General features: G+C 75.2%; 438 protein-coding genes and 6 pseudogenes (2 of these 444 only partly in view). 190 read left to right on the plus strand and 254 right to left on the minus strand.

The genetic code is table 11. The features are described 5' to 3' along the window. The 6 genes from PGB27_RS01090 to PGB27_RS01115 form a co-directional block, all read right to left on the minus strand. Positions 1-723 carry the 5' portion of a maleate cis-trans isomerase family protein gene (locus tag PGB27_RS01090; protein WP_274198482.1) on the minus strand. It extends 39 nt beyond the left edge of the window, so the window shows 723 of its 762 coding nt (coding positions 1-723); the start codon lies at positions 721-723; the stop codon falls past the left edge of the window. After that, positions 720-2,453 (minus strand): (2,3-dihydroxybenzoyl)adenylate synthase, encoded by a 1,734-nt coding sequence (locus PGB27_RS01095; RefSeq protein ID WP_274198483.1) that lies wholly within the window; start codon positions 2,451-2,453, stop codon positions 720-722. The genes PGB27_RS01090 and PGB27_RS01095 overlap by 4 nt, the downstream gene beginning before the upstream one ends. Further along, the gene (locus tag PGB27_RS01100) at positions 2,450-4,024 is read right to left on the minus strand and encodes an FAD-dependent monooxygenase (RefSeq protein ID WP_274198484.1); all 1,575 of its coding nucleotides are present in this window, start codon (positions 4,022-4,024) and stop codon (positions 2,450-2,452) included. Before PGB27_RS01100 ends, PGB27_RS01095 begins: the two co-directional genes overlap by 4 nt. A 1-nt stretch (position 4,025) precedes the next feature. After that, positions 4,026-6,344 (minus strand): hydantoinase B/oxoprolinase family protein, encoded by a 2,319-nt coding sequence (locus tag PGB27_RS01105; protein ID WP_274198485.1) that lies wholly within the window; start codon positions 6,342-6,344, stop codon positions 4,026-4,028. 2 nt (positions 6,345-6,346) lie between these two features. Next, positions 6,347-8,455 (minus strand): hydantoinase/oxoprolinase family protein, encoded by a 2,109-nt coding sequence (locus PGB27_RS01110; RefSeq protein ID WP_274198486.1) that lies wholly within the window; start codon positions 8,453-8,455, stop codon positions 6,347-6,349. A 104-nt stretch (positions 8,456-8,559) separates the two neighbouring features. Next, a complete protein-coding gene (locus PGB27_RS01115; protein WP_274198487.1) occupies positions 8,560-8,721 on the minus strand; it encodes a DUF1059 domain-containing protein in 162 nt (53 codons plus the stop codon). A gap of 126 nt (positions 8,722-8,847) precedes the next feature. On the opposite strand from PGB27_RS01115, the gene PGB27_RS01120 reads away from it, so the two are divergent. Next, a complete protein-coding gene (locus PGB27_RS01120; protein ID WP_274198488.1) occupies positions 8,848-9,609 on the plus strand; it encodes an AfsR/SARP family transcriptional regulator in 762 nt (253 codons plus the stop codon). A 35-nt stretch (positions 9,610-9,644) separates the two neighbouring features. Here the strand turns inward: PGB27_RS01120 and PGB27_RS01125 are convergent, their stop codons facing one another. Further along, entirely contained in the window at positions 9,645-10,463 is an 819-nt protein-coding gene (locus PGB27_RS01125; protein WP_274198489.1) for an SDR family NAD(P)-dependent oxidoreductase, read from the minus strand. Between the two features lie 74 nt (positions 10,464-10,537). On the opposite strand from PGB27_RS01125, the gene PGB27_RS01130 reads away from it, so the two are divergent. After that, positions 10,538-12,901 (plus strand): xanthine dehydrogenase family protein molybdopterin-binding subunit, encoded by a 2,364-nt coding sequence (locus PGB27_RS01130; RefSeq protein WP_274198490.1) that lies wholly within the window; start codon positions 10,538-10,540, stop codon positions 12,899-12,901. Positions 12,902-12,913: 12 nt separating this feature from the next. Here PGB27_RS01130 and PGB27_RS01135 read toward each other — a convergent pair whose 3' ends face one another. Together PGB27_RS01135 and PGB27_RS01140 are read right to left on the minus strand one after the other, a co-directional pair. Continuing rightward, positions 12,914-13,159, minus strand: coding sequence for a hypothetical protein (locus tag PGB27_RS01135; RefSeq protein WP_274198491.1), 246 nt, complete (start codon positions 13,157-13,159; stop codon positions 12,914-12,916). A gap of 74 nt (positions 13,160-13,233) precedes the next feature. Next, a complete protein-coding gene (locus tag PGB27_RS01140; protein WP_274198492.1) occupies positions 13,234-13,893 on the minus strand; it encodes a TetR/AcrR family transcriptional regulator in 660 nt (219 codons plus the stop codon). Between the two features lie 282 nt (positions 13,894-14,175). Between PGB27_RS01140 and PGB27_RS01145 the strand changes: the two genes are divergently transcribed. Together PGB27_RS01145 and PGB27_RS01150 are read left to right on the plus strand one after the other, a co-directional pair. Further along, positions 14,176-14,532, plus strand: a complete 357-nt coding sequence (locus PGB27_RS01145; RefSeq protein ID WP_274198493.1) for a hypothetical protein — start codon at positions 14,176-14,178, stop codon at positions 14,530-14,532. Between the two features lie 80 nt (positions 14,533-14,612). Beyond that, positions 14,613-15,923: a phytoene desaturase family protein gene (locus tag PGB27_RS01150; protein ID WP_274198494.1), complete on the plus strand. Its 1,311-nt coding sequence runs from the start codon at positions 14,613-14,615 to the stop codon at positions 15,921-15,923. Between the two features lie 6 nt (positions 15,924-15,929). Here the strand turns inward: PGB27_RS01150 and PGB27_RS01155 are convergent, their stop codons facing one another. Next, positions 15,930-17,669, minus strand: coding sequence for a class I adenylate-forming enzyme family protein (locus PGB27_RS01155; RefSeq protein ID WP_274198495.1), 1,740 nt, complete (start codon positions 17,667-17,669; stop codon positions 15,930-15,932). Positions 17,670-17,917: 248 nt separating this feature from the next. Continuing rightward, a complete protein-coding gene (locus PGB27_RS01160) occupies positions 17,918-18,688 on the minus strand; it encodes an enoyl-CoA hydratase/isomerase family protein (protein WP_274198496.1) in 771 nt (256 codons plus the stop codon). Between the two features lie 57 nt (positions 18,689-18,745). Between PGB27_RS01160 and PGB27_RS01165 the strand changes: the two genes are divergently transcribed. Next, positions 18,746-19,948: an enoyl-CoA hydratase-related protein gene (locus PGB27_RS01165; protein ID WP_274198497.1), complete on the plus strand. Its 1,203-nt coding sequence runs from the start codon at positions 18,746-18,748 to the stop codon at positions 19,946-19,948. Here the strand turns inward: PGB27_RS01165 and PGB27_RS01170 are convergent. From PGB27_RS01170 to PGB27_RS01180, 3 genes are read right to left on the minus strand one after another with little or no spacing between them, the layout of a single operon-like run. Further along, positions 19,945-20,538 (minus strand): TetR family transcriptional regulator, encoded by a 594-nt coding sequence (locus PGB27_RS01170; RefSeq protein ID WP_274198498.1) that lies wholly within the window; start codon positions 20,536-20,538, stop codon positions 19,945-19,947. The genes PGB27_RS01165 and PGB27_RS01170 overlap by 4 nt on opposite strands. Further along, positions 20,519-22,069: an AMP-binding protein gene (locus PGB27_RS01175; protein ID WP_274198499.1), complete on the minus strand. Its 1,551-nt coding sequence runs from the start codon at positions 22,067-22,069 to the stop codon at positions 20,519-20,521. Before PGB27_RS01175 ends, PGB27_RS01170 begins: the two co-directional genes overlap by 20 nt. Next, positions 22,066-22,575: an ester cyclase gene (locus PGB27_RS01180; RefSeq protein WP_274198500.1), complete on the minus strand. Its 510-nt coding sequence runs from the start codon at positions 22,573-22,575 to the stop codon at positions 22,066-22,068. The genes PGB27_RS01175 and PGB27_RS01180 overlap by 4 nt, the downstream gene beginning before the upstream one ends. Before the next feature lie 74 nt (positions 22,576-22,649). On the opposite strand from PGB27_RS01180, the gene PGB27_RS01185 reads away from it, so the two are divergent. The 5 genes from PGB27_RS01185 to PGB27_RS01205 are packed head-to-tail and all read left to right on the plus strand — an operon-like array spanning position 22,650 to position 26,003. After that, positions 22,650-23,279, plus strand: coding sequence for a TetR/AcrR family transcriptional regulator (locus PGB27_RS01185; RefSeq protein ID WP_274198501.1), 630 nt, complete (start codon positions 22,650-22,652; stop codon positions 23,277-23,279). Positions 23,280-23,326: 47 nt separating this feature from the next. After that, positions 23,327-24,625, plus strand: a complete 1,299-nt coding sequence (locus PGB27_RS01190) for an aromatic ring-hydroxylating oxygenase subunit alpha (protein ID WP_274198502.1) — start codon at positions 23,327-23,329, stop codon at positions 24,623-24,625. Beyond that, entirely contained in the window at positions 24,622-25,116 is a 495-nt protein-coding gene (locus tag PGB27_RS01195; protein WP_274198503.1) for an aromatic-ring-hydroxylating dioxygenase subunit beta, read from the plus strand. Before PGB27_RS01190 ends, PGB27_RS01195 begins: the two co-directional genes overlap by 4 nt. Further along, positions 25,116-25,355, plus strand: a complete 240-nt coding sequence (locus PGB27_RS01200) for a hypothetical protein (protein ID WP_274198504.1) — start codon at positions 25,116-25,118, stop codon at positions 25,353-25,355. Before PGB27_RS01195 ends, PGB27_RS01200 begins: the two co-directional genes overlap by 1 nt. Positions 25,356-25,364: 9 nt before the next feature. After that, positions 25,365-26,003, plus strand: coding sequence for a TetR/AcrR family transcriptional regulator (locus tag PGB27_RS01205; RefSeq protein ID WP_274198505.1), 639 nt, complete (start codon positions 25,365-25,367; stop codon positions 26,001-26,003). On the opposite strand, the gene PGB27_RS01210 is transcribed toward PGB27_RS01205, so the two are convergent. Then, on the minus strand, positions 26,004-26,825 hold the full coding sequence (locus PGB27_RS01210; RefSeq protein ID WP_274198506.1) for an enoyl-CoA hydratase/isomerase family protein: 822 nt from the start codon (positions 26,823-26,825) through the stop codon (positions 26,004-26,006). Between the two features lie 53 nt (positions 26,826-26,878). On the opposite strand from PGB27_RS01210, the gene PGB27_RS01215 reads away from it, so the two are divergent. The 8 genes from PGB27_RS01215 (at position 26,879) to PGB27_RS01250 (ending at position 33,809) form a co-directional block, all read left to right on the plus strand. Beyond that, entirely contained in the window at positions 26,879-27,673 is a 795-nt protein-coding gene (locus tag PGB27_RS01215) for an SDR family NAD(P)-dependent oxidoreductase (protein WP_274198507.1), read from the plus strand. A 54-nt stretch (positions 27,674-27,727) separates the two neighbouring features. Continuing rightward, positions 27,728-28,900: an acyl-CoA dehydrogenase family protein gene (locus PGB27_RS01220; protein WP_274198508.1), complete on the plus strand. Its 1,173-nt coding sequence runs from the start codon at positions 27,728-27,730 to the stop codon at positions 28,898-28,900. 20 nt (positions 28,901-28,920) lie between these two features. Further along, the gene (locus PGB27_RS01225; RefSeq protein WP_274198509.1) at positions 28,921-29,541 is read left to right on the plus strand and encodes a TetR family transcriptional regulator; all 621 of its coding nucleotides are present in this window, start codon (positions 28,921-28,923) and stop codon (positions 29,539-29,541) included. Then, the gene (locus tag PGB27_RS01230) at positions 29,538-30,251 is read left to right on the plus strand and encodes a YoaK family protein (RefSeq protein ID WP_274198510.1); all 714 of its coding nucleotides are present in this window, start codon (positions 29,538-29,540) and stop codon (positions 30,249-30,251) included. Before PGB27_RS01225 ends, PGB27_RS01230 begins: the two co-directional genes overlap by 4 nt. Before the next feature lie 54 nt (positions 30,252-30,305). After that, positions 30,306-31,109: a class I SAM-dependent methyltransferase gene (locus tag PGB27_RS01235; protein WP_274198511.1), complete on the plus strand. Its 804-nt coding sequence runs from the start codon at positions 30,306-30,308 to the stop codon at positions 31,107-31,109. Between the two features lie 108 nt (positions 31,110-31,217). Next, positions 31,218-31,616 (plus strand): hypothetical protein, encoded by a 399-nt coding sequence (locus tag PGB27_RS01240; protein WP_274198512.1) that lies wholly within the window; start codon positions 31,218-31,220, stop codon positions 31,614-31,616. A gap of 132 nt (positions 31,617-31,748) precedes the next feature. Continuing rightward, positions 31,749-32,357, plus strand: coding sequence for a DUF3159 domain-containing protein (locus tag PGB27_RS01245; RefSeq protein WP_274198513.1), 609 nt, complete (start codon positions 31,749-31,751; stop codon positions 32,355-32,357). 12 nt (positions 32,358-32,369) lie between these two features. Continuing rightward, positions 32,370-33,809, plus strand: coding sequence for a carotenoid oxygenase family protein (locus PGB27_RS01250; RefSeq protein ID WP_274198514.1), 1,440 nt, complete (start codon positions 32,370-32,372; stop codon positions 33,807-33,809). A gap of 78 nt (positions 33,810-33,887) precedes the next feature. On the opposite strand, the gene katG is transcribed toward PGB27_RS01250, so the two are convergent. Next, complete coding sequence (gene katG, locus PGB27_RS01255) at positions 33,888-36,068, minus strand: catalase/peroxidase HPI (protein ID WP_274198981.1); 2,181 nt, start codon at positions 36,066-36,068, stop codon at positions 33,888-33,890. A gap of 243 nt (positions 36,069-36,311) precedes the next feature. Here katG and PGB27_RS01260 point away from each other — a divergent pair, with 243 nt between their 5' ends. Then, a complete protein-coding gene (locus PGB27_RS01260; protein ID WP_274198515.1) occupies positions 36,312-37,868 on the plus strand; it encodes an adenylate/guanylate cyclase domain-containing protein in 1,557 nt (518 codons plus the stop codon). 221 nt (positions 37,869-38,089) lie between these two features. Here the strand turns inward: PGB27_RS01260 and PGB27_RS01265 are convergent, their stop codons facing one another. Further along, positions 38,090-39,850 carry a pyruvate dehydrogenase gene (locus PGB27_RS01265; protein ID WP_274198516.1) on the minus strand — a complete coding sequence of 587 codons (1,761 nt, stop codon included), beginning with the start codon at positions 39,848-39,850 and terminating at the stop codon, positions 38,090-38,092. Positions 39,851-40,004: 154 nt separating this feature from the next. Here PGB27_RS01265 and PGB27_RS01270 point away from each other — a divergent pair, with 154 nt between their 5' ends. The 3 genes from PGB27_RS01270 to PGB27_RS01280 all read left to right on the plus strand — a co-directional run bounded on the left by PGB27_RS01270 (position 40,005) and on the right by PGB27_RS01280 (position 43,464). Further along, entirely contained in the window at positions 40,005-41,237 is a 1,233-nt protein-coding gene (locus tag PGB27_RS01270; protein ID WP_274198517.1) for an alpha/beta hydrolase, read from the plus strand. A gap of 122 nt (positions 41,238-41,359) precedes the next feature. Further along, a complete protein-coding gene (locus PGB27_RS01275; RefSeq protein ID WP_274198518.1) occupies positions 41,360-41,992 on the plus strand; it encodes a hypothetical protein in 633 nt (210 codons plus the stop codon). Further along, positions 41,989-43,464, plus strand: a complete 1,476-nt coding sequence (locus tag PGB27_RS01280) for a protein adenylyltransferase SelO (protein WP_274198519.1) — start codon at positions 41,989-41,991, stop codon at positions 43,462-43,464. Before PGB27_RS01275 ends, PGB27_RS01280 begins: the two co-directional genes overlap by 4 nt. Here the strand turns inward: PGB27_RS01280 and PGB27_RS01285 are convergent. Then, on the minus strand, positions 43,449-45,071 hold the full coding sequence (locus PGB27_RS01285) for an FAD-dependent monooxygenase (RefSeq protein WP_274198520.1): 1,623 nt from the start codon (positions 45,069-45,071) through the stop codon (positions 43,449-43,451). The two genes, PGB27_RS01280 and PGB27_RS01285, sit on opposite strands and share 16 nt — an antisense overlap. Positions 45,072-45,282: 211 nt before the next feature. On the opposite strand from PGB27_RS01285, the gene PGB27_RS01290 reads away from it, so the two are divergent. From PGB27_RS01290 to PGB27_RS01300, 3 genes are all read left to right on the plus strand, one after another. Next, a complete protein-coding gene (locus tag PGB27_RS01290) occupies positions 45,283-46,404 on the plus strand; it encodes an LLM class flavin-dependent oxidoreductase (protein WP_274198521.1) in 1,122 nt (373 codons plus the stop codon). Beyond that, positions 46,401-47,021 (plus strand): FMN reductase, encoded by a 621-nt coding sequence (locus PGB27_RS01295; protein ID WP_408629998.1) that lies wholly within the window; start codon positions 46,401-46,403, stop codon positions 47,019-47,021. The genes PGB27_RS01290 and PGB27_RS01295 overlap by 4 nt, the downstream gene beginning before the upstream one ends. A gap of 115 nt (positions 47,022-47,136) precedes the next feature. Beyond that, complete coding sequence (locus tag PGB27_RS01300; protein ID WP_274198523.1) at positions 47,137-47,871, plus strand: GAF and ANTAR domain-containing protein; 735 nt, start codon at positions 47,137-47,139, stop codon at positions 47,869-47,871. 6 nt (positions 47,872-47,877) lie between these two features. On the opposite strand, the gene PGB27_RS01305 is transcribed toward PGB27_RS01300, so the two are convergent. Next, a complete protein-coding gene (locus PGB27_RS01305) occupies positions 47,878-49,605 on the minus strand; it encodes an MFS transporter (RefSeq protein WP_274198524.1) in 1,728 nt (575 codons plus the stop codon). 59 nt (positions 49,606-49,664) lie between these two features. Here PGB27_RS01305 and PGB27_RS01310 point away from each other — a divergent pair, with 59 nt between their 5' ends. From PGB27_RS01310 to PGB27_RS01340, 7 genes are all read left to right on the plus strand, one after another. Beyond that, positions 49,665-50,318 carry a TetR/AcrR family transcriptional regulator gene (locus PGB27_RS01310; protein ID WP_274198525.1) on the plus strand — a complete coding sequence of 218 codons (654 nt, stop codon included), beginning with the start codon at positions 49,665-49,667 and terminating at the stop codon, positions 50,316-50,318. 123 nt (positions 50,319-50,441) lie between these two features. Next, a complete protein-coding gene (locus PGB27_RS01315) occupies positions 50,442-51,050 on the plus strand; it encodes a TetR/AcrR family transcriptional regulator (protein ID WP_274198526.1) in 609 nt (202 codons plus the stop codon). Between the two features lie 152 nt (positions 51,051-51,202). Continuing rightward, positions 51,203-51,667, plus strand: coding sequence for a hypothetical protein (locus PGB27_RS01320; RefSeq protein WP_274198527.1), 465 nt, complete (start codon positions 51,203-51,205; stop codon positions 51,665-51,667). Positions 51,668-51,744: 77 nt separating this feature from the next. Then, a complete protein-coding gene (locus PGB27_RS01325; RefSeq protein ID WP_274198528.1) occupies positions 51,745-54,279 on the plus strand; it encodes an HAD-IC family P-type ATPase in 2,535 nt (844 codons plus the stop codon). Further along, entirely contained in the window at positions 54,276-54,941 is a 666-nt protein-coding gene (locus tag PGB27_RS01330; protein ID WP_274198529.1) for an O-methyltransferase, read from the plus strand. The genes PGB27_RS01325 and PGB27_RS01330 overlap by 4 nt, the downstream gene beginning before the upstream one ends. 229 nt (positions 54,942-55,170) lie before the next feature. Next, positions 55,171-55,389 (plus strand): hypothetical protein, encoded by a 219-nt coding sequence (locus tag PGB27_RS01335; protein WP_274198530.1) that lies wholly within the window; start codon positions 55,171-55,173, stop codon positions 55,387-55,389. Then, a complete protein-coding gene (locus PGB27_RS01340; protein ID WP_274198531.1) occupies positions 55,373-55,693 on the plus strand; it encodes a hypothetical protein in 321 nt (106 codons plus the stop codon). Before PGB27_RS01335 ends, PGB27_RS01340 begins: the two co-directional genes overlap by 17 nt. 57 nt (positions 55,694-55,750) lie before the next feature. Here the strand turns inward: PGB27_RS01340 and PGB27_RS01345 are convergent, their stop codons facing one another. Further along, positions 55,751-57,886, minus strand: a complete 2,136-nt coding sequence (locus PGB27_RS01345) for a molybdopterin-containing oxidoreductase family protein (protein WP_274198532.1) — start codon at positions 57,884-57,886, stop codon at positions 55,751-55,753. Between the two features lie 293 nt (positions 57,887-58,179). Between PGB27_RS01345 and PGB27_RS01350 the strand changes: the two genes are divergently transcribed. From PGB27_RS01350 to PGB27_RS01360, 3 genes are all read left to right on the plus strand, one after another. Then, positions 58,180-59,178: an AraC-like ligand-binding domain-containing protein gene (locus PGB27_RS01350; protein ID WP_274198533.1), complete on the plus strand. Its 999-nt coding sequence runs from the start codon at positions 58,180-58,182 to the stop codon at positions 59,176-59,178. Positions 59,179-59,307: 129 nt separating this feature from the next. After that, entirely contained in the window at positions 59,308-59,649 is a 342-nt protein-coding gene (locus PGB27_RS01355; protein ID WP_274198534.1) for a hypothetical protein, read from the plus strand. A 204-nt stretch (positions 59,650-59,853) separates the two neighbouring features. Continuing rightward, a complete protein-coding gene (locus PGB27_RS01360) occupies positions 59,854-60,606 on the plus strand; it encodes a GAF and ANTAR domain-containing protein (protein WP_274198535.1) in 753 nt (250 codons plus the stop codon). Positions 60,607-60,725: 119 nt separating this feature from the next. Here the strand turns inward: PGB27_RS01360 and PGB27_RS01365 are convergent, their stop codons facing one another. Then, positions 60,726-60,923 (minus strand): hypothetical protein, encoded by a 198-nt coding sequence (locus PGB27_RS01365; protein WP_274198536.1) that lies wholly within the window; start codon positions 60,921-60,923, stop codon positions 60,726-60,728. A 351-nt stretch (positions 60,924-61,274) separates the two neighbouring features. On the opposite strand from PGB27_RS01365, the gene PGB27_RS01370 reads away from it, so the two are divergent. The 3 genes from PGB27_RS01370 to PGB27_RS01380 all read left to right on the plus strand — a co-directional run bounded on the left by PGB27_RS01370 (position 61,275) and on the right by PGB27_RS01380 (position 63,433). Beyond that, a complete protein-coding gene (locus PGB27_RS01370; RefSeq protein WP_274198537.1) occupies positions 61,275-62,588 on the plus strand; it encodes a hemolysin family protein in 1,314 nt (437 codons plus the stop codon). Positions 62,589-62,729: 141 nt separating this feature from the next. Further along, positions 62,730-63,089: a GNAT family N-acetyltransferase gene (locus PGB27_RS01375; RefSeq protein ID WP_274198538.1), complete on the plus strand. Its 360-nt coding sequence runs from the start codon at positions 62,730-62,732 to the stop codon at positions 63,087-63,089. Further along, positions 63,086-63,433: a UBP-type zinc finger domain-containing protein gene (locus tag PGB27_RS01380; RefSeq protein WP_274198539.1), complete on the plus strand. Its 348-nt coding sequence runs from the start codon at positions 63,086-63,088 to the stop codon at positions 63,431-63,433. Before PGB27_RS01375 ends, PGB27_RS01380 begins: the two co-directional genes overlap by 4 nt. Before the next feature lie 7 nt (positions 63,434-63,440). Here PGB27_RS01380 and PGB27_RS01385 read toward each other — a convergent pair whose 3' ends face one another. Then, a complete protein-coding gene (locus PGB27_RS01385) occupies positions 63,441-64,208 on the minus strand; it encodes an FAD-binding oxidoreductase (protein WP_274198540.1) in 768 nt (255 codons plus the stop codon). Further along, positions 64,183-64,794, minus strand: coding sequence for a sulfite oxidase-like oxidoreductase (locus PGB27_RS01390; protein ID WP_408629986.1), 612 nt, complete (start codon positions 64,792-64,794; stop codon positions 64,183-64,185). Before PGB27_RS01390 ends, PGB27_RS01385 begins: the two co-directional genes overlap by 26 nt. 198 nt (positions 64,795-64,992) lie before the next feature. On the opposite strand from PGB27_RS01390, the gene PGB27_RS01395 reads away from it, so the two are divergent. The 3 genes from PGB27_RS01395 to PGB27_RS01405 all read left to right on the plus strand — a co-directional run bounded on the left by PGB27_RS01395 (position 64,993) and on the right by PGB27_RS01405 (position 68,210). Continuing rightward, positions 64,993-65,403, plus strand: a complete 411-nt coding sequence (locus PGB27_RS01395; protein ID WP_274198541.1) for a GlcG/HbpS family heme-binding protein — start codon at positions 64,993-64,995, stop codon at positions 65,401-65,403. Between the two features lie 72 nt (positions 65,404-65,475). After that, positions 65,476-66,522, plus strand: a complete 1,047-nt coding sequence (locus PGB27_RS01400; RefSeq protein ID WP_274198542.1) for an LLM class flavin-dependent oxidoreductase — start codon at positions 65,476-65,478, stop codon at positions 66,520-66,522. Continuing rightward, entirely contained in the window at positions 66,522-68,210 is a 1,689-nt protein-coding gene (locus tag PGB27_RS01405; RefSeq protein WP_274198543.1) for a class I adenylate-forming enzyme family protein, read from the plus strand. The genes PGB27_RS01400 and PGB27_RS01405 overlap by 1 nt, the downstream gene beginning before the upstream one ends. On the opposite strand, the gene PGB27_RS01410 is transcribed toward PGB27_RS01405, so the two are convergent. The 8 genes from PGB27_RS01410 to PGB27_RS01445 form a co-directional block, all read right to left on the minus strand. After that, the gene (locus PGB27_RS01410; protein ID WP_274198544.1) at positions 68,211-69,026 is read right to left on the minus strand and encodes an oxygenase MpaB family protein; all 816 of its coding nucleotides are present in this window, start codon (positions 69,024-69,026) and stop codon (positions 68,211-68,213) included. Then, positions 69,023-70,159 (minus strand): acyl-CoA dehydrogenase family protein, encoded by a 1,137-nt coding sequence (locus PGB27_RS01415; protein ID WP_274198545.1) that lies wholly within the window; start codon positions 70,157-70,159, stop codon positions 69,023-69,025. The genes PGB27_RS01410 and PGB27_RS01415 overlap by 4 nt, the downstream gene beginning before the upstream one ends. Before the next feature lie 16 nt (positions 70,160-70,175). After that, on the minus strand, positions 70,176-70,916 hold the full coding sequence (locus PGB27_RS01420; RefSeq protein WP_274198546.1) for a GntR family transcriptional regulator: 741 nt from the start codon (positions 70,914-70,916) through the stop codon (positions 70,176-70,178). Between the two features lie 95 nt (positions 70,917-71,011). Further along, on the minus strand, positions 71,012-72,352 hold the full coding sequence (locus tag PGB27_RS01425) for an MFS transporter (protein ID WP_274198547.1): 1,341 nt from the start codon (positions 72,350-72,352) through the stop codon (positions 71,012-71,014). Positions 72,353-72,391: 39 nt separating this feature from the next. Further along, positions 72,392-73,222 (minus strand): IclR family transcriptional regulator, encoded by an 831-nt coding sequence (locus PGB27_RS01430; RefSeq protein WP_274198548.1) that lies wholly within the window; start codon positions 73,220-73,222, stop codon positions 72,392-72,394. Positions 73,223-73,328: 106 nt separating this feature from the next. Continuing rightward, entirely contained in the window at positions 73,329-74,519 is a 1,191-nt protein-coding gene (locus PGB27_RS01435; RefSeq protein WP_274198549.1) for a cytochrome P450, read from the minus strand. Between the two features lie 60 nt (positions 74,520-74,579). Next, positions 74,580-75,809 carry a PucR family transcriptional regulator gene (locus PGB27_RS01440; protein WP_274198550.1) on the minus strand — a complete coding sequence of 410 codons (1,230 nt, stop codon included), beginning with the start codon at positions 75,807-75,809 and terminating at the stop codon, positions 74,580-74,582. Between the two features lie 38 nt (positions 75,810-75,847). Next, positions 75,848-76,174 (minus strand): hypothetical protein, encoded by a 327-nt coding sequence (locus PGB27_RS01445; RefSeq protein WP_274198551.1) that lies wholly within the window; start codon positions 76,172-76,174, stop codon positions 75,848-75,850. 70 nt (positions 76,175-76,244) lie between these two features. Here PGB27_RS01445 and PGB27_RS01450 point away from each other — a divergent pair, with 70 nt between their 5' ends. Beyond that, positions 76,245-76,499 carry a hypothetical protein gene (locus PGB27_RS01450; protein WP_274198552.1) on the plus strand — a complete coding sequence of 85 codons (255 nt, stop codon included), beginning with the start codon at positions 76,245-76,247 and terminating at the stop codon, positions 76,497-76,499. 53 nt (positions 76,500-76,552) lie between these two features. On the opposite strand, the gene PGB27_RS01455 is transcribed toward PGB27_RS01450, so the two are convergent. The 8 genes from PGB27_RS01455 to PGB27_RS01490 form a co-directional block, all read right to left on the minus strand. Further along, a complete protein-coding gene (locus PGB27_RS01455) occupies positions 76,553-77,167 on the minus strand; it encodes a hypothetical protein (RefSeq protein WP_274198553.1) in 615 nt (204 codons plus the stop codon). After that, the gene (locus PGB27_RS01460; protein WP_274198554.1) at positions 77,164-77,673 is read right to left on the minus strand and encodes a hypothetical protein; all 510 of its coding nucleotides are present in this window, start codon (positions 77,671-77,673) and stop codon (positions 77,164-77,166) included. Before PGB27_RS01460 ends, PGB27_RS01455 begins: the two co-directional genes overlap by 4 nt. 92 nt (positions 77,674-77,765) lie before the next feature. Further along, positions 77,766-78,803 carry a uroporphyrinogen decarboxylase family protein gene (locus PGB27_RS01465; RefSeq protein WP_274198555.1) on the minus strand — a complete coding sequence of 346 codons (1,038 nt, stop codon included), beginning with the start codon at positions 78,801-78,803 and terminating at the stop codon, positions 77,766-77,768. Between the two features lie 23 nt (positions 78,804-78,826). Next, a complete protein-coding gene (locus tag PGB27_RS01470) occupies positions 78,827-79,711 on the minus strand; it encodes a dioxygenase family protein (protein WP_274198556.1) in 885 nt (294 codons plus the stop codon). A 20-nt stretch (positions 79,712-79,731) separates the two neighbouring features. Further along, positions 79,732-80,541 (minus strand): citryl-CoA lyase, encoded by an 810-nt coding sequence (locus PGB27_RS01475; protein WP_274198557.1) that lies wholly within the window; start codon positions 80,539-80,541, stop codon positions 79,732-79,734. Next, complete coding sequence (locus PGB27_RS01480; RefSeq protein ID WP_274198558.1) at positions 80,534-81,748, minus strand: CaiB/BaiF CoA transferase family protein; 1,215 nt, start codon at positions 81,746-81,748, stop codon at positions 80,534-80,536. Before PGB27_RS01480 ends, PGB27_RS01475 begins: the two co-directional genes overlap by 8 nt. A 115-nt stretch (positions 81,749-81,863) precedes the next feature. Further along, positions 81,864-82,550, minus strand: coding sequence for an alpha/beta hydrolase (locus PGB27_RS01485; protein WP_274198559.1), 687 nt, complete (start codon positions 82,548-82,550; stop codon positions 81,864-81,866). Then, positions 82,547-83,506 (minus strand): AraC-like ligand-binding domain-containing protein, encoded by a 960-nt coding sequence (locus PGB27_RS01490; protein ID WP_274198560.1) that lies wholly within the window; start codon positions 83,504-83,506, stop codon positions 82,547-82,549. Before PGB27_RS01490 ends, PGB27_RS01485 begins: the two co-directional genes overlap by 4 nt. Before the next feature lie 159 nt (positions 83,507-83,665). Here PGB27_RS01490 and PGB27_RS01495 point away from each other — a divergent pair, with 159 nt between their 5' ends. After that, positions 83,666-84,646 carry a VOC family protein gene (locus tag PGB27_RS01495; RefSeq protein WP_274198561.1) on the plus strand — a complete coding sequence of 327 codons (981 nt, stop codon included), beginning with the start codon at positions 83,666-83,668 and terminating at the stop codon, positions 84,644-84,646. 4 nt (positions 84,647-84,650) lie between these two features. Here the strand turns inward: PGB27_RS01495 and PGB27_RS01500 are convergent, their stop codons facing one another. Further along, the gene (locus tag PGB27_RS01500) at positions 84,651-85,457 is read right to left on the minus strand and encodes an IclR family transcriptional regulator domain-containing protein (protein WP_274198562.1); all 807 of its coding nucleotides are present in this window, start codon (positions 85,455-85,457) and stop codon (positions 84,651-84,653) included. A 199-nt stretch (positions 85,458-85,656) separates the two neighbouring features. On the opposite strand from PGB27_RS01500, the gene PGB27_RS01505 reads away from it, so the two are divergent. Next, a complete protein-coding gene (locus PGB27_RS01505) occupies positions 85,657-87,093 on the plus strand; it encodes an amidohydrolase family protein (RefSeq protein ID WP_274198563.1) in 1,437 nt (478 codons plus the stop codon). Positions 87,094-87,208: 115 nt separating this feature from the next. Here the strand turns inward: PGB27_RS01505 and PGB27_RS01510 are convergent, their stop codons facing one another. From PGB27_RS01510 to PGB27_RS01520, 3 genes are all read right to left on the minus strand, one after another. Further along, a complete protein-coding gene (locus PGB27_RS01510; RefSeq protein ID WP_274198564.1) occupies positions 87,209-87,820 on the minus strand; it encodes a hypothetical protein in 612 nt (203 codons plus the stop codon). A 194-nt stretch (positions 87,821-88,014) separates the two neighbouring features. Continuing rightward, positions 88,015-89,187: an FAD-dependent monooxygenase gene (locus PGB27_RS01515; protein ID WP_274198565.1), complete on the minus strand. Its 1,173-nt coding sequence runs from the start codon at positions 89,185-89,187 to the stop codon at positions 88,015-88,017. 80 nt (positions 89,188-89,267) lie between these two features. After that, a complete protein-coding gene (locus PGB27_RS01520) occupies positions 89,268-91,112 on the minus strand; it encodes an HNH endonuclease signature motif containing protein (RefSeq protein ID WP_274198566.1) in 1,845 nt (614 codons plus the stop codon). Between the two features lie 268 nt (positions 91,113-91,380). Here PGB27_RS01520 and PGB27_RS01525 point away from each other — a divergent pair, with 268 nt between their 5' ends. Continuing rightward, positions 91,381-92,214, plus strand: coding sequence for a DMT family transporter (locus PGB27_RS01525; RefSeq protein WP_274198567.1), 834 nt, complete (start codon positions 91,381-91,383; stop codon positions 92,212-92,214). A 15-nt stretch (positions 92,215-92,229) separates the two neighbouring features. On the opposite strand, the gene PGB27_RS01530 is transcribed toward PGB27_RS01525, so the two are convergent. Continuing rightward, positions 92,230-93,228: an AraC family transcriptional regulator gene (locus tag PGB27_RS01530; RefSeq protein WP_274198568.1), complete on the minus strand. Its 999-nt coding sequence runs from the start codon at positions 93,226-93,228 to the stop codon at positions 92,230-92,232. Positions 93,229-93,400: 172 nt separating this feature from the next. Here PGB27_RS01530 and PGB27_RS01535 point away from each other — a divergent pair, with 172 nt between their 5' ends. From PGB27_RS01535 to PGB27_RS01545, 3 genes are all read left to right on the plus strand, one after another. Beyond that, on the plus strand, positions 93,401-94,204 hold the full coding sequence (locus PGB27_RS01535) for an alpha/beta fold hydrolase (protein WP_274198569.1): 804 nt from the start codon (positions 93,401-93,403) through the stop codon (positions 94,202-94,204). Then, positions 94,201-95,358: an LLM class flavin-dependent oxidoreductase gene (locus PGB27_RS01540; protein ID WP_274198570.1), complete on the plus strand. Its 1,158-nt coding sequence runs from the start codon at positions 94,201-94,203 to the stop codon at positions 95,356-95,358. Before PGB27_RS01535 ends, PGB27_RS01540 begins: the two co-directional genes overlap by 4 nt. 99 nt (positions 95,359-95,457) lie before the next feature. Beyond that, positions 95,458-96,750: an MSMEG_0569 family flavin-dependent oxidoreductase gene (locus PGB27_RS01545; RefSeq protein WP_274198571.1), complete on the plus strand. Its 1,293-nt coding sequence runs from the start codon at positions 95,458-95,460 to the stop codon at positions 96,748-96,750. A 58-nt stretch (positions 96,751-96,808) separates the two neighbouring features. Here the strand turns inward: PGB27_RS01545 and PGB27_RS01550 are convergent, their stop codons facing one another. Continuing rightward, positions 96,809-98,044, minus strand: coding sequence for a fatty acid desaturase family protein (locus tag PGB27_RS01550; RefSeq protein ID WP_274198572.1), 1,236 nt, complete (start codon positions 98,042-98,044; stop codon positions 96,809-96,811). 60 nt (positions 98,045-98,104) lie between these two features. Next, entirely contained in the window at positions 98,105-99,232 is a 1,128-nt protein-coding gene (locus PGB27_RS01555) for a ferredoxin reductase (protein ID WP_274198573.1), read from the minus strand. A 158-nt stretch (positions 99,233-99,390) separates the two neighbouring features. Between PGB27_RS01555 and PGB27_RS01560 the strand changes: the two genes are divergently transcribed. From PGB27_RS01560 to PGB27_RS01570, 3 genes are read left to right on the plus strand one after another with little or no spacing between them, the layout of a single operon-like run. Beyond that, positions 99,391-100,185 carry a MerR family transcriptional regulator gene (locus PGB27_RS01560; RefSeq protein WP_274198574.1) on the plus strand — a complete coding sequence of 265 codons (795 nt, stop codon included), beginning with the start codon at positions 99,391-99,393 and terminating at the stop codon, positions 100,183-100,185. After that, positions 100,182-101,204 (plus strand): sigma-70 family RNA polymerase sigma factor, encoded by a 1,023-nt coding sequence (locus tag PGB27_RS01565; RefSeq protein ID WP_274198575.1) that lies wholly within the window; start codon positions 100,182-100,184, stop codon positions 101,202-101,204. The genes PGB27_RS01560 and PGB27_RS01565 overlap by 4 nt, the downstream gene beginning before the upstream one ends. A gap of 36 nt (positions 101,205-101,240) precedes the next feature. After that, positions 101,241-102,083 (plus strand): class I SAM-dependent methyltransferase, encoded by an 843-nt coding sequence (locus PGB27_RS01570; RefSeq protein WP_274198576.1) that lies wholly within the window; start codon positions 101,241-101,243, stop codon positions 102,081-102,083. A 58-nt stretch (positions 102,084-102,141) separates the two neighbouring features. Here PGB27_RS01570 and PGB27_RS01575 read toward each other — a convergent pair whose 3' ends face one another. Together PGB27_RS01575 and PGB27_RS01580 are read right to left on the minus strand one after the other, a co-directional pair. Continuing rightward, on the minus strand, positions 102,142-102,864 hold the full coding sequence (locus tag PGB27_RS01575; protein WP_274198577.1) for a mycothiol-dependent nitroreductase Rv2466c family protein: 723 nt from the start codon (positions 102,862-102,864) through the stop codon (positions 102,142-102,144). Beyond that, on the minus strand, positions 102,861-103,475 hold the full coding sequence (locus tag PGB27_RS01580) for a dihydrofolate reductase family protein (protein ID WP_274198578.1): 615 nt from the start codon (positions 103,473-103,475) through the stop codon (positions 102,861-102,863). Before PGB27_RS01580 ends, PGB27_RS01575 begins: the two co-directional genes overlap by 4 nt. 170 nt (positions 103,476-103,645) lie before the next feature. Between PGB27_RS01580 and PGB27_RS01585 the strand changes: the two genes are divergently transcribed. From PGB27_RS01585 to PGB27_RS01600, 4 genes are all read left to right on the plus strand, one after another. After that, complete coding sequence (locus tag PGB27_RS01585) at positions 103,646-104,857, plus strand: pyridoxal phosphate-dependent aminotransferase (RefSeq protein WP_274198579.1); 1,212 nt, start codon at positions 103,646-103,648, stop codon at positions 104,855-104,857. A gap of 7 nt (positions 104,858-104,864) precedes the next feature. Continuing rightward, on the plus strand, positions 104,865-105,242 hold the full coding sequence (locus tag PGB27_RS01590) for an NAD-dependent epimerase/dehydratase family protein (RefSeq protein ID WP_274198580.1): 378 nt from the start codon (positions 104,865-104,867) through the stop codon (positions 105,240-105,242). Positions 105,243-105,274: 32 nt separating this feature from the next. Beyond that, complete coding sequence (locus tag PGB27_RS01595) at positions 105,275-105,451, plus strand: hypothetical protein (RefSeq protein ID WP_274198581.1); 177 nt, start codon at positions 105,275-105,277, stop codon at positions 105,449-105,451. Between the two features lie 253 nt (positions 105,452-105,704). Continuing rightward, complete coding sequence (locus PGB27_RS01600; protein ID WP_274198582.1) at positions 105,705-106,319, plus strand: superoxide dismutase; 615 nt, start codon at positions 105,705-105,707, stop codon at positions 106,317-106,319. 94 nt (positions 106,320-106,413) lie between these two features. On the opposite strand, the gene PGB27_RS01605 is transcribed toward PGB27_RS01600, so the two are convergent. Then, positions 106,414-107,463, minus strand: a complete 1,050-nt coding sequence (locus PGB27_RS01605) for an acyl-CoA dehydrogenase family protein (RefSeq protein WP_274198583.1) — start codon at positions 107,461-107,463, stop codon at positions 106,414-106,416. An 80-nt stretch (positions 107,464-107,543) separates the two neighbouring features. Here PGB27_RS01605 and PGB27_RS01610 point away from each other — a divergent pair, with 80 nt between their 5' ends. The 4 genes from PGB27_RS01610 to PGB27_RS01625 all read left to right on the plus strand — a co-directional run bounded on the left by PGB27_RS01610 (position 107,544) and on the right by PGB27_RS01625 (position 110,855). Then, on the plus strand, positions 107,544-108,263 hold the full coding sequence (locus PGB27_RS01610; protein ID WP_274198584.1) for a metal-dependent transcriptional regulator: 720 nt from the start codon (positions 107,544-107,546) through the stop codon (positions 108,261-108,263). 73 nt (positions 108,264-108,336) lie between these two features. Then, positions 108,337-108,576 (plus strand): FeoA family protein, encoded by a 240-nt coding sequence (locus PGB27_RS01615; RefSeq protein ID WP_274198585.1) that lies wholly within the window; start codon positions 108,337-108,339, stop codon positions 108,574-108,576. Positions 108,577-108,579: 3 nt separating this feature from the next. Further along, entirely contained in the window at positions 108,580-109,440 is an 861-nt protein-coding gene (locus PGB27_RS01620; RefSeq protein WP_274198586.1) for a FeoB small GTPase domain-containing protein, read from the plus strand. Further along, positions 109,437-110,855 carry a nucleoside recognition domain-containing protein gene (locus PGB27_RS01625; protein ID WP_274198587.1) on the plus strand — a complete coding sequence of 473 codons (1,419 nt, stop codon included), beginning with the start codon at positions 109,437-109,439 and terminating at the stop codon, positions 110,853-110,855. The genes PGB27_RS01620 and PGB27_RS01625 overlap by 4 nt, the downstream gene beginning before the upstream one ends. Positions 110,856-110,929: 74 nt before the next feature. Here the strand turns inward: PGB27_RS01625 and PGB27_RS01630 are convergent, their stop codons facing one another. Both PGB27_RS01630 and PGB27_RS01635 read right to left on the minus strand, forming a co-directional pair. Next, a complete protein-coding gene (locus PGB27_RS01630; protein WP_274198588.1) occupies positions 110,930-111,787 on the minus strand; it encodes a CbtA family protein in 858 nt (285 codons plus the stop codon). Positions 111,788-111,815: 28 nt separating this feature from the next. Next, positions 111,816-112,028: a CbtB domain-containing protein gene (locus PGB27_RS01635; RefSeq protein ID WP_274198589.1), complete on the minus strand. Its 213-nt coding sequence runs from the start codon at positions 112,026-112,028 to the stop codon at positions 111,816-111,818. Between the two features lie 273 nt (positions 112,029-112,301). On the opposite strand from PGB27_RS01635, the gene PGB27_RS01640 reads away from it, so the two are divergent. The 8 genes from PGB27_RS01640 (at position 112,302) to PGB27_RS01675 (ending at position 121,797) form a co-directional block, all read left to right on the plus strand. Next, positions 112,302-113,084 (plus strand): ATP-binding cassette domain-containing protein, encoded by a 783-nt coding sequence (locus tag PGB27_RS01640; protein ID WP_274198590.1) that lies wholly within the window; start codon positions 112,302-112,304, stop codon positions 113,082-113,084. Next, positions 113,081-113,851, plus strand: a complete 771-nt coding sequence (locus PGB27_RS01645) for an ABC transporter ATP-binding protein (protein WP_274198591.1) — start codon at positions 113,081-113,083, stop codon at positions 113,849-113,851. The genes PGB27_RS01640 and PGB27_RS01645 overlap by 4 nt, the downstream gene beginning before the upstream one ends. Beyond that, entirely contained in the window at positions 113,848-115,110 is a 1,263-nt protein-coding gene (locus tag PGB27_RS01650) for an MFS transporter (RefSeq protein WP_274198592.1), read from the plus strand. Before PGB27_RS01645 ends, PGB27_RS01650 begins: the two co-directional genes overlap by 4 nt. Then, positions 115,107-116,621, plus strand: coding sequence for an ABC transporter substrate-binding protein (locus PGB27_RS01655; RefSeq protein WP_274198593.1), 1,515 nt, complete (start codon positions 115,107-115,109; stop codon positions 116,619-116,621). Before PGB27_RS01650 ends, PGB27_RS01655 begins: the two co-directional genes overlap by 4 nt. Positions 116,622-116,721: 100 nt before the next feature. Beyond that, positions 116,722-118,449 (plus strand): ABC transporter permease subunit, encoded by a 1,728-nt coding sequence (locus tag PGB27_RS01660; RefSeq protein ID WP_274198594.1) that lies wholly within the window; start codon positions 116,722-116,724, stop codon positions 118,447-118,449. A 10-nt stretch (positions 118,450-118,459) separates the two neighbouring features. Further along, positions 118,460-119,029, plus strand: a complete 570-nt coding sequence (locus tag PGB27_RS01665; protein WP_274198595.1) for a histidine phosphatase family protein — start codon at positions 118,460-118,462, stop codon at positions 119,027-119,029. Positions 119,030-119,070: 41 nt separating this feature from the next. After that, positions 119,071-119,406: an ankyrin repeat domain-containing protein gene (locus PGB27_RS01670; RefSeq protein ID WP_274198596.1), complete on the plus strand. Its 336-nt coding sequence runs from the start codon at positions 119,071-119,073 to the stop codon at positions 119,404-119,406. A 54-nt stretch (positions 119,407-119,460) separates the two neighbouring features. Further along, positions 119,461-121,797, plus strand: coding sequence for an HNH endonuclease signature motif containing protein (locus PGB27_RS01675; protein ID WP_274198597.1), 2,337 nt, complete (start codon positions 119,461-119,463; stop codon positions 121,795-121,797). 271 nt (positions 121,798-122,068) lie between these two features. Here the strand turns inward: PGB27_RS01675 and PGB27_RS01680 are convergent, their stop codons facing one another. After that, positions 122,069-122,689: an Asp23/Gls24 family envelope stress response protein gene (locus PGB27_RS01680; RefSeq protein WP_274198598.1), complete on the minus strand. Its 621-nt coding sequence runs from the start codon at positions 122,687-122,689 to the stop codon at positions 122,069-122,071. Beyond that, positions 122,686-123,273: an RNA polymerase sigma factor gene (locus PGB27_RS01685; protein WP_274198599.1), complete on the minus strand. Its 588-nt coding sequence runs from the start codon at positions 123,271-123,273 to the stop codon at positions 122,686-122,688. Before PGB27_RS01685 ends, PGB27_RS01680 begins: the two co-directional genes overlap by 4 nt. Before the next feature lie 79 nt (positions 123,274-123,352). Here PGB27_RS01685 and PGB27_RS01690 point away from each other — a divergent pair, with 79 nt between their 5' ends. Then, positions 123,353-123,694, plus strand: a complete 342-nt coding sequence (locus PGB27_RS01690) for an SDR family NAD(P)-dependent oxidoreductase (protein WP_274198600.1) — start codon at positions 123,353-123,355, stop codon at positions 123,692-123,694. Then, positions 123,691-124,380, plus strand: coding sequence for a DUF427 domain-containing protein (locus PGB27_RS01695; RefSeq protein WP_274198601.1), 690 nt, complete (start codon positions 123,691-123,693; stop codon positions 124,378-124,380). The genes PGB27_RS01690 and PGB27_RS01695 overlap by 4 nt, the downstream gene beginning before the upstream one ends. Before the next feature lie 7 nt (positions 124,381-124,387). Here the strand turns inward: PGB27_RS01695 and PGB27_RS01700 are convergent, their stop codons facing one another. Both PGB27_RS01700 and PGB27_RS01705 read right to left on the minus strand, forming a co-directional pair. Then, positions 124,388-125,188, minus strand: coding sequence for an HAD family hydrolase (locus PGB27_RS01700; RefSeq protein ID WP_274198602.1), 801 nt, complete (start codon positions 125,186-125,188; stop codon positions 124,388-124,390). Beyond that, the gene (locus tag PGB27_RS01705; protein WP_274198603.1) at positions 125,185-127,578 is read right to left on the minus strand and encodes a phosphoribosyltransferase domain-containing protein; all 2,394 of its coding nucleotides are present in this window, start codon (positions 127,576-127,578) and stop codon (positions 125,185-125,187) included. Before PGB27_RS01705 ends, PGB27_RS01700 begins: the two co-directional genes overlap by 4 nt. Positions 127,579-127,650: 72 nt before the next feature. Between PGB27_RS01705 and PGB27_RS01710 the strand changes: the two genes are divergently transcribed. Both PGB27_RS01710 and PGB27_RS01715 read left to right on the plus strand, forming a co-directional pair. After that, positions 127,651-128,322 carry a GNAT family N-acetyltransferase gene (locus PGB27_RS01710; RefSeq protein ID WP_274198604.1) on the plus strand — a complete coding sequence of 224 codons (672 nt, stop codon included), beginning with the start codon at positions 127,651-127,653 and terminating at the stop codon, positions 128,320-128,322. 341 nt (positions 128,323-128,663) lie between these two features. Beyond that, positions 128,664-129,638, plus strand: a complete 975-nt coding sequence (locus PGB27_RS01715) for a hypothetical protein (RefSeq protein WP_274198605.1) — start codon at positions 128,664-128,666, stop codon at positions 129,636-129,638. A 15-nt stretch (positions 129,639-129,653) separates the two neighbouring features. On the opposite strand, the gene PGB27_RS01720 is transcribed toward PGB27_RS01715, so the two are convergent. Beyond that, on the minus strand, positions 129,654-130,775 hold the full coding sequence (locus PGB27_RS01720) for a serine hydrolase domain-containing protein (protein ID WP_274198606.1): 1,122 nt from the start codon (positions 130,773-130,775) through the stop codon (positions 129,654-129,656). An 18-nt stretch (positions 130,776-130,793) separates the two neighbouring features. Then, a complete protein-coding gene (locus tag PGB27_RS01725; RefSeq protein WP_274198607.1) occupies positions 130,794-131,216 on the minus strand; it encodes a PASTA domain-containing protein in 423 nt (140 codons plus the stop codon). A 311-nt stretch (positions 131,217-131,527) separates the two neighbouring features. Here PGB27_RS01725 and PGB27_RS01730 point away from each other — a divergent pair, with 311 nt between their 5' ends. Then, complete coding sequence (locus tag PGB27_RS01730; RefSeq protein WP_274198608.1) at positions 131,528-133,078, plus strand: FAD-dependent monooxygenase; 1,551 nt, start codon at positions 131,528-131,530, stop codon at positions 133,076-133,078. A gap of 16 nt (positions 133,079-133,094) precedes the next feature. Continuing rightward, the gene (locus PGB27_RS01735) at positions 133,095-133,649 is read left to right on the plus strand and encodes a TetR/AcrR family transcriptional regulator (RefSeq protein WP_274198609.1); all 555 of its coding nucleotides are present in this window, start codon (positions 133,095-133,097) and stop codon (positions 133,647-133,649) included. 8 nt (positions 133,650-133,657) lie between these two features. On the opposite strand, the gene PGB27_RS01740 is transcribed toward PGB27_RS01735, so the two are convergent. From PGB27_RS01740 to PGB27_RS01750, 3 genes are all read right to left on the minus strand, one after another. After that, positions 133,658-134,872 (minus strand): cytochrome P450, encoded by a 1,215-nt coding sequence (locus PGB27_RS01740; RefSeq protein WP_274198610.1) that lies wholly within the window; start codon positions 134,870-134,872, stop codon positions 133,658-133,660. A 10-nt stretch (positions 134,873-134,882) separates the two neighbouring features. Then, a complete protein-coding gene (locus PGB27_RS01745) occupies positions 134,883-135,845 on the minus strand; it encodes a PDR/VanB family oxidoreductase (protein ID WP_274198611.1) in 963 nt (320 codons plus the stop codon). A gap of 62 nt (positions 135,846-135,907) precedes the next feature. Continuing rightward, on the minus strand, positions 135,908-136,630 hold the full coding sequence (locus PGB27_RS01750; RefSeq protein WP_274198612.1) for an IclR family transcriptional regulator: 723 nt from the start codon (positions 136,628-136,630) through the stop codon (positions 135,908-135,910). Between the two features lie 121 nt (positions 136,631-136,751). On the opposite strand from PGB27_RS01750, the gene PGB27_RS01755 reads away from it, so the two are divergent. The 3 genes from PGB27_RS01755 to PGB27_RS01765 all read left to right on the plus strand — a co-directional run bounded on the left by PGB27_RS01755 (position 136,752) and on the right by PGB27_RS01765 (position 139,343). Beyond that, complete coding sequence (locus tag PGB27_RS01755; RefSeq protein WP_274198613.1) at positions 136,752-137,924, plus strand: uroporphyrinogen decarboxylase/cobalamine-independent methonine synthase family protein; 1,173 nt, start codon at positions 136,752-136,754, stop codon at positions 137,922-137,924. 15 nt (positions 137,925-137,939) lie between these two features. Beyond that, on the plus strand, positions 137,940-138,416 hold the full coding sequence (locus PGB27_RS01760; protein ID WP_274198614.1) for a GNAT family N-acetyltransferase: 477 nt from the start codon (positions 137,940-137,942) through the stop codon (positions 138,414-138,416). Between the two features lie 111 nt (positions 138,417-138,527). Then, positions 138,528-139,343, plus strand: coding sequence for an SAM-dependent methyltransferase (locus PGB27_RS01765; protein WP_274198615.1), 816 nt, complete (start codon positions 138,528-138,530; stop codon positions 139,341-139,343). Between the two features lie 8 nt (positions 139,344-139,351). Here the strand turns inward: PGB27_RS01765 and PGB27_RS01770 are convergent, their stop codons facing one another. From PGB27_RS01770 to PGB27_RS01785, 4 genes are read right to left on the minus strand one after another with little or no spacing between them, the layout of a single operon-like run. Next, entirely contained in the window at positions 139,352-140,404 is a 1,053-nt protein-coding gene (locus tag PGB27_RS01770) for a Vgb family protein (protein ID WP_274198616.1), read from the minus strand. A gap of 1 nt (position 140,405) precedes the next feature. Further along, positions 140,406-141,161 (minus strand): class I SAM-dependent methyltransferase, encoded by a 756-nt coding sequence (locus PGB27_RS01775; protein WP_274198617.1) that lies wholly within the window; start codon positions 141,159-141,161, stop codon positions 140,406-140,408. Next, on the minus strand, positions 141,158-141,892 hold the full coding sequence (locus tag PGB27_RS01780) for a TIGR04282 family arsenosugar biosynthesis glycosyltransferase (protein WP_274198618.1): 735 nt from the start codon (positions 141,890-141,892) through the stop codon (positions 141,158-141,160). The genes PGB27_RS01775 and PGB27_RS01780 overlap by 4 nt, the downstream gene beginning before the upstream one ends. A 39-nt stretch (positions 141,893-141,931) precedes the next feature. Continuing rightward, on the minus strand, positions 141,932-142,600 hold the full coding sequence (locus PGB27_RS01785) for a glycosyltransferase family 2 protein (protein WP_274198983.1): 669 nt from the start codon (positions 142,598-142,600) through the stop codon (positions 141,932-141,934). Positions 142,601-142,685: 85 nt separating this feature from the next. Between PGB27_RS01785 and PGB27_RS01790 the strand changes: the two genes are divergently transcribed. After that, complete coding sequence (locus PGB27_RS01790) at positions 142,686-144,077, plus strand: hypothetical protein (protein ID WP_274198619.1); 1,392 nt, start codon at positions 142,686-142,688, stop codon at positions 144,075-144,077. A gap of 1 nt (position 144,078) precedes the next feature. On the opposite strand, the gene PGB27_RS01795 is transcribed toward PGB27_RS01790, so the two are convergent. Beyond that, positions 144,079-145,155 (minus strand): NAD-dependent epimerase/dehydratase family protein, encoded by a 1,077-nt coding sequence (locus PGB27_RS01795; RefSeq protein ID WP_274198620.1) that lies wholly within the window; start codon positions 145,153-145,155, stop codon positions 144,079-144,081. A gap of 177 nt (positions 145,156-145,332) precedes the next feature. On the opposite strand from PGB27_RS01795, the gene PGB27_RS01800 reads away from it, so the two are divergent. Together PGB27_RS01800 and PGB27_RS01805 are read left to right on the plus strand one after the other, a co-directional pair. Further along, positions 145,333-146,514, plus strand: a complete 1,182-nt coding sequence (locus tag PGB27_RS01800; protein WP_274198621.1) for a molybdopterin-dependent oxidoreductase — start codon at positions 145,333-145,335, stop codon at positions 146,512-146,514. Further along, positions 146,514-147,008 (plus strand): hypothetical protein, encoded by a 495-nt coding sequence (locus PGB27_RS01805; RefSeq protein ID WP_274198622.1) that lies wholly within the window; start codon positions 146,514-146,516, stop codon positions 147,006-147,008. The genes PGB27_RS01800 and PGB27_RS01805 overlap by 1 nt, the downstream gene beginning before the upstream one ends. Here PGB27_RS01805 and PGB27_RS01810 read toward each other — a convergent pair. The 6 genes from PGB27_RS01810 to PGB27_RS01835 are packed head-to-tail and all read right to left on the minus strand — an operon-like array spanning position 147,005 to position 154,064. Further along, the gene (locus PGB27_RS01810) at positions 147,005-147,859 is read right to left on the minus strand and encodes an HAD-IIA family hydrolase (RefSeq protein WP_274198623.1); all 855 of its coding nucleotides are present in this window, start codon (positions 147,857-147,859) and stop codon (positions 147,005-147,007) included. The two genes, PGB27_RS01805 and PGB27_RS01810, sit on opposite strands and share 4 nt — an antisense overlap. Next, entirely contained in the window at positions 147,852-149,333 is a 1,482-nt protein-coding gene (locus PGB27_RS01815) for a biotin carboxyl carrier protein (protein ID WP_274198624.1), read from the minus strand. The genes PGB27_RS01810 and PGB27_RS01815 overlap by 8 nt, the downstream gene beginning before the upstream one ends. Further along, the gene (locus PGB27_RS01820; RefSeq protein WP_332843734.1) at positions 149,333-150,697 is read right to left on the minus strand and encodes an acetyl-CoA carboxylase biotin carboxylase subunit; all 1,365 of its coding nucleotides are present in this window, start codon (positions 150,695-150,697) and stop codon (positions 149,333-149,335) included. Before PGB27_RS01820 ends, PGB27_RS01815 begins: the two co-directional genes overlap by 1 nt. Beyond that, positions 150,694-151,164: an acetyl-CoA carboxylase biotin carboxyl carrier protein gene (locus PGB27_RS01825; RefSeq protein ID WP_274198625.1), complete on the minus strand. Its 471-nt coding sequence runs from the start codon at positions 151,162-151,164 to the stop codon at positions 150,694-150,696. The genes PGB27_RS01820 and PGB27_RS01825 overlap by 4 nt, the downstream gene beginning before the upstream one ends. Positions 151,165-151,167: 3 nt before the next feature. Then, complete coding sequence (locus PGB27_RS01830) at positions 151,168-152,229, minus strand: PEP/pyruvate-binding domain-containing protein (RefSeq protein ID WP_274198626.1); 1,062 nt, start codon at positions 152,227-152,229, stop codon at positions 151,168-151,170. Next, positions 152,226-154,064 carry a PEP-utilizing enzyme gene (locus tag PGB27_RS01835; protein WP_274198627.1) on the minus strand — a complete coding sequence of 613 codons (1,839 nt, stop codon included), beginning with the start codon at positions 154,062-154,064 and terminating at the stop codon, positions 152,226-152,228. The genes PGB27_RS01830 and PGB27_RS01835 overlap by 4 nt, the downstream gene beginning before the upstream one ends. Positions 154,065-154,143: 79 nt before the next feature. On the opposite strand from PGB27_RS01835, the gene PGB27_RS01840 reads away from it, so the two are divergent. The 3 genes from PGB27_RS01840 to PGB27_RS01850 all read left to right on the plus strand — a co-directional run bounded on the left by PGB27_RS01840 (position 154,144) and on the right by PGB27_RS01850 (position 157,162). Beyond that, positions 154,144-154,947, plus strand: a complete 804-nt coding sequence (locus PGB27_RS01840) for an IclR family transcriptional regulator (protein WP_274198628.1) — start codon at positions 154,144-154,146, stop codon at positions 154,945-154,947. Positions 154,948-155,072: 125 nt separating this feature from the next. Beyond that, positions 155,073-156,116: a coiled-coil domain-containing protein gene (locus PGB27_RS01845; protein WP_274198629.1), complete on the plus strand. Its 1,044-nt coding sequence runs from the start codon at positions 155,073-155,075 to the stop codon at positions 156,114-156,116. A 5-nt stretch (positions 156,117-156,121) separates the two neighbouring features. Continuing rightward, positions 156,122-157,162 carry a hypothetical protein gene (locus PGB27_RS01850; protein WP_274198630.1) on the plus strand — a complete coding sequence of 347 codons (1,041 nt, stop codon included), beginning with the start codon at positions 156,122-156,124 and terminating at the stop codon, positions 157,160-157,162. On the opposite strand, the gene PGB27_RS01855 is transcribed toward PGB27_RS01850, so the two are convergent. The 5 genes from PGB27_RS01855 to PGB27_RS01875 form a co-directional block, all read right to left on the minus strand. Continuing rightward, entirely contained in the window at positions 157,146-158,087 is a 942-nt protein-coding gene (locus tag PGB27_RS01855; RefSeq protein WP_274198631.1) for an SDR family oxidoreductase, read from the minus strand. The two genes, PGB27_RS01850 and PGB27_RS01855, sit on opposite strands and share 17 nt — an antisense overlap. Then, entirely contained in the window at positions 158,059-159,462 is a 1,404-nt protein-coding gene (locus PGB27_RS01860) for a DJ-1/PfpI family protein (protein WP_274198632.1), read from the minus strand. Before PGB27_RS01860 ends, PGB27_RS01855 begins: the two co-directional genes overlap by 29 nt. A gap of 22 nt (positions 159,463-159,484) precedes the next feature. Beyond that, on the minus strand, positions 159,485-159,907 hold the full coding sequence (locus tag PGB27_RS01865) for a hypothetical protein (protein WP_274198633.1): 423 nt from the start codon (positions 159,905-159,907) through the stop codon (positions 159,485-159,487). 117 nt (positions 159,908-160,024) lie between these two features. Next, positions 160,025-160,678, minus strand: a complete 654-nt coding sequence (locus PGB27_RS01870) for a response regulator (RefSeq protein WP_274198634.1) — start codon at positions 160,676-160,678, stop codon at positions 160,025-160,027. After that, entirely contained in the window at positions 160,675-161,793 is a 1,119-nt protein-coding gene (locus PGB27_RS01875) for a sensor histidine kinase (RefSeq protein WP_274198635.1), read from the minus strand. Before PGB27_RS01875 ends, PGB27_RS01870 begins: the two co-directional genes overlap by 4 nt. Positions 161,794-161,800: 7 nt before the next feature. On the opposite strand from PGB27_RS01875, the gene PGB27_RS01880 reads away from it, so the two are divergent. After that, positions 161,801-162,952 carry a DUF1206 domain-containing protein gene (locus PGB27_RS01880; protein WP_274198636.1) on the plus strand — a complete coding sequence of 384 codons (1,152 nt, stop codon included), beginning with the start codon at positions 161,801-161,803 and terminating at the stop codon, positions 162,950-162,952. Positions 162,953-163,074: 122 nt separating this feature from the next. Here the strand turns inward: PGB27_RS01880 and ligD (PGB27_RS01885) are convergent, their stop codons facing one another. Together ligD (PGB27_RS01885) and PGB27_RS01890 are read right to left on the minus strand one after the other, a co-directional pair. Next, positions 163,075-164,106, minus strand: coding sequence for a non-homologous end-joining DNA ligase (ligD, locus tag PGB27_RS01885; RefSeq protein WP_274198637.1), 1,032 nt, complete (start codon positions 164,104-164,106; stop codon positions 163,075-163,077). A gap of 11 nt (positions 164,107-164,117) precedes the next feature. Continuing rightward, complete coding sequence (locus tag PGB27_RS01890) at positions 164,118-164,594, minus strand: MarR family winged helix-turn-helix transcriptional regulator (RefSeq protein ID WP_274198638.1); 477 nt, start codon at positions 164,592-164,594, stop codon at positions 164,118-164,120. 48 nt (positions 164,595-164,642) lie between these two features. On the opposite strand from PGB27_RS01890, the gene PGB27_RS01895 reads away from it, so the two are divergent. The 4 genes from PGB27_RS01895 (at position 164,643) to PGB27_RS01910 (ending at position 166,807) form a co-directional block, all read left to right on the plus strand. Continuing rightward, a complete protein-coding gene (locus PGB27_RS01895; RefSeq protein WP_274198639.1) occupies positions 164,643-164,990 on the plus strand; it encodes a hypothetical protein in 348 nt (115 codons plus the stop codon). Positions 164,991-165,017: 27 nt separating this feature from the next. Then, complete coding sequence (gene msrB, locus PGB27_RS01900) at positions 165,018-165,443, plus strand: peptide-methionine (R)-S-oxide reductase MsrB (protein WP_274198640.1); 426 nt, start codon at positions 165,018-165,020, stop codon at positions 165,441-165,443. A 52-nt stretch (positions 165,444-165,495) separates the two neighbouring features. After that, the gene (locus PGB27_RS01905; protein ID WP_274198641.1) at positions 165,496-166,218 is read left to right on the plus strand and encodes a class I SAM-dependent methyltransferase; all 723 of its coding nucleotides are present in this window, start codon (positions 165,496-165,498) and stop codon (positions 166,216-166,218) included. Positions 166,219-166,387: 169 nt separating this feature from the next. After that, on the plus strand, positions 166,388-166,807 hold the full coding sequence (locus PGB27_RS01910; RefSeq protein ID WP_274198642.1) for a PH domain-containing protein: 420 nt from the start codon (positions 166,388-166,390) through the stop codon (positions 166,805-166,807). Here the strand turns inward: PGB27_RS01910 and PGB27_RS01915 are convergent. The 5 genes from PGB27_RS01915 to hemE form a co-directional block, all read right to left on the minus strand. Then, on the minus strand, positions 166,797-167,102 hold the full coding sequence (locus PGB27_RS01915; protein WP_274198643.1) for a hypothetical protein: 306 nt from the start codon (positions 167,100-167,102) through the stop codon (positions 166,797-166,799). The genes PGB27_RS01910 and PGB27_RS01915 overlap by 11 nt on opposite strands. Positions 167,103-167,205: 103 nt before the next feature. Then, on the minus strand, positions 167,206-167,898 hold the full coding sequence (gene hemQ, locus PGB27_RS01920) for a hydrogen peroxide-dependent heme synthase (protein WP_274198644.1): 693 nt from the start codon (positions 167,896-167,898) through the stop codon (positions 167,206-167,208). A gap of 61 nt (positions 167,899-167,959) precedes the next feature. Continuing rightward, a complete protein-coding gene (locus PGB27_RS01925; protein WP_274198645.1) occupies positions 167,960-169,312 on the minus strand; it encodes a DUF2252 domain-containing protein in 1,353 nt (450 codons plus the stop codon). A 34-nt stretch (positions 169,313-169,346) separates the two neighbouring features. Continuing rightward, positions 169,347-170,819, minus strand: a complete 1,473-nt coding sequence (gene hemG / locus PGB27_RS01930) for a protoporphyrinogen oxidase (RefSeq protein WP_274198646.1) — start codon at positions 170,817-170,819, stop codon at positions 169,347-169,349. After that, entirely contained in the window at positions 170,816-171,892 is a 1,077-nt protein-coding gene (gene hemE / locus PGB27_RS01935) for a uroporphyrinogen decarboxylase (RefSeq protein WP_274198647.1), read from the minus strand. The genes hemG and hemE overlap by 4 nt, the downstream gene beginning before the upstream one ends. 145 nt (positions 171,893-172,037) lie before the next feature. Between hemE and PGB27_RS01940 the strand changes: the two genes are divergently transcribed. The 3 genes from PGB27_RS01940 to PGB27_RS01950 all read left to right on the plus strand — a co-directional run bounded on the left by PGB27_RS01940 (position 172,038) and on the right by PGB27_RS01950 (position 175,278). Further along, positions 172,038-172,643 (plus strand): DUF3000 domain-containing protein, encoded by a 606-nt coding sequence (locus PGB27_RS01940; protein WP_274198648.1) that lies wholly within the window; start codon positions 172,038-172,040, stop codon positions 172,641-172,643. Between the two features lie 458 nt (positions 172,644-173,101). Then, positions 173,102-173,797 (plus strand): response regulator, encoded by a 696-nt coding sequence (locus PGB27_RS01945; RefSeq protein ID WP_408629987.1) that lies wholly within the window; start codon positions 173,102-173,104, stop codon positions 173,795-173,797. A 191-nt stretch (positions 173,798-173,988) separates the two neighbouring features. Further along, the gene (locus PGB27_RS01950; protein ID WP_408629988.1) at positions 173,989-175,278 is read left to right on the plus strand and encodes an HRDC domain-containing protein; all 1,290 of its coding nucleotides are present in this window, start codon (positions 173,989-173,991) and stop codon (positions 175,276-175,278) included. Here PGB27_RS01950 and PGB27_RS01955 read toward each other — a convergent pair. The 8 genes from PGB27_RS01955 to PGB27_RS01990 all read right to left on the minus strand — a co-directional run bounded on the left by PGB27_RS01955 (position 175,266) and on the right by PGB27_RS01990 (position 185,850). Beyond that, complete coding sequence (locus tag PGB27_RS01955) at positions 175,266-176,408, minus strand: sensor histidine kinase (protein ID WP_274198649.1); 1,143 nt, start codon at positions 176,406-176,408, stop codon at positions 175,266-175,268. The genes PGB27_RS01950 and PGB27_RS01955 overlap by 13 nt on opposite strands. 55 nt (positions 176,409-176,463) lie before the next feature. Continuing rightward, the gene (locus tag PGB27_RS01960; protein ID WP_274198650.1) at positions 176,464-177,135 is read right to left on the minus strand and encodes a response regulator transcription factor; all 672 of its coding nucleotides are present in this window, start codon (positions 177,133-177,135) and stop codon (positions 176,464-176,466) included. A 52-nt stretch (positions 177,136-177,187) separates the two neighbouring features. Continuing rightward, positions 177,188-179,176 (minus strand): 1-deoxy-D-xylulose-5-phosphate synthase, encoded by a 1,989-nt coding sequence (gene dxs, locus PGB27_RS01965; RefSeq protein ID WP_274198651.1) that lies wholly within the window; start codon positions 179,174-179,176, stop codon positions 177,188-177,190. A gap of 93 nt (positions 179,177-179,269) precedes the next feature. Further along, on the minus strand, positions 179,270-179,860 hold the full coding sequence (locus PGB27_RS01970) for a class I SAM-dependent methyltransferase (RefSeq protein WP_274198652.1): 591 nt from the start codon (positions 179,858-179,860) through the stop codon (positions 179,270-179,272). Continuing rightward, positions 179,857-181,254 carry a M20 metallopeptidase family protein gene (locus PGB27_RS01975; RefSeq protein ID WP_274198653.1) on the minus strand — a complete coding sequence of 466 codons (1,398 nt, stop codon included), beginning with the start codon at positions 181,252-181,254 and terminating at the stop codon, positions 179,857-179,859. Before PGB27_RS01975 ends, PGB27_RS01970 begins: the two co-directional genes overlap by 4 nt. Beyond that, entirely contained in the window at positions 181,251-182,432 is a 1,182-nt protein-coding gene (locus PGB27_RS01980; RefSeq protein ID WP_274198654.1) for an amidohydrolase family protein, read from the minus strand. Before PGB27_RS01980 ends, PGB27_RS01975 begins: the two co-directional genes overlap by 4 nt. 44 nt (positions 182,433-182,476) lie before the next feature. Continuing rightward, positions 182,477-183,727, minus strand: a complete 1,251-nt coding sequence (locus tag PGB27_RS01985) for a class I SAM-dependent RNA methyltransferase (protein ID WP_274198655.1) — start codon at positions 183,725-183,727, stop codon at positions 182,477-182,479. Beyond that, positions 183,724-185,850, minus strand: coding sequence for an APC family permease (locus PGB27_RS01990; RefSeq protein ID WP_274198656.1), 2,127 nt, complete (start codon positions 185,848-185,850; stop codon positions 183,724-183,726). Before PGB27_RS01990 ends, PGB27_RS01985 begins: the two co-directional genes overlap by 4 nt. A 205-nt stretch (positions 185,851-186,055) precedes the next feature. Between PGB27_RS01990 and PGB27_RS01995 the strand changes: the two genes are divergently transcribed. Together PGB27_RS01995 and PGB27_RS02000 are read left to right on the plus strand one after the other, a co-directional pair. Then, positions 186,056-186,721 carry a potassium channel family protein gene (locus PGB27_RS01995; RefSeq protein ID WP_274198657.1) on the plus strand — a complete coding sequence of 222 codons (666 nt, stop codon included), beginning with the start codon at positions 186,056-186,058 and terminating at the stop codon, positions 186,719-186,721. Positions 186,722-186,723: 2 nt separating this feature from the next. Beyond that, complete coding sequence (locus tag PGB27_RS02000) at positions 186,724-187,392, plus strand: potassium channel family protein (protein ID WP_274198658.1); 669 nt, start codon at positions 186,724-186,726, stop codon at positions 187,390-187,392. A 41-nt stretch (positions 187,393-187,433) separates the two neighbouring features. Here the strand turns inward: PGB27_RS02000 and PGB27_RS02005 are convergent, their stop codons facing one another. The 4 genes and pseudogenes from PGB27_RS02005 to dut form a co-directional block, all read right to left on the minus strand. Continuing rightward, positions 187,434-188,123 (minus strand): DUF3159 domain-containing protein, encoded by a 690-nt coding sequence (locus tag PGB27_RS02005; RefSeq protein ID WP_274198659.1) that lies wholly within the window; start codon positions 188,121-188,123, stop codon positions 187,434-187,436. 231 nt (positions 188,124-188,354) lie between these two features. Beyond that, the gene (locus PGB27_RS02010) at positions 188,355-188,729 is read right to left on the minus strand and encodes an OB-fold nucleic acid binding domain-containing protein (protein ID WP_274198660.1); all 375 of its coding nucleotides are present in this window, start codon (positions 188,727-188,729) and stop codon (positions 188,355-188,357) included. A 121-nt stretch (positions 188,730-188,850) separates the two neighbouring features. Beyond that, positions 188,851-189,585 (minus strand): DUF3710 domain-containing protein, encoded by a 735-nt coding sequence (locus PGB27_RS02015; RefSeq protein ID WP_274198661.1) that lies wholly within the window; start codon positions 189,583-189,585, stop codon positions 188,851-188,853. Between the two features lie 172 nt (positions 189,586-189,757). After that, a pseudogene (dut, locus tag PGB27_RS02020) lies at positions 189,758-190,210 on the minus strand (dUTP diphosphatase); the annotation flags it as partial. A 73-nt stretch (positions 190,211-190,283) separates the two neighbouring features. On the opposite strand from dut, the gene PGB27_RS02025 reads away from it, so the two are divergent. Continuing rightward, complete coding sequence (locus tag PGB27_RS02025) at positions 190,284-190,721, plus strand: DUF3093 domain-containing protein (RefSeq protein WP_274198987.1); 438 nt, start codon at positions 190,284-190,286, stop codon at positions 190,719-190,721. A 24-nt stretch (positions 190,722-190,745) separates the two neighbouring features. On the opposite strand, the gene PGB27_RS02030 is transcribed toward PGB27_RS02025, so the two are convergent. After that, the gene (locus tag PGB27_RS02030; protein WP_116706156.1) at positions 190,746-191,048 is read right to left on the minus strand and encodes a DUF4193 domain-containing protein; all 303 of its coding nucleotides are present in this window, start codon (positions 191,046-191,048) and stop codon (positions 190,746-190,748) included. Positions 191,049-191,418: 370 nt separating this feature from the next. Between PGB27_RS02030 and cei the strand changes: the two genes are divergently transcribed. Then, positions 191,419-192,042, plus strand: a complete 624-nt coding sequence (cei, locus tag PGB27_RS02035) for an envelope integrity protein Cei (protein WP_274198662.1) — start codon at positions 191,419-191,421, stop codon at positions 192,040-192,042. Here cei and PGB27_RS02040 read toward each other — a convergent pair. Continuing rightward, a complete protein-coding gene (locus PGB27_RS02040) occupies positions 192,039-192,890 on the minus strand; it encodes an inositol monophosphatase family protein (protein WP_274198663.1) in 852 nt (283 codons plus the stop codon). The genes cei and PGB27_RS02040 overlap by 4 nt on opposite strands. 144 nt (positions 192,891-193,034) lie before the next feature. Here PGB27_RS02040 and PGB27_RS02045 point away from each other — a divergent pair, with 144 nt between their 5' ends. The 4 genes from PGB27_RS02045 to fmdA all read left to right on the plus strand — a co-directional run bounded on the left by PGB27_RS02045 (position 193,035) and on the right by fmdA (position 197,034). Continuing rightward, a complete protein-coding gene (locus PGB27_RS02045; RefSeq protein ID WP_274198664.1) occupies positions 193,035-194,558 on the plus strand; it encodes an RNA polymerase sigma factor in 1,524 nt (507 codons plus the stop codon). Between the two features lie 189 nt (positions 194,559-194,747). Then, positions 194,748-194,984, plus strand: coding sequence for an FmdB family zinc ribbon protein (locus PGB27_RS02050; RefSeq protein ID WP_274198665.1), 237 nt, complete (start codon positions 194,748-194,750; stop codon positions 194,982-194,984). A 66-nt stretch (positions 194,985-195,050) separates the two neighbouring features. Next, a complete protein-coding gene (locus tag PGB27_RS02055) occupies positions 195,051-195,713 on the plus strand; it encodes an AmiS/UreI family transporter (RefSeq protein WP_274198666.1) in 663 nt (220 codons plus the stop codon). A gap of 67 nt (positions 195,714-195,780) precedes the next feature. Beyond that, positions 195,781-197,034 (plus strand): formamidase, encoded by a 1,254-nt coding sequence (gene fmdA, locus PGB27_RS02060; RefSeq protein WP_274198667.1) that lies wholly within the window; start codon positions 195,781-195,783, stop codon positions 197,032-197,034. A 9-nt stretch (positions 197,035-197,043) separates the two neighbouring features. On the opposite strand, the gene PGB27_RS02065 is transcribed toward fmdA, so the two are convergent. Continuing rightward, positions 197,044-197,199 carry a hypothetical protein gene (locus PGB27_RS02065; protein WP_274198668.1) on the minus strand — a complete coding sequence of 52 codons (156 nt, stop codon included), beginning with the start codon at positions 197,197-197,199 and terminating at the stop codon, positions 197,044-197,046. 117 nt (positions 197,200-197,316) lie between these two features. Beyond that, positions 197,317-197,541: a hypothetical protein gene (locus tag PGB27_RS02070; protein ID WP_274198669.1), complete on the minus strand. Its 225-nt coding sequence runs from the start codon at positions 197,539-197,541 to the stop codon at positions 197,317-197,319. Positions 197,542-197,593: 52 nt separating this feature from the next. Between PGB27_RS02070 and gvpJ the strand changes: the two genes are divergently transcribed. Genes gvpJ through PGB27_RS02085 form a run of 3 tightly spaced genes read left to right on the plus strand, consistent with a single transcriptional unit; the run spans position 197,594 to position 199,134 of the window. Beyond that, the gene (gene gvpJ / locus PGB27_RS02075; RefSeq protein ID WP_274198670.1) at positions 197,594-197,974 is read left to right on the plus strand and encodes a gas vesicle protein GvpJ; all 381 of its coding nucleotides are present in this window, start codon (positions 197,594-197,596) and stop codon (positions 197,972-197,974) included. A 30-nt stretch (positions 197,975-198,004) separates the two neighbouring features. After that, positions 198,005-198,295: a hypothetical protein gene (locus PGB27_RS02080; protein ID WP_274198671.1), complete on the plus strand. Its 291-nt coding sequence runs from the start codon at positions 198,005-198,007 to the stop codon at positions 198,293-198,295. A gap of 56 nt (positions 198,296-198,351) precedes the next feature. Next, positions 198,352-199,134: an inositol monophosphatase family protein gene (locus tag PGB27_RS02085; RefSeq protein ID WP_274198672.1), complete on the plus strand. Its 783-nt coding sequence runs from the start codon at positions 198,352-198,354 to the stop codon at positions 199,132-199,134. Positions 199,135-199,140: 6 nt separating this feature from the next. On the opposite strand, the gene PGB27_RS02090 is transcribed toward PGB27_RS02085, so the two are convergent. Beyond that, on the minus strand, positions 199,141-200,496 hold the full coding sequence (locus tag PGB27_RS02090) for a type I glutamate--ammonia ligase (protein WP_274198673.1): 1,356 nt from the start codon (positions 200,494-200,496) through the stop codon (positions 199,141-199,143). A 333-nt stretch (positions 200,497-200,829) separates the two neighbouring features. Between PGB27_RS02090 and PGB27_RS02095 the strand changes: the two genes are divergently transcribed. Further along, positions 200,830-201,024: a DUF7455 domain-containing protein gene (locus PGB27_RS02095; protein WP_116706165.1), complete on the plus strand. Its 195-nt coding sequence runs from the start codon at positions 200,830-200,832 to the stop codon at positions 201,022-201,024. A gap of 403 nt (positions 201,025-201,427) precedes the next feature. Here PGB27_RS02095 and PGB27_RS02100 read toward each other — a convergent pair whose 3' ends face one another. Further along, positions 201,428-203,209, minus strand: a complete 1,782-nt coding sequence (locus tag PGB27_RS02100; RefSeq protein WP_274198674.1) for a DEAD/DEAH box helicase — start codon at positions 203,207-203,209, stop codon at positions 201,428-201,430. 44 nt (positions 203,210-203,253) lie between these two features. Then, the gene (locus PGB27_RS02105) at positions 203,254-203,505 is read right to left on the minus strand and encodes a DUF3039 domain-containing protein (RefSeq protein ID WP_274198675.1); all 252 of its coding nucleotides are present in this window, start codon (positions 203,503-203,505) and stop codon (positions 203,254-203,256) included. Positions 203,506-203,746: 241 nt separating this feature from the next. Between PGB27_RS02105 and PGB27_RS02110 the strand changes: the two genes are divergently transcribed. Then, positions 203,747-205,234, plus strand: a complete 1,488-nt coding sequence (locus tag PGB27_RS02110) for a hypothetical protein (RefSeq protein WP_274198676.1) — start codon at positions 203,747-203,749, stop codon at positions 205,232-205,234. 39 nt (positions 205,235-205,273) lie between these two features. Further along, complete coding sequence (locus tag PGB27_RS02115; RefSeq protein WP_274198677.1) at positions 205,274-207,223, plus strand: DUF1996 domain-containing protein; 1,950 nt, start codon at positions 205,274-205,276, stop codon at positions 207,221-207,223. A gap of 76 nt (positions 207,224-207,299) precedes the next feature. On the opposite strand, the gene PGB27_RS29340 is transcribed toward PGB27_RS02115, so the two are convergent. The 9 genes from PGB27_RS29340 to PGB27_RS02160 all read right to left on the minus strand — a co-directional run bounded on the left by PGB27_RS29340 (position 207,300) and on the right by PGB27_RS02160 (position 213,245). Beyond that, positions 207,300-207,734, minus strand: a complete 435-nt coding sequence (locus PGB27_RS29340; RefSeq protein WP_332843737.1) for a DUF3099 domain-containing protein — start codon at positions 207,732-207,734, stop codon at positions 207,300-207,302. A gap of 126 nt (positions 207,735-207,860) precedes the next feature. Then, positions 207,861-208,451, minus strand: coding sequence for an HhH-GPD-type base excision DNA repair protein (locus tag PGB27_RS02125; RefSeq protein ID WP_274198678.1), 591 nt, complete (start codon positions 208,449-208,451; stop codon positions 207,861-207,863). 4 nt (positions 208,452-208,455) lie between these two features. Further along, on the minus strand, positions 208,456-208,983 hold the full coding sequence (locus PGB27_RS02130) for a GNAT family N-acetyltransferase (RefSeq protein ID WP_274198679.1): 528 nt from the start codon (positions 208,981-208,983) through the stop codon (positions 208,456-208,458). After that, the gene (locus PGB27_RS02135) at positions 208,980-209,747 is read right to left on the minus strand and encodes a DUF1365 domain-containing protein (RefSeq protein ID WP_274198680.1); all 768 of its coding nucleotides are present in this window, start codon (positions 209,745-209,747) and stop codon (positions 208,980-208,982) included. The genes PGB27_RS02130 and PGB27_RS02135 overlap by 4 nt, the downstream gene beginning before the upstream one ends. Further along, complete coding sequence (locus tag PGB27_RS02140; protein ID WP_274198681.1) at positions 209,741-210,982, minus strand: NAD(P)/FAD-dependent oxidoreductase; 1,242 nt, start codon at positions 210,980-210,982, stop codon at positions 209,741-209,743. The genes PGB27_RS02135 and PGB27_RS02140 overlap by 7 nt, the downstream gene beginning before the upstream one ends. 12 nt (positions 210,983-210,994) lie before the next feature. Continuing rightward, a complete protein-coding gene (locus PGB27_RS02145) occupies positions 210,995-211,663 on the minus strand; it encodes an alpha/beta hydrolase (RefSeq protein ID WP_274198682.1) in 669 nt (222 codons plus the stop codon). An 82-nt stretch (positions 211,664-211,745) separates the two neighbouring features. Continuing rightward, complete coding sequence (locus PGB27_RS02150) at positions 211,746-212,363, minus strand: maleylpyruvate isomerase family mycothiol-dependent enzyme (protein ID WP_274198683.1); 618 nt, start codon at positions 212,361-212,363, stop codon at positions 211,746-211,748. Beyond that, positions 212,360-212,791 (minus strand): VOC family protein, encoded by a 432-nt coding sequence (locus PGB27_RS02155; protein ID WP_274198684.1) that lies wholly within the window; start codon positions 212,789-212,791, stop codon positions 212,360-212,362. Before PGB27_RS02155 ends, PGB27_RS02150 begins: the two co-directional genes overlap by 4 nt. 10 nt (positions 212,792-212,801) lie before the next feature. Beyond that, complete coding sequence (locus tag PGB27_RS02160; protein ID WP_274198685.1) at positions 212,802-213,245, minus strand: helix-turn-helix domain-containing protein; 444 nt, start codon at positions 213,243-213,245, stop codon at positions 212,802-212,804. Between the two features lie 106 nt (positions 213,246-213,351). Between PGB27_RS02160 and PGB27_RS02165 the strand changes: the two genes are divergently transcribed. Continuing rightward, on the plus strand, positions 213,352-213,813 hold the full coding sequence (locus tag PGB27_RS02165) for a peroxiredoxin (protein WP_274198686.1): 462 nt from the start codon (positions 213,352-213,354) through the stop codon (positions 213,811-213,813). Positions 213,814-213,819: 6 nt separating this feature from the next. On the opposite strand, the gene PGB27_RS02170 is transcribed toward PGB27_RS02165, so the two are convergent. Both PGB27_RS02170 and PGB27_RS02175 read right to left on the minus strand, forming a co-directional pair. After that, positions 213,820-214,632 carry a DUF1295 domain-containing protein gene (locus PGB27_RS02170; protein WP_274198687.1) on the minus strand — a complete coding sequence of 271 codons (813 nt, stop codon included), beginning with the start codon at positions 214,630-214,632 and terminating at the stop codon, positions 213,820-213,822. Further along, positions 214,629-215,960: an SAM-dependent methyltransferase gene (locus PGB27_RS02175; protein WP_274198688.1), complete on the minus strand. Its 1,332-nt coding sequence runs from the start codon at positions 215,958-215,960 to the stop codon at positions 214,629-214,631. The genes PGB27_RS02170 and PGB27_RS02175 overlap by 4 nt, the downstream gene beginning before the upstream one ends. A gap of 159 nt (positions 215,961-216,119) precedes the next feature. Here PGB27_RS02175 and PGB27_RS02180 point away from each other — a divergent pair, with 159 nt between their 5' ends. Both PGB27_RS02180 and PGB27_RS02185 read left to right on the plus strand, forming a co-directional pair. Then, entirely contained in the window at positions 216,120-216,794 is a 675-nt protein-coding gene (locus tag PGB27_RS02180) for a M50 family metallopeptidase (protein ID WP_274198689.1), read from the plus strand. 48 nt (positions 216,795-216,842) lie between these two features. After that, positions 216,843-217,685 carry a lysophospholipid acyltransferase family protein gene (locus PGB27_RS02185; protein WP_274198690.1) on the plus strand — a complete coding sequence of 281 codons (843 nt, stop codon included), beginning with the start codon at positions 216,843-216,845 and terminating at the stop codon, positions 217,683-217,685. A gap of 45 nt (positions 217,686-217,730) precedes the next feature. Here PGB27_RS02185 and acs read toward each other — a convergent pair whose 3' ends face one another. Beyond that, the gene (gene acs / locus PGB27_RS02190) at positions 217,731-219,668 is read right to left on the minus strand and encodes an acetate--CoA ligase (protein ID WP_274198691.1); all 1,938 of its coding nucleotides are present in this window, start codon (positions 219,666-219,668) and stop codon (positions 217,731-217,733) included. A gap of 242 nt (positions 219,669-219,910) precedes the next feature. Here acs and PGB27_RS02195 point away from each other — a divergent pair, with 242 nt between their 5' ends. The 3 genes from PGB27_RS02195 to PGB27_RS02205 all read left to right on the plus strand — a co-directional run bounded on the left by PGB27_RS02195 (position 219,911) and on the right by PGB27_RS02205 (position 223,058). Further along, entirely contained in the window at positions 219,911-221,407 is a 1,497-nt protein-coding gene (locus PGB27_RS02195) for a DUF7782 domain-containing protein (protein ID WP_274198692.1), read from the plus strand. Positions 221,408-221,414: 7 nt separating this feature from the next. Further along, positions 221,415-221,840 (plus strand): D-aminoacyl-tRNA deacylase, encoded by a 426-nt coding sequence (gene dtd / locus PGB27_RS02200; protein ID WP_274198693.1) that lies wholly within the window; start codon positions 221,415-221,417, stop codon positions 221,838-221,840. Between the two features lie 222 nt (positions 221,841-222,062). Further along, positions 222,063-223,058 (plus strand): sigma-70 family RNA polymerase sigma factor, encoded by a 996-nt coding sequence (locus PGB27_RS02205; RefSeq protein WP_274198694.1) that lies wholly within the window; start codon positions 222,063-222,065, stop codon positions 223,056-223,058. A gap of 228 nt (positions 223,059-223,286) precedes the next feature. Here the strand turns inward: PGB27_RS02205 and PGB27_RS02210 are convergent, their stop codons facing one another. From PGB27_RS02210 to PGB27_RS02225, 4 genes are all read right to left on the minus strand, one after another. Next, entirely contained in the window at positions 223,287-223,793 is a 507-nt protein-coding gene (locus PGB27_RS02210) for a hypothetical protein (protein WP_274198695.1), read from the minus strand. Between the two features lie 141 nt (positions 223,794-223,934). Further along, positions 223,935-226,628, minus strand: coding sequence for a bifunctional acetate--CoA ligase family protein/GNAT family N-acetyltransferase (locus PGB27_RS02215; protein ID WP_274198696.1), 2,694 nt, complete (start codon positions 226,626-226,628; stop codon positions 223,935-223,937). A 23-nt stretch (positions 226,629-226,651) separates the two neighbouring features. Continuing rightward, positions 226,652-227,848 carry an acetoin utilization protein AcuC gene (locus PGB27_RS02220; RefSeq protein WP_274198697.1) on the minus strand — a complete coding sequence of 399 codons (1,197 nt, stop codon included), beginning with the start codon at positions 227,846-227,848 and terminating at the stop codon, positions 226,652-226,654. 20 nt (positions 227,849-227,868) lie between these two features. Further along, positions 227,869-228,795 carry a sulfurtransferase gene (locus PGB27_RS02225; RefSeq protein WP_274198698.1) on the minus strand — a complete coding sequence of 309 codons (927 nt, stop codon included), beginning with the start codon at positions 228,793-228,795 and terminating at the stop codon, positions 227,869-227,871. Between the two features lie 85 nt (positions 228,796-228,880). On the opposite strand from PGB27_RS02225, the gene PGB27_RS02230 reads away from it, so the two are divergent. Both PGB27_RS02230 and galE read left to right on the plus strand, forming a co-directional pair. Then, positions 228,881-229,609 carry a metal-dependent transcriptional regulator gene (locus PGB27_RS02230; RefSeq protein WP_274198699.1) on the plus strand — a complete coding sequence of 243 codons (729 nt, stop codon included), beginning with the start codon at positions 228,881-228,883 and terminating at the stop codon, positions 229,607-229,609. A 51-nt stretch (positions 229,610-229,660) separates the two neighbouring features. Further along, positions 229,661-230,662, plus strand: a complete 1,002-nt coding sequence (galE, locus tag PGB27_RS02235) for a UDP-glucose 4-epimerase GalE (RefSeq protein ID WP_274198700.1) — start codon at positions 229,661-229,663, stop codon at positions 230,660-230,662. Between the two features lie 2 nt (positions 230,663-230,664). Here the strand turns inward: galE and PGB27_RS02240 are convergent, their stop codons facing one another. Next, the gene (locus PGB27_RS02240) at positions 230,665-231,777 is read right to left on the minus strand and encodes a DUF4192 domain-containing protein (protein ID WP_274198701.1); all 1,113 of its coding nucleotides are present in this window, start codon (positions 231,775-231,777) and stop codon (positions 230,665-230,667) included. Positions 231,778-231,929: 152 nt separating this feature from the next. Here PGB27_RS02240 and sthA point away from each other — a divergent pair, with 152 nt between their 5' ends. Together sthA and PGB27_RS02250 are read left to right on the plus strand one after the other, a co-directional pair. Continuing rightward, positions 231,930-233,432, plus strand: a complete 1,503-nt coding sequence (sthA, locus tag PGB27_RS02245; RefSeq protein WP_274198702.1) for a Si-specific NAD(P)(+) transhydrogenase — start codon at positions 231,930-231,932, stop codon at positions 233,430-233,432. After that, complete coding sequence (locus PGB27_RS02250; protein WP_274198703.1) at positions 233,410-234,573, plus strand: aminotransferase class V-fold PLP-dependent enzyme; 1,164 nt, start codon at positions 233,410-233,412, stop codon at positions 234,571-234,573. Before sthA ends, PGB27_RS02250 begins: the two co-directional genes overlap by 23 nt. Before the next feature lie 67 nt (positions 234,574-234,640). Here PGB27_RS02250 and PGB27_RS02255 read toward each other — a convergent pair whose 3' ends face one another. Continuing rightward, the gene (locus PGB27_RS02255) at positions 234,641-235,768 is read right to left on the minus strand and encodes a baeRF2 domain-containing protein (RefSeq protein ID WP_274198704.1); all 1,128 of its coding nucleotides are present in this window, start codon (positions 235,766-235,768) and stop codon (positions 234,641-234,643) included. A gap of 125 nt (positions 235,769-235,893) precedes the next feature. On the opposite strand from PGB27_RS02255, the gene PGB27_RS02260 reads away from it, so the two are divergent. The 7 genes from PGB27_RS02260 (at position 235,894) to PGB27_RS02290 (ending at position 242,672) form a co-directional block, all read left to right on the plus strand. Continuing rightward, on the plus strand, positions 235,894-236,739 hold the full coding sequence (locus PGB27_RS02260; protein ID WP_274198705.1) for a fumarate hydratase: 846 nt from the start codon (positions 235,894-235,896) through the stop codon (positions 236,737-236,739). 83 nt (positions 236,740-236,822) lie between these two features. Continuing rightward, on the plus strand, positions 236,823-237,368 hold the full coding sequence (locus tag PGB27_RS02265; protein ID WP_408629999.1) for a FumA C-terminus/TtdB family hydratase beta subunit: 546 nt from the start codon (positions 236,823-236,825) through the stop codon (positions 237,366-237,368). A 107-nt stretch (positions 237,369-237,475) separates the two neighbouring features. Continuing rightward, a complete protein-coding gene (locus PGB27_RS02270) occupies positions 237,476-238,222 on the plus strand; it encodes a dienelactone hydrolase family protein (protein ID WP_274198707.1) in 747 nt (248 codons plus the stop codon). A 3-nt stretch (positions 238,223-238,225) separates the two neighbouring features. Next, positions 238,226-238,483, plus strand: coding sequence for a DUF6295 family protein (locus PGB27_RS02275; protein ID WP_274198708.1), 258 nt, complete (start codon positions 238,226-238,228; stop codon positions 238,481-238,483). Positions 238,484-238,651: 168 nt separating this feature from the next. Beyond that, a complete protein-coding gene (locus tag PGB27_RS02280) occupies positions 238,652-239,422 on the plus strand; it encodes a PadR family transcriptional regulator (RefSeq protein ID WP_274198709.1) in 771 nt (256 codons plus the stop codon). A 220-nt stretch (positions 239,423-239,642) separates the two neighbouring features. Beyond that, positions 239,643-240,488: an alpha/beta fold hydrolase gene (locus PGB27_RS02285; protein WP_274198988.1), complete on the plus strand. Its 846-nt coding sequence runs from the start codon at positions 239,643-239,645 to the stop codon at positions 240,486-240,488. Between the two features lie 81 nt (positions 240,489-240,569). Then, the gene (locus PGB27_RS02290; protein WP_274198710.1) at positions 240,570-242,672 is read left to right on the plus strand and encodes a prolyl oligopeptidase family serine peptidase; all 2,103 of its coding nucleotides are present in this window, start codon (positions 240,570-240,572) and stop codon (positions 242,670-242,672) included. A 43-nt stretch (positions 242,673-242,715) separates the two neighbouring features. Here the strand turns inward: PGB27_RS02290 and PGB27_RS02295 are convergent, their stop codons facing one another. Further along, a complete protein-coding gene (locus PGB27_RS02295; RefSeq protein WP_274198711.1) occupies positions 242,716-243,204 on the minus strand; it encodes a GNAT family N-acetyltransferase in 489 nt (162 codons plus the stop codon). 21 nt (positions 243,205-243,225) lie between these two features. After that, positions 243,226-243,624 carry a VOC family protein gene (locus PGB27_RS02300; protein WP_274198712.1) on the minus strand — a complete coding sequence of 133 codons (399 nt, stop codon included), beginning with the start codon at positions 243,622-243,624 and terminating at the stop codon, positions 243,226-243,228. A 59-nt stretch (positions 243,625-243,683) separates the two neighbouring features. On the opposite strand from PGB27_RS02300, the gene PGB27_RS02305 reads away from it, so the two are divergent. Then, positions 243,684-244,436 carry a TetR/AcrR family transcriptional regulator C-terminal domain-containing protein gene (locus PGB27_RS02305; protein ID WP_274198713.1) on the plus strand — a complete coding sequence of 251 codons (753 nt, stop codon included), beginning with the start codon at positions 243,684-243,686 and terminating at the stop codon, positions 244,434-244,436. 44 nt (positions 244,437-244,480) lie between these two features. After that, positions 244,481-245,194, plus strand: coding sequence for an alpha/beta fold hydrolase (locus PGB27_RS02310; protein WP_274198714.1), 714 nt, complete (start codon positions 244,481-244,483; stop codon positions 245,192-245,194). Here the strand turns inward: PGB27_RS02310 and PGB27_RS02315 are convergent. From PGB27_RS02315 to PGB27_RS02345, 7 genes are all read right to left on the minus strand, one after another. Further along, positions 245,145-246,389 carry a CynX/NimT family MFS transporter gene (locus PGB27_RS02315; RefSeq protein ID WP_274198715.1) on the minus strand — a complete coding sequence of 415 codons (1,245 nt, stop codon included), beginning with the start codon at positions 246,387-246,389 and terminating at the stop codon, positions 245,145-245,147. The two genes, PGB27_RS02310 and PGB27_RS02315, sit on opposite strands and share 50 nt — an antisense overlap. Further along, positions 246,386-247,285 (minus strand): patatin-like phospholipase family protein, encoded by a 900-nt coding sequence (locus PGB27_RS02320; protein ID WP_274198716.1) that lies wholly within the window; start codon positions 247,283-247,285, stop codon positions 246,386-246,388. Before PGB27_RS02320 ends, PGB27_RS02315 begins: the two co-directional genes overlap by 4 nt. 70 nt (positions 247,286-247,355) lie before the next feature. Next, positions 247,356-248,369, minus strand: coding sequence for an esterase-like activity of phytase family protein (locus tag PGB27_RS02325; RefSeq protein WP_274198717.1), 1,014 nt, complete (start codon positions 248,367-248,369; stop codon positions 247,356-247,358). 99 nt (positions 248,370-248,468) lie between these two features. Continuing rightward, positions 248,469-250,856 carry a phosphoenolpyruvate synthase gene (gene ppsA, locus PGB27_RS02330; RefSeq protein ID WP_274198718.1) on the minus strand — a complete coding sequence of 796 codons (2,388 nt, stop codon included), beginning with the start codon at positions 250,854-250,856 and terminating at the stop codon, positions 248,469-248,471. Between the two features lie 116 nt (positions 250,857-250,972). After that, on the minus strand, positions 250,973-251,356 hold the full coding sequence (locus PGB27_RS02335) for a DUF3037 domain-containing protein (protein WP_274198719.1): 384 nt from the start codon (positions 251,354-251,356) through the stop codon (positions 250,973-250,975). Next, positions 251,353-252,123, minus strand: coding sequence for a HipA family kinase (locus tag PGB27_RS02340; protein WP_408629989.1), 771 nt, complete (start codon positions 252,121-252,123; stop codon positions 251,353-251,355). Before PGB27_RS02340 ends, PGB27_RS02335 begins: the two co-directional genes overlap by 4 nt. 20 nt (positions 252,124-252,143) lie before the next feature. Beyond that, positions 252,144-252,758, minus strand: a complete 615-nt coding sequence (locus tag PGB27_RS02345; RefSeq protein WP_274198721.1) for a nucleotidyltransferase — start codon at positions 252,756-252,758, stop codon at positions 252,144-252,146. Positions 252,759-252,810: 52 nt separating this feature from the next. Here PGB27_RS02345 and PGB27_RS02350 point away from each other — a divergent pair, with 52 nt between their 5' ends. Next, positions 252,811-253,602, plus strand: a complete 792-nt coding sequence (locus PGB27_RS02350; RefSeq protein WP_274198722.1) for an endonuclease/exonuclease/phosphatase family protein — start codon at positions 252,811-252,813, stop codon at positions 253,600-253,602. A gap of 139 nt (positions 253,603-253,741) precedes the next feature. Here PGB27_RS02350 and PGB27_RS02355 read toward each other — a convergent pair whose 3' ends face one another. The 3 genes from PGB27_RS02355 to PGB27_RS02365 form a co-directional block, all read right to left on the minus strand. Beyond that, on the minus strand, positions 253,742-256,603 hold the full coding sequence (locus tag PGB27_RS02355; protein WP_274198723.1) for a vitamin B12-dependent ribonucleotide reductase: 2,862 nt from the start codon (positions 256,601-256,603) through the stop codon (positions 253,742-253,744). A gap of 82 nt (positions 256,604-256,685) precedes the next feature. After that, positions 256,686-257,228, minus strand: coding sequence for a transcriptional regulator NrdR (nrdR, locus tag PGB27_RS02360; RefSeq protein WP_274198724.1), 543 nt, complete (start codon positions 257,226-257,228; stop codon positions 256,686-256,688). Positions 257,229-257,683: 455 nt separating this feature from the next. Continuing rightward, entirely contained in the window at positions 257,684-258,304 is a 621-nt protein-coding gene (locus PGB27_RS02365; protein ID WP_274198725.1) for a hypothetical protein, read from the minus strand. A gap of 218 nt (positions 258,305-258,522) precedes the next feature. Between PGB27_RS02365 and lexA the strand changes: the two genes are divergently transcribed. The 3 genes from lexA (at position 258,523) to PGB27_RS02380 (ending at position 261,252) form a co-directional block, all read left to right on the plus strand. Further along, positions 258,523-259,287, plus strand: a complete 765-nt coding sequence (gene lexA, locus PGB27_RS02370) for a transcriptional repressor LexA (protein WP_274198726.1) — start codon at positions 258,523-258,525, stop codon at positions 259,285-259,287. Positions 259,288-259,378: 91 nt separating this feature from the next. Beyond that, a complete protein-coding gene (locus PGB27_RS02375; RefSeq protein WP_274198727.1) occupies positions 259,379-260,080 on the plus strand; it encodes a FadR/GntR family transcriptional regulator in 702 nt (233 codons plus the stop codon). Beyond that, positions 260,077-261,252 (plus strand): MFS transporter, encoded by a 1,176-nt coding sequence (locus tag PGB27_RS02380; RefSeq protein WP_274198728.1) that lies wholly within the window; start codon positions 260,077-260,079, stop codon positions 261,250-261,252. Before PGB27_RS02375 ends, PGB27_RS02380 begins: the two co-directional genes overlap by 4 nt. 292 nt (positions 261,253-261,544) lie before the next feature. Here the strand turns inward: PGB27_RS02380 and PGB27_RS02385 are convergent, their stop codons facing one another. The 4 genes from PGB27_RS02385 to dapF all read right to left on the minus strand — a co-directional run bounded on the left by PGB27_RS02385 (position 261,545) and on the right by dapF (position 266,101). Then, the gene (locus tag PGB27_RS02385; RefSeq protein WP_274198729.1) at positions 261,545-262,456 is read right to left on the minus strand and encodes a LysR family transcriptional regulator; all 912 of its coding nucleotides are present in this window, start codon (positions 262,454-262,456) and stop codon (positions 261,545-261,547) included. Positions 262,457-262,559: 103 nt separating this feature from the next. After that, positions 262,560-263,558: a hypothetical protein gene (locus tag PGB27_RS02390; protein ID WP_274198730.1), complete on the minus strand. Its 999-nt coding sequence runs from the start codon at positions 263,556-263,558 to the stop codon at positions 262,560-262,562. A gap of 38 nt (positions 263,559-263,596) precedes the next feature. Further along, a complete protein-coding gene (hflX, locus tag PGB27_RS02395; RefSeq protein ID WP_274198731.1) occupies positions 263,597-265,177 on the minus strand; it encodes a GTPase HflX in 1,581 nt (526 codons plus the stop codon). Positions 265,178-265,237: 60 nt separating this feature from the next. Then, on the minus strand, positions 265,238-266,101 hold the full coding sequence (dapF, locus tag PGB27_RS02400) for a diaminopimelate epimerase (protein ID WP_274198989.1): 864 nt from the start codon (positions 266,099-266,101) through the stop codon (positions 265,238-265,240). A gap of 89 nt (positions 266,102-266,190) precedes the next feature. On the opposite strand from dapF, the gene PGB27_RS02405 reads away from it, so the two are divergent. Together PGB27_RS02405 and PGB27_RS02410 are read left to right on the plus strand one after the other, a co-directional pair. Beyond that, complete coding sequence (locus PGB27_RS02405) at positions 266,191-266,793, plus strand: TetR/AcrR family transcriptional regulator (protein ID WP_274198732.1); 603 nt, start codon at positions 266,191-266,193, stop codon at positions 266,791-266,793. A 69-nt stretch (positions 266,794-266,862) separates the two neighbouring features. Then, complete coding sequence (locus PGB27_RS02410; RefSeq protein WP_274198733.1) at positions 266,863-268,797, plus strand: MFS transporter; 1,935 nt, start codon at positions 266,863-266,865, stop codon at positions 268,795-268,797. Positions 268,798-268,839: 42 nt separating this feature from the next. On the opposite strand, the gene miaA is transcribed toward PGB27_RS02410, so the two are convergent. Next, entirely contained in the window at positions 268,840-269,802 is a 963-nt protein-coding gene (gene miaA / locus PGB27_RS02415) for a tRNA (adenosine(37)-N6)-dimethylallyltransferase MiaA (RefSeq protein WP_274198734.1), read from the minus strand. Continuing rightward, positions 269,799-270,542: a class III extradiol ring-cleavage dioxygenase family protein gene (locus tag PGB27_RS02420; protein WP_274198735.1), complete on the minus strand. Its 744-nt coding sequence runs from the start codon at positions 270,540-270,542 to the stop codon at positions 269,799-269,801. The genes miaA and PGB27_RS02420 overlap by 4 nt, the downstream gene beginning before the upstream one ends. 326 nt (positions 270,543-270,868) lie before the next feature. Between PGB27_RS02420 and PGB27_RS02425 the strand changes: the two genes are divergently transcribed. Next, a complete protein-coding gene (locus PGB27_RS02425; RefSeq protein WP_274198736.1) occupies positions 270,869-272,263 on the plus strand; it encodes a DUF349 domain-containing protein in 1,395 nt (464 codons plus the stop codon). A 6-nt stretch (positions 272,264-272,269) separates the two neighbouring features. Here PGB27_RS02425 and PGB27_RS02430 read toward each other — a convergent pair whose 3' ends face one another. From PGB27_RS02430 to PGB27_RS02440, 3 genes are read right to left on the minus strand one after another with little or no spacing between them, the layout of a single operon-like run. Continuing rightward, positions 272,270-272,713 (minus strand): Rv2732c family membrane protein, encoded by a 444-nt coding sequence (locus PGB27_RS02430; protein WP_274198737.1) that lies wholly within the window; start codon positions 272,711-272,713, stop codon positions 272,270-272,272. A 3-nt stretch (positions 272,714-272,716) separates the two neighbouring features. Continuing rightward, a complete protein-coding gene (gene miaB, locus PGB27_RS02435; protein WP_274198738.1) occupies positions 272,717-274,261 on the minus strand; it encodes a tRNA (N6-isopentenyl adenosine(37)-C2)-methylthiotransferase MiaB in 1,545 nt (514 codons plus the stop codon). Between the two features lie 22 nt (positions 274,262-274,283). Continuing rightward, positions 274,284-275,696, minus strand: a complete 1,413-nt coding sequence (locus PGB27_RS02440) for an APC family permease (protein WP_274198739.1) — start codon at positions 275,694-275,696, stop codon at positions 274,284-274,286. A 71-nt stretch (positions 275,697-275,767) separates the two neighbouring features. Between PGB27_RS02440 and PGB27_RS02445 the strand changes: the two genes are divergently transcribed. Further along, positions 275,768-276,727 (plus strand): TAXI family TRAP transporter solute-binding subunit, encoded by a 960-nt coding sequence (locus tag PGB27_RS02445; RefSeq protein WP_274198740.1) that lies wholly within the window; start codon positions 275,768-275,770, stop codon positions 276,725-276,727. Here PGB27_RS02445 and PGB27_RS02450 read toward each other — a convergent pair. Together PGB27_RS02450 and PGB27_RS02455 are read right to left on the minus strand one after the other, a co-directional pair. Then, on the minus strand, positions 276,703-278,187 hold the full coding sequence (locus tag PGB27_RS02450; protein ID WP_274198741.1) for an ATP-binding protein: 1,485 nt from the start codon (positions 278,185-278,187) through the stop codon (positions 276,703-276,705). The genes PGB27_RS02445 and PGB27_RS02450 overlap by 25 nt on opposite strands. Before the next feature lie 3 nt (positions 278,188-278,190). Next, positions 278,191-278,904, minus strand: coding sequence for a response regulator transcription factor (locus PGB27_RS02455; RefSeq protein WP_274198742.1), 714 nt, complete (start codon positions 278,902-278,904; stop codon positions 278,191-278,193). Between the two features lie 219 nt (positions 278,905-279,123). On the opposite strand from PGB27_RS02455, the gene PGB27_RS02460 reads away from it, so the two are divergent. The 6 genes and pseudogenes from PGB27_RS02460 to PGB27_RS02485 all read left to right on the plus strand — a co-directional run bounded on the left by PGB27_RS02460 (position 279,124) and on the right by PGB27_RS02485 (position 283,604). Beyond that, positions 279,124-279,852: an amino acid ABC transporter ATP-binding protein gene (locus PGB27_RS02460; RefSeq protein WP_274198990.1), complete on the plus strand. Its 729-nt coding sequence runs from the start codon at positions 279,124-279,126 to the stop codon at positions 279,850-279,852. A 33-nt stretch (positions 279,853-279,885) separates the two neighbouring features. After that, positions 279,886-280,782 (plus strand): glutamate ABC transporter substrate-binding protein, encoded by an 897-nt coding sequence (locus PGB27_RS02465; RefSeq protein ID WP_274198743.1) that lies wholly within the window; start codon positions 279,886-279,888, stop codon positions 280,780-280,782. A 70-nt stretch (positions 280,783-280,852) separates the two neighbouring features. Then, positions 280,853-281,497 carry an amino acid ABC transporter permease gene (locus PGB27_RS02470; protein ID WP_274198744.1) on the plus strand — a complete coding sequence of 215 codons (645 nt, stop codon included), beginning with the start codon at positions 280,853-280,855 and terminating at the stop codon, positions 281,495-281,497. After that, positions 281,494-282,330: pseudogene (locus PGB27_RS02475) on the plus strand (amino acid ABC transporter permease); the annotation flags it as partial. The gene PGB27_RS02470 and the pseudogene PGB27_RS02475, both read left to right, overlap by 4 nt. 22 nt (positions 282,331-282,352) lie before the next feature. Beyond that, positions 282,353-282,871, plus strand: coding sequence for a GNAT family N-acetyltransferase (locus tag PGB27_RS02480; protein ID WP_274198745.1), 519 nt, complete (start codon positions 282,353-282,355; stop codon positions 282,869-282,871). Positions 282,872-282,953: 82 nt separating this feature from the next. Further along, complete coding sequence (locus PGB27_RS02485) at positions 282,954-283,604, plus strand: DUF3592 domain-containing protein (protein WP_274198746.1); 651 nt, start codon at positions 282,954-282,956, stop codon at positions 283,602-283,604. Between the two features lie 125 nt (positions 283,605-283,729). Here the strand turns inward: PGB27_RS02485 and PGB27_RS02490 are convergent, their stop codons facing one another. From PGB27_RS02490 to PGB27_RS02515, 6 genes are all read right to left on the minus strand, one after another. After that, a complete protein-coding gene (locus tag PGB27_RS02490; protein ID WP_274198747.1) occupies positions 283,730-284,599 on the minus strand; it encodes a succinate dehydrogenase/fumarate reductase iron-sulfur subunit in 870 nt (289 codons plus the stop codon). A 2-nt stretch (positions 284,600-284,601) separates the two neighbouring features. After that, a complete protein-coding gene (locus PGB27_RS02495; protein WP_274198748.1) occupies positions 284,602-286,659 on the minus strand; it encodes a fumarate reductase/succinate dehydrogenase flavoprotein subunit in 2,058 nt (685 codons plus the stop codon). Further along, positions 286,659-287,495 (minus strand): hypothetical protein, encoded by an 837-nt coding sequence (locus PGB27_RS02500; RefSeq protein WP_274198749.1) that lies wholly within the window; start codon positions 287,493-287,495, stop codon positions 286,659-286,661. The genes PGB27_RS02495 and PGB27_RS02500 overlap by 1 nt, the downstream gene beginning before the upstream one ends. Positions 287,496-287,723: 228 nt before the next feature. Then, complete coding sequence (locus PGB27_RS02505) at positions 287,724-288,299, minus strand: regulatory protein RecX (protein ID WP_274198750.1); 576 nt, start codon at positions 288,297-288,299, stop codon at positions 287,724-287,726. Between the two features lie 89 nt (positions 288,300-288,388). Next, the gene (gene recA / locus PGB27_RS02510; RefSeq protein WP_274198751.1) at positions 288,389-289,429 is read right to left on the minus strand and encodes a recombinase RecA; all 1,041 of its coding nucleotides are present in this window, start codon (positions 289,427-289,429) and stop codon (positions 288,389-288,391) included. 249 nt (positions 289,430-289,678) lie between these two features. Further along, on the minus strand, positions 289,679-289,873 hold the full coding sequence (locus PGB27_RS02515) for a DUF3046 domain-containing protein (RefSeq protein ID WP_274198752.1): 195 nt from the start codon (positions 289,871-289,873) through the stop codon (positions 289,679-289,681). An 86-nt stretch (positions 289,874-289,959) separates the two neighbouring features. Between PGB27_RS02515 and PGB27_RS02520 the strand changes: the two genes are divergently transcribed. After that, complete coding sequence (locus PGB27_RS02520) at positions 289,960-290,100, plus strand: hypothetical protein (protein ID WP_274198753.1); 141 nt, start codon at positions 289,960-289,962, stop codon at positions 290,098-290,100. Between the two features lie 25 nt (positions 290,101-290,125). Here PGB27_RS02520 and PGB27_RS02525 read toward each other — a convergent pair whose 3' ends face one another. Both PGB27_RS02525 and PGB27_RS02530 read right to left on the minus strand, forming a co-directional pair. Then, the gene (locus PGB27_RS02525; protein ID WP_274198754.1) at positions 290,126-290,797 is read right to left on the minus strand and encodes a GAP family protein; all 672 of its coding nucleotides are present in this window, start codon (positions 290,795-290,797) and stop codon (positions 290,126-290,128) included. Next, positions 290,794-292,020, minus strand: coding sequence for a patatin-like phospholipase family protein (locus PGB27_RS02530; protein ID WP_274198755.1), 1,227 nt, complete (start codon positions 292,018-292,020; stop codon positions 290,794-290,796). Before PGB27_RS02530 ends, PGB27_RS02525 begins: the two co-directional genes overlap by 4 nt. Positions 292,021-292,091: 71 nt before the next feature. Here PGB27_RS02530 and PGB27_RS02535 point away from each other — a divergent pair, with 71 nt between their 5' ends. Both PGB27_RS02535 and PGB27_RS02540 read left to right on the plus strand, forming a co-directional pair. Beyond that, positions 292,092-296,951: an ATP-dependent helicase gene (locus PGB27_RS02535; RefSeq protein ID WP_274198756.1), complete on the plus strand. Its 4,860-nt coding sequence runs from the start codon at positions 292,092-292,094 to the stop codon at positions 296,949-296,951. A gap of 198 nt (positions 296,952-297,149) precedes the next feature. Beyond that, positions 297,150-298,136, plus strand: coding sequence for a hypothetical protein (locus PGB27_RS02540; RefSeq protein WP_274198757.1), 987 nt, complete (start codon positions 297,150-297,152; stop codon positions 298,134-298,136). 207 nt (positions 298,137-298,343) lie between these two features. Here the strand turns inward: PGB27_RS02540 and PGB27_RS02545 are convergent, their stop codons facing one another. Further along, on the minus strand, positions 298,344-299,156 hold the full coding sequence (locus tag PGB27_RS02545; RefSeq protein WP_274198758.1) for an IclR family transcriptional regulator: 813 nt from the start codon (positions 299,154-299,156) through the stop codon (positions 298,344-298,346). A gap of 103 nt (positions 299,157-299,259) precedes the next feature. Next, positions 299,260-300,771, minus strand: a complete 1,512-nt coding sequence (locus tag PGB27_RS02550; protein ID WP_274198759.1) for a M28 family metallopeptidase — start codon at positions 300,769-300,771, stop codon at positions 299,260-299,262. A 179-nt stretch (positions 300,772-300,950) separates the two neighbouring features. On the opposite strand from PGB27_RS02550, the gene PGB27_RS02555 reads away from it, so the two are divergent. From PGB27_RS02555 to PGB27_RS02565, 3 genes are all read left to right on the plus strand, one after another. Next, complete coding sequence (locus tag PGB27_RS02555; RefSeq protein ID WP_274198760.1) at positions 300,951-302,726, plus strand: MFS transporter; 1,776 nt, start codon at positions 300,951-300,953, stop codon at positions 302,724-302,726. 78 nt (positions 302,727-302,804) lie between these two features. Further along, a complete protein-coding gene (locus PGB27_RS02560) occupies positions 302,805-303,125 on the plus strand; it encodes a hypothetical protein (RefSeq protein ID WP_274198761.1) in 321 nt (106 codons plus the stop codon). A gap of 36 nt (positions 303,126-303,161) precedes the next feature. Beyond that, complete coding sequence (locus PGB27_RS02565; RefSeq protein WP_274198762.1) at positions 303,162-304,037, plus strand: DNA-formamidopyrimidine glycosylase family protein; 876 nt, start codon at positions 303,162-303,164, stop codon at positions 304,035-304,037. On the opposite strand, the gene PGB27_RS02570 is transcribed toward PGB27_RS02565, so the two are convergent. Continuing rightward, positions 304,034-304,450 carry a DUF2000 domain-containing protein gene (locus tag PGB27_RS02570; protein ID WP_274198763.1) on the minus strand — a complete coding sequence of 139 codons (417 nt, stop codon included), beginning with the start codon at positions 304,448-304,450 and terminating at the stop codon, positions 304,034-304,036. The two genes, PGB27_RS02565 and PGB27_RS02570, sit on opposite strands and share 4 nt — an antisense overlap. A 97-nt stretch (positions 304,451-304,547) precedes the next feature. Here PGB27_RS02570 and PGB27_RS02575 point away from each other — a divergent pair, with 97 nt between their 5' ends. From PGB27_RS02575 to PGB27_RS02585, 3 genes are all read left to right on the plus strand, one after another. Further along, positions 304,548-307,307 carry an AAA family ATPase gene (locus tag PGB27_RS02575; RefSeq protein ID WP_274198764.1) on the plus strand — a complete coding sequence of 920 codons (2,760 nt, stop codon included), beginning with the start codon at positions 304,548-304,550 and terminating at the stop codon, positions 307,305-307,307. Between the two features lie 106 nt (positions 307,308-307,413). Beyond that, entirely contained in the window at positions 307,414-308,040 is a 627-nt protein-coding gene (locus PGB27_RS02580) for a hypothetical protein (protein ID WP_274198765.1), read from the plus strand. 32 nt (positions 308,041-308,072) lie between these two features. Beyond that, positions 308,073-308,897 (plus strand): AraC family transcriptional regulator, encoded by an 825-nt coding sequence (locus PGB27_RS02585; protein WP_274198766.1) that lies wholly within the window; start codon positions 308,073-308,075, stop codon positions 308,895-308,897. A 7-nt stretch (positions 308,898-308,904) separates the two neighbouring features. Here the strand turns inward: PGB27_RS02585 and PGB27_RS02590 are convergent, their stop codons facing one another. The 4 genes and pseudogenes from PGB27_RS02590 to PGB27_RS02605 all read right to left on the minus strand — a co-directional run bounded on the left by PGB27_RS02590 (position 308,905) and on the right by PGB27_RS02605 (position 312,866). Next, complete coding sequence (locus tag PGB27_RS02590; RefSeq protein WP_274198767.1) at positions 308,905-309,744, minus strand: PspA/IM30 family protein; 840 nt, start codon at positions 309,742-309,744, stop codon at positions 308,905-308,907. Between the two features lie 567 nt (positions 309,745-310,311). Continuing rightward, positions 310,312-310,528: pseudogene (locus PGB27_RS02595) on the minus strand (helix-turn-helix domain-containing protein); the annotation flags it as partial. A gap of 167 nt (positions 310,529-310,695) precedes the next feature. Next, the gene (gene pgsA, locus PGB27_RS02600; protein WP_274198768.1) at positions 310,696-311,313 is read right to left on the minus strand and encodes a CDP-diacylglycerol--glycerol-3-phosphate 3-phosphatidyltransferase; all 618 of its coding nucleotides are present in this window, start codon (positions 311,311-311,313) and stop codon (positions 310,696-310,698) included. Continuing rightward, positions 311,310-312,866, minus strand: a complete 1,557-nt coding sequence (locus PGB27_RS02605; RefSeq protein WP_274198769.1) for a MiaB/RimO family radical SAM methylthiotransferase — start codon at positions 312,864-312,866, stop codon at positions 311,310-311,312. The genes pgsA and PGB27_RS02605 overlap by 4 nt, the downstream gene beginning before the upstream one ends. A 95-nt stretch (positions 312,867-312,961) precedes the next feature. Here PGB27_RS02605 and PGB27_RS02610 point away from each other — a divergent pair, with 95 nt between their 5' ends. Then, the gene (locus PGB27_RS02610) at positions 312,962-313,507 is read left to right on the plus strand and encodes an amino-acid N-acetyltransferase (RefSeq protein WP_274198770.1); all 546 of its coding nucleotides are present in this window, start codon (positions 312,962-312,964) and stop codon (positions 313,505-313,507) included. A gap of 9 nt (positions 313,508-313,516) precedes the next feature. On the opposite strand, the gene PGB27_RS02615 is transcribed toward PGB27_RS02610, so the two are convergent. Beyond that, positions 313,517-315,538 carry a sensor histidine kinase gene (locus PGB27_RS02615; RefSeq protein WP_274198771.1) on the minus strand — a complete coding sequence of 674 codons (2,022 nt, stop codon included), beginning with the start codon at positions 315,536-315,538 and terminating at the stop codon, positions 313,517-313,519. 7 nt (positions 315,539-315,545) lie between these two features. Continuing rightward, complete coding sequence (locus PGB27_RS02620; protein ID WP_274198772.1) at positions 315,546-316,217, minus strand: response regulator; 672 nt, start codon at positions 316,215-316,217, stop codon at positions 315,546-315,548. Between the two features lie 44 nt (positions 316,218-316,261). Between PGB27_RS02620 and PGB27_RS02625 the strand changes: the two genes are divergently transcribed. The 3 genes from PGB27_RS02625 to PGB27_RS02635 all read left to right on the plus strand — a co-directional run bounded on the left by PGB27_RS02625 (position 316,262) and on the right by PGB27_RS02635 (position 320,281). After that, the gene (locus tag PGB27_RS02625; RefSeq protein ID WP_274198773.1) at positions 316,262-317,290 is read left to right on the plus strand and encodes an NAD-dependent epimerase/dehydratase family protein; all 1,029 of its coding nucleotides are present in this window, start codon (positions 316,262-316,264) and stop codon (positions 317,288-317,290) included. 113 nt (positions 317,291-317,403) lie between these two features. Next, positions 317,404-318,057 (plus strand): alpha-ketoglutarate-dependent dioxygenase AlkB family protein, encoded by a 654-nt coding sequence (locus tag PGB27_RS02630; protein WP_274198774.1) that lies wholly within the window; start codon positions 317,404-317,406, stop codon positions 318,055-318,057. Positions 318,058-318,247: 190 nt separating this feature from the next. Further along, positions 318,248-320,281: an HNH endonuclease signature motif containing protein gene (locus PGB27_RS02635; protein WP_274198775.1), complete on the plus strand. Its 2,034-nt coding sequence runs from the start codon at positions 318,248-318,250 to the stop codon at positions 320,279-320,281. Positions 320,282-320,300: 19 nt separating this feature from the next. Here PGB27_RS02635 and PGB27_RS02640 read toward each other — a convergent pair whose 3' ends face one another. After that, positions 320,301-323,021 carry a DNA translocase FtsK gene (locus tag PGB27_RS02640; protein WP_274198776.1) on the minus strand — a complete coding sequence of 907 codons (2,721 nt, stop codon included), beginning with the start codon at positions 323,019-323,021 and terminating at the stop codon, positions 320,301-320,303. Between the two features lie 63 nt (positions 323,022-323,084). Continuing rightward, on the minus strand, positions 323,085-323,861 hold the full coding sequence (locus tag PGB27_RS02645; protein ID WP_274198777.1) for a hypothetical protein: 777 nt from the start codon (positions 323,859-323,861) through the stop codon (positions 323,085-323,087). 579 nt (positions 323,862-324,440) lie between these two features. Between PGB27_RS02645 and PGB27_RS02650 the strand changes: the two genes are divergently transcribed. The 13 genes from PGB27_RS02650 (at position 324,441) to PGB27_RS02710 (ending at position 333,310) form a co-directional block, all read left to right on the plus strand. Beyond that, positions 324,441-324,899 (plus strand): MSMEG_3727 family PQQ-associated protein, encoded by a 459-nt coding sequence (locus PGB27_RS02650; RefSeq protein ID WP_274198778.1) that lies wholly within the window; start codon positions 324,441-324,443, stop codon positions 324,897-324,899. A 30-nt stretch (positions 324,900-324,929) separates the two neighbouring features. After that, entirely contained in the window at positions 324,930-326,621 is a 1,692-nt protein-coding gene (locus PGB27_RS02655) for a PQQ-dependent dehydrogenase, methanol/ethanol family (RefSeq protein ID WP_274198779.1), read from the plus strand. Positions 326,622-326,678: 57 nt separating this feature from the next. After that, positions 326,679-326,768, plus strand: a complete 90-nt coding sequence (pqqA, locus tag PGB27_RS02660; protein WP_274198780.1) for a pyrroloquinoline quinone precursor peptide PqqA — start codon at positions 326,679-326,681, stop codon at positions 326,766-326,768. A gap of 92 nt (positions 326,769-326,860) precedes the next feature. Next, positions 326,861-327,076: a rubredoxin gene (rd, locus tag PGB27_RS02665; protein WP_274198781.1), complete on the plus strand. Its 216-nt coding sequence runs from the start codon at positions 326,861-326,863 to the stop codon at positions 327,074-327,076. Positions 327,077-327,089: 13 nt separating this feature from the next. Then, positions 327,090-327,854: a ribonucleotide-diphosphate reductase subunit beta gene (locus PGB27_RS02670; RefSeq protein ID WP_274198782.1), complete on the plus strand. Its 765-nt coding sequence runs from the start codon at positions 327,090-327,092 to the stop codon at positions 327,852-327,854. A 72-nt stretch (positions 327,855-327,926) separates the two neighbouring features. Further along, positions 327,927-328,019, plus strand: a complete 93-nt coding sequence (gene pqqA / locus PGB27_RS02675; protein WP_274198783.1) for a pyrroloquinoline quinone precursor peptide PqqA — start codon at positions 327,927-327,929, stop codon at positions 328,017-328,019. A gap of 83 nt (positions 328,020-328,102) precedes the next feature. After that, positions 328,103-329,035: a pyrroloquinoline quinone biosynthesis protein PqqB gene (gene pqqB / locus PGB27_RS02680; RefSeq protein WP_274198784.1), complete on the plus strand. Its 933-nt coding sequence runs from the start codon at positions 328,103-328,105 to the stop codon at positions 329,033-329,035. 5 nt (positions 329,036-329,040) lie between these two features. Next, positions 329,041-329,769, plus strand: coding sequence for a pyrroloquinoline-quinone synthase PqqC (gene pqqC / locus PGB27_RS02685; RefSeq protein WP_274198785.1), 729 nt, complete (start codon positions 329,041-329,043; stop codon positions 329,767-329,769). Then, on the plus strand, positions 329,766-330,083 hold the full coding sequence (gene pqqD / locus PGB27_RS02690) for a pyrroloquinoline quinone biosynthesis peptide chaperone PqqD (RefSeq protein ID WP_274198786.1): 318 nt from the start codon (positions 329,766-329,768) through the stop codon (positions 330,081-330,083). The genes pqqC and pqqD overlap by 4 nt, the downstream gene beginning before the upstream one ends. Then, entirely contained in the window at positions 330,076-331,206 is a 1,131-nt protein-coding gene (pqqE, locus tag PGB27_RS02695) for a pyrroloquinoline quinone biosynthesis protein PqqE (RefSeq protein ID WP_274198787.1), read from the plus strand. Before pqqD ends, pqqE begins: the two co-directional genes overlap by 8 nt. Before the next feature lie 94 nt (positions 331,207-331,300). Beyond that, the gene (locus PGB27_RS02700; RefSeq protein ID WP_274198788.1) at positions 331,301-331,594 is read left to right on the plus strand and encodes an amphi-Trp domain-containing protein; all 294 of its coding nucleotides are present in this window, start codon (positions 331,301-331,303) and stop codon (positions 331,592-331,594) included. Positions 331,595-331,632: 38 nt separating this feature from the next. Further along, positions 331,633-332,220 (plus strand): TMEM165/GDT1 family protein, encoded by a 588-nt coding sequence (locus tag PGB27_RS02705; RefSeq protein ID WP_274198789.1) that lies wholly within the window; start codon positions 331,633-331,635, stop codon positions 332,218-332,220. A 16-nt stretch (positions 332,221-332,236) separates the two neighbouring features. Beyond that, entirely contained in the window at positions 332,237-333,310 is a 1,074-nt protein-coding gene (locus PGB27_RS02710; RefSeq protein ID WP_274198790.1) for a sodium:proton exchanger, read from the plus strand. Positions 333,311-333,340: 30 nt separating this feature from the next. Here the strand turns inward: PGB27_RS02710 and fdhA are convergent, their stop codons facing one another. Beyond that, a complete protein-coding gene (fdhA, locus tag PGB27_RS02715; RefSeq protein ID WP_274198791.1) occupies positions 333,341-334,555 on the minus strand; it encodes a formaldehyde dehydrogenase, glutathione-independent in 1,215 nt (404 codons plus the stop codon). Between the two features lie 162 nt (positions 334,556-334,717). Next, complete coding sequence (locus tag PGB27_RS02720; RefSeq protein ID WP_274198792.1) at positions 334,718-335,320, minus strand: hypothetical protein; 603 nt, start codon at positions 335,318-335,320, stop codon at positions 334,718-334,720. Between the two features lie 37 nt (positions 335,321-335,357). Between PGB27_RS02720 and PGB27_RS02725 the strand changes: the two genes are divergently transcribed. After that, positions 335,358-335,744, plus strand: coding sequence for an NUDIX hydrolase (locus PGB27_RS02725; RefSeq protein ID WP_274198793.1), 387 nt, complete (start codon positions 335,358-335,360; stop codon positions 335,742-335,744). A 1-nt stretch (position 335,745) separates the two neighbouring features. Here the strand turns inward: PGB27_RS02725 and PGB27_RS02730 are convergent, their stop codons facing one another. From PGB27_RS02730 to thyX, 3 genes are all read right to left on the minus strand, one after another. Continuing rightward, positions 335,746-337,551, minus strand: a complete 1,806-nt coding sequence (locus PGB27_RS02730; RefSeq protein WP_274198794.1) for a ribonuclease J — start codon at positions 337,549-337,551, stop codon at positions 335,746-335,748. 76 nt (positions 337,552-337,627) lie between these two features. After that, entirely contained in the window at positions 337,628-338,260 is a 633-nt protein-coding gene (locus PGB27_RS02735; RefSeq protein ID WP_274198795.1) for a TIGR03085 family metal-binding protein, read from the minus strand. Between the two features lie 42 nt (positions 338,261-338,302). Next, positions 338,303-339,103, minus strand: coding sequence for an FAD-dependent thymidylate synthase (gene thyX, locus PGB27_RS02740; RefSeq protein WP_408629990.1), 801 nt, complete (start codon positions 339,101-339,103; stop codon positions 338,303-338,305). Between the two features lie 51 nt (positions 339,104-339,154). On the opposite strand from thyX, the gene PGB27_RS29345 reads away from it, so the two are divergent. Continuing rightward, positions 339,155-340,030 (plus strand): hypothetical protein, encoded by an 876-nt coding sequence (locus PGB27_RS29345; protein ID WP_332843739.1) that lies wholly within the window; start codon positions 339,155-339,157, stop codon positions 340,028-340,030. Next, complete coding sequence (locus PGB27_RS02750) at positions 340,027-340,989, plus strand: DUF4097 family beta strand repeat-containing protein (protein WP_274198797.1); 963 nt, start codon at positions 340,027-340,029, stop codon at positions 340,987-340,989. Before PGB27_RS29345 ends, PGB27_RS02750 begins: the two co-directional genes overlap by 4 nt. Before the next feature lie 96 nt (positions 340,990-341,085). Here the strand turns inward: PGB27_RS02750 and PGB27_RS02755 are convergent, their stop codons facing one another. Genes PGB27_RS02755 through PGB27_RS02765 form a run of 3 tightly spaced genes read right to left on the minus strand, consistent with a single transcriptional unit; the run spans position 341,086 to position 344,541 of the window. Then, positions 341,086-341,841 (minus strand): succinate dehydrogenase/fumarate reductase iron-sulfur subunit, encoded by a 756-nt coding sequence (locus tag PGB27_RS02755; RefSeq protein ID WP_274198798.1) that lies wholly within the window; start codon positions 341,839-341,841, stop codon positions 341,086-341,088. Positions 341,842-341,866: 25 nt separating this feature from the next. Next, on the minus strand, positions 341,867-343,843 hold the full coding sequence (locus PGB27_RS02760; protein WP_274198799.1) for a fumarate reductase/succinate dehydrogenase flavoprotein subunit: 1,977 nt from the start codon (positions 343,841-343,843) through the stop codon (positions 341,867-341,869). A gap of 2 nt (positions 343,844-343,845) precedes the next feature. Then, on the minus strand, positions 343,846-344,541 hold the full coding sequence (locus PGB27_RS02765; protein ID WP_274198800.1) for a succinate dehydrogenase cytochrome b subunit: 696 nt from the start codon (positions 344,539-344,541) through the stop codon (positions 343,846-343,848). A gap of 76 nt (positions 344,542-344,617) precedes the next feature. Between PGB27_RS02765 and PGB27_RS02770 the strand changes: the two genes are divergently transcribed. Beyond that, on the plus strand, positions 344,618-345,580 hold the full coding sequence (locus tag PGB27_RS02770) for a LysR family transcriptional regulator (RefSeq protein ID WP_274198801.1): 963 nt from the start codon (positions 344,618-344,620) through the stop codon (positions 345,578-345,580). Here the strand turns inward: PGB27_RS02770 and PGB27_RS02775 are convergent. After that, entirely contained in the window at positions 345,550-346,794 is a 1,245-nt protein-coding gene (locus PGB27_RS02775) for a winged helix-turn-helix domain-containing protein (protein WP_274198991.1), read from the minus strand. The two genes, PGB27_RS02770 and PGB27_RS02775, sit on opposite strands and share 31 nt — an antisense overlap. Positions 346,795-346,928: 134 nt before the next feature. Here PGB27_RS02775 and PGB27_RS02780 point away from each other — a divergent pair, with 134 nt between their 5' ends. Then, positions 346,929-347,195 carry a hypothetical protein gene (locus tag PGB27_RS02780; protein ID WP_274198802.1) on the plus strand — a complete coding sequence of 89 codons (267 nt, stop codon included), beginning with the start codon at positions 346,929-346,931 and terminating at the stop codon, positions 347,193-347,195. 113 nt (positions 347,196-347,308) lie between these two features. Continuing rightward, complete coding sequence (locus tag PGB27_RS02785) at positions 347,309-348,616, plus strand: WS/DGAT domain-containing protein (protein ID WP_274198803.1); 1,308 nt, start codon at positions 347,309-347,311, stop codon at positions 348,614-348,616. Here PGB27_RS02785 and PGB27_RS02790 read toward each other — a convergent pair. Beyond that, a complete protein-coding gene (locus PGB27_RS02790; protein ID WP_274198804.1) occupies positions 348,577-349,335 on the minus strand; it encodes a hypothetical protein in 759 nt (252 codons plus the stop codon). The genes PGB27_RS02785 and PGB27_RS02790 overlap by 40 nt on opposite strands. Then, positions 349,332-349,823 carry a beta-class carbonic anhydrase gene (locus PGB27_RS02795; RefSeq protein ID WP_274198805.1) on the minus strand — a complete coding sequence of 164 codons (492 nt, stop codon included), beginning with the start codon at positions 349,821-349,823 and terminating at the stop codon, positions 349,332-349,334. Before PGB27_RS02795 ends, PGB27_RS02790 begins: the two co-directional genes overlap by 4 nt. 118 nt (positions 349,824-349,941) lie before the next feature. Between PGB27_RS02795 and PGB27_RS02800 the strand changes: the two genes are divergently transcribed. Both PGB27_RS02800 and PGB27_RS02805 read left to right on the plus strand, forming a co-directional pair. Continuing rightward, positions 349,942-350,535, plus strand: a complete 594-nt coding sequence (locus PGB27_RS02800; RefSeq protein WP_274198806.1) for a GNAT family N-acetyltransferase — start codon at positions 349,942-349,944, stop codon at positions 350,533-350,535. A gap of 65 nt (positions 350,536-350,600) precedes the next feature. Continuing rightward, the gene (locus PGB27_RS02805; RefSeq protein WP_274198807.1) at positions 350,601-351,257 is read left to right on the plus strand and encodes a hypothetical protein; all 657 of its coding nucleotides are present in this window, start codon (positions 350,601-350,603) and stop codon (positions 351,255-351,257) included. Positions 351,258-351,263: 6 nt separating this feature from the next. Here PGB27_RS02805 and dapB read toward each other — a convergent pair whose 3' ends face one another. The 8 genes from dapB to PGB27_RS02845 all read right to left on the minus strand — a co-directional run bounded on the left by dapB (position 351,264) and on the right by PGB27_RS02845 (position 360,242). Then, positions 351,264-351,998 (minus strand): 4-hydroxy-tetrahydrodipicolinate reductase, encoded by a 735-nt coding sequence (gene dapB / locus PGB27_RS02810; RefSeq protein WP_408630000.1) that lies wholly within the window; start codon positions 351,996-351,998, stop codon positions 351,264-351,266. A gap of 32 nt (positions 351,999-352,030) precedes the next feature. After that, positions 352,031-353,380, minus strand: a complete 1,350-nt coding sequence (locus PGB27_RS02815) for a M16 family metallopeptidase (RefSeq protein ID WP_408630001.1) — start codon at positions 353,378-353,380, stop codon at positions 352,031-352,033. 29 nt (positions 353,381-353,409) lie between these two features. Then, the gene (locus tag PGB27_RS02820; protein WP_274198810.1) at positions 353,410-355,752 is read right to left on the minus strand and encodes a polyribonucleotide nucleotidyltransferase; all 2,343 of its coding nucleotides are present in this window, start codon (positions 355,750-355,752) and stop codon (positions 353,410-353,412) included. A gap of 309 nt (positions 355,753-356,061) precedes the next feature. Further along, a complete protein-coding gene (gene rpsO / locus PGB27_RS02825; RefSeq protein WP_274198811.1) occupies positions 356,062-356,331 on the minus strand; it encodes a 30S ribosomal protein S15 in 270 nt (89 codons plus the stop codon). A gap of 197 nt (positions 356,332-356,528) precedes the next feature. Continuing rightward, on the minus strand, positions 356,529-357,122 hold the full coding sequence (locus PGB27_RS02830; protein ID WP_332843740.1) for a helix-turn-helix domain-containing protein: 594 nt from the start codon (positions 357,120-357,122) through the stop codon (positions 356,529-356,531). A gap of 100 nt (positions 357,123-357,222) precedes the next feature. Then, a complete protein-coding gene (locus PGB27_RS02835; RefSeq protein ID WP_274198812.1) occupies positions 357,223-358,173 on the minus strand; it encodes a bifunctional riboflavin kinase/FAD synthetase in 951 nt (316 codons plus the stop codon). Positions 358,174-358,248: 75 nt separating this feature from the next. Next, the gene (gene truB, locus PGB27_RS02840) at positions 358,249-359,184 is read right to left on the minus strand and encodes a tRNA pseudouridine(55) synthase TruB (RefSeq protein WP_274198813.1); all 936 of its coding nucleotides are present in this window, start codon (positions 359,182-359,184) and stop codon (positions 358,249-358,251) included. A gap of 35 nt (positions 359,185-359,219) precedes the next feature. Then, positions 359,220-360,242, minus strand: coding sequence for a zinc-binding dehydrogenase (locus tag PGB27_RS02845; protein WP_274198814.1), 1,023 nt, complete (start codon positions 360,240-360,242; stop codon positions 359,220-359,222). Between the two features lie 64 nt (positions 360,243-360,306). Between PGB27_RS02845 and PGB27_RS02850 the strand changes: the two genes are divergently transcribed. Next, on the plus strand, positions 360,307-361,578 hold the full coding sequence (locus tag PGB27_RS02850) for a geranylgeranyl reductase family protein (protein ID WP_274198815.1): 1,272 nt from the start codon (positions 360,307-360,309) through the stop codon (positions 361,576-361,578). A 147-nt stretch (positions 361,579-361,725) separates the two neighbouring features. Here PGB27_RS02850 and PGB27_RS02855 read toward each other — a convergent pair whose 3' ends face one another. From PGB27_RS02855 to rimP, 9 genes are all read right to left on the minus strand, one after another. Further along, complete coding sequence (locus tag PGB27_RS02855) at positions 361,726-361,866, minus strand: hypothetical protein (RefSeq protein ID WP_274198816.1); 141 nt, start codon at positions 361,864-361,866, stop codon at positions 361,726-361,728. A 231-nt stretch (positions 361,867-362,097) separates the two neighbouring features. Next, entirely contained in the window at positions 362,098-363,486 is a 1,389-nt protein-coding gene (locus PGB27_RS02860; protein ID WP_274198817.1) for an MATE family efflux transporter, read from the minus strand. 10 nt (positions 363,487-363,496) lie between these two features. Further along, the gene (locus PGB27_RS02865) at positions 363,497-364,507 is read right to left on the minus strand and encodes a DHH family phosphoesterase (RefSeq protein ID WP_408629991.1); all 1,011 of its coding nucleotides are present in this window, start codon (positions 364,505-364,507) and stop codon (positions 363,497-363,499) included. 69 nt (positions 364,508-364,576) lie between these two features. Then, positions 364,577-365,101 carry a 30S ribosome-binding factor RbfA gene (gene rbfA / locus PGB27_RS02870; protein ID WP_274198819.1) on the minus strand — a complete coding sequence of 175 codons (525 nt, stop codon included), beginning with the start codon at positions 365,099-365,101 and terminating at the stop codon, positions 364,577-364,579. 25 nt (positions 365,102-365,126) lie between these two features. Beyond that, on the minus strand, positions 365,127-365,423 hold the full coding sequence (locus tag PGB27_RS02875; RefSeq protein ID WP_274198820.1) for a DUF503 domain-containing protein: 297 nt from the start codon (positions 365,421-365,423) through the stop codon (positions 365,127-365,129). A 97-nt stretch (positions 365,424-365,520) separates the two neighbouring features. Beyond that, positions 365,521-368,715, minus strand: a complete 3,195-nt coding sequence (infB, locus tag PGB27_RS02880; RefSeq protein WP_274198821.1) for a translation initiation factor IF-2 — start codon at positions 368,713-368,715, stop codon at positions 365,521-365,523. Positions 368,716-368,776: 61 nt separating this feature from the next. Further along, the gene (locus PGB27_RS02885) at positions 368,777-369,187 is read right to left on the minus strand and encodes a YlxR family protein (protein WP_332843741.1); all 411 of its coding nucleotides are present in this window, start codon (positions 369,185-369,187) and stop codon (positions 368,777-368,779) included. 3 nt (positions 369,188-369,190) lie between these two features. After that, a complete protein-coding gene (nusA, locus tag PGB27_RS02890) occupies positions 369,191-370,252 on the minus strand; it encodes a transcription termination factor NusA (protein WP_274198823.1) in 1,062 nt (353 codons plus the stop codon). Then, on the minus strand, positions 370,249-370,959 hold the full coding sequence (gene rimP, locus PGB27_RS02895) for a ribosome maturation factor RimP (protein WP_274198824.1): 711 nt from the start codon (positions 370,957-370,959) through the stop codon (positions 370,249-370,251). Before rimP ends, nusA begins: the two co-directional genes overlap by 4 nt. A gap of 237 nt (positions 370,960-371,196) precedes the next feature. On the opposite strand from rimP, the gene PGB27_RS02900 reads away from it, so the two are divergent. Together PGB27_RS02900 and PGB27_RS02905 are read left to right on the plus strand one after the other, a co-directional pair. Next, complete coding sequence (locus PGB27_RS02900; RefSeq protein WP_274198825.1) at positions 371,197-371,694, plus strand: hypothetical protein; 498 nt, start codon at positions 371,197-371,199, stop codon at positions 371,692-371,694. Continuing rightward, positions 371,691-372,188: a ferritin-like domain-containing protein gene (locus PGB27_RS02905; protein WP_274198826.1), complete on the plus strand. Its 498-nt coding sequence runs from the start codon at positions 371,691-371,693 to the stop codon at positions 372,186-372,188. The genes PGB27_RS02900 and PGB27_RS02905 overlap by 4 nt, the downstream gene beginning before the upstream one ends. Here PGB27_RS02905 and PGB27_RS02910 read toward each other — a convergent pair whose 3' ends face one another. Together PGB27_RS02910 and PGB27_RS02915 are read right to left on the minus strand one after the other, a co-directional pair. Next, complete coding sequence (locus PGB27_RS02910; protein ID WP_274198827.1) at positions 372,189-373,583, minus strand: hypothetical protein; 1,395 nt, start codon at positions 373,581-373,583, stop codon at positions 372,189-372,191. Between the two features lie 81 nt (positions 373,584-373,664). Then, positions 373,665-374,447 carry an SDR family NAD(P)-dependent oxidoreductase gene (locus PGB27_RS02915; protein WP_274198828.1) on the minus strand — a complete coding sequence of 261 codons (783 nt, stop codon included), beginning with the start codon at positions 374,445-374,447 and terminating at the stop codon, positions 373,665-373,667. A 79-nt stretch (positions 374,448-374,526) separates the two neighbouring features. Here PGB27_RS02915 and PGB27_RS02920 point away from each other — a divergent pair, with 79 nt between their 5' ends. Next, positions 374,527-374,937: a secondary thiamine-phosphate synthase enzyme YjbQ gene (locus tag PGB27_RS02920; protein WP_274198829.1), complete on the plus strand. Its 411-nt coding sequence runs from the start codon at positions 374,527-374,529 to the stop codon at positions 374,935-374,937. A gap of 56 nt (positions 374,938-374,993) precedes the next feature. Here the strand turns inward: PGB27_RS02920 and PGB27_RS02925 are convergent, their stop codons facing one another. Beyond that, complete coding sequence (locus tag PGB27_RS02925; RefSeq protein WP_274198830.1) at positions 374,994-376,181, minus strand: ROK family transcriptional regulator; 1,188 nt, start codon at positions 376,179-376,181, stop codon at positions 374,994-374,996. A gap of 62 nt (positions 376,182-376,243) precedes the next feature. Here PGB27_RS02925 and PGB27_RS02930 point away from each other — a divergent pair, with 62 nt between their 5' ends. Next, positions 376,244-376,894, plus strand: coding sequence for an HAD-IA family hydrolase (locus PGB27_RS02930; RefSeq protein ID WP_274198831.1), 651 nt, complete (start codon positions 376,244-376,246; stop codon positions 376,892-376,894). Then, positions 376,891-378,186 carry an MFS transporter gene (locus PGB27_RS02935; RefSeq protein ID WP_274198832.1) on the plus strand — a complete coding sequence of 432 codons (1,296 nt, stop codon included), beginning with the start codon at positions 376,891-376,893 and terminating at the stop codon, positions 378,184-378,186. Before PGB27_RS02930 ends, PGB27_RS02935 begins: the two co-directional genes overlap by 4 nt. A gap of 58 nt (positions 378,187-378,244) precedes the next feature. On the opposite strand, the gene PGB27_RS02940 is transcribed toward PGB27_RS02935, so the two are convergent. The 10 genes from PGB27_RS02940 to PGB27_RS02985 form a co-directional block, all read right to left on the minus strand. Further along, positions 378,245-379,996: a proline--tRNA ligase gene (locus PGB27_RS02940; RefSeq protein WP_274198833.1), complete on the minus strand. Its 1,752-nt coding sequence runs from the start codon at positions 379,994-379,996 to the stop codon at positions 378,245-378,247. Between the two features lie 131 nt (positions 379,997-380,127). After that, positions 380,128-380,904, minus strand: coding sequence for a hypothetical protein (locus PGB27_RS02945; protein WP_274198834.1), 777 nt, complete (start codon positions 380,902-380,904; stop codon positions 380,128-380,130). 298 nt (positions 380,905-381,202) lie between these two features. Then, complete coding sequence (locus PGB27_RS02950) at positions 381,203-382,282, minus strand: cysteine--tRNA ligase (RefSeq protein ID WP_274198835.1); 1,080 nt, start codon at positions 382,280-382,282, stop codon at positions 381,203-381,205. Further along, the gene (locus tag PGB27_RS02955) at positions 382,279-382,749 is read right to left on the minus strand and encodes a LapA family protein (protein WP_274198836.1); all 471 of its coding nucleotides are present in this window, start codon (positions 382,747-382,749) and stop codon (positions 382,279-382,281) included. The genes PGB27_RS02950 and PGB27_RS02955 overlap by 4 nt, the downstream gene beginning before the upstream one ends. A gap of 83 nt (positions 382,750-382,832) precedes the next feature. Then, positions 382,833-383,849, minus strand: coding sequence for a methyltransferase (locus PGB27_RS02960; RefSeq protein WP_274198837.1), 1,017 nt, complete (start codon positions 383,847-383,849; stop codon positions 382,833-382,835). A gap of 79 nt (positions 383,850-383,928) precedes the next feature. Beyond that, positions 383,929-384,279 carry a cobalamin biosynthesis protein gene (locus PGB27_RS02965; RefSeq protein ID WP_274198838.1) on the minus strand — a complete coding sequence of 117 codons (351 nt, stop codon included), beginning with the start codon at positions 384,277-384,279 and terminating at the stop codon, positions 383,929-383,931. Continuing rightward, on the minus strand, positions 384,276-385,739 hold the full coding sequence (locus tag PGB27_RS02970) for a cobyrinate a,c-diamide synthase (protein WP_408630002.1): 1,464 nt from the start codon (positions 385,737-385,739) through the stop codon (positions 384,276-384,278). Before PGB27_RS02970 ends, PGB27_RS02965 begins: the two co-directional genes overlap by 4 nt. A 2-nt stretch (positions 385,740-385,741) precedes the next feature. Then, positions 385,742-386,356 carry a cob(I)yrinic acid a,c-diamide adenosyltransferase gene (cobO, locus tag PGB27_RS02975; protein WP_274198840.1) on the minus strand — a complete coding sequence of 205 codons (615 nt, stop codon included), beginning with the start codon at positions 386,354-386,356 and terminating at the stop codon, positions 385,742-385,744. A gap of 58 nt (positions 386,357-386,414) precedes the next feature. Beyond that, positions 386,415-388,490, minus strand: coding sequence for a VWA domain-containing protein (locus tag PGB27_RS02980; RefSeq protein ID WP_274198993.1), 2,076 nt, complete (start codon positions 388,488-388,490; stop codon positions 386,415-386,417). Between the two features lie 248 nt (positions 388,491-388,738). Further along, positions 388,739-389,611 (minus strand): S1 family peptidase, encoded by an 873-nt coding sequence (locus PGB27_RS02985; RefSeq protein ID WP_274198841.1) that lies wholly within the window; start codon positions 389,609-389,611, stop codon positions 388,739-388,741. A 344-nt stretch (positions 389,612-389,955) separates the two neighbouring features. Between PGB27_RS02985 and PGB27_RS02990 the strand changes: the two genes are divergently transcribed. Next, on the plus strand, positions 389,956-391,341 hold the full coding sequence (locus PGB27_RS02990; protein WP_274198842.1) for a mycothione reductase: 1,386 nt from the start codon (positions 389,956-389,958) through the stop codon (positions 391,339-391,341). Here PGB27_RS02990 and cydC read toward each other — a convergent pair. The 6 genes from cydC to PGB27_RS03020 are packed head-to-tail and all read right to left on the minus strand — an operon-like array spanning position 391,338 to position 399,062. Further along, the gene (cydC, locus tag PGB27_RS02995; protein WP_274198843.1) at positions 391,338-392,990 is read right to left on the minus strand and encodes a thiol reductant ABC exporter subunit CydC; all 1,653 of its coding nucleotides are present in this window, start codon (positions 392,988-392,990) and stop codon (positions 391,338-391,340) included. The two genes, PGB27_RS02990 and cydC, sit on opposite strands and share 4 nt — an antisense overlap. Then, positions 392,987-394,651, minus strand: a complete 1,665-nt coding sequence (gene cydD, locus PGB27_RS03000) for a thiol reductant ABC exporter subunit CydD (RefSeq protein WP_274198844.1) — start codon at positions 394,649-394,651, stop codon at positions 392,987-392,989. The genes cydC and cydD overlap by 4 nt, the downstream gene beginning before the upstream one ends. A 3-nt stretch (positions 394,652-394,654) precedes the next feature. After that, positions 394,655-395,689 (minus strand): cytochrome d ubiquinol oxidase subunit II, encoded by a 1,035-nt coding sequence (gene cydB, locus PGB27_RS03005; RefSeq protein ID WP_274198845.1) that lies wholly within the window; start codon positions 395,687-395,689, stop codon positions 394,655-394,657. A gap of 3 nt (positions 395,690-395,692) precedes the next feature. Beyond that, entirely contained in the window at positions 395,693-397,144 is a 1,452-nt protein-coding gene (locus tag PGB27_RS03010) for a cytochrome ubiquinol oxidase subunit I (RefSeq protein ID WP_274198846.1), read from the minus strand. 38 nt (positions 397,145-397,182) lie between these two features. Beyond that, entirely contained in the window at positions 397,183-398,049 is an 867-nt protein-coding gene (locus PGB27_RS03015; protein WP_274198847.1) for an ABC transporter permease, read from the minus strand. Next, positions 398,049-399,062 carry an ATP-binding cassette domain-containing protein gene (locus PGB27_RS03020; RefSeq protein WP_274198848.1) on the minus strand — a complete coding sequence of 338 codons (1,014 nt, stop codon included), beginning with the start codon at positions 399,060-399,062 and terminating at the stop codon, positions 398,049-398,051. Before PGB27_RS03020 ends, PGB27_RS03015 begins: the two co-directional genes overlap by 1 nt. Before the next feature lie 66 nt (positions 399,063-399,128). Between PGB27_RS03020 and PGB27_RS03025 the strand changes: the two genes are divergently transcribed. After that, positions 399,129-399,767, plus strand: a complete 639-nt coding sequence (locus PGB27_RS03025) for a TetR/AcrR family transcriptional regulator C-terminal domain-containing protein (protein ID WP_274198849.1) — start codon at positions 399,129-399,131, stop codon at positions 399,765-399,767. A gap of 5 nt (positions 399,768-399,772) precedes the next feature. On the opposite strand, the gene PGB27_RS03030 is transcribed toward PGB27_RS03025, so the two are convergent. Continuing rightward, on the minus strand, positions 399,773-400,048 hold the full coding sequence (locus PGB27_RS03030) for a hypothetical protein (RefSeq protein WP_274198850.1): 276 nt from the start codon (positions 400,046-400,048) through the stop codon (positions 399,773-399,775). A gap of 62 nt (positions 400,049-400,110) precedes the next feature. Beyond that, positions 400,111-400,785 (minus strand): TetR/AcrR family transcriptional regulator, encoded by a 675-nt coding sequence (locus tag PGB27_RS03035; RefSeq protein WP_274198851.1) that lies wholly within the window; start codon positions 400,783-400,785, stop codon positions 400,111-400,113. A gap of 160 nt (positions 400,786-400,945) precedes the next feature. Here PGB27_RS03035 and PGB27_RS03040 point away from each other — a divergent pair, with 160 nt between their 5' ends. From PGB27_RS03040 to PGB27_RS03050, 3 genes are all read left to right on the plus strand, one after another. Then, positions 400,946-401,347 carry a nitroreductase/quinone reductase family protein gene (locus PGB27_RS03040; RefSeq protein WP_274198994.1) on the plus strand — a complete coding sequence of 134 codons (402 nt, stop codon included), beginning with the start codon at positions 400,946-400,948 and terminating at the stop codon, positions 401,345-401,347. Positions 401,348-401,560: 213 nt separating this feature from the next. Next, positions 401,561-401,764, plus strand: coding sequence for a hypothetical protein (locus tag PGB27_RS03045; RefSeq protein ID WP_274198852.1), 204 nt, complete (start codon positions 401,561-401,563; stop codon positions 401,762-401,764). A 72-nt stretch (positions 401,765-401,836) separates the two neighbouring features. After that, positions 401,837-403,060 (plus strand): saccharopine dehydrogenase family protein, encoded by a 1,224-nt coding sequence (locus PGB27_RS03050; RefSeq protein WP_274198853.1) that lies wholly within the window; start codon positions 401,837-401,839, stop codon positions 403,058-403,060. On the opposite strand, the gene PGB27_RS03055 is transcribed toward PGB27_RS03050, so the two are convergent. The 11 genes from PGB27_RS03055 to dxr form a co-directional block, all read right to left on the minus strand. Continuing rightward, positions 403,039-404,565: a cobyric acid synthase gene (locus PGB27_RS03055; protein ID WP_274198995.1), complete on the minus strand. Its 1,527-nt coding sequence runs from the start codon at positions 404,563-404,565 to the stop codon at positions 403,039-403,041. The two genes, PGB27_RS03050 and PGB27_RS03055, sit on opposite strands and share 22 nt — an antisense overlap. Positions 404,566-404,597: 32 nt before the next feature. Beyond that, on the minus strand, positions 404,598-405,173 hold the full coding sequence (locus PGB27_RS03060) for a pyridoxamine 5'-phosphate oxidase family protein (RefSeq protein ID WP_274198854.1): 576 nt from the start codon (positions 405,171-405,173) through the stop codon (positions 404,598-404,600). A gap of 58 nt (positions 405,174-405,231) precedes the next feature. Further along, positions 405,232-405,741, minus strand: a complete 510-nt coding sequence (locus PGB27_RS03065) for a hypothetical protein (RefSeq protein WP_274198855.1) — start codon at positions 405,739-405,741, stop codon at positions 405,232-405,234. Positions 405,742-405,764: 23 nt separating this feature from the next. Next, a complete protein-coding gene (locus PGB27_RS03070; protein WP_274198856.1) occupies positions 405,765-406,772 on the minus strand; it encodes a dihydrofolate reductase family protein in 1,008 nt (335 codons plus the stop codon). Positions 406,773-406,780: 8 nt separating this feature from the next. Continuing rightward, entirely contained in the window at positions 406,781-407,638 is an 858-nt protein-coding gene (gene map, locus PGB27_RS03075; RefSeq protein WP_274198857.1) for a type I methionyl aminopeptidase, read from the minus strand. 9 nt (positions 407,639-407,647) lie between these two features. Then, positions 407,648-408,034: a DUF3054 domain-containing protein gene (locus PGB27_RS03080; RefSeq protein WP_274198858.1), complete on the minus strand. Its 387-nt coding sequence runs from the start codon at positions 408,032-408,034 to the stop codon at positions 407,648-407,650. Position 408,035: 1 nt separating this feature from the next. Next, complete coding sequence (locus PGB27_RS03085) at positions 408,036-408,869, minus strand: GNAT family N-acetyltransferase (protein ID WP_274198859.1); 834 nt, start codon at positions 408,867-408,869, stop codon at positions 408,036-408,038. A gap of 52 nt (positions 408,870-408,921) precedes the next feature. Further along, positions 408,922-410,937 carry an alpha/beta hydrolase family protein gene (locus PGB27_RS03090; protein WP_274198860.1) on the minus strand — a complete coding sequence of 672 codons (2,016 nt, stop codon included), beginning with the start codon at positions 410,935-410,937 and terminating at the stop codon, positions 408,922-408,924. A gap of 91 nt (positions 410,938-411,028) precedes the next feature. Next, positions 411,029-412,192 carry a flavodoxin-dependent (E)-4-hydroxy-3-methylbut-2-enyl-diphosphate synthase gene (gene ispG / locus PGB27_RS03095; RefSeq protein ID WP_274198861.1) on the minus strand — a complete coding sequence of 388 codons (1,164 nt, stop codon included), beginning with the start codon at positions 412,190-412,192 and terminating at the stop codon, positions 411,029-411,031. A 90-nt stretch (positions 412,193-412,282) separates the two neighbouring features. Further along, positions 412,283-413,587 (minus strand): M50 family metallopeptidase, encoded by a 1,305-nt coding sequence (locus tag PGB27_RS03100; protein ID WP_274198996.1) that lies wholly within the window; start codon positions 413,585-413,587, stop codon positions 412,283-412,285. Positions 413,588-413,645: 58 nt separating this feature from the next. Then, positions 413,646-414,824, minus strand: a complete 1,179-nt coding sequence (gene dxr, locus PGB27_RS03105) for a 1-deoxy-D-xylulose-5-phosphate reductoisomerase (RefSeq protein WP_274198862.1) — start codon at positions 414,822-414,824, stop codon at positions 413,646-413,648. A 94-nt stretch (positions 414,825-414,918) separates the two neighbouring features. On the opposite strand from dxr, the gene PGB27_RS03110 reads away from it, so the two are divergent. Together PGB27_RS03110 and PGB27_RS03115 are read left to right on the plus strand one after the other, a co-directional pair. Beyond that, a complete protein-coding gene (locus tag PGB27_RS03110) occupies positions 414,919-415,224 on the plus strand; it encodes a DUF2631 domain-containing protein (protein WP_274198863.1) in 306 nt (101 codons plus the stop codon). Then, positions 415,221-417,200 (plus strand): APC family permease, encoded by a 1,980-nt coding sequence (locus PGB27_RS03115; RefSeq protein WP_274198864.1) that lies wholly within the window; start codon positions 415,221-415,223, stop codon positions 417,198-417,200. Before PGB27_RS03110 ends, PGB27_RS03115 begins: the two co-directional genes overlap by 4 nt. A 16-nt stretch (positions 417,201-417,216) precedes the next feature. Here the strand turns inward: PGB27_RS03115 and PGB27_RS03120 are convergent, their stop codons facing one another. After that, complete coding sequence (locus PGB27_RS03120) at positions 417,217-418,629, minus strand: FAD-dependent oxidoreductase (protein WP_274198865.1); 1,413 nt, start codon at positions 418,627-418,629, stop codon at positions 417,217-417,219. Positions 418,630-418,680: 51 nt separating this feature from the next. Here PGB27_RS03120 and ligD (PGB27_RS03125) point away from each other — a divergent pair, with 51 nt between their 5' ends. Next, positions 418,681-419,631 carry a non-homologous end-joining DNA ligase gene (gene ligD, locus PGB27_RS03125; RefSeq protein WP_274198866.1) on the plus strand — a complete coding sequence of 317 codons (951 nt, stop codon included), beginning with the start codon at positions 418,681-418,683 and terminating at the stop codon, positions 419,629-419,631. On the opposite strand, the gene PGB27_RS03130 is transcribed toward ligD (PGB27_RS03125), so the two are convergent. From PGB27_RS03130 to rpsB, 14 genes and pseudogenes are all read right to left on the minus strand, one after another. Next, positions 419,628-420,887 carry a GNAT family N-acetyltransferase gene (locus PGB27_RS03130; protein WP_274198867.1) on the minus strand — a complete coding sequence of 420 codons (1,260 nt, stop codon included), beginning with the start codon at positions 420,885-420,887 and terminating at the stop codon, positions 419,628-419,630. The genes ligD (PGB27_RS03125) and PGB27_RS03130 overlap by 4 nt on opposite strands. Before the next feature lie 7 nt (positions 420,888-420,894). Then, positions 420,895-422,061, minus strand: a complete 1,167-nt coding sequence (rlmN, locus tag PGB27_RS03135; RefSeq protein WP_274198868.1) for a 23S rRNA (adenine(2503)-C(2))-methyltransferase RlmN — start codon at positions 422,059-422,061, stop codon at positions 420,895-420,897. Then, positions 422,058-422,654: a hypothetical protein gene (locus PGB27_RS03140; protein WP_274198869.1), complete on the minus strand. Its 597-nt coding sequence runs from the start codon at positions 422,652-422,654 to the stop codon at positions 422,058-422,060. Before PGB27_RS03140 ends, rlmN begins: the two co-directional genes overlap by 4 nt. Before the next feature lie 66 nt (positions 422,655-422,720). Beyond that, entirely contained in the window at positions 422,721-423,692 is a 972-nt protein-coding gene (locus PGB27_RS03145; RefSeq protein ID WP_274198870.1) for an electron transfer flavoprotein subunit alpha/FixB family protein, read from the minus strand. Continuing rightward, the gene (locus PGB27_RS03150; RefSeq protein ID WP_274198871.1) at positions 423,692-424,459 is read right to left on the minus strand and encodes an electron transfer flavoprotein subunit beta/FixA family protein; all 768 of its coding nucleotides are present in this window, start codon (positions 424,457-424,459) and stop codon (positions 423,692-423,694) included. Before PGB27_RS03150 ends, PGB27_RS03145 begins: the two co-directional genes overlap by 1 nt. A 7-nt stretch (positions 424,460-424,466) precedes the next feature. After that, complete coding sequence (locus tag PGB27_RS03155; protein ID WP_274198872.1) at positions 424,467-426,956, minus strand: GcvT family protein; 2,490 nt, start codon at positions 426,954-426,956, stop codon at positions 424,467-424,469. Between the two features lie 25 nt (positions 426,957-426,981). After that, the gene (locus PGB27_RS03160; protein ID WP_274198873.1) at positions 426,982-427,851 is read right to left on the minus strand and encodes a methylenetetrahydrofolate reductase; all 870 of its coding nucleotides are present in this window, start codon (positions 427,849-427,851) and stop codon (positions 426,982-426,984) included. A 7-nt stretch (positions 427,852-427,858) separates the two neighbouring features. Next, positions 427,859-429,085 carry a glycine cleavage T C-terminal barrel domain-containing protein gene (locus PGB27_RS03165; protein WP_274198997.1) on the minus strand — a complete coding sequence of 409 codons (1,227 nt, stop codon included), beginning with the start codon at positions 429,083-429,085 and terminating at the stop codon, positions 427,859-427,861. 176 nt (positions 429,086-429,261) lie between these two features. After that, positions 429,262-429,942 (minus strand): class I SAM-dependent methyltransferase, encoded by a 681-nt coding sequence (locus PGB27_RS03170; RefSeq protein WP_274198998.1) that lies wholly within the window; start codon positions 429,940-429,942, stop codon positions 429,262-429,264. Between the two features lie 95 nt (positions 429,943-430,037). Beyond that, the gene (locus PGB27_RS03175) at positions 430,038-430,982 is read right to left on the minus strand and encodes a phosphatidate cytidylyltransferase (RefSeq protein WP_274198874.1); all 945 of its coding nucleotides are present in this window, start codon (positions 430,980-430,982) and stop codon (positions 430,038-430,040) included. A gap of 21 nt (positions 430,983-431,003) precedes the next feature. Further along, the gene (gene frr, locus PGB27_RS03180; protein WP_274198875.1) at positions 431,004-431,561 is read right to left on the minus strand and encodes a ribosome recycling factor; all 558 of its coding nucleotides are present in this window, start codon (positions 431,559-431,561) and stop codon (positions 431,004-431,006) included. 13 nt (positions 431,562-431,574) lie between these two features. Then, positions 431,575-432,321, minus strand: a complete 747-nt coding sequence (gene pyrH / locus PGB27_RS03185; RefSeq protein WP_274198999.1) for a UMP kinase — start codon at positions 432,319-432,321, stop codon at positions 431,575-431,577. Between the two features lie 117 nt (positions 432,322-432,438). Next, on the minus strand, positions 432,439-433,263 hold the full coding sequence (tsf, locus tag PGB27_RS03190) for a translation elongation factor Ts (RefSeq protein WP_274198876.1): 825 nt from the start codon (positions 433,261-433,263) through the stop codon (positions 432,439-432,441). 331 nt (positions 433,264-433,594) lie between these two features. Continuing rightward, a pseudogene (rpsB, locus tag PGB27_RS03195) lies at positions 433,595-434,354 on the minus strand (30S ribosomal protein S2); the annotation flags it as partial. Positions 434,355-434,764: 410 nt separating this feature from the next. Here rpsB and PGB27_RS03200 point away from each other — a divergent pair. Continuing rightward, entirely contained in the window at positions 434,765-435,373 is a 609-nt protein-coding gene (locus PGB27_RS03200; RefSeq protein WP_274198877.1) for a peptidoglycan DD-metalloendopeptidase family protein, read from the plus strand. Between the two features lie 3 nt (positions 435,374-435,376). On the opposite strand, the gene PGB27_RS03205 is transcribed toward PGB27_RS03200, so the two are convergent. From PGB27_RS03205 to trmD, 10 genes and pseudogenes are all read right to left on the minus strand, one after another. After that, positions 435,377-436,459: a FliA/WhiG family RNA polymerase sigma factor gene (locus PGB27_RS03205; RefSeq protein WP_274198878.1), complete on the minus strand. Its 1,083-nt coding sequence runs from the start codon at positions 436,457-436,459 to the stop codon at positions 435,377-435,379. A 22-nt stretch (positions 436,460-436,481) separates the two neighbouring features. Then, positions 436,482-437,435: a tyrosine-type recombinase/integrase gene (locus PGB27_RS03210; protein WP_274198879.1), complete on the minus strand. Its 954-nt coding sequence runs from the start codon at positions 437,433-437,435 to the stop codon at positions 436,482-436,484. Positions 437,436-437,813: 378 nt separating this feature from the next. Continuing rightward, complete coding sequence (gene dprA, locus PGB27_RS03215; protein WP_274198880.1) at positions 437,814-439,025, minus strand: DNA-processing protein DprA; 1,212 nt, start codon at positions 439,023-439,025, stop codon at positions 437,814-437,816. Then, the gene (locus PGB27_RS03220) at positions 439,022-440,623 is read right to left on the minus strand and encodes a YifB family Mg chelatase-like AAA ATPase (RefSeq protein ID WP_274198881.1); all 1,602 of its coding nucleotides are present in this window, start codon (positions 440,621-440,623) and stop codon (positions 439,022-439,024) included. Before PGB27_RS03220 ends, dprA begins: the two co-directional genes overlap by 4 nt. After that, positions 440,624-441,010: a YraN family protein gene (locus PGB27_RS03225; RefSeq protein ID WP_274198882.1), complete on the minus strand. Its 387-nt coding sequence runs from the start codon at positions 441,008-441,010 to the stop codon at positions 440,624-440,626. A gap of 162 nt (positions 441,011-441,172) precedes the next feature. Beyond that, positions 441,173-441,493, minus strand: a complete 321-nt coding sequence (locus tag PGB27_RS03230; RefSeq protein ID WP_274198883.1) for a DUF2469 domain-containing protein — start codon at positions 441,491-441,493, stop codon at positions 441,173-441,175. Then, a complete protein-coding gene (locus tag PGB27_RS03235) occupies positions 441,490-442,329 on the minus strand; it encodes a ribonuclease HII (RefSeq protein WP_274198884.1) in 840 nt (279 codons plus the stop codon). Before PGB27_RS03235 ends, PGB27_RS03230 begins: the two co-directional genes overlap by 4 nt. 206 nt (positions 442,330-442,535) lie before the next feature. Continuing rightward, positions 442,536-443,384, minus strand: a pseudogene (gene lepB, locus PGB27_RS03240) (signal peptidase I); the annotation flags it as partial. A 1,062-nt stretch (positions 443,385-444,446) separates the two neighbouring features. Then, the gene (rplS, locus tag PGB27_RS03245) at positions 444,447-444,806 is read right to left on the minus strand and encodes a 50S ribosomal protein L19 (protein ID WP_274198885.1); all 360 of its coding nucleotides are present in this window, start codon (positions 444,804-444,806) and stop codon (positions 444,447-444,449) included. Positions 444,807-444,906: 100 nt separating this feature from the next. Then, positions 444,907-445,761, minus strand: coding sequence for a tRNA (guanosine(37)-N1)-methyltransferase TrmD (trmD, locus tag PGB27_RS03250; RefSeq protein ID WP_274198886.1), 855 nt, complete (start codon positions 445,759-445,761; stop codon positions 444,907-444,909). 57 nt (positions 445,762-445,818) lie between these two features. Here trmD and PGB27_RS03255 point away from each other — a divergent pair, with 57 nt between their 5' ends. Beyond that, positions 445,819-446,547: an MgtC/SapB family protein gene (locus PGB27_RS03255; RefSeq protein WP_274198887.1), complete on the plus strand. Its 729-nt coding sequence runs from the start codon at positions 445,819-445,821 to the stop codon at positions 446,545-446,547. Positions 446,548-446,550: 3 nt separating this feature from the next. On the opposite strand, the gene PGB27_RS03260 is transcribed toward PGB27_RS03255, so the two are convergent. The 5 genes and pseudogenes from PGB27_RS03260 to PGB27_RS03280 all read right to left on the minus strand — a co-directional run bounded on the left by PGB27_RS03260 (position 446,551) and on the right by PGB27_RS03280 (position 450,555). Beyond that, positions 446,551-448,509 carry an ABC transporter ATP-binding protein gene (locus tag PGB27_RS03260; RefSeq protein WP_274198888.1) on the minus strand — a complete coding sequence of 653 codons (1,959 nt, stop codon included), beginning with the start codon at positions 448,507-448,509 and terminating at the stop codon, positions 446,551-446,553. 19 nt (positions 448,510-448,528) lie between these two features. Beyond that, positions 448,529-449,062 carry a ribosome maturation factor RimM gene (gene rimM / locus PGB27_RS03265; RefSeq protein WP_274198889.1) on the minus strand — a complete coding sequence of 178 codons (534 nt, stop codon included), beginning with the start codon at positions 449,060-449,062 and terminating at the stop codon, positions 448,529-448,531. 4 nt (positions 449,063-449,066) lie between these two features. After that, on the minus strand, positions 449,067-449,306 hold the full coding sequence (locus PGB27_RS03270; RefSeq protein WP_133824910.1) for an RNA-binding protein: 240 nt from the start codon (positions 449,304-449,306) through the stop codon (positions 449,067-449,069). Positions 449,307-449,326: 20 nt separating this feature from the next. Beyond that, positions 449,327-449,659, minus strand: a pseudogene (gene rpsP / locus PGB27_RS03275) (30S ribosomal protein S16); the annotation flags it as partial. Positions 449,660-449,802: 143 nt separating this feature from the next. Beyond that, positions 449,803-450,555 carry a LamB/YcsF family protein gene (locus tag PGB27_RS03280; protein WP_274198890.1) on the minus strand — a complete coding sequence of 251 codons (753 nt, stop codon included), beginning with the start codon at positions 450,553-450,555 and terminating at the stop codon, positions 449,803-449,805. A gap of 80 nt (positions 450,556-450,635) precedes the next feature. Between PGB27_RS03280 and PGB27_RS03285 the strand changes: the two genes are divergently transcribed. After that, positions 450,636-452,099: an MFS transporter gene (locus tag PGB27_RS03285; RefSeq protein WP_274198891.1), complete on the plus strand. Its 1,464-nt coding sequence runs from the start codon at positions 450,636-450,638 to the stop codon at positions 452,097-452,099. 1 nt (position 452,100) lies between these two features. On the opposite strand, the gene PGB27_RS03290 is transcribed toward PGB27_RS03285, so the two are convergent. Next, positions 452,101-453,198 carry an amidohydrolase family protein gene (locus PGB27_RS03290; RefSeq protein ID WP_274198892.1) on the minus strand — a complete coding sequence of 366 codons (1,098 nt, stop codon included), beginning with the start codon at positions 453,196-453,198 and terminating at the stop codon, positions 452,101-452,103. Positions 453,199-453,257: 59 nt separating this feature from the next. Between PGB27_RS03290 and PGB27_RS03295 the strand changes: the two genes are divergently transcribed. Continuing rightward, the gene (locus PGB27_RS03295) at positions 453,258-453,671 is read left to right on the plus strand and encodes an MmcQ/YjbR family DNA-binding protein (protein WP_274198893.1); all 414 of its coding nucleotides are present in this window, start codon (positions 453,258-453,260) and stop codon (positions 453,669-453,671) included. Here PGB27_RS03295 and PGB27_RS03300 read toward each other — a convergent pair. Beyond that, positions 453,668-454,132, minus strand: coding sequence for a MarR family winged helix-turn-helix transcriptional regulator (locus tag PGB27_RS03300; RefSeq protein ID WP_274198894.1), 465 nt, complete (start codon positions 454,130-454,132; stop codon positions 453,668-453,670). The genes PGB27_RS03295 and PGB27_RS03300 overlap by 4 nt on opposite strands. A 166-nt stretch (positions 454,133-454,298) precedes the next feature. On the opposite strand from PGB27_RS03300, the gene PGB27_RS03305 reads away from it, so the two are divergent. After that, positions 454,299-454,747 carry the 5' portion of an NmrA/HSCARG family protein gene (locus PGB27_RS03305; protein ID WP_274198895.1) on the plus strand. Its footprint extends 376 nt past the window's final position, so 449 of the gene's 825 nt are visible here — the first part of the coding sequence; its start codon is at positions 454,299-454,301; its stop codon lies off the right edge, out of view.

Here is a 454,747-nt window from a genome sequence, read left to right on the forward strand (position 1 = left end):
GAGGGACCCGGCGCCGGGGAGGTCGGGGGCGAGGCCGAGGGTCCGCAGCAGGCAGAAGGCGCCGGCGGTGGCGGCGGAGAGCACGGGCAGCCCGAGCTCCTGCTCCGCGCGCTCGACCAGGGACAGCGAGGGCATCTGCACGCACGCCGAGATGACGAGCGCGTCGACGTCGGTGATGTCCAGACCGCGGGCCGCGGCCATGACGCGGTCGCCGGGGATGCAGCCGACCTCGGCGTTGTCGGCGACCTCGAGCGCCGCCCAGTCGGCGACCTCGAGCTCCTCGGCCTCGAGGTAGGCGACGACCCGCTCGGCCAGCGGCCGTACGTAGGGCGTCACCAGCGCGATCCGCCGGGCACCGAGGGCCGCGAGCGCGTCGACCAGCGCCCCGGCACTGGAGACCAGGGCGGCCTCGACGTCGCGCCCGTGCAGCTGGTCGGCGACGGCGGACTCGACGCGCCGGTGCTCCCCCGGGCCCTGCGCCATGATCGCGACGAGGCACGCGTAGAGCAGCGCGTCGACGCCGGCGTCGGCGAGCTCGTCCACGCAGCGGCCGCGCTGGTCGTTCATCGCGGCGAGCTCCTCGGGCGAGACCGTGTGCATGCGCATCCGGCTGCCGTGGAACGAGAACGTCGCGTCGCGGTGCCGCGCGAGCAGCGCCGGGATCTCGGTCTCGACGGTGACGTTGGAGCTGGGCACGACCAGCCCGATCCGGTGGTGGCTCACGCGAGCACGCCCTCCTCCTGGAGCTTCCCGGCGACCTCCGCCGCCATCGCCTTCTTGTCGAGCTTCCCGACGCGGGTGCGCGCCAGGGCCGCGACGAGCTCGACCCGTTCCGGCCACTTGAACGTCGCGACGCCGAGCCCGCGCAGGTGCGCGCGGACGTCCTCGAGCGTCACCGGAACCCCGTCGGTCACGAGGTACGCGCAGCCCCGCTCGCCGAGCCGCGGGTCGGGCATCGCGACCAGCGCCGCCTCGACGACGTGCGGGTGCGCGAGCAGGAGGAGCTCGACCTCCTCGGCGTTGATCTTCTCGCCGCCCCGGTTGATGAGGTCCTTGATCCGGCCCTCGATCGACACCGCGCGGTGGCCGTCGAGGACGCGGATCGCCGCCAGGTCGCCCGTGCGGTAGGCGCCCGTGGACGTGAACGCCTCGGCATTGCGCTCCTCGGCCGCGTAGTAGCCGCGCAGCGTGTACGGGCCGCGGGCGCACAGCTCGCCGACCTCGCCGTCGGGGACCTCGTCCTCGGTGCCCGGCGCGAGCACCACCACCTCGTCGGCCGGCGAGACCGGCACGCCGACCGTGGTGCGCCGCAGCTCGGCCGAGCCGTCGAGCGGTGTGACGAGGAAGAGCCCCTCGGCCATCCCGAACAGCTGGCCCACCCACGCCCCGTCGGCGGCGACCGCGGCGAACAGCTCCTCGGACACCTTGGCGCCCGACAGCACGACGATGCGCAGGTGCCGCGCGAGCGCGGGATAGGCCGGGTGCTCGGGCGCGCGGTAGTGCACGTGCCCGAACAGCACCGACGTCGTGCGCTCGGCCGCGAGCAGCGGCAGCGCGGTGTCGAGGTCGTGGCCGGTGAGCACCAGGCACGCCCCGACGGTCGCCACGGCGTGCACGCCGCACGAGATGCCGGCGTTGTGCACCACCGGGATGAGGTGACCGACGCGGTCGTCGGCGGTCCAGCCCAGGGCCTCGGCATAGGCGCGGGCGTTGTACCAGTACTCGGCGTGCTGGCGCGGGATCAGCTTCGGCACGCCCGTCGTGCCGCCGGAGAGCTGAAAGACGGCGACGTCGTCGGCGTCGAGGCCCTCCTGGATCGCCGTGACCCGCGCCCGCGCCGTCGCCGGGTCGAGGTCGGCGCCGAGGTCCTCGAGGCGCACCGCCCCCGCCGGCAGCGCGGCGGCCGCCGGGGCCCCGAGCACGAGGACGTGTCCGAGCGTCGGGTGCCCGTCGGCCTGCTCGAGGGCGAACGCGACGAGGTCGGTCCCTGCCCCGGATCGACCATGCGTCCCGTGCTCGACGAGGTGCCCGCGCGCCCCGACCGCCCAGCTGATGTGGGCGATCTCGTGGCCACGGTGCGCGGCGAGCGTCGCGACCGGCACGAGACCGGCCTTGAGCAGCGCGTACCAGGCGAGCACGGTCTCGAGCCGGTTGGTGACCTGCACGAGCACCGGGTCGCCGGGCGCCAGCCCGAGGCCGGCGAGGCCCGCACCGATCCGGTCGGTGGCGGCGTCGAGCGCGGCGTAGGTCAGCCGGCCCTCCGCGGCCACGACGGCGTCGCGGTCGGGGTGGCGCTCCGCGGCCGCCCGGAACTCGTCGGCCAGGGTCCGCGTGCCCCACAGCCCGGCGTCGCGGTAGGCGGCGACGGCCTCCGGCGGGAACGGCACCCGGCGGTCGTCGTAGCGCCGGGTGGGTCGGGTCCGGTGGGTCGGTCCTGGGTGGGTGGTGCTCACGTGTCCCCCTCCGGGTCACGCAGGGCGGCCAGGTGCAGGCGGTCGCTGACGAGCCCGTCGACGACGTCGCCGCGGCAGGTCGTGGGCGCGGCGACGACGACGAGCGCGGGTGCGCGCCGCCGCAGCCGTTCGGCGACCTCGAGGCGCGTCAGGACGCTGGAGCGGTCGTCGGCGCCGGTGAACCACACGACGTCGGCGCCGGCGGCGGCCGCGAGGGCGCGCTCCAGCGCCGCCTCGACGTCGGACTCCCGGCCCGCGGGCCGGGTGTCGGCGCCGAGGTCGACGACGGACACGCCCGCGCCGAGCGCCGCCGGGTCGTCGGGGACCAGCCGCGAGGAGAACGTCCGCCCGGCGGCCTGCAGGGGCTGCTCGAGGACCTCGTCGGGGATGGTCTCCGGGTGCGTGACGGCGTCGGCGAGCGCGGGGTCGTCGGACCAGTGCGCGAGCGCCCCGCGCACCACCGTCGGCGTGCCGGCGGCGAAGCGGTCGAGGGCCACGTTGCCGGCGCGCGTCATGTAGGCGACCAGCAGCTGCTCCACGGGCGAGTCGAGGCGCTCGGGGAACGACTCCCACCAGCGCCGCGAGCGCTCGGCGATGTCCTGCAGGCGCGTCACGGCGGGCCGGCGGGCCGCCTCGTAGGCGGTCAGGGCGGACTCCAGGTCGTCGGCCTCGTGCAGGGCGGCGACCAGCGCGATCGCGTCCTCCATCGCGAGCTTCGTCCCGGAGCCGACGGAGTAGTGCGCGGTGTGGGCGGCGTCCCCGAGGAGCACGGTCCGCCCGTCGTGCCAGCGCGCGCACCGCACCGTGCGGAAGCGCAGCCAGCGGGTGCGGTTCCCGATCAGCCGGTGGCCGTCGAGGTGCCGGGCGAACACGTCGGACAGGTGGTCGAGCGCGACGTCGTCGGACGCGTCGGGCGGCAGCGCCGCCGTCGTCCGGTCGAACCCGGCCGCCCGCCACGTCGCCTCGTCGGTCTCGACGAGGAACGTGCTGCGGTCGGGCGCGTAGGGGTAGGCGTGCGTGACGTACACGCCGTGCTCGGTGCGCTCGGGCGCGAACAGCGCGTGCGGCAGCGCGACGTCGACGCCGGCCCAGAGGTACCAGCCGGTGCCGATCTCGACGTCCTCGCCGAAGTCGCCGGTGGCGCGCGTGGCGCTCCCGACCCCGTCCGCGGCGATCACCAGGTCGGCGTCGAGGTCGTCGGCGGCGCGCCGCGTGCCGAACTCGAGCTTCACCCCGGCGTCCTCGGCGTGGCGCTGCAGCACCCGCAGCAGGTCGGCCCGGCCGACCGCCACGAGGCTGGAGACGCTCATGCCGGCCTCGAACTCGCCCACGCGCATGCGCATGTCGTGCGACCACGCGGTGGCGAGGATGTCGTCGAGCGAGGCGGGGTCGGCCTCGGCGAGCCGGCGCTGGGTCCGCGCGGCGAGCCCGACCCCGAACCCGAACGTCTGGTCCGGCACGCCCTGCTCGTGCACGACGACGTCGCACGCGGGCCGGGCGAGCTTCAGCAGCCGCGCGGCGTACAGGCCTCCGGGCCCGCCGCCGAGCACGGCCACACGTCTCAGCGGCACGTCAGGACCCACCCGGCAGCGCAGCGTCCGCGAGCACGCGGCTGGTGCGGGTGACGTCGTCGACGTGGTCCACGGGCACGACCGCCGTCGAGATCGCCGTGAAGCACCCCGGGCAGCAGTACTGCCGGAAGTGCACCGCGCCGTCGACGTACTCCCCCGCGCCGTCCACGACCTGCGGGCCCGCCTCCGAGACCGGCCCGTCGTGGCGCACCAGGTCGAGCTCGCCCACCGCGCCCGACCCGAGCACCGTCGCGCAGTGCCGGCACGCGACCTGGTCGCCCACCCCGACGAGGTTGTCGTCGAGGCGTCGCGCGTCCGTCAGCTCGACGGTCTCCCTGGTCCCACCGGCGTCGCCGCGGGCCCGCCGGGCGTCGCGCAGCTCGCGCCGCCGGGTCTCGGTGCCCGACGCGTCCACCGCGCCGGTGGCGTCGAGGACGACGCCGTACGCCTGCGCGGCGGTGGCCGCCGTGACCTTCTCCTCCCGCACGTCGCGGGCGACGTCCTCGGGGTCGCGGACGAGCGGGTCGCCGTAGCCCCCGCCGCCCTGCCAGGACATGGTGAACACCTCGCCGGGCGCCACGTACGTCTCGCCGTAGCAGGGCTGCAGCTCCGGGGTGCCGCCGACCTCGTCGAGGTCACCCGGCATCCGGCCGGCCCCGAGCGCCGCGGTGACGTCGCTGCCGCGCGCGATCCACTCGACCCCGGTGTTGCCGGGGTAGCCGCCGGCGAGCCCGTTGTTCTGGCTCACCGCCTTGCCGTTGGAGGCGAGGACCAGGCCGATCGGGAAGCTGGTGCCGTGCGGGGTGATCGCGAGCGAGGCCCCGACACCGCCCCGCCGCCGGCCGGGACCGCCCGAGTCCGGCTCCTCGCGGCGCCAGAGCGCGAGCACCGGGTAGAGGAACTCGGTCATCTCGACGTCCGGGACGCGGCCCAGCGGGATGCAGAACAGGCCGCCGGTGTCCATGCCGTCGGCCTGCGGCTGGGCGCCGTACCCGCCGGCCATGGGGTCCATGAGGATCGAGAGGAAGGGCGTCGGGACCGCGCCGCGCTGGTCGAGCCCGGCGATGACGGCGGTGTCCCACGTGCCGCAGCAGGCCGACTGGACGTGGGCGTCCAGCTCCGGCGCCTGGTCGAGCATCTGCGAGAGGCACTCGGCGACGAGGTTGCCGGTCAGCCACGCCGGTCCGATCGGCCCCCGGCCGACCGCGGCCGGGAAGCTGGCGTTGTTGATCGTGCCTTCCTCGGCGACGAGGTCGAAGCAGCGCATCAGGCCGCCGGCCGACCACGGGATGTCGCCGGCGAGGATCGGCAGCAGCGCGAGCATCACGCCGCCGCGCATGCCGGCGTAGGTGCAGTTGACGACGCCGGACTGCGGGTCGGTGCCGGTGAAGTCGAACGTCAGGTGGTCGGCGGTCTTCGTCATCGCCACCGTGATCTTGTGCAGGCCGCGGTCACCGGAGTGCGACTGGTCCTGGTAGCCGGTCGCGCGCCAGGTGCCGTCGGGGAGGTCGCCGAGCTTGCCGCGCAGGCGTGACTCGGCGTCGGCCATCATCCGCTTCATCACGGCCTTGACCGTGTCGGCGCCGTACTGCTCGATGACGGCGAGGAGGCGGTCGCGCCCGACGGTGTTGGCGCCGACCTTCGCGCGCAGGTCCAGCCCGATCATCATCGGCACCCGTGAGCGGCGGACCCAGACGTCGGCGACGTCGTCCTGGAGCACGCCGTCCCGGACGACCTTGATCGGCGGGGTGGGCAGCGACTCGGAGAAGACGTCCTGCGCGGCGGGCGAGAACGAGCCGAGCCCGACGCCGCCGAGGTCGGGCTGGTGCGCGATCGCGGAGGTCCAGCCGAAGAGCTTCCCCTCCCAGAACACCGGCTGGTAGACCATCGCGTCGTTCTGGTGCAGCCCGCCGCCGACCCACGGGTCGTTGGTGAGGAACATGTCGCCCTCGGCGATGCCGGGGTTGGTCGCGCGGTGCTGCAGGGTCCAGTAGATGGCGAGGTCGACGGCGCCGACGAGCATCGTGTTGTAGAGCCCGACCTGCACCTCCTGGCCGAGCTCGTCGGACACGGCGAAGTCGAAGTCGTTGGCGTCGGTGACGATCGGCGAGCCGGACATGCGCTTGAGCGCCTCGCCCATCTCGTCGGTGACCGACCAGAGGCGGTGCCGCACGACCTCGTAGGTCAGCGGGTCGAGCGCGTCGATCTGCTCCTGGGTGACGGTGTGGACCGGCAGGCTCGCCGGCAGCTGGGCGGCGAGGGTGGCGGGGTCGATCGGGCGGCTCGAGAACCTCTCGGAGCCGGGGACGGCCATCGTCATGGTCAGGCTCCGTGCTTCTGCGAGTGCGTGATGTGGAGGTTGCCCAGGTCGTCGACGGTGCCGGTGCGGCCGTCCGGGACGACGACCGTCGTCGTGGGGACCTCGACGATCGCCGGGCCGGTGACGACGTGGCCGGCGCGCAGGGCCGCGTAGTCGTAGACGGGGGTGTCGACGAAGCCCTGGCCGATCTCGAGGTAGACGGGCCGGCGTCCCGACACCTCCGGCTCGCCGTCGGCGCGCTCGAGGGGCGGCAGCTCGGGGCTGAACGGGAGGACGCCGCGGCCGCGCACCCGGTAGGTGATGGCCTGGATGCCGGCGGCGCTGAAGCCGGAGCCCTGCCCGTAGAGCTCGGCGTACTTCGCCTCGAACCGGTCGGCGGCCGCCGTCACCGCGTTCTCGTCGAGCGGCCCGTCGGCGACGGGGACGGTGACCTCGGCGAGCTGCATGGCGTAGCGCATGTCGACCTCGCGGACGATCTCCACGCGGTCGAACGCGAGGCCCTGCCGGTCGAGGCCCTGGCGGACCTGGTCCTCGAGCTGGGCGAAGTTCTTCTCCGCGCGCACCGGGTCGACGGGGAGCTGGGCGGGGTCGGAGAGCTCCTGGGCGAGCGCGATGTCGGACGCGGCGAGCCCGTAGGCGGAGAACGCCGAGGCGACCGGTCCGAGCGGCACGACGACCTCGGCGACCCCGAGGTGCGTCGCGTACTTCGCGCAGAACGCCGGGCCGGAGCCGCCGAAGGCGTAGAGGACGAAGTCGCGGGGGTCGTGGCCGGCCTCGACGACGCTCTTGCGCAGCAGGTCGCCGGTCTGGGCGTTCTGCGCGGCGTGGATGGCCGCGGCGGCGTCCTCGACCGACAGGCCCAGCGGCTCGGCGACCCGGGTGCGGATGGCCTCGCGGGCCTTCTCCAGGTCGAGCGCCTTGCGGCCGCCGAGCAGCCCGGTGGTCGGGAGGATGCCGAGGACGAGGTTGGCGTCGGTGTTGGTGGGCTCGGTGCCGCCCTGGTCGTAGCAGGCGGGCCCGGGGACCGCCTGCGCCGAGTGCGGCCCGATGCGCAGGTTGCCGCCCGCGTCGACCCACGCGATCGCGCCGCCGCCGGAGCCGATGGCGTGGACGCGCAGCGTCGGGACGTTGATCGGGTGGTGGTTGATGACGGTCGTGGTGTCGCGCTCGGGCTCGCCGTCGACGATGAGCCCGACGAGGAACGTGGTGCCGCCGACGTCGGTGGAGATGATGTTGCGGTGCCCGAGCCGCCGACCGAGCTGGCTCGACCCGACGACCCCGCCCGTGAGCACGGAGCCCACCGTGGAGATGGCCTGCGCGGGCGCCTCGGACGCCGCGACCGCGCCCCCGTTGGACTGCATGACCAGCAGCGGGCCGGCGAGACCGCGCTCCTCGAGACCGGTCTCGAGGCTGGTGAGGTAGTCGCGCAGGCCGGGCCCGACCTGCGTGCTCATGATCGTCGTGGAGTTGCGGGCGAACTCGCGGATGCGGGGGCTGACCTCGCTGGAGAGCGCGACGTAGATGTCGGGGTCGATCTCTCCCACGAGCTCGCGGATGCGGCGCTCGTGGACCGGGTTGCGGAACGCCCAGAGCAGGGAGACGGCGATGGCCCGGATGCCGTCGGCGCGCAGCGTCTCGACCCGGCGGCGGACCTCGTCCTCGTCGAGCGCGACGACGACCTCGCCGTCGCGGTCGATCCGCTCGGTGACCTCCAGGGCGTGCCGCTTGGGCAGCAGGTGGTGGTCCTTGTCCTGGGCTAGGACGTGCTGCAGCTCGTGCGGGCTGCGGCCCAGGTAGCGGCCCTCGACGTTCATGATGAAGATCGAGTCGCGGTGGCCCTTGGTGGTCAGGAACCCGACCTCGGGGACCTGGCGCATCACCAGCGCGTTGAGGCTCGACGTCGTGCCGTGGGCGACGTGGTGGGTCTCGGCCAGCATCTCCTCGACGGGGCGCCCGAGCTGCTCGGCGAGCAGCTCGAGCACTTCCAGCACACCCCGCGAGTAGTCCGGGGGCGTCGACGGCGCCTTCGCGGCGATGACCGAGCCGGAGTCGTCGTCGAGCACCGCGTCGGTGAACGTGCCCCCGACGTCGACCCCGATCACGTAGGCCATGGATCACTCCTCGACGAGCAGGCGTGACCCGAGCCACGCGTTTGACGGTGCCGTCGACTATCTGACACCACCGAAGGCCCGTCAAGGGGCGACCGTGGAACCGGTCAGTCGGGCACGAGCTCGATCCACCCGCGCACGACGTCCGGGGTCACCTGACCCACGAGGTCGGGGTGGTCGCTGCGCACGTGCGCGAGCACCTGGTCCACCACCTGCCCCTCCGCACCGGCCCGTGCCTCGAAGCCGCACTCGCACGTCACCTGGTTCATCGCTCCCACCCCTCCGTGAGGTCTCGTCCGACGCCTCGACCCTCCCGGCCGGCCTTGCCGAAACCTTGTCGCCGCACGGCCGTGAGGGCGACACTGGCGCAGGTCCGTCGGCCGGGGGGAGCTGCGGTGACGGAGCCCGACGACGTCCCGCCGGTGCGGGTCCAGCTGCACGGACGCTTCGCCCTGGCCGTCGCGGGCGAGCACGTCGAGCACCTGCTCCCCGGACGCCGCGCCCGCCTGCTCGTGGCCGTGCTGGCGTTGTCGAACCGCTGCGCGGTCGAGCGCTCGACGCTCATCGACGTGCTGTGGCGCCCGGCCCTGCCCGGTGCGGGCGCGTCCGGGACGTTCTCCGCGCTCCTGTCGAAGGTGCGCACGCTGCTCGGGCCGGGTGAGATCCACGGTCGGCGCTGCCTGCAGCTCGTCCTGCCGCCGGGCTCGATCGTCGACGCCGTCGTGGCCCAGCGTGCGCTGCACGCGGCCGAGTCGGCGGCCGCCCGCGCGGACTGGGCGCGGGCGTGGACCGAGTCGCTCAGCGCGCTGTTCGTGACCCAGCGGGGACTGCTCGGCGACTTCGACGACCCGTGGAGCGAGGAGCGGCGGGCCGAGTCCGCGCACCAGCACCGCCGGGTGCTCGCCTGCTACGGCGAGGCGTGCCTGCACCTCGGGCCGGGCGAGCGTGCCGGCGCCGAGCGCAGCGCGCGGGCCCTCATCGGGCTCGACCCCCTCGCCGAGACCGGCTACCGGCTGCTCATGCGCGCCCACGCCGCCCAGGACGACCGGTCGGCCGCGCTGGCCGTCTACGAGCAGCTGCGCCGCGCCCTGCGCGACCAGCTCGGCACCGAGCCCAGCCCCGCGACCCAGGAGCTCCACGCGGAGCTCCTGGGCTGACACCCACGCGTCGAGGAACGGCGTCGCGATCTCCGTCAGCCCTCGACGAGGCGCATTCCCGCGTCCAGCGCCGGGAGCAACAGCGTGCGCGGGGCGAAGCGCCCGCCGAGCGCCGTGAGCTGGTTGACCAGGCCCGGGGTGACGCTGCGGTCGCCCCGCGCCATCGCCTCGACGCCGGCCTCGGCGACGTCGGCCGCCTCACCGACGAGCAGGTCCGGCACGCGGTCGAAGGCGTCGGTCCCGGCCGCGTCGGCGAAGCCGGTGCGCGTGAGCCCCGGGCTCACGGTGGTCAGCGTGACCCCGCTGCCCGACAGCTCGGCGTGCACGGCCTCGGAGAACGACTGCACGAACGCCTTGCTGGCCGCGTAGGACGCGGCGCCGGGCAGCGGCTGGAACGCGGTGATCGACGAGACGTTGAGGATCGCGCCCGGCCGCCGGCGCCGGACCAGCGCGCCGACGGCCGCGACGGTCAGGTCGTGCAGCGCCAGCACGTTGAGCCGCACGAGGCCGTCGAGCGCGGCCCGCTGCTCCGCGTCGTCGGCGAGCTCGGCGACCCGGCCGGTGACGCCGAAGCCGGCGGCGTTGACGAGGCCGACGACGTCGGGGCTGTCGAGCAGACCGCGGACGGCGTCGAGGCCGGCGTCCGTGCCGAGGTCGGCGGCGTGGACCGTCGCGTCCCGTCCGGAGAGCTCCCGGAGCTCCGCCGCGAGGTCGGCCAGCGCGTCCTCGCGCCGCGCCACGAGGAGGGTCGCGTGGCCGCGCCGGGCGAGGGCCCGCGCGACGGCGGCACCGATGCCCGAGGACGCGCCGGTGACGAGGACGCGTGTGTCGGGACCGGGCGGCGGCAGCGGCATGATCGAGGAGTACCCGCCGGGCTTGCGTTCGAGCGCACTCGAAGGCTTAGCGTCGAGGCGTGCCTGGTTCGATCATGGGAACGGCCGTCCGACGCGTCGAGGACCCGGAGCTGATCCGCGGCCGCGCCACGTACGTCGACAACATCGTGCCCTCCGGGGCGCTGCACTGCGTCTTCGTCCGCTCGCCGCTGGCGCACGCGCGCCTCGGGTCGGTCGAGGTCGCGAAGGCCCGGGAGGCGCCCGGCGTGGTCGCGGTCCTCACCGGCGAGGACATGACCGCGATCCCCGACCACCGCCCGTTCATGGTGCTCAACGACGCCTGCGCACGGCCGCTGCTGGCGCGCGGCAAGGTGCGGTTCGTCGGCGACATGGTGGCCGCGGTGATCGCGACGACCCGTGCCGAGGCCGTCGACGCCGCCGAGCTCGTCGAGGTCGACTACGACCCGCTCGAGCCCGTCGTCGACCCCGAGGCCGCGCTCGACGCCGACGCCCCGCTCCAGTTCGAGGAGCTGGGCAGCAACCTCGCCGCCGGGTTCCGCGACCCCGACGACGTCCGCCCCTTGGAGGGTGCCGACGTCGTGGTGCGCGCGCGGATCGTCAACCAGCGCCTGGCCGTCGCACCGATGGAGGGCAACGCGGTGACCGCGACGCCCGGCGGCGCCGACCAGCCGTACGACATGACCGTCCACGTCTCCACGCAGATGCCGCACGGGCTGCGCAACCAGGTCGCCGCGCAGTGGGGCTGGGACGCCGAGCGGGTCCGCGTGATCGCGCCGCACGTCGGCGGCGGGTTCGGCGGCAAGGCGGGCCTCGCGCCCGAGCACGCGGTGGTCGTCGAGGCGGCGCGGCAGCTCGGCCGGCCCGTCACGTGGACCGAGACGCGCTCGGAGAACCTCACCGCGATGCCGCACGGCCGCGGGCAGGTGCAGTACGGCGAGCTCGGCCTGCGCCGCGACGGGACGATCGTCGGGCTGCGGGCGCGGGTGGTCGGCGACGCCGGCGCCTACGCCGGCTTCGGTGGCGCGCTCACCCTGGGGCCGACGCGCAACATGGCCCAGGGCGTCTACCGCATCCCGACGATCGCCTACGACGGCGCCGCGGTGCTGACCACGACGACGCCGATGGGCGCGTTCCGCGGGGCCGGGCGTCCGGAGGCCGCGGCGATGCTCGAGCGGCTCGTCGACATGGCCGCCCGCGAGCTCGACACGGACCCCGCGGCGCTGCGACGGAAGAACTTCCTGCAGCCCGACGAGTTCCCGCTGACCACGCAGACCGGCTCGCTCTACGACTCCGGCGACTACGCCCGCGCGCTCGACGAGGCGCTGCGCGCGTCCGGGTACGAGGCGCTGCGTCGCGAGCAGGCGCAGCGGCGCGAGCGCGGCGACCGGGTGGCGCTGGGGATCGGGCTCGCGGTGTACGTCGAGGTCACCGCGGGCGGGGGCGGCGCCGAGTACGGGTCGGTCAGCGTCGATCCCGACGGCGGCGCGACGGTGTCGGTCGGCACCTCGGCGCACGGCCAGGGGCACGCGACGTCGTTCGCGATGATCGTCGCCGACCGCCTCGGCATCCCGATGGAGCAGGTGCGGTTCGTGCAGTCGGACACCGCGGCGGTCCCGCGCGGGGGCGGCACGGGCGGCTCGCGCTCGCTGCAGCTCGCCGGCTCCAGCGTGCTCGTGGCCGCCGACACGGTGCTCGAGCGGGCGCGCGAGGTGGTCGCCGCCGCACTGGAGGCCGACACCGACGACATCACCACGGTCGACGGGGGCCTCGGCATCGCGGGCGTTCCCGACCGCGCGCTGTCCTGGCGCGAGATCGCGGTCGCGGCGGGCGAGCAGGGGGTGTCGCTGTCGGAGGCCCGCGACGAGGCGCAGCCCGGTGCGACCTACCCGTTCGGCGCGCACGTCTCCGTCGTCGAGGTGGACCTCGACACCGGTCGCGTCACGCCCGTGCGCCACGTCGCCGTCGACGACTGCGGCACCGTGCTCAACCCGACCCTCGTCGCCGGGCAGCAGCACGGCGGGCTCGCGCAGGGCATCTCGCAGGCGCTGTGGGAGGGCTTCTCCTACGACGCCGACGGCAACCCGACCTCCGGCACGTTCGCGGCCTACCTGCTGCCGACCGCGGCCGAGGTGCCGAGCTACGAGGCCTCGTCCACCGAGACGCCGACGCCCTACAACCCGCTGGGCGCCAAGGGCATCGGCGAGGCGGCGACGATCGGCTCGACGCCGGCGGTGCAGAACGCCGTCGTCGACGCCCTCGCCCCGCTCGGGGTGCGCCACGTCGACATGCCGCTCACGCCCGACCGCGTGTGGCGCGCGATCCGGGACGCCGAGGCCGGCACGCCCGCCGACCCGTGGACCGAGCCGCCGGCGTTCTTCGCCGACCTGCCCGTGCGGGGCGCGTCGGCCGACCCGGAGGCCGCGTCGGTCGACGTCTGAGGGACGCGCCGGTCAGCCGGCACGGCGGGGTGCGACCGGCCAGGTCGCGCACACCCCGCAGTGCCGGCGCTGCGCCGCGGGGTCCTCGCCGGCCGCCCACGCCCGAGCGACCTCCACGGCGCGCGAGCGGCGGCCGGCGGGGGTCTCCTCGGGCGCGTGGTGGTGCAGGGTCCCGTCGGCGATCGCGGCGCGCACCTGCGCCACACCGGCACGGACCCGGGCGCCGTCGAGCGGGGCGAGATCGGGGGAAACCGTCATGAACCGGACAACGGCACGACGGGGTCGCGACTCGATCACCCGATCGGTGCGGCGTGCCCGCTCGACGCCCGGCGTCACCGCTCCCGGGGCTCCCCGGGGACCCCGCCGCACCCGGCCCACACCATCGCTGCCGCCCGGGGCGCCCAGTCCTCCGCGAGCGCCTCCCCGCGCACCGCGTGCGCGAGCCACGAGCCGGTCAGCAGGTCCTCGGCCGTCGTGTGGTCGGCCGCCGCCCGCAGCGCGCCGGACTCGATGCCGGCGCGCAGGCACGCGCGCAGGCGCTCGCGCCACGGGTCGACGAGCCGGCGACGGATCTGCTCGCGCACCCGGGCATCGGTGTCGCCGACCAGGGCGATCGCGACGAGCGCGGTGGCGTCGTGCTCCACCACGAAGCGCCGCAGGCGCGCGAGCTCGGTGACGAGGTCGGCGAACGGGTCGCCGGACGCGGCCACGGGCCCGCCGTCGTCGACCGTGGCGAGCGCCGCGACGGCGAGCTCGATCCGCCCCGCCCAGCGGCGGTACACGGCGGCGCGGGTCGTGCCGGCCTCCTCGGCGATCGCCGCGACCGAGAGCCCCGGGAGCCCGCCGCTGCGCAGGTGACGCAGGGCCACCTGCAGGACGAGCCGGTCGATCTCGGCGTTGCGGGGCCGGCCGGTGGTGTGACCCGCGCCGGTGCCTGCGCCGTCACCGTCGGTCGGCGGTGGCCGCTCGAGGTCCTGCTCGGTGCGAGGCATGCCGTGTAGGTGGCCCCCGGCCATCGATACACAAACGTGTCGTATCGCCGCGCTCCGTCACCATCCCGGGGACGACGAGTCGCTCTCACGACCGGCGACCGACCATTGGGCCGTCCGAGTGATGACCGAGGTGCGCTTCCAGCGTCGTCGCTCGGGACTGATACAGAACGTATTGCCTTCGACGCTGTGGCGAGGATAACGTTTGACCGGATTCGATACATGGCTGCTGTGTATCGCCGGGGGCGCGAGCGGGCGAGACAGCGACGGGGAGGACGGCGCGAGATGATCACCAATCGGGATCTGGACGTCATCGGTCTGCCGTCCCTGCCCGCACCCGCGTCACCGCGCGACGAGGACGCGGCGGTGTTCGAGCTGGTGCGCGAGGCGCCGCCGTACCGCGACGGCTGGGTGCTGCTCTGCCGCCGGGGCGGGCGCGTCACCTGGTCGATGCCCCTGGCCCCGCGCGGTGCGGCGCCGCGGGTGCGTCCGGCCGTCGCCCAGGCCGTCGCCGTGCGTGTGCTCGACGAGCAGGGCGTGTTCGTCAGCGGGTGGAACCAGGTCGGCCCGGCCGACCCCGGCGACGACACCCCGCACTTCGTCGCCCGCCGGCCGCTCGGGACGACGGCGCTGCCCGTCTGACGACCTCCGCGGTCCAGGTCGTGCCGCCTTTCTGAATACAGACTAGAAAAACTCGGCGGCGTGGGCAACGATCCGGACCCATGGAGCACCACGAGGTCGACGTCCTGGTGATCGGCGCGGGGGCGGGCGGCCTGTTCACCGCCGCCCGCCTGGCCCACCGCGGCTACCGCACGCTGGTGGTGGAGCGCCTCGACCGCGTCGGCGGCCGCGCCTCGAGCGAGGTGATCGACGGCTTCACGGTCAACAACGGCGCCATCGTCATCGAGACCGGCGGGATCACCGAGCAGACGTTCGCCGAGGTCGGCGCGCGCTTCGACGTGCGCCCGGCCAAGCCCCCGATCCTCTACCGGATCGGCGGCAAGGACGTCGACGTCACCGGCGGCGGCTGGGGCTTCCTGCTGGGCAAGCTCACGCGCCAGGGCGCCAAGCTGCTCGAGGGCCTCGGCGCGGCCCGGACCGACGACGGGCTGCCCGAGGGCGCGCTCTCCACCGCCGACTGGGTACGGCGGTACACGGGCAACGAGAAGGTCCACGGGATCTTCCGCAACATGTGTGCGTCGATCTTCGCGGTGAGCTCCGAGGACCTCCCGGCGGCGGTGTTCCTGACCTACTTCACGCGACGCAGCGCGTTCAAGAAGTTCGGCTTCTGCCCCGAGGGCACGATCGGCGTCTGGCGCGCGCTCGCCGACGCCGTCGAGGGCACCGGTCACGGTGAGGTCTGGCTCTCCAGCGAGGTCCGGGCCCTGGACCTGGGCGAGGACGGCACCGTCGTCGGCGCCACCGTCGTCCGGGACGGGCGCGAGGTGTCGGTGCGCAGCCGGGTCGTGGTCAGCGACGCGGGGCCCGCCGCGACCGCCGACCTCGTCGGGCGCGGCCGCCTGCCCGCCGACTACGCCGCGACCGTCGACACCACGCCCTGCGCGATGCTCGTCGTCAACTTCGCGAGCCGGGAGCCCCTCGTCGACGCCCCCGGGCTGCTGAGCTTCGCCACGACCCGGCGGATGTGCTACGTCGCGAACTTCACCGCGACCTGTCCGGAGATGGCCCCCGCGGGCTGGCACCTCTACAACGGCACCTCGGTGCCCGAGCCCGCGACCGGCGCGTTCGACGAGGAGCAGGAACGGGAGCTCCTGGACGCCGACCTCCGCGAGCAGATCCCCGGCTTCGACCGCGCCCGCGTGCTCTCGACGACCGTGTGGCGCGACGCCTGGCCGCCGCAGCGCGCCGTCGCCGGCCACGACCTGCCGCACACCACGCCGATCGCGAACCTCTGGAACGTCGGCGACGCGGTCAAGCAGTACGCCAACGGCGGCACGACCGCGTGCGCCGAGACCGCGGCGCTGGTCGCCGACGAGATCGCGGCGCGGTTCCCGGTGGCGGCGCTGCGGTAGCCGTCGTCAGGCGGGGGTGGGCGCGGTCTCGAGCTGGTCGGCCACCATCCGCGCCAGCCGGAACTTCTGCACCTTGCCGGTCGGCGTGGTCGGGAGGTCCGTCGCCTCGAGGAACACCACGCGCCGCGGCACCTTGAACCGCGCCAGCTGCTCGCGGCACAGCGCGATGAGGTCGTCGGCGGTCACCGCCGCGCCGGCCTTCGGCACCACGCACGCGACGCCGACCTCGCCCCAGCGCTCGTCCGCGACCCCGACGGCGAACGCCTGGCTGACGCCCGGGTGGCGCGAGAGGACCTCCTCGACCTCCTTGGGCATGACGAGCTCGCCGCCGGACTTGTAGAGCTCCTTGCTGCGCCCGGTCAGCACGACGTAGCGGTCCTCGGTGAGGTAGCCGAGGTCGCCCGAGCGCACCCAGCCCTCGTCGTCGAGGGCGCGCGCGGTCTCCTCGGGCTTGCGCCAGAAGCCCAGCATGTTCGTCGGCCCGCGCGCGGCGAGCTCGCCCTCGGCGCCCGGCGGCAGCGGCTCGCCGGTCATGACGTCGATCGTCCTGTACTCGGTGAGGTCGCCTGCCCGATCGCCAGCGCTGCCCGGCAGCCCCGCGGCACCCGCGAGCTTGACCCGGCCGACGGTCTCCGAGAGCCGCTCGAACGGGTCCTCGGGCAGCGTCAGGGTCATCGCGCCGCCCTGCTCGGTCATGCCGTAGCCGGTGACGATCTCGTCGACGCCGAGGGTGTCGCGGACCTTCTCCCACAGCCACACCGGGGCCGGCGCGGCGCCGGAGAGGATGGCGCGCAGGCTCGAGAGGTCGCGCGTGGCGAGGTCGGGGTGCTCGAGGATCGCGACGGTCATCGTCGGCACGCAGAGGATGTCGGTGGCGCGGTGGCGCTCGATGCCCTCGAGGTAGCGGCCGGGGTCGAACGCCGTCTGCGGGACGATCGCGCCGCCGACCATCATCGCCGCCATGAGGCCCTCGACGTAGCCGAACATGTGGTAGCAGGGCAGCGAGAAGAGGATGCGCCGCCCGTCCTCGAACGCCCGGGTCAGGGCGGACGCGTAGCCGGTGCGCTGGCTCGCGTCGTGGGTGATGAGCACGCCCTTGGGCGAGCCGGTGGTGCCGGACGTGTAGAGGATGTCGGCGACGTCGTCGGGCGCCGGGGCCTGATCAGGACCGCGGCCCTCGCTGCCGCCGGCGTGCTCGCGACCGAGCTGCTCGAGGTCCTCGACCGACCCGACGCCCGCGCGCGAGCGCCCGTCGGTCGAGAGCGTGACGACCCCGCGCAGCTCCGGGAGCGCGGTCTGCTCGCCCGCGTCCCAGCCCGGGGCGATCTCGTCGAGCATCCCGAGGTGGTCGAGCCCGGCGAACCCGGTCATGGTGATCAGCAGGTTCGCCTGCGACTGCTCGAGGACGTAGCGCAGCTCCTCGGTGCGGTAGAGGTAGTTGAACGGGATGGCGACGGCGCCGGCGCGCGAGATCGCGAACTTCAGCGGCACGAACTCGACGTAGTTCGCCATCACCAGCCCGACCCGGTCGCCCGGGCGCACGCCCAGCGCGACGAGCCCGTCGGCCAGGCGCTCGGTCCACGCGGCGACGTCGGCGTAGGTCACCGTGCGCTCGTCGGTGATCACCATCGGGCGGTCGCCGAACTCCTCGGCGCACCGCGCGAGCCGCTCGTGCAGCGTCATCGGCGTCCACGCCGCGAACCGCTGCCGCAGCACCTCGCGTCGCTCGTCGAGGCTCGCACCCATCACGCACCACTCCCCGGGCCGCATCCCCCGTTTTTTTAGTCGCGAGAAGAATATGGGGCGGTCGTGACCCGGACCACCGCCAGTTCCGTGGTCGGACGGTCACCGCGCGTACACGACGAATCGGGCACGAGGGCGTCGCGCGGTCCCTGGGGAAGATCACGAGCACGTGGTGCACCGGCGGCGCCGCTCCGAGGTGCCTCAGGTGCCCCTGATCTCCACGGGCTGATCGCCGGCCCCCGCACCCACCCTCACCGCGCGCGGAACCGCGCCAGCCGCTCGCTCACGGCGGGGTCGGCGAGGTGCTCCAGCACCACCTCGGTCTCGCGCGCCAGCCCGTCGGCGAGCGGGAGCCCCAGACCCTCGTGCACCAGCCGCTTGGTCCGCGCCGTCGCCCCGGGGTCGGCACGGCGCAGCCGCTCGACGACCTCGTCCACCAGGGCGTCGAACTCCTCCCCCGACGCGCTGCGCCACGCCAGGCCGAGCGCGACCGCGTCGGTGCCCGAGAGCCGCTCGCCGAGCAGGATGTGGGTCAGCGCGCGCTGCGACCCGAGCAGCCGCGGCAGCCGCTGGGAGCCGCCGCCCGCCGGGACCTGGCCGAGGCGCGCGTGGTTGTCCGCGAGCACGGCGTCGTCGCGCACCACCACGATGTCGGCGGCCTGCACGAGCTCGAAACCGCCCGCCGTCGCGACCCCCTCGACCGCCGCGACGACGGGCACCGGCAGCGTCGCCACGACCGAGCACGCGCGGTGGAACGCCTCGAACAGCCCGCGCAGCGCGGCACCGCCCTCGGCGCGCAGCCGCGTCACCTCGTCGACGTCGCCACCGGCGCAGAAGTGCCCGCCGGCACCGCGCACGACGATGACGCGAGCCCGCCCGGCGAGGTCCACCAGCGCGTCGTGCAGCCCGTCCGCGAGCGCGACCGTGATCGCGTTGCGGGCGTGCGGGCGGTTCAGGACGACGTGCCCGACAGCGCGATCCGGAGGGCCGTCCACCCGGGCCAGCACGGGGTCGTCGGACACGGTGACTCCTCGGTCGGCGCATGTTTGAATCCACATTAGAAGACCGAGGAGGTCCGGATGGAGTCGCACGAGAAGAGCGCCCGCCTGCTCTACGACGCGCTGGCCACGGGCGACCGCAAGGCCCTCGACGCGATCCTCGATCCCGCGTTCACGGGCGAGGCCACCGAGGGCCTGCCGTTCGGCCTCGGCGGCACGCACGAGGGCGCCGAGGCGATGATCCGCGACTTCTGGTGGGCGATCGGACGGCACTACCGCGCCCGCGCCGAGCCCGCCGAGTTCCTGGCCCTCGCCGACGGCGGGCTCGTCGTCCTGGGCCGCTACGTCGGCATCGCGCGCGACGGCGGCCGGGAGCTCGACGCCGCGTTCGCGCACGTCCTGACGTTCACCGACGACGGCCGGATCGCCTCGCTGCGCCAGTACACCGACAGCGCGCGCTGGGCCGGCGCCACGCGCGGCACGCCGGCCGGGCAGCGGGCGCTGCGGGTCGTGCGATACGACGTCACCGCCGGCCTCGCGACCATCGAGCTCGACCGCCCCGAGGCCGGCGGCGCGATCGACCCGACGATGGTCGAGGACCTCGACGAGGCCACCTTCCGCGCCGCGCACGACCCGGAGGTCCGCGCGGTCCTGATCCGCGGCACCGGCCGGACGCTCTCCGTCGGCGGCGACCTCGCGTTCTTCGCCGGCGAGGCGGACACGATCCCCGAGCGGCTGCGCTGGATCATCGACCGCTACCACGTGACGCTCGACCGGCTCGTCACGCTCGAGGCGCCGGTGGTGTGCGCGGTGCACGGGGCGCTCGCCGGCGGCGGGCTCGGCCTCGCGCACGTCAGCGACATCGTCGTCGCCGCCGACGACAGCCGCTTCGCCGTCGGCTACGGCGCGATCGGCCTGGCCTCGGACGGGGCGAACACCTGGTACCTGCCGCGCCTGGTCGGGATGCGGCGCGCCCAGGAGATGTTCCTGCTCAACCGCGTGCTGACCGCCGCCGAGGCGCTCGACGCCGGCCTGGTCACCGAGGTCGTGCCGGCCGACGAGCTCGCCGCCCGGGCCCAGGAGCTCGCCACGACCCTGGCCGCCGGCCCCACCCGCGCGTTCGGCCACATGAAGCGCCTGCTGCTCGCGAGCCAGGACAACGACCTCGCGGGCCAGCTCGCCGAGGAGACCCGGCGCATCACCGCCACCGGCGCGACCGCGGACGCCCGCGAGGGGATCACCGCGTTCGTCGAGCGCCGCCGCCCCGACTTCCGCGGTCGCTAGGCCGGCAGCCGCAGCAGCGCGAACACGGCCTCCGCGGTCCGGGCCGGCGGCTGCCCGGCGAGGCCCGCGGCGTTGAGCGCGCCGAGCAGGAGGTCGCGGACCTCGCCCGGCTCCGGCCCGGCCGCGAGCGTCCCGTCGGCCTGCGCGTCGGCCACCAGCTCGGCCCAGCGCCGCAGGTACTCGCGACGCAGCGCGCGGAACCCGCTCTGCTCGGGCTGGTCGGTGAACCGCGGCGCGAGGACGACGACGGCGTAGTCGGAGAGCTCCGCCAGCGCGCGCAGGTGGGCGTGGACGCCGGCGCGCAGCCGGTCGACCGGGGCACCCGACGGCATCACCATCGCCTCGTCGAGACGCCGCAGCGAGGCGCTGATCCCCTCCTCGAGCACGGCCTCGACGAGCCGCTGCTTGGAGGCGAAGTGGAAGTAGAGGCTGCCGGTACGCAGGTCGGCCGCGGCCGCGATGGCCCCGAGCGACGCGCCCGCCGGCCCGTGCCGGGCGATCTCGGCCGCGGCGGCGTCGAGGATCCGGCGGCGGGTCAGGTCGCCCTTGCCGGCGGGAGCCGCCGGCTCCTCAGTGGATGCGCCTCTCATGTCCGCGCCAGTATGGCTCCCGCAGGGTCGGCTTGATGACCTTCCCGGTCGCGGTGCGCGGCAGGGCCTCGACGACGTCGACCGACTTCGGGCTCTGGAACCCGGCGAGCCGTCCGCGGGCGAAGGCGATGATCCCCGCCGTGTCGGGTGTCGACCCCGCCTGCAGGACGACGACGGCCTTGACCGCCTCGCCCCACCGGTCGTCGGGCACGCCGATGACGGCGACCTCGGCGACGTCGGGGTGCTGCGCGAGCACCCGCTCGACCTCGGCGGGGTAGACGTTCTCGCCACCGGTGACGATGCGGTCCTTCGCGCGGTCGACGAGGTGGATGCGCCCGGCCTCGTCGAGGCGACCGAGGTCGCCGGTGCGCAGCCAGCCCTCCGGGGTCAGCGCGGCGGCCGTCTCCTCGGGGCGCTGCCAGTAGCCCACCATGTTCTGCGCCGAGCGCGTCCAGATCTCGCCGACGACACCCGGCGCCACCTCGGCGCCGCTCTCGGGATCGACGACGCGCAGCTCCGTCCACGGGTACGGACGCCCCGCCGACGTCAGCGCCGGCCCGCCCTCGCGGTGCTCCTCGGCGGAGAGCTGCGCGAACGCGCCCGTCGCCTCGGTCAGCCCGTAGATCTGCACGAAGTCGCAGCGCAGGGCCACCATCGCCCGCTTGAGCGCGTCCTCGCCGATCGGCGAGCCGGAGTAGATCATCTGCCGCAGCCCGAGCGGTCGCGAGTCGATACCGGGCACCGCGCAGAGGGCGGCGAGCATCGTCGGGACGCAGAACGCGGTCGTGACGCCGTGCGCCTCGATCGCGTCGAGCACGTCGGTGGGGACGATGTCGCGGACCACGACGGCACGCGCGCCGCGGGCCATCCCGGCGAGCGCCCACGCCAGCCCGCCCATGTGGAACAGCGGCATGGCGACGAGGCTGACGTCGCCGTCCCGGAAGCCCCACGCCCGGGCGATGTCGTCGACGAGCACGGCCAGGTTGGTGCCCGCGAACATCGCGCCCTTGGGCCGGCCGGTGGTGCCCGAGGTGTAGAGCTGGAACGCGACGTCGTCGGGGGCGACCGGGCGCTGCGGGTCCTCGGCCGGTCCGACCCAGTCGTCGAACGACCGCACGTCGCCGGACGCGGTCCCGAGGACCACCACGTGCCGCACGCCCGGCCGGTCCGCGAGCACGCCCGCGAGCGCCGCGGCGGCGGGCTCGTCGACGAGCACCATCGTCGCCCCGGAGTCGTCGATCATCGCCGCGATCTCGTCGCCGGCGAGGCGCCAGTTCAGCGGGGTCAGCACGGCCGCGGCGAGCCCGGCGCCGAAGAGGATCGGGAAGTAGCTCGTGTCGTTGCGCGCGACGAGGACCACGCGCTCGCCGGGCGCGACGCCGTCGCGGACCAGCGCGGCGGCGACGGCCCGTGCCCGCTCGCGCAGCGCGGTCCAGGTCGTCCCCTCACCGGGGCGTCCCGCGGGCTCGACGGCGACCGCGTCGGGCACGGCCGCGCACCGGGCGTCGAGCAGCCCGCGCAGGGTGGTCATCGCGACCCGCCGGTGTTCCGACGGCCGTGGACGCCGATCTGCTTCATCAGCCCGAGCAGGTCGTAGGTGGCGTTGAGGTAGCAGGCGCGCCCGCCGCGGAAGTCGAAGACCTCGAGTCCCGCGAACGCGAACGGCCGTCCGGTGCCCGCGATGCCGGGCGGGTCGAGGCGGCCGGTGAAGTGCCCGGTGCCCCGCCAGTGGAACGCGGCGCGGGCACGGTCGTCGGCGAACAGCGGCGGCGCGGTGACCTCCCACTGCAGGTCGGGGTAGGCACCGAGGACGTAGGCGATGTAGCCCTCCGCGGCCGCGGGCCCCTGCACCTGCCAGCCCGTGTGGCGGGTGGTCGGGCTGTCGAGCACGAAGTCCTCGGTCAGCAGCTCGCGGCAGAGCTCCGGGCGGTTCTCGTTCCACGCCCGGATCCAGCCCTCGTACCAGCGCACGGCGACGGCGCGGTCGAGCACCGCGTCCGGCCCTGTGTCGCACTCCGGGACCACCACTGCCGTCATGCCGCCTCCTCGATCTAACGTAAGTTAGAATCTAACGAGCTTCCGATTATGGGACAAGAAGTACCTTGAGCGCCGTGGCGTCGGTGACCCGTCGAGCGCACGGCTCCCGTGCCCGGCGACGGCAGGAGAACCTCGAGAAGCTCCTGGCCGCGCTCGAGGCCCTGCTCGCCGAGGGCGAGTCGTTCACCGAGGTCAGCGTCGAGCGGCTCGCGGCCCGCGCCGGCGTCCCGCGGTCGACCTTCTACGTGCACTTCGCGGACAAGGGCCAGCTGCTCAGCGAGCTGACCGCGGACGTCGTCGACCAGCTGCTCGCGGCCGGGCGCGGGTGGTGGGCGGGCGACCCGCCGGCCACCCGCGAGGAGATGCACGCGCGCGCCGCGACGATCGTCGCGACGTACCGGCCGCGGGCGGAGCTCATGCGCGCGGTGATCGACTCGTCGAGCCACGACCCCGCGGTCCGTGAGGTGTTCCGCGAGCTCACGGGCCGCTACGTCGCCGAGATCGCCGCGCACATCCGCGCGGGGCAGGAGGACGGCCGCGTGCGCCGCGACCTCCCCCCGGAACCGACCGCGCAGATGCTCACGGCGATGGCCGAGCGCGGGCTCGACCGCATGCTGCGCGGGGCCGACGACGACGCCGCGCGCGACGCCGTCGAGGCGTTCACCGCGATCGTCTGGAACGCCCTCTACCGCGACGCGCCCTGAACCTGGACACTGTGTCCAGACACGGTGTCCCGATCCGGGGAGAGCCCATGACCGCCGTCGACGTCGACCACGCCCGGACCGACCACGCCGGGACCGACGCGCTGGCCGACCGCATCCGCTCGCTGGTCCTCCCCGACCGCGTCCACGGTTCGATCTACACCGACCCGGACGTCTACGCCCGCGAGCTCGAGCGCATCTGGTACGCGACGTGGGTGTACGTCGGGCACGCGAGCGAGGTGCCCGAACCGAACGACTACGTGCGCAAGACGATCGGACCGCAGCAGGTCGTCATGACCCGCGACAAGACCGGCGCGATCCACGTCCTGCACAACCGCTGCTCGCACCGCGGCAACCTCGTCTGCGACGCCGAGCGCGGCAACGCCGGGTCGTTCCGCTGCCCGTACCACGGGTGGACGTTCGCGAACACGGGCGACCTGCTCGGCTTCCCGTTCAACCAGGGCTATGGCGGATCCCGCGCCCGCGCCGAGCTCCCGGGGCTCGGCGTCGTGCCGCGCGTCGAGGCGTACCGCGGCTTCGTGTTCGCGAGCCTGGCGCCCGACGGCCCGACGCTGCGCGAGCACCTCGGCGCGGCCGCCGAGCGTCTCGACCGCCTGTGCCGCCTCTCCCCCTCGGGCGAGGTCGAGCTGACCGCGGGCTGGGTCAAGCACGAGGTCACCGCGAACTGGAAGATGCTCGTCGAGAACGAGACCGACGGCTACCACCCTCAGTTCGTCCACTCCTCGATCTTCTCGATCTCCGGCAGCGGCATCGGCGCGCTCTACAGCGACAAGTCGACGGCCGTGACGCGCGCGCTCGGCGGCGGGCACACCGAGAACGACCTCAGCCCCGAGTTCCGGCGCCTCGGCGTCCCGATGGGCTGGGCCGGCACGCCCGAGGCGAAGATCCCGGACTACGTCGCCGCCATGCGCGCCGCGTACGGCACGGAGACGGCCGACGAGATCATGATCGACGGCTCACCCCACGTCATGATCTTCCCGAACCTGTTCGTCGCGGAGATCCAGCTCTTCCAGATCCAGCCGCTCGCCGTCGACCGCACCGTCCAGCACGTCACCGCAATCCAGTTCAAGGGCGCGCCCGACCTCAACCGCCGCCTCGTCACCCAGTGCGTCGGCTCCGTGGGGCCCGCCGGGATGCTGCTGGCCGACGACGCGGAGATGTACGAGCGCAACCAGCGCGGCGTCGCGCAGCGGCAGCCCGAGTGGCTCGACCTGACGCGCGGCGTGCACCGCGAGCGCGTCGACGACGACGGCCACACGATCGGCACCGCCACCGACGAGACGTCGATGCGGGCGATGTGGCGGCACTACCGGGAGCTGATGACGTGACCACCGCCCTGGCGATCGGCCTCCGGGAGGCCGAGCAGTTCCTCTACCGCGAGGCGCGGCTGGCCGACGCGTTCGCGCTCGAGGAGTGGGAGGCGCTCTGGACCGACGACGCCGTCTACCACGTGCCCGTCGACCCCGACGCCGATCCGCGCACCCACATGTCGATCGTCTTCGACAACCGGGGCCGCATCGCGACCCGAATCAAGCAGCTGCAGACCGGACGCCGGCACTCGCAGCGTCCGCCGTCGCGGCTGTGCCGGTCGGTGACGAACGTGGAGATCCTGGGCGCCGAGGGCGGCGACACCGTCGTCGGCTCCGTGGTGCAGGTGCTGGAGTCGCGTGACCGCGGCACGACGTGGTGGGTCGGGCGGGTGACGCACCGGCTGCGACGCGTCCCCGGCGGGGACGGCGGTGAGCTGCGGATGGCCGCCAAGACCGTCGTGCTCGTCGACAGCGACCGCCCGCTCCCGACGATGTCCTTCCTGCTCTGATGGAGATCGTCGCCAACGAGTTCGCCACGGTGTCGGTGTCCGTCGACGACCGCGGCAACGGCACGCGCCTGCGCCTGGAGGACCTGCGCACCGGCACCGTGCGCCACCTCGACGCGCTCGAGCTGGAGTCGATCGTGTGGGCGCCGGAGAGCTGGATGCGCGCGCTGCTCGACCCGTCACAGCACCGCTGGCGCGACGCGGAGCGCGGACCGGACCAGGAGTCGCTCGGGGAGTCCTAGGATCGCGCCGTGCCCCGGGAGCGGACCGCCCGGCCGTCGGCCGACGGCAGCCCGACGTCGGGGCGCAAGTCCGCCCGCACGCGCGAGCGCATCCTGGCCGCGGCGGCGCAGGTCCTCAGCCGCAAGGGCTGGGCGGGCACGCGGCTGGTCGACATCGCCGAGGTCGCCGAGGTGCAGGCGCCGGCGGTCTACTACTACTGGCCCGCGCGCGAGGACCTGCTCGCCGAGGTCGTCACGGTCGGACAGCAGGCGACGCTCGAGCACGTCGTCGCGTCGCTCGCGGCGCTGCCCGACGACGCCTCCGCGTTCGACCGCATCGACCGCGCGATCGCCGCGCACCTCGAGGTCGTGCTGCGGCGCTCGGAGTTCTCGCTGGCCGCGATCCGCAACGCCGCGCAGCTGCCCGCCGACATCCGCGAGCGCCAGCTCGTCGGCCAGCGCGCCTACGCCGACGTGTGGCGCGGGCTCGTCGAGGACGCCGTGGCCGCGGGCGAGCTGACCGCCGACGTCGACGCGCGCGCCGCGCGCATGCTCGTGCTCGGCGCGCTGAACTGGGCGCCGGAGTGGTGGAACCCCGAGCGCGGGTCGCTCGAGGACGTCGTCGCGACGACGCAGCACGTGGTGCGGCGGGGGCTCACACGCCGGTGATCACTGCCCGGTGAAGCGCGGCGCCCGCCGCTCGATCACCGCGTCCAGGCCCTCGCGCGCGTCGGCGGTGCCCGAGAGCTCGGAGACGGTGCGCGCCTCCTCCCCCAGCTGCGCCTCGACCCGCGCGCCGATCCCGGACCACAGCAGCCGCTTGGTCGCGGCGAGCGCCTGCGGGGCGCCGGCGGCGAGGCGGTCGACGAGCTCGTCGGTGCGCGCGGCGAGCTCGTCGTCGGCCACGACGGCGGTGAGGATGCCGGCGTCGAGGGCCTCGGCCGCGGTGAGCACGGGGTTGGTCAGCGCGATCTCCATCGCCCGGCGCAGCCCCACCAGCGCCGGGAGCGTCACCGTCGCGCCCGCGTCCGGGGCCATGCCCACGCGCGTCGCGCCACCGAGGAACCTCGCGGACTCGGCGGCGACGACGAGATCGGCCGCGCACACGAGCCCGAACCCGCCCCCGCCCGCGGCGAACCCGTGCACCGACGCGACCACGGGTGCGGGCAGCGCGAGCAGCGCCTGCACCACCATCTGCAGCCGCGCGGTGGCCTCGCGCAGGTAGTCCGGCAGCCCGGCGCCCTTGCTCGCGAAGGTCTTCACGTCCCCGCCCGCACAGAAGTGCTTCCCCTCGCCGGAGAGCACGAGCACCCGCAGCCCCGGACGCGCGTGGCAGGCCATGACGGCGTCGTGGAACGCGCGCAGCAGGTCGACGTCGAGGCCGTTCGAGGCCTCCGGGCGGTTGAGCCGCAGCCGCGCGACGCCCCGGTCGTCGACGTCGAGCAGCACCGGTCCGGACCCCACCAGCTGCTCGCCCACCGCCTCGCCCACCGCTAGCCTCCTCGCTTGTTTCTAATGCGGATTAACCGTACACGGGAGGGCCCATGGATCTCGCGCTCGCCGACGCCCGCGTCGTCGTCACCGGCGGCGCGTCGAACATCGGTCGCGGCATCGTGCACGGGTTCGCCCGCGAGGGCGCGCGCATCCTGCTCGCCGACCGCGACGGCGAGCAGGCCGCCCGGGTGCGCGAGGAGGGCCTCGCGCTGGGGGCGGCGGCGCTCGAGGTGCTCGAGATCGACCTGACCACCGACGGCGCGGGCGGGCGGGTCGTCGGCGCCGCGGTGCAGCACTGGGGCGGCGTCGACGGGCTGGTGAACAACGCGGGCTGGAGCGTGCCGGGCTTCCTCACCGAGCAGACCGACCGCGCGCTGTGGCAGCGCACGATCGAGACCAACCTCTACACGGCGATCGACTGCACGCAGGCCGCGCTGGGCCCGATGAGCGAGGCCGGCACCGGGTCGATCGTGTTCATCTCGAGCGACGCCGCGTTCGGCGCGATCCGCCAGGGCGTCTACGGCACGACGAAGGCGGGGCTCATCGCGCTGGCGCGCACCACCGCCCGTGAGCAGGGGCGTCGCGGGATCCGGTCAAACGTGGTGTGCCCCGGGCTCGTGCTGCCCACCGACGGCGGTGTCGGCGCGGCGAGCCTGTGGGCCGGCGGGCGCGACGCGGTGTTCGACGACGACCAGGTCGCGTCCGTGCTGAAGCAGCAGCCGCTGCGGCGGCTGACCACACCCGACGACATCGCCGACGCCGTCGTCTGGCTCTCCTCGCCGCGGGCGGCGCGCCAGGTGACCGGGCAGGTGATCGCGGTCGGCGGCGGCTCGTCGATGCCGTAGACACGGGTGCGCACACTTTTTATTCTTGATGAGAAACCGAGCCCGGGAGCCCGCGTGAACACCTCCTCGATCGTCCCCGAGACCGACGAGCGCGCCGCGCTGCGCGAGGCCGTGTCCGGGCTCGTCGGCCGCTACGGTCACGACTACTTCATCGCGCGCGCCCGCGCGCACGAGGAGCCGACCGCGCTGTGGAAGGACCTGGGGGCGAACGGCTTCCTGGGTGTGCACCTGCCCGAGCGCTACGGCGGGGGCGGCGGCGCCCTCGGCGACCTGTCGGTGGTGGTCGAGGCCGCGTCGGCCGCGGGCTGCCCGCTGCTGATGACCGTCATCTCGCCGGCCATCTGCGGCACGATCCTCGCCCGCCACGCGTCCGACGCGATGAACCGCCGCTGGCTCACCGGCATCGCCGACGGCTCGCTGAAGATGGCGTTCGCGATCACCGAGCCGGACGCCGGGTCGAACTCCCACGAGATCACGACCACCGCCCGGCGTGACGGCGGGGGATGGCGGCTGCGCGGCACCAAGTACTGGACCTCCGGGGTCGACGAGGCCGACGCGATCCTCGTCGTCGCCCGCAGCGGCACCGCCGAGGCACGCGGGCCGCGGCGTCCGCTCTCGCTCTTCGTCGTCCCGACCGACGCCCCCGGCCTGACGTGGCAGCCGATCGAGGCGGCGCTCGTGCAGCCCGAGCACCAGTTCACGGTGTGGTTCGACGACGTGCCCGTCGGCCCCGAGGCCCTCATCGGCGACGACGGCAACGGCCTGCGCCAGGTGTTCGCCGGACTGAACCCGGAGCGGATCACCGCCGCCTCGATCAGCACCGGCATCGCGCTGTACGCGCTGGAGAAGGCCACGGCGTACGCGACGACGCGCACGGTGTGGAAGGGGGTGCCGATCGGCGCGCACCAGGGCGTCGCGCACCCGCTCGCCGAGGCCTACATCGGCGTCGCGCAGGCGCGGCTGATGGCGGCGCGCGCGGCGGAGCTGTTCGACGCGGGGCAGGACGCGGCCGAGGCGTCGAACATCGCGAAGTTCGCCGCGGCCGACGCGTCGCTGCGCGCGCTCGACCAGGCCATGCAGACCCACGGCGGCAACGGCCTCGCGCTCGAGTACGGGCTCGCCGACCTGTGGTTCCTCGCGCGCATGCTCAAGACCGCGCCGGTGAGCCGCGAGATGGTGCTGAACTTCGTCGCGCAGCACAGCCTCGGCCTGCCGTCGTCCTACTGAGGGCGCTCTACGCTGGCGCGATGACCGAGGCGGCGCGCGACACGAAGTCCGCGCGCACCCGCCGCCGCGTCGTCGACGCGGCCGCCCACGTCCTGCTGCGCCGCGGCTACGCGGGCACGCGGCTCTCCGACGTCGCCGAGGTCGCGCAGGTGCAGGCGCCGGCGATCTACTACTACTTCTCCTCCCGCGACGAGCTCATCGACGAGGCCGTGGCCGTCGGGCTCGACCGGGCGCGGTCGCTCGTCACCGAGGCCCTCGCCGAGGCGCCTGCGGACGCCCCGGCGATCGACCGGCTCGCGATCGCGGTCGCCGCGCACCTGCGCACGCTGCTGACGCACTCCGACCACGCCGCCGCCGCGGTGCGCACCGTGCCGCAGCTGCCCGAGGCGATGCGCGAGCGCCACCGTCAGGCGCAGCGCGACTACGTCGCCGTGTGGCGCGCGCTCGTGGCGCAGGTGCGTGAGGAGGGCGACCTCGACCCGGCCCTCGACCCCGGCACCGCGCTGATGGTGGTGCTCGGCGCGCTGAACTGGACCGCCGAGTGGTGGGACCCGGCACGCGGCTCGCTCGAGGGCGTCATCGAGGCGGCACAGCGGCTGGTCCGGGACGGTCTCGCGACATCGCAGGCGGACGGCGCGTGAGGTGGGCGCTGCGGCGCGCCCTCGTCGACGAGCGTGACGGGCCGCTGCCCGCGATGCTCGTGGCGCTGACGTGCCTCGCGGGCGTCGTCGACGCGACGAGCATCCTCGCGCTCGACCACGTCTTCGTCGCCGCGGTCACCGGCAACATCGTCTTCCTCGGGATCGCGCTCGCGGGCGCGGGCGGCTCGATCGTCGCGCCGGCCGTCGCCGTCGGCGGCTTCGTCGTGGGTGCGCTCGTCGGCGCGCGCGTCGTCCGCCACCCCGGCGGCCACCGCGGACGCGCGGTCCGTGACATCGCCGCGTTCAAGCTCGTCCTCGCGGTCCCGGTGACCGTCGTCGTCGTGGTCGCCGGCGGCCAGCCCCTGCACCCCGCCGTCCGTCTGACCGTGACGGCGCTGCTCGCCGCGTCGATGGGCGGGCAGCTCGCGCTCATCCGCTACCTCAAGGTCCCGGACCTGCTCACCGCGGTGCTGACGCTGACCACGATCGGCATCCTCACCGAGCGCGGCGCCGGGCGCCGCGACCCGTTCGTGCTGCGCCGCGGTCTCGCGCTCCTGGCGTTCGTCGTCGGCGTCGTCGCGGGCGCGCTGCTCGCCCGTCTCGTCGCCCCCGGTGCCGCGCTCACCCTCGGTCTCGTGATCATCCTGGGCGTCCTCGCCGGCAGCCACGCCGTGGCACGCGCCGAGGCGCCCTGGACGGCGCCCCGGTAGCGCTCACCCGGCCGGTCCTTGCCCCACGCCGCCGGAGCGAGGACAACTCCGGGGATGGAGGGCGAGAGCGCACGCTGGGTCGGGTCGATGCCCGAGGTCTACGAGCAGTGCCTCGCCTCGCCGGTGTTCCACCCGTTCGCCCGCGAGCTCGCCCGGCGCGCGGCCCGCCGGGCCCCGCGCCGCGTGCTGGAGCTCGCGGCCGGCACCGGCGCGGTGACGCGCGAGCTCGTCGATGCCTGCCCGCACGCGGAGATCACCGCGACCGACCTGAACGCGGCGATGGTCGAGCTGGCGGCGTCGCGGGTGCCCGGACCGACGTGGCGGGTCGCCGACGCGATGCGGCTGCCGTTCCCCGACGCCGCGTTCGACCTGGTGGCGTGCGGCTTCGGCGTCATGTTCCTGCCGGACCGGCCGGCGGCGTACGCCGAGGTCGCCCGCGTCCTCGTCCCCGGTGGCCACTTCCTCTTCACGACGTGGGACACCCTCGCGACCCACGGCTTCGCGCACGCGCTCGCCCTCGCCCTGGGGCAGGTGTTCCCCGGCGACGTGCCCGCGTTCCTCGAGGCGGTCCCGCACGGCTACCACGACACCGCACAGGTGAGCGCCGACGTCCGCGCCGGCGGCCTCGACGTCGTCGACGTGGAGACCCTGACGCTGGAGGGCCGGGCCGACGACGCGCGGCGGATCGCCGCCGGGTTCTGCACCGGCTCGCCGCTGCGGGCCGACCTCGAACGCCGCGGGGACCTCGACGCCACGACCGCCCGCGTCGGCGCGGTGATGACCGAGCTGCTCGGTGCGGGTCCGGTCGTCTGCGCCATGTCCGCCCACCTCGTCGAGGCGGAGCGGCCGGGATCCTGACCCGGATCCCGCGCGCCCCTTCCACACCTCGCGTCACAAGTGGGGCTCGCCCTCAGCGCCGCGGCAGGGAATCATGGTGGGTCACCGGCCACGGGGAGGAGGTGGACGATGCACGCGGACCTGCTGGCCCAGCGCGTCGTGGGCCTGATCGAGGGCGCGACGTTCCCGCACCTCGACGCCGCCTCGGTGGTCGGTGTGATCGCGCTGCTCCTCGCCGGGGCCGGCCTCGTCACGGTGCGGGACTACGCGCTCGGCGGCGGCGACCTCCTGCCGCTGCTCGTCGCCGAGCCGCTGCCGCGCGCCGAGGCGTCCATCGGGATCGTGCCCGCCCTCGGGGGTGTCACCGACGAGGTGCTCCGGCAGCTCTCCCGGCAGGCCCAGCACCCCGCGGTCGACGGGCTGGTCGTGGTCGGTGCCGGGGCGTTCCCGACGCCACTGCCGCGACGCGTCGGCGGGGTGCCGCTGCGGCTCGCGGTGGTCGGCGCCCGCACCAACCAGGCCACCTGACACTCGTCCGGAGCAGTCCTCGACGCCAGATCGTGATGGGATCTCGTGTCTCGGGCCGGACACGACCCTTGTCTCCGTCCTCGCCCGCTCTCATGCTGACGCTGCGTCATCAGCGAGCGGCAGGAGACCGTCGTGCAGAAACTCTCCGTCTTCCTGGGTTTCGTGCCCTGGATCGTGTTCTCGGTCGTCGCGGGCCCCAGCAGCTGGATGTGGGCGGCCCTCGCCGCGCTCGTCTGCACGCTCGTCCTCGCGGTGCCCGACTGGCGGAGGTACCGGGCGATCAGCGTCCTCGACGCCGCGGCGCTGGTGTTCTTCGCGGTGCTGGTCGTGCTCGCCCTCGTGCTCGACCGCGCGACGCTGCAGCCGATCGAGGACCGCGCCCAGCTCCTGTCGAGCGTCGTCATCACCGTCGTCGCGTTCGGCTCGCTCGCGGTCGGTCGGCCGTTCACCGAGTTCTACGCGAAGCACGAGGTCCCGCAGGAGGTCTGGAGCACGCCGGCCTTCAAGCAGATCAACCGCGTGCTCACCGCCGTGTGGGGCGGCGTGTTCCTCCTCAACGCCGTGTGCGACCTCATCGCGGTCTCCGGCGCGAACACCGACCTGTTCAACTGGGTGATCCCCGTCGTCGCGATCGTCGTCGCCGTCAAGATCACGGCCTGGTACCCGGAGCACGTCAAGAACCGGATCGCGGAGAGCACCGGCGCCCACGAGGCGTCCCGACCCCCGGCCCAGCCGGCCTGACGGAGACGCACCGTGACGACGACCGTCCCCGGCGGCCCCCCGCCCGTCGACGCCGCGCACGACCCGCACCTGTCGGGGTCGTTCGAGCCCGTGATCGACGAGATCGACGCCGGCGACCTCGAGGTGACCGGCGAGCTCCCGCCCGAGATGGACGGGATGTACCTGCGCAACGGCCCCAACCCGCGCTTCACCCCGCTCGGCTCGTACGTCTACCCGCTCGAGGGCGACGGGATGGTGCACGGGCTGTGGGTGTCCGAGGGCCGCGCGCGCTACAGCAACCGCTTCGTCCACACCCCGATGCTCGACGCCGAGATCGCTGCCGGCCGCGCGCTGTGGGGCGGCCTGATGACCGGCTACACCCCCGGCGCCGACGAGGTCGGCCCCACGCTCGCCGGGACGATGAAGGACCTGCCCGACATCAACGTGGTGCGCCACGGCGGGAAGCTGCTCGCCCTCGCGGAGGCGGCCCCGCCCTACGCGCTGACCCCGGAGCTCGCGACGGTCGGCAAGGAGACCTTCGGCGGCTCGCTGCCCGCGGGCATGTGCGCCCACCCGAAGATCGACCCGCGCACCGGCGAGATGGTGGTGTTCACCTACGGGCTCGAGGCGCCGTACCTGACGTGGTCGGTGCTCGGTCCCGACGGCGCCGCGCGGCGCCTACCGACGGCGGTGCCCGACGTCGACACCCCGGTGATGATCCACGACATGGCGATCACCGAGCGCTACGTGGTGCTCGTGCTCGGCCCGCTGTACTTCGACGTCGCGGCGGCCATGCGCGGCGGGTCGCTGCTCGCCTGGCGCCCCGACGACGGCACGCGGATCGCCCTGATCCCGCGCGACGGCGGCTCGGTGCGGTGGGCGCACACGGACGCGTTCTGGTCCTGGCACAGCGCCAACGCGTTCGACGCCGAGGACGGCGGCGTGGTCCTGGACTACGTCGAGTGGTCCCGGCCCGGCGGCCTGTCGCCGAACACGAGCCCGGTCGTCGGCGGCATCACGCGGGCGAGGATCGACCCGGCGCGCGGCACGATCGCGCGCGACTTCCTCACCGACCCGCACGGCATGGAGTTCCCGCGCGTCGACGACCGCCGGCTCGGCCGCCGGCACGACGTGATCGCGCTCGGCGCGAAGAGCGGGCGCGTCGAGCTCCCCAACGGCGAGTTCGACGCGGTGCTGTGGGTCGACACCGCCACGGGCCACACCGTCACCTGGGACGCCGGCGACCTGTCGGTCGGCGAGCCGTGCTTCGTGCCGCGGCCCGGCGGCAGTGCCGACGAAGGGGACGCGACCCACGGCTGGTGGGTCACGTTCGCGACCGACCGCACCGACCGGTCCAGCTGGTTCGTCGTCATCCCCGGCGCCGACCCGGGCTCGGGGCCCGTCGCGCGCGTCCGCATCCCCGTGCGCGTGCCGCTGGGTCTGCACGGCGCCTGGCTGCCGACGCAGGAGTAGCGAGCCCTGCTGCGCTCCGCCCCGGAACGACGGAACGCCCCGGCCGCGACGGCGGCCGGGGCGTTCTGCGTCCGGTGATCAGACCAGGTCGTAGCGGTCCAGCATCATGACCTTGTCCCACGCCTTGACGAAGTCGCGGACGAACTTCTCGCCGGCGTCGGCGCTGGCGTAGACCTCCGAGACGGCGCGCAGCTCGGAGTTGGAGCCGAACACGAGGTCGTTGCGGGTGCCGGTCCAGCGGATCTCGCCGTCGGCGCCGCGGGCCTCGTAGAGCCCCTCCTCCTCGGCCATGCCCGCCCACTGCGTGTCCATGTCCAGCAGGTTGACGAAGAAGTCGTTCGTCAGCTGCCCGGGACGCTCGGTGAGCACGCCGTGCGTCGAGCCGCCCGTGTTCGCGCCGAGCACGCGCAGGCCGCCGACGAGGACGGTCATCTCCGGCGCGGACAGGTTCAGCAGGTTCGCGCGGTCGACCAGCAGGTACTCGGCGGGCAGGGCGTGGCCCTTGCCGAGGTAGTTGCGGAACCCGTCGGCCGACGGTTCGAGGTGGGTGAACGACTCGACGTCGGTCCACTCCAGCGACGCGTCGGTGCGGCCCGGGGTGAACGGCACCTCGACCTGGTGCCCGGCGTCGGCGGCCGCCTTCTCCACCGCGGCGCAGCCGCCGAGGACGATGAGGTCGGCGAGCGAGATCTTCCCGGAGGCCTGCTGGATGCCCTCGAGGGTCGAGAGCGTCCGGCGCAGCTCCTGCGGGTCGTTGACCTCCCAGTCGATCTGCGGGTCGAGGCGCACGCGCGCGCCGTTGGCGCCGCCGCGCTTGTCGCCGATGCGGAACGTCGACGCCGACGCCCACGCGGCCTTGACCAGCTGCGACACGGTCAGGCCCGAGTCGAGGACCTGCTTCTTGAGGTCCGCGATCTCCGCGGCGTCGACCACCGGGCCCTCGTGCGCGGGCACCGGGTCCTGCCAGATCAGCGTCTCCTGCGGCACCCACGGGCCGAGGTAGCGCTGGATCGGGCCCATGTCGCGGTGGGTCAGCTTGTACCAGGCGCGGGCGAACGCGTCGGCGAACTCGTCCGGGTTCTGGTGGAAGCGCCGCGAGATCTGCTCGTAGACCGGGTCGGTCCGTAGCGAGATGTCGGTGACCAGCATCGTCGGCTGGCGGGTGAGCTCACCGGTCTCCGGGTCGGGCACGGTGTTCGCGCCGCCGTTGTCCACCGGCCGGTACTGCCACGCCCCCGCCGGCGACTTGTGGAGCTCCCACTCGTAGCCGAAGAGGTTGTCGAAGTAGCCGTTGCTCCACTGCGCCGGCGTGGAGGTCCAGGTGACCTCGAGGCCGGAGGTGATGGTGTCGCGGCCCTTGCCCTTGCCGAACTTCTGGCGCCAGCCCAGGCCCTGCTCCTCGATGGAGGCGCCCTCGGGCTCCGCGCCGACGTACTGGTCGGGGTCGGCCGCACCGTGCGTCTTGCCGAAGGTGTGCCCACCGGCGATGAGGGCGACGGTCTCCTCGTCGTTCATCGCCATGCGGCCGAACGTCTCGCGGATGTCGCGGGCCGCGGCCAGCGGGTCCGGGTTGCCGTCCGGGCCCTCCGGGTTGACGTAGATCAGGCCCATCTGCGACGCGCCGAGCGGCTTCTCGAGCTGGCGGTCGCCGGTGTAGCGCTGGTCGCCGCCGAGCCAGTAGTTCTCGGGGCCCCAGTAGGTCTCGTTGTCGGGCTCCCAGACGTCGGGGCGCCCGCCGGCGAAGCCGAAGGTGGTGAAGCCCATGGTCTCCAGGGCGCGGTTGCCCGTGAAGATCATGAGGTCGGCCCAGGAGACCCTCTTGCCCCACTTCTGCTTGACCGGCCACAGCAGGCGGCGGGCCTTGTCGAGGTTGCCGTTGTCCGGCCAGCTGTTCAGCGGGGCGAAGCGCTGCATGCCCATGCCGGCGCCGCCGCGGCCGTCGGCGAGCCGGTAGGTACCGGCCGAGTGCCACGCCATCCGGATCATGAAGCCGCCGTAGTGGCCGAAGTCGGCGGGCCACCAGTCCTGCGAGGTCGTGAGGACCTCGTCGACGTCGCGGGCGAGCTCGTCCAGGTCGACGGTCTTGAACGCCTCGGCGTAGTCGAAGTCGGGGTCCATCGGGTTCGACACGGCGGTGTGGGTCCGCAGCACGCGCAGGTTGAGCTGGTTCGGCCACCAGTCGACGTTGCCGCCGCCCTCGGTCGGGTGCGCGAGACGACCGGCGTGGACCGGGCACCCACCGGCGTCCTGGGTGTTCATCTCGGTCTCGCGGGTCACGTGTTCTGACACGAGGAAGTCCTCCGGGTCACTGTGTGGTCAGTTGTCAGGGGTGGTGGGCGGTGGAGCCGGGCGCGCGGAGCCGTCGGGCGATCCGGACCGGCGGTGACACGGCTCGCAGTGTCGCCCCTTTTCTGGAACAGATCAAGAATCGGGGTGGGTGAGCAACATCTGCGCGCGGACCTTGTGCGGTACCGACGGTACCGCGTGGCTAGGCTCCGGATCATGACGTCCATCTCGGCCGGAGGTCGCGGCACCGTGCACCGCGACTTCCGTCCGGCGACGAAGGCGCTGGTCGGGGCGCTGGTGGTGGTCTCCAACGTCGTGGGGGCGGCGATCGTGCTCGCGCTCGCGGGGTACGTCCTGCCGACCCAGTCGCTCGTCGCGGACCTCGAGGACGCCCTCGACCGCAACCTGTGGACCTTCGGCCTCTACCTCGCCGTCGCCGTCGTGGTGGGGCTCGCGTGGGGCTACGCGTGGGTGCGCGTGCCGCGACCACCGACTGCGGGCGACGACGAGGACGCGTGGCGGCGCCACCGCCACCTCGCCCGCCGCGCGGTGCTCAACGCTCCCCTGCGCATCACCGTGGTGCAGGCGGTGCCCTGGGTCCTGGCGGTCCTGCTGTTCGTCACGATCAACGCGGGGTTCTCCCTCACCGTCGCCCTGACCGTCGGCTGCGTCGTCGCCCTCGGCGGCATCGCCACCGTCGCCGTCGCCTACCGCCTCTCCGAGCTGACGCTGCGCGACGAGGTCGCCCGGGTGCTCGCCGAGGACCCGCCGAACCGCCTGGGCCTGCTGCCCGGGGTGGTCGCGCGCTCGCTCGGCGCCTGGGTGCTGGGCACCGGTGTGCCCCTGCTGGGCATCGCGCTCGCGGCCGCCGCCTCCCTGCTCTTCCGCGACTACTACACGGTCACCCGTCTCGGGATCGTCGTGCTCGTGCTCGCGGTGGTCGCGCTGGCCGTGGGCTTCCTGCTCACCGCGCTGACGTCGACGTCGATGTCGCGGCCCGTGATGGCGGTGCGCCGGGCGCTGCGGCGGGTGCAGGACGGCGACCTGGACGCCCGGGTGGAGGTCTCCGACCCGACCGAGCTCGGCATGCTCCAGGCCGGGTTCAACGAGATGGCCGCCGGGCTGCGCGAGCGCGACCGCGTCCGCGAGCTCTTCGGGCGCCACGTCGGGCAGGAGGTCGCCCGCGCCGCGCTCGCCGAGGAGATCGAGCTCGGCGGCGAGGTGCGCGAGGTCGCCGTGCTGTTCGTCGACATCGTCGGCTCGACCGAGATGGCGTTCGACCGCCCGCCGCAGGAGGTCGTCGCCGTGCTCAACGCGTTCTTCGCGCACGTCGTCGACGTCGTCGAGACCCACCAGGGCTGGATCAACAAGTTCGAGGGCGACGCCGCGCTCGCCGTGTTCGGGGCGCCGGACGACCAGCCGGACCCGGCGGCCGCCGCGCTCGCCGCCGGCCGGGTGCTCGCCGAGCGGCTCGCCGCCGACGACTCCCCCGCCACCGCGGGCATCGGCGTCTCCGCCGGCCCGGCGGTCGCCGGCAACATCGGCGACGCGCGCCGCTACGAGTACACGGTGATCGGCGACCCGGTGAACGAGGCCGCGCGCCTCTGCGACCTCGCCAAGGGCCTGCCCGGGCGGGTCGCGGCGTCGGACGCGGCGACCTCGCGGGCCGGGGCCGACGAGGCGGGACGGTGGTGCGAGGTCGACGTCGTGCGCCTGCGGGGGCGCCAGCGCGTCACGCACGTCCACGCGCCGGGGCACCACACCGAGGACTGACCCACCCCGGCGCATCGGTGCACGAGGCACGGGGTGTCTCAGCCTGGCGTCCATGCTGCCGTTGGACGTCAGTAACTCCCCCACGATCATGGGGAACCCGCGGCCCCCACCGGGACGTCGTCACCGGCGACCAGCCGCGGTGATCGAGGGGGATTTCCTGACGTTGGACGTCAGCGTGGACGCCAGGCTGGAACACCCCGGACGACGCCCGCTCCTACCGACTACCGCAGGGGGTGGCGGGGGATCGAGCGGAGGTTGGAGCGCGCGAGGTCGACCATCTTCCCCACCCCGCCGGCGAGCACCGTGCGCATGCCGGCGAGGGCGAAGCCGCGCACCTGCTCGGCGGTGATGTGCGGCGGGATCGACAGGGCGTCGGGGTCGGTGCGCACGTCCACGAGCGCCGGCCCGCGGTGGTCGAGCGCCCCGCGCAGCGCCGCCCGCAGCTCGCGCGGGTCCTCCACCGTCACCGCGTGCAGCCCGGCCGCGCGGGCGATCGCGCCGAGGTCGGCGGGCCCGTGGTCGGTCTGGAACGACGGGAACCCGGCGACCATCATCTCGAGCCGGATCATGCCCAGCGAGCCGTTGTTGAACGCGACGACGGTGAGGTCGAGGTCGTGCTCCACGGCCGTGAGCAGCTCGCCCATCAGCATCGTCAGACCGCCGTCGCCCGACATCGAGACCACCTGACGCCCCGGCTGCGACACCGCCGCCCCGATCGCGTGGGGCAGCGCGTTCGCCATCGTCCCGTGCCGGAACGAACCGACGATGCGCCGGCGCCCGGTCGGGGTGATGTAGCGCGCGGCCCAGACGTTGCACATGCCCGTGTCGACGGTGACGACGGCGTCGTCGGCGAGCTCGTCGTCGAGCACCGCCGCGACGTACTCGGGGTGCACGGGGCGGTGGTCCTCGACGCGCGTCGTGTACGCGTCGACGACGTGCTCGAGCGCGTCGGCGTGGTGGCGCAGCATGCGGTCGAGGAACGTGCGGTCGGTCTTCTCGGTGACGAGCGGGAGCAGCGCGCGCAGGGTCGCGCCGACGTCGCCCTCCACCCCGAGGTCGAGCACGGAGCGCCGGCCGAGGTGCCGGGCGTCGCGGTCGACCTGCACGGTGTGCGCCTGCGGCAGGAACCCGTCGTAGGGGAAGTCGGTGCCGAGCAGCACGAGCAGGTCGGCCTCGTGGCTCGCCTCGAAGCAGGCGCCGTAGCCGAGCAGCCCGCTCATGCCGACGTCGTACGGGTTGTCGTACTGGATCCACTCCTTGCCGCCCAGCGAGTGCCCCACCGGCGCCTTCACCCGCGCGGCCAGCGCCAGCACCTCGTCGCGGGCCTCGCGCACCCCCGCGCCGACGAACAGCGTCACCGACGACGCGCGGTCGATGTGCTCCGCCAGCGCCTCGACGCGGTCGGCTGCGGGCTGCACCACCGACGACGGCGCCACCAGGTCGCCCCGTCCGGTCGCGTGCGCCGCGGGCAGGGCCGTGATGTCGCCGGGCAGCACGAGCACCGACACCCCGCGGTCCGCGAGCGCGGTCTGCATCGCGATGCGCTGCAGGCGCGGCATCTGCTCCGGCCGCGAGATGAGCTCGCACCACGACGAGCACTCGCCGAACAGCCGCTCGGGGTGCGTCTCCTGGAAGTAGGTCGTGCCGATCTGCAACGACGGGATGTGCGACGCGATCGCGAGCACCGGCGCGCCCGAGCGGTGCGCGTCGTACAGGCCCTGGACCAGGTGCGTGTTGCCGGGCCCGCAGCTGCCCGCGCACACCGCGAGCGACCCGGTGAGCTGCGCCTCGGCGGCCGCGGCGAGCGCGCCGGCCTCCTCGTTGTGCACGTGCACCCAGTCGATCCCGCCCTGCGCGGACCCGCCCGAGCGGCGCACCGCGTCGACGATCGGGTTGAGGCTGTCGCCCACCAGCCCGTAGATGCGCCGGACGCCGGCCTGGACGAGGACCTCGATGAGCTGGTCGGCGACGGTGCGGGCCACGGCGGTGATCGTCGCACCGCGATCACGAGATCCGCGATGCCTCACCGGTGGGGTCGTGCCCGGGTGCGCCGACGGCGCAGGTGAGCAGAAAGAAGTGCCAGAGCACGCGGAAGTGCACACGAGCGCGGAGCGCACCTGTGCTTGGCTCGGGGACGTGGTGGAGGTGACGGGGCACGACGACCCGACGGTCGAGATCCCGCGCGTCTCCCCGGGGCGCGGCACCGCGGCGCTCGTCGCGCTCACCGTCCTCGCGCTCGCCACGGTGGTCCTGCTCGCGTCCGCCGTCACCGCGATCGTGCCGACGACCTCGCTCGCCGGGCCGACCGCCTCGCCGCTCCTCGTGGTCGTGTACGGCCCGCTCCTGCTCCTCCTCGGCGTCGCCGTCACGGTCGGGGCGTGGCTGCTGCGACGCTCCCGACGGGCGCGCCGGGCGACCACCGTCGTCGCCGTGCTCGCGACGGTGGCGACGCTCGTGCTCGCCGGCGCGGTCGGCGCGGTGGTCGTGGCGACGCTCGGCGCCGGCGGCAGCGTCGACCCGTGGCGGGCGCTCGTGCTCTCCGGGCCGCCCGCGGGCGCGGCGCCCGACGAGCGCACCGTCTACACGACGACCCCCGAGGGCCAGGACCTCCGCCTCGCCGTCACGCGCCCGCGCGGGGCGACCGGACCGGCGCCGGTGTTCGTGTGGGTGCACGGCGGCGGCTGGGCGACCGGGTCGGAGCTCGACCGCGCCGCCGACATGCGCCGGCTCGCCGACGCGGGCTGGCTCGCCGTGTCGGTCGAGTACACGCTCTCGCGCCCCGGACGCCCGACCTGGGACGTCGCCGGGCCCCAGGTGGCGTGCGCGCTCGCGCGGGTCGCGGAGCACGCCGCGGAGCGGGGCGGCGACCCGCGGCGGATCGTGCTCGGCGGCGACTCGGCGGGCGGCCAGCTCGCGGTCTCGGTCGGGTACCGCGCGGCGTCCGGCACGCAGTCCTCGGCCTGCCCTTCACCGGTCCCGGTGCCCGTGCCGCGGGCGGTCGCGACGCTCTATCCCGCGGTCGACCTCGGCGACACCCACCGCCGCGGGCAGGGCGCGCAGCAGTTCGCCGCGGCCTACACCGGCGGCACGCCCGACCAGGTGCCCGACCGCTACCGGGCGGTGACGGGCACGCACGTCATCTCCCGGCAGGCGCCGCCGACCCTCGCGATCGTGCCGGCGCGCGACCGCCTCGTCCCGCCCGAGGGCGCCACCGACTTCGTCGAGGCCGCGCGGGCCGCCGGGGTGGACGCGCAGCAGGTGGACGTGCCGTTCGCCGACCACGCCTTCGACACCGGCCCCGACGGCTCCCTGGGCCACCAGGCGGCCTTCTCCGTGCTCGCGGCGTGGGCCGCGGAACGGGTCAGGTGAGCGCCTCGCGACGACGCCGTGCGTCGCGGCCCGGATCGCCCCGTCGTCCACCCGGCCGGCCGTGCGCCGATCATCCCGCGGTCGCGTGCTGCGCCGCCGTACCGGCCGGGTAGGCCCCGGCCATGGGCACCGACCGCTTCGAGGGCTGGATCGCCGGCGTGGGCACGGCCACCGGGCTGCGCGCCGTCGTCGGGCACTGGCCGCGCTCGCCGTTCGGGTCGTTCACCGACGTCATGGTCGAGCGCCCCGACGGCCGGCGGATCCTGCTCGCGCCCGACGAGCAGGTGCGCGACTTCGTGGCCGCCACGTACACGTTCGACGAGGTGCGGCTCGGGCCGGTGACGCACGCCGAGCAGGGCCCCGGGCACCGCGTCACCACCGCGGAGCTGGACCTGACCCTGCGGGTGGGCGGGCGCCCGCCGCTGGGATGGCTGCTGCGCGCGGTGCCGGGACGTCTCGCGACGGCGCCCGCCTGGATCACCGCCATCGACGTCGTGGCGCGGCGGGTGCTGCCCGGCGTGCGCACGGTGGGCAGCGCGGGCGGCGGGCGCCGCGAGTTCTACGGCGCGCGCGACCTGCACCGCGTCACCGACGCCTCGGTGCGGTGGGAGGGCGCCGACCAGGGCGCGCTCACACCGGTCTCGCCGCCGGTGCGCTTCGGCTTCGGATCCACGCCGCGCACCCCGTCGCTGGTGCGCATCACGACGCTGATCCGGCATACCGCGGACGGTGCGCGGTTAGCCTCGGAGACATGACCGCTGTCGACAGGGCCGCCTCGCCCGTGACGCTCGACGACTGGTTCGTCCGCGACCTCGGCGGGCTCTACCAGCCGTGGGCGGCCGCGCCCTCGCCGTCGCCTGAGCTGGTGGCCCTCAACGAGGACCTGGCCGCCGAGCTCGGCGTCGACGCCGCCGCCCTGCGCACCCCCGAGGGCGTCGCGGTCCTCGCCGGCGCGGCCGTGCCCACCGGGGCGACGCCGGTGGCGATGGCCTACGCGGGCCACCAGTTCGGCAACTACTCGCCACGTCTCGGCGACGGCCGCGCGCTGCTGCTCGGCGAGCTGACCGACACCGCGGGCCGGCAGCGCGACCTGCACCTCAAGGGTTCGGGGCGCACGCCGTTCGCCCGCGGCGGCGACGGCCGGGCGACGCTCGGGCCGATGCTGCGCGAGTACGTCGTCGGTGAGGCCATGCACGCGCTCGGCATCCCGACGACGCGGGCGCTCGCCGTCGTCACCACCGGCGAGACGGTGATGCGCGAGACGCCGCTGCCCGGCGCCGTCCTCGCCCGCGTCGCGTCCAGCCACCTGCGCGTCGGCACCTTCCAGTACGCCGCCGCCACCCGCGACACGGACCTCCTGCGCCGCCTCACCGAGCACGCCATCGCCCGCCACCACCCGCAGGCCGCCGAGGCGGAGCGCCCGGCGCTCGCGCTGCTGGAGGCCGTCGTGGAGGCCCAGGCGGCGCTGGTCGCGCAGTGGATGGACGTCGGCTTCGTCCACGGCGTCATGAACACCGACAACATGACGATCTCGGGCGAGACCATCGACTACGGGCCCTGCGCGTTCCTCGACGCCTACGACCCGGCGACCGTGTTCAGCTCGATCGACCGCGGCGGGCGCTACGCGTTCGGCAACCAGCCGCAGGCCGCGCAGTGGAACCTCGCCCGGTTCGCGGAATCGCTGCTGACGATGATCTCCGACGACGCCGAGGCCGCGATCCCGGCCGCGACGGAGGTCGTGTCGTCCTTCGGCGAGCGCTTCACCCGTCACCGGTCGGCGGGGCTGCACGCCAAGATCGGCCTGATCGGCGAGCACACCGAGCTGGTGCACGACCTCGTGGCGCTGCTGACCGAGCAGCGCCCCGACCACACCCGCTTCTTCCGCGGGCTCTCCGCCGCGGCACGCGGGGATGCCGCCCCGGTGCGCGACCTCGTCGTCGACCGTGAGGCCGTCGACGCGTGGCTCGCCCGGTGGCGCACCGCGCTGGAGGAGCAGGACCGCCCGGTGGCCGAGACCGCCGACGCGATGGACCGCGTCAACCCGGTCTACATCCCGCGCAACCACCAGGTCGAGGCGGCGCTGGACGCCGCGATCGCCGGCGACCCGGAGCCCTTCCACCGGCTCGTCGACGTCGTCTCCCACCCGTACGAGGAGCGCCCCGGCCTGGAGGAGTACGCGAAGGGCGACCCCTCCGCGACGGGCTACGTGACCTACTGCGGGACCTGAGCGGGCACGCCCGTGATGGCCGCGAGGTGGGCGGCGAGCGCCGGCTCCGACAGCGGGCGGGCCGTCCACCCGACATAGCCGTCGGGCCGGACGAGCACGGCGTCGCCGCCGCGCAGGCCGTAGGCGGCGGCGAGGTCGCCCGCGCCGTCGACGAGGCACGGCTCGCCGGCCTCGGCGAACGCCGCGGCGAGCGCCGGCGCCACCACGGTGTGCACGCGCACCGGCAGCCCGCACGACGCCGCCGGCGTGCACACGGCGGCGATCTCGGTCAGCTGGGCCGCGTCGTCGACGTAGGCGAGCAGGGCGAACTCGGTGGCGGCGAGCACCGCGTGCAGCCGCAGCGGGTCGGTGGCGGCGTCGCGGCGCAGGCCGCGGGCGTCGGGCGCGCGATCGCCGGGCCGCACCCCGAGCGCCTCGCCGGCCCTGCCGACGATCGGGCTGTCCGGGTACGCGACCAGCAGTTGCGCCTCGCGCCGCAGCATCGTCGCGGGGTCGCCGGTGTCGAACCCCTCGCGGGCGTGGCGCACGGTCCGCCCGACGACCTCCTCGCCGACCGGGTGGCGCTCGGCGTGGTAGCTCTCGAGCAGCGCGGGCGCGGCGCGGCCGTCGACGACCAGCGCGAGCTTCCACCCGAGGTTCAGCGCGTCCTGGATGCCGGTGTTCATGCCCTGGCCGCCGGTGGGCGGGTGGATGTGGGCCGCGTCGCCGGCGATGAAGACCCGCCCCTCGCCGTAGCGGGCCGCGAGACGGTGGCTGATGCGGAACACCGACGACCACCGCAGGTCGGACACCGTCGTCGGTTCGGGGGCCAGGCGGTCGACGACGGCCTGCAGGTCGGCCAGGTCGGGGGTGCGGCCGGACTCGAGCCCGTGGGCGATCCCGTCGGTCCCGTCGGCGGGCCGGGTGCGCAGCTCCGGCGGGGCCAGCATCGAGATGCGGTAGCGGCCGTGCTCCGGCAGGGGGACGGCGACGAGGACGTCGTCGGGTGCGCCGGGCACGGCGCGGGTGATGCGGACGCCGTACCCGGCGGGCAGGGACCAGTCGAGGACGACGTCGCCGAGCATGTACTCCTCGGGGAAGGCGTCGCCCTCGAACGCGGTCCCCAGGCCCTTGCGCACGACGCTGTGGGCCCCGTCGGCCCCGACGAGGTACGCGGTGCGCACGGTCCGCTCGCCGGTGGCCGAGCGCAGCTGCAGGGTCACCCCGTCCGCGTCCTGGGTGAAGCCGACCAGCGCGGTCCCGCGCTCCACCGTGCCGCCGTGGCGGTGCAGCTCCTCGGCGAGCAGGCGTTCGGTCGTGTACTGCGGCAGCGTGGTGAAGCCGTAGGGCACGTCCGGCGGCAGGGCGAGCTCCAGGCGCGCCACCGGTGCGCCGTCCCGGTACACGATCTGACCGCGCATCGTGCGCACCTCGTCGAGGGCCGCGGTGAGCATGCCGGTGCGCTCCCAGTGCTCGAGCGTGCGGGGCTGGAGCCCGACCGCCTTGGCGTAGTGCCGTGGCTCGTCGAGCTGGTCGATCACCAGGGGGCGGATCCCCCGGCGGGCGAGCTCGGTGGCGGCGGTGAGCCCGACCGGGCCGGCCCCCACGACGACGACGTCCAGGTCCATGACCGGCTCCTCTCCGTCACCATCGGGAGCGATTCGACGGCGGCGGTCACCTGTTCAGCGCAGCTACAAGCGCCATTCGGCCACGTCGAGTAGAGCGCACTGGCCTCCGAGTCGTCAACGATCCACCGCGGCCGCGCCCGGAATAGTTGACGAGTCAACCAGCGTTCGGCACGATGTACGGTTGAATCGTCAACGAAGGAGCGCAGGGCCCATGCAGTTCGGTGTCTTCTCGGTCAGTGACATCACCCCGGACCCGACCACCGGCCGCACGCCGACCGAGGCGGAGCGCCTCCAGGCCGTCCTGCGGATCGCGGAGAAGACCGAGGAGGTCGGTCTCGACGTGTTCGCCCTCGGCGAGCACCACAACCCGCCGTTCTTCTCGTCCTCGCCGACCACGACGCTCGCCTGGATCGCCGCCCGCACCCAGCGTCTGCAGCTCTCCACCGCGACCACGCTGATCACCACCAACGACCCGGTGAAGATCGCCGAGGACTACGCGATGCTGCAGCACCTCGCGGGCGGTCGCGTCGACCTCACCCTCGGCCGCGGCAACACCGGGCCGGTCTACCCCTGGTTCGGCCAGGACATCCGCCAGGGCATCCCGCTGGCGATCGAGAACTACGCGCTGCTGCGGCGGCTGTGGGACTCCGACGTCGTGGACTGGGAGGGGCGCTTCCGCACCCCGCTGCAGGGCTTCACGTCCACGCCGCGCCCGCTCGACGGCGTCCCGCCGTTCGTGTGGCACGGCTCGATCCGCAGCCCGGAGATCGCCGAGCAGGCCGCGTACTACGGCGACGGCTTCTTCCACAACCACATCTTCTGGCCCGCCGACCACACCCGGCGCATGGTCGACTTCTACCGCCGCCGCTTCGAGCACTACGGGCACGGCGACGCCGACCGGGCGATCGTCGGCCTCGGCGGCCAGGTGTTCATGCGCAAGAACTCGCAGGACGCGATCCGCGAGTTCCGGCCGTACTTCGACGAGGCGCCGGTCTACGGCCACGGCCCGTCGCTGGAGGACTTCGCCCGCGAGACGCCGCTGACGGTGGGCAGCCCGCAGCAGGTCATCGACCGCACGCTGGGATTCCGCGAGTACGTCGGCGACTACCAGCGCCAGCTGTTCCTCGTCGACCACGCGGGCCTGCCGCTCAAGACCGTCCTCGAGCAGCTGGACATCCTCGGCGAGGACGTCGTGCCGGTGCTGCGCAGGGAGTTCGCGGCGCGGAAGCCGGCTCACGTGCCGGACGCCCCGACCCACGCGTCGCTCGTCGCCGCCCGCGACGAGGCGCTGTCCCAGCAGACCCAGCAGACCCAGCAGGAGGTGACCGTCTGATGACCCGCACCCTCGCGGTCGTCAGCGCGGGGCTGTCCGTCCCGTCCTCGACGCGCCTGCTCGCCGACCGGCTCACCGACGCGACGGTGACCGCGCTGGCCGAGCGGGGCGTCGAGGTCCGCCCCGAGGTGGTCGAGCTGCGCGAGCACGCCCGCGACCTCGCCGACCACCTCGTCACCGGCTTCCCGAACGCCGCGCTGCGCCCGGTGCTCGACACCGTCGCCGGCGCCGACGCGCTGATCGCCGTGACGCCGATCTTCTCGGCGTCCTACAGCGGCCTGTTCAAGACGTTCGTCGACGTCCTCGACCGCGAGGCGCTCACCGGCACCCCGGTGCTGCTGGGCGCGACGGCCGGCTCGGCGCGCCACCAGCTCGCGCTGGACCACGCGCTGCGCCCGCTGTTCGCCTACCTGCACGCGACGGTGGTGCCGACGGGCGTGTTCGCGGCGGCGGAGGACTGGGGCGCGTCGGGGGCGAGCCGCGAGCTCGGCGACCGCATCACCCGGGCCGCCGGTGAGCTCGCCGACCTGGTGGCGGGACGGTCGCCGACGGGCCGGGCCACCGACCCGTTCGCCGACCCGACACCGTTCGAGGCCCTGCTGCGCGGCGAGGCCTGACGCGCCGGTTTCCTCGACCACCCGCCGGGAACAGTCGTCGAGCGAACGCTTTGTGTTCACCGACGAGCACGCGACGGTCGCCGATCCGGGCCGTGGAGCCCGAGGGAGGCCACCCATGCGCACCAACGAGTCGCTCGTCTCGGCACTGCGTCAGGCGGCGCGTGACCTCACGGCCACGCGATCGATCCGGGACGTCGACCAGACCCTCAGCGAGATCGTCCACTTCGCCGTGGAGACGGTGCCGGGTGTGGAGGCGGGTGGCATCACGGTGATCCGCGACGGGGTGATCGAGTCCCGCGACCCGACGCACCCGGCGGTCACCGAGCTCGACCAGCTGCAGAGCGAGCTCGAGGAGGGTCCCTGCATCACGGCGGTCGAGGACCCGCCCGAGGACGGGATCGTCGTCGCCCAGGACCTCGAGGGCCCCGATGCCGAGCGGTGGCCGCAGTTCGCGCCGCGGGCGGTCAAGGCCGGCTACCGGGCGATGATGTCGAGCCAGCTCAGCCACGAGCCCGGGCCCCTGCGCGCGGCCCTGAACCTGTACGCGGGCGGGCCGGACGCGTTCGACGCGGACTCCCGGCTCACCGCGGGCCTGTTCGGCGTGCAGGCCGCGATGCTGCTCCACGGCAGCGAGCAGGCCGCGGACCTGCAGCGTGCCGTGGCCAGCCGCGACGTCATCGGGCAGGCCAAGGGCATCCTCATGGAGCGCTTCACCGTCGACGACGACGCGGCGTTCCGGATGCTCGTGCGCTCGTCGCAGGACACCAACCTCAAGCTCGTCGAGGTCGCCCGCTGGCTGCACGACGAGGCGAACCGGCGCAGCACCGACCGCGGGGCCGCGCACGCCTGACCGGGCTCAGGCCCGGGCCCCCGCCGGCGCGGTCCGGGCGGCCCGCACGGGATCCGCGAGGTCGACGTCGCGCACGAGCCCGTCCGTGCCCGACATCGGCTCCGCCTGCGCGATGCCCGACCACTGCACGACGAGCAGGTGGGCGCGGCCGGTCCCGGTGCGCCCCACCGCGAACGCGCCGTCCTCCCCGGCGCGCACCCGGCCGAGCTGGTGGCCGTCGGTGCTGACCACCGTCAGCACCGCGCCACCGGCCGGGGCGCCGCGGTGGCGCACGGTGCCGCTGACCAGGGGCAGCGAGGCCGGTCCGACCTCCGGCGCCGGCGCCGCGACCGGCTCCGTCACCGCCCGCGGCACCGGACGCTGCCGCGGGACGAAGGCGACGATGACCAGCGCGACCACCGCCGCCCCCGACCCGAGCAGCATGACGAGGACGAACGCGCCCTCGGTCGGCACGCCCCCGCTGGTGACGAGCGAGGCGAGCAGCACGCCCGCGACCGCGCTCGCGAACGACGTGCCGAGCGCGCGCATGAGGTTGTTGAGGCTGTTCGCGGCCGCGGTCTGCGCCACCGGCACCGCCGCCATGATCAGTGAGGGCATCGCGCCGTAGCCGAGGCCGATGCCGCAGGCGATGACGATCGAGCTGACCACCAGCTCCCACACCGAGCCGTGGAACGCCGCCCCGACGCCGTAGCCGACTGCCACGACGAGCGCGCCGAGCATCAGCGTCGTGCGCGGGCCGGAGGCGGCGCTGAGGCGGGCCGACAGCGGCGACATCGCCATCATGCACAGCCCGCCGGGCGCGAGGACGAGGCCCGCGACGAGGATCGACTGCCCGAGCCCGTAGCCGGTGGCCGTCGGCAGCTGCAGGAGCTGCGGGTAGACCAGCGACATCGCGAACATCGAGAAGCCCATGACGACCGAGGCGGTGTTCGTCAGCAGCACCTGACGGCGCCGGCTGACCCGCAGGTCGACCAGGGGCTGGCGCGCGCGCAGCTCCCACCACGCCCACGCGAGCAGGACGACGCCCGCGACGACGACGAGCGTCACCGTCGTCGCGCTCCCCCAGCCCCACGTGCCGCCCTTCGACACCGCGAGCAGCAGGCAGACGAGCGCGACCGCGAGGCCGATCGCGCCGACGAGGTCGAACCGGCCGCCCGCCCGCTGCGCCGACTCCGGCACGAGCGCGACCACCCCGACGAGCACGACCACCCCGAGGCCACCGGCGGCCCAGAACAGGACGTGCCAGTCGGCGGTCTGCGCGATGAAGGCCGCGAGCGGGAGGCCCAGCGCGCCGCCGACGCCGAGCGAGGCGCTCATCAGCGCGGTCGCCGAGCCCAGGCGTTCGGGCGGCAGCTCGTCACGCATGAGGCTGATGCCGAGCGGGATGACGCCGGTCGCGAGGCCCTGCAGGGCGCGTCCGACGACCAGCGGGACCAGTGACGTCGACAGGGCCGCCACCACGGAACCCGCGACGAGCACCGCGAGGCAGACGAGCAGCATGCGCCGCTTGCCCACCATGTCGGCGAGGCGCCCGACGATCGGCACCGCGACCGCCGCGGTCAGCAGCGTCGCGGTGACGATCCACGCCGTGTCGGCCGCGGGCGCGTCCAGCAGCCGGGGGAACTGCGGCACCAGCGGCACCACGAGCGTCTGCTGCAGGGAGACCGTGATGCCCGCGAGCGCGAGCACCGGGACGAACGCGGGGGCGCGGCGGGGCGGCGCATCCGGGGTCACGCAGCTCAATCTAAATCAGGCGATTGACAAGGGCGAGGCGGGCCCGTTCACTCGGCGCCGTGCCCGCCAAGGCCCGGACCGACCGCAACGCCGCCACCCGCACGAGCATCCTCGACGCCGCCGAGCGCCTCTTCGCCGAGCACGGCGTCCACGAGGTGTCCAACCGCCAGGTCGCCGACGCCGCCGGGCAGGGCAACACCGCGGTCGTCGGGTACCACTTCGGCACGAAGACCGACCTCGTGCGCGCCCTCGTGCGCCGGCACAGCGAGGCGATCGAGCGCACGCGCGAGGAGATGCTCGCGCGCGTCGCCGGCAGCGACGACTTGCGCGACTGGCTCGACTGCCTCGTCCGCCCGACCTTCGACCACCTCGCGTCGCTGGGCAGCCCGACCTGGTACGCCCGCTTCGGCGCGCAGGTGATGACCGACCCGGCGCTGCGCGAGATCCTCGTCGACGAGTCGCTGGGCTCGCCGGTGCTGCTGCGCATCCTCGACGGGCTGCACGCCTGCCTGCCCGAGCTGCCCGCCGCCGTGCGCCGCGAGCGCGGCGACGTCGGGCGTCACCTGCTCGTCCACGTGCCCGCCGAGCGGGAGCGGGCCCTCGCCGAGGGCGCGCCGACCACGCGCGCCACCTGGGCCGCCGCCGCCTCGGGCCTCGTCGACGTGCTCGTCGGGGTGTGGCTCGCGCCCGTCACGCCGGCGCCCGACCACTGACCTCGTCCCAGAACCCGACGAGCACCCGGGCGGCCTGTTCGGGTCCTGGGCCATCCATCGGTGGCCGAGGCCTCTCACACACTTGTCGGTCGACACGCAAGCGTGTCTTGCTACGGTCTCCCCGTGACCGTCGAGCCCCGCCGCCGCACGCAGGCCGAGCGCCGCGAGCACACCGAGACCGCGCTGATCGCCGCGGCGGCCGAGGTCGTCGTCGAGTCCGGGGTGCGCGCGCTGACGCTCGCGCGCGTCGGGGAGCGCGCCGGGTACAGCCGCGGGATCGTCACCCACCAGTTCGGGTCGAAGCAGGGGCTCGTCGACGCCCTCGCCCGCGCGATCCAGGGCGGATTCGTGCCGGGCCTGACCGAGATGGCGCCCGGGCTCGACCGGCTCCTCGCGCTGGTCGACGGCTACGTGCACGGGCTCACCGCGCTCACCACGGCCAACCGCGCGTTCCTGCTGCTCTGGGCAGAGGCCGCGACCGCGTCCGAGCTCGCGCCGACCTTCCGGGAGCGCGACCGCGCGTTCCGCGCCGACCTGCGCGAGGACGTCGAGGCCGGCATCGCGGCCGGCACGATCCGTGACGACGTGGATCCGGCCGCCGTCGCCACCGCTGTCGTCGGGCAGCTGCGCGGCATCGGACTGCAGCGCATGCTCGACACCGAGGACGTCGACACCGAACGCCTGCGCGCGGACGTCGTCGCGCAGTGGCGGCGGGCGCTCAGCGCGGGCTGAGGCGACGGCCGCACGATTCCCTTGCGCGCAATTGATTCTGTGACACTCTGTAGAGAGCACTCGGTGCACACCGCGCGCTGAGTTGCTCCGAACGAGTTTCCCCGGTCCTCCGGCCGGCAGAATGGACACGGATGGCAACACTGTCCGCCACCATGGATCTCCCCGTCACGTCCTTCACGGTGCGCGACGCCCGCACCCTGACGCTCGCCCTGGTCGCCGCGTGGGAGAGCGGCGTCTCGCGGGAGGACCTGTCGCTGCTGATCGACGACCTGACCAGCGACGTCGTCGACCACGCGACGGCGGAGGCGAGCCTGGTGCTCGAGCTGACGCTCGCCGACGAGCTGCTGCGCGTCGGGCTCGCCGACGGCAGCGCGGTGCGACCCGTCGCCGAGGACGTCACCCACGTCGACAGCTGGGCGCTCGCCCACCGGTGGGGGGAGGAGCCCTACCGCGGCGGCCACCGCATCTGGTTCGAGCTGCGCCCGCCCGTCCCCGAGACCGGGGACGACCTCGCCGTCACCGCCGAGGACGTCGCCGCCGTCGCTGCGGCGCTCGCCGCCGCCGAGACCGAGATCCGCCCCCGGGCCGACAGCCGCGCCGAGACCGACACGGACTGACCGGCCCCCTTCAGCTCCGCGTCAGGGACGCCGGGGACGATCGGCGCGGTGCGACGCAGCGAGCCGGGGGACGCGGGATGACGACGGCGACCGTCGAGGGACTCAGCGAGACCCGCGCCCGCGAGCTCGCGCGGGAGGGCCGGGCCAACACGCCCGTCTCGGGGTCGGGCCGGACCACCGGGCGCATCCTGCGCACCACGGTCTTCTCGTTCTACAACAACACGCTGTTCGTGATCGGGTTCGCGCTGCTCGCGCTCGGCCGCTACAGCGACGCGCTGGTCAGCGTGGGTCTCGGCATCATCAACGCGGCGCTGGCGGCGGTGCAGGAGCTGCGCGCCAAGCGCCAGCTCGACCGGCTCCAGCTGCTCGCCCGCGAGCCGGTGACGGTGGTGCGCGACGGCGAGGACCGGACGGTGGCGCCCGCCGAGGTGGTCGTCGGGGACCTGCTGCGGCTGCGCGGGGGCGAGCAGATCGTGGTCGACGGGCCGCTGGTGTCCGGCCACGTCGAGGCCGACGAGTCCCTGCTGACCGGGGAGTCGGACCCGATCGCCAAGGCGCTCGGCGACCCGCTGCTCTCGGGCAGCTCCGTCGTCGGCGGCGAAGGACTGCAGCGTGCCGAGGCGGTGGGGGCCGACAGCCACGCGGGCCGGCTGACACTCGCCGCCCGCGCCGACACCACGGTGCTCACGCCGCTGCAGTGGCGCATCGAGCTCGTCGTGCGCCTGCTCATCCTGCTCGTGGTGCTGATGAGCGGCGCGATCCTCGCCCAGGCGGCGCTCGAGGGGTCGACGGTGCTGCGCTTCGTGCAGACCTCGGCCGTGCTCTCGGGCCTCGTGCCCTACGGCCTGTTCTTCCTCATCGCCGTCGCGTACACCGTCGGCGCCGCGCGGATCGCCGGCCGCGGTGCCCTCGTGCAGCGGACCAACGCCGTCGAGGCGGTCAGCCGCGTCGACGTCGTCTGCACCGACAAGACCGGGACGCTGACGAGCGGGCGGCTGGCGCTGGTGGAGGTGGTGCCCGACGGCCGGGAGACGGAGCTCGACGGAGCTCGACCCGTGGAGGAGCGCGAGGCGGGCGCGCGGGCCCTGCTCGGCACGTTCGCCCGCTCGGTGGCGAACACCAACGCCACGACGGCGGCGCTGGCGGGCGACGCCACGCTGCCCGGGGAGGCGGTCGACGTCGTCGACGAGGTCGAGTTCCGGTCGTCGCTGCGCTGGAGCGGGATCACCCTGGCCGACGGCACCTCGCTCGTCCTCGGCGCGCCCTCCACGCTGCGTGCCGCGCTCGCCGACCCCGCCCTGGCCGCGCCGGACGCGGTGCGCCGCCGGACCGACGAGGGCCTGCGCGTGCTCGTCCTCGCCCGCGCCGAGGGCCCGCTGCGCGACGCCGACGACCAGCCCCGCCTGCCCCGGCTCCACGGCGTCGCACGGGTCGCGCTGGCCGATGAGCTGCGCGACGGGGTCACCGACGTCCTCGCCCACCTCGACGAGGAGGGCGTGGCGGTGAAGGTGATCTCCGGCGACGACCCGGACACCGTCGCCGCCCTGGCCCGCCGGGCCGGGCTGGCGGGCCCGGCGATCGCGGGGCCGCAGCTCGCGGCGCTCCCGGGGGACGCGTTCGACGAGGCCGTCGACACCCACAGCGTGTTCGGCCGGATCGCCCCGGAGCAGAAGGAGCAGATCGTCACCTCGCTGAGCCGGCGCGGGCACCAGGTGGCGATGGTCGGCGACGGCGTCAACGACGCCCGCGCGCTGAAGTCCGCGCAGGTCGGCGTGGCCATGCGCTCGGGGAGCTCGGTGACCCGCGACGTCGCCGACATCGTGCTGCTCGACGACTCGTTCACCACGCTGCCGCCCGCGCGCACCGAGGGCCGGCGGATCATCGCCGGGGTCGGCATCTCGATGTACCTGTTCCTCGCGCGGGTGGCCACGCAGATGCTCGTCATCCTCACCGTCACCCTGCTCGGGCTCGGCTTCCCCTACACGCCGACGCAGGTCGGGCTGACGCTGTTCACCGTCGGGCTCCCGACGTTCTTCCTGACGATGTGGGCGCGCCCGGCGCCGCCGGCCGAGGACCTGCTGGTCTCGCTCGCGCGGTTCGTCATCCCCGTCGGGGTGCTCACCGCGGGCTTCGGCACCGCCGTCTACGCCTACCTCTACCAGCTCGTCACGACCGGGCTCACGACCTACCGCGACACCCTGGGCACGGAGCTCTGGGAGCAGTACACGGGCCTCCCGGCCACCGACCCGGACTTCGTCACCGCGGCGGCCACCCTCGGCGCGCAGTCCGGGCTGTCGGTCTTCGTCTCGACGAGCGCGCTCGTGCTCATCCTCCTGCTCGCGCCGCCGCACCGGATCTTCGCGGCCTGGGCGCCGGTGACCGACGACCGGCGCCCGACGTGGCTCGCGCTGGCCCTGTTCGCGGCCTTCGCGGTGGTGCTGCTGATCCCCGCCACGCAGGAGTACTTCGGCCTCACCGCGCCCGACCCGCCCGTCGTCGAGGCCGCGGGCGTCGCGATCGTGGCGTGGTTCGCGGTCCTGAGCCTCGTCCTGCGCCACCGGGTCCTCGAGCGTGTCCTCGGGCTCCACCCGCGGCCTACGGTCGCGGCATGACCACCGCCGGCCCGACCGCCGAGGACGTCGACCACTGGTTCACCGAGCGCCTGCACCTCGAGGACGACGCGCTGCGCGCCGCCCGGGAGCGCGCGCAGGCCGCCGGGCTGCCCGACATCGCCGTGGCGCCCGCTCACGGCGCGCTGCTGGCGACCCTCGCCCGCGTCGCCGGGGCCCGCCGGGTGCTGGAGGTCGGCACGCTCGGCGGCTACTCGACGATCTGGCTCGCCCGCGCCGTCGGCCCGTCGGGGCACGTCACGAGCCTCGAGATCGACCCGCACCATGCCGAGGTCGCGCGCGCGTGCGTCGACGCGGCCGGCGTCGGGGACCGCGTCACGATCCTCCTGGGCCCGGCGCGGGAGACGCTGCCGACCGTCGAGGGCCCGCTCGACCTCGTGTTCGTCGACGCCGACAAGGAGAACAACGCGGCCTACGTCCGCGCCGCGCTGCCGGCGTGCCGGCCCGGAGCGCTCGTCGTCGTCGACAACGTCGTGCGTGGCGGGCGGGTCGCCGACCCCGCCGACGACTCGGCGACGGTGCGCGGGGTCCGCGCGGCCGTCGACCTCGTCGCCGACGACCCCCGCCTCGCGAGCGCGACCGCGCTGCAGACCGTGGACCGCAAGGGGTGGGACGGCCTGCTCCTCGCGGTCGTCACGGACTGAGTCACCCGCTGCGCACCCGCGCTCGGCCACCCGGTGGCCCGCCACGTCCTCCGATGCGGTGCTGTTTCGGTCCAGATGGCCTCCACGTGGCGGGCGGTGCGTGACCTGGACCACCATCGCGGGTGCCGTGTTCAGTCCGCGAGCCACGGTCGACCCTCCGTGATCGCCGGCGCCCCTCCGACGGGCGAGCGAGCACGGGTCCCGGTGGCGGACGAGGAGGTCCCCGCCCATGTGGCACCTGCACTGGCGTGCTCCGAACAGCACCGCCGACACGTCGCTCGACGGCCGGCGTCGCGCGCGTGTCGTCGAGCCGACGCGCACGACCGAGGCCGGCACCGACACCTGGTCCGGCCGCACCCGCGGGTCGTTCCAGCACGTCTGGCACGACACCCCGGCCGCGATGCTCGCCGGAGCCGTCCCGGAGTCGGTCCGTGTCCGCGGCCGCTGACCCGACGGGCTCCGGGGACGCCTGCACCCGCGCCGCGGCCGCCCTCGCCCCGCGCGCCTGCCCGGGCGGGGGCCTGACGCTGTCCCCGTCCGGCGTCGCCGCGCTCGCCGACCTGTTCCGCGCGCTCGGGCGGGGCCGCGACGCCGGTGACGTCGCCGACCGCGCGGCCCGCCGCGTCCTCGCCGCGCTCGAGCGGGAGGCGACCACCGCGACCACGGCGACCACCGCGACCACCGCCCCCACCGCCCCCGCGCCCCGCAGGCCGGGGGACCAGGCCACGGGCGGGCTGCTCGCCGCCCGCTGACGGTGGTGCCCGGCCGGTGCCGCCCGAGGGGCGAACGGCACCGGCCGGGGTCTCGGCTCAGACCGGCGCGATCTCCACGCGCGTGTCCGAGAACGTCGGCGCGTTGCCGAGGTCGGCGAAGACGAAGGGGTTCACGGCGTTGACCGTGCTCTGGTCCTTCGCGTTCTTCGGCCACGCGCCCATCGGCGCCACGGCCACGCCGGGCGCCACCTCGTCGCTGACGCGCGCCAGCGCGACGAAGCGACCGCGGTCGTTGTAGACCGACACGTACTGCCCGTCGGTGATGTCGCGGGCCGCGGCGTCGGCAGGGTGCAGGGTCACCATCTGCTCGCCCTGCACGCGCTTCTGCATCGCCTGGTCGCCCGCGCTCGAGTTGAGGAACGCGTGCGACTTCGGCGACAGGAGGTTCAGCGGGTGGCTGTCCGACGTCTCGCGCGGCGGGACGTAGTGCGGCAGCGGGTCGACGACCCCGCCCGGCTGGTACTCCTCGGAGAGCTGGCGGAAGAGCGGGACGACGAAGTTGCCCGCCGCCTCCAGCGCCGAGGAGCGGAACTCCGTCCTGCCCGACGGCGTCGGGAACCCGCCGTCGGCGTGCGGGCGGTACTCGTCGGGCGAGGGCAGGTTCAGCCGCGCCCAGCCCGTCTCGCGCAGCGACTCGAGCGTGATCCCCTCCATCACGGGCGAGGACCAGTCGTAGGACTGCTCGAGCAGCTGCTCGTCGGTGAGCCGGAAGTAGGGGTCGTCGAAGCCCATCCGCGCCGCGAGCCGGCGGAACAGCTCGGTGTTGGGGACGGCCTCGCCCTCCGGCGCGATCGCCGGGGTGTTCAGCGTGACGTAGAAGTGGCCCCAGCTGAACATGATGTCGTGCTGCTCGAGCTGCGTCGTCGCGGGCAGCACGATGTCGGCGTGGCGCGCCGTGTCGGTGAGCACGTGGTCGCTGACGACGGTGAACAGGTCCTCGCGGGACAGCCCGCGCGCGAGCTTGTCCTGCTCGGGGCAGACCACCATCGGGTTCGAGTTGTAGACGACGAGCGCCGTGATCGGCGGGTCGAGCTCCATCTCGCCGGTCAGCGCCCGGCCCAGCAGGTACTGGTTGACGACGCGCGTGCCCGGCGTCGCCATCTCGGGGTGGATGAACGCCGGCCAGTTCACCGGGTGCGCCCACAGCGGCAGCTGCAGCAGCCCGCCGCCGACGTGCCGCCACGCGCCGGTCAGGGCCGGCAGGCAGGCGATCGAGCGGACGGTCTGCCCGCCGCCGGCGTGCCGCTCGATGGCGACGCCGATGCGGATCATCGACGGGTCGGTCGTGGCGTACTCGCGGGCCAGCGTGCGGATGTCCTCGGCGGGGATGCCGGTCTCCTCCGACGCCCACTCCGGGGTGTACTGCTGGACGCGCTCGGCGAGCTCGTCGAACCCGAGGGTGTGGTCGCGGACGTAGTCCTCGTCGGCGAGCCCCTCGCCGATGATCACGTTCATCATCGCCAGCGCGAGGGCGCCGTCGGTGCCGGGCCTGATCGGGATGTACCAGTCGGCGCGCTTGGCGGTCTTGTGGCGCACGGGGTCGATGACGACGACCTTCGCGCCGCGCTTCTGGGCCTCGGCGACCACCGGCCAGAGGTGCAGGTTGGTCGAGACCATGTTGCAGGCCCAGATGATGATGTAGCGCGAGTGCACGATGCTCTCGGGGTCGACGCCCGCGGTCGCGCCGACGGTGGCGGCGTAGGCGGTGCACGACCCCGAGTCGCAGTAGGTGCGCTCGGTGATGGTGGCGCCCAGGCGGTGGAAGAAGGCGTCGCCGACCGACAGGCCGTTGAGGATGCCCTGGGTGCCGAGGTAGCTGACCGGCATGACGGTCTCGGCGCCGTGCTCGGCGATCCGGGCCTTGAACTCCGACGCGATCGTGTCGAGCGCGGTGTCCCAGCTGATCTGCTCGAACCGTCCGCTGCCCTTGGGCCCGACGCGGCGCATCGGGTGCAGCACGCGGTCGGGGTTGTAGACCTTGTCCTGGTAGTTGTTGACCTTGACGCAGAGGCCGCCGCGGGTGATCGGGTGCTCGGGGTCGCCGCGGACGCCGGTCGCGACCCCGTTCTCGACGGTCACGACCATGGCGCAGGTGTCGGGACAGTCGTGCGGGCACGCCGCGCGCACGGTGGTGGTCGTGGGCGTCAGCGGCAGGTCGTCGAGGGCGGTCACGGGTACTCCCGGGCGGCTCGGGCGGCAGGGGTGTCCGCCGCGTGGTGGTGGGCGCCGAGCGCTCGGGTCCGTCGGCTCCTGCGCCGGCTCCCGACCGCCGGTGACAGCGTGACCACCCGGCGCGGCCCGCGCTTGTCGCTCCGCGACGGATCCGGGGAGGGCTCGGGGTCGGCGCGCGGACGGGTCGGGCACCGTTGACCGGCGGGGCGGGGGTTCCCTAGCGTCGAGCGACCGCCCCTGCTCGCCGTCACCCGCCGTCGACCCGCTGCCCTCCTCCCCTCCGGGAGCCGCCCGTGGCGACCACCGCCCGCCCCGTGGGTCCGTTCCTCCGGCCCCGCACGGTGACGCGCGCGCCCGCACCCGGCGAGGTCCGCGGGCAGGCCGACCGCATCGACGGCTGGCGCGACCTCCTGCGCGAGCACTTCGTGGCCCTCGACGTGCACACCCGCCGCGACGCGCGCTTCGACGGCGCGGTGCGCAGCAGCCTGCTCGGGCACCTCGCGGTGGCGACCGTCGACTCGACCGCGCAGGAGTGCGTGCGCACGCCGGGCCTCGCGCGCGACGACGACGACTACCTGCAGGTCGGCCTCATCGCCCGCGGCGAGGCCGTGGTGCGCCAGGACGGGCGCGAGGCCCTGCTCGGCCCCGGCGCCTACACGATCTACGAGACGGCGCGGCCGTTCGCCTGGCGCTTCACGGGCGACTGGCGGCTGTTGGTGTTCACCTGGCCCCGCGACCTCGTGGGCATCGACCCGGGCACCTCCCGGGCCGCCACGGCGCGCGCGCTGGGCGGCGACCGCCTCGGCGGCATCGTCGGGCGCACGCTCGCCGACGTCGTCACCGCGCCGCCCGAGCTCTCCCCCGCCGCCGGCGGGCGCCTCGCGACCGAGCTCGCCGACCTCGTCGGCACCGTCGCCGGCGAGGTCCTGCACCGCGACGAGCTCCCGGGCTCGCGCGCGGCCGCGGCCCTGCGCGCCCGTGTGGAGGCCTATGTCGCCGAGCACCTCGAGGACCCCGACCTGGGCCCCGAGACCATCGCCCGCGCGCACTTCGTCTCGACCCGCCAGCTGCACCGCGCCTTCGCCGAGGCGTCGACGACGGTGGGCAGGCTGGTGCGCCGGCGGCGCCTCGAGCACGGGCAGCGCGCGCTCGCCGACCCGCGGCTCGCCGACCTCTCGGTCACCGACGTGGCGCTGCGCTGCGGGTTCGCCGACCTCGCCGCGTTCAGCCGCGCGTTCAAGGACACCTTCCACGAGCCCCCGAGCACCTTCCGCCGCCGTCACTCCGGGTGACCACGGGCGCGCGGAGAGAATTCCCTGCTCGACGCGGAACATCCGGCCCCGCCCGCACCGTCACAGGACCGAACGCCCACCGGAGAGCCACCGGGCCGGGCACCGATCCGCACCGAGAGCGAGCACGCCATGAGCACCGACACCAGCGCCTCCGACCGCCACTTCGCCGCCGACGGCAACATCTACGAGGCCGACGGCACCGTGGTCGGCACCTACCAGCTCGACGAGCACGGGCACCTCGCCTCCACCTCCACCGACGAGGACGGCGACGGTCGCGTCGACACGGTCGTCGCCGACACCGACCACGACGGCACCTTCGAGACCGGCGTCGTGGACACGAACGCCGACGGCTACGGCGAGACGGTCATGATGGACACGGACAACGACGGCGACTTCGACACCGCGGCGATCGACACCGACGCCGACGGCACCTTCGAGACCGTCCGCACCGACCCCGACGGCTTCGCCTGATCCCCCGCCCCCTCGTGAGCACTTTCCACGGCTATAGCCGTGGAAAGTGCTCACGAGCGTTCCGGGACCCCTCCGGACGGTGCCGGGTGACCTGTGGGTAGGTTCTCCCGGCCAAGCAACGGTGGTTGAGACGCTCACGCCACCGGAGGAGCTGCCCCGGCCGGCGCGCGCCCGCGCCCGGGGTCGTCCCCCTGGAGTGAGCGCATGACCGTCGGCGACCCCGCCCGCACCCCGCGTCCGTCGGCCCACGCCGACCCCGTCCTGGGCGCCGTCGCGGGCGTGCTGCACCGGTTCGCCGAGGAGCCCGCCGCGGCCGCCGCCGACCTGGACGACGCCGTCTGGACCGCCGCCGAGCAGGCCCTGACCGCGATGCCGGGCGTCGCCGGCCACGGGGTGACGCTCGTGCGCGCCGGCACGCTCGTCTCGCTGCGGCGCGACGTCGCCCGCTTCACCCCGCTCGAGGACGTCCAGTCCTCCTCCGGGCTCGGCCCCGTGCCGCTGGCGCTGCGGGAGCGCCGGGTCGTCCTGGTCAGGACCGAGGACGAGGCGGCCGGCCGCACCTGGCCGCCCTACGCCGCGTGCGCCGACGAGCTCGGCGTCCACTCCTGCCTGGTCGTCCCGCTCACCGCGGGCGACGACGTGCTGGGCAGCCTCAACCTCTACGCGACCGACCCGGCCGCCGACCTGCGGGCCGCCCGCCCCGTCGCGACCCTCGCCGCCGACCTCGCCTCGACCGCGCTCACGGCCCTCGCCCGCCAGACCGCGATGGCGAAGCTGACCGACGAGCTGCGCACCGCGCTGGAGTCCCGCGCGGTCATCGAGCAGGCGAAGGGCCTGCTCATGGCGCGCGGCAACTCGGACGGCGAGGCGTTCGCGCTGCTGCGGCGCCTCTCGCAGAACCACAACATCAAGCTGCGCGAGGTCGCCGCGCTCGTCGTCGACCTCGGCCGCGCCTGACCCGGATCACACCGACGGTCGGGACACGCCCGCGGCGTCGGGCGTGACGCCGGACGACGTGCTCGCCGGCCGTGTCGTGTCCACCGCCGACGAGCGCGCCGTCCTGCGCGAGGGGTGACCTACTCCCAGGTCTGGTGCCGCTTGTACTGCGCCACGATCTCGTGGGGCAGCGGGCCGTTCGCCGGCACCGCCAGACCCTTCTGCCGGGCCCACATGCGGGCCGCCTCCACGAACCCGTGGACGTTGCCCTGCCGCACGGGCTCGTCGGCGTCGTGCCGCTCCCGCGGGGCGGTCGGTTCGCGCTTCTCGTCGGACATCCGCACACCTCCGATGACTCGTCGTCACCGTCGCTGCGACCCGGCGGTCGCCGGACCGCTGTGACCCAGGTTACCCGCGTGCGGCGGCGCGCAGCCCCGCCCACCGGCTTCGGTCGCCGCGGTCCCGGTGCGTGCTCGACCGGGCACCCCGCGAGTTCTCCCTGGTCGACGCGGACGCGGCCTCGGCGTCGCGCTGCTGCGCCACGAGGTGCTGGGCGATCCCGCCCCGTCCCCGCCGGCGACGGCACCCGCGCCGAGATCGAGGCCGCCCTCACGGTCTGAGGGTGGCCTGGACGCCCTGACCCGGGCCACCCGACGAGTCCGATACCTCCGGACTGTCAGGATCGCGGGGTGGACGTCGCGCTCGAGATCGGGCTGGTACTGCTGTTCGTCCTGATCGGGGGCTTCTTCGCCGCCGCCGAGATCGCGCTGGTGTCGCTGCGCTCCGGGCAGGTGTCGGCGCTGGCCGAGAGGGGGGCCCGCGGCCGGGCGGTCGCGCGGCTGCGCGGCGACTCCAACCGCTTCCTGTCCGCGGTGCAGATCGGCGTGACGTTCACCGGGTTCTTCGCCTCGTCCTACGGCGGCGCCACGCTCGCCGGGCGTCTCGAGCCGGGCCTGGAGGGGATCGGGCTGCCCGTCGCGCTCGCGGCGACGCTCGCGCTGGTCCTCGTCACCGCGTTCGTCTCGTACCTGTCGCTGGTCGCGGGCGAGCTCGTGCCCAAGCGGCTCGCGCTGCAGAAGCCGGAGGCCGTGGCGCTGACGACGGCCCCGGTGCTCGACCGCCTCGCGTCGCTCACCCGCCCGCTGATCTGGCTGCTCTCGGTGTCGACGAACGCCGTCGTGCGCGTGCTGGGCGTCGACCCCAAGCAGACCGAGGACGAGGTCAGCGAGGACGAGCTGCGCGACATGGTCCGCACCACGAGCACGCTCACCGACGACGAGCGCCGCCTGCTCACCGACGCCTTCCAGGCCACCGACCGCGTCATCAGCGAGGTCATGGTGCCGCGCACCGAGGTCGACTTCCTCGACGCCGAGCTGACCGCCGCGGAGGCCGTCGTGCAGGTCTCCGACCGGCCGCACTCGCGCTACCCGGTGATCGGCGAGTCGGTCGACGACGTCCTGGGCTTCGTCCACGTCCGCGACCTGCTCACCGCGCACGTCACCGCCGCGGGCACCTCGCCGCGCCTGCGCGACATCGTCCGCACCGTGACGGTGCTGCCGGGCAGCAAACCCGTGCTCGACACGCTGTCGCTGATGCGGCGCGGCGGCGGGCACCTCGCGGTCGTCATCGACGAGTACGGCGGCACCGACGGGATCGTCACCGTCGAGGACCTCGTCGAGGAGATCGTCGGCGAGATCCGCGACGAGTACGACCCCAAGGCCGTGCCCGCGCGCCCCCTCGACGACGGCACCTACGAGGCCGACGGCCTGCTCCACCGCACCGACGTCGAGGAGCAGACCGGCATCGAGCTGCCCGACGGCTCCTTCGACACCCTCGGCGGCTTCGTCCTGCAGGAGCTGGGGCGGACGCCCCAGGTCGGCGACGTCGTCGAGGATCTCGACCACCGCTTCGCCGTCACCGCCGTCGACGGCCTGCGGGTCGCACGGGTCCGGATCACGCCGCTGGTGCGCGAGGACGCCCGCGAGGAGTCCGCGGACCAGTGATCGCCGGGCCCTGACCCCGGACCGTGACCCCGGACCGTGACCCCGGACCGTGATCCCGCGGTGCCGCAGCTCACCGACGCCTGTTGCGCCCGAGGAGCAGGATGGGCGGTGGTCGGGGAACGGGCGCGCACGAGGAGAGCGATGGACGACACGGGAGACGTCGGCGCTGACACCACCGTCCAGGAGGACCAGGGGCGCGGGGCGTTCGTGCTGCACGTGGACAGCGCCGAGGCCGGGCACGTCGACGTCCGGCGGCGGAAGGACCGGATCGTCCTCGTCCACACGGAGGTCGACGAGGCGTACGGCGGCCGGGGGCTCGCCGGGCGGCTCGTGCGGGCGGTGTTCGAGGCCGCGCGGTCCGAGGGGGTCGCCCTCGTCCCGCTGTGCCCCTACGCGCAGCGGTGGCTGGGGTCCCACCCCGAGTACCTCGCCGACGTCCCGCTGCAGACGCGGCAGGAGCTCGGCCTTCCGGAGCCGGAGATGGCGGGAGAGGAACAGTGACGACCCAGCAGGAGATCGACCCGCACGCCGAGCCCTCGGGGACGGGGTGCCTGGAGTGCGAGCAGAACGGCGGGTGGTGGTTCCACCTGCGCCGCTGCGCGGCCTGCGGCCACATCGGGTGCTGCGACTCGTCGCCGATGCAGCACGCGACGCGGCACGCCCGCGAGCAGGGCCACCCGATCCTCACGAGCTTCGAGCCCGGCGAGGACTGGTTCTTCGACGACCGCGACGGCTCCGTCGGCCACGGCCCGGTGCTCGCCGGCGCCCAGAACCACCCCGAGGACCAGGGCGTCCCCGGGCCCGCGGGGCGCGTGCCGGAGGACTGGCAGCGCAGGCTGCACTAGCGGGGGCTCAGCCCGTCGGGCCGAACCGCTCCACGCGGATCGTCCCGGCGGGCTGGCCGGCGTCGACGAGCAGCGTCTCCATCGCGCCGGTGAAGCGCGCCGAGCCGCAGAGGTACACCGTGGCCTCCGGGTCGACGAGCGCGGCGACCGCGGACATGTCCAGGCGCCCGGCGTGCGGCTCGCCCGGCGACCGGGTCAGCGCGATGTGGGCGCCGGCGGCCTCGAGCTCGTCGGCGTAGGGCAGGCGGTCGCGGGTCGTCGCGCTGACGGCCAGGCGCAGCCGCTCCGTGCGGCCGACGTCGTGCGCGTGCCGCAGCATCCCGACCAGCGGGGCGACGCCGCTGCCGCCGCCGATCCCGATCGCCCGCGTGTACCCGCTCCAGACGAACCAGCGCCCGATGGGCCCGCGGACCTCGAGGTCGTCGCCGGGCTCGACGACGTCGGCGAGGTAGGTCGACACCTCGCCGTCGTCGATGCGCTCGACGAAGAGCTCCACGAGGTCGTCGGCGGGCGCGGAGGCCACCGAGTAGGAGCGCTGCGCGGTGTACCCGTCGGGCGCGCGCAGGCGCACGACGTAGTGCTGACCGGGGTGGTGCTGGACGCGCTCGGGCACCGCGAGGCGCAGCACGACCGCGTCGACCGCCGGGTGCGCGACCTCGACGACCCGCGCGTCGCGCCACTTCGCCGCGGCCCGCCGGTCGTTCGGGCCGCCGGGGCGGTCGTCGGGGACCCCGATGTCGTCCGGCTCGTCAGTCCCCGTCGAAGCGCTGCTCACGCCAGGGGTCGCCTCGCTCGTGATAGCCGTTCACCTCCCAGAAGCCGGGCTCGTCGTGGTCGAGCAGGGTGATCCTCTCGATCCACTTCGCGGACTTCCAGAAGTAGAGGTGCGGCACGAGCATCCGCACCGGCCCGCCGTGCTCGCGGGTCAGCGGCTTGCCCTCGTGCTCCCACACCAGCCACGCCTTGCCGCCGCGCACGTCGTCGAGGGGCAGGTTGGTGGTGTAGCCCGTGGTCGAGCGCTCCACGATGTACTTCGCCTCGTCCTGGACGCCCACCGCGTCGAGCAGGGTGTCCAACGAGATGCCGGTGAAGTTCGTGTCGAGCTTCGACCACGTGGTGACGCAGTGGATGTCGCCGGCGTAGACCGACGGCGGCAGCAGCCGCAGCTCGCGCAGCGTCCAGGTGGTCGGGGTGTCGACGAGCCCGTCGACGGTGACGGTCCACGTGTCGGCGTCCACCCGCGGCGTCGCCTCGGCCGTCAGCACCGGCCACCCGGCCCCGACGTCGTACTGCCCGGGCGGCAGCCGCGGGTCGCGCTCCCGCCGGCGTCCGAGGAACCCGCGCGTGGTCGCCACGATCATCACTCCGTCTCGGCCGCGTCCGTGTGACTCACCGTCGACAGTAGTGAACGACCGGTCCTCCTGGCGTCCCCCGGACGACGCGGTCCTGGAGGACCCCGGTGACGCTGCGGGGATCGACGGCCGCCCGAGGTCGCGCGACGATGGACGGTGGCGTCGACCCCACGGCGTGGCCCGGCCGCCGTGCGGAGAGGACCCACCATGCGCTCCATCGAGACCGTGACCCTGGACGACGCCCGCCGCGTCATCGCCGCCGGCGAGGAGGAAGCGGCGCGGCAGGGCCAGCCGATGAACATCGCCGTCGTCGACGCGGGCGGCGTCCTCGTCGCGCACATCCGTCAGGACGGGGCGTGGATCGGCAGCGTGGACGTGGCCATCAACAAGGCGTTCAGCGCGCGGGCGTTCGACGTCTCCACCCAGGGCCTCGCCGACAACGCCCAGCCCGGCGGACAGTTCTACGGCATCCAGGACTCGAACCACGGCCGCATCATGATCTTCGCGGGCGGCGTGCCGCTGATGTCCGGGGAGGCCGTGGTGGGCGCCGTCGGTGTCAGCGGCGGGACCGGCGAGCAGGACCAGGCCGTCGCCACCGCGGCGGCCGCCGCCCTCTGAGCCGTCGGGGGAACACCCCCGGGCCGAGGGTCGTTGCCCCGATCACCGGACCCCGCCGGAGGGAGAGCTGCCGTGCCCACGCCCGACGTCCCGCTCGAGAAGCTGGGCTTCCTCACCCTCGGACTCTTCGACGGCGACGACCCCGGTCCCGGCATGGAGTCCACGCTGGCGGTCATCGAGCTGGGCGAGCAGCTCGGCTTCGACAGCGCCTACCTGCGCCACCGCCACTTCCAGACCGGCATCTCCTCCCCGATCGCGATCATGGCGGCCGCGTCGCAGCGCACCTCGCGCATCGCGATGGGCACCGCGGTCACGCCGCTGGGCTGGGAGAACCCGCTGCGCATGGCCGAGGACCTCGCCACCGTCGACATCCTGTCGGGCGGGCGCCTCGAGCCCGGCTTCTCCGTGGGCCCGCCGATCCACTGGGAGGACGTCAAGGACGCCCTCTACCCCGACACCGCTGACCGCGAGGACCTCACCTACGAGCGCGTCGCCCGCCTGCTGCGGATGGTGCGCGGCGAGCCGGTGAGCACGTTCTCCGGCACCGCGGGGTTCGAGGAGTTCTCCGCGCGGGTCGAGCCGCACTCCCCCGGGCTCGCCGACCGCATCTGGTACGGCGCGGGCAGCAAGCGCTCGACGCAGTGGGCCGCCGAGCAGGGCCTCAACCTGCTGACCAGCAACATCATCAAGCCCGAGCAGAGCGACCTCGAGACCGACGGCAGGTGGGACTTCGCCGCGATCCAGCAGCGCCAGATCGCCCTGTTCAAGGCGCACCACCCCGACGGCGAGGCGGCGCGCGTGTCGCAGGGGCTCGTCGTCATCCCCACCGACTCGGCGACGCCCGAGCAGCGCGCGAAGTACGAGGCGTACGTCGAGAAGCGCACGCCGCGCACCGCCGCGCCGATGGGCCCGCCCGGGCCGGGGCTGCTCGCCGCACCCGACGTGCTGGGCACCTCGGACGAGGTCGCCGAGAAGCTCTACGCCGACGCCGCGTTCCGGGAGGTCCGCGAGGTCGTGTTCGCGCTGCCGTTCACGTTCGAGCACGAGGACTACGTCCAGATCCTCACCGACATGGCGACGAAGCTGGGGCCGGCGCTGGGCTGGAAGGCCGCGGCCTAGTGGCCGACCACGCCGACGAGGTCGGGCTCGGCCCGGTCCTCGCGGAGCTCACCGCGCCCGGCGGGGAGTTCGCGATGGTGTCGACGACCGTCGACGGCGTCGCGATGCGGGTCCACGAGCGCGGTCCCCACACGCTGCGCGAGCTGTACCTGTCCTCGCCCGCGCCGGACGACCGCGTCGCGACGGTCTACGGCCACGAGCGCACGAGCTACGCCGAGCACCGCCGCCTCGTCGCCGGGCTCGCGACGTGGCTGGTCGACGGGCAGGGACTGGCGCCCGGCGACCGGGTCGCCGTCGCGATGCGCAACGTACCCGAGTGGCCCGTGGCGTTCTGGGCGGCGATGGTCGCGGGCCTGGTGGTCGTGCCGCTCAACGCCTGGTGGACCGGCGACCAGCTCGCCGGCGCGATCTCGCACGCGCAGGCCCGGGTGGTGATCGCGGACCCCGAGCGCGTCGGGGCACTGCGCGATCACCACGACCTGCCGCCGGTCGTGCGGGTGCGGGGCGAGGGCCCGACGCCACCCGGGGTGCGGTCGTGGGACGACGTCCTGCGCCCGTCCGACGGCCCGCTGCCCGCCGTCGACGTGACCCCGGACGACCCGGCCACGATCATCTACACCTCCGGCACCACGGGCGCGCCGAAAGGCGTCGTCGCCACCCACCGCAACCACGTCACCAACGCGCTCAACGTCGCGTGCCTGGGCCGTGCGAACCACCTGGCCGCGGCGCGGCGCGGCGAGCCGGTCCCCGCGCCCGCCCGGCCCGGGACGCTGCTGGCCTACCCGATGTTCCACATCGCCGGGCTCAACGGGCTCTACGGCGCCGTGCTCTCGGGCGCCACGCTCGCGCTGCTGCACCACTGGGACCCCGACGAGGCCCTGCGCCTCATCGCGACCGAGCAGCTCACCAACGCCTCGGGCGTCCCGTCGGTCCTGCGCGACGTCGTCGAGCTCGCCGTCGAGCACCCGCAGGAGACAGCGTCCCTCACCCGCATCGCGATGGGTGGCGCGCCCATCCCGCCCTCGCTCGTGCGGCGCGTGGCCACCGAGCTCGCCGGACGCGCCTCGGCGGCCAACGGGTACGGCGCGACGGAGACGACGTCGGCGGTGTGCGCCAACACCGGCGCCGACTACGCCGCGCACCCCGACAGCGTCGGACGTCCGGTGCCCGGCACCGAGCTGCGGGTCGTCGACCCGGCGACCGGCGACGAGGTGGGCGAGGGCACCGTCGGCGAGCTGTGCTTCCGCGGCCCACAGATCATGCGCGGCTACTGGCGCAACCCCGAGGCCACCGCCGCGGTGCTGCGCGACGGGTGGCTGCACAGCGGCGACCTCGGCCTGGTCCGCGACGGGTGGGTGTACGTCGTCGACCGCGCCAAGGACGTCGTCGTGCGCGGCGGGGAGAACGTGTTCTGCGGGGAGGTCGAGGCCGCACTGCTCGCGCAGCCGGGCGTCCTCGAGGCCGCGGTGGTCGGCGTCCCGCACCCGCGTCTCGGCGAGGACGTGGCCGCCGTGCTCGTCGCCGAACCGGGCGCCGCGCCCGACACGCCGGCGCTGCAGGACGCGCTGGCCGCGGTGCTGCCCGGGTTCGCCGTGCCGGGCACGGTGATCTGGCGCGGCGAGCCGCTGCCCCGCACCGCGACCGGGAAGATCCTCAAGGACACGCTGCGCCGCGAGCTGGCCGGCTGATCACACGAGCGGCCGTCCGAGCGCGCGGCGCACGCGCAGGTCGGTGAGCGCCGTCGAGTACGGCGCCCGGCGCAGCGGCGCCGGGAGCCGGTGCACCACCGCGCCGAGCCGGCGCATCCGGGCCTCGAACCGCGCCTGGTCCGCGTCCGACCACGCGAGACCCAGCAGCGAGCGGAACGGCTCGTGCAGGAAGCCGGTGGTGAGGAACGTCCGCGACGGCTCGGTCGCCCGGCGCACCGGTGCGGGCAGGAAGTCGCCCCGCAGCAGCCGGTGGAGGTGCGCCCGCACCGCGTCGTCGATGCGGACGTGGCGCAGGCCGTCGTCCCACGCACCGTCGAACGCGTCCCGGTCGGCCGGCCACTGCTCGGGCCGCATCTGCAGCGTCGTCCCGAGCGTCGCGCACTGCCGGTACACCGGGTCCGGCAGCCGCATCCCGGGGGCGCCGGCGAGCAGGCCCCAGGTGTCCTCGAACGCCCGGTAGAGGCAGAGCGCCACCCAGCGCTGCAGGTCCGGGTCGAACGCGTCGTAGTCGACGGGGCTCTGCGCCGTCGCGTGCACGTGCGCGTGCGACCGGCCGACCGCCCGCCGGTAGTCCGCGCGCTCCTCGTCGGTGCCGAGCAGGGCGACGGCGAGGTAGGCGGTGGTCGTCCGGAAGCGGTGCAGGGGGTGGAGCAGGACGTTGCCGGAGTCGACCCGGCTCTCGGCGACCCCGTGACCGACCCCCGGCCACGAGAGCTCCATGACCACGTTGGCGGTCGCCGAGAGCACGACGGGCCCGAGCACGAGGTCCGCCGCGCCGCGCGGCGGCGGGATCACAGCCCGAGCGTCTTGCCGATGATGTCGCGCTGGATCTCGCTCGTGCCGCCGTAGACCGTCGAGACCACGCTCTGGCGCAGCAGGCGCTCCATGCCGTACTCGGTGGCGTAGCCGTAGCCGCCCAGCATCTGCATGCCCTCGAGCGAGAGGTGCTTGGCGAGCTCGGTGGCCTTGAGCTTGGCCATCGACGCCTCGCGCGGGAACAGCGCGCCCGGGTTCTCGTCGATGGTGCGCGCGGTGTCGTGCACGAGCAGCTTGAGGGCCGCGAGCTCGGTGGCGTTGTCGGCGATGCGGTGGCGCAGCGCCTGGAAGGTGCCGATCGGCCGGCCGAACTGCTGGCGCTCCTTGACGTAGGCCAGCGTGTCGTCGAACGCGCGGCGCGCGAGGCCGAGCATGAGCCCGGCGAGGATCATGCGCTCGAGGTTGAGCCCGGCCATGAGCTGGCGCCAGCCCTGCCCCTCGGTGCCGACGACGGCGTCGGCGGGCAGGTGGCAGTCGGTGAAGTAGAGGTCGTTCACCTCCTTGCCGCCCATCGTCTCGATGCCGTGGATCTCGAGGCCGTCCGCGTCGGTGGGGACCATGAACATCGTCAGGCCCTCGTGCTTGCCGCCCTCGGTGGAGGTGCGCGCGACGAGCAGGATGTGCTTCGAGATGTGGGCGTTCGAGCACCACGTCTTCTGGCCGTTGACCACCCAGCCGTTCTCGGACTTCTCGGCCTTGCAGGTCAGTCCACCGACGTCGGAGCCGGCGCCGGGCTCGGACATCGAGATGGCGAGCAGCTCGCCGTTGATCACGTCGCCCAGCAGCTGCCGCTTCTGCTCCTCGGAGCCGCTGCGCTCGAGGGCGGCCGCGGTGATGATCGTCGTGCCGAAGCCGCCGATGGGGATCTGGTGGTACGAGGTCTCCTCGAGGAAGACGAGCAGGTCCGTCATCGACCCGCCGGAGCCGCCGTACTCCTCGGGCAGGGCGATGCCGAGCCAGCCCTGGTCGGCCATCTTGCGGTAGATCGCCATCGAGTGCGGGCCCTCGGCGGTCAGCTCGTCGCGGCGCGCCTTGTCGGGCACCTCGCGACGGGCGAACTCGCCGATGGCGTTCGCGAGGTCCTGCTGCTCCTCGGTCAGGGTGACGGGCATCGTCGGCCTCCTGTGGCTAGCTCTCGTCCCAGAGGCCGACGGCCTCGAGGTGGGCGAGGAGGAGGTCGCGCCCGTCGAGGACGTGGCCCTCCATCGCCGCCCGTGCGGTCTCGGCGTCGCCCGACGCGAGGGCGTCGAGCAGCGTGCGGTGCGCGGCGACGGTGGCGGTGCGCCAGGCCGCGCGGCCGGTGTAGAAGCGGGGCGGCAGGTAGTGCGCGGCGCGCCCGACGAGCCACGCGAGCTTGCGCGCCCCGCCGGCGCGGTTGAGCGCGGCGTGGAAGCGGCCCTCGGCGAGGGCGAGGTCTTCCGGCAGACGGAGCGGAGCGGAGCTCGACCCGTCGACGCCGTCGACGCCGGGGTCGCCGGGGTCGCCGGTCTCGATGAGCGCGTCCACCTCGGCGGCCCGCGCTCGCAGCGTCGCCAGCCCCTCGGCGTCCAGCGACCCGGCAGCGCGGGCCGCGAGCTCGCCGGTGAGCTGGGCCTGGACCGCGAACAGGTCGACGACGTCGGCGCGGTCCAGCGGCGCCACGACGAACCCGCGGCGCGGCAGCGCCCGCACCATGTCGTCGGCGCGCAGCGCCTGCAGCGCCTCACGCACGGGCGTCGGGCTGACGCCGAGCTCGACGGCGAGGCGGTCGGGCCGCAGGAACGTGCCCGGTCGCAGGACCCCCGAGAGGATCCGCTCGCGCAGCTGCAGCGCCACCTGCTCGGGCAGCGCGGGGGCGTCACCGAGCAGCGCCGCCCCGGTCCCGGTCACGATGCTGGACCATATCCTATGGGATTTGGCGTGGACAGGGTCGGCGAGCGGGCAGGGGCCGAGACCGCCTCACCCGCGGGAGATCGCCGAGGGGGTCAGGCGGGTGTCCGCACCGGCGTGCGCGTGCCCGCGCGCCGCACGAGCCGGTCGGCGGCGACGGCGCCGAGGCCGGAGACCAGGGTGATGAGGACGAGGTAGCCCGCTGCCCCGGCCATGCCCAGCGGCGAGGCGAGCAGCAGCGTCGTGAAGATCGGGGCGAGGGCGCCGCCGACGATCGAGCCGAGCTGGTAGCCGACCGACGCGCCGCTGTAGCGCACCTCGGTGGGGTAGCACTCCGCAGCGAGCGCGGCCGACGGCCCCCACATCGGTGCCGACGCCCACCGGGCCGCGGCCACGGCGACCGCGATGAGCAGCAGCGACCCGCTCGCGAGCAACGGCAGGAACAGCGCGGCGACGACGGCCGTGGCGAGGCTGCCGATGACGATCGTGCGCGACAGGCCCCAGCGGTCGGCGCCCGCCGACACCCACAGGATCAGCGGCACCTCGAGCACCGCGACGACGAGCACGATCGCGATCAGCGGCGCCCGGGGCAGGCCGAGGCTGCTGGTGCCGTACTGGATGGTGTACGTCGCGGCCATGTAGCCGATGCCCGTGATGCCGGTGAACATCGCGATCCCGCACAGGACCTGCGGGAAGTGGTGGCGCAGCACCGACGCCAGCGGCAGCGCCATCGACCCGGTGCGCTTCACGGCGACGAACTCCGAGCTCTCCTCGATCCGCAGCCGCACCCACAGCCCGACCAGCACGAGGACCGCGCTGAGCAGGAACGGGACGCGCCAGCCCCACGACGAGAACGCCTCGGCGGGCATCGACGCCGCGAGCACGAGGAAGATCGCGTTCGAGGCGATGAGCCCGATCGGCACCCCGAGCTGCGGGAAGCTGCCGTAGAACGCCCGCTTCGACTCCGGCGCGTGCTCCACCGAGATCAGCACCGCGCCGCCCCACTCGCCGCCGACCGCGAAACCCTGCACGAGGCGCAGCACGACGAGCAGGACCGGGGCGAGCGCGCCGACCGCGGCGTACGTCGGGAGCAGGCCGATGAGGGTCGTCGCGACACCCATCGTCACCAGGGTCGTGACGAGGGTGGCCTTGCGCCCGATGCGGTCGCCGAGGTGCCCGAAGACGATGCCGCCGATGGGCCGCGCGATGAACCCGACCGCGAACGTCGCGAACGCGGCGAGCGTGCCGGTCAGCGAGGAGACCTGCGGGAAGAACTGCGGCGCGAACACCGTCACGGCCGCGAGGCCGTAGATGTAGAAGTCGTACCACTCGATCGACGTGCCGACGAGGCTCGCGAGCGCGACCTTGCGGACCTCGCGTCCGGAGCGGGCGGTGGGGGCGGGATCGGACGGAGTGGCGGTCGGGTCCTCGGCCATGGGCGGTCGGTCCTCCGGGAGGCTCGGTGGCGGGGATCGTCAGGGCGCCGGCGGCGCGGCCCGGCGGGGGCGGCGGCCGGCGGCCAGGGCGTGCGAGACGCCGGCGGCGCTGGTGCGCACGAGCGGAGCGAGCACGGAGACCGGCGGGTTGTCGTGGTGCGCGACCACCGACAGCGCGGCCACGACCTCGCCCCCGGCGTCGCGGATCGGGGCGGCGACCGAGGTGGCGTCGTCGGTGATCTGGCGCTCGCTGACCGCGTAGCCGCAGGTCCGGATGGCCGCGAGCATCTCCCGGATCCGCACGGGGTCGGCGAGCGTGTAGGGGGTGTGGCGGGTGAACGGCCCCTCGAGGACGCGCTCGACGACGTCGGCCGGCGCGTGCGCGAGGAGCACCAGCCCCACGCCCGTCGCCGTCATCGCCCAGCGGCCGCCGACGCGGGTGAGCACGCCGACCGCCCGGGAGCCGGCGAGGCGCTCGACGAAGACGATCTCGTCGTCCTCGCGCACCGCGAGCTGGACGTTCTCGCGGGTGACCGCGCACAGGTCCTCGAGGTAGGGCAGCGCCCGCTCGCGCAGCCCCGGGCCGCGCGGCGCCAGCGCGCCGACCTCCCAGAGCCGCAGGCCGATCTGGTAGCGCCCGCCCGCGTCGCGCTCGACCGCGCCCCAGACCTCGAGCTCGGTGACGAGCCGGTGCGCGGTGGACAGCGGCACCCCGGAGCGGCGGGAGATCTCGCTGAGGGTCAGCGTCGGGCGGTCGTCCGAGAAGGCCTCGAGCAGGCGCAGCGCCCGGGCCACGACCGGCCCCGTCGACACTCGTTCCGGGTCCCGCACGGGTCGGGTGGACCGGCCGCGGTCATGGGTGACCGTCATGGCTCTCCGTCGGCGTCGGCGACACGGATCGCAGGAGTGTGCGGCGGGTCACGCGCTGTGCCCAACAGAGGTTTCCGGATGCCGGAAGACGAGTGTGAGGAGGGTGTCAGGCCGGGACGAGGCGGACCGGCACGCTCGCGAACCCCCGCAGCCAGTTCGAGAGCCGGGGACGCGACTCCCCCGCGGGCTCGATGCGCGCGACGCGACGGGCCAGCGCGCCCAGGAGCGCCTCGGCCTCCATGCGGGCGATCACCTGGCCGACGCAGTTGTGCACGCCGGCGCCGAAAGCGGTGTGCCCTGCGGTGCGCCGGTGCAGGTCGTAGACGTCGGGGGCGTCCCAGCGGCGGGGGTCGCGGTTGGCGGCGCCGAGCATCATGAGCAGCTTCTCGTCGGGGCGGACCAGGGTCTCGCCGACGACGACCTCGCGCGTCGCCGTCCGCCCGATCACCGGGCTCGGGGTGTGGAAGCGCAGGCCCTCCTCGAACGCCGCCCGCGCGAGGGTCGGGTCGGCGTGCAGCGCCGCCCACTGCTCGGGGCGGCGGGCGAGCTCGTGCACCACCGCGCCGAGCGCGAGGATCGTCGTGTCGATCCCGGCCGAGAGGAACGACCGTACGAGCAGCGCGGCGTCGTCGACGGTGATGTCGCCCGTGTCGGCGAAGGCGTAGATGGCCGCGCCGATGCCGTCGTCGGCGAGCGCCTCGCGGCGGACCTGCCAGGCGACGTACTCGCGCGCCCCGCCCGCCCGGCGCTCCGCCTCGGCGCGCAGGGAGTTGTGCGGCCCCATCGACTCGAAGTTCAGCGCCGCGTAGGGCAGGAGGTGCTCGCGGCCCTCGGGGGCCATGCCGACCGCGTCGGGCAGCACCGTCATCGGGAAGCGCTCGGCCAGCGCGGCCGCGGCGTCGACCTCGCCGGCCGCCACCGCGTCGTCGACCACCTCGGCCGCCACCACCGCGAACCGGTCGGCCAGGTCCGCGAGCGCCCGCGGCGCGAGCACCCGGTTCATCACCCGGCGCGCGGCGGTGTGCGCGGGCGGGTCGGCGTCGAGCAGCACGCTCGGCGGGCGCCAGCCCTCGCCGCGGCGGATGTCGGCCAGCCCGGTGCCGGCGGTCGAGGTCCAGGTCTCCCAGTCGCGGAAGACCGCCGCCACCTCGGCGTGCCGGCCCGTCGCCCACACCCCGTGCGCGGCCAGGCGCACCACCGGCGCGGCCTCACGGACGGCGGTGTCGGCGGGGACCGGGTCGGCGAGGACGTCGAGGGCGAACGGGTCGACGTCGAGCTCCACCACCGTGTCGGTCACGGGCCCATCGGAGCACCGCGTCGCGGGTCGTGGGCACCCCGCTCCCGGATGCCGGGAGGGCTACCCGTCGTCGTCCGGGGCGGCCAGCGCGAGGCCCAGGAGCAGGCGGTCGCGGGCGTCGGCGAGGCGGCGGCCCGTGAGCGCCTCGAGGCGCGCGAGCCGGTACATGACGGTGTTGCGGTGGCAGTAGAGCGCGCCCGCGGCGTGGGACGGCGAGCCGTCGGCGTCGAGCACCGCGCGCAGGGTCGCGAGCAGCACGGCGCGCTCGGCCGGGGGCACGTCGAGCAGGTCGCCGAGCGCGGCGCGGCGCAGGCGCGGCACGAGGTCGGGCGCCTCGGCGAGCAGCGCCTCGGGCAGCCGGTCGTCGAGGTCCGCGACGGCCCCGGCGCCCGCCGGCAGCGTCCGCGCGGCCAGGCGCGCCCAGCGGTGCGCGACGTCGAGCCGCCCGAGGCCCGCCACCGGCGGCGACACCCCCACCGGCCCCAGCGCGCGGGGCCGCAGGGCGTCGGCGACGGTGGTGGTGGTGGCGGCGGCGGCGGTGGTGGTCCCGGCGTCGTCGTCCTGCGGGATCACGACGCCCACGACCTCCGCCGAGCGCACGTGCCACACCGACGTCGCGCACCCGGCGAGCGCCTCCGCCGCCCCGGGCAGCGGGTCGCCCTCGGCGTCGCCGACCGGGGCGACCACGCACAGCACCGCGGCGTCCTCGTCGACGCCGAACAGGCGCGCGGCGTCCCGGGCCCACGCGGGCTCGTGGCCGCGCCCGGCGAGCAGGCCCTCGATCACCGCCCAGCGCCGGCCCAGCTCCAGGCCGCGCAGCCGCGTCTCCTCGCGCCGGTAGGCGTCGACGAGCCGGTCGGAGCTCGCGTCGAGTATGCGCCACACGTCGTCGGCGACGACGAGCAGCGCGGCGTCGTGCTCGCCGCCGAAACGTTCGCGGGACACGGCGCGCATCCGCTCCCACACCAGCCGCCCGCACTGGCGGTAGGCGCGCAGCACGACCTCGAGCGGCACCCCCTGACGCGCGCGTCGCCGGCCGGTGTCGACGGTCAGCGCGGCGGCGTCGACGTCGGGCGGCAGGTCACCGGCGAGCTGGGTGAGCAGGCGCTCCAGGCTCGCCCGGCAGGTGGCGCGCAGGTCGTCGCGCACCGGCACCCCGAGCGCGCCGTAGACGTCCTCGCGCTCGAGGATGCGCGCGGTGAGGCAGTCGGCGATCTCGTCGACCTCCTCGCGCAGGGCGCGGCACAGCACCGTCAGCGAGTCCCGGGCCGTCCCGGCGCGCGCCACCATCGGGGAAGCATCCCCCGCGGCGGCCCGTGCGGTCCACGTCACACGGTCGTCGGCGCCTCGGGTGCCTTCCCCCGCCACACCAGCGACCGGGCGTCGAGGTCGCGGACCAGCGCGGCGCCCTCGGCGAGCATCCGCTCCCCCTGCGCCACGGCGTGGGCGAGTCGGTCGTCGTCGAGCTGCCGGTACGCGGCGCCGCGGCGGCGGTCGAGGGCGTCGTACCAGCGCCCACCGACCGCGTCGTCGAGCAGCACGCGGCCGAAGCAGTGGCCGTGGCGGATCACCCAGTGCTCGCGCGCGGCCGCGGCGGGGAGCTCCCGGTCGACGAGCTCGCGGTAGCGGGCCAGGAGGGCATCACGGTCGGCCATGCCCGCGGCTACCCACGCACGCATCCCCAGCGACCGGCGTACGCCGCGCACCGTTCGGGCACGCTCCCGGATGACCGCCACGAACGTCGCGACGCCCACGACATCGCCCGCCCCGCCGCGACCGGCGCTGTCGGTCCCCCTGCCGTGGTTGGGCACCATCGAGCTCTCGCGGGCCCAGCTCGTCTACGTCGGCGGGATCGCCGGGCTCACCGTGGCCGGCCTGCTCGAGTGGCCGATCGCCCTGGTCATCGCCGGCGGCAGCGTGCTGACCTCGGACCCCGGCAGCCGGACCGGGCGCGACGTCGGCGGCGCGATGGCCGTCTGACGCGACCGGGAGGGGCCCCGTGCGGGCACCCCTCCCGGCCTCCGTCAGCGCGCTCAGCGCCGGCGGCGTGCCTCGTCGGCGGCCTCGGCGAGCTCGAGGGCCTCGGCCTTCTTCTCGGCCGCCTCGCGCTCGGCGGCCACGGCCTCGGACTCCTCCTGGACCCGGGTCCGCCGGGCCTCGTGAGCGTGGTCGTCGATCTGCTCGTGCGCCTTCGCGCGGTCGCGCTCGGCCTGCTCCTTGCGCTGCTGCTCGCGCTGCTCGGCCTTCTCGGCCCGCTGGCGGCGCTCCTCCTCGAGGCGCTGCTTCTGCTCCTCGGCCTGCTGCCGCGTCCGCTCGCGCTGCTGCTGGTCCTGCTCGCGGCGCTGCGCCAGCCGGTCGTCGGCGACCTCGCGGCGGGCGTCGGCGGCCTCCTCGCGCTCCGCGGCCTCGCCGCGCTGCCGGACGCGCGCCTCCTTCACCCGGCCCTGCGCGCTCATCTCGGGGTCGCCGAGCACCGTGCCCAGGATCCCGCGCACGGTGGCCTCGACGCTGTCGAACGCCAGGGACGGACCCCACTCCTTGTTGCCGCCGTTGCCGGTGACCTGGGCCAGCAGGTCGACGGGCACGCGGGCCACGCCGAACCCGACCGACACGAGGGTGCGCGGCACCGCGGCCACGGGGTTGCTCATCGGTTCTCCTCCACGCTCTCGATCACCTCGGCGTCGCGGCGCGCCTGCTCCGCGCGGACCTCCTCGTCCTGCGCGCGCTCCTCGGCGGCGGCGCGCTCGCGCACCGCGTCCACCTCGTCGCGGCGCAGCTCCTGCTCGCGGGACTGCGCGACCTGCTCGGTGGCCTGCCGGCGGGTCGCGGTCTCCTGCGCGGCCCGCTGCTGCTCGGCGGAGCGGTCCTGCTCGGCGCGCTCCTCGCGGGCCGCCGCGGCGTCCTCGGTCGCGAGGCGCTCGCGCTCGACCCGCAGCTCCTCCTCCTTGGCGCGGGCCTCGGCCTCCTCGCGCTTCTGCTCGGCGAACTCGTCGGCCCGCTTGGCCTCCTTCGCGGCGTCCGCCTTCTCCTGCTGCAGCTCGCCCTCGGCGCGCAGGTCCTGGTTGTCGGTGACCGCGCCGGCAGCCTGCTTGACGGCGCCGGCGATCCGCTGACCCGCGCGGGTGGCCTTGCTGGACTCACCGGGGTCGGCCATGGGCTCCTCCTCGTACGGCGTCTGTCCGCCTGGAGCCCCCTGGTACCCGCTGGGCCGACCGTTCGATCACCGACGACCGGGCGGACGGCCCGCTACCCGCCCAGCTCTGCCCGCAGCCGCCCGGCCCCCGCCGCCAGGGCGCGCATCTTGCCCTCGGCCACGTCGCGCGGCAGGTACTTCAGCCCGCAGTCGGGCGCGAGCACGAGCTGCTCGGGTGGGAGCAGGTCGAACGCCCGGCGCGCCCGATCGGCGACGACGTCCGGGCTCTCCACCGTCTCGTCGGACAGGTCGAGGACGCCGAGGATGATCGTCTTGTCGGTGAGGTCGGTGAGCACGCCCAGGTCGAGGCCGGACTGCGCGGTCTCGATGGAGATCTGGTCGACGGGGCTGCCCGCCAGCTCGGGCAGGAACGAGTAGCCCTCGGGGCGCTCGTGGATGATCGCCGCGTAGCCGAAGCAGATGTGCACCGCCGTGGTCCCCGTGACGCCGTCGAGGGCGGCGTTCAGGGCCTCGAGCCCGTACGCGCGGGCGGCGTCGGGCCGGGCCTGCATGTAGGGCTCGTCGATCTGCACGACGTCGGCGCCCGCCGCGAACAGGTCCCGCACCTCGGCGTTCACCACCGCCGCGTACGCCATCGCCGCCGCCTCCGGGTCGCCGTAGTGGTCGTCCTGGGCCTGCTGCGACATCGTGAACGGCCCCGGCACGGTCATCTTGATCGTGCGGTCGGTGGCCGCGCGCAGGAAGCGCAGGTCGTCGACCTCCACCGGCGCCGGCCGCGCGATCGGCCCGGTGATGCGCGGGACCGGGTTCGGGTGCCCGCTGCGGTCGAGCGCGCTGCCCGGGTTGTCGACGTCGACGCCGTCGAGCGCGGTCGCGAAGTGGTTCGAGTAGCTCTCCCGCCGGATCTCGCCGTCGGTGACGATGTCGAGCCCGGCGTCCTCCTGCGCCTTGATCGCCAGCAGCGTGGCGTCGTCCTGCGCCTGCGCGAGGAACTCGGGCGCCACGCGCCAGAGCTCCTTCGCGCGCACCCGCGGCGGGAACCGGCCGGCGAGCTTGCCGCGGTCGATGAGCCAGTCGGGCTGGGCGTAGCTGCCGACCAGTGACGTGGGCAGCAGGGGCAGGGACGGCACGGCGGCTCCTCGGGTCGGGACGGTCAGGAGGGCTGGAGCACGAAGTCGTAGGCGGCCTCGCACCACGGGACGTCGCTGTGGCCGCCGTCGGGCGTCGGGCCCGGCTCCCGGTCGGTGAACGTGACGACCAGCTCGCGCTTGACGCCGAAGACGACGTCGCTGTCGAGGTACGGCGCGCCCTCCTGGAACAGGTGCGTGATCAGCGGCTCGTGGCCCGGGGCGTTGAGCAGGAAGTGCACGTGCGCGGGGCGGAAGTGGCTGATGTCGGTCTGCGCGATGAGGTGCCCGACCGGGCCGTCCATCGGGATCGCGTAGCCGAGCGGGGCGATGGTCCGCACGCAGTACGTGCCGTCCTCGCGGGCGGTGTACTTCGCGCGCAGGCGCGCCTCGTCGACCTCGAGCTGGCTCTCGTAGGCGCCCTCGGCGTCGGCCTGCCAGACGTCGAGCACCGCGCCGGGCACGGGCGTGCCGTCGAGCGAGCGCACCGTTCCGTGCACGAAGAGCGGCGTGCCCGACACCCCGTCGGACATGTCGCCGCCGTAGCCGAGCTCGGGCGAGCCCTCGATGAAGAACGGGCCCAGCACGGTGGCGGGCGTCGCGCCCTCGCGGAAACGGTGGTTCTGCTGCACCACGAGCATCGACAGGCCCAGCACGTCCGACGCGAGGATGAACTCCTCGCGCTTCTCGTCGCTGATCTGCCCGACCTCGGTGAGCCAGCGCATCGCCGCCATCCACTCGCCCTCGGACAGCTGCGTCTCGCGGGCGAACGCGTGGAGGTGGCGGACGAGCGCGCTCATGAGCTCCGCCGTGCGCGGATCGTGCGCCGTCGACCACCGGGCGGCCGCGAGGTCGGTGATCGTGTCCTCGGTGACGGTCATCGGCGTGGTGGGGGTTGCCGGGTGCGCCATGTCGACCCTCCTGTGGTGGTTCAGAGGCTGGGCGGGACGTACGGGTCGGGGTCGACGGGCCGGTTGTGCAGGTCCACCGACAGGAAGATGTCGTTGCCGACGGGGTGGCGCAGCTCCTCGGCGAGCTGGCCGATGAGCCCCGCCGTCCGGGCGAGCAGGGCGAAGGCGCGCAGCAGCTCGAGGGGCAGGCCGAGGTCCGCGAGCGCCGCGCCGCAGACGCCGGCGCCGTTGAGGGGCAGCGTCTTCCCGAGGATCTCCGGGTGCACCCGCCCGATCGCGGCGAAGAGCGCGAGGTGCGGACCGGTGAGCCCCTCCTCGGCCGCGATCGCCATGAGCCGCGGTGTGCGGGGGTCGCCGTCCTTGTGGACGTGGTGACCCAGGCCCGGGACGAACCTCCCGGCCTCGCGCTGCGCGCGGACCGTCTCCAGTGCCAGCGCGTCCCACCCATCGTCGTCGGTCGGCAGCTGCTCCTGCGCGACCAGGACGCCGTGCAGGAACCGCCCGCAGTCCTCGGTGACGCCGAGGAAGCGCGAGCCGCCGGCGAGCAGGCCCGCCGCGAGCGCGCCCTGCACCGAGTCGGGCGCGGAGAGGTGGGTCAGCCGCGTGATGATCGCGGTCGGTGTGTAGCCGTGGTCGGCCAGCGCGGCGAGGACGGCCTCGAACACTCGGGTCTCGCCGGGCGTGGGCCGGCGCTGCGTCGCGAGCCAGAACGCGAGCTCGCCGAAGCCGACCTCGCCCATGACGTCGTTCGCCAGGTCGTGGCCGAGCAGGGTGATGGCGTCCTTCGACGAGGCGCCCAGGGCGGTGGGGTACTCGCGGGGCTCACTCATCGGCGCTCCTCGATGGTCCGGCTCCGCTGCGCTCCGTGTCCTGCGCCAACCACTTCCGCAGCTCCGCACCGTGCTCGTCGAGCTCGGGCGGCGGCAGCTCGTAGGTCGCCGGGGTCTCGGAGAAGCGGATCGGGTTGCGGGTGGTCGGTACCGCCCGCTCCCCTGTGCCGACCTCGACGACGGGGTCGAGCCCGAAGCGCTCGGCGATCGCGAAGCCGCCGGCGACGCTGTTGATCGGGCCGGCCGGGACGCCCGCGGCCACGAGGAGGTCGAACCACTCGTCGGCGCCCTTGCCCGCCAGCGCCTCGACGAGGATCGGGCGCAGCTCGTCGCGGTGCTCGGTGCGGTCGGCGTTGCGCGCGAACCGGGGGTCGTCGGCCAGCTCGGGCATCCCGAGGACGCCGCAGAGCTTGCGGAACTGGCCGTCGTTCGCCGCGGCGACGATGAGGTCGTTGTCGGCGGTGGGCAGCGGCTCGTAGGGCACGACGCTGGGGTGGGCGTTGCCCATCCGCGTCGGGACGACGCCGCCCGCGGCGTAGGCCGAGCTCTGGTTGACCATCCCCGACATCGCCGACGCGAGCAGCGACAGCTCGACGTGCTGGCCGCGGCCCGTGGCGTCACGGTGGCGCAGGGCGGCCAGGATGCCGATGAGCGCGTCCTTGCCCGCCATGACGTCGAAGATCGAGATGCCGGCGCGGAACGGCGGGCCGTCGGGCGCGCCGGTGAGGCTCATCAGGCCCGAGACCGCCTGCACCATGAGGTCGTAGCCCGGGACGTGGGCGCCCCCGGTGGACCCGAAGCCGGAGATCGAGGCGTAGACGAGCGCCGGGTTGTCGGCCGACACCGAGGCGTAGTCCAGCCCGTACTTGGCCATGCCGCCGGGGCGCAGGTTCTCGATGAGGACGTCGGCGCGGCGGGCGAGCTCCTTGGCGATCGCGACGTCCTCGTCCTGGCGCAGGTCGAGCGCGATGGAGCGCTTGCCGCGGTTGATGCCCAGGTAGTAGGTCGACGTCTCGCCGCGGGTCGGCGGCATCCAGGTGCGGGTCTCGTCGCCCTGCGGCGACTCGACCTTGACCACCGTCGCGCCCAGGTCGGCCAGCAGCATCGTGGCGTAGGGCCCGGCGAGCACGCGCGAGAAGTCGGCCACGAGGAGCCCGGCGAGCGGGCCCCCGCCCGTCGCCGCGCCGGGGTCGTCCTCCTGCGCCATGCGCCCTGCCCCCTCCGTCCGCTGTACGGACACGTGTCCGTGTTCGTCCTCGCGAGCCTGCTCGCGGTGGCCGAGATCGTCAAGCCCGGGGGCGGTCGCGCCGCCGCCGGGTCGATCACCCGACCCGTCGCCCGTCCCCGGGCGCGAGCCGCCGCAGCAGTGCCGCCGCGGCGTCCACCTCGTCGTCGGCGACCTCGTGGGCGCGGCCGGGCTGCACGCGCAGCTCGACGTCGGCGTCGCGGTCGCGCAGCAGCGTGGCGAGCTCCTCGGTGGCCGCGAGCGGGATCCACGCGTCGTCGTCGCCGTTGCCGAGCAGCACCGGCAGGCCGGCGAGGGAGGCACCGGCCGCCCCGCGGTCGGAGCCGAGCGGGCCGAACGCGGCGCCCGTCCACACCACCGCGCCGGCCCACCGGCGCGGCCGGCGCAGGAGGTGGTCGGCGACCAGGCAGGCGCCCTGGGAGAACCCCGCGAGCACCGTCGACCGGGCGTCGTGGCCGTGCGCGGCGAGGGCGTCGGCGAGCCCGTCGACCACCGCCGCGGCACGGTCGCGCTCGGCGCGGGTCTCGGCGAGCGGGTCGTGGACGCGACCGGCGTACCAGGAACGTCCGGGCGCGGCCGGGAGCACCCACGTGACGGCCACGTCGGGCAGGCGCGCCACGAGGCGGGTGAGCACGTGGTCGTGCATCCACGCGGGGTCCTGGTCGCGGCCGTGCAGCAGCACCACGGCGAGCGTCCCGGAGCCCGGCGGCGCGCCGTGGAGAGCCACCCCGGGCGCCCGCAGGGCCTCGGCCCGAGCCGTCACGCGGTCCCGTCCAGCATGGTCCGACGGTAGGCCACCGGGGTGCGGCCGGTCGCGGCCTTGACCAGCTGCCCGAACCGCGTCGCGTTGGTGAACCCCCAGCGCAGCGCGATCGCCGACACCGGGGTGCGGACCTCGGCCGGGTCGGCGAGGTCGGCCAGGCAGCGGCCCAGCCTCCGCTCGCGGATGGTGCCCGCCACGGTCCGGCCGTCCTCTGCGAGCAGCGCGTGCAGGTGGCGGGGCGAGATGAACATCGCGGCGGCGACGGCGCGCGGCGACAGGCCCGGGTCGGCGAGGTGCTCGTCGATGTGCCGGTCGATGCGTCCGCGCAGCTCCTCGTGCGGGTCCGGGGCGGCCAGCAGCCCCCGGCGGGCGAGCTCGTCGTCGAACAGGGTGCGCGCGAGCTCGGTGGCGTGCCGCGCGGCGGCGAGCGCGGCGTCGGGGCGGGCCCCGGGACGCTCCAGGCTCTGGTGCAGGCCGGTGAGCAGGCCCGCGACGGCCGGGGCGATCCCGTGGGCGGCGCCGAGCGTCGTCGCGGTCAGCGCCTCGGCCTGCCGGTGGGCGCCGAGACCGTCGGCGGGGAAGCGGAAGCAGAGGCTGCGGTAGCCCTCGCCGCTGACGATCTCGACGGGGCGGGCGGAGTCGTAGAAGACCATGTCCCCGGGGCCCACGCGGGCCAGCCGGCCGTCCTGCCGGAACTGCGCGGTGCCCGCGAGCTGCAGCGAGAGCAGGTAGTCCGCGGGGGCGTCGTCGATGTGCTCGGCCGCGCGCTCCGCGCGGTGGGGCCGCGACGACATGGCGATCATCGACGCGGCACCCAGACGTCGGCGGCCGATGCTGCCGCGGAAGCGCTCGGGTGCCGAGTACTCGACGTGGAAGGGCAGCAGCGCCCCCGTGACGGCCCCCCGCCAGGCCTCGACGCTCCCGACGTCCTGGACCTCACCGACCACGTCGTCCATCTCCGAGCACCTCCGGCGCGCCGGACGACCGGTCGTCGGCCGCCGACCCCCGCACCGTGCCGCGGGCGGAGATGTCCGTGCACTGTAGTGAGAGGCACGAGACGCAGACCACACCTAGCGTCGCCGGTCGAGCTCCGGCCCCGCCCTCCAGGAGGTCCCGTGTCCCACATCCGCGGTTCCCACCACACGACGCTGTCCGTGGCCGGCGCCCAGGAGGACGTCGACTTCCACGTCGACACGCTGGGCATGCGCTTCATCAAGCGCACGGTGCTCTTCGACGGCTCGCTGCCGATCTACCACCTGTACTACTCGAACGCGGCCGGCGACCCGTCCGCGGTGCTCACGACCTTCCCGTGGCGCCAGGCCGGGCTCGTCGGGCGGCGGGGCACCAACCAGGCCCGCGAGGTGCTGCTCGCCGCACCGGCCGACTCGCTGGACTTCTGGGAGCGGCGGCTCACGGAGCACGGGGTCGAGGTGACGAGCACCGAGGTGTTCGACCGGCGCCGCCTGGAGTTCCGCCACCCCTGCGGCATCGAGTACGCCCTCGTGCCCGCCGACGACGACCCGCGCGTCGGCCACCCCGGGCAGGGCGTGCCCCCGGAGTACGCGATCCACGGCATCCACGGCACCGGCATCCACGTCGCCACCCCGGAGCGCATGGTCGAGTTCTCCGAGGAGGTCTTCCACTCCCAGGGCAAGCTCGTCGAGGACGGCGACCGCGCCGCGTACCAGGTCGGGCAGGACAGCCACGGCAACCACGTGGAGCTGATCGCCGACAACGCCGACGACCAGGGCACCTGGCGCTACGGCGCCGGCACCTTCCACCACGTCGCGTGGAACCTCGAGACCCTCGAGAACCAGGACGACCTCAAGTTCGAGATCGAGGGCAACGGCTACACCGACATCTCCGAGCTCAAGGACCGCAAGTACTTCAAGTCGGTCTACGTGCGCACCCCGGGCGGGGCGCTGTTCGAGCTGGCCGTGACCCACGCCGAGGGCGGCTGGACCTGCGACGAGTCGCCCCACGAGCTCGGGCAGCGCTTCCAGCTGCCCGAGCAGTTCGAGCACCGCCGCGAGGAGATCTTCTCGAAGCTCGAGCCGATCGAGACCCCGGTGTCGCCCGACGAGGAGGAGTCCTGAACGCTCAGGACGCCGGCAGCGTGCGCCGCGGGAGGGCGGCGCGGCGGGCGAAGTCGGCCGAGATGTCGCCCGCGGCCTGGAGCAGCAGCGGGAGGTGGTGCTCGAGGAGGTGCGCCACCGACGTCTCCGCGGCGTGGCAGTTGACGTTGACGCCGGCGATCACGCGCCCCTCGCCGTCGCGCAGGGGCGCCGCCACCGAGCGGATGCCGGCGGCCAGCTGCTCGTCGGTGAGGGCCCACCCGCGGGCCCGCACCTCGCGCAGCACCGCGTCGCGCTCCTCGGGGTCGGGCCGCCAGCGCGGGGTCAGGCCCGACCGCGTCGGCTCGGCGAGCACCCGCTCGAGCTCGTCGGGCGGGAGCGCGGCGAGCTGGACCTTGCCCAGCGATGTCGCCAGTGCCGGGAACCGCGTCCCGATCTGCACGCTCAGCGCGACGATCTTCGGCACGGCGACGCGGGCGACGTAGACGATGTCCGAGCCGTCGAGCTGGGCGATCGAGCACGACTCGCCGGTGCGCTCGACGAGGCGTTCGAGGTGCGGGCGCGCCACCTCCCACAGGCCCAGCGCGTCGACGTAGGCCACGCCGAGGTCGAGCACGCGCGGGGTGAGCACGAACCCGCGCTCGACCGCGCGGACGTACCCGAGCTCGGCGAGCGTGAGCAGGATGCGTCGCGCCGTGGGGCGGGCGAGCCCGGTCGCGGTCGCCACCTCGGCCAGCGTCATCACGGGCCGTGCGGCGCCGAAGGCGGTGATGACGTCCAGCCCGCGCGCCAGGGCCTCGATGAAGTCGGGCCCCGCTCCGTCTCGCGGCACGGCGACTCCCTCCCTCGCGACGCGGCTGGGCCGGACTGTAGCCGCTGCGACCGCTGGGCGGACAGCACGACCACGACCGCCCTCCGGGCACCCCTCCCGGCGGATCGTTGACAACTCGACCATCGGCGGACGAAGGTGACCCACATCATCCGACCGCCTGTCGGACGCCTGTCCGCCCGCGCCCACCGAGGAGCGCCCCATGAGCCAGCCCGCCGCCGAGCGGCGTCCCGTCGTCCTGCGGGGCGGCACGGTGCTCACCGTCGACGCCGCGCACACCGTGCTCGAGGGCCACGACGTGCTGGTGGTCGACGACCGCGTCGCCGCGATCGGGGTCGACCTCGAGGTCCCGGCGGGCACCGAGGAGATCGACGCGCGCGGCGGGATCGTCATGCCGGGCATGGTCGACACGCACCGGCACATGTGGCAGACGGCGATGCGCGGCTACGGCGCCGACTGGACGCTCACGCAGTACTTCGTCTGGTACTACCTCGACTGGGGCTGGCGCTTCCGCCCGCAGGACGTGCACGCGGGCAACCTGCTGGCGGCGATCGAGGCCGTCGACGCCGGCGTCACCACGTGCGTCGACTGGTCACACGGGCTGCAGACCACCGAGCACGCCGACGCCGCGGTCGACGCGCTCGCCGCGGTCCCCGGCCGCTTCGTGCTCGCCTACGGCAACATCCAGGACGCGCCCCAGAACTGGACCGCCGCCCCGGAGCTGCGCGACTTCCTCGACCGCCGGCGCGGCGACGTCGACGGCTTCCAGCTCGCCTTCGACGTCACCGGCGACCCGTCGTTCCCGGAGAAGCCCGCCTTCGAGGTCGCCCGCGACCTGGGCCTGCCCGTCACCACCCACGCCGGCGTGTGGGGCGCGACGAACGACGACGGCATCCGCCTCATGCACGAGCACGGCTTCACGCGCCCGGACACGGTCTACGTGCACGCGGCCACGCTGTCCGCCGACTCCTACCAGCGGATCGCGGCCACCGGCGGCTCGGTGTCGGTGTCCACCGAGAGCGAGCAGAGCGCCGGCCAGGGCTACCCGCCCACTTGGGTGCTGCGCAGCCACGACATCCCGGTCTCGCTGTCGATGGACACCTCGGTGTGGTGGAGCGGCGACCTGTTCACGGCCATGCGCACCACGCTCGGCGCCGACCGCTCGCGCGAGCACCTCGAGGCCCACGCCAAGGGCGAGACGGTCACGCACGCCGCCCTGCGCGCCGAGCACGTCGTCGACATGGCCACCCGCGGCGGTGCGCGCGCCCTGGGCCGCGAGGACGACCTCGGCAGCGTCGAGGTGGGCAAGAAGGCCGACCTGGTGCTGATCCGCAACGAGCACTCGCCGGTCATGTTCCCGCTGCTGCACCCCCACGGCCACGTCGCGTTCCAGGCGCAGCGCGGTGACGTCGAGGCGGTGCTCGTCGACGGGCGGGTCGTCAAGCGCGACCACCGCCTCGTCGGGGTCGACCTGGCCGCGGCCCGGCGCGCGGTGGAGCAGACCGTCGACCACCTGCGCGGCGAGCTCGGCGAGGACACCTGGCGCCAGGGGATGAACCCGGACATCCCGGAGACGACCATCCTCGACAACCCGTACCAGTACACGGACTACCACTCGGGGGCGACGCACGGCGCCTGAGAGCCGTCCGCCACCTCCGGGTGTCGTTCACCGCCTGGTCCGACACGCCTGGTCTGACACGCGTCGGCCCCCGTCCCGGATGCGGGACGGGGGCCGACGCGTCGTGCGGGGTGACTCAGTGCTGCGCGGCACCGGACCCGCGCGCGCCGACGATCGAGCCCGCGATCGCGGCGACCGCCGCGACGCCGAGCCACAGCGCCGCCCAGCCGGCGGCGCTCTGGACGGCGTCCACCGTCACGGCACCGCCCAGCGACCCGACCGTCCCGAGGCTGCCGGCCAGCACTCCGCCGCCGACGGCGCCGAGGACGAGCAGGCCCACGACGGCCAGCGCCCAGGTCATGGCGCCCTGCAGGGCGGCGTCCGCGGAGACGGCGTGCGAGCCGGACGCGGTGCCGCCGGCGAGTCCGCCGACGAACAGCGCGATGATCGCCAGCACCGCGCTGACGATGCTGGCCGCGGCGCCCGAACCGGGCCCGTCCACGCCGACCGACAGCCAGCCGAGCGCCGTGAAGAGCAGCTGGAGGACGACGAACACCGGCACCGCCACGAGGGCGCCGGTCCACGCCGGGCCCCACCGGGTCGGGCGGCCGCTGTCGGCGCCGCGGCTCCGGTGGTCGCCGCCACGGGCGGGCTGCTGGGCGGACTCCGGGTACGCACCCGGGGCGTGCACCGTGGTCGGCGTGCCGTCGCCGCTCATCTCACGGGTCTGCATGTCGTGCGCAGTCATCGGACCTCCTCGTGCACAGGGGTGGCCGCCGCACGCGTCGGCGACCGGGGAGCCGGGCCGGCTCGGGAGCGGGTCGGACGGTGTCCGACCGGCGCCCCACCGGCCCCACGGCTGCACGCGTCAACCGACGAGACCGGATCCCCGAGGCGCCGTGGCCCCACACGCCACACGAGATCCGCGCGGCGTTCGCTGCGTCACTCGGGGTCCACGCCCGCGTAGGCGTGGGCGAACCACCGGCGCAGCAGCGGGTCGCGCTGCAGCGACGACACCCAGCCCTCGCGCAGGCCGAGTCCGAAGCCGTCGCGCTCGTCACCCGCGCCGGGCGGCGCCGTCATGATGCGCAGGAACCAGTCGGAGAACGCCTGGGTGCGCCAGATCGCACGCAACCGCGTCGCGCTGTAGCGCTCGCTGCGGGTGGGGTCGCCCTGCGGGCCGAACCGCTCGACCAGGCCGTGGGCGAGCTCGACGGCGTCGAAGATCGCGAGGTTCATGCCCTTGCCCCCGGCCGGCGTGATGAGGTGCGCCGCGTCACCGACCAGGAAGACCCGCCCGTGCTGCATCGGCGTCGTCACCCGGGTCCGCAGGTCGAGGACGTCGACCTCGGGGAGCTCGACGCCGCCGAGGTCGGCGCCGAGGCGCCGGCCGACCTCGTCGCGGATGCGGTCGTGCGGCCAGTCCGCGGGGCCCTGATCGCCGGGGACCTCCAGGTAGAGGCGCGTGACCTCGGGCAGCCGGCGCATGTGGGCGGCGTAACCGCGCGGGTGGGCCGCGTAGATCGTGTGGCCGACCAGCGGCGGCATGGCCGCGCTGATGACGAGGAAGCGCTGCGGGTGCCGACGGTCGTGCGAGGTGACGTGCCCTGCGAGTGACCGGGCCACGGCGCTGCCCGCGCCGTCGCAGCCGACGACCACCCCTGCGTGGAGCTCCTGCGGCCCGTCCGGTCCGGCGGCCGTCACCCGGGCCCCGTCGGCGTCCTGCTCGACGCCGGTGACGCGGTGCTCGAACAGCACCCGGCCGCCCTCGTCGAGGAACGACGTCGCGACCCGGGCCACGAGCTCGTGCTGCGGGAAGACGTAGTGGGGTCGCCCACCGGTGAGCGCGCCGTAGTCGACGAGGACCGACTCGTCGGCGGTGCGGAACTCGCAGCGGTGGTTCTCGGCCGCGAAGTCGAGGACCGCGCCGCCCAGGCCCTCGGCGGTCAGCAGCTGCACGGTGCGGTACTCGACGATGCCCGCCTTGGGGAGCTTCCCGAGCTGGTCGTGCGCCTGGGCCTCCACGACGGTCGTCGCCACCCCCGCCCGCTGCAGCAGCCACGCGAGGACCAGCCCCGCCGGCCCGGCGCCCACGACGACCACGTCCGTCCGCACCCCGCCACCCTGGTCGGTGGGACGCCCGACCCGCAGCGCGACTCCCGCGGAGCGGGAAGGTGATCGCCCGCGCAGCGGGCTCAGACGGCACGACGTCGCCAGGGATCGCCGGATCGTGGCTGAGCTTCGCGACGCCGCCAGGAGTCGATCTCGGCCGGCCAGCCGTCGACCTCGTCCCGGCGCTGCCCGCTCTCGTGCCCGGGTCGCGCCGCGCCGCGCTTGAGCGTGCTCAGGTCCGCGCCTCGATCACGACGCGAGTCGTCGGGTTCGGCGTCGCGTTCCCCGAGCGATGGGTCTTCCCCGAGCGGTGGGTCTTCCCCGAGCGGTGGGTCGAGCGCGGGCGAGCGCACCGACCAGCGGTGCCCGGACGGCGAGGTCCAGACGATCACCGGGGCGCTGCCCCCGTCCGGGTCGGGGGCGAGGGCCGCCGACCACTCCCCGTGCGTCTTGATCCGGTGATGTCGCCGGCACGCGGGCTTGAGCGTGTCGGCGCGGGTGCGCCCGGCGCCGCCGCCCGGCCGGGCGTGCTCGTAGCGCACGACGTGGTCGAGGTCGCACCGCGAGGCCGGCACCCGGCACCCGGGCGCCGCGCACGTCATGTCCCGCGCCCGGACGAGATCCTGCATCGACGCGGGTGGTCGGTAGCGGCGGGCGTCGAGGTGGGCGGCGGTGCCCGTGACCGGATCGGTGAGGAGCCTCCGCCACCACGCGTCCGGGCCGCTCGCCAGGCGCCGGGCCATCGCGGCGGGGAGCGGGCCGTGGCCCTCGAGCTCGCCGGGCCGGTCGGAGAAGCCGGCCAGGACGTCCCAGCCGACCGTCACCCGCACCTCGGTGCGCACCGGCGAACGCGACCTCCGCCGGAGGCCGCGCACCGGGTCCCGCGCGTCAGCAGCCTCTGCGTCGCCGCCCGCTTCGTCCTCGATGCGGTCGTCATCGGCGTGCTCGTCCCCGGCGTGGTCGCCCAGGTCGCGGCCCGGTGCGGGGTCGACGGTGCCGCCGCCCGCCGTCGCGTCACCCGCCGTCGCGTCACCCGCCGTCCCGTCGCCTGCCACGCCGTCGGCGCCCGTGCCGTCACCCGCGGTGCCGCCGCCACAGCAGCAGCCCCCGGCGTCGGCGGTGGCGCCGTCGAGGATCAGGTCGCGGGCGCTGTCGGCGCGCTTCTGCGCCAGGGTGCGCTGCTCGCCGTCCGGCGCGTCGCCGGCGGCGCGGGCGAGCGCGTCGATGATCGAGTACACACCCCGCGCCTCGTCGCCGGGGAGACGCAGCTGGACCACGCCGGTGGCCCCGTGGTCCTCCGACCAGTAGCGCAGCTCGCGGGACTTCCGGGCCTGCTCGGGCCGCCGGCGGACCATGTCGGGATCCAGGCGCGCCACGATGCGGCGGACGACGTCGCGCAGCTGGCTCGGCGTGCGCTCACGCGCCGGCCGTGACCACAGCTCGGCGTCCACGGCCCGGGCGGTCCCCGAGTCGCACAGCTCGGTCTGCTCGAGCACCACCCGCGCGTGGCTCAGCGAGATGCGCCCCTCCTCGAGCGCCACCAGCGTGAGCGGCAGGCAGTCGAGCAGGGTCTCGGCCTGGAGGACGCGGATCTCGCCGGTGCGCGGGGCGACGCGTGCCATGGCGGCGACCTCCATCGCCACCGACTCGGACGCCAGCTCGCCCCGCCCGGCGCCGCGAGCCCGGGCCTGGCGCGCCTGCAGGTAGTGGGCGGTCTCGCGGTAGAGCCGACCGGTCGCCCAGTTGACGATCGCCTCCCACCCGGCGAGCCGCTCGGCCGAGTCGTGGCCCTCGTCGTCGACGAGGTCGACGGGTCGGGAGGCCTCCAGCCCGGCCGCGAGCTCCGGCCCCGGCACCCACTGCGACCACGGAGGCGCGGCGGACGGACGTGGCTCCCCGGCCACCGCCGCCCATCCGTTATCGAACACGTGTTCGATGATACCAGTCACACCGGCGGTGCGGGTGGCGACGGCGAGAGCTACGGTCCGTCCCCAGCACGTGGTTGCGCCTAGGGTTCCGCCCGCCTCCCGCCGCCCAGCCCACAACCAGGGACGGCCGGGGTCTGGACCGAGCGGCGCCACGGCCGCCCCCGACCCACGGTCCGGGCCGGTCGACACCTGACGGGAGAGAAGCCCCGAGGGCTCCTGTTCGACGTGCCCGCTCCACAGCGGGCAGCGACACCAGGGAGCCTCCTCGGTGACACCCGCCATCACGATCCTGACCCTGCTCGCCGCCTTCCTGCACGCGGCGTGGAACGCCGTCGCGCACGGCGTCCCCGACCGCCTCGTCGGCTTCGCCCTCATCGGAACGACGTACGTCGTGGTCGGCGGCGGCGCGGCGCTGGCGCTGGGCCTCCCGCCGGCGGCGACCTGGCCCGCGATCCTCGCCTCGGCGGCGATCCACGTCGTCTACGTCCTGCTGCTGTGGTGGAGCTACCAGCTCGGCGAGTTCAGCCAGGTCTACCCGGTCGCCCGGGGCACCGCGCCCTGGGTCGTCGCGCTCGTCGAGCTCGCGCGCGGCGAGCACGTGCCCGCGCTCCAGCTGGTCGGCATCGCCGTGATCTCACTGGGCCTGCTCAGCCTCGCCCTGGACGGCGGACGCCTCTCCCGCGGCTCCCTGCCCGCCCTGGGCGCCGCACTGGCGACCGGCCTCTGCATCGCCGCCTACACGGTCGTCGACGCCACCGCCGTCGCCACCACCCCGGTCGCGGTCTACGCGGCGTGGATGTTCCTGCTGCAGGGTCCGGTGATGCCGGTGATCGCCCTGGCCCGCCGGGGGCGCGGCCTCCTGGCACAGCGACGCCCCGTCGTCCTCGCCGGCCTCGGCGGCGGCCTGGTCTCCCTGGCCGCCTACGGGCTGGTGCTCGTCGCGCAGACCAGCGGGGCCACGGCCGCGGTCGCCGCGCTGCGCGAGACGAGCATCGTCATGGGGGCCCTGATGGGCACGGTGTTCCTCGGCGAGCGCTTCGGCCGGGGCCGGGTGGTCGCGGCCGCGGTGGTGACGGTCGGGATCGTGCTGGTCGACCTCTGAGCCCCGGCACCGGCCTCACCGCCGCAGGGTCGTCGACGGCGCCTCCCCGAACCGCGCCCGGTAGGCCGCGGCGAACCGCCCGAGGTGCGCGAACCCGTGCCGCATCGCGATCGCCGCGACGCCCTCGCCCGGTTCCGCGGTGAGCAGGTCCTCGCGCGCGGCCTCCAGCCGTTGCCCTCGCAGGTAGGCCATGGGCGTGGTGCCGAGCTCGCGGCGGAAGGCCGCGTGCAGCGCCCGCTCGCTGGTCCCGGCGTGCGCCGCCAGGTCGGCGACGGTGAGCGTCCGGTCGTGGGCGGACTCGACCAGCTCGAGCACCCGGCGCAGCACCCGCGGCGGCGCGGGCGGCGACCGGCGGAAGATCCGTTCTCGGTGGTTGTGCCGGGTGCCGAGCAGCAGTGCCGTCACCACGGCGTGCTCGACCTCACCCGTCAGGACCGCGGGCGGCGGACCGGACGAGTGCGCGAGCAGGGCCCGCAGGCTCGCCACCGCCCCGACCACCGCGTGTCCCGCTCCGTCGACCTCGAGCCCCGGCTCGAACACCAGCGGCGCGTCCGGGACGTCCTCGACGAGCGTGCGCAGCCCGCGCTCGAGCCGGTCGCGCCCCACCGCGACCATGAACTGCTCGGTGGCCGGACCCCAGCGCATGTCGACGCGCTCGCCGTAGTCGAGGACGACGCCGCGGCCGCGGTCGCCGGTGGTGCTCCGGCCCGCGGCCGCGAACGACACCGCCCCGCGCGGGACGAAGCTGATCGTCACCCACGGGATCGGGGGCGTGCAGGTGACGGTGACGGGCGCGCGGTAGCGCGAGCGCAGCACCCCGACCTCGCCGACCCGCCGCCACGACACCGCGGCGTCGAAGTCCTCCGCGTCGCCGTCGACGGTCATCGCGTGCCCGCAGCCGAGGAACTCGATCGTCCGCGAGCGGGCCAGCGACGGGTGCGACGTCCGGATGTCGACGGCGTCCGACTCGCCGAGGTCCGGGCGCGCCAGGTCCTCGGTGAAGGCGACTGACATCGACGTCCTCCTCGTCCCCGGAGATCCGCTGCAGGAACCGGCCGACGGCGGCGGTCGACGGATCGTGCGGAGCGCGGTGCTCTTCGTAGTGTCCGCCATCACATCCTGACCAGGCCCGCGCCGACAAGGCCAGCAGCAGTGACCGAGCCCCGAGAAGGGACAGGGAGGCTCCATGACCGTCACCGACGCCGACCCGGCCACGCCGGCGATCCAGCGGAGGGACGCCGGCAGCGGCGAGATCGCCTACCGCCGCGCCGGGCAGGGACACCCGGTGCTCCTCCTGCACTCCGCCGGGGGCGCGAACGAGTGGGGCCCGCTGCAGCTCGGGCTCGTCGCCACCGGCGACCTCATCGCCCCCGACCACCCCGGCTTCGGCCTCTCCGACGACCTGCCCGAGATCCACACCGTGGACGACCTCGTCTACCACTACCTCGACCTGCTCGACGGTCTCGGCCTCGCGCAGGTCGACGTCGTGGGCATGTCGTTCGGCGGCTGGGTCGCCGCGGAGCTCGCGGTGCACTCCCCGGAGCGCGTGCGCCGCCTCGTGCTCGGGGCGGCGGTCGGGCTCCGGATCCCCGAGGCGCCGGTGGCGGACCTGTTCCTCATGAACCCTCCGCAGCTGATGCGCGCGCTGTTCCACGACGAGGCCCTGGTGTCGGCCGCCCTCTCGGTCCCGCCGACCACCGACCAGATCCTCGCGACCTACCGCGACCTCGGCGCCCTGGCCCGCTTCGGCTGGCACCCGTTCCTCAACGACCCGAAGCTCGAGCGCCGCCTGCACCGCATCAGCGCGCCGACGCTCGTGCTCGCCGCGGGCGAGGACCGGCTGGTGCCCCGCGCGCACGCCGAGCGCTACGCCGCCCGCCTCCCCGACGCCGAGCTCCAGGTCGTCCCGGACTGCGGGCACGCCCTGCACGGGGAGAGACCCGCCGAGGTCACCGCCGCCGTCGTGGAGTTCCTGGGGAGGTCGTCGTGAAGGTCAACTTCTTCCACCTGATGCCGTACCCGTACCTGCCCGACGACTTCGACGACGTCGAGAAGTACCCCTCGCCGTCGCTGACGTTCTCGAACGCCCACTTCGACCCCGCGATCGGCGTCGACCTCTACCACCGCTACCTCGACGAGCTCGAGTACGCGGAGGCGGTGGGCTTCGACGGCATCGTCGTCAACGAGCACCACCAGTCGGCCTACGGGACGATGCCGTCGCCCAACATCATGGCCGCGGCGCTGGCCCGCCGGACGAGCCGGGCGACGATCATGGTGCTGGGCAACGCGATCCCGCTGCGCGGCAACCCGCTGCGGGTGGCCGAGGAGATCGCGATGCTCGACCACCTGACGAAGGGCCGGCTGCTCTCGGGCTTCGTGCGCGGGATCGGCTGGGAGCACTTCGGCCACAGCATCAACCCCGCCGACTCGCGGACGCGCTTCAACGAGGCCCACGACCTGATCAAGAAGGCGTGGACCGAGCCGGGCCCGTTCAGCTGGTACGGCGAGCACTACGAGTACCGCTACGTCAACATCTGGCCGCGCCCGCTGCAGCAGCCGCACCCGCCGATCGCGGTCCCCGGCGCCGGGAGCCCGGAGACGATGCGCTGGGTCGCCGAGAACCACTACACCTACGTGTCGGTGTACGCCCCGACGAAGGTCGTGAAGACCTGGTTCGACGGCTACCGCAGCGCCGCCGCCGACCTCGGCTACGTCCCGGAGCCCGAGAAGATCGGGATGGCGCTGCCGGTGTTCGTCGGCGAGGACGACGCGTCGGCCCACCGCGAGGCCCGCCCGTACGTCGAGTGGCTCTTCCACCGGGGTCTGCGGCAGGGCCTCGAGATCGTCTTCCCGCCCGGCTACATGAGCCCGGCCGCGATGCGGGGCCTGCTCAAGGCGAACCTCAAGGCCTACCCGGAGCTGTCGTACGAGGAGCTGCTCGAGCACGGCTACGTCGTCGTCGGCGGTCCCGAGCAGGTCCGCAACCGCCTCGGCGAGCTGCGCGACGAGCTCGGGTTCGGCCAGCTCATGGCGATGCTGACGATCGGCGCCATGCCGGCGGACATGGTCCGGCGCAACACCGAGATCTTCGCCCGCGAGGTGATCCCGGAGCTCAGGAAGGCGCCGGTGCCGGTCTCGTCCTGACCCGTTACACGCGGCAACCCCGGCGCAGTCCGGAGGCAATCACCCCGCAATCGACCCCACCGATCGTGAGGAGGAAGCCGAGCGACGCGGGGAGCGATCATGGAGTTGTCGGGCGGGCACTGGCCGGTCGTCGTCGTGGGGGGCGGCCAGGCCGGGCTGTCGATGAGCCGGTGCCTGGGTCGTCGCGGCATCGACCACCTCGTGCTCGAACGGGCCGAGGTGGCGCACTCCTGGAAGACGTACCGCTGGGACACGTTCTGCCTGGTCACGCCCAACTGGCAGTGCCAGCTGCCCGACTTCCCCTATGCCGGCGACGACCCGCACGGCTTCATGGTGCGCGACCAGATCGTCGACTACCTCGAGGCGTACCGGGCGTTCGTCGACCCGCCGATCGTCGAGGGCGTCGAGGTCACCCGGGTGTCCCGTGACCCCCGCGGCACCTACCACCTGACGACCAGCGCCGGCGACCTCACCGCCGACCAGGTCGTCGTCGCCACCGGCGGCTACCACACGCCGATCACCCCGCCGCTGTCGCAGCCGCTGCCCGCGGGGATCACGCAGGTCCAGTCGCACCACTACCGCAACGGCGCGCAGCTGCCGCCCGGCGAGGTCCTCGTCGTCGGCAGCGGTCAGTCCGGGGCGCAGATCGCCGAGGACCTGCACCTCGAGGGCCGGCAGGTCCACCTCGTCGTCGGCGACGCGCCGCGGGTCGCGCGCTTCTACCGCGGCCGCGACGTCACCGACTGGCTCGCCGAGATGGGCTACTACGACATGCCCGTCACCGAGCACCCGCGCCGTGAGGCGGTCCGCGCCCAGGCCAACCACTACGTGACCGGGCGCGACGGCGGCCGCGACATCGACCTGCGCGCGCACGCCCGCGACGGCATGCGCCTCTACGGCCTGCTCACCGACCACCGCGACGGCGTGCTGCACTTCGACGCCGACCTCACCGCGCGCCTCGACCACGCCGACGAGGTCTCCGAGTCGATCAAGGACACGATCGACAAGTACATCGCCGAGCAGCAGGTCGACGCGCCCGTCGAGGAGCGCTACACGCCCGTGTGGCGACCGCAGGGCGAGACGACCGAGCTGCGCCTGGCCGACACCGGCATCAGCTCGGTGGTGTGGTGCATCGGCTTCCGCCAGGACTTCCGCTGGGTCGACGTGCCGGTGTTCACCGGCCGCGGCGCCCCGTCGCACACCCGCGGCGTGACGAGCTCGCCGGGCCTGTACTTCCTCGGCCTGCCCTGGCTGTGGACCTGGGGCTCGGGCCGCTTCTCGGGCGTCGGGCGCGACGCCGAGTACCTCGCCGAGCGCATCCGCTCCCAGCGCGGCCTCACCGGCACCGGCCCGCGCGGCGACGTCTGCAACGTCCTGGCGCTGGGCTCCTGAGGACGCGTCAGCGGAGCGCCACCGCACCGGTGGCGCCCCGCCGACTCGCCGGGGAGCCTCAGGCCGAGGTCGAGCCGGTCGGGTTCGGGTGGCCCGGGGTGTTGGCCGGCGCCGGCGGGGTCTGGCCCGCCTGCGGCGTCTGGTCACCCGTCGAGGGCACGGCGCCGGCGCTGCGGGGCAGGCCGAGCGACTGGCGCTGCTGCGAGGCCTCGCGCATCTTCTTCGCGGGCAGGGACAGCCGCCAGATCGAGCGCGTGGCCTGCCAGAACTGCTTCGGGAACGAGCCCGTCGTGTAGGGCAGGTCGTACTTCTCGCACAGCGCGCGGACGCGCTCCTGGATCTCCGGGTACCGGTTGGACGGCAGGTCCGGGTACAGGTGGTGCTCGATCTGGTAGCCGAGGCTGCCGGACATGATGTGCATCAGCCGGTTGCCGGTGAAGTTCGCCGACGCGAGCAGCTGGCGCAGGTACCACTCGCCCTGCGTCTCCTTCTCCAGCTCCTCCTCGGTGAACACCTCGGCGCCGTCGGGGAAGTGCCCGCAGAAGATGATCGCGTAGGACCAGATGTTGCGGATGAGGTTGGCCGTGAGGTTGGCCGTGGCCGTCGGCCGGAAGTTCTTGCCGGTGAGCGCCGGGAAGAGGATGTAGTCCTTGCCGATCTGGCGCGCCTGCTTGACCAGGATCCCCTTGAACTTCTTCTTGAACTCCTCGGGGTCCTCGAGCTGCCACTTGACCAGGCCGTCGATGTCGAGGTCGTGGAGCGAGACGCCGTACTCGAACGCCAGCATCAGCATGGCGTTCACGACCGGCTGGGTCAGGTAGTACGGGTGCCACGGCTGGTCGGACCGGACGCGGAGGATCTCGTACCCGACGTCCTTGTCCTTGCCGATCACGTTCGTGTACGTGTGGTGCAGGTAGTTGTGGGAGTGCTTCCACTGGTCCGCGGGGCAGACGTTGTCCCATTCCCACGTCGACGAGTGGACCTCCGGATCGTTCATCCAGTCCCACTGGCCGTGCATGACGTTGTGGCCGATCTCCATGTTCTCGAGGATCTTGGCCACGGCCAGCGTCAGCGCGCCGGCCCACCACAGCTCCCGGCGGTGGCTGCCGAACAGCATGGCCCGGGAGGCCACGTTGAGGCGGCGCTGGATGGTGATGAGACGCCGGATGTAGGTGGCGTCCTCCTCGCCGAGCTTCTCCTCGAAGTCGGCGCGGATCTGGTCGAACTCGCGTCCGAGCGCCTCCACGTCCGCCTCGCTGAGGTGGGCGAACTCCTTGACGTCGGCGATGGCCATGTCTCGGTTCCTCTCGAGCGGGGACTTGACCGTGCTGGCGTTGACTGCGGGTGGACGGGACTAGACGTCGAGGATGACGTCGCCGGCCGCGGCACCGATGCAGGTCTGCACCTTCACCGCGTCCCAGTCGGCGCCGCCGGACCCGTCGGCCCGGTGCTCGGTGCCGTCGCGCAGGTCGCGGACGACGCCCTGGCGCAGCGGGACGACGCAGGTGTGGCAGATGCCCATGCGGCAGCCGAACGGGAGCTGGAGGCCGGCCTGCTCGCCGGCCTCGAGCAGCGTGGTGGCGCCGTCGATCTCGATCTCCTTGCCGGACTGGGTGAACGTCACCGTGCCGCCCTCGGCCTCGCCGCCGGTGAGGTCGACCGAGAAGCGCTCGAGGTGCAGCTGCTCGTCGAGCCCGGCCTCGGTCCACACGCGCTCGGCCTCGTCGAGCAGTGCGTTCGGCCCGCACACCCACGCCTGGCGCTCCTGCCAGTCGGGGCACAGGTCGGCGAGGTTGTCGAGGTCGAGGTGGCCGTCGCTGCGCGTGTACTGCTTGTGCAGGCGCAGGTTCTCGTGCTTCCCGGCGAGCTGGTCGAGCTCGTCGGAGAAGATCAGGCTGTCCTCGTCCGGGGCCGAGTGCGCGACGAGGACGTCCGGCATCGTGCCGCGGCGGTCGAGGGTGCGCAGCATCGCGATGATCGGGGTGACGCCGCTGCCGCCGGTGAGGAACAGGATCTTCTTCGGCGGCGGGTCGGGGAGGACGAACTCGCCCTTCGGTGGGGCCAGGCGCACGATGGTGCCGGGCTCGAGGCCCTCCACGAGGTGCTTCGAGAGGAAGCCCTCGGGCATGGCCTTGACCGTGACCGACAGGTGGCCCTTGTCCTTCTTCGGCGGCGAGGTCAGGGAGTAGGACCGCCAGTGGAAGCGCCCCTCGACCTGCACCGCGATGCCCACGTACTGGCCCGCCTGGTGGTCGAACGACCATCCCCAACCGGGCTTGATGACGAGGGTGACCGCGTCCTCGGTCTCGGGCACCACCTTGACGACCTTCCCGCGGAGCTCGCGGGCCGACCACAAGGGATTGACCAGGGAGAGGTAGTCGTCGGGGAGCAGCGGGGTGGTGAAGCGGGAGGCCACCTTGCGCAGACGGCGCACACCGCTCGGGAGTCGGCCGGGGGTCTGCCCTTCGCTCACGTCGCTCACCTCCACAACGCTACACGGTACCGGTAGTACCAGGAACCGGCCGTCACAGTTACTCTGGCGTTGCCCTTGTATGACCCGTGACGGGCGTCATGAAACACGATCACGTGTCATATGTCGTCTCGAGGTGTCACGAAGGGCGATCAGTAGCGTGGAGGGCGGTGGACACCGGGGACGACGGGCGGTCAGCGCAGGACATGACGGTCGACGTGCTCGCCGTACGGGCGGGCATGACGATCCGCAACGTCCGGGCGCACGCCGCCCGCGGCCTGCTCCCGCCGCCGCGCCTCCAGGGTCGCACCGGCTACTACGGGCCGGAGCACCTCGCCCGCCTCGAGCTCATCACCCAGCTCCAGGAGCAGGGCTTCTCGCTGTCGGCGATCGAACGGCTCGTGGCGGCCACCCCGCGCCAGTCCGCCGAGGAGGCGCTCTCCCAGTACCTGCACATGCTCGCGCCGTGGGCCCCCGAGCCCGCGCTGGAGATGGCTGCCGCGGAGCTGCCCGGCTGGCTCGGCGTCGAGGTCGGGGACGAGACGTGGCGGGCGCTCCTCGATGCCGGGCTGGTCGTGGAGCTCGAGGGCGGGCGCGCCCGCGTCCCCAACCCCGGCCTCGTCCGCGCCGGCGCCGAGGCCGTGCGCCTCGGGATGCCCGCCACCGACCTCATCGTCATGCGCGAGGAGCTGACCACCCACGTCGGGGCGGTGACGGCGCGCTTCGTCGACCTGTTCCGGCGCACGGTGTGGGCCGAGTACGTCGACGAGGGACTGCCCGCCGACCGGACGCAGCACGTGCGCGACGTCGTCGGCGCGCTGCAGCCGGTGGCCGCGCAGGCGCTGCTCGCGACGTTCCGGGAGTCGATGCCCGCGGCGATCTCGCTGTTCCTCGACGAGGCCTCGAGCGACTTCGAGCGGGGACGGGACCCCGAGGGCACTGCTGCGGCAGACTCGGAGGAGTGAGCGAGACCACGGTCCTCGACGTCGACGGCGACGGCGACCTCGCGCTGGCGCGGGACGGGGACGACGCCGCCTTCGGCCGCCTGGTCGCGCCGCTGCGCCGCGAGCTGCACGCTCACTGCTACCGGATGCTCGGGTCCGCCCACGACGCCGACGACGCCCTGCAGGACGCGCTGGTCAAGGCGTGGCGCGGGCTCGGCGGCTTCGAGGGACGCAGCTCGGTGCGCACGTGGCTCTACACCGTGGCCACCCGCGTGTGCCTCGACCTCGTCGACGCGCGCGGTCGCCGGGCGCTGCCGATGGACCTCGGCCCGGCGAGCGACCGGACGGTGACGGGCGACGTGCCGCTCACCGAGGTCGCGTGGCTGGGCCCCTACCCCGACGAGCCGGGCGCACGGGCCGAGGAGCGCGAGGCGGTGGAGCTCGCGTTCGTCGCCGCCCTGCAGCACCTGCCGGGCAACCAGCGGGCGGCGCTCGTGCTGTTCGAGGTGCTCGGGTTCTCGGCCGCCGAGATCGCCGCGACCATGGACACCTCGACCGCGTCGGTGAACTCGGCGCTGCAGCGGGCGCGCCGCCTCGTCGCCGAGAAGGTCCCCGACCTCACCCAGCAGCGCACGCTGCGCGAGCTCGACGACGCCCGGCTGCGCGCCGTCGTCGCCGGCTACTCCTCCGCGCTCGAGCGGGGCGACGCCGACGCGCTGATCGCGCTGCTCACCGAGGACGTCACGTGGTCGATGCCGCCGATGGCGCACTGGTACGCCGGGATCGGGCCGGTGGAGGCCTTCGCCCGCGCCGTCCCGCTCGGCGGCGGCTGCGGGTCGTGGCGCCACTTCGAGGTCACGGCGAACGGGCAGGTGGCGGTGGCGTCGTACCTCCGTCCCCCCGGGGCGCCCGCCGACGCGCCGCACCTCCCGTGGTCCATCGACGTGCTGACCCTGCGCGGCGAGCGGATCGCCGCGGTCACCACGTTCATCGGGGCCGAGCACCACGCGCGGTTCGGGCTGCCGGGGGCGCTGCCGTGAGGGTCGTGATGAGGAGGCCGTCGTGAGGAGGCCGCCGTGACCGAGGTGGCCGCGGGCAACGCGGCCATGCGCGACGCCTGGGACGGCGAGACCGGGGCGTTCTGGGCCGAGCACGCCGACCGGTTCGACGCCGCCGTCGCCGCGCACCGCCTGCCCTTCCTCGAGGCGGCGGCGGTGCGCAGCGGCGAGTCGGTGCTCGACATCGGCTGTGGCGCGGGGCAGACGACGCTCGACCTCGCTCCCCGCGCGGCGCCCGCGTCCGTCACGGGCATCGACCTCTCGACACGCCTGCTCGCGATCGCGTCCCGGCGAGCCTCGGCGGCCGGGCTCACCAACGCGGTGTTCGAGCGCGGCGACGCCCAGGTGCACCCGTTCCCGACCGGCGGCACCGACGTCGTCGTCAGCCGGCACGGCACGATGTTCTTCGCCGACAAGCCCGCGGCCTTCGCCAACCTCGCCCGCGCCCTGCGCCCCGGCGGCCGCATGGTCCTGCTGACCTGGCAGGGCGTCCAGTACCAGGAGTGGCTCAAGTCCTTCCTGACGATCCTCGCCGCCGGGCGCGACGTCGCGTTCCCGCCGCCGGAGGGGCCGAGCCCGCTCTCGCTCGGCGACCCCGACGGCGTGCGCGCGCTGCTCGAGGGCGCCGGCCTCGTCGACGTGGAGCTGGAGGGGCACCGGGCGCCGATGACGTTCGGCCGCGACCCCGACGACGCGGTCGACTACGTCACCGGGCAGCAGGCGGGGCTGCTCGCCGACCTCTCCCCCGCCGCGCGCGAGGACGCCGTCGCGGCCCTGCGCGCCGACCTCGCCGCGCACCACGACGAGCTCGGCGTGCGCTACGACTCCGCCACGTGGATCGTGCGGGCCCGCCGGCCCTGATCGGGGCGGACACCCCCGCGGCCGTTGCGCACGAGCAGGGCCCCGACGACCCGCCGCGTCAGCGCACCGTCGTCCCGGTGCGGGCCAGCTTCTGCGACAGCGGCGTGTCCGGGAACGAGCGCAGGGTGCGCTTGAGCTCGGCGAAGCCGCCCCACTCGGCGAGTGTCTGCACCGCGTCCCACAGCCGCAGGGCGTCGTCACCCTCCGGCGGCGCGTCGATGACGGGACCGAACAGCGCCGGGCCCGGCTCGTCACCGTCCTGGTCGGGCGGGCTGAACGACAGGATCGGCGTGCCCACCCCGCCGCCGCACCGCTGTGCCGCCTCCTCGGTCTCGGCGCGCAGGTCGTCGTCACGGGTGGTGTCGTCGGCGGCGTCGGCGAGGTCGGTGGGAAGGCCGACCTGCTCCAGGGCCGGCCGCAGGTCGCGCCGGCGCGCCATCTCGTGCATGACGGCGTGGAAGTCGTCGCCCTCGGGCGGGTCCTGGTCCCACACCAGCCCGCCGAGCGCGGTGTAGAGGTCACCCACCACCTCCGGCCCGTGCGCCTCGCGCGCGGCGTGGACCACGCGGAGCATCTCCAGGCCGCGCACGTGGCTGTCGGGGTAGTCGGGCGAGGCCTTCCTGCGCTCCTCGTAGCTGATCTCCTCGTTGAGGATCGCCAGCGACACCGGGCGCCACGTCACCTCCAGCGGGCGCTGCCGCGCGACCTCCACGACCCACCGCGACGTCACCCAGCAGAACGGGCAGATCGGGTCGAAGAAGAACTCGAGTCGATCGCTCATGGGTGTCGGCTACCCGCGGGTGCGCGCCGCACGCGGTAGCGCAGGTGCGTGACCCGGCGACCGGGCACGACCAGGTACGGGTCCTCCAGCACGGTCTCCGGGGCGTCCTCGCCGAAGAACCGCTTGCCGCGCCCCAGGACGACGGGCGCCAGGTCGATCTCCACCTCGTCCACCAGCCCGGCCGCCAGCGCCTGCCCGCCGACGTCGCCCGCGGTCACGGAGACGTCGGCGTCCCCGGCCAGCTCCATCGCCGTGGCCACCGCGGCCTCGATCCCCTCGGTGACGAAGGTGAAGGGCGCGGTGCCGTAGTGGGGCCAGTCGGTGGGCACGGTGTGGGTGAGGACGACGACGTGCTCGCCCGCGGGCGGCCGGCCCTCCCAGCCTCCTGTGTGGTCGAAGAGGTGGCGCCCGATCACCCCCGCCCGGATGCGGCCCCACTGCTCGCGCATCCAGTCCGCGCTCTCCGGCCCCGTGCGGAAGGGACGCTGCTCGTCGCCGGCGTGCACGTCGACCCCGCCGGCCGAGAACCAGTCGAAGATCGGGCCCACCGAGTCGTCGGGACGGGCGATGAACCCGTCCAGCGACATCGTCGCCACCAGCACCACGGCCATGACGGCCTCCCACCTGCGTTGTTCGTGGTCAGGACATCACGGTATCGGCGCAGGACCTTTTATTCAACTCAGAAGTTGAACAACCGGGTGCTCGGTCCGCGCGTCCTCGTTTGGTAGACCGTGGGCACGGCCCCCGCGCCGTGCCCGTCGACGTGCGAGAGGTAGTGCAGGTGGAGTTCCGGCAGTCGAACAAGCTCCGCGACGTCTGTTACGAGATCCGCGGCCCGGTGGTCGAGCAGGCGAACCTGCTGGAGGAGGCGGGGCACAGCGTCCTGCGGCTCAACACCGGCAACCCCGCGCTCTTCGACTTCGAGGCGCCCGAGGAGATCGTCCAGGACATGATCCGGATGCTCCCGCAGGCGCACGGCTACACCGACTCGCGCGGCGTGCTGCCGGCCCGGCGGGCGGTGGCGCAGCGCTACCAGGCGCGCGGGCTGGAGGTGGACGTCGACGACGTGTTCCTCGGCAACGGCGTCTCCGAGCTCATCTCCATGGCCGTGCAGGCGCTGGTGGAGGACGGCGACGAAGTGCTCGTGCCCGCGCCCGACTATCCGCTCTGGACGGCCGTGGCGACGCTCGCGGGCGGGCGCGCCGTGCACTACCGGTGCGACGAGCAGGCCGACTGGATGCCCGACCTCGCCGACGTCGAGAAGAAGATCAGCGACCGCACCAAGGCGCTGGTCATCATCAACCCGAACAACCCGACCGGCGCGGTGTACTCGAAGGAGGTCCTCGAGGGCCTGCTCGACCTCGCCCGGCGCCACGGGCTGATGGTGATGGCCGACGAGATCTACGACCAGGTGCTCTACGACGACGCCGTGCACCACGACGTCGCGTCGCTCGCGCCGGATCTCGTCGTGCTGACGTTCTCGGGGCTGTCGAAGACCCACCGCGTCGCCGGCTTCCGCTCGGGGTGGCTCGTCGTCACCGGCCCGCGCCAGCACGCCCGCGACTACCTCGAGGGCCTGGCGATGCTGGCCTCGATGCGCCTGTGCGCGAACACGCCCGCGCAGTACGCGATCCAGGCCGCGCTCGGCGGGCGCCAGAGCATCAGCGAGCTCACGGCGCCGGGCGGCCGGCTGCGCGAGCAGCGCGACCGGGCGTACGAGAAGCTCAACGCGATCCCGGGCGTGAGCTGCGTGAAGCCGCGCGGGGCGCTCTACGCCTTCCCGCGTCTCGACCCGGACGTCTACCCGATCAAGGACGACGAGCAGTTCGTGCTCGACCTCCTGCGCGAGGAGAAGATCCAGGTCGTGCAGGGCACGGGCTTCAACTGGCCCACGCCCGACCACTTCCGGATCCTGACGCTCCCCCACGCCGCGACCCTCGACGACGCGATCACGCGCATCGGCGGGTTCCTGGAGACCTACCGGCAGGACTGAGCGACACGTGCACGAGCGGTTCCTCGTCACCGGCTCGAGCGGGCACCTCGGGGAGGCGCTCGTGCGCACCCTGCGCGACCAGGGGACCGCGGTGACCGGCCTCGACGTCCTGCCCTCGCCGTGGACCGACGTCGTCGGCTCGGTCGCGGACCCCGACGTCGTCGCCCGGCCCGTGCGGGACGTCACGCACGTCCTGCACACCGCCACGCTGCACAAGCCGCACGTCGGCACGCACAGCCGGCGCGCGTTCGTCGAGGGCAACGTCACCGGCACCCAGGCGGTGCTCGACGTCGCGGCGACGGTCGGGGCGCCGGTGGTCGTGACAACGCCCGCCGAGCCGAGCGGGGTGTACACCTCACCAACGTCCGGTACCGTCAGTACCTAGTACTTTCGGTACCGCAACGAGGAGGACACCCCATGCTGGGCGACATCGCCGGGACCGCGCCGCTGCGCGAGGCCCTCGAGACCACGAACACGCTGCTCACGCAGGTGCTGGAGGAGCTCCGGCGCGTCAACGCCGACGGCCTCGTCACCGTGGCGCAGGAGCTGCGCGCGATCCAGGACGCGCTGCCGAGCACCGAGAACGCCGCCTGACCCGCCTGACCCGCGTGCTCCGCGATCAGTGCGGACGGCGTGGCGCGCGACGGTTCACCCGCTGCCGGGGCGGGCACCACGGACCCACCGGCCGCGACGTCGACACCCCGGCGTCGCACGGCGCATCACACGGCGCATCACACGGCGCATCCCACGGCCCGTTCCACGGCCAGGACCTCGCGGTTGCGAATCATCTGCAACAGCAGCAGGCTGGCCCCTCAGGCCCGCAGCAGCCCACCGACAGGAGATCCCGATGGCGGAGTACACGCTCCCCGACCTGCCCTACGACTACGGCGCCCTCGAGCCCCACATCTCGGGCAGGATCATGGAGCTCCACCACGACAAGCACCACAACACCTACGTGACCGGGCTGAACGCCGCGATCGACGCGCTCGCCGAGGCCCGGGAGCAGGACACGATCGGCACGACGGCCCTGCTGTGGGAGAAGAACCTCGCCTTCAACTACGGCGGGCACATCAACCACTCGATCTTCTGGAAGAACCTCAGCCCGGACGGCGGCGACAAGCCCACCGGTGAGCTGGCCTCGGCGATCGACCGCGACTTCGGGTCGTTCGACCTGTTCCAGAAGCACTTCACCGCGGTCGCCACGTCCATCCAGGGCTCCGGGTGGGCGATCCTCGGCGTCGACTCCCTCACCGGGAAGCTGCGCATCTTCCAGCTCTACGACCAGCAGGCGAACGTGCCGCTGGGCATCGTGCCGGTGGTCATGCTCGACATGTGGGAGCACGCCTTCTACCTCGACTACCAGAACGTCAAGCCGGACTACGTGAAGGCCTGGTGGAACGTCGTCAACTGGACCGACGCCGCCGAGCGCTTCGACCACGCGAACGGCCTCACCCTGGCCTGAGCCCCCGGAACTCGCGCGGTGATCGTTCCGACAAGCGTCCACTGCGCGGTGCGCGGCGACCCCTCGACCTCCTCGGCCGGGGGGTCGTCGTGCGTCAGGAGCCGGGCAGGACGTCCAGCAGCGCGCTGCGGATCTCCGGCCGGCCGGCGGCGACGAGCGTGAACGCCGCCTCGCGGGCGAGCCGGCGGGCCGGGTGCCGGCCGATGATCGCGCGGCTGCCGACGGCGACGGTCAGCGTCGCGGCCGACCGGACGGCGAGGGCCGAGGCCGCGGCGCGGGCCGCGGGCATCGCATCCGGGTCCGCGAGGGCGGCGTCGAGGTCGTCGCGGGCGGCGTCGAGGGCCTTCCGCAGCGTCGCCGCGACCCCGGCCTCGCCCGCCTCCTCGACGAGCGCGGCGCAGCGTCCCGTGACCCCGAGGGCGAGGCAGCCGTTGATCCGCGCGCTCGCGTGCTGGCCCGCGAGGAACTGCGCGCGCGAGGGCGTCGCGACCACGGCGTCGTCGCCGACGACCCAGCCGTCGACCTCCAGGCGCACGGTCCGGCTGGCGTCGGCCGCCGCGAGGTCGAGCGGGTGCACGGTCACCGCGGACGGGTCGGCGGGCACGGCGGCGGGCACGAGCACCGTGACGATGCGGGCGTCCGCGTCGTCGGCGTCCGCCGTCGCCGCGTCGCGCGCCGAGATCTGCAGCAGGTCGACCAGGCCCCACCCCGTGACGAGCGGCGCCGTGCCGTCGAGGCGCCAGCCGCCGTCGACCCGGGTCGCCCACAGCAGCGGCGGCTGCGGGATGGCGCCGGCGTAGGCGACGCCGCAGCGGGTGGTGCCCCGGACGGCGGCGGCGAGGTGACGCTCGCGCAGCGCGTCGTTCCCGGTCGCGACGAGGGCCCGCACCGAGCCGTGGTGCTGCATCCACGTGAAGGTGGTGGCGAGGCACGCGCCGGCGAGGGTCTCGACGACGCCGAGGAAGTCGTCGAACGACACGTCGGGGCCGCCGTGCTCCGGTGGCGCGGCGAGGCCGTGGAGCCCGGCGTCGGCGAGCGCACGGAAGTGCTCCTCGGGGATGGTCGCGGTCGCGTCGACCTCGTCCGCGGCGGGCAGCAGCACGCGGGCGGCGACCTCCCGCGCCCGGTCCAGCACGTCGCCCATGCCAGGGACGGTAGCCCCGCAGGCCGGGCCGTCCTGCGCACCCGGTCCCGGGACCGGACCCCGGCGCTACCCTGACGGGCATGTCCGGGACCGCCGCGCCGCGCACCGCGGCGGTCGACGACTACATCAAGGCCATCTACGCCGTCTACGAGCGCGGTGAGGGCCCGGCGTCGACGACCGCGCTGGCCAAGCGCCTGGGCGTCGGCGCGTCGTCGGTGTCGGGGATGCTGCGCAAGCTCACCGACCAGGGCCTCGTCGAGCACCGCCCCTACGGCGGCGTGCGGCTCACCGATGCCGGCACCCGCGCCGCGCTCGACGTGCTGCGCCGCCACCGGCTGCTCGAGACCTACCTCGTGCGCGAGCTCGGCTACGGCTGGGACGAGGTGCACGACGAGGCCGAGGTGCTCGAGCACCACGTCTCGCCGACCCTGCTCGACCGCATGGACGAGCGCCTCGGCCACCCGCGCTACGACCCGCACGGCGACCCGATCCCCGCCGCCGACGGCACGGTGGCGGAGTTCACCGCCCGCCGCTTCGCGACCCTCGAGCCCGGCGACCGCGGCCGCCTCGTGCGTGTCGACGACACCGAGCCGGCGATGCTGACCTGGCTGCGCGACCAGGCCATCGAGCTGGGCGTGGGTCTCGAGCTCGTCGCGCGCCGCCCCTTCGGCGGGCCGTTCCAGGTGCGGGTGGGCGCGGCCGACGGGGACCGCGACCTCGACCTCGGTCCGGAGCTGGCGGACGCGCTGTGGGTCGACGATGTGGTCGAAGGGGTGTTCCACCGGGGCTCGGCGTCGTAGAGTTCGGCCAGCCGAACTTTCCGTGACGGGCCGGACGAAACCAGGTCCCCGAGCAGGACGGGGGTGGTCAGTGATGACCCTCGACGAACTGCCCCGTGGCCAGCGGGCCGTCGTCACCGCGCTCGACCTCCGTGGCGGCGAGCGCCGTCGCCTCATGGACCTGGGCCTGCTGCCCGGCGCGGCGATCCGCGCCGACATGACCAGCCCGCTGGGCGACCCGACCGCGTACGAGGTGCGCGGCGCGCTGGTCGTGCTGCGGCGCGGGCAGGCGCGCACGGTCCACGTCGAGCAGGCCGGCACCGGGGAGGGCTGACCCGTGGGGACCCCGCTCCCGACGCCGGGCGTCGGACCGTCCCCCGACCACAGCGGCGGCGCGTGCGCCTCGTGCGCGCTCTCGCCGGCATCGTCCCGGCTCGGCCTGGACCCCGGCCGCTACGACCACGTCGTCGCGCTCGCCGGCAACCCGAACACCGGCAAGAGCACCGTCTTCAACGCGCTGACCGGGCTGCGCCAGCACGTGGGCAACTGGGCGGGCAAGACCGTCGCGCGTGCCGAGGGCGGGTTCTCCTACGGCGGCGCGGGCTACCGGATCGTCGACCTGCCCGGCACCTACTCGCTGCTGTCCACCAGCACCGACGAGGACGTCGCCCGCGACGTGCTGCTCTTCGGGCGTCCCGACGTCGTCGTGGTGGTGGTCGACGCGACGCGCCTGGAGCGCAACCTGCCGCTGGTGCTGCAGATCCGCCAGATCACCGGGCGGGTGGTCGTCGCGCTCAACCTCGTCGACGAGGCCCGGCGCCACGGCATCACCGTCGACACCCGCCACCTGACCCGCGAGCTGGGCGTCCCCGTCGTCGCCACCGCCGCCCGCCGCGGCGAGGGGCTGCCCGACCTGCTCGCGGCGATCGCGCAGGTGGCGACGGCCGACGACCCGCCCGCGCCCCTGCGGCTCGTGCACCGCGACCCCGCCCTCGAGCGGGCCGTCGCCGAGCTCGCCGCGCAGGTCGAGGCCCGCTTCCCCGGCGTCCCCAACAGCCGCTGGGTGGCGCTGCGCCTGCTCGAGGGCGACGCGGGCATCGAGGAGGCGGTGCGCACCGGCACCCTGGGCGACCTGGCCGAGGTCGACGGTACGGCTCCGCTGCACGCCGTGTCCGACCCCCAGGAGCGGTCCGCATGACCGACCTCCTCGACGAGGCCGCACGCCTGCGCCGCGGCCTGTCCGGCGACGCTTCCCACGATCTCGGCGACCGCATCGTCGAGTCGCTCTACACCGACGCCGCGCGCATCGCCGCCACGAGCGTCGACCGCGACGACGCCCGGGCGAAGCTCACCGTCGACCGCGCGCTCGACCGCGTCCTGACCCACCGCGTGTGGGGCTTCGTCGCGATGGGCGTGCTGTTCTTCGGGGTCTTCTGGTTCACGATCGCCGGGGCCGCGGTGCCGTCGGACCTGCTCTACCAGCTGCTCGTGGAGAACGGGCACGGCTGGCTGCGCGGGCTGTTCGAGGCCGTCGGGGCGCCGTGGTGGGTCACCGGCCTGCTCGTCGACGGCGTCTACCTGGCGACGGCGTGGGTGATCGCCGTGATGCTGCCGCCGATGGCGATCTTCTTCCCGCTGTTCACCCTGCTCGAGGACTTCGGCTACCTGCCGCGGGTGGCGTTCAACCTCGACCGGCTCTTCGCCCGCTCCGGCGCCCACGGCAAGCAGGCGCTGACGATGATGATGGGCTACGGCTGCAACGCGGCGGGCGTGACGGCCACGCGGATCATCGACAGCCGCCGCGAGCGGCTGATCGCGATCATCACGAACAACTTCAGCATCTGCAACGGCCGCTGGCCGACGCTGATCCTCATGGGGACGATCTTCGTCGGGGCCGTGGTGCCGCCGGCGCTGGCCGGGGTGGTCGCCGCCGGGAGCGTCGTCGCGGTGGTGATCGTCGGGATCGGGGTGACGCTCGCGGTGTCGTGGCTGCTCTCGCGCACCGTGCTGCGCGGCGAGAGCTCGGTGTACACGCTCGAGCTGCCGCCCTACCGGCCGCCGCAGGTGCTGCGCACGCTCTACACCTCGATCATCGACCGCACCCTCAAGGTGCTGCGGCGCGCGGTGCTCATGGCGGCGCCGGCGGGTGCGGTGATCTGGCTGGTCGGCAACGTGCACCTCGGGGACGCGAGCGTGGCGGCGCACCTCGTGACGGCGTTGAATCCGGTCGGCTGGGTGATCGGCCTGAACGGCGTCATCCTGCTCGCCTACCTCGTGGCGGTGCCGGCGAACGAGATCATCATCCCGACGATCGTCATGCTCACCCTGACCCTCGGCGCCAACACGCTCGGCGCCGCGCCCGGCGTGATGCTGGAGCTGGGGGACGACGCGCAGATCGGCTCGGTGCTCGTCGGCGTGGGCGGTTGGACCCTGCTCACCGCGGTGAACCTCATGCTGTTCACGCTGCTGCACAACCCGTGCAGCACGACCGTGCTGACGATCTGGCACGAGACGCGCAGCGTGCGCTGGACGACCGTCGCCACGCTGCTGCCCCTGGGGCTCGGGTTCGCGGTGTGCGCGCTGACCGCCCTGATCTGGCGGCTCGTGGTCTGATCTCGTTGGTCTGATCTCGTTGACGAAGGGCACCCCTCGCCCGTCTACCCGAGCGAAGGTGCCCTTCGCTCGGATCAGGCGGCCGAGGCCTCGGGCGTGCGCTCGCCGACCTCGCCCTTCGCGAGCCGGCGCTCGACCAGCGCGCCGAACACCAGCCCGAGCACGCCCCAGAGCAGGGCCTGCGCGGCGAAGGACGCGACGCGGAAGTGGTAGAGCACGTCGGCGTCGAAGCCCGGGTAGATGATCGTCCCCGCGGCGTCGCGCAGGGGCAGCGGCGTCTCGCTGACCCGCGGCCCGTTCTCCACGGCGTTGATCGTCAGCTCCCCCAGGCCGGGCAGCACGCTCATGAGGACCGCCGACAGGGCGACGTACACGACGCCCCCGACGAGCACGGCGTTCCACGTGCCGATCCGCCCGCGGACCTGCCGGGCCACCGCGACCGCGGCCGCGAGGAACAGCAACGACCCGATGACCATCACCAGGTACAGCGCGGTGCGGTCGCCGATGGTCTCGTCGCTGCCCACCGCGGGCGGGCTCGCCGGGTACTCCACGAACGGGGTCGCGTAGATCGTCAGGAACCCGGCGCCGGCCACGACCAGCGCGAGCACCCGCGGGCGCAGCGCCACCCGGCCGTGCAGCAGCGTGTAGGCCACCGCGACCAGCAGGCCCAGCGCGATCCCGATGGCGACCATGCCGACGCCGAGGCCGATCGTGGCCTGCACGCCCCGGCTGACGACCTCCTCCTCGGCGCCGCCCGCCGGGACCGCCCCGGCCGCGGTGGCCAGGGCCTCCTCGGCCTCGCCGCGGCCCTCCTCGTAGGCGATCGCGGCCTCGACCTGCGGCTCGGCGAACAGGAGCGCGAACACCCACGCGACCAGCCCGGCCACCGCACCCGCGATCACGCCCCGGAGCACGAACGAGCGTGCCTCCATCTGCAGCTCCTCCTCCGGCGGATCGGGCCTAGTGGCAGGGGAAGCCGAGGAAGTGGCGAGCGTCGTGGACGAGCTCGTGCAGGACGGTGGTGTCGCCGAACACGGAGACGGCGCCCTGGTCGATCCCGACGACGTAGTAGAGCGCCAGCCCGACGAGGACGGCGCTGATGAGCCAGGGCAGGGTCTCCGACGCGGGGACCGCGGTGGCCTTGGCGCGGGCGACGGCACCAGCAGTGGTCACGGGCATCTCCTGTTCGGGCGCACGGCGAGCGACCGCCCCGGCGGTGGCGGTCGTCCGAGACGCTAGGGGCCCGGGGATCACGGCGTCAACGCCTCAGCATGTGATGAGCTATGGGCGTTGAACTGGACGTTCGGGGTCGCGAGACCAGCGGCGGGCGCCCCCATTGCTGCCACCGACTGGCAACTCATGCACGTGTGCGCCTGCGACCAGTGCGTTGCAGAGCACGTGGGGTAGCCACCCGTTCGCGGCGGGAAGGCCCTAGGGTCCCGGCCCGTGTCCCCCGTCGCCGAGGTCCGCGACCTCACCGTCACCGCGGGCGGGGCGACGTGCGTCGACGGGGTCACGCTCGGCGTCGCGCCGGGCGAGCGGTGGGGCGTCGTCGGACCGTCGGGGGCGGGCAAGTCGCTGACCGCCGCCGCGGTGGCGGGCCTCCTGCCGCCCGGGACGACGGCGGGCGGGAGCGTCCGGGTCGACGGCACCGAGCTCGTCGGCGTGCCGGAGACGACGCTCGCCGAGGTGCGTGGCTGCGGGGTCGCCCTCGTCGCCCAGGACTCCGCGACGGCCCTCCACCCGCTGCTCGCCGTGGGCCGCCAGCTCGCGATGCCGCTGCGACGCCACCAGCGTCTCGACCGCGCCACCGCCCGCGCCCGCGTGGTCGAGGCGCTCGCCGAGGTCGACCTGCCCGCCGAGCTCGCCCGCGCCCGCCCGTCGCAGCTCTCGGGCGGGCAGCGCCAGCGCGTCGCGCTCGCCGCGGCCCTGGCGTGCCGCCCGCGCCTGCTCGTCGCCGACGAGCCGACCGCCGCTCTCGACGGACCCGTCGCCCGGGCCCTGCTCGACCGCCTCGACCGGGCGCTGGCGGCGTCCGGGACGGCGCTGGTGCTGGTCACCCACGACCTCGGGGTGCTCGCGGCCGTGTGCGAGCAGGTCGTCGTCCTCGCCGGGGGCCGGGTGGTCGAGCACGGCGCGGTGCGCGAGGTCCTCGCCGCGCCGGCGCACGCGGTCACGCGCGAGCTCGTGGACGCGGCCCGCCTGTCGGTGCCGGAGGTGCGGGCGTGAGCTTCAGCCTCGCCGGCGTCACCCGCCGCTACACCGTGCCCGGCGACCGGCCGTGGCGGCGCGTCGTACGGACCGCCCTCGACGGGCTCGACCTGGAGGTCCCCGCCCGCGGCGACCTCGCCGTCGTGGGGGCGTCGGGGTCGGGGAAGTCGACGCTGCTGCGGATGCTGCTCGCGCTCGAGGCCCCGGACGCGGGCACGGTGCGGTTCCGCGGCGAGGTCGTCACCCCGCGACGCCCCGGCGAGGTGCGCCGGGCCGTCGGCGTCGTCGCCCAGGACCCCGGCAGCTCGCTCGACCCACGTCTGCCGGTCGGTGCGAGCATCCGCGAGCCCCTGGAGTGCGCGCGCGTGCCCGGCGACCACGGGGACCGGGTCGCCGAGCTGCTCGACGCCGTCGGGCTCGACCCGGCCGTCGCCGACCGCCGCCCGGCGGGGTTCTCCGGCGGCGAGCGCCAGCGGATCGCGCTGGCCCGGGCGCTCGCGACCCGCCCGGCGGTGCTCGTCGCCGACGAGCCGTTCAGCGCCGTCGACCCCACGACCCGGCGGCGTCTCGTCACCCTCGTCGGCGATCTGACCCGCGCGTCGGGGACCCGGCTGCTGCTCGTCAGCCACGACCTCGGCGTCGCCCAGCGGCTCTGCTCCGACGTCGCCGTCCTGGCCTCGGGGCGGGTCGTCGAGACCGGCCCCATCGACGACGTCCTCGCGCGCCCGTCCGCGGACGCCACCCGCGCGCTGCTCGACGCCGTGCTGGGCGTGGAGGTGGCGTGAGCGACCTGCTGCGCCGGTGGTCGATCCTCGGGCGCCTGGGCGAGCTGCCCCGCCCGATGCGCCTCATCGTGCTCGGCCAGCTCGCCTTCAACACCGGCTTCTACCTGGTGCTGCCGTTCTTCGCGCTGCACCTCACGCGCGACCTCGGGCTCGGCGGCGCGCTGGTCGGGCTGCTGCTGGGGCTGCGGACGTTCAGCCAGCAGGGGCTGTTCTTCCTGGGCGGGGCGCTGGCCGACCGGTTCGGTACCCGGCCGGTGGCGCTCACCGGGTTCGTGGTGCGGATCGTCGGGCTCCTGCTCCTCGCGGGCGCGGACGGCCCCGTTCTGCTGGTCGCGGGGACGGTGGCGACGGGCTTCGCGGCGGCGCTGTTCTCGCCGGCGGTGGAGGCGGAGCTGGCGCGGCGGGCGGGGGCGCTGGAGCGGACCGACGGCCCCACGCGCAGCGAGGCGTTCGCGATGTTCGGGGTCGCCGGGGAGGTCGGCGTCGTCGTCGGCCCGGTGCTGGGCTCGCTGCTGCTGACCGTCGACTTCGCGGTGACGGCCCTCGCGGCGGCGGGCGTGTTCGTCGTCGTCCTCGTCGCCTTCGCCCGCGGGATGCCGCGCGAACCCGCCGCGCACGCCGGGGAGCCGGTGCTCGCGGGGTGGGGCGAGGTGCTGCGCAACCCCGCCTTCCTGGCGTTCGCCGCGGCGTACTCGTCGTGGCTGCTGAGCTACAACCAGCTCTACCTCGCGCTGCCGGTGGAGCTCGCCCGCGTCGGGTCCGCCGGGCTGCTCGGGGCACTGTTCGTGCTGTCGGCGGTGATCGTGGTGGTCGGGCAGGTCCCGCTGGCCGAGGTGGTCCGCCGGCGGCTCGGGACGCGCGCGCTGCCCGTGGGGTTCGCGGTGCTCGCGCTGTCGTTCCTGGCGACGGCGGTGCTCGTCGGCCTCGGGGCGCCCGGGCCGGTGCCGGCGGTCGTGTTCGTCGTGACGCTGACGCTCGGGCAGATGACGGTCGTGCCGATCGCGCAGGACGCGGTCGGGCGGCTCGCGGGCGAGCGGCGCCTCGGCGCGCACTTCGGCGTCCTCGCCTCCGCCGGCGGCCTCGCCGTGCTGGGCGGGAGCGCGCTGCTCGGCGCCCTGCTCGACGCCGGCGGCCCGCCCGCCCTGCCCTGGGCCGTCACCGCGGCCCTGCCCCTGACCAGCGCGCTCGTCATGGGCGTCCTCGTCCGCCGCGTGCCCGCGCTGCACGCCGACACCCTCGCCGCCGGGAGGCCGTCGTGAAGCCCGTTGGACCAGCCCGCCGCTCGTCCCGCCGCCTGGGGGTCCTCCTGGCCGTCCTCGGCCTCGCCCTCACCGGGTGCTTCAGCACGTCGGGGGGCGACGGCGGTGACGGGCGGCTGCGGGTCGGGCTGTCGTTCCCGCCCACGTCGGGCCTGTCGCCCTACGGCAACGAGGCGACGCTCGCGACGCGCCTCGGGGTCACCGAGCCGCTCGTGGTCCTCACCGGCGGCACCCCGACCCCGGCGCTGGCGACGGCGTGGACCCAGGTCTCGCCGACGAGCTGGCGGTTCACGCTGCGCTCCGGCGTCACCTTCCACGACGGCACGCCGCTCAACCCGGAGGCCGTCGCCGGCAGCCTCACCCGCGCCGCCGCGGCCACGCCGACGCCGCGGGCGCTGGCCTCGCTGGCCGCCACCGGACCCGCGCTCACGGCCGTGCCGGACGGCGCCGGTGGCGTCCTCGTCACCACGCCCGCGCCCGACCCGGTGCTCCCCCAGCGCCTGGCCTCGCCGGAGCTGGTGATCCTCGCCCCGTCCGCCTACGCCGACCCGTCCCGGCCGAGCCCGGTGCGGGCGGGCACCGGGCCGTTCGTGCTCACCCGCGTCGACGGGTCCACCGGCGCGACGCTCGACGCCAACCCCTCGTCGTGGCGGGGACCGGTGGGTGCGCCCGGGATCGACGCGCGGTTCCTCGCCGACGGCGCGGCGCGCGCCAACGCCCTGCGCGCCGGCGAGCTCGACGTCGCCGAGGCGATCCCGGCCTCGCAGGTGGCGTCGATCGCGCCGCCGCAGCGGGTCTCCGGCGTCCCGCTGCCGCGCAGCGTCGCGGTGTACCTCGACCAGCGCTCGCCGGTGCTCGCCGACCCCGGCGTCCGGGCCGCGGTCCGCACCGCGCTCGCGCCGGTCGACGTCGCCGGCGCGATCTACGAGGGCCGCGCCGACCCGGCCGCCGGCCTGTTCGGGCCCGCGACGCCCTGGGCCGCCGCCCGTCCCCCGCACCCGGTGACCCCGCCGGCGCCCGTCGCGGGACAGCGCCTCCGCCTGGCAACGTACTCCGACCGCGCCGAGCTCCCCGAGATCGCCGCCGCGGACGCCGATGCGCTGCGCCGCGCCGGGTTCACCGTCGACGTCACCGTGCTCGAGAGCTCGGCGTTCGAGGCGCAGCTGGGCACCGGGGCGTTCGACGCGGTGATCATCAGCCGGTCGCAGCAGCTCGACACCGGCGACCCCGTCGGCTACCTGGCCAGCGACTTCTCCTGCGCCGGCAGCTACAACCAGGCGCGCTACTGCGACCCGGCGACCGACGCGATCCTCGCCGCCGCCGCCGCGACCAGCGACGTCGAGGCCCGCCGACGCGCCGCGCTCGCGGTGGAGGCGCGCGTGCTCGCCGCCGACGCCGTGGTCCCGCACGTCACCGAGCGCGCGCGGGTGGGCCTCGGCGCGGGCGTCACCGGCGTGGTCGAGGACCCGAACGAGCAGTTCCTGGTCACCGCCGCGACCCACCGGGGCTGAGCGGGGTGTGCGGGCTCGCGAGTGTCAGCGTGGCGTCCACGCTGGCACTGGACGCCAGGATCGCCACCACCTCGCGCGCGCGACACGCCGGGACGGGCGGATGACCACCGCGCGCCGGCTCCTCCCGCTGCTCACCGCCGGGGTCGCGGTCGTGGTGCTGGCGCTGGTCGTCGCCGCGCTGCCCTGGCTCTGGGACGACGACCCCGCCGCCGCGGTGCTGCGCGTGCGCTACCCCGAGCGCGGGTTCTCCGCCGCCGCCCTCGACGCGCTGCGCGCCGAGCTCGATCTCCCGGCCGACCCCGTGGCCGGCGCCCTCGGCTGGCTGGGCGGGGTGCTCACCGGCGACCTCGGCGTCTCGTGGGTGTCTCGAGCCCCGGTCGCGCCGTCCGTGCTCGCCGCGCTCGGGGTGTCGCTGACGCTGGCCCTGGCCGCCGCGGTCGTCGCCGCGGTGACCGCGACCGCACTGCTCGCCCCGGGAGTGTGGCGCGCCGCGCACCGGGGCGCCCCGGCCGGGCGCGGCAGCGCGGTGGCGGCGTCCGTGCTGGGCGCGGTGCCCGAGATCGTGCTCGGGGCGGTGCTCGTCGCCGTGGTGGCGGTCGCGTGGGGGCTGCTGCCGAGCACCGGGTTCGCCGGCCCGTCCTACCTCGTCCTGCCGGCCCTCGCCCTCGGCCTCCCGGCGGGCGGGCTGCTCGCGCGGATGCTGTCGTCGGCGACGGAGTCGGCGCTCGCCGAGCCGTGGGTGCGCACCTGGCGCTCGTGGGGCACGCCGCCGGCCACGGTCTCGCTCGGCGTCGCCCGGCGGGCCGTGGCCACCGCGGTGCCGCAGGTCGCGCTGCTCGTCGTGGGCCTGCTCGGGAGCGCGGTGGCGGTCGAGCAGCTCTTCGGCATCCCCGGGATCGGCTCGCTGGCCCTGGACGCCGTGCTCGCGCAAGACCTGCCGCTGGCCCAGGCGGCGGTGACGGTGCTCGTGCTGCTCGGGCTGGTGCTCGGCGGGGTCGGGGTGCTCGCGCACCGCGCGCTGCTGGGGCCGGCGCGCTCGGGAGCGGAGGTGTCGGTGGGGGTGCCCGACACCTCGGGACGAGCGCGGTCGTGGGCGCCCTGGGCCGCGGCCGGGGTGCTCGCGCTCGTGGTCGTCACGGGCCTGCCGCGCGCCCCCTCGACGACCGTCACCGAGCGCCGCCTCGCCCCGCCGTCGTGGTCGGTGCCGCTGGGTGCCGACGCGCTGGGCCGCGACCTGTGGGCGCGCGTGGCGCACGGCGCGCTGCTGACGGTCGGGACCGCGGTCGCGGTGACCGTGGTGTGCGTGGTCGTCGGGCTCGCGGTCGGGGTGGGCGCGCGGTCGGCGCGGGCGGGCGTCGCGGACGTGCTCAACGCGGTGCCCCCGATCGTCGTCGGGCTGGTCGTGGCCGCGATCGCGGGTCCCGGCCTGCTCGGCGCCGCGATCGCCGTCGCCGCCGTCGGGTGGGTGCCGCTGGCGGTGCACGCCCGGACGCTCGCGACCGAGGCACGCGCGTCGGGGTACGTGCGGGCGGCGGTGCTGGTCGGGGCGGCGCCGGGCCGGATCGCGGGACGCCACGTCGTGCCCGCGGTGGTGGGACCGGTGGTGCGCCACGGGCTCGCGCGGGTCCCGCACGCCGCGCTCGGGATCGCCGCGCTGAGCTTCCTCGGGCTCGGCGCGCCCCCGGACTCGCCGGAGTGGGGCGCGGTGCTCGCCGACTCGCTCGCCTACGTCGACCGCGCGCCCTGGACGATCGCCGCGCCCGCGCTCGGCCTGGCACTGCTCGCGGTCGTCGTGGCCCTCGTGCGCGAGACGCGGACGAGCAGCTGAGAATCCCCCGGTGCGTCTGCACCTGCTCGCCCACGCCGCGACCGCCGCCGCCCGGGAGGCCCGCTTCCCCGACGACGAGCCGCTCGACACCGGCGGGCGCCGCGCCGCCGCGGAGCTCGCGGGACGGCTCCCCGAGCCCGCCCACGTGTGGTGCGCGCCGTCCGCCCGGTGCCGGGGTACCGCGGCGCTGGTGCTGCCGGGGCGGTCGGTCGACGGCGAGGCGCCTGCCGGCCCCGACCCGGGCGCGTGGGCCGGCCGCGCGCCCGCCGACCTCGCCGTCGAGGACCCCGCGGCGCTGCAGTCCTGGCTCACCGACCCCGACGCGGCGCCGCCCGGGGGTGAGTCGCTGGCGGCGCTCGTCGCGCGCGTCGGGGCCTGGATGGACGACCTGCCCCGCGAGGACCGCACGGTGGGCCTCGCCGTCGTCGACCCGCCCGTGGTGCGCGCCGCGGTGGCCCACGCGATGGGCGCCGGGCCCGCCGCCGCGTGGCGCGTCGACGTCGCGCCGCTGACCCTCGCCGTGCTCACCGGGGGCTCGGGGCGGTGGAACCTGCGGTCGCTGGGCGCGGTCGGGGGCTGATCGAGTAGCACGACCGATGGTGCGCAACCACACTGCCTCCCGTGGGGGACGTCGAGGACGCCGTGACCGCCCGGGACGTGGTGGTGGGCCTGGTCGACGCGGCGTCGAGGGGTCTCGACGACGCGGTCACCGCGCTGCTGCACGTCTCGCCCTCGCCCGGGTGGGACGAGGTGGACCTCGCCTTCTGGAGCGCCTGCCGCGGCGGGCACCTGAGCACGGTGGAGATCCTGTTCCGGCACGGGGCGCAGCTGAACCGGTGCCAGCACCACCTCGGACAGACGCCGCTCGACGCGGCCATCGCGTCCGGCGACGAGGACCTCGTGCGCTGGCTGCGCGTCCGCGGGGGGTCGACGGCGGCGGGGCTGCGACGGCCGTGACCTGCTGTCCATGATCGTCGGGGAGTGTCGGGGGTCGGGGCTAGCGTGCTGGTCATGGGCATCGCGGACCTCGACGCCGGTGGGTTGCCGGTCGAGGTCCTCGACGCGATCGACCCGGCCGGGCTGGCCGGCGCCGAGGTCGTGAACTTCGCCCGCGACTGCTTCCGGGCCCGCAATCGCGCCACCGCCCGCTTGCTGACTGCGCTGCACGAGGCCGGCCGCACCGAGGAAGGGCAGAAGGGTCGCCGGGCGCTGCTCGACGAGTTCTCCGGCGACGAGGCCGCCGCCGCCCTGGGCTGGTCGCGGGCGATGGCCTGCCGCTGGCTGGGCCTGGCCGACGACCTGCTGCGCCGCCTGCCCGAGGTCCACGCCGCCATGCGTGCCGGTGAGCTCGAGGACACCAAGGCCCGGGTGCTCTCGGACTGGACCCGCGACCTGGCCGACGACCACGCCCACCACGTCTGCGGTGAGGTCCTGCCCGAGGCCCCGCGGCTGCCGGTCGGGGCGCTGATCGAACGCATCCAGCAGCTCGCCGCCGCCCTCGACCCCGACTGGGCGGCGCGCCGCGAGCAGGCCGCGGAGAAACGCGCCCGCGTGCTGGCCTCGCGCAACCCGACCGGCACGGCGAACCTGGCCGGCTACGACCTGCCCGTGGAGCGGGCCGCGGTCAGCATGGCCCGCCTGGAGGCCCTCGCCGCCGCGCTACGCCGCCGCGGGGTACCGGTGCGGGTCGAGGCCCTGCGCGCCGAGGTCTACCTGACCCTGCTCGACGGCACCGCCGCCGGCCTCGACGACGACACCCTGCTCGACCTGCTGGTCACCCACCTCACCCCACCCGACGCCGACGGCCGGGGCGAAGGCCCCAGCGACGACGGCCCCGACGACCAGGGACCCGGCGACGGCGGGCCGAGCGAGGGCGGGCCGAGCGATGGCGGGCCGGTCGATGGCGGGCCGAGCGATGGCGGGCCGAGCGAGCCGGGCGGCGGTGGTGGCTCCGACGACGACGGCGGTCGGGGTGATAGCGGCACCGAGGCTCGCCGAGGTCGCGACGACGAGGGGCCGGACGAGCCCGCATCCGACGTGGGCGCGGACGAGCGTGACGGCAGCCCAAGCGGGTCGAGTCCCTCGCCCGACGAGTCACGCGGCGCGCGAGCCTCGGCCGATGACGCCACCACTGACCACACCCCGCACGACGACGACTCGCACGACAACGACTCGGGCCATGCGCTCACCGACGGTGGGCCAGGCGACGACGAGCCAGGCGACGACGACGTGGACCAGGCCCCGAGCGGCGAAGCCCCGACAGGGCAGGCCCCGCAGGGTCCGGTGGTGCGGGACGGCACCGTCGAGGTGCGGCTGCGGCTGAGCACCGCCCTCGGGCTCGACGAGCTACCCGCCCAGATCCCCCGCTGGGGCACCGCCCTCGCCCCCACCGCCCGCTGCCTGCTCCAGCGCTACCACCACGGCCAATGGCGCATCGCGCTCACCGACGACACCGGCCACCTCCAGCACCTCCTGCTCACCCGCCACCGCCCCGACCCGCCGAGCGAGGCCCCCGCAGGCCCCGGGCGACCACCCCGCCCCCGCCGCGACCGGCGGCGGGGGCGCCACGGACCAGCCATCGTCGAACTCCAGGTCCCGACGACGCTGCTCGCTGCCCTCGACCCCGCCGACCACCCCACCTGGCACGCCCTGCTCACCGACCTCCACCGCCACCTGCCCCGGCCCACCGCAGACGGTGAACCACGCGCGCCCGACGACCACCTCGACCCCGCCGCCGCCACCCACCGCCGACCCACCGCCGAGATCGACCGCTGGGTCCGCGCCCGCGACCGCCACTGCATCGCCCCGTCCTGCCGCGAGCCCGCCCACGCCACCGACCTCGACCACACCACCGACCACGCCCACGGCGGGCCCACCCTCACCAGCAACCTCGGCGCCCTGTGCCGCCACCACCACCGCGCCAAACACCACGGCCGCTGGCGCCTCACCCAACCGAGCCCCGGCCACTTCCAGATCACCACCCGCGCCGGCGCCACCTACGACACCCACCCACCCCGCATCACCGACCCCCTCCCGGCACCCCGCCCCGCCACCACCCCACGACCCCTGCCAGCGGACCTCCACCACCTCGACCACACCCACGACCACACCCACGACGACACCGCCGACGACGAACCCGCCGACGTCACCGCCCGGCTGTTCAGCCGCCGCCTCATGTCGCCCACGGCCGTCACGCCCGACGGCCCACACCGCAGGCCCGCCCGCCACGCCCGACCGCCCCGCACCCCCGGCCTCTACGACCTGCTGCGCCAGGCCCACCGCGACGCCCAGAACCCGCAACGGGCCGCCACACGGATCGACCCCGACCCCGACCCGCCGCCCTTCTGAGGGACCACGCCGATCCAGTTCGCCGGCCGCTCGGGTGGACGCCCGCAACTCGGGCGACGCACGGTCGGCAGCCCGCTGCGGCACTCCTGGGAGGGGCCGGTCCGGCACCGGATCCGCCAACCACTGCTCGGAGCCACCGCCTCGGAGCGCGGCACCCCGGAGCGCGGCCTCGGAGCGCGGCACCCCGGAGCGCGGCACCCCGGAGCCGTCACCCCCCGAGCCGCCGACCCAGGGCCCGCCGTGACGCGAGGGCAGCCAGCCGACCCTCGCCTCAGAGCAGCACGTCGTCGACGTGCACGAGCACCGCCACCGGCTCGAGGCCCGTCGAGTTCCGGATCCCGTCCGCCACCACCGCGCGGATCCGCGTCCCGAGCGCGACGAGGTCCGCGCCGTACTCCGCGGCCAGGGTGATCGCGACGACCGTCGAGGACCCGGCCACGCCGGCCGTCACCTCCGGCCCGCCGTCCAGGCTCGTCTCCGGACCCCCGCCGGCGGCCACGAGGTGACTCAGCGCCACCCGCACGCCCGGCACCCGCGAAGCCAGGTGGCGGGCGAGGGCGACGACCACCCGCGCGCTGACCCGCGTCCGTCCCCGCGGCTCCTCGATGCGCCCGAACTCCGGGTCGGCGGCCACCCCGCGGATGCGGCGCAACGCCTCGTCGAGCAGGCCGTCGGGGGCCTGCGGACGGTGGTCGGCGACGGCGCGGACGGGCGCCCAGAGCCGGTCGAACTCGGCCAGGGCGGCCTGGCAGTAGGGGCAGTCGCGCTGGTGGGCGTCCCGGCGGTCGGCCGCGCCGTCGGCGACCTGCGCGACGAGCGCCGCCGCGTCGCGCCCGCAGGCCAGGCGGCCCTCGAGCGGCGCGGTGGCCGAGGGGGTGCGCTCCTGGGTCATGTCCAGTCCTTCATCTCGGACATCAGGGTGGCGCGGGCGCGGGCCAGTCGCCCGCGCACCGTGGCCTCGCTGGTCTTGGTGACGGCCGCCGCGTCGCGGTACGACAGGCCCTCGAGCTGCACCAGCACGAGCGGCACCCGCTGATCTTCGGGCAGGCGGCTGATCGCGGCGAGCCCGGCCTGCAGCTCCTCGCCCGCCAGCACCCGGCTCTCCGGGCCCGCGACCCGGGGGTGGTCGGCGTCGGCGAGCTGGTCGTGGGGCCGCTGGCCGCGGCGGTGGTTCAGGCACCGGTTGACGACGACGCGGTAGAGCCAGGTGGTGAACGCCGACGTCCCGGCGAAGCCGGACAGCGCCGTCCAGAGCTGGATGACGACCTCCTGCGCGACGTCGTCGGCGTCGGCGGGACTGCCGAGCATGCGCAGCGCGATCCGGTAGATCCGGTCGCGGTGCCGGCGGACCAGCTCCTCGTAGGCGCCCTGGTCGCCGGACCGGGCCCTGCCCACCAGCCAGCGGTCGGCCTCGTCGTCGAGGCCGGCCGAGGCCCGGGTGCCGCCCGGGCCGGGGTCACGCCCCGGCACGCTCACGCGCGGAAGCTTCCCACGTCCGGCCGTGGGCAACCGATCATCGTTGCCCGCGTGGGGGAACGCACGCGAGCATGCACCCGTGACCCCCGGAACCAGCGGCCTGGGCGTCGTCCGACGCCTCGCCGCGCGCGGACACCCCGTCGTCCTCGGCGCCCGCGACCCCGACGACCTCCTGCGCCTCGGCGCCCGCGTCGTCATGGTCTCCAGCGGCGCCGGGTCGTCCGGCGAGATGCAGGGCGGGAGCGGCGTGCCCGCGTACGCGGTGAGCGAGGCCGCGCTGGACATGGTCACCGTCACGCTCGCCGCCGACCTGCGACCGCGCGGCGTGCTCGTCGACGCCGTGTGCCCCGGCCGGGTCGCCACCGACATGGGCGGCCGTGGCCGGCGATCGGCGCCCGCCCCGCGCGCCGGCCGCCCGTGACGCGCCCGGCGGGCCCGCCCGCGCCCGCCGTCCCGGTCGGTCACGTCGAGCCGTGCCCGCGCCGCATCCGGGCACGGCTCGGCGGCCGGGTCGTCGTCGACACCCTCGCCGCGCGCTACGTGTGGGAGCACCCCTGGTACCCGCGCTGGGCCGTCCCCGTCGACGACGTGGACCCCGCGGCGCTGGCCGCGGACCCCGGGCACCGGCGCCTCGACGGTGAGCTCGCGGGCACGGTCGCCCTGACGTGGTCGGCGTTCGACGCCTGGTTCGAGGAGGACGAGGAGGTCGCCGTCCACCCGCGCAGCCCCTACGTGCGGGTGGACGCCCTGCGCTCGCGACGCCACGTGCGGGTCGAGCTCGACGGGGTCGTGCTCGCGGAGTCCGACGCCCCGGTCCTGCTCTTCGAGACCGGCCTGCCGACCCGCGCCTACCTCGACCCCACCGCCGTCGACCACACCCGCCTCGAGCCGTCGACGACCCGCACCGCCTGCCCCTACAAAGGCGTGACCAGCCGCTACTGGTCGGTGCGCACCCCGACCGGGCGCCACGACGACCTCGCGTGGAGCTACGAGCACCCGGCCCCGGCCGTCGCGCGCATCGCGGGGCTGGTGGCGTTCTACGACGAGCGCGTGGACATGGTCGTCGACGGCGTGGCCCAGCCCCGGCCCCGGACGCACCTGGCCTGAGCGTCCCTCAGACCTCGGTCTGCGCCAGCAACCAGGCCGCGATCTCCTCCCCCGCCGCGAGGCCCGTGGTGGTGGTGACCGCGACGTGGGCGAAGCCCCGGCCCGCGGTGTGGAGTCGGCCGTCGACCGGCTGGATGCCCGCGTCGGCGGCCTCCAGCATGTCGGCGTCGAGCGGGGAGTCCCCCGCCGCGACGACGCGCCGTGCCCCGGTCCGCCGGCGGACCTCCTCGACCGCGGCGCCCTTGGTCAGCGCGGCGGGCAGCACGTGGACCTTCTCCCCGTGGGCCACGACCCGCCAGCCGCGGACGTCGCACTCCGCCGCGAGCTCCTCGAGCCACCCCGCCGGCCACCGGACCCGGACCACGAGGAAGCAGCCGTCGGCGTCGCGCACGGGGCCCGCCACGTCGAGCCGGGCGAGGTGCCGGACCAGCACGTCCGCGACCTCGCCGATCGGCGCCACGCCCGCGAGCCGGTCCCGCACCACCGCCGACCAGTCACCGTCGAGCTCGCCCCCGGTGAGCAGCACCCCGCCGCCCGCGCACACCACGAAGGGCGGCGCCACGCCCAGCCGACCCTCGAGGTCGAGGCGCCGGTACTCGGCGACCGACCGGGTGGTGGCCGGCAACCAGAGCGCACGACGGTCGAGCTCGCCGAGCCGGGCGGCGCAGCGGCGGGTCAGCTGGGCGGTCACCACGCCCCGGACCCGTTCCAGGCCGAGGACCGGCCCCGCGACCTGCGGCCCGGCGGCGCGGGCGGAGTGCACGAGGGTCCGGTCGAGGTCGGTGGCGGCCAGCAGCGACGTGATCAACGCCCCGCCCGGAGCACGGCCACGGACCGGTAGGGCGAGGGGATCCCGCCCGCGCGGTCCGGGAGCGGCCGGGTCGGGACGCGGCGCTCGGCGCACAGCCGCCGGACGGGCTCGAGCTCGGCCCCGGCGTCGCGGGCGACGAGCACCGCGATGGGATCGCGGCGCAGCAGGGTCCGCAACGTCTCCCCCACCCCGGCGCGCAGGCGGCGCTCGCCCGCCACGTCCAGGTCGCGGGCGAGGGCCGCGAGGTAGCGGGGGCCGCGACCGTCGGGCCCGGCGACGGGAGCGATGCCGGGAGACGCGCCGAAGCAGCCGGTGATCGCGTCGAGGACGACGGCCGTCCGGTCACCGGCCGCGAGCTCCCCGTAGACCTTGGCGCCGTGGTGGGCGCCGGCGACGGTCAGGTCGTGCCGGTCGACCGTGCGCGAGACCAGCCCGGACGCCGTGGCGTTGAGGCACGCGTGCGGCACCAGCAGGTCCTCGCGGGTGCCGCACAGCGGGGTCCGGTGGGCGGGGTCGGCCAGCACCGCGACGGTCGGGTCGACGACGACGCCGGTCTCCCGCGCGTGGCGGTCGAGGTCGGCGCCCACCTCGTCGACGATGCCACCGGCACCGGTCCACCCGTCGACGAGCACGAGCGAGGAGGGGTCGTGGGCGGCGACGAGCGCGCCGAGCGCCGCGCGGTCCAGCCCCCGGCCGCGGACGACGCTGATCGCGTAGTGCGGTAGCGCCACGCCCCGGACCCGCGCCGCCCACCGGCGCATCAGCACCCCGACCGGCGTGCCCGCCCGCGCCAGCGACACGAGCACGGCCCCCGGGCCCCGCTGCGCGAGCACCTGGTCGGTGAGGACGCCGACCGCCGCCGCCACCCCCGGCGCCGACCGCTCGACGGCCCGGTCGACCACCCGCGCGTAGGCCGGGCTCGGGGCCGGCTCCCGCGGGAGGGCGTCCGCGTAGTGCGCGCCGGTGGCGAGGGCGGCCTCCCGCTCGGCGACCCCGACCTCGAGGGCGTGGCACGACAGGTCGCTGAGCAGCCAGCCCACCTCGGCGGGCGCGAACGTCCCGAACGCGGGTCCGCGGCGCGCGGCGACGACGGGACGTCGCGTCACGGGCCGCGGCGCCCGGCACGGCACCACCGCCTCGACCACCCGCGGCACGACCGCGCCGAGGCGGGCGAGCAGGCCGTCGGGTGCCCGCAGGGCGGCGGTGCGCGCCGCGGCGTCCACCACGAGGACGACGGCGTCGTACCGGCCGGTGCCGAGGCCGTACACGTAGCGCTCCGGCGCGTGGGCCAGCGCCTGGTCGTGCGCCGCGAACGCCCGGGCCTCGCGCACCGCGTAGCCGGCGACGTCCCGGGCGACCAGCGGGGACCGGCTGGTCGCCGCGACCTCGACGTCCAGGCCACGGGCCTCGAGGGCCTCGGCGAGCCGGACCGGCAGGTAGTGGAGCTCCTCGCACCCGAGGACGAGCACGCGCCCGGCGCCGCGCCCGAGCGCCTCGACCAGCACGTCCGCGGCACCGGGGACGGCGGCGTCCAGCGCGGCGCGTCCGGGCCGGTCGAGGCCGTGCCGCGCGCCCTCCGCGGCACCGTCGAGCGGCAGGGACACCGAGGACAGCGGGACCGCCGCGGCGACCGGGCACGCGGTCGTGTCCGGCTGCGCGGTCGTGTCCGGCTGCGCGGCGAGCAGGGCGGCCGCCCGCGCGAGCACGTCGTCGGGTCCCGTGAGCGCCGCCCGGGCGAGGGCCACCACGTCGACCCGGACGTCCAGGTCGGCGGCGGCGCAGGCGATCGCGTCCTCGGCGGGCTCCCGCAGGTCGGCCAGCGTCGCGACGACGTATCGACGGCGCGGCAGCCGCCGCTGCAGCCGGCGCAGGGCCGCGGCGACGGTGCGACCGGTGGTGAGCTCGTCGTCGACGAGCACGAGCGGGCGGTCCGGCGTCCAGCTGCCCGGGTCGTCGGGGACGAGGACGTGGCGCGGGGCGTGGCTGTGCTCCTCGTCGAACGCGGCCAGCACGGAGGCCCCCGCGACGACCCGCCGCGTCGTGTGGACGACGTGCTCGGCGTCCAGCGCGTCCGCGACGAGGTGGGCGAGCGCCGTCGCGTTCTCGGCGAACCCGATCACCACCGGCGCGGCGGCGACGTCGGGCAGCCGGCGCGCAGCCCGGTCCGCGAGCGCCGCGGCCGCCGCCCGCACCCGGGCGGGGGCGACGGGGACGTGCTTGCCGAGGACGCGGGACACCGGCAGGTGCGCCCGCCGGGGGTTGCGGCGCAGGGCGAGGCCGACGACGTCGCGCACCGGCACGCTCTCCTCGTCCGGCCCGAGCGCGAGGCCGAGGGCCTCCGCGACGACCTCACCGGGCCACGTCCCGTCCGTCGCCACGTCACCCACGGGTGTCCTTGATGCCAGACGCACCCGTCGGGCACCACCGACGTGACCCGACCGGGGCGAGGATGGACGGTGATGGCTCCCGACCCCGCCGACCCGGTCCGGCACTGGCCGCTGGCCGGGCTCGTCCTGCGGACGCCGCGGCTCGAGCTGCGTCCCGACGACGACGTCGGCCTCGCCGCGCTCGCCGACCGGGCCCTCGACGGCGTCCACCCCGCCGAGGAGATGCCGTTCCTCGAGCCGTGGACCGACGGCGCCGCCGACCCGGGCTTCGCCCGCGGGGTCATGCAGTACGCCTGGCGGTGCCGCGCCGAGGTCTCCCCGGCGCGGTGGTCGGTGAACTTCCTGGTCCGCGAGGGCGGGCGGGTGCTCGGGATGCAGACGCTGACGGCGACCGAGTTCGGCGTCCTGGGCGAGGTCAGCACGGGCTCGTGGCTGACCCGCGCCGCGCAGGGCCGGGGCCTCGGCACGGAGATGCGCCAGGCCGTCGTCACGCTCGCGTTCGAGCACCTCGGGGCCCGCGCGGCCCGGACCAGCGCGTTCGCCGACAACGTCGCCTCCCGGCGCGTGTCCGACCGGCTCGGCTACACCCCGGACGGCGTCGAGCGCCACGTCCGCCGCGGTCGCTCCGCGCTCCTGCTCCGCAACCGGCTCACCCCGGACGCGTGGCGACGGCCGGAGTGGACGCTCGGCGTCGCCGGAGTCGGGCCCTGCCGCGAGCTGCTGGGGGTGCCCGACCCCGGCTGACCGGTGCCGGCCACGCCCGGGACGTCCAGCACGACACGCCGCCGTTCGGCGACACCATCGGGGAAAGACCGACGCTCGGGGGATCCCCCGGGCTTGACGACGGGGTAGACCTCGATCACCGATGCCGACCGGGGGGACCGATGTCGCACGCCGCGCCGACCGCCGCACCGACCGATGCGTGGGTCGACGCTGCGCGCCCCCGGACCGCGACCCGCCGCGAACGGCCCCGCCACAGCCCCCGCCACAGCCCCCGCCACAGCCCCCGTCACACCCCCCGTCACACCCCCCGCCACGACCTCCCGACCGCGGCCCGCAGCGAACGCCGGCGCCGCGCCGCGCGCGTGCGTCGCCGGCCGCTGCGGGTGCTGATGATGGTGCTCGTCGCCGGACTGTGCGCCGGGGTGTTCCTCGTCGTCCTCGAGACCGCGCTCGCCGACCCCGGGGCCCGGCGCTCGGCGCTGTCCGCCGTCGACCCCGACGAGGCGGTCGCCCCCGGCCCGCTGCCCTACGGAGGGCAGCTCGACCGCCCCGACCCCTCCGACCTCGTCGACCCCGGCAGCCTGCTGGGGCTCGGGCTGCTGACGCTCGGGCTGCTCAACGGCCTCGTGTTCCTCGGGACGGCGACGTGGGACGGGATGGTCGCCCCCTCGGCGGCCGAGACCCGGCGGCGGCTGCGCACCCGCTCGGGACGCGGGGCCGTGCCCGGCGGCCGGCGGGAGGTGCGGCGGACGGTCGCCGCCCCGTCCGCGGCCCCGGCCGCCTCCTCGGGCCCGGCGGTCGTCGACGTCCCCGCCCGCCGCAGCGTGCCCGGCCGCCCGGCCGCGGGGACCACCTACGCGCCGCTGCCCGAGGCCGTGCCCGTGCGGGCGGCCCGGCGCACGGTCGTCGCGCCGGGGCCGGTCGGGGATCCGGACGTCCCGGTCGTGCCGCCGAGCCGGTTCGCGGAGCCGAAGCGGCTCATGGAGCCGGCCACGGTGCCGGCGAGCACCCCGGTGCCGGTGCCCGCCGCCGAGCCCGTCCCCGAGCCCGTCCCCGAGCCGGTCGTCGAGCCCGTCCCCGAGCCCGTCCCCGAGCCCGTCCCCGAGCCGGTCGCCGAGCCCGCGCCGACCCCGGAACCGGCGGGCGCCGAGCCGGACCCCGAGCCCGAGCCCGTCCCGTCGCTCATCCCCACGCCCCGGCGCCCCTCCCCCGTGCCCCGGGACGGCGGCGACGGGACCCCGGCGCGCGCCACGCGGCGCGGCTCCGGGCCCTGGGGCTGGCGCCCGGCCCGCCCGGACCCGGTGCCCTGGCGCAACCCGGTCCCGGCGTTCTCCTGATCAGCGGCCTCCTGATCAGCGGCCGAGCGCGTCCTCGACGGCGCGGGTGAAGGCCCCGAACACCGACGCGGTCGGCGGCAGCACCTGGGTCACGAGCACCGCCGCGAGGTCGTGCCCGGGCCAGGAGTACCAGAGCGTCCCCAGCCCGCCGGCCCACCCGTAGCGGGGCCCGACCGGCGAGGACACGACCCCGACCCCGTACCCCCAGCCGCCCCCGTCCAGGAACGGTGCGGCACCAGGGGCGGCGCGCTGCTCCGGCGTGAGGTGGTCGGTCGTCATCAGCGTGACCGCGGCGGGATCGAGCACCTCGCCGCCGTCGTCGAGCAGCATCCCGGCGAAGCGCAGCAGGTCCGCCGCGGTCCCGACCAGGCCGCCCCGGCCGTCGGGGAACGTCGGCGGGGCGAGCCACCGGCTGTCGGCGACGCCGTCGAGCACCGCGAGCCCACGGTCCTCCCCGCGCACGAACGCGGGCACCAGGCGCTCCGGGCCGGCGACGAACCCGGTGTCGGTCATGCCGAGCGGGGCGAGCAGCCGGTCCGCGAGCACCTCGGGCAGCGGACGCCCGGCGGCCCGCGCGAGCAGGAGCCCGAGCACGGCGAAGGACAGCTCGTAGCGCCAGGCCGTGCCGGGCTGCTCGAGCAGCGGCAGCGTCGCGAGGCGGGCGAGCCAGGTCTCGGGCTCCGGGAGGCCCTGCGGGTCCGGCGGCCCGAAGCCGAGCCCGAGCTCGGCGGCGCGGTCGACCGTCGGGCACGGGCCCTCGGGGACGAAGCCGAGGCCCATGCGCATGGTGAGCAGGTCCTCGACCGCGAGGGGCCGACGGGCGGGGACGGTCTCGCCGTCGGGGTCCGCCGACGGTCGCGGCAGCACCCGCCGCTGCGCCAGCTCGGGCAGCAGGCGGTCGACGGGCTCGTCGAGCGCGAGGAGCCCGTCGGCGGCCAGGCGCAGCGTCAGCGCCGCGATCAGCGGCTTGGTGTTCGAGCTGAGCCGGACGACGGCGTCGGGCCGCAGCGGTTCGTCGCCGCCGGGCGCGCTGACGCCCGTCGCCGCGAGGCTCGTCGTCCCACGGTGCCGGACGCCCGCGAGGGCGCCCGGCACGTCGGCGGCCGGGAGTGCCGCGAGGATCTCCTCGGCGTCCACCCCGGCCACCGTCGGTCGTCAGCCGTTGAAGCCGCCGCCGGCCGGTCCGATCGGGCTCGGCTCGGGACGCACGCCCCCGCCGCCACCGCCGGAGCCGTCCTCGTCGTCCGGGTCGGGCCCGGTGGGGGTGCGGGCGGCCCCGCCCTGGATCCAGATGCCGACCTCGGCGCCGCGCTCGCGCTTCTCGCCGGCGGCGGGCTCCTGGTCCTCCACGTGGCCCCGTCCGGCCCCGGTGTGCACGGCGTTGCGGCCCACGGCCATCACGCCGGCGTCGAGGGCACGGTCGTGCGCCTCGGCGGCGGGCAGGCCCACGAGCTCGGGCACCGTGGTCATCCCCTCGGGCAGGTCCTGGGTCGTGTCCTGGGCCATGTCCTCGGTCGTCCCCTCGGTCTCGCGCATCTCGTCGGTGTGCATCGTCGTCCCTTCCGGCGTACCGGCCATGACCGACGCATACCCATCATGCCGGTGCCGTGATGCTGCGTCGGGGGTCACCCCGGGTCCCCGGGGTCCGTCCGGCCTCCTCCGAGGTCCTCGCACCCCCGCGCCGCGACGTCCTGCAGCCGGCGCCGGACGGTGTCGCAGGCGTCGTCCACCCCGGCCGTGACACCGACCGCCCCCTGCTGGGCCGCCCCGCGGACTGATCCGCACCAGGGCGTGAGCGCCCGCGCACGGTCCGAAGTGTGCCTTGACCTGCCCGTTCGTCCTGCGCTTTGGTCGGTCTACCAAACACGGCGCGGCGCGAGGGGCAGGCCATGGAGACCGACGGGGTGCTGGTGGTCGGAGCCGGACCGGTGGGGTTGACGGCGGCGTGCGGGCTCGCGCGCCTCGGCGTCCCGGTGCGGGTGGTCGACGCCCTGGAGACGCCGACGACCCAGTCGCGCGCCGTCGCGATCCACGCCCGCAGCCTGGAGACGCTGGCGTCGCTGGAGGTGCTGCCCGCGCTGGAGGGCCGGGGCCGCCGGATCGCCGGGCTCGCGATGGTCGACGGCCGCACGGGCGAGCCGCGGGCGGACGTCGACTTCACCGGCATCCCCAGCCGGCACCCCTACATCCTCGACATCGCCCAGCCCGACACCGAGGCGGTGCTCGCCGAGCGGGCCGCCGCCCTCGGCATCGTCGTGGAGCGGGGCGTCACGCTGACCGCGCTGCGCCAGGACGACGATGGCGTCGAGGTCACCCTGCGCACCGGCGGCGAGGAGCACACGGCCCGCGTGGGCTGGGTCGTCGGCGCCGACGGCGGCCACAGCACCACGCGCCACCTCGTCGGCACCCACCTCGAGGGCGCGTTCCACGGCCAGCACTTCGCCATGGCCGACGTCGACGTCGCGACCGACCTCTCCCCGGACGTCCTGCGGATGTTCACCCACCCCGACGGACTCGCGATGCTCTTCCCCCTCGCCGGGAGCCGCGCCCGGGTCATGTTCCTCGTCGAGGACCCCGGCACCGACGCCCCGGACCCCACGCTCGAGCAGGTCCAGGCCCTCGCCGACGCGCGGATGGGCGGGCGCGTGCAGCTCTCCGACCCCCGCTGGGTGACGTACTTCGAGGTCCACCACGCCCAGGTCCCGCAGTACCGCCACGGACGGGTCCTGCTCGCCGGCGACGCCGCGCACATCCACAGCCCGGCCGGCGCGCAGGGCATGAACACCGGCATCCAGGACGCGGCGAACCTCGCGTGGAAGCTCGGGCTGGTCGCCACCGGCCGGGCGGACGCGGGTCTGCTCGACAGCTACCACGACGAGCGCCACCCGGTCGGCGCCGCGGTCGTGAAGCTGACGACGGTGATGACCGACGTCGCGGCCCTCTCGGGCGTCGCGGCCGCCTGCCGCAACGCCGCCCTGTTCGTCGCGGGCCACGTCCACCGGCTCACCGACACCCTCGCCACGACCGCGGCCGAGCTGACGATCGCCTACACCGACAGCGCGTTGTCCGTGCAGAGCGGCTCTCGCGGCACCGCCCGCGCCGGCGACCACGCCCCCGACCCGGACGGGCTGCGCCGCCCCGACGGCACCCCGGTGGCCGTCGAGGACCTGCTGGCCCGGCCCGGGTTCCTGCTGCTGGTCCGGGGCGCCGGAGAGGGCCTGGCCGAGGTGCTCGGGGACCTCGGCACGGTCGTCCGGGTCGGGGAGGACGTGCTCGACCCCGATGACGCCCTCGCCGCGGCGTACGGGTGGCGCGACGGGGGCATGGCGCTCGTCCGCCCCGACGGTTACCTGGGGCTCGTCGCGGACACGACCGACCCCGCCGTCCTGCGCCGCTACCTCGCGAGGACGCTGCACGTCGCGACACCGACCCCGGCCTGAGCGCGGCCCGACCGACATGGCCGACCGACGCGCCGCGATCGTCGACGCCGCCCTCGCGGTGATCGGCGAGAGCGGGCTGGGCGGGTTCACCCAGCCCCGCGTCGCGGCCCGGGCCGGCATGCGCCAGAGCCACCTCACCTACTACTTCCCGACACGCGACGACCTGCTCGTCGCCGTCGCCGACGAGGCGGTGCGCCGCCGGGTCGCCGTGCTGGAGGCGGCCCAGGCCGGGGCCGAGGGCTGGCGGGAGCAGGTCGCCGCGCTCGCCCGGGTCCTCACCTCACCCGAGGAGACCCGCATCCTGCTGGCCCTGACCCAGGCCGCCGACCAGCACGAGGCCGTGCGCGCGTCGTTCGGCGCCCTGGCCGCGGGCGTCGCCCCGCTCAGCGCGGACCTGCTCCGCACCGCGGGCGCGGAGGCCGACCCGGCCGCGCTCGGCCTGCTGCAGGCCACCTCCACCGGCCTCGCGGTCCTGACCCTCGCCCGGGGCAGCGAGGCCACCGCTCTCGCCGAGCAGCTGCTCGGCACCCTCCTCGACCGCCTCGCCGCCGCCCGGTCGAGCCCGGGCTGACCGCCGGGTCAGCCCGCGAGGTGCAACCGCAGCGGCAGCGACGCGAAGGCGCGCATCGTGTTGTTGTGGTGGCGGATCGGGGAGGCGGCGGGCTCGATCCGCTCCACCCGCCGCGCCAGCGCCGTGAGCAGCGCGGCGCCCTCGAGGCGGGCCACGTGCTGGCCGACGCACTGGTGGATGCCCATGCCGTAGCCGACGTGCCCCGAGGGGTCGCGGTCGAGGTCGAAGCGGTCGGGGTCGGTCCAGTGGCGCGGGTCGCGGTTGGCCGCCCCGAGGAACATCAGGATCTTGCGGTCGGCCGGCACCACGGTGCCGCCGATCGGGGTGTCCACCTCGGCGGTGCGGAAGAACGTCTGCACCGGCGACTGCCAGCGCACCGCCTCGTCGAACGCCACCCGCGCCCGCTCCGGGCGGGCGCGCAGGGTCGCCCACGCGTCGGGGTGGGTCGCGAGGCCGTGCAGGACGGCGCCGAGCCCGTGGACGGTGGTGTCGACGCCCGCGGTCAGCAGCGAGCGCACGATCAGCGGGGCCTGGGCCGGGGTGATGTCGCCCCGGTCGGAGGCCGCCCAGATCGCCGCGCCGAACCCGTCGTCGGCCAGCACCTCGCGGGCGCACCGCGAGCCCACCCACGCCGAGAGCTCGGCCACCCGCGGCGCGCCCTTGGCGACCAGGTCGTTCGACGGGCCGAAGGCGTTGAAGGCGTGGTCGCCGTAGGGCAGCAGGTTCTCCCGGCCCTCGCGCGGCAGGCCGACCGCGTCGGGGAAGACGCGCAGCGGGAACGCCTCGGCGAGCGCGGCCATCCCGTCGAGCTCGACGACCGGCCCGGCGCCGTCGAGGAGCCCGGCGACGAGGTCCTCGGCGTCGGCGAACCAGCGGTCGCGCAGCCGCCGCAGCGCGCGCGGCCCGAGGATCGCCGAGAGGACCGCCCGCGGGGCGTCGTGGTGCGGCGGGTCGGCCTCGAGCAGCAGGCTCGGCGGGCGCCAGGGCGTCTCGCGACGGAAGTCCGACATGCCGACCCCGGCGCTCGACGGGAAGCGCTGCCAGTCGGCGAGGGCGGCCCGGACCTCGGCGTAGCGGGCGACGGCGACGAGGTCGTAGCGCGGCAGGACCACGACCGGGCCGGCCTCGCGCAGCGCGGCCTGCATCGGCAGCGGGTCCTCGAGCACCTCGTGCGAGAAGGGGTCGACGTCGACGACCGGGACGCTCTCGAGGGTGATGGTCACGCGAGCTCCTCTACAGGTCGAGCACGAGGCGGTCGGTGCAGGAGCGCGAGACGCACGGGAACAGGCAGTCGCCCGCGGCGCGCTCGTGGTCGGCGAGGACCGAGTCGCGGTGGTCGGGGACGCCGGCGAGCACCGCGGTCTCGCAGGTGCCGCACGTGCCCTGCTCGCACGAGGACAGCGCCGTCGCCCCGACCCGGCGCGCGGCCTCGAGGACCGAGAGCTCCGGGCCCACGGTGACCGTCACCCCGGTGCGCGCGAGCTCGACGACGAACGGCTCGTCGCGCACCGGCGCGCCGAGCTCGGCGTCGGTGAAGCGCTCGGTGCGCAGCAGGTGGGGCGGGCGGTGGGCCGTCGCGTCCTCGATCGCGCCGAGCAGCGGCCCGGGCCCGCAGCAGTAGACGACGGTGCCCTCGTCCGCCTCGCCGACGAACGACGCGAGCGGCAGCAGCCCCGCCTCGTCCTGCGGGTGCAGGCGGACCCGGTCGCCGAAGCGGGCGAGCTCGTCGCGGAAGGCCATGCTGTCCCGGGAGCGCCCGCCGTAGAGCAGCGCCCAGTCCGCGTCCACCAGCTCGGCCTGCCCGACCATCGGCAGCAGCGGCGTGATCCCGATGCCGCCGGCGACGAACAGGTAGCGCGCCGCGGGCACCATCGGGAAGTGGTTGCGCGGGCCGCCGAAGCCGACGGTGTCGCCGACGGCGAGCTCGTCGTGGACGTAGGCCGAGCCGCCGCGGCCGCCGACGTCCACCGCCTCCCGCAGCACCGCGACCCGGTAGGTGTGCGCGTCCCACCGATCGCCGCACAGCGAGTACTGGCGGGTCGCCCCGGACGCGAGCGTGAGGTCCACGTGGGCGCCGGGCGCCCAGTCGGGCAGGCGGCCACCGTCCGGGCGCGCGAGCGTCAGCGCGACGACCCCGTCGGCCACCCGGTCCTTCGCGCGCACCACCAGCCGGTCGGTCCCGCCCGTGCCTGCCATGCCGGGAGGATGCGGAGCGGCGGGCCCCGCCGGGAACGGCGTTCCCGTTCAACGGGCGAGCTTCAGGACGCGGCGAGCCGCTGCTCGATCCGCCGCGCCGCCGCCGCGAGCCCGGGCACGTGGTCGCGGGCCCGGTCGTCGTTCGGGACGATGACCGACACCGCCGCGGCGACCCGCCGGTGCTCGTCGCGCACCGGGACCGCGATGCCCGTCGCCTCGGGGTGCAGGTAGCCGGGGCAGACGACGAAGCCGTCGCGCCGGACGTCGGCGAGGCGGCGCCGCAGCTCGCCGGGATCGGTCGGCGTCGCCGGGGTGAGGCGCGCCAGCGGGCCCGCCAGCACCCGCTCCTGCAGCTCGGCGGGCGCGTGGGCGAGCAGCACGAGACCCGACGACGACATGTGCAGCGGCAGGCGCGCGGCGATGCGCGTGTAGTTGACGACCGCCTGGTCGGCCGACAGGCGCTCGACGAACAGCACCTGCTCGCCGTCGAGCACCCCGAGCTGGGCGTGGTGGCCGACCGCGCGGTGCAGCTCCTCGAGCACCGGCATCGCGAGCTCGCGCAGCGAGACCGTCGGCGACGCCCGCGACGCCAGCTCCCAGAGCCTCGTGCCGACCCGGACGCGGCGGTCGTCGTCCCGGGTGAGCAGGCCGTGCTCGACCATGTCCGCGACCATCCGCGACCCCGTCGTGGTCGGCAGCCCGGCCCGCCGCGAGACCTCGCCGACCGTGAGCGCCCTGTCGGTGGGCGTGAACGCCTCGAGGATGCGCACGACGCGTTCGAGCACGGATTCACCGGACGACGAGTGCGCCACGTGTCCATCCTCCTCGTTGACGTGATGTAGATCACGCCATAGCGTCGGTTGCTCCGAGCGCTCCCCGCTGTGTCGACGAGTTGGAGCCCGTGCCATGACCGACTACGACCCTCGCACCGCCACGGGGATCCCGACCGAGCCGGTGGGCTCGATGCCGCGACCCCAGAAGCTCCAGGACGCCTACGCCGCCTACGACGAGGGGAAGATCGACAAGGCCGCGCTCGAGCAGGAGCAGGACGCCGCGGTCCAGGACACCATCGACCGGTACGAGGCCACGGGCGCGCCCATCATCTCCGACGGCGAGCAGCGCTGGTCGTCGTTCGCCACCTACCCGATCACCGACACCCTCGCCGGCACCGGCCTCGCACCGTCGCTGGCCCCGGGCGGGCAGTTCTTCGCGATCTTCGCCGACGGCCACGGCCGCCAGCTGCCCAAGCTCGTCAAGGGGCCCTTCGAGTACGTCAACCACGCGGCGGACTCGTTGCGCAAGTCGATCGGCAAGGCCACGAAGCCGATGAAGCAGGCCGTGATCTCGCCCTCGATGCTCGCGCTGCTCTACCCGCTGCGGGACCCGGTGGACGGCTACAGCCGCGAGGACTTCGAGGCGACGCTGATCGACGAGTGCGAGAAGGACATCCGCCAGTCGTTCGACGCCGGCGCCGCGCGGGTGTCGGTGGACTTCACCGAGGGCCGCCTCGCCACCCGCGAGGACCCGCGCAACCCGTGGACCGGCGCGGGCCTCCTCCCCCACTTCATCGAGCTGATCAACCGCGTGATGGCGCGGTTCTCCGCCGAGGAGCGCACGAGGATCGGCGTCCACACCTGCCCGGGCGGCGACCGGGACTCGGTGCACTCCGCGGACGTCCCCTACAACAACCTGCTGCCGGAGATGTTCACGATCAACGCCGGCTACTTCCTCATCCAGCTCGCCAGCGAGCGGGAGAAGGACCCGGTGTACGAGTCCATCGGGCGCCACCTGCGCACCGACGCCGACGGCGTGACGCAGATGGCCTACATCGGCGTGATCAACCCCGGCAACCCGCGGGTGGAGAGCGCGGGGGAGGTCGCCGACCGCCTCGTCCGCGCCGCCGACTTCATCCCCAAGGAACAGCTCGGATCCACCGACGACTGCGGCTTCTCGCCCTTCTCCATCGACGAGAAGCCGAACCACGGCTCGCCCGACTTCGCCCGCGAGGTCGCGTTCCAGAAGATCACCAACCGCGTGGCGGGCACGCGGATGGCCGCCGAGCGGCTCGGGGTGTCCTGAGCCCGTGCGCCGTCCGTGAGCCCGGAGTTCCGGCCCGGGCGCTCCGACGAGGCGCCCGGGCGGGAGCTCCTCGCCGAGCTCAACGCCCTGCTCGACGCCCAGTACCCCGGGCGCGCCGCGCGCCCGGGGTCGGTGACGACGCCCGACGAGATGGCGCCGCCGCGGGGCGCCTTCCTCGTCGGGTACCTCGACGGGCGGGCGGTCGCGATCGGCGGGGTGCGGCCGCTGGGCCCCGCGGGCACCGACGTCGCCGAGATCAAGCGCCTGTACGTCGTGCCGGACGCGCGCTCGCGCGGCGTCGGCCGGGCCCTGCTCGCCGCCCTGGAGGACGCCGCCCGCGAGCTGGGCTACGCCCGGGTCCGCCTCGACGCGGGCGCCGAGCAGCGCCACAGCCGGGCGCTCTTCGCCGACGTGGGCTACCGGGCGATCCCGCCGTACAACGCCAACCACATCGCCGTGTTCTTCGGGGAGAAGGACCTCGCGGCGCCGTAGGTCCGACCCACGAGGGCGATGGCAAGATCGGGGTCCTCGGTGACGCGATCGACCCCGGGAGGCGTCTTGACCGAGGGTTCGCGGGAGCGGGACCGTCTCCGGCGTCCGGCCGTGACGTGGCTGGAGCCCGAGCGAGCGCTGGAGGCCGGCATCGACTTCGACCGCGCCAACGCCGCCCGGATCTACGACTACCTGCTCGGTGGGGCCTGCAACTTCGCCGTCGACCGCGAGCAGGCCGCGAAGATCCTCACCCAGAACCCGGACATGGCCTACGTCTGCCGGGCCAACCGCGACTTCCTGCGCCGCGCGGTGGAGTGGTGCCTGGCGGCGGGGATCACCCAGTTCCTCGACCTCGGCTCCGGGGTGCCGACGGTCGGCAACGTCCACGAGATCGCGCTCGCACACCGGCCCGACGCCCGTGTCGCCTACGTCGACTTCGAGCCCGTCGCGGTGGCCCACGCCCACGAGGTCGTCGACGGGCTCGCGGGGGTCAGCGTCACCCGCGCCGACATGCGCGACCCCGACCGCGTCCTCGGCGCCCCGGGCGTGCGGGACCTGCTCGACCCGGCCCTCCCGACGGCCCTGCTCACGGTGGCCGTCCTGCACTTCGTGCCCGACCCCGAACTGCCCGCGATCCTCGCCCGCTACCGGGACGCCCTGGCCCCCGGCAGCGTCCACGTCATCAGCCACGGCAGCGCCGACCACGACGACCCCGACCTCGCCGCCCGCACCCGCGCGATCCAGGACGGGTACCGCGGCAGCGCGACCGAGGTCGTCCTGCGCTCGCGCGAGGAGATCCGCGACTGCCTCGGCGGGCTCGAGCTGGTCGCGCCGCCCGGGCACCTCGTCGACATCGTCGACTGGCCGACGACCAGTCCGGGCGTGCGGCCCACCGGCGGCTACGCCGCCATCGCCCGCATCCCCTGAGGCGCTCGTCAGGGGTCGATCAGCTGGAGGACGCCCTCGGCCGTGCCGGTGACGACGACGCGGCCGGTCGCCGGGTCGGCGGCGACGGTGTTCGGCTGCCGCACGGTCGGGAACCGGGCCACCTCGCGGGGCTGCGGGCCGCTCGTGTCGAACCCGACCACCTCGTTGGTCGCGGTGAGCGTCACCCACAGCCGGTCGCGGGTCGCGTCGTAGCCCAGGCCGTACGGGGAGCCGGGCAACGGCAGGTCGGCCAGCTGCCGCGGGGTGCCCGCCGGGTCGAACACCAGCAGCCGGTTCCCGCGGGTGTCGGCGACGAGGAGGCGGCCGTTGCGGTCGGCGATGAGGTGGGTCGGGCCGGCGCCGGCGGGCAGCTCGGCGAGCGGGGTCAGGGTCGCCGGGTCGTAGACCGACAGCGTGTTCTCGCGGACGTCGATGGCCCCGACCCGGCCGGCTGCCGCCGCGAGCCCGCCGGGCTGGGTGACGTCGGTGAAGGTGCGCACGACCTGGTCGCCGCGCACGACGGTCAGCGATCCCCCGCCCTCGTCGGCGACGAACACCGTGTCCGGGGAGGCCTGCGTCGCGTCGTGGGGGCTGGCGCCGGTGGTCACCCGGGACTCGATCCGGCCGCCGGGCAGGGCCACGCGCAGGAAGGCGTTGGCGCTCTCGTCGGGCACGAGGACCGGTCCGCCGGGTCCGGCGAGCTGGAGGTGGCGGACGACGCCGGGCAGCGGCACCCGGCCGGTCACGGCACCGCTGTCCACGTTCACCAGCGCGAGCTCGTCGGGCGCGCGCACGCCGACCGCCGCCGTGCGCGACGGCCCGTCGGCCACGACGCCCTCGGGCGCGGGTCCGACCGGCACCACGCGACCGGCCGGGGTGGTCGCGGCGGGCGGGGCGACGGCCGGCTCGGCCGGCCCGGGCAGCGGCTCGGGCAGGCGCCGCGGGACCGGGGGCGGCGGCGCGGCCGCGTCCGGGGCGCCGCCCCCGGAGCAGGCCGTGAGGAGGGCGAGCAGCAGGGTCACGGCGACCACGAGGACACGGGAGCGCGGGCGGGTCGACATCTCAGACCTCCTGGCGGGTCGCCGGGTGTGACCCGGCGACGGAGAGCTCGGCGAAGCTGCGGGCGCCGTCGCGGCGGGCGGTGACCTCCAGGCCGGCGCGGGCGGCGACGGCGTCGACGGCCGACGCGCCGAGCACCGCCCACGGGAACCACGGTCCGCACCGGGTGGGCGGGGGCACGTCGCCGGCGACCGCGTCGAGGTCGTCCGCGTCGGTGTCGGCGTCGGTGTCGGCGTCGGTGTCGAGGTGCGCCACGCCCTGCCACCACGACCCGGCGGTGGGCTCGAGCTCGACGAGCACGGTGCCGAACGGGCGGAGCAGGGAGCGGCAGCGCCGGAGGAGACCGACCGGGTCGCCGCCGATGCCGATGTTCCCGTCGGCGAGCAGCACGTGGGCCCACCGGCCCGGCCCGGGCAGGTCGTCGAGCGCGTCGCGGTGCAGCACCGTGGCACCGCGGGCCTCGCAGTAGCGGATCGCCTCCGGGGACACGTCGACCCCGAGCGCGGGGACGGCACGGGCGGCGAGCGCCACGAGCAGGCGCCCCGGACCGCAGCCGACGTCGAGGGTCGGGCCCGTGCAGCGGTCGACCAGCCAGTGGTCCTCGGGATCCGCCTCGCCGTGCCAGCGGTCGGGGTCGAGCGCCACGACCACCCCGTCCGCCCGCACGAGCCGGTGGGCGCGCCTCGTGAGGGCCGCGTCGAACGCCCCGGCGGCCGCCGGGGCGTCCGCGTGCGGCGGCGCCCAGGACAGCCCGGTCACCGGGCCTGCCGCTCGGGCACGGGGAGGAGCTCGCGGACGGCGCGGGCGAACCGCCCGTCGGGGACCAGCTCGGCGACGACGGCGGCGTCGGCGGCGGTGTCGACGTCGGCGAGCGTAGGCAGCTCGCGGACCTCGCCGGACAGCCCGCCCCGCAGCACGGCGAGGGTGCGCTCGCCGGTGTCGTCACGCGAGGTCGGCACGGGGGTGACGACGGCGGCGCCGCGCGGGTGGCGCAGGGCGAGGGCCCACCACCCGCCGTCGACGGCGAGGCCGAGGGCACCGGCCACGAGCGTCTCCGGGCCGTCGACCGCGCCGATCGTGTCGAACGCCGCGGCGAGCAGGCCCGCGTCGACCTGCGGGGTGTCCATCCCGATCTGCAGGCTCACGGCGTCCGGGAACCGCCGCGCGGCCTCCTCGTGGGCGGCGGCGATGCGCTCGCCCAGCGTGCCCTCGCCCTGCGGCACCACCGTCGTGCCCGCGAGCGCGGCGGTCACCTCGTCGGCGCGCACCCCGTCGCGGGGGTCCCCCGCCAGCGCGACCAGGACCGCGGCGTCCGGCACCGCGCGGGCGGCGTCGAGGGTGTCGAGCAGGGCGGCGGCGGCGACCTCCGCGGCGCCGTCCGGGGTGGCCGGGGGGACGAGGCGGGTCTTGACACGTCCGGGCACGGGGGCCTTCGCGAGGATGATCACTACGCGCCGGACGCGGTCGGTCACTGATCGCACGAGCGGCATCCGTACCGCGGCGCTGATCGGTTCGACGTATGGCCGGACTCATCGCCCCGATCGGGTGCGACCGCCGCGGACGAGCGCCGTCGACATGTCGCGCACGGCGCGGTACGTCCCGCGGACGGAGCCGGACACCTTCGAGCGCCCGCCGGCGCGCGGCCGGTAGTCGACGTCGACCTCGCGGATCCGCCAGCCCGCCGACCCCGCCCGGATCAGCAGCTCGAGCGGGTAGCCGAAGGCGCGGTCGGTGACGCCGAGGTCGAGCAGGGCGCGCCGGCGCCCGACCCGGACGGGGGCGATGTCGCGCACCGGCACGGCGCGGGCGCGCATGACCCCGGAGAGCAGGAGGTTCGCCGCGCGGGCGTGCCACGGCCAGACGCCGCGCTCGGTGGGCACCCGGCGGCCGACGACGAGGTCGGTGGCGGTGTCGTCCAGCAGGCGCACCATCGCCGGCAGCGCGCCCGGGTCCAGCGACCCGTCGGCGTCGATCACCGCGACGACCTCGCTGCGCGCCGCCTCCAGCCCGGCGTGCACCGCGGCGCCGTAGCCCCGGCGTGCCTCGTGCACGACGCGCGCGCCCAGCGCCGCGGCCACCTCGGGGGTGCCGTCGACCGAGCCGTTGTCGACGACGAGGGCGTCGAACCCCTCGGGCAGCGCCCGCAGCACCCCGGGCAGGGCGTCGGCCTCGTCGAGGCACGGCAGCACGACGTCCACGCGATCGCTCACGGCGGGGGACGATAGGCCGTGCACGACCGGCCCCCCACAGCGGCCGAACGGCGCAGCCCGTACCGTCCGCCCGGTGCCCGCCCTGCGCACCCGCCCCCCACGGCTGCGGGGCGACCTCCTCGCCGTCGCGCTCGTCTCCGCCCTCGTCGCGACGGCCGCACTCGTCGGCTGGGCGCTGATCGACCGCGGGGTCGACGTCCTCGTCGGCTGGCCGCCGCTGCTCGCCGCCTGGCTGCCCCGCGTCGGCCCGGGCACCGTCCCGGCGCTGCTCGTGGGCGCGCTGGTGGTGGTCGCCGGCCCGACGGTGGCGCAGCGCTGGCGGTGGGGTCCGCTGCTCGGCGCGTCGTTCGTCGCGGCCTGGCTGTGGACGCTGACGCTCGCGCTCATCGACGGCTGGGCGATCGGCGTCGCGGAGCGCCTCGCCACCCCGAGCGAGTACCTCGTCGAGATCCCGATCCGCGGCACCGTCGGCGAGTTCCTGACGACCTTCGCCGACCGCATCCCGTCGTTCCAGCCCGGCGCGCTCGTCACCCACGCCAGCGGCCACCCGCCCGCGGCCACGCTCTTCTACGAGCTGCTCTCGCGCCTCGGGCTCGGCGGCCCCGACTGGGCGGGGGCGATCACGCTGACGATCGGGGCGTCGGCCGTCGTCCCGGTCGCGCTCACCCTGGCCGCGGTCGCCGACCGGGACGTCGATCGGGACACTGCCCGCCGCTACCTGCCCTTCGGGGTGCTCTTCCCGGGCGCGGTGTGGGTGGGCGTGTCGGCCGACGGGATGTTCGCCGCGGTCTTCGCGTGGGGCGTGGCGTTCCTGGCCCTGGGCGCGGTGCGCCGCTCCCCCGCCGGCGCGGCGCTCGCCCTGCTCGGCGGGCTGGTGCTCGGCCTGTCGCTGTTCCTGTCCTACGGCCTCGCCGCGGCCGGGCTCGTCCCGGTGGCGGTCGCCGTGCTGACCCGGCGGGTCGCGCCGCTGGTGTGGGGCACGCTCGGCGTCGGCGTCGTGGTGGCGCTGTTCGCGTGGGGCGGGTTCTGGTGGTTCGACGGCTACGTCCAGGTCCAGGTGCGCTACTACCAGCCCGGCGAGTACGGGCTGCGCCGCCCGTACGCGTACTGGGTGTGGGCGAACCTCGCCGCCGTGGCCTTCGCGGTCGGGCCCGCCGTCGTCGCCGGTGTGCGCCGCGTGGGGTGGTGGGCGTGCGGCTGGATCGGGCGCCGGCGCCCGGCGCCGGACTGGTGGGGACGCCCCCACACCGCCGTGGTGCTCCTCGTCGCCGCGGGGCTGGCGGCGGTCCTCGCCGCCGACCTCTCGGGCCTGAGCAAGGCCGAGGTGGAGCGCATCTGGCTGCCGTTCGCGGTGTGGCTCGTGCCCGCCACCACCCTGCTCGCCCGCACCGCGACGCGACCCTGGCTCGCGGCGCAGGCCGTGCTCGCCCTCGCGGTGAACACGCTGCTCGCGACGGTCTGGTAGCTCAGGACCTACCCATCGGCGCCCCGACCGGCGCCCGCAGCGGGTCGGTCGCGAACGCCCGCACGCCCTCGTCGAACCCCACCGACGCCCGGAACCCGAGCACCTCGGCGGCGCGGGCCGGGTCGGCGGTGATGTGCCGGACGTCGCCGGGCCGGGCACCGCCGACGACCTCGGGCGCCGGGCCGCCCATCGCCGCCGCCAGGCGCTCCGCCAGGTCCCCGATCGTGCGGACCTCCCCCGAGCACACGTTCACGGGCACGCAGCTGCCCTCGCCCGCGTCGGACTCGAGCGCCGCGAGGTTGGCGGCCGCGACGTCGGTGACGTGGACGAAGTCGCGCCGCTGCGCGCCGTCCTCCATCACCCGCGGGCCCTCGCCCCGCTCCAGGGCCGAGCGGAAGATCGACGCGACGCCGGCGTACGGCGTGTTCTGCGGCATCCGCGGGCCGTACACGTTGTGGTAGCGCAGCGCCCACACCCGACCGCCGGTGGCGCGGGCCCAGGCCGCGGCCAGGTTCTCCTGCGCCAGCTTGGTCGCGGCGTACGTGCTGCGCGGCTCGAGCGGCGCGTCCTCCGGGATCAGCTCGCCGACCAGCCCACGGCCGCACCGCGCGCACGCCGGGTCGAAGCGGCCGGCCTCGACGTCGGCCGGGCGCCGCGGCGGCGCGGGCACGACGCCGTGCTCCGGGCACGCGTACCGGCCCTCGCCGTAGACGACCATCGAGCTCGCCAGCACGAGCCGGCGGTGCCCGCTGCGGTACATCGCGGCGAGCAGGGCGGCGGTGGCGAGGTCGTTGTGCCGCACGTACTGCGGGGCGTCGTTCGGGTCGACGCCGTGCCCGACCATCGCGGCCTGGTGGCACACCGTGTCGACGCGGGCGAGCAGGCCGTCGAGCACCGACGGGTCGCCGACGTCGCCGCGCACCAGCTCGTGGCGCCGCACCCACTCGGGCGCCTCCGGCTCGCCGTGGGCCGCGGGCAGCAGGTCGTCGAGCAGCACCGGCTCGTGGCCCTTCTCGGCGAGCAGGTCGGCGACGTGGGATCCGATGAAGCCGGCACCGCCGGTGACGAGGACGCGCACGGCGCGCACCGTACGGTCACACCACCGCACCGCGCCGCGCGGCACACGCCGAACCGCTCCCCCCGCGCGCACGAACACGCCACGTCGACCTCGAGGGAGGAGAGCACCCTGCCGGTCCCCCCGCCCCTGAGCCCCCGGACCTGGCGCAGCCCCCTGCGCGGCCCGTGGCTCACCTCGGTGCTCGCCGCCGTGCTGCTCGTCGGGCTGCCGATCGTCGTCGTCACCGGGCTGCTGTCCTACATCGCCTACGGGCCGCAGTTCGGCCAGGCGTTCCCGGGCGACGTCGCCTGGTTCCGGCTGCCGTCCTTCGACTGGCCGACCCGCCCCTCCTGGCTCTACCGCCTCAGCCAGGGCCTGCACGTCGGCCTCGGGCTGGCGCTCGTCCCCGTGGTGCTGGCGAAGCTGTGGTCGGTCGTGCCCAAGTTCTTCGCCTGGCCGCCGGTGCGCTCGCCCGCCCAGGCCCTCGAGCGCCTGTCGCTGGTGGCGCTGGTCGGCGGGCTGCTGTTCGAGATCGTCACCGGGACGATGAACATCCAGTACGACTACGCCTGGGGCTTCGACTTCTACACCGCCCACTACTGGGGCGCGTGGGTGTTCATCGCCGGGTTCGTCGTCCACGTCGCGATCAAGCTCCCGACCATGGTCCGCTCGCTGCGCGGCGGGTCGCTACGGCGCTACCTCGCGCAGTCCGCCGCCGAGACCGAGCCCGAGCCACCGGACAGCCACGGGCTGGTCGCGGTCGCGCCGTCGCCGCCGACGACGAGCCGCCGCACGCTGCTCGGGGCCGTGGCCGGCGGCTCGGCGCTGCTCGGGATCACCGCCCTGGCCACGACCGTCGACGCCCTGCGCCCGCTGGCGGTCCTCTCCCCGCGCGGGCAGTCCTACGGCGACGGGCCGAACGACTTCCAGGTCAACCGCACCGCGTTCGGCGCCGGCATCCCGCCGGACATCGGTGACACCTGGACGCTGCGCCTCACCGGTGGCGCCGCCCCGGTGACCCTGACCCGCGGCCAGCTCCTGGCGCTGCCCGGGCACACCGCGACGCTGCCGATCGCCTGCGTCGAGGGCTGGTCGACGACGCAGACCTGGACGGGCGTGCGGCTGCGCGACCTCGCCGCCCTGGCCGGCGTCCCGGTGCCCGCGACCGCCCTCGTGCAGTCCGCCGAGCGGGCCGGGCCGTTCGCGCGGGTGACGCTGACGCGGGGTCAGGTGCTCGACCCGGACGCCCTGCTCGCCCTGCGGGTCAACGGGGCGGACCTCTCGCTGGACCACGGCTTCCCGGCGCGCGTGATCGTCCCGGCGCTGCCCGGGGTGCACAACACCAAGTGGGTCGCCGCCGTCGACTTCCGGGTCGCGTGATGCGCCGCGCGCTCGCCGCCTGGGAGCGGTTCTACGGCGCCGACCCGCTGCACCTGCTCGCGCTGGTCGGCTGCTTCGCCCTGGTCGCGGCGGTGGTCCGGCAGGTCGCCGACGACCCGAGCTGGTGGTGGATGCTCGTCTGGTTCGTCGGCGCGATCGTGGCCCACGACCTCGTCAGCTACCCCCTCTACGCGCTCGCCGACCGGTCCCTCGTCCTCGGACGGTGGGCCTGGCGGCGGCGGACGGGGGCCACCGCGCCGCGGGTCGGCGTCGTCGACCACCTGCGCCTGCCGGCGATGGGCTCGCTGCTGCTGCTCGTCGTCTTCTGGCCGTCGATCAGCCGCGCCGGCGAGCCGGTCCTGCTCTTCGCCGCGGGCCGCACGACCGAGGACTACCTCGACCGCTGGCTCTGGGTCACCGCGGGCCTGTTCCTGCTCAGCGCCGTGGTGTACGCCGTGCGGCTCGGCCGGGCGGCGGGGACGGGCCGGCCCTAGTCGACGAGGAGCGAGGCCAGGGTCCCGAGGTCGGCGACGTCGAGGTGGGGCCGGCGGTCCGCCGGCACGTCCCGGTACGCGTCGGCATCGCCGAGCCCGGTCCGCACGGCGACGGCGAGCGCGCGACCGCGGTGCGCCATCGGGACCTCGAGCGTGGGGTCGTCGCCGACCACGGCGAGGTCGGTCACCGCCACCCCGAGGTGCCGCGCCGCGGTCCGCAGGGCCGGCAGCGCCGGCTTCCCGACGACGGTGACCCGGGCCCCGGTGAGGTCGCGGACGACGGCGCTGATGACCCGTGACGACCCGAGCGTGCGCCCCTCCGCCGTCGCGAAGAACGCGGACTGCGACGCGCTGTAGAACCGCGCGCCCGCCGACACCGCGGCGCAGGCGGCCTCGAGCGCCGCGAAGGTCAGCTCGTCGCGGTACCAGCCGGCGAGGACGGCGTCGGCGCTCGTGCCCCGCAGCGGCGGCAGCGTCTCGAGCCCCGCGGCCTCGAGCGGCGCCGTGAGCCCCTTGCCGCCCAGCACCATGACCCGGCGGTGCCCGCGGCGGCGGAGGACGTCGGCCGCGGCGACGGCCGGGGTGAGCACCGCGTCGTCGGGCACCGGCACGCCCGCCTCCTGCAGGGCGTGCGCGCACTCCGGCGGCGTCTTGGCCGTGCCGTTGGTGAACACGCAGAACGGCGTCCCCCGCGCGGCGAGGAGCTCCACGAACCCGGCGGCGCCGGGCAGGGCGCGCAGGCCGCGGTTCTCGCGGTCGCCGAGCACGAGCGTCCCGTCCATGTCGAGCACGAAGCCCCGCGTGGCCCGCAGGCGCGCGACGGCTGCGGCATCCGGTCGAGGCTCAGGCACCGACCGCTCCCCCGGGCCGCCGGTGGACCGCCAGGCGCAGGCCCGGCTTGTCGATCTGCAGGTCGTGCACGGCGGGGCGGTCGCCCAGCTCGCGCAGCAGCTCCAGCACCGGGGCCACGCCCGGGTTCGCGTGCTCCGGCGCCGGCCCGGCGGCGATCATCGCGTCGACCTGCTCGGCGGGCATGTGCGCCCGCAGGAGCAGCTCCTCGTCGCTCATCCCCGGCCCGAACCGGCGGCGCAGCTCGGCCGGCGACGGCGCGGGCGGCTCCGCCCGCAGCTCGCGGGCCCGCGGGCGGTCGAGGACGCGGTCGAGCACGTCGGGCTCGATCGGGGCGGTCGGCCGCCCGAAGCTGCCCAGCGCGTAGCGGATCACCTGGTCCGGGACCGTGACCCAGCGCTCGCCCAGCAGGTTGAACAGGGCCTGCGAGACCACCATCTGCGGGAACGGCGTCACCATGATCGGGTGCCCGAGCTCGGCGCGGACCCGGCCGACCTCCGCGACGAGGTCGTCGAAACGGCCCTCCATCCCGAGCTCGCGCAGCTGGCGGCGGGTCGTGGTCATGACGCCGCCGGCGATCTGGTGGTGCAGGAACGCCGCGTCGAACTCCTGGGGCCGTCCGGCGGGCAGGCCCTCGGCGGTCGCGATCCGGTCGACGAGGTCGCAGGCCAGGCCGAGCGCGCGGTCGTCGACGTCGACCCGGTGACCCATCGCGCGCAGGTTGGCGACGGTCCGGCGCACCTCCGGCAGCGACGAGCCGTTGCCCAGCGCGCCGCAGCCGGTCTGCACCACCTCGACACCGTGCTCGGGGGCGATCGCGTAGGTCAGCGGCGAGAGCCCGATCGTCGCGTGCGAGTGCAGCTCGAGCGCGGTGTCCCCGAGCGCGGCCTTCACCGCGGGCAGCAGGGTGCGGGCGCGCTCGGCGGTGAGGATGCCGGCGGGGTCCTTGACGTAGACGCGGTCGATGTCGGGGCAGGCGCGCATCTGGCGGGCGAGGTCGGCGTAGAACGCGTCGTCGTGCACCGCGCTGATCGTGAACGTCAGCGCGCCCACCACCTCGTCGATGCCGGCCTTCTTGAGCCGGGCTGCGGTCGCCCGCGCGGCGTCCATGTCGTGCATCGGGTCGAGGACGACGACCCGGTCGATGCCGTTCGCGGCGAGCCGGTCGTAGACCAGCTGCATGGTCTCGGGGTGCGAGTTCTGCCAGCTGATGAAGCGGAAGCCGGTGCCGATGAACTGCAGCTTCGTCCGCGGCATGAGCGCCCGGGTGCGGCGGAAGAGGGCCCACGGGTCCTCGCGGTGGGTCCGCACGAGCATCCCCATGGCGGTGCTCGAGCTGTAGTCCAGCGCCCGGAAGCCGACGCGCTCGAGCAGCGGGGCGAGCGTCAGGACGTGGGCGCTGCGCAGCCCGGCGGCGCCCCAGAGGCTCTGGTTGCCGTCGCGCAGGGAGACGTCGACGAGCCCGACGTCGGCCATCAGGAGACCTCCGCCAGGTCGCGCCGGCGGGCCTGCCAGCGCTCGAAGAAGCCGGTGTCGACCCCGCCCGCGACGAGCTCGAGGTCGTCGAGCAGCGCCCGGTGCACCGCCGCGGTGGTCGTGACGCCCTCGATGCGCAGCAGGTCGAGGGCGGTGCGGGCGCGGGCGAGCGCGTCGGCCCGGTCGGTGCCGTGGACGACGAGCTTGGCCAGCAGCGAGTCGTAGTGCGGCGGGACGACCGAGCCGGCCTGCACCCCGATGTCGACCCGCAGGCCGTCACCGACGGGCAGGACCACGCGCTCGATCCGTCCCGGCGCGGGGCGGAAGTCGCGGGCGGCGTCCTCGGCGTTGATCCGGCACTCGACGGCGTGCCCGCGCGCGGCGACGTCCCCGGCGTGCAGCCGCAGCGGGAGGCCCTCGGCCACGGCGAGCTGCTCGGCGACGAGGTCGAGCCCGGTGACCGCCTCGGTGACCGGGTGCTCGACCTGGATGCGGGCGTTCATCTCGAGGAAGTGGAAGCTCCCGCGGTCCCGGTCGTACAGCAGCTCCACGGTGCCCAGCCCGCGGTAGCGCAGGTGGGTGGCCAGCGCCAGCGCGGCGTCGGCCATCGCGGCGCGGACGTCGTCTCCCAGCAGCGGCGCCGGGGCCTCCTCGAACAGCTTCTGGTAGCGGCGCTGCACGGAGCAGTCGCGGTCGCCCAGGGCGACCGCGGACGTGCCGTCGCCGAGCACCTGCACCTCGACGTGGCGCCCGGAGGTCACGTAGCGCTCGAGGTAGACGCGCGGGTCGCCGAACGCCGCGCCCGCCTCCGCGACGGCGACGTCGAGGCCGCCCGGGAGCTCTGCGGCGGTCCGGACGAGCTTCATGCCCCGGCCACCGCCCCCGCCGACCGCCTTGACCAGCAGCGGGTAGCCGACCCGGTCCGCGACGGCCCGCGCCCCCGCGAGGTCCGCGGCCTCCCCGCCGGGGACGACCGGCAGCCCGGCGTCGAGGGCGTGCGACCGGGCGGTGAGCTTGTCGCCCACCGCCTCCAGGGTCGCGACCGACGGCCCGACGAACACCAGCCCGGCGTCCGCGCACGCCCGCGCCAGCGCCGGGCTCTCGGACAGGAAGCCGTAGCCGGGGTGCACGGCGTCGGCGCCGACGGCGAGCGCGGCCCGGACCACCGCCGCCGGGTCGAGGTAGGACTGCGCGGCCGGGCCCGGCCCGAGGCGGACGACGCGGTCGGCCGTGCGCGCCGGGAGCGCGTCGAGGTCGGCGTCGGACGCCGCGAGCACCGACTCGATCCCGAGGCGCGCGCAGGTCCGGACCACCCGGGCGGCGATCTCGCCGCGGTTGGCGACGAGCAGGCGGCGGATCCTCACGACGCGGGCTCCACCACGAGCAGCACGGCGTCGGTGTCGGCGAACTCCCCGTTGGCCGTGCGGAACTCGGCCACGGTGCCGCGGACGCCGGCGTGCACCGGCGTCATCATCTTCATCGTCTCGACGATCCCGACGACGGTCTCGGCGTCGACCTCGTCGCCCACCTCGACGTACGGCGGCGCGCCCGGCTGCGGCGCGCGGTAGAAGGTGCCGAGCAGGGGCGGGTGCACCGCCACCGAGCCCTCGGGCACGTCGGCGCGCGCCGGCTCCGGGGTGGCCGCGGCGGTCACGGGCTCGCCCCGCTCGACCTCGGGGCGGCGGTGCACCTGCTGCTCGGCGGTCCACCCGGCCGCGCCCTCGCGGCGCACGGTCAGGGTGAGGTCGGCGAGCTCGAGGTGCAGCTCGTCGAGGCCGCTCGCGTCGAGCGCGCGCACGACGTCGCGGACGTCGTCCGGGGTGAGGTCCACTGCTCAGGCCCCCGACGGGCGGCGGCCGCCCAGCGCGTGGAGCACGTGGTCGAAGGCGCGGGCGGTCGGCGCGGCCACCTTCTGCCCGGCGGTGGCCGCGTCCTTGGCCGCCCACACCGTCTCCGGTCGGCTCTGCAGCAGCACCACACCTCCGTCCGGCGCCAGCGCCCACTCGATGTCCTGCGGGCACCCGTAGTGCGCCTCGACCCGGCGCGCGACGGCGAGGAGCGCGGCGACCTCGGCGTCGGTGATCGACGGGACGTCGCGCCGGTCGTCCGGGACCTCCCCCTCCACCACCCCGGCGCCGTCCGGGGCGGGACGGTGCCAGCGGGTCTTGGTGGACACGGTGCGCCGGTCGATCTCGCCGGTGACCTTGCTGACGACGAACGCGTCGGGGGTGACGTCGCCGCCGACCACCGCGGAGCCGAGGCCCCAGCTCGCGTCGATCGCGACCACCGAGCGGTCGCCGGTGAGCGGGCTGCGGGTGAACATCACCCCGGAGCTGCGCGCGTCGACCAGGTGCTGGACGACCACGGCCATCCCCAGGTCGGTCTCGGGGATGCCGCGGCGCAACCGGTAGGTCACCGACTCGACGCCGTAGAGGCTCGCCCAGCAGCGGCGCACGTCGCGCAGCACCGCCTCGGCGCCCCGGACTCCCAGGTAGGTGTCCTGCAGCCCGGCGAAGCTGTCCTGCGCACTGTCCTCGCTGGTCGCGCTCGAGCGCACCGCCACCGGCGGGTCCTGTTCGCCGACGTCGGCGGCCAGCCGGTCGTGGGCGGCGACGACCGCGTCGGCCACCTCGTCGGGCAGCGGCGCCGCCTCGACCGCCGCGCGCAGCTCCGCGCAGGTCGCCGCGACGGCCGCGCCGTCGGCGGGGTCGAGGGCCGCGACCCGGGCGCCGAGGTCGAGCGCGCCGACCGCCGCGCGGAACGCCGCCGTGGTGACGACGAACCCGTCGGGGACCCGGACGCCGGCCCGGCGCAGCTCCCCCAGGCTCGCGCCCTTGCCCCCGGCGGCGGGCACGTCGTCGCGGCCGAGGTCCGCGAGGCGCAGCACGGGGGTCACGGGCGCAGCACCGTGACCACGCCGCGGTCGCCGTCGACGCGCACCCGGTCGCCGGTGCGGATCGTCGCGGTGGCCTGGCCGGTGCCGACGACCGCGGGCATGCCGTACTCGCGGGCCACGATCGCCGCGTGCGACATCGTCCCGCCGATGTCGGAGACGGCCGCGGCGATCTTGCCGAACACCGGTCCCCAGCTCGGCGCGGTCACCGGGCAGACGAGGATCTCCCCCTCGCGGACGGCCCCGATGTCGTTGACGTTCATCAGCACGCGGGCGACGCCCTCGACCACGCCGGGCGACGCGGCGTACCCGCGGACCGTGTCCTCGTCGAGGTCCTCGGCGCCGAGCCAGGTCGCGATCGTCTCGTCGGTGACGCCCCAGAGCATCTTCACGGCCGGGTCGTTCATCGACTCCGGCACGGGGCCGAGCGCCGGCGGCGGCGACCAGCCCGCCAGCGCCGCGAGGATCTCCTTGCGCCGCGCGACGATCGGCTGCCAGTGCCGCGCACCGAGCTCCCGCCCGCCCGACGCCCACGCCAGCTGCACGTCGGCGAGCGCGTCCTCGACCTCGACGTGGCGCAGGTGGAAGACGTCGTCGGTCTCGGCCAGCACGCCGCGCTCGGCCAGCAGCGCGCCGAAGGCCCGGATCTTCTGGAAGAACCGCGTCGTGAACCAGTGCTCGCAGTAGAACTTGTGCGACTCGATGTACGGGAACACCTGCCGGCACAGCCCCAGCATCTGGTCGAAGGCGGCCTGCTCGTCCTCCGAGCCGAGCAGTGCCCGGTACTCGCCGGCGATCCGGTCGCGCTCCTGCGCCAGCCGCTCGGTCGGCCGCGTGAGGTCCTCCCCGGCCCGAATCTGCTCGACGTAGCGCGGCAGCGCCGCGAACGGGACGGTCAGGTCGTCGGCCCACGACAGGTGGTGGTGGTAGAAGCCGTCGCCGACCGAGACGTTGAACCACGGGTCCTTCGCGGTCTCGAGCGCCGCGAGCCACCGCCGGCCGGCGTCGCCCCGCGCGGCGAGGCCGCTGAGCACCTTGTCGGGCTCGCTGCCCTCGACGAACAGGTCGGCGAGGTCGAGCTCGACGGCCAGCCCGGCGAGCTTCTTCAGCTCGTCGTCGGGCCGGTACATGGTGACGTCCATGCCGGCGACCATCCGGGCCACCGTCTGGTCGCCCATCTCCGGGAACGCCTGCTGGCAGAACTCGAAGAACACGACGTAGGCGCCGTAGCCGAGCATGAGGAACTCGGTGTGGTGGTGCCACATCTTCGAGTAGAGGTCGATGCAGCGGTGGAACTCCTCGCGCAGCAGGTGGTTGCTGGCGTAGCCCCGCGACCCGGTCACCACCGCGAGGTCGTCCAGCTCGCCGAGGTGCGGCACCTCGACCGCCTCGATCTCGGCGATCAGCGCCTCGATCCGCTGCTGCCAGCCGGCGTAGAGCTGGTCCCAGTGCGCGTAGTAGTGCCCGGCGCGCTCCTGGAAGTGCTCGAGGCGTGCCTCGACCTGCGCGGGGTCGGTGACGGGGTTGGCGGTGATGTAGACCCGCCCGTTGACGATGCGGTACTCGATGCCCAGCGTCGTCGGGAAGCTGAACAGCCGCGCGGTGTTCGCCCCGATCGCGGTGTAGGGGATCTCCGAGGTCAGGCCGTCGAAGGCCGGGACCACCTCGGGGAAGTGCATCGAGTTGTAGAACCAGAACCGCCCGTCGTCCTCCGGCTGGAACCGGGAGAAGTACGGGTACATCTCCTCCCAGCCCTCGGCGCCCGCGACGGGCCCGATCTCGGACGGGAGCGGGAACCGCCCGTCGGGTGACGAGCCTGACCGGGCCGCGCTGCTCATGGGCCGACCGTCGTCGAGCGGCCGGTGTGGGGCAAGCCACTCTTCTCATAGGATGGAAAAGCTCTCCTAGCATCGGTCCGTGCCCCGCGACCACCGCCCGCCGGTCCGGACCGCTCCCGGGCGGTCGGCGACGTCGCGGGCGCTGTCGCTGCTCGACGCCTTCGACGCGGGCCACCCGGCGCTGACGCTCTCCCAGCTCGCCCGCCGCGCGGGGATCCCGGTCGCGACGGCGCACCGCCTCCTCGGCGAGCTGTGCGCGGCGCGTCTGCTGGCGCGGCGCCGGGACGGGTCCTACGAGATCGGGGCGCGGGTCTGGCAGCTCGGGCTCCTCGCGCCGCCGACGTCGCTGCGCGAGGCGGCGCTGCCCCACCTCCAGGACCTCGTCGTCGCGACCGGCCACACGGTGCACCTGGCCGTGCTCGAGGGCCGCAGCGCCCTGGTCGTCGAGCGCCTCGCCCGCTCCCGCAGCCAGCCCACCCGCCACAGCCCGGGCGCCCACCTGCCCCTGCACTGCACCGCGGTCGGCAAGGTCCTGCTCGCGCACGCGCCGCCCGAGCTGCAGGTCGAGGTCCTGCGCGCGCCCGCCCGGTACACGCCCTGGACGGTGACCGACCCCGACGCGCTGCGCCGCCAGCTCGCGACGATCACGGCGGCGGGCTCGGCGCGCAGCACGCAGGAGCACCGGCCGGGCGTGTGGTCGGTGGCCATGCCGGTGACCGGTCCCGCCGGCATCGTCGCGGCCCTCGGCGTGCTCGCCCCGCTCACCGCACCCCGGCTCGCGAGTGCGCTCTCGCCGCTCGCGGCCGCCGCGGGGGCGATCGGCGCCTCGCTCGCGGACGTCGATCTCGGCGAGGCGACCGAGGCGCCGCTGCCGCCGGAGTGAGGGCCTGGTGAGCGGCGTGTCCCGACCGTGACCCGGCGGCCGTTCATCGCCCCTGGTCCGGCGTCCGGGACCGGGGAAGACTCGACCCGCGTCCGCGTGCAGCGGGAACGGATCGGGGAGGGACCGTGGAGCGCAGCGAGGATGGAGCCGCAGACCGGACCGGGGCGGCGTCCCCGCCCGCGGCGTCGCGCCGGGCCCGCACCCCGTGGTGGGGCGCAGGCTTCGACGTCGTCAAGCGCGGCTTCGACCGCGAGCAGGTCGAGGAGGCCCTGGACAAGGCCGAGGCCGACCTGCGGGTGATGACCGCCGACCGCGACGCGATGGTCCGCGCCGAGGAGGCGGCCCGGGCGGAGCTGCGGTCCGTGCGCGCCGACCTCGACCGCGTCGTGTCGGCCCCGCTGTCGATCGACGGGATCTCCGCGCGGCTCCAGCACCTGCTGCGGCTCGCGCAGGAGGAGGCCGAGCACATCCGGGTGACCGCCGCCGACGACGCCGCGACGCTCGGCGAGCAGGCCCGCGAGCGGGCCCGCGTCACCGAGCAGGAGGCCGTCGCCCGCGCCGAGGCGATCGTGGCGGAGGCCGACGAGCGCAGCGCCGCCCGCCTCGCCGCGGCGGCCGAGGAGGCGACGGTGATCGTGGCCGGCGCCGAGCAGCAGGCGCGGGCGATGCGCCGCGAGGCGACGCGGGCCCGCGACGAGGTCGCGCGGCAGCGCGCGGAGACCGAGGCCGAGCAGCGGGCCCTGGTCGAGCGCACCCGGGCGGAGGTCGACCGTCTCGAGCGCGCCGCGGCCGCGGACCGGGAGCGCCGCGACGCCGACGCCGAGACCCGCCGGCGGCGGGTCGAGGAGGACTTCACCACCAGCACGGAGGCGCGGCGTGCCGAGGCCGCCGCGGCGCTGGCCGACGCCGAGGAGCAGCGACGGCGGGCCGAGGACCGGGCGCGCGAGGTCGAGGCGGACGCCACGGCCCGGCTCGACGCGGCGACCCGGGCGGCGGCCGAGCTCGAGGAGCAGCGACGCCGCACGGCGGCCCAGCTCGCCGAGCTGCGGCGCACGCTCGAGCGCGCGCTCGCCGGACCCGCCGACCCCGGGGAGCCCGGCACCCGCACCGAACCCGCCGACCCCGCCGCCGACCCGGGCCCGCCCGACGCCACCCGGTCCGCCGCCTAGACCCCGTGCCGCCGTCCCTCGGCCCGATCCGCGCGTGGACCGGCGCGACCGCCACGTCGCGGACGATCGGCGCGGTCCTGCTGCTCGGGCTCGGGGTCGAGGCCGTCCACCAGCTGCGCCGCGGCGACCACCCCACCGACCTGCCGATCGTCGACGACTGGCTGCACGCCGCCCTGATCCTCGCCTCCGCCGCCGTCTGCGCCGTCGGCGCGCACCGCCGGACGACACCGCCGTCGCGGGGCGCGTGGTGGTGCTTCGCGGCCGCCCTGCTGCTCTTCGGGCTCGGCGAGATCACGTGGGGCCTGCTCTACGCCGACGGCAGCGTGGTGCCCACACCGAACCCCACCGACGTGCTCTACCTCGCCACCTACCCGCTGTTCATGGCGGGTCTCGTGTGCATGGTGCGGGCCCGGGTGGTCGACGTCCCGTGGTACCGCTGGCTCGACGGCTTCGTCCTGGTCCTGCTCGTCGCGACCCCCGGCGTCCTGCTGGTGATCACGCCGGTGCTGGACACCTCGCCGATCGACCCCCTCGGCCGGTTCGTCGTCGTCGCCTACCCGCTGGGCGACGTCCTGCTGCTCGGCGCGCTGCTCGGCACCCTGCCGCTGATGTCGTGGCGCTTCGGCGGCAGCTGGCCGTGGGTGGGGCTCGGGCTGATCTGCCTCACCGTCGCCGACGCTACCTACAGCCTGTCGGTCGACGACCTCGTCTCCCACGAGGGGCCCTACGACGTGCTGTGGAGCGCCGGGGCCCTCGCGTTCGCCGTCGGCTCCACCCGGTTGCCGCGGGGCCCGCAGCCGTCGCGGGAGATCACCGGCTGGCCCGCGATCGCCCTGCCCCTCATCGCCCAGCTGGTCGCGCTGGCCACCCAGGTCTACGGCTGGTACCGGCCGCTGCCGCCGGCCGAGCGGCTGCTGACCATCGCGGTGCTCCTCGTCGCGATCGCGCAGATCATCGTGTCCCGGCCGCGACCGGCACCGGTGGAGTCGGTGGAGGAGATCGAGGTCGCGGCCGAGGACGAGGTCGTGGTCAGCGATAGCCCGTGACGTCCGCCGGCTTCCCCGCGTCCTGCACCTCCACGATGTAGCGCCAGGCGTCGGGCCGCGAGCCGTCGAGGTCGGTGAACCCGTACACCTGCGCCAGGCCGCCGCTCGACAGCGACTCCCCGTTCCAGCGCGCCCGGTCCGGGTCCGCGGCGAGGGCGGCGACGGCGCGGCCGACGAAGCGCGGCGTCTCCGAGATCGCGAAGTGGGGCTCGGCGTCGAGGGCGTCGCGCCAGGTGTCCTCCCGCACCCCGAACATCTCCAGCATCATCTCCGAGCGCAGCCACCCCGGGGTCAGCGAGACCGCCGCCGCGCCGTGCTCCGCCAGGTCCTGGGCGTGCGACCACCCCATCCGGTTCACCGCCACCTTGGCGAGGTCGTAGAACGGCGAGATCCGGTAGGTGACGGCGTTGTACTCCGCGGTGCCGTCGGTCATCTCGACCAGCAGCCCGCCGGGCCGGCGGATGAGCAGCGGGAGCGCGAAGTGCGTCGTCACGAGGTGGGTGTCGACGGCGAGGTGGAGCATCCGCAGCCCCTTGTCGAGGTCGTGCTCCCACACCGGGGTGCCCCACTCGACGAGCAGCTCGCCGCCCCACACGTCGTTGACCAGCACGTCGAGGCGTCCCTGCTCCCGGTCGATCCGCTCCACCAGCGCCCGGACCTCGTCGTGGACGAGGTGGTCGGTCGGGACCGCGATGCCCGTGCCCCCGGCCCGGTCGACGAGCTCGGCGGTCTCCTCGATCGTCTCGGGGCGGTCGTACTCGGAGCGGCGCCCGGCGGTGGAGCGCCCGGTGACGTAGACCGTGGCGCCCGCGGCGCCCAGCTCCACCGCGACGCCCCGGCCCGCCCCGCGCGTCGCCCCGGCCACCAGGGCCACGCGGCCCGCGAGCCGCCCGGTGTCACCGTGCCCCTCGTCGTGGCGGTCCATGTCGGTCCCCTCCCTCGTCGGTGGTGGTCGACAGCGTGGACGAGGACACCGACAGTGCCGCCCTCCGGCGGGCGCGGCCCCGCCGACGGGCGGCGGCCACGAGCACCACGACGGCGGCGCCGGGCAGCAGCAGGGCGACGAGGACGACGGTCGGCGCCCACGGCCAGCGCGGTCCGGCGAGCACGAGGCCCTCGGTGGGCAGTTCGATGACCGTCGCCACCCAACGGGCGGTCGCGGTGTCGGTGGTGCGGGCGAGGTCGGTGACGACGGCGTCGTAGGCGAACGCCGGCGGGTGGTGGACGTACTCCGGCGGCGGCGCGGCGACGGGAGCGGCGATCGGGCGCGCGGCGGCGCCGGGGACGACGAGGCGGTCGATCCGCGACGACCCGGCGGCCAGGTTGTCGCGCGGCAGGAAGGTCAGGCCGTGCCGCGACCGGATCGGGGCGCCGTCGACGCCCAGGGCGAGGGTGCGCGTGGCCAGCGACTGCCCGCCGTAGGCGTCGAAGACCGAGGCGAGCTCGGTCTCGGCCACACCGTCGTCGAGCAGGACGCCGACCGTCGCCGGGGCCCAGCGGTAGCCGGCGTTGAGGATCGCGGCCGGGTCGGGCACGGCGGGCCGGTCCTGGGCCGACGGGTCCTCGCGGAAGTGCGTCCAGCCCACCCGAGCCGCGGCCCGGTCGGCGACGGCGGGCCCGGCGAGGCGCTCGACGACGTGCAGGGTGCCGTCGACACCGGCGAGGATGCCGGCGGTGGAGACGACGTCGCCGTCGTCGACCACCCGCTGCCCGCGCACCCAGTCGACGGCCGGGTAGCGCGACGCGTAGCGGCCGAGCCGGTTCCAGTGGCTGGTCGCCGGGCGCCCGTCGAGGAGGCCGGCGGCGGCCACCGTCCCGGCGCCGTTGCAGACGCTGAGCACCAGGGCGCCCCGCTCGGCCTGCCCACGCAGCCAGCCGACCACGGGGGCGATCGTCGGCTCCTCGTCGTCGGGCGGGGCCGGGACGACGACGAGGTCGGCGCGCGCGGTGCGGGCGGCCAGCTCCTCGAACGTCAGGTCGGGGACGAGGTCGAGACCCCCGGTCAGCGGCAGCGGCCGGCGCTGCGGGGCGACGACGTAGAGGTTGAACCGCCCGGACTCCGCGAGGACCTGGTACGGGGCGAGGACGTCGGAGACCAGGCCGCCGCGGTCCCCGACCACGACCACCGCGGTCGGCCTGTCCGGGTCGTGCGGCGGCGGCGTGGGCGCCGGGACGACCCGGACCGGGCCCGGCGTGTACGGGTCGGTGAACGCGCGCGGCGCCGCAATCGCCGCGCCCACGGCCGGGAGCAGCAGGACGGTGACGAGCGCGGCGAGCACCGACGCGGTGCGGCGCAGCACGGGGGGCACGGGAGCGGCGCCGCTAGAGCCCGTACTCGTGGCGGCGCCACAGCATCGCGAGCAGCATCAGCGGGAACATGATCACGTGGCCGGCGACCATCAGCGCCGACCCCGGCAGGACGCCGAGGCCGTAGGGCACCAGCAGCGCCACGAACGGCAGGGACATGACCGCCGCCATCTCGGCGATCCGCGGCCACCGGTGCCGGCGCAGCGCCATCCACAGCACCATCGCGACGGTCATGTCGGTGGCCATGACGACCGCGTGCACACCCTCCGACGCGACCCAGGCCGCGGGCCACAGCGGCGCCAGCGCCACCATCCCGACGACCATGGCGACGACCATCTCCAGGTAGTGGCCGGCGAAGCGGGTGAGGCGCCGGGCGCGGGGCGCCGGGGCCGGGGCGGCGGCGAGCGCCGCGTCGCCCCTGCGCGGGTCGACGGTCATGCGGTCCTCCCTGTCGTGGCGGTGACGACGAGGGTCGGGCGCGGCGGGGTCGCGGCCGTAGGCCGGAGGTCACGGGTGGGGGTCACGGCCGTGGCGTGACCCCCCGGTCCGCAGGGCTCAGAGCAGGTCGAGCTCGCGCGCCCGCAGGGCGGCCTGGGTGCGGTCGCGGACGCCGAGCTTGGCGAGCACGTTGGTCACGTGGTTCTTCACCGTGCCCTCGGCGAGGAAGAGGCGGGCGGCCATCTCGCGGTTGCTGCGACCGTCGGCGATCAGCCGCACGATCTCCCGCTCCCGCTCGGAGAGGGGCACCACGAGGGGCCGCTCCGCCGGCGTCTCCTCGCGCAGGTGGCGGGCGACGCGGGCGACGACCTTCGCCGCGACCGTGGGGGCGAGCACCGACTCGCCGCGCGCCGCGGCCTGCACCGCCTCGAGCAGCCGGGCCGAGGAAACGTCCTTCAGCAGGTAGCCGATCGCCCCGGCCCGCAGGGCGGCGAAGACGTCCTCGTCGTCGTCGAACGTCGTCAGCGCGATGACGTGCACGCCCGGGTGCTCGGCGCGCAGCCGGCGGGTGGCCGCGACGCCGTCGAGCACCGGCATCCGCAGGTCCATGAGCACGACGTCCGGGGCGAGCACCGCGACCCGGTCGAGCGCCTCGCGGCCGTCCCCGGCCTCGCCGACGACCTCGACGCCCTCGCTCGCGCCCAGCAACGTGCCCAGCGCCTCGCGGAACAGGGCCTGGTCATCGACGAGCAGCACGCGCACCGCGCTCACGCCGGCACCTCCACCCGCAGCGTCGTCCCCTGCCCCGGCACCGACTCGAGTGCCAGGTGCCCGCCCACCTCCGCCGCCCGCTCCCGCAGGCCCAGCACGCCGACGCCGGACGACGGGTCGCCCGGCGCGGCGCCCGTGCCGTCGTCGCGGACGTCGAGGCGGACGGCGTCCGGGCCGTACTCGAGGCGCAGCTCCGCGGTGGTGGCCCGGGCGTGGCGGCGCACGTTGGTCAGCCCCTCCTGCCCGACGCGGTAGAGCGCGTCGCGGGTGGGCTCCGCGAGCGGCCGAGGGTCGCCGGCGACCACCAGACGCGTCGCCACCCCGGCCTCGCAGCTCAGGTCGGCGAGCTCCTGCAACGCCTCGGCGAGCGGGCGCCGCGCGTCGGCGTCGCGCAGGGCGCGCACCGAGCGACGGACCTCCGCCAGAGCCGCCTCGGCCTGGTCCTGGGCCTTCGCGAGCACGTCGTCCGCCCGCGCCGCGTCCGCGGCCAGGACCGCCCGCGCCGCCTTGACCTGCATCTGCACCACGGTCAGCGCGTGCCCGAGGCCGTCGTGGATGTCGCGTGCCACCCGGTTGCGCTCCTGCTCGGCCGCGAGGCGCTCGGCCTGGGCGGCGTACGCACCCAGGCGCGCGTGGGCCGTCGCCAGCTCCCGGCGGGTGCGCTGCTCGCGCTGCAGGAGCCCCGTGACGATCGCCGCGAACACCACCGCCGCGAGCGTCCCCAGCCCCTCGCGGAACCCGTCGCTCCACGACATCCCGACGTGGACGAACGGCACGCAGGCGCAGACGAGGACGACCGCGGGCAGCGGCAGGAGCAGCACGCACTGGCTGACGAGCACGACGAGGAACAGCGTCGCCCCGACCCCGGCGTTGAGCACGAACACGACGAAGGCCAGCGGGAGCTGGACCGCCACGTAGGCGACCGACCAGGCCCGGCGGTCCCGGCGGCGCACCCGCACGAACCCGACGGTCGCCAGCGCGAGGAACACCGCGCCGAGCACGACGGCGGCGACCGACTCCCCCGACGCGACGGTCCCGACCACCAGCGTCAGGAACGCCCCGCCGGCGAGCACCGCCAGCGCCCGGTCCACCGCCTCCCCCGCCACCCGCTGCACGGCGGAATTGTGGGCGCCACGACGGGTCCCGCCGCAAGGGCCGGCCCCGCTCGGTGGTCCTCCGCCCCGGCATCGGGTACAGGACGGCGACCCGCGCTCCACCTCGGACGCGGGCGACCGGACCGAGGAGGCCGTCACGTCGCAGGACCAGTCGGGTGATGCCGCGTCGGCGGACCTGTCCCGCGAGGACGCGCCGTCCAGCACGCTCGAGGAGCGGGCCGAGCGGGAGACGTCGCGGGCCGACGAACAGGCGGAGCGCTCCGCCGCGCGGGCCGAGCGCACCGACGACACCACCGAGGAGGTCTCGGAGCGCGCGGAGCAGGCCGCCCACCGGGTGCGCAGTGAGCTCGCGGGCCTCGGCGCCGCCGGCGAGGGTGAGGCGCCCGTCCGGGCCGTCGAGCTGCTCGGCCGCGTCGGCCTGGTCGGCTACGGGCTCGTGCACGTCCTGATCGGCGCGATCGCGGTGCACCTCGCGCTCACCGGCGGCGGGCAGCCCGACCAGCAGGGCGCGCTGTCGAGCCTCGTCGGCAGCACCGCCGGCGTCGTCGCGATCGTCGTGGTCGTCGTCGGGCTCGTGGCCTTCGCGGTGTGGCAGGGTCTGGCGGCCGCCACCGGCTTCCGCTGGACGTCCGGGGGCGAGCGGTTCCGCAAGCGCGTCGGCGCGGGCGCGAAGACGGTCGCGGTGCTCGCCGTCGCCGTGGCCGGGGTCCGCCTGCTGACGGGCTCGTCGGGCGGCTCCAGCTCAGCGGGCTCCGAGGCGGCCACCGCGGGGCTGCTCTCGCTGCCCGCCGGGCGGATCCTCGTCGCCGCCGTCGGCCTGGTCGTGCTGGTCGTCGCCGGGGCCACCGCCTACACCGGGATCGCCCGCAACTTCTCCGACGACCTCGACTACCGCCGGCTCCCCGACCGCCTGCGCCGGCCCGTCGAGGTGCTCGGCGTCTTCGGCCACCTCGCGCGCGCCCTGGCGTTCGCCGTCGTGGGCGTGCTGTTCGGGGTCGCGGCCCTGCTCGCCGACCCCGGCCGCGCGGGCGGGCTCGACCAGGCGCTGACCACCCTGGCCGCCCAGCCCTACGGTCCGCTGCTGCTCCTCGTGGTCGCGCTCGGGTTCGTCGCCTTCGGCGTCTACACCTTCGCCGAGTCCTGGGCCCGCCGCATCTGACTCACCCCGCGGGCGTCCCGACGGTGTCGAGCCGCGGGAAGACGACCTCGTGCAGCAGCAGGTGGACGGCGGCAGCGGTCGGGATCGCGCCCGCGGCGGGGGGCGCCCGACACCCGGGGGGGCTACACGGTCTTGCCGGTGGTGTCGGCGCGCGACCGGCTCGGCTGCACCCGCTTGGGCTCGCCGGGCATCTTCGGGTACTCGGGCGGGTAGGGCAGGTCGCCCAGGCCGTGGTCGCGCTGGTCGCGCTCGACCCACTCCAGCACGGTCTCCAGGCTCCCCGGGTCGTCGTGCAGGCCGGCGAGGGCGTCGCCGCGCTCGGCGAGGACGCCGGCGGCGGTGAGCACGTCGAAGTCGTCGGGGTCGACGTCGGGCAGGTCCTCCCAGCGCAGCGGCATCGACACCGTCGCCCGCGGCGTCCCGCGCACCGACCACGCCGAGGCGATCGTGCGGTCGCGGGCGGCCTGGTTGTAGTCGAGGAACACGCGCTGCCCGCGCTCCTCCTTCCACCAGTCGACCGTCGCCTCGGCCGGGACGCGCCGGCACACCTCGCGGGCCAGCGCGATCACCGCGCGGCGCACGCCGACGAAGTCCCACTCGGGGCGGACCGGCACGAGCACGTGGATGCCGCGCCCGCCGGAGGTCTTGGGACGCCCGTGCAGGCCGGCGTCGTCGAGCACCTCGCGCAGCACGCCGGCCACGCGCACGGCGTCGGCGAAGTCGGTGCCGGGCTGGGGGTCGAGGTCGATGCGCAGCTCGTCGGGCTGGTCGACCTCGCCGCGCCGCACGGGCCAGGGGTGGAAGTCGAAGGTGCCGAGGTTGGCGGCCCAGGGCAGCACGGCGGTGACGGTCGGGCAGATCTCCGTGGCGGAGCGGCCGCTGGGAAAGCGGACGTCGACGGTCTCGACCCACTCGGGCGCGCCCTTGGGCACACGCTTCTGGTAGAAGAACTCGCCCGTCACGCCGTCGACGAACCGCTTGAGGTGCGTCGGGCGCTCGTAGAGCACGGCCAGCAGCGGCCCGCGGACCGCCACGTAGTGCTCGACGACCTGCCGCTTCGTGATCCCGCGGTCCGGGAAGTAGACCTTGTCGGGGTTGGTGACGCGGACGGTCAGCCCGTCGACGTCGATCTCCTCGGCCGGGGACTTCGCCACGACGCGAGAGATTAGCCGGTCACACCGCTCTCGTCGGCCGTCCGCAACCGGTCGGCGAGGGCCTGGAGCTCCGTCCGCAGCCGGACGATGTCCTCGATGCTCATGCCCGTCTCGGCCTGTACCCGGCGCTGGACGGCGAGCACGGGCTCGCGCAGGGCCTCGCCCTCCGAGGTGCACGTGACCTCGACGGTGCGCTCGTCCTCGGGGCGCCGGCGGCGTACCACGCGGCCCCGCTCCTCGAGGCGCTGCAGCAGCGGCGAGAGGGTGCCGCTGTCGAGATGCAGCTCGCGGCACAGCGTCCCCATCGTCGTGGGTCCGTGCTCCCAGAGCACGAGCAGCACGACGTACTGGCTGTAGGTCAGACCCAGGGGTGCGAGACCGCGCCGGTACGACGCAGAGATCGCCCGCGAGGCGTCGTGCAGCGCGAAGCACAGCTGGGTGTCCAGGGTCGTGCACGCCGCGGAAGTCGCCGAGGTCTCCGTGCTCATGACCCGATGGTAGGCCCGACGGGAAGTGGCGCGGGTTACCGTGGGTCGATGAGCGCGTCGAAAGCCCCAGGTGGGGGCCGCTCCGGTGCCCCCGATCAAGGTCCGGACGAGCCCGCGGGACCGCACGGACGGTTCGCCGACGACCTCGTCGGCCTCGACCCCGACGACCCCGAGGCCCGCGCCTTCGCCGCGCACCTCGACCGGATGGAGCAGGCCGGCCCGGCCGCGTTCACCGTGGAGGGGCAACTGGCCGGGGTCCGTGACTTCGCCGAATCCGCCAACCGGGCGGACGGCCCGCGCCGGCTCGCCGCGGTCGTGCTCGTCGCCCTCGTCCTCCTCGGCACCGGGTTCGTGATCTTCGAGGTGCTCGAGCTGGTGCTCAGCACGGCCTTCTAGACGTGCACGACGTATTAGCCTGGGGGCATGAGCAGTGACGCCTCGATCGGCACCCCGAAGGTCAGCAAGTCCGACGCCGAGTGGCGCGAGCAGCTGACGCCGGAGGAGTACCAGGTGCTGCGGCAGGCGGGGACGGAGCGCCCGTTCACCGGGGAGTACGACGAGGTCTTCACCGAGGGCGTCTACTCCTGCCGCGCCTGCGGCGCCGAGCTCTTCCGCTCCGAGACCAAGTTCGCCTCCCACTGCGGGTGGCCGTCGTTCTACGCCCCCTCGGCCGACGACAACGTGATCCTGCGCGAGGACCGCTCGATGGGCATGACCCGCGTCGAGGTGCTCTGCGCGACCTGCCACTCGCACCTGGGCCATGTGTTCAGCGGCGAGGGCTACGGCACGCCCACCGACCAGCGCTACTGCATGAACTCGGTGAGCCTGCGCCTCGAGCCCACGAGCTGAGGTCCCCCGGGGCGCCCGGACGGGTGGCGCGGCCCGTTACGGTCGTCGGCCGATGTCCACGATGACCGCCCGTGATCTCGGCCGACGCCTCGCCCGCCGTCTCCACCCGGTCCAGCCGCGCCGGCTGCTCGTCGCGGCCGGTCGGCAGCTCTCGCCCCGCCACCTCACCGGTCTGCGCACCGCCCTCGGCGCGCTGGAGCAGGGCAGCTGGATGCGGGGCCTGGAGCTGCACGTCCCCAACCGCGGGGACCGGTTCGCGGTGTTCGCCGAGGTCGTCGAGCGCCTGCGCTCCCCGCGCCCGCTCTACCTCGAGTTCGGCGTGCACGAGGGCCGCACGCTGCGCTGGTGGAGCGAGCACCTCACCACGCCGGGTGCGCGCCTGATCGGGTTCGACAGCTTCGACGGCCTGCCCGACGACTGGCACCCCGACGCCCCCGCGGGCAGCTTCGCCACCGGGGTGGTGCCGCGGATCGACGACCCGCGGGTCGAGATCGTGCCCGGCTGGTTCTCCGACACCCTGCCGGGCCGGACGCTACCGCCGCACGACGAGCTCGTCGTCAACGTCGACTGCGACCTCTACTCGAGCACGCGCGCGGTCCTCGACTGGCTCGAGCCCCACCTGCGGCCCGGTACGCTCGTCTACTTCGACGACCTGTTCGACCACGACGCCGAGCTGCGCGCCGTCTGGGAGTGGGTGGACGCCCATCCCGAGGCCGTCCGCCCGCTGTCGATGGCGCGCTGGGGACAGCACCTGCTCCTCGAGTACCGCGCCTGAGACACCCCACCACCCCTGCTCCGTCCGGACCAATCCGCGCGCCCGCCACGACGCATTCCCCGCGGCGACCGGTGTCGGACACCACCGCCGGGAGCCGCCGACGGGCAGGATCGTTAGTGTCGGAGGACGGCCAGCCCGCCTCCGCGCCGGAGAGAGGACGATGCCGTCGATGGGCCATCCGCTGCGTCCCCGCACCTCGGACGACCACCCCCGCCGCGCGCACCCGCTGTCCGCACGGCTGCCGCGGTTCGACGAGACGGTGCAGTACGACGTCATCCGCGACACGTTGATGCCCGAGGAGCACATCGACGGCGTCTACGCCAGCGACAGCGCGGGCATCGCCCTGTGCGGCATCACCAACCGCCGGGTCATCCTGCTCGACACCGCGTTCCCGGGCGGTCGCGCCGCCCTCATCACGGCGCCCTACAGCCGGATCACCACGGTGTCGTACGTGTCCGCCGAGGACGAGCCGATCTTCTCGAACACCGTCGCGATCCAGGTCGGCCGGACGTTCTACGAGGTGACGTGCCGCGGCCCCGAGCAGGCCGCGGAGATCCACGACCTCATCACCTGGCACCTCATCGACTGAGGGCGAGCACCCCGGACGACGGGGCCAGCAGCTCCTCGACGCCGGCCGCGGCGATGCCGCGCTCGCGGGCGACGCGCACGACGTGGTCGGTGAGCGCCGGCCACGTGCAGATCACGGCGTCGACGTCGCGGCCCACCAGCTCGCCGACGCGGGCGGCGACGCGGGTGCCGATGTCGCGGCCGGGCTCGAGCAGCATGCGGTCGACCAGGTGGACGTCGGTGACGCCGGGTGCGTAATCCGCGAGGAGACGGCGGGCCTCACGGACGTGCGCCGCCGCGACGTGAAGGAAACCCACGGTCGCCACACACGGAATATGTCACGTCGCGTTGCGTGAGGCGAGAACTTGATCGATGTACGGCTCGTCCGGTACGGCGGGCGGCGCCCCGTTACGGCAGGGATTACGGCAGAGAGGTGACGAGCTGGCCCGGCGACACCCGCGGACCGGTGAAGAACGGGATCTCCACGCGCACGTGCCGGCGGGCCTCGGTGGCGCGCAGGTCGCGCATGAGGTCGACGATCCGGTCGAGCTGGTCGGCCTCGAACGCGAGGATCCACTCGTAGTCGCCGAGCGCGAACGCGGGCACGGTGTTCGCGCGGACGTCGGCGTAGCCGCGGGCGGCCTTGCCGTGGTCGGCGAGCATGGTGCGCCGCTCCTCGTCGGGCAGCAGGTACCAGTCGTAGGAGCGCACGAAGGGGTAGAGGCAGAGGTAGCCCTTGGGCTCCTCGCCGGCGATGAACGCCGGCACGTGGCTCTTGTTGAACTCCGCGGGACGGTGCAGCGCCGTGCCCGACCACACCGGGGTCGACGCGCGCCCGAGCGCGGTGCGGCGCAGCGCCGAGTACGTGGCCTGCAGCGACTCGATGTCCGGCGCGTGGGTCCAGACCATCCAGTCGGCGTCGGCGCGCATGCCGGCGAGGTCGTAGAGGCCGCGGACGGCCACGCCCTTGCCGTCGGCCTGCTCGAGCACGCCGGCGAGCTCGTCACCGAGGGCCGCGCGGTCCTCGGGCAGGCGCGCCGGGTCGGTGCGGAAGACCGACCACATGGCGTAGCGCAGGGTCGAGTTCAGCTCGTCGTAGTTCAGCCGGGCCACGCGCTCAGTGTCTCACCGACCCGGGAGACGCACCGAAGCGGAGCTCGACCCCGGGCCCGCGTCAGAGGGACTCCGCGGCACTGGAGACGCCGGGCACGCGGTCGGCGCGGAACGCCTCGACGAAGCGGCGGTGGTCGTCGCGCACGATGCCGGCGTAGTCGCGGGCGAAGGCGACGAGGTCGGCGACGAACGCGTCGTCCCGGTCGCCCACCACCCCGAGGACGGCGTCCTCGACCTGCCCCTCCACCAGCCCCTGCTCGGCGTCGGCGTCGGAGACGCAGTGCGCCCGGGCGGTGGCGCGCCCGAGGTGGTGCAGGACGTCGCGCAGGTCGCGGGGCTCGGTGAGGTCGTCCCAGTCGAGGTCGTTCTCGTACGGCGAGAGCTCGGCGACGACGTAGCCGACGCCGCGCATCTCGGTCCAGCCGAGCAGGCGGTCGGCGTGGGCCTGCAGGGCACGGCGCGACAGGGCGGTGCGGTGGCCGTGGTGGGTGAACCACGACGCCACCTCGGGATCGTCGACGACGCGGCTCGGCGCCGCGCGCACCGCCTGCTTCATCGACAGCACGATGTCGTTGTCGAGCGCCTCGTTCGGGCCCTCGATGAGCACGTTGTAGGCCGGGAGACCGGCGCTGCCGATGCCGAAGCCGCTGCGTCCGACGACGTCGTGCACGCCGTACGCCGTGTCCGGCCACCGCTTCGTGTGCGGGATGGTCCCGAGGTAGGCCTCGTAGGCGGCGAGCACCTCGGCGCGCTCGTCGTCCTCGAGGCGGCGCACCCCGGGCCCGGCTCGGAAGACCCGGTCCTCGCCCTCGATCTCGGTGAGCGCGTCGAGGAGGCCCCGCCGGCTCCTCTCCCGTGAGCGCTGCAGGGCCTCGCGGATCGGGCCGTCGGTGTTCCGCCGCGTCAGCGCGACCTCCCGCTCGTCAGAGCCGCCCGAGAACGAGCGCACCGCGGCGAGGTAGGCGCGCAGGTAGGTGGCGTTGAGCGCGTCGATGTCGGCGTCGGAGAACGCCTTGGACCAGCCGAGCAGGGCCACGCTCGCCACGAGCCGGCGCAGGTCCCAGGTCCAGGGGGCGACGTAGGCCTCGTCGAAGTCGTTGACGTCGAAGACGAGCACGCCGTCGCCGTCGAGGTAGGTCCCGAAGTTCTCGGCGTGCAGGTCGCCCTGGATCCACACGCGCCGGGTCCGGTCGTCGACCCAGGGGTCGTCCAGGCGGGCGACGTCGGCGTAGTAGAGCGGCGCGCTGCCCCGGTAGAACGCGAAGGGCTCGACGGCCATCTTGCGGAACTTGTTGCGGAACGCCGCGGGCGAGGCCGACATCAGATCGGAGAACGCGTCGACGAGCACGTCCACGATGAACGCCGCCCGCTCGTCGTCGTTCCGGGAGCCGAGCGCGCCGGCGAGGACGTCCATGGCGATCAGTCTGTCGGTACCCGTGCCGAGGACGCTACGGGGCGGTGGTGGCGGCGAGGTGCTCCGCGACGCGGCGGGCCGCGGCGTCGGCGGTGGCGAGGCAGGCCGGCACGCCCACGCCGTGCAGGGCCGCCCCGGCGACGGCGAGCCCGGGCAGCGCGGCCACGCCGTCCTCGATGGCGGCGACCCGGTCGAGGTGGCCGACGCCGTACTGCGGCAGCCCCCCGGGCCAGCGCACGACCGCGGACTCGACCGGTACCTCCTCGATCCCGGTGAGCGCCGCGAGGTCGCTGCGCGCGGCACTGACGAGGTCGTCGTCGTCGCGGCGCAGGGCAGCCAGGGAGGCGGGGTCGCCGTGGCGGCCGATCGACAGGCGCAGGACGGCGGTGGCGTCGGGATCGGCCGGGTCGCCGGGCGCCAGGTGGGGCCACTTCTCGCTGCTGAACGTCGTCGCCTTGATCGTCCAGGGCAGGCCGTCCGGGCGCCGCTCCCCCGCGCCGACGAGGACCCCGGAGCGCCCGGCGAGCGGGGCCGCCGCGGCGGCGGGCAGGGCGAGGACCACGAGCGCCGAGGACGCGAGCTCGATCTCGCCGGCGGCGCGGGCGGCGTCCGGGGCGTGGTCGGCGAGCAGGCGGCGCACGGCCGGCGCGGGCACGGCGAGCACGACGGCGTCGGCCTCGACCGGCGCCGCGTCGGCGATCTCGGCGCGCCAGCCGTGCGGGGTGCGGGCGAGCGCGGTGACCGTCCGGCCGAGGCGCAGGTCCGCGCGGGCGGCGAGGGCGAGGGTGGCGGGGAGGTCCGCGAGGCCCCCGCGCAGGGTGCCGAACACCGGCGCGCGCCCGGGCGTGGAGCTCGGCGCCCCGGTGGCGACCGGCGGGGCCGCCTCGGCGGGCGGGGCCGGCAGGCACGCGCGGGCGGCGGCGAGCAGCGAGCGCGGGTCGGCGTCGAGGGCCGCGGCGAGCGCGGGCACGGTCGCGCGCAGGCCGAGCCCGTCGGCGTGCCCGGCGTAGACGCCGCCGAGCAGGGGGTCGACGAGACGGTCGGCGACCTCGTCGCCCAGCCGCGCCCGCACCAGCGCGCCGACGGCGACGTCGCCGCCGGGCTCCCAGTCGCCGGGGCGGTCGGCCCGCAGCGCCGCGAGACCCGCCGGCGAGAGCGCCTCCGCGGCGACGTCGGGGTCGCCGGGCACGCCCATCACCGTGCGCGGGGGCAGCCCGACGGTCCGTCCGCCGACGCGCAGCCCCGACGCGGCGGGACCGGGGTGCACGAGCTGGTCGTCCAGGCCGAGCTCCGCGATGCGCTCGCCGGCCTCGGGCCGCCGGGCGAGGAACGCCTCGGCGCCCACGTCGACCCGCCGCCCGCCGATCTCCAGCGCCGCGAGCTTGCCGCCCAGCGCGCGGGCGGCCTCGACGACGAGGAGCTCGGCGTCGGGGCCGAGGAGCGTGCGCAGCCGGTGGGCCGCGGCGAGCCCCGAGACCCCGCCGCCGACGACGAGGACGCGGCTCACGGCAGGTCGGTGGCGTGCACCAGGTCGACGACCCGCGCGAGCGCGTCGGGGTCGGTCTCCGGCAGCACCCCGTGCCCGAGGTTGAACACGTGGCCCGCGGCCGCCTCGCCCTCGGCGAGGATGCGGCGGACCTCGCGGGCGACGACGTCCTCGCCGGCGAAGAGCAGCGCGGGGTCGAGGTTGCCCTGCAGCGCGGTGCCCGGGGCGACGCGGCCGGCCGCGACGTCGAGCGGGATGCGCCAGTCGACGCCGACGACGTCCGCGCCGGCCTCCCCCATCGCGCCGAGGAGCTCGCCGGTGCCCACGCCGAAGTGGATGCGGGGCACACCGGCGTCGGCGAGGCCGCCCAGCACCCGCGCGGAGTGCGGCAGCACCAGCTCGCGGTAGTCGCGCTCGGACAGCGCGCCGGCCCACGAGTCGAAGAGCTGCACGGCGTCGACCCCGGCCGCGACCTGCGCGCGCAGGAACGTCAGCGTGGTGTCGGCGAGCGCGGAGCACAGGGCGTGCCAGGTGTCGGGCTCGGCGTGCATGAGCGCCTTCGTGCGCTCGTGGTTGCGGCTCGGCCCGCCCTCGACGAGGTAGGAGGCCAGCGTGAACGGGGCGCCGGCGAAGCCGATGAGCGGCGTCTCGCCGAGCTCGCGGACCAGCAGGCGCACGGCCTCGGCCACCGGGGCGACGCCCTCGGCGTCGAGGGCCGGGAGCGCGGCGACGTCGGCGGCGGTGCGCACGGGCTGCGCCACGACCGGCCCGGTGCCCGCGACGATGTCGACGTCGACGCCGGCGGCCCGGAGCGGCACGACGATGTCGGAGAAGAGGATCGCCGCGTCGACGCCGTAGCGGCGCACCGGCTGCAGGGTGATCTCGCAGGCGAGGTCGGGGGTCAGGCAGGCCTCGAGCATCCCGGTGCCCTGGCGGACCTCGCGGTACTCCGGCAGCGAGCGCCCGGCCTGCCGCATGAACCACACCGGCCGGTGGGCCGGGCGCTCGCCGCGCGCGGCGGCGAGGAAGGGCGCGTCGGGCAGGCTCCGGCGCGATCCGTGCACCTCGGTGTTGACGACCCCTGCCCCGCTCATGGTGTCCCCATCCTCCCACGTCGTCCTCGCCCGCCGCCGCGCGCGCCGGATCGGCGCGCGTGGGACGGATGGGGCGCGGGTGCACGTCCGGGGTGCTCGGCGTGGGAGGTGCCGGGAAGAACCCGTTCGGCCTACTGTCGTCGAGGTGACGGCGCCCACCACCCACCCCGAGACCTTCCGCCGCGCGGTGGACTCGCTCGACGGTCTCCCGACGCGCGCGGAGATCGAGCTGCGGACCATGCGCCCGCCGCAGCGCCTCGCCCCGTACTCCGCCGCCTGGAGCGCGGAGGTGCTCGCGAGCGCCCCGCCACCCGGCACCGGCGAGGTCGACGACGCCGAGGTCGTGGTGACCGGGCGCCTCGTGCTGCTGCACGACCCGGAGGGCCAGGACGCCTGGGACGGGACGCTGCGGGTGGTGACGTTCGTGCGCGCCGAGCTGGACCCGGAGCACGCCGGCGACCCGATGCTGCCCGAGGTGGCCTGGTCGTGGCTCACGGGCGCACTGGAGGACTCGGGCGCGGCGTGGACCGCGCTGGGTGGCACCGTGACCCAGACTTCCTCGGTGCGCTTCGGCGACATCAGCGGCCCCACCCACGCGACCGACCTCGAGCTGCGCGCGTCGTGGACGCCGACCGAGGAGGTCCTCACCGCACACGGCGAGGCGTTCGCGGGCGTCCTCGCGATCGCCGCGGGACTTCCCCCGGTGGGCGTGACGACGCTCGGTGCCCGTCGGGCCGGGCGATCTGGTTGAGCATTCTCCCGGTACCACCGGTATCGATGCCGGAATTTTTTTCGCACTTCCGCAGGTCATCGCACCCATTCCGAGGGATGCACAGCCTGCCGTCCGATCAGCCCGACGACGCTGCGTCCGTCACGCCAACACGTTGGGTCGTTGGTTGCAGCCGCCCTGGGTCGGTCGGCGCTACTCGACACTCTCCGTAGCAGCGGTTACACCGAGTGTCACGACGAGACGATTTCGTGGAGTCTGTCCACTCCAAAGGGTGACCGCGACCGCGTAACGCGCGGAACTCCACCGAGCGAAGTTGGCCCTGATGCTCTCGTTAACTCGCCCGGGGGGATATCTTCTCTCGCACGCACTTCCTCGTCCGATCGGCGGCGCGGTCGATGGGACGAGGGCCAGGGTGCGGAATGTCGGGGGGCAAGACCGACTTCTAGGAGGTACTCGACGTGGCAACCGTGGGCCCAGGCATGGCCCTTCGCGGCGTCGCGAGCGGACTGCTGCCGCCGGCCATGGTCCCGCATCCGCGGGAAGAGATGTTCACCGTGCTGGTGGTCGACGACCACCCGCTGTTGCGTGAAGCCATCGCGCAGCGGCTCTCCTCGATGGGCGCGGGCACCGTCCACGAGGCGGCCTCGATCTCCGAGGCACGGACGCGGGCGCTGGCCTCCGGGCCCTGCGACCTGGCGATCCTCGACCTCGGCCTGCCCGACGGCAGCGGCCTGGACCTGATCGCGGAGCTCCGTGGCCAGGGCTGGAACCGCGTCGTGGTGCTGGCGGCCTCCGACGACCCGTCGGCGGTCCGTGCGGCCTTCCAGGCCGGCGCCCAGGCGTACCTGCTCAAGTCGGCCTCGCCCGGTGTGGTCACCGACGGCGTGCGCCGGGTCCTCGAGGGCGGCCTCTACGCCGACCCGTCGGTCGCTCCCCTGCTCGCGGCAGGTACCCGCGTGCCGGCCACCGACAACACCCCGCGGGAGCTCTCGGCCCGCGAGGTCGAGGTGCTGCAGCTGGTCGCCGACGGCCGCTCCAACAAGGAGATCGGTGACGCGCTGAGCCTCTCGGCGCTGACGGTGAAGAGCCACCTCTCCCGCATCGGGCGGAAGCTCGGCACCGGTGACCGGGCGCAGATGGTCGCGCTGGCCATGCGGGCCGGCGTCATCCGCTGAGCGCGAGGGCGAGCGGGCCGGCGTGCTCCGACAGGGAGCAGCCGGCCGGGTCGTCGCACGACGGTCGGTCCACGGACCCCGCCGGGGGCACCGGCGGGGTCCGTGACCGGTCACCCTCCCCGCGCGACACGCCCGCGAGATCCTCGCCATCCCGTGCTGAACGGGGTGCCGGCGGGCACACTCCTGCGTCCGTGGCCCCCGATCCCTCGCCGAGCGAGCCGACACAGCCCGCCGAGGTCGCGCACGACGACCCGGCGGTGGTCGACCTGCTCGAACCGGCCGAGGGCGTTCCCCCGCTCGTCACCGACGCGCGCGCACTCTCGGACGCAGCGGCCTCGCTGGCCGGCGGAACGGGTCCCGTGGCCGTGGACGCCGAGCGGGCGTCGGGCTACCGCTACTCGGCCCGCGCCTACCTGGTGCAGCTGCGCCGCGAGGGCGCGGGCACCGTGCTCGTCGACCCGATCGCCTGCGGCGGCGACCTCCGGGTGCTCGATGAGGCCCTGCGCGGCGTCGAGTGGGTGCTGCACGCGGCCTCGCAGGACCTCGCGTGCCTCGCCGAGGTCGGCATGTACCCCGACTCGCTGTTCGACACCGAGCTCGCCGGGCGCCTCGTCGGCTACCCGCGCGTCGGGCTCGGCCCGCTGACCGAGCACCTGCTGGGCGTGCGGCTGCAGAAGGGCCACGGCGCCGCCGACTGGTCCCGCCGCCCGCTGCCCGCGGAGTGGCTCACCTACGCCGCGCTCGACGTCGAGCTGCTCGTCGAGCTGCGCGACGCCGTGGCCGCCGACCTCGAGCGCCACGGCAAGACCGCCTGGGCGGAGCAGGAGTTCGAGGCCGTGCGCCTCGCCCCTCCCCCGCCGCCGCGCGCCGAGCCGTGGCGGCGCACCTCCGGCCTGCACAAGGTCCGCCGGCCCGCGCAGCTCGCCGTGGTCCGCGAGCTGTGGGGCTCCCGCGACGAGCTCGCCGCCACCCGCGACGTCGCGCCCGGCCGGCTCCTGCCCGACGCGGCGATCGTCGACGCGGCGCTGCGGGAGCCCGCCGCCCGCGACGAGCTCGTCGGCATGCCCGTCTTCCGCGGCCGCGCCCAGCGCCGCCTCGCCGACCGCTGGTGGTCGGCGATCACCCGGGCCCGCGCGCTGCCGAAGTCGGGGTGGCCGTCGTCCGCGCCGGCCCAGGACGGCCCACCGCCCGCGCACCGCTGGGGCGACAAGGACCCGGCCGCGGCCGCCCGCCTCGCCGCCGCCCGGTCGGCCCTCGCCGGGCTGTCCGAGCGCACCGGCACGCCGGTCGAGAACCTCGTGACGCCCGACCTCGTGCGCCGCCTGTGCTGGTCCCCGCCCGCGGTGCTCGAGCCCGACGTGGTCGCCGCCGCGCTGCGCGACCTCGGCGCGCGGCCGTGGCAGGCGGAGCTGACCGCCCCGCTGCTGGCCGAGGCGCTGCACGCCCTGCCGCCGGAGCCCGCGGCCCCTCAGGAGTCCTGAGCCCGCGGCAGCACCACGTCGACGGTGAGCCCGCCGCCCGCGACCGGCTCGGCGACCGCGCGCCCGCCGTGTGCCCGGGCCACGGCACGCACGATCGACAGTCCCAGGCCCGTGCCGCTGCCGGTGCGTCCGGCGCCGCGGCGGAAGGGCTCGAAGAGCTCGGCGACCATCCCGGGCGCCACCACGGGCCCCGACGACGACACCGAGAGCACGGCGTGCCCGTCGTCGACGCGCGTGCGCACGGCGAGCCAGCCGCCCTCCACGTTGTGGCGCACGGCGTTCTCGAGCAGGTTCCCCGCCACCCGCCCGAGCAGCGCGGCGTCGCCCGCCACCCCGGCCGGCGCGAGCTCGGTGTGCACGGTCAGGTTCCGGTCGCGGGCCTCCGCGCGCACGGCGTCCAGCGCGCCGGGCACGGTCTCGGCGAGGTCGACGGGGTCACGCGGCACGGCGTCGGCGGCCTCGGTGCGGGCGAGCAGCAGCAGGCCGGCGACGAGGTCCTCGGCGCGGCGCGTGGCGTCGCGGATGACCTCGCCCATGCGCCGCAGCTCGGCGACGTCGGCGTCCGGGTCGGCGAGGGTCACGTCGACCTCGGTGCGCAGCACCGCGAGCGGGGTCCGCAGCTCGTGGCTCGCGTTGGCCACGAACCGCTGCTGGGCGTCGAACGCCGCCTGCAGCCGGTCGAGCATCGCGTCGAACGTGGCCGCGAGCTCGGCGACCTCGTCCCGCGGGCCGGTCAGCCCGATGCGGGCGTCGAGGGACTCGGCGGACAGGCGCCGCGCCGTCGCCGTGACGTCGTGCAGCGGGCGCAGCACCCGCCGCACGGTCACCCACGAGATCAGCGCCGCGGCGACGACGACCATCGCGAACGCCAGCGACCCGATGCGCAGCACCTCGACGCGGGCCGCCTCACCGAGCGCCTCCGCGAGCTCCCCGGCCGGCACGCGCACCCCGTCGACCATGACCGGCGTGTCCGGCGGCAGCTGGGGCACCGCGGCGACCACCTCGCCGACCAGCACCCAGCCGAGCCAGACCAGCAGCACCGCCACCACGGCCACCAGCCCGGTCGCGAGCAGCGTCAGCCGGAGGCGCAGGCCCGGGCCACGGCGCGAGACGGGCGACGCGGTGGACACGGGACGACGCTACGGCGTGCCCCGAGAGGCCCCGGTGAGCACCCGGGCGGGAGGCTCAGACGGCGGCGGGCGCCTCGGCCGGCACGCGGTAGCCCGAGCCCACGACGGTGTCGATGATGCCGGGCTCGCCGAGCTTCTTGCGCAGGGTCATGACGGTGACCCGCACCGTCGTCGTGAACGGGTCGGCGTTCTCGTCCCACACGCGCTCGAGCAGCTCCTCGGAGCTGACGACGGCGCCGCGCGCGGCCATGAGCACCTCGAGCACCCCGAACTCCTTGCGGGTGAGCTCGAGGGTGGTGCCGCCGCGGGTCACCGTGCGCTTGGCCGGGTCGAGCACGACGTCGGCGGCGCGCAGCACCGGCGGGACCGCCGGGGTGGCGCGCCGGCCGAGGGCGCGCAGGCGCGCCACGAGCTCGGGGAAGTCGAAGGGCTTGGGCAGGTAGTCGTCCGCGCCGAGCGCGAGGCCCTCCACCTTGTCGCGCAGCGTGCCGCTCGCGGTGAGCATGATGACGCGGGTGACCCCGCCGACGATCTCGGCGCACAGCTCGTCGCCGGAGCGCCCCGGCAGGTCGCGGTCGAGCACGACCACGTCGTAGCGCGTGACGCCGACCTTCTCGCTGCCCTCGTCGCCGTCGTACGCGACGTCGACGGCCATCCCCTCGCGGCGCAGGCCCCGCGCCAGTGCGTCCGCCAGGGCCTGCTCGTCCTCCACGATCAGTACTCGCACGCCCTCCACGGTGCCACAGCTCACCTGAGCGATCGCTGAGAGGAAGCCCAGGTCAGCGTGCGAGATCCGCGTCCGGGACGGTCAGCGTCTCGCGCCCCGAGACCCACTCGGTGATGCGCCGGGCGACGTCCGCGTCGGTGAGCCCCGCCGCCGCGAGCACCTGGCCGCGCGAGGCGTGCGCGAGGAACTCCTGGTCGAGCGCGAGCCGGCGCACCGGCACCTCGACCCCGTCCTGGGAGAGCGCGTCGGCCAGCGCCGAGCCCACGCCGCCGTGGCGCCCGCCGTCCTCGACGGTGACGACCAGGCGGTGCTCGCCGGCGAGCGTCCGCAACGCCTCGGGCACCGGCTGGACCCAGCGCGGGTCGACGACCGTGACGCCGACCCCCTGCGCCGTGAGCCGCTCGGCCGCCTGCACGCCGAGCTCGCCGAACGCGCCGACGCAGACGAGCAGGACGTCGGGGACCTCGGGCAGCGCGGCGTCGGGCAGGCGCTCGACCGCGGTGGGCCGGGGCGCGGCGAGCGAGGGCCGCTGCGGCTCGGCGAGGACGTCCACGCGGCCCGGGCCGCTCGCCGGGCCCAGCGTGCGCAGCGCGGGCACCGACGCCGGCACCGCGCCCTTCGACCAGCGCAGTGCCGTCGGCCCGTCGTCGACGGCGACGGCCTCGCGCAGCTCCTCGCGCAGCGTCACCGCGTCGCGGGGCGCGGCGACCCGCAGGCCGGGCACGATCCCGAGGATCGAGAGGTCCCACATCCCGTTGTGGCTCGCGCCGTCGCTGCCGGTGACCCCGGCGCGGTCCAGCGCGATCGTCACCGGGGCGCGGTGCAGCGCGACGTCCATGAGCAGCTGGTCGAACGCGCGGTTGAGGAACGTCGAGTAGATCGCGACGACCGGGTGCAGCCCGCCGGCGGCGAGCCCGGCCGCCGAGGTCACCGCGTGCTGCTCGGCGATGCCGACGTCGAACAGCCGCTCGGGGTAGGCCTCGCCGAACGCCGCGAGCCCGGTCGGGCCGCCCATCGCCGCGGTGATCGCGACGACGTCGGAGCGCTCGCGGCCGAGCTCGAGCATCGACTCGGTGAACACCGAGGTCCAGTCCCGGGGCTTCGGCCCGACCGGCAGGCCGGTGCCGGGGTCGAGGGGCCCCGGGGAGTGCATGAGGTCGGCCTCGTCGGCCTCGGCCGGCGCGAACCCGCGGCCCTTGGCCGTCACGGCGTGCACGACGACCGGCCCCCCGAAGTCGCGGGCGCTGCGCAGGGCGTGCTCCATGGCGGCCACGTCGTGGCCGTCGACGGGGCCGAGGTACTTGAGCCCGAGGTCGGCGAAGAGTGGCTGCGGGGAGAGCGCGTCCTTCACCCCGGCCTTCGCCGCGTGCAGCGCCGAGTACAGCGTCGACCCGACCACCGGCAGGCCCTGCACCGCGCGCTTGCCGTGCTCGAGCACCTGTTCGTAGCGCGGCAGCAGGCGCAGCGAGGTCAGCTTGCGCGACAGCCCGCCGATCGTCGGCGAGTACGAGCGGCCATTGTCGTTGACGACGATGACGACGGGACGGTCGGGGGCGGCAGCGATGTTGTTCAGCGCCTCCCACGCCATGCCGCCGGTGAGGGCGCCGTCGCCGACGACGGCCACCACCGAGCGGTCGCGCCCGGTGAGGGCGTCGGCCTTCGCCAGCCCGTCGGCCCACGACAGGGCCGTCGAGGCGTGGGAGTTCTCGACCAGGTCGTGCTCGCTCTCCGACCGGCTCGGGTAGCCCGAGAGGCCGTCGCGCTGGCGCAGCCCGTCGAACGCCCCGGCCCGGCCGGTGAGGATCTTGTGCACGTAGCTCTGGTGGCCCGTGTCGAAGATCAGCGCGTCGCGGGGCGAGTCGAACACCCGGTGCAGCGCGAGCGTCAGCTCCACCACACCGAGGTTCGGCCCCAGGTGCCCGCCCGTGCGGCACACCTTGTCCACGAGGAACGCACGGATCTCACCGGCGAGGGCGACGACCTCGTCCTCGTCGAGTCCGCGCAGCTCCGCGGGGGTGCGTACACGGTCCAGCAACGTCACGGGTCACCTCGGCTCGCCGGCGGAGTGCGTCAGGAGGACGCCACTGCTTCGGCGCGCCAGTCTACGGACGCGCGCCGCGCCCGCAGTCCGCGATCAGTCGTGGAGGCGGGGACGCCGGGCGACGTACACCACGGCCGGCGGGATGTTCGCGAACACGGTGCGCGAGACGATGACCTCCTCGAAGTTCGCCTCGAGGTTGCGCTGCACCTTCCGGGCGTCGGGGAAGAACCGGATCCAGGCGTGCGCGAGCTGCGTCACCGCCCCGCCGGGCGCGGTGAGCCGGGCCAGCGGCTCGAAGATCGAGCGGCCGCGGCGCGGTGCGGTCGCGAGCCAGGGCAGGCCGGAGACGGCGAGGTCGGTGCGCACGCCCTCGGCCAGGAGGCGGTCGACGACGGCGTGGGCGTCGTCGCAGATCACCTCGACCTTGGGGTGGCGCTCCGCGAGCACGGCCGCCATCCGCGGGTTGAACTCGACGGCGATGTGGCGGCCGCGGCCGTGCAGCCGCTCCTGGATGACGTCGGTGACCTGGCCGGTGCCCGCCCCGAGGTCGAGCACGACCGGGTCGCCGGTCTCGGGCAGGGGCGCGGCGGCCTGGCGGCACAGGGGGGCGAAGCTGGGGACGAGGGACGCGACGTTGAACGGGTCGCGGAGGAACTCGCGGGCGAACGCCTGGATCTCGGTCACGGTGACTCGGCTCCGGGGTGCGGTGGGGCGGCGGGCACGGGCCCGGGGGTCGGCCCGGGGTGTGGTGCTGGGGTGGTGGCCGCCGTGGTCTCGACGGTGCCGTCGGCCGGCGCGGCCAGGGCGGCGCCCGCGGCGGTGACGGCGGCGAGCAGGGCCCGTGCCACCTCGCCGACCATCGCGTCGTCCGGGGAGAACTCGGGGTGGTGCAGGCCCGGCCCGCTACCGGGGGTGGTCCCGGCCGCGGTGGTGCCGACGAACAGCATCAGCGTCGGCAGCACCTCACCGTAGTGGGAGAAGTCGTCGGCGCCGCAGGACCGGAACGTGGTGTCGAGCACGAGTCCGGTGGGACCCGGTTCGGCGTGGCCGTCCCCGTCGGCCCGGTCGTCGACGCGCCGGGGCCCCAGCGCCCGGGCCACCGTCCGCGCCAGGGCCTCGTCGTTGACGACGGCGGGCTCGTTGGGGACGACGGTCAGCGTCGCCTCGCAGCCGTACGCGCGGGCGGTGCCCTCGACGACCTCGCGCACCGCGGCGAGCAGCTCGTCGCGATCGGCGTCGAGGGCGCGGACCGTGCCGCGGGCGGTGGCGGTCTCGGGCACGACGTTGGGCGCCGACCCGGCCTCCACCTGCCCGATCGTGATCACCCCGGCCGTCATGGGGTCGACGCGGCGGGACACGATGTGGTGCACGCTCGCGACCACCTGCGCCAGCGCCAGCACGGGGTCGCGGGTGCGGTGCGGGTAGCCGCCGTGCCCGCCGCGGCCGTGCACCTCGATCTCGATCTCGTCGGCGGACGCGTTCACGGGTCCCCCGCGCACCGACACCGTGCCGCGCGGCAGCTCGGGCTGGACGTGCACGCCGAGCACCGCCCCGACCCGGTGCGCGACGAACCCCGGGTCCGCGGCGACGTCGGCCGCGCCCGAGGGGGCCTTCTCCTCGCGGGGCTGGAACACCGCGAGCAGCGGGGCGGGCACGCGGTCGCCGCCGACCCGGGCCAGCGCCCGCACGACCGCCACCAGCGCGGCGACGTGCACGTCGTGGCCGCAGACGTGCGCCGCGCGGCCGGTGGCGCTGAAGGGCAGGCCGGTGCGCTCGACGACGGGCAGGGCGTCGAGCTCGGCGCGCACGGCGACCGCGGGCACGCCGGCGGTCGCGGGCGGGCCGAGGCGCAGCATGGTGCCCGTGCCGGCGACGGGCTCGCCGACGGCGCTCACGGGCACCAGGTCGGCGACCGCGTCGAGCACCAGGTCGCGGCTGTCGGCCTCGTCACCGGACAGGCGCGGGTCCCGGTGCAGCGCGTGCCGCAGCGCCACCGCCGCGTCCAGCTCGGCGTCGAGCGCCGCCCGCAGGGCCGGGTCGACCTGCGAGGTCGGGACGGCGGCGACCGGCCGGGTCATGCCGGCATCCGCCCGTAGACCCGGCGTGCGTTGTCGGTACCGATCATGGTGGCCACCCGTTCGGCGTCGGCGGGCGCGAGCTCGTCGGTCGCGCAGAGGTGCTCCAATAGACCACCCAGCGCCGACCGGAAGCGCAGGGCCCCCAGCAGGTGCAGCTCCGGGAGCCCGAAGGCGTCCGAGGAGTAGAGCACCTTGCCGTAGGGCGCCAGCTCGAGCAGCTCGGTCACGATCGTCGCCGCCCGCGGGCCGACGTAGGGGACGGCGAGGCCCACGTCGACGTGCACCACCGAGAACACCTGGGCCAGCCACGCCGCCTCGCGGTGGTAGGGGTAGCAGTGCAGCAGCATCAGCGGCACGCCCAGCGGCTCGACGAGGCGGGCCAGGCCCACGAGCAGGGCGGGGTTGGCGCGGTGCAGGTCCTCGTCGCGGTCGCCGAAGCCGGTGTGCAGCTGCAGCGGCAGCCCGGTGTCCAGGCCCGCCCAGAGCCCGTGGCGCAGCAGCACGGGATCGCGCAGGGGCTCGCCGGTGGTGGCGCGCCGGCGCAGCCAGCCGTCGGCGGCCTGCTCCACCTCGGCGGGCCCGGGACGGGTCGGGTCGACGTCGAGCCCCGCGCGGTAGGCGAGCACGCTCTTGCAGGCCACGGGCACGGGGTGACGCCCCTCGGCCGTGCGCGCGGCCACCTCGGCGGCCACCGCGTCGCCGTAGTCGGCGGCCGACACCCCGGCATCGGCGACCGCCTCGGCCACCGCCTCCAGGCGCACGACCTCGCCGACCGAGGCGCCCGCCCTGGCCCCGAGCTCCGTCGGGGACAGCAACCCGTCGGCGGCGAACCCGTGGTCGACGAGCACCGCGCCCACCCCCGCGCCGCCCAGGAAGCGCTTGGTGACCTCCTCGGGGCCGAGCTCGGCGCGCCGGGTGAGGTAGTCGTCGGGCGCGACGTGGGCCGGGAGGTCCAGCGCGGGCGCGCACCAGCGGCGCACCGAGAACCCCAGCGCCGAGTCGAAGCTGCTCGTGCCCGCGGCGGGCCCCGCGCCCTCGGTGAGCAGCGCCTCGAACCCCGCCCGGTCGAGCGGGCCGGCGACGACGCTGTGGCAGTGGTGGTCGACCAGCCGGATCCCGTCGAGGAAGCTCACGGGGCCGGCGGGCACGAGCCCCGCGCTGACCAGGCTGCCGCTCACCGGTGACTCCCTCGACGCCGCCGGGTCCTGTGTACCGGAGGGGCTCACGCCGCGAGCAGCGTTGCGACGCATTCGACGTGGTGGGTCATCGGGAAGGCGTCGAACGCGCGCAGCGCGTCCAGGCGGTAGCCGTGCTCGGCGAGGGCGGCGACGTCGCGGGCGAGCGCGGCCGGGTCGCAGGCGACGAGGACGATGCGCGCGGCGCCCTGCTCCGCGAGCTGCCCGGCCAGGCCGCGCCCCAGGCCCTTGCGCGGCGGGTCGGCCACGATGACGTCCGGCGGCCCGGGCAGCGAGCTGCCTCCACGGGTCGAGCTCCGCTTCCCGCCGTCGCCCAGCACCTTCTCCACCCGGCTGCGCACCACCTGCACGGCGGGCAGGTCGGCGAGGCACGCCCCCGCCGCCGCCGTGGCGTCGGGGTCGCTCTCCACGAGCACCACCCGGCCCTCGGGCCCGACGCGCTCGGCGAGCGGGGCGGCGATGAGCCCCGCGCCGCCGTAGAGGTCCCAGGCACACGCGCCCGGCGCGAGGTCGCCGACGCCCTCCACCACGGCGTCGACCACGGCGTCCGCGGCGTGCGGGTGGACCTGCCAGAACGCGGCCGGCGGCAGCGCCCAGGTGCGCCCGGCGGCCCGCTCGTGGGCGGTGTCGCTGCCGATCTCGGGGTGCCGGGCGCCCTCGAACAGCTCGGCCGCGTGCACCTCGCCCTCGGCGTCGCGGACCACCTCGACCTCCGCGGTCGGCGTCCACGCCCGCTCCAGCACCGGCAGCAGGGCGCCGGGCGCGGCGATCGGGCAGTCGCCGACGGGCAGCACCTCGTGACTGCGGTGCACCCGCAGGCCGGGGCGACCGTCGTCGGTGACCGCCATCCGCATCCGCGTGCGCCAGTCCAGCGGCCCGCCGGGCAGCTCCTCGACGGTGACCTCGCGCTCGATCCCGGCCAGGCGCGCCAGCTGCTCGGCGACGACGGCCGCCTTGAGCCGGCGCTGGGCGGCCGGCGTCGCGTGCTGCCAGTCGCAGCCGCCGCAGCCGCCGGGCCCGGCCCAGGCGCACGCCGGCTCGACGCGGTCCGGCGAGGCCTCGAGCACGCCCACGGCGTCGGCGCGGCAGAACGATCCGCCGTTGTCCTCGGTGACCACCACCCGCACCCGCTCGCCGGGCAGCGCGTGCCGCACGAACACGACCCGGCCCTCGTGGCGCGCCACGCAGTGCCCGCCGTGCGCCACCGGGCCGACGTCGACCTCGAGGAGGCGGTCGGTCCAGTCCAGGGCCTCGCCGGGCGAGCCCACCGCGCTCATCGGGGCCGCACCGGGGTCTCGTCGCGGCCGCCGGCGCGGGCCGGGCGGGCGGGACGACCGGGCTCGGTCGCGGCGGGGTTCGGCGGCGGGGCGGGCGCGGCCGCCGCCGGCGCGCCCCCGGTCGGGGGCTCGTAGCCGCGGCGCGCCGACCCGGGCGCCCCCGGCGGACGGCGCGCGGCGGCGCGCTTCGACGACTCCAGCTGCCACGGCACGCTGACCACCATCACCCCGGGCTGGAACAGCAGCCGCCCCTTGAGGCGCAGCGCACTCTGGTTGTGCAGCAGCTGCTCCCACCAGCGGCCCAGCACGTACTCCGGGATGAACACCGTCACCACGTCGCGCGGGTTGTCGGTCCGGATCCGCTTGACGTACTGCAGGATCGGCTTGGTGATCTCCCGGTAGGGCGACTCGACGACCTTGAGCGGCACCGGGATGTCCCGCTTCTCCCACTCCGCGACCAGCGCGCGGGTGTCGCCGTCGTCGACGTTGACCGTCAGTGCCTCCAGCACGTCCGGCCGGGTCGCGCGGGCGTAGGCGACGGCGCGCAGCGTCGGCATGTGCAGCCGCGAGACCAGCACGACCGCGTGGTTGCGGCTGGGCAGCGTGCTGGTCATCACCTCCGGGGCGGCGATCTCCTCGCTGACCCGGTCGTAGTGCCGGCGGATCGCCAGCATCATGAGGAACGCGAGCCCCCCGGCGACGATCGCGATCCAGGCGCCGACCACGAACTTGGTGACGAGCACCACGAGCAGCACCGTGCCGGTCATGGCCGTGCCGAACCCGCTGACCCACCGCGAGCGCCGCAGCCGCGCCTGCTCCCCCGCGTCGGTCTCCGTGCGCAGCAGGCGCGTCCAGTGCCGCACCATCCCGGTCTGGGACAGCGTGAACGAGACGAACACGCCGACCGTGTACAGCGGGATCAGCGCGGTGACCTCGGCGCCGAACCCGACGACGAGCACGATCGCGAAGAAGGCGAGGAAGAGGATGCCGTTGGAGAACGCCAGCCGGTCGCCGCGGGTGTGCAGCTGGCGGGGCAGGTAGCGGTCCTGGGCGAGGATCGAGCCGAGCACCGGGAAGCCGTTGAACGCGGTGTTGGCCGCCAGCACGAGGATGAGGGCGGTGAAGATCGTGACCGCCCAGAAGCCCGGCGGGAAGCCGTCGAACACCGTGCGCGCGATCTGCGCGACCAGCGTCTCCTGCCGGTAGTCCGCCGGGGCCCCGACGAGCTGCTCCGCGGGCCGCTCGGCCATGACGACGCCCGACGCGCGGGCCAGGTAGATCATCCCGGAGAACAGGAACACCGCGATGAGCCCGAGCAGCGCGAGCGTCGTGGCGGCGTTGCGGGACTTGGGCTTGCGGAAGGCCGGCACGCCGTTGCTGATGGCCTCGACACCGGTCAGGGCCGCGCAGCCCTGGGTGAAGGAGCGCAGCACGAGGAAGACCAGGGCGAGCTGGGTGAGGTCGTCGGTGGAGTCGCCGCCGCCCTCGGGCAGGACGCCGAACCCGGCGCTCGGGGCGACGAGGTCGTCGCCGAGGGCCAGCTGCGCCACGCCCCAGACGATCATCCCGACCATGCAGACGATGAAGCAGTAGGTGGGGATCGCGAACGTCACGCCGGACTCGCGCACCCCGCGCAGGTTGATCGCGGTGAGCACGAGGATCGCGGCCACGGCGAAGAGGACCTTGTGGTCGCCGACGAACGGGATGAGCGCGCCGAGGTTGTCCGCCGCCGAGGACACCGACACGGCCACGGTGAGCGTGTAGTCGACGAGCAGGGCGCTCGCGACGGTGAGCCCGGCGTAGCGGCCGAGGTTGACCGTCGCGATCTCGTAGTCGCCGCCGCCCGACGGGTAGGCGTGCACGTTCTGCCGGTAGCTCACGATCACCGTCGCGAGCACGACGACGACCGCGACGCCGACCCAGGGCGAGAGCGCGTAGGCGCCGAGCCCGGCCAGCGACAGGGTGATCAGCACCTCCTGCGGGGCGTACGCCACCGACGACAGGGCGTCGGAGGCGAACACCGGGAGGGCGATCCGCTTGCGCAGCAGGGTGCCCTGCAGTGCGTCGCTGCGGAACGGCAGACCGAGCACGAGGCGCTTGGTCGCCGTGGCGAGCTTGGACACGAGGAAAGCGTAGGCGCGTCGCGACGTGGTGGCGCAGCCGACGTGGCCTGCCGTGACGCGGCCCGGTGACGACTCCGGCGGGCACGCCGGGCGATACGGTGCGCACCGCTCACGGGGTACACCGGAACACGTCGCCGCCGTGGGCACGGTGGGCGCGAGTCGGGGAGGCACACGATGACGGGGACGACATGGCGGGGATGACGCGGTGCACATCGTCGTGATGGGCTGCGGGCGCGTGGGGTCGTCCCTCGCGCTCGCCCTCGAGCGGCTCGGCCACGGCGTGGCCGTCATCGACCGCGACCCCCAGGCGTTCCGGCGCCTCGGCAGCGACTTCCACGGCCAGGAGGTCGTCGGCACCGGCTTCGACCGCGAGACGCTGACGGCGGCGGGCATCCACCGAGCCGAGGCGTTCGCCGCGGTCTCCTCCGGCGACAACTCCAACATCATCGCCGCGCGGGTGGCCCGCGAGACGTTCGGCGTCGGGCAGGTCGTGGCCCGCATCTACGACGCCAAGCGCGCCGCCGTCTACGAGCGGCTCGGCATCCCGACCGTCGCCACCGTGCCGTGGACCACCGACCGGCTGCTGCGCATGCTGCTGCCCGACGGCGTGGCCACCGCCTGGCGCGACCCCTCGGGCACCGTCGCGATCATGCAGCTGCACTTCCACGAGGACTGGGCGGGCCGGCCCGTCACCGAGCTCGAGGAGGCCACCGGCAGCCGGGTCGCGTTCATCGTGCGCTTCGGCACCGGGCTGCTCACCACCACCGAGACCGTCCTGCAGGCCGAGGACGTCGTCTACGCGGCGGCGGTCAGCGGGACCGTCGCCGCGGTCACGGCCGCCGCGGCGGCCTCGCCGGAGAGGGCGGAGTAGCGATGCGTGTGACCGTGGCGGGGGCCGGGGCGGTCGGGCGCTCCATCGCCGCCGAGCTCGTCGAGGCCGACCACGAGGTCATGCTCATCGAGCGCGACCTCGCCCACGTCGAGCCGGAGGCCGTGCCGCAGGCCGAGTGGGTGCACGCCGACGCCTGCGAGCTCGCCTCGCTCGAGGAGGCGCGCCTGCAGGGGTGCGACGTCGTCATCGCGGCGACCGGGGACGACAAGGTCAACCTCGTCGTCTCGCTGCTCGCGAAGACCGAGTTCGCGGTCCGGCGGGTCGTGGCGCGCGTCAACGACCCGCGCAACGAGTGGCTGTTCAACGACGCCTGGGGCATCGACGTCGCCGTCTCCACCCCGCGCATGCTCGCCGCGATGGTCGAGGAGGCCGTCTCGGTCGGCGACCTCGTGCGCCTGCTGACCCTGCGTCAGGGCACGGCGAACCTCGTCGAGGTCACGCTGCCCGCCAACACCCCGCTCGCCGGGCGCGCCGTCCGCGAGGTCCCGCTGCCCCGCGAGGCCGCGCTCGTCGCGATCCTGCGCGGCGGGCGGGTCATCGTCCCGCAGCCCGACGACCCCATCGAGCCCGGCGACGAGATGATGTTCGTCGCGGGCGAGGACGTCGAGGCGGAGATCCAGCGCGTCCTCAAGGGCGAGCCCGAGGAGTAGCCGGCGCCCCGATTCAGCAGCGAACGCCCTGTTCGCTGCTTCTAGGCGCGCGAACTCCGCGTCGATCTCCGACGCCCGTCGGCCGGAGCGTCCGCCGCGGCCTGGCGGCTGCGCCGGATGGCCCAGACGGTGACGGCGGCGGCGAGGGCGGCGAGCGGCACACCCATGGCGATGCGGACCCAGCCGAGCCACGTGTCGGCGTAGACGGAGTCGTAGAGCCAGCGCTGGACGACGAACCGCGCGGCGAACACGGCCACCCACGCCAGCGAGGCGATGTCGTAGGCGCGCACGATCCGCGGGTCGCGCCGCCAGTCCTGGCCCTCGCCGTTGACGAGGTGCCAGATCACGCCGACCAGCGGCCGGCGCACGAGCACCGAGAGCAGGAAGACCCCGCCGTAGACGAGGCTCGTCCAGATCCCGAGCAGGAAGAACCCCCGGGCCTCGCCGGTGCGCCAGGCCACGAACGCGCAGACCGCGACGCCGAGCAGGCCCGAGAGCGCCGGCTGCACGGCCTCGCCGCGCACCAGCCGCCAGGCGGCCACGGCGACCGCGGACACGACCGCCGCGACGATCGACGCGACGAGGATGCCGGTGATCGCCTGCACCACGACGAACACCACGACGGGCACGCCCGAGGAGACGATCCCCGAGAGCCCGCCCATCTGGTCGAGCAGCGTGGGCGTGCGGGGCGCGGGGGCCTCGTCCTCGGGCTGCTGGGGCTCGCCGGCCACCCCGGGGTCCCCGGGAGGCGCGAAGTCCTGCGTGGGCGGGTCCGCGCGCCGGAGGTCGACCGGGCCGGTCGGGGGATCGACCTCGTCGTCGGGGCGGCGCTCGGGGTTCGGCGAGGAGCGCGTCTCGGGTCGGATGGCGATCTCCCGGGGGACGGCGGGTCCACCCTCGGGGTGCCCGCGACGGCCGGCGGCCGGTGCCCGCCACGGTACGACCGCCGGCGCGGGCCGGGGTCAGTGGGCGAGCTGCAGCTCGTAGTAGGGGTTGTAGATGACCTTGCGGCCGTCGCGGACGGCCACCCGCCCGCTCGCCCGGACCGTGCGGCCCGGCTCGATACCGGGGATCCGGCGCCGGCCCATCCAGACGAGGGTGACGCCGTCGGTGCCGTCGAACAGCTCGGCCTCGAGCGTGGCGACCGAGCCGCGCGGACAGATCTCCACCGAGCGCAGGCGACCCTTGACGGTCACCGCCTCGCCGGTGCTCGAGTCGCACGCCCGGTCGCAGCCCGAGCGCACCGCCTCGGCGGACAGGTCGTCGGCGTCGAGGTCGCCGACGTCGGAGGTGAGCCGACGGACCATGCGACGCAGGAATCCGGTCTCGGCGGTCATGGCAGCGCTCCTGTGCGACCCCGCGGAGAGCGCCCCGAGCGGGCACCCTCGGCCGCGGACGTCTGAATGATAAACGAGTCGGGGCCGTTCGGTATGCCCGTCCCGCGCTTCGGCACCCGGGTCAGCTGCGCCCCGGCGAGGTCCCCGCCCCGGCGCGCTGGGGCAGCATCATCGGGATCACCGGGCCCTCGGGGCGGGTGATCTGGCGCGGCTTGGTCGGCATCGACTCGACCAGCGAGTCCGCGAACTCCTCGGGCACGTCCTCGGGCACGACGAGCGGCAGCAGCGAGCGCACCGGCAGCGGGTCCGAGGAGCGCGCGACGACCGTGCCCCGCAGCATCTCCCGCAGCATCCCGTGCAGCTTGAGCGCGTGCTGGACCGGCCCGGTGCCGACGCCGCGCAGCATCCAGCGCGGGCCCTCGACGCCGATGACGCGGGCCACGGTGTCGCCGTTGCGGGCCACGAGCTCGCGGCCCCACTCCCCCCGGTCACGACGGATCGTCGCGCCCTCCTTCTGCAGCTGGGCGGCGAGCTCCTCGACGAGCTCGGGCCACAGCCCGCCGGTGCGCGGGGCGGCGAAGGCGCTGACCGTCAGCCGGCCCTCGGGCACCATCGCGTGCACCGCCCGCAGCGGCCCGGACGGGTCCGGCTCGGCCTTGAGACGGGCGCCCCGCGGCACGGGGAGCTGCACCGACCCGAGGTCGAGGCGCAGGCGGCCGTCGCGCGGCGCGTCCTCGGCGTCCCACGGGCCCTGTCGCTGGTGGTGGCGCCGGCCCGCGGGCTCGGCGGCCACGGACACCTGCGCGACCCGCCCGGCGCGGTGCCGGTGGCGCCCCCCGCGCACGTCATCGGCCACGACTGCTGTCTCCTTCCGTCCCGACTGCGGGGTCCAGCTCCGCTCCGCTGCGTGTCCCGGCTGCGGGGTCCAGCTCCGCTGCGCTCCGTGTCCCGGCTGCGGGGTCCAGCTCCGCTGCGCTGCGTGTCCCGACCGCAGGGTCCAGCTCCGCACAGCCGGCCGGCGAAGCCACCCCGGTCGACCCGAAGCCCCCCGCCCCGCGTGCCGACGGCGCGACGGTGGCGAGCGTCTCGAGGTCGTCGACACCCTCGAGCACCCGGAAGACGGCGTCCTCGACCCGCTGGACCACGAGCTGGGCGATGCGGTCGCCGCGCCGGACGGTGACCGTCCGCGACGGGTCGTGGTTGACCAGGCACACCATGACCTCGCCCCGGTAGCCGGCGTCGACCGTGCCCGGGGCGTTGAGCAGGCCCAGACCCTCGCGGACGGCCAGACCCGAGCGCGGCACGACGAAGGCGGCGTAGCCCTCGGGCAGCACCAGCGCGACGCCGGTGCCCACCAGCGCCCGCTCGCCGGGCGCCAGCGCCACGTCGCGGGCGGCGGCCAGATCTGCGCCGGCGTCGCCGGGACGGGCCCGGGACGGCACGGGCAGCCCCGGGTCGAGGCGGACGATGTCGACCTGCACCACGGCGGGCGAGACTACTCTGGGTGTCGTGAGCTCCCCGCGGCCCTCACCGGGATCCGACGCGGGCCCGCCGATGCCGGCCCGGTTCAGCGAGCGCCTCGTCCTGCCCTGGTGGTGGTGGCCACCGGGACTGCTGATCGCGGGCCTGCTCGCCGCGGAGCTGCACATGGGCTACCCCGGCGTGCGCTCGTGGCTGCCCTACGTCCTGCTGCTGCCCCTGGCCGTGGTGCTGCTCGTGTGGCTGGGGCGCGTGCGCGTCACCGTCGAGGGCGGCGCGCTGTGCGCGGGCGACGCCCGCCTGCCGCTGGCGCAGATCGGGCAGGTGGACGTCGTGCGCGGCGAGGCCAAGCGGGAGGCCCTCGGCCCCCAGCTCGACCCCGAGGCGTTCGTCCTGCACCGGCCGTGGGTCGGGCCGGCCGTCCGGATCGAGGTGCTCGACCCGGACGACCCCGTGCCCTACTGGGTCGTCTCGACCCGCCGTCCGGAGCAGCTCATCGCGGCCCTCAGGTGACCCCGGAGCGCCTTGGAGCGGCCATCAGGCGGCGCAGTCGCGGCAGATGAACATGCCGCCGCGCTGGTCCGCCAGCCGGCTGCGGTGGTGGACGAGGAAGCAGCTCCCGCAGGTGAACTCATCGGCCTGCTTGGGCAGCACGCGGACCGTCAGTTCCTCGCCGGAGAGGTCGGCACCCGGGAGCTCGAAGCTCTCGGCGGTGTCGGTCTCGTCGACGTCGACGGCGGCGGACTGCGCTTCGTTGCGCCGGGCCTTGAGCTCCTCGAGGGAGTCCTCGCCCATCTCGTCGGTCTCGTTGCGGCGCGGGGCGTCGTAGTCGGTCGCCATAGCGTGTCCCACCCTCGGTCTTGCCCGGTTTCCTGCCGGTCCCATCTCGGTCGTGCGGCAGCACAACGCGGGACGGCGACCGTTTGTGCCGGACCCGGAAAGTGACCCGGGTCTCACCCAGGGGTCCCACGGCACGGACGAGGCGGACGTCCGCGCGGCTGCGGAGCGGCGGGAGGGTAACCCACGTGACCCCGCGCGGTCAGCCGACCCCGGGAGGGTGTCGGGATCGTGACCCGCCGCACCGCGTCGTCGTGCGGGGTGCTGCGGCAGCCGCCGCCCGGGTGTCCGGCCCCACTACCCTGGCGCGGACACGGGCAGTGGTCGGGAGGGGCGTCGGTTGGTCGGCACGTTCAGGGCGGGGACCTCGCGGGTGCGGGAGGTCTACCGGCGGCGCAACCTCGTCCCGGCGACGGTGCTGGTGGTGGTGCTCGCGGTGGCGAGCATCGTGACGTGGACGGTGGTGTTCACCAACTCCACCGCGGGCTCGGTGACCACCTGCAACACCTCGCCGGTGCCCGGCGCCGGCGCGCCGCAGGCGACGGACGCGCTCGACGACCAGGCCGCCGCGGCCCCGGGTGACGTGCGGGTCAAGGTGCTCAACGGCGCCGGCACCCGCGGCCAGGCCCAGCTGGCGGCCGCCGAGCTCGGCGAGCTGGGGATCGCCGAGGCCGCCCCGCCGGACAACGACCCGCTCTACCCCGCCCAGGACCTCTCCTGCGTGGGCCAGATCCGCTACGGCCCCGAGGGGGCGGCGGCCGCGCGCACGCTGAGCCTCGTCGTGCCGTGCGCCGAGCTCGTCGCCGACCGGCGCTCCGGCAGCGAGGTCGACCTCGCGCTCGGCGACGACTTCCGCGACATCGCCCCGCCGCAGCCCGTCACCGAGGCCCTGCGCGCGCTCTCGCGCCAGACGGCCACCGACGGCTCGGGCGCGCCCGCGCCGGTGCCGGACGCCGCGACGCTCTCCGCGCTGCGGTCGGTGGACTGCAGCAGCTAGCCGATCCCGCCCGCGCCCTCGGCGACGAGCAGCGCGGTCAGCGGGCCCGCGAGCGCCGGGGCCGCGACGACGGTCGCCGCCTCGCCGAGCCCGTCGGGGTCCGCGCCGGGCAGCCGCACGACCGCGCCCGCCTCCTGCGCGATGAGCCCGCCCGCGGCGTGGTCCCACGGGTGCAGGCCGTGCTCGTAGAAGCCGTCGAGCCACCCGGCGGCGACCGCGCACAGGTCCAGCGACGCGCAGCCGGTGCGCCGGACGTCGCCGATCCGCGCCGCGATGCGCGCCAGCACCGCCGCCTGCCGGCTCCGGCGGCCGGGGTCGTAGCCCAGGCCGGTGCCGACGACGGCCAGCGACAGGTCCTCGAGGGACGAGACCCGCAGCGGCTCGCCGTCGCGGTGCGCCCCGTGCCCGCGGGCCGCGCGCCACACGCGACCCGAGACCGGCTCGACGACCGCGCCGGCCACCACCTGCCCGTCCACCTCGGCGCCGAGCGACACCGAGAACCACGGCAGCCCGTGGGTGTAGTTGACGGTGCCGTCGATGGGGTCGACGACCCAGCGCACCTGGCCCGGCGCGGGCGTGCCGGAGGTGCCGCCCTCCTCGCCGAGCACGAGGTCGTCCGGGCGCGCCGCCGCGAGCCGCTCGCGCACCAGCGCCTCGCAGGCCGTGTCGCCCTCGGTGACGACGTCGGTGGCGGAGCTCTTGGTGTCGAGGCGGTCGCGGCCCACGACGCGCTCGCGGACCTCGAGGGCCAGCGCGGCGGTCTCGGCGGCCACGGCGACCGCGAGGTCCTCCAGGACGGTGGGATCGGGGTGCTCCACCGCCGCATCCGACCACAGGTGGGTGTCCACGCGACGACGTGCAGGTCACCGCCCGGTGATCGCGCTCCGCGGTCGTCGACGGGGGGCTCGGAATCGATTCCGCAGGGACGTCGGGGCAGGTCGCGGGCGGGGCGCGAGCGAGAGGTGCGACGACGGGCCGTCCCGCTCGTTACAATGGAGCACGAGCCGAGACGGTTCACCGGGAGGTACCGGGGCCCTCGACGTCGTCCCGCGTCCGGGTGTCCACCCGGCGACCCCGGTCGTCGATCCCGTCGCCGTTCAGCCGTTCGTCACGAAAGGTCGTCTGTGGCAGCCGCAAAGTCCGCAACCCGACGCCGCGTCACCGACGCCGCCGACACCGACGCCGCCGCTGCGGGCGGCCCGGTCGGTGTCGTCGCCGCTCCTGACGACGCCCCGGAGGCGCCGGCGAAGAAGGCGACGCGCTCGGCCAAGGGCGGGAAGAAGGCGCCGGCCAAGGGCAAGGGCGCGGCCGCCAAGACGAAGGGCGACGCCCCCGAGGGTGTCGAGAGCGCCGAGGAGATCGACGCCGCCGACGGTCCCGAGGGCGCGGACCTCGAGGGGCTCGAGGGTTCCGAGCTCGAGGCCGCGGCCTCCGAGCTCACCGAGGACGTGGTGGTGCTCGGCGCCGAGGTGGTCGAGGCCGCCGAGGTCGAGACCGAGGAGCCCACCGAGGAGGACAAGAAGTCCGGCGACTTCGTCTGGGACGAGGAGGAGTCGGAGGCGCTGCGCCAGGCGCGCAAGGACGCCGAGCTCACCGCGTCCGCCGACTCGGTCCGCGCCTACCTCAAGCAGATCGGCAAGGTGGCGCTGCTCAACGCCGAGGAGGAGGTCGAGCTCGCCAAGCGCATCGAGGCCGGTCTCTACGCCTCCGAGCGGCTGCGCAAGGTCGCCGAGGCGCAGCAGGAGCTCGCGACGCAGATGCGGCGCGACCTGCGGTGGATCGTCCGTGACGGCGAGCGCGCCAAGTCCCACCTGCTCGAGGCGAACCTCCGCCTCGTGGTCTCGCTGGCCAAGCGCTACACCGGCCGCGGCATGGCGTTCCTGGACCTCATCCAGGAGGGCAACCTCGGTCTGATCCGTGCGGTCGAGAAGTTCGACTACACCAAGGGCTACAAGTTCTCGACCTACGCGACGTGGTGGATCCGCCAGGCCATCACCCGCGCGATGGCCGACCAGGCGCGCACCATCCGCATCCCGGTGCACATGGTCGAGGTCATCAACAAGCTCGGTCGCATCCAGCGCGAGCTGCTCCAGGACCTGGGCCGCGAGCCCACCCCGGAGGAGCTGGCCAAGGAGATGGACATCACCCCGGACAAGGTGCTGGAGATCCAGCAGTACGCCCGGGAGCCCATCAGCCTCGACCAGACCATCGGCGACGAGGGCGACTCCCAGCTCGGCGACTTCATCGAGGACTCCGAGGCGGTCGTCGCGGTCGACGCCGTGTCGTTCACCCTGCTGCAGGACCAGCTGCAGTCGGTCCTCGCGACGCTCTCGGAGCGCGAGGCCGGCGTGGTCCGCCTGCGCTTCGGCCTCACCGACGGCCAGCCGCGCACCCTCGACGAGATCGGTCAGGTCTACGGCGTGACGCGTGAGCGCATCCGCCAGATCGAGTCGAAGACGATGTCGAAGCTGCGCCACCCCTCGCGCTCGCAGGTCCTGCGCGACTACCTGGACTAGGTCCCGGACGCACCGACGGCCCCCGAGCTCCGGCTCGGGGGCCGTCGTCGTGCGTGCACCGTCCACACGCGGCGGTCCCGCGCCCGGGCCGGACGAGGTCGGGATCCGGGACCTTCGGCCCTCGGCCGCGGCCTCGCCACCCCGCACCATCCCCCGCGTTCGCGCGGCAACGGTGTCGAGGAGGACGCGATGGCCACGTACGCCTACCGCTGTCCCGCCTGCGGCGCCTTCGACGAGATCCGCCCGATGGGTGAGGCACCGGAGCGCGTGGAGTGCCCACGCTGCGCTGCGCCCTCACCGCGAGCGTGGACGGCTCCACGCCTCGCAGGGATGAACCCCGCGCTGCGCTCGGCGCTCGCGCGGGAGGAAGCCAGCCGCGACGAACCCGAGGTCGTCACGCGCGCCTCGGGCACGACGCGTCGCTGATCGGACGTGCGGGCGGCCCGGCGGCCCCCCGTCGGCCGGACGTCCTCGCCCAGGGAGGGCCCACCAGTGGCAGCTACCGGTCTGTTCTACGTCGGCGCGGTCCTGTTCGTGAACGGACTGCTGCTCCTCGGCTTCATCGAGCCCAAGGCCGCGGCCATCATGAACCTGTTCGTCGGGACGCTCCAGGTCGTCACCCCGACGTTCCTGATCTTCACGGCGAACGGCGACCCCGACACGATCCTCCAGGCGTCCGGCCTGTACCTCTTCGGTTTCACCTACCTCTACGTCGGCATCGGCCTGCTCGGCGACCTCGACACCACCGGCGTCGGCTGGTTCTCGCTGTTCGTGGCCATCGCGGCGGTCGGCTACTCGTACGTGAACTTCGCGCTGCTCGACAACCTGCCCTTCGGCGTGATCTGGCTGATGTGGGCCTTCCTGTGGACCTTGTTCTTCCTCGTGCTGGGGCTGAAGCGTGAGGCCCTGACCCGGTACACGGGCTGGGTCACGCTCATCGAGGCCTGGGTGACCGCCGCGATCCCCGGGTTCCTGCTGCTGACCGGTCAGTGGCCCGCCACCGCTGTCACCGCGATCGTGCTCGGGGCCATCGCGGTCGTCATGGCGCTCGTCCTCCTGCCGACGCTGCGCCCGCCCGGGCGACGGACGGCGAGGGCCGGCGAGGGCGGTCCGGCGCCCGTCGAGACCCCCGACCAGACCTACAGCCGGACCTGATCCCGGCTCCGTCCGCAACACCCCCGGCCGGTGACCGCCGGCCCCTCCGTGGAAAAGGTGATCGCCCATGCCCGAGGTCGTGTTCGAGGTCGACCAGTCCAAGTCCATGCGCGACCAGGCCGTCCCGGGCCACAACCGGTGGCACCCGGACGTCCCGCTGGCCGCGATGGTCCGGCCGGGCAGCGAGTTCCGGGTGGAGTGCCGGGAGTGGACCGACGCCCAGATCGGCAACAACGACTCGGCCAACGACGTGCGCGACGTCGACCTCGCCCGCGCGCACATGCTCTCCGGCCCGATCGGCGTCGAAGGGGCGGAACCCGGCGACCTGCTCGTGGTCGACATCCTGGACCTCGGGGCGTGCCAGCCCCCTCAGGAGTACGGCGACGCCCCCGGTCAGGGCTGGGGCTACACGGGGATCTTCGCCCGCAGCAACGGCGGCGGTTTCCTCACCGACTACTTCCCCGACTCCGCGAAGGCCATCTGGGACTTCCACGGCCAGGTCGCGACCTCACGCCACCTGCCCGGCGTGCGCTACACCGGCATCACCCACCCCGGCCTGTTCGGCACCGCGCCGTCGGCCGACCTGCTCGCCCGCTGGAACCGCCGCGAGCAGGCGCTCATCGACCGCGACCCGGACCGCGTCCCGCCGCTGGCCCTCCCGCCGCTCCGCGAGAGCAGCCTCGGCGGGCAGGCGACGGGGTCGCTCGCCGACCAGATCGCCGAGGAGGGCGCCCGCACCGTGCCCGCCCGGGAGAACGGCGGCAACCACGACATCAAGAACTTCACCCGCGGCAGCCGGGTCTACTACCCGGTGCACGTCGCCGACGCGAAGCTCTCGGGCGGCGACCTGCACTTCAGCCAGGGCGACGGCGAGATCACGTTCTGCGGCGCCATCGAGATGGGCGGCTTCATCGACTTCGGCGTCGACCTCATCAAGGGCGGGATGGAGACCTACGGGGTGAGCACCAACCCGATCTTCATGCCGGGCAACGTCGAACCGCGCTACTCGGAGTTCCTGACCTTCATCGGGATCTCGGTCGACCACGACACCGACACCAACGAGTACCTCGACGCGACGCTGGCCTACAAGCGGGCGTGCCTGAACGCCGTCGAGTACCTCAAGAAGTTCGGCTACACCGGCGAGCAGGCGTACCTGCTGCTCGGGTCGGCGCCGATCGAGGGCCGGGTCAGCGGCGTCGTGGACATCCCGAACGCCTGCTGCTCGCTCTACCTGCCGACCGCCATCTTCGACTTCGACATCCGGCCGTCGGCGTCCGGTCCGGCCCGGGCCGACCGCGGGATGTCGGCGGTCACCAGCTGAGGCAGGCCCTCACGAGTGGAGGGCCGGCGAGTCGTCACCGTCCACCCGCGGGCGGGAGGTGACGACCGCCGTGCCCCCGCAGTTCCAGCACGACGGCTCGGGCTCGCGGTCCCGGCCGCCGACGTCGCAGCGAGGGCAGTGCCAGTGGCTGACGATGAGATCCATGACGACCCTCCGGAGGAGCGTGATCCCCGCTCTCGAGACTGGGTCCCCCCACCGCGGCACGTCGCCGCCGACCGCGCAGGTGTGCACAGCCTGCGCACAGCTCACCACATCGCGGAGTCACTCGCCGAGGCAGGTGTCCCCGACGAACCGGTCGTGCTCGACCGTCGCGGGCCCCACCGGAGCATCCAGGGCCTGGAACGCCTGCTCGACGACGCGCTCGAGGAGGAGGCGGCCGAGCGGCGCGACGCCGGGCAGGACGCTGGGCAGGACGCCGGGCAGGACGACGGCAGCGAGGGCTGCTGACGGGCGACGAGCCACGTCCGCGCGGTCGGCGGGCCGCACGGGGCCGTCCGGTCGATGGTCATCACCGGCGTCCCGTTCCTAGACTCCCCCGGTGACCACCGGTGGCGTCCGTCGATCCCCGCAGGGCGGGCTGGCGGAGGTCCTCGACCTGATCCTCGACAAGGGCCTGGTCATCGACGCCTTCGTCAAGGTGTCGGTGGTCGGCATCGAGCTGGTCACGATCGACGCCCGGATCGTCGTCGCCAGCGTCGACACCTACCTGCGCTTCGCCGAGGCCACCAACCGCCTCGACCTGCACGAGAAGGGCGGCAAGGGCCTCGCCGAGCTGCCCGGCCACATGACCGAGAAGGTCTACCACGGCGGCGCCAAGGGCATCACGAAAGGCGTCCTCGACGCGGGCCACGAGATGTGGCAGGAGCTGCGCGAGGAGCGCCGGGAGAAGAAGCGGCGCAAGCGCCGACAGCCCGACTGACCGCACCGCCCCGCCTGACATGCTGGCGGGGTGCAGCCCGATCCCCCCGCCGACGCCCTGCCCGACACCGACCCCGCCGAGGTCCACCGGCGCTCGGTGGCGCTGATCCAGGGCATGGACGCCGGCGACCTCGACGCCGTCGGCGCGTTGCTCGGGGAGCTCCGCGGGCCGGAGGAGTTCGCGGCCCAGGTGGTCAGCCTCGCGAGCCTCGCGCGGCTGCTGCTCGACCAGCGCGAGGACACCGCGCCCGGCGCCGACGAGGCCCGCGCGGCGGTGCTGCACGAGCTCGCCGGCGTCCTCGCCGCCGCCGAGACACCCTGACGCCCGTCACACCCTCCCACCGCGTGGCGGCGAGGCCCGTCGGGCACGATCACGGGGTGAGTGCCGCGAGGGACGAGCCGACCAGCACGGAGCCGACGGTCACGGAGGACGCCGCGCTGGCCCGCGAGCTGGCCGACGCGACCGGGGCGCTGCTGCTCGGCCTCCGCGACGACACCGGGCCCGGCCGCGACCGCGAGTACCGCGGCGACGCCGAGGCCCACGAGTTCCTCGTCGACGCGCTGCGCCGCCACCGCCCCGCGGACGCCGTGCTCTCCGAGGAGGGCACGCAGGACCCGGCGCCGCGCCGCGGGGCGCACCGGCTCTGGATCGTCGATCCCCTCGACGGCTCCAGCGGCTACGGGCGCGGCGGCGACGAGTGGGGCGTGCACGTCGCGCTGGTGGTCGACGGCGTGCTCGTCGCCGGCGCGGTGGCCCTGCCCGCGCGCGGCGAGCTGGTCGACTCGGACACGGTCGCCCCGGTGGCCGACACCCCGGTCGACGACCGGCGCGGGCTCACGGTGACGATCAGCCGGTCGCGCCCGCCGGTGGAGCTGCGCCGCCTCGCCGCGGTGCTGCCGGTGCGCACGGTGCCGCTCTCGGCGGCGGGGGTGAAGACGCTCGCCGTCGTCGACGGGACCGTCGACGCCTACCTGCACTCCGGCGGGCAGTACGAGTGGGACAACGCCGCGCCCGCCGCGGTGGCCCAGGGCGCCGGGCTGCGCGTCACCCGGCTCGACGGCCGGCCGCTGCCGTTCGGGGCCGACGACCCGTACTCCCCCGACCTGCTCATCGCCCGCCCCGCCGTGCACGAGGCGATCCTCGACGTCCTGGTCGGCTGAGAAGCCTCAGTAGCGCCAGCGCCAGGCCGCGAGGACGTCGTCGATCTCGCGCTCGGCGGCCCAGGCGGCGTCGGCACGGCGGACCGCCAGGAACGCGCCGAGGCGCTCGGGACCGAGGGCGCCGGTGATCCGATCGTTCGCGAGCAGCGCCGCCTCCTGCGCCGAGGCCGTGGTCGGCAGGGGCACGACGCCCGCCGCGGCGCGCTCGTCCTCGGTCCAGGTCCCGGGGTCCGAGTCGAAGGGCGCGGGCGGCGTGAGGCCCTCCTCGACGCCGGCGACCCCGGCCGTGAGCAGGGCGGTCAGCGCGAGGTAGGGGTTCGCCGAGGCGTCGGAGACCTTGAGCTCGACGTTCCCGTGGTCGGCGCCCAGCAGGGACGAGCCGGCGACGTAGCGCACCGGCGCCTCGCGGTTCTCGACGCCCCAGAAGCCGTACGCGCCGGCGAAGAAGCCGGGCCGCAGCCGCGCCATCGATCCGATCGAGGGCGCGGTGACCGCGGCGACCGCGGGCAGGTCCCGCAGCAGCCCGGCGATGTAGGCCGCGCCGGCCGGGTCGGTCGGGCCGTCGACGCCGCCGGCGAGCAGGTTGCGCCCGTCGCGCCACAGCGAGGTGTGGGCGTGCCAGCCGTTGCCCGCCATCTGCGTCGAGGGCAGCGGCGCGAAGCTGACCCGCAGGCCGTGGCGGGCCGCGGCGGCGAGCACGGTCTGGCGCGCCAGCAGCTGCTCGTCCGCGGCGCGCACCGGGTCGGTGGCGCCGAGAGAGAGCTCCACCTGCGCCGGGCCGTACTCGGCGTGCAGCTGGCCGATCCGCAGCCCGTTGGCCTCCGCGTCGCGCAGGACGTCGGTGACGAAGCCGTCGATCTCGAGCAGCGCGTGGGGGCTGTACGCCGGGCCGCGGTAGGACGGCACGACCGCCCCGTCCGGGCTCGGCACCGAGACCGCGAACTCCATCTCGTAGCCCACCAGCGCCGAGAACCCGCGGGCGGCGAGGGCGTCGACCGTGGCCACCAGCGCCGAGCGCTGGTCCCACGGCCACGGCGAGCCGTCCACGGTGACCTGCGTGCCCGGCGCCCACGCGAGCCCCGGCTGGCCGGCGAGCGGGGTGAGCCGGTCGAGGTCGGGCACCAGGCGCACGTCGCCCGAGGGCGTCTCCCGCCCCGGCGCGCCGTACTGGATGCCGTCGTTGGTGTCGAAGATCGCGAAGACGGTGCTGACGCCGATCCCCGTCTCGGCCACCTGCGGCAGCGTCGCCACCGGGACGGTGCGCGACCGCGGGATGCCGTTGTTGTCCGCCCAGACGACCGTGACGCCGTGGACACCCCGGCCGCGCAGCTCCTCGACGAGCTCCTCCCTCGCGTCGCCCACCGTGTCCTCCCGTCGCCCGCCCGCGTGGTGTCGCACAGGCTAGTGGGCGACCCCGACACCGACGCTGCGCTCACGCCGACCCGTCGGGGTGGTCCGCCCCGGGCCGGCATCCTCCGGACCACTCGTCTCCCGAGATCGACTCCCGATCGGGTGGTCGCGCTCCGTACCCCGGAACGGGCGGTCCCTCACCGACGATGAGCGGTTCGTGACGGACGACAAAGCGGCGCGTGAACACGAGCGGTCGCGGGCCGCGTCTGCCACAGTGGAGGGGCGACGGTCGCACGACCGGAGCTCGCGGGCCCGGACACTCGTCCAGGGCCTCGACGGAGGGAGATGACGATGCCCGGCACCCTGACCCGGCCAGAACTCACCGCCTCGGACCGCTGCGATCGCTGCGGTGCAGCGGCGAAGGTTCGCGCCGTACTGCCCTCCGGTGGAGAACTCCTCTTCTGCGGGCACCACGCCCGGGCCCACGAGGCCAAGCTGAAGGAGCTGTCGGTGGACGTGCAGACCGGTGAGAGCGCATGACGGCCGCCTGACCAGCAGAGACCTCAGCAGCACGGACAATTCGAGATCGAGACCACGACGGGCGAGGACCACTGGGGTCCTCGCCCGTCGTCGTGTCCGGGGTCGACCGCGACGATCACCCGTGATCAGCGGCGCCCCGGGGACGCGACCCGGCCGTCCCGCACCCGGTGATCTCCCGTGATCGTCCCCGGCGGGCCGGCGCCGAGCCGTGGCTGCGCTCCCGGGCCGATCGCTGCGCCCCGTCGGCCCGGCCCGCGCGGCCTGCGCGATCACCCGCGGTGGTGACGCTCCGGTGAACGACGTGACGCGCCGGTGTCGGACGGCGACGACCGCGACACAGGCCCGTCGCCACGGTGTGTGATGTGCACCACACGTCACCGACCGACCACGCAGTGTCGGTGGATCACCGCCAGGAGCGCAGCGTCGCGATCCGCTCCTCGATCTGCTCGATCGTCGCCATCGGCGTGGCCGGGCCGCCGCAGTGCTTGCGGAGGTCCCCGTGGATCTGCCCGTGGGGCTTGTTCGTGCGGTGGTGGTGGGCCGCGACGAGCGCGTTGAGCTCGCGGCGGAGGTCCTTGAGCCGCTCGGCCACCCCGACGTCGCGGCGGAACTCGCGCGTGGGCGACGGCGCCGCCGGCTCGGCCGTCGTCACCGACGCGGCGGGCGCGCGGGCCTCCTCGCGGTCGAGCTGCTCACTCTGGCGGCGGCGCAGCAGCGCGCGCACCTGATCGGGCTCGAGGAGCCCGGGCAGCCCGAGGTAGTCCTGCTCCTCGTCGGTGCCCGCGCCGGCGGCCGTGCCGAACGAGGAGCCGTCGTAGATGAGCTGGTCGAGCTCGGCCTCCGCGGACAACGCCTCGAACGCCTTCTCCTGCTCGCCCGGCTCGTCCTCGGTGCGGTTGGCCTGCTCGACCAGCTCGTCGTCCCACCCCTCCTTCGGGCGGTGCGGCTCGCCGAGGACGTGGTCGCGCTGCACCTCGAGCTCGCTGGCCAGGGTCAGCAGCGACGGCACGCTGGGCAGGAAGACGCTGGCCGTCTCGCCCGGCCGGCGCGACCGGACGAAGCGCCCGACGGCCTGGGCGAAGAACAGCGGCGTGGACGCGCTGGTGGCGTACACGCCGACGGCGAGGCGGGGGACGTCGACGCCCTCGGAGACCATGCGCACCGCCACGAGCCAGCGGTCGTTCGAGCGGGAGAACTCGGCGATGCGCCCGGACGCCTTGGGGTCGTCGGAGAGCACGACGACGGGCTCCTCGCCGCCGATGCGGCGCAGCAGCGTGGCGTAGGCCTTCGCGGTGGTGTGGTCGGTCGCGATGACGAGCCCGCCCGCGTCGGGGACCCCGCCCGCGCGCAGCTGCGTGAGCCGGGTGTCCGCGGCCTGCAGCACCGCGGGCATCCACTCGCCCTTGGGGTCGAGCGCGGTCTTCCAGGCCCGCGAGTTCTGCTCGGCGGTCAGCGGCTCGCCGAGGCGGGCGGTCATCTCCTCGCCGGCGCTGGTCCGCCAGCTCGCCTGGCCCGAGTAGGCCAGGAACACCACGGGGCGCACGACCCCGTCGGCCAGCGCGTCCGCGTAGCCGTAGGAGTGGTCGGCCCGCGAGCGCAGCACGCCGGCGGCGTCGGGCTCGTAGGTGATGAACGGGATCGGGCTGTCGTCGGACCGGAACGGGGTCCCGGTCAGCGCCAGGCGCCGCGTCGCGCCGGCGAAGGCCTCGCGCGTCGCCTCGCCCCACGACTTGGCGTCGCCGGCGTGGTGGATCTCGTCGAAGATCACCAGGGTGCGGCGGCCCTCGGTGCGGTTCATGTGCAGCACCGGGTGCGCGGCCACCTGGGCGTAGGTGACGGCGACGCCGCGGAAGTCGGTGGACGTGCGGCCCACGGCGTTCGAGAACTCCGGGTCGATCGCCACGCCCGCGGCCCGGGCGGCCTCGGCCCACTGGTGCTTGAGGTGCTCGGTGGGGCAGACGATCGTCACCGTGTCGACGGTGCGGTCGCCCAGCAGCTCCCCGGCCACGCGCAGCGCGAAGGTCGTCTTGCCGGCGCCGGGCGTCGCGACGGCCAGGAAGTCGCGGGGACGCTCGCTGAGGTAACGGGTGAGCGCGCGTCGCTGCCACTGGCGCAGCGGACGGGCTCCCGAGGGATCGGTGCTGGTGGGGCTACCGGTCGCACTGGTCGTCGTACGGCTGGTCAACGGCCCTCCGGGGCGGACGTCGGACGAGGGGCGGGCCCGGGGGCCTACTCGCCGTCGTCACCACCGCGGGGCATCTTGTTGAAGATCTCCTTGCACGCCGGGCAGACCGGCGAGCCGGGCTTCGGGGAGCGCGTGACCGGGAAGGTCTCGCCGCACAGCGCCACCACCATCGACCCCGTGACGGCCGATTCGGCGACCTTGTTCTTGCGCACGTAGTGGAACATCTTCGGGTCGTCGTCGCCCGTGCGGTCGGTCCCCTGCGGGCGGGTGTCGGGAAGCACGGTCGTCTGGCTCATGGCTCCATGATGCCCCACCGGCCTCCGCCGCCGTGCGCTCGTGCGGGCATGTGCGTGCCGTATCGGGCGGCACCGCGCCCACCCTGCGGATTCCCCGGAACGGCACCCACGCCGTCGGTCGGGCTGTCACGGTGAGCACGCCCCGGTCCACCGACGGTGAGGAGCCCCCGTGGCCCACCCGGCCGTGCCCCGCCCGCCGCGCGTTCCCGGGCGCGTTCCTCGGCGCGCCGACGCCGGTGGCGTGACGGTGCCCCCGGAGGAGCTCCCCGGCGATCCGGGGTCGCTCCTGCGCGACGCGCTCGCCGTCGTCGGCGCACACCGCGCGCGGCTGGCGCGCCTGGGCCTGCACCTCGTCGTCGCCGCGCTTCCGCTGCTGGCGATCTCGGCGCACGTCTTCGGCATCGCGCCCATGAACGTCACCGGCGGGCTGCTCGTGGTGCCGCTGACGCTGGTCGTCCTCGTGCTCGGCGTGTTCGCGCCCGTCGGCGAGGACCGGATCGTGCTCGTGGGCGCGGTGTGGGGCGTGGTCGCCACGCTGGTCTACGACGCCGTCCGCCTCGACACCGTCTACCTGCTCGGCTGGTGGGGCGACTTCATCCCGACCGTCGGCACCTGGATCCTCGGCGACACGGGCGGCGCCACGGCCACCGGAGCGGTCGTCGGGTATCTCTGGCGCTACGTCGGCGACGGCGGGGGCATCGGCGTGACGTTCTTCCTGCTCGTCGCCGCCACCGGGCTGCGGCGCTGGGGCGAACGCGCGACGGTGGCCGCGGCCGTCGCGTTCGCGGTGTTCCCGGTGTGGACGGGGCTGGTCGCCACGGTCGCGATCGCGCCGCGGGGCGAGCGCCTGATGTTCCCGCTGACGCCCGCCACCGTGGCCCTGTCCCTGCTCGGGCACCTCGTGTTCGGGCTGGTCCTGGGGCTCGGGTGCGCGCGCTGCCGCGGGCTCGAGGAGCGCTGGCCCTGGCCCGCGCTGCTCGACCGGCCGTGGTCCCGGTCGGCGGGTCCGGTCCGGGTCCGTCCCGGAGACGACGGCTGGGGCCCGGCGGACCTCGTCGAACCGCGGCCGCCACGGCTCTCCCTGCTCGGCCGGGCGCCGGCGCGACCCGCGATACCCGAGGCGCCCGGCGAGGTCACCGAGATCGTCGTCGAGCGCCCCCTCCCCCGGTCCGGGCGGGCGGCCGGGGCGCGGCGCGCCCGCGGGACGGCCGGCCCGGCGTCGGGTCCGCTGCCGGTCAGCCGGCTCGACGCCGCCCCGGCCGCGGCGTGGGCCGAGGCGTGGCAGCGGTCGGCGGTGGGGCCGCCGCTGGGTCCGCGGCCGCAACCATCGGTGGGGCCCGCGTCCGGGCCGGTGCCCGTCGGACCGCGGCCGCCCCTCTCGGCGCCCCCCGGGCCGCCGTCGGGGTCCGCGCCGGTCGGCGCGGCGCCGGGGTCGGTGCCGGTGGACCCGCCGTCGGGCTCGGTGCCACGACGTCGCGACCCGGCCTCCGGGCCGGTGCAGGTGCTGGGGACGCCGTCGGCGCCCGTGCCCCTGTGGGGCGCCGGCGGTCCGCGCGCCCCCCGGAGCCCCGTCGAGGCGTCCCCGAGGTCCGCGTTGGCCGACCGCCGCGCCGAGGCCTGGGGACTCGCGGTCCCACCCGGCCACGCCGACCCGTGGCTCGGCGCCCCCCGCGAGGCGGCGGGGACGAGTTCCGCGAAACCGCACCCGACGTCGTCGACGCGTCGCTAGCGTCCGCGACGCGGAGTCAGCACCAGGGAGCGGAGGGCGATGAGCGGGTCGGCGTGGGGGCCGGGTGGGCGGGGCCGGGCGGGCTCGGGGCGTGCCGGCGTCCGCTCCTCCGACGTGCCCGAGAGCCCCTGGGCCGCGCTCGACCGCCGCTCGGGCCCGCGCCGCCTCCCGGTGCTACTGCTCGGTCTGGTCGGGGTCGCGGTGCTGGTCATCGGGGTCGCCGTGGGCGCGGGCACGCCGGTGGTGTCCCACGGCGGGCTGGTGTCGATCGCCGACGACGAGGGCTCCTCCGACGACGGCGACTCGGGGTCGAGGTCGAGGTCCGACGAGGAGCCGGGGTCGGGGTCGGGCGGCGACTCGGGCTCCTCCGGCGACTCGGAGTCCGGCGGCGACTCGGACTCCGGGTCGGGCTCCGGCGGCGACTCGGACTCCGGCGGCGACTCGGACTCCGGGTCGGGCTCGGGCTCGGGGTCCGGCGGCAGCGGGAGCGAGGACGGCGGCCAGGGCGACGAGGGTGGCCAGGGCGGCGAGGCCGGCGGCGAGCAGGGCGGCGGCGGTGCCGGCGGCGCGGGCGGTGAGGGCGGCGCGGGCGGCGCGGGCGGCGCGGGCGGCGCGGGCGGCGCGGGCGGCGAGGAGTTCCCCAACCGCGACCAGATCGGGCGGGCGTCGGCGAACGAGTACATCGCGATCCAGCAGGCCGACCGGGGGGTCCGCGGCGAGGGCGGCGTGTTCTCCGGCGGGAGCTACACCATCCGCTGCGCGATGAGCGCCCACCACAACTCGGACAACTTCATCATCGCCCCCGGCGTGCGCAACGGCGCCCAGCACACCCACGACTACGCCGGCAACGAGGGCACCAACTTCGCCAGCGAGGACGAGACGCTCGAGGAGTCGACCACCACCTGCACCAACGGCGACCGCTCCCCCATCTTCTGGCCCGTCCTGCGCGACCTGCGCGGTCAGGGCCCCGACGTCGGCGTCGACGGCGGCAGCCTCGACGGCAACGTCGGGTCGTTCATCGAGCCGTCCGCGGTCGACATCACCTTCCACGGCCACGGCACGCGGCGCACCGAGCCGATGCCGCTGAACATCGCCCTGGTCACGGGCTCGGCGAAGGCCGGCACCACCGGCGGCGAGGGCAGCAACGCCAAGTTCACCTGTACGGGCTCGGGCGGGCGGATGACCGACCTCTACCCGATGTGCCCGCAGGGCTCGACCCTGCAGCGGGTCTACGACTTCCCGAGCTGCTGGAACGGCCAGGACCTCGACTCCGAGGACCACAGCAGCCACATCGTCTACCCGGACGAGGACGGCGAGTGCGCCCAGGACCTCATCCCGGTGCCCGCGCTGCGGATCACGGTGAACTACGACGACCCGCCGCCGGGGCGCCAGTTCGCCATCGACAGCTTCCCCGAGCAGCAGCACAACCCGATCACCGACCACGCGCTGCTCGAGTACCTCTCCTCCGAGCGCCGCGCCCAGGAGGGCGCCGACTGCATCAACGCCGCCCGCCGGTGCGTGCAGGGCCCCGAGCAGGACGCGGCCGGCGCCGGGTCGACCGACGCGGCCGACCGGGTGCCGCGCTCGCAGACCTTCGCCCACGCCCTCGCGACCCACGCGCGGCACGGGGCGCGCCCCGCGGCCCGGGTCGTGCCGCCGGGTCACGACACGCACGACACGCACGGCACCCACGGATCGGCCGGCACCCACGGCGCCCCGGCCACGCCCGGCCTCCCCGGCGACGCCGACCGCCTCGGCGGGCTCGCCCTCCCACGCGCCGGACAGCCCGGCCGCGACGCCGACGCGGCCGTCCGCGGACCGGCAGCGGACAGCGCCCCGGCCACGGTCGCCGACCTGCCGACGGCGGGCGCCCCGGGTACGGTGCTCGCTCCGCCGGCGACGCTCGGGCGCCTCCCCGGCGTCGCGCCGCTCCCGGGACTCGCCGCCCCGCTCGGGCCACCCGGGCCGGCGGCCGAGCACGGCACCTGAGCCGGCGCTCACGCCATCGCGGTGCCGGGCGCGAGTGCCGGTGATCGGGGCGTCGGGCGCCCCGCCGTCAGGCCACCTAACCCTCGGTCCCGGTGCGCGGGGGCTCGTGGTCGGCGGAGTCCTGCCGCGGCTGGCGCGGGCGCTCGCTGTGCCCGACGTAGGGGCTGCGGCCCTCGAGCACCTCGGCGGCCTCGATGATCCGCGCGTCGGGAACGGCGCCGAGCTGGGTGGACTCGCGCTTGTAGCGGTTGGGCTTCTCCGCCTTCTTGGCGGGACGGTCGTTCGCGATGAGCACCGCCACCCACGGCAGCGGCACCGACAGCACGATGAACGCGACCGCCACCCAGGGCCACTGGAAGGCGATGCCGAAGATCCCGGCCAGCACGAGGCACGGGATGCGGCAGGCCATGATCAGCGAGTACCGCTTCTTCCGGGCCGCGAACTCCTCGTCGTACGAGACCGCGGCCTCGGTGATCAGGATGGGCCCGTCGTCGTCGTGACGTCGGTTCACGCTCGTCGCCTCCTCGGCACCTGCCGTCCCCCGCGGGTGCCCTCACACACCACCCTGAACCCTGGACGGGTTGGGCGCCACCGGAGCGCGGTCGGCGGCCCCGGGCGCGCGCCGGTCAGGACTCGATCAGGAAGCCGACTCGGCCTTCGCCGCCTTCGCCGCCTTCTTCTGGGCCTGCTTGAAATCGCGGACCTCGCCGAGCGTCACCGGATCGACGACGTCGGCGATCGAGCGGCGCGACCCCTCGTCGCCGTACGCCCCCGCGGCCTCGCGCCAGCCCTCGGGGCGCACCCCGCACTGCTTGCCCAGCAGCGCGGTGAAGATCTGCGCCTTCTGCTTGCCGAAGCCGGGCAGGGACTGCAGGTTCGCCAGCACCTCGCGCCCCGAGGCGGCGTCGACCCAGAGCCGCTCGGCCTCGCCGCCCCACTCCGCGACGAGCTGGCGGCACAGCGCCTGCACCCGCTCGGCCATCGAGCGCGGGTAGCGGTGCAGCGCGGGCGGGCCGGTGAAGGCGGCGACCAGCGCCTCGGTGTCGTACTCGGCGATGCCGGCGGCGGTCAGTGGGCCGCCGAGGCGCTCGGTGAGCAGCGCCGGCGACGCGAACGCCCGCTCCATCGGGAACTGCTGGTCGAGCAGCATCCCGATGAGCAGCGCGAGCGGGTTGGCGCTCAGGACCGCGTCGGCGTCGGCGTCCTGGGCGAGGGTCAGGTCGGGCACGGGGTCAGCCTCGCAGATCCTTCTCGAGCACGGCGAACACGAAGTCGTCGCCGCGGGGCTCGCCGACGCCCTCGGCGCCGTACGGGAACGGCCGGGTCTCGCCGGTGCGCACGTAGCCGCGGCGCTCGTACCAGGCGATGAGCTCGGTGCGCCGGTCGATGACGCACATCTCCATCGTCGTCGCGCCCCGCTCGCGCGCGTTCTCCTCCGCCGCCGCGAGCAGCGTCGACCCGACGCCGCCGGCCTGCACGTCCGGGCGGACCGCGAACATGCCGAACGACGCCGTCGTCGCGCCCTCCGGGAGGGTGACGGCCGCGCAGCCGAGGAGGTCGCCGGCCACGAGCATCGTGATCGTCGGGTCGGCGACGTCGGCGGCGAGCAGGTCCCGGGTGGTGCGCGGGCCGTCGATGAGGTCGGCCTCCGACGTCCAGCCCTGCCGTCCCGACGGTCCGCGGTAGGCGCTGTGGACGAGGGCCAGCAGGGAGTCCACGTCGGCGGCGTCGGCGATGCGGACGGTGAGAGAGGCGGTCACGGAGCCCCAGTGTGCCGGGTGAGCGGCCGCGGTTCGAGCTGATCGAGGCCGCGGTCGGCGTCGGCCGGGGTGCGGGGGACGACGGGCACGCCGCGCACCCAGAGCCGGACGCCGCGGTGCCGGATGGCGGCGGCGACGCGCAGGGTCACCGCCGGGTGGCGGACGGCGGCGGCCAGCACGGCAAGCGGGGTGGCCGCCCGGCGCCGCCCGCGCAGGGTCGCGACGAAGGCGGTCGCGCCCTCGCGGCGCAGCACGACCGTCGCGGCGAGCGTCGCGCCGGGCTCGGGCACGCGCATCCGGTACTCGCCGTCGACCGGGAAGAACGGCGAGACGTAGAAGTCCTTGTCGACGCGCGCCCGACCTTCGCCGTCGACGTCGAGCAGGTAGTGGTGCCGGCCGCCGTAGGTGTTGTGGACCTCGGCGACGACCGCGACCAGCGCCCCGGCCGCGTCGCGGCACCAGTACAGGGTGATCGGGTTGAACACGTAGCCGAGCACGCGGGCGTGGGCGAGCATCAGCACGCGCGCGGGTCGCGCGATCCCGCGCGCGGCGAGGAACGCGTCGAGGTTCTCGCGGATCGAGCGCCGCGGGTCGCCGAGGTGGTCGGCGCTGCGGAACCGCGCGAGCGGCCGCAGCGGCGCGGGCAGGCGGGGCAGGTCGTCGAGGTCGACGAGCCAGAGGTAGAGGCGCTGGGTGAACGCGTCGTCGAGCCGCTCGCGCCGCCGGTGACCGACCTCGGCCTCGTAGAGGAACGCCGTCACCACGTCACGCCGAGCGACGCGGCGGCCCGCGCCCCGGACGCGCAGCCGTCCTCGTGGAAGCCCCAGCCGTGGTAGGCGCCCGCGAAGGCGACGCGGTGGTCGGAGAGCTCCGGCAGCCGGCGCTGCGCGGCCACCGACGCCGGCGTGTAGGCCGGGTGCTCGTAGGTCATCCTCGCGACGACCGCGTCGGGGTCCACGCGGTCGGTGGCGTTGAGGGTCACGACGTGCGTGTCCGGCCCCGGCAGGTCCATCAGCCGGGTCATGTCGTAGCTGACCAGCACCCGGGACTCCCCCGGCACGCGCAGCAGGTTCCACGACGCGCGGGCGCCCGCGGACCGCGGCAGCACCGAGGTGTCGGTGTGCAGCCACGTCTCGTTGCGCGAGTACCGGAACGCCCCGAGCACGTCGACCTCGGCGGGCGTCGGCGCGAACAGCAGCCGCAGCGCGTCCGGCGCGTGGGTGGCGATCACCACGCGGTCGAAGCGGTGGTCGACGTCGGCGTCGTCGCGCAGGAGCACCCCGTCGCTCGTGCGGACGAGCGCGCGGACCGGCGTCGACACCTCCACCGCCGCGAGCCCCTTGGCCGCGCGCTCGACGTAGGACCGCGAGCCGCCGACCACGGTGCGCCACCGGTGCGAGCCGCCCACCGAGAGCATCCCGTGGTGGGCGAGGAACGCGAACAGGTAGCGCGCCGGGTACTGCCGCGAGAGCTCCGGGCCCGACGACCACACCGCCGACACCACCGGGATCGCGAACATCTCGACGAAGAAGGGCGAGTAGCCGCCCGCGTCGAGGAACTCGCCGAACGTCACGTCCTCGGCCAGCGGCGACGTCCCGTCGACCACCGCCCGCGCGGCGCGGTGGAAGCGCAGGACCTCGCCGAGCATCCGCAGGTAGCGGGGACGCGCGAGGTTGCGCGGCTGGGCGAACAGGCCCCGCGGCCCCCGGGCACCGGCGTACTCGAGACCGGTGGCCTCGTCCCGCACGCTCATGCTCATCTCGGAGTCCTGCGTCGCGACCCCGAGCTCGGCGAACAGGCGCAGCAGGTGGGGGTAGGTGACGTCGTTGTGGACGATGAAGCCGGTGTCGACGGCGAGCGCGCCGACGTCGTGGGTGTGCGCGTGCCCGCCGAGGCGGTCCTCGGTCTCGAACAGCGTCACCTCGTAGCGCCGCTGCAGCAGGTACGCCGCCGTCAGCCCCGACACACCCGCCCCGACGACCGCCACCCGCTCGCGCACGCCACCACTCCCCTAGGGATCCTCGAGGGGGACCGCCAGTCCGTCCGGGTCCCCGGCTGCCATGGCCTTCGCGACGGACTCGGTGAACGGTTCGAGTCCGAGGGCGCCGAGGGCGAATCCTGTGACCAGGTCGTGCCACGCCCTCGCGCGCCGCAGCATGGCGTGGCCGTCGCCGAGGACCTCGAAACGCGCGACGCGGTCCGAGACGGTCGCCACCCGCCCGGCGAACCACCGCGAGGCCTTCGGGCTGGTCATCCGCTCCCGGTCGCCGTGCGCGATGAGCACGGTCTGACCGGCGAGGTGCTCCCACGGCTCGCCGCGCTCGATCCACGGCGCGAGCCCGGCCACCCCGACGACGGCCGGGTCGCCGCCGACGCGCAGCGCCGCGCGGCCGCCCATCGAGTGGCCGACGAGCACGACGGGCACGTCGCCGTGGCGTTCCCGCAGGTCGCGCAGGGCCCACCGGGCGTCCTGCACGGGGTCGAGGTCGGGGGCGTTCCAGCCGCGGTAGCGGTAGCGCAGCAGCCCGACGTCCACGCCGCGCCGCGCCGCCGCCGCGGCCACCGACCGAGCGAACGGCACCATGCGCAGGTACGGCAGCCGCAGCCCGTCGGCGGCGTCGCGGCCCTCCGGCCGGCCGCCGTGCAGGACGAGGACCGCTCCCGTGACGGGGTTCGACACAGCACGCCGACAGGGGGTGGCGGGGCGGACACGGTCAAGGCGCGGCAGGGTCACGGAACCATCCTGCGGCCGCCGGCCCGACTCAGCGCGCGAGCACCGACCCGACGGAGCGACCGGACAGGGCGAGGACCAGCTCGGCCGCGCTGCCGGTGACGGGCTCGCCCCGGCCGTGGGCCCAGTCCAGGTCGGTCGCCCGCAGCGCGGAGCCCGCGATGTCGACGCCGAACACGGTGCGGTCGCCGGGGCCGACGAGCTGGTCGAGCACGGTCCGCGCGGCCTGGTCGGCGCCCACCCGGCCGAGCCCGAGCGGCACCGTCACGTCCAGCCCGTGGATCACGACGTGGGTCAGCGAGCCGGCCATGCCGCCCCCCGGCTGCGCGAACGTGGCCATCGTCTCGCTGCGCAGGTCGGCGACCAGGACCTCGGGCGGCAGCACCGCGTCCGCGTCGGCGAGCCGGTCGGAGGTGCGCGTGACGTCGTACCCGTCGGCGGCCAGCTCGGCGGCGAACCGGTCGGCCGGGTACCGCGCGGCCATCGTCAGGTGGGCGACGACGTGGGCGACCGACCAGCCGGCGCACAGCGAGTCGGCGGCCCACCGGTCGGACCCGAGCGGGGCGAGCGCCTCCGCCAGCGCCGCGAACTCCCCCGCGACGAGCGCGTCGAGCGCACCGGGTGCTCCGGGTGCTCCGGGTGTCGTCATGCCGTGCCTCCGTCCTGGACGGTCTGGGTGAGCCGGACCTGGTTGCCCGACGGGTCGCGGAAGCCGGCGTCGAGGCCGTAGGGCCGCGCCTCGGGCTCCTCGGTGAACTCGACGCCGCGGGCGGCGAGCAGCGCGTGGTCGCGGCGCACGTCGTCGGTGGCCAGGAAGATCGCCCCGCCGAGGCCCTGGGACGTCACCGCGCGGATCAGCTCGCTCTGCTCGCGGGTGACGACGGGCGGCTCCGGGATCGCCATGAGGACCAGCTCCGGCCCGCCCCCGCCCGGTGGCCCCACGGTCAGCCACCGGAACCCGGCGAGCTCGGGGAACGTCGCGTCGGCGCGCAGCTCGAACCCGACCTTCTCCGTCCAGAACGCGCACGCGACCTGCTGGTCGTGCACCCAGACGTTGACGCGGTCGACGGCGATCACGCGCCCGAGACTAGGAAGCGGCCGGCGCCGGGTCCTCTCGAAAGCTCCGGTTCTGCGGCCGGCCGTACGACCGCACGACGCACCCCGGCACCAGCGCGTGGTCGTGGGCGGGCGGGAAGGCCGCGCGGTACGCGGTGGGCGTGCGCCCGAAGACGCGCCGGAAGCTGACGGTGAAGCTGCCGACGCTGCTCAGCCCCACCTCGGCGCAGATGCGGGCGACGGAGTGGTCGGTGTGGCGCAAGAGCGCCGCGGCGCGCTCGAGGCGGCGCGTGAGCAGGTAGGCGTGCGGCGTGATCCCGAACGCCGCGGCGAAGCGGTCGCTGAAGTACGCGGGGCTCAGGCCCGCGGCGCGCGCGAGGTCGGCCACCTCCAGCGGCTCCGCGTAGGACCGGTCGGCGAGGTCCCGCGCCCGCAGCAGGTGGCGGTCGACCGGGTGGGAGGTCGGCGAGGGCACCCCGCCATCATCGCGGGCCGGGCCGCCCGGCGTCACCGGCACCGAACCGCTCGCGGCCCCGCCGCGAACGCGGTCGCGGCCGACCCCGCCCGCCGGAAGGACACCGATGAAGACCGGAGACACCGCCCCCGACTTCGAGCTGGCCGACGACACCGGCACCCGCCGGACGCTCTCGGGGCTCCTGGCCGACGGCCCGGTGGTGCTCTTCTTCTACCCGCTGGCCTCGTCGGGCGGCTGCACCCAGGAGAGCTGCCACTTCCGCGACCTCGCCGGCGAGTTCGCGGCGGTGGGCGTCCAGCGCGTCGGCATCAGCGCCGACTCCGTCGAGGAGCAGCACGCGTTCTCGACGACGAACGCGTTCGACTACCCGCTGCTGTCCGACCCCGGCGGCGAGGTCGCCGCCCGGTTCGGGGCGAAGCGGTCGTGGCTGCCCGTCCTGCCGATCAAGCGCAAGACGTTCGTCATCGACACCGACCGGACGGTGCTCGGCGTCATCGGCGGCGAGATGAAGTTCGACCGGCACGCCGACGACGCCCTCGCCCTGCTCCGCTCGCGCCAGGGCGCCTGACGAGCGTCACGTGGCCCGCGCCGCGCGCGTGCCCGGGGGCAGCGGCAGGAACCCCGAGGTGCGACGCACGTACTCGGCGTAGCCCGGACGCCCCGACATCGCGCGCTCCGTGAGCTCCTTGCCCGTCACCGACACGAGCAGGTAGGTCATCAGCGCCGGCCCGACGGCCGTGACCAGCGCCAGCGGGTGTCCGGCGGCGACGACGAAGACGCCCCACCACACGCAGGCGTCGCCGAAGTAGTTCGGGTGGCGGGTGACGCGCCAGAGCCCGGTGTCGAGGACACGGCCCCGGTTCGCGGGGTCGGCCTTGAACGCCGCGAGCTGCGCGTCGCCGACCGTCTCGAAGACGAACCCGACCAGCCACACGACGACGCCGGCGACCACCACCGGCAGCACCGTCGCGGGCCGCACCATCGCCGCGAGCACGGGCAGCGCGACGACGAGCATGACGGCCGCCTGCGGCACGTACACCCGGCGCAGCACCGTCCCGGTGACCGCGCCGGGCGGGTGGTCGTCGCCGAGCATCGCGGCGTAGCGCGGGTCCTCACCCTTGCCGCGGTTGCGGCGTGCGATGTAGACCGCGAGACGCAGCCCCCACACCGCCACCAGCGCGAGCACGACCGCGCGCACGACACCGTTGCCGACCCCGAGGGCACCGGAGAGCACGAAGGACACCGCGCCGACGGCGACGAAGCCGAGCCCCCAGGTGACGTCGACGACGCTGTGGCGCCCGCTCGCCCGGGCCACCACCAGCGTCAGGCCGAAGGCCACGACGACCGTGACCACGGCGCCCGCCAGGAGGAGGCCGACGGTGATCACGATCCCGAGGTCCCGGCGTTGCTGCGGCTGCCCACCGACCAGTCGTCGCGGGTGGCCGGCATCCCGCTGCTGCCCCGGCCGGTGGGCCGCACGAGGAGGATCTGGTCGACGCCCATGCGGTTCTCCTCGAACGCCAGGGCGCCGCCCGCGAGGTAGAGCCGCCACATCCGCGCGCCGCGCTCCCCGACCAGCGCCACGGCCTCGTCGAAGCGCTCCTCCAGCGTGGCGAGCCAGGCGCGGATCGTCGGGACGTAGTGCTCGCGCATCACGTGGACGTCGCGGACCTCGAGGCCCGCGCGCTGCAGCAAGGTCAGCGTGTCGCCGACCGGGCGCATGACCATGTCCGGGGTCACGTAGGTCTCGATGAACGCCCCGCCGCCCGGCGCGTCGGCGCCGCGGGACATCTGCTGCACCAGCGCCCGCCCGCCGGGGCGCAGCGCGCCGTGGAGGGTCGCGGCGAAGGTCGGGTAGTGCTCGTCGCCGACGTGCTCGCCCATCTCGATCGCACTGACGGCGTGGAACGGGCCGTCGGCGGCGGTGATGCGGAGGGCGACGTCGCGGTAGTCGAGCAGGTCGACCTGCACCTGCCCGGCGAGGCCCTCGGCGCGGATGCGGGTGTTGACGTGGTCGCGCTGCTCGCGGGAGATCGTCACCGCGCGGACCTGCGCGCCGTGCTCGCGCGCGGCGTGGACCGCGAGCGAGCCCCAGCCGCAGCCGATGTCGAGCAGGCGCCGACCCGGGGCGAGGTCGAGCTTGCGGCAGATCATCTCGAGCTTGTCGTGCTGGGCCTGCGCGAGGGTGCTCGCGGGCGAGGTCCAGTAGCCCGACGAGTAGGCCATCGACGCGTCGAGCAGCAGGGCGTAGAAGTCGTTGCCGGCGTCGTAGTGGTGGGCGATGACGTCGCGGTCGCGACGGCGGCTGTGCAGGCGGCCGCGGACGCGGATCGCCTCGGGCGGCGGCGCGGGCTTCGGGCCGAGGAGCCCGAGCCGGGCGGCCGTGACGCCGAGCCCGGGCAGCTCGCGGGCACCCGGGCGGCGCGCGGCGATCGTCCCCGAGCGCACCAGCGCCCACATCGTCGACAGCCCCGCGGCGAGGTCGCCGTCGACGTCGAGGTCACCCGAGACGTAGGCGTGCGCCAGCCCCATCTCCCCCGGCTCCCACAGCAGACGGCGCAGCGCCCGGCGTGAGCGCAGCACGACCGTCGGTACCCCCGGCCCGGGTCCCGCCCCGGCCTCGCTGCCGTCCCAGGCCCGGATCCGCACCGGCACCGGCCCGTCGAGGAACGCCCCCACCGCGGCGACCACCCGCTGCGCTGCCCCTGCACCCACCCTGATCTCCCTCCGCCGTGTCGAGACGTGATCGGACGAGAGGGCCCGGCGGTTCATCGGGAGCAGCCGTCCGCACGACCGGGTCGGCGAACCGGTCTCGCACGGCGCGTCGTTCGGGTGATCGGGATACGGAACGTGCTGAGATTCACACTCATGGGGGTGGGACTGGGGGTCAACGACGTCCCGATCGTGGGAGAGCCGATCGCGTACGGCGTCGGGTTTTTCGTGTTGTTGTTTGTGTGCTTCTCGACGGTCCTGCGCAAGTACTTCGTCACCTTTGCCCACGAGGGCGGTCACGCCTTCATCGCGGCCCTGTTCCTGAAGCCCTCGATCACGCTGGAGATCAAGGACAACGGGAACGGAGAGACAGGCTGGGCCCGCGCTACCTGGTTCCACAACTTCGTGAACTGGGTGGTGGGCTACGCGACCCCGCCTCTGCTCGGTCTCGCGGCTGCAGCCCTCATCGCCATCGGCAACCCCTGGGCAGTGCTCCTTGCGACCATCGTGCTCTCCATCGCGGCGATCCCGTTCTCCATCAAGGGGCTCGCTTTCGTGGTGCCTGCTCTGCTGGTTCTTGGGGTCGGCTACGCCCTCATCGCAGCGTCCGCCGAGCTTCAAGCTGCGATAGCGGTCGGCATCGCGTGGCTCCTGCTCATCGGCGGAGCGGCCGACAACCTCGCGATCGGGAACGGGAAGTACGACGCGAAGTTCCTGGCCGGGGCCACCTTCATCGTCCCGGCGATCATCTGGGAGCTCCTCTGGGCATTCGTGTCGGTGTTCACCCTCATCGTCGGCGGCCAGCTCCTCCTGCGCCCCGGCTACGCCGTCGGCTAGGGGCATCCACGCATGCACGACGCGGCCGGGCCCGACATGATCCGGGGCATGGCGCGGCAGGACCGACTCCGACGGATCTCCCAGGCCCACGACCGTCGGCGGCCGGGGCGGGCGATCCGGCTCTGGCGCAAGGTGGCGATCTGGGTGCTCTACCCCCGCACCGACCGGGGCTTCTGGTACGGGTTCGCGATCGACCTGCTGTGGCCCGTGCTCATGGCCGTGGCGCGCTGGGACTTCCGCGGCGGGGAGCGGGTCCCGACGTCGGGCGGGGCGCTGCTCGCGGTCAACCACCTCTCGCACGTCGACCCGATCGTCCTCGTGTCGTACGTGGTCGCGCAGGGGCGGGTGCCGCGGTTCCTCGCGATGAAGGAGCTGTGGTCGCAGACGGTGGTCGGCGCGCCGTTGCGCGGGGGCCGGCACATCCCGGTCGACCGCTCGGCGTCGGGCATCGAGGCCTACCGCGCGGCGGTGGAGTCGGTGCGCCGCGGCGAGGTCGTCGTCGTCTATCCGGAGGGCGGTTTCGCCACGCACTCCGACGGCTGGCCCCGCGCGGCCCGCACCGGCATCGCCCGGATGGCCCTGGAGACCGGCGCCCCGGTGATCCCCGTGGCGCAGTGGGGCGCCAACCACCTGCTGCCCCCGACGGCGAAGCGCCCGACGCTCGTGCCCCGGTCGACACTGCGGGTGCTCGCCGGCGCGCCGGTCGCCCTCGACGACCTGCGCGAGCGCCGCATCGGGCGCACGTCGCTGCAGGAGGCCACCGACCGGATCATGGGCAGGATCACCGAGCAGCTCGCGGTGCTGCGCCAGGAGGACCCGCCCCAGCACCCCGAGCCCCGGCAGCCGGAGCACCCCGGGTCGTCGCAGGAACGGGGCGCCGCCGGCATGTGAGCACCCCGGAGGGCCGTGGCCCCCCGGGGTGCTCGACGTGCCTGGCTAGCTGTTCATCTGCTTCTGCATCTCCTCCACGACGGTCGGGTCGACGAGCGTGGACGTGTCGCCCAGCTCCTCGCCCTCGGCCAGGTTCTTGAGGAGTCGCCGCATGATCTTCCCCGACCGCGTCTTCGGCAGGTCGCTGGCGAAGATCACCGTCGCCGGCCGGGCCAGCTTGCCGATCGACTGGGCGACCTGCTCGCGCAGCGCCTGCTCCAGCTCCTCGGTGCCCTGCTTGTCGCCCTTGAGCGACACGAAGGCGACGATCGCCTGCCCGGTGTCGTCGTCCTTGCGCGCCGCGACCGCGGCCTCGGCCACGTCGGCGTGCTCGACCAGCGCGCTCTCCACCTCGAAGGTCGAGAGTCGGTGGCCGGACACGTTGACGACGTCGTCGATGCGGCCCATCAGCTGGATGTCGCCGTCGGCGTCGTACTTGGCGCCGTCACCGGCGAAGTACGCGTCGGAGTACTTCGACCAGTAGGTGTCCTTGAAGCGCTGGTCGTCGTTGTAGAGCGTCCGCATCATCCCGGGCCACGGCTGGGTGAGCACGAGGTTGCCGGTCTGCTCGACGCCGAGCTGGTTGCCCTCGTCGTCGCGGACCTCCGGCCGCACGCCCGGGAACGGCTGCTGCGCCATGCCGGGCTTCAGGGTGGTGATGCCGGGCAGCGGGGTGATCAGGATGTGCCCGGTCTCCGTCTGCCACCACGTGTCCATGATCGGCGCGTGGCCGCCGCCGACGTGGTTGCGGTACCACTCCCAGACGTCGGGGTTGATGGGCTCACCGACGCTGCCCAGGATCTTGATCGACGACAGGTCGTGGCCCTCGAGGTACTGCTCGCCCGCCTTCATGTGCGACTTGATCGCCGTCGGCGAGGTGTACAGGATCGTCACCCCGTACTTCTCGATGATCTTCCACCAGACGTCCTTGTCCGGGTAGCCGGGGACGCCCTCGAAGAGCACCGACGTGCACGCGTTGGCCAGCGGACCGTAGGTGATGTAGCTGTGCCCGGTGATCCACCCGATGTCGGCGGCGCACCAGTAGACCGAGTCGTCCTTGACGTCGAAGACCAGGTTGTGGGTGGTCGCGACGCCGAGCAGGTAGCCGGCGGTGGTGTGGACGACGCCCTTGGGCTTGCCGGTGGAGCCCGACGTGTAGAGGAGGAACAGCAGGTCCTCGGAGTCCATCGGCTCGCACGGGCAGCTCTCGGGGTCGTCCGAGACGTTCGCCGTGAGGTCGTCGAGGTAGACGTCGCGGTCGCCCATCGGGATGTCCGCGCCGGAGCGGCGCACGACGACGACCTTCTCGACCGTGGTGGGGCCGGCGTCGAGGCCCTCGTCGGCGTTGGTCTTCTGCGCGCCGGCCTTGCCGCCGCGCATCGCCTGGTCCTGGGTGATGAGGACCTTGCACTCGAGGTCGTTGCAGCGCTCGGCCACGGCCTTGCCGCTGAAGCCGCCGAACACCACCGTGTGCGGCGCACCCAGGCGGGCGCAGGCGAGCATGGCGACGACGGCCTCGGGGATCATCTGCATGTAGATCCCGACCGGCACGCCCTTGCCGACCCCGAGCTCCTTGAGCCCGTTCGCCATCTTCACGACCTGCCGCTGCAGCTCGGAGAACGTGATGTCGCGCGCCTCAGGGGAGTCCGGCCCCTCGTCGGGCACCACGTGCAGGGCGACCTTGTCGCCCTTGCCGCCCTCGACGTGGCGGTCGACGCAGTTGTAGCAGGCGTTGAGCTTGCCCCCGACGAACCACTTCGCGTACGGGAGGTTCCACTCGAGGACCTCGTCGTACGGCTCGAACCAGTCGAGGCGTTGCTTGGCCTGCTCATCCCAGAATTCCCGGAGATCTTGGTCCAACATCTCCGGCCGCACGTTCGCCGTCTTCGACAGCTCCGGGTCCGGCGGGTAGGTCTTGCCCTCGGTGGCCGTCTGCTCCGACATCCGTGTGTGCCCTCCCGGTCGTCGTCCGCACCGCGAGCGCCCCACGGCGCGCGGTGCCCCTTGCGGTGTGCGCACTGTCACGCACGACCCGAGCCGAGGCAACGGTGCGTTCGGAGGGGCCGTGGACAGGGTCCGCGAAGATCGACCGCACGCGCAGTGTGACGATCTCCGACGTGTCACGACCGGACCACCCCGACACGCACCGCGCCCCCGCGGCGGGTGCTGTCGATCCTGATGCCCGAATGTGGCGTGGCTTACTCCAAGCGTTCGCACACGGTGGCTTCACCGTGGACGGCGTGGCCGCGCTGCTCGGCCCGACGGCCCGCGCCGCGCTCGACCGGGGCGAGACGACGCCGGCCCGCCGCGCGGTCCGCGACGCCGGCGAGGCGGGCACCTTCGTGCGCCTGTTCCTGCTCGGCGACCCCGTCCCCCGCGCCGAGGCCGCGGCCGCGCTCGCGCCCGCCGACCTCGACGAGGCGATCGACGCCGGGCTGCTGGCCGTGGATGACGGGCAGGTGACGGCCGCCCTCGACCTGCGCCCGCACGGCGACGCCGCGATCCCCGACGCCGCGCCGTGGTGGGTGCTCTCGGACCTCGAGGTCGGCCCCACCACGCGCACGGCCGACCGCGAGCACGTCCTGGGCACCGGCGCGGCCTCGCTGTCGCTGGCGCGGGCCATGGTCCGCCGGCCGGTCGGGACACTGCTCGACGTCGGGACGGGGTGCGGGGTACAGCTGCTGCACGCCTCCGGGCACGCCGCGCAGCTCACCGGCACCGACGTCTCGCGGCGCGCGCTGGCCATGGCCCGCGTGACCTTCGCGCTCTCCGCCGTCGAGGCCGAGCTGCTCGAGGGACCGTGGCTCGAGCCGGTCGCCGGGCGGCGCTTCGACCAGATCGTCAGCAACCCGCCGTTCGTGCCCGGGCCGCCGCAGGTCGACCACGTCTACCGCGACGCGGGTCTGGGCGGCGACGGGGCGTCCGCGCTGCTCGTCGGGGCCCTGCCCGCGCACCTCACCGAGGGCGGGGTCGCGCAGCTCCTCGCGTCGTGGCTGATCACCTCCGACGACTGGACCGAGCGGCCCCGCACGTGGCTCGCCGAGGCGGCCCGGTCGGCGGCACCGGGCGGGCTCGACGCGTGGGTCGTGCAGCGCGACGTCGCCGACCCCGCCCTGCACGTCGGCACGTGGCTGCGCGACGCCGGCGTCGACCCCGCCTCGCCGGAGGGGACGGAGCTCTCGGAGCGGTGGCTCGACTTCCTCGCCACCGAGGGCGCGGTGGCGATCGGGTTCGGCTTCGTGACGCTGCGCCGGACCGCGCCGGACGTGCCGGGGACCGTGGTGTGCGAGGACCTGCGCCAGTCCCACGACGACCCGCTGGGCCCGGAGATCGAGGCGTGGCTCGACCGCACGGCCTGGCTCGCCCGCCACCCCGGCGACGCGCTGCTCGACGCCCGCCTGCGCGTCCCCGACACCACCGCGCTCGAGCGGGGCCTCGTCTCGACCGACGAGGGCTGGGAACCGGTCGCGGCGACGCTCGTGCGCCTCGACGGTCCGCAGTGGCGCCACGACGTCGACGAGCTCGGCGTGGCCCTGCTGGCCGGGTGTCGCGGGTACCTGCCGCTGCGCGACCTCGTCGACCTCCTCGCCGTCGCCCACGGCCGCGACCCCGACGAGCTCGCCGCGGCCGCCCTACCCGTCGTCCGGGACCTCGTGCACCACGGGATGCTGGTGCCGGCATGAGGACACCGTGAGGGCCGTCGTGAGCCGCGTGACCGAGGCGCGGGTGGTCGTCGACGAGGAGACGGTCGGGGAGCTGGACGGGCCCGGGCTGCTGGTGCTGCTCGGCGTGCACCGGGACGACGGCCCCGACGCCGCGGCGACCATGGCCCGCAAGCTGCACGAACTGCGCCTGCTGCGCGACGAGTCCTCCTGCGCGGAGACCGGCGCGGGTCTCCTCGTCGTCAGCCAGTTCACCCTCTACGGGGACACGCGCAAGGGTCGCCGCCCCTCCTGGTCGGCGGCCGCGGCGCCCGAGGACGCGCGGGCGGCGGTGGACGCGGTCGTGGCGGCGCTGCGGGAGCGCGGGGCGTCGGTGGCCACCGGGAAGTTCGGGGCCGACATGCGCGTTGTGTCTGTCAACGACGGTCCGTTCACGGTGATCGTGGAGACCTGAGCCCGCGGCGGCCGTCGTCGGGGCGAGACCCAGCGCAGCGGAGCTCGAGCGCGACGCTGGAGATCCTCGGACGTTGCTCGACGGTGGCGCGCGCCATGCGTCGGGGACGCCACATCGGGCACCCCACTCTTGTATCCCACGACGGGAACGAACGCCGCACCCGACGCGTTCGACCATGTGACGCGGCGCCACAGCACCTTCGCGCCGCGCAGGGAGGAAGCAATGACGGCGACACTCGCACCGCAGGCCGGCCCCGACGCGGCCGTGCCCACCGGGCCTGCTGAGAGCGACCTCGACGCCCAGGGCCCTGCGGCGGACCTCGTCCGTGTCTACCTCAACGGTATCGGAAAGACCGCGCTGCTGACGGCCGCCGACGAGGTGGAGCTGGCGAAGCGCATCGAGGCCGGCGTCTACGCCGCACACCTGCTCGAGGAGGCCGAGGAGCTCGACGGCCAGCGCGCCGCCGACCTCCGCGCCGTCGCCCGTGACGGCCGCCGCGCCCGTGCGCACCTGCTCGAGGCCAACCTGCGCCTGGTCGTGTCCCTGGCGAAGCGCTACACGGGCCGGGGCATGCCGCTGCTCGACCTGATCCAGGAGGGCAACCTGGGTCTGATCCGCGCGGTGGAGAAGTTCGACTACACCAAGGGCTTCAAGTTCTCGACCTACGCGACGTGGTGGATCCGCCAGGCCATCACCCGCGGCATGGCCGATCAGGCCCGCACCATCCGCCTGCCCGTCCACCTGGTCGAGCAGGTCAACAAGCTGGCCCGCATCAAGCGCGACCTGCACCAGACCCTCGGCCGCGAGGCCACCAACGAGGAGCTGGCCGAGGAGTCGGGCCTGGCCGTCGAGAAGGTCGCCGACCTGCTCGACCACAGCCGCGACCCGGTGAGCCTGGACATGCCGGTCGGCTCCGAGGAGGAGGCCCCGCTCGGGGACTTCATCGAGGACGCCGAGGCCACGGACGCCGAGTCCACGGTCATCTCCGGCCTGCTCCACGACGACATGCGCCGCGTCATCGCGACGCTGGACGAGCGCGAGCAGAACGTCATCCGGCTGCGCTACGGCCTCGACGACGGGCAGCCGCGCACGCTCGACCAGATCGGGCGCCAGTTCGGGCTCTCCCGCGAGCGCGTCCGCCAGATCGAGCGCGAGGTCATGGTCAAGCTCCGTGACGGTGACCGCGCGCGTCGCCTCAAGGCCTACGCGGCGAGCTGACACCGGTCGATTCGGGTACGGAGCGTCACCGGATCGGTCCGGTGACCTCCGCCCCATCGACGCCTTGACGGTGACTCACGAGTAACGGCAGTCTGAATCACACGGGCCGGGTGTGACCCCACTCACGTGGGGCCACCGGTCCGGCCAACCACGAGACGGGCGCGGCCCGTCGGCGACGGGAGACCGGGACGGTCGGGGGCCGGCCCGGTCTTCCGGCTTTCGTCGTGTCTACGGCACCTCGCCGGTCAGCGCCACGGTGCGCTCCCCCAGCGGCGCGTCGAGCGTCGCCTCCAGCGGCGGGTAGACCAGCTCGCGCGTGCACGGCCCCGGGCCGGTGCTGAACTGCACGACGCGCAGGACGACGCGCTGCGTGCCCTGCTCGACGACCTCGAGGCGCGCGTCGGTGCACCCGCCCGCGCGCCCGTACACACCGACGACCCGGTCGCCGCGCGTCCACACCAGCGTCGGCAGGCCCGCCGGCAGCGCGGCCGTGTCGACCCGGTCCCCCGCCACCGCGGTCGCTCCGGCCGGCGGGGTCGCGACCAGCGGGTCCGGGGTGGCCGGCGACGGCCGGTTCGAGGGTGGCGCGTCGGTCGGGATCGTCGACGACGGCGGCTGCGGCGACGTCCCGGGCTGCTCCGGGGTCCCCGCCGACCCGCAGCCCGCGGCCAGCAGGACGAGGGCCGCGAGCAGGCCGAGCCGCACGATCGGCAGGGTCACGGGAGCGGTGCGCATGGTCGTCCGACCGTAGGGCGCGCATCGCCCCTCCCGCGCCCGCACCGGGTCATCCGTGCGGGTGGGGTTCGAGCCCAGCGCTCAGCGCAGACCTCAGCGCCGACCTCAGCGCCGACCTCAGCGCCGACCTCAGCGCGGGCCTCAGCGCAGCCGGCGCGGGCCGCCGTCGCGGGGGCCGGGCGGCGGGCCGAGGATGACCGTGACGCCGGTGGCGTGGGCGCCGCGGTCGGCGGCGAGGACCGGGTCGAGGACCAGCGAGCGGATCTCCGGCACGGCGTCGGCGAGCACGCCGATGCGCAGCACGAGGTCCTCGAGCGCCGGCAGGTCCGCGCGGCGGGCACCGCGGTAGCCGTCGAGCAGCGGGGCGGCGCGCGGGGCGCGCACCAGCGTCGCGGCGTCCATCGTCGACAGCGGCGTGGAGCGGTAGGCGCGGTCGTCGAGCAGCTCGCCGACGACCCCGGCGAGCCCGAACGACACCAGCGAGCCGAACGACGGGTCGTCGCGGACCTCGACGACGCACGGGATGCCGGGCGGCGCCTGCACCTGGACGTACACCTCGTCGCTGCCCGAGAGCTCGACCAGCTGCGCGTAGGCGCTCGAGATCGCCGAGGACTCGGTGAGCCCGACGTGCACCCCGCGCAGGTCCGTGCGGTGGCGCCAGCGCCGGTCCGCGGTCTTGAGCACCACCGCCCCGCCCAGCTCGCGGGCCGCGGCGACGGCGTCCTCGGCGGAGGTCACGCGCCGGAACGGGGCGACGATCACCCCGACGCAGCGCAGGAGCGCGTCGGCCTGCTCGTCGGAGAGCACGGTGCGCGGCGCCGGCGCGATCTCCGCGACGAGCGCCCGGGCCGCCTCGACGTCCACGCCGGAGGGCACCACGAAGTCGCCGACGGGCCGCGAGCGCCACTGCGTGTAGCGCACGGCCCGGGACAGCGCGAGCACCGCGCGCTCCGGGCTCGGGTACGACGGGATGCTGCCGCGCCCCGGTCCCCCGCCGGGGCCGTCCGGCACCGTGAGCACCTCGGGGACGCCCTCCGAGGCGAGGAACGTCGAGACCACCGGCTTCTCCGCCCCCCGCACCGCGTCGGCGAGCGCCCGCGCGTGGTCGGTGGGGTCGGTGGTGACCGCCGGGACGAAGACCACCACGAGGGCGTCGCACTGGTCGTCGGCGAGCAGGTCGGCGACGGCCGCGCGCAGCTCCTCCGCGCCGCTGGCGGTGCCGAGGTCGACCGGGTCGCGGGCCAGGAACAGCCCCTGGGCGAGCACCACGTCGGCCGCGAGCACTCCGAGCGCCGTGGAGTTGCCGACGATGCCGATCCGCGGCCCGGGCGGCAGCGGCTGGTGGGCGAGCAGCTGGGCGGCGTCGAAGAGCTCGTCGACGGAGTCGACGCGGATGACCCCGGACTGGTCGAACACCGCGCCGACCGCGGCCTCGTCGATGGGCTGCGCGCTGCCCGCGAGGCCCGGTGCGGCGGCGACGTGGCGCCCGGTCTTCACGGCGATCACCGGCTTCTGCCGGGCCAGCCGCCGGGCGACACGGGCGAACTTGCGCGGGTTGCCGAAGGTCTCGAGGTAGAGCAGGACGACGTCGGTGTCGGGGTCGGTGTCCCAGTACTGCATGAGGTCGTTGCCCGACAGGTCGGCACGGTTGCCGGCGGACACGAACGACGACAGGCCCAGGCGGCGGCTCGCGGCGGCCTGGAGGATCTGGATGCCGAGCGCGCCGGACTGGCAGAAGAACCCGACGCGGCCCGGCGGCGGCAGGGTCGGCGCGAGGGACGCGTTGAGCGCGACCTTCGCGTCCAGGTTGATGACGCCGAGCGCGCTCGGCCCGACCACCCGCATCCCGTTCGCCCGCGCGTCGGCCACCAGCTCGCGCTGCGCGGCGAGCCCGAGCGGGCCGGTCTCGCTGTACCCCGAGGTGATGACGACGAGCGCGCGCACGCCCTTCGCCAGGCAGGCGTCGAACACCCCCGGGACCTCGTCGGGCGGGACCGCGAGCACGGCGAGGTCGACGTCGTCGGGGATGTCGGTGACCGTCGGGTAGGCGCGCACGCCCCGGACCGAGCGCGCCTCGGGGTGCACCGGGTAGACGGGGCCGGTGAAGCGGGCGCGCAGGAGGTTCGCCAGCACGACGTGGCCGATCTTGTTCTCGTCCGGCGAGGCGCCGACGACCGCCACCGACCGCGGCGTGAGCACGTTGGCGACGCTGCGGGCCTCGGCGCGCTGCTCGCGGGCGAGCTGCACCTCACGGCTGCGCGGGGTCGCGGCGACGTCGAACTCCAGGTGCAGCGTCGAGCCCTCGAGCGCCCGGCTGACCTCGAACCCGGCCTCGCGGAACACCCGCACCATCTGCTGGTTCTCGGTGAGCACCTCGGCGACGAAGCGGGTCAGCCCGCACTCGCGCGCCGCCGCGGCGAGGTGCTCGAGCAGGATCGAGCCGAGCCCCCGGCCCTGGTGGTCGTCGCGCACGACGAACGCGACCTCGGCGGCCGTCGACTCCGCGAGCCGCACGTAGCGCCCGATCGCGATGATCTCCCGGCCGAGCCACAGCACCAGGGCGACCCGGTCGTGGTGGTCGACCTCGACGAAGTTCTTGAGGTCGCGCTCGGGGATCTGCGGGTAGGGGCTGAAGTAGCGGAAGTAGCGGGTGCGGTCCGAGAGGCGCGCGTGGAAGGCGACGACGTCGTCGGCGTCCTCGGTCGAGATGGGCCGCAGGTGGGCCGTCGCGCCGTCGGAGGCGACGACGTCGGCCTCCCAGTGCGCGGGGTAGGGCGCGTCGGGTACTGCCCGGACCTCTGCGGTGATGGCGTCGGGGTCCGCCGTGTCGGTCATCCTCGCCCTTTGGGTCAGGGGTGTCAGTCGCGGGTGTCCTGGGGGTCGAGTCCGTGCAGCGGGTAGACCGCGCGGCGCGTCTCGAGCAGGAACGGGTCGACCTCGACCTCGGTGAAGCCGCCCCACGGCTCGAAGTCGGTGGGGGCCTCCTCGGTCATCGAGGTCGGCAGCGGCCGGCGGGTCTTCTCGCTGGCGTAGGAGGTCCAGCCGGCCGGGATCGGGCGGGCCGGGTCGATGTCCCGGTCGAGCACGGTGGCCAGCAGGTGGGTCCACGAGCGGGGCACCGCCCGGTAGAGCCCGTAGCCGCCCCCGCCGAGGGCGAGCCACTTGCCGTCGCTGTGCTCGGCGGCCAGCGCGCGCAGCGACCGGTAGATCGCCCGGTGCCCGTCGACCGAGAGCGACAGCTCGGCCAGCGGGTCCTCGTGGTGGGTGTCCACCCCGCACTGGGTGACCAGGATCTGGGGCCGGAACGCGCGCAGCAGCCCGGGGACGACGGCGTGGAACGCCCGCAGCCACCCGGCGTCGCGCGTGCCGGGCGGGAGGGCCAGGTTGACCGCGGTGCCCGAGGCGCGGCCGCCGCCGAGCTCGGAGGCGAAGCCCGTGCCGGGCCACAGCGTGCGCGGGTGCTGGTGCACCGAGATCGTCAGCACCCGGTCGTCGTCGTAGAACGCGGCCTGCACGCCGTCGCCGTGGTGCACGTCGGTGTCGATGTAGCAGATGCGGTCGTAGCCGTGGTCCAGCAACCACGAGATCGCGACCGCGCAGTCGTTGTAGACGCAGAAGCCCCACGCGTGGTCGGCCATGGCGTGGTGCAGCCCGCCGGCGATGTTCACCGCCCGGTCGGCGCGGCCCTCGGCGATCTCGCGAGCCGCGGCGATCGAGCCCCCGCACACGAGGGCGCTGGCCTCGTGCATGCCCTCGAAGATCGGGTTGTCGGTGGTGCCGAGCTGGTGGCGCGGGTCGTCGCCCTCGAACGGCGCGCGGCGCACGGCGTCGAGGTACGACGCCACGTGGATGCGCTCGACCTCCTCGTCGGGCGCCGGCGCGGGCACCAGCGGTTCGACGCCCTCGAGCACCCCGAGGGTGGTCGCGAGGCGCATCGTGAGGTCGAGGCGCACGGGGTGCAGGGGGTGGGACTCCGAGAGCTTGTAGCCCAGCAGGCTCTCGTCCCACACCACGGCCACGCGGGCCGGGTCCACCGTCGCCCCGGAGCTGGTCACGCCCCGAACCGTACCGGGGACTACGAACCCGAGCCCGTCTCGACCGGGCGCCCGGTACCGCACCAGTGCGACCAGCTCCCGACGTAGAGCCCGGCGGGGTCGTCGGGCGTGCGCAGGCCCGCGTGCTCGAGGCCGAGCACCAGCATCGCCGCGCTCACCCCGGACCCGCAGTAGGCCCCGACCGCGCCGGCGTCCTGCACCAGCGGGCGCAGCAGCTCGGCGGCGTCGTCGGGCGCGCGCCAGTGCCCGTCGGTGATCAGGGCGGCGGCCGGCAGGTTGGTCGCGCCCGGCACGTGACCCGCGATGGGGTCGAGCGGCTCGGTCTCGCCGCGGAACCGCTCGGCGGCGCGCCCGTCGAGCAGGACCCCCTCCTCGTCCGCGGCCACGCCCGCCGCGGCGTCGGCGGTGAGCACGGGCATGGCGCCGGTGCGGATCTGCAGGTCGCCCGGCCGGCGGACGCCGCCACCGGCGGTGGAGACCTCGCCGCCGGCCGCGACCCAGGCCGGCCACCCGCCGTCGAGCACCGCGACCCGGTCCGGGCGCACGCCCGCCCAGCGCAGCACCCACCAGGCGCGCGCCGCGGCCATCCCGTCACCGCCGTCGTAGACGACGATCTCGGAGTCGGGGCCGGCGCCGGCGCGCTGCAGCGTCTCCTCGAGCACGTCGGGGTCGGGCAGCGGGTGGCGCCCCGCGGGCCCGGGCGGCCCGGCGAGCTCGGTGTCGAGGTCGACGTAGACCGCGCCCGGCACGTGCCCCGCGTCGTGCTCCACCAGGCCCGGCGGGTCCTCCTTCGCGGCGGCCTTGCGCTCCTTCGCGGTCCGGGGCGGCGGGCGCAGGGTCCACCGCACGTCGAGCACGACGGGCTTCGCGTCGGACCGCTCGAGGGCGTCGCGCAGCCAGGCGACGGGCGCGACCGGCGTGGGCAGGGGACCCGGCGAGGTGGACATGTCACGATCGTGCCCTGCCCCACCGCGACGCCGCCGTCCGGTGGGGTCCGCCGTCGGTACGATGGCCGGGCGGAAAGGGGTGGGCATGAACGACCTCATCGACACCACCGAGATGTACCTGCGCACGATCTACGAGCTCGAGGAGGAAGGGGTCGTCCCCCTCCGAGCCCGCATCGCCGAACGTCTCGAGCAGAGCGGGCCGACCGTGAGCCAGACCGTCGCGCGCATGGAGCGCGACGGTCTCGTCCACGTGGCCGGCGACCGCCACCTCGAGCTCACCCCCTCGGGCCGCGCCAAGGCCGTGGCCGTCATGCGCAAGCACCGCCTCGCCGAGCTGCTGCTCGTCAACGTCATCGGGCTCGAGTGGGAGCACGTGCACGTCGAGGCGTGCCGCTGGGAGCACGTCATGAGCGACGCGGTGGAGCGCAAGCTCTTCACGCTGCTCGGCGAGCCCTCGGTGTCGCCGTACGGCAACCCGATCCCCGGACTCGAGGCCCTGCGCAGCGGCACCGACATCGACGGCGAGATCACCGCGCCGCAGCGCACGCCCACCCCCGACGAGGCCGGTCTCGTGCGCCTCGACGAGTTCGCCCGCAGCGGCGGCGGCAAGGTCGAGGTCCGCCGCATCGCCGAGCACATCCAGCTCAACGAGCCGCTGATGGCCCACCTCAAGAAGGCCGGCGTGCTGCCCGGCAGCGACGTCGACGTCGTCGCCATCCCCCGCTTCGGCGACGCCGTGGGTGTCGGCCACAAGGGCTCGCGCTCCGAGGTCGACCCGCTGGTCGCGCACGCGGTGCTGGTCCGCGCCCAGTAAGGGGACGCCCCGCACCGGGGACGCCCATCGCCGCCCGGCACACTGGCGCACATGACACTGGTGGTCACGGGCGGGGCGGGCTACGTCGGCAGTGTCTGCGCGCAGCACCTGCTCGACGCCGGGCACGACGTGGTGGTTGTCGACGACCTGTCCACCGGGCACCGCGACGCCGTCCCCGCGGGCGCGCGGCTGGTGGAGGGCGACGTCGCCGTGGTGGCCGACGAGGTCCTCGGCGCCGGCGGGGTCGACGGGGTGATCCACTGCGCGGCGCGCTCGCTGGTCGGCGAGTCGGCCGTGGAGCCCGCGAAGTACTGGCACGGCAACGTCGTCACCTCGATCGCGCTGCTCGACGCCCTGCGCCGCCACCGCGTGCCGCGCCTGGTGTTCTCGTCCACCGCGGCGACCTACGGCGAGCCCGAGACCTCGCCGATCACCGAGGACGCCGCCACCCGCCCCACCAACACCTACGGCGCCACCAAGCTCGCCATCGACCACGCCATCGGCACCTACGCCGCCGCCTCCGGTGGCGAGCTGGCCGCGGTGAGCCTGCGCTACTTCAACGTCGCGGGCGCCCACGCCGGGGCCGGCGACACGCCTGCGCTGGGCGAGCGGCACACCGTCGAGACCCACCTCATCCCCCTCGTGCTCCAGGTCGCCCTCGGGCAGCGCGACGAGATCGCGGTGTTCGGCGACGACTGGCCCACCCCCGACGGCACCTGCGTGCGCGACTACATCCACGTCGACGACCTCGCCGAGGCCCACCTCCTCGCGCTCGACCTGCTCGCCCGGGGCGACGGCCCCGACGACGGGCACCTCGTGTGCAACCTCGGCAACGGCACCGGGTTCTCCGTGCTCGAGGTGATCGAGGCGTGCCGCCGGGTCACCGGGCACCCGATCCCCGCCCGCGTGGCCCCGCGGCGCACCGGCGACCCGGGCGTGCTCGTCGCCTCGTCCGCCCGCGCCCGCGCCGAGCTGGGGTGGAAGCCCGCGCACACCGACCTCGACGGCATCGTCGCCGACGCCTGGGCCTTCGCCCGCGGCCGCGCCACCTGAGCTCACCCGACCCGCAGGCGCGCTGCGGACTCCGTGCTCGCCTCCCGGATCACGGTGCGCAGGGCGTCCGGCCCGGCGCCGCTCGCGAGCAGGGTCTCGATCAGCCCGGTGAGGCGGTGACCGGGGTCGGCGCGCCGGGCCCGCTCGAGCGCGACGCCGACCAGCGCCGATCCGCCGCGCACGAGCTGCGCGCAGGCGAGCAGCACCGCGGGCTCGGCGACCTCCGGGGCCGGCAGCGCCCGCACCAGCAGCGTCCACAGCTGCTCGGCCGCGGCCGAGACACCCTCGTCGGCGAGCGCCCAGCCCATGACGACGTCGCGCACCCGGGGATCAGCGAGCGCCACCGCGAGGCGCGCCAGCTCCCCGTCGCCCAGCGGGCGCCCGGCCGCCACCTCGTCCCGCGCCGCCGCGACCGCCGCGAGGTCCCGGCGTGCCGCGGCGGGCCCGCCCAGCTCCCGGTCGAGCACGGCGGCCTCCCGCTCGGCGTCCACGAGCCCGGCGAGCCGGGGACGGGGCGGGTCCGGCGCCAGCGAGGCCTCCAGGGCGGCGCGCGACGCGTAGGTGACCTGCCCGAGCCACGCCGACGCCGCGGCCAGCGGCGAGTCGTCGGTGGCCGCGACCCGGCCGCGGCAGTCGCACGGCGGGTAGCAGCGCCACGGCACGCCGGACGCGATCCGCGGCACCCACAGCCGCGTCGGCACGGCGATCCGGTGCGCGGCGAAGGCCGACCCCACCGCGTCGGCGACGTCGACCCGGGGCGGGGTGTCCGCGTCGTCGGGGCCCTCCGCCACCACCACCGCGGTGACCTCCACCGGCCCGGTCGGCACCATGCGCGTGGCGCAGGCGCCGACCACGGCCGCGACGTCGTCGGGCTCGGGCAGGTCGGCGCGGGCGACGACGCCCAGGCGGCGGGCCGCGGGCCGCGGCGTCCGGCCGCCGTCGTCGTGCACGGCGACGAGGACGAGGGACGCGACGGGCCGGAAGCCGAGCAGGTGGGGCACGGCGGCGACGAGCTCGCCGGGATCGCGCAGGCGCAGCCGCAGGGGCTCCCCGTCGGCGGACGAGGGCCCCGGCGGCCCGGGTCGGGGGCTGGCGGGACGGTGACGGTTGCTCACACCGGTTCCGACGCGGGCCCGTTCCCGGCGGCTCCCCCGGATTCCCGGCCTGTGGACAACTCGGTGGCGACGATCAGCGTGTTCGCCCGGCCGTCACCGGTGACGCGCTTGCCCGCACCCTCCGCGACGGCGAGGGTGAGCGGGTGCACCCGGTGGATCCCGCGACGGACACCCCGCCCGCGTCCGACCCCACGAGCAGCGCCCCGCGCCGCGACTACGACCTCGTCGTCATCGGCTCCGGCCCGGGCGGGCAGAAGGCGGCGATCGCGGCCGCGAAGCTCGGGCGCCGCGTCGCCGTCGTCGAGCGCCGCGGCATGATCGGCGGCGTCTGCACGCAGACCGGCACGATCCCGTCGAAGACGCTGCGCGAGGCCGTCCTCTACCTCACCGGCTACGCGATGCGCGGGCTCTACGGCGAGAGCTACCGCGTCAAGCAGGACATCACCGTCCAGGACCTCCTCGCGCGCACCCACTTCGTCATCGGCCGCGAGGAGGAGGTCATCCGGGCGCAGCTGCAGCGCAACCGGGTCGACCTGCTCGCCGGCGCGGCCCGGTTCGTCGACGAGCACACCGTCGAGGTGCTGGGAGAGCAGCTGGGCGAGCGGAGCGACGGGAGGGTGTTCCGCGGCGAGCACCGGACGGTGTCCGCCGACCGGTTCGTCATCGCCACCGGCACCCGCCCCGCGCGACCGCCGCAGGTGGAGTTCGACGACCGCCGCGTCCTCGACTCCGACGGCATCCTGACGATGGAGCACATCCCGTCGAGCATGGTGGTCGTCGGCGCCGGGGTGATCGGCATCGAGTACGCGTCGATGTTCGCCGCCCTCGGCACACGGGTCACCGTCGTCGAGCGGCGCCCGGCCATGCTCGACTTCTGCGACACCGAGGTCGTCGAGTCGCTGAAGTTCCACCTGCGCGACCTCGCGGTCACCTTCCGCTTCGGCGAGGAGGTCGCGGGCGTGTCGGTGTCCGAGCGCGGCACGGTGACCACCCTCGCGTCGGGCAAGAAGATCCCGGCCGAGACCGTCATGTACTCGGCGGGGCGCCAGGGCGTCACCGACGAGCTCGCGGTGGAGCGCGCCGGGCTCGAGACGGACGCGCGCGGGCGGATCAAGGTCGACGAGCACTTCCGCACCGCCGTGCCGCACATCTACGCGGTCGGCGACGTCATCGGCTTCCCCGCGCTGGCCGCGACGTCGATGGAGCAGGGCCGGCAGGCGGCGTACCACGCCTTCGACGAGCACCCCCAAAAAGATCATGCAGCTTCCATGGCGGAGGTGTCGCCGTACGGGATCTACACGATCCCCGAGGTCAGCTACTGCGGCGCGACCGAGGCCGAGCTGACCGAGAAGGCGGTCCCCTACGAGGTCGGCATCTCGCGCTACCGCGAGCTCGCGCGCGGGCAGATCGTCGGCGACGACTACGGGATGCTCAAGCTGCTCGTGTCGCCGACGGACCACGCGCTGCTCGGGGTGCACGTGTTCGGGACGTCGGCGACCGAGCTGGTGCACATCGGGCAGGCGATCATGGGCTGCGGCGGGACCGTGGACTACCTCGTCGACGCCGTGCTGAACTACCCGACGCTCTCGGAGGCCTACAAGGTGGCCGCCCTCGACGCCACGAACAAGATCCGTGCCCTCGAACAGTTCGCCTGAGCCCGGCTTCGCCCGGGCGCGGTTCGTCCTGCCCCGCGCGCCCGACGGCTCCGACGCGGTCTACCTCGCCGGCAACTCCCTCGGCGCGCAGCCCCACGCGGCACGCGAGGCGCTGCTGTCGGCGGTCGACGAGCAGTGGGCGCGGGTCGGGGTCGCCGGCTGGGAGGCGTGCGGCTGGTGGGCGACGCCCCAGCGCCTCGGTGACCGGGTGGGCGCGCTGGTCGGGGCGGCGCCGGGGCAGGTCGTCGTCGGCGATTCGACGTCGGTGCAGCTCTTCGGCCTGCTCATCGCCGCCGCGCGGCTGCGACCGGACCGTCACGTGCTGCTCTCCGACGCCGGCCACTTCCCCACCGACCGCTACCTGGCGACGTCGGTGGCGCGCCTGACCGGGCTCACGCTGCGGACCACCTCACCCGACGCGATGGCCCCGGACGCGGACACCGCCGTCGTCGCCGTGCCCGCGGTGGACTTCCGCACCGGCGAGCGGTGGGACCTCGCGACGATCGTCGACCGGGCCCACGAGGCCGGCGCCGTCGTCGTCGCCGACCTCTCGCACGCGGTCGGCGTCATGCCCGTCGATCTCGACGCGCTGGGCGTCGACCTGGCCGTCGGCTGCACGTACAAGTACCTCAACGGCGGGCCGGGCGCGCCCGCGTTCGCCTACGTCGCGACGCGGCACCACGAGGTGCTCGACCCCCCGCTGACCGGGTGGACCGGGCACGCCGACCCGTTCGGGATGACCGAGGCGTGGACCCCCGCGCCCGGCGTGGGGCGGCTGCGCGTCGGGACCCCGCCGATGCTCTCGATGCTCGCCCTCGACGGCGCCCTCGGGGTGTTCGACGACGTCGACCTCGCCGGCGTCCGGGCGGCGTCGCTGGCGCTCGGGGACGCGTTCCTCGAGGCGCTGCCGGCGGGGACGGACGTCGTCACCCCGCGCGAGCACGAGCGCCGGGGCGGGCACGTGGCGGTGCGGGTGCGCGACGCCGACGGGATGTGCGCGGCGCTGGCCCGGCGGGGGGTCGTCGTCGATGCCCGGCCGCCGGACCTGCTGCGCTTCGGGTTCGCGGCGCCCTACGTGACGCTCGACGACGCCCGCACCGCGGCCGGGGAGCTCGCGGCGCTGCTCTGGTCGGCCTCCTGACGCAACGAACGCGCCGTTCGCTGCGGTAGAAGCAGCGAACGGCGCGTTCGTATCGTGCGGGTCCGGCTCAGCTGCCGGTCGGGAAGCGCAGGATCGCGCCGACGTGGTCGACGAGGTCGGTGCCCCCGCCGAGGACGTCGACGTTGCCGCCGAGCGCGCCGACGGTGCGCAGCAGCACCTGCTCGGCCGGGCGCTTGACCGGCTCGGTGTCCGAGAGCTGCTCGAGGTTCTTCGGGTCCGTCGAGATCTGCTCCGGCGACGAGCCCACGTACAGCTCGCCCGGGACCTCCTTGCCGTCGATCACCAGCAGCGTGTCGATCGCACCCTGACGCGCGGCCTCGAGCACCGGCTCGAAGCCCTCGACGGCGTTGCCGTGCCCCTTGGCCTCCGCGAAGCGCTCGCGCACGCCGGTCTCGCGCTCGGTGGCGACGACGCCGGCGGCCGTGAGCAGGGCGTCCTCGAGGGCGTCCTCGGAGGCGCCGGCCGCGCGGCTGCCGGCCTCGATCTCGCGGGTGATCTCGGCGAGGTCACCGGGCAGCTCGTTGCGCACCGCCGACCGCCCCTGGATCTCGCCGGCCACGACGATGACCTCGGGACGGAACTGCTTGACCGCGCTGCGGATGCCCTTGACCACCTCGTCGGCGTTCTCGTACGAGGCCATCTCGTGCCGGTTCTGCCGGGTCCGGTTGCCGAGGCCGCCGCCGCGGGCCTTGTGCACGGTCTCGAGGGCCTGGCCCTTGATCGTCTCCTCGTCGAGCTCGCGGGCGCCCTCGGAGTTGTCGGCGATCACCTGGTAGAGGTCGCCACCGGTCTGGTCGACGACGGCGAGCAGCACGCGCACCGAGCCGCTCTGGCTGCGGTAGTAGCGGCCGAGCTCGGGCAGCGGCGACCAGATGGCGACGTCACCCGCGGCGTCGACGGCCTCGACCTCGTCGTCGAAGAGGATCCCCTCGGACGAGGCGACGAGGACGCGCCCGACCTCCGTGATCGATCCGGGGCGCTCGCCACCCAGCTCGTCGTCGAGCGCCGCGAGCGTCTTGTCGTCCGCGCCGGCGTCCTTGAGCTGCTTCTGCAGGTGCTGCCACCGCAGCGCGACCTGCTTGGCCGAGTTCTCGCCGGCCTGCACGGCCTCCAGGTAGACCGTCGCGAACGGCCCCGGCCGCTCGAAGATGTCCCGAGTGCGCGACAGGTCCATCCGGTGTTCCTCCTGCTCCACCCCGCCCCGGTGTGGGGCGGGGAACGTCGATTCCCGTGCTCGACGCCTACCCTCTCGCCCGGTCCGGCATGCGTCCCCGGCGGGTGTGCGGTAAGCCCTGCGGCGTGCGGGAGATTCCGGTCGACGAGGTGGCCGACACCGTCCGGCGGCTGTGCGTCGAGGCCAACCACGAGCTGCGCGGCGACCACGTCGACGTCCTGCGGCGGGCTCGGGAGCGCGAGCAGTCGCCGATCGGGCGGGAGGTGCTCGACCGGCTGCTCGCGAACGCCGAGGTGTCCGCGCGGGAGCGGATCGCCTTCTGCCAGGACACCGGGTACGCGGTGTGCTTCCTCGAGATCGGGCAGGACGTGCACTTCACCGGCGGCTCCCTGGCCGCGGCGCTCGACCGGGGTGTGGCCGAGGGCTACCGCGAGGGCTACCTGCGGGCGTCGCTGGTGCGCTCGCCCGTCGACCGCCGCAACACCGGCGACAACACCCCGGCGATGGTCCACTACGACCTCGTCGAGGGCTCCGACGTGCGGCTGACGCTGCTGGTCAAGGGCGCGGGCTGCGACAACATGTCGGCGCTGCGGATGCTCACGCCCGCGGCCGGGGTGGAGGGGATGAAGCGCTTCGTCGTCGAGACGATCGAGGCGGCGGGGCCGTCGGCGTCGCCCCCGGTCACCGTCGGGATCGGGATGGGCGGCACGTTCGACCGCGCCGCGGTGCTCGCGAAGAAGGCCCTGACCCGCGAGCCGACCGGCTCGCCGTCACCGGATCCCCGGCTGGCCGAGCTGGAGGCCGAGCTGGTCGACGCCATCGACGCCACGGGCATCGGGCCGGCGGGCTTCGGGGGCACGGTGACGACGGTCGCCGTGCACGTGGAGGCCTACCCGACCCACATCGCGGCGTTCCCCGTGGCCGTCAACCTGGACTGCCACTCCCACCGCGTGCGGGCGGTGACCCTGTGACGGGCTCGCGAGATGCCAGCCTGGCGTCCACGCCGGCAGATCCGACACAGCACGCCGATAGGGTCAGGAAACCCCCCACGTCGATCCGGCTCCCCCTCGACGCGGACACGGTGCGCGAGCTGCGCAGCGGCGACTCGGTGCTCCTGTCCGGCCCCCTGGTGACGGGCCGGGACGCCGCGCACGCCCGCTTCGCCGCGGCCCTGTCGGCCGGCGAGGCACTCCCGTTCGACCCGGCCGGCGAGACCCTCTACTTCGTCGGCCCCACGCCCGCCCGCCCCGGACACCCGATCGGTGCGGCCGGCCCGACCACGGCGTCGCGGATGGACGCCTGGTCGCCGCTGCTCGTCGAGCGCGGTCTGCGCGGGATGATCGGCAAGGGTCGGCGCTCGGACGCGGTCAAGGACGCCATGGCCCGGCACGGGTGCGTCTACTTCGGCGCCATCGAGGGCACCGCGGCGCTGCTCTCGCAGTGCGTGACCTCGTCCGAGGTGATCGCCTACGAGGACCTGGGCGCCGAGGCCGTGCACCGCCTCGAGGTCCGCGACTTCCCGGCGCTCGTCGTCGACGACCTCCACGGCGGTGACCTCTACCGCGACGGCCCGGCCCGCTGGCGGCGCGTCGCGCGGTGACCATGTGGCGATCCCGGCGCCAGGTGCCGGCGATGCCGCATCGCTCGCACGACCGCGGAGTGCTCTGATCGACCCCGCAGGCACGAGCCACGAGAACGGGGTCGAACATGCACCACGACGCGGTCCTCGCCGAGACGATCGGCATCCGCGGTCACGGCGACGACGAGATCGAGGCCTACACCGCGCGGCCGATGGACGGCACCCCGCGCGGCGGCATGATCGTCATCCACCACATGCCGGGCTACGACGCCGCGACCAAGGAGATCACGCGGCGCTTCGCGACCATGGGCCACCACGCCATCTGCCCGAACCTCTACACCCGCGAGGCGCCCGGCGCCGACCCCGACGACGCCGCGGCCGCCGCCCGCGCCCAGGGCGGGGTGCCCGACGAGCGGTTCGTCGGCGACGCCGCCGGCGCGGCCCGCTGGCTGCGCTCGCTCCCGACGTCCAACGGCCGGGTCGGCGCCATCGGCTTCTGCTCCGGCGGGCGCCAGGCGGTCCTCGCCGGCATCGCGGTCGACGTCCAGGCGGCCGTCGACTGCTACGGCGCGTTCGTCGTCGGCACGCCGCCCGAGGGCTTCCCGCTGCAGGTCTCCCCGCTGGCCGACCGCATCCCGGACCTGCAGGCGCCCCTGCTCGGCCTCTTCGGCAACGAGGACTCCTACCCCTCCCCCGACCAGGTCGACGAGCTCGAGAAGCTGCTCCAGGAGCACGGCAAGACCTACGAGTTCCACCGCTACGACGACGCCGGCCACGCCTTCTTCGCCGTCGACCGGCCCAGCTACCGGCCCGCCGCGGCCGTCGACGGCTGGCAGCGCATCGCCGGCTTCCTCGCCCGGCACCTGGAGGCGTAGACCGTGTGCACCTACAGCACCGAGAAGCTCGACCTGGCCCGCTCGAGCGGCAAGGGCGCCGACGGCTGGTTCCCGCTGCAGACGGCGACCGTCTACTACGACCACCCCGTCCACGCGCCGGACCCGCACACCGTGAACATCGACTTCCTCAACCCCGAGCGCGGGCCCGGCGCCCGGGTCGCCGTCGAGCTCAGCCTCGACTCGGCCCGTGAGCTCCTCGCCGCCCTCCAGGTGACCGTGGAGCGCGCCGCCGAGCACTGACCCCTCCCCCGCGGCTCCTGGTGATCAGGGGCGACCGCACGCGCCCGCCCGGGACCTCCGGGGTGCACGCCGTCGCCCCTGATCACGGTTCGGCATCGGCGCCTTGCTCGGCCGATACTAGCGATATATCGTTGACGTGTCGCGAACGAACGTAGAAGGAGGAGCGACATGAACTGGCACGACATCCCCGACGGACGGGGACACGGAGAGGGCCCCGAGCGCCGGGGGCACGGCGGCGGTCACGGGCACGGCCCGCGCCGCCACGGCGGGTTCGCCCGCGAGGCGGTGTTCGGCCACGGCGGCCCGCGCGGCGGGTTCCGTCGCGGCGGTCGGGGTGGCCCGTTCGGCCGGCCCGGCGGTCCCGGCGGCTTCGGCTTCGGGGGGCCCGGCTTCGGCGGCGGCCCCGGTGGTCGCGGTGGCCCCGGTGGCTTCGGTGGTGGTCCGCGCGGCGGCCACCGCGGACGCCGGGCGCGCGGCGACGTGCGCACGGCGGTGCTGGCCCTCCTCGCGGAGGAGCCGATGCACGGCTACCAGATCATCCAGGAGATCGGCGAGCGCTCCGGCGGCTCGTGGCGCCCCAGCCCGGGCTCGGTCTACCCGACGGTCTCGCAGCTCGCGGACGAGGGCCTGGTGCGCACCGAGAAGGCCGAGGGCCGCTCGGTGATCCACCTGACCGACGCCGGTCGCACCTACGTCGACGAGCACCGCGAGGAGCTCGACGCCGTCTGGAACACCGCGGCGGCCGAGGACGGCTTCGGCGCGCTGCGCGAGGCCGGCCGGGGACTGTTCGGCGCGGTCGCGCAGGTCGCCCAGGTCGGACGGGAGGAGCAGGTCGCCGAGGCGGTGCGCCTGCTCGACGACACCCGCCGGCGCCTCTACCTGCTGCTCGCGGGCGAGGGCACGGCCGAGGCGACCGACACCACGGAGGACGACGGGTGACCGTCACGGGCCGGCAACGCACGCGTCACCTCGCGTCACACGTCCGGCCTAGGCTTCCTGGTCCGCAGACCGTGGCATCGAGGAGGCCCGAGGACCGGCCGTGCTCCTGCGACGACCCCCGTCGGGACCCCCCTCGCCCGGACCCGTCCTCCGCGACGTCCCGGGCGAGGCGTGGGCCCTGCAGTACCGCACCGTGCACGGGTACCGCCGCGCCTTCCGCATGGCGGGCTCCGGGCCGGTGCTCCTGCTGATCCACGGCATCGGTGACGACTCGTCGACCTGGCGTCCCCTGCTGGACGACCTCGCCCGGGACCACACCGTCCTGGCGCCCGACCTCCTCGGTCACGGCGGCTCGGACAAGCCCCGCGGCGACTACTCCGTCGCCGCCTACGCCAACGGGATGCGGGACCTGCTCGGTGTCCTCGACATCGACCGCGCGACCCTCGTCGGGCACTCGCTCGGCGGCGGCGTCGCCATGCAGTTCGCCTACCAGTACCCCGAGCGCACCGAGCGGATCGTGCTCGTCGGCGCCGGGGGCGTCTCGCAGTCGGTGAGCCCGGCGCTGCGCGCGGCGTCGCTGCCGGGCGCGCAGCTCGTCCTCGGGATGCTCGGGCTGCCCGGGATGCGCGCGCAGACCGAGGCCGTGATGTGGGCGCTGCACCGCCTCGACCACCCGCTCGGCCGCGACGCCGAGGACCTCGTCCGGCTCGTCGACGCCCTGCCCGACGCCACCAGCCGCAGCGCGTTCCTGCGCACGCTGCGCGCGGTGGTGGACTGGCGCGGCCAGGTCGTCACCATGCTCGACCGCTGCTACCTCACCGCCGGCATGCCGACGCTGCTGCTGTGGGGCTCCGACGACGTGGTCGTCCCGGTCGAGCACGCGCAGCTCGCCCACGACGCGATGCCGGGCAGCCGGCTCGAGGTGTTCGAGGGCGCCGGGCACTTCCCGTTCCACACCCACCCGGACGAGGTCCTGGCCGCCCTGCGGGCGTTCCTCGCCGAGAGCGAGCCCGCCCGCTGGAGCGCCGCCGAGTGGCGCGAGCTGCTGCGCCGCGGTCGCGACTAGCCCTCGAGCAACCCCCGACCGGCGCCCGTCCTGCCGGCCACGAGCGCATCGGATCACGCCCGCGGGCAGCCGCACCCGGCCATGGGTGAGGATGGCCGGGTGAGCTCCCCGACGACGACGCAGGCCCCCGACGACCCCTACCTCTGGCTCGAGGACGTCACCGGCGACGAGGCGCTGGCGTGGGTGCAGGAGCGCAACGCCGAGTCCCTCGGGGTCCTCACCGGCTCCGCGGAGTTCGACGAGCTGCGCGACGGCCTGCGCGCGGTGCTCGACGCCGACGACCGCATCCCCTACGTGCGGCGCCGCGGCGAGCTGCTCTACAACTTCTGGCAGGACGCCGAGCACCCGCGCGGGCTCTGGCGGCGCACGACGCTGGAGAGCTACCGCACCGGCGACCCCGACTGGGAGCTGCTGCTCGACGTCGACGCGCTGGCGGCGGCGGAGGACGAGAACTGGGTGTGGGCCGGCGCGGGCGTGCGCTATCCGGACTACACCCGCGCGCTCGTCCAGCTCTCGCGCGGCGGCGCCGACGCCACCGTCGTGCGCGAGTTCGACCTGCCGACGAAGGGCTGGGTCACCGACGGCTTCACCCTTCCCGAGGCGAAGAGCCGGATCAGCTGGATCGACGACGACACGGTGTTCGTCGGCACCGACCTCGGCCCCGGGTCCCTGACGACGTCGGGCTACCCGCGGGTGATGCGGCGCTGGCGGCGCGGGCAGCCGGTCGCCGAGGCCGAGGTCGTGTTCACCGCCGAGGAGACCGACGTCGCGGCCTTCGCCGGCCACGACCACACCCCCGGCTACGAGCGCGACTTGGTCGGCCGCAGTCCCGACTTCCACACCACCGAGGAGTACCTGCTGCGCCCCGACGGGACGCAGGTGCTCATCGACGTGCCGCCGGACGCCGAGACCGACGTCGAGCGGGAGTGGCTGCTCGTGCGCACCCGCTCGCCGTGGTCGATCCCAGGGCCCGGCTCCGCAGGCTCCGCGGGTGGCTCCGGCACCGAGCACCCCGCCGGCTCCCTGCTCTGCTTCGACCTCGAGGCCTACCTCGCCGGTGACCGCACCGCGCGCGTGCTCTTCGCGCCCACCGCGAGCCGGTCGCTGAGCCACCACGTGTGGACGAAGAACCACCTGGTGCTGTCGGTGCTCACCGACGTCGTCACCCGCCTCGAGGTGCTCACGCCGTCGCGCGACTGGGCCCGCCGCGACCTGCCCGCCGGCCCGGAGCTGGGCTCGGTGGACGTCGTCGGCGTCGACCCCGACCAGAGCGACGAGTACTTCCTCGACACCGACGGCTACACGCGGCCCTCGACGTTCCTGCGCGGCGAGCTGGGGCTCGAGTCGGACCCGGAGCCCGAGGTGCTGCGCACCGCGCCCGCGCGCTTCGACGCGACCGGGCTGGAGGTGCGGCAGTTCTTCGCCACCTCCGACGACGGCACGAGGATCCCGTACTTCGTGGTGGGCGACCCCGCGAACACCCCCGGCCCGACGCTGATGACCGGTTACGGCGGCTTCGAGATCGCGCTGACCCCGGGCTACAGCGGGGTGATCGGGCGCGGCTGGCTCGCCCGCGGCGGCACGTACGTCGTCGCCAACATCCGCGGCGGCGGCGAGTACGGGCCCACCTGGCACACCGCCGCGCTCGGCGAGCACCGCCACCGCGCGTACGAGGACTTCGCCGCCGTCGCGCGCGACCTCGTCGACCGCGGGATCACGACCGCGTCGCAGCTCGCGATCCACGGCGGCAGCAACGGCGGGTTGCTCATGGGCGTGATGCTCACGCGCTACCCGCAGCTGTTCGGGGCCATCGTGGTGATGGTGCCTCTGTTCGACATGCGCCGCTTCCACCTGCTGCTCGCCGGGGCGTCGTGGATGGCGGAGTACGGCGATCCCGACGACCCGGAGGCGTGGGGGTGGATCTCGCAGTACTCGCCGTACCAGAACCTGCGCGCCGACGCGTCCTACCCGCCGGTGCTGGTCACGACGTCGACGCGCGACGACCGCGTGCACCCCGCCCACGCGCGCAAGGCGGTCGCCCGGCTGCGCGAGCAGGGCCACCGCGTCGAGTACTACGAGAACATCCAGGGCGGGCACGGCGGCGCCGCCGACAACGCCCAGCGCGCCTTCCAGTGGGCGCTGGTCTTCACCTTCTGCTGGCAGCAGGTCGGCCGACGTACGTGAGCACTTTCCACGGCTATAGCCGTGGAAAGTGCTCACACAGGGCTCACCACAGGTCCCGGCTGTACCAGTGGTGGGCGTAGGGGTTGGCGTTGTAGGGCTCGGTCTCGACGAACCCCTCGCGGGCGTAGAGCGCGCGGGCCTCGAGCAGGTCGTCGGCGGTGTCGAGCACCAGCCGGCGCAGCCCGGCCTCCCGGGCCAGGTCGGTCAGGTGCACGAGCAGCCGCTTCCCCAGGCCCTGGCCCCGGACGTCCGGGTCGACCCACATCCGCTTGATCTCCCCCGCGCCGGGCGGGACGTCGGCGCCCTCGAACCGCAGGCCCCCGCACGCCACCACCCGCTCGCCCTGCTTGGCGACGACGAAGATCCCCGAGGGCGGGGTGAGCGCCAGCGGGTCGTCGGCGATGAGCTCCTCGGACCACTGCGGCTCGGGCGCCTTGTCCGGCCACCGGCGGGCGAGCTCGCCGGCGTAGGCGCGCAGGGCGGTGAGCCCGTCGGGCGAGTCGGGGCGCACGGCCGTCAGGACGATCTCCACGCCCCCATCCTGCCGACCCGATCAGCGGTACTCGGGAGCCACCTCGCCCTCCCAGTCCACGAGCTGCACGATCACTCGGTTCGGGTCGCGCACCTGGAACGCGCGCTCGCCCCAGGGCTCGGGGGTCAGCGGCATCGTGATCGTCACGCCCTCGCGCTCGAGGCGCGCCAGCTCGCCCTCCAGGTCGTCGACGACGAACGCGAGGATCAGTCCGGCGGCGTGCTCGTCGCGCTGGTCGGCAGGCAGGGACTCCAGGCCCGTCCGCAGGAACACGACCGACATCCCGGCGTCCTCGCGCTGCAGCGACGCGAAGCCGTCGGCGGCCATCGTCTCGGTGAACCCGAAGTGCTCGACGAGGAAGGCCGCCGAGGCCGCCGGGTCGGCGACGTTGAGCGAGACCGCGGACGCGGTGATCTCCATGGGGTACCCCTCTCTCCGTACGCTGTACAACGTACGCCGTACGGAGACGATGTGCCACGATGGCCGCCGTGGCCCCCGACCCCGCGCGCACGCTCGCGCTGCTGTGGCGGGTCGAGCCCGTCGGCGGCGCCCGGGGACCGCGACGCGGTCTCGACCTCGACGACGTCGTCGCCCGCGCCACCGCCCTCGCCGACGCCGGCGGGCCCGACGGGCTCGCGACCCTGGGCGTCCGGGCGCTCGCCCGGGAGCTGGGCGTCGCCCCGATGACGCTCTACACCTACGTGCCCGGGCGCGAGGAGCTCGCCGACCTCGTCGTCGACGCCGCCTACGCCGCCATGCCCCGACGGGACACCACGGGCCGGCCCTGGCGCGAACGGCTCACCGCGGTCGCCGAGGAGAACCGCGCGCTCCACCGCGCCCACCCCTGGGCCGCGCGCGTCGACCCGGGCCGGCCGGTGCTCGGGCCCGGCGAGACGGCGAAGTACGAGCACGAGCTGGCCGCGTTCGACGAGCTCGCCGAGCTCGCGGACCTCGACGACGTCGACCGCGACGCCGCCCTGACGTTCCTGCTCGACGTCACGCGGGCGGCCGCGCTGGTCGAGCAGCAGTCGGCCGGGGACGGCGACGGCGCCGCCTGGTGGGCCGCCCGCGCCCCGGTGCTCGAGCGGGTGCTCGACCCCGAGCGCTACCCCCGCGCGGTCCGGGTGGGGGCCGCGGCCGGCGCGGCGCAGGACTCCGCCCGCGACCCCGACCGCGCCTGGCGCTTCGGCCTCGCCCGGGTGCTCGACGGCCTCGCGGCGCTCATCGACTGAACGGCTCCTTGGCGCAGACCTGCTGGCAGCGCTTCCATGGGCCGATGGCGGTGGCGGTCCTGCTCCACGGCGGGTGGCACGGCGGCTGGGTGTGGCGTCCGGTCGCCGCGCGGCTGCGGGCCGCCGGCCACGAGGTGCACACGCCGACGCTGACCGGCGTCGGGGACCGCGCGCACCTCCACGGGCCGCACGTCGGGCTGGGGACGCACGTCCAGGACGTCGTCGCGACGCTGCACATGGAGGACCTCCACGACGTCCTGCTCGTCGGGCACAGCTCGAGCGGCGTGGTCATCACCGGCGTCGCGCAGCGCGCCCCGGAGCGGCTCGCGGGCCTGGTCTACCTCGACGCGTTCGTCCCGGAGCCCGGGAGGTCCCTCCACGACCTGCTGCCCCCGGAGCGCCGCGCCTTCTTCCTCCGCCACGTCGACGCGGCGGACCGGATCGTGCTGGACCCGGAGGTCGCGATGGACGGCTGGGCCATCCGCGACGAGCGCCTGCGGGCCTGGGTGGGCCCCCGCCTGACGCCCCAGCCCCGTCGCGGCCCCGACGACCCGCTGCCCGACGAGCCGGTCCCGGCGCTTCCCCGTTGGTACGTCCACTGCACGGACAAGCCCGGGTTCGACGTCTTCGCGGGCTTCGCCGACGCCGCCCGCGGGGACGCGTCGTGGCGCGGCGTCGAGGTCCTCGACACCGGCCACGACGCGATGGTCACCGACCCGGAGGGGACGGCGCGGGTGCTCCTGGCCCTGCTGGGGTGAGCACGTGCCGATCGCGCCCGGCGCCCCACCCCACGGCGATCAGCGGCGCGACGAGCACCAGCATCACGACCAGCGGCACCGTCCAGCCCCCGGTGGCGTCGTGCAGCGCGCCGAGGGCGAACGGCCCGAGCGCGGCGAGCGTGTACCCGACGCCCTGGGCCATCGCCGAGAGCTCGGCGGTGTGCTCGGTGTCGGGCGAGCGCAGGGTGATGAGCAGCAGCCCGAGGGCGATGTTCGAGCCCTGCGCGATCCCGAGCAGCACCATCCACAGCACCGCCAGCGTGTCGGGCGCGAGGAGCAGCCCGACGTAGCCGGCGACGTAGAACAGGCACGTCGTGGTCACGACGAGGCTCTGCGACGGGCGGCGCATCGCGAACGACGGCGCCGTCGCCGAGAACACCAGCCCGACGAACCCGGCGAGCGAGAGCAGGAAGCCGCCCTCGGCCGGGGTGCGCCCGGCGTCGACGAAGATCGTCGGGATCCAGGCCGACATCGCGTAGAACTGCAGCGACTGCAGCCCCATGAAGAGCGTGACCTGCCACGCGAGCGGGTCGCGCAGCAGCGCGCTGCGCAGCGTCGGGCCCTCCCGCGGCGGCGGCGGGGGCACCGTGCGCCGGCGCGCCCGCGGCAGCCAGACGACCAGCGTCGCGACCGTCAGGAGCCCCCACAGCCCGAGGGTGGCGCTCCAGTCCAGGCCGGTGACCCGCTGCAGCGGCACCGTCAGCGCCGCCGCCACCGCGCCCCCGCCGGTGAGCACCATGGAGTACGCGCCGGTCATCGCGCCCGTGCGGTGCGGGAAGTCGCGCTTGACCAGCGTCGGCAGGGAGACGTTGCCGACCGCGATCGCCGTGCCGACGAGCACGCTGCCGACGAGGATGACGGCCAGCGAGGAGACCAGCCGCAGCGCGATCCCGGCCGCGAGCACCACCAGCGCCGCGACGAGCAGCCGCTCGAGGCCCCAGCGGCGGGCCAGGCGCGGCGCGACCGGCGCGAGGAGACCGAAGCAGAGCACCGGCAGGCTGGTCAGCAGCCCGGCGATGCCGCTGGAGACCCCGAGCGCGTCCCTGGCCTGGTCGACCAGCGGCGCGACGCCGACCACCGGCGGGCGCAGGTTGGCCGCGAGCAGCAGCACCGCGAACGCGGCGAGGGCGCCGCCGCGGCGCACCGCCGTCGCGGTGGTGGTCGGGGCACTCATGCCCAGGACCGCGCGACCTCGGCGGCGCGAGCGCGGCCCTGCTCCCGGCCGGCCTTCGCCGACGCCGGCATGGTGGCCGGGTCGAGCACGTTGGTGCCGAACGCCGCGACCGCGGTCTCGTCGGCGAGGATCGCGACCGCGGTGGTCTCCGGGTGCTGCTCCTGGCGGTGCTCGATCTCCTGGGTCACCGACCGGAACGGGCCGCCCGCCGGCGGGTCGAGCGGGGCGACGACGAGCAGCCGGTCGGCCGGCCCGGTGATCTCGAAGCCGTCGTCGTCGGCGCGCGCCACGTGCACCACCGACGCGACGCCGCCGTCCATGTAGCGCCACTTGCCGACCGTCATCGGCGGCCACACGCCGGGCACCGCGCAGCTCGCGGCCACCGCGTCGACGAGGCGGACGCGGGCGTCCCGGGTGAAGACCGCGAGGTCACCGGACTGCGCGTCGACCGCGGTGATGCGCAGGTCGGTCGCCGGCCACTCCTTGATCGGCAGGCGGGCGTCGATGACCTCGAGCCGCTCGGCCTCCGGCGGCGTGTCCGCGGCCAGCGCCCAGGCCCCGAGCCGGGCCCGCATCTCCCCGGCGTCGCGAGCGCCGGCCATCGCCGCGGCGAGCTCGGCGCCGAGGGCCTCCATGTCCAGGTTCGCGGGCGGACCCGTGGTGGCCGACGCGCCGGCGAGGTGCTCCTCATGCACGGCGGCGAGGTCCACACCGGTGGTCAGGAGCGTGCCGACGACGGAGCCGGCGGAGGTGCCGACCACGCGGTCCGCGAGGCCGAGGTCGACGCCGCCCTCGGCCAGACCGACGAGCACCCCCACCTCCCACGCGATGCCGGCGAGACCTCCGCCGCCGAGGACGAGGGCACGGGTCGGACGGGTGCGAGCGTCGGCGGTCACGGCGCCACCTTCCACCTCCGCGGCACGCTCCGCACGCGCGATGTCACGGATCGCACTCCGTTCGACCGGGTCACGTGGGTGGCAGGCGCACCAGGAGGTCGTAGAGCCGGGTCGTCTGCTCCGGATCCTGGTTGTCGTCGCTGACGAGCAGGACCCGCAGCGCGCCGTCGGGCGTGCGTCCGAGCACCGTCATGCCCTCGACGTTGTCGAGCAGCGGGTTCGGCTGCGCCTGCGCGGCGGTGGCGCCGAGGTCCGGGCACGCGCCGAGGTCCGCGAGCAGGGCGCGGGCGATCGGCGCCGGCCCGCCGGTGGGCGGCAGCTCCGGCGTCCCGGTGACGTCGGCGGCGCCGCGCGGGTCGGCGAGCGCGAGGTGCACGGTGTTGCCGACGCCGCGTGTGTAGGAGCGCTCGACGACGAGCAGGCGCCCGTCGCCGGTGGCGGCGAGCTCGGCGACGTCGAGGCCGGGGTCGGGGAGGTACGCCCACTGCGGGCCCGGCCACGTCACGATGCGCCGTACCGCCGGGTCGTCACCGTCGAGCGGGCCCTCCATCGCGGCGACGACCGGGCCGCCGGGGGCGAGCACCGCGACGCCCTCGAGGCTCGCGTTGCCCGCCGCGCGGTCGGCCAGGCCCGCCGGCACGTCGAGGCGTCCCAGGAGCCGGCCGTCGCGGTCGTAGCGGTGCACCGCGGGTGCGCGCTCGGTGGCGACCAGCCGCGTCCCGTCGGCGTCGACCGCGAGCCCCTCGGTGTCGAGGGCGGCACCGTCCTCGTCGGCCAGGGGCGTCACACCCGTCGGCTCGCGCGTGCGCGGGTCGAGGGTGAACAGCACCGAGCGGTCGCCCAACGCCAGCAGGGCGCCGTCGCGATCGACGCCGAGCCCGGACAGGCCGGCGACCGACCACGTGCGCCGGGCGCCGTACTCCCGGCCGTCGAGGACGTCGGAGAAGCCGGTGATCGCGACGCTCGGCGAGCACGGCTGAGGTGCGACGCTCGCCGACGTCGGGCCGGCCGGCGGGGCGCCGCACGCGGCGAGCACCGCCAGCAGGACCGCCAGCAGGACCGCCGTCGCCACTGCCCGCGCCACCCCGACACCGTGCCGCACCGAGGTGAACGGCGTGCGTCGCGGTGATCGAAGTACCGATACGGACGCTGAGCGTCTGCAAAGGCACTTCGCTGACACCCCTCAGCCGCGGCGCGACTCGGCCTCGGCGACCCGCTCGATCACCGTAAGCACGCTGTCGGGGTTCAGCGACATCGAGTCGATGCCCTGCTCGACGAGGAACTCGGCGAGGTCGGGGTGGTCGCTGGGGCCCTGGCCGCAGATGCCGACGTAGCGGTCCTTGGCGTGGGCCGCCTCGATCAGCATCGTGATCATCTTCTTGACCGCCGGGCTGCGCTCGTCGAACAGGTGCGAGAGCCGGTCGTCGTCGCGGCCGATGCCGAGGGTGAGCTGGGTGAGGTCGTTGGAGCCGATGGAGAAGCCGTCGAAGCGGTCGGCGAACTCGTCGGCCTGCAGCACGTTCGACGGGATCTCGGCCATGACGTAGACCTGCAGGTCGTCGCGGCCGCGCTCGAGCCCGTAGCCGGCCATGGTCTCGAGGACCCGGTCGGCCTCCTCGGGCGTGCGGCAGAACGGGACCATGACGACGACGTTGGTGAAGCCCATCTCGGTGCGCACGCGCTGCAGCGCCCGGCACTCGAGCGCGAACGCCTCCTTGTACTCGTCGCTGTAGTAGCGCGACGCCCCGCGCCACCCGAGCATCGGGTTCTCCTCGTCGGGCTCGAACTGCGTCCCGCCGAGCAGACCGGCGTACTCGTTGGTCTTGAAGTCCGACAGCCGCACGACGACGGGCTCCGGGTACTGCGAGGCGGCGATCGTCGCGACCCCGCGGGCGAGGTGGTCGACGAAGTACTCGCCCTTGTCCTCCCAGCCGGCGGTGAGCTCCTCGATCTGCGCCCTTGCGTCCGCGTCCTCGACCTCGTCGAGGTGCAGCAGCGCCAGCGGGTGGGCCTGGATGACGTTGTTGACCAGGTACTCCATGCGCGCCAGGCCGATGCCGTGCGCGGGCAGGCGCCACCACTGCATGGCCGCCGCGGGGCTGCCGATGTTCATCATCACGCGCGTCGTCGGCTGCGGCACCGACTCGAGGTCGAGCTCGCGCTCCTCGTAGGCGAGCAACCCCTCGTAGACGTGCCCCTCGTCGCCCTCGACGCAGGAGATCGTCACCTCGCGGCCGTCGGTGAGCAGCTCGGTGGCGTTGCCGGACCCGACGATCGCCGGCACGCCGAGCTCGCGGCTGACGATCGCGGCGTGCGAGGTGCGCCCGCCGCGGTCGGTGACGATCGCGGCGGCGCGGCGCATGATCGGCACCCAGTCCGGGTCGGTCATCTCGGTGACCAGGACCTTGCCGTCCTCGAACCGGTCGACGTCGTCGGCGGACGCGATGACCTGCACCTCGCCGGCCGCGATCGCCTGCCCGATCGCGAGCCCGGACAGGATCACCTCGCCGGTCTCGGTGAGGCTGAAGGTGGAGAGCGTCCCGGCGCCGGCGCGCGACTGCACGGTCTCGGGGCGCGCCTGCACGACGAACAGGTCGCCGCTGCGGCCGTCCTTGGCCCACTCGACGTCCATGGGACGTTCGTAGTGCGCCTCGATGACGCTGCCCCAGCGGGCGAGCGCGAGGATCTCGTCGTCGGTCAGGACCGTCGCGCGGCGCTCCTCGTCGGTGGTCTCGACGTTCTCGGTCGGCTCAGAGTCGGGGCCGGCGTCGGTGTAGACGAGCTTGCGCTCCTTGGCCCCGATCGTCTTCGCGAGGATCGGGACGAGCTCCTCGCGGTCGAGGAACGGCTTGTAGACCGTGTACTGGTCGGGAGTGACCTCGCCGCCCACGACGTTCTCGCCGAGACCCCAGGCGGCGTTGATGATCGCGGTGTCGGGGAAGCCGGTGTCGGAGTCGATCGTGAACATGACCCCGGCGGAGCCGAGGTCGGAGCGCACCATCTTCTGGATGCCGATCGAGAGCGCCACGTCGGTGTGCTCGAAGCCCTGCTCGACGCGGTAGCTGATCGCGCGGTCGGTGAACAGCGAGGCGTAGCAGTCGCGGCAGGCCGCGAGCAGGGCGTCGGCGCCGGTGATGTTGAGGTAGGTGTCCTGCTGGCCCGCGAAGCTCGCGTCGGGCAGGTCCTCGGCGGTCGCGCTGCTGCGCACCGCGACGTCGACGTCGGTCGTCTCGTAGCGCTCCCCCAGCTCCGCGTACGCCGACCGGATCGCCTCCGCGGTCGCCTCCGGGAACTCCGACTGCGCGAACAGGTCACGGACGGCCGCGCCGGCGTCGGCGAGCTCCCGGGAGCCGTCGGCGAGCTCGCCGAGGATGCCGGCGATCTTCTCGTCGAGGTGGTTGTGCGCGAGGAACGTGCGGTAGGCCGTCGCCGTCGTCGCGAAGCCGCCCGGGACCCGGATGCCGCGCCCGGCGAGGTTCCCGATCATCTCGCCGAGCGAGGCGTTCTTCCCGCCCACCTCCTCGACGTCACCGGATCCCACCGTCTCCAGCCAGCGCACCTCGTCGGCCACCGCGTCCTCCTCCGTCGTGGGCCGCGCGCCCCACGTCCCTCCCCGGGACGAGTGGCGCGCGGCCGAGCACCGGGCGGAGTCCCCCGTGGCGGCACTGCGGAAAACGGCGGAACGATTCAGGACGGCGCGCGCACCAGCCGGGCCGCCAGCCGGTCGATCTCGGCCTCGGGATCCGCGGTCAGCCCGGTGTGCACGGGCCCGGGCTGCAGGACGGTGCTGCGCGGCGCGGTCAGCCACCGGAAGCGCTCGCCGGCGGAGAGCACCGCCGCCGGGCCCTCGCCCCGCACCGCCCGCTCCCACGCGGCGACGGCGTCGCGCACGGCGTCGAGGTCGGCGTGCGGGGCGAGGGCGCGCACGCGGTCCGGGTCGAGGTCGGTGCGGGCCGCGAGGTGCTCGCGGTGGCGGCAGTAGAGCAGCACGCCGACGTTGACCAGCTCGCCGCGCTCGATGTCGGGCACCACGCGCAGCAGGGCGTACTCGAAGGTGTCGCGCTCGCTCATCGCGGCACCCACGCCTCGCGGGCGTCGAGCCGCGCCAGGAGGTGCTCGACGTAGGCCTCGCGCCGGGCCTCGGGTGCGGTGCCCGGCTCGTCCAGCCAGCCGTCGGGCACCCGGGCCACGACGTCGCTGAGCAGGGCCCGGTCGACCCGCCCGGCGAGCTCGGCGTCGGCCTCCGCCCGCGCCGTCGCCGCCGGGGCGAGCACGTGGTCGCCCGCGTCGTAGGGCCGCGCGACGACGGCGTCGGCGCGGGCCCAGGAGTGGTGGAAGTAGAGGCAGGCGCCGTGGTCGATGAGCCAGAGGTCGCGGTGCCAGCGCAGCAGGTTCGGGTTGCGCCACGACCGGTCGACGTTCTCGACGAACGCGTCGAACCACAGCACGCACGACGCCTCGAGCGCGCCCACCGTGTGGGCCACCGGGTCGAAGCCGATGGCGCCGGGCAGGAAGTCCATGCCGAGGTTCTCGCCGCCGCTGCGCGCGAGCAGCTCCTGGACCTCCCAGTCGGGCTCGGCGCGGGCGATCACGGGGTCGAGGTCGAGCACCACCAGCTCGGGCACCCGCAGCCCCAGGCGACGGGCGAGCTCGCCCGCGATCACCTCGGCGACCAACGCCTTCGCGCCCTGCCCGGCGCCGACGAACTTGGCGACGTAGGTGCCGAGGTCGTCCGCCTCGACCAGCCCCGGCAGCGAGCCGCCCTCGCGCAGCGGGGTGACGTACCGGGTGGCGACGACCCGCTGCAGCCCCGCCCCGCCACCGTCCACGGGCGCCATCGTGCCGGGCCTCGCCGCGCTCAGCGGTCCGGGGGGCCGGCGGGGGTGCCGTGCTCGACCTGCGGCGCCACCCCGATGCGACGCAGCAGGAACAGGCACGCGACGGCGATGTCGTTCCACGCCGTGGCGTTCTCCGCCCGCGACCAGTCGATCTTCTCGCGCAGGGCGCGCGCCGTGGGCAGGACCTTGGCGAGGTCGCAGGCGTGCTCGTTGAGCGCGGCGAGCTTGCCGATGATCAGGTCGGTGGCGTCGACGACGGGCATCGCCACCGAGAGCACCTCCTGCTCGTGCGCCCGGGCGAGCAGCTCTTCGTCGACCGACTCACCGGCGAGGCGGAACAGGACGTCGACCAGCGCGCCGTCGCTGTAGACCTTGAACAGCCAGTCCTCGGGCGGGTGCCGGACGTCCAGCCCCGCCGCGGCCAGGACCTCCGCCGCGCGCTCCGCGTCGGCCTCGGCGACGACGAAGTCGACGTCGTTCTCGGGCTCGGGCCCACCCAGCGCCCAGCCCGCGTAACCGCCCGCGAGCGCGAAGCCGACCCCGCCCGCGCGCAGGGCGACCGCCACGCGCTTGAGCGCCTCGCGGCGGCCGACGCCGTCGGGGGCGTGAGCGGGATCGCCGTGGGGTCCGTTCACCTCGAGAGCGTTACCCGGGGAGATCGTCAGCGAACCGGGCACCCTGGGGCTCGTGCGACTGGGGACCTGGAACGTGCTGCACGGCGCCGCGACGGCCACCGGCCCGGCCGACGTGGAGGGATTCGCGAAGGCCGTCGACGAGCTCGACGTCGACGTCCTCGGGCTGCAGGAGGTCGACCGCGCCCAGCCACGCTCGGACGGGGCGGACCTGGCGGCGGTCGCGGCCGACGCGATGGGCGCCGTCGAGCACCGCTTCGCGCCGACCCTGCACGGCACACCCGGCGAGTGGGCGCCGGCGCCGGACCCGGTGGGCGGGACGACCGAGGGCGGCACCCAGCCGCCGCCGGGGACGGCACCGGCGTACGGGATCGCGCTGGTGTCGCGACTGCCGGTGGTCGACTGGCGCGTGCTGCCCCTGCCCCGCCTGCCGCGCCGGGTCCCGCTGCTGCTCGGCAGCCCGCGGCGCCCGGTGCTGGTGCGCGACGAGCCCCGCACCGCGCTCGCCGCCCGTGTCGTCGGCCCGCACGGCCCGGTGACCGTCGTGACCACCCACCTGTCGTTCATCCCCGGCTGGAACCTCGTCCAGCTGCGCCACCTCGTGCACGCCCTGCGCGACGACGACCCGCTGGTCGTCACCGGGGACCTCAACCTCGGCGCCCGCCGCGCCCACCTCGGCAGCGGGCTGCCCGGCCTCGTCGCGGGGCTGACGTTCCCGGCCGACGCCCCGCAGCGCCAGATCGACCACGTGCTCGGGCGCGGCGTCGTCGCCTCCGCACCGCAGGTGCACCACCCGCCGCTGTCCGACCACCGCGCGCTGTCCGCGACGGTGGTCCCGACGGAGTGAGCGGGCGTGCCGGGTCGAGCGCGGCGCCCGGGGCGCCCGGCGTCGCGGGTGACGCCGGGCGCCCCGGGCGGGGCCGGGGAGCGGACCGGTGGGGTGGGTGTGCAGCCGGGCCGGCTGAACCGGACCGGCCGTGGCCGGACTAGCTGCAGCCGCTGGTCGAGCCGCAGCCCTCGCAGACGTAGCAGGACCCGGCGGGCCGCATCTTCGTGCCGCAGGTCAGGCAGAGGGGCGCGTCGGCCGCCTTGCCCTGCTGCAGCTCGAGCAGCTCGGTGGAGCTGCCGACGGAGACATCGGCCTTGCGACGGTCCTTGGGCCCGTCATCGGTGGGCGTGACGTCCACCGAGGTGCGCAGCGACTCGACGTCGACCGGCTCGGCGGCCGGGGCCGCCGGCGCGGCGGGCGCCCCGGTGCCGTAGTCGGTGGCCGCGACCTGGGCCGAGCGCTCGTCCGCCGAGAAGATGCCCAGCTGGGCGCGCTTCTCGTAGGGCAGGTGGTCGAGCGCGATCCGGCGGAACAGGTAGTCGACGACGCTCGTGGCCATCCGGACGTCGGGGTCGTCGGTCATGCCCGCCGGCTCGAAGCGCATGTTGACGAACTTGGAGACGTAGGTCTCCAGCGGCACGCCGTACTGCAGCGCGATCGAGATGGCCATCGAGAACGCGTCCATGACGCCGGCGAGGGTCGAGCCCTGCTTCGACATCTTGACGAAGATCTCGCCGAGGCCGTCGTCGGGGTACGAGCCCGCCGTCATGTAGCCCTCGGCGCCGGCCACGGTGAACGACACCGTCTCGCTCGGGCGCTTCTTCGGCAGCCGCTTGCGCACGGGGCGCGGGTCGGCCGCGGCCACCTCCTTGCCGGTGGTCGACTCGGCGGTGGCGCCGCTCGCCTTGCCCGTGGACAGCGGCTGGCCGACCTTGCAGTTGTCGCGGTAGATCGCGAGCGCCTTGAGCCCCAGCTTCCAGGACTCGAAGTAGATCTCCTCGACGTCCTCGACGGTGGCCTGCTCGGGCATGTTGACCGTCTTGGAGATGGCGCCGGAGATGAACGGCTGGACCGCGGCCATCATCCGCACGTGGCCCATCGGCGCGATCGAGCGCTGGCCCATCGCGCAGTCGAACACCTCGTAGTGCTCGGGGCGCAGGCCCGGGGCGTCGATGACGTGGCCGTGCTCGGCGATGTACTCGACGATCGCCTCGCTCTGCTCGGCCTGGTAGCCGAGCACGTCGAGGGCGCGCGGGATGGTCTGGTTGACGATCTGCATCGAGCCGCCGCCGACCAGCTTCTTGAACTTGACCAGCGAGAAGTCCGGCTCCACCCCGGTGGTGTCGCAGTCCATCATGAAGCCGATGGTCCCGGTGGGGGCGAGCACGCTGGCCTGGGCGTTGCGCCAGCCGTCGCGGGCACCGACCTCGAGCCCGGTCTGCCACTGCTCGGTGGCCGCGTCGCGGATGCGGGCGTCCTCGCGGTGCAGCGTGCGGATCGCGTCGTTCGCGGCGGCGTGCTTGCGCATGACCCGGCGGTGCGCGTCCGCGTTGCGGGCGTAGCCGTCGTACGGCGCGACCGCCCCGGCGAGCTCAGCGGAGCGGCGGTAGGCCGTGCCGGTCATCAGCGAGGTGATCGACGCCGCCAGCGCGCGCCCGCCCTCGGAGTCGTACGCCCGGCCGGTGGCCATGAGCAGCGCGCCGAGGTTGGCGTAGCCGATGCCGAGCTGGCGGAAGGCGCGGGTGGTCTCGCCGATCGACTCGGTGGGGAAGTCGGCGAAGCAGATCGAGATGTCCATCGCGGTGATGACCAGCTCGACCGAGCGCACGAAGTCGTCGACGCGGAAGGTGTTGTCGTCGTCGAGGAACTTCATGAGGTTCAGCGACGCAAGGTTGCAGCTGGAGTTGTCCAGGTGCAGGTACTCCGAGCACGGGTTGGACGCGGTGATGCGTCCGGACTCCGGCGAGGTGTGCCAGTCGTTGATCGTGTCGTCGTACTGCAGGCCCGGGTCGGCGCACTCCCATGCAGCCTCGGCCATGCTGCGGAAGAGCTTCTTGGCGTCGACGGTGTCGACGACCTCGCCCGTCGTGCGGGCCCGCAGCCCGAACTCGCCGCCCGACTGCACCGCGCGCATGAACTCGTCGGAGACCCGGACCGAGTTGTTGGCGTTCTGGTACTGGACCGACGTGATGTCGGAGCCGCCGAGGTCCATGTCGAACCCGGCGTCGCGCAGCACGCGGATCTTGCGCTCCTCGTCGCGCTTGGTGGCGACGAAGTCGGCGACGTCCGGGTGGTCGACGTCGAGCACGACCATCTTCGCGGCGCGGCGCGTGGCCCCGCCGGACTTGATGGTGCCGGCCGACGCGTCGGCGCCGCGCATGAACGACACCGGGCCCGAGGCCGTGCCGCCGGAGGACAGCAGCTCCTTCGACGAGCGGATGCGCGAGAGGTTGAGGCCGGCGCCGGAGCCGCCCTTGAAGATCAGCCCCTCCTCGCGGTACCAGTTGAGGATCGACTCCATCGTGTCGTCGACCGACAGGATGAAGCAGGCGCTGACCTGCTGCGGCGAGCTCGTGCCGACGTTGAACCACACCGGCGAGTTGAAGCTGAAGTACTGGTGCAGCAGCATCCACGTCAGCTCGTGGGAGAACAGCTCCGCGTCCGCGGGCGTGGCGAAGTACCCGTGCTGCGTGCCGGCCTCGGTGTAGGTGCGCACCACGCGGTCGATGAGCTGGCGCAGGCTCGACTCGCGCGTCTCGGTGCCCAGCGCGCCGCGGAAGTACTTGCTGGTGACGATGTTGACCGCGTTCACCGACCACGACTGCGGGAACTCGACGCCCCGCTGCTCGAAGTTGACCGAGCCGTCGCGCCAGTTCGTCATCACCACGTCACGGCGTTCCCACACGACCTCGTCGTACGGGTGGACGCCGGGGGTGGTGTGCACACGCTCGATGGTCAGGCCCCGCCGCGGCGCGGCGGTGTCCGACTCCCCGGACGTGGTGCCGACGGTCTCCGTCATCGGTGTCATCCCTTGTTCGTCTCTTCCGACGAGCCGGCGGCGCTTCCCCACGCTCCGGGCCGTCGTTGTGATTCCCCGACCGTCAGTCCCCGGCCCGTGCTCCCGCGGCGTCCGTCGTCGTCGCCCCCGCAGTGTCGCCCCGACCCCCGACAGTGCCCTCGGGACGGCCCTGAGGGCCCTCCCGCGAGCTGCGCAGATCGGCGATCTCGGCCTCGAAGTCCGCCACCGACGAGAAGTTGCGGTAGACGCTGGCGAACCGCAGGTAGGCGACCTCGTCGAGCTCGCGCAGCGGCCCCAGGATGGCCATGCCGACCTCCTGGCTGGGCACCTCGGCGGTGCCCGCGGCCCGGATCGTCTCCTCGACGCGGTGCGCCAGCTGGGCCAGCGCATCGGGGTCGACCGGACGGCCCTGGCAGGCCCGGGCCACACCGCGCACGACCTTGTCGCGGCTGAACGGCTCGGTGACCCCGCTGCGCTTGAGCACGGCGAGCACGGGCTCCTCGACGGTGGTGAAGCGCTTGCCGCACGACGAGCACGACCGGCGTCGCCGGATCGCCTGCCCCTCGTCCGCCTCGCGGGAGTCGACGACGCGGGAATCGGCGTGCCGACAGAACGGGCACCGCATGTCGGACTCCCCCTCCCTCGTCGTCGTCCGCCGGCCGAGTTGTCCCCATCCCCTGGGGATCACCGCCCGACCCTGGGGATCGCCGCCCGGGCCCCGCCGCCCCTGGGGACGGACCTGGGGATCACCGGGCCCGGTCCGTGGATCGGGCGCCTCCGCCGGTGGAGCACCACCGTCGTGCGGTGGAGGACCCTGTGGAGAGCCCCTCACCGGTGTGCACAAGCTGTGGACTAACTACACCAGTGTAACCACTAGATGTTGGGGTGGGACGGTAGCGACGCGCGGACTCGCGATGCAACTCCCGGGACGGTGCCCGGACACCGGGGCGCCGAGCGGCCGTCACGTCCGGACGGGCGGGCCCTCGGTGGGGAACGGGGGGCGGGCGGTGCCCGAGTGGGTGGCGGCCCGCGACACGGCCGAGGTACAGCCGGGAGGAGAGGTGGTGGACCGTCGCGGGCTCAGCCCGCTGCCGGCACCACGAGCGGCCGACCGGGCGCCAGGGACGACGCGCCCTCCATCCCGTTGAGCTCGCGGATGCGGGCGACGACCCCGTCCGTGTCGGCCCCGGGGGCGACGCGGGCCGCGACGTCGGTGAGCGACTCCCCCGCTCCGACGACGGCCACCGTCGTCCCCGCGGGCACGGGTGCGGCGGGGGCGCCGGGGGCGGTGGACGGGACGACGAGGCCGGCGAGCACCCCGACCAGCACCCCGAGCAGGACGCCGAGCACGACCACGGCGGCGACGCGGCGACGACGCAGCACCGCGGGCGCGACCGCGGGCGCGACCTCGAGGCGGGGGGCCGCACCCCCGCCTGCGACCCGGGGGCGCACCGGGGGCAGCGCGGCGGGGCTGCGCCGCCCGGAGGGGCGGACGGGGCCGCGGACCTCGTCGAGACCGGCGGGACGGGCGGGGCGCGAGCCCGCGGGCAGCGGACGCCCGGAGGGACGGGCGGCGGGACGCACCGGCAGGACCGCGGACGGGGCCGACCCCCCGGCACCCACGATCCCGCCGGCACCCTCGCCCGTACCCGGCACCTCGACGTCGCAGCGGCCCAGCGGACCGGTCGTCCCCACGGACATGTCGACCTCCTCGACTCGCACACGCGTTCGATCGAACGCGTGTGCGATGTCTAGCATCGACCCCCGACAACGTCGACGGATCGACCGGCGTGTCGTTCGAACACGTGTTTGATCCCGTCGGTGCTCGGCGCTAACTTCGCCGCCGAACCCCCCGCCACCCCGGCGGGCGCGGCGATCCCCCTCGGACGCCGCGGGACGACGTCGGAAAGGACACGGCGATGGCACGCACGCCCCAGGGGCCGGACGGCCCCGAGGAGCCGGTGGCGACCGACGCCGTCGTCGCCGCCCGGGTCCACCCGTTCCCGGAGCCGGCCGACGCCGACGCGTCGCCCGGGCTCACGCCGCGGCAGCGCAAGGTGCTCGAGGTCATCCGCGACCACGTCGAGCGCAACGGCTATCCGCCGAGCGTGCGCGAGATCGGCGACGCGGTCGGGCTCACCTCGACGTCCTCGGTGGCCCACCAGATGCGCACGCTCGAGAAGAAGGGCTACCTGCGCCGCGACCCCAACCGGCCGCGCGCGCTCGACGTGCGGCTGCCCGAGGAGCTCGACGGCGGGGGCGGCGCCGAGGCGCCGGACCACACCGAGGAGATCCGCGCGGACCGGCCCGCCCCGACCTTCGTGCCGGTCGTCGGCCGGATCGCGGCCGGTGGGCCGATCCTCGCGGAGCAGGCCGTGGAGGAGGTCTTCCCGCTGCCGCGCGAGCTGGTCGGCGAGGGATCGCTGTTCCTGCTACGCGTCGCCGGCGACTCGATGGTCGACGCGGCCATCACCGACGGCGACTGGGTGGTCGTGCGCCAGCAGCCCGTCGCCGACAACGGCGAGATCGTCGCGGCGATGATCGACGGCGAGGCCACGGTGAAGACGTTCAAGCGCAAGGACGGGCGGATCTGGCTCCTGCCCCACAACGTCGACTACGAGCCCATCCCCGGCGAGGACGCGACGGTGCTGGGCAAGGTCGTCGCGGTCCTGCGCCGCCTGTAGCGCCCGCGCGGGTCGCCTGCGCCACGGTGCCTTGCCCCGTGGTGGGGAGCGACCTAGCGTTCAGGTCATCAGGTGACCTGAGGAGGAGCGGTTGCGGCCGGTACGGCGGGGCGGGCTCGTGGAGCAGGTGATCGACGCGCTGAGCGCGCCGATCGCGCGCGGCGACTGGCCGCCGGGCCACCGCCTGCCCGCCGTGACCGACCTCGCCGCCGAGCTGGAGGTCGGTCGCTCGACGGTGCGCGAGGCCGTGCAGGCCCTGGCGCACCGCGGTCTGCTCGAGGTCGCGCAGGGACGCGGGACGTTCGTCGCCACCCCCCGATCCGGCCGGTCGGACGACGCCTGGGCCCTGCGGCCGGCGCGCAGCGCGGCGCGGGACGTCTACGAGGCGCGGCGCGGTCCGGAGATCGAGGCCGCCCGGCTGGCCGCGCTGCGCCGCACCGACGACGACCTCGTGGTGATCGAGGCCGCCGCCGCCAACCGCCGGAAGGCGCGCACCTGCGGGGCGATCGGCGAGTGGGCCGAGGCCGATCTGGCGCTGCACCGCGCCGTCGTCGCCGCGACCCACAACCCGGTGCTGGGGCGGGTGTTCGACGCGCTCGCCGAGGGAGTCCACGACACCTTCACCCAGCAGAGCAGCGACCCCGGGTCGGGCGTCGACACCGCCCGCGAGCACGACGCGCTCGTCTCCGCGATCGCCCGGCAGGACCCTGAGGCCGCCGCCGCGGCGACCCGCGGCTACCTCGACGCGTGCGAGCAGGAGCTGCGGAGCCTGCTCGGGGAGGACCGCCCGTGACGGCTCGCCGCCGGGCGATGGGCCTCGCCGTCGAGCACGGGGTGGACGACCTCTACCAGGGCGCGGTGCCGGCGCTGGTCCCGGCGCTCGTCGCGGTCCGCGGCTGGGACCTCACCCGGGCGGGCGGCATCGTGCTCGCGGCGACCGTGCTGTCGTCGGTCGCGCAGCCGCTGTTCGGGCTGCTCGCGGACCGACGGCGCGTGCCCCACCTGCGCATCGTGGGCATGCTGCTCGCCGCGGCCGGGGTCGGCGCGGTCGGGCTCGTGGACTCGTACATCGCGACGTGGTCGGCGGTCCTGCTCTCCGGGCTCGGGGTCGCCGCCTACCACCCGGAGGCGGCGCGCGCGGTGCACCTGACCGGCACCGGCGACCGCGGGATGGGGTGGTTCACCGTCGGCGGGCTGGCCGGGTTCGCCGCCGGGCCCGCCGCGGTCGGGGCCGTGGTCGGCGGGCTGGGCCTCGCGGCGACGCCGCTGCTCGCGCTGCCCGCCGCGGCGGCCGCGCTGGTCGGGCTCCTCCCCCGGCGCCGCCCCGGGCCCGCCGCGACGGGCGGCGCCGGCGCCCCGACGGCCGCCGCCGGCCACGACGACTGGCGACGCTTCGGGTGGCTGACCGGCGTCGTCGTCACCCGGTCCGTCGCCTTCTACGGCCTGAGCGCCTTCCTCGCGGTGCACCTGACGATGCGCTTCGGCTTCGGGCCGGGGCTCGCGGCCGTCACCCTCGGGATCTTCACGGGCGCCGGGGCCGTCGCGACCGTCGCGAGCAGCGCCCTCACGCGGCGGTGGGGGCGCACGGCGGTCCTGCGCGGGTCGTACGTCGCGGCCGTCCCCCTGCTCGCCGCGACGCTGCTCGCACCGTCGCCGGGGCTCGCGCTCGCGGCGACCGGCCTGCTCGGGGCCGCGCTCGGCGTCCCGGTGCCGGTGCACACCACGCTCGGCCAGGCCTACCTGCCAGGGCACCTCGGGCTCGCCGCGTCCGTGACGCTGGGGCTCGCGGTCAGCGCGGGCGGGCTGGCGTCCCCGGTGCTCGGGGCCTTCGCCGACCACCAGGGCACCACCCCGGCCCTCGCGGTCCTCATCGCCGGCCCGGCGCTCGCGGCCCTGCTCACCCTGCCCCTGACCGACCGGCCGGAGAGCGAGGAGCCGGAGCGACCGGGGCGTTCGGACGCGTAGAGGCAGCGAACCACCCGTTCGCTGCGTCCGGGCGGCGCGCCCGCCCCTCGCGCACCAGGTCGCGCAGGCCTCGCACGAGCACGACGGCCCCGGTCAGCAGCACCGCCAGCAGCACGGACAGCCCCCAGACCCGCTCCGCCCCGCCGTGCGCGGCCGCCACCCCCGCGCCCAGCACCAGCGGCACGAGCAGCAGGGACAGGACGCGGTGGAGTGCGGCGGTGGGGTGGTGCTCCATGCCCCGAGCCTGGTGACCGGCGGACCCCCGCGCCATGCGCGATCCCGGAAGGCAGCCTCAGGCAGGGGCAGAGGCTGCCCGATCGGTGGCGTCGCGGGCGGCGCGGCGCAGGTGCTCGGCGAGGTCCTCGACGCCGGGGCCGGGGCGGGCACCGCGGCGCAGGACGAGGGTGCGCCGGGCGAACGGCTCGGCGAGCTCGCACACGGCGAGTCCCCGCGCCGGATCGACGACGCGTCGCGGCACGACGGCGAGTCCGACCCCCGCCTCGGCCAGGTCGACGACCGTGTCGAGGTCGACGGCGCGTCCCCGATAGCGGCCGACCGGCGCGTGCTCGCCGAGGTTCGCCTCGAGGGTCCGGGCGAGCGGCGCGTCGGGCTCGAGCCCGACCAGCGGGTGCTCGGCGACCTCGGCGAAGCTCATCGCCGGGCGATCGGCCGGGGCGCCTCCCGCCGGTCCGACGACGACGAGGGAGTCGTCGGCGAGGTGGTCCGTGGCCGGTGGCGGGGCGTCCCGGGCGTCGATGGTGACCACGCCGAGGTCGGCCTGCCCGTCGGCGAGCAGGCGCACGGTGTCGGCGCTGCGCCGCTGGCGGGCGACCACGTCGACGTCGGGGTGCGCGCTCAGGAACGACACGAGCGCGCGTGGCACCAGATGGCGCATCGGCGAGCTCCCCGCGAGCAGGGTCAGCGGGGTGCCCGCCGGCCGCCGGTAGCCCGCGACCGCGCCCTCGAGGCGGTCCAGCTCGTCGAGCACGGCGTCCGCGTGGCGCGCGAGCGCCTGGCCGGCCGGGGTCGGGCGCACCCCGCGGCGGCCGCGGACCAGCAGGTCGACGCCCGCGTGGTGCTCGAGCGCCCGGACCCGCGCGCTCGCCGACGGCAGGCTGAGGTGCAGGCGGGCCGCTCCGGCCGTGATCGAGCCCTCGGCGACCACCGCCCGGAACAGGCGCAGGTCGAGCAGGTCGTACCGCACGGCGAGGAGCCTACGGCCGCGACGCAGGCAGGAAGGTGCGCGGACGCGGGAGCGAACGGGGAGTTCGCGCGCATAGAAGCAGCGAACAGCGCGTTCGCTGCACCTACCCCGGGCCCTGGCGCCGCCGGACCAGCGTCACGACGCCCACGAGCAGGCCCGCGCCCAGCGCCACGGCGACGACGACGCCGATGCTGCGCAGGGGCTCGGGCACGGTGGTCTCCGCCGCCCGTGGCTCGGCGGACGCCGGAGCAGCACCCGAGCCGGACGCCGGCGCCGGCGCGTCCCCCACCAGCGCCACCGCGTCCGGCACCGCGTGCAGCGGCGCCGCCGGCTGCCCCGACGGCGTCTCCCCCGTCGTCAGCAGCGTCCCGTCCGGCGCGAACGCGATCGCCTCGCCCTGCACCTCGCCCGGCAGCGGCACGCGCACCGGCGTCCCGCGCAGCGCGGCCACGACGTCCTCGGCCGTCGCGGTCCCGCCGGGCGCCGGGTAGAGCCAGGCGTCGGCGTAGGTCCGCAGCGCCACGACCCGGCCGTCGGCGGAGATCGCCCCGCCGGTGTAGCTGCCCGAGCCCAGCGTCGTGATCGCCTCGCCGGGCACGACGACCTCGCCGGCCCGCTGCAGCCTCCCCGTGCCCCCGCCGCCCGCCGGCTCTGCGGCGACGTAGACGCCGCTGCGCCCGCCGAGGTCCTTGGTGACGATCACCGGGCGGTCGTCGGCGGGCAGCAGCAGCGACTCGGCGTCGTGCGCGCCGTCGGGGTAGGTCAGGCGGGTGACGGTCGTGCCGTCGGGCCCCACCCGCAGCATCGCCACCGTCGCCCGCCGGCGTCCGTTGTCCCCGACGTCCGCGAGCCACAACGTGCCGTCGTCGCCGCGCGCGAGGTCCTCGACGTCGCGGCCCTGCGCGGACACCTCGGTCTCCCCGACCACCGCGCAGTCGTCGTCGAGCACGGACACCGTGCTCGGGTTGCCACTGTCGTTGACGACCTCGTAGCCGCCCGACGGGCCCGCGACCAGTCCCGACGCCTCCGCCAGCCGCCGATCGGACAGGGTGCAGCGGACCTGCGGGTCGGCCCACGCCACGGTCGGCACCAGCGAACCCACGACGACCAGCAGGACGAGCGCGAGCCGCCCGGGCCCGCTCAGGGCACGCGCGCGGGGTCGACCGCAGCCGCGCGCAGGGCGGCCGCGAGCTCCTCGTCCACCCGTGCGTGCAGCACCGTGCCCTCGGCGGTGTGGCGCTCGGCCAGCACCTCCCCGTCGGAGTGGGCACGCGCGACCAGTGCGCCCTCGGTGTAGGGCAGCACGACCTCGAGCTCGACGTCGGGGTGCGGCAGCTCCTCGGCGAGGCGCGCCCGCAGCCGGCCGAGCCCCTCGCCGGTGCGCGCCGAGACGAACACCGCGCCGGGCAGGGCCCCGCGCAGCTCGGCCAGCGCCATCGGCTCGGCGGCGTCGACCTTGTTGACGACCAGCAGCTCCGGCGGCGCCGGCGAGTCGCCGTTCCGGGTCGAGCTCCGCTGCGCTCCGTCTCCCGAGACCTCGCCGATGACCTGGCGGACCGCGGCGATCTGGTCCTGCGCCGACGGGTCGGAGCCGTCGACGACGTGGAGCAGCAGGTCGGCGTCGGCGACCTCCTCCAGCGTCGAGCGGAAGGCGTCGACGAGCTGGTGGGGCAGGTGGCGCACGAAGCCGACGGTGTCGGTCAGCGTGACCTCGCGACCGTCGTCGGTCTCCCAGCGCCGGGTCGTCGGGTCGAGGGTCGCGAACAGCGCGTCCTGGACCAGCACCCCGGCGTCGGTGATCGCGTTGAGCAGGCTCGACTTCCCGGCGTTGGTGTAGCCGGCGATCGCGACCGACGGCACGGCGCGACGCTGCCGCCGCCCGCGCTTGGTGTCGCGGACCGTCGACATCCCCTCGATCTCGCGGCGCAGCTTGGCGATGCGCCGGTGGATGCGCCGCCGGTCGGTCTCGAGCTTGGTCTCACCGGGACCGCGGGTGCCGACGCCGCCGCCGCCCGCGCCGCCACCACCGCCGGCGCCACCGCCCTGCCGGGACAGCGACTCGCCCCATCCGCGCAGGCGGGGGAGGAAGTAGCGCAGCTGGGCCAGCTCGACCTGCGCCTTGCCCTCCCGCGAGCTCGCGTGCTGGGCGAAGATGTCGAGGATCAGCGCGGTCCGGTCGACCACCTTGACCTTGAGCTTCTCCTCCAGGTTGCGCAGCTGGCCGGGCGAGAGCTCGCCGTCGCAGATGACCGTGTCGGCGCCGGTGGCCTGGACGGTCTCGCGCAGCTCGGCCACCTTGCCCGAGCCGACGAACGTGCCGGGGTCGGGCGTCTGGCGGCGCTGGATGAGGCCGTCGAGCACCTCGGAACCCGCGGTCTCGGCGAGGCGGGCCAGCTCGACGAGCGAGGCGTCGGCCTCGCGCGCGGTGCCCTCGGTCCACACGCCGATGAGCACGACCCGCTCGAGGCGCAGCTGGCGGTACTCGACCTCGGTGACGTCGGTGAGCTCGGTCGACGAGCCGGTGAGCCCCGGGACGCGCCGCAGGGACGTGCGCTCCTCGAGGTCGAGCGCGCCGCCGGTGGGCTCGTCGCGCCGCTCGTCCGCGGCGGGATCGAGGGGATCGAGAGGGACGTCGAGCCGGATGTCGCTGCTGCGGTCGCGACGGCCCGTCGGGACACGGGTCGTCGGCGTGCGGGGGTCCTGCGGTGCGGGTTCTGTCATGTCACCGTCCATGGTTCCACGAGCAGCAACGCGAAAACCACCTCACCGCGCCGGGCGGGCTCAGACACCCAGCGCGACCGGCACGCCCCACGTCCCGCGCGCCACGAGCTCGGCGGGCCCGGTGAGGGTGGTCGAGGCCGCGTCGACGCCCACGAGCAGGGTGCCGCCGGGGGTGTCCACGGTGACGGTGCCGGTGCCCCGCCCCGCGGCGTGGAGGGCCGCGACGGCGCCGGCGACGGTGCCCGTGCCGCAGGAGCGCGTCTCGCCGGACCCGCGCTCGTGCACCCGCAGCCGCACCGCCCCGTCGACCAGCGGCGTCAGCACCTCGACGTTGACCCCGCGCGGGAAGAGCGAGGCGTCGTAGGCGGGCGGCCGGGCCAGGTCGAGGGTGTCGAGGGCGACCGACGGCGGCGCCACGCAGGCCAGGTGCGGGTTGCCGACGTCGACGGCCACGCCGTCCAGCTCGACGCCGCCCGCCCCACCGACGACCGTCGTGGAGTACGGCCCCAGCTCGGCGGGGCCCATGTCGACGGTGACGGGGCCGGTGTGGTCGACGGTCACCCGGCGCGTCCCGGCCCGCGTGGCCACGGGGTGGGCGCCGGGGGCGACGAGGCCGGCCTCGACGAGGTAGCGCGCGAAGACCCGGATGCCGTTGCCGCACATCTCGGCGAGCGAGCCGTCGGCGTTGCGGTAGTCCATGAACCAGGTCGCCTCGCCGCCCGCCACCCCGGCCGCGGCGGCGACCGGCCCGTCGGTGCGCACCACGCGCAGCACCCCGTCGGCCCCGATCCCCCGCCGGCGGTGGCAGACCGCGCGCACGAGCCGGCCGTCGTCGCCGTCGAGGTCGATCAGGCCGTCGGGGTCGGGGAGCACGACGAAGTCGTTCTCGGTGCCGTGCCCCTTGACGAACTCCACGCCGCCCAGCCTAGCGACGGCCACTTCTCTGCGTGAGCTGCACAACTTCCCGTTCCGCAAATGTGCAGAGACTGCAAGATCAGCCTAAGGTCGACGACGTGACCACGGGACTGCGCGAGCGCAAGAAGCTCCGGACGCGGCGCGCGCTCGGCGCGGCGGCGCTCGAGCTCGCGGTGACCCACGGGCTCGCCGAGGTCACGGTCGAGCAGATCGCCGAGGCCGCCGACGTCTCGCCGCGCACCTTCTTCAACTACTTCTCCTCGAAGGAGGAGGCGGTGGTGGCCGCCGACGTCGAGCGTGCGCGCGACATGGGCGAGCGCCTCGCGGCCCGTCCCGCGGGCGAGCCGGTGCTCGCGTCGGTGCGGGCCGTGATGCGCGAGATGCTCGGCGACGCCCCGCGCTCGCGGGAGTGGATCGCCCAGGCCCGTCTCGTGAGGTCCGAGCCGTCGCTGGTGCCGCAGCAGCTCGCCGCCTACGCCGCCTCGGAGCGGCGCCTCGCCGCGATCCTGGCCGAGCGCACCGGCCTCGACGCGACCGACCTCTACCCCGCGGTCACCGCGGCGGCGGTCATGGCGGCGGTGCGGGTGGCCACCACCCGGTGGCTCGAGTCCGACGAGCACGGCGACCTCGCCGACGTCGTCGATCGCGTCGTCGACCTGCTCGCCGCGGGCCTGCGCGACGCCCCCTCGCCCGGGCCGTGACGCCCGGGCCGTGACGCCCCACCCGCACCCGGCGCCCCACCACCCCTCGCTCCCTCCCGGAGATCCTCGATGTCCACGCCCACGGCGACGGCCCCGTCGACGGCCCCGCCCGCCACCCGCCACGTGCTGGTGGCCCTCTCGGGCCTGCTCATGGCCCTGTTCGTCGCGATCCTGTCCTCGACGATCGTGTCCAACGCCCTGCCCCGGATCCTCGCGGACCTCGGCGGCACGCAGGCGCAGTACACGTGGGTCGTCACGGCCTCGCTGCTGGCGATGACCGCGTCGACCCCGATCTGGGGCAAGCTCGCCGACCTCTTCTCGAAGAAGCTGCTCGTCCAGATCGCGATCACGCTGTTCATCGTCGGCTCGATGCTCTGCGGCCTGACGACGGACACCGCCGAGCTCATCGGCTTCCGCGTCGTCCAGGGCCTCGGCATGGGCGGGCTCATGGCGCTGGCCCAGGTCGTGATCGCCGCGATCATCCCGCCGCGCGAGCGCGGCCGGTACTCCGGCTACCTCGGCGCGATCATGGCCGTGGCGACGGTCGGCGGCCCGCTCATCGGCGGCGTCATCGTCGACACCATCGGCTGGCGCTGGTGCTTCTACGTCACCGTGCCGATCGCCGTCGTCGCGCTCGTCGTCCTGCAGCGCACGCTCACGGTGCCGACGATCAAGCGCGAGGTGCACATCGACTACGTCGGCGCCGTGCTCGTCGCGGCCGGCGTGTCCGCCCTGCTCATCTGGACCTCGCTCGCCGGCCACCAGTTCGCCTGGGCCTCGTGGTCGTCGGTGGCCTGGGTCGGCGGCGGCGTCCTCGCCCTCGTGCTGGCGGTGGTCGTCGAGTCGAAGGTGCGCGAGCCGATCGTCCCGCTGCACCTGTTCCGCAACCCGACGGTCGCCCTGGCCACCGTCGCCGGCCTGTTCGTCGGCGTCGCGATGTTCGGCTCGACGGTCTACCTCTCGCAGTTCTTCCAGCTCGCCCGCGGCGCCACGGCCACCGAGGCCGGCCTGCTCACGCTCCCGATGATCGCCGGGCTCTTCCTGGCCTCGACGATCGTCGGCCAGCTGATCACCCGCTACGGCCGGTGGAAGCCCTACCTCGTCGGCGGCGGCGTCCTGCTCACCCTGGGCCTGCTCGGCGAGGGGCTGTTCGTCAGCGCGACCGTGCCCTACGGCCTGCTCGCCGTGTTCATGGCGATGGTCGGTGTCGGCGTCGGCGCGACCCAGCAGAACCTCGTGCTCGCGGTGCAGAACCAGGTCGCGATGAGCGAGATGGGCGCGGCGAGCTCGACCGTCGCGTTCTTCCGCTCGCTCGGCGGCGCCGCCGGCGTGGCCGCGCTGGGCGCGCTGCTGAGCACCCAGGTCACGAGCTCGATCAGCTCCGGGCTCGCCGCGCTCGGCATCCCACCCTCGGCCACCGCGTCCTCCGGGGGCCAGATCCCGGACCTCGCGACCCTGCCGGCCCCGGTCCGGACCGTGATCGAGAACGCGTACGGCGACTCCATCGCCACGCTGTTCCTCGTCGCCGCCCCGCTGGCGCTGATCGCGCTGATCGCGATCCTGTTCCTGCACGAAGTCCCGCTGCGCCGCACGATCGACGTCGAGGAGACCGCACCCGCCGCCCTGCCCGGGACCGAGACAGCCGCGACCGGCGCGATCGGCGCCGACACCGTCCGGCGGCACCGCCCGGCCCTGCGCGGCACGGTGCGCCACGACGACGAGCCCGCCCCGGGGGCGGTGCTGACGCTGGTCGACGCCGACGGCCGCCAGCTCGGGCGCGCCGTCACCGACGCCGACGGCGTCTACGCGATCGAGACGGCGACGGCGGGACGCCCGCACCTGCTCGTCGTGCAGTGGCGCGGCACCCCGCACGTGGAGGCGCTCGGCGGCGCGACCGGCCCGCAGTCCCGGGACATCGCGCTCGTCACCGACCCCGCGGCCACCGGCCGGCACTCCCGCGCCGGGCTCGACGCGCCGACGGTGTCGCTGGCCGCGGAGCGGTAGGCCCCCGTGAGCGATCTTCCGAGCCATAGCTCAGAAGATCGCTCACGGACGACGGTCGGCCCAGCGGTCCAGCACCGCCGTGACGAGGTCGGACCGGTCGGCGTCGAACCAGTGCACGCGCCCGTCGCGCCGGAACCACGAGCGCTGGCGGCGCACCAGGCGCCGGGTGGCGACGACCGTGCGCCGGCGCGCCTCGTCGAGGTCGATCGTGCCGTCGAGGTGGTCGAGCACCTCGCGGTAGCCCACGGCGCGCGAGGCCGTCGCCCCGTCCCGCAGCCCCCGCCCCTCGAGCGCGCGCACCTCCTCGACCAGCCCGCCCGCGAGCATTCCGTCGACCCGCTCGGCGATCCGCTCGTCCAGCCGCGCCGTGTCGCGGTCGAGGCCCACGAGCACGGCATCGTGGCGCGGGACGCCGGGCCGCGGGAGGCTCGTCGCGAACGGGCGCCCGGTGAGCTCGACGACCTCGAGCGCCCGCACGATCCGCCGCCCGTTGCTGGCGAGGATGCTCCGCGCGGCGTCCGGGTCGCGGGCGGCGAGGCGGGCGTGCATCGCCGGCGCGCCGACCTCGGTGAGCTCGGCGTCGAGGCGGGCGCGCAGGTCGGGGTCGGTGCCGGGGAACTCGAGGTCGTCGAGGACCGCCTGGACGTAGAGCCCCGACCCGCCCACCACCAGCGGCACGCCCCCGCGCTCCCGGATCGCGTCGACCGCGGCGCGGGCGTCGCGCTGGTAGGCGGCGACGGTGGCGGTGTCGGTGACCTCGAGGACGTCGAGCAGGTGGTGCGGCACGCCGCGCCGGGCGTCGGGCGGGAGCTTCGCCGTGCCGACGTCCATCCCGCGGTAGAGCTGCATCGCGTCGGCGTTGACCACCTCGGCGCCGAGCCCCCGGCGCGCCAGCTCCTCGGCGAGGTCGAGCGCGAGGTCGGACTTGCCGGTCGCCGTCGGGCCGACGAGGGCGATCGGACGGGAGACGGAGCGCAGCCGAGCTCGACCCGACGACGAGGTCACGCGCCCGAGGATCCCAGTTCCCACACCGCCACGTGGTACGCGACCCCGTACGGCGCGGAGGAGTGCTCGAGGCGCGCCGAGGCCGGGCGCGGCGCCGCCCCCGCGAGCACCTGCCACGGCACCCGCCCGGCGACGAGCAGCTCGTCGGACAGCTCCGGGTCGAGGCCCGCGAGCGCCGCCGCGTCCCCGGCGGCGAGGGCGTCGGCGACGGCCCGGTCGTAGGGCCCCGCGCGCTCGTCGAGGGCGCCGGGGGCCCGGGCGGTGTGGGTGGCGGCGCCGTCACCGAGCACCAGCAGGACGTCGTGGCCATCGGCGGCGGCGAGCTCCTCCCCCGCCCGCCGCGCGTCCTCGGGGGTCGTGTCGCGGGCGAGCACGTGGGCGTCGATCCGCACCGCGTCGCCGGCCGGCCCGGCCTGCTCCCGCAGCCACCCCGCGACGAGCACGGGCAGCGGCAGCTCGGGGTCGGGCGCCCGGCCCGGGTCCGCATCGGGCGCCGCGGGCCCGGCGAGGGCGACGCGGACGTCGGCGCCGAAGCCGGCGAACGTCCCGCACGTGCCCGGCGGGTACGCCGCGGCGGTCGGGGCCGCACCCACCGCGAGCCAGCGGTCGCCGGCCGCCGCCAGGCGGGTGGCCACGGCCCGGCACGCGGCGCGCAGGGCGGCCGTCTCGGCGGCCGCGGTCCCGGCGAGCTCGGCTGCGAGCAGGGGCGGGTGGGGCACCACCGCCGCCGTCACGATCACTGTGCCGAGGCTATCCCGGGCGCGGGGGTCCGGCACGTGCTGCGCCCGCCGCTCAGGGGTGGAGCTCCCCCTCCCCGTCGAGGGTCGAGCTCCGCTGCGCTCCGTCCCCCACTCACGGGTCGAGCTCCGCTGCGCTCCGTCTCCCACTCACCGGTCGAGCTCCGCTGCGCTCCGTCTCCCACTCACCGGTCGAGCTCCGCTGCGCTCCGTCTCCCACTCACCGGTCGAGCTCCGCTGCGCTCCGTCTCCCACGGGAAGGGAGTTCCGGCGCGGTCGCCGGACCTGCTTGAATGCCCGGACCGTAGGAGCGGGAGGTGTCGGGCTCGATGACCGACGAGCAGGCCACGGAGGTCTCGGAGGCGTCGGCGGTCACGCGCGCCACGGAGACCACGGAGGCCGCCGACGTCACGGACGGGGCGGTCCCCGACGGTGCCGCGCCGCCGGCCCCACCGGCCGCGCCGACCCCGGGACCCCCCGGGAGCGCGCCGTCGTTCCCGTCGGTGAGCTCCGCCGCGATCGACCCGGGACGCTGGGGCCGCGTCGACGCCGACGGGACGGTCTACGTGACGACCGCCGACGGCGAGCGGGCGGTCGGCTCCTGGCAGGCCGGTGACGCCGCCGAGGGCCTCGCCCACTTCGCGCTGCGCTTCGACGACGCCCGCGCCGAGACCGACCTGCTCGTCCGCCGCCTCACGGCCGGGCGCGGCGACGCGCGCGCCATCCTGCGCAGCGCCACTGCCCTGCGCGAGCGCCTCGCCGACGCCGCGGTCGTCGGCGACGTGGTCGGGCTCTCCCACCGCCTCGACGCCGTCGTCGCCGCGGCCGAGCGCGCCGAGGAGGCCGAGCGCGCCGCCCGCGCGGGCGCCCGTGAGGACGCGGTGGCGCGCAAGGAGGCCCTCATCGCCGAGGCCGAGACGCTGGCCGAGGAGACGACACGCTGGAAGCACGCCGGTGACCGCTTCCAGGCGATGATCGAGGAGTGGAAGTCGGTCAAGGGGATCGACCGCAAGACCGACGACGCCCTGTGGAAGCGCTTCTCCCGGGCGCGCGAGACGTTCGCCCGCCGCCGCGGCGCCCACTTCGCCGAGCTCGACCGCGCTCGCACCGCCGCCAAGGGCCGCAAGGAGGAGCTGGTCGCCGAGGCCGAGTCGCTCGTCGACTCCACCGACTGGGGCCCGACCGCCGGGCGCTACAAGGAGCTCATGGCCGACTGGAAGGCTGCCGGGCGCACCACCAAGGAGGCCGACGACGCCCTGTGGGCGCGGTTCCGGGGTGCCCAGGACACGTTCTTCTCGCGCCGGTCGGCCGCCTTCTCGGCCCGCGACGCCGAGTTCGAGGGCAACGCGGCGGCGAAGGAGGAGCTCCTCGCCGAGGCCGCGCGGATCGACCTCTCCGACGTCGACGCGGCCCGCGCCGCGCTGCGCGACGTGCAGGAGCGCTGGGACGCGATCGGCAAGGTGCCGCGCGAGCGGGTGCGCGAGTTCTCGGCACGGCTCAAGGAGGTCGAGGACCGGGTGCGCGCCGCGGTCGACCGCCGCTGGCAGGCCAGCGACCCCGAGACCGAGGCGCGCGTCGGGCAGTTCCGGGCCCGCGTCGAGCAGTACGAGGCGCAGGCCGCCAAGGCCCACGCCGCGGGCGACCGTCGCCGCGCGCAGGAGGCCGAGCGCCAGGCCGCGCAGTGGCGTGAGTGGCTCGCCGCCGCGGAGGACGCGACCCGGTAGGCGGGACTACCGCCGCGAGAAGGCGTAGCTCGCCCACCGCGCGGCGAGCACGATCATCGCCAGCAGGGCGAGCCAGAGCCCGATCCCGGGGCCGGTGCCGGCGCTGGTGTTCTGCGACCAGATCGCCCACAGCCCCGTCACCGACGTGATCGTGCACCCGGCCGCGGTGACGAACACCGCCGGCCAGCGTCCGGTGAGCAGCGAGACCGCGGTGCCGATCACGCCGAACACCACCGCGAGCGTGCCGAACAGCCGCGGCAGGCCGGTGACACCGGGCCGGCCGAGGACGACCTCCCAGCCGGACGCGCCGAGCCCCGTCCACGGCAGCACCGCGGCGAGCAGCAGGACGAGCACCGCGACGGCGGCGACGAGCGCGCCGGGCCCGAAGTCGACGCGCGCCGAGGGCCGGGGCGGCGCCGGCGGGCGGCCGTCGGTGGAGCGGTCGGTCACGGCTCAGACCTCCTGCAGGGTGGCCGAGCACCCGGACACCGGGGCGGCGGGAGCGGCCGGCGGGCCGAGCGTCGGCAGGCCGAGCCCGGTGGTGCGCGGCGTGGTGGGTCGCTGCCCCGCGGCGTGGGCGTCGCCCGCGCGGGTGCGGCGGTGGGTCAGGACGTCCCCGTCGGCGACGACGTGGTGCGGGGCGCCGTACGTGGCGCGGACGGTGACGACGTCTCCGGGCCGGATCTCCTCCGTGGTGCCCGTCGGCGTGAAGTGCACCAGTCGGCCGTCGCGTGCCCGCCCGCTCATCCGCCGGGTCGCGGTGTCCTTGCGGCCCTCGCCGGTGGAGACGATCAGCTCGAGCTCACGCCCGACCTGCTCCCGGTTGAGCTGCAGGGAGATCTCCTCCTGCAGCGCGACGAGCCGGTCGTACCGCTCCTGCACGACGGCCTTCGGCACCTGGTCGGGCAACGTGGCGGCGGGTGTGCCGGGCCGGGGTGAGTACTGGAACGTGAAGGCCTGGCTGAACCGCGAGGCCTCGACGACGCGCAGGGTCTCGACGAAGTCCTCCTCGGTCTCGCCGGGGAAGCCGACGATGATGTCCGTGGTCAGCGCCGCGTCGGGCATCGCGGTGCGGACCTCGTCGACGATGTCGAGGTAGCGCTTCGCCCGGTACGAGCGGCGCATGGCCTTGAGCACCCGGTCCGAGCCGGACTGCAGCGGCATGTGCAGCTGCGGGCACACGTTCGGCGTCTCGGCCATCGCCGTGATGACGTCGGAGGTGAAGTCCCGCGGGTGCGGGCTCGTGAAGCGGACCCGCTCGAGGCCGTCGACGCGCCCGCACGCCCGCAACAGGTCGGCGAAGGCGGTGCGCCCGCTCGCGCGGTCGTCGAACGAGACGCCGTAGGCGTTGACGTTCTGCCCGAGCAGCGTCACCTCGAGGACGCCCTCGGCGACCAGCGCCTCGACCTCGGCGAGGATCTCGCCGGGCCGCCGGTCGACCTCCTTGCCGCGCAGCGACGGCACGATGCAGAAGGTGCAGGTGTTGTTGCAGCCGACCGAGATCGACACCCAGCCCGCGTAGGCGGAGTCGCGGCGGGCGGGCAGGTGCGACGGGAAGGTCTCGAGCGCCTCGAGGATCTCGACCTGCGCCTCGCCGTTGTGCCGCGCGCGCTCCAGCAGCGCCGGCAGCGAGCCGGTGTTGTGGGTGCCGAAGACGACGTCGACCCACGGCGCCTTCGCGACGACGGTGTCGCGGTCCTTCTGCGCGAGGCAGCCGCCGACCGCGATCTGCATCCCGGGCCGGCGGGCCTTCTCCGGCGCCAGGCGCCCGAGCTGGCCGTAGAGCTTGTTGTCGGCGTTCTCGCGGACCGCGCAGGTGTTGAACACGACGAGGTCGGCGCCGTCGGCGTCGGCGGTGTGCGCGTAGCCCGCCTCCTCGAGCACGCCCGCGAGGCGCTCGGAGTCGTGCACGTTCATCTGGCACCCGTGGGTGCGGATGTGGAAGGTCGGCGCGGTGTCGATGGTCGAGCTCCGCTCCGCTACGTCTCCTGCGCTCATCGCCACCCAGGGTAGGCGCCCCTCACGTGCCGAGCGTGCTGGCATCGAAGTCCTCCCGGCGGCCGGTGGTCGCGCGGTTCACACCCCACAGGACGACCCCCAGGAGCAGCAGGATCCCCGCGAACAGGTACTCCTTCGGCGGGCGCCCGGAGAACGGGCTCGCGAGGAAGGCGCACAGCACGGCGGCGACGACCGGGATCGCCGTCGGGGCTCGGAAATGGCGGTGGCCGACCTCGTCGCGGCGCAGCACCAGCACCGCGATGTTGACCAGCGTGAACACCGCGAGCAGCAGCAACGAGGTCATGCTGCCGAGCTCGGAGATCTCCAGGAGGAGCACCAGCACGATCGCGAGCGCGCTGGTCACGACGATCGCCAGCCACGGCGTGCGCCGGCCCGGGTGCACCCGGGAGAACGCGTCCGGGATGATCCGCTCCCGCCCCATCCCGTAGAGCAGGCGGCTGGCCATCATCATGTTGATCAGCGCGGTGTTCGTGACGGCGAAGAGCGTGATGGCCGCGAACACGACGGCCGGGAACGACGGCGACGCGGTCTGGACCACCCGCAGCAGCGCCCCGCTCTCCGCGGCGGCGAGCTCCTCGGTGGGCACGAGCGTCGAGGCCAGCAGCGCGACGACCAGGTAGATCGTCGCCGTGATGCCCATCGCGAGCAGCATCGCGCGGGGGAACGTCCGGGGCGGGTCGACGGTCTCCTCGGCCATGTTCACCGAGTCCTCGAACCCGACCATCGCGAAGAAGGCGAGCGCGGTCGCCGACGAGATCGCGAGCAGCACGGCCGGCTCGGAGAAGATCGAGCTGTCGGGCGCCGAGGTGGCGAACTGCCCCAGCCGCGACGCGTCGCCGGCCCCGTTGATCACCGCCCAGGCGCCCAGCACGATGACGATGGCCAGGCCGAGGAGCTCGATGCTCGTGAGCACGACGTTCACGCGCACCGACTCTCCGACGCCCCGGAAGTTGATGACGGCCAGCATCACGAGGAACGCCACGACCACGAGCGGCGTGACCCACCCCGGCAGCTCGCCGACGATCGCCTCGAGGTTCCGCCCGCCGAACGCCTGCGCCGCCGAGGCCGCCGACGTGATGCCCGAGCACATCACGGTGAACGCGACGACGAAGGTCAGGAACGGCCGGCGGAACGCCAGCTGGGTGTAGAGGGCGGCGCCCGCCGCCCGCGGGTACTTGCCGACCAGCTCGAGGTAGCTGAACGCGGTCATGAAGGCGACGACGAACGCCAGCAGGAACGGCAACCACAGCGCGCCACCGACGCGTTCCGACACCGTCCCGGTCAGCGCGTAGATCGTCGTGCCGAGGATGTCGCCGATGATGAAGAAGACGAGCAGCTTGGGGCCGATCGCCCGGACCAGGGACCCCTCGCCCGAGGCGTCGGTCGCGGTGGCGTTCGCGGTGTCGTCGGGCACGGGGGCAGCCTGCCGTGGACGGCCTGACCGCGCACCGGTCGATCGCGTCCCCGGGCTGGCACGATGCCCGGATGAGCCGGGCCGTGGGTCGCCGCACGGTGCTGCGCGCCGGGCTGGGCGCCGGCCTGGGCGCGGCGACGCTGCTCGCCGCGGGCTGCACCCGGCCGGACGCGACGCCGGTCGTCGTCGCGACCGGGGGTCCCCAGGGCGTCTACCGCCGCCTCGGTGAGGCGCTGGCCGCGGTCTGGCGCACCGACCCGGGCGTGCCGACCGGGGTGCTGGGCAGCGAGGGGTCGGTCGACAACGTCGGGATGCTCGTGTCCGGGCGCGCGCGGGCCGCGTTCTGCGCGGCGGACGTCGCCGTCGACGGCGCCGTCGACGGGGCGCGCCCGCGCTTCCCCCTGCAGGCGCTGGCCCGGGTGCACGACGACGCGATCCACGTCGTCGTCCCCGCCGAGTCCCCGATCCGCCGCCTCGCCGACCTCGCCGGGCGCCGGGTGTCGGTGGGCGCGCGCAACTCCGGGGTGCTCGTCATCGCGCCGCGCCTGCTCCAGACCGTCGGCCTCACGGCCGAGCGCGACACCGAGGCCGTGCTGCTGGGGCTCGACGACTCGGCGGCGGCCCTGGAGCGCGGGGAGATCGACGCCTTCTTCTGGTCCGGCGGGGTGCCCACCGCCGGCGTCGACCGCCTGGCCCGCGCCCGCCCCGTGCGGCTGCTCGACCTCGGCGAGGAGACCGCGCGCCTGCGCACCCGCTACCCCGTCTACGACGTCACCACGGCGCCCGCCGGCACCTACGGTCTCGTCGACCCGGTCAGCACGACGACCGTGCGCAACGTCCTGCTCGTCACCGCGGACCTGCCCGCCGACCTCGCCCAGGACCTCGTGCGCGTCATGCTCGAGAACCGCGCGGCCCTCGCCTCCGCCGACCCCGCCGGGCGCAGCATCGACCCGCGCACCGCCATCGGCACCCAGCCGGTGGCCCTGCACCCCGGTGCCGTCGCGGCCTACCGCGCGTTCAAGGGGATCTGAGCGGGCCGCTCCCCCGCCTCCCCGGCCGCGACGTCGGCCCGCTCGCCCTCGGCCTCCCGCGTCGCGGCCGGCGGCAGCCGCAGGACCACGCGCAGACCGCCGTCGTCGGGCAGCTGCAGCACGAGCTCGCCGCCCGCCCGCTCGGCCGCGCGCGCGGCGATCGCGAGGCCGAGCCCGGTGCCGTCGATCCCCGCGCCGACCTGGGCGGGCGCACGCCAGAAGCGGTCGGTCGCGCGGTCGAGCTCGGACGGGTCGAGGCCGCGGCCGTGGTCGCGCACGCCGACCTCGACGAACCCGTCGACGCGAGCGGTCGTCAGCTCGATCGCGGTGCCCGGCGGCGCGTACTTCACGGCGTTGTCGAGGACCGCGTCCAGCACGGCCACCACGGAGTCGACGTCCGAGCGCGCGACGAGCCCGCCCGGCCCGCTCCGGCGCAGCGACAGGCCCTCGTGCACGGCGAGCACGCCCCAGGCGTCGGCGCGGTCGGCGAGCACCGGGTCGATCGGCATCGCCACCGGCTGCGGCGGGCGCCCCTCGGCCCGGGCGAGGGCGAGCAGCGCGTCGAGCACCCCGGCGAGCCGGTCGGTCTCCTCCAGCGCCGCCCCGTGCTCCTCGCGCAGCGCGTCGTCGACCGTGGCACCCGGCGTGGCGAGGGCGGCACCGACGTTCTGCATCCGCAGCCGCAGCGCGGTCAGCGGGTTGCGCAGCTGGTGGCCGGCGTCCGCGACGAAGGCTCGCTGCGACTCCAGCGCGTGGGTCACCCCGGCCGCCATCTGGTCGAAGTGCCGGCTCAGGCGCCGCAGCTCGGGCGGCCCGCGCCCGTCGCCGACCGGCCGCGGCGCCCGGCCCGCGCGCACCGCCGCGGCGACCTGCGCCGTGCCGGCGTCGAGGCTCTCGACCGGCGCGAGGATCCAGCGCACCAGCGGCAGCGCGACCCCCGCCGCGACCGCGAGCGCCACCAGCCCGGCGGCGGCGAGCGCGGCCCAGGCGCGCAGCGTCTCCCAGCGCGCGGGGCTGGTCGGCGAGACCGTCACCGCCGCGCCCCGCACCTCGCCGCCCACGAGCACCGGCTCGGCCAGCAGCAGCGGCTCGCCGTCCCACGGCCACACGACCTCGGGGGGCTCCGAGCGCTGCCCGGCGAGCGCGAGCTGCACCCGGCGCGCCACCGGCTCCGGGACCGCCGGGCGCGACGACGCGAGCACCCGCCCCTCGCGGTCGACGACCAGCGCGGCGACCCCGTAGATCTCGTCGTACCGGGCGAGCTCGGCGGCCAGCGCGCTCGCGTCCCCGTCGCCGACGGGGCGCTGGGCCAGCGCGGCGAAGCGCGTCGTGTCACCGAGGCGGTCGGCGAACAGCCCCGACGTCGCGGCCGCCGCCGACGCCGCCGCGAGCGGCACCCCCAGCCCGAGCACCAGCAGCCCGACGAGCACCGAGAAGACGACGAGCAGCCGGGCGCGCACGGGTCAGCTCCCCGATCGACCGTCGAGCCCCGCGGCGGTCCGTCCCCCGGCGGCGAGGCGGTACCCCACGCCCCGCACCGTCGCCACCATCCCGGGGCGGGCGAGCTTGGTCCGGAGGGTGGCGACGTGGACGTCGAGCGTGCGGTCGGCACCCGCCCACCGCCGGCCCCACACCTCGGCGACGAGACGGTCGCGGGTGCACACCGCCCCGTCGGCGTCGGCGAGCAGGGCGAGCACCGCGAACTCCTTGCGCGAGAGCGCCACGTCGGCGCCGTCGACGGTCAGGGTGTGGCGGGCACGGTCGAGGACGACGCCGTCGCCGAGGTCGGTCACCGGGTCCGGGGTGGCGTGCTGGGCGGCGGTGGCACTGCGCCGGCGGCGCACGGCGTGGATGCGGGCGACGAGCTCGCCGACGTCGTAGGGCTTGACCAGGTAGTCGTCCGCGCCGTGGTGCAGCCCGAGGATGCGCTCGTCGACGCTGCCCCGGGCGCTGACGACGATCACCGGGACGTCGCCGGCCTCGCGGATGCGCCGGCACACCTCGAGCCCGTCGATGTCCGGCAGGCCGAGGTCGAGCAGCACGACGTCGGCGCCGGGCAGCTTCGGGAGCACGGCGAGCCCCTGGCCGACCCGCTCGACCTGCATCTCGTGGCGCGTCAGGGCGGCGCGCAGGGCGGCGGCGACCCGGTCGTCGTCCTCCACGACGAGCACCCGCACCTCGGCCTCCTCCCGCCACGCCGCCCGCGGATGACACCCGTGTGACGGCGTGGTCCGGCAACCCTAAGTCTTCCTCAAGAGCGTGGACGCCCTCCCGCACGCGCTGGCACCGTCCCTGCACCACCGGTGACGGCGGCACAGCGAGGAGGTCCGCGGGAGATGAGCGACGAGACCGCGCCGGACGCGGGAGCGTCCCCCGCGCCCCGGTCGGGCACACCGATGGTGCGCATGGCCGGGGTCGACAAGCACTTCGGGGACCTGCACGTGCTGCGCCACATCGACCTCGAGGTCGCCCGCGGCGAGGTCGTCGTCGTCCTCGGGCCCTCGGGCTCGGGCAAGTCGACGCTCTGCCGGGCGATCAACCGCCTCGAGCCGATCGACAGCGGCACCATCGAGATCGACGGCGTCCCGCTGCCGGCCGAGGGCCGGGAGCTCGCGAAGCTGCGCTCCGACGTGGGCATGGTGTTCCAGCAGTTCAACCTGTTCGCCCACATGACGATCCTCGACAACGTCACGCTGGCGCCGATGCGCGTGAAGGGCGTGTCGAAGGCCGACGCCCAGGAGCGGGCGCGGGCGCTGCTCGACCGGGTCGGCATCGGCGACCAGTCCGGCAAGTACCCCTCCCAGCTCTCCGGCGGCCAGCAGCAGCGCGTGGCCATCGCCCGCGCGCTCGCGATGCAGCCCAAGGTGATGCTCTTCGACGAGCCCACCTCGGCGCTCGACCCCGAGATGGTCGGCGAGGTCATCGACGTCATGGGCGGTCTCGCCCAGGACGGCATGACGATGGTCGTCGTCACCCACGAGATGGGCTTCGCCCGCCGGGCGGCGCACCGCGTCGTGTTCATGGCCGACGGCGAGATCGTCGAGGACACGACGCCGGACAGCTTCTTCTCCCGGCCCGCCACCGAACGGGCCCGCGACTTCCTCGGGAAGATCCTCACCCACTAGATCCGGCCAGGACAGTTCAGAAGGGAGCCGTCGATGAGACGTCTCGTCTCACTCCGCACGCTGGGCGTGCTCCTCGCGGTGCTCGCGATGGCGTTCGGCGCCGCGTGCGGTCGCGAGGGCAGTCCGGGTGGCCAGCCCGTCGCGGGGTCGCCCGTCGCCCAGAACGTGCAGGTCCCGGGCTCGCCGGTGTTCGCGCAGATGCAGCAGCGCGGGCGTGTCGTGCTCGGCGTCAAGAACGACCAGCCGGGTCTCGGCATCCAGGACCCGACCACCGGGCAGTACACCGGCTTCGACATCGAGATCGGCCGGATGGTCGCCGCGGGCCTGGGTTTTGCGCCCGAGCAGATCGAGTACCGCGTCATCCCGTCGGCCGCCCGCGAGGACGCGATCTCGCGCGGTGACGTCGACCTGTACGTCGGCACGTACACGATCAACGACAGCCGCAAGCAGCGCGTGGGCTTCGCCGGCCCGTACTTCGTCGCCGGCCAGGACCTCCTCGTCCGCGCCGACGACCAGTCGATCACCGGCCCGCAGACGCTGCAGGGCAAGCGGGTGTGCTCGGCGACCGGCTCGACCCCGATCCAGCGGGTCCGCGAGCAGAACCTCACGCAGAACGTGGTCGAGTTCCAGAACTACTCGCAGTGCGTCGACGCGCTGCGCGGCGGTCAGGTCGACGCCGTGACCACGGACAACGCGATCCTCGCCGGCTACGCCGCGCAGACGCCCGACCAGCTGCGCGTCGTGGGCCAGACGTTCTCCGAGGAGCCGTACGGGATCGGCATGAACCGCGACGACGCCGCGCTGCGCAACAAGGTCAACGACCTGCTCCAGGCCGCGGAGAACGACGGCACCTGGACGCGTCTCTACAACGAGACGCTGGGCCGCTCCGGCACCCCGGCCCCGCAGCCCCCGCCCATCGAGCGCTACTGAGGCACACCGTGGGAGGCCCGCCCGTGCCCCGGCACGGGCGGGCCCCCGCGGCACCCCCGAGGGAGGGCCCATGGACGTCCTGCTCGGCAACCTGCCCGAGTACCTCACCCGCTTCGGCGGCACGATCGGCCTGTTCGTCGTCTCGGGGATCGCCTCGCTGATCCTCGGCGTCGTCCTGGCCGCGATGCGGGTCAGCCCGGTGCCCGCCATGCGCATCGCCGGCACGGCCTACGTGACGCTGCTGCGCAACACCCCGCTGACCCTCGTGCTCTTCTTCTTCGCGCTCGGGTTCACGAAGCTCTTCTTCTACCTGCCGTTCTTCCTCCTGGCCGTCATCGGCCTCTCGCTCTACACCGCCGCGTTCGTCTGCGAGGTCGTGCGCGGCGGGATCAGCACCGTGTCCGCCGGCCAGGCCGAGGCGGCCCGCGCCCTCGGGCTGGGCTTCCGCCAGACGCTCACGGTCGTCGTGCTGCCGCAGGCGGTGCGCTCGGTCATGCCGCCGCTGACCAGCGTCCAGATCGCCCTGCTCAAGAACACGACCGTCGCCGCCGGCTCCTCGGTGTTCGAGGCCGGCGGGTTCTACCGCGCCGTGAACGAGCAGGGCGGCTCGACGCTCGTGGCCCTGCTGTGGGTCGCCCTGGGCTTCGTCATCCTCGTCATCCCCCTGACGGTGCTGCAGCGCCGGCTCGAGAAGCGCTGGAGCGTGTCCCGATGAGCGCCCCCACGGCGGTCCTCTTCGACGTCCCGGGCCCGAAGGCGCGGGCCCGCAACACCACCGCCGGCATCATCACGCTGCTCGTGGTGGCCGCCCTCGTCGGCGTCGTCATCTGGCGGCTCGCGGCGACCGGGCAGCTCGACGCCCGCGTGTGGGAGTGGCTCCTCTACGAGAACGTCCAGCTCGCGCTCCTCGACGGGCTGGTCAACACGCTGCGGGCGTTCGCGTCCGGCGCCGTGCTCGCGCTCGCCCTCGGGGCGGTGCTCGCCCTCGGGCGGCTCTCCGACCACCGGTGGCTGCGCTCGCTCTCGACCTGGGTCGTCGAGCTCTTCCGGGCCGTGCCGCTGGTCGTGCTGATGTTCCTCTTCTACTACGGCATGCCATCGGTCGGGATCACGGTCTCGACGTACGCCGCCGTGGTGCTGGGGCTGATGCTCTACAACGGCGCGGTGCTGGCCGAGGTCTTCCGCGCCGGCGTGCTCGCCGTGCCGCGCGGGCAGTCGGAGGCCGCGTACGCGCTGGGCCTGCGGAAGTCCGGCGTCATGCGGCTGGTGCTGCTGCCGCAGGCGGTCCGCTCGATGCTCCCGGCGATCGTGAGCCAGCTCGTGGTGCTGCTCAAGGACTCGGCGCTGGGCTTCCTCATCACCTACCCCGAGCTGCTCTTCCAGGCCCAGTACCTGGGGTCGAACGCGACCCTGGGCTCGCCGCTCATCCCGGTGGCGATGGTGGTCGCGGTCATCTACATCGCGCTCTGCCTGCTGCTCTCGGCCCTGGCCACGTGGCTCGAGGCCCGCACGCGCCGCAACCCGGCCGTCCTCGCCGTGGCACCCACCGAGCGCCCGCCCGCCGGATCCCGTGCCGGTGCGGGCGGCCCGCGGCCACGAGCTCGAGGCCCTCCGGCAGATCGAGATCGCGGCCGGCGCGGTGTTCCGCGAGGTCGGGATGGACCCGATCGCCGACGACGCCCCGCCCTCGGTCGTGGTGCTGCAGGGGGCGCTCGACCGCGGCGGGCTGTGGGTGGCCGCGGACGGCGACCGGCCCGTCGCCTACCTGATGGACGACGTCGTCGACGGCGAGGCGCACCTCGAGCAGGTGTCGGTGCACCCCGCCCACGCCCGGCGGGGCCTCGGGGCGCGGCTGGTGGAGGACCTCGCCGCCCGCGCCCGGTCCGCCGGCCGCGCGGCGGTCACGCTGACCACCTTCGTCGATGTCCCGTGGAACGCGCCCTACTACGCGCGGCTCGGCTTCCGCGTGCTCGCCGACGACGAGCTCGGCCCGGGTCTGCGCGCCGTGCGCCGGGCCGAGGTCGCCCGGGGGCTCGATCGCTGGCCGCGGGTCGCCATGCGCCTCGATCTCACCGAGGGTGATCGCTGACGGCTCTCAGAGCTTCCTCACCGTCTCCGCCTCGCTCCTTCTGCTACTCTCCGTGCAGAAAGATGGGAGGAGGGAGTGGCAGATGGGTGACGTCGAGGAGCTGCCGCCCGGCTACGTCAAGCCCACCCGCGCCGGACGTGTGGGGTACGCCGTCGCCACGCTGGGATTCGTCTGCGGCACCGTCTTCCTCCTGTGGCAGGGCGGCTCGGCCACCTGGGACGCGCTGATGCTGGCGGTGCGGGGCGAGGTCGTCTCGGCCCGGGTGGTCGACGTCGACCTGCACACGAGGATGGGCATGGCGGACGAGCTCTCCGTCGTCCCCGCCGGGGCCTCGGAGCCGGTGGAGATCAGCACCCGGCGCGAGGACATCCCCGTCGGGGCCGTGGTCGACGTCGTCGTCGACCCGTCCGACCCGACCCGCGCCGCCCTCGCGAGCGACGGGTGGCCCTGGATGGCCACGACCATGCCGTTCTTCCTCGCTCCGTTCGCCGCCCTGCTGGCCCTGCTGATGCTGGGCTTCGCCTGCGGCCAGCCCGTGTACCACCGCGAGCTGGACCCCGGCGCCGACGACCCCGACGAGCCGACCGACGCCACCCCGGACGAGTCCGCCGGCGGGACTGCCGACGCGGCCCCGGACGAGCCCGCCGCGGGGCGACCGGCGGGGCGACCGGCGGGGCGACCAGCGACGGGACCGCTCCCCCGCGCCGGGACGGCTGACCCCGAGCGCACCTGACGCGCCCGCCCGCAACGCCCGAGCCCGACGCGCCCGACGCGCCCGACGTGCCCGGCCGAACGCCCGAGCCCCGGTGGACCCGTGTCCTCGGGACACGGGTCCACCGCTGCGGCTCGGGACTCGACTCAGGCCTGGGCCCCGCCCCGCTCCTCGATGTGCCCGATGCGGTCGGCGTCGAGCGCCGAGCCGTTGTCCGGGCCCGGGGCGTCGAGCGAGCGAGCGCCCGCCGGCCCGCGCTTCTCCAGCTCCTGCCGCTTGAAGATCTTCTTACCGAGCCACACCAGCGGGTCGTACTTGCGGTCGACCACGCGCTCCTTCATGGGGATCAGCGCGTTGTCGGTGATCTTGATGTGCTCGGGGCAGACCTCGGTGCAGCACTTGGTGATGTTGCAGTACCCGAGGCCATGGTCCTCCTGCGCGTCCTCCTTGCGGTTGCGGACGTCGAGCGGGTGCATGTCCAGCTCGGCGATCCGCATGAGGTAGCGCGGGCCGGAGAACGGCTCCTTGTTCTCCTCGTGGTCGCGCACCACGTGGCAGACGTTCTGGCACAGGAAGCACTCGATGCACTTCCGGAACTCTTGCGAGCGCTCGACGTCCACCTGGGACATCCGGTACTCGCCGGGCGCGACGCCCTCGGGCGGCGCGAACGCCGGCACCTCCCGCGCCTTCGTGTAGTTGAAGTCGACGTCGGTGACGAGGTCGCGGATCACCGGGAACGTCCGGATCGGGGCGACCGAGATCTCCTCGTCCTCGCCGAACGTCGACATCCGCGTCATGCACATCAGCCGCGGGCGCCCGTTGACCTCGGCGCTGCACGAGCCGCACTTGCCGGCCTTGCAGTTCCAGCGCACCGCCATGTCGCCGGCCTGGGTGGCCTGCAGCCGGTGCATGATGTCGAGGACGACCTCGCCCTCCTCGACGTCCACGCGGTAGTCGACGAAGTCGCCGCCCTCCGCGTCGCCCCGCCAGACCTTGAACTTCGCCTGGTAGCCCATGCCTACGCTCCCCCTCCGGTGAGCTCGCCGCCCGGGTCGCCGCCGGTCTCCACGCTCGTCGAGCTCCGCTCCGCTTCGTCCCCGGCGTCCTCCGTGCCGCGCTCGGTGCCCCGGGGAGCGTCCGAACGGTGACCGCCCAGCTCGTCGCCGGTGTAGTACTTCTTGAGCTCGTCCATCTCGAAGAGGTCGAAGAGATCCGAGCGCATGGCCGGCTGGCCCTGGTGCTCGAGCGTGACCTCGCCGTCGCGCAGGGAGCAGACGAGCAGCTCGCGGCGCCAGTTCTCGTCCATCGTCGGGTAGTCGTCGCGGGTGTGGCCCCCGCGGCTCTCCTGCCGCTCGAGCGCGGCCATCGCGATGCACTCGCTGACCATGAGCATGTTGCGCAGGTCCAGCGCGAGGTGCCAGCCCGGGTTGTAGGCCCGGCGCCCGTCGACCGCGACGCGCGGGATGCGGTCGGCGAGTTCGTGGAGCTTCTTGAGCGCCAGCTCCATCTCGTCGGCCTTGCGGATGATGCCGACGAGGTCGTTCATCGTCTGCTGGAGTTCCTGGTGCACCGTGTAGGCGTTCTCGCCGCCGGAGTTCTGGATCGGGCGCAGCACGTCCTCGCGGGCCGCCGTCACCGACTCGTCCGACACGGTCGGCACCGTGTCGCCGAGCCCGTCGAGGTACGCCGCCGCTCCGGCGCCCGCGCGGCAGCCGAAGACCAGCAGGTCGGACAGCGAGTTGCCGCCCAGGCGGTTGGAGCCGTGCATGCCGCCCGCGACCTCGCCGGCCGCGAACAGGCCGGGCACCGCCGACGCCGCCGTGTCCGGGTCGACCTCGACCCCGCCCATGACGTAGTGGCAGGTCGGGCCGACCTCCATCGGGCCGGCGGTGATGTCGACGTCCGCCAGCTCCTTGAACTGGTGGTACATCGACGGAAGCCGCTTCGTGATCTCCGCGGCCGACATGCGGCTCGAGACGTCGAGGTAGACCCCGCCGGCCGGGGATCCCCGGCCCTCCTTGACCTCGTTGTTGATCGCGCGCGCGACCTCGTCACGGGGCAGGAGCTCGGGCGGGCGCCGGTTGTTGTCCGCGTCGGTGTACCAGCGGTCGCCCTCGTCCTCGCTGGTCGCGTACTGCTCGCGGAACACCTCGGGGATGTAGTTGAACATGAAGCGCTCGCCCTCGGAGTTCTTGAGGACGCCGCCGTCACCCCGGACCGACTCGGTCACGAGGATGCCCTTGACGCTGGGCGGCCAGACCATCCCCGTGGGGTGGAACTGGACGAACTCCATGTTCAGCAGCTTCGCCCCGGCGCGCATGGCCAGCGCGTGGCCGTCGCCGGTGTACTCCCACGAGTTGCTCGTGACCTTGAACGACTTGCCGACGCCACCGGTCGCGAGCACCACCGCCGCCGCGTGGAAGCAGACCAGCTCGCCGGTCGGACGGCGGTAGCCGAAGGCGCCGGCGATCCGGTCGCCGTCCTTGAGCAGCTCGGTGATCGTGTACTCGTGGAAGACCGCGAGGTCGGACTCGTAGTCGCCGGAGCGGGCGAAGTCCTCCTGCTGCAGCGAGACGATCTTCTGCTGCAGGGTGCGGATCAGCTCGAGGCCGGTGCGGTCGCCGACGTGGGCGAGCCGCGGGAAGTTGTGCCCGCCGAAGTTCCGCTGGCTGATCTTGCCGTCGGGGGTGCGGTCGAACAGCGCCCCGTAGGTCTCGAGCTCCCAGACCCGCTGCGGCGCCTCCTTGGCGTGCAGCTCGGCCATGCGCCAGTTGTTGAGGAACTTGCCCCCGCGCATGGTGTCGCGGAAGTGGACCTCCCAGTTGTCGCGCGGGTTCGCGTTGCCCATCGACGCGGCGATCCCGCCCTCGGCCATGACCGTGTGGGCCTTGCCGAACAGCGACTTGCAGATGATCGCGACCCGCTTGCCCCGCAGGCGTGCCTCGATCGCGGCGCGCAGCCCGGCGCCTCCGGCGCCGATGACGACGACGTCGTAGGTGTGGTGGGTGACGGCGGTGTCGCCCGTCGCCTCCGCCTCGCTGGCCTCGAAGGCCGTGGTGGTTCCGGGGTCGGTCATCAGTTCACGATCCGCAGGTCGGAGATGGTGCCGCTCGCGACGAGCATGACGTAGAGATCCGTGAGGATCAGCGTCCCGATCGTCAGCCAGGCGAACAGCATGTGCCGGGTGTTGAGCTTCGAGAGCGTCGTCCAGAGGCGGTAGCGCACCGGGTGCTTCGAGAAGTGCTTGAGCCGCCCGCCGGTGACGTGGCGGCACGAGTGGCACGACAGCGTGTAGAGCCAGAGCCCGATGACGTTGATCAACAGGATGAGCGTGCCGAGCCCCAGCCCGAACGACGTCTGCCCCGTGGCCGGGTCGGTGCTCTGGAACGCCAGCAGCATGTCGTACGTGTTGAGGATCGAGATCAGGAACGCGACGTAGAAGAAGTACCGGTGCGCGTTCTGCAGGATCAGCGGGAACCGCGTCTCACCGCTGTAGGTGGTGTGCGGCTCCGCGACCGCGCATGCCGGCGGCGACGCCCAGAACGCCCGGTAGTACGACTTCCGGTAGTAGTAGCACGTCAGCCGGAACAGGAGCAGGAACGGCAGCGAGACCAGCGCGTAGGGCAGGAACCACGGCATCTCGCCGAACCACTGGCCGAGGTGGCTCGCCTCCGGGATGCACGAGGCGCTCACGCACGGCGAGTAGAACGGCGAGAGGTAGTGGTACTCCTCGACGTAGTACGCCGACCCCCAGAGTGAGCGGATCGTCGCGTAGACGACGAACGTCGCGAGCCCGAGTGCGTTGGCCAGGGGCGGCAGCCACCAGCGGTCGGTGCGCAGGGTGCGCTGTCGGATGTCGGGTCGCCCCGGCGCCGGCGGCCGGTACGTCCCGGAGTCGTGTGTGGTGGTCACGGCACCGGTCCTCGTCTTGGTCCTCGTCTGCGGTGACGGGCGCGCATCGGCGGGGTCCTGCCGCCGGCCGCACGGCCGGTGGCGATGCGTTCCGCGGACGCGACGCTCTGTGGTGCGCCGCACACTACGACGCGTCAAACATCGATGTCGCCCGGGTCACCCTCGTGCCGCGGGGTGACGATGGCCACTTCGCTGATCGACAGAGCGCGGTCCGGGCGCCCGACGGGATCATCCGTCCTGGTCAGCGGCCTCGTGCAGGGCCTCGAGGGTGTCCTCGGCGGCGTCCCGCTCGGCCAGCGCCTCGCGGACCACGGTGTACGCGACACCCGCGTCGTAGCCCTTGCGGGCGAGCATGCCGACGAGGCGGCGGGCGGCCACCGCGTGGTCCAGGCGGGCCATCGCGGGCAGGCGGCGGTCGACCAGCTCGCGGGCCCGGGCGCGCTCGTCGTCCCGCCCGATCTCGTCGACGGCCGTGCTCGCCGTCTCCCGGTCGACGCCCTTGCGGTGCAGCTCGCCGGCCAGGGCCCGCTTGCCGAGCCCCTGGTGGCGGTGCCGCGACGACACCCACTGCTCGGCGAACGCGGCGTCGTCGACCAGCTTGGCCGCGGCCAGCCGGTCGAGCACACGCCTGGCGACGTCGTCCTCGACGCCGCGCCGGGCCAGACCGTCGGCGAGCTCGGCCCGGGAGCGGGCGCGGCTGGTGAGCAGGTTCAGGCAGATCGTGCGCGCGACGGACTCGGGGTCGGCGGGCGGGTCGTCACCGGCGGCGTCCGCGCTGCCGGTGCCGTCCGCGTCGAGGCCCACGGGATCGGACGGAGCCGGCGTGCGCCCCCGCGACGACCGCCGCCGCCCGACCCCCTCGCGGGCACTCCCCTGGCGACCGGCCACGCCGGTCAGAAGTCGACCGGGGCGGGCGCGCTGTCGTCGGCGTCGAGCTTCGGCCCGATGCCGAGCTTGTCCTTGATCCGCTTCTCGATCTCGAGCGCGACGTCCGGGTTGTCCTTGAGGAACTTCCGGGCGTTCTCCTTGCCCTGCCCCAGCTGGTCGCCCTCGTAGGTGTACCAGGCCCCCGACTTGCGGACGATCGCCTGCTCGACACCCATGTCGATCAGCGAGCCCTCCTTCGAGATGCCGTGGCCGTAGATCATGTCGAACTCGGCCTGCTTGAACGGCGGGGCCACCTTGTTCTTGACGACCTTGACCCGCGTGCGGTTGCCGACCGCGTCGGCGCCGTCCTTGAGCGTCTCGATGCGGCGGATGTCGAGGCGGACCGAGGAGTAGAACTTCAGCGCCCGGCCACCCGTCGTGGTCTCCGGGGAGCCGAACATGACGCCGACCTTCTCGCGCAACTGGTTGATGAAGATCGCCGTGGTGCCCGAGGCGTTGAGCGCGCCGGTGATCTTCCGGAGGGCCTGGCTCATGAGGCGGGCCTGCAGACCCACGTGGCTGTCGCCCATGTCGCCCTCGATCTCGGCGCGCGGCACGAGCGCGGCCACCGAGTCGACGACGATGACGTCGAGGGCGTTCGAGCGGATCAGCATGTCCATGATCTCGAGCGCCTGCTCACCCGTGTCGGGCTGCGCCACCAGCAGCGCGTCCGTGTCGACCCCGAGCGCCTTGGCGTACTCCGGGTCGAGCGCGTGCTCGGCGTCGATGAACGCCGCGATGCCGCCCTGGGCCTGCGCGTTGGCGACGGCGTGCAGCGTCACCGTCGTCTTGCCCGAGGACTCCGGACCGTAGATCTCGACCACCCGGCCGCGGGGCAGCCCGCCGACCCCGAGCGCCACGTCGAGCGCGATCGAGCCGGTGGGGATGACGTTGACCGGGGCCCGGCCCTCGTCCCCGAGCCGCATGACCGAGCCCTTGCCGAACTGCTTGTCGATCTGCGCGAGGGCGAGCTCGAGCGCCTTGTCGCGATCCGGTGCCTGTGGCATGGGGTGTCACCTCGGTGTCAGGGGGTCGACTCTCGGACGCCGACGCTAGGCGGGGGGTCCGACAGCGCGGTGCCGGAGCCGGTCGCCCTGGGGACGGACGGGACGGTTGTGGACGGACGGCGGCGACGCTGGTGCCGCTGCGCGACCGTACGGAGCAGGGTAGACGAACACGTGTTCGATCCGGGAGCCCCGCCCGGTCCGGGCGTGTCGGCTGCGCACGGGCACGCTGACCGGCCTCTCACCGGTCCCTCACCGGCGCTCGGCGGGCACCTCGAACTCCGCGCACACCACCCGCCAGACGTCGCGGGGCTCGTCGCCGTCCTCGAGCGCCTGCTCGACGGTGCGACCGTCGAGGCCGCCGAAGACGTGGTCGCGGGAGATCGACGCGGCGCGGACGCCGCCGAACTCCTCGTCCATCAGCTGCCGGAAGTGAGTCAGCCGCACGGCTCCACGATAGGTCGGCCGCCCGCGGTGCCCGACGCGCCCCACAGCCGGCCCGGAGTGTGACGAACCGGGCGTAACCTCGGGTCGTGGCCGTCCCCGACCTCCCGCTCGCCGCCACGTCGTTCGACCCCACCGGCGGCACGCTGACCACGATCGTGGCGATCCTCGGGCTCGTCGCGGCGCTGGTCGTGCTGCTGCGGTGGTGGTTCCAGAACCGGGGTCGCTGACCCTCCCCGGACGTCACGGCACGCCTCAGCCCAGGAGCCCTGTGAGGGCCTTGACCAGCAGGTACACCCCCACCGCCCCGACCAGCAGCGCCAGCAGCACGCGGGCGTGGCGTCGTCCCCACGCGTGCACGGAGCGCACCGTCCCGAGCGTCCGGTCGGGGCGCAGGGCCACCAGCAGCAGGGCGGCCACGGGCGCGGCGAAGCGCAGCAGCGTGTAGACGGCGACCTGGGCGATGCCGGAGACCGCCGACGGGTGGGTCTGCAGGATCGCGACGAGGGCGGCCAGGTAGTAGAGCCCCGGCAGGTTCGTCGCGACGCCGGCCGCCCCGGCCAGCGGGACGGTGGGGGCGCGCAGCCGGCGTTCCAGGGCCGGCGGCAGGACGCTGCTGCGGGTGGGCCGGGCCCGGACGCGCTGCCGTTCGCGTCCCGACAGGCGCAGGAGGGCCCACAGCACGGCGAGGGCGCCGAGGACGAGGTCGACGAGCAGTCGTCCGGTGGTGGCGTCCGACTCCCGCGTGCCCGTGTGCAGCCAGGTCACGACGACGATGCCGACGCCGAGCGTCACCACGACGCCGGCGGCGACGTAGGCGAGCAGGAGCCGCCGCGGGTGCTCGGTGAGCAGGAAGGCGTAGACGATCGCGAGCGGGACGCCGCGCACCGCGCTGAGCAGGCCCAGGACGAGGGCCTCGGGGCTCACCGCTCGCTCTCCGGCACCGGTCCGAGGTCGAGGGCGACGAGCTGCGTGCCGACGAGCACCGCGGTCAGGACGCCGGGGGCGCCTCCGGTGGTCACGCGCCAGGTGACCTCGTCGCCGACCAGTTCCTTGCGGGTGGGGTCGCGGACGACGGAGCCGGCGAGGAACGCGGCGGGGTCCTCGGGCGCCTCGGGCAGCGTGACCACGGCCTCGGCGAGCAGCGCGCGCAGGGCCGCGACGTCGCCGTCGGTCCAGGCCCGCTCGAAGCGCAGCGCGGCGAGGAAGACGTCGGCCTGCTGGCGGCCGCGACGGCGCAGCTCGCGCAGGAAGGTCACGTCGCGGTTGACCTTCGACGCCGCGCCGAGCAGGCCCGCCGCGGGCGTGCGTGTCAGCTCGAGGACGCGGACGGCGACCTGCCGGTAGCCGCTGTCCGGGGTCAGGGTGCCTGCGGCGAGGAGCTGGTCGATCCGCTCGATCGACGCCAGCTCCTGGTAGAGGGAGAGGTTGCCGGCGAGCTCGTTGCGCCGGTCGGCGATGTCGAGCGTGGTGCGGGGCTCGGTGTCGCGCCGCGTCGGGTTGATCTGCACGACCCACAGCTCGTCGGGGTCGTCGTCGAGCAGGGGCGCCACGGGCGGGTTCTGGGAGAACAGGCCGTCCCAGTAGGCGCCGCCGTCGAGATGGACCGCCCGGAACAGGGTCGGGATCGCCGCGGAGGCGAGCACGGTGTCGGCGGTGATCGCGTCACGGCGGCTGTCGAAGGCACGGAACGCCCCGCTGAGCACGTCGACGGCGCCCAGGACCAGGCGCGGGTGGCGGGCGTCGGTGTCCACCCCGAACGCGTCGAGGTCGACGTGACGACGCACCAGCCGGCGGAACTCCGCGCGCCCGTCGAACGGCGGCGGCAGGAGGTAGGGGTTCAGCGGCGGGGCGAGACCCAGGCTCTGCGCGAGCCCCGCGCCGACGGCGACGGCGTTGCCGACCCGCTCGACCGGCCCGCGCGCCGCGTTGTCCTCCCAGAACGCCTCGAGCACCTCGGGGGCCCGGTCGAGCCTGCCCTCGCGCAGCACGGACCACACGAGCAGCGCGTTGATCGCCCCGCCCGACGTGCCGCTGACGGCCACCACCTCGTGGCCGTCGAACGCCCCGCGCCGCACCCAGCGCGCGACGACGCCCGCCGTGAACGCGGTGTGGCTGCCGCCGCCCTGGAACGCGAGCGCGATCCTCATCCCGCCACGCTAGGGGATCACCGACGCGGGCACGCGGCGTCGTTGTCGGGGGTCGGGGGCACCATGGTCGTGTGGACGTCCTCGACCGCTTCTCCCCCGCGACTCGCGACTGGTTCACCGGCGCGTTCGCGGGCGCGACGCCCGCGCAGGCGGGCGCGTGGGAGGCGGTCGCCGAGGGGCAGCACGCGCTGGTCGTGGCGCCCACGGGGTCGGGCAAGACGCTCGCCGCCTTCCTCTGGGCGCTCGACCGGCTGGCCACAACGCCGCCGCCCGACGAGCCCACGCGCCGCTGCCGCGTCCTCTACGTCTCGCCGATGAAGGCGCTGACGGTCGACGTCCAGCGCAACCTGCGCTCCCCGCTCGCCGGTCTCGGCCAGGCGGCCCAGCGCCTCGGCCTCCCCCGCCCCGACGTCACGGTCGGCTCCCGCACCGGCGACACCCCCGCCGACGAGCGGCGCACCTTCAACCGCACGCCGCCCGACATCCTCGTCACGACACCGGAGTCGCTGTTCCTGCTGCTCACGTCCGCCGCGCGGGAGTCGCTGCGCGGGGTCGACACGGTGATCGTCGACGAGGTCCACGCCGTGCTCGCCTCGAAGCGCGGGGCCCACCTCGCGCTCTCCCTCGAGCGCCTCGACGCCCTGCTCGACGCGCCGGCGCAGCGCATCGGCCTGTCGGCGACGGTGCGCCCGATCGACGAGGTGGCGGCGTTCCTCGGCGGCGGCCGGCCGGTGCGGGTGGTCGCGCCGGAGACGGCGAAGACGGTGCAGGTGCGCGTCGAGGTGCCGGTCGAGGACATGTCGGCGCTCGACGCCGGTGACAACCAGTCCGGTCCGGGCGTCGAGGAGGAGGTCGAGGGGTCGGCGGCCGGCGCGGCCCAGCGCGCCTCGATCTGGCCGGCGGTGCAGGAGCGCATCCTCGAGCTCGTCGGGGAGCACCGCTCGACCATCGTGTTCGCCAACTCGCGACGCCTGGCCGAGCGGCTCACGGCACGCATCAACGAGCTCGCCACCGAGCGGGCCCACGCCGCCGCCGCGCACCAGGCGCCGGTCGAGCTGGATGCCGACGTCGACGATGCCGCCGACGATGCCGACGATGCCGACGCCGACCGCACCGAGGGGCCCACCGACGACGAGGCCGACGAGCTCGCCCCGGTCGTCGGGCCCTTCCCCGCCGAGGCGGTGGGCCAGTCGGGCACGGCCGAGCCCGCCGAGGTCATCGTCGCGCGGGCCCACCACGGCTCGATGAGCCGCACGCAGCGCACCAACGTCGAGGAGGCGCTCAAGTCGGGCCACCTGCCGTGCGTGGTCGCGACGTCGAGCCTCGAGCTGGGCATCGACATGGGCGCGGTCGACCTCGTGATCCAGGTCGAGGCGCCGCCGTCGGTCGCGAGCGGGCTCCAGCGCGTCGGGCGCGCGGGGCACCAGGTGGGCGCGGTGTCCACCGGCGTCGTCATGCCCAAGTACCGCGGCGACCTCGTGTCGTGCGCCGTCGTCGCCGAGCGCATGGCCGGCGGCGCGATCGAGGCGATGCACTACCCGCGCAACCCGCTCGACGTCCTCGCCCAGCACGTCGTGGCGATGACGGCGATGGAGCCGTGGTCGGTCGACGAGCTCACCGCGCTGGTCCGCCGCGCCGCACCCTTCGCGGGGCTGCCCGACTCCGCGCTCGGCGCCGTGCTCGACATGCTGGCCGGGCGCTACCCGAGCGAGGACTTCGGCGAGCTGCGCCCCCGCATCACCTGGGACCGGGTGACCGACCAGCTCGCCGGCCGCCCGGGCGCCCAGCGCCTCGCGGTCACCAGCGGCGGCACGATTCCCGACCGCGGCCTCTACACCGTGGTGACGCCCGGCTCGGGCGAGGGGGGCACGGGCGGCTCCCGGGTCGGCGAGCTCGACGAGGAGATGGTCTACGAGTCCCGCGTCGGCGACACGTTCCTGCTCGGCTCGACGAGCTGGCGGGTCCTCGACATCACCCGCGACCGCGTCGTCGCCGAGCCGGCGCCCGGTGTGCCGGCGCGGATGCCGTTCTGGAAGGGCGACGCCCCCGGCCGCCCGCTGGAGCTGGGCCGGGCGCTCGGGGCGTTCGTGCGCGAGGTCGCCGCAGCGGACGAGGAGGCGGCGCGCGGACGGGCGCAGGCGGCCGGGCTCGACGACTGGGCCGCGGACAACCTGCGCGCCTACCTGCGCGAGCAGAAGGAGGCCACGCGCCACGTCCCGAGCGACCGGGCGATCGTCGTCGAGCGGTTCCGCGACGAGCTGGGCGACTGGCGCCTCGTGGTCCACTCCCCCTTCGGTGCGCAGGTCAACGCGCCGTGGGCGCTGGCGATCGCCGCACGGTTCCGCGAGCAGCGGGGCCTGGAGGTCTCGGCGGCGAGCGCGGACGACGGCATCGTCCTGCGGTTGCCCGACGCCCTCGACGACAGCGGCGAGGAGGTCCTGCCGACGGCCGAGGACGTGCTGCTCGACCCGGACGAGGTCGAGCAGATCGTCACCGGCGAGGTGAGCAACTCGGCGCTGTTCGCCGCCCGGTTCCGCGAGTGCGCGGCCCGCTCGCTGCTGCTGCCGCGCCGCGACCCCACCCGCCGCACACCCCTGTGGCAGCAGCGCCAGCGTGCCGCCCAGCTGCTCTCGGTCGCGAGCCGGTTCGAGCAGTTCCCGGTGGTCCTCGAGACGATGCGGGAGGTCCTCCAGGACGTCTACGACGTCCCGGGCCTCACCGAGCTCATGCGGGACGTCCGCTCGCGGGCGGTGCAGGTGGTCGACGTCGCCACCGCGAGCGCGTCGCCCTTCGCGCGGACGCTGATGTTCGGCTACGTCGGGATGTTCCTCTACGAGCTCGACGCGCCGCTGGCCGAGCGGCGGGCCGCGGCGCTGTCGCTCGACTCCACACTGCTCGCCGAGCTGCTGGGCTCGGAGGCCATCCGCGAGCTGCTCGACGCCGACGTGCTCGCCGAGATCGAGGGCCAGCTCCAGCGCACCGACCCCGAGCGCCACGTCCGCGACGCCGAGGGCACCGCCGACCTGCTGCGCTTCGTCGGCGACCTCACCACCGACGAGGCCGCCGCCCGTGGCGTCCAGGAGGCGTGGCTCACCGAGCTCGAGGCGGCCCGGCGCGCGATCCGGGTGCGGGTCGCCGGCGAGGAGCGCTGGATCGCCATCGAGGACGCCGGGCGGTTCCGGGACGCGCTCGGCGCGGGCCTGCCGGTCGGGGTGCCCGAGGCGTTCACCGAGCCGGTGCCCGACCCGCTGGGCGACCTGCTGGCCCGCTTCGCCCGCACCCGCGGCCCGTTCCCGGTCGCCGCGCCGGCGCACCGCTTCGGGCTCGGCGTCGCCGTGGTCGGCGGGGTGATCGACCGGCTGGTGTCCTCCGGGCGCCTGGTGCGCGGCGAGCTGCGGCCCGATGGCGCGCCGCCGCTGCCCGGGGTGCCCGCCGGCCTGCCCGCCTCCGGCCCGGACGCCTGCGATGCCGAGGTCCTACGGCGGCTGCGCCGCGGCTCGCTGGCCCGGCTGCGCGCCGAGGTCGAGCCCGTCGAGCCCGCCGCCCTCGGGCGCTTCCTGCCCGCGTGGCACGGGATCGGGGGCGGCACGCAGCGCAGCGGAGCTGCCGCGCGGACCGCGAACCACGGCCGCCTCCGGCGCGCCCCGGGTCCCGACGACGTGCTCGGCGTGGTCGAGCAGCTCGCCGGCGCGCCGATCCCGGCCAGCGCGCTCGAGAGCCTCGTGCTGCCGGCCCGGCTGCCCGGCTACTCCCCCGCGCTGCTCGACGAGCTCACCAGCGCCGGCGAGGTGACGTGGACCGGCTGCGGCACGCTGGCCGGCGGCGACGGGTGGCTGGCGGTCGCGCCGACCGACCTCGCCGACCTCCTGCTGCCCGATCCCGAGCCCGACCTCGCCGACACCCCGGTGCACCGCGCCCTGCTCGAGACGCTCGAGGCCGGCGGCGCGCTGTTCTTCCGCCAGCTCGGCGAGCGCACCCACGCGGTGCTGCGGGCGGCGGGCGGGTCCGAGACCTCCCGGGAGATCGACTTGCCCGACGACGCGACGCTCGTCGCGGCGCTGTGGGACCTGGTCTGGGCGGGCCTCGCCACCAACGACACCCTCGCCCCGGTCCGCGCGCTGGTCTCCGGCGGCGGATCGCGGGGCTCCGGCGGATCGCGGGGCGGCGCGCACCGCCAGCGCCGGACGGCCTCGCGTGGCCGCTACGCCCGGCTCGGGCGCGCACCCATGCCCTCGCGCACCGGGCCGCCCACCGCCGCCGGCCGCTGGTCCGGGGTGCCGGCGCGCGAGGCCGAGCCCACCCGCCGCGCCCAGGCCCGCACCGAGGCGTTCCTCGAGCGCCACGGCGTGCTCACCCGCGGCGCGCTCGACACCGAGCGTGCCACCGGCGGCTTCGCCGGCATCTACCCGGTGCTGCGCGCGATGGAGGAGAACGGGCGCGCCCGGCGCGGCTACGTCATCGAGGGACTGGGCGCCGCGCAGTTCGCGGTGCCCGGCGCCATCGACCGGCTGCGGGCCGAGTCGCGCGACGAGGACGCCGGCGGCGAGCCGAAGGCCCTCGTGCTCGCGGCCACCGACCCCGCCCAGCCGTGGGGCGCAGCGCTGGAGTGGCCCGCGACGGTCGGCAGCCAGGACGGAGGCACCAGTTCCCACCGCCCGGGCCGCAAGGCCGGCGCGCTGGTCGTGCTCGTCGACGGCGAGCCCGGGATCTACGTCGAGCGGGGCGGGAAGTCGGTGCTGAGCTTCACCACCGACCGCGAGGCCCTCGCCGCCGGGGCGTCCGCGCTGGCCACGGCCGTGCGCGAGGGCTGGCTGGGCAGCATCGCGGTGGAGAAGGCCGACGGATCCGGCGCGCTCGACGGCGTGCTGGCCGAGGTCCTCACCGAGGCGGGGTTCCGGCACAGCCCCAAGGGGCTGCGGCTGCGGGCCTGACGGCGGTCGTCAATCGTTCGCGCAGGTCGAGGACAGGTCCGCCGGCCCGGCGTCCGGGCGGTCGCCCGTCCTCGCCCGGGTGGCGTCGGATCGCGGCCGACAGCGCCCCCGTCCGCTCCGCAGACCTGCCCGCGCGAGCCGGCACGGGTCACGGCAGGCTGAGCGACGACACCGAGCAGCCGACGAGCAGGGAGTGTCATGGCACTGGCGTGCCCGACGTGTGAGGAGTCGGCGGCCGAGTACCTCGGCATGGCCGACGACGGCCGCAACATGATGCGGTGCACCGCCTGCGGGCACGAGTGGGTGCTCGGCGCCAAGCCGGTCTCGCCGCGGGCGATCAGCCAGACCACGCGCTCACGCGGGACGGGCACGAGCCGGAGCACTACCCGGGGCACCCGCACCCCCGCGAGCCGGGCCCCCACCCGCTCGTCGACCTCCGTCACCGGGTCGGCCGGCCGCACGGCGGGCACGCGCGGCCCCGTCCGGCCCGCGCGCAGCGCCGAGGACGTCGAGACCGCGCGGCGACGCTTCACCGCGACCGCCGCCGACGTCCCGCCCGAGCGCTGGCGGGTGATCGACGCCCTGCGCCGCGAGTTCCTCGCCGACTTCCCGCACCCCGACGAGGAGGCCGGCCGCTACCGCGACGTCTACCGGCAGGCGTTCGAGGCCGACGCGCTGCCGTACACGACGCCCAACGCACTGCGGGACTTCGCGAACAGCAAGGTCGTCGCCCGGCCCGGCAACATGAGCCGCTTCAACGACGAGTGGCGGGCGCTGGGCAGCCAGCGCGCCGCCGAGGCGTTCCGCGGGGTGATCGAGCACCTGCTGCGCGGCGAGGACCCGCCCGCGCCGGAGGATCGGCTCACCGAGCTGATCACCTCCGACACACCGCCCGCGATGCCCGGGTTCCGCGAGGCGATGCTCACGCGCGTCCTGTGCATCGCCGAGCCGGAGCGCTTCCTGCCGATCCTGATCTACACGAGTCCGGCCGGCGGCAAGCGGGAGATCGCCCGCCAGGTGTTCGGCCTCGAGCTGCCCGCGCCGGAGACGTCGTCGCAGACCATCGGGCGGCTCGCCTACTGGAGCAACGACCTGCTCGTCGAGCTGATCGGGAACCGGTTCGTCGACCTCGACCACGCCCGCCAGTTCCTGTGGTGGGTCAAGGACCATCCGGACCTGAGGTAGCGGCCGGGCGCGACCGCCGCCGGCCGTGGACGAGGTGGACAGCCAACCCCAGGGCGAACCGGGCGGCGAAGCGCAGCCACGTCACCGGCTCGAGGAACTCGAGGAACGTGGTGAGCCACAGCGAGGACAGGACGCCGGGCCCCGGACGCAGCGAACAGCGCGTTCGTTGCCGTAGAAGCAGCGAACCGCCCGTTCGCTGCACCACGGTCAGCCCGAGTCGCCGACCCAGCCCAGGCGGGTGGAGAGCTCCTCGGCCGCGGAGCGCAGGTCGGGCACGATGGCTCGGGCCCGCCGGCGCGGCAGCCGGTACGCCGGGCCGGCGGCGGACAGGGCCGCGACGACGTCACCGCCCGCGCCCCACACCGGTACGGCGACCGCGTGCAGGCCGACCTCGAGCTCCTCGAACGAGCGCGCGTGGCCCTCGTCGACCACCCGCGCGAGCTCCGTGCGCAGCGCCGCGGGCTCGGTGATCGTCGACTCGGTGAAACGGGGCAGGCGGCGGCGCAGGAAGGCCCGGCGCTCGGCGTCGCCCATGTAGGCCAGTAGGACCTTGCCGGCCGAGGTGGCGTGCAGCGGCGTGCGCCGGCCCACCCAGTTCTGCGTGGTGATGGACGCGTTGCCGAACTCCTGGGCGACGTTGATCGCCGCCTCGCCGTCGTGGACGGCGAGGTTGCAGGTCTCCCCCACGAGCTCCGCGAGCTGCTGGCAGGTCGGCTGACCGAGCCGGGCGATGTCCATCCGGCCCGTCGCCGACGCCGCGAGCCGCACGACACCGAACCCCAGGGCCACCTTCCCGCGGTCGCCGAGCTGCTCGAGCATGCCGCGCCGCGCCAGCGCCGCCACCAGCCGCGACGCCGTCGACTTGTGCACCCCGAGCTCCTCGGCGAGCTCGGTGATGCCCACCTCGCCGCGGGCCGCCACCACCTCGAGAGCCGTCACCGCCCGGTCGACCGAGCGGACGAGCGAGGGCTCGCTGCGCTCACGACCGGACCCGCCGTCGTCGCCGTGGGTGGACGTCATCGCCCTCCATCCTGGCCGACCGGGTGGACCCGGACGGCGAGCGGGGGCCGTTCAGCCCAACCGACGCGGCCTCGGGTTGCGGATCACGCAACCCTACCTGCTCTCAGCGCGTCTGGCGCTGGTCCCGGGAGGGAACGCCGTTCGGGCCGCCGAGGTCGACGGCATAGGTGCCGACGCCGACCGCGAGCGCGTCGAGCATCCGGTCGAGGGCGACCCGGTCGATGTTGGCCAGGGTGTCGCAGGCCTGGTGGTAGCAGCGGTCGAACGGTTGGCCCGCCTGCCCGCCCCAGAGGGCGGCCTCCTCGGGCGTCTTGACCTCCTCGGCGCCGGTGAAGAGCCCGCCCGCCGGGATGCCGGCCTCGATGAACGGGCCGTAGTCCGAGCGACCGTCGAAGTCGGTGCCGCGCGGCTGGACGCCCGTGGCCGACAGGGCACCGGCGAGCGTGCGCTCGATGCCGTCCGAGCCGCCCGGCCCCGGCGGCGCGCCCTGGCGGTCCGAGTCGTCGCCGTCGTAGACGAGGTAGGCGGGGTTGGGCGAGCCGAGCATGTCGGAGTTGAGCACCACCGCGATGTCGCGGCGCGCCTCGGGCGTCAGGCCCCGCACGTAGGCCGTCGAGCCGAGCAGCCCGACCTCCTCGGCGCCCCACCACGCGAAACGCACGGCGTTCGCCACCGGCGGGGCGCTGCCCAGGCGCAGCGCGACCTCGAGCTGCGCGGCGGAGCCGGAGCCGTTGTCGTTGATGCCCGGGCCCTCGGGCACCGAGTCGAGGTGGGCGCCGCTCATGACGACCTCGTCGGCGCGGCCCGTCGTGGTCTGCGCGATCACGTTGCGCGTCGTGATCGTCTGCGAGCGGGTGACCAGCGTGACCGTCGCCGGCGTGCCCGCGCGGGCGAGCAGGGCGTCGAAGTCGGGCTGCACCAGCCCGCCGGTGGGCAGGCGGCCGTCGGCGACGGAGCCGAGGGTGCCGCCGAGCGGCCCGGGCGCGTTGTTGCCGACCAGCACCGCCGCGGCGCCGACCTCCGCCGCGACCTGCTGCTTCTGCGTGAACGTGCACGTCCCGCGACGGACGAGCAGCACGGCGCCGCGGGCCGGCAGGTTCGCGTAGTCGGTCGCCTCGCAGCCGGGCGACGGGTCGCCGGGGGCGTCGGGGGCGGCGACCAGCGGGCCGGTGACGCCCTCCGGCGGCGTGGTCGGCGAGTAGGTCAGCGCGGTCACCGCGGGCCCCGGCGCGCCGCCGACGGTGAGCGTCTGGGCCTCGGCGGTGAAGGTGTCGAACGGGAAGCTCGGCGTCTCCACCCGGAACCCGGCCTCCCGCAGCCGGCCGGCGACGTACTCGACGCTGGCGTCGTAGCCCGGCTGCCCCGCCGCGCGGTTGCCGCCGTTCGCGTCGGCGATGCGCTGCAGCTCCTGGAGGTGGGCGAACGCGCCGTCACCGGTGGCCTGCTCGGCGAGGCGCCGGGCGAGCTCGCGGTCGGGCGCCGGGCCGGCGGCCGTGGGGCTGCTCGGGGCGGCCGCCGCCGGGGTGCCGGCATCGCCGGAGCCGCAGGCGGTCACGAGCGCGAGGAGGGCGCTGAGGGCGAGGGCCGTGACGGCCCCCCGACGCGTCGCGATCATGCTCACGGACGGTAGCGGATGGTCCGCGACGACGTGACACGAACCACCCGGGCAGCGGCCCGGCGGCGTCGAGGGAGACGTGGGGGCGACCAGGTTCACGCCCCTGCGGAATACCCCGGCCGCTACAGTTGGTTGGCACAGCCAACGATCCGCCGTCCCCCGAGCCCCGAGGAGGGTGCGTGCCGCAGCCCGAGGCACCGGAGGCGGCCCGTCCCCGCCCGGCCGTGGTGGTCACGGTCCTGTCGTCGGTCGGCCTGGTCGCGTCGCTCTGCATGACGCTCGTGGTGCCGCTGGTGCCGCAGCTCCCCCAGCTGCTCGCGACGTCGACCGCCACCGCGTCCTGGGTCATCACCGCGACGCTGCTCGCCGGCGCCGTCGCGACGCCGATCGCCGGGCGCCTGGGCGACATGGTCGGCAAGCGCCGCGTCCTGCTCGGCACGCTCGGACTGCTCGTCGTCGGCTCGGTGCTCTGCGCGGTGAGCTCCGACCTCGTACCCGTGCTCGTCGGGCGCGCGCTGCAGGGCGTCGCGGTCAGCGCGGTGCCGCTGGGCATCAGCCTCATGCGCGACACGCTCCCGCCCGCGCGCCTGGGCTCGGGGATCGCGCTGATGAGCGCGACGCTGGGCATCGGCGGCGGGCTCGGCCTGCCGCTGGCCGCGGTCATCGTCGAGGTCGCCGACTGGCACGCCCTGTTCTGGGTCGCCGGCGCCCTCGGGCTCGCGGGGCTCGTGCTCGTCGCCGTCGTCATCCCGGAGTCGACGACCCGCTCGGGCGGGCGGTTCGACACCGGCGGCGCGGTCGGGCTCTCCATCGGACTGATCGGGCTGCTGCTCGCCGTGTCGAAGGGCGGCGAGTGGGGCTGGGCCGGCGCGGCGACGCTGACCTCGGCCGGCGTCGCGGTGGTCGCCCTCCTCGCCTGGGGGTTCTACGAGCTGCGCGTGCGCGACCCGCTGGTCGACCTGCGGCTCAACGTCCGCCGCGCGGTGCTGCTGCCCAACCTCATCTCGATCCCCGTGGGCGTCGCGATGTTCACGGGCATGGTCGTCTTCCCGCAGCTGCTCTCCGCACCGCTCGCGTCGGGGCACGGGCTGGGGCTCAGCCTGCTCGTCGCCGGCCTGACGCTGGCGCCGAACGGCGTGGTGATGATGCTGATGTCGCCGGTGACCGCGCGGGTCTCCGCGGCCTGGGGCCCGCGCGCCTCGCTGCGGATCGGCCTCGTCGTGATCGCCGTCGCCTACGCCGCGGGCACCGTGCTGCTCTCGTCCGCCTGGCAGGTGTCCCTCGTCATCTCGGTGATCGGCGCCGGGGTGGCCCTGGCGTACGGGGCCCTGCCCGCGCTGATCATGCGCGCGGTGCCCACCACGCGCACCGCCGCCGCGAACGGGCTCAACACGCTCATGCGCTCGATCGGCACGTCGACCGCGTCGGCGGTCGCCGCGGTCGTGCTCTCGGCGTCGACGGTGCCGGTCGAGGGCACGCTCGTGCCATCGCTCGGGGCGCTGCGCACCACGCTGCTCATCGCCGCGGGCTGCGCGCTGCTCGCGCTGGTCGTGAGCCTCGCCGTGCCGAACCTGCCCGAGCCGAGCGAGCACGTGGAGAAGGTCGAGCCGGAGCCCGAGGTCCTGTCGCACCCCCTCGTCCGCGGCCGGGTCCTGGACGACCACGGCGTGCCCGCCACGGGCGCCCGGGTGACGCTCGTGGGCCACGACGGCCGCCAGCTCGCCGTCACGCCCGTCGACCCCGACGGGGCCTTCGCGGCCGACCCGGGTGCCGACCGTCCCGTCCTGGTCATCGCCGGGCTCACGGGCGCGCAGCCGACCGCCGTGCACGTGGCGCCGGGCCAGGACACCCTCGACCGGCCCCTCGTGCTCGCGCGCATCCCCGACCCGCTCGCGGACATCACCGAGGTCGCGCGCCCCGCGGCGGACACAGCCGGCTGCCCCTCGCGCTCCTGATCTGCGTCGACCGCGTTCGTCGTCCGCGGCGGGCGGGCATCCGATGCGCTCCTGACGACGACGGAGCCGGAGGGACGCATGTCCAGCGACGACACCCCGGTGGTGGCGGTCCGCCAGGCCATCTCGGCGCTGCGCGCGGGCACGGTGACGCGCCCGCTCGACACCGAGGACCTCGCGATGCTCGGGGTCGAGGCCCGGGCGCTGCTCGAGCAGCTCGTCGACCTGCTGCAGAGCGTCGACCGCGCCACCACCGACCCGCGCGACCCCCACAACCGGGACCTCGCCACGCTGCGCGAACGCCTCTCCGGCGCCCTGGCGCCCGGCCCCTTCACCGGCGATCCCCGGGACGGTGTCGACGAGCAGGCCGTCGCCGCGCGCTCCGGCACACCCGACGACTGATCCGCGCCCGCCGCGGCGCGGTGGGACGATGGCGGGGTGCCGGAGGGTGACACCGTCTTCCTCGCCGGGCGGCGGATGCACGACGCGCTGGCCGGCCGGACGCTGACGCGTGGGGAGCTGCGGCACCCGCGGCTGATCGAGCACGACCTCGCGGGCCGGACGGTGCTCGAGGTCGTCAGCGTCGGCAAGCACCTGTTCACGCGCTTCGACGACGCGACGAGCCTGCACAGCCACTTCCGCATGGACGGGTCGTGGCACCTCTACCGGCCCGGACGCCCGTGGCGGGGCCCCGACCACCAGGTGCGGGCGATCCTCGAGGTGCCCGAGCGCGTCGCCGTCGGCTTCCGGCTCCACGACCTCGACCTGCTGCCCACCGAGCGCGAGGACACCTGGGTCGGGCACCTCGGCCCCGACCTGCTCGGGGCGTCGTGGGGTCCCGCCGACGCCGCCGAGGTCGAGCGCCGCCTGCGCGCCGACCCCGACCGCGAGCTCGGCGCCGCCCTGCTCGACCAGCGCGTGGCGTGCGGCGTCGGCAACCTCTACAAGGCGGAGATCTGCTTCCTGCTGGGCGTCTCGCCGTGGACGCGGGTCGGCGACCTCACCGACCGCCAGGTCCACGACGCCGTCGCCTGGGCCCACAAGCTGCTCGTCCGCAACGCCTGGCGCCCCGAGCAGTCGACCACCGGCGACCTCGGCGAGGGCGCCCAGCACTGGGTGTTCGAGCGCGGCGGGCGGGGCTGCCGGCGCTGCCGGGACGTCGTGCGCACGGCCGGGCAGGACGATGGTTCGCCCGATCGCGAGGACCGCATCGCCTACTTCTGCCCCACCTGCCAGCCCGGGCCCCACCCGCCCCTCGAGCGCCGCCGCGGCCGTCGCCCCCAGCAGCAGTCGGGGCGTCAGGCGCGCTACTAGGGATGCATCCGCGCGCCCTTGACGATCTTGTCGACGGCGTTGCGCGGGCCGTGCACCGCGATCCCGACGAGGTCCAGGTCGGCGCGGGCCACCTTCGCCACCGCGGCGCGGTTGTCGGCGTCGTTGCCGGTGGCGAAGAGGTCGGCGGTGAAGATCGCGGGCGCGAGGCCCCGGTCGAGGGCACGCCGGTGGGCGGTGCGCAGGACGTCGGCGTCGCCCGCGAAGACCATCACCGGTCGGCCGAGCATCGCGAGGTAGCGCGTGCCGTCGGCGTCGGCGTAGGGCTCGCCGACCAGCTCGGGGACCGCCGCGGTGATGCCGCTGACGAGGAAGGCGGTCACGTTGAGGGACTGCCAGCCGGCGAGGTCGTCGCGCAGCACGACGGCGATCTTGGTGTCGAATCCGCTGCTCATGACGCCGACGATCGCCCGCGCGGGGCGCCACGGTCTTGTACGTTCCTGGCGTCCTCCGGGGCTGTGACGGCGGGCACCACGGGTCCACACTGCCCCGATGGAGGACGTGCCGCCCGGCCGCGAGCACGAGGCGGCCGTGCTCACCGGGGCGCTCGACGAGGCGTGCGCGGGCCGGGGGACGGCCGTGCTCGTCGCCGGCGAGGCCGGGATCGGCAAGTCGACGGTGCTCGCGGCGCTGCTCGACACCGCGGAGCGCCGGGGCGTGCCGGCCCTGCTGGGACGGGCGAGCGACGATCTCGGCGCGCCCGCGTTCTGGCCGTGGCTGCGCCTGCTCGGCAGCCCCGCGGCCCGCGACCGGGGCCTCGACCCGGGGGTGCTGGACCCCGCCGCGACGGGCCCCGGCGTGAGCGACGCCCAGGCCCGGTTCCGGGCGGTCGCCGACACCGTCGACGCCCTCGCGGCCGCGGCGGACGGCGGGCTCGTGGTCGCCGTCGAGGACGTGCACGCCGCCGACGAGGCCTCGCTGGCCCTGCTGCGCCACCTCGCGGGCGAGGTCGTGGCGACGCGCGGTCCACCCGTGCTGCTGGTGGCCACGACCCGGGAGCCGGCGCCGGCGGGCCTCGAGGCCGCGCTGCCGGTCGTGCTGCGCCCCGGTCGGCTGGGACGCGCGGCGGTCCGAGAGCTGCTGCGCCGCCGCGACGACGACGAGCCGGCCGAGGACGACGTCGACACCCTGCTGCGGGTCAGCGCGGGGCACCCGCTGCACCTGCGCGAGCTCCTGGTGGCCCCCGAGGTGCACGCGGAGGCGGTCGCGCCCCTGGTCCGGCGTCGCGTCACCGGCCTCTCCCCCGCCGCCCGGGACCTCGTCGCCACCGCTGCCGTCGCCGGCGACGACGTGGCGCGCGACCTCCTCGGCGACCACGGCCCGGACGCGCTCGCCGCGGCGCTGGGAGCCGGCCTGCTGGTCGAGGACGCGCAGGACGCGGGCCGGGTGCGGTGGTCCCACGCGCTCGTGCGCGCCGCCTGCCGCGACGGGCTCCCCGCCGCCCGCCGCCTCGCCGAGCACCGCCGGCTCGCCGACGCCCTCCCGTCGACGCAGGCCGGCGAGGTGGCGGGCCACCGGCTCGCCGCCGCCGACTCCCCCGCCGCCCGGGCCGCCGCCGCGGACGCCTGCCGGAGCGCCGCCGACGCCGCGACCGCCCGGCGCGCCCCCGACGACGCCGCCGCCTGGTACCGCCGCGCCCTCGACGTCACCGACGACCCGGTGGCGCGCGCCGAGGTGCGCCTGGCCCTCGCCCGCACCCTCGTCCGCGCCGACCGCACCACCGACGCCCTCGCCGAGGCCGCGACCGTGCTCGACGTCGCCGAGCACGCCGGGCGGGCCGACCTCGCCGCGGCCGCGGCCGTCGTCGTGCGCGGGGTCGGCCAAACCCTCGTCGCCGGCCGGATCGAGGGGCTCGTGCAGCGCGCCGCGACGCTGCTCGCCGGGGAGGACTCGGCGCGGCGGGCCCGCGTGCTCGCCCAGGAGGCCATGATCGCGGCGGTGCGCGGCCACCCGGACGAGGCCGGGGACAGCTCGGCCCGGGCGCTCGCGATGGCCGACCGCCACGAGCACGAGCCCGAGGGCGTCGACGCCGTCCTGCACGCGCTGCACGCCCGCTACGAGGTGTGCGGCGGGCCCGGCGGGATCGAGGACCGGCTGGCCGTCGGGCGGCGCACCATCGCCCTCGGCGCCGCGACGCAACGCCCCGAGGCGCTGATCTGGGGTCACGTCTGGCGCATCGAGGACGCCTTCGAGCTCGGCGCGCTGGAGGTCGTCGACGCCGGGATCGAGGCGCTCGGCGCGGTCGCCGACCAGCTCGGCGGCACCCTCGCCCGCTGGCACGAGCTGCGGGCGCGCGCCGCCCGCGCCCACCTCGCCGGCCGCTACGCCGACGCCTTCGCCCTCGCCGGCCGCTTCCGCGAGGTGGGGCGCCGCGGGCAGGACCCCACCGCCGAGCCCCTCTACGAGGGCTTCACGAGCCTCCTCCACCGCGACCTCGGCAGCCTCGCGACGTGGCACCCCGACGAGGAGGCCTTCGCCCGCATGCGGCACGCCCCGGTCTTCTGGGCCACCGCCGGCGTCGCCTTCCTCGACCGCGGCGACCGGGACGTCGCCCGGACGCTCTACGACGAGCTGCGCCCGCACCTCTGGGAGGTCCCGCCGACGGGCCGGTGGCGCCCGATCGCCTGCTGCGGCAGTGAGCTGGCCGTCGCGTTCGACGACACCGAGGTGGCGCGGGCCCTGCTCGCCCAGCTGCGCCCGCACACGGCCCTGCGCGGGGACAGCAGCACCGGCTCGGTCGGGCCCGTGGCCCGCTTCGCCACGCGGGTCGCCCGCCACCTCGCCCGCTCCCCCGAGGAGCACGACGAGGCCGTCCGCCTCGCCGAGCAGGCCGTCACCTCCGACCGGCGTCTGGGCGCGGCGCCGGGGCTCGCGCAGTCGGACCTGGAGCTGGGCCGCGCGCTCGCCGCCCGGGGCGCCGCCGGCGACCGCGAGCGGGCCCGGCAGGTCCTCGACGAGGCGCGGACGGTGGCGCGCCGCCTCGGCCTGCGCCCGACCCTCGAGGGCGCGTCCGCGCTGCTCGCCGACCTCACCGGCCTCGGCGCGGGCGCGGCGTCCCTGACCGCCCGCGAGCGCGAGACCGTCGCCCTCGTCGCCACCGGCCTGCCCAACCGGGAGGTCGCCGAGCGCCTCGTCATCAGCGAGCGCACCGTCGAGACCCACGTCCGGAACGCGCTGGCCAAGCTGGGGCTGCACAACCGGACCCAGCTCGCCTCGTGGGCCGCCGGGACACGCGACGGGGTGCGTACCTGAGGACGGGCTGCGTACCGCGATCTGCGTACCAGCGCGGAGGTCCGCCGGCCCCGCGCCCGCCACGCTCGGTGGCACCCCACCCCACCACCGAGAGGACGTGGCCGCCGTGTTCGCCCGATTCCAGACCGTCAGCTCGCTGCCCCCCACCGTCGATCCAGCCGACCCCGACCGCAGCCGCCAGGAGCTCACCGACATCCTGCGCCGTCACGCCGGCTACAGCGGCGCCTACTTCCTCGTCTCCGGGTCGACCGCGATGCGGGCGCTGATCACGCTGTGGACCACCGAGGAGGACGCCCGCGCCGCCTCGGACCGCACCCGCGCCGCCACCGGGGACGTCCCGCGGCCGGCCATGGTCGAGGACACCGTCTACGAGGTGATCGACGACGAGCCCGGCGCCGACCCCGCCGCCGACCCGGCGGTCGTCGCCGTCGCGGCCTTCGACGGACCGATGAGCGACGCAGCGAGGGCCGCGACCGACCGCGTGCACCGCCGCCACGTCATCCCCGCGCTGCAGGCGCTGCCCGGCACCGTGCGCCTGATGATCCTCTGGGACCACCTCTCGCGGTCGATGCGCGCGCTGCTCCTGGCCACGGGTCCGGCCACGGTCGACGCGGCCCGGGGCGCCGTCGACGCCACCGACCCCGCCGCCGGCGAGGACCCGGCGCTGGTCTCGCCGCCCGACCGCATGGAGCGCTTCGACGTGGACGCCGCGGACGCGCCGATCGCGCGCTGAGGAGCCTCGGCGGCCGGGCGTAGGTTCGGGCCATGGCGACGGGATCGCGGGACCGGGTCCGCGCCTGGCGTCCCGCGGTCCCGGGCGTCGCCGAGGTGTTCCACGCACGGTTCGTCGACCACGCGTACCCGTCGCACACCCACGAGGCGTGGACGCTGTTGATCATCGACGACGGCGCCGTGCGCTACGACCTCGACCGCCACGAGCACGGCGCGGTGCCGGCGTCGGTGACGCTCCTGCCGCCCCACGTCGCGCACGACGGGCGCTCGGCGCGCCCCGAGGGCTTCCGCAAGCGGGTGGTCTACCTCGACGACGCCGCGCTCGACGCCGCGGACGGGACCTCGCTGGTCGGCCGCGCCGTCGACCACCCGGCGGTCGACGACGCCGTCCTGCGCCGCCGCGTCGACCAGCTGCACCACGTGCTGGCGCAGCCCGGCGAGGAGCTCGCGGCGCAGAGCCGGCTCGCGTTCGTCACCGAGCGGCTCGCGGCCCACCTCGGCGCCCGCCCGGAGGAGCCCCACCACGGCGAGCACAGCCGCGACCCCGGCCTCGCCCACCGGCTGCGCGACCTGCTCGACGACCGGCTGGTCGAGGGGCTCGGGCTCGACGAGGCGTCACGCCTGCTCCACGCCCACCCGACGCACCTGGTGCGGGCGTTCGGCACCGAGTTCGGGCTGCCGCCGCACCGCTACCTCACGGGGCGGCGCGTCGACCTGGCCCGGCGCCTCGTGCTCGAGGGCATGGCGCCGGCGGCGGTGGCCACGGCCGCGGGCTTCCACGACCAGGCGCACCTCACCCGGCACTTCCGCCGGGTGGTCGGCACGACCCCGGGCCGGTTCACGGCCCGGGGTGCGTGACGCCGCTCTAGTACTGGCGGGGCGCCTGCTGCTGCTGGGTCGGCTGCTGCTGGGGCTGCGCCGGCGCGGGCTGCGCCTGGGTGGTCTGGCCCGCGGGCACCTGGGCCTGGCCCTGACCCACCTGTCCCTGGCCCATCGAGGCGCGGATCTGGTCGAGGCGGCTCTTGCCCGCGTAGTCGCGGGTGGACTGCTCGACCTCGAGCATCCGGCCCTGGACGCTGTTCTGCGCCAGCTCCGCCTGCCCGAGCGCGGTGGAGTACCGGCGCTCGATCTTGTCGCGCACCTCGTCGAGCGACGGGGTGTTGCCCGGCGCGGCGACCTCGCTCATCTGCCGCAGCGACGCGGAGACCTGCTCCTGCATCTTGGCCTGCTCGAGCTGGCTGAGGAGCTTGGTGCGCTCGGCGATCTTGGTCTGCAGCACCTGCGCGTTGCGCTCGACGGCCTGCTTGGCCTGCTGCGCCGCGCCGATCGACTGGTCGTGCAGCGTCTTGAGGTCCTCGACGTTCTGCTCGGCCGTGACCAGCTGCGAGGCGAACTGCTCGGCGCTCTGCTCGTAGCGCTGCGCGCCCTGCTCGTCGCCCTTGGCGCGGGCGTCGTCGGCCATGACCAGCGCCTGGCGCGCGGAGGCCTGCAGCTTCTCGATGTCGGCGAGCTGACGGTTCAGCTTCATCTCCAGCTGGCGCTGGTTGCCGATCACCGACGCGGCCTGCTGCGACAGCGCCTGGTGCTGCCGCTGCGCGTCCTCGATGGCCTGCTGGATCTGCACCTTCGGATCGGCGTGCTCATCGATCCGCGAGGAGAACGCGGCCAGGAAGTACCGCCAGGCCTTGACGAAGGGGTTGGCCATCTGCTCCCGCCCAACTCGTGACGTCGACTCGGCTCAGGCGGCGACATCCGCGCCTGGTCTCGATGTCCATCGTCTCACCTCCCTGCGGAGGCTTCCACCGACCCGCCGGGTCCGACGATCACGACCGGTGTGCCGCTCACACCGATCACACGCCTCACGCCGCGACGCGCACCAGCGGCACCGTGCGGGCGCCGCCCCCGGTGCCCGCGAGGCCGTTCCGGGGGTCGAGCTCCGCTGCGCTGCGTCTCCCGACCAGCCGGACCGTCGTGGCCCCGTCGATGGGCGCCACGACCTCCTCGCCGGCGTCGTGGCCCGGAGCGCCCTCGGGCTCGGGCAGCGCGACGGTGCGCGGCGGCGCCGGGTCCTCGGGCTCGGGCGGGGTGGGGATGCGCGCGGACATGCTCGCCGACGCGCTCGCCGACGCCGCCGGGCCGTCGGTCGCGCCGGACTCCGTCTCGAACGCCTCCTCGACGGCGGTGCGCAGCTCGTCGTCGACCGCGGTGTCGTCGCCGAAGCCACGGCCACCGACACCGGCGGGCACGCGGCGCGGGACGGGACGCAGGGTGTCGGCGACCTCGTCGAGCAGCTCGGGCAGCGGCAGGGCCAGCGCATCGCAGATGGCGGCGAGGAGCTCGCTGGACGGCTCCTTGCGGCCCCGTTCGATCTCCGAGAGGTAGCCGAGGCTGACCCGCGCCTCCCGCGAGACGTCACGCAGCGTGCGGCGCCGCTCGGTCCGAGCGCGGCGGACGGCCCCACCGATGGCCTCGCGCAACAGCAGCGACATGGCACACCTCCCAGCACCGGCCGTCGGGGAATCCCTGGGTGACGCCCCGAGAGCGGGGCGTCGACGACCGTGTCCGTCCACCGTACCGAGATCGCCGGGGCGGCGACGGTGACGCGGGCCCGGGGCTGTTCGTCGAGAGCGAACAGGTCGGCGGGCCGGCTGTGCGGTCAGCGGGCCTTCGCCCGCGCACGCAGGCGCAGCGCGCGGACGAGGTAGTCGACGCCGGTGAGGACCGTCACCACGACCGCGGCCAGCATGAGCACGGCGACCGCGGGGGCGAGCACCGCGGGCAGCGGCATGATCGCCAGCCCGAGCGCGACCGTCTGCAGCAACGTCTTGATCTTCCCGCCGCGGCTGGCCGGGATCACGCCGTGGCGCAGCACCCAGAACCGCAACAGCGTCACCCCCAGCTCGCGGGCCGCGATGGTGATCGTGATCCACCACGCGAGCTCCCCGAGCACCGACAGACCGACCAGCGCGGCGCCGGTCAGCGCCTTGTCGGCGATGGGGTCGGCGATCTTGCCGAAGTCGGTGACCAACCCCCAACGGCGCGCGAGGTCCCCGTCGAAGGTGTCGGTGAGCGACGCGATCGCGAACACCGCGAACGCCGCCCAGCGCCAGCCCGGGCTCTGCCCGGCGTCGACGAACAGCACGACGAGGAACACCGGCACGAGGACGAGCCGCACGACGGTCAGCCCGTTGGCGATGTTGACCAACGGCACCGGCGGCGTGACGACCCCGGTGGCCCCGGACGGGGACGACCCGTCGGGGCCCGGGCCGGTCATCGGGCCCCGACGCCGACGGGCGCCGTGCCGTCGAGCGTCTCCTCGGCCGTCTCGGCCGACTCCTCGGCCGACTCCTCGGCCCCGAGGACCCGCAGCGCCTCCACCACCAGGTCGATGCCCTCGGCGTCCACCACCCGCGCGGCGACCAGGACCCCCGGGGCGAGCCCGGCGAGGAGGTCCTCGTCACCCGTCAGCAGGCACTCGCCGTCGACGTCGGGCCCCTGGTGCGCGGCCCGGCCGACCCAGACGAGCTCGGCGTCCTCGTCCTCGTCCTCGTCGCCGTCGTCGTCGTCGTCGTCGTCGACCGTCTCCTGCCGCTCCACCAGCACCTCGACGGTGGTACCCACCCGGCGGGCCGCGCGGTCCTCGGCGACGTGCTCGGCGAGCTGGGTGATCCGCTCGACGCGTGCGGCGATCTCTCCGGTGTCGACCTTGTCGGGCAGGCCGAGGGCCTCGGTGCCGTCCTCGTCGGAGTAGCCGAACACCCCGACCGCGTCGAGCTCCGCCTCGGCGAGGAACGCCTCGAGCTCGCGCAGGTCCTCCTCGGTCTCGCCGGGGAACCCGACGATGACGTTGGACCGGATGCCCGCTTCCGGGTCGAGCGCGCGGATCTCCCGGCACAGCGCGAGGAACGTCTCGCGCGACCCGAAGCGGCGCATGCGGCGCAGCACCGGGGCGCTGGCGTGCTGGAAGGACAGGTCGTAGTACGAGGCGACGCGTGGGGTCCGCGCGATGGCCGCCAGGAGCGGCGGGCGGACCTCGGCGGGCTGCAGGTACGACACCCGCACCCGGCGCATCCCGGGCACCTCGGCCAGCTCGCCCAGCAGTCGCTCGAGGGCGCCGCCGGCCGCGCCGCGGGCGTCGATGTCCTTGCCGTACGACGTGGAGTTCTCGCTGACCAGCAGCACCTCGGCGACGCCGTGGTCGGCGAGCCACGCGGCCTCGGCGACGACGTCGCGGGGGTCGCGCGAGACGAAGGCGCCGCGGAACGAGGGGATGGCGCAGAAGCTACAGCGCCGGTCGCACCCCGAGGCGAGCTTGAGCGGCGCGACCGGGGCGTCGTCGAGGCGGCGCCGCGGCACCTCCGGGAGCCACTCGTGGCCGGGGATCGACCCCCGCCCGACCGCCTCGGGCCGCTTCACCGGGCTGATCGGCAGCAGCGTGCGCCGGTCGGTGGGCGTGTGGGATGCGAGCGGGCGCCCGGCGAGGACGTCGTCGAGCCGGGAGGGCAGGTCGCCGTAGTGGTCGAAGCCCAGGACCGCGGCCGCCTCGGGCAGCGCCTCGGCGAGCTCGGCGCCGTACCGCTCGGCCATGCACCCGACGGCGACGACCTTCGCGTCCCCGCCGCCGGCGGCCAGGACGGCGTCGACCGAGTCCTTCTTGGCCTGCTCGACGAAGGTGCAGGTGTTGACGACGACGACGTCGGCCGTGCCGTCAGCACCCTCGGCGCCGTCGGAGGACGCCGCGACGTCCCAGCCCTCGGCGGCGAGCCGCCCGGCCAGCTCCTCGGAGTCGACGTCGTTGCGGGCGCACCCGAGGGTCACCAGCGCCACCCGAGGGCGCTCATCGGTACGGGGGGAGCGCTCGACCACCTCCCCAGCCTATCGGCCCGGCCCCTGGCCTACCCTCCGCTGGTGGTGAGCTGCCGGTGACCTCGAGCAACGAGACGGCACGGGAGTCGGCCGTCGGATCGGCCGCCCCGGTCCTGCTGCGCCGGGCCCGGACGGCCGACGTCCGCGGCATCAAGGCGCTCGTCGACTCGTTCGCCGACGACAACATCCTGCTGCGCAAGCCGCTCGTCACCCTCTACGAGACGGTCCAGGAGTTCCGCGTGGCCGTGCGCGGCCGCGACGTCGTCGGCTGCGGGGCCCTGCACGTGCTGTGGGAGGACCTCGCCGAGATCCGCACCATTGCCGTCGACCCCCGCATGCAGGGCGCGGGGATCGGCCACGGCCTCGTGCACGAGCTGGTCGCCCAGGCCCGCGCGCTGGGGCTGCGCAGCGTGTTCGTGCTCACCTTCGAGGTGGCGTTCTTCGAGCGGCACGGTTTCCGCGAGATCGAGGGCTCGCCGGTCAGCCCCGACGTGTACGCCGAGATGATGCAGTCGGCCGACGAGGGCGTCGCGGAGTTCCTCGACCTCGCCTACGTGAAGCCGAACACGCTCGGCAACAGCCGGATGCTCCTCGACCTCTAGCCGGGACCGCTAGCCGACCGGCTCCGCCCGCCGCCCCTCCTCCTCGGGCAGCACGCCCGCGTCCCGCCGCGGGAGACGGGCGGCGACCCGCCAGCCGCTCCCGTGGCGCCCGGCCTCGACCGTCCCGCCGACGAGCGCGGCCCGCTCGCGCATGCCGACCAGCCCGAGCCCGGAGCCCTCGCCGGCCGGGCGGTGCCCGAGCCGCGGGCCGTCGTCGGTGACCTCGACGGTCACCGCGTCGTCGTCGTGGCGGACCGTGACCCGGGTCGTGGTGGGTCCGGCGTGGCGCAGGGTGTTGGTGAGCGCCTCGGTGACGATCCGCGCGGCGATGACGTCGGCCTCGGGCCGGTCGGACGGGGCCGTGCCCTCGACCGTCACGGTCACCGGCAGCCCGGCCTCGCGCACGGGCGCCGCGAGCGCCTCGAGCGCCGCGGCGTCCAGCTCGAGGTGCTCGGCGGCGTCGCCCGACGCCACGCCCGGGCCGAGGCCGGCGAGCAGTGTGGGCAGCGCGGTCGCGATCCGCTCCCCCGCCTCGGTGATCGTCGCGAGTGTCGCGGGCTCGGGCGCGACGCGCGCGGCGTGCACGGTCACGACCAGCGCGGACAGCTCGTGGGCGAGGACGTCGTGCAGCTCGCGGGCGAGGCCGAGGCGCTGGGCCCGCACCGCCCGGCCGGCCTCGTCGGCGGCGCGCGCGGCGGCCCGGCGCGCCTCGGCCTGCGCCGAGCGCCGCTGGAGCACGCCGAGGCCCCAGACCGCCGGGACGAGCAGGTACGAGACGGCCACCGTCCACCGGTCGCCCCCGAAGCCCGCCGGCATCCCGACCACGGTCGTCGTCACCAGCACCGCGGCCGTGCACAGGGTGACCACGACGGCCGAGACGACGGTGGCCGCCGCCGTGCCCGCGGCCAGGCCCGCGCCGAAGACGATCACGCCCCACGACGCCTCGGTGAGCAGGTGCGTGCTGCCCAGCACCCCCGCGGCGCTCGACGCGGCCGTCGCCACGACCAGCGCCGGCAGCGGGGCCCGGCGCCACCACCCCAGCGCCAGCGCCTGGACCACCAGGGGCACGAGGGCGAGCGGGTGGGCGGGGTCGACGTCGAGCATGGCCAGGCTCGCCGCCGCCGGCCCGGGCGGGAGCACCGGCGCCGCCGCGGCCGCCGCGGCCCCGGACAGCCCGACGAGCGCGAGCACCCCGGCCCCGAGCAGGAGGCCGCCGCGCGACGGGCGCCACGAGGGCGCGTCGCCCGGCACCTCGTCGCCGGCCGGCGTGGGCCCGACCTCGGCCGCCGGGGCCCGCAGCACGGTCAGGGCGCGGCGCATGCCGGCCAGCGCCGCGCGCGCCTCGACGGCGATGGCGACGAGCCGGGGCTCGGGGTCGGCCTCGCCGGCGAGGGCGCGGGTGCGCGTGACCACCCGCTCGACCCGCACCGCGACCAGCTCCCGCAGGTCCCCGGCGAGGCGGTCACGCTGCGCGGCGAGGGCGTCGGCGAGGCGCTCGTGCTCCACGCGACGGCGCCGGACGGCGGCCCGCGCCGCGCGGACGCGGGTGACGACCGCGAGCGCGCTGACCGCGAGCGCGATCGGCACCAGGGTGACGTCGAGGGCGAGCGCGAGACCCACCGCCCGACCGAGGTCGCCGGGGTGCGCGACGAGGCCCGCGAGCAGCGGCGCCACGACCGCCGTGCCGACGGCGGCGAGCGCACCCGGCAGCGGGCGGGCCCGCCGGACGACGCCGTACACGAGGACCGCCCACACCCAGGTCGCGACGGTGCTCGAGATCGCCCACGCCACGGGCACGGTCGCCCCGAACACCAGCAGCGCGCCGACCGGGCGCTCGCGCCGCCACAGCGCCGGCACCGTCTGCAGCGTCCCCGTCGCCATCACCGCGAGCACCGCGCCCGGGCCGGCGCCCGGCGACCAGGTCTCGGTCGCGAGGCCGGCGAGCACCACCATGAGCAGCAGCAGGCCGATGACGACGCCGTCGGCCGCCCGGAGCTCGGGCAGGACGTCGAGGCGGCGACGAGGGGTCATGGCCCGCTCACGTCGGCCGGGTGGGCACCAGGCCGCGCTCGAAGGCGTGCACGACGAGCTGCACGCGGTCGCGGCGGTCGAGCTTGCGCAGCAGGTGCGCCACGTGGGTCTTCACCGTCGACTCGGCGACGACCATCTCGGCGGCGATCTCCGCGTTCGACAGCCCGCGGGCGACCAGCACCAGCACGTCGTGCTCGCGTGCCGTGAGGCCCTCGGGCGGTCCGGACGGCGCGGGCGAGGCGGGCTCCTGGGCCACCCAGTCGCGGACCAGGCGCGTCGTCACCGACGGCGCGAGCAGCGACTCGCCCGCGTGGACGGTGCGCACGGCCCGCACCAGGTTCTCGGGGTCGGTGTCCTTGAGCACGAAGCCGCTGGCGCCCCCGCGCAGGGCGCGGCGCACGTAGTCGTCGACGTCGAAGGTGGTGACGACCAGCACGCGGGTGTCGGGGTGCTCCGCGGTGATCCGCTCGGTGGCGGTGAGCCCGTCGCCGCCGGGCATGCGCACGTCCATGAGCACGACGTCGGGCCGGTAGGACGCGACGGCGGCCACGGCGGCGGGCCCGTCGCCGGCCTCGGCGACGACGTCGATGCCGCCCGCGGCGGTGAGCACGGTGCGGAAACCGGTGCGGACGATCGGCTGGTCGTCGACGAGCAGCACCCGGATCCCCACGGGCCGCATCGTGCCAGGGCGCGCGGGTAACCGCCCCGGTGTCCGCTTCACCCGTGACCACCGGCTCCTCCACCCCGACCGAGCGCGCCACCGACCGCCTGACGATCGCGGTCACCGGCGCGACCGGCACGTTCGGCAGCGGCCTGCTGCCCCTGCTCGCCGAGGACCCCCGCGTCGGCGACGTCGTCGGCGTCTCCCGGCACCCCGACAGCGGCTCCGGGCTCGGCCACGGCGCCGTGTACCGCCGCGGCGACGTCCTCGACGAGGAGTCGCTGACCAGCGCGTTCACCGGCGCCGACGTCGTCGTGCACCTCGCCTACGACATCGTCGGCGCGACGAACCCGGGCGCGGTGGAGTCGGTGAACCAGGAGGGGGTGCGCAACGCCTTCCGGGCGGCGGTCGCCGCCGGGGCCCGCCGGTTCGTCTACGCCTCCTCGCTCGGCGCGTACGGCTTCTCCGCCCACCACCCGCCGCGCATCCCCGAGAGCAACCCGCTCGCCGTCGACGACCCCTTCTTCTACGCCCGCGACAAGGCCCGTAGCGAGCAGATGCTGGCCGACGAGTCGGCCGCCCACCCCGAGGTCGAGGTCCACGTCCTGCGCCCCTGCGGCGTCGTCGGGCCCGACCTCGCGGGCGCCAAGCTCCCGCTGCCCGGCCCGCTGGCGGCCCTCGGGCGCGGGCTGCTCGGCGTCGCGCGCCGCTACGCCCGCCTCGGGCTGCCGCTGGCCGTCCCGGCGTTCCCGCTCCAGCTCGTCCACCACGACGACGTCGGCCACGCCCTGGCCCGCTGCGCGCTCGGCGAGGGCCCGGCCGGGGTGTACAACATCGCCGGCGAGGGTCCGGTGACGCTCGCCGAGCTGGCGCGCGAGCTCGGGGCCACGGTGCTCGAGCTGCCCGCCGAGGTGGCCGAGGTGCCGTCCCGCGCCGCGATGGCCCTGCCGCTCCCGCTGCCGCTGCAGTGGGTCGCGGCGACGACCTACCCGGCGATCATGGACACGACCCGCGCCAAGGAGGAGCTGGGCTGGCGGCCCCGCTACACGGGGATCGGGGCGTGGCGGGACACCGTGATCACCAGCACCTGACGCCCCTCGCCCGACCCGGCGGGCTCCGTGACGTCGCTCCTGATCACCGGTCCGCCGCCACGGGACCGCGCTCCGGGGTGTTACCTGGACGGAGTGACGCCGGAGGAGGGCCCGTGCTCGAACTGATCCCGCGCGAGCGGCGCACGCTCGCGCCCGGCGTCGTCCACGTCCCCGACTATCTCGACGTGCCCGCGCAGCGACGCCTCGTCGAGGCCGCGCAGGCGTGGGCGCGCGAGGGCCCCGGCGCCCGTCACGCGACCCTGCCCGGCGGGGCGCGGATGAGCGTCGAGACCGTCTGCCTGGGCTGGCACTGGATCCCCTACCGCTACAGCCGCACCCGCGACGACCAGGACGGATCGCCGGTCCAGCCCCTCCCGGCGTGGCTCGCCGACCTCGGGGCGAGGGCCGTCGCCGACGCCTACGACGCACCCGACGTCGTCTACCGACCCGACGTCGCGCTGATCAACTCCTATCGCGGCGACGCCCGCCTCGGCGTGCACCAGGACCGCGAGGAGCGCGCGCCCGATCCTGTCGTCTCGCTGAGCCTCGGCGCCGCCTGCGTGTTCCGGATCGGCAGCCCGCACCACCGTCGCGGGCCGTGGCACGACGTCGAGCTGCTCTCCGGCGACCTGATCGTCTTCGGCGGCGAGCACCGCCTCGCGTACCACGGCGTCCCGAAGCTCCTGCCCGGCCACGACGTCCCCCACGTCGGGACCGCGCCGGGCGAGCGGATCAACATCACCCTGCGCGTCTCGGGCCTCGCGTGACCTACCGGCGGCACCGCGTCTTCTTCGCCGACGAGGCGACGGCGCGGACCACCGGCTCCCGCCCCTGCGCGGTGTGCCACGTATCCACCGCGCCCGGCGCGGGATCGTTGCTGATCCGTGACCTGGATCCGGCGCTCGAGACGTCCTTCTCCGGCCGGGGTTGTCGGGGGTCGGCTCTAGCGTTCCGGGTGTGAGCATCGACCACGACCCGAGCGCCGGTCCGAGGGCCGTGCTCGCCGGTCGTGAGCCCGATGCCGACCTCGTGGGGGTGCTGGACGACATCGACCCGACCACGCTGACCGGGGAGGACCTGGCCTCCTACGTGCGTGCCCGGTGGCAGGTCCACAATCGCGCCGAGGCCCAGTTGCTGGCCGGGTTGCGCGAGCTCGGCACCGCCCGGGAGGGACGCACCGTCCGGCTCGCGAGCTCGGACGAGTTCTCGGGCGACGAGGTCGCCGCGCTGCTGGGGTGGTCGCGCACGATGGCGGCGCGCCGCCTGGACCTGGCCGACGACCTGTTCGAGCGGTTGCCGGCCCTCGGGGCCGCGATGTGGCAGGGCCGGCTCGACGAGCCGAAGGTCCGCGCCATCAGCGAGCTGACCGGCGACCTCTCCGACGACCACGCCCGCTTCGCCGCCGCGGAGGTGCTGCCCGAGGCCGCGGAGCTGCCGGTGGCGGCGCTGCGCGAGCGGCTCGAGCAGATCGTGCTCGACCTCGACCCGGACTGGGCCGAACGACGGCGCCGGCGCGCGGAGGCCCGCGGGCGGGTGCTGCTGTCGACGAATCCGTCCGGCACGGCGACCCTCGCATTCGTGGACGCCCCCGCCACCGGGGGGATCGCCTCGATGGCGCGGATCGAGGCGCTGGCCGCGGCGGTGCGCCGGCGGGGGGTGCTGATCCCGATCAACCAGCTCCGCATGCAGGTCGGGATGCGGCTGCTCGACGGCTCGACCGCCGGCATGACCGACGACGACATCGCCGCCCTGCTGGCCGCCGAGTACCACGCCGATGGGGGGTCCGAGGGCGGACCGAACGACGCGGGGCCGCACGACGACCCCGACGGCGGCCCGGATGCCGGCCCCGATGGAGGCCCCGACGAGGGGTCCGACGATGACCCCGACGACGGGCCCGACGACGAAGGACCCGACGACGGCCCGGCTGCCGGCCGCGACGTTGGGCCCGACGACACGGGATCGCCCGCGTCGGAGCCGCCCGAGCCCCGGGCCGGGCGGCTCCGCCAGGGCACCGTCGAGGTGCGGCTGCGCCTGACCACGGCGCTGGGGCTCGACCAGCATCCCGCCACCGTGCCCGGCTACGGCGCCATCACCGCGCCCGTGGCCCGCGAGCTGGTCGCCCGCCGCCACCACGGCGAGTGGCGCGTCGTGCTGACCGACCCCGACGGGCACCTCCAGCACGTCCTGCTCGCCCGCCGCCGACCACCTCGCCCCCGCGGCTCCGACCGGGCCCGGGGGCGGACACCGGGCGCGACCCGGACCGGAGCGATCGTCGAGCTGCAGGTCCCGACGACGATGCTGGCCGCCCTGGATCCCGGCGATCACGGCGACTGGGCGCCCCTGCTCCGGGAGCTCCGGCGACGCCTCCATGGCCTCGTGGCGCACGGTCACCTCGGGCGCCCACCCGACGCCGACAGCGGCCCCGACCAGTGGGTGCGGCGTCGACCCGGTGCCGAGGCCGACCGCTGGATCCGGGTCCGCGACCGGCACTGCGTCGCTCCCCACTGCCGAGGACACGCGCACCGGGCCGAGATCGACCACACCCGCGGTCACGCCTCCGGGGGACCCACCCTGACCTGGAACCTCGGCGCGTGGTGCACCCACCACCACCGCGTCAAGCACCTCGCCGGCTGGCGCGTGCGGCAGCCCTCCCCCGGGCGGTTCGTCATACGCACCCGCGCCGGGGTCACCCACACCACCCATCCGACGAGGATCCTCGAACCCCTCCCCGGACCACGACCAGCGGCCGAACCGCGTCCCCTGCCCGACGACGGCTGGGCCGACGACGGCTGGCCCGATGACGGCTGGCCCGACGACCCATCCGATGACGACTGGCCCGACGACGGCTCACCCGACCACGGCCGGCGCGACGACGCCCTCGGCCCCGGCCGGACGCCGCCGACCGCACCCGGGCCCGCCCGCCGCCCCGAGCCGGCACCATCGACGGTCTCGGCGCGTACCCCCGACCTCGACGACCCCCCGCCGTTCTAGCCAGAGGCCGGAGCCAGGCCTACCGGTCCCCGTCCTCCGTGGGCGGCGGGATCTCCGAGTCCGGGTCGGCGGCGGGCGCCGGGGCCGGCTCGCCGCGCAGGGACGCGAGGAGGTCGGGCAGCTCGTCGGGCTTGAACAGCACGTCGCGGGCCTTCGACCCCTCCGACGGACCGACGACCCCACGCGTCTCGAGCAGGTCCATGAGCCGCCCGGCCTTCGCGAACCCGACCCGCAGCTTGCGCTGCAGCATCGACGTCGACCCGAACTGGCTGGTGACGATGAGCTCGGCCGCCGCGACGACGAGCTCGAGGTCGTCGCCGATGTCGGGGTCGATCTCCTTCTTCTCGCCCGCGGCCTCGGTGGTGACGCCCTCGGTGTAGTCGGGATCGGCCTGCTCCTTGCAGTGGTCGACCACCGCGGCGATCTCGTCGTCGCCGATGAACGCGCCCTGCAGGCGGTTGGTCTTGCCCGCGCCCATGGGCAGGAAGAGCGCGTCGCCCATGCCGATGAGCTTCTCGGCCCCGGGCTGGTCGAGGATGACCCGCGAGTCCGTCAGCGACGACGTCGCGAACGCCAGCCGCGACGGCACGTTCGTCTTGATCAGCCCGGTGACGACGTCGACGGACGGCCGCTGCGTCGCGAGCACGAGGTGGATGCCGGCTGCCCGGGCCTTCTGCGTGATCCGGACGATCGCGTCCTCGACGTCGCGGGGCGCGGTCATCATGAGGTCGGCGAGCTCGTCGACGATCGCGAGGATGTACGGGTAGGGCCGGTAGACGCGCTCGCTGCCGAGCGGCGCCTGGATCTCCCCGGAGCGCACCTTGCGGTTGAAGTCGTCGATGTGCCGCACGCGGTTGGCCTGCATGTCCGCGTAGCGCTGCTCCATCTCCTCGACCAGCCACTGCAGGGCGGTGGCCGCCTTCTTCGGCGAGGTGATGATCGGCGTGATGAGGTGCGGGATGCCCTCGTAGGGCGTCAGCTCGACCATCTTCGGGTCGATGAGGATCATCCGGACCTCGTCCGGGGTGGCCCGCGTCAGCAACGAGACCAGCATCGAGTTGACGAAGCTGGACTTGCCGGAGCCGGTGGAGCCCGCGACCAGCAGGTGCGGCATCTTCGCGAGGTTGGCCGTGACCATCCGGCCCTCGATGTCCTTGCCCAGGCCGATGACCATCGGGTGCGTCTCGGCCCGCGCGGTCGAGCTGGTGAGGACGTCGGCGAGGCGGACCATCTCGCGGTCGGTGTTGGGCACCTCGATGCCCACCGCCGACTTGCCCGGGATCGGCGCGAGCAGCAGCACGCGGTCGGTCGCCGCGGCGTAGGCCAGGTTGCGGTGCAGCGCGGTGATCTTCTCGACCTTCACCCCGTGCCCGAGCTCGACCTCGTAGCGGGTGACGGTCGGGCCGCGGGTGAAGCCGGTGACCTCGGCGTCGACCTTGAACTGCTCCAGCACCCCGGTGATCGCGTCGATCATGGCGTCGTTCGCGGCGCTGCGGGCCTTGGGCGGCTCGCCGGGGGTGAGGAGATCGGGCGGCGGGAGGCGGTAGTCGCTGTCGGGGTCCTCGCGGTGGGAGCTGAACGACGTCGCGGCCTGCGGGTCGACGTCGGTCTCGGCGGGCGCCGTCGTGTCGGGCACCACAGGGGCGGGTGCGGGCTCGACGGGGGCACGGCGGGCGCGTCCCCCGCCCTTCGGCGGCGCGGGCGGACCCGCGCTCGGGGCGCCGGGCGCGGGTGTCCCCTCGGGTGGGGTGGTGAGGTCCGGGACCGCGGCCGGGCCGCGCTCCCGGTGACGGGCCGGGTGGCCGGCGGCGTCCCCGTCGGCGCTCCCGGAGCCGTCGACGTCCTCGTCCTCGCCCCCACGACGACGCCCGCGACGACGGATGCGCGTGGTGGGAGCGGTGCCGTCGTCCTCGGCGGGCTCGCCGTCGACGTCCACGTCCTCCGGGCCGCCCCACTCGTCGTCGGGGTGCTCGCCCGTGACGAGCGCGCGCAGCCGCTCCCCCACCTCGCGCACCGGCGTGCCGGTGAGCACGAGCAGGCCGTAGAGCCCGACCAGCACGAGCACGACGCCGGCGAGCCACACCGTCACCCCGCGGGCGAGCGGGTCGGCGACGACGGCCCCGAGGATCCCGCCACCGGAGCGGCGGCCCTCCAGATCGGCGGGCGCGCCGGCGACGAGGTGCCAGACGGCGAGGACGGCGATGCCCAGCAGCAGGGCGCCGACGACGGTGCGCGGCCGGGTCTCGGGCACGGGGTCGGTGCGCAGCAGCACCACCGCGACGAACAGCAGCACCAGGGGCAGCACCAGCGCGGCGGCGCCCATGACCGTCCGCAGCCCGACGTCGAGGCCGCTGCCGACGGGACCGCCCGCCCGCCACCACACGCCGGCGGCGGTGAGGACCGCGAGCACGACCAGCGCGAGCGCCACCCCGTCCCGGCGGTGGGCGGCGTCGACGTCGCGGGCGCGTCCCAGCGTGCGGACCAGCGAGCCGAGACCGCGCGCGGTCAGCACCCAGCCGCCGCGCAGCGCGCGCACGATCGGCCCGGGACCGGAGCGCCGGGCGGGTGCACGGCCCTTGCCGGCCGGGCGCTTCGTCGTCCCGCCCCGCGTCGGCCGCTTCTGCTGGGGCGAGCGCGTCGTGGTGTCCGGACCGTCACCGCGGCGCCGCGGCGTCCGCCCGCCCGTGATGGGGCGGCTGCGGGTCGCGCGCTTCTCTGGGGTGTCGGTCCGCCCGGCCATGAGCGCCACGGTATCCCGCGGGCCCCACGGGCCCCGGTAACCACACGCGTCCCGGCGGGTGAGCTAGCGATCTCCCCGCGCGGCGCCGCCGCGGCGCGACGACACCTCCTCGCGCCACACCGCGGTCTTCGTGCAGTACTCCGGCGCGAGGACGACGTCCCGCTCGTCGAGCAGCTGCTCGAACCCGGCAGCGGTGGCCGGGACGTCGCGCGGGCAGCAGCGGGTGGACAGCTCCACCAGCTCGCGACCGCTCGGGAACCGGAAGTGCTCGAGGTCGACCCGCGACAGCCCCAGCCCCGTCGCCGCGACCTTCACCCGGCGCACCACCAGCGGTCCGTGCACCTCGAGCTCGCTCAACCGGGCGTCGTCGACCACCTCGGCCCCGCCCCCGCAGGCCCACGCGCACTGGGTCGCCGACAGCAGGTCCCGGGCCTTCGCCGACCCCGCGATGACCGCGGCGGCCAGCGCGGCGTCGATGTCGCGGCGCACCTCGATGTCCTGCCACACGCCCTCGGGCACCACGTCGTACTCGATGCGCGCGCCTCTCGGCACGGACCGCTCGCGGTCCGAGCCCCGGCGGCGCGCCGAGACCGCGAGGTCGAAGCGACCGCGGGTGCGCCGGCGCAGGCGGACCTCGACACCGGCCCGGAGCAGGTCGAGGTCGGCGGTGTCGAGCAGGTACGTCTGACGGACGCTCCACGTCGGCCCGTGGCGTCCCGTGAGGGCCTCGGCGGCGGCCCCGGCCGGCGGCACGAGCAGCGTCTTGAGCTCGACACTGTCCGCGTGGGCACCGTGCGTGGCGAGCCACGCGAGCGCCTCGGCCGATCCGAACCTACCCACCCGGTCGACCTCCCCTCGGGCGTCACCAACCTCCCGCCGGCGGTGCCGTCCGTCGGCGACCCTAGCCGCGCCGAGTGATCCAGCACACCGAACCGCACGGAACCTGACCGGACGGACAGGGTGGCCCCCGACCCCGCTACCGACCACCCGGGCCCCGGACCCGATCGGAGGAGCACGGCCACCTTCCGTGATCAGCCCAGCACAGACCCGTGATGACACACGGGTGTCCATGATCAAGATCTGAAAGACCCCGGACGCCTCTTGCCGACGTCGGATCGGCTCCCTACTGTCGCCTGTGGCTCAGCACACACCGCTCGGCAGCCGAGACCAACCGGCCGCCGCGAGAAGCGTGTGTCCTGCCGCCCAGTGGTCGACATCGTCGGCCGGACGGTCGACTGACCGGCGGCAGCCAGGGCTCCTTCCCCACGCGCTCCCCCGGTCGGCACCGCTCGTGCCGTCGACGCACCACGCCCAGGCGACACCCGGATTCCAGCAGTCCGGGGTCGGCCCGGCGGAGACGGGCTCCGAGGTGGCACCGCCGCCGCGGGCAGGAAGGACATCCATGAGGAGGTACGTCGGATGACGTCCACAGATCGATCGGACGAGCTGCACGCCGCAGGCCTGGACGGCCAGAACAGGACCGCGCTCGGCAGGCTCCTCAACACCGGGAACATCGGCCACGCCGAGAAGGGCGACGACGGCATCATGCGGGCCACGGTCCGCATTCCCGAGGACGAGCTCGTCTGGGACCCCTCGATCGTCGTCTTCCCGGAGGGCGGCGAGGTCGAGCTGACGCTCATCAACGACGACAAGAACACCCACTGCGCGGTGCTGCCCCACAACGGTGACCCCAAGATCATCTGGCTGGTCAACCACTCCAAGGGGACGGCCCGTCTCTCCCTGTCCGGGCCGGGCACCTACTACTACGGCTCCACCACCGGCAACGACGAGGGCCGTGGCCTGACCGGCGCGCTCGTCTTCGGGGGCGAGGTCCCCGACTCGGCGAAGATCGACCGCCCGCCGCAGCCGCGCCCGTAGCCCCTGACGCAGAGACCGGAGAGGAAACCGATGACCGACTACGTGGACGCCGGCGAGGCCGTCCCGCACAAGACCCTCAGCGCCGTCAAGGGCCAGGCCCCGGCGACGGGTGACGTCAACTACGAGCGCATCCAGAACGCGCGCAGCGAGCCGCAGAACTGGCTGACCTACTACGGCACCTACGACGGCCAGCGCTACAGCTCGCTGGACCAGATCAACCGGGACACCGTCAAGCGCCTGACCCCGGCGTGGGTGTTCCAGGCCGGCTCGGTCGGCCTGCACTCCGGTGCGTCGACCTACTCGTTCGAGGCCACCCCGCTGGTCGTCGAGGGCGTCATGTACGTCTCCGGACCCGACGGCAAGGTCTGGGCGATCGACTCGACCACCGGCGAGGAGCTGTGGCGCTACAAGTGGGCGTCGCCGTACGACGTGTCGCTGTGCTGCGGCAACGTGAACCGCGGCGTCGCCGTGGGCCACGGCAAGGTCTACATGTACACGCTGAACGCGCACCTCATCGCGCTCGACGCGCAGACCGGTGACCTGGTCTGGGACGTCACCAACGGCGACGTGCGCGCCGGGGAGTCCGGCTCGGTCGCCCCGCTGATCGTCAAGGACAAGGTCATCGTCGGCAGCGCCGGCGGCGAGTTCGGCCTCCGCGGCCACATCGACGCCTTCGACGCCGAGACCGGCGAGCGCCAGTGGCGCACCTACACGGTGCCGAAGCCGGGCGAGCCCGGCTCGGAGACCTGGGGCGACGAGAACGCCGAGGCCTGGCAGCGCGGCGGCGCGAACTGCTGGGTCACCGCGACCTACGACCCCGAGCTCGAGCTGCTGTTCCACGGCACGGGCAACCCCGCGCCCGACTTCGACGGCGACGTCCGTCCGGGCGACAACCTCTACACCGACAGCGTCGTCGCGGTGGACGTGAACACCGGCCAGATCCGGTGGCACTACCAGTTCACCCCGCACGACCTGTGGGACTACGACTCGACGATGGAGAACCTGCTCTTCGACGCTCCGGACGGGCGCAAGCTGCTCGCCCACGCGGACAAGAACGGCTACTTCTTCGTCCTCGACCGCACCAACGGCGAGCTGGTCCGGGTCTTCCCCTTCGTCGACCGCATCACGTGGGGCGAGATCACGCCCGACGGCAAGGTCACCCCGAAGGTCTACCCGGACGAGGAGGGCGTCCCCGTCCACTTCTGGCCCGGCCCGGCCGGCGGCAAGGAGTGGACGCACATGTCCTACAACCCCAACACGGGGTTGATCTACGTGCCCGTCCAGGAGGTCGGGGCGACGGCGACCCGCCGGCGCCGCGAGTTCAAGGAGTCGATCCCCTACTGGGGCGCCGGCGTCGCCGTCGACCTGGACGACTTCTACGGGTACGTCGCCGCGATCGACCCGCTCACGGGCGAGGAGAAGTGGCGCTGGAACAACGAGTACCCGATGTGCGCCTCCACGCTGACCACCGCGGGCAACCTCGTGTTCCAGGGCACGCCCACCGGTGAGTTCGTCGCGCTCGACGCCGAGTCCGGCGAGAAGCTGTGGTCGTTCCAGTGCGGCAGCGGCCACCACTCGAGCCCGGTCACCTACGAGGTCGACGGCCGCCAGTACATCGCGGTGCCCACCGGGTGGGGCGGCTGGGTCGAGGGCTTCCTGCCCGGCCTGCTCGGCGCCGCCGCCGGCGACGCGCTGTTCTGCTTCGCCCTGCCGCAGAGCTGACCCACCCCGCAACCGCGAATCGTTCGCCGGCCCCGCGCCGGCCGAGAGGAGATCGACATGGAGCTCCACGTCTGGGAGACCCCGCAGTTCGAGGAGATCGGCGTCGCGCCCGAGGTGACGATGTACGTCGCCCAGATGGACGACTGACCGACTGAGCCACGAAGGGGCGCCGGATTCGTTCCGGCGCCCCTTCGCGGTGTCCGGTGTCCGTCCGCGATCGGTGAACCCCGGGAGGCGTCATGACGGTCGAGCAGACCGAGGCGAGGCCGGAGGCCAAGCGCTGGCTCTGCGAAATGTGCGGATTCATCTATGATCCGGAGGAGGGTGATCCCGACAGCGGCATCCCGCCCGGGACGCCTTTCGAGGACATCCCGGACGACTGGATGTGTCCGATCTGCGGAGCCGAGAAGTCGGACTTCCGCGAGTTGGCGCCGGGCGAGTTCCCGGAGATGTGAGGTTGCAGCAAGAATGATCACCGGGTACGGCCACTTCGCGCAGCTCGCCGAATCGCTCCAATGGGACGAGACCACCATCGACCTCACGGCCGACATCGAGGCCTGGCCGAAGCTCGAGCAGGAGGAGTACGACCAGGTCCTCGGGCTGCTCGCCGGCTTCTGCGTCGGCGAGACGGCCGTGGCCACCCACCTCACGTCGTTCGGCGGCGCGGCCAGCACCGACGACCGGATGGCCGAGGTCTTCGCCGCCCAGGCCCGTGACGAGGCACGTCACGCCCGGTTCTTCGACCGGGTCGTGCGCGAGGTCGCGGGCGTGCCCGGGGACAACATGGCCGACCGGATCGACGCCCTGCGCGACCGCGTGAGCCCGGACCTCATCGAGCTGTTCGAGGAGCGGCTGCCGGCCATCGCGACGCAGGTCGCCGAGGACCACGCGCAGCTCACGGCTGCGGTCGGGCTCTATCACATGATCCTCGAGGGCGTGGTCCTGACGGCCGGCCAGCACGCCCTGCTGCAGACGCTCAAGGGCCTGTCGGTCGCGATGCCGGGCACGCACAAGGGAATGGAGCTCGTGCTCCGCGACGAGCGCTGGCACATCGGTTTCGGCTCCCGCGTGATCCAGAGCGCGGACGTCGTCGACGACCAGATGGAGGAACTGCTCACGCAGGGTGTCAAGGCGGCGTCCGCGTGGGGCGACCTGATCTCGCACGACGACATCGTCCAGGTCGAGCACCTCCACGCCCGCCGTCTCAAGTCGGTCGGCATCAAGTTCTGGTGATCTCGCGCGCTGACGCCGTCGGCGCGCGCGGGTAGGTTGATCGCTATCGACGAGAGGAGGTGGCACGCCATCATGGAGTCGCTCTCCATCTGGGAGACCCCCGAGTTCGAAGAACTCGGCGTCGCCCCCGAGGTGACGATGTACGTCGCCCAGCTCGACGACTGACGACCTACCGACAGGGGCGCCGGAGATCGCATTTCCGGCGCCCCTGTCGCCGTCGTCGCCCAGGAACAGGAGGACGGACAGCGATGTGGCTGCGGGTGCTCGGCGCCGGCGCGGGCGGCGGCTTCCCCCAGTGGAACTGCGGGTGCCCGGGATGCCGCGCGGTCCGCGAGGGCTCGCGTCCGGCCACGCCGCGGACGCAGTCGTCGATCGCCGTGAGCGCCGACCGCGCCACGTGGTTCCTCGTCAACGCCTCCCCCGACCTGCGGGCCCAGATCGAGGCGGCGCCCGAGCTGCGGCCACGTTCCCAGCGGGACAGCCCGATCGCCGCGGTGCTGCTCACCGACGCCGAGCTCGACCACACGATGGGGCTGCTGCTGCTGCGCGAGGGCCCGGGCGTCGAGGTCCACGCCACCGACGCGTCGTTCGCGACGCTCACCGACGGGACGGGCTTCGTCCCCACGCTGGAGCGCTACACCCAGGTCACGCGACGCGTGGTGGTCCCGGGCGCGACCGTGGCGCTCGCCGAGGGCCTGACCTACACCGCGTTCGACGTGCCGACGGTGAAGAAGGCCCGTTTCGCGGGAGACGCCGCGAAGCGGAGCTCGACCGGGGGCGCCGGCGGCGTGGACAGCGAGGGTCGCGTCGTCGGCTACCGCTTCACCGACACCACCTCCGGCCGGACCGCCGTGTACCTGCCCGGCGTCCAGGAGGTCACGCCCGCGGTGCACGACGAGCTCGCGGCCGCGGACGTCGTGCTCGTCGACGGCACCACGTGGACCGACGACGAGATGATCCGCCTGGGCCTCGCGTCCAAGACCGCCCGCGACATGGGCCACCTGGCCGTCGACGGACCGGACGGGAGCCTCGCGGTCCTCTCCGGTCTGCGGGCCGAACGCAAGATCTACGTGCACATCAACAACACGAACCCGATGCTGCTCGAGGACTCCGCGGAGTACGCGACGGTCACCGCCCGCGGGGCCGAGATCGCGACCGACGGGCTCGAGGTGGAGGTCTGAGGCGGATGACGGCGACACACGCGACCAACGGCACCCACGCCGGGCCGGGGACGGCGGTCGGCCCCGACGCCCTCGTCGAGCGGCTGCGGTCCCAGGCCACGCGCTACCACAGCGAGCACGACTTCCACGTGCGCATGAACGCCGGCGAGCTCTCGCCCGACCAGATCCGCGGTTGGGTCGCCAACCGCTTCTGCTACCAGGAGGCGATCCCCCGCAAGGACGCCGCGGTGCTGGGCAACTGCCCCGACCGCGAGGTCCGCAAGCGCTGGATCCGGCGGATCACCGACCACGACGGCACCGACACCACCGAGGGTGGCATCGAGGCCTGGCTGCGTCTCGGCGAGGCCTGCGGGGTCCCCCGCGAGGAGATGGAGGACGGGCGGCACATCGTGCCGGGCGTGCGGTTCGCGGTGGAGGCCTACGTGACCTTCGCGCGCACCCGCCCGTGGGTCGAGGCCGTCGCCTCGTCGCTCACCGAGCTGTTCGCCCCGGGCCTCATGGCCGAGCGGCTCGCGGCGTTCGAGAAGCACTACACGTGGATCGACAAGGACGGACTCGACTACTTCCGCAACCGGCTCCACCAGGCCCCGCGCGACTCCGAGCACGCGCTGGAGATCGTCAAGGAGCGGTGCCGGACCGCGGAGCAGCAGGACGCCGCCGTCGCCGCGCTCGCCTTCAAGAACGACGTGCTCTGGAGCATGATGGACGCGATCGACCGGGCGTACCCCTCGTGACCAGCGGGGACGCGCAGCGGAGCGGAGCCGGACCGATCAGGACCGTCCCGCGCACCGGGCGGCCGCGGCTCGCCCGGTTCGTCAAGATGCGCTACGACAAGGCCCGCGAGCGGCAGGTGCTGCTCGGGCCGGAGACCGTCGTGGTGCTCAACCCGACCGGCGCCGACATCCTCGGCCTCTGCGACGGCGCGCACAGCGTGGGCGACATCGTCGACGAGCTCGGCCGCCGGTACGACCGCGTCGTCGACGACGAGGTGACCTCGTTCCTCGAGCGCCTCGCGTCCCGGCGCTGGGTGGAGATCCCGGATGACTGACACCCCTGACGGTCCCCTCGGCCTGCTGGCCGAGCTGACCCACGCCTGCCCGCTGTCCTGCGCCTACTGCTCCAACCCGCTGGAGCTGACCAAGCGCTCCGCGGAGCTCACCACCGACGACTGGCGCCGCGTGCTCGACGAGGCCGCCGACCTCGGGGTGCTGCAGAGCCACTTCTCCGGCGGCGAGCCGCTGCTGCGCCGCGACATCGTCGAGCTCGTCGCCCACGCGAGCGGGCTCGGCCTCTACACGAACCTCGTGACCAGCGCGATCGGGCTCTCGCGCCCCAGGGCGGAGGCGCTGCGCGACGCCGGCCTCGACCACGTCCAGGTCAGCATCCAGGCCGACGAGCCGGTGCTGTCCGACCAGCTCGCCGGCATCTCCTCGTTCGACAAGAAGATGGCGGCGGCGCGGCTGGTGAAGGAGCTGGGCTGGCCGCTGACCCTCAACGTCGTGCTGCACCGGCAGAACATCGACCGGATCGGCGCCATCCTCGAGCGGGTCGAGGAGCTGGAGGCCGACCGCGTCGAGCTCGCCAACACCCAGTACTACGGCTGGGCGCTGCGCAACCGCGAGGCGCTGCTGCCCAGCCGCGAGCAGCTCGAGCGCGCCGAGCAGGTCACCCGCGAGGCCCGCGAGCGCCTGCGCGGGCGCACCGACGTCATCTACGTCATCCCCGACTACTACAGCCGCTACCCCAAGCCCTGCATGGGCGGCTGGGGCTCGCGCCAGCTCGTCGTCGGGCCCGAGGGCAACGCCTGGCCGTGCCTGTCGGCCCACGAGCTGCCGCTGCCGCGGGCGAACGTGAACGAGCACGACCTCGGCTGGATCTGGCGGTCCTCCCCGCTGTTCACGGCCTTCCGCGGCACCGACTGGATGCCCGACCCGTGCCGCAGCTGCGAGCGCCGCGAGGTCGACCTCGGTGGCTGTCGCTGCCAGGCCTTCCAGCTCACCGGCGACATGACCCGCACCGATCCGGTCTGCGTCCTCTCACCGGACCGCGGGATCATCGACGCCGCCGTCGAGGCCGCGAACAGCGACGAGGGGCCGGCGGCGCCGACCCGCGAGCCGGTCCTGGTCCCGGTCCCCGCCCTCGTGTCCCGGCCCCACCGCGCGGACGAGTAACGGGTCGGTCGTACGGGGCGCCGATCCTGCCGAACCGCCTACGCTCGTCCTCCCCCGGGGTCTCCCGGGTTGGTCCGGAGAGAGGAGACCCGCGATGTCGGGTGGCGGCGGGAAGATCGAGCAGCGGGTGGTCCTGACACGGCAGGAGGCCGCGCGGTGGCTCCACCAGCTCGCGACGGCCCTGGAGAACGGGGGCACCGCGGACGTCGCCCTGGTCGGGCCGACGGTCGCGCTGAACCTGCCCGAGGAGTTCGAGGTCGAGCTGGAGCTCGAGCCCTACGGCGAGAAGATCGAGCTGGAGTTCGAGCTCGTGTGGCCGAACGACCGCGGCGAGCCCTCGTCGGACAGGCCGCGGACCTCCGTCGCCGCGCCCACACCCCTGCGTTGACGGTTGCGGCCGGAGGCCGCGTGCAGTAACCATGCCACGTGTCCGTGATCGCGATCACCTTCGTCGTCATCGCCCTGGCGGAGGTGGCGGACACCAGCGGTCTCGTGACGCTCGTCCTCGCGACCCGCTTCCCGGCCCGCTGGGTGCTCATCGGTGTCTTCGCCGGGATGCTCGTGCACGTCGGCATCGCGGTGGCGGCGGGCAGCCTCGTCGGTCTGCTCCCGGAACGTCCCCTCGAGGCGATCCTCGCGGTCATGTTCCTCATCGGAGCGTTCCTCACCCTCCGCGAGGGGCTGGAGGACGACGACGATGACGATGACGACGACGAGGAGCGCGAGGCACCGCGGACCCGGTGGGCGGTGGCGGCGACGGCCTTCGGCATCACGGCGCTCTCCGAGCTCGCGGACCCCTCGCAGATCCTCACCGCGACGCTGACCGCGCAGTACGGCGCCCCGCTGCTCGTCGGCATCGGCTCGCTGCTGGGCCTGTGGGCCGTCTCCGCCCTCGCCATCTACGGGGGCAACCGGCTCCGGCAGATCGTGCCGGTGAAGTGGGTGGCGATCGTGGCCGCCGCGATCATGGTGATCCTCGCGATCATCAGCGCGGTCGCGGCCATCCGCGGCTGAGGCCCGGCCGCTCGTCGTGATCCCGATCCTCGCGTTCGTCCTGGGCGTCGCGGTCCTCGTCCACTCCGCCGAGAAGCTCATCGGCCAGCTGGTCGGGGTCGCGAGCCGGTGGGCGATCTCGCTGTTCCTCGTCGCGCTGGTGTTCACCGGCATCGAGTTCGACGATCTCGCCCTCGGCCTCGCGCTGGGCGTCGAGGACCTCCACGAGGTCGCCCTCGGCACCGTCATCGGCACGACGATCGCGATGCCCGGGCTCGTGCTGGCCCTCGCCGCGGTCGTGGCCCCGACGTCGGTGACGGTGCCCCGCGACTACCTGGCCCTCTACGCCGGCGCCCCCGTCGTCATGTACGCCCTCGCGCTCACGGGGCGCCTGACGGCCCTGACCGGCGCGGGGCTCCTCGTGCTGTTCGCCGCCTTCGTCGGGTGGATCGCGCTGCGCGAGTACGCCGCGCGGCGGCCCGTGTGGCGCGACGCCGCGCTCTACGAGCAGATCGACCGCGTGACCCTCGGCGGCGGCATCGCGTCGCGGCGCGGCCGCCCGGAGCCGGCGGGCGGCCCGGCCGGCGCTCCCCCGCCCGGTGTCCGCATCGACGAGGGCTTCCTGCGCGCCCGCCGGCGCTCCCCCGCGGCCACCGTGGCGCTCGCCGTCCTCGCGCTCGCGGGCCTCGTCGTCGGCGCCACCGTGGCCGGGGCCGGCACCGAGGGGATCCTCGAGGAGTTCGCCCTCCCGGGCACCGTCTTCGGCGTCACGGTCGCGACGCTCGCCCTGTCCCTCGAGGACCTCCTGCTCACCGTCGAGCCCGCCCGCCGCGGCGCGCCCGAGATCGGCGTCGCGAACGTCGTCGGCAGCGTCGTGTTCTCGGTGACCGGCAAGCTCGGGATCCTGCTGCTGGCCGGCGGCACGATGGTCGTCACCGACGAGGTCGTGCGCTGGCACCTGCCGGTGCTCGTGCTCCTGACCGCGACGTCGGCGGTGTTCCTCGCGTCCGGGCGGCTGCGCCGTCGCCACGGGGTCGTGCTGCTCGCCGCGTACCTCGCCTACGTCGTGGTCAGCCTGGTGGTCGTCGGCGGGGTCCCGGTCGGGGACTGAGTGGTGCTCCCGACCGGGACGCCGAGGTGCTCAGGCCGCGATCGATCCGTGCGGGTCGATGACGAACTTCTTCGCCACGCCCGAGTCGAACTGGGCGTAGCCCTGGGGGGCGTCGTCGAGCGAGATGACGGTCGCGTTGACCGCCTTCCCGATCTGCACGCGGTCGCGCAGGATCGCGTTCATCAGCTGCCGGTGGTAGCGCATCACGGGGCACTGGCCGGTGGTGAACGAGTGCGACTTCGCCCAGCCCAGACCGATGCGGATCGACAGGCTGCCCTCCTTGGCGGCGTCGTCGGAGGCCCCGGGGTCGCCGGTGACGTAGAGACCCGGGATGCCGAGCTTCCCGGCCGCCCGCGTGATCTCCATGATGGAGTTGAGGACCGTCGCCGGCTGCTCCTTGTCCGAGTCCTTGCCGTGACCGCGCGCCTCGAACCCGACCGCGTCGACCGAGGCGTCGACCACCGGCTCGCCGACGATCTGCTCGATCTTCTCCGGCAGCGTGCCCTCCTCCGTGAGGTCGACGGTCTCCGCGCCGATCACCTCCCGCGCGTGCCGGAGGCGCTCCTCGTTCATGTCCCCGACGATCACCGCGGCGGCCCCGAGCAGCTGCGCCGACGCCGCGGCGGCGAGGCCCACGGGCCCGGCGCCGGCGATGTAGACGGTCGAACCGGTGGTCACGCCCGCGGTGACGCAGCCGTGGTAGCCGGTGGGGAAGATGTCCGACAGCATCGTCAGGTCGAGGATCTTCTCCATCGCCTGATCGCGGTCGGGGAACTTCAGCAGGTTCCAGTCGGCGTACGGGACCATCACGTACTCGGCCTGGCCGCCCTGCCAGCCGCCCATGTCGACGTAGCCGTACGCCGAGCCCGGGCGCTCGGGGTTGACGTTGAGACAGACGCCGGTGTGGCCCTCCTTGCACATCCGGCAGCGCCCGCAGGCGATGTTGAAGGGGGCCGAGACGAGGTCGCCCTGCTGGATGAACTCGACGTCGCGGCCGACCTCGACGACCTCGCCGGTGATCTCGTGGCCCAGGATCAGCCCGGGCGGCGCCGTGGTCCGGCCGCGGACCATGTGCTGGTCGGACCCGCAGATGTTGGTGGCGACGAGCTTGAGGATCACCCCGTGCGGGCACTGCCGCCCGACGTTGGCGGGGTTCACCCCCGGCCCGTCCTTGAGCTCCAGGCTCGGGTACTCGATGTCCTGGATCTCGACCTTCATCGGTTCGATGTACGCAACGGCCTTCATGGGCGTTCCTCCGAGGGGTGTCTGCGCTGACCGGGACGGCCGGCGGGCCGCCGTGGTGGGCTGACGGTCCGATCCTCCGGGTACCTGTGGCCTCTGTCACTCACACCCTCGCAGGAGAGGAAGGCGTCGAACGGACGCGTCAGGTGCGCGTGCCGGCCGCCCTCACGGCACCCCGGCGGCCACGAGCACCGCCGTCGTCACCCCCGCGCCCACGACCAGCCCGGCCGCGACCTGGGCGAGGGTGTGCGCGCGCAGCACCAGGCGCGCCCAGCCCACGAGCGGCACGGCCAGCCAGGACAGCGCCCACCACCCGCCGCCGAGCAGCGTGAGCACCGCGGCCGCCGCGGCGACGACGGCGGTGTGGAAGCTGACCTTCCAGACGAGCGTGATCGCGGTGGCGACGACGACCGTGACGAGCACCGCCACCTGCAGCGCGGCGATCGCCCGGGGCGCGCCGGCGACGAGCAGCACCACCACGCCCGTCGCGACCGAGAGCGCCGCGAGCCCCAGCGGGACCGCCCGCTGCTCGCGCTCGCGCAGGTGGTGGTCGGTGTAGCGCCCGGAGCGCACGCCGCGGTCGACGATGAACGCCGGGATCGCGACGGTGAAGACCATGCCGATCAGCGACCACGCGACGCCGACCGGGCCCGCGGCCAGCGCCCCGACCACCGGGTAGAGGACGGCGAGCAGCAGGGTCGGCGACGTCGCCGTCGTGACGCCCGCGGCGATGCGGCGGGCGGGCGTGGTCACCTCGACGGCCGTCACGCGCCGTAGCCTAGGCGGCCGAGACGGAGGAGGACGCGTGAGTCGGCAGGTGCACCTCGTGCTGGCCGTGGTGACGGCACCCCCGGGCCGGCTCCTGCTCGTCCACCGCCCCGGGGAGATGCCGCCGGCGGTCCTGCCGGGCGGGCGCCCCCAGGACAAGGAGTCCCCCGGCGCGACCGCCGCCCGCGGCTGCCTCGAGGAGACCGGCGTGGAGGTCCGGGCCGGGCGCCAGCTCGGGCGCTTCAACCACGACGGCATCGTCACGATCTACGTCGCCGCGAGCCCGGTGCACCCCGTCGACCCCGAGGGGATCCCGGACAGCGTGCGCGCCGCCTGGTACCTCCACGACCAGGTCGACATGGTGCTCCCCGACCTGTGGGCGCCGGTGCGCGCCCACCTGGACAAGACGATCCGGCGGCGCTGAGCTAGACCGGCAGGACCGTCGGGACGATCATCGGCCGGCGCCGGTAGGTCTCCCCCACCCAGCGCCCGACGACGCGACGCACCGCCTGGGCGATGCGGTGGGTGTCGGTGATCCCCTCGGCCTCGGTGCGCGAGAGCTCCATCTCGACGAGCGAGACGACGTCCTCGAGCGCCTTCGGGTCGTCGGAGAACCCGCGCCCGGAGATGCGCGGCGGGGCGACCGCGCGACCGGTCGCGGCCTCGACGGCGACGGTGATCGCGATGAAGCCGCCCTCGCCGAGCACGAGCCGGTCCGACAGCGTCGACTCGCCGACGTCGCCGACCTGGTTGCCGTCGACGTAGACGTGACCGACCTCGACCCGCCCGCTGATCGCCGCGCGCCCGTCGACGAGGTCGACGACGACGCCGTCCTCGGCGATGACGACGTTCTCGACCCCCGTCCGGCGCGCGATCTCGGCGTTGGCGCGCAGGTGGCGCCACTCCCCGTGGACGGGCATGACGTTGCGCGGGCGCAGGGCGTTGTAGAGGAACAGCAGCTCACCGGCCGACGCGTGACCCGACACGTGCACGCGCGCGACACCGGAGTGCACGACCTCGGCCCCGAGCCGGGTCAGGCCGTTGATGACGGCGAACACCGCGGTCTCGTTGCCGGGGATCAGGCTCGAGAGCAGGACGACCGTGTCCCCGGGCACGATCGTGATCTGGCGGTGGTCGCCGCGGGCCATGCGCCCGAGCGCCGACAGCGGCTCGCCCTGGGAGCCCGTCGACACGAGCACGACGTCCTTCTCGGGCATCGCGAGCGCGTCGTCGAGGTCGACGAGCAGGCCCTCGGGCACGCGCAGCAGGCCCAGGTCGCTCGCGATGCCCATGTTGCGGACCATCGAGCGACCGGTGAAGCAGACCTTCCGCCCGTGGTGCGCGGCGGCGTCGAGGATCTGCTGCACGCGGTGCACGTGGCTCGCGAAGCACGCGACGATGAGGCGGCTCGGCGCCTTGCGGAACACGTCGTCGATCACCGGGGCGATGTCGCGCTCCGGGGTGACGAAGCCGGGCACCTCGGCGTTGGTCGAGTCGACGAGCAGCAGGTCGACGCCCTCGTCGCCGAGGCGCGAGAAGCCGGCCAGGTCGGTGAGGCGCCCGTCGAGGGGCAGCTGGTCGAGCTTGATGTCACCGGTGTGCAGCACGGTGCCGCCGGGGGTGCGCACGGCGACGGCCAGGGCGTCCGGGATCGAGTGGTTGACCGCGAAGAACTCGCAGTCGAACGTGCCGTGGTGGTTGCGCTCGCCCTCGCGGACCTCGAGCAGGCGCGGGGTGAGCTGGTGCTCCCGGCACTTGGCCGCGACCAGCGCGAGCGTGAAGCGCGACCCGACGACGAGCAGGTCGGGGCGCTGGCGCAGCAGGAACGGCACGGCGCCGATGTGGTCCTCGTGCCCGTGGGTGAGCACGAGCGCGTCGACGTCGTCGAGGCGGTCCTCGACGGCCCGGAAGTCGGGCAGGATCAGGTCGACGCCGGGCGAGTCCTCGGACGGGAAGAGCACACCGCAGTCGACGATCAGCAGGCGGCCGCCGTACTCGAGCACGGTCATGTTGCGCCCGATCTCGCCGATGCCCCCGAGGGCGACGACGCGCAGTGCGCCCTCCGGTGTCGGCGGCGGGGTGCCCTCGGAGCCCGGGACCGACTGCGTCGGCACCCCGGAGCCCCGCGCGCAGTCGTGACTCGCGTGGTCGTGCTGCTGGTTCTGCTGCTGGTTCTGGTGCTGGCCCTGCTGCTGACCCTGCTCGGGCCGGCGGGCGGTGGAACGGCTCATCGGGCGGTCCCGGGGAAGGGACGCGGGAGACGGGCGGTGATCGGGTCCTCCTGGTACGGAATGCGGTGCGGGGCCCTCACAGGCCCCGGTCGAGTGCCATGACGGTGGCGACGTCGGCGGGCTCACCCTCGGGGTGCACCACGCACTCGTCGCGGCCGGCCGCGTGCAGCAGCAGCTCGCCGGGCTCACCGGTCAGGATGACCGTGCGCGGCCCCGAGCGCACGGCGTGCTCCTCGCCGTCGGGGCGGCGCAGCGTCACGGCCACCGGGCTGGAGCGGTAGCTCAGGCGACCGAGCAGGCCGACCATGCGCCACAGCTGCCGGTCGCGGGCCTCGTCCGGCGGGCGCGGCGACCAGCCGGCCTGGGCGCGGCGCACGTCCTCGTGGTGGATGAAGAACTCCTGGACGTCGACGACGCGCAGCGGCGGCAGCGCCATCGGGCTCCAGAACGGCGGCCCGGAGCGCAGGGTGGCCACCAGCTCGCCGAAGTCGCCGCGCGCGATCGACGCCTGCACGTGCTCGGTCCAGCTCGCGAGCGGCGGGATGAGGATGCCGGGCGCGGCGTCGGGGCGGCGCTCGCGGGTCACCAGGTGCGCGAGCAGGTCACGGGTGGTCCAGCCCCCGCACAGCGTCGGTTCGTCGGGGCCGAGCCGCAGGAACAGGTCGGCGAGATCGCGACGCTCGGCGTCGGCGATCTGGGCGGCACTCATGGTCACTCCCTACCCGTTCCGTCGCCGGGCCCTCGCCCCGTCCTAACCCTCGGCGACGAACGGGCTGCTCGCGACCTCGGAACCGCTCGGCAGGCGGCGGATCTCGAAGTCGGCGAAGACGTTGGGCACCTCGGCCTGCAGCACCTTGAGGCACGCGATCGCGAGGTCACGGATCTCGACGTCCGCGTGCTCGCTCGCGCGCATCGCGATGAAGTGGCGCCACGCCCGGTAGTTGCCGGTGACGACGATGCGGGTCTCGGTGGCGTTGGGCAGCACGGCGCGGGCGGCCTGGCGGGCCTGCTTGCGGCGCAGCGTGCGGTTGGGCTCGTCGGCGAAGCGCTCCTCGAGGCCCACCAGGAGCTTCTCGTACGCCTCCCGCGCCGCCTCGGCGGCCTCGAGGAACTGCCGGTGCAGCTCGGGGTCCTCGGCGATGACCTCCGGCTCGACCATCGCCGCGTCCTTCTCCGGGACGTAGCGCTGGGAGAGCTGCGAGTACGAGAAGTGCCGGTGGCGGATCAGCTCGTGGGTGAGGCTGCGCGACATCCCCGTCAGGTAGAAGCTCACCGTCCCGTGCTCGAGCACCGAGAGGTGGCCGACCTCGAGGATGTGGCGCAGGTACCCGGCGTTGGTGGCCGTCGCCGGGTTCGGCTTGCTCCACGACTGGTAGCAGGCCCGCCCCGCGAACTCGGCGAGCGCCTGCCCGCCGTCGGCGTCGGTCTCCCACGGGACCCCGGGCGGCGCGAAGAACTCGGTCTTCGCGATCAGCGTCACCTGGGGGGACACGGTCTCCGGAGCCACGGGCCCACGGTACAAGTCGCCCTCCGCGCCGTTCGCCGACAGCATGATGACACCATCGTGGTGGCGATCAGGGCCTCGTGGTGTCACAGTGGTGTCATGGACCTGACACCGTACGTCGCCTCCCTCCGCGACGACCTCGCCGCGGCCGCCGCGGTCGGCGACGAGGCCACGACCCGGGCGGGCTCCTCGCTCGCCGCCGCCCTCGAGCCCGCCGTCCGGCTGGCGCTCATGAACGCCCTGTCCGACCTCGCCGGCGAGGTCTCCGAGCAGCTCGGCGACCGCACCGTCTCGCTGCGCCTGTCCGGCCGCGAGGTGCAGGTCGTCGTCGACCGCGGCCCCTCGTCGGAGCAGGACGGCTTCTTCGCCGGACCGTCGTCGTCGCCCTTCGCCGGCACGCCGGGCGGTGGCCCCGGCGGCCCGGGTCGCCACACCCCGCCGCCCCCGCCCGGCCCCGGCTTCGGCGGCGGCGGCTTCGGCGGCCCCGGTGGTCCCGACGTCGGCGACATCTCGCGGATGACGCTGCGCCTCGTCGACCAGATCAAGGGCCAGGCCGAGAAGGCCGCGGCCGCGCAGGGCATGTCCCTGAACTCCTGGATCGGCCAGGCCGTGCAGGGCGCGCTCAAGGGCCAGTACGGCGGCCACCGCGGCGGGCCGTGGGGCCGCTGGGACGCCGGCTGGGACTCGGGCCGGGACCCCGGTGACGACCCGAGCCGCGACGAGAACTGGCGGAAGGGCTGGGAGCAGGGCCGTCCGGGATCGTCCGGGGACACCGGGTCGACCGGCAGCGGGTCGACCGGGTCCGACACCCCGCCGACCCCGCCCGCGAGCGACTCCGACGGCCCGTCGACCGGCCCCTCGACCGGCCCCTCGACCGGCCCCTCGACCGGCTCCCCCGGCGAGGGCGGGTCGACGAGCTCGACCGACCGCCGCGACGACGGCGGGGACGACGTGTCCGGATGGGTGCGGGGATGAGCGCCCCGGCCCGCGAGGTCGCCGGGGCCGGCACCGAGCCGGTGACCATCGACGTCGCCCTCGACGCCGGGACCGTCCGCGTGCACCTCGACCCCCACCCCCACCCCGACCCCGAGCCGGCCGGTGACGAGACCGTCCGGGCCCGGGTCGAGGCCGACCCCGACGCCCCGCCCGGCTGGATGCGGGGGCTCTCGGGCCTGCTGGGGTTCCTCGGCGTCGACCGCTCGTCGACCACCCCCGAGGAGCGCGCCGCGGCCGCCGTCGCCGCCACGACGCTCGACTGGGACGCCGACGCCCGCCGGCTCGTCGTCCGCGGCCCGCAGGACTGGGCGCTGCGCGGCGTCCCGCTCGCGATCACCGTGCGGGCGCCCCGCGACTCGGGCCTGCGCCTGCGCGCGGGCGCGGCGCGGGTCGTGGTCGAGGGCCGGGCCGACGAGGTGTCGGTGCACGGGACGGGCGAGGTCCGCCTGGACGAGGTCACCGGGCGCGCCGACCTGCGCTGCGGTGCCGGCGAGGTCCGCATCGCCCGCCTCGCCGGCCCGTTGCGGATGACCGGCGGCGCGGGCGGTGTGCGGATCGAGCACGTCCTCGCGCCCGCCGAGATCACCACGGGCGCCGGTCGCATCCGGCTCGGCGACGTGCACGCCGACGTGGCCGTCCGGGCCGCGGCCGGCGACGTCCAGGTCGCCGACGCGCTGGCCGGCGACCTCGAGCTCGGCACGGGCGTCGGCTCGCTCTGGGTCGGCGTGCATCCGGGCGTCGATGCGCAGGTCGCCCTCCACGCCGCCGTCGGGCGCGTGCGCAGCGACCTGCCGGTGCGCGGCGAGCGGCCGGAGGCGCCCGCGTCGGACACCGCGACCGACACCGGCCCCCCGCTGCGGATCCGCGCTCGCACCGGGGCGGGCGACGTCACCGTCGCCACCGCGCGCCCGCGCCCCGCGCTGACCGCGACCCCTTGAGAGCCGCCCGCAGCACGTGACCCCCGAGATGAGCGAAGGGCCCCTTCGGTCGAGTAGTTCGACCGAAGGGGCCCTTCGCTCAGTTCCGGGTCGGGCCTAGTCCGAGCGCGCCCCGGTGAGGGTGGCGCCGAGGACGTCGTGGTTGAGCTGCGCGATCGAGGCCAGCGGGATGCCCTTCGGGCACACCTCGTGGCAGGCGCCCACGTTGGTGCAGCCGCCGAAGTCCAGCTCGTCCTGGCGGGCGAGCATGTTGATCGCACGGGTCTGGCGCTCGGGCTGGCCCTGCGGGAGCAGCCCGAGGTGGGTGACCTTCGCGGCGGTGAACAGCATCGAGCTGCCGTTCGGGCAGGCCGCGACGCACGCGCCGCAGCCGATGCAGGTGGCGGCGTCGAACGCGTCGTCCGCCGACACCTTGTCCACCGGGATCGCGTGCGCCTCGGGCGCCGAGCCGGTGTTCACCGAGATGTAGCCGCCCGACTTGATGATCTCGTCGAGCGCGCTGCGGTCGACGACGAGGTCCTTGACCACCGGGAACGCCTTGGCCCGCCACGGCTCGATGTCGATCGTGTCGCCGTCGTCGAAGTGCCGCATGTGCAGCTGGCACGTCGTCGTGTACTGCTGCGGGCCGTGCGCGTTGCCGTTGATGACCATGCCGCACGAGCCGCAGATGCCCTCGCGGCAGTCGTGGTCGAACGACACCGGGTCCTTGCCGTCGATGACGAGCTTCTCGTTGAGCACGTCGAGCATCTCGAGGAACGACATGTCCGGCTCGACGTCGTCGAGCACGTACTTCTGCATCTTGCCCTTGGCCTCGGGCGAGGCCTGCCGCCAGATGCGCAGGGTGAGCTTCACAGTCGATACTCCGTAGTCGGATCAGCTACTTGTAGCTGCGCTGGGTCGGGTGCACGTAGGAGAACTCGAGGTCCTCCTTGTGCAGCACCGGCCGCTGGTTGTCGCCGGCGTACTCCCAGGCCGCGACGTACGCGAAGTTCTCGTCGTCGCGCTGGGCCTCGCCGTCCTCGGTCTGGGACTCGACGCGGAAGTGGCCGCCGCAGGACTCCTCGCGGTGCAGGGCGTCGATGCACATGAGCTCGGCGAGCTCCATGAAGTCGGCGACCCGGCCGGCCTTCTCCAGCGACTGGTTGAAGCCGTCGCCGGTGCCGACGATCTTCACGTCGCGCCAGAACTCCTCGCGCAGGGAGGGGATGCGGTCGAGGGCCTTCTCCAGGCCCTCCTTGCTGCGGGCCATGCCGCACTGGTCCCAGACCAGCTGGCCCAGCTCGCGGTGGAACGAGTCGACGGTGCGGTGGCCGTTGGCCGAGAGCAGCTTGTCGATGCGCGCCCGCGTGGACTCGACGGCCTCCTGCACGGCCGGGTGGTCCTCGGGCACCTCGTCGAACGGGGCGTCGGCGAGGTAGTCGGCGACCGTCGTCGGGAGCACGAAGTACCCGTCGGACAGGCCCTGCATCAGCGCGGAGGCGCCGAGGCGGTTGGCGCCGTGGTCGGAGAAGTTGGCCTCGCCGCCCACGAACAGCCCCGGGATGGTCGAGCGCAGGTCGTAGTCGACCCACAGCCCGCCCATCGTGTAGTGGATCGCCGGGTAGATGCGCATCGGCGTCTCGTACGGGTCGTCGCCGGTGATGCGCTCGTACATCTCGAAGAGGTTGCCGTACTTGGCCTCGACGGCCGGGCGGCCGAGACGCGCGATGGCGTCCTTGAAGTCCAGGTACACGCCGAGCCCGCTGGGCCCGACGCCGTGCTCCGCGTCGCACATGTTCTTGGCGGCGCGGGAGGCGATGTCGCGCGGGACCAGGTTGCCGAACGCCGGGTACTGGCGCTCGAGGTAGTAGTCGCGCTCGTCCTCGGGGATGTCGTTCGGGTCGCGGTCGTCGCCGCGCTCCTTGGGCACCCACACGCGGCCGTCGTTGCGCAGCGACTCCGACATCAGCGTCAGCTTCGACTGGTACTCGCCGGAGACCGGGATGCACGTCGGGTGGATCTGCGTGTAGCAGGGGTTCGCGAAGAGCGCGCCCCGCTTGTGCGCCCGCCAGGCCGCCGTGACGTTCGAGCCCTTGGCGTTCGTCGACAGGTAGTAGACGTTGCCGTAGCCGCCCGAGCAGAGGATGACGACGTCGGCGAGGTGGGTGTCGAGCTGCCCGGTGAACAGGTTGCGCGTGACGATGCCGCGCGCCTTCCCGTCCACGACGATGAGGTCGAGCATCTCGGTGCGCGGGTGCACCTCGACCGTGCCGGCGTGGACCTGGCGCTCGAGGGCCTGGTACGCGCCCAGCAGCAGCTGCTGGCCCGTCTGGCCACGCGCGTAGAACGTGCGGGACACCTGCGTGCCGCCGAACGACCGGGTGTCGAGCAGGCCCGAGTACTCGCGGGCGAACGGGACGCCCTGGGCGACGCACTGGTCGATGATGTTGAGGCTGACCTCGGCCAGGCGGTGCACGTTCGACTCGCGCGAGCGGAAGTCGCCGCCCTTGACCGTGTCGTAGAACAGGCGGTGGATCGAGTCGCCGTCGTAGCGGTAGTTCTTCGCGGCGTTGATCCCGCCCTGCGCGGCGATCGAGTGCGCGCGCCGCGGGCTGTCCTGGTAGCAGAACGACTTCACGTGGTAGCCGGCCTCGCCGAGCGTGGCGGCGGCCGCGGCGCCGGCCAGGCCGGTGCCCACGACGATGACGCTCATCTTGCGGCGGTTGGCCGGGTTGACCAGGCGGGCGGAGAACTTGCGGTCGCTCCACCGGTCGGCGATGGGGCTGTCCGGGGCGCGCGTGTCCGCGATCGGGTCGCCGAGGACGTAGCGGCCCTCACCCTGGACGGCCGTCGGCTCCTGCTGCAGTTCAGACATCGTCACCTCACCAGACCGAACATCACGGACAGCGGGACGATCGCGAAGCCGATCGTGATCACCGCTGCCACGACGAAGGCAAAGGTCTTGAGCGCGTTCTGCTTCAGCGCGCTGTTCGCGCCGAAGGTCTGGATGGCCGACCAGAGGCCGTGCCGGATGTGGAAGCCGAGGGCCACCACCGCCAGGATGTAGAAGAGGGACACGTACCAGCGGTCGAAGCTCGCGACGAGCTTCAGGTAGGCGCTCTCGTCACCACCGAGCGGGTTCACCGTGCCGGTGGTCAGGTCGAGGATGTGCCAGACCAGGAACAGGAAGATGATCACCCCGCCCCATCGCATCGTCCGGGCGGCGTAGCTGCCCTCCCAGCGCTGCCGGTGCTGGTACCCGATCGGGCGGGCCTTCTTCGCCTTGTACCAGAGCGAGAACGCGGCCCACATGTGCAGCACGAGGCTCGTCAGCAGGACGACGCGCAGGAGCCAGAGGACCCCCTCGTAGCCGAAGATCGCCTCGCCGATCTCGCGCAGGTGCTGCGCGTAGGCGTCGAACGCCTCGATGCCGAAGAAGACCTTGAGGTTCCCGAGCATGTGGGCGATGACGTACAGCAGGAAGACGGCGCCGGTCGTGGCGATGACCGTCTTCTTGCCGACCGAGGTGCCCCACGTCCTCGAGACGATGTTGCGCTGCGGGGTGATGACCACGTGAAGACGGTAAGTCGCCGCATCACGAAGCGCTAATGCATGCAACACGGTCATGTCATAGCGTGGGGCTATGGCGATGACCATCAAACAGCTCAGCTACTTCCTCGCTGTGGTGGACACCGGCCGATTCACGCAGGCAGCGGCGTTGTGCCGTGTCGCGCAGCCGACGCTCAGCAAACAGATCCGCAGCCTGGAGGAGGACCTGGGCGAGACGTTGCTCACGCGCGGTCACGACAACGTCACACTGACGGCGGCGGGCGAGGCGCTCCTGCCGCTCGCCCGCCGCATCGTCGCGGACTCCGAGACCGCCCGGATGGAGATCGCCGAGCTCGCCGGGCTGCGCAAGGGCCGGCTGCGTCTCGGGGCCACGCCCAGCCTGTGCGTCAGCGTCGTCGCCGACGTCCTCGAGGTGTTCCACGGGCGCTACCCCGGCATCAGCCTGCAGATCGCCGAGGGCGGCTCGCAGGACCTCGTCGCCGACCTGCAGCGCGCCCAGCTCGACCTCGCGCTCGTCATCGACCGCGGGGAGACCGTGGGCGACCTGGCGTTCACCCCGGTGCTGCGCGAGGAGCTGGTGGTCGTGTCGGCGCGCGCGTGGCCCGACCTCGGCGGCCACGTCGGCATCGCCGAGCTCGCCGAGCACCCGCTGGTGATCAACCGCGAGGGCTACGAGCTGCGGGAGGTGACGCTGGCCGCCTGCGCCGCCGCCGGCGTGACCCCGCGGATCGCCGTCGAGGGCGGCGAGATGGACGCCGTGCTGCGCATGGTGGAGCGCGGGCTGGGCGTGGCGATCGTGCCGAGCCTCGTGCTCGCCGGTCACCCGACGCTGCGCGCCACCCGTCTGGACATGTCAGGAGAGCACGCCGACAGGGCGTGGAGTCACCGCACGATCTCGCTCGCGCACCGCACCGACGTCGCCCCGACCCGCGCGGCGCAGGCGTTCCGCGAGGACCTGCTGGCGGTGCTCGCCCGCACCTCGCGCACGGGGCACCTGCCCCCGGGCGTGCGCTACGTCCACCCCCCGACCTTGACGGCCTGAGACAGCGCGGGCGCGAGGTCGCCGCCCTCGACGACGACGCCGTCGAGGTCGAGCCAGCGCGCCATCGTCGCGAGCTCGGCGGCGAGGGCGTCGGCCACGGCGGCCTCGCCGGGGTGGTCGGCGCCGCCCTCGAGGAACGCCCCGGGCACGCGCAGCGCCCGGTCGGCCCGGTCGGCCTTGAGGTCGACCCGCGCCACCAGCCGCCCGTCGAGCAGGAACGGGAAGACGTAGTAGCCGTGCGTGCGCTTCTCGGCGGGCGTGTAGATGCCGATGCGGTAGTGGAAGTCGAAGATGCGCAGCGTGCGGGCCCGGAACCAGATCAGCGGGTCGAACGGGGCGAGCAGCGCCCGCCCGGTGACCCGGCGGGGCAGCCGGGCGTCGGGCGCGCGGTAGGCCGGCGCGGACCAGCCCTCGACCTCGACCGGCACCAGCTCGCCGGCGTCGACGAGCGCGGCGACCGCGGCCTGGCTCTCGGCCGGCGGCAGGCGGAAGTAGTCGCGCAGGTCGGGCTCGGTGGCGACGCCCAGCGCCGTCGCGGCCCGGGCCACCAGCGCGCGCATCGCCTCGTCGCGGTCCGGCTCGCGGGCGAGCACCTCGGGCGGGAGCACGTTCTCCGCGAGGTCGTAGGCGCGCCGGAAGCCGCGGCGCGTCCCCGTGGTGAGGACCCCGGTGGCGAAGAGGTGCTCGCACGCCACCTTGACGTCCGAGCGCTGCCACCAGCCGCCGTGCGCCCGCGCGCGCCGGTCGCCCGCGTGGCCGAGCACCTCGGCGATCTCCCCCGCCTCCAGCGCCCCGTGCTCGGCGACGGCCGCCACGACGGCGTCGAGGACGTCGGGCCGGTGGTCGAGCGCGTTGCCCAGCCAGCGGTTCTCCCGGGCGGCGTTGTCGCGCATGCGCCAGCGGAACAGCGGCCAGTCGTCCACCGGCAGCAGGCTCGCCTCGTGCACCCAGTACTCGACCAGGGTGCGGCGCCGCGCCTCCGCGGGCGTCCGCGGCCAGGCCAGCGCGTCGAGGGCCTCGCGGTCGTAGGGACCGAGCCGGGAGAACAGCGGCGCGTAGTGGGCGCGGACGGCGACGTTGACCGAGTCGAGCTGGAGCAGCCCGAGGCGCTCGACCGCCGCCGCGAGCGTGCGCCGCGACGGCGGGGCGGGCCGGGCCGGGCCCGTCAGTCCTTGGGCGGCGACCGCGGCCCGTCGCGCCTGCGCCGCCGACATCCTCTCCACGGTCACGATCCTGCCGCAGACCCCCGACAACGGACGGGAGACGGAGTGCAGCGGAGCCCGACCCGGGGGTGGAATCACCCGGGCCGCACCGGCGTTGACCTGGGAGGACGAGTAGAGGAGGACGCATGGTCGGGGACCGTGTGGAGATCGTCGTCGACGCCGGGGGCGCGACGCGCACGTGGGAGGTGGAGGCCACCCGGGCCGGGCGGCGCGTGGACATCGCGCACGGCCGCGGCGTGGTCGAGGTCAGCGAGGTGACGCGCGGCGGGACGCCGGTGCGCACCGCGCGGTTCATGGCGTCGCGGGTGCTGGCGCTGGTCGAGCACCCCGCCGGGCAGGCGCGGCTCGCCGACGACGAGCCCCCGGCCCTGCCGCTGCCGCGCCCGGCCTGACCCGGTGCGCCTCCGGCGCTCGTGAGCACTTCGGAGTGCTCTGGCACTCCGGAGTGCTCACCTGCGCGCAGCGCACCTGGTCAGTGGGGCGCGGGTGGCCCAGGATCGGATCCGTGGCCCCCACCGACCGCGTGCCGCTCTCCGACGAGGACCGCGCGATCCTCGACCTCGAGTGCCCCACGGTCGTGGGTCACGTGCTGCACATGGCCATGCTGCGGGGCGACCCGGTGGAGGCCGCCGCGGTGCGGGGGCGGATCGCCGAGCGCCTGCCCGCCGCGCCCGAGCTGCGCTACCGCCTCGCCGGGACGCCCGACGAGCCGGTGTGGGTGCCGGACCCGGGCCTGGACCTCGCGGTCCACGTCGTCGACGCCCCCGACGGCCCGTACGACGACGCCGGCCTGCGCGCGCTGGTCGCCGACCGGTTCGCCCGCCACCTCGACCGCGACCGCCCGCTGTGGTCGATGGACGTGGCGCCGCTCGCCGGCGGGGGCACGGCGCTGGTCTGGCGCGTCCACCACGCGCTCGCCGACGGCGCGACGATGACACGGCTCTCGCACACGGTGCTCTACGACGAGGACGCGGTCGGCTCCGGGGCAGGACGCGACACCGGCACCGCCGCGTCCCCGCCCGCCACCGTCCGGGCCGACCACGAGCGCCGGCGGGCCCACCTGATGGGCGTCATCGAGCGCGAGTTCACGGTCGGGCCGGCGCACTCGCCGTTCGACGGCGCGCTCTCGACCCACCGCGACGTCGCGTTCGTCGACACCGACCTCGCGGCCCTGCACGCCGCCGCCCGCTGGGCCGGCGCGACGGTCAACGACGCGTTCCTCGCGGTGCTGGCGGGCGGGCTGCGCCGGTGGATCGACCACCACGCGGGCACGGTGACCGACCTGCGGGTCCGGGTCCCGGTCAGCCTGCCCCGCGAGGACCCGTCGCAGGGCAACCGCGACTCGGCGTTCGACCTGCCGCTGCCGGTGCACGTCACCGACCCCCTCGAGCGCCTGCGCTCCGTCCACGAGCTGACCACCCGCCGCAAGGACGCCCGCGACGCCGCGCTCCTCGACGACCTGCTGCACCGCCTGGCCGAGGTCTCGCCGCCGCTGCGGCACGTCTGCGACCGGCTCCGGGCCACCGCCCGCGCCTTCACCGTGAGCGTGTCGAACGTGCCCGGGCCGCGTACCCCGGTCGCCGTGCTGGGCCGCCGCGTCCGCGCCACCTGGCCGCTGGCCGAGATCGGCTTCCACCACGCGCTGCGGGTCACCGCCGCGTCGATGGTCGACGTGCTGTCCTTCGGGGTGACCGTCGACCCGGGCCTCGTCCCCGACCTCGATGTGCTCGCCGACGGCCTGCGCGCCGAGGCGGCCCTGCTCGTCGCGGCCTGTCAGACCAGCCCGGACAACCGGGCGGCGACCTCCCGGTAGCGGCTCACGGCGACGAGGTGGATGCCGTCGACGCCGGCGTCGTGCAGGGCCAGCGCGTGCTCGACGGCTGCGTCGACGCCGGCCGTGTCGTCCTCGGCGAGCGCCTCGGTGAGGCCGTCGGGCAGGTCGAGGTCCATGCCCTCGGCGACCCCGCGCGCCATTCGCGGCCCGGTGGGCACGAGGACGCCCGCGCGGACCGGGTGCGCGAGGTCGGCGTGCCGCTCGCGCCAGTCGACGACGGCCGGCACCGAGAACGTCGGCGCGAGCCAGAGGACGTCCGCGTCGCGCTTCCACCGCGGCAGGTCGCGGCCCGGCGCGGCGACCACCCCGATCGTCAGCGCCACCTCGTGCTCGTCGGCCAGCGCCCGGGCCTCGCGCAGCATCGCGCCGACGGTCAGGGGGCCGTCCTCGCGCTCGTCGTCGGGGCGGTCGCCGCGCAGCAGCAGGACCTCGTGCACCCCGAGCGCCAGCAGCCCGAGCAGGTCGCGGCGCAGGCCCAGGGTGTTGCGGTCACGCGCGTTGAGGACCGCGACCGTCTCGTGGCCCCGCCGGCGCACCTCCCCCGCCACCGCGAGCCCGGCCACCGCCGCCCGCGCCGTGGCGTTGTCGGGCACGAGGAAGCGGGCGGCGACGGGTGCGAGGGCGTCGAGCTGGCGGCCGACCGGCGCGAGGTCCGGGCGGTGCGGGACGTCGAGCTCGGCGGTGATGTCCAGCCTCACGACACCTCGGACAGCGCGCCGGTGTCGACGTCGTAGACGAAGCCGCGCACCGCGTCGGTGTGCACGAGGAACGGGCAGCCGCGCACGGCCGCGATCGAGTCGCGGACGTCCTGCTCGGTGTCGGCGAACGCGCCGGGGCTCCAGGCGGGCTTCTGCCCGGTGTCGGCCTCGAGCTCGGCGACGAAGTCCTCGTCGGCGAACGTCGCCATCCCGCACTTCGTGTGGTGCAGCAGCACGACCTCACGGGTCTGCAGCTTGCGCTGGCTGACGGTCAGCGAGCGCAGGACGTCGTCGGTGACCACGCCGCCCGCGTTGCGGATCACGTGCGCCTCGCCGTCGCCGAGCCCCAGCACGCGCCAGACGTCGAGCCGGGCGTCCATGCAGGCCACGACGGCCACGCCGCGCGACGGCGGGCCGGGCAGGCCGGCGCTGCCGAAGCCCTCGGCGAAGCTGCGGTTCGCCGCCAGCATCTCGTCGGTCGCGGTCATGTCGCCTCCCAGCGGGTCGGAGCGGTGCGCGGCCACCCTGCCGCCTGTCCGGTCTGTCGCGCAGTACCCCGTGCCGTGCCCGCGCGTGCGGTGACGGTGGTCTCTAGGGTCACCGCCCATGGCGCTCGCCTCCGTCCGCCTCGCCGTGGCCGACGACGCCGCGGCGGTCGCGCACGTCCAGCGCACGGTCTGGACCTCCGCCTACGCCGACCTCCTCCCGCCCGGCGCGGTCGAGGGGTTCGACGAGGCCGCGGTCGCCGCGGGCTGGGCGGCGCCGATCGCCGCCGGCGCGGTGTGGGTCGCGACCGAGGGCGACGCCCTGGTCGGCTTCTGCGCGGCCGGGGCGGCGTCGCCCGACGACCTCGCCGACGCCGCCGGCAGCGTCCCGGACGACGCGGGGTCGGTGGCGGCGGTCGCGACGCTGCTCGTCGAACCGCGGTGGGGCCGGCGGGGGCACGGCGGGCGGCTGCTGGTCGAGGCCGCGGCGGTGCTGCGCGGGGCCGGCGCCACGCGCGGGATCGCGTGGGTGCCCGAGCGCGACACCGCCTCGCGCCGCTTCTACGAGCGCGCGGGCTGGGAGCCCGACGGCACCGTCCGCACCCTCGACGCCGGCGGCAGGCCCCTGCGCGAGATCCGGGTGGCGGGCGACCTGGACCTGGAGTTCCGCCCCGAGCCGTCCCTCGACGACCTGGACCTCCCCCTGCTGAGCTGAGCCTCCTGTGAGGTGGGCCACGTTCGCTGGAGCATGCCGCTGCGGCACGGCGGAGCGTCCCGGGTGTGTTCACGGAGTACCGGCGACGCCGGCAGGTCGCGAAGGTCAAGCCCGGTGACGGCAGCCCGGTGCCGGAGTACCGCTGCTGGCAGCTGTTCTCGCGCTCGCTGTTCGTCCTGGAGCTGCCGGACGGGGAGCTCGGGCAGCACGTCTACGAGGTCGACGTCCGCCACGGCGCCGACAGCACGAGCCGGCGCAGCCCCGTCTCCTTCTACCGGGACGGTGCCCAGGTCGGGCGCGCCACGCTGCCCGCGGCGTTCCCGGTGCCCGGGGGCGTCATCGAGGTCGCCGTCGGTCGGTACGGCCTGCGGCGCATGCACTTCCTCGCCGACGACGGCACCGTGCGCGCCCTCCGGCCGCACCCCCGGTCGACCGAGGGTCTGCGGGCGCGGTTCGGCCGGCGGTTCCCGCGGACGAGCGCGGTCGTCGGCGCCGTGGCCGTCGCGGTCGTCCTGGCCGGGCTCGCCCTGTCCGGGATGATCGCGCTGGAGGCGATCACCCGGGTCCCGGTCGTCGCCGCGCACGTCGGCGTGGTCACCGCGCCGATCCACCTCGACGGGTGGGCGGAGGTCGCGGTGACCCTCGCGACGGCCCTCGCGGCGACCGAGCGCGCGCTGACGCTGCGCAGCCGGTGGCTGGTCGGTGGGTCGCCGCCGGTCTGACGGCGCTCAGTCGAGGCCGAGCAGCCCGTCGAGGCCGACGGTCAGGCCCGGGTGCTCCGCGACCTTCCGGCACGCCAGCAGCACGCCGGGCATGAACGAGCTGCGGTGCAGCGAGTCGTGCCGGATCGTCAGCGTCTCGCCCTCGGACCCCAGCAGGACCTCCTGGTGCGCGACGAGGCCCGCCATCCGCACCGCGTGCACCGGGATGCCGTCGACCGTCGCCCCGCGGGCGCCGTCGGGGTCGTGCGTGGTCGCGTCGGGACCCGGGCCCAGGCCGGCCTCCGCCCGCGCCGCGGCGATCATCTGCGCGGTGCGGGTCGCGGTGCCCGACGGCGCGTCCGCCTTGCGCGGGTGGTGCAGCTCGACGACCTCGACCGAGTCGTAGAAGCGGGCCGCCTGCGCCGCGAAGCGCATCATGAGCACCGCGCCGATGCCGAAGTTGGGGACGACGAGCACCGCCTGACCGGGCTGCAGGCGGCCACGGACGTCGTCGAGGAGGTCCTCGCCGACGCCGCTCGTGCCCACCACGACGTGGAGCCCGGCGTCGACGCACCAGCGCAGGTTGTCGGCCACCGCCGACGGGTGCGTGAAGTCGACGACGACGTCGGCGCCGCGCAGGACCTCGCGATCGTCGGTCACCTCGGCGTCAGCTCCGCTGCGCTCCGTGCCGCGGACGTCGACCCGCGCGACCAGCTCCAGGTCCTCGGCGCCCTCGACCGCGGCGCAGGCCTCGGAGCCCATCCGGCCGTTCGCGCCGAGGACACCCACCGTGATCACGTGATCATCTCCTGCACCTCGCCCGGCAGCTCGTCGACGTCACCGTAGGGACCGACGACGGCGGCGGCGCGGGGACCCGCGAGCAGCGAGGAGGCCAGGGACGCCACGTCGCGCGCACCGACGGCGTCGATCCGCTCGAGCGTCGTCGCGAGGTCGGTGGCGCGGTCCAGGCCGCCGTGGTCGAGCTCGCGGCGCCCGAGACGGGTCATCCGCGACGAGGTGTCCTCCAGGCCCAGCACGAGCTCCCCGCGCAGCTGGCCCTGCGCGCGGGCGAGCTCGGCGTCGGTGATGCCGTGGGCGGCGAGGTCGCCGAGCTCGTCGCGCACCACCGCCGCGGCGGCGCCGAGCCGCTCCGGCGCGCAACCGACGTAGACCGCGAGGGTGCCGGTGTCGGCGTAGCCGGTGGTCGACGAGTACACCGAGTACGCCAGCCCCCGCTGCTCGCGGACCTGCTGGAACAGCCGCGAGCTCATGCCCCCGCCGAGCACGGTGGAGAGCACCTGCAGCGCCGGCCAGCGCTCGTCGGCGCGCGCCAGCGACGGCACGCCGAGCATGAGGTGGGCCTGCTCGGTGTCCTCGTCGCGCACGGACAGGCGGTCGACGGGCGTGCCCGGCGCGGCCTGCGCGCCCCGGTGCCACGACGTCGCCGGACCGGTCAGCCGCGACCCGTAGGCCTCGGTGACCGCGGCGAGCACGTCGGCGTGGGCCACGTTCCCGGCGACGGCGAGCACCGAGCGCGCGGGCACGTAGTGCCGGTCGTGGAAGTCCGCGAGCCGGTCACGGGTCATGCCCGTGACCGTCTCCTCGGTGCCGATGACCGGCAGGCCCAGCGGGTGCGCGCCGAAGAGCAGCGCGTCGAAGTCGTCGGCGAGGAGGTCCTCGGGGTCCTCGTCCCGCCCGGCGATCTCCGAGAGCACCACGTCGCGCTCGAGCTCCACGTCCGCGGCCGCCATCACCGCGTCGAGCACGACGTCGCCGAGCACGTCGACCGCGAGCGGCATGTCGCGGTCGAGGACGTGCGCGTAGAAGCAGGTGTGCTCCTTGCCGGTGAACGCGTTGAGGTCGCCACCGACGGCGTCGATCTCCTCCGCGATCGCCCGCGCCGAGCGGCGCCGCGTGCCCTTGAACAGCAGGTGCTCGAGGAAGTGCGCCGCGCCGTGCGTGCCCGCGCCGAGGGCGGGCTCGTCGCGCGAGCCCACCTCGACCCAGAGCCCCACCGACGCCGACCGCGCGCCGGCGACGTGCTCGGTGACCACCCGCAGGCCCCCGGGCAGCACGGTGCGTGCCACGCCGGGGGCCGGGTGCTGCGTCTCCGCCTGACCGACGCCGGACAGAGCCGTGCCGATGGTCGAGCTCCGCCGCGCTACGTCTCCCGTCACCCCTGCGACGAGCCCCCGATGGCGCCGGTCACGGCGCCGGTGGTGGCGGCCGGACCGGTCGGGGCGGCCGGGGTCGACTCGGCGCCGTCGGCCGGCGCGTCGGAAGCCGGCGCACCGTCGGTGGCGGGCGCCGCCGCGGCGTCCTCCTCCTTGACCGGGATGAGGCTGATCTTGCCGCGGTTGTCGATGTCGGTGATCTCGACGCGCAGCTTGTCGCCGACGTTGACGACGTCCTCGACCTTGCCGATGCGCTTGCCGCCACCCAGCTTCGAGATGTGGACGAGGCCGTCGCGGCCCGGCAGCAGCGAGACGAACGCGCCGAACGCGGCGGTCTTGACCACCGTGCCGAGGAAGCGCTCACCGATCTTCGGCAGCTGCGGGTTGGCGATCGCGTTGATCTTGTCGATCGCGGCCTGGGCACTCGGCCCGTCGGCCGCACCGACGTAGATCGTGCCGTCGTCCTCGATGGAGATGTCGGCGCCGGTCTCCTCGGTGATCGAGTTGATCATCTTGCCCTTCGGGCCGATGACCTCGCCGATCTTGTCGACCGGCACCTTCACCGTGGTGATGCGCGGCGCGAACTCGCTCATCTCGTCGGGCGTGTCGATGGCCTCGGCCATGACGTCGAGGATCGCGAGGCGGGCCCCGCGGGCCTGGGTGAGCGCCTTGCCCAGCACGTCGGACGGGATGCCGTCGAGCTTGGTGTCGAGCTGCAGCGCGGTGATGAAGTCCTTGGTGCCGGCGACCTTGAAGTCCATGTCGCCGAATGCGTCCTCGGCGCCGAGGATGTCGGTCAGCGCGACGAACTTCTGCTCGCCGTCGACCTCGCCGGAGACGAGGCCCATCGCGATCCCCGCGACCGGCGCCTTGAGCGGCACACCGGCGTTGAGCAGCGACATCGTCGACGCGCAGACCGAGCCCATCGAGGTCGAGCCGTTGGAGCCCAGCGCCTCGGAGACCTGGCGGATCGCGTAGGGGAACTCCTCGCGGCTCGGCAGCACCGGCACGAGCGCGCGCTCGGCGAGCGCGCCGTGGCCGATCTCGCGGCGCTTCGGCGAGCCCACGCGGCCCGTCTCACCGGTGGAGAACGGCGGGAAGTTGTAGTGGTGCATGTAGCGCTTGGTCGACGTCGGCGTCAGCGAGTCGATCGACTGCTCCATGCGCAGCATGTTCAGCGTGGTGACACCCAGGATCTGGGTCTCGCCGCGCTCGAACAGCGCCGACCCGTGGGCCCGCGGGACGACCTCGACCTCGGCGGCCAGCGGGCGGATGTCCGTGGTGCCGCGGCCGTCGATGCGGAAGCCGTCGGTGAGGATCCGCTGGCGGACCGTCTTCTTGGTCAGCGAGCGGAACGCCTCGCCGATCTCCTTCTCGCGGCCCTCGAACTTGCCGGCGAGCTCGGAGACGAGGCGGTCCTTGATGGCGTCCTGGGCCTCGTCGCGGTCCTGCTTGCCCGTGATCCTGAAGGTGTCGTCGAGGTCGGAGCCGACCGCGCTCTCGACCGCCGAGTAGACGTCGTCCTGGTAGGCCGGGAAGGTCGGGTAGTCCTTCGTCGTGGTCCCGACCGCCGTGTACAGCTCCTTCTGCGCCTCGCAGAGGGTGCGGATGAACGGCTTGGCCGCCTCCATGCCCGCGGCGACGATGTCCTCGGTCGGCGCCTGGGCACCGTCGGCGATGAGCTCCCACGCCCGGTCGGTGGCCTCGGCCTCGACCATGGCGATCGCGACGTCGGAGCCGTCGGAGGTCACCGAGCCGGCGATGACCATGTCGAACACGGCGCCCTCGAGCTGGTCCCACGTCGGGAACGCGACCCACCGGGCGTCGCCCGTGGACTGCGGGATCAGCGCGACGCGGGTGGCGCCGATGGGGCCGTCGAAGGGCAGCCCGGAGATCTGGGTGGACGCCGACGCGGCGTTGATCGCCAGGACGTCGTAGGGGTCCTTCGGGTCCAGGCTCTGGACCGTCACGACGACCTGGACCTCGTTGCGCAGCCCCGAGGTGAAGGTCGGGCGCAGCGGGCGGTCGATGAGGCGCGCGCAGAGGATCGCGTCGGTCGACGGGCGACCCTCGCGGCGGAAGAACGAGCCGGGGATCCGGCCCGCGGCGTACATGCGCTCCTCGACGTCGACCGTCAACGGGAAGAAGTCGAAGTTGTCCTTCGGCCGCTTCGAGGCGGTCGTCGCGGAGAGCAGCATCGTGTCGTCGTCGAGGTAGGCGACGACGGCGCCGGCCGCCTGGCGGGCCAGGCGGCCCGTCTCGAAGCGGACGGTGCGGGTGCCGAAGGCACCGTTGTCCAGGACCGCGGTGGTCTCGTGGACGCCCGAGTCGGTCTCGGTCATGGGGGTTCTCCTCTACAGAGCCCCGACCGCGCCCCGCCCACGGCTCCACGACGACGCGGGCCGCGACGAGCGGTCTTCGATCGAAGCCCACGGACGCAGTGCTGACTGCGGTGTCCGGGGGCCACTACCGAGGACCGGCCGACGCGCGGGCGTCCTGGGATGGCGGGCGGTGACGGCGGGGGCGTTCGGTGGTGTCCGGGACCCCGGGAGCGTTCCCGGGGGCTCCGGCGGCGCGTACGCCACCGCGCCGACCGGCGTCGTGGCCGATCGGCGCGGTGCGTGCGCGGTGATCAGGGGTGCCCCGTCAGGTCAGCGACGCAGCCCCAGCCGCTCGATGAGCGAGCGGTAGCGGGCCACGTCGACGGAGGCGACGTACTTGAGCAGCCGGCGACGGCGGCCGACGAGGAGCAGCAGACCACGACGCGAGTGGTGGTCGTGCTTGTGCATCTTGAGGTGCTCGGTGAGCCGCACGATCCGCTGCGTCAGCAGCGCGACCTGCGCCTCGGGCGACCCGGTGTCGGTCTCGTGGACCCCGTACTCGGAGAGGGTCGCCTTCTTCTGCTCGGTGGTCAGTGCCACGGGGGTGGTGCTCCTGTCTGCTGTCGTCGGTGCCGTGCGGAGGGCCGACGCCCGCCACGCCCCGACGGACGGAGACGCTGACGGCGGGCGACGCGCTCGCGGGGGTCGGCGCACGGCCGGACCACCCGCCGCCCGGCCACCACGGACCGCAGCCAGGCGAATCGGTACCCAGTGTACCGACGGGCCGGGTCACCGGATCAGCGGCCCGGGTCGGGCTGCTCGGCCGCGGTCGAGTCGTCCGGGGCGTCGCTCGCGGTGTCGCCCCGGGCGGCGCGCCGGAGCAGGCCGGCGAGGGACGGGAAGCCGCGGTCGAGGGTGTCCGCGGCGCGGGCGAGCTCGTCGGGGCCGGCGACGGTGCGCAGCAGGTCGTAGGACCCCGCCGGGGCGAGCGGCTCGGCGGCGCGGACCTCGTCGAGCAGCCGCGTCACCGCCGCCCGGTTGGGCGTCGTCGGGCGGCCGTCCGCGCCGTACCGGGCGACGGCCTGCTCGAGGAGGACCAGCCGCCCCAGCACCGCCGGCGTCCCGATCTTGACGCGGCGCCCGCTCATCAGCTGCGAGAGCTGCGGTGAGCTGACGCGCAGTGCTGCGGCCAGCGCCGCCTGGGAGACGTCGAGGGCGCCGAGGAGGCGCCGGAGCCGGTCGCCCAGCGGCTCGCCGTAGAACCGGCGCTGGAGCTCCCGGTTGCGGCGCAGGGCGGCCGCCCGGTCGTCCCCGGTGGTGGTCGTGTCGGCCGCCGGGTGTCCGGCGCCCGTCCCTGGTGGTCGTCCTCCCGCGGGCTGCGATCGGCCCACGCGCGTCACCCCGCCTCCGTCCCCTCCCCCGTGCCGCCCCGCCGGGCGATGGTGGCACCCGGCGGCGGGCGGTGGTGGCCGTTCGGGACAGGTGGTGGCTTCAGATACCGAGGACCTCGCGGGTGCGGGCCACGTCCCCGTCCATGGCGACGACGAGCTCGTCGACCGAGTCGAAGCGGTCCATGCCGCGCAGTCGCTCGACGAAGTCGACGCCGACCCGCGCGCCGTAGAGGTCCTCGTCGGAGTCGAGGACGAACACCTCGACCGTGCGCACCCGCCCGGAGAAGGTCGGGTTGGTGCCCACCGACGTCGCCGCCGGCAGGACGCGGCCCTGGTGGTGGAACCAGCAGGCGTAGACGCCGTCGGCCGGGATGGCGGCGTGCTCGCCGCAGTCGACGTTGGCGGTCGGGTAGCCCAGCTCGCGGCCGCGCTGGTCGCCGCGCACGACGACGCCCTCGAGGCGGTGCGGGCGGCCGAGGGCCTCGGCGGCGGCGCGGACGTCGCCGGCGCTGATGCAGGCGCGCACGTAGGTCGACGAGAACGTCACCGTCGACCCGGACACGGCGCCGCCGATGGGCTCCGTGACGAGGTCGACGCCCTCGGCGGCGAACCCGAAGCGCTGGCCCAGCCGCACGAGCTCGGCGACGTCGCCGGCCGCCTTGTAGCCGAACGTGAAGTTGCGCCCGACCACCACCATCGCCGCGTGCAGCCGGTCGACGAGCAGCTCGTGGACGAACTCGTCGGGCGCCACGCGGGCGAGGTCCGGGGTGAACGGCAGCACCCAGAACGCGTCGACGCCGAGCTCGGCGACCAGCTCGGCGCGCCGGGTCAGGGTCGTCAGCCGCGCCGGGTGCGTGCCCGGGCGCAGCACCGAGGCGGGGTGCGGGTCGAAGGTGATGAGCACCGTGGGCAGGCCGAGCTCGCGCGCGTGGGCGATCGCCCGGCCGATCAGCTGCTGGTGGCCGCGGTGGACGCCGTCGAACACGCCGATGGTCACGACGCACCGACCCCAGCCCGACGGCACCCCGTCGAGTCCCCGCCAGCGTTGCACGGCGGCGAGCCTACGGGCGGGGCCCGCGGTCACGCCGCGTCGGTGGGTGGATCACGCCCCTCGCGGTGGGACCGCTCACGCCGGGGCGAGCACGAGCACCGGCCGGGCGGCGCCGCGGTCGTCGGCGACCAGCCCGATCACGTGCCCGTCGGGCCCGAAGACGCCGACCGTGCCGGCCGCGCCCCCGGCGGGCAGCGGACGACCGTGCGCGAGCCCGGCGGCCTCGTCGGCGTCCGCGTCGCGGCGCGGGAAGGCCGTCGCGACGGCGGCGTCGAGGTCGAGCGAGAGCCCGGCGCGGCCGTGCTCCTCCTGCTCGGCGCCCAGGGCCTCGAGCGTGCGGGCCCGCGCGAGCGTGAAGGGCCCGACCCGCGTGCGGCGCAGCGCCGTCAGGTGCCCGCCGACGCCGAGGCCCGCGCCGAGATCGCGGGCGAGGGCGCGGACGTAGGTGCCCGACGAGCAGTCGACGAGGACGTCGAGGTCGCGGAACGGGCCCTCCGTGCGGCTCGCCAGCACGTCGAAGCGGGACACCGTGACCGGGCGGGCCTCGAGGACCACGTCCTCGCCGGCCCGCGCCCGCTCGTAGGCGCGCCGGCCGTCGACCTTGATCGCCGAGACGCTGCTCGGCACCTGGGCGATCTCGCCGGTGAGGGCTGCGATGCCCGCACCGATGGCCGTGTCCGTCAGCTCGCGGGTGTCGGCCGGCTCGCCGAGCGGCTTCCCCTCGGCGTCGTCGGTGGTGGTCGCGAGGCCCAGGCGGATGGTGGCGAGGTAGCTCTTGGTGTCGAGCGCCAGGTGGCCCAGCAGCTTCGTCGCCCGCTCGACGCCGAGCACGAGGACGCCGGTCGCCATCGGGTCGAGGGTGCCCGCGTGCCCGACCTTGCGGGTGCCCATCAGCCGGCGCGCCCGCCCGACGACGTCGTGGGACGTCCACCCCGCGGGCTTGTCGACGACGAGCAGCCCCGGTGGGGGTGGATCCCGCGGCTCACGCCGCTCTCGACCTCGTCCGGACACGGCCGTCCATCATGCCGGACCGTCGACGCCCGGGATCAGCGGCTCGGCTCGACGACGACGACCTCGCCGGGCACGGGCGGGGCCGCGAGGGCCGCCGGCGCCGCGTCGAGCCCGATGCGCCGGGTGACGAGCAGGGACGGGTCGAGGCGCCCGCTCGTGACGAGGTCGAGCAGGCGCGGGTAGTCGGCGGCGGCCATCCCGTGGCTGCCGAGCAGGGCGAGCTCGCGGGCGATCACCTCGGGCACCGGCACGGCCGGCTCGGTCGCCAGCAGCCCGACCTGCACGAGCGTCCCCTGCAGGCGCAGCGCCCGGACCCCGAGCGCGAGCGAGTCCGCGCGGCCGGCGGCCTCCACGGCGACCCGCGGGCCGCCGCCCCCGACCGCCTCGCGCACCCCGTCGGGACCCGCTGCGGGGTCGAGGGCGTCCGTCGCCCCGAGGTCGAGGGCGCGCCGGCGTGCCGCCGGGGCGGGGTCGACGACGACGGCCTCGGCGCCGAGGGCCCGGGCGACCAGGACCGCGGCGAGCCCCACACCGCCCGCGCCGAGCACGAGGAGCCGGTCCCCGGCCCGCACGCCGCCCCGGTCGACGACGGCGCGGAAGGCGGTCGCGACGCGGCACCCGAGCAGGGCCGCTCCCCCGGCGTCGAGGTCGTCGGGGACCGCGACGAGGTTGGCGTCGGCGTGGCGCAGGGCGACGAGCTCGGCGAACGACCCGTCGTGCGTGAAGCCGGGCTGCTCCTGGTGCGGGCAGACCTGCGCCTGGCCCGCCGCGCAGGTCGGGCAGCGCCCGCAGCCCTGGACGAACGGCGTGAGCACCCGGTCGCCCGGGCGGGCCCGCCGCACCTCGGCGCCGACGGTGACGACGCGACCGACGAGCTCGTGGCCCGGGACGAACGGCACCACCACGCCGGCGTCGTGGCCGCGCCAGGCGAAGCGGTCGCTCGCGCAGAGCCCGGTCGCCTCCACCTCCACGACCACGCCGTCGGGGGCCGGGGCGGGGTCGGGCCGGTCCACCACCGCCGGGTCGGCCCCGAACTCCTCGACGAGCACCGCGCGCACCGGGCCAGTCTCCCCCGGTCCCTCCTGCCCGGCCCGATCACCGACCACCAGGCATGCTGGAGGGGTGACCATCCCGACGCGCACCGACGTCCTCGTCGTGGGCGCCGGCCCCGCCGGGTCGGCCGCCGCGGCGTGGGCCGCCGACGCCGGCCACGACGTCGTCCTCGCCGACGCCGCCGTCTTCCCCCGCGACAAGGCCTGCGGCGACGGCCTCACGCCCCGGGCGATCGCGGAGCTCGAGCACCTCGGCCTCGGCGGGTGGGTGCGCGGGCGCGGGACGAACCGGGGCCTGCGCGCCGCCGGCTTCGGCCAGCTGCTGGAGCTGCCCTGGCCCGGCGGCTCGCTGCCCGCGCACGGCGGGGCCGTGGCACGCACGGAGCTCGACGCCCGCATCCGCACGGTCGCGCTGACGAAGGGCGCGGTGCCGGTCGAGGGCGCCCGCGCGATGGACGTCGAGCGCGACGGGGACCGTGTCACGGGCGTGGTCTTCACCACCGCCGACGGGGAGTCCACGACCGTCGCGTGCCGGCGCCTCGTCGTCGCCGACGGGGCCCGCTCGACGCTGGGTCGCGTGCTCGGGCGGGAGTGGCACCGCGACACGGCCTACGGCGTCGCCGCCCGCGGCTACGTGCGCTCGGGGCGCCACGACGACCAGTGGATCTCGTCGCACCTGGAGCTGCGGGGCACCTCCGACGAGGTGCTCTCGGGCTACGGCTGGGTGTTCCCGCTGCACGACGGGCACGTCAACATCGGCGTCGGCACCCTCGCGACCGAGGCCCGGCCCGCGAACGTCCGGCTGCGCTCGCTCATCGCGCACTACGCCGACCAGCGCCGCGAGGACTGGCAGCTCGACGGCGAGGTGCGCGACGTCGCGTCGGCCCTGCTGCCGATGGGCGGGGCCGTGTCGGGGGTCGCGGGACGGAACTGGGCGCTGGTCGGTGACGCCGCCGGCCTGGTGAACCCGCTCAACGGCGAGGGCATCGACTACGGCCTGGAGAGCGGGCGGACCGTCGCGGGCCTGCTCGGCACCGACGACGATCTCTCCCTCGCCTGGCCCGCGACCCTGCGCCGCCACTACGGCTCGGCGTTCTCCATCGCCCGCCGGCTCGCGACGCTGCTGACCATGCCCCGCCTGCTCCCGCTGGCCGGACCGGTGGGCATGCGCTCGCGGGCGCTGATGACCGTCGCGCTGCGGGTCATGGGCAACCTCGTCACCGAGGAGGACGCCGACCTCGTCGCCCGCGCCTGGCGGGTGGCCGGCCGCGCCTCCCTGCGCGCCGACGACCTGCCCCCGTTCCCCGCCGCCGACCTGCGCCGGCCCGTGGCCGCGGGCTGAGGGGTTCGGTCGGCTGCTCGGTCGGGCTGGGCGAGGTCGTCGACGTGATCGAGCACCGCGGTGGTCAGGCGGCGCACCGGCGGAGCGTTGATCAGGAGTACCTGGTGCACCGCGTCCGGGCGGGCGAGGTGAACAGCGCGCTCCTGATCACCCTCCCCGCTCGGGTTCGGCCTGCTCGAGCAGTGACCCGTGCACCGCGCGGGCGTCGTCGTCGAGGAGCCGGCCCGGGACCTGCGCGAGCGACCAGGGCGCGTGGCCGGGACCGAGCAGGTGCGCGACGCGGTCCATCAGCTCGTCCGCCTCGTCTGCCGTCGCGACGACGCCGACTCCTCAGGTCCCCCGCGCCGACGTCCTCACGGGTCGACCAGACGGACGGCTCCCGCGGCCACGCCGGAGTGTGCTCGTGCATCGCGTCCATGATCCGCGCCGGTGCTCCGTGGACCCGGTGTCAGCGGGTTCCCGGAGCACCGGAAGGGATCACGGCCCCAGGACCGACGCCGAGAGGCGCGGGAACCGGGCTCAGGTCCCCGTGACCGCCCAGGCGTCGCCGCGCACGCGCAGGCCGACCGCGACGGCGCGGGCGACGATGAACAGCGTCAGCCCCGCCCAGATCCCCACGAGCCCCCAGCCCAGGACCAGCGAGAGCCAGATCGTCGGCAGGAAGGCGCCGAGCGCCGAGCCGACGGTGATGCGGCGCAGGTAGGCCGCGTCGCCCGCGCCCAGCAGCACCCCGTCCAGCGCGAACACGTAGGCCGCCACCGGCTGGAGCGCCACGAAGAACCACCACGCCTCGGGCACCACGTCCCGGACGGCCGGGTCGGACGTGAACACCCCCGGCAGCACGCCGGCCGTCGCGGCGAACACGACGCCGGCGAGGAGCCCGAGCACCAGCCCGTAGCGCACGACCCGCCCGCTCACCCGCCGCGCCGCGGCCACCGACGCCGCCCCCAGCGCCGCCCCGACCAGCGACTGCGCCGCGATCGCCAGCGCGTCGAGCACCGTCACCATGAACATCCACAGCTGCAGCACGATCTGGTGCGCGGCCACCGACGGCGCGCCGAACCGCGCGGCCACCGCCGTCGCCGAGAGGAAGCAGGCCTGGAAGGCGGCGCTGCGCAGCAGGAGGTCGCGGCCGAGGCCGAACTGGGCGCGCATGTCCGCCGGCACCGGGCGCAGGGACACGCCCTCGCGCAGCAGCGCGCCGACGAACAGCAGCCCGACCGTGGCCTGCGCGCCCAGGTTCGCCCACGCGGAGCCTTCGAGCCCCAGAGCCGGGAGATGCAGCGAAGCGGAACTCGACCATGGAAGCGGGAACGGTCCGATGCCGTACACGAGCAGCGGGCACAGGATCGCCGAGAGCCCGTTGCCCGCGAGCACCACGATGATCGGGCGCCGGGTGTCCTGCACCCCGCGCATCCACCCGTGCCCCGCGAGCGCGACGAGGATGCCCGGCGCGCCCCACACCGCGATCCGCAGCCAGCCGGTGGCGGCGTCGGCCACGGCGCCCCCGCCGCCGAGGAGGTCCGCCAGCCACGGGGCCGCGAGCCACACGACCGCGACGACGGCGAGCCCCACCCCCAGCGCGATCCACGTCGCGGCGACGCCCTCGCGCACCGCGGCGGGCCGGTCGCCGGCGCCGTGGTGGCGGGCGGCGCGCGCGGTCGTGCCGTAGGCGAGGAACGTGCCCAGGCTCGCGACCTGCGCCAGCACCACCCCGCCCACCGCGAGGCCCGCCAGCGGCACCCCGGGTTGATGCCCCGTCGCTGCGCTCGCCCCGTCGAGGTGCCCGACCACCGCCGTGTCGACGAGCAGGTAGAGCGGCTCGGCGACCAGGACGACCAGCGCCGACGACGCCAGCGCGAGGACCCGCCGCGCCCCGGGGTCGACCGTCGCGCCCGGCGCGCTCACCCGCGCCCCGTCATCCCAGCAGCGGCGCGTCGGCCAGCGCGTGCCGGACGCGGTCGAGGATGTCGGGGGCCTCGCCCTCGAGCGTGAAGCCGGAGGCGACGCGGTGCCCACCCCCGCCGAGCGCCGACGCGGCCGCGGCGACGTCGAGCCGGCCCTTCGAGCGCATCGAGGCGGTCCAGCGGTGCTCGCCGACCTGCTTGAGCACCACGGCCACCTCGGCCTCCGCGGTGGTGCGCAGGACGTCGATGACGCTCTCGATCTCCTCCTGGCGCCCGCAGGAGACGTGCTCGCGGCCGATGCGCGCGTGCACGAGCCCCAGGCCCCGGGCCTCGCCGACCTCGAGCCGCGCCGTCCCCAGCACCACCGAGAGCATCGAGAGCCAGGAGAACGGGTGCGTGTCGAGCAGGGGACGGGTCACCGCCTCGGCGTCGACGCCCGCGACGAGCAGCCGGGCGGCCATCGCGTGGGTGTCGGGCGAGGCGGCCCGGAAGTTGCGGGTGTCGGTGACCAGGCCGGCGTAGAGGCAGCGCGCGGTCGGCAGGTCGACCGAGGCGCCCATGGCGTCGAGCAGGTGCAGCACCATGACCGCGGTGGCCTCGGCGCGCGGGTCGACGTAGTAGTGCGTGCCGAAGCCGGAGTTCGAGACGTGGTGGTCGATGACCAGCGTCGTCCCGGCCGTCTCGGCGCGGTCGGCGAGCGGGCCGAGACGGTCCACGCTGCCGGTGTCGAGCACGACGAGCAGCTCCGGGACGTGCGCGACCCGGTGGTGGGGCACCACGAGGCCGGCGACGTCGAGGGCGCGCAACGACTCCGCCGGCTGCTCGGGCGCCCCGAACGACACCTGCACCTGCGCGCCACGGCGGTGCAGCGCGAGCCCGAGGGCCAGCGCGCTGCCCAGCGCGTCCGCGTCGGGATTGACGTGGGCGAGCAGCACCACCTGGCGCGCTCCCGTAAGCAGGCCCACCGCCTCGTCGAGGTCGACCGGCCGGCTCACCCCCCGGCTCTCCTCCGCCGCGACCATGGCCGGTGCGCCTCCTCGTGTCCCGCGCCCCCGCGCAGGGAGCGACGGCATCACGCTACGGAGTCGTCGTCACCCCGTCGACCGCGCCCCGTGACCGGGCCCGGCCGGGAGATCCTCGTCCTCGTCGTCGAGGTGGTCGTCCAGACCGTCGCCGACCGGGACGTCCTCGTCCTCCTCGCGCGGCTTGCGGTACGGGTCCGCCTCGCCGGCGTAGGAGGCGCCGACGGCGAGCGTCGCGACCTCGGCGTCGGCGCGCCGGACCCCCTCGAGCAGCTCGTCGAGGCGCGCGGCGCCCTCGGGCACCGCGTCCGGGACGAACGCGAGGGTGGGCGTGAACCGCACCCCGGTCTGCCGGCCGACGGCGGTGCGCAGCACGCCGCGGGCGCTGGCCAGGGCGGCCGCCGACCCGGCGCGCTCGGCGTCGTCGCCGTACACGGTGTAGAAGACCGTGGCCTCGCGGAGGTCGGCGGTCACGCGGGTGTCGGTGATCGTCACCATCGCCAGGCGCGGGTCCTTGACCTCGTGCTCCAGCGTCGAGGCGACGATCTGGGAGATCCGCTTGGCGAGCCTGCGGGCCCGTGGCGCGTCGGCCATGGCGGTCCCTCCTGTGTCGATGGGGTCAGTCGTCGTGCGGACCCAGCCAGCGGGTCCGCGCGGAGAGCAGCTGGAACTCGGGGTGTGAGGCCACGAGCCGCTCGCAGTGGTCGAGCACGTCGGTGACGTGCTCGGGGTCGGCCGCGACCGCCGCGACCCCGATCAGGGCGCGGCGGTGCAGGTCGAGGTGGCCGGCCTCGGCGACCGAGACGGCGTACTTGCGCTTGAGCTCCGCCACGACGGGACGGACAACCGAGCGCTTCTGCTTGATCGAACCGACGTCGCCGAGCAGGAGGTCGAGCTCGAGCGCACCGACGTACATGCGGCATCAGGGGTCCGGTGACGGGTGGCCCCCGGGACGGCCGGACCAGCCGTCCCGGGGGCGCTCGAGCTCGACGGTCGCCTCCGGCGACGCTGACTCACTCGCGGGGCTTCTCCCGCATCTCGTAGGTCATGATCTTGTCGTCGACCTTGATGTCGTTGAACGACCCGAGCGTCAGACCGCACTCGTAGCCGTCGCGGACCTCGGTCGCGTCGTCCTTGAACCTCTTGAGCGAGTTGATCGTGAGGTTCTCGGCGACGACCGCACCGTCGCGGACCAGGCGCGCCTTGCCGTTGCGCCGGATGATCCCGTCGGTGACCAGGCAGCCGGCGATCGTGCCGACGCGGGAGGAGCGGAAGACCTCGCGCACCTCCGCGGTGCCGAGCTCGACCTCCTCGTAGATCGGCTTGAGCATGCCCTTGAGGGCCTGCTCGATCTCGTCGATCGCCTGGTAGATGACCGAGTAGTAGCGGATGTCGATGCCCTCGCGGGTGGCCAGCTCCGTGGCCTTGCCCTCGGCACGGACGTTGAAGCCCATGACGATGACGTTCGACGCGATCGCGAGGTTGATGTCGCCCTCGGTAATCGCACCGACTCCGCGGTGGAGGATCCGCAGCTGGACCTCCTCGCCCACGTCGATCTTCGTGAGCGCGTCCTCGAGGGCCTCGACGGTCCCCGAGTTGTCACCCTTGATGATCAGGTTGAGCTCGTTGGTCTCCTTGAGCGCCGCGTCGAGGTCCTCGAGGCTCACGCGCTTGCGGCGCGAGGCCAGCTCGGCGTTGCGCTCGCGGGCCCGACGGCGGTCGGCGATCTGGCGCGCCACCCGGTCCTCGTCGACGACGAGGAAGGTGTCGCCGGCGCCGGGCACCGACGTGAAGCCGATGACCTGCACCGGACGCGACGGCAGGGCCTCCTGCACGTCGTCGCCGTACTCGTCGAGCATCCGCCGCACGCGGCCCGAGGCGTCGCCGGCGACGACCGAGTCGCCGACGCGCAGCGTGCCGCGCTGGACCAGGACGGTGGCCACCGGGCCGCGGCCGCGGTCGAGGTGCGCCTCGATCGCGACACCCTGGGCCTCCATGTCCGGGTTGGCCCGGAGGTCCAGCGACGCGTCCGCGGTGAGCAGCACCGCCTCGAGCAGGCCGTCGATGTTGATGTTCTCGCGGGCGGAGATGTCCACGAACATCGTCTCGCCGCCGTACTCCTCGGCGACCAGGCCGTACTCGGTGAGCTGCTGGCGGATCTTCTGAGGGTTCGCACCCTCCTTGTCGATCTTGTTGACCGCCACGACGATCGGCACGTCGGCCGCCTGGGCGTGGTTGATCGCCTCGACCGTCTGCGGCATCACGCCGTCGTCGGCCGCGACCACGATCACCGCGATGTCCGTGGACTTCGCACCACGGGCACGCATGGCGGTGAACGCCTCGTGACCCGGGGTGTCGATGAACGTGATCTTGCGGGCCTCACCGTCGAGCTCGGTGTCGACCTGGTAGGCGCCGATGTGCTGGGTGATGCCGCCGGCCTCGCCCTCGGCCACCTTGGTCTTGCGGATGGTGTCCAGGAGGCGCGTCTTGCCGTGGTCGACGTGACCCATGACAGTGACGACCGGCGGACGGGCCGCCAGGTCCTCCTCGCCGCCCTCGTCGGAGCCGTAGCTGATCGAGAACGACTCGAGCAGCTCGCGGTCCTCCTCCTCGGGGGAGACGACCTGGACGTCGTAGTTCATCTCGCCGCCGAGCAGCTCGAGCACGTCGTCCGACACCGACTGCGTCGCGGTGACCATCTCACCGAGGTGGAACAGCACCTGGACCAGCGAGGCCGGGTTCGCGTCGATCTTCTCCGCGAAGTCCGTCAGCGAGGCGCCGCGGGGCAGCCGGACGGTCTCGCCCTTGCCCTTGGGCAGGCGGACGCCGCCGACCGACGGCGCCTGCATGTTGTCGAACTCCTGCCGCTTCTGCCGCTTCGACTTGCGACCACGACGCGCGGGACCACCGGGACGCCCGAAGGCACCCGCGGCACCGCCGCCACGACCACGGCCACCGGGACCGCCGGGACGGCCACCGCCGCCACCGCGGAAACCGCCGCCGCCCGCGGGCGCGCCGGCACCGCCGCCGCCACCGGGACGGAAGCCACCGCCACCGGGACGACCGCCACCGGGGCCACCACGGCCGCCGCCGGGGCCGCCACGACCGCCACCGGGGCCGCCGGGACCACCGCGTCCGGGCGGGCCGGACGGGCGGGACGGCATCATGCCGGGGTTCGGACGCGGGGGCATGTTGCCCGGCGTCGCGCCGCCCGTACCGCCGGGACGCGGCGGACGGTCGGCGGCGGCCGGACGCTCGCCGTCGCGCGGCGGGCGCGGCGCCGGGGCGTCACCGTCACGCGGCGGACGCGGGCCGCCCTGCCCGGGCTGGCCCGGCTGGGGGCGCTGCGGGCGGGGTGGGGCGCCGGAGCCGACGCCGAAGGGGTTGTTGCCGACGCGCGGCGTCTTCGGCCCCGGCTTGGGGGCCGACGGGCGCGGCGCGACGGTCGACGCGTCACCGGCCGGGGCGGAGCCGCCGTCCTGCGCGGCCGCGGGCCGCTGCTGCGGGCCGGGGCGCGGGGCCTGCCCGTCACGGCCGTCACGACCGTCGCGGCCGTCACGGCCCTGGCGCTGGTCGCCGCCGCGCTCCGCGGGGCGCTCCGCGCCGGGGCGCGGGATGCCGCCGGGACGGGGACGGTCGCCACCCGGACGCGGGCGGTCGCCGCCGCCGGGACGCGGGGCCTGCGGGGCCGAGCCGCCGGAGCGGTCGGTCCGGTCGGTCCGCTCGGTGCGCTCGGTGCGCTCGGCCGGGGCCGCGGGCGCCGCGGAGGCGGATGCCGCCGCCGGCGCGGACTGGCCCGGGCGGGCGCCGGGGCGCGGACCGGGACGCGGCGCGCCGCCGGTCGTGCCGGCCGAGCCGTTGCCACCGCTGCCATCAGCGTTGCCACCAGCGCTGCCGCCGCCGGGCGCGGCGCCCGGTCGCGGTCCGGGGGTCGCGCCGGGGCGCGGGGCACCGCCCGACGAGCCCGACGGGCCGGGCTTGGGCGCGCCACCGGGGCGCGGGCCGGGGGTGGCGCCGGGACGCGGCTGACGGCCGGAGCCGTTGCCGCCGCCCGACATGGAGTCGCGCAGCTTGCGCGCGACGGGGGCCTCCACCGTCGAGGACGCCGACTTGACGAACTCGCCGAGGGACTCCAACTGCGTGAGTACCTGCTTGCTGGTGACGCCGAGCTCCTTGGCGAGCTCGTGCACCCGGGCCTTACCTGCCACTGATCTCCTCATCCTCGAGGTCAGCGGGGGGCCCGCGACCTCGTCTCCTACGCCTGCGCCTTCATCGGGAGGGCTTCACGGCTGGCTCATGGGGGTCGACCTGCTTCCTCGTACGCACGCGACGGTCGTCGCGCCTGTCGTGCCCGGTGGGTGTGACGACGGAGTCCGGATCGAGCAGTGCGCGCAGGGCTCCGGTGTCGAGCGGCCCCGGGACGCGTAGTGCTCGGGGGAACGCCGACCGGCGCTCCGCGCGGGTCAGGCAGTCCGGATCGGGGTGCACCCACGCACCGCGACCGGGCTTCCGATGTCGCGGGTCGGGATCGGCGATCCCGTCCGCGGCCACCACCCGCAGGAGTTCCGACGCCGAGGCCCGCGAACGGCAGCCGATGCAGGTGCGCACCGGGCCACGACCGTCGTCGCGACGATCACGATCCGGCGCCACCCCACGACCGGGCTCGCGGGTTCGGGCCACCGGCTACTCTACCGCGCCGCTCGACGGCTGCTCGACCCCGCCACCGTGCACCCCGACGCCAGGGGGGTCCTCGCCGGTCTCCTCCGGGATCACCTCGGCGTCCGAGCGGATGTCGATGCGCCACCCCGTGAGCCGTGCGGCCAGGCGGGCGTTCTGCCCCTCCTTGCCGATGGCCAGCGAGAGCTGGAAGTCCGGCACCACCACCCGGGCCGTGCGGGCCTTCGGGTCGACGACGGTCACCGAGACCACCTTCGACGGCGAGAGCGCGTTGCCCACGTACTCGGCGGGGTCGTCGGCCCAGTCGATGATGTCGATCTTCTCACCGTTGAGCTCGCTCATGACGCCGCGCACCCGGGCCCCCATGGGACCGATGCAGGCGCCCTTGGCCCCGAGGCCCTGGACCTTCGACCGCACCGCGATCTTGGTCCGGTGCCCCGCCTCCCGGGCCACCGAGACGATCTCGACGTGGCCGGCGGCGATCTCCGGGACCTCGAAGGCGAACAGCTTGCGCACGAGGTTCGGGTGCGTCCGCGAAAGCGTGACCTGCACGCCGCGCGGGCCGCGGTTCACCCCGACCACGTAGCAGCGGATGCGGGCACCGTGCTCGTAGCGCTCGCCCGGCACCTGCTCGGCGGCCGGCAGCACGCCCTCGATCGAGCCGATCTCGACGACGACCACGCCGCGGGCGTTGGCCCGGGCGTCGCGCTGGACGACGCCGGCGACGACCTCGCCCTCCTTGGCGGAGAACTCGCCGTAGGTCCGCTCGTGCTCCGCGTCGCGGAGGCGCTGCACCACGATCTGGCGCGCCGTCGACGCGGCGATACGACCGAAACCCTCGGGAGTGTCGTCGTATTCCCCGACGACCTCGCCGTCCTCGTCGGTCTCGGGCACGAGGACGGCGACGGTGCCGCTCTTGCGGTCGACCTCGACGCGCGCCTTCGGGTTCTCGCCGCCGTTCTGCTTGTAGGCGGTGAGCAGGGCGGTCTCGATCGCGGAGAGCACGGTCTCGAACGGGATCTCCTTGTCCCGCTCGATGGCGCGCAGCGCGGCGATGTCGACCTTCACGACCGTTCCTCCTGTCCGTCCTGCGCGTCGCTCGCCGCGGTCGCGGCGTCGACGAGGGCCTCGACCTCGGCGGGCGGTGCCGGCTTGAACTCGACCTCGACCACGGCCCGGCGCACCTCCGCCAGCGGCAGCTCGTGCAGCACCGGGCCCTTCGGGGTGCCCTCCGCCAGGGTCACCGTCGCGCCGTCCGACCCGCCGTCGGTCCCCTCCCCCGCCGCGCCGACCGGGCCGACCCGCGCGCTGAGCGTGCCGCCGTCGGTCCGCGTGATCGCGACCTTGCGCAGCCACGCCCGTCGCCAGTGGTGCGGGCGGGTGAGCGGGCGGTCGGTGCCCGGCGTCGTCACCTCGAGCGTGTACTCGCCCGGCGGGGTTCCCTCGTCGCCGCCCTGGTCCATCTCGTCGAACAGCCGCGAGAGCTCGCGGCTCACGCCGGCGACGGCGTCGAGGCCCGGGCCCGGCGCGGGCGGGTCGTGCGGGCCGGGGACGTCGGCGGTGTCCACCACGACGCGCACCACCTGGCGCCGCCCGGCCGGGCGCACCTCGAGGTCGTCGAGCACGAAGCCGGCGGCCTCGACGACCTCGACGACGGCCGGGCGCAGGCGCTCGGCGGCGGCAGCACCGGCGGCGGCACCGGCGGCGGCACCGCCACCGGCACGGCCTCCACCACCGCCCCCACCGGCGGGTGCGGGGGACGTCCCACGGGACAACGGGGCTCCTCACGGGCGGGTCCGCCGCGGGCGGCGCGGTCGCCGGAGACGGCGACACCGGGCGCGGGCGGACGGGATCGGGCGAGCGGGCCGGGATGCCGGCGCGCAGTGGTCCAGCCTAGCGCTCGGCCGCGCGGGTCCCCGCCGCGCCGCCGGGGCCCCGGGGGGCCCCGCCGGTCGGGACGCCCGCGGTGTCGTCCCGACCGGCGGGGCGACCGGCTGGCAGACTGGCCGGCCGTGGTCGCCGTCGACGAGGAAGCCCGCCCCGGCCCGTCACGGCGCACCGTGCTGCAGGGCGCGGGCCTGCTGGTCGCGCTGACGGGCGTCGCCGGCCTCGGCGCCGCGGGCTGCGCGTCCCCCGAGGGCCCCGACGAGCTCGAGGGCCCGCTCACCGCCGCCCGTTCGGACGCCGCGGCCGCGAGCGCCGCGGCCGCCGCGTTCCCCGAGCTCGCCGCCCGCATGGCCCCGCTCGCCGACGCCCGCCGCGCGCACGCCGACGCCCTCGCCGCCGAGATCCGGCGCGCCCGCCCGGACCGTGCGCCCGCCGTCGACGCCCCGCCCCCGACGGTGCCCGCGCCGGCGAGCGCCGCCGCCGCCGTGCGCGCGCTGCGGGGCTCGCTGGAGTCCGCCCGGCAGGCCGCCGGGACGGTCGCGCTCACCACGGCGTCGTACCGCTGCGGCCTGCTCGCCTCGGTCGCGGCGAGCTGCGCCGGCCTCGGGGTGGTGCTCGCGTGACCACGCCTACACCCACGCCCACGCCCTCCCCCGCCCCGTCCCTCGACGACGACCTCCAGGGCGCCGTCCTCGCCGCCCTGGGCACCGAGCACGCCGCGGTGTGGGTCTACGGGCTCGTGTCGGCGTTCGTGCCCGCGAGCACGGCGTCGACGGTGACGGCCGCCGCGCTCGCCCACCGGGAGCGCCGCGACGCCGTCGTCGCCCTCCTCGCGCGCACCGGCGTCACCCCGCCCCCGGGTGCCGCGGCCTACCGCCCGCCGTCCCCGGTCACCGACGCGGCCTCGGCCGCCGCGCTCGCCGCCGTCGCCGAGGACGACGTCGCCGCCGCGTGGCGGGCGGTCGCCGAGCGCACGGAGCCCGACACCGGCGGCGAGCTGCGCGGGCTCGCCCTGGACGCGCTGACCGCCGCGGCGACGACGTCGGTCACCTGGCGCGGCCTCGCCGGCCGGACCCCGCTCGTGCCGGCCTTCCCCGGGGACGGCACGGCGACCTGATCAGCGCAGGGCCAGGCCCGAGCGGGAGATGCGGTCGAGGGCCTCGCCGTCGGTGAAGTCGGGGTCGATGCCGTCGGCCTCGGACACCACGACGCGGTCGCCGAGCTGCGCCGACGCGTACCCCTGGCCCGACAGCGCGGCCGGGGCGCCCGGGTAGCCGCGCTGCTCGCGCAGGAGGTCGGAGATGTTGCCGGTGCCGTTGCTGTCCACCAGCGAGCGGAACGCGGTGGCGGTGGTCGTGTCGGGCATCTGCACGGTGGCGACGGCCACGACCACGTGCTGGCCCTCGGCGAACCCGGACCACAGGGACCGGTCGAGGTGCAGGCACCCGCGCTCGCGCAGGAAGTTGGCCGCCTGGCCGTAGGCGTGGCCCTCGCAGGAGACGTCGGTGGTCGCGACCTGGCGGGTGAAGGTGACGCCGTCGACGACGCGGGTGGCGGCGGGGTCGGTCGACGGGTCGTCGCCGGTCGCCGCGCTCCCGACGAGGACCGCGAGGCCCAGGGCGACGAGGAACGCCGCGACCGCGGCGACGGTCAACCCGCGCCAGCCCCAGACCCAGTCGGGGAGCCCGCGCCCGGAGCGGGCGCGGGCCGCGCGGGCGGCCCGACCGGCGCGCGCGAGGCTGCCGATCCCGCCTCCCACCGGCGGGCCGGAGGAGCTCGGGGCCGACGCCGGGGTGGGCGGGGGCGGGTCGGAGAGGCCGTCGACCGGCAGCCGCCCGGTGCGCGGGAGCGAGGGGCGCCGGTCGGGGCCCGAGGGGTCGGAGGCGCCCGCATCGGGCACCGACTGGGCCGGCACGGGCGTCGTCTCGGGCGCCGCGCCGGCGTGCAGGACGGGGGTCTCGGGGGCGAGGAAGCCGGCCTCGGCGAGACGGTCGGTGTCGGGGACGTGGTCGCCGAGCCGGAAGGCGACGAGCAGGCGGCGCAGGTCGTCGACGTCGAGGACGCGGAAGGAGCCGACGGGCGCGGTCAGGGCCGCGCGGCTGGCGGCGACGCCGCTCTCCTCCTCCTCGCCGACGGTCGGGAGGATCCGGCGCGGCGCGCCGCAGGGCGGGTCGGTGAGGCCGAGCAGGCGGTCGAGCTCGTCGGCGACCTGGGCGGCGGTCGGCCCCCCGGTGCGGGCGAGGCCGGTCGGTGGGGTGTCGGGGCCGCGTCCCCCGCCCGCGGCCACGGACTCGCGGGCGACCTCGCGCTCGGCCGCCGGCAGTGGGGCGAGGCCGAGGACGCCGTCGGGGCGCACCACGAGGGCGTCGAGGGGGCCGTCGGGTCCGCCCGGCAGCGCCACGGCGACACCGGGCACCGGCGCCGCCCGCTCCGCCTCCTCGAGCAGGGCGCGCGCCCGCGCCACCCGCTCCGGAGCGATACCGAGGCGGGGATCGGGGGCCAGGACCAGCATCCGATCCTCCACGTTCGGGGGACATGGACCGCGCTCAACGTAGCCGAGAGGGTCACGATCCGATCACGACCCCCGCCGGACTCAGCGGGACAACCGGCGCCGTTCGCCCAGCCGCGCGACGAACGGCACGGCGACCCGGGCCACCCCCGGCAGCGCCGCCGAGGTGCGCTGCAGGGCCGCGCGCCAGCCCGGGACGGTACGCATCGCCCGCCGGGACCCGAGCATCCCCATCCCGGCGTCGACGACCTCGTCGATCGACAGCAGTCGCGTGCCGGTGAACAGCAGGGCCGCGCTGGGCCGGTGGGCGACGCTGCTGACCAGCGAGGTGTCCACCACGTCGGGGCACAGCGCCCGCACCCGCACCGGGCGGCGCGCCGCCGCGAGCTCGATGTCCAGCGCCTGCGAGTAGCTCAGCGCGGCGGCCTTGCTGGCGCCGTAGGTCGCGAACCCGGGCGTCGGGCCGAGACCGGAGAGCGAGACGACGTTCAGCACGTCGCCGCGCCGCATGACCGCCACCGCCGCGCGGCAGCCGTGGACCAGCCCGATGGTGTTGATCTCGAAGGTCGAGGCGACCTCCTCGTCGGACGCCTCCCAGGCCGGCGCCGTCGTGAGCACCCCGGCGTTGTTCACCCAGACGGTGACGTCACCCAGGTCCGCGGCGGCCAGCGCGACCGCGCGGTGCGCCGACGGGTCGCGCACGTCGAGGGGCATCGCGGTCGCGGGGCCGTCGAGGGCCTCGGCGGTGGCCTGCGCGGCGTCGGCGTCGACGTCGGTGACGACGAGGTGGTGGCCGCGGGCCGAGAGCGCGGCGGCGAGGCCGGCGCCGATCCCGCGGCCCGCGCCGGTCACGACCGCGACGGCCACACGTCCCTGTCCGGAGTCCGGGTGCACGGCGGCATTCTGGACCGTCCGGCGCAGCGCCCGACGCCTACCCTCGGGCGGCGTGTACAGCGACGAGATCGAGGTCCGCACCGGCGAGCGGGAGACCGTCCGTGACATCACCGGGGAGTGCCGCCGCTTCCTCGAGGGCGCGGGCTCCGACGACGGCCTGCTGCACGTGTTCGTGCCGCACGCGACGGCCGGCGTGGCAATCATCGAGACGGGCGCGGGCAGCGACCAGGACCTGCTCGCCCAGCTGCGCGAGCTGCTGCCCGCCGACGACCGCTGGTCGCACCGCCACGGCTCGCCGGGCCACGGCCGCGACCACGTCCTGCCCGCGCTCGTCGCGCCGTCGATGTCGGTGCCGGTGCTCGGCGGGACGATGGCCCTGGGCACCTGGCAGTCGGTGTGCCTCGTCGACACCAACGGCGACAACCCCGCGCGCAAGGTCCGCCTGAGCCTGCTCGCGGGCTGACCGCCGTATCAGCGAAGTGCCGTCGCTGACACTCAACGTCCGTATCGGTACTTCGATCACTCGCCGCTGCGCTCCGCGAGCCCCTCGGGGCTGGTGGCGTGGTCGAGCGCCAGCGCCGCGGCCCCGTGCAGGGCGCCGGCGTCGCCGTGCACCGCGTCGAGCACGGGCACCGGGTGGTCGCGGCGGAAGGCCATGAGCGCGCCGACGTAGGCGTCGTCGAAGCCCGGCGCGGCGCGCAGGCCGCGGGCGAGCCCACCGAGCACGACGACGTCCGGGTCGTGGACGTGGACGACGCCGGCGATCCCCCGCGCGAGGGCCGCCGCGGCCACGCCGACCGCGTCGGCCGCCGCCGCGTCGCCGCCCGCGGCCCGCGCGAGGACGTCGCCGGCGTAGGAGCGCGGGTCGTCGGGCACGGGGTCGCCGAGCCGGCGGGCCAGGCCGCGTCCGTCGACCTCCGGGCCCCAGCAGCCGGTGGCCCCGCACGCGCAGCGCTGCGCCGGGTCGCCGAAGGGCAGGTGCCCGTACTCCCCGGCCGCGCCGTGCGCCCCGAGGTGCGGGAGGCCGTCGAGCAGGAGCGTCCCGCCGAGGCCCACCTCGACGGTGAGGTACACCGCGGTCGCCGCCCCCGCCGCCGCTCCCGTGCGCGCCTCGGCCACGCCGGCCAGCGTCGCGTCGTTGCCGACTCGCAGCGGGACCGGACCCGGCCCGAGGCACGCCGTGACCGAGCCCAGGTCGACCGCCTCCCACGCGAGCTCGGTGGCACGCACGAGGCCGTCCGCGGAGACCGGCGCCGGCGCGGCGAGCCCGACGGCGACGGCACGGTGCCCACCGGCGACCGTCGCCACGGCGTCGCGCAGCGCGGTGGTGACGCGGGCGGGGTCGCGGTCGTGGCGGGCGCCGACGACGCCGGTGACCTCGCCGTCGAGCCCGGCCAGGCCCACCCGCCAGTCCTCGTGCCGCAGGTCCACCGCGACCACCCGCGGGCCGTCGGGTGCGGGGTCGAGCGACGTCGTGGGCCTTCCGCGGCCCTGCACGGGCGCGCGGTGCTCGCAGAGCCAGCCCGTGCCGCGCAGCCGCGTGACCGTCTCGGTGACCGACGCGCTCGACAGCGCGAGGCGGCGGGCGAGCTCGACGCGGGTCAGTCCCGGGGTGCGCCGGACCTCGGCGAGGACCTCGGCACTGGTGCGCCAGCGGTCGACGCGGGCGCGACCGGGCTCACGTCCCGTCTCCGTTGACGCGCTCATGGCCGCGATTATGCTCGGGAAGCGAGTTTATTCAACCCGTCCCGGGAGGACCATCCGTGCTGATGCCCGCCGAGGTGACCGCCCGCCCCGTCTCCGGCCGGTTCTCCGCCGTGCTGCTGGACATGGACGGCACCCTCGTCGACTCCGACGCCGCCGTCGAGCGCTCATGGCGCAGGTGGGCGCGGCGGTGGGGCGCCGACCCCGCCGCCGTCCTCGCCGTCATGACCGGGCACCCCGCCGAGGCCACCGTGCGCCGCGTGCGCCCGGACCTCGACGAGGCGCTGGTCGCCGCCGCGACCCGGGACCACCTGGAGCACGAGTACGTCGACCTCGCCGACGTCGTCGCCGCGCCGGGCGCACCCGAGCTCGTCGCGCACCTCGAGGAGACGATGACGCCCTGGGCGGTCGTCACGAGCGCCGACACCCGGCTCGCCCGGGCCCGGCTCGAGGCCGCCGGCCTCGAGTACCCCGTGCTGGTCCCGCGCGACATGGTCGCGCGCGGCAAGCCCGACCCCGAGGGCTACCTGCGCGCGGCCGACTTCCTGGGCGTCGACATCACCGACTGCCTCGTGGTCGAGGACTCCGCTGTCGGCGTCGCCGCCGGTCGCGCCTCGGGCGCGCTGGTCGCCGGCCTGCGCGGCCAGCCCGCCGACCTCGCCGTCGCGTCCCTGCACGACATCCCGGCCCTGCTCGCCCAGGAGGTGACCGCATGACCCCGCCGACCTCGACCGAGGCGCCGGAGACCGCCCCCGCGGCGTCGCCGGCCCCGCAGCAGGCCCCCCAGCAGGCCCCCCAGCAGGCCCCCCAGCAGGCCCCGCAGCAGGCCCCGGCCCGGTCCTCGCGCGTCCCCGCGGGCGTGAGCCTCGCCGCCCTGTCCCTCGGCGGCCTCGCCATCGGCACCACCGAGTTCGCGAGCATGGGCGTGCTGCCCGGCTTCGCCGCCGACCTCGGCGTCTCGGTCCCGACCGCCGGCGCCGCCATCAGCGCCTACGCCCTCGGCGTCGTCGTCGGCGCCCCGCTGATCGCCCTGCTCGGCGCGACGTGGCCCCGCAAGCGGCTCGTCCTCGCGCTGGCCGTGTTCCTCGTCGTGGCGAACGCGCTCTCGGCGATCGCGCCGTCGTTCGTGCCGTTCGTCGGCCTGCGCTTCCTCGCGGGCCTGCCCCACGGCGCCTACTTCGGCACCGCCGCCGTCCTCGGTGCCGCGCTCGTGCCCCCGGAGCGGCGAGCCCGTGCGCTCGCCACGGTGATGCTCGGGCTGACGATCGCCAACATCATCGGCGTCCCCGCGGCGACCTGGCTCGGTGAGACCCTGGGCTGGCGCAGCGCCTACGTCGCGGTCACGGCGATCGCGCTGATCACGGTGCTCGCGGTCGCCACGCTCGTGCCGAACCCGCGCGACGCGGGCGGCGGGAGCATCAAGGGCGAGCTCACCGCCCTGACCCGTCCGCAGGTCTGGCTCACCCTGGGGGTCATCGCCGCCGGCTTCGGCGGGCTGTTCGCGGTGTACAGCTACATCAACCCGATCCTCACCAACCAGGCGCAGGTCTCGGCGACGATAGTCCCGCTCATGCTCGGCGCGCTCGGCGTCGGCATGACCGTCGGGAACGTCGCCGGTGGGCGCTTCGCCGAGCGGGCCCCGCGGGCGACGATCGCGATCGCGCTCGTCGTCTACTCGGCGGTGCTGGTGGGGTTCGTGTTCGCCGCGCACGACCCGGTCGCCGCGACCGCGGGCCTGTTCGCCCTCGGGTTCGTCGGGATGTCGGCGGGACCGGCGCTCATGGGCCGGCTCATCGACTTCGCCGCCGAGGGTCCGTCGCTGGCCGCCGCGAGCTTCCACTCGGCGTTCAACGTCGCCAACGCCGTCGGCGCCGCGATCGGCGGGCTCGTGCTGGCGGCGGGCCTCGGGTACGACGCCCCGGCCGCCGTCGGCGCCGTGCTGCCGCTGATCGGGCTCGTCGTGCTCGCGGTGTCGGTCGGGCTGGAGCGCCGCACGGCGCGTCGGTAGTCCCCCGGTTCCTCCCCCTCGCCGCCGAGGGACGCGGGGCCTGGTCGGCTGATCGCGCTCAGGCCGTGCGGGCGAGCTCCGCGACGACGTCGTCGACGGGCACCTCGCGGCGCTCGCCGCTCGCACGGTCGGTGACCTCGACGACGCCGTTCGCCAGCCCCCGCCCCACGGTGAGGGTCGTCGGCATCCCGAGCAGCTCGGCGTCGGCGAACTTCACCCCGGGCGAGGCCTTGCGGTCGTCGAGCAGGACCTCGAGGCCGGCGTCGGCCAGCCCGGTCGCGATCCGGTCGGCCGCCTCGGCCTGGGCCGGGTCCTTGCCCGCGATGACGACGTGCACGGCGTACGGCGCGACCTCGGCCGGCCACACCAGGCCCTTGGCGTCCGCGTGCTGCTCGGTGATCGCCGCGACCGCGCGCGTGACCCCGACGCCGTAGGAGCCCATCGTCACCGTCACGGGCTTGCCGTCGGCGCCGAGCGCCGTGAGCCCGAGCGCCTCGGCGTACTTGCGGCCGAGCTGGAAGATGTGGCCCATCTCGATGCCGCGCGCCGCGACCAGGGAGCCGCCGCCGTCGGGCGAGGGGTCACCCGCGCGGACCTCGGCGGCCTCGATCGTCCCGTCGGGGGTGAAGTCGCGGCCGGCGACGAGGTCGACGACGTGCCGGCCGTGCTCGTCGGCCCCCGTGACCCAGGCCGTGCCGGTGACGATCCGCGGGTCGACGAGGTAGCGGACGCCGTTCTTGGCGAGCCCGACCGGGCCGATGTAGCCCTTGGTGAGGAACGGGTGCGCGGCGAAGTCGGCGTCCTCGAGCAGGGCCACCTCGGCGGGCGCCACCGCGGCCTCGAGGCGCTTCATGTCGACCTCGCGGTCGCCGGGCACGCCCACCCCGAGCAGCGTCCACTCCGCCGCCCCGGGGAGCCGCGTCTTGACCATGACGTTCTTCAGGGTGTCGGCGGCGGTGAACTCGCGGCCCAGCCCCAGCCCGTTGACGTGCGCCACGAGCGTCTCGATGGTCGGCGTGTCCGGGGTGTCGTACACGACCGCCTCGGGCTTGTCCGCGATCGACTGCTCCGGCGGCGCGGGCGTCGTCACGGCCTCGACGTTGGCGGCGAAGCCGGTCGCGGGGCAGCGCACGTAGGTGTCCTCGCCCGCCTCGCAGGGGGCCAGGAACTCCTCCGACGCCGAGCCGCCCATCGCGCCCGACATCGCCGAGACGATCTGCACCTCGAGCCCGAGGCGAGCGAAGATCCGCTGGTAGGCCTCGCGGTGCCGGGCGTACGACTCGGCGAGGCCCTCGTCGGACAGGTCGAACGAGTACGAGTCCTTCATCGTGAACTCGCGGCCGCGCAGGATGCCCGCGCGCGGGCGCTCCTCGTCGCGGTACTTCGTCTGGACCTGGTAGAGCGTGATCGGGAAGTCGCGGTAGGAGCTGGTCTCCCCCTTGACCATGAGGGTGAACAGCTCCTCGTGCGTGGGCCCGAGCAGGTAGTCCGCCTTCTTGCGGTCCTTGAGCCGGAAGAGGGTGTCGCCGTACTCCGTCCAGCGGCCCGTGGCCTCGTAGGGCTCGCGGGGCAGCAGCGCCGGGAAGTGCACCTCCTGGCCGCCGATCGCGTCCATCTCCTCGCGGATGACGGCCTCGACGCGGCGCAGCACCTTCATGCCCAGCGGCAGCCACGAGTAGATGCCCGGCGCGACCCGGCGGACGTAGCCCGCGCGGACCAGGAGCTTGTGGCTGATCACCTCGGCGTCGGCCGGGTCCTCGCGCAGCGTGCGCAGGAACAGACCGGACATCCGCGTGACCCCTCGTGCCATGTTCCGAGCGTAACGACGCCCCGGAAGGGGGTTGCGCGCAGTCCTGCACCGTCCCGCGCCGTCGCCCGACTGATCCGGCGAGGTGGACGGGCTCCACGACCTCGCGCGGCGCTCGACGACCTGGGGCTGAGCTACGTCCCGCCGACCAGGGCCGTGACCATGTCGATCGCCATACCCACCAGCCACGGGATGATCCACACCGCGGCGACGGCCAGCGCGGCGACCAGGAAGATCAGGAGCACGCGGCGGCGACGGCGCTTCCGGTCGGCGCGCGCGGCCGCCCGGGCCGCGGCCTCCCGGCTCGCCGCGTCCCGGGGCAGGTTCGGCGTCACCGGCTCCCCGGGCAGCGTCGACACCCGCTCCTCGCGCGCCGCCTGCTCCCGGGCCTCCCGTTCCGCCTGCTCGCGGGCCCGGCGCTCGACCTGTTCCCGCAGCCGACGCTCGGCGTACGCGCGGGCCCGGCGCTCGGCCTCCTCCCGCGCCCGGCGCTGCGCTTCCTCGCGGGCGCGGCGCTGCGCTTCCTCGCGGGCGCGGCGCTCGGCCTGCTCCCGGGCCTCGCGTTCGGCCTGCTCGCGCGCTTCGCGTTCGGCCTGCGCGCGGGCTTCGCGTTTGGCCTGCTCGCGGGCCTCGCGTTCGGCCTGTTCCCGGGCTTCGCGTTCGGCCTGCTCGCGGGCCTCGCGTTCGGCCTGCGCGCGGGCTTCGCGTTCGGCCTGCGCGCGGGCTTCGCGTTCGGCCTGCTCGCGGGCTTCGCGTTCGGCCTGTTCCCGGGCTTCGCGTTCGGCCTGCGCGCGGGCCTCGCGCTCGGCCTGCTCCCGGGCCTCGCGCTCGGCCTGCTCGCGCTCGGCCTGCTCGCGGGCGAGGGCGGCGGCGTGGTCGGGTGACTCGCGCGGCTCGGGCGCGAGGGTCACCTCGTCGGGACCGCCCCACACGTCGGCGTCGATCTCGGCCTCGGTCCGCCGCCACCACCGGGTGCCCACCGCCACGACCCCACCTCCCCTCCGTCGCCGGGGCACGAGGCCGCACACGGCGCGCCCGATCACGGTAGGCGGACGCTCGGCCGGATGCGGCGAGCCGCGCCAGGACACGCGGAGATCTGTCCTCCCCGTCACCCGGCGGCGACCGGCACCGATGGCCGACTCTCGGACCAGATCCGGGCCCCGAGACGCTTCGGGAACCGACGCATCCCCGTGAGGAGACCCGCCCGGCTCAGGCCAGCCCCAGCACCGCCAGCGTCGTCCGGGCCGCGCCGCCGCCCTCGGTCTCGGCGAGGTCGAGGGCGCCGGGGACGTCGAGGTCGTCGAGCAGCCGCTCGAGCACCGCACCCGGCGCGGTGTCGCTCCCGTCGTGCCGGGCCGCGGCACCGTAGAGCCGCTCCAGCCGGGCCGCGGCGGCGTCCAGCGCGCCGGGGGTGACGTCCCAGGGCTGCGCCCAGGGCCGGTCGAGCAGCAGCAGGCGTACGGCCGCCGCGGGGTGGGTCTCCAGGAGCTCGCCGACCAGCAGCAGGTTCCCCGCCGACTTGGCCATCTTCTCGCCGTCGACCCGCACCGTCCCCACGTGCAGGCGCGCCCGGGCGAAGGGCGCGACACCGGTGAGGGCCTCGGCCATGGCGGCCTGAGTGGTGTGGTGGGGGTGGCGCAGGTCGGCGCCGCCGACGTGCAGGTCGACGGCGGGGCCGAGGACGGTCAGGGCCATCGCGGCGCACTCCGCGTGCCATCCCGGCCGCCCGTCGCCCCACGGGCTCGGCCAGGCGGCCTCGCCGGGCTGGGCCGGGCGCCAGACCAGTGCGTCGTCCGGGTCGTCGGCGTCGGGCCAGGGCGCCTCGCTCGAGGTGTCGTCGCCGGTGTGCTCCACCGACGGCAGCCCGGACGCCCGGAACAGCACCGCCCCGTCCCGCTCGTACGCCGCGCCGCGCTCCAGCAGCGCGGCCGCGAGCGCGACGACGCCGTCGACGTGGTTGTGCGCGCGGGGCTCGTGCGTCGGTGGACGGACGCCCAGGGCGGCCATGTCGTGGTCGAAGCGGAACTGCCCGACCGCCGCGAAGCTGTCGAACCGCGCCCCGGCCCGCTCGGCGGCGGCGTCGAGGACGTCGTCGACGTCGGTGACGTTGCGGCAGCTCACGACCTCGATGCCGGTGCGGCGCAGCACGCGCGCGGCGACGTCGGCCCAGACGAAGGTCGCGGCGTGGCCGAGGTGGGTCGTGTCGTACGGCGTGATGCCGCAGATGTACGCGCGGGCGCGCCCGACCAGCGGCAGCGGTGCGCCGGCGAGGCGGAGCGAGGGGGTCAACGGGTCCTCCCGGTGCGCTTGGCCGCGCGGCGCCACTGGACCATCCGCCCGAGGCCCGGGATGGCGAGCAGCAGCACCCCGGCAATCGCGGCGAACAGCAGCCAGATGCCGAGCGGCAGGGTGGCCTCCAGCCCGAGGAACACGACGCGGGCCGGTTCGAGGTTCTGGAGGATGAAGACCAGCAGGAACACGAGCACGACGGCGCCGAGGATCAGCCCGATCCAGGCGCCCCCGATGCGGGTGCGCCCCGGCGAGACCCGGGCGCGCGGGCGGGCGGCGGCCGCGCCGTCGGGGATCGTCGGGTACTCCGCCGGCGGCTCCGACCGCGGCCGCGACGGGGGCCCGGACGAGGGTCCCGTCGCCGGTCCGCGGTCGCCGGCGAGCTCCGCCCGCGAGACCGCGCCCGTGCCCGGCGTGGTCGGCCCGTCGGCGGGCGACGGCGCGCCGTACCGGGGCTCTTCGCTCATACCCGTCATCTTCGCGCGTCCGCGGCCTCGGTGTGGATCACGGGGGCCGACGCCACGCCGACGGCACCGGGCCGGCGCCGCCGTCAGACCGCCACGGCCTCGAGGAGGTGACGGGTGGGGCTCACCGGGGTCGTCCCGAGCAGCCCCAGCCCCGCCCGGGCGAAGAGGTCCTGCCACTCGGGCCCGGTGCGCTCCCGGCCGCCGGCGGACACCAGCATCACGAGGTCGAGGAACTTCGTCAGCGGGTCCTCGCCGGGCGGCCCGACCACCGCGTCGACGACGAGGACCCGCCCGTGCGGCCCGAGCGCGGCGCGCACGGTGCGCAGGATGCGGACCGCGTCGTCGTCGGGCCAGTCGTGGAGGATCCGCACGAGCAGGTAGGCGTCGGCGCCCCGGGGCACGCGGTGGAAGAAGTCGGCGGTCGCGATCGTCACCCGGTCCGAGACCCCGGCCTCGCGCAGCACCGCCGGGGCGCCGGCCACGACGTGCTCCTGGTCGGCGAGCACGCCCCGCACGGCGGGGTGCGCGGCGAGCACCGCGGCGAGGACCGCGCCCGTGCCGCCGCCGACGTCGGCGACGCACCCGTAGCGGCCGAAGTCGTGGGCCGCGACCAGGCGGGCGGAGTCGGCGCGGGAGAACGTCCGCATCGTCGCGTCGAAGATCTCGCCGTGCTCGGGGTGCCGACGCCGGTACTCCCAGACGTCGACGCCGAGGGCGTGGTGCGCCGCGGTCTCGCCGGTCCGCACGCTGTGCAGGAGGTCGCCCCAGGCCCGCCACTCGTAGTCGGCCCCGAACATCCGGGCGGCGGGGTCGACCGAGAGCGGGTGGTCGCGGCGGAGGTACTCGCCCATCGGCGTCAGGGTGAAGTGGCCGTCGTCGTCCTCGGCGAACACCCCGATCGCGGCGAGCGCGCGCAGCAGGCGGTAGAGCGTCGGGGCGTGGCTCCCGGTCGCCGCCGCCAGCCCGGCGACGTCCCGGGGCCCGTCGCGCAGGAGGTCGGCGACGCCGAGCTCGGCGGCGACGGTGACGGCGCGCGAGCGCTCGTAGCCCCGCACGATGGCGAGCAGCGCGTGGTACTCCGGCGTGAGCTGGTCGGTCATGGCGTCCCCCTCGTCGGACCGACCAGCATCCACCCGCGCCCCGCGGGGCGGCACCCCTCGCCGGACGATCCCCGTGCCCTCAGCGCGCCACGGCCACGGTGACCCCGCGTCCCCGGTGCTTCTCCACCACGAGCACGCCCGCGCCGACCTCCCGGGCGGCGAGGACCGCGGCGGCCTCGGCGACGCTGCCCGTGCCCGTCAGGCGGCGGACGACGGGCGAGGGGTGCGGGACGTCGACGGCGTCGAGCTCGCGCGCGGGGTAGGTCCGCAGCGTCCGGCCGGCGGCGAGGGCGACGACGGCGGGCTCGGCGGCACGGGTGTCGATGGTGGCGACGACCGCGAACCCGTCGAGGTCCAGCGCGTCGACGGCGTCCTGCAGGTGCGCGAGCGGGGTGCCCGGCTCGATCCCGACGCCGAGGACGGTCGTCACCGGCGGGCCCCGGCGACGTGGCGCAGCCACCGCGCCACGCCGGCCGGGCGCCCCGCCGGGTGGGTGTGCAGGTAGGAGGCGTGCACCCCGCCGGCGACGAACCCCTCGGGCTCGTCGCCGTCCCAGCGCCAGGCCGGGGCGGTCCCGGCGCGCGGGGTGGTGACGGTGCGGTGGAACTCGTGGCCGGTCACGGTCTCGCCGGCCGCGGCGAGCGGGGAGTCGGCGACGGCGGTCGCCGTCCGGTAGCCCAGCGCGAGGCGTGGGCCCATGGCGGCGTCGGCGTCGAGCACCCCGCACATCGGGGCGCCGTCCAGCGACCGCGCGAGGTAGAGCAGCCCGCCGCACTCGGCGTGCACGGGCGCGCCCGACGCCGCGAAGGCGTGCACGGCCTCGCGCAGCGGGGCGTTGGCGCTCAGGGCCGCGGCGTGCTCCTCGGGGAAGCCGCCGGGCAGCACGAGCCCCACCGTGCCCGCGGGCAGCGCCTCGTCGTGGGCGGGGTCGACGGTGACGACTCGCGCCCCGCCCGCGGCGAGCAGCTCGGCGTGCTCGGGGTAGCCGAAGGTGAACGCCGCTCCGCCGGCGACGGCGACGACGGGCGCGCCGGGCACGGGCTCGCCGACCGCGGTGTCCGGGTCCCAGGACGTGGCGGGCGTCGGGGGCGCCGAGCGGGCGAGGGCGGTGACGGCGTCGAGGTCGACGTGCTCGGCGACGAGCCCCGCCATCGCGTCGACGGCCGCGCGCGCGGCCCGGCCGTGCTCCGCCGCGGTCACCAGGCCCAGGTGGCGCGAGGGGACGGCGAGCTCCGCGTGGCGCGGGAGCACGCCGAGCACCGGCAGGCCGACCTCGGCGCAGGCGGAGCGCAGGACCTCTTCGTGGCGGTGCGACCCGACGCGGTTGAGGATCACCCCGCCCAGGAACAGCCCCGGGTCGAAGCCCCGGAACCCGGCGAGCAGCGCGGCCACCGAGCGCGACTGCCCGCGGGCGTCGACCACCAGCACCACCGGGGCCTCGAGCAGCCGCGCGACGTGGGCGGTGGAGCCGTCGGCCAGGGCCGCGAAGCCTGCGGAGCCGGCCCCGTCGGCCAGGGCCGCGAAGCCTGCGGAGCCGGCCCCGTCGGCCAGGGCCGCGGAGCCTGCGGAGCCGGCCCCGCCGGGATCCGGGTCGCGGCCGATCCGCCCGTCGAACAGCCCCATGACGCCCTCGACCACGGCCAGCTCCGCGTCCCGCGCGCCGTGCACGACGAGGCCGGGCAGGGTCGCGGGGTCGACGAGGACGGGGTCGAGGTTGCGGCCCGGCCGCCCGGCCGCCAGCGCGTGGTAGCCGGGGTCGACGTAGTCGGGGCCGACCTTGAAGGGGGCGACGGCGGTGCCCCGCCCGGCCAGGGCGCCGAGCAGGCCGGTGGCGACGGTGGTCTTGCCGCTGCCCGACGACGGGGCCGCGACGACGACCCGCGGCGGCAGAGCTACCACTCGATCCCCTTCTGGCCCTTCTGCCCCGCGTCCATCGGGTGCTTGATCTTCGTCATCTCGGTGACGAGGTCCGCGGCGTCGATCAGAGCCTCCGGGGCGTCGCGCCCGGTGACGACGACGTGCTGGTGGCCGGGCCGCGCACGGAGGACCTCGACCACCTCCTCCGTGTCGATCCAGCCCCACTTCAGCGGGTAGGTGAACTCGTCGAGCACGTAGAAGTCGTGCGCGCCGGCCTCGAGCCGGCGCCGGATCTCCGCCCAGCCCTCGCGCGCGGCCGCGGCGTGGTCCTCCTCGGACCCCTGCTTGCGCGACCACGACCAGCCCTCGCCCATCTTGTGCCACTCGACGGGCCCGCCCTGGCCGGTGTCGCGGTGGAGGTCGCCGAGCGCGCGCAGGGCGGTCTCCTCCCCCACGCGCCACTTCGCGCTCTTGACGAACTGGAACACCGCGATCGACGACCCCGCGGTCCACTGCCGCAGCGCGAGCCCGAAGGCCGCGGTCGACTTGCCCTTGTTCACCCCGGTGTGGACGACGAGCAGCGGGCGACGGCGCCGCTGGCGCGTCGTCAGCCCGTCCTGCGGGATCGTCGTCGGGACCCCCTGCGGCACGTCTGCCCTCCTCCGTCGGTACGTGAGCGGACTTTCCAGCTACAGCTCGAAAGTCCGCTCACGAGGCCCGGAACTGCTCCACCACGCCCGCCACGGACTCGCCGGTCAGCTCGTCCAGGGTCACGACGGCGCCGCCGGCGACGCGGGCCACGCGGCCCGCGAGCCCGAGGCGCACCGGACCCGACTCGCAGTCGACGACCACCGTGCTCATGCTCGCCCCGCGCCCGGCCGCCCCGGCGTCGCGGGCGAGGCCCCGCGCGGCGTCGAGGGCGGCGTCCAGGCCGCCCGACGCCGTCGCGCGCCCGTCGGTGAGCAGCACGAGCAGCCCGCGGCGGCGCGGGTCGCGGGTGCGCTCGGTGCGCAGGACCGCGCGCGCGGTGCGCAGGCCGTCGGCGAGCGGGGTGCGCCCGCCGGTGCGCAGGTCGTGCAGGCGCGCGTGGGCGGCGTGCACCGACGTCGTGGGCGGCAGGGCCACCGTCGCCGACGCGCCCCGGAACGTCACGACGCCGACGCGGTCGCGGCGCTGGTAGGCGTCGCGCAGCAGGGCGGCGACGGCACCGGTCACCGCGGACATCCGCCGGCGTGCCGCCATCGACCCCGATGCATCGACGCAGAACAGGACGAGGTTGCCCTCCCGGCCTTCCCGCACGGCGTGGCGCAGGTCCTCACGCGCCACGCGCGCGCCCCGCCCCGCCGCGGCGAGCACCGTGGCCGGCACGTGCAGGGTCGTGTCGCCCCGCGCCTCGGGGACGGCGCGCACCACCCGGCCCTGGCGCCCCCGTGCCCGCGAGCGGCGGCCCGGCGCCCCCGCTCCGGTGCCGCGGACCTCGAACCGCCGGGCCCGCAGCCGCGTCCGCGCCGGCGCGCCCACGGGAACCCCGGCGGGTTCCGGCTCGGGCGCCCGCTCCGAGGACCCGTTCGACGAGCCCTCCGACGAGCCCCCCGACGAGCCCTCCGACGACCCCGGCGACGTCCCGTCCGACGACCCCGCCCCGCTCGGTGGCGGGCTCGGCGCACCGCCGCCCGGTCCCCCACCCCCGTCGTCCGGCCCCTCCGGCCCGTCGGGGCCGCCGTCGCCGGGGCCGCCGTCGTCGGGGCCGCCACCGTCGGGGCCCTCGGGCGGCTCGGGGCCCTCCGGCGGCTCCGGTCCTGACTCCGTCTCCGGCTCGGTCTCCTGCGCCGCCTCGTCCGCCCGCTGCATCGCCTCGTCGAGCTCGTCCTCGCCGAGGTGGGGCTCGTCGAACGGGTCCCGGCGGCGCCGGTGGGGCAGGGCCAGGCGGGCGGCGGCGCGCACGTCGGTGGCGTCGACGGCGTCGGCCCCGCGCCAGGCGGCGTGGGCGACGGCGGTCCGGGCGAGCACGACGTCGGCGCGCATGCCGTCGACCTCGACCTCCGCGCACAGCGCCGCGATCCGCACGAGCTCGGCGTCGGGCAGGGCGACCGCACCGAGACGGGACCGCGCCGCCACCAGCCGCGCCCGCAGCGCGTCCTCGTCGCCGGCGTAGCGCCCCGCGAACCCGGCGGGGTCCGCGTCGTGCGCCAGGCGCCGGCGCACGACCTCGGTCCGCTCGGCGACGTCGCGCGAGGCGGTGACGTGCACGGTGAGCCCGAAGCGGTCGAGGAGCTGCGGGCGCAGCTCGCCCTCCTCCGGGTTCATGGTCCCGACCAGCAGGAACGACGCGGGGTGTGTCAGCGAGACACCGTCGCGCTCGACGGTCGCGCGGCCCGTGGCGGCGGCGTCGAGCAGGAGGTCGACGAGGTGGTCGTGCAGGAGGTTGACCTCGTCGACGTAGAGCAGCCCCCGGTGGGCGGCGGCGAGCAGGCCGGGGCGCACGGTGGCGCGGCCGTGGGCGAGGACCTCCTCGAGGTCCAGCGACCCGATCACCCGGTCCTCGGAGGCACCGACGGGCAGCTCGACGAGGCGGACGGGGCGGCGCTCACGGGGTGCGTCGGCGGGGAAGGGGCCGTCGGGGCTCTCCTCGCCGGCGGCGGTGTCGACCGAGAAGCGGTCCCCGACGACGACCTCCACCGGCGGCAGCAGCGTCGCGAGCGCCCGCACGATCGTCGTCTTCGCCGTGCCCTTCTCCCCGCGCACCAGCACGCCGCCGATGCCCGGGTCGACCGCGGTGAGCATGAGGGCCAGTCGCAGGTCCTCGTGGCCGACCACGGCCGAGAACGGGAAGGCCACGTCGGGGGCTCCTGACGGGTTCGGGGGGGGGAGACGGCCGGCCGACCCTAACCCACTACATCTGAGCGACCGCTGAGATGAACGCGACCCCGGGATCCGCGGAGCGGGACCCGGACCCGGGGGCAGGTGGGTCCGGGTCCCGCTTCCGTCTCGTCGGACCGGTCTGCCCTCCGGTCCGGACGTCCGGCGAGCCCTCAGGCGAGCTGCGCGCGCAGCAGGTCGCTCACCGCCGCGACCCGCACGTAGTAGCCGGGGCGCCCGGCGCGGGCGCAGCCGTCGCCGAAGGACGTGACCCCGATGAGCTTGCCGGCGGCGACGAGCGGGCCGCCCGAGTCGCCCTGGCAGGAGTCGACGCCGCCCTGGTCGAACCCGGCGCAGGTCAGGCGGCGCGGGTCGAAGCTGCGGTCGCCGGCGCGGCAGTAGTCGTCGCCGCGCATCGGCACGGTCGCGGTCAGCAGGTAGCGCGAGGGGGTGGCGTTCTCGGCGGTCGCGCCCCAGCCGTAGACCTGGGCGGCGCGCCCGTCCTCGTAGAGCGCCTCGTCGCCGGCGCCGGCGAGCGGCAGCGGGGTGCGGGCGCTCGGGGTGTCGAGCGTCAGCACGGCGAGGTCCGTGCCCCGGCCGACACCCTCGAACTCGGGGCTGACCCACACCGACCGGACGCCCGCGGTCTCCCCGGCCGCCGACTGCTTGTCGTCGCGGCCCGCGACGACCCGGACCTTGTCGGGCGTGGTCGCGGCCATGCAGTGCGCGGCGGTGAGCACCTTGGTCGGCGCGACGAGCGTGCCGCCGCAGAACTGGAAGCCCGCGGCGTCGGTGAGGAACACGGCCCACGGGTGCTCGTCGGTGGTCGCCCGCGCTCCGCCGACCACCCGCGTCCCGGCGTCGACGACGACCGTGCCCCCGTCGCCGCTGCCGTCCCCACCGGGCGTGACCTCGCCCGCCCGCGCGGTCCCGACGGCCCCGGCGGCGCCGGCGAGCGCGAGCAGGAAGGCCACCCCCAGGAGCGCGAGCGCCCGTCCGCTTGCGGCGGCCCACACCGCCGACCCCTCGCGCACGCCGTTCGTCATCCGGTCCGCCCCTCCGCTCGATCGACCGTCCGGCGTGCTCCCGGTGGGCCGTTCAGCTCAGCGGTCAGCTGCCTTCGGCGGGAGACGACAGCAGCCGCGGCGCCGCCGGACAAGGCGGACGCGGGCAGGTTCGCCCCGCCGAGCGACGACGAACGGTCGATTTCTGTCGGTAAACGACACCGTCGGGTGGTCGCCCGGCCGACGAGCGGTCGACGATCAGCGACGAACGGACACCACGGCGACCGCCCGTCGTACCGACTCCGCGCGGTGGCGGGTGGTGGCGAGGTGGGTGAGGCGGGACCAGCCGGCCCGCGACCTCATCGAGGGCGCACTACCGTGGGGGCGTGCCCCACCACGACCTCGTCATCATCGGCACCGGGTCCGGCAACACCATCCCGGACGAGCGGTTCGCCGACACGGACGTGGCGATCGTCGAGCACGGCGTCTACGGCGGGACGTGTCTCAACGTGGGCTGCATCCCGACGAAGATGTACGTCTACGCGGCCGACGTCGCCGAGACGATCCGGCACGCCGGCACCTACGGCGTCGACGCGAGCATCGACAAGATCCGGTGGGCCGACATCCGCGACCGGGTCTTCGGCCGCATCGACCCGATCTCGGCGGGCGGGCAGCGCTACCGGCAGCACGAGCAGCCGAACACCACGGTCTACCTGGGCCACGCGCGCTTCACCGGCGACCGCACCCTCGACGTGGCGCCGACCGACGGCGGCCCGCCGGTGACGATCACCGGCGACCGGGTCGTCGTCGCCGCCGGCGCCCGCCCCGGCATCCCGGAGATCATCGCCTCGAGCGGCGTGGCGTTCCACACCTCCGACGACGTCATGCGCCTCGACGAGGTCCCGCGCCGCCTGACGATCATCGGCGGCGGCTACATCGCCGCCGAGTTCGCGCACGTCTTCTCCGCGCTGGGCGCCGAGGTCACCATCGCCACCCGCGGGCCGGCGCTGCTGCGCGAGCAGGACGAGGAGATCTCCGGGCGCTTCACCGAGCTCGCCGCCCGGCGCTGGACCGTGCTGCTCGAGGCCTCGCCCACCGCCCCGCCCGAGCAGCGGGGAGACGGCACGATCGTCGTGCACTGCCGCCACGGCGCGATCGAGAGCGACGCCCTGCTCGTCGCGACCGGCCGCATCCCCAACAGCGACCGCCTCGACGCCGCAGCCGGCGGGCTCGCGCTGCACCCCGACGGCCGCATCGTCGTCGACGAGCAGCAGCGCACCACCGCTCCCGGCGTCTGGGCCCTCGGTGACGTCAGCTCCGAGTACCAGCTCAAGCACGTCGCCAACCACGAGGCCGCCGTCGTCCGGCACAACCTGCTCCACCCCGACGAGCCGCGGCGCACGAACAATGCGCACGTCCCGTCCGCGGTGTTCACCGACCCGCAGATCGCGTCCATCGGCCTGCGCGAGCAGGACTGCCGCGACCGCGGCATCCCCTACGTCACCAAGGTCCAGCGCTACGGCGACGTCGCCTTCGGCTGGGCGATGGAGGACACCACCGGCGTCGTCAAGCTCGTCGCGAGCCCCGACGGCACGCTGCTGGGCGCCCACCTCATGGGCCCCGAGGCGTCGTCGCTGATCCAGCCGCTGATCCAGGCGATCACGTTCGGCCTCGACGCCCGGACCATGGCCGAGAAGCAGTACTGGATCCACCCGGCCCTGCCCGAGGTGATCGAGAACGCCCTGCTCGGACTCCCGCTGGCCGAACGCTAGGGCGCCCCGAGGGGCACCGTCCGCCAGCGGGCGTCGAGCGCGTCCGGGCGGTGGGTGACGAGCAGGACGGCGCGGTCCAGCCCGGCGAGGTGGTCGAGCAGCCGGGCGGCGAGCGGCCCGTCGAGGTGCGCGGTCGGCTCGTCGAGCAGCAGCAGCGGGGCCGGGGTGAGCAGCGCGCGGGCCGTACCGACGCGGGCGCGCTCCCCGGCCGACAGGCGCGACCCGCCCTCGCCCACCCAGCCGTCGAGCCCGGGCGCGTCGAGCAGGGCGTCGAGCCCGACGGCGCCGAGGGCCGCGGCGAGCTCGGCGTCGGTGGCGTCGGGACGGCCCAGACGCAGGTTGGCGGCGACGCTGCTCCCGAGCAGCGCGGGCGCTTGCGGCACCCACGCCGAGACCGCCCGCACGTCGGCGAGGGCGAGCTCGCGCAGGTCGGTGCCGCCGAGCGTGACCGTCCCGGTGTCGGGGTCGCGGGCGCGCAGGGCGAGGGCGAGCACGCTGCTCTTGCCGGCGCCGCTGGGCCCGGTGAGCGCGACCTTCTCGCCGGCCCCCACGGTGAGGTCGAGCCCGGCGAGCGCGGGCGCGGGCGCGCCCGGGTAGGTGAGCGAGACCCCGCGCAACCGCAGCGTCGGGTCGGCCGGCCGTGGGCTCGGGGCGGGCGGATCGGTGACGGCGGGGCGCCGCGCCTCGAGGTCGGCGACCCGTCCGGCGGCGGCGCGCACGCCCTCGCCCGCGGCGTACGCCGCGCCCAGCCCGCCGACCGCCTCGAACGCGCCCAGGACGCCCAGCGCGGTGGCGGCGAGCAGCACCGGGTCGGTGGCGCCCGTCGTCACGTCCCACCCGACCAGCCACAGCGCCGCGAGCAGCCCGAGCGCGGGGACGCCCTCGCGCAGCGCGGTCGTCGCCGCGGTGAGCCGCGCGGAGGTCCGCTCGGCGGCGGCCTGCTCGTCCAGGTGCGCCTCGAGGACCCGGCGCGCGGTGGCGCCGCCGTCTCCGGTGGCGTGGTCGGCCAGCCCGCGGACGAGGTCGAGCAGGTCGGCCCCGAACGCGGCGTCCGCGCGCGCCGCGGCGACCGACGCGTGCCGCCCGGCCCGCCGGGCGAGGACGGGCACGGCGACCCCGAGCACGACGAGCAGCAGGGCGAGGACCGCCGCGAGCGCCGGTGAGACCAGCGCGGTGAGCACGACGGCCACGGTGCCCGCCAGCCCGGCGACGACGGCGGGCGCGACGAGGCGCACGAACACGCCCTGCAGCTCGTCGACGTCGGTGCGGATCCGGGCGAGGAGGTCCCCACCGCGGGACCCGGTGAGCGCCGCGGGGGCGAGCGGGACCAGGGCGGCGAGCAGCCCGGCGCGCAGCCGCCCGACCAGCCGCAGCGTCAGGTCGTGGGTCACCAGGCGCTCGACGTAGCGCAGCGCGGGGCGGGCCACCCCGAACAGGCGGACCGCAGTGATCAGGGGCAGCAGGACGAAGAGTGTCTCCGGGCGCCGCGACGCCCCGGTGATCAGCGCCCCGGACGCGGCCAGGAGGCCCGCCCCGCACAGGACCACGAGCGCGCCGAGCACCACGGCCAGGGCCGCCCGCCGGCGCGGCAGGAGCCGCAGCACCCCGAGCACCGGGCCACCCCGCCGGCCGGTGAGGTGCGCGGTCACGCCGCCGCCCGGGGCCGGTCCGGGGCCGCGACGGTCACGACGCGGTCGTGCAGGGCGAGCGGGGCCTCGCGGTGGGTCACCGTGAGCAGGGTGCGGCCGCGGGCGAGGTCGTCGAGGGCGGCGAGCACGTCGGCCTCGGTGCCCGCGTCGAGCTGGGCGGTGGGTTCGTCGAGCACGACGAGCGCCGCGTCCTTGACGAACGCGCGCGCCAGCGCGATCCGCAGCCGCTCCCCGCCCGAGAGGCGGGCGGCGTCCTCGCCGAGCGGGGTGTCGACGCCGCGGGGCAGGCGCGCGACGAAGTGGGCGCCCGCCCGCTCCAGGGCGGTCGCGACCTCGCCGTCGGTGGCGTCGGGACGCCCGAGCCGCACGTTCTCGGCCACCGTGCCGGGCAGCAGCCAGGGCCGTTCGGGCACGTAGGCGACGCGGGCGCGCCAGGCGTCGCGGTCGAGCTCGGTCATCGGCACCCCGTCGACGAGCACGGCGCCGGCGTCCGGGTCGCCGAACCCGAGCAGCAGCCGGACCGCGCTCGTCTTGCCCGCGCCGCTGGGCCCGACGAGCGCGGTGCGCGAGCCCGGCGGCAGCGCGAGGTCGAACCCGTCGAGCACGGCGCGCCCGTCGCGGCGCAGCACCACCGCGTCCCATGCCACCGCCGGCACGCCGGGCGCGACGGGCCGTCCGCCGGCGGCGGGACCGGCCCGGTCGAGCAGCGCGAAGAGCCGTTCGGCGGCCGGGCGGCCCTCCAGCGCCGCGTGGTGGTCGGCGCCGAGCGCGCGCAGCGGCGCGAAGAACTCCGGGGTCAGGAGCAGCACCAGCAGTGCCGTCGCGAACGGCAGCTGGCCCTCGAACAGCCGCACCCCGACGGTGACGGCCACCAGGGCGGTGCACAGCGTGGCGCCGAACTCGAGGACGAATCCGGACAGGAACGCCGTGCGCAGCACCCGCATCGTCGCCGCGCGGTAGCGCTCGCCGATGTCGGCGAGCCAGCGGACGCTGCCGCGCGCCCGCCCGGTGGAGACCAGCACCGGCAGCACCCCCACGGTGTCGACGAGCAGCGCGCCGAGGCGGCCGAGGGTCTCCCACTGCTCCCGCGACGAGCGCGCCGCCCGCGTCCCGACCAGCCAGAGGAAGACCAGCACCAGCCCCCCGCCGAGCACGAGCAGCCCGCCCGCGCCCGGGTCGAGCACCAGCACCGCCGCGGCCACGAGCGGCGGCACGACCGCCGCCGTCACGGCGCCGGGCACGAACCGGGCGACGACGCCGTCGAGCTTGGCGACGCCCTCGGTGGCGGTGGTGACGAGCTCGCCGGCGCGCTCGCCCTCGGCGCCCTCCGGGCCGAGCCGCAGCAGCGCGAGCGCCAGGTCGCGGCGGGCGTCGCGCCGCACCCGGGAGGACGCGCGCGCCGCGAGCAGGTCGCGCAGGCCGACCACCCCGGCGCGCCCGACCCACGCGGCCAGCGCACCCGCGAGCAGCCCGGCGGCCGAGCCCGGCGTCGCCCGGCCCTCGACGACGCCGACGACCACGGCGGTGACCAGCGACCACTGCACGAGCAGCAGGGCCCACACCACCACCGCGAGCGCCACACAGGCGGCGGCGAGCCGGCGCACCGGCGGCAGGCGCAGCAGGCGGGCGGTGGGCCCCGCGGTCAGGTCGGCGGCCGGCACCCGTCAGTACCCCCGTGCGAGGCTGCCCTCGTCGGGACGGATCCGTTCGCGGAACACGTAGTAGTTCCAGATCTGGTAGCCGATGATCAGCGGCAGGAAGATCGCGCCGACCCACGTCATGAGCTCGAGGGTGAGCGGGCGGCTGGCCGAGCCGGCCAGGGTGAGGTCGAACGCCGGGTCGAGCGTGGAGGGCAGGACCACCTGGCGTCGGTAGAGCGCGAGGAAGATCGTGATCGTCGAGAAGACGATCGTCAGCCCGCTCATGGCGAACGCGAGCCGGTCCAGGCGCCGGGTCAGCGCGAACCAGATGCTGGCCAACGTCGCCGCCGCGGCGAGCGGGAACACCCAGGGCAGCACCCCGAAGTCGGCGAACAGCCCCTCGGTCACGTACCCCATCACCACGAAGGCGAGGATCGCGATCGTGGCCAGCGCGCCCCAGCGCAGCGCGGCCTTGCGCGCCCGCCGGTGCAGCTCGGAGTCGGGGTGCAGGCGCAGCAGCAGGAAGTTCGCCCCGTGCAGGACGAACAGCAGCAGCGTGGCGATCCCGCCGACGATCGAGAACGGGGTGAACAGGTCGCCCAGCCCGCTGACGACCCGCCGGTCGGCGTCCAGCGCCAGGCCCTCGATGAGCTTGGCCATGATGACGCCCCAGAGGAACGAGGGCACGAGGCTGCCGGCGAAGTTCAGCCAGTCCCAGACGTCACGCCAGCGCTGCCGGTCGACCTGGTTGCGGTACTCGAAGGACACCCCGCGCAGCAGCAGCGCCAGCAGGACGAGGACGAACAGCGGGTACATCCCCGAGAACAGGGCGCCGTACCAGACCGGGAACGTGGAGAACATGACGCCGGCCGCGGCGAGGACCCACACCTCGTTGCCGTCCCAGAACGGGCCGATCGTGCCGGTCAGCGCCCGTTCCTCGGCCTCGCTGCGGGCGAGCAGCGGGCGGAGCAGGTCGACGCCGAAGTCGAAGCCCTCGAGGAAGAAGTAGAGCGTGAAGGTCCCGGCGATCAGCCAGAACCACAGGGCGACCAGGTCCACCGCTCAGTCCTCCCGGCCGTACGGCACGTGCGCGTAGTCCGGCGCGGGCGCGGCCTGCATCTCGGCGGCGGGGCGGCGGCTCACCCCGGCCCGCGCGGTGGTCGACAGCAAGTAGATGTCGAGCCCGATGAGCGCCAGGTAGACCGCCCACAGGCCGATCAGCCCGGCCAGGACCTCGCCCACGCTGTTCGCGCTCACGCCCTGGTCCACCGTCAGCAGGCCCTGGACCATGAACGGCTGGCGGCCCATCTCCGTGGTGATCCAGCCGGTGAAGTTGGCGACCCACGGCAGCGGGATCAGGTAGACCAGCACCCGCAGGAACCAGCGCGTCTCGAGGAGCCTCTCGCGCCGGCGCCACCACAGGAACAGCCCGACGAACGCCGTGAGCAGCAGCAGCGACCCGATCACCACCATGATCCGGAACGACCAGTAGACCCAGGTGACCGGCGGGATGTACTCGCGGGGCCCGTAGAGCTGCTGGTACCGCTCGTTGATCTGGTTGAGGCCCTCGTAGCGGCCCTCGAGCGAGTTGTAGGCCAGCAGCGACCCGAGATAAGGGATCTCGACGCTGACGTCGTTGCGCCGTTCGCCCTCGTCGATGTCCGCGAACAGCGACCAGGGTGCCGGCGACTCCGAGGTCTCCCACTGGGCCTCCATCGCGGCGAACTTCATCGGCTGGTCGACCACCGCCGCCTGCGCCTCGGTGTGCCCGCTGGTCGCGGAGAAGACGGTGCCGATCGCGGCGAAGACCAGCGCGATCCGCAGGGCCGGGCCGAACACCTCGACGTCGCGCCGGCGCAGCAGGTGGAAGGCGCAGATCCCGAGGACGAAGAACGCCGCCACCGTCCACGCGCTGCCCTGCACGTGGGCGAAGTAGAGCCAGGCCTTGCTGTTGAACACGACCGCGCCGAAGTCGGTGAGCACCGCCTGCCCGTCGACGATCTCGTAGCCGACCGGGCGGTGCATCCAGGCGTTGGCCAGCACGATCCAGAACGCGCTGATCTGCGTCCCGATGGCCACGAGCCAGATGGCGCCCAGCCGCATCCACGGTCGCAGCCGGTCCCTGCCGAACCACCACAGCCCGATGAACGTGCTCTCGAGGAAGAACGCCATCAGCACCTCGAGGGCCAGCGGCACCCCGAAGATGTTGCCGACGAAGCGGGAGTACTCGCTCCAGTTCATGCCGAACTGGAACTCCTGGACGATCCCGGTGACCACGCCGACCGCGAAGTTGATGAGGAAGAGGTGACCGAAGAAGTTGGTCATCCGGTCGTAGTCGTGCTGCCCGGCGCGCCCGCGCCGCGAGTAGGCGAACGTCTCCATCACCGCGATGAGGAACGCCAGCCCCACTGTGAGCGAGACGAAGAAGAAGTGGAAGATGCTCGTCGTCGCGAACTGGAAGCGTGACAGATCGACGACGTCGAGCCCGGACTCCATGGACGTCGGGGTGCCCATCGGCCCCACCCACAACCCCGGTCCTCCGGGGCGGGCGGCTACTCGGTGCGGCGGAAGCGCCACACCGCGAGGGCCAGCAGCAGCACGCAGCAGGCCACGGTGATCAGGATCTGCACCGCCACCGGCACCGGCCAGGTGCCCCAGACGATGCCCGGGTCGAAGCGGGCACGGGTGGCGGCGTCCACGTCGAGGTGGTCGAACACCACCGACCGCAGGGGCTCGACGGCGTAGGTCATCGGGTTGACGAGCGTGAGCACCGCGAGCCAGGTCGGGAGCCCCGAGAGCGGGAACAGCGCCCCGGACAGGAACATCAGCGGGGTGATGACGAGCTGGACCAGCGGCATCGCCGACTGGATCTGCCGGACGCGGGCGGCCAGCACCAGGCCCAACGCGGTGATCATGAAGCCCATGAGGAAGATCAGGCCGATCATCGCGAGCAACATCAGCGGGTCGTAGGGCACCCCGACGAGCCCGGCGAGGGCCAGCAGCACCAGGCACTGCAGCGTGGCCACCGACGCGCCACCGAGTCCCTTGCCGAGCAGGATCGACGCCGACGACACCGGAGCCACGAGCATCTCGCGCAGGAACCCGAACTCACGGTCCCAGACGATCGAGATGCCGGCGAACGCCGCCGTGAACAGCACCGAGATCGCCATGACGCCGGGGAACAGGAACGTCGTGAACGGCACCGAGCCGCCCGCCTGGGTGCTCCCGAGCAGCGAGCCCAGTCCGCTGCCCAGCACGAAGAGGAACAGCAGCGGCTGCGCCAGCGACGACAGGATCCGCGCCCGGTCCTTGACGAAGCGGATCATCTCCCGCTCCCACACGACGAGCGCGGCGCGGGCCTCGGTGGCGAGGCTGCTCGTGGGGACGCGGACGGCCTCGGTCGTGATCGTGGTGGTCATCAGCGTCCTCGCATCCGCATCGCCATGGGGTGCAGGCCCCGCGCCGCTCCCGGCCCCGCCTCGGCGTCGCGGATCGTCGTGCCGGTGTGGGCGAGGAAGACGTCGTCGAGGCTGGGCCGGGTGACGGTCACCGAGCGGATGCCGACGCCGTGGTGCCCGAGCCGGTCGAACAGCCGCGGCACGAACCCCGCGCCGTCGGGCACCGCGACCGTCACCGCGCCCTCGCGCACCGCGCCCTCCAGCCCGAGCTCGCTGCGCAGGGCGGCCAGCGCGGCCTCGTCGTCGTCCGTGGTGAGCGCGACCCGATCGGCCCCGACCTGCGCCTTGAGCGCGTCGGGGGTGTCGAGGGCGACGATCCGGCCCTCGTTCATGATCGCGATCCGGTCGCAGTGCTCGGCCTCGTCCATGTAGTGGGTGGTGACGAAGACGGTGATCTCCTCGTCTCCCTGGTTCTGGGGGTTGCGGTGGAGCTCTGCCACGTAGTCCCAGATCGTGCCGCGGGTCTGCGGGTCCAGCCCGATCGTCGGCTCGTCGAGGAAGAGCACCTGCGGGCTGTGCAGCAGGCCGCGGGCGATCTCCAGGCGCCGGCGCATGCCCCCGGAGTAGGTGCGGACCTCGTCGCCGCGGCGCTCCCAGAGCCCCACCATGCGCAGGACCTCCTCGCGCCGGGCCGCGGCCCGGCGCCGGTCGACGCCGTAGAGCTCCTGGTGGAACCGCAGGTTCTGCTCGCCCGACATCGGGGCGTCGAGCGTCGGGTCCTGGAACACCAGCCCGATCCGCCGGCGGACCGCCGCGCGGTCGCGCACGACGTCGAGGCCCACGACCTCCGCGTGCCCGTCGGTCGGCTCGACGAGCGTGCACAGGATGTTGATCGTGGTCGACTTGCCCGCACCGTTCGGGCCGAGGAAGCCGAACGTCTCGCCCCGCGCGACCTCGAGGTCGATGCCCCGGACCGCCTCCACCGCGCCGTAGCGCTTCACCAGGCCGCGGACCGCGACCGCCGGTGTGCCCATCCACGCCCTCCTCTAACAGCGTTAGGGACGCTACTCTGACACCGTTCGAGACGGCAAGGAGGTGGCATGGCGCTGACTCGCGACGACGTCGTCGACGCCGCGGTGGACCTGCTCGCCGAGGTCGGCCTCGAGGGGTTGTCGCTGCGCCGCCTCGCCCGCGAGCTGGGGGTCAGCGCGCCGACGCTGTACTGGCACGTCGCCGACAAGCGCACGCTGCTCGACCACGTCGCCGAGCGCCTGCTCGCCGACCAGTGGCGGTCCGCGCCGCCGATCGGCCCCGGCGAGGACTGGGCGGCGTGGCTGCGCGAGCGCGCGCTCGCGCAGTACCGCGCGCTGGTCACCCACCGCGACGCCGCGCTCGTCGTCGCCGGCAACCGCCCCACCGACGACGCCCTGCCCGCGGTCGAGGCGACGATGGCGACGCTCGTCGGCGCCGGGCTCGCGCCCCGCGAGGCGTTCCTGACGCTCATGAGCGTGGGGCACTTCGTCATCGGCTCGGCCGTCGAGTACCACGCCGAGCGGGCCCGGGCGGCGGAGACGGCCGCGGTGCCGCACGGGGGTCACGACCCCGCGGCGCACCCCACGCTGGCGGCCGTCGCCGCGGCGATGGGACCGCCCGACGGGGCGCGGCACGAGGACGTCGTGCGCCACGGCCTGGACCTCATGATCGACGGGCTGCGCGCGCGACTCGACCCGGCACCCTGAGCGCCTCACCCCCGGTGGCGGTACTCCTCGCCGGGGATCGGCGGCTCCTCGCGCCGGGACGCCTCGGCGTCGGCCTCCTCCGCCGCCGCACGCTCGCGGCGCTCGGTGCCGGGCAGCGAGGTGTCGCGGTCGACCCCGGCGCCCGCCTCGGCCGTCCGGCCGCGTCGCTCCGTGGCGGCCAGGGAGTCGTCGCGCTCGGCGGTCTCCTCCTCCGCGCGCTCGCGCCGGACGGCCTCGGGGATCGGCGGGGCCACGTGCCCCTGCTCGCCGTGCTCGGGCATCTCTCGGACCCCTTCCGACGTCGTCCTCGACGTCGACACCGTCCGGCGCCCGGCGCCCCACGTCAAGAGCCCGGACGACCCGCGCGACGAGCGGGCAGTCCCACCGCCGTCGCGGCGGCGTCGGCCACGGCGTCGAAGTACGCCTCGCGGTCGTCGACGACGTTCTCGTACTGCCCGAACAGCTCGAAGCCGACGGTGCCGTAGAGCTGCGTCCACACCCCCACCGCGGGCGTGACCAGCGCCGGGGGCACCGCGGGCAGGACGTCGGCGCGCACGACCGCGGGCCAGTCCCGGCCCGCCGCCGGGTCGCCGTGCTCGGCGACGATCGCCGCGAGCACCATCGCGACGCGCCCGGCGGCCGGGATCGTCTCGGCCGGTGCGGCGTAGCCCGGGACGGGCGAGCCGTAGACCAGCGCGTACTCCGCCGGGTGCTCGAGTGCCCAGGCCCGCACGGCCCGCCAGACGGCGCGCCACTGCTCCCGCGGCGGCGCCTGCGGGTCGCGCGCCGCCTCGGCCCGCTCGCCCACGGCGTCGTAGGCCTCGATGATCAGCCGGGTCAGCAGTTCGTCACGGCTCGCGACGTACCGGTACACGGCCGAGGACACCATCCCGACCTCGCGCGCCACCGAGCGCAGCGAGAGCGCGGCCGCGCCCTGCTCGGCGAGCTGGCGGCGCGCCTCGTCGAGGATCGCGCGGGTGGTCTCGGCGCGCGCCCGCGCGCGGGTCCCGGAGGGCATGGCAGGGATGGTGCCACGACCGAGAGCACTGCTCTTGACGAGGACCCGTCCCGGGAGGATGCTCGAAAAAGACCGAGAGCAGTGCTCTCGCAAAGCTCCCGAGGAGGACCCCGTGACCGCCGCCCACTACCAGGCACCCGGACGCCTGACCCGCCGCCTCATGAACCCGCTCGTCGCCGGGCTCACCCGCCTCGGCCTGCCGCTCGCCGGCTCGGCCGTGCTCGGGGTCCGGGGCCGCACCAGCGGCGAGGTGCGCACCACGCCCGTCAACCCCCTGACGATCGGGGGCACCCGCTACCTGGTCGCCGCGCGGGGCGAGACCCAGTGGGTGCGCAACCTGCGCGTGGCCGGCGAGGCGACACTGACCGTCGGCCGGCGCACCGAGACCGTCCGCGCGACCGAGCTCGCCGACGCCGAGAAGGTCCCGGTCCTGCGCGCCTACCTGCGCGCCTGGGCGTGGGAGGTCGGCGCGTTCTTCGAGGGCGTCGGCGCCGACGCCGGCGACGAGGAGCTCGCCGCGATCGCCCACCGCCACCCGGTCTTCGCGATCACGTCGGTGTGAGCCGCGGGAACGGACGCTCCGGCGACCGGTGGGCGCGGGACGACGGCCCGCCGGGGTACGGTCGGCGGTGACCGGCCCGGGGCAGAGCTCCGGACGTCGCCTCCGGGACGAGTGAAGGGATGCGCGCTCCTCGGCGCGATCCGTGCCGGTGATCCCCGCCGCGCTCGCCGCCCGCCTCGGGCGCAGCTGCGGCGGTCTCCCGAGGGAGCTGTCATGACCGACGCACTGCTCAGCCCGAACCGAGTGACCGAGGCCTACGACTCGGCCCGCGTCGCGCACCTGGCCGACCAGAAGGTCGCGGCCCGGGTGGTCGCCTCGCGAGCGACGGGCGTGGAGGACTGCTGCGAGCTCCTCGACATGCTCGGGCTCTCCGGGGCGGTCGGCCTGCCGACGGTCGACCCGCCCCCGCGGCGTTGATCCCCGTCCCGACCACCCACCCGGTCGGAGCGCGGCCCTGCCCCGTGCGGGGGCCGCGACTATCGTGCGGCCATGTCCGGTGATCGTGAGCACGAGCTGGTCCTGTTCGGCGCGACGAGCTTCGTCGGCGAGCTGACCGCCGCCTACCTGGCCCGCCACGCCCCCGCCGGCACCCGGATCGCGCTGGGCGGGCGCTCGCGCGAGCGTCTGGAGAAGGTCCGCGACCGGCTGCCCGCCCCGGGCGGCGACTGGCCGCTGGTCGTCGCCGACACCGGCGACCAGGACGCGCTGGCCCGGATGGCGTCGTCGACCGACGTCGTCGCCACCACGGTCGGTCCCTACGCCAAGTACGGCCTGCCGGTGGTCGAGGCGTGCGCGACCGCCGGCACCCACTACGCCGACCTCACCGGCGAGGTCCAGTTCGCCCGCGAGGCCATCGACCGCTTCGACGCGCCCGCGCGGGCGACCGGCGCGCGCCTCGTGCACTCCTGCGGCTACGACTCGATCCCCTCCGACCTCGCGGTCCTGCTGCTGCACAGCCGGGTGCAGGCCGACGGCGAGGGCGAGCTCGCCGACGTCACGACGGTGGCGCGGATCCGTGGCGGCGTCTCCGGCGGCACGATCGACTCGATGCGGGGACTCGCCGACGCCTCGCGCGCCGACCGGTCGGTGTACAAGCTGATGCGCGACCCGTACGGCCTGAGCCCCGAGCGCGACGCCGAGCCCGACACCCGCCAGCCCAGCGACGTCCCCCGGCCGCACCAGGTCGAGGGCCGCTGGGTCGCGCCGTTCGTCATGGCGTCCTACAACACCCGCATCGTGCGGCGCTCCAACGCCATCGCCGGCTACGCCTACGGCAAGGGCCTGCGCTACGGCGAGGTCATGGGCGCCGGGAGCGGCCCGGTGGGTGCCGTCACGGCCGGCGCGATCACCGCCGGGCTCGGGGCGATGCTCGCCGGCCTGTCCACCCCGGGCGTGCGCCAGGTCCTCGACCGCGTGCTGCCCAAGCCCGGCGAGGGCCCCAGCGAGAAGGCCCGCGAGCAGGGCTGGTTCCGCCACGACGTCGACGCCACGACCTCCACCGGCGCGCGCTACACCGCCCGCGTCTCCGGCTCCGGCGACCCGGGCTACGCCGCCACGGCGGTGATGTTCGGCGAGAGCGCGCTCTGCCTCGCCCTCGACGGCGATCGCCTGCCCGACCGCACCGGCTCGCTCACCCCCGCCACGGCCATGGGCCCGGCGCTGGTCGAGCGCCTGCGCACGGCCGGGCACGTCTACGACGTCGCGCGGGCCTGAACCGTCGGCAGTCCCCGGGGTGCGCCCTCGGTGATGAGCCCCTCGAGGGCGTCGGTGTCCAGGTGCTGCTCGACGAGGTCGCCGAGCAGGTCCAGCTGGGCGGCGCGCACGGCCGCGTAGGACGTGTCGGGCGCGGCGGCGAAGTCGCGCCCGGCGGCGGCCGCGGCGCGGGCGAGCACGCGCCGGCGCAGGGCGTCGTTCTCGAGCAGCCCGTGGGCGTGGGTGCCGAGCACGTGCCCGGCGTCGACCCCCTCCGGCGTCCCGTCCGCGAGCGTGACCAGCGGCGGACCGCTCCCCCGCAGCTCACGGCCGTGGTGGATCTCGTAGAACGTCACCGGCTCGCCGAGCGCCGTCCCGGTCGGCGTCCCGAGGTGCTTGGCGACGTCGAAGGTCACCTCGACGTCGAGCAGGCCGAGCCCCTCGACCGTGCCCGGCGCCGCCTCGACGCCGTGCGGGTCGTGGATGCGCCGCCCGAGCATCTGGTAGCCGCCGCAGATCCCGAGCACGGGACGCCCCGCCGCGGCGTGGGCGACCACGGCGTCGGCCAGCCCCGTCGACCGCAGCCAGGCCAGGTCCGCGACCGTCGTCTTCGAGCCGGGCAGGACCACGAGGTCGGCGTCGGCGAGGCGCGACGGCTCGGTCACCCAGCGGACCGCCACGCCGGGCTCCGAGCTCAGCGCGTCCACGTCCGTGCCGTTCGAGACCCGCGGCAGGCGCACCACCGCGACCCGCAGCCACTCCCGCCCGCGCGGGGGTGCCGGGCGTCCCACGACGCCGTCGGCGACGTGGCCCAGCGAGTCCTCGGCGTCCAGCCACAGCTCGGGGCTCCACGGCAGGACGCCGAGGGTCGGGCGACCGGTGAGCGTGCGCAGCTGGTCGAGCCCGGGTGCGAGCAGGGCCGGGTCGCCGCGGAACTTGTTGACCACCCACCCCGCGACCAGCGCCTGGTCCGCCGGCTCGAGCACGGCGAGCGTGCCGAACAGGTGCGCCAGCACGCCGCCGCGGTCGATGTCCCCGACCACGACCACCGGCAGCTCGGCGGCGCGTGCGAGGCCCATGTTGGCGATGTCGGTGGCGCGCAGGTTGATCTCGGCCGGCGAGCCCGCGCCCTCGCAGATCACGACGTCGTGGTCACGGCGCAGGTCCGCCAGCGTCTCGGTGACGACGTCGAGCAGCGCCGCCTTGCGCTCCCGGTAGCTCGCCGCCGACACCGTCCCGTCGACGACGCCGCGCACCACCACCTGCGAGCTGCGATCGCTGCCCGGCTTGAGCAGCACGGGGTTGAACCGCACGCTCGGCGCGAGCCCGCACGCCGCCGCCTGCAGGGCCTGGGCGCGCCCGATCTCGCCGCCGTCGCGGCACACCACGCTGTTGTTGGACATGTTCTGCGCCTTGAACGGCGCCACGTCGATGCCCTTGCGGTGCAGCCAGCGGCAGAGGCCCGCGACGAGGACGCTCTTGCCGGCGTCCGACGTCGTGCCCGCGACGAGCAGCGCGCCGGTCACCGATGGTCCGGCTCCGCAGCGCTCCGCGTCCGTCACCACCTCGGCAGCCCCGCGAGCCCGGGCAGACCGTCGAGCGAGTGCTCGTTCTTCCGGGCGCGGTAGTCCCGCATCCACTCCGGGCTGTGGCGCTCGGCCCAGGAGTCGAGCAGCTCGCGGTCGCCCTCCAGCGTCATCCGCGGGACGGCGTAGCCGCAGGCGTCGGCCACCCGCGTGACGTCGACGGTGACGACGCCGCGGGCCTCGGTGCGCCGCGACGCCAGACCCATCGCGAACGGCTCGAGCGCGGCGTCGAACCCCGGCTCGCCGTGCGTGACCACCCGCCCGCGGCCGTGCAGCCGCACGACGTTCGGGGTGCCGTCGAACGAGCAGAACATGACGCAGATGCGGCCGTTCTCCCGCAGGTGGGCGATGGTCTCGACCCCGCTCGCGGTCATGTCGACGTAGGCGAAGGTGTGGTCGTCGAGCACGCCGAACGTGCCGCGCAGGCCCTTCGGCGACACGTTGACCAGCCCGTCGCCCGCCAGCGGTGCGGTGCCCACGAAGAACACCGGCTGCTCGCCGATCCACCGCGCCAGTCGGGGCTCGATCCGCTCGTAGACCTTGGCCACGCCCGGCAGATTCGCACGCCGGACCGACGTCCCGCACGTGATCCCCGCCTCGCGCGCGTCAGGCGGGGCCGAGCTCCACGTCGAGCAGCACCCCGCGGTCGCGGGTGCGGACGTCGAGCGCCGTGGTCCCGTTCGCCCGCGAGCCGTCGTCGACCACCTTCGGGATCGCCGAGAGGTCGCGCGTGCTCAGGGCGACCACCCGCTCCCCCGCCGCGTCCTCGCGCACGGTCTCGGTGAGCAACCGCAGGCGCAGGATGCGGCCGCTGGTCTCGAGGCCGTCGAGGGGGTCGACGACGAGGTCCCCGCGCAGCCGCACGGGTCCCTCCACCGGGCGCGGCGCGTCCCACACGGCGCGGAAGCCCGCGCCGGTCAGCACGACCGACCCGCCGTCGCGGGGCGTCGCGGAGGCCTCGACGACGTCGGACCAGCCGGCCGGACGCGGGAGGTCGTCGGGGGCGTCCCGCTCGACGAAGCGCAGTCGCCAGGTACGGATCTGGCGGATCGAGGCGAGCGGGCAGGCGCGGGCACGGATCACCGCGGCGGGCAGCAGGATCGGCAACGAGCGCACACGCCCACGATGACCGAGGCGCCTCAGCGGTGCCGGTTGGGACGGCGCGCGAGGTCGACCAGCTCCGGACACTCGACGACCTCGACGCCCGCGGCCTCCAGCCGCGCCGCTCCCGACGGGTGGCCGACGAACAGCGGCGGCTCGCGCCACGCCATGACCACGCGCCCGATGCCCGCGTCGAGGATGTGCTGCGCGCAGGTCACGGGCCGCGACGCGCGCTGGCCGCACGGCTCGAGCGAGGTGTAGAGCGTGGCGCCGGGCAGGCGCGGGTCGGATCGGTCGACGTCGCGCAGCGCGACCTCCTCGGCGTGGTCGAGGACGTCGTCGCGGCGGCTGTGCCCGGTCGCGAGCACCGTGCCGTCGGCGGCCACCACCACGCAGCCCACCGAGAACGCCGACGGCGAGGGCGGGCAGCGCTCGGCCAGCGAGCACGCCTCGGCGAGCCAGCGGGCGTCGGCGGGCCCGAAGCGGTAGCGCAGCAGCACGTCGGCGTCGATCGCCCGGGTCTCGAGGAGGTGCGCCGACGCCGGGGTGCCGGTGAATCGCGGACCCTCGCCGACCAGGCGCGGGGCCACCACGAGCTGCAGCTCGTCGACCACCCCGGCCCCGAGGAACGCCCGGTGCACCGCCGCCCCGCCCTCGACCATGACGCGCACGACGCCGTGGCCGGCGAGCCGCTCGAGCACCTCGTGCGGGCTGCCGTGCAGCACCACGGTGTCGGCGACGTCGCGGCCCTCGGTGAGCACGCGGGCGGCGGGGTCGACGGGGTGCGTGGAGAGCACCACGCGCAGCGGCGAGGGCCCGAGGCCGCGGGCGACCCGGTCGGCGCGCCGGTCCGCGGAGCGCACGAGCAGGCGGGGGTCGTCCGCCCGCACCGTGCCGGCGCCGACGACGATCGCGTCCACGCCCGCCCGCTCGGCGTCGACCCGGTCGAGGTCGGCGGCGCCGGACAGCACGAGTCGCCGGGGCGAGGCGTCGTCGAGGAAGCCGTCGATCGACACCGCCGCCGAGGCGAGCACGTGGGGGCGCATCCGCTCGCTCAGGGCAGGGTGAGGATCTCGCTGCCGGTGTCGGTGACGAGGATCGTGTGCTCGAACTGGGCGGTGCGGGACTTGTCCTTCGTCGTCACCGTCCACCCGTCGTCCCAGACGTCGTAGTCGACGGTGCCGCGGGTGATCATCGGCTCGATCGTGAACGTCATGCCCGGCTCGAGCATCTCGTGGCGGCTCGGGTCGTCGTAGTGGACGACGACGAGCCCGGAGTGGAACGCGCGCCCGATACCGTGGCCGGTGAAGTCGCGCACCACGCCGTAGCCGAAGCGGTTGGCGTACGACTCGATCACCCGGCCGACGACGTTGAGCTCGCGGCCCGGCTTCACGGCCTTGATCGCGCGCATCGTCGCCTCGTGGGTGCGCTCGACGAGCAGGCGGTCCTCCTCGTCGACCTCGCCGGCGAGGAACGTCGCGTTGGTGTCGCCGTGGACGCCGCCGATGAAGGCGGTGACGTCGATGTTGACGATGTCCCCGTCCTCGATGAGCGTCGAGTCGGGGATCCCGTGGCAGATGACCTCGTTGAGCGAGGTGCAGCACGACTTCGGGAAGCCGCGGTAGCCCAGCGTCGAGGGGTACGCGTCGTGGTCGACGAGGAACTCGTGCACCACGCGGTCGACGTCGTCGGTGGTGGCGCCCGGCTTCACGGCCTCGCCGCCGGCCTGCAGCGCCTGCGCGGCGACCCGGCTCGCGTGGCGCATGGCCTCGATCACCTCGGGCGTCTGCACCCAGGGGTCGGTGCTGCGCGCGGGCGCGGGCTTGCCCACGTACTCGGGGCGGGGGATCTGGGGCGGGACCGGGCGCAGCGGCGTCGGCTGCCCCGGCCGCAGCGGAGCGCGGACCGGCATGTCCCCAGCCTAGGCGCCGCGCCGCGCCCGCGTGACGAGCCGGGCGACGGCACGCCAGCCCAGCACCAGCACCCCGATCGCGACGGTGGCCACGATCGCGAACGACAGCGGCAGCCGGCCGGTCAGCGCCGCGCGCAGGGGCAGGCCGACGACCACCGCGCCCGCCCACACCGCGAGCCCCGAGCGCCAGGCCAGGGGCGCCCGCCAGGTGCGTCCCGCGAGCGTGCCCACCGCGGCGCCGGCGACGAACGGGGCGGCGGTGAGCAGGGTGCCGGCGAGGTCCCCCACGATGTCCTCCGCGTGGCTCGCCCGGCCCAGCGCGGCGAAGGCCACGACGGCGAGGACGTCGAGCGCGATGAGCGCCCCGGACCGGCGGGTGGGCGTGAGTGTCGTCATCTCAGAACAGCACCGTCGCGAACGAGCCGACCTGCTCGAACCCAATGCGCTCGTACGCCCGCCGCGCCGGGGTGTTGAACGCGTTGACGTAGAGGCTCGCGACGCGCCGGGCCCGCACGAGGTGCGCCACGACGGCCGCGGTGCCGGCCTGGCCGAGGCCCCGGCCCCGCCAGTCCGGGTGCACCCACACGCCCTGGATCTGCCCGACCCGCGAGGACAGCGCGCCGATCTCGGCCTTGAACACGACCTCGCCCTGCTCGAAGCGCACGAACGCGCGCCCGGCGCCGATCAGCTCGGCGACCCGCGCGCGGTAGCCCGCGCCGCCGTCGCCGAGGCGCGGGTCGACGCCGACCTCCTCGAGGAACATGGCGATCGCGGCCGGCAGGTAGCGCTCGAGCTCGTCGGGGCGGGTCTGGCGGACCTCGGGGTCGGGGTCGATCGACGGGGCCGTCGCGGTGGCCATCAGCGGCTGGTCGGGACGCACCTCGCGGGCGGCGTCCCAGTACTCCTGGAGCTCCTCCCACAGCGGCAGCACGAGCTCGCGACGCCCGACCAGCGACGAGCAGTGGCGGCGCTGCCGACGGGCGCGCTCGGCGAAGTGGCGCACCTCGGTGCGCTCGCCGCGCAGGGGCACGAGGTTGGCCCCGGAGAAGCACAGGCCGTCGAGCCGGCCGCCGACGCCCCACAGCTCGCCGCCCAGGCGCCACGGCTCGACGCCGACCGTCTCGACCCGCGACGCGACCATGCACGTGGCCACGGGATCGGCGTCGAGGGCGCTCCGCACCTTCGACCGGTCCCGGTCGTCGAGCAGCCGCGCACCGGCGGTACGGAGCACGCTTCCAGCCTGCCACGTCCGGGGCCCGGACTCCCAGTGGAGTCCCGTGTCGCTACACCAGTGCCGGACGCTCGTACGGCCGCTCGAGCACGTGGTGGTCGAGGAACGCCCAGACCGTGCGGTACCAGAGCTTGGCGTCGCCCGGCGCGAGCACCCAGTGGTTCTCGTCCGGGAAGTACAGGAACTGGGACTCGACGCCGCTGCGCTGCAGGTCGTACCAGAGGCGCAGGCCCTCGGAGATCGGGACGCGGTAGTCCTTGTCGCCGTGGATCACCAGCATCGGCGTGGCGATCGACCGCACGTGCCGGTGCGGGGAGTGCGCGTCGTAGCGCTCGCGCTCGTCGAGCGGGTCGCCCCACTCGCGGCGCCAGTGGAACGACGCGTCGGTGGTGCCGACGAAGCCGTCGAGGTGCCAGATGCTCGCGTGCGTGACGATCGCGGCGAAGCGGTCGGTGTGCCCGGCGATCCAGTTGGCCATGTAGCCGCCGAACGAGCCGCCCATGGCCGCCACCCGTGTCGCGTCGACGTCGTCGCGGGCGAGCGCGGCGTCGGTGGTGGTCATGAGGTCGGTGTAGGGCAGCTCGCCCCAGGCGCCGGTGGCCGGGTCGAGGAACGCCTGCCCGTAGCCGGTGGACAGCCGCGGGTCGGGCAGCAGCACCGCCCAGCCGCGCGCGGCCATCAGCCACGGGTTCCAGCGCCAGGACCAGGCGTTCCAGCTCGACAGCGGGCCGCCGTGGATCCACAGCACCAGCGGCGCCGGGGTGGCCGCCGACGCCCCACCGGGCAGCACGAGCCAGGCGCGCAGCGCGGTGCCGTCGGCCGCGGTGGCGTGGACCTCGGTCAACGTGCCGGGCAGGGGGTCGATGGTGGTGACCCCGCGCAGGGCGGTGGGCTCCTGGTCGGCGGCCTCCGGGTCGAGGCGCACGGGCGTCGGGGGCGCGTCGACCGCGGAGCGCAGCGCGTAGAGCGCCGAGCCGTCCCGCGCGGCGACGACGTCGGTGTAGGCGCCGGACGCGGTCAGCCGGGTGACCGAGCCGTCGGTGATCGACACCCGCAGCACCGGTCCGTGCCCGGCCTCGTCGACGACGACGTAGACGACGTCGCCGCCCGGCGCCGCGGTGACGCCGCGGACCTGGTGGGCCTCCTCGGGCAGGACGTCGCGCTCGGTGCCGTCGGCCAGCGAGCGGGCCCGCAGCGTGTGCGCCGTGCCGCGGCCGGGGCGCGGGTGGCGCTCGCGCACCCAGAGCAGCCAGCGCCCGTCCGGGCTGATCACCGGGGCCTCGTGGTCGGCGCCCGGCTCGTCGCCGACGACGACCGTGCCGCTGCCGTCGTCGCTGCCCGTGTGCAGCTCGAGGCGGCGACGCCAGGACGCGGGGTCGGCGGGGTCGGGGACGTCGACGACCACCGCGACCGTGCGCCCGTCGGGGCTGATCGCGGAACCGGCGAGGCGCTCGTCGCCGTGGGGCGCGACGTGCTCGGGCTCGCCGTACCGGGCCTCCGGGTCGGCCGGGTCGGGGGGCGCGCAACGCTGGAGGTGCGCGCGGCCGGGGCCGAGGTCGTGGTCCCAGAACCGCACGGGGAAGTGGGTGTGCAGCCGGGCCGACACGCCCTCCTTCTCGCGGGCCTCGCGCTGCTCCTCGGCGTCACCGACGACCGGCTTCGGCGTGACGACGGTCAGGGTCCCGGCGTCGCGCGCGACGGCGAAGCCGCTCACCCCGTCCGGGCGCTCGACGACCGGGCGCGCCTCGCCGCCGGCGGCGGGCAGGAGCCACAGCGCGGTCCGGTCCTCTGTCGGCTTCTCCGCGGTCGGATCGGCGCGCCGGGAGGTGAAGAGCAGGTCGCCGTCGGGGGTGAACGCCGCGGACGACTCGCCGGTCGTGGAGCGGGTCAGGCGCCGCGGCGCCCCGGTGCCCTGCGGGTCGATCTCCCACAGCGCGGTGCCGTACTTCTTCCCGTCCGCGCTGAGCTCCGAGACGGTGGTGACCAGGCGCGTCCCGTCGGGGGACAGCGCGAGGCCGGCGCAGCGGCGGGTGGCGACGAAGGCGTCGAGGTCGTCGAACGTGCTCACGCCGCTATCCGATCACGGGGTGCGGCTCCGCCGCATGTGAGCACTTTCGCGGGCTGTAGCCCGCGAGGGTGCTCACGGGCCCGGAGGGCACCTAGCCGACGGTGACGGTCGGCGTCCCGCCGGCCTGGCCACCCGCGAGCTCGTCCTCGCCGGCCTCCTCGGCGAGACGCATGGCCTCCTCGATGAGGGTCTCGACGATCTGGGCCTCGGGCACGGTCTTGATGACCTCGCCCTTGACGAAGATCTGGCCCTTGCCGTTGCCGCTCGCCACGCCGAGGTCGGCGTCGCGGGCCTCGCCCGGGCCGTTGACGACGCAGCCCATGACCGCGACGCGCAGCGGCACCTCCATGCCCTCGAGCCCGGCGGTGACCTCGTCGGCGAGCTTGTAGACGTCCACCTGGGCGCGCCCGCAGGACGGGCAGGAGACGATCTCGAGCTTGCGCGGGCGCAGGTTCAGCGACTCGAGGATCGAGAGCCCGACGCGGACCTCCTCGATCGGCGGCGCGGAGAGCGAGACGCGGATCGTGTCGCCGATGCCCTTCGAGAGCAGCGCGCCGAACGCGGTCGCCGACTTGATCGTGCCCTGGAACGTCGGCCCGGCCTCGGTGACGCCGAGGTGCAGCGGGTAGTCGCACTGCTCGGCGAGCAGCTCGTAGGCGCGCACCATCGTCACCGGGTCGTGGTGCTTCACCGAGATCTTGATGTCGTGGAAGTCGTGCTCGGCGAAGAGCGAGGCCTCCCACAGCGCCGACTCGACCAGCGCCTCGGGCGTCGCCTTGCCGTGCTTGGCCATGATCGACGGCTCGAGCGAGCCCGCGTTGACGCCGATGCGGATCGGGGTGCCGGCGTCCTTCGCGGCCTTCGCGATCTCGCCGACCTTGTCGTCGAACTTCTTGATGTTGCCCGGGTTCACGCGCACCGCGGCGCAGCCGGCGTCGATCGCCGCGAAGACGTACTTCGGCTGGAAGTGGATGTCGGCGACCACCGGGATCCCCGACTTCCTCGCGATCGCGGGCAGCGCCTCGGCGTCGTCCGCGCTGGGCACGGCGACGCGCACGATGTCGCAGCCGGCCGCGGTGAGCTCGGCGATCTGCTGGAGGGTCGCGTTGATGTCGGCGGTCAGCGTGGTGGTCATCGACTGCACCGACACCGGGTGGTCGCTGCCCACACCGACGCCGCCGACGTCGAGCTGGCGGGTCTTCCGGCGCGGCGCGAGCACGGCGGGCGCTTCGGGCAGACCGAGGTCGACGGTCATCTCTCTCCTCGACGACGTGGACGCGTCACGATCCAGTCTCCCCCAGAACCCGCGGGCCCGCCGGTGGCGCGCCTTACAACGAGCGGCCCCCTACAGCCCCAGGTCGATCGGGTTGACGATGTCCGCGACGATCACCAGCGCCCCGTAGGCCATGATCACCGCCGCGAACCCCACCCCGATCGGCATGAGGCGGGCGAGGTCGACCGGTCCGGGGTCCGGGCGCCCGCGCAGGCGCGCGATCCGCTTCTTGACCGCCTCCCACGCCGCCGGCAGCACGTGCCCGCCGTCGAGCGGGAGGATCGGCAGCAGGTTGAGCAGGCACAGCGACAGGTTCACCGCGGCGAGCAGGTTGAGGAACAGCGCGATCTCCACCGCGACCGGCCGTTCCTGCTCGAGCACCTGGCCGCCCATGACCGACACGCCGACGAGGCTCACCGGGCCGTTGGCCTCGCGCTCCTCGCCGAGGAACACCGCCCCGAACAGTGCCGGCACCTTCTCGGGCAGGCGCGCGATCGCGTAGACCGAGCCCTCGAGCATCTCCCCCATGCGCTCGGTGACCTGGCCGACGCTCTGGCGCATCACCGGCTCGATCGGCGAGAGCCCGAGGAACGAGGCGGTGACGTAGGTGGGGTCGGCGCCCAGCGGGGTGTCCAGGTCCGGCACCTGGTTCTCGATCAGCGTCGGGTAGAGCGTGAGCTGCTGGCTGCCGGTCGGGGTGGTCCGCTCGACGACCACCGGCACGGTGCCGCGCGCGTCGCGGATCGCGCGCTGGAGGCTCTCCCAGTCCGGGTAGGCCCGGCCGTCGAACGTGACGATCCGGTCGCCCGCGCGGAACCCCGCCTGCGCGGCCGGCGTCGGCGGCGCCCCCGGCGGGCAGCCGGGCGCGACCTGCGAGGCCGGCACGACGCACTCGCTGACCGCGCTCACCACCGGCTGCGGGGTCGCGACGCCGAAGCCCATGAGCACGATCGCGAACAGCACGATCGCGAGCACCAGGTTCATGAACGGACCCGCCAGCATGACGATGATCCGCTTCCAGGGCTTGCGGGTCCAGAACTGGCGGTCCTCGTCGCCGGGCCGGATGTCGCGCACCGAGTCGGCGCGGACGTCGTCGATCATGCCCTGGAAGGGCCCCGACCGGCGGCTGCGCCCGATCCGCTCGCCCGGCGGCGGCGGGATCATCCCGATCATGCGGATGTAGCCGCCGAGCGGGATCGCCTTGATCCCGAACTCCGTCTCGCCCCGCCGGAACGACAGCACCGTCGGCCCGAAGCCGACCATGAACTCGGGGACGCGGATGCCGAACAGCCGCGCGGTGGAGTAGTGGCCGAGCTCGTGCCAGGCGATGGAGAGCAGGAGCCCCAGCGCGAAGAGCACGATCCCGAGGACGAGCATCACGGGCGACGACGGTAGCCCCGACCACCGTGTGCCCGACGTGGGGCCCGCGTCCGGCTCACCCGACGGGCGAGGAGAGCCGCTCCCCCGCCGCCCGCCGCGCCCAGGCCTCGGCGGCGTGGACGTCGTCGACGTCGCGGGGATCGGCGGCCCAGGCACCGGCGTCGTCGAGGACCGCGGCGAGGGTCTCGTCGATCCCGGTCCACGCGCAGCGCCCGGCGAGGAAGGCGGCGACGGCCTCCTCGTTGGCGGCGTTGAACACCGCCGGCAGGCAGCCGCCCGTGGTGCCCGCGGCCCGGGCGAGCTCGAGGGCGGGGAACGCCGCGGTGTCGACGGGCTCGAAGGTCCAGCTGGTCGGGTCGGCGAAGGTCTCGGGCCGGCTCGCCCCCGGCAGGCGCTGCGGCCAGGCGAGCGCCAGGGCGATCGGCATGTGCATGTCGGGCGGGCTGACCTGCGCGATCGTGGCGCCGTCGACGTAGGTGACCATCGAGTGGATCATCGACTGCGGGTGCACGACGACGTCGATGCGCGCGTAGGGGATGCCGAACAGCAGGTGGGCCTCGATGAGCTCGAGTCCCTTGTTGACCAGCGTCGACGAGTTCAGCGTCACCACCGGGCCCATGGCCCAGGTCGGGTGCGCGAGGGCCTGCTCGACGGTGACGGCCGCGAGCTCGGCGCGCCGGCGGCCCCGGAACGGCCCGCCGGAGGCGGTGAGGACGAGGCGCGCGACCTCCTCGGGCAGGCCGCCGCGCAGGCACTGCGCGAGCGCCGAGTGCTCCGAGTCGACGGGCACGATCTGCCCGGGCGTCGCAGCCCGCGTCACCAGCGGGCCCCCGGCGACCAGCGACTCCTTGTTCGCGAGCGCGAGCGTGGACCCGGCGGCCAGGGCGGCCAGGGTCGGCGCGAGGCCGCGGGAGCCGTCCATCGCGTTGAGCACCACGTCGGCGCCGGCACCCGCGAGCCCGGCGGCGGCGTCCGGGCCGGCGAGGACCTCGGCCCCGGTGCGCTCGCGCAGGTCCGGGGCGGCCGCGGGGTCGGCGACGGCGATCGTCGGGACCCCGAACTCGGCGGCCTGCTGCGCGAGCAGGTCGGGGCGTCCGCCGCCGGCGGCGAGGCCCGTCACGACGAAGCGGTCCGGGTGGGCGCGGACGATGTCGAGGGCCTGGGTGCCGATCGACCCGGTGGAGCCGAGGACGACGAGCCGGCGCGGGGCGGACGGCTCGGGGGGTGTGCTCATCGCGCGCCATCATCACGGGCGCGCGCCACGCGCGGTAGCCAGGGGCGCGGTAAGTTGAGCGCGCCCGCACGAGCGATCACTGGAGGAGCCAACCGTGGCCACCAACAGCCCCGCCCGCCAGCACCAGGGCGGCGGCGGTGTCGCCCACCACGACGAGGCCGGCGTCGTCGTCAACGGCGTGTCGTCGGACCAGGAGCCCTCGGTCGAGTGGGGCTGGCACGGGCACTACCCGAAGGTCGCGCGCCTGTCGGGCTTCCTCGTGGCCGCCATCATGCTGATCATGCTCTGGGGCAACCACGAGGGCCGCCAGGAGGACATCTGGCTGATCGCCCTGGCCGTCGGGTTCTTCGCGCTGTCGCTCGGCGCCATCATCCGTTCCCGGACGTCCTGGCGGCGGTGAGCGCGCCTCCGGCCGCGCTCCCCGAGCGTCGGGACCGGTCGACGTCGCCGCTGCGCCGGTGGCTCCTCGAGGGCCTCGCCGACCGCAGCGCGCAGTACTCCGGACCCCACGCGCGCCCGGCGCCCGAGCACGAGGGCAAGCCGTGGTGGCGCGTCATGTGCCTCACGGGCGTCGACTACTTCTCCACGCTGGGCTACCAGCCGGCCGTCGCGGTCGTCGCGGCCGGGCTGATCTCGCCGATCGCGACGCTCGTGCTCGTCGTGCTGACGCTGGCGGGCGCCCTGCCGATCTACCGCCGCGTCGCGCGCGAGAGCCCCCACGGCGAGGGCTCCGTGGCCATGCTCGAGCGGCTGCTGTCGTACTGGTGGTCGAAGCTGCTGGTGCTCGTGCTGCTCGGCTTCGCCGTCACCGACTTCCTCATCACCATCACGCTCTCCACGGCGGACGCGACGGCGCACGTCGTCGAGAACCCCCTGGTCGGCGGGGCGCTGCACGGGTGGGAGGTGCCGCTGACCTGCGCGCTCGTCGTCCTGCTCGGCGTCGTGTTCCTCATGGGGTTCGCCGAGGCCATCGGCATCGCAGTGGTCGTCGTCGGCGTGTTCCTGCTGCTCAACCTGGTCGTGGTCGTCGGGGCGCTCCACCGCGTCCTCACCGAGCCGACGCGCGTCACCGACTGGGGCGACGCGCTGCTCACCCAGCACGGCAACCCGCTGATCATCGTCGGGATCGCGCTGATCGTCTTCCCCAAGCTCGCGCTCGGCCTGTCCGGCTTCGAGACCGGCGTCGCGGTCATGCCGCTCGTGCGCGGCGCGCAGGGGGACACGCACAAGGACCCGGCCGGGCGGATCGCCGGGGCGCGGAAGCTGCTCACCACCGCCGCACTCATCATGAGCGGCTTCCTCGTCACGTCGAGCTTCGTGTGCACGCTGCTCATCCCGCTCGAGCAGTTCGGGCCCGACGGCCAGGCCAACGGGCGCGCCCTGGCCTACCTCGCGCACGAGCAGTTCGGGCCGGTGCTCGGCACCGCCTACGACCTGTCGACGATCGTCATCCTGTGGTTCGCCGGGGCCTCGGCGATGGCGGGGCTGCTCAACCTCGTCCCGCGCTACCTGCCCCGCTACGGCATGGCACCGAACTGGGCGCGGGCCGTGCGGCCGATGGTGCTGGTGTTCACCGCGCTCGGCATCCTCATCACGGTCGTCTTCGACGCCTCGGTCGACGCGCAGAGCGGCGCCTACGCCACCGGCGTGCTCGTGCTCATCACCTCGGCCTCGATCGCGGTGACGCTCTCGGCGCGCGCGAAGGGCCAGCGGGCGGCGACGATCGGCTTCGGCACCATCGCCGTCGTCTTCGTCTACACCACCGTCACGAACATGATCGAGCGCCCGGAGGGCCTCAAGATCGGCCTGATGTTCGTGGCGGCGATCTTCGTGGTCTCGTTCGCCTCGCGGGCGCTGCGCAGCACCGAGCTGCGGATCACCGCGGTGCACCTCGACAAGACCGCGCGGCGCATCGTCCGCGAGGCCCACGAGGAGGACCCGGAGGCGACGATCCGGCTGGTGGCCAACGAGCCCGGCCGGCGTGACCGTCGCGAGTACGAGGAGAAGGAGCTCGAGGAGCGCCTCGACCACCACATCCCGTCCGGCGACGTCGTGATCTTCGTCGAGATCACCGTGGACGACCCGTCGAACTTCGAGACCGACCTGTACGTGCTCGGCGAGGAGCGCCACGGCTACCGCATCCTGCGGGCCCGCAGCGCCACGGTGCCCAACGCCATCGCGGCGCTGCTGCTGCACCTGCGCGACGTCACCGGCCGCGTGCCGCACGTCTACTTCGAGTGGGACGAGGGCAGCCCGGCCACCAACCTCGCGCGCTTCCTGCTCTTCGGCGTGGGCGAGGTCGCGCCCGTCACCCGCGAGGTCCTCCGCGAGGCCGAGCCCGACCGCGACCGCCGCCCCGCCGTCCACGTGGGCTGACACCCAGGTGAGCCCCTCAGACGGGGGACGCCGGGATCTCGCCCTGGACCTCCTTGGCCGCCTTGCGGGCCGCGATGAGCACGGCGTCCCAGACCGGTGAGAACGGTGGGGCGTAGGACAGGTCCATGAACGTCATCTCCTCGACGGTCATGGCGTTCCAGATCGCCGTGGCGAAGACGTCGATCCGCTTGCCCGAGCCGGTGCGGCCCACGATCTGGGCCCCCAGCAGGCGCCCGGTGCGCTGCTCGGCGAGCACCTTGACCGTCATGTTCTCGGCCTCGGGCCAGTAGCCGGCGGTCGTCGTCGACTCGACGGTCGCGGTGACGTAGCCGAACCCGGCCGCGTCGGCCTCGCGCTCGGTGAGGCCGGTGCGCCCGATCTCGAGGTCGCAGACCTTGCTGATCGCCGTGCCGATGACGCCCGGGAAGGCGCCGTAGCCCCCGGCGATGTTGGTGCCGATGATCCGGCCGTGCTTGTTGGCGTGGGTGCCGAGCGCGATGTGCACGCCCTTGCCCGACAGGCGGTGGTGCACCTCGGCGCAGTCGCCGCCCGCCCACACGCCCGGCGCCGCGCGCATCCGGACGTCGGTGACGATGCCGCCGGAGGGGCCGATCTCCAGCCCGGCGTCGGCGGCGAGCCGCGCGTTGGGCTTGACGCCCAGACCCATGATCACGATGTCGGCCGGGTAGACGGCGTCGCCGGCGCGGACGGCCTTCACCCGCCCGTCCTCGCCGACGTCGAAGCCGTCGACGGCCACCCCCGTGACCACGGTCATCCCCTCGCCCTCCATGGCCACGCGGATGAGCGCGCCCATGTCCGGGTCGACCTGCGTGAACGGCTCGGGCGCGTGCTCGATGACCGTCGTGTCGATGCCGCGCACGACCATCGCCTCGGCCATCTCGACCCCGATGTAGCCGGCGCCGACGACCACGGCCTTGCGCCGGTCGCCGTCGCCGCCCTTCCCGTCGCTGCGCGCGCCCCGGAGGAGGTCCTCGACGATCTCCTCGCCCTGCTCCAGCGACTGCACCCCGAAGATGCCCTGCGCGTCGGAGCCCTCGAGCGGCGGCACCGTCGGCACCGCGCCGGTCGCGATGACGAGCTCGTCGAACCCGAGCTCGTAGGTGTCGCCGTCGTCGACGCCGCGCACGCTGACCGACCTCTTGTCCAGGTCGATCGCGGTGGCCTCGGCGCGCATCCGGACGTCGATGCCGGCCGCGCGGTGCTCGTCGGGCGTGCGGGCGATCAGCTGGTCGCGGTCGGCGACGTGCCCGGAGATCCAGTACGGGATGCCGCACGCGGAGTACGACGTGTAGTGCCCGCGCTCGAGGACGACGACCTCGAACTCGCCGTCGTCGGCGTGGCGCAGGGCCGTCGACGCGGCGGACATGCCGGTGGCATCGCCCCCGAGGACGACGATCCGCTTGCTCATGGGGCTCCGTTCGCTCCGGGACGGACCGCGGCGGCGGTACGGTTCCGGCTCGTGGCCGGGACCGACGCTGCGGAGATCGAGGTGGACGGCCGGACCGTGCGGCTGACCAACCCGGGCAGGGTGTACTTCTCGGCCCGGGGGGAAACCAAACTCGATCTCGCGCACTACTACCTCGCCGTCGCCGACGGCATCGTCCGCGCGCTGCGCGAACGGCCCTGCATGATGCACCGCTTCCCCAGCGGTGTCGACGGCGAGAAGGTGCACCAGAAGCGCCTGCCCAAGGGCGCGCCCGACTGGGTGCGCACCGTGCGCGTCCACTTCCCCCGCTACAACCGCACCGCCGACGAGCTGTGCGTGACGAGTCCCGCGGACGTCATCTGGGCCGTGCAGATGTCGACGGTGGAGTTCCACCCGTGGAACAGCCGCGCGGCCGACGTCGAGACGCCCGACGAGTGGCGCATCGACCTCGACCCCATGCCCGGCGTCGAGTTCCCGACGATCCGGCGGGTGGCCGCCGTGGTCCACGAGGTGCTCGACGAGCTCGGCGCCGTCGGCTTCCCGAAGACCTCCGGCGGCAAGGGTCTGCACGTCTACGTGCGCATCCGCCCCGAGCACTCCTTCACCGAGGTGCGCCGCGCGGCGCTGGCGTTCGCCCGCGAGGTCGAGCGGCGCGCGCCCGGCCTCGTCACGACGGCCTGGTGGCGCAAGGACCGCGAGCCCGGCACCGTCTTCCTCGACTGGAACCAGAACACCCGCGATCACACCATCGCCTCGGCCTACTCGGTGCGCGGGACGCCCGAGGCGCGGGTGTCGGCGCCGCTGCGCTGGGACGAGGTCGACGACGCCGAGCCCGGCGACTTCACGATCGCGACGATGCCGGCCCGCTACGCGCAGGTGGGCGACCTGACCGACGGCATCGACGAGGCGGTGTTCGACCTGCGCGTCCTGCTCGAGCAGGCCGACCGCGACTACGGCGTGCCCGACGAGCCGCCGGAGGTCTAGAAGCGGATCCCGTTCCAGGGCACGCTCGGCGCGGCGAACAGGCGGGCGAGGCGACCGGCGGCCCCCGGGGTGCGCTCCTCGAGCCGCCCGGCCCGGGCCAGCACCCGCGGGTCGACCCCGCCGAGGTAGAGCGCGCCGAGCGTCGCGGCGTCGAGGGCCACGTCGGGCTCGTCGCCGGTGGTGGTCGCCCGGGGCTCGACGGGGTCGGTGGTGTCGACCGCCCAGGTGCCCGCGGCGTGGCGCGCCGGGTCGTCGACCGCCAGCACGATCCGGTCGGTCACCGGGTAGCGGCGGGCCCCGAGCGCGGCCGGGACGTCGAGGATGCGCAGCCAGAGCATCTCGCGGCTCGTGCCGAGCGCCACCGGGCGCGGGTCGGCCAGCAGCCACGGCAGCGGCTCGTCGACCGACGCGTCCGACCAGGTCACCGTGCCGACGAGGTCGAGCGAGGCGAGGTGGCGCCACAGCTCCCGGTACGACTCCGGAGTCGTCGCCTGCAGGTCGAGCACCGCCACCTCGGCGACGCCGGTCTCCCCCCACCCGCGGGCGACGCGATAGACGACGTAGCCGCCCGGGCGCCCGGTCGCGTCGGACCACAGCACGGCGTGGCGGTGGCGGTCGGGCACCATGCCGCTGAACCCGACCTCGCCGGTGAGCAGCGGCGTCCACGACCCGGCGTCGCGGGCCATCGACCCCGGGTGGCGCCGGCGGGCCCGGTCCTGCACGGGCGCGGCGGCCGAGGGCAGCGTCGCGACGTCGAGGGTGCGCAGCCGCCCGGTCGGCTCCGGCACCCGGAACCGCGCGGCGCGGGTGTCGAGGGAGATCGACCGGGTCCAGGTCGCGAGGCCGAAGCCGAAGCGCTCGTAGAGCGAGCCCTGGGTGGAGGTCAGCGCGGCCACCGGCGTGCCGGTGCGCACCGCCTCGGCGAGGTCGTCGACGAGCACCGCGCGCAGCAGCCCGCGGCGGCGGTGGGTGGACCGCACCCCGATCGACGAGATCGCGTCGACGGCGAGCTCCCCGCCGGGCACGCTCATCTGCGCGTCCCACGAGCGCAGGGTGGCGACCGGCGCCGGGTCCGCGGTCTCCCACACCCCGCGCAGGCGCTGGCCCGCGTACGCCGCCGCGGCCCGGGCCAGGTCGCCCGGGTCCATCCGCGGACCCAGGAACGCGGCCTGCATCGCCCGGGCCCACGTGACCGTGTCGGCGTCGGCCGTCCCGTCGGTGACGTGCGGGACGAGCCGGTGGACCTGGTGGTTCACGACGGGTTCACGGACGTGCCGTGGCGGCGAGCTGGCCGCAGGCGGCGGCGATCTCGCGCCCGCGGGTGTCGCGCACGGTGCACGCGACACCGCCGTCGCGCACCCGCCGGACGAACTCGGCCTGCACCGGCGCCGGGCTCGCGTCCCACTTGCTGCCCGGCGTGGGGTTCAGCGGGATGAGGTTGACGTGCACCAGCCGGCCGAGGTGCTTCGAGGCCAGCTTGGCGAGGAGGTCGGCGCGCCACGGCTGGTCGTTGACGTCGCGGATCAGCGCGTACTCGATGGAGATGCGCCGGCCGGTGACGTCGGCGTAGCGGCGGGCGGCCGCGAAGACCTCGGCGACGGGCCAGCGCTGGTTGACCGGCACGAGGCTGTCGCGCAGCTCGTCGTCCGGCGTGTGCAGCGAGACCGCGAGCGTGACCTGCAGACCCTCGTCGGCGAGGCGGTGGATCGCCGGCACGAGGCCGACCGTCGAGACGGTGACCGAGCGCTGCGAGAGCCCGAGCCCGGCGGGTGGTGCGTCGCAGAGACGGTGCACGGCGTCGACGACCCGGCGGTAGTTCGCCAGCGGCTCGCCCATGCCCATGAACACCACGTTCGAGAGCCGCCGCAGGTCGGCACCCAGCCCGCCGTCGCGGACGACGGCCGCCGCCGAGCGGACCTGCTCGACGATCTCGGCGGTGGACAGGTTGCGCTCCAGCCCGTTCTGCCCGGTGGCGCAGAACGGGCAGGCCATGCCGCAGCCGGCCTGGCTGGAGATGCAGACGGTGGCGCGGTCCGGATAGCCCATGAGCACGCTCTCCACGAGCACGCCGTCGTTCGCGCGCCAGAGCGTCTTGCGGGTGGCGCCGCCGTCGCAGTCGACCACCGAGGTGGGTGTCAGCAGCTCGGGCAGCAGCGCCGGCGCGAGCGCCTCGCGGGCGGCCGCGGGCAGGTCGGTCATCGCGGCGGCGTCGGCCTCGAGGCGCGCGAAGTAGTGGCGGGAGAGCTGGTCGGCGCGGAACGCCGGCAGGCCGAGCTCGGCGACCGCCGCGCGGCGCGCGGCCGGGTCGAGGTCGGCGAGGTGGCGCGCCGGGCGCGTGCGCCGGGAGCCGCGCGGGGACAGGGAGAGCACCGGGCCGGGCGCGTCCTGCGCGTCCGGGCCCGCGAGATCGGGTACGGCGGGCTCGGTCATCGCGCACGGTCCCGCAGCATCTCGACCAGCCCGACGCGGTCGGCGGCCGACAGCAGCAGCAGCACGCCGGCGAGCAGCCCGAGCAGCCCCTGGGACACGAACCCGCCCGCGGTGGCGGTCGTGATCAGCGCGGAGAGCACCCCGGCGCCGACGAGCACGAATCCGAGCCAGCGCGTCGGCCGCTGCCCGGTCGAGCGGCTGAGCAGCACGAACGCGACCCCGGTGGCGACCAGCGCGAGCCCCGGGAGGAACGCCGAGGCGCTGATGAGCCCGAGCACGATCGACGCGACGATCACCAGCGCGATCACCGCGCCGCCGAGCCGCAGCACCTCGGTCGAGCGCGTGGTGTCGAACAGGCGCGGCCCGCGCCGGCGGTTCTCCACCCCGATGCCGATGGCCACGGCGATGCCGACCGCGAGGATCAGCGTGCCCACGCCGTCGGCGCCGAGACCGAGGGTGCCGGCCGCGAGCCACACGAGCCCGGCCCCGATCTCGACGAGCACCGGGTCGAGGTGGACGGCACGCCCCCCGCGGGGCGGCGGGGAGCCCTGGAAGCCCCGCCCGGGCGGGCGCGGCGGCGGGTACGCGGACACGACATCCACGGTAACGCGGGCGCGCCGGAGAACCCGACGCCAGCCCCGACCTCGACGACAGGGCTGTCAAGGCCCTGCGCGCCGCCGGATCTCGGCCACCACGGCCGGCAGCACCTCGTGCACGTCGCCGACCACCGCCCACGTCGCCCGGCGCATCATCGCCGCCTCCGGGTCGGTGTTCACCGCGAGGATCGACCGGGCCGACATGCAGCCCACCCAGTGCTGCGTCGCGCCGCTGATGCCGCAGGCGACGTAGAGGTCCGGGCTGATGCGGGTGCCGGTGAGCCCCACCTGGTCGGCGTGGGGGCGCCAGCCGTTGTTCGTGGCCACGCGCGAGCACCCGACGGCCCCGCCGAGCAGGCCCGCGAGCTCCTCGAGCACGGCGTAGCCCTCGGCGCTGCCCACCCCGCGCCCGCCCGACACGACCACCGGCGCGGTCGCGAGCGTCATCCCCGTCGAGCGCGCCCGGTGCTCGACCAGCCGGGCGCGCGGCAGGGTCGGGTCCAGGTCGGGGACGACGACGTCGACGGCCACCTCCGGCGCCGGCGCGGTCTCGCCGGTGGTGCGCGCGCCGCCGGTCAGGGTGGCGAGGCGGACCGGGGCGTCGAGCACCGCGTCCTCGAGCAGGATGCCGCCCGCGCGCTCGCGGGTGACCTCCCACGGCTCCCCCGGACGGATCTCTGTGCACGCCGTGGCCAGCGGCACCCCGAGCGCCGCGGACGCCCACGCCATCGCCTCGGTGCTCTCCGGGGTGGCCGCGGCGAGCACCGCCGCCGGTCCGCGCGCCGCGACGAGCCCGGCCAGCGCCTCGCCGACCGTGGCGGGCGGCGCGTCGGCGAGCAGCTCGTGCTGGAGCAGGACCAGGTGCGCCACGCCCTGCTTGGCGAGGTCGTCGGGCAGGTCGCCGGGCTCGCCGAGCGCGACGGCGGTCACCTCGGCGCCGAGCTCCCCGCCCAGGTCCCGCGCCGTCGCGAGGACCTCCCCCGCCGCGGCGGTCGGGCTCCCCTGCGCGTCCCTCTCGATCCACGCGAGCACCATCAGCGCACCACCCCCAGCTCCGCCAGGACGTCCACCACCGCCGGCGCGGCCCCCGCGCCCTGCCCGAGCAGGACGGTCTCCGCGCGGGCCTCGGGCCGGTGGCGCAGCCGCCGGGTCCGCAGGCCGCTCGTCGCCGCCGGGCCGGCGAGCACCCGGACCGGCGCCTTCTTCGCCCGCAGCCGCCCCTTGATCGTCGGGTAGCGCGGGAGGTTGAGGCCCTCGAGCACCGCGGCCACCGCGGGCAGCGGGGCATCGTGGACCTCGACGCCGCCGCCGGCCTCGCGGCGCAGGGACACCCGCCCGTCCCCGACCTCGATCCCCTTCACGCCGCCGACGACCGGGCGCCGCAGCGCGCACGCCACGCGGAACCCGACCTGCGCGTGCCCGGCGTCCGCCGACGCCTCCCCGAACAGCACGAGGTCGTAGGGCGGCAGCTCGCCCAGCGCGCCCGCGATCGCGGCGGCGGTGACCTCGGGCTCGGGGTCGGCGACGGGCGCGTCGACCCGGACCGCGTGGTCGGCGCCCATCGACAGCGCGTAGCGCAGCTGCTCCTCGGTCGCGGGCGGCCCGACGGTCAGCACGCCCGCGCGGCCACCCGTGCGCTCGGCCAGGCGGACAGCCTCCTCGACCGCGCACTCCTCGTGCGGGCCGATGGTGAAGCCGAGGTGACGGGTGTCGATCGCCGTCGCGTCGGCCGTCAGCGCGATCTCCGCGCCCACGGCGGGCACGCGCTTGATGCAGACCAGGACGTCCATCGTCGTCGGCATGCCGTCCTCACCCCCGCATCCGTGTGTCGTCGGGGTCGAACAGCGGCGTGCGCCCGGCCCGCGCCACCGTCACCGGGTACCGCTCCCCCAGGTACTCGACGAGCAGGCCGGTGCCCTCGACCGCGTGCCACGGCGGGAGGTACGCCAGCATCAGGTGGGTCCCGAGCGACGGCGCCGTGCCCGCACTCGTCACGTACGACGGCCGGCCGCGCCGGTCGGTGATGCGCGCGCCGTCGGGCGTGAGGATCGGCTCGCCGCCCTGCGGGAAGCGTGTCGTCCCGTCGAGCCGCAGCGTGCACAGCGTCGCCTCGGGCTCGCCCTCGCGCGCCTTGGTGTACGCGGCCTTGCCGACGAAGTCCGCCTCCTTGATCCGGGGCAGCGCGAGCCCCGCCTCCACCGGCCCGTGCTCGGCGTCGAGCTCGTGGCCCATGAGCCGGTAGCCCTTCTCGATCCGCGCGGTGGTGCCGTAGACGCCGATGCCGGCGGGCACGATCCCGTGCGGCGCGCCGGCCGCGGCGACGGCGTCCCAGAGCCGCAGGCCGTGCTCGGTGGCCGTGTGCAGCTCCCACCCGAGCTCGCCGACGTAGGACAGCCGCAGTGCGAGCACCGGGATCGAGCCGACGTGGACGGTCCGCGCCGTGGCGAACGGGAACGCGGCGTCGGTGACGTCGTCGTCGGTGATCGCGGCGAGGACGTCGCGCGCCCGCGGGCCCCAGAGCCCGAGCGTGCACACCGCGGACGTGACGTCCTCCAGCGCGACCGAGCCGTCGGCCGGCAGGTGCCGGCGGAACCACGCGAGGTCGCGCGCCCCGTCCGAGGCGCCCGTGATCACCCGGAACGCGTCGTCGCCGAGGCGCACCACCGTCAGGTCGGTGCGGAAGCCGCCGTCGGGCCCGAGCACCGGCGTGTAGATCACCCGCCCGACCGGCCGATCCATCTGCGCGACGCACAGGTGCTGGAGGTAGGCGAGCGCGCCCGGGCCGTGGACGGCGAACTGGGAGAAGGCGCTCAGGTCGATCATCGCGACGGCCCGGCGCATGGCGAGGTGCTCGGCGCTCGTGATCGGCGACCACCAGCGCGCGTCCCACTCGTGCGGCCGGTCCTCGACGCCGAGCTCCGCGACCAGCGGCTCGTTGGACCGGTACCACTGCGGGCGCTCCCAGCCCGCGACCTCGAAGAACTCCGCGCCGAGGGCCTCCTCGCGGGGGAAGAAGGGCGAGCGGCGCGCGCCGCGGTCCGAGCTCCACTGCTCGCGCGGGTGGATGATCCCGTAGGTCTTGTTGAAGCCCTCGGCGGCGCGGGCGCGCACGTGGGCGCGGGTGCGCTCGTGCGGGGCGAACCGGGCGACGTCGGACGCGTGCGGGTCGATCTCGGGGGCGCCGCACGTCATCCACTCGGCGATCAGGCGCCCGACCCCCGGGCCCTCCTTGATCCACACCGCCGCGGCCGACCAGAGGCCCCGCACCTCCGTCTCGCCGAGCAGCGGGTGCCCGTCGGGCGTCAGGGAGAGCAGCCCGTTGATGGCGTGGCGGATGCCCGCGTCCGGCCGGTCGAGGATGCCGCCGAAGAGCTCGAGCGCGGCCTCCATCTGCGGGTCGAAGTCGTCGGGGGTGAACGGCAGCTGCGTCGGCGAGAGCGCCGCGGCCGCGATCGACGGGATGTCGTCGGGGTCGCACAGGATCGGGCGGTGGGCGTAGGACCCGATCTCCAGGTCGGGCCCGCTCTGCCGCTCGTACATCAGCGGGTCCATGTCGCGGATGATCGGGAACGCGATCTCCCGGCCGGTCTCGGCGAGCTCGGCGATCGGCCCGACGTCGATCATTTGGTGCACGGCCGGGGTCAGCGGGATCGTCGCCCCGGCGAGCGCCGCGATGCGCGGGCTCCACACCCCGCACGCGACCACGACGTACTCGGTCTCGACGTCGCCCCGGTCGGTGCGCACCCGGGTCACGCGGCCGCCCTCGGTGACGATGGCGAGCACCTCGGTCAGCGCGGAGACGGTGAGCGCCCCGGCCGCCGTCGCGCGCTCGCGCATGAGCTCGCCGGCGCGCAGCGGGTCGACGACGGCCACCGACGGCGTCCAGAACCCCGCGAGCACCACGGACGGGTCGAGGAACGGGACCTTCTCGGCCACCTCGGCGGGGCTGATCAGCTCGGCGTCGATGCCCCAGGCCCGCGCCGACGACATCCGCCGGTGCAGCTCCTGGACCCGCTCCTCGGTGCGCGCGACCTCGATGCCGCCGCACGTCGTCAGCGTGTCGAGCTCCGCGTACTGACGGGACGAGTCGCCGGTCAGCAGCGTGATCTCGCGGGAGTGGTCCACCGGGAACACGAAGTTCGACGCGTGCCCGGTGGAGCCGCCCGGGTCGGGCAGGGGCCCCTTGTCGACGAGCAGGACGTCGCGCCACCCCAGCCGGGCGAGGTGGTGCACGACGGCGTTGCCGACGATGCCGGCCCCGATGACGACGACCTGGGCCCGGTCCGGGAATGCGCTCACGGCTCCTCCTCGCGAAGGGGTGTCCTCACGCGGCGGCGCGGCGGGCCCGGGAGAGCCACCGCACGGTCGGCGCGACCTGGTTGAACGTGTAGAGGTGCAGCCCCGCGAGGTCGCCGCAGCCCGCCGCGAGGCCGGTGACGAGCTCGTCGGGGGTGTGGCGGCCGGGGCGCAGCAGCGATCCGGCGGTGCCGCGGTGCGAACGGGCGAAGCGCGCGGCGTCGGCGACCCCGATCCGCACCGAGAGCCGCAGCAGCCGCGCGGCGTCCACGACGCCCGGGACGCCGGCGATCACCGGCAGGTCGATCCCTCGAGCCCGCGCCTCCCGCGCGAACCGGCAGACGAGGTCGGCGTCGAAGCACAGCTGCGTGACGGTGTAGTCGGCGTGGAACTGCTTGATCCGCAGGTCGGCCCAGAGCACGTCGTCGGCGACCCGGTGGTGCCCGTCGGGGTACGACGGCACGCCGACCCGCGGCGGGCGCCGCCCGAGGTCCTCCATCGCCCGCAGCAGCGCCAGGCCGTCGGGCAGCTCCCCGGCGGCCTCGCGCGCGTCGCCACCGACGACGAACACCTCGCGCACCCCGGCCGCGGCGAGCCGGTCGAGGTGCTCGGCGAGCTCGCCGCGGTCGCGCAGGCTGCGCGCCGCGAGGTGGGGCACGGCCGCGAAGCCGCGCGCGGCGAGCGCCTCGGCGACGGCGACGGTCGCGGCCACGCCCCGGCGCGGGGTGGTCGTCACCGTCACCGTGGCGCCGGCGGGCAGATCGGCGGTGATCGTCTCCGGGGTGTCGAGCACCTCCGCCGTCGGTGCCACCTCGAAGCGCGGGTCGGCGAGCAGGGCGGCGAGGGTGGTGCGGGCTCCCGCACCACCCTCGCCGGTCCCGTCGGTGAGGTGGTCCACGACCCGCTCAGCCCTTGGGCGTCTGCTTGCGCGGGTCGACGAACGGCTTCTCGACGACGACGCCGTCACGCACGTCGTCGAGCGTGGCGATCTGCAGCGTCGTGCCCAGCGGCGTCGACGGCGTCGCGACCATCGCGAGCCCGATGTTGCGCTCGAGCCGCGGCGACCAGCAGGCGCTGGTGACCTTGCCGACGACCTCGCCGGCCTCGTCGCGCACCGTGAACGGCTCGATCATGGAGCCGTCGTTGAACGACCCCAGCCGCGCACCGCCGATCTCGACGCCGACCATGGACCGCGACAGGCCCTGCTGCTTCGCGCGGATCAGCGCGTCCTTGCCGACGAAGTCGGCGTCCTGGCCGAGGTCGACCATCCAGGTGTAGTCGTAGCCGACCTCGAGCGGGTTGGTGTCGAGGGTGATGTCGCAGCCGTAGGCGAGCATGCCGCCCTCGATGCGCCGGATGTGGCACGGGCCGATCGGGCGCATCCCGTGCGGGCGGCCCGCCTCCCACACGCGGTCCCACAGCCGGCCGGCGTTGCGCACGGCGTCGCGCAGGTAGATCTCGTAGCCGATCTCGGCGCTGTAGCCGGTGCGGCTGACGACGACCTCCATGTCGTCGATGACCGCGTGGCGCAGGTGGTAGTAGGGCATCTCGGCGACGTCGGCCCCGACCAGGTCGGTGACGACGGCCTTCGCCTTCGGCCCCTGGACCTGCACCGGGGCGACGTCGATCTCGCGGACCTGCACGTCCCAGCCCCCGGCGTGGGCCAGCGCCGTGCACCAGAGCCCGACGTCGGAGTCGGCCAGCGACAGCCAGAAGCGGTCGGACTCGACGCGCAGCAGGACGGGGTCGTTGATGATCCCGCCGTCGGGCGCGGTGAGGAACACGTACTTGCACTGGCCGACCGCGCACTTCGTCAGGTCGCGGGGCACCAGCGCGTTGGTGAACGCGAACGCGTCCGGGCCGACGATCTCGATCTGGCGCTCCACCCCGACGTCCCAGAGCGTCACGTCCTCGAGCAGCGCCCAGTACTCGGCGATCGGGTCGCCGTAGTGGCGGGGGTGGTACGTGTGGTTGTACACGCTGTACATCGCCACGCCGTGCGCGCGCGACTTCCAGAAGTACGGCGACTTCCGCAGCCGCGGGTAGAGCAGGATCCCCGGATTCGACACCACCGTCGACGACGGCTCCGGCGCGAGCTCCACCGCCGCACGGGTGGGCAGGACGTCCGTCATCAGCACCTCACTTCATCGTGCGTCCGGCGGCCCCCCGGAGCCGGCATGCGGACGATTGTTGCGCTTCCAGCAACTGGTTTCGCTGGCCGCAACCAGCGTGCGACCGTGACCGAGATCACGTCAAGGGATCCGGATCAGTGGCTTGCTGGAACGGTGCAGTGCGGCAGGTGCGGTGATCAGGGCCGGACGAGCCCGGCGGGCTCCCGGCGGGTGTGCACGCGGTACGCGACGGGCAGCGCGAGGCCCGGTGTGCCGTCGATCGCCCGCTGCGCGACGACGGGGGTGAACTCGATGCGCAGGACGTCGCCGAGGGTCGTGCGGTCCGCGAAGCGCCACAGGGTGTCGACCCGCCGCACCGCGAACCCCTGCTCGGCGAAGAAGCGCTCGGCGGCGCCGGGGTCGTAGCGCGGGGCCGAGGCGCGCATCCAGGCGCCGTAGGAGTGCCGGGTGGCGTCGAGGTCGACGACGACCAGCACCCCGCCCGGGCGCAGGACCCGCGAGGCCTCGGCGAGGCCGGGCTCGCAGCCGGGGCCGAAGAAGTAGGCGGTGCGGGCGTGCACGACGTCGGCGCTGTCGTCGGGCAGCGGCAGGGCGGCCGCGCTCCCCTCCTCGACCCGGCAGGTCGGGAGGCCGGCGACACGCTCGCGAGCACGGGCCACGAGCGGTGCGTGGGGCTCGACGCCGACCACCGTCCGGGCCCGCTGCGCGAAACGGGGCAGGTGGTAGCCGTCGCCGCACCCGACGTCGACGACGTCGGCGCCCTCGTACGGGGCCAGCTCGGCGACGGTGTCCCACAGCGCGCCGGTGGCGTCCTGCGCCTCGTTCTCCCGCTCGTAGACCTCGGGCCAGCGCCAGATGTTGGGCGACTCGACGACGTCCCCCCGGGAGACGGAGCGATCAGACGAGCACGCCGATGGGGTGGCTCGACCCGTCGAGGGCCGACGGAACCGCGTCACCCGTGCACGGGGACGAGCAGGAAGAGCAGCAGCCAGGCGACCGGCGCGGAGGTGACCAGGGAGTCCAGGCGCTCCATCAGCCCGCCGTGCCCGGGCAGCACCGAGCCCATGTCCTTGATGCCGAGGTCGCGCTTGACCAGCGACTCGACGAGGTCACCGGTGACGGCGGTGCCGACGAGCAGCGGGCCGACGACGAGGCCCCACCACCACTGGTCGTCGAGGAGCAGGGCGATCGACAGGGACGCGCCCAGCGAGCCGAAGACGATCGAGCCCGCGAAGCCCTCCCACGACTTCTTCGGGCTGACCTTCGGGGCCATGGGGTGGCGCCCGATGAGCGCGCCCACGGCGTAGCCGCCGGTGTCGGAGCAGATGACGACGATGAGGAACGTCAGGACCCGTTGGGCGCCGTCGGCAGGGACGACGAGCATCGTCCCGAACGCCATGAACAGCGGGATCCAGCACAGCACGAGCATCGACGCGCCGACGTCGCGCACGAAGCCCGCGGCTCCGAGCCGCATGCGCCACAGGAAGCAGCCGATGACGGTGACGAGCAGGCCGCCCAGGATGCCCTCGGTGCCGAACGGCCAGGCCAGCCAGATCATCGCCTGACCACCGACCAGCACGGGGACCCGTGAGAGCCGGATGCCGGCGGCGCGGTGCAGCGCGCCGAAGAGCTCCCAGGTGCCGATCACCGCGCAGATCGCGACGATCCCGATCCACGCCTGCCGCACCGTGAGCAGCGCGACGAGGACGACCGCGCCCATCGCCAGGCCGACACCGATGGCGACGGGCAGGTTCCGCCCGGCCTTCGACGACGACGGAGGCTTGTCCTGCCCGCCCGGCGCGCGCGTCGGGGCCGGGGCGTCCGACGAGGGGGCGTCCTCGCCCGCGGCGGGGGCGCTCGCTGCCGGCCGCCGGGGCCGCGATGCGGAGGAGGGCATGGCTCCAGACCTCAGAAGACCTCAGACCTCGAGGAGCTCGGCTTCCTTGTTCTTGACGAGGTCGTCGACCTGCGCGACGTAGCGCGAGGTGACGCTCTCGAGCTCCTTCTCGGCACGGCTCGTCTCGTCCTCGCCGGCCTCGCCGTCCTTGACGATGCGCTGCAGCTCGTGCATGGCGGAGCGGCGCACGTTGCGGATGGACACCTTGGCGTCCTCACCCTTGCTGCGCGCGACCTTGACCATGTCCTTGCGGCGCTCCTCGGAGAGCTGCGGGAACACGACGCGGATGATCTGGCCGTCGTTGCTGGGGTTGACGCCGAGGTCGGAGTCGCGGATCGCGCGCTCCATGCTGCCCAGCTGGCTCGCGTCGTACGGCTTGATGACGGCCATGCGGGCCTCGGGCACCTGGACCGACGCGAGCTGGTTGAGCGGGGTCCACGCGCCGTAGTACTCGACGTTGATGCGGTTGAACATCGCGGGGCTGGCCCGGCCGGTGCGGACACCGCCCAGGTCCTCCTTCGCGACGCTGACCGCCTTCTCCATCTTCTCCTCGGCGTCGAGGAGCGTCTCGTCGATCATGGGTCGCCTCTCCTCAGGAGCCCGAAGGGGTGTGGACCAGCGTGCCGATCCTCTCACCCCGCACGGCTCGTGCGATGTTCCCCTCGACCAGCAGGTTGAACACCATGATCGGCATCCGGTTGTCCATGCAGAGGCTGAACGCGGTGGCGTCCGCGACCTTGAGGCCCTTCTCCAGCACCTCGCGGTGGGAGATCTCGTGGAACATCGTCGCCGTCGGGTCGAGCTTGGGGTCGGCGGTGTAGACGCCGTCGACGCCCTTGGCCAGCAGCACGACCTCGCACTCGATCTCCAGCGCACGCTGGGCGGCGGTGGTGTCGGTGGAGAAGTAGGGCATGCCGACGCCGGCGCCGAAGATGACGACGCGGCCCTTCTCGAGGTGGCGCATCGCCCGGCGCGGGATGTACGACTCGGCGACCTGGCCCATCGTGATGGCGGTCTGCACGCGGGTGTCGATGTGGTGCTCGCGCTCGAGGAAGTCCTGGAGCGCCAGGCAGTTCATGACCGTGCCGAGCATGCCCATGTAGTCCGCACGCTGGCGCTGCATGCCGTAGCGGTGCAGCTCCTCGCCGCGGAAGAAGTTGCCGCCGCCGATGACGACGGCGATCTGCACCCCGGAGCGCACGACGTCGGCGATCTGGCGGGCGACGGTCTGCACGACGACCGGGTCGACACCGACCCCGCCACCGCCGAACATCTCGCCGCCGAGCTTGAGCAGGACCCGGCGGTGACCGGACCGGGACCCGGGACCGGCGTCGGACACGGTCTGGGGACTGGCCACGCTCTTCCTCCCACCGCCGAACGGAGTGCTCGGCGCGACGGCTCGTCGGGCGGGCACGACCGGGGCGGGACCGGGTGCTCCGGTCCCGCCCCGTCGGGCTCAGGGCTGGCCGACCTCGAAGCGCGCGAAGGTGCGGACCGAGACGCCCGCCTCCTCCAGCACCTTGCCGACCGTCTTCTTGTCCACCGACACCGAGTCCTGCTCGAGGAGCACGGTGTCCTTGTAGTAGCCGTTGAGGCGACCGTCGACGATCTTGTCGATGATCTTCTCGGGCTTGCCCTCCTCGCGGGCGGTGGCCTCGGCGATGCGGCGCTCGTTGTCGACCACGTCCGAGGGCACCTCCTCACGGGTGGTGTAGAGCGGGCGCGCCGCCGCGACCTGCATGGCCGCGCCGCGGGCCGCCTCGGCGGCCTCGTCGCCGTCGCCGGTGTAGGCGACGACCACGCCGATCGCCGGCGGCAGGTCCGAGGACCGGCGGTGCAGGTAGGTCGCGGTCGGGCCGTCGAGCACGGCGACGCGGCGCAGCTCGAGCTTCTCGCCGATGCGCGCCGAGAGCTCCTGCACCTTGTCCTCGACCGTGCCCTCGCCCAGGCTCGCGGCCTTGAGCGACTCGAGGTCCTTGGCGCCCGTCGACAGCGCGACACCGAGGATGTCGTCGGCGAGCGCGACGAAGTCGGCGTTCTTGGCGACGAAGTCGGTCTCGGAGTTGAGCTCGATCATCGCGCCGTCACGGGCGGACACCACGCCGTTGGCGGTGGTGCGGCCGGCCCGCTTGCCGACGTCCTTCGCACCCTTGATGCGCAGGGCCTCGACGGCCTTGTCCATGTCGCCCTCGTTCTGCTCGAGGGCCTTCTTGCAGTCCATCATCCCGGACCCGGTGAGGTCCCGGAGCTTCTTCACGTCCGCAGCGGTGTAGTTCGCCATGGTGCGGCTCTCGTCCGTCCCTGTTGATGGGTGGGTCGTGGTTGCTGTGTCGCTCGGGGGCCCGGCGGTCAGCCGGCGCCACCCTGCGGGGTCGGGGCGCCGTTCTGCTGGCCGGCCTCCGGGGCGGCGGCGAGGGCGTTGTCGTCCACCTCGGAATCCTCGGTGGCCACGCCCGCAGTGCGCTCCGGACGGCTGACCGGCGTCGTGTCGTCGCCGATCGCGTTCGTCGTCGCCTCGGCCTCCGGCGAGGCGACCGGCATGTCGCCGGGCGCGTCGGTCGCGGAGCTGGTGCTGCCCTGCTCCAGGCCGGTCGGCGCGCTGGCGCCGTCGCCGCCCTGGGCCATGAGCTCCTGCTCCCACTCGGCCAGCGGCTCGTCCTCGCCGCGCTCGGCGCCGTCGCGCTGGCCGCGGGCCTGCAGGCCGTCGGCGCACGCCTGGGCGACCACGCGGGTCAGCAGCGCCGCCGAGCGGATGGCGTCGTCGTTGCCCGGGATCGGGTAGTCGACCTCGTCGGGGTCGCAGTTGGTGTCGAGGATGGCGACGACCGGGATGTTGAGCTTCCGGGCCTCGCCGACCGCGATGTGCTCCTTCTTGGTGTCGACCACCCACACCGCGCTGGGGACGCGGCCCATGTCGCGGATACCGCCGAGCGTCTTCTCGAGCTTGTCGTGCTCGCGGGTGAGCATGAGGATCTCCTTCTTGGTGCGACCCTCGAAGCCCCCGCTCTGCTCCATGGCCTCCAGCTCCTTGAGGCGCTGGAGGCGCTTGTGCACGGTGGTGAAGTTGGTGAGCATGCCGCCCAGCCAGCGCTGGTTGACGAACGGCATGCCGACGCGGCGCGCCTGCTCGTCGATGGCCTCCTGGGCCTGCTTCTTCGTGCCGACGAAGAGCACCGTGCCGCCGTGGGCGACGGTCTGCTTGACGAACTCGTAGGCGCGATCGACGTAGGACAGCGTCTGCTGCAGGTCGATGATGTAGATGCCGTTGCGCTCGGTGAAGATGAAGCGACGCATCTTGGGGTTCCAGCGGCGGGTCTGGTGACCGAAGTGGACACCGGAGTCCAGCAGCTGGCGCATCGTGACGACGGCCATGCGGTGGAACTACCTCTCTCGGCGGCCCGGCGCTCTGCGGCCAGGCCTGGCGGTTGTCGCGACGTCCCGGCCGGGCCGCCGCCCTGGTGCCCTCGGGGGAACCGATCCCGGAACCCGCCGCAGAGGCGGGACCGCCCGGGTGCTGGCAGCGCCCGCGGGGCGGGCGCTTCGAGGGCACGCGAAGTCGGCCCGTCCGACTCCACGCGGACGAGGAGACGACGGACCGCTGGTCACGAGTGTACCCGCGCCCCCGCCGCCCTCTCCCGCGCCCTCTCCCCGCCCCGGACGTGCTCGGGCGCCTGACCGCACCGGGTGGTGTCAGCGTGGCGTCCACGCTGGCGTCAGACGCCAGGAAATCCACCAGCTCGACAGGGGCCGGCGCGGCGTCCGGATCGGCGGGGAGCCGTCCGGTGCCCGGCTGCGTCCAACCCGGCGTGAGACCTTCTTCCTGGGCCCTGGCCGTGCTGCTCCTCGCGACGGCGCTCGTGGGCGCGATCCCGGCGCGCGCCGCTCCCGCTCCCCCGCCCGTGGTGCCGGTCGGGGCGTTCGGCTGGCCGCTGGCCGGGATGGACGGCGACGGCGCCCCGGCGAGCGCGGGTGCGCCGGGCGCGGTGACCCGGCTGTTCGACCCGCCCCCGCACTACTACGGCCGCGGGCACCGGGGCGCCGACGTCGCCGGGCACCCGGGGCACGCGGTGGTCGCCACCGGCGACGGCACCGTCGTGTTCGCCGGGCGGGTCGCCGGGCGCGGCGTGGTCTCGGTGCAGCACGCGGCGGGCCTGCGCACCACCTACGAGCCCGTGACGGTGGCGGTGGCGGTGGTGCCGGGCGCCGCCGTCCGGCGCGGCGACACCCTGGGCGCCCTCGAGCCCGGGCACCGCGGCTGCCCCGTGGCGGCCTGCCTGCACTGGGGGCTGCGGCGACCGTCGGCCGACCCCGCGGTGGGCGCGCTGGAGTACCTCGACCCGCTCCTGCTGCTCGGTCTCGGGCGGGTGCGGCTGCTGCCGACCGACCCGTGACGTTCAGGCGTGCTGGAGCTCGGCGAGCCGGGCGCGCAGCCGCATCACCGCGCGGGTGTGCAGCTGGCAGACGCGCGACTCGGTGACCCCGAGGACCCGGCCGATCTCGGCCAGCGTCAGGTTCTCGAAGTAATACAGACCGACCACCGTGCGGTCGCGCTCGGCGAGCTGCCCGACGGCCTCGGCGAGCAGGCGCCGCGTCTCGCGGTCCTCCATCGCCGAGAGCGGGTCCTCCGCGCCCGTGTCGGCCAGCGAGTCGGCGAGCGACGGGGCCGACGCACCGTCGACCGAGCCGCCACCGCGGCCGGCCGCGACGAGCTCGTCGAGCGCCGCGACGCTGGTCATCGCGATCTGCCCGAAGGTGGAGCGCAGGTCGTCGGTGGAGGTGTCGAGCTCGGCGGCCAGCTCGGCGTCGCTGACCGAGCGCTGCTCGCGGCCCTCGAGGCGCTCGATGGCCCGCTCGATCTCGCGGGCGCGGGAGCGCACGGAGCGCGGCACCCAGTCCTGCGAGCGCAGCTCGTCGAGGATCGCGCCGCGGATGCGCTGCATCGCGTAGACCTCGAACTTGCGGCCGCGGTCGGGCTCGAAGCGCTCGATGGCGTCGACCAGGCCGAAGATCCCGCACTGGATGAGGTCCGCGACGTCGACGTGCGCGGGCAGGCCGGTACCGACGCGGCCGGCGACGTACTTGACCAGCGGCGCGTAGTGCAGCACCAGCCGGTCCTTCGTGGACTTGCGCGGGTCGTCGGCGTACGCGGCCCAGAGCTCGGCGATGCCGGCCTCGACCATCGCCTCCTCGTCCGCACTCCCGGACGGCGCGCGGCCGAGCGTGGCGGGCAGGGGGTGGGCCTCGGCGGGCGCGGACCGGTCGCCGCGGGGCCCGTCGGCCGGCGCCGGCACGGGGGCGAGCGCGGTCGCGCCGTCGGTGACCGGCGGCTCGCGGCGGGCCGGGGCGCGGCGGCGCGGGGTGCGGGCGGCGACGCCGGCGGCGCGCACGGCGGCGTCGGAGTCGGAGCCCGGCAGGGCGGGCAGCGGGCCGGTGCTCGGGAAGCGGTCGGACCCGGCCATGGTGGCCGTCGAGGTCACGGAGACGCCGTCCCGCCCGGGCTCAGGCACGGGGGTGGGCGGTGTCATGGATGGCCCTCAGTCGCTCGGCGGACACGTGGGTGTACAGCTGGGTCGTCGCCGGTGAGGCATGACCCAGTAGTTCCTGGACGCTCCTCAAGTCCGCTCCCCCCTCGAGCAGGTGTGTGGCCGCCGAGTGCCGCAGCCCGTGCGGTGCGATGTCGGGCGCCCCCGGCACGGCGCCCGCCGCGTCGTGCACGACCCGGCGCGCGATGCGCGGGTCGAGCCGCCCGCCCCGCGCGCCGAGCAGCAGCGCCGGCGGCGACGACGGCACCGCGAGCGCCGGGCGGCCCTCCCGGCGCCAGGTGTCGAGCGCGGCCGCGGCCGGCGCGCCGAAGACGACCGTGCGCTCCTTGGCCCCCTTGCCGAGGACCCGCAGCGTCCGCCGGCCGTCGTCCACGTCGTCGACGTCGAGGCCGCAGAGCTCGGAGACGCGCACGCCGGTGGCGTAGAGCAGCTCGAGCAGCAGGTGGTCGCGCAGGGCGACGGGGTCACCCTCGGCGGCCCCGGACGCCGCGGCGGCCAGCGCGGCGGCGGCCTGGTCGGCGCGCAGGACCTCGGGCAGGCGGCGGTGGGCGCGCGGCGACGCGAGCCGCGCGCCGGCGTCGGTGGGCGCGCGGCGGGTGCGGGCCGCCCAGGCGGTGAACGTGCGGGCGGCCGCCGCCCGGCGCGCGAGGGTCGTCCGGCTCGCGCCGCGCGCCCGCTCACCGGCGAGCCAGGCACGCAGTCCCGCGAGGTCGAGGGCGTCGAGCTCGAGCGGCGCGTCCTCAGGGAGGTCCGGCCCGCGCAGGTGACCGAGCAGCGAGCCCACGTCGCCGACGTAGGCGCGCACGGTGTGCGGGGAGAGCGCGCGCTCGTAGCGCAGGTGCGACGCGAAGGCGGCGAGGTGCGTGGCAGCGGTCGCGTCGCCGGCGTCGCCGTCCCGCGGCGCCGGCACGGGGGGATCGGCCGGACGGACCAGACCGGCGGCGTCGGCCGACGACCGGTTGTCCACGACGTCACGCGCGGCGTCGGACAGGGCGGTCGCGGCGGGGCGCGGAGCCCCCGCTGCGTCCGTCTCGGTGAACGCGGAGCGTGACGACGTGACCGGGTCGAAGGGGAACTCACGAGAGGCCCCTCGACCAGGTGACCGGGACGGCCCGAGGGGGCGTCCGGTCGAGCCGTCGGAAGAGAACGTGCCGGTCATCGCGGTGAAGACTCCCGATCCGGGCGCCGACGGTCAAGCACCGCCACGGTGCGTTCGGTGACCGTGGGCCACCGTCGAGGAGCGGCTCCACTCGTCGCGCTCTGCAACCGTTCGTCGCGCTGTGCCTGTTCACCCGGGTCGGCGTCGCCACCGCCCACCGTCCTCCACGACGAGTCCGCGGGCCTCGAGGTCGCTCAGGTGGGTGGTGAGGTCCGCCGGGTCGACGCCGGCGTCGTGGGCCAGACGCGCGGCTGTGCGCGCCGCGCGGAGGGGTAGCGCTTCACGCACACGCAGCGCACCCGGGTCAAGACCGTCCGTCGGACGCGTGGGGGTCCCCGGTGGAGCGGCGAGCCCGTCGCCCACTTGACTCACCTCCTCGACGACGTGGTCGACGCGCCCGGCGACCGAGACCGCGGGCCGGCGGGCGAGCTCGTGACAGCCCAGCGACATCAGCGACGTCACCGGCCCCGGCACGACCATGACCGCCCGCCCGAGCGCCTCGGCGACCAGAGCGGTGCGCATCGCCCCCGACCGCGCCGCCGCCTCGACGACGAGCGTGCCCGCGGTGAGCGCCGCGATGAGGCGGTTGCGCACGAGGAAGCGGTGGCGAGCCGGGTTGGCGCCCGGCGGGTACTCGGTGACCACGAGGCCGTGGCGGGCGATGTGCTCGAGCAGCGTGGCGTGCTTCGGCGGGTAGGCGCGGTCGATGCCGCACGCCAGCACCGCGACCGTGGGCCCGCCGACCGCCAGCGCGCCGCGGTGCGCCGCGCCGTCGATGCCCAGCGCCGCCCCGGAGACCACGGTGACGCCTCGGTCGGCGAGCTCGGCGGACCAGTCGCGGGCGACCCAGAGGCCGTAGTCGGAGGCCGCCCGCGCCCCGACGATGCCGGCCCATCGGGTCGGCCCGTCGTCGAGGCGCAGCGGTCCGCGCACCCAGAGCGCGAGCGGCTCCGCGGCCCCGTCACGACCCGCGGGGCCGTCGAGGCCCGGCGCCCCGTCGGGTCCGGCCACCAGCCCGAGCCCGGCCAGCGCCGCGCCCGGCCACTCCGGGTGCTCCGGGACGACCAACCGCCCGCCCCTCGCCGCGAGCAGGGCGAGGTCGGCCTCGGCGCGGTCGGTGCCCCGGCGCGCCGCGGTCTCCTTCGCCACCCCGGGCGGGAGCGCGCCCGGTCCCTCGGTGACCCCGTCACGCACCCGCTGCGCGGCCTCGACCGGGCCGACCTCCTCCACCAACCCCGCCAGGGCCGGGGCCGGCGGCTCCGCCACGCGCGAGAGGTAGGCGCGGGCGCGCAGGACGGCCGGGTCGACCGGCGCCACCCGGGCGGGAGCCGCGGCGCTCACGCGACGTCCTCGTCGTTCGCGGCCACGACGGGGTCGAGGGCGTCCGCGGCCTGCTCCGGCCCGCTCTCGGTGACGAAGCCCTTGTACGCGACGGCCTCCTCGATGTCGGCGGTCTCGGGGCCCGGGGCGCCGCGCAGGTCGGCGATGGTCCACCCGACGCGCAGCGCGCGGTCGGCGCCGCGGGCGGTCATGGCGCCGCTGCGCATCTGGCGCTCGAGCACCGCCGCCGCCTCCACCGACAGCCGGCTGCGGCGCCGGAGCTCGGGCCCGGGGACCTCGGCGTTGGTGCGCCAGCCGGCGTCGCGCCAGCGCTCCCGCGCCGCGGCCCGGGCGGCCAGCACCCGCGACCGCACCGACGCCGTGTCCTCGGGCGTCTCCTCGAGCTCCGCGGCCGGACCGCCGACCCACCTGAGCTCCTCGACCGCCCGCAGCGTCACCTGCAGGTCGACCCGGTCGAGCATGGGGCCCGACAGGCGCAGCTGGTAGCGGCGCTTCTCGAGGCTCGTGCACCGGCAGTCGGTCGGCCGCGGCGGTGCGCAGGGGCACGGGTTGGCCGCCATGACCAGCTGGAAGCGTGCGGGGTAGCGCACGACGCCGTCGGTGCGCGCCAGGCGCACCTCGCCCTCCTCCAGCGGCGTGCGCAGCATCTCCAGCACGTGCGGACCGAACTCGTAGATCTCGTCCAGGAAGAGCACGCCGCGGTGGGCGAGCGACACCGCGCCCGGCCGGGCGAGACCGCTGCCGCCGCCGACCAGCGCCGCCGACGACACGGAGTGGTGCGGCGCGACGAACGGCGGCGAGGCCGGCAGCGCCTCCTGCGGGTCCGTCGCGCCCGCCAGCGACCGGACCGCCGCGACCTGCAGCGCCGCATCGCCGTCGAGGTCGGGCAGCAGGCCGGTCATCCGCCGCGCGAGCATCGTCTTGCCCGAGCCCGGTGGGCCGACCATGAGCAGGTGGTGCCCGCCGGCCGCCGCGACCTCGACGGCTCGGCGGGCGGCGCGCTGCCCCACCACGTCGGCGAGGTCCTCCCGCGGACCACCGTGCGGCGGGGCCGTCCCGGGCCGCACCGGCCGCAGCCGTCCCCGCTCACCACGCAGCCACGCCAGGACGTCGGAGAGGTGCTCGGCACCGAGCACCTCGAGCCCGTCGACCAGCCCGGCCTCCACCGCCGCCGCGGCCGGCACCACGGCCTGCTCCACCCCGAGGCGCCGGGCCGCCAGCAGCGCCGGCAGCACGCCCCGTACGCCGCGCACCCGGCCGTCGAGCGCGAGCTCCCCGAGCAGCACGACCCCGCGCAGCGCGGCCACCGGCACCGCCTTCGCGGCCGCCAGCACCGAGCACGCGAGCGCCATGTCGTACCCGCTGCCCTGCTTGGGCAGCGTCGCCGGCGAGAGCGCGAGCGTGATGCGCCGGGCCGGCCACGTCTCCCCCGAGTTGACCACCGCCGCACGCACCCGGTCGCGCGACTCCGCCAGCGCGGCGTCCGGCAGCCCCACCAGCGAGACGCCGGGCAGGCCCTGACCGATGTCGGCCTCGATCTCCACGACCTCACCGTCGACCCCGCGCAGCCCGATCGACCACGCGCACGCGAGCGCCACCTAGAACGCCCCCTCGTAGTGCTCGACCTGCGGCGCGGCACCCGGGCGCACCAGCACCGCGAGCACGTCGAAGCGCACCTCGGCGAAGCCCGTGCCCCCGGCGGCGTGCCGCTCGGCGAGCCAGCGCTGCGCGAGCCGCCGGATGCGGGCGGCCTTCGCCCCCGTCACCGCCTCGGCGGGCACCCCGAACCCGGTGCCCGACCGCGTCTTCACCTCGGCGACGACGAGCCGCCCGCCCTCGGCGGCCACGAGGTCGAGCTCGCCCTCGCGACAGCGCCAGTTGCGGTCGAGCACCCTCAGCCCGCGGGATGCCAGGTGCTCGGCGGCGACGTCCTCGCCGCGGCGCCCGAGCACCCTGCGGTCGGGCGTCCCGTGTGTCGTGACCATCTGCGGCCCCCTCGTCCTCGCCGGACGCTCCGGCGGCACGGGCGAGCGTGCAGCGGGTGCGGGGCGGGGCGGGAGCACGCGCTCCGCGCCTGGGGACAGCTCGAGGGGGTGTGGACGCACCGGTGCCGCCGCGGCGGCGAGCAGCCGCCGGGCGGATCAGCGTCAGCCGTTGAACGGGCCCTCGTCGAGGCGGAGGTCCGGCTTCTCGAGCTCCTCGACGTTGACGTCCTTGAACGTCACCACACGCACGTTCTTGACGAAGCGGGCGGGCCGGTACATGTCCCACACCCACGCGTCGGACATCGTGACCTCGAAGTAGACCTCGCCGTCGGCGTTGCGGACCGCGACGTCGACGGAGTTGGCCAGGTAGAAGCGCCGCTCGGTCTCCACCACGTAGGAGAACTGCGCGACGATGTCGCGGTACTCGCGGTAGAGCGAGAGCTCCATGTCGGTCTCGTACTTCTCGAGATCCTCCGCGCTCATCGCGGCTCTCCCCCCTCCGGCGCCACGTCCTCGGTGAGACCCGCGGGCAGCTCGTCACCGAGCTCGGCCTCGTCGAACTCGGTCTCGTCGAAGGCCACGAGCTCGTCTGCCTCCCCGCTCTCGGCGGACACGTCGTCGACGGTCACGGCCCCATTGTGGCGCACGCCGACCGCGAGCCCCTCCGGGCTCCGGCCCCGCGCCGCGGCGGCCACGTTGACGAAGCTGAAGCGGTGGTCCTCGCAGGGCCCGTGCGCGGCCAGCGCTGCGCTGTGCGTGGGTGTGCAGTAGCCCTTGTGCAGGTCAAAGCGGTACTCCGGATGCTTCTCGTGCAGTTCCGCCATCAGGTGGTCCCGGGTGACCTTGGCCAGCACCGACGCCGCCGCCACGCACGCGGCCGCGAGGTCGCCCTTCGGCACGGCCAGGGACGGGACGCCGAAGCCGCTGACCGGGAAGCCGTCGGTGAGCACGTAGCCGGGCCGCACGTCGAGGCGCGCGACCGCGCGCCGCATGCCGTCGATGTTCGCGACGTGCACGCCGCGGTGGTCGACCTCGGGCGGGTCGACGAGCACGACGTGCCAGTCGAGCGCGCGCCGCTTGATGACCCGCGCGAACTCCTCGCGCTCGTCCTTGCTCAGCAGCTTCGAGTCGGTCAGCCCCTCGAAGCGGCGGGCGTCACCGGGCCGCAGGATGCACGCCGCGACCGCGAGCGGGCCCGCGCAGGCGCCCCGCCCGGCCTCGTCGACGCCGACGACCGGCCCGAGCCCGTGACGCTCCAGCGCCGACTGCAGCGCCCAGCTCTCGGTGCTGCGCCGGACGATCGCGCGCGGCGGCTGCACGCCGGAGCGCGGCGGCAAGGGCCTGCGGCGGCGGACGGCACCCCGACCGTTCGCTCGTGCGGTGGGGCGCCGTCGGCCCGCGTCGTGTCCCGCCGTCACCGGCCGGGATCGGGGGACGGCGGTGATGCGCCGGGCTCGCGGCCCGGGTCGTCACCGGGGAGCTCGTCGGGGCCGCGCAGGCCGCCGCCGGACGACCACCAGCGCCGACGCAGGGGCCGTGACACCCCGACGAGCGGGATCGCGCCGAGGACACCGGCGGCCAGCGGCGCGGCCGAGGTCCACACCGGCGCGCCGAGGGCGGACACCTGGGCCTGCGGGTCCGTGTCGGGCACCCCGCCCCACCGGCCGACGGGCAGCACGATGACCCGGGCCTTGCCGATGACGTCGGTGACGCCGATCGGGCCGTGCACGCGGGCGTCCGCGGAGTTGTTGCGGTTGTCGCCCATGACCCACAGCTGGCCCGCGGGCACCTGCACCGGCGCGAAGTCGGCCTGGGTGCGCCCGAGGTTGGGCTGGAAGTACAGGTAGGGCTCGTCGAGCGGCTGGCCGTCGACCGTGACGCGGTTCTGCGGGTCGCAGCACGCGACGGTCTGGCCGCCGACGGCGATGACGCGCTTGACGAAGTCCTTCTCGTCGGGCGGCGCGAGGCCGATCAGCGACAGCCCGCTCTGCAGGCCTCGGACGAGCACGTTCCCCGACGGCGGGCCGCCGCCCCCGACCTCGCTGTTGTCGCCCCAGGCCGGTGGGCCGCGGAAGACGACGACGTCACCGGGCGACGGCTCGGAGAACCGGTAGGTCAGCTTGTCGACGGCGACGCGGTCGTTCGCGCAGCCGTTGCAGCCGTGGAGCGTGCGCTCCATCGACGCCGACGGGATGACGTAGATGCGCGCGAGGAACGTCTGGATGACGAAGGTCAGGACGACCGCGACGACGATGAGCAGCGGGAGCTCGCGCCAGAACGAGCCCTTCTTCTTCGCCTTGCCCTTCGATGTGCCGCTCGCGGAGTCGTGACGGCCGCGGCGCTCGCCGGCCCCGTCACCGTCGCCGGCGGGCAGGTCCTCGTCCGCCGCCGCGCCGGCCCCGCGACGGTGCCGTCCCGGGTTGGCGCCGCCGCCGGTCAGGGCGGTGGTGGTGGCCGTCGTCGTGCTCCCGGTCCGCGGCTTCGGAGGGCGCGAGGCGAAGCCGTCCGCGCCCGCGAGACCGCTGTCGACCGCCGCCGGCTCGTCGCTCGACGACGTGCTGCCCGACGACGACCCGTTCGACGTCGCGGCCGGTGCCGGCTCGGACGGGCCGGACGCGGCCGTGCCGTTCGTGCCGTTCGTGCCGTTCGTGGCGGGTGGCGGGGCGACCGGGCGGGCCTGGCCGTGGCCGGGGCCGGGCACGGTCGGACCGCCGGAGGCGGGCCCCGCCGGCCGCTGCACGCCGAACGGGGGCGGCGGTGGTGCGGCGGCCCAGGGCGGCCCCGACGGCGCCGGAGGCCCGGTGGGGGCCGGCGGACCGGGGTACGCGCCGCGGCCGTCGTCGCCGGGACGGGGTCCCGACGGCCCGGGCTGCCCGTGCCACCCGGCCGGCGCACCGGGCGGCGGGACCGGGCGGGCGCCGAGCGAGCCGTTGCCCCCGTGCGAACCGTTGCCTCCGTGCCAGCCGTTGCCGCCGGACGAGCCGTCGGCCCCGTGGGAGCCACCGAACGAGCTGCCGTGGCCGGGCGCGCTGCCCGCGACCGGCGCCGGGCCCGCCGCGGGGGCAGGGCCGTGCGCGTCGCCGTAGGGGTCGCCGTACCGGCCGTTCGCCGCGGCCCCGTTCCCGGCGCGGTCGGAGCCGGCGCCGCCGTACCCCGGCTCGGTCCGGAAGCCGTCGCCGGACCGGTCGGAGCCGCTCCAGCCCGACGCGCCGTAGGGCGCGTGCACGCCGCCGGACGTCGGGGCCGGGACGTCGCCGTACGGATCGACGGCGTGCTCGTCGTCGGGCCGGGCGTGCGCTGGAGCGCGTCCGCCGTAGCCGTCGGACCCGCCGTCGCGACGGGTCGTCTCGCCGCCCGCTCCGGAACTCCGGAACGGGGGGCCGTAGGGCTCCTGGGGGCGCACGCGGTTCAGGTTAGGAGACCGGGGCGAGCCGGCTCAGGAGGCCGGCGTGGTCTCGCGCTTCTCGCGGATCTTCGCGGCCTTGCCCCGACGCTCACGGAGGTAGTAGAGCTTCGCGCGCCGGACGTCACCGCGGGTGACGACCTCGATCTCCGCGATGTTCGGGGAGTGCACCGGGAAGGTGCGCTCCACCCCGACGCCGAAGGAGACCTTGCGGACGGTGAACGTCTCGCGCAGGCCGCCGCCGTGGCGACGGATGACGACACCCTGGAAGACCTGTACACGAGAGCGTGAACCCTCGATGACCCGGACGTGCACCTTCACGGTGTCCCCGGCGCGGAAGTCCGGGATGTCGGCGCGCAGCGACTTGGCGTCGAGCTCGTCCAGGGCGTTCATCGTCAGCGTCCTCGCGGTCTCACGGCCCCGGCGCCTGGGCACCCGCGGGCGGGCGTCAGGTCGACCGAGGAGAAGCGGTTCTCGGGCGGCGGGGCGGCGCTCACCGACCTCTCTCGGGCCGTGCGCCGTCCGCGGCAACCTCCCCAGTCTGCCATGCCGCCGACCGTGCTCCTCCGGCCGGGTCGTACCCGCACGCCGCCAGGACCTCCCGGTCGCGGGCGTCGAACGCCGCGGCGCCGTGGCGCGCGACCAGCGCGTCGAGCAGGTCGGGGCGCACCGCGGCGGTGCGCTCGAGCGAGCGGTCGCGGCGCCAGCGGTCGACAACGGCGTGGTTGCCGCCGCGCAGGACCTCGGGGACGTCGAGGTCGCGCCACCGCTCCGGGCGGGTGTAGGCGGGGGCCTCGAGGAGACCGGCCGTCCCTTCCGCGAAGCTGTCCAGCTCGGCCGACGCCGGGTTCCCGAGCACGCCCGGGACCAGCCGCGACACGGCCTCGACCACGACGAGCGCCGCGACCTCCCCGCCCGCGAGCACGTAGTCGCCCAGCGAGACCTCCTCGACCGGCATCCGCCGCCGCGCGTCGTCGAGGACGCGCGCGTCGATGCCCTCGTAGCGCCCGCAGGCCAGCACCAGCCACGGCTCCGACGCCCAGCCCGCCGCGCGGCGCTGGGTCAGGGGCGCGCCGGCCGGGGTCGGGACGAGGAGGCGGGGCACGGCGTCGTCGTCCCCCGACGCGGTGACCTCGTCGAGTGCCGCGCCCCACACCGGCGCCGTCATGAGCATCCCGGGCCCGCCGCCGTACGGGGCGTCGTCGACGGCCTTGTGCACGCCGCTGGCCCACCGGCGCAGGTCGTGCACCCGGACGTCGAGCAGCCCGGCCCGGCGCGCGCGGCCGACGAGCGCCTCGTCGAGCGGGGCGAGGTAGCCCGGGAAGATCGTGACGACGTCGATGCGCATCGGGCACGATCCTGCCCCTGCCACGCGAGACGGTGCACGGGAAGGGGGTGGCGCGGGGTGGAGCAGTTCTCGTCCTACCCGCAGGAGTGGCGCCTGCTGGCCCCGCTCGGGCTGGCGCTGGTGCTCTGCACGCTGATCGGGCTGGAGCGCGAGCTCGCGGCGAAGAGCGCCGGGCTGCGGACGCACACGCTGGTCGGCGTCGGGGCGGCGGCCTTCATGCTGATCTCGAAGTACGGCTTCGACGACCTGTTGTCCTCCCCCGACATCACGCTCGACCCGTCGCGGCTCGCCGCGCAGATCGTGTCCGGGATCGGGTTCATCGGCGGCGGGCTGATCTTCGTGCGCCGCGACGCGGTCCGGGGCCTCACGACGGCCGCGACGATCTGGGCCGCGGCCGCGGTCGGGACGGCCTGCGGCGCCGGGCTGCCGCTGCTCGCCGTGGCCGGGACGGTCGTGCACTACCTCGTCACGCGGGGGTACCGCCCGCTGGCCCGGCTGGTCACGCGCACCTCGGGCGCACCCCGCGACCTGCACCTCTCCTACGCCGACGGCCGCGGCGTGCTGCGCGCCGTGCTGGCGGTCTGCACCGAGCGCGGCTTCTCCGTCGCCGGCATGCACGTCGACCGGGAGGACGCGGCCGACCGCGCGGAGGGCGAGGTCGGCACCCAGCGCGTCGCGTCGGTGACGCTCTCGCTCGCGGGGCGCGGCCCGCTCGCCCCGCTGTCGGGCGAGCTCTCCGAGCTGCCGGGCGTGCTCGCGGTGGGGGTCACGACCGAGGAGGAGTAGGGCTCAGCCCGCGGCCCGGTCCTCGACGTCGGCATACGCCCGGCCCTGCAGCGCGAACAGCTCCCGGTAGAGCCCGCCCGCGGCCATGAGCTCGTCGTGGGTGCCCTGCGCGGTGATCCGCCCGCCCTCGAGCACGACGATGCGGTCGGCCGTCCGGACGTTCGCCAGCCGGTGGGTCACCAGCACTGTGATCCGGTCCCCACCCGCCGAGAGCTCGCGCAGCGACGCGAACACGGCGTGCTCGGCGCGGGCGTCGAGCGCGGCGGTCGGCTCGTCGGCGACGACCAGCGGGGCGTCACGGTAGAGCCCGCGCGCCACCGCCATCCGCTGCCACTGCCCGCCGGAGAGGTCCCGGCCGCCCTGGAACGCGCGGGAGAGCACCGTCGCCGCACCCCGGGGCAGGTCGGCGAGCACGTCGGCGGCGCCCGAACGGGCGACGGCGTCGACGTAGGCCCGCTGCTCCGGGTCGACGCGCTCGAGCCGGCCGATGCGCACGTTGTCGTCGGCGCGGACCGGCCAGCGCACCGGGTCCTGCGCCACCAGCGCGACGTGCTCGAGGGCGGCCGCCGCGTCGCTCTCGCGCAGGTCCCGGCCGTTCCAGCGCACGTGGCCCGCGTCCGGGAGGTAGAGCCCGACCATGAGCTTGGCCAGCGTCGACTTCCCCGACCCGTTCTCCCCGACCAGCGCGACCACCTCCCCGCGCCGCAGCGTGAGCGTGACGTCGGTGAGCGCCGGCTCGGCCTGGTCCGGGTAGCGGAAGGTGACCGCGTCCAGCTCGACGGTCTCGGGCGGGCCGGGCGGCGGCCCGCCCCCGCGACGCCGCCGGGACCGCGCCTCGGCCAGGCAGCGGGTGTACAGCTCGACGAACAGGCCGGCCTCGAACAGCATGTTCGCCCCGTACACGGTGGTGACCACCGCGGTGCGCGCCGACCGCATCGCGACGACCGCGGTGCCCGCCAACGGCAGCGCGAGCCCTCCGGTGTAGAGCAGCAGGCCCACGGCGACGTACCCGGCGGCCGTGGCGACGCCGGAGGCCCCGCGTCCGACGCCGACCAGCAGGTTCCGGCGCTGCTCGACCCGGATGCCCTCCCGCGCCAGCTCGGTCGCGAGGCGCTCGTGCTCGACGGCGAGGACGTCGCCGACGGTGAAGGCACGCACCTCCGCGGCCTCCTCGCGGCCCGCGATGAGGTCCCCGACGACGGCGAGCCGGCGCGCCTGCGAGGTCGTGCGCAGCACCGACGCGAACATCAACCGCACCCCGGACACCGCGGCCCACGCCTGCGGCAGCCCCGCGAGCAGCACGACGGGGGCGAGCACGGGGTGGACCACGCCGGCGGCCGCGACCGCGGCGGTCACGGAGACGAGCCCGCTGATGAGGTCGCCCACGGTCTCGGCGCCCCGGCGGATGCGGGCGAGGGCGTGCTCGGCGCGCTCGAGCAGGGCGGTGAAGTCGGCGTCGTCGAAGGCCACGAGGTCGACCTGCACGAGCGCGCCGTACAGCTCGGTCTGCGCGCGCCGCTCGATGCGCGGCACCAGCTCGGCGGTGACCGCGCCGGTCGCGGCGTCGAGCAGCCCGCCCACCACGAGCGCGCCCGCGACCACGGCCAGGGCGGGCAGCGCCGCCAGCACGCGGTCCGGCGTCGGGCCCTCGGCGAGCAGCCGCGTGAAGACGTCCGCCGTCGCCAGCAGCCCGAACGCGGCGACGACCCCGGACACGAGGTGTACGACCCCGGCGAGCAGCGTCCAGCCCCGCGACGCGCGCCACGCCCAGCGCACGAGCACCGCGACGGTGCGCGGCACCGACCGCGCCACCGCGCCCACGCCGGCCTTCGCCGACGCCTCCAGGCCGACGGCCCAGGTCGGCGTCTCCAGCTCGTCGGCACCGATCAGCGGACGGTGCCCACGATTCCCCGCACCGTTCTCCGCACCGTCCCCCGCGCTGTCCCCCGCGCTGTCCCCCACGCCGACCAGTGTGCGGGGCCTACTGCTCCTCGAGCAGGCCTTCCGGCGGGTCCAGCACGAGCCGGCCGCCCGCGAGGTCGACCTCCGGGACGATGGCGGTGACGAACGGGACGAGCGCCTCGCCGCCGTCCGGGCGCTCGATCGCCAGCAGCTCCCCGCCCGCGCCGTGCAGCACGGCGGCGACGGTGCCGACGGCGGTCCCGTCGGCGAGGACCGCGGTGAGGCCCTCGAGCTGGTGGTCGTGGAACTCGTCGGGGTCCTCGGGGTCGGCGTCCAGCGCGGGCGCGGTGAGCTGCGCGGTGCGCAGCGCCTCGGCGGCGTCGCGGTCGCCGACCTCCTCGACGGTGACGAGCAGCCGGTCGCCGTGACGGCGCGCGGCGACGACGGTCAGGCTCGCGATCCCGGACGCGCGCGAGCCCCGCACCGACAGCACCGCGCCCGGGGCGAACCGGGCGTCGACGTTGTCGGTGCGGGGCTCGACGACGAGCTCGCCGCGCAGGCCGTGGGCCTTCACGACCCGACCGACGACACGCTCGTCGGACGGCGTGCTCATGTCCTCAGCGGTCGGTGTCGACGACGTCGACCCGCACGCCACGGCCACCGATGCCGCCCACGACGGTGCGCAGCGCGGTGGCCGTGCGGCCGTTGCGGCCGATCACCTTGCCGAGGTCGTCGGGGTGGACCCGGACCTCGAGGGTGCGACCGCGGCGGTTGGTGACGAGGTCGACCGCCACCTCGTCGGGGTGGGCGACGATCCCGCGCACGAGGTGCTCGAGCGCCTCGGCCAGCTCGCTCACTCCGCGGAGCCGGTGACCTTGGCCAGCTCCTCGTTGAAGCGGGCCTGCTTGTCGACCTTCTCCGGCTGCGGCTGGAGCTTGCCCTCGGCACCCGGCAGGCCCTTGAACTTCTGCCAGTCGCCGGTGACCTTCAGCAGGCTGTGCACCGGCTCGGTCGGGATGGCCCCGACGCCCAGCCAGTACTGCGCGCGCTCCGAGTCGATCTTGATCTCGCTCGGCTGGCTCTTCGGGTGGTACTCGCCGATCGTCTCGATGACGCGCCCGTCACGACGGGTGCGGGCGTCGGCGACGACGACCCGGTAGTGGGGCTCGCGGATCTTGCCCATGCGGGCGAGCTTGATCTTGACGGCCACTGCTCTGTACTGCTCCTCGGTCGTAGGCGCTGCTGCCGGCGCCGGCAGCGGGGTGGGGCTCCCGCCGGGCACCGATCGTCTCTCGGGTCGCGACCTGGAGAGAGGGTGGCCACGACAGCTCCCCGATTGTGCCAGACGGCCCCTCAGGCGAAGGGCGCGAGGGTGACCCCGGCGTCGCGGAGGGCCTCGGCGACCCGGCGCGCGGAGTCCACGGCGCCCGGGCTGTCGCCGTGCAGGCACAGCGAGGCGGCCTCGACCGGGATCTCGGTGCCGTCGACGGCCACGATGACCCCGTCGACGGCGAGGCGGCGGGCGCGCTCGACGACCGCGTCGGCGTCGGGCAGCAGCGCCCCGGGCTCGCTGCGGGGCACCAGCGTCCCCTCGGCCGTATAGCCGCGGTCGCCGAACGCCTCGGCGTAGGTCGTCAGGCCGGCCTCGACCGCGCGGACCAGGAAGCGCGAGCCGGGCAGCCCGAGCACCGGCAGGCCCGCCTCCTGCGCGGCCGCGACCACCGCGGCGGCGTGGGCGTCGTGGTGCACGACCGCGTTGTAGAGCGCGCCGTGGGGCTTGAGGTACGCGAGCTCGCCGCCGGCGGCCCGCGTGAACTCCCGCAGCGCGCCGACCTGGTAGAGCAGGTCGGCGGTCAGCTCGTCGGGGTCGGCGTCGACGAAACGCCGCCCGAAGCCCGCGAGGTCGCGGTAGGACACCTGTGCCCCGACGGCCACCCCCCGCGCCACGGCCGCCACGCACACCCGCCGCATGGTCGCCGGGTCGCCCGCGTGGAACCCGCACGCGACGTTCGCCGAGGTCACGACCTCGAGCAGTGCGTCGTCGTCGGTCAGCGACCAGGTGCCGAAGCCCTCGGCGAGGTCGGCGTTGAGGTCGAGGCGTGCCACGGCCACCCAGCCTAATGGGAGTGCATCTAGGCGTGCCGGTCGCTTGACCTCGATCGCACTCGAAGGCGCAGGCTGTAGGAGTGAGTGATCCACGGCCGTCGACGGTCGAGCCCCGCCCCGACGACGGTCCGGTCCCCGGGTCCCCGCCGGTCACCCCGGAGCCCCCGGTCCGCGTCGGCCTGCTCCTCGGCGTGCTGCTGGTCGCCGTCGCGACGGCCGTGCTGGCCAACAGCATGGTGCTCGTCCTGGTCCCCGAGATCGGCCGCGACTTCGCCGCCTCGCCCGGCGGCCTCGCGTGGGTGGTGACGGCGTTCTCGCTGAGCTTCGCCGTCGCGACGCCGCTCTACGGACGCATCGCCGACGTGTTCGGGGTGCGCCGTGTGTTCGCCGTCGGGCTCGCGATCTTCATCGTGGGCTCGGTGCTCGCGGGACTCGCGCCCGCGATCGGCCTGCACCTGGTCGGCCGCGTGCTCCAGGGCCTCGGCAGCGCCGCGGTGCCCGCCCTGGGGTCGGTGGCGGTGGCACGCTCGCTGCCGCCGGGACGCCGCGGCTTCGGGTTCGGCATCGTCGGCACCGGCGTGGGTGCTGGCCAGGCGCTCGGCCCGCCGCTCGCGGGGTTCGTCGCCGAGGCCGCGGGCTGGCGGTGGCCGTTCCTCGGGGCCGCCCTGCTCGTCGCTCCCCTGCTGGTCATCGCGCCGCGGGTGCTGCCCGACGGGCGCCCGGACACCCCGGGGTCGTGGCGCCAGGTCGACCTCGTCGGCGGCGTCCTGCTCGGCGCCGCGGTGGGCCTCGGCCTGTTCGGGCTCACGCGCGCGCAGCAGGTCGGGCTCGGCTCGGTGACCTCGTGGGGCGCGATGGTGGCGGCCGTGGTCCTCGCGGCCGGGTTCACGCTGTGGATCCGCCGCACGCCGCGGCCGTTCGTGCCCCCGGCCCTGCTCACCCACGGTCCGTTCGTCACCGCGGTCGCCGTCGGGTTCCTCGCCATGTTCAGCTACCTGGGCACGATCCTGCTGGTGCCGCTGCTCGTCGCGACCGTCAACCACCTGGGCGTCGGCCACGTCGGCCTCGTGCTCCTGCCCGGAGCGGTCGCCGTGGCCCTGCTGTCGTCGCTCGCCGGGCGCCTGTCCGACCGTCTGGGACCCCGCACCCTCGTCGGGATCGGCCTGACGCTGCTGCTCCTGGCGGTCGCGACGCTCTCGAGCGCGGCGGGCGGGTCGGCGGTCCTGCTGTCCGCGGTGACGTTCCTCGTCGGCGTGGCGCTCGCGACGATCACCTCGCCGCTGATCAACGCCGTGGCCGCGGCGGTGCCGGGCGAGCACGCGGGCGTCGGGCTCGGCCTCTACCAGGGCGCGTTCTTCCTGGGCGGCGGCACGGGCGCGGCGGTGCTCGGGACCGTGCTCGCGGCCCGCACGTCCGGCGGCGCCGGCTCGTGGAACCCGCTGCACGACGGGCCGGGCGCGCCGTTCTCCGACGCGCTGCTCGTCGTGGCGTTCGTGCTGGTCGTGGCCATCGCGCTGTCCCGGCGGCTGCCCGCCCGGACCTGAGTCACCGCAGGGACGTCCCCGCCCGCAGCACGAGCTCGGGTGTGCGCAGCGTGTCGGTGGCCACGCGCGGGTCCTCGGTGGTGATGATGAGGTCGGCGGGCGCACCGTCGGTGAGGCCGGGGCGGCGCAGCCAGGCCCGGGCGTCGCCGCACGCCGCCGCGAGCGCGCGGGCGGGGCCGAGCCCGACCCCGGCGAGCGCCGCGACCTCGTCGACGATCCGGCCGTGCTCGATGCCCCCGCCCGCGTCCGTGCCCGCGAACACCGGCACGCCGGCCTCGATGGCGGTGGCGATCGTGCGGGGCGCACGGGCGTAGAGCTCGCGCATGTGGGTGCCGTAGCGGGGGAACTTCTCGCCGGCCGCGTCCGCGAAGGACGGGAAGTTCTCGACGTTGATCAGCGTCGGGACCAGCACCGTGCCCCGCTCGACCATCATCGCGATCGTGTCGTCGGTCAGGCCCGTGCCGTGCTCGATGCCGTCGATGCCCGCGCCGATCAGCCCGGGCAGCGCGTCCTCGCCGAAGACGTGCGCGGTGACCCGCGCGCCCTCGGCGTGCGCCGCGTCGATGGCCTCGCGCAGCACGTCGTCGGGCCACAGCGGCGCGAGGTCGCCCTCGGTGCGCTCGATCCAGTCGCCGACGAGCTTGACCCACGGGTTGGCCCGCGCGGTCTCGGCGACGGCGGCCGGCAGCTCCTCGGGCTCGAGGTCGATCGGCAGCCCGCGGATGTAGCGCTTGGGGCGCGCGAGGTGGCGCCCGGCGCGGACGATCTCGGGCATCCGCGGGTCGTCGTCGAGCGGGCGGGTGTCGACAGGGCTGCCGCAGTCGCGCACGAGCAGCGCGCCGGCGGCCGCGTCGGTGTGGCCCTGGGCGCGGGCGGTCTCGAGCTCCACCGCGCCGTCGGGCCCGATGCCGACGTGGCAGTGGGCGTCGACCAGCCCGGGGAGGATCCACCCGCCGTCGGCGACGGTCCGCGCGTCGGGCACCGGGTCGAGGCTGATCCGGCCCTCGGGCGTGATCCACAGCTCGCCGACGCGCTCCCCCTCCACGGTGCCGTCGAGGAGGACACCGCGCAGGTGCAGGGCCGGGGACGGCGACGTCATGCCGGGGAGGGTAGCGAGATCACGCCGGGTCTCCACGGTGACGACCTAGGCTCCGCGGCGTGACCGAGCCCGCCCGCGTCGAGGACGTGCACGCGCTGGCCGCCGCGATGCCGCACGTCACGCGGCTGGAGGGACCGAAGGGCAACGCGGTCTACCAGGTCGGCGGCAAGTCGTTCGTCTTCTTCCGCACGCCCCAGCCCGACGCCCGCGACGCGGAGACGGGCGAGAAGTTCCCCGACGTGATCATGTTCTGGGTGGAGTCGGAGGAGGACAAGGACGCCCTCGTCCACGACCCGACCACGCCGTTCTTCACCACGCCGCGCTTCGACGGGCACCTCTCGGTGCTGCTGCGCGCGGCGGACCTGCACCGCCTCAGCCGCGAGGAGCTGGCCGAGATCGTGCAGGACGCCTGGCTCTCCCGGGCCTCGAACCGGCGGCGGGAGAAGTGGCTGGCCGAGCACCCGGCGCGCTAACCGTCGTCGCCCGCCAGGTTCGTCTCCAGCCGCCCGAGCACCCGCAGCACGGTCGCGCGCTCCTGCTCGTCCAGCCCGGCGACGGTCCGCTCCTCCAGCTCCTCCCAGACCGCCTCGACGTCGTCGCGCAGGCCCCGGCTCGCGGGCGTCGCCTCGACGATGGTCACCCGCCGGTCGGCGACGCTCGGCATCCGTCGCACGAAGCCGGCGCGCTCGAGGCGCTGGATCGTCCGCGTGATCGTGGCCGAGTCCGCGTCCATGGCGAGCGCGAGGTCGGCCTGGCGCTGGGGTCCGGCGTCCCAGAGCCGCATCATCACCAGCTCCTGGTTCGGGTGCAGGCCTGTGCGGCGCAACAGCTGTGCTGCCGTGAGCTTGTGCAGGCGCGCCAGCCGGAAGATCGCGTGGCTCACCGGCCCGCCGTGGGCCGCGGGTGGCCGGGGCACCGACGGCTCCGACTCCACAGCCGCTCCTCTCCCTGCCCGGACAGCGAAGCAAGAGTCTAGCAATGAGCTGCACGAACACGTCGCGCCGATCACGTTACCTGTTCGAACAGTCACATTCGCTCGACCTGGCCCACCGCTCGCCGATTCACTGTCCGGACAGGAAACAGGACCAGGAGGGACCGTCGTGACCACCACCTACGCCGTTCTCGGCGCCACCGGCCAGCAGGGTGGTGCCACCGCCCGCGCCCTGCTCGCCGCCGGCGTCGCCGTCCGCGCCCTCGTCCGCGATCCGGCCGCGGCAGCCGCCCGGACCCTCGCCGGCGCCGGCGCCGACCTCGTCCGGGCCGACCTGACCGACCAGGACTCGCTGCGGAGTGCGTTCTCCGGCGTCGACGGGGCCTTCGCGATGACGACCTCCTTCACCCCGCGCGGCACCGAGGGCGAGACCGCCGACGGCGTCCGCATCGCGGACGCGGCGCGCGCGGCGGGCCTCCCGCACCTCGTCTACAGCTCCGTCGGCGGCGCCGACCGGCGCACCGGCATCCCGCACTTCGAGAGCAAGCGCCGGGTCGAGGAGCACATCGAGGGCCTCGACCTGGCGGCGACGTTCGTGCGGCCGGTGTTCTTCATGGA

This window comes from Actinomycetospora lemnae (assembly GCF_028737315.1).
In the GTDB taxonomy this organism is placed as follows: Bacteria; Actinomycetota; Actinomycetes; order Mycobacteriales; family Pseudonocardiaceae; genus Actinomycetospora; species Actinomycetospora lemnae.

Coding starts and splice junctions, on each gene's coding strand:
- PGB27_RS01415 (WP_274198545.1), bottom strand. CDS start 70,159: ATGCCCGTCACCCTGACCGAGGAGCAGCAGGACCTCGCGAACGCCATC.
- PGB27_RS01190 (WP_274198502.1), top strand. CDS start 23,327: ATGACCGCCGTCGACGTCGACCACGCCCGGACCGACCACGCCGGGACC.
- PGB27_RS01770 (WP_274198616.1), bottom strand. CDS start 140,404: ATGTCGACCCGCCCGCGCTCCCGTGTCCTCGTGGTCGCCGTGACCCTG.
- PGB27_RS01925 (WP_274198645.1), bottom strand. CDS start 169,312: ATGGACGTCCTCGCCGGCGCGCTCGGCTCCCGGAACGACGACGAGCGG.
- PGB27_RS02585 (WP_274198766.1), top strand. CDS start 308,073: ATGGCGACGGGATCGCGGGACCGGGTCCGCGCCTGGCGTCCCGCGGTC.
- PGB27_RS02540 (WP_274198757.1), top strand. CDS start 297,150: ATGGCACTGGCGTGCCCGACGTGTGAGGAGTCGGCGGCCGAGTACCTC.
- PGB27_RS01200 (WP_274198504.1), top strand. CDS start 25,116: ATGGAGATCGTCGCCAACGAGTTCGCCACGGTGTCGGTGTCCGTCGAC.
- PGB27_RS01985 (WP_274198655.1), bottom strand. CDS start 183,727: ATGAGCGCGGTGGGCTCGCCCGGCGAGGCCCTGGACTGGACCGACCGC.
- PGB27_RS01225 (WP_274198509.1), top strand. CDS start 28,921: ATGACCGAGGCGGCGCGCGACACGAAGTCCGCGCGCACCCGCCGCCGC.
- PGB27_RS01615 (WP_274198585.1), top strand. CDS start 108,337: ATGACCCTCGACGAACTGCCCCGTGGCCAGCGGGCCGTCGTCACCGCG.
- PGB27_RS02025 (WP_274198987.1), top strand. CDS start 190,284: ATGCCGGCCCGGTTCAGCGAGCGCCTCGTCCTGCCCTGGTGGTGGTGG.
- PGB27_RS01360 (WP_274198535.1), top strand. CDS start 59,854: ATGACCGTCGGCGACCCCGCCCGCACCCCGCGTCCGTCGGCCCACGCC.
- PGB27_RS01545 (WP_274198571.1), top strand. CDS start 95,458: ATGGAGTTGTCGGGCGGGCACTGGCCGGTCGTCGTCGTGGGGGGCGGC.
- PGB27_RS01275 (WP_274198518.1), top strand. CDS start 41,360: ATGGGCACCGACCGCTTCGAGGGCTGGATCGCCGGCGTGGGCACGGCC.
- PGB27_RS02115 (WP_274198677.1), top strand. CDS start 205,274: ATGAGCGGGTCGGCGTGGGGGCCGGGTGGGCGGGGCCGGGCGGGCTCG.
- PGB27_RS01170 (WP_274198498.1), bottom strand. CDS start 20,538: ATGAGAGGCGCATCCACTGAGGAGCCGGCGGCTCCCGCCGGCAAGGGC.
- PGB27_RS02925 (WP_274198830.1), bottom strand. CDS start 376,181: ATGAGCGCGTCAACGGAGACGGGACGTGAGCCCGGTCGCGCCCGCGTC.
- pqqA (WP_274198783.1), top strand. CDS start 327,927: ATGGAGTCGCTCTCCATCTGGGAGACCCCCGAGTTCGAAGAACTCGGC.
- PGB27_RS02470 (WP_274198744.1), top strand. CDS start 280,853: ATGGACGTCCTGCTCGGCAACCTGCCCGAGTACCTCACCCGCTTCGGC.
- PGB27_RS01530 (WP_274198568.1), bottom strand. CDS start 93,228: ATGTCAGTCGCCTTCACCGAGGACCTGGCGCGCCCGGACCTCGGCGAG.
- PGB27_RS01285 (WP_274198520.1), bottom strand. CDS start 45,071: ATGGACCTGGACGTCGTCGTCGTGGGGGCCGGCCCGGTCGGGCTCACC.
- PGB27_RS03025 (WP_274198849.1), top strand. CDS start 399,129: ATGGCGCTGACTCGCGACGACGTCGTCGACGCCGCGGTGGACCTGCTC.
- PGB27_RS01450 (WP_274198552.1), top strand. CDS start 76,245: ATGACCGCCACGAACGTCGCGACGCCCACGACATCGCCCGCCCCGCCG.
- PGB27_RS01325 (WP_274198528.1), top strand. CDS start 51,745: ATGACGACGGCGACCGTCGAGGGACTCAGCGAGACCCGCGCCCGCGAG.
- rplS (WP_274198885.1), bottom strand. CDS start 444,806: ATGAACGCCCTGGACGAGCTCGACGCCAAGTCGCTGCGCGCCGACATC.
- PGB27_RS01780 (WP_274198618.1), bottom strand. CDS start 141,892: ATGCCGCTCGTGCGATCAGTGACCGACCGCGTCCGGCGCGTAGTGATC.
- PGB27_RS01945 (WP_408629987.1), top strand. CDS start 173,102: ATGGCCCTTCGCGGCGTCGCGAGCGGACTGCTGCCGCCGGCCATGGTC.
- rlmN (WP_274198868.1), bottom strand. CDS start 422,061: ATGACCGAGCCCGCCGTACCCGATCTCGCGGGCCCGGACGCGCAGGAC.
- PGB27_RS02910 (WP_274198827.1), bottom strand. CDS start 373,583: ATGCTGGTCCTGGCCCCCGATCCCCGCCTCGGTATCGCTCCGGAGCGG.
- PGB27_RS01725 (WP_274198607.1), bottom strand. CDS start 131,216: ATGGCCGGTACGCCGGAAGGGACGACGATGCACACCGACGAGATGCGC.
- PGB27_RS01395 (WP_274198541.1), top strand. CDS start 64,993: ATGCGCTCCATCGAGACCGTGACCCTGGACGACGCCCGCCGCGTCATC.
- PGB27_RS01320 (WP_274198527.1), top strand. CDS start 51,203: ATGGATCTCCCCGTCACGTCCTTCACGGTGCGCGACGCCCGCACCCTG.
- ispG (WP_274198861.1), bottom strand. CDS start 412,192: ATGACCGTCGACCTCGGTCTGCCCGAAGCGCCCGCCGTGCTCGCGCCG.
- PGB27_RS01165 (WP_274198497.1), top strand. CDS start 18,746: ATGGAGTCGCACGAGAAGAGCGCCCGCCTGCTCTACGACGCGCTGGCC.
- PGB27_RS01390 (WP_408629986.1), bottom strand. CDS start 64,794: ATGATCGTGGCGACCACGCGCGGGTTCCTCGGACGCCGGCGGGAGCGC.
- map (WP_274198857.1), bottom strand. CDS start 407,638: ATGCCGGTCCGCGCTCCGCTGCGGCCGGGGCAGCCGACGCCGCTGCGC.
- PGB27_RS02340 (WP_408629989.1), bottom strand. CDS start 252,123: ATGGCGCCCGTGGACGGTGGCGGGGCGGGGCTGCAGCGGGTCGTCGCC.
- PGB27_RS01240 (WP_274198512.1), top strand. CDS start 31,218: ATGCACGCGGACCTGCTGGCCCAGCGCGTCGTGGGCCTGATCGAGGGC.
- PGB27_RS29345 (WP_332843739.1), top strand. CDS start 339,155: ATGGACCTGACACCGTACGTCGCCTCCCTCCGCGACGACCTCGCCGCG.
- PGB27_RS01625 (WP_274198587.1), top strand. CDS start 109,437: ATGACCGACCTCCTCGACGAGGCCGCACGCCTGCGCCGCGGCCTGTCC.
- PGB27_RS02365 (WP_274198725.1), bottom strand. CDS start 258,304: ATGTCCGTGGGGACGACCGGTCCGCTGGGCCGCTGCGACGTCGAGGTG.
- PGB27_RS02425 (WP_274198736.1), top strand. CDS start 270,869: ATGACCGACGAGCAGGCCACGGAGGTCTCGGAGGCGTCGGCGGTCACG.
- PGB27_RS01140 (WP_274198492.1), bottom strand. CDS start 13,893: ATGCCTCGCACCGAGCAGGACCTCGAGCGGCCACCGCCGACCGACGGT.
- PGB27_RS02775 (WP_274198991.1), bottom strand. CDS start 346,794: ATGTCGGCGGCGCAGGCGCGACGGGCCGCGGTCGCCGCCCAAGGACTG.
- PGB27_RS02820 (WP_274198810.1), bottom strand. CDS start 355,752: ATGACCGAGACCGACTCGGGCGTCCACGAGACCACCGCGGTCCTGGAC.
- PGB27_RS03045 (WP_274198852.1), top strand. CDS start 401,561: ATGACCGACGCACTGCTCAGCCCGAACCGAGTGACCGAGGCCTACGAC.
- lexA (WP_274198726.1), top strand. CDS start 258,523: ATGGCACGCACGCCCCAGGGGCCGGACGGCCCCGAGGAGCCGGTGGCG.
- katG (WP_274198981.1), bottom strand. CDS start 36,068: ATGAACACCCAGGACGCCGGTGGGTGCCCGGTCCACGCCGGTCGTCTC.
- pqqC (WP_274198785.1), top strand. CDS start 329,041: ATGACGGCGACACACGCGACCAACGGCACCCACGCCGGGCCGGGGACG.
- PGB27_RS01910 (WP_274198642.1), top strand. CDS start 166,388: ATGGGCCATCCGCTGCGTCCCCGCACCTCGGACGACCACCCCCGCCGC.
- PGB27_RS02215 (WP_274198696.1), bottom strand. CDS start 226,628: ATGACCGACACGGCGGACCCCGACGCCATCACCGCAGAGGTCCGGGCA.
- PGB27_RS02670 (WP_274198782.1), top strand. CDS start 327,090: ATGATCACCGGGTACGGCCACTTCGCGCAGCTCGCCGAATCGCTCCAA.
- PGB27_RS01155 (WP_274198495.1), bottom strand. CDS start 17,669: ATGGGTGCGAGCCTCGACGAGCGACGCGAGGTGCTGCGGCAGCGGTTC.
- PGB27_RS02620 (WP_274198772.1), bottom strand. CDS start 316,217: ATGCGGCCCGTGGGGATCCGGGTGCTGCTCGTCGACGACCAGCCGATC.
- PGB27_RS03230 (WP_274198883.1), bottom strand. CDS start 441,493: ATGAGCGCGGAGGATCTCGAGAAGTACGAGACCGACATGGAGCTCTCG.
- tsf (WP_274198876.1), bottom strand. CDS start 433,263: ATGGCGAACTACACCGCTGCGGACGTGAAGAAGCTCCGGGACCTCACC.
- PGB27_RS02570 (WP_274198763.1), bottom strand. CDS start 304,450: ATGAGCAGCGGATTCGACACCAAGATCGCCGTCGTGCTGCGCGACGAC.
- PGB27_RS02300 (WP_274198712.1), bottom strand. CDS start 243,624: ATGGAGATCACCGCGTCCGCGGTCTCGCTCAACGTCGCCGACCCGGCG.
- PGB27_RS02700 (WP_274198788.1), top strand. CDS start 331,301: ATGTCGGGTGGCGGCGGGAAGATCGAGCAGCGGGTGGTCCTGACACGG.
- PGB27_RS02230 (WP_274198699.1), top strand. CDS start 228,881: ATGAACGACCTCATCGACACCACCGAGATGTACCTGCGCACGATCTAC.
- PGB27_RS02205 (WP_274198694.1), top strand. CDS start 222,063: ATGACGGCGACACTCGCACCGCAGGCCGGCCCCGACGCGGCCGTGCCC.
- fdhA (WP_274198791.1), bottom strand. CDS start 334,555: ATGAAGGCCGTTGCGTACATCGAACCGATGAAGGTCGAGATCCAGGAC.
- PGB27_RS02150 (WP_274198683.1), bottom strand. CDS start 212,363: ATGACGACACCCGGAGCACCCGGAGCACCCGGTGCGCTCGACGCGCTC.
- PGB27_RS02095 (WP_116706165.1), top strand. CDS start 200,830: ATGACGATGCCCGGCACCCTGACCCGGCCAGAACTCACCGCCTCGGAC.
- PGB27_RS01855 (WP_274198631.1), bottom strand. CDS start 158,087: ATGGACCGCCACGACGAGGGGCACGGTGACACCGGGCGGCTCGCGGGC.
- PGB27_RS01890 (WP_274198638.1), bottom strand. CDS start 164,594: ATGAGCACGGAGACCTCGGCGACTTCCGCGGCGTGCACGACCCTGGAC.
- PGB27_RS03050 (WP_274198853.1), top strand. CDS start 401,837: ATGTCCGGTGATCGTGAGCACGAGCTGGTCCTGTTCGGCGCGACGAGC.
- PGB27_RS03290 (WP_274198892.1), bottom strand. CDS start 453,198: ATGACGTCGCCGTCCCCGGCCCTGCACCTGCGCGGTGTCCTCCTCGAC.
- PGB27_RS03120 (WP_274198865.1), bottom strand. CDS start 418,629: ATGAGCAAGCGGATCGTCGTCCTCGGGGGCGATGCCACCGGCATGTCC.
- PGB27_RS01130 (WP_274198490.1), top strand. CDS start 10,538: ATGGGAACGGCCGTCCGACGCGTCGAGGACCCGGAGCTGATCCGCGGC.
- PGB27_RS03030 (WP_274198850.1), bottom strand. CDS start 400,048: ATGCCCGAGCACGGCGAGCAGGGGCACGTGGCCCCGCCGATCCCCGAG.
- PGB27_RS01460 (WP_274198554.1), bottom strand. CDS start 77,673: ATGGCCGACCCCGGTGAGTCCAGCAAGGCCACCCGCGCGGGTCAGCGG.
- PGB27_RS02795 (WP_274198805.1), bottom strand. CDS start 349,823: ATGACCGCGACCGACGAGATGCTGGCGGCGAACCGCAGCTTCGCCGAG.
- PGB27_RS02105 (WP_274198675.1), bottom strand. CDS start 203,505: ATGAGCCAGACGACCGTGCTTCCCGACACCCGCCCGCAGGGGACCGAC.
- PGB27_RS01580 (WP_274198578.1), bottom strand. CDS start 103,475: ATGGCCGTGGTGCTGGTGGCGACGATGTCGCTGGACGGGTTCATCGCC.
- PGB27_RS02410 (WP_274198733.1), top strand. CDS start 266,863: ATGTCCACGCCCACGGCGACGGCCCCGTCGACGGCCCCGCCCGCCACC.
- PGB27_RS02305 (WP_274198713.1), top strand. CDS start 243,684: ATGGCCGCCGTGGCCCCCGACCCCGCGCGCACGCTCGCGCTGCTGTGG.
- PGB27_RS02800 (WP_274198806.1), top strand. CDS start 349,942: ATGGCGCTCGCCTCCGTCCGCCTCGCCGTGGCCGACGACGCCGCGGCG.
- PGB27_RS03035 (WP_274198851.1), bottom strand. CDS start 400,785: ATGCCCTCCGGGACCCGCGCGCGGGCGCGCGCCGAGACCACCCGCGCG.
- PGB27_RS03175 (WP_274198874.1), bottom strand. CDS start 430,982: ATGCCCTCCTCCGCATCGCGGCCCCGGCGGCCGGCAGCGAGCGCCCCC.
- PGB27_RS02255 (WP_274198704.1), bottom strand. CDS start 235,768: ATGGACCTGTCGCGCACTCGGGACATCTTCGAGCGGCCGGGGCCGTTC.
- PGB27_RS02445 (WP_274198740.1), top strand. CDS start 275,768: ATGAGCCGGGCCGTGGGTCGCCGCACGGTGCTGCGCGCCGGGCTGGGC.
- PGB27_RS02770 (WP_274198801.1), top strand. CDS start 344,618: ATGACCATCAAACAGCTCAGCTACTTCCTCGCTGTGGTGGACACCGGC.
- trmD (WP_274198886.1), bottom strand. CDS start 445,761: ATGCGCATCGACGTCGTCACGATCTTCCCGGGCTACCTCGCCCCGCTC.
- PGB27_RS02280 (WP_274198709.1), top strand. CDS start 238,652: ATGAACTGGCACGACATCCCCGACGGACGGGGACACGGAGAGGGCCCC.
- PGB27_RS01680 (WP_274198598.1), bottom strand. CDS start 122,689: ATGACCCAGGAGCGCACCCCCTCGGCCACCGCGCCGCTCGAGGGCCGC.
- PGB27_RS02530 (WP_274198755.1), bottom strand. CDS start 292,020: ATGAGGATCGCGCTCGCGTTCCAGGGCGGCGGCAGCCACACCGCGTTC.
- PGB27_RS01605 (WP_274198583.1), bottom strand. CDS start 107,463: ATGGGCGACGTGCTGGACCGGGCGCGGGAGGTCGCCGCCCGCGTGCTG.
- nrdR (WP_274198724.1), bottom strand. CDS start 257,228: ATGCGGTGCCCGTTCTGTCGGCACGCCGATTCCCGCGTCGTCGACTCC.
- PGB27_RS02780 (WP_274198802.1), top strand. CDS start 346,929: ATGGTCGGGGACCGTGTGGAGATCGTCGTCGACGCCGGGGGCGCGACG.
- dapB (WP_408630000.1), bottom strand. CDS start 351,998: ATGGGCTCCGAGGCCTGCGCCGCGGTCGAGGGCGCCGAGGACCTGGAG.
- pqqA (WP_274198780.1), top strand. CDS start 326,679: ATGGAGCTCCACGTCTGGGAGACCCCGCAGTTCGAGGAGATCGGCGTC.
- pgsA (WP_274198768.1), bottom strand. CDS start 311,313: ATGACCGGCCCGGGCCCCGACGGGTCGTCCCCGTCCGGGGCCACCGGG.
- PGB27_RS02310 (WP_274198714.1), top strand. CDS start 244,481: ATGGCGGTGGCGGTCCTGCTCCACGGCGGGTGGCACGGCGGCTGGGTG.
- galE (WP_274198700.1), top strand. CDS start 229,661: ATGACACTGGTGGTCACGGGCGGGGCGGGCTACGTCGGCAGTGTCTGC.
- PGB27_RS02000 (WP_274198658.1), top strand. CDS start 186,724: ATGCGTGTGACCGTGGCGGGGGCCGGGGCGGTCGGGCGCTCCATCGCC.
- PGB27_RS01595 (WP_274198581.1), top strand. CDS start 105,275: ATGCTGGGCGACATCGCCGGGACCGCGCCGCTGCGCGAGGCCCTCGAG.
- PGB27_RS01510 (WP_274198564.1), bottom strand. CDS start 87,820: ATGACTGCGCACGACATGCAGACCCGTGAGATGAGCGGCGACGGCACG.
- PGB27_RS02655 (WP_274198779.1), top strand. CDS start 324,930: ATGACCGACTACGTGGACGCCGGCGAGGCCGTCCCGCACAAGACCCTC.
- PGB27_RS03100 (WP_274198996.1), bottom strand. CDS start 413,587: ATGCTCGTCCTCGGGATCGTGCTCTTCGCGCTGGGGCTCCTGCTCTCC.
- PGB27_RS01365 (WP_274198536.1), bottom strand. CDS start 60,923: ATGTCCGACGAGAAGCGCGAACCGACCGCCCCGCGGGAGCGGCACGAC.
- PGB27_RS02210 (WP_274198695.1), bottom strand. CDS start 223,793: ATGCGCACCGCTCCCGTGACCCTGCCGATCGTGCGGCTCGGCCTGCTC.
- PGB27_RS01735 (WP_274198609.1), top strand. CDS start 133,095: ATGGCCGACCGACGCGCCGCGATCGTCGACGCCGCCCTCGCGGTGATC.
- fmdA (WP_274198667.1), top strand. CDS start 195,781: ATGCCCGAGGTCGTGTTCGAGGTCGACCAGTCCAAGTCCATGCGCGAC.
- PGB27_RS01490 (WP_274198560.1), bottom strand. CDS start 83,506: ATGGACGACGTGGTCGGTGAGGTCCAGGACGTCGGGAGCGTCGAGGCC.
- PGB27_RS02735 (WP_274198795.1), bottom strand. CDS start 338,260: ATGAGTGCCGCCCAGATCGCCGACGCCGAGCGTCGCGATCTCGCCGAC.
- thyX (WP_408629990.1), bottom strand. CDS start 339,103: ATGCTGTCGGCGAACGGCGCGGAGGGCGACTTGTACCGTGGGCCCGTG.
- PGB27_RS01335 (WP_274198530.1), top strand. CDS start 55,171: ATGTGGCACCTGCACTGGCGTGCTCCGAACAGCACCGCCGACACGTCG.
- PGB27_RS01215 (WP_274198507.1), top strand. CDS start 26,879: ATGGATCTCGCGCTCGCCGACGCCCGCGTCGTCGTCACCGGCGGCGCG.
- PGB27_RS02460 (WP_274198990.1), top strand. CDS start 279,124: ATGGTGCGCATGGCCGGGGTCGACAAGCACTTCGGGGACCTGCACGTG.
- rd (WP_274198781.1), top strand. CDS start 326,861: ATGACGGTCGAGCAGACCGAGGCGAGGCCGGAGGCCAAGCGCTGGCTC.
- PGB27_RS01290 (WP_274198521.1), top strand. CDS start 45,283: ATGCAGTTCGGTGTCTTCTCGGTCAGTGACATCACCCCGGACCCGACC.
- PGB27_RS01755 (WP_274198613.1), top strand. CDS start 136,752: ATGACCGACTACGACCCTCGCACCGCCACGGGGATCCCGACCGAGCCG.
- PGB27_RS01425 (WP_274198547.1), bottom strand. CDS start 72,352: ATGGCCGAGGACCCGACCGCCACTCCGTCCGATCCCGCCCCCACCGCC.
- PGB27_RS01455 (WP_274198553.1), bottom strand. CDS start 77,167: ATGAGCAACCCCGTGGCCGCGGTGCCGCGCACCCTCGTGTCGGTCGGG.
- PGB27_RS02290 (WP_274198710.1), top strand. CDS start 240,570: ATGGGTGAGGATGGCCGGGTGAGCTCCCCGACGACGACGCAGGCCCCC.
- PGB27_RS02730 (WP_274198794.1), bottom strand. CDS start 337,551: ATGAGCCGTTCCACCGCCCGCCGGCCCGAGCAGGGTCAGCAGCAGGGC.
- PGB27_RS02315 (WP_274198715.1), bottom strand. CDS start 246,389: ATGAGTGCCCCGACCACCACCGCGACGGCGGTGCGCCGCGGCGGCGCC.
- PGB27_RS01730 (WP_274198608.1), top strand. CDS start 131,528: ATGGAGACCGACGGGGTGCTGGTGGTCGGAGCCGGACCGGTGGGGTTG.
- PGB27_RS01235 (WP_274198511.1), top strand. CDS start 30,306: ATGGAGGGCGAGAGCGCACGCTGGGTCGGGTCGATGCCCGAGGTCTAC.
- PGB27_RS01445 (WP_274198551.1), bottom strand. CDS start 76,174: ATGGCCGACCGTGATGCCCTCCTGGCCCGCTACCGCGAGCTCGTCGAC.
- PGB27_RS01575 (WP_274198577.1), bottom strand. CDS start 102,864: ATGAGCGATCGACTCGAGTTCTTCTTCGACCCGATCTGCCCGTTCTGC.
- PGB27_RS01330 (WP_274198529.1), top strand. CDS start 54,276: ATGACCACCGCCGGCCCGACCGCCGAGGACGTCGACCACTGGTTCACC.
- PGB27_RS01835 (WP_274198627.1), bottom strand. CDS start 154,064: ATGAGCAGCGCGGCCCGGTCAGGCTCGTCACCCGACGGGCGGTTCCCG.
- PGB27_RS02545 (WP_274198758.1), bottom strand. CDS start 299,156: ATGACGTCCACCCACGGCGACGACGGCGGGTCCGGTCGTGAGCGCAGC.
- rbfA (WP_274198819.1), bottom strand. CDS start 365,101: ATGGCCGACGCGCCACGGGCCCGCAGGCTCGCCAAGCGGATCTCCCAG.
- PGB27_RS02760 (WP_274198799.1), bottom strand. CDS start 343,843: ATGTCTGAACTGCAGCAGGAGCCGACGGCCGTCCAGGGTGAGGGCCGC.
- PGB27_RS02065 (WP_274198668.1), bottom strand. CDS start 197,199: ATGGATCTCATCGTCAGCCACTGGCACTGCCCTCGCTGCGACGTCGGC.
- PGB27_RS01440 (WP_274198550.1), bottom strand. CDS start 75,809: ATGGTGGCGCGCGCCGGGACGGCCCGGGACTCGCTGACGGTGCTGTGC.
- PGB27_RS01610 (WP_274198584.1), top strand. CDS start 107,544: ATGTCCGGGACCGCCGCGCCGCGCACCGCGGCGGTCGACGACTACATC.
- PGB27_RS03020 (WP_274198848.1), bottom strand. CDS start 399,062: ATGGGCACACCGGCGGTCGCGGTCCGCGGCCTGGTGAAGCGCTACGGC.
- PGB27_RS01135 (WP_274198491.1), bottom strand. CDS start 13,159: ATGACGGTTTCCCCCGATCTCGCCCCGCTCGACGGCGCCCGGGTCCGT.
- PGB27_RS01975 (WP_274198653.1), bottom strand. CDS start 181,254: ATGACCCGGCCGGTCGCCGCCGTCCCGACCTCGCAGGTCGACCCGGCC.
- PGB27_RS02010 (WP_274198660.1), bottom strand. CDS start 188,729: ATGACCGCCGAGACCGGATTCCTGCGTCGCATGGTCCGTCGGCTCACC.
- PGB27_RS02640 (WP_274198776.1), bottom strand. CDS start 323,021: ATGGCCGGGCGGACCGACACCCCAGAGAAGCGCGCGACCCGCAGCCGC.
- PGB27_RS03165 (WP_274198997.1), bottom strand. CDS start 429,085: ATGACGGACGTCCTGCCCACCCGTGCGGCGGTGGAGCTCGCGCCGGAG.
- PGB27_RS01815 (WP_274198624.1), bottom strand. CDS start 149,333: ATGGCCGACGTCGGGCTCGTCGACGTCTCCCTGCGCGACGGCAACCAG.
- PGB27_RS02165 (WP_274198686.1), top strand. CDS start 213,352: ATGAAGACCGGAGACACCGCCCCCGACTTCGAGCTGGCCGACGACACC.
- PGB27_RS01480 (WP_274198558.1), bottom strand. CDS start 81,748: ATGGCGCAGGAGGACGACCCCGGCGCGGCGACGGGCGGGGGCCCGCTC.
- PGB27_RS03015 (WP_274198847.1), bottom strand. CDS start 398,049: ATGACCACCACGATCACGACCGAGGCCGTCCGCGTCCCCACGAGCAGC.
- PGB27_RS02750 (WP_274198797.1), top strand. CDS start 340,027: ATGAGCGCCCCGGCCCGCGAGGTCGCCGGGGCCGGCACCGAGCCGGTG.
- PGB27_RS01110 (WP_274198486.1), bottom strand. CDS start 8,455: ATGGCCTACGTGATCGGGGTCGACGTCGGGGGCACGTTCACCGACGCG.
- PGB27_RS02960 (WP_274198837.1), bottom strand. CDS start 383,849: ATGACCGACCAGCTCACGCCGGAGTACCACGCGCTGCTCGCCATCGTG.
- PGB27_RS02495 (WP_274198748.1), bottom strand. CDS start 286,659: ATGACCGACCCCGGAACCACCACGGCCTTCGAGGCCAGCGAGGCGGAG.
- PGB27_RS02985 (WP_274198841.1), bottom strand. CDS start 389,611: ATGACGAACGGCGTGCGCGAGGGGTCGGCGGTGTGGGCCGCCGCAAGC.
- PGB27_RS02045 (WP_274198664.1), top strand. CDS start 193,035: ATGGAGCACGAGCCGAGACGGTTCACCGGGAGGTACCGGGGCCCTCGA.
- PGB27_RS01895 (WP_274198639.1), top strand. CDS start 164,643: ATGAGCGCGTCGAAAGCCCCAGGTGGGGGCCGCTCCGGTGCCCCCGAT.
- hemE (WP_274198647.1), bottom strand. CDS start 171,892: ATGAGCGGGGCAGGGGTCGTCAACACCGAGGTGCACGGATCGCGCCGG.
- PGB27_RS03080 (WP_274198858.1), bottom strand. CDS start 408,034: ATGACGACACTCACGCCCACCCGCCGGTCCGGGGCGCTCATCGCGCTC.
- frr (WP_274198875.1), bottom strand. CDS start 431,561: ATGATCGACGAGACGCTCCTCGACGCCGAGGAGAAGATGGAGAAGGCG.
- PGB27_RS01805 (WP_274198622.1), top strand. CDS start 146,514: ATGCGCCGCGCGCTCGCCGCCTGGGAGCGGTTCTACGGCGCCGACCCG.
- PGB27_RS02935 (WP_274198832.1), top strand. CDS start 376,891: ATGACCCCGCCGACCTCGACCGAGGCGCCGGAGACCGCCCCCGCGGCG.
- miaB (WP_274198738.1), bottom strand. CDS start 274,261: ATGAGCGCAGGAGACGTAGCGGAGCGGAGCTCGACCATCGACACCGCG.
- PGB27_RS01280 (WP_274198519.1), top strand. CDS start 41,989: ATGACCGCTGTCGACAGGGCCGCCTCGCCCGTGACGCTCGACGACTGG.
- PGB27_RS01630 (WP_274198588.1), bottom strand. CDS start 111,787: ATGGAGGCACGCTCGTTCGTGCTCCGGGGCGTGATCGCGGGTGCGGTG.
- PGB27_RS02875 (WP_274198820.1), bottom strand. CDS start 365,423: ATGTACGTCGGTGCGCTCGAGCTCGACCTCCTGCTCGGCGACGTCGGT.
- PGB27_RS01355 (WP_274198534.1), top strand. CDS start 59,308: ATGAGCACCGACACCAGCGCCTCCGACCGCCACTTCGCCGCCGACGGC.
- PGB27_RS01300 (WP_274198523.1), top strand. CDS start 47,137: ATGCGCACCAACGAGTCGCTCGTCTCGGCACTGCGTCAGGCGGCGCGT.
- PGB27_RS01710 (WP_274198604.1), top strand. CDS start 127,651: ATGGCTCCCGACCCCGCCGACCCGGTCCGGCACTGGCCGCTGGCCGGG.
- PGB27_RS02940 (WP_274198833.1), bottom strand. CDS start 379,996: ATGGCACGAGGGGTCACGCGGATGTCCGGTCTGTTCCTGCGCACGCTG.
- PGB27_RS01375 (WP_274198538.1), top strand. CDS start 62,730: ATGGACGACACGGGAGACGTCGGCGCTGACACCACCGTCCAGGAGGAC.
- PGB27_RS02030 (WP_116706156.1), bottom strand. CDS start 191,048: ATGGCGACCGACTACGACGCCCCGCGCCGCAACGAGACCGACGAGATG.
- PGB27_RS01115 (WP_274198487.1), bottom strand. CDS start 8,721: ATGAACCAGGTGACGTGCGAGTGCGGCTTCGAGGCACGGGCCGGTGCG.
- PGB27_RS02270 (WP_274198707.1), top strand. CDS start 237,476: ATGCACCACGACGCGGTCCTCGCCGAGACGATCGGCATCCGCGGTCAC.
- PGB27_RS03070 (WP_274198856.1), bottom strand. CDS start 406,772: ATGCGCCCCCACGTGCTCGCCTCGGCGGCGGTGTCGATCGACGGCTTC.
- PGB27_RS03010 (WP_274198846.1), bottom strand. CDS start 397,144: ATGGGCACCCCGACGTCCATGGAGTCCGGGCTCGACGTCGTCGATCTG.
- hflX (WP_274198731.1), bottom strand. CDS start 265,177: ATGACAGAACCCGCACCGCAGGACCCCCGCACGCCGACGACCCGTGTC.
- PGB27_RS02465 (WP_274198743.1), top strand. CDS start 279,886: ATGAGACGTCTCGTCTCACTCCGCACGCTGGGCGTGCTCCTCGCGGTG.
- PGB27_RS02980 (WP_274198993.1), bottom strand. CDS start 388,490: ATGCTCACCGCGGTCGACCCGGGCATCGGCGGCGTGCTGGTGCGCGGG.
- PGB27_RS01550 (WP_274198572.1), bottom strand. CDS start 98,044: ATGGCCATCGCCGACGTCAAGGAGTTCGCCCACCTCAGCGAGGCGGAC.
- PGB27_RS01505 (WP_274198563.1), top strand. CDS start 85,657: ATGAGCCAGCCCGCCGCCGAGCGGCGTCCCGTCGTCCTGCGGGGCGGC.
- PGB27_RS02195 (WP_274198692.1), top strand. CDS start 219,911: ATGTGGCGTGGCTTACTCCAAGCGTTCGCACACGGTGGCTTCACCGTG.
- PGB27_RS02285 (WP_274198988.1), top strand. CDS start 239,643: ATGGCGGGCTCCGGGCCGGTGCTCCTGCTGATCCACGGCATCGGTGAC.
- PGB27_RS01470 (WP_274198556.1), bottom strand. CDS start 79,711: ATGGCGCACCCGGCAACCCCCACCACGCCGATGACCGTCACCGAGGAC.
- pqqE (WP_274198787.1), top strand. CDS start 330,076: ATGACTGACACCCCTGACGGTCCCCTCGGCCTGCTGGCCGAGCTGACC.
- rimM (WP_274198889.1), bottom strand. CDS start 449,062: ATGAGCACGCCGTCCGACGAGCGTGTCGTCGGTCGGGTCGTGAAGGCC.
- PGB27_RS01600 (WP_274198582.1), top strand. CDS start 105,705: ATGGCGGAGTACACGCTCCCCGACCTGCCCTACGACTACGGCGCCCTC.
- PGB27_RS01180 (WP_274198500.1), bottom strand. CDS start 22,575: ATGACGGCAGTGGTGGTCCCGGAGTGCGACACAGGGCCGGACGCGGTG.
- PGB27_RS01905 (WP_274198641.1), top strand. CDS start 165,496: ATGTCCACGATGACCGCCCGTGATCTCGGCCGACGCCTCGCCCGCCGT.
- PGB27_RS02225 (WP_274198698.1), bottom strand. CDS start 228,795: ATGTCCACCTCGCCGGGTCCCCTGCCCACGCCGGTCGCGCCCGTCGCC.
- PGB27_RS03040 (WP_274198994.1), top strand. CDS start 400,946: ATGAACCCGCTCGTCGCCGGGCTCACCCGCCTCGGCCTGCCGCTCGCC.
- PGB27_RS02490 (WP_274198747.1), bottom strand. CDS start 284,599: ATGGGCTACCAGGCGAAGTTCAAGGTCTGGCGGGGCGACGCGGAGGGC.
- PGB27_RS01475 (WP_274198557.1), bottom strand. CDS start 80,541: ATGAGTGAGCCCCGCGAGTACCCCACCGCCCTGGGCGCCTCGTCGAAG.
- PGB27_RS02865 (WP_408629991.1), bottom strand. CDS start 364,507: ATGGTCGCGGCGGAGGAGAGCCGGGGGGTGAGCCGGCCGGTCGACCTC.
- PGB27_RS01145 (WP_274198493.1), top strand. CDS start 14,176: ATGATCACCAATCGGGATCTGGACGTCATCGGTCTGCCGTCCCTGCCC.
- msrB (WP_274198640.1), top strand. CDS start 165,018: ATGAGCAGTGACGCCTCGATCGGCACCCCGAAGGTCAGCAAGTCCGAC.
- PGB27_RS02185 (WP_274198690.1), top strand. CDS start 216,843: ATGGCGCGGCAGGACCGACTCCGACGGATCTCCCAGGCCCACGACCGT.
- PGB27_RS01865 (WP_274198633.1), bottom strand. CDS start 159,907: ATGACCGTCGACCCGCGCAGGGGCGACGCGGCGCTCGCCGCCGCCCCG.
- PGB27_RS01675 (WP_274198597.1), top strand. CDS start 119,461: ATGGGCATCGCGGACCTCGACGCCGGTGGGTTGCCGGTCGAGGTCCTC.
- PGB27_RS02335 (WP_274198719.1), bottom strand. CDS start 251,356: ATGAGCGAGCGCGACACCTTCGAGTACGCCCTGCTGCGCGTGGTGCCC.
- PGB27_RS02560 (WP_274198761.1), top strand. CDS start 302,805: ATGTCCAGCGACGACACCCCGGTGGTGGCGGTCCGCCAGGCCATCTCG.
- PGB27_RS02590 (WP_274198767.1), bottom strand. CDS start 309,744: ATGGCCAACCCCTTCGTCAAGGCCTGGCGGTACTTCCTGGCCGCGTTC.
- recA (WP_274198751.1), bottom strand. CDS start 289,429: ATGCCACAGGCACCGGATCGCGACAAGGCGCTCGAGCTCGCCCTCGCG.
- PGB27_RS03145 (WP_274198870.1), bottom strand. CDS start 423,692: ATGGTGCTCGCGTGGATCGAGAGGGACGCGCAGGGGAGCCCGACCGCC.
- PGB27_RS01150 (WP_274198494.1), top strand. CDS start 14,613: ATGGAGCACCACGAGGTCGACGTCCTGGTGATCGGCGCGGGGGCGGGC.
- PGB27_RS02650 (WP_274198778.1), top strand. CDS start 324,441: ATGACGTCCACAGATCGATCGGACGAGCTGCACGCCGCAGGCCTGGAC.
- PGB27_RS01175 (WP_274198499.1), bottom strand. CDS start 22,069: ATGACCACCCTGCGCGGGCTGCTCGACGCCCGGTGCGCGGCCGTGCCC.
- PGB27_RS02855 (WP_274198816.1), bottom strand. CDS start 361,866: ATGGACCGCGTCGCGCACCTGCTCGGTCCCGGCCACGCGCCCTGGTCG.
- PGB27_RS02550 (WP_274198759.1), bottom strand. CDS start 300,771: ATGATCGCGACGCGTCGGGGGGCCGTCACGGCCCTCGCCCTCAGCGCC.
- PGB27_RS01430 (WP_274198548.1), bottom strand. CDS start 73,222: ATGACGGTCACCCATGACCGCGGCCGGTCCACCCGACCCGTGCGGGAC.
- PGB27_RS03150 (WP_274198871.1), bottom strand. CDS start 424,459: ATGCCGACGACGATGGACGTCCTGGTCTGCATCAAGCGCGTGCCCGCC.
- PGB27_RS01745 (WP_274198611.1), bottom strand. CDS start 135,845: ATGGCAGGCACGGGCGGGACCGACCGGCTGGTGGTGCGCGCGAAGGAC.
- PGB27_RS01105 (WP_274198485.1), bottom strand. CDS start 6,344: ATGACGATGGCCGTCCCCGGCTCCGAGAGGTTCTCGAGCCGCCCGATC.
- dxr (WP_274198862.1), bottom strand. CDS start 414,824: ATGAGCACACCCCCCGAGCCGTCCGCCCCGCGCCGGCTCGTCGTCCTC.
- PGB27_RS02615 (WP_274198771.1), bottom strand. CDS start 315,538: ATGACCCCTCGTCGCCGCCTCGACGTCCTGCCCGAGCTCCGGGCGGCC.
- PGB27_RS02485 (WP_274198746.1), top strand. CDS start 282,954: ATGGGTGACGTCGAGGAGCTGCCGCCCGGCTACGTCAAGCCCACCCGC.
- acs (WP_274198691.1), bottom strand. CDS start 219,668: ATGTCGGAGCAGACGGCCACCGAGGGCAAGACCTACCCGCCGGACCCG.
- PGB27_RS01260 (WP_274198515.1), top strand. CDS start 36,312: ATGACGTCCATCTCGGCCGGAGGTCGCGGCACCGTGCACCGCGACTTC.
- PGB27_RS01535 (WP_274198569.1), top strand. CDS start 93,401: ATGACCGTCACCGACGCCGACCCGGCCACGCCGGCGATCCAGCGGAGG.
- PGB27_RS02955 (WP_274198836.1), bottom strand. CDS start 382,749: ATGAGCGAAGAGCCCCGGTACGGCGCGCCGTCGCCCGCCGACGGGCCG.
- PGB27_RS01660 (WP_274198594.1), top strand. CDS start 116,722: ATGACCACCGCGCGCCGGCTCCTCCCGCTGCTCACCGCCGGGGTCGCG.
- pqqB (WP_274198784.1), top strand. CDS start 328,103: ATGTGGCTGCGGGTGCTCGGCGCCGGCGCGGGCGGCGGCTTCCCCCAG.
- PGB27_RS02050 (WP_274198665.1), top strand. CDS start 194,748: ATGGCCACGTACGCCTACCGCTGTCCCGCCTGCGGCGCCTTCGACGAG.
- PGB27_RS02930 (WP_274198831.1), top strand. CDS start 376,244: ATGCCCGCCGAGGTGACCGCCCGCCCCGTCTCCGGCCGGTTCTCCGCC.
- PGB27_RS02355 (WP_274198723.1), bottom strand. CDS start 256,603: ATGACGGAGACCGTCGGCACCACGTCCGGGGAGTCGGACACCGCCGCG.
- PGB27_RS01125 (WP_274198489.1), bottom strand. CDS start 10,463: ATGCCGCTGCCGCCGCCCGGTCCCGACACACGCGTCCTCGTCACCGGC.
- PGB27_RS03225 (WP_274198882.1), bottom strand. CDS start 441,010: ATGGTCACGACACACGGGACGCCCGACCGCAGGGTGCTCGGGCGCCGC.
- PGB27_RS02575 (WP_274198764.1), top strand. CDS start 304,548: ATGGAGGACGTGCCGCCCGGCCGCGAGCACGAGGCGGCCGTGCTCACC.